Here is a 461,373-nt window from a genome sequence, read left to right on the forward strand (position 1 = left end):
GAAGCGGTCGACATGAAACCAGGGTCAAAGGTGAAGCGGCCCGTGGCCGTCAGACCCCGAACATCGATAACATCGGGACCAACGGTGCCGGTTAAAATGGGCAGCTCGACGGGGGCTGCGCCCTCGATGATCAACTGCGCTTTTTTGTCAGCCATGTGGCCTCCTATTTATGCTTGAAATCATCAGACAGACCCCCCACGCAGGGCCCGCACCACTATAGTGAGATAAATTCGAATGTCAATTTGCCTAAAGTCTTGCTCCAGAAGGCTTTAACCCTACTTTTTTCTCGAAATTGCCTGCCATTTACGCCTTTTATGTCCGTTGTGCAATCAGCTGTTTGGGTGAGGTCTTTGCGTTGTCATTAGTAGCCTAACTGTCTATACTCGGCAGCCGACCGCCAAGGGCTTTTGGGCTTGCGTTATTGGGGGTCGCCTCCCTGGGTGGTGGTTACCTGACCAGTGCACTCCCCAACAACTTTGCCCTGATTGTTAGGGGCTCTTCAGTGTGAAAAAAAAGCCGTGAAAAGCCAACGACCTGTAAACCTAGACCTAAGGACCATCAAACTCCCAGTCACTGCTTACACGTCCATTCTTCACCGTATCTCCGGTGTCATCCTCTTCGTGTGCCTTGCCATCATGCTTTATGCATTGGACAAGTCGCTGAGCTCCGAGGAAGGCTTCGGTCAGGTGAAAGCGTGTCTGACCAGTCCGCTAGCCAAGCTAGTGATTTGGGGCATCCTGTCCGCCTTGCTGTATCACCTGGTTGCCGGTGTGCGCCATTTGATCATGGACATGGGCATCGGTGAGACGCTGGAAGGCGGCAAACTGGGCTCGAAAATCATTATCGCCGTTTCCGTGGTGGTAATCGTTCTGGCAGGAGTTTGGATATGGTAACTAACGTCACGAACCTCTCGCGTTCGGGCCTCTATGACTGGATGGCGCAACGTGTGTCTGCGGTCGTTCTCGCGGCTTACTTCATTTTCCTGATCGGATACCTCGTGGCGAACCCGGGCCTTGGCTATGACCAATGGCACGCGCTCTTCGCCAACAACTGGATGCGTATTTTCAGCCTGCTGGCCCTTGTTGCTCTGGGCGCTCACGCCTGGGTCGGCATGTGGACCATCGCGACCGACTACCTGACGCCAATGGCGTTCGGCAAGTCCGCGACGGCTATACGTTTCCTCTTCCAGGCAGTATGCGGCGTCGCGATGTTCGCTTACTTCGTCTGGGGTGTGCAGATTCTCTGGGGTATCTGATTCATGGCTAACATTCCAACGATTTCTTTCGACGCCATCATCATTGGTGGTGGCGGTGCCGGCATGCGCGCAGCGCTGCAACTGGCGCAAGGCGGTCACAAGACTGCTGTAATCACCAAGGTTTTCCCAACCCGTTCGCACACTGTATCCGCCCAGGGCGGCATCACCTGCGCCATCGCGTCCGCTGACCCGAACGATGACTGGCGCTGGCACATGTACGATACCGTCAAGGGTTCCGACTACATCGGTGACCAGGACGCTATCGAATACATGTGTCAGGAAGGCCCGGCTGCCGTTTTCGAGCTGGACCACATGGGTCTGCCGTTCTCGCGTACCGAAACCGGCCGTATCTACCAGCGTCCGTTCGGTGGCCAGTCCAAGGACTACGGTAAAGGCGGCCAGGCTGCGCGTACTTGCGCTGCGTCCGACCGTACCGGTCACGCCCTGCTGCACACCCTTTATCAGGGCAACCTGAAAGCCGGTACCACGTTCCTGAACGAGTACTACGCCGTTGACCTGGTGAAGAACGGTCAAGGCGACTTCGTCGGCGTGATCGCCATCTGCATCGAAACCGGCGAAACCACCTACATCCGTGCCAAGGCTACCGTTCTGGCCACCGGCGGTGCAGGTCGTATCTACGCTTCGACCACCAACGCCCTGATCAACACCGGTGACGGCGTTGGCATGGCCCTGCGTGCTGGCGTACCGGTACAAGACATCGAAATGTGGCAGTTCCACCCGACCGGCATCGCCGGCGCCGGTGTACTGGTAACCGAAGGTTGCCGTGGTGAAGGTGGATACCTGATCAACAAGCACGGCGAGCGTTTCATGGAGCGTTATGCTCCGAACGCCAAAGACCTTGCTGGTCGTGACGTTGTTGCCCGTTCGATGGTTAAAGAGATCATCGCCGGTAACGGCTGTGGCCCGAACGGTGACCACGTAATGCTGAAACTCGACCACTTGGGCGAGGAAGTGTTGCACAGCCGTCTGCCAGGCATCTGCGAACTGTCCAAGACTTTCGCTCACGTTGACCCGGTGGTTGCTCCAGTTCCGGTTGTTCCGACCTGCCACTATATGATGGGCGGCGTTGCCACCAACATTCACGGTCAGGCGATCACCCAGGACGCCGACGGCGTAGACACCATCATCCCGGGCCTGTTCGCTGTAGGCGAAGTGGCTTGCGTATCGGTTCACGGTGCCAACCGCCTGGGCGGCAACTCGCTGCTCGACCTGGTGGTCTTCGGCCGTGCTGCCGGCCTGCACCTGGAAAAGGCGCTGACCGACGGTATCGAATACGACGACGCTACCGACGCCGACATCAATGCGGCCCTGGCGCGTCTGTCCGCCCTGAACGAGCGTACCGATGGCGAAGACGTGGCAACCCTGCGTCGCGAGCTGCAGAACTGCATGCAGAACTACTTCGGTGTATTCCGTACCGGCGAATACATGCAGAAGGGTATTGCCCAGCTGGCTGATCTGCGCAAGCGCATCGCCAACGTGAAGATCAACGACAAGTCGCAGGCGTTCAACACTGCGCGTATCGAAGCTCTGGAACTGCAGAACCTGCTGGAAGTGGCTGAAGCTACCGCGATCGCTGCCGAAGTGCGTAAAGAGTCCCGCGGCGCTCACGCCCGTGAAGACTTCGAAGACCGTGACGACGAAAACTGGCTGTGCCACACCCTGTACTTCCCGGGTGAGAAGCGCGTTGCCAAGCGTGCCGTGAACTTCTCGCCGAAGACGGTTCCGACTTTTGAACCTAAGATTCGGACTTATTAAGGGTGGCCGCCATGTTGCAAGTCAGTGTTTATCGTTACAACCCTGATCAGGACGCTGCGCCGTTCATGCAGGAATTCCAGGTTGATACCGGTGGTAAAGACCTGATGGTGCTGGACGTGCTGGCCCTGATCAAAGAGCAGGACGAAGGTTTCTCCTATCGTCGCTCTTGCCGTGAAGGTGTTTGCGGTTCCGACGGCATGAACATCAACGGTAAGAACGGCCTGGCGTGCGTCACGCCGCTGTCTGCCGTTGTAAAAGGTAACAAGTTGATCGTTCGTCCTCTGCCAGGTTTGCCGGTAATCCGTGACCTGGTCGTCGATATGAGCATCTTCTACAAGCAATACGAGAAGGTTAAGCCTTACCTGCAGAACGACACGCCGGCTCCGGCCATCGAGCGTCTGCAGTCCCCTGAAGAGCGTGAAAAGCTCGACGGTCTGTACGAGTGCATCCTGTGCGCCTGCTGCTCGACCTCGTGCCCGTCCTTCTGGTGGAACCCGGACAAGTTCCTGGGTCCAGCTGCCCTGCTGCAAGCGTACCGCTTCCTGGCAGACAGCCGTGACACCAAGACGTCCGAGCGTCTGGCTTCGCTGGATGACCCGTTCAGCGTATTCCGCTGCCGCGGGATCATGAACTGCGTCAACGTATGTCCGAAAGGCCTGAACCCGACTAAGGCCATCGGTCACATCCGTAACATGCTGCTCTCGAGCGGCGTGTGATTCAGCTGTAGTACCCGCTAGACCGTTGTACCCGTGGATGCTGCGGCGCAGGCTTCAACCGGCGCCGTAGTTTTAACCTGAGCAGCAGCCTATAAGGCTGCGGCTCTTATTTTGAAGAAATGAGACAAGCAGGGGCATCCGGGCTGGTACCCGGACTATCAGTGTGATCCTAGTGGCTTGTTTTGGTCGCTGCATTCGGACTTCTGCAAGTTTGCTCGGTGTCGACACCGGTGGTGTTCCCCTAACCGAGGGTGACCAAGCATGCAAGAAAGCGTGATGCAGCGCATGTGGAACAGCGCCTACCTATCCGGTAGTAACGCTGCCTATGTGGAAGAGCTCTACGAGCTCTACCTGCACGACCCTAACGCTGTGCCAGAAGAGTGGCGCACCTACTTCCAGAAGTTGCCTGCTGACGGCAACTCTGCCACCGATGTTTCGCACTCCACAATTCGCGATCATTTCGTCTTGCTGGCAAAGAACCAGCGCCGCGCCCAACCGGTTTCCGCCGGCAGCGTGAGCAGTGAGCACGAGAAGAAGCAAGTTGAAGTGCTGCGATTGATCCAGGCCTACCGTATGCGTGGCCACCAGGCAGCCCAGCTTGACCCGCTGGGGCTGTGGCAGCGTCCTGCACCTGCAGACCTGTCGATCAATCATTACGGCTTGACCAATGCCGATCTTGATACGACCTTCCGTGCCGGCGACCTGTTCATCGGCAAAGAGGAAGCGAGCCTACGCGAAATTCACGAAGCGTTGCAGCAGACATATTGCCGCACCATCGGCGCTGAGTTCACGCACATCACCGATTCCGAGCAGCGCCAGTGGTTCCAGCAGCGTCTGGAAAGCGTGCGTGGCCGTCCGACGTACTCCGCCGACATCAAGAGCCACCTGCTCGAGCGCGTGACCGCCGGTGAAGGCCTGGAAAAATACCTGGGCACCAAATACCCGGGTACCAAGCGTTTCGGCCTGGAAGGCGGTGAGAGCCTGATTCCGATGCTCGACGAGCTGATCCAGCGTTCCGGTTCCTACGGCACCAAGGAAATCGTCATCGGCATGGCCCACCGTGGCCGTTTGAACGTGCTGGTCAACACCTTCGGCAAGAACCCGCGCGAGCTGTTCGACGAGTTCGAAGGCAAGAAGAAGGTCGAGCTGGGTTCCGGTGACGTTAAATACCACCAGGGCTTCTCGTCCAACGTAATGACCACCGGCGGTGAAGTTCACCTGGCCATGGCGTTCAACCCGTCCCACCTGGAAATCGTTTCCCCGGTGGTCGAGGGTTCGGTTCGCGCCCGTCAGGATCGTCGTAACGACGTGACCGGTGAGAAGGTCCTGCCGATCTCCATCCACGGTGACGCGGCATTCGCTGGTCAAGGCGTGGTGATGGAAACCTTCCAGATGTCGCAGACCCGCGGTTTCAAGACCGGCGGTACCGTGCACATCGTGATCAACAACCAGGTTGGTTTCACCATCAGCAACCCGCTGGACTCGCGTTCCACCGAGTACGCCACCGACGTTGCGAAAATGATCCAGGCGCCGATCCTCCATGTGAATGGCGATGATCCGGAAGCCGTGTTGTTCGTGACCCAGCTGGCCATCGACTACCGCATGCAGTTCAAGCGTGACGTGGTGATCGACCTGGTCTGCTACCGTCGTCGCGGCCACAACGAGGCCGACGAGCCAAGCGGCACCCAGCCGATCATGTACCAGCAGATCACCAAGCAGCGCACCACCCGAGAGCTGTATGCCGATCGCCTGACCCAGGCCGGTGTACTCGACGCGGAGCGTGTTCAGGCCAAGGTCGACGAATACCGCAACGCGCTGGACAACGGTCTGCACGTAGTGAAAAGCCTGGTCAAGGAGCCGAACAAGGAGTTGTTCGTGGACTGGCGTCCGTATCTGGGCCACGCCTGGACCGCGCGTCACGACACTCGCTTCGACCTCAAGACCTTGCAGGAACTGTCCGCCAAGCTGCTGGAAATCCCGGAAGGCTTCGTGGTTCAGCGCCAGGTTGCGAAGATCTACGAAGACCGTCAGAAGATGCAAGCCGGCGGCCTGCCGATCAACTGGGGTTACGCCGAAACCATGGCGTACGCGACCCTGGCGTTCGAAGGTCACCCGATCCGCATGACTGGCCAGGACATCGGCCGCGGTACGTTCTCGCACCGTCATGCCGTGTTGCACAACCAGAAGGACGCGGGCACCTACGTCCCGCTGCAGAACCTGTACGACGGTCAGCCACGTTTCGACCTGTACGACTCGTTCCTGTCCGAAGAAGCGGTGCTGGCGTTCGAGTACGGTTACTCGACCACCACGCCAAATGCCCTGGTCATCTGGGAAGCCCAGTTCGGCGACTTCGCCAACGGCGCCCAGGTCGTTATCGACCAGTTCATCACCAGTGGCGAGCACAAGTGGGGCCGTCTGTGCGGTCTGACCATGCTGCTGCCGCACGGTTATGAAGGTCAGGGGCCGGAGCACTCCTCGGCTCGTCTGGAGCGTTACCTGCAGCTGTGCGCCGAGCACAACATCCAGGTGTGCATGCCGACGACGCCGGCACAGATCTACCACTTGCTGCGCCGTCAGGTGATTCGCCCGCTGCGCAAACCACTGGTAGTCCTGACTCCGAAGTCGCTGTTGCGCCACAAGCTGGCCATCTCGACCCTGGAAGATCTGGCCGAAGGTTCCTTCCAGACCGTTATCCCGGAAATCGATGCCCAAGACCCGAAAAAGGTCGAGCGCGTTGTCCTGTGTAGCGGCAAGGTCTACTACGACCTGCTGGAAAAACGTCGTGCCGAAGGCCGTGACGATATCGCCATCGTGCGTATCGAGCAGCTGTACCCATTCCCTGAGGACGACTTGAAAGAAGTCCTGGCTCCTTACACCAACGTCAAAGCTGCCGTCTGGTGCCAGGAAGAGCCGATGAACCAGGGGGCGTGGTACTGCAGCCAACACCACATGCGTCGCAGCATCAGCAACCTCAACAAGTCTCTCGTACTCGAGTACGCGGGCCGTGAGGCTTCTGCTGCACCGGCATGCGGTTACGCATCGATGCACGCTGAGCAGCAGGAAAAACTGCTGCAAGACGCCTTTACTGTTTAACGCCTTCGCGCACCTGAAACCGAATTTAAGGACCCACAGATAATGGCTATCGAAATCAAAGCCCCCACTTTCCCGGAATCGGTTGCCGATGGCACCGTTGCCACCTGGCACAAACAACCGGGCGACGCGGTCAAGCGCGACGAACTGATCGTCGACATCGAAACCGATAAAGTCGTACTGGAAGTGTTGGCGACTGCTGACGGCGTGCTGGGCGCTATCGTCAAGAACGAAGGCGACACCGTTCTGTCCGACGAAGTCCTGGGCTCCATCGAAGCGGGCGGCGCTGCTGCCGCTCCAGCCGCTGCTGCTCCGGCCGCCGCTGCTCAAGCTGCTGCTCCTGCCGCTGAAGGCGAAGACGATCCTGTTGCTGCACCGGCTGCGCGCAAGCTGGCTGAAGAAAACGGCATCAACATCGCTTCCGTTGCCGGCACCGGCAAAGGCGGTCGTGTGACCAAGGAAGACGTGGTTGCAGCCGTTGCTGCCAAGAAAGCCGCTCCGGCTGCCGCGCCTGCCAAGGCTGCCGCACCTGCTGCCGCTGCTCCTGTGTTCGCTGCAGGCGATCGCATCGAGAAGCGCGTGCCGATGACCCGCGTTCGCGCTACCGTGGCCAAGCGCCTGGTAGAAGCTCAATCGAACATGGCGATGCTGACCACTTTCAACGAAGTCGACATGACCGAAGTCATGGCCCTGCGTTCGAAGTACAAGGATCTGTTCGAGAAGTCCCACAACGGCGTACGCCTGGGCTTCATGTCGTTCTTCGTGAAAGCAGCTACCGAAGCACTGAAGCGCTTCCCGGCTGTCAACGCGTCGATCGACGGCGGCGACATCGTTTACCACGGCTACGCTGACGTCGGCGTTGCAGTTTCCAGCGATCGCGGCCTGGTTGTACCGGTTCTGCGTAACGCCGAACTGATGAGCCTGGCTGAAATCGAAGGCGGCATCGCCACTTTCGGCAAGAAAGCCCGCGACGGCAAACTGTCGATGGACGAAATGACCGGTGGTACCTTCACCATCACCAACGGCGGTACCTTCGGTTCGATGATGTCGACCCCGATCGTCAACCCGCCACAAGCCGCCATCCTGGGCATGCACAACATCATCCAGCGTCCTATGGCCATCAACGGCCAGGTCGTGATTCGTCCGATGATGTACCTGGCACTGTCCTACGATCACCGTCTGATCGATGGCAAAGAAGCTGTGACTTTCCTGGTGACCATCAAGAACCTGCTGGAAGATCCGGCTCGTCTGTTGCTGGATATCTGATAGAAGCGGCCATGAGCTGCAAGCCCGAGCTGTCGGAAAACCCGCAGCTTGGCTTGCAGCTTGCGGCTTGAAGCTTTTCGCTAAAGAGGATTTTTTGAATGTCGCAGAAATTTGACGTAGTAGTGATCGGCGCGGGCCCTGGCGGCTACGTGGCTGCCATCAAGGCCGCCCAACTGGGTCTTTCGACCGCCTGCATCGAGAAGTACACCGACAAGGAAGGCAAACTGGCTCTAGGCGGTACTTGCCTGAACGTCGGCTGCATTCCCTCCAAGGCGCTGCTGGACAGCTCCTGGAAATACAAGGAAGCCAAAGAAGGCTTCGCGATCCACGGTATCAATCACGCTGGCGTGACCATGGACGTGGGTGCAATGGTTGGCCGTAAAGCCACCATCGTCAAAGGCCTGACCTCTGGCGTTGCGACCCTGTTCAAAGCCAACGGTGTGACCTCCATCGAGGGTCACGGCAAGCTGCTGGCCGGCAAGAAAGTCGAAGTCACCAAGCCGGACGGTTCGGTAGAAATCATCGAAGCCGAAAACGTCATCCTGGCTCCAGGTTCGCGTCCGATCGACATTCCACCGGCTCCGGTTGACCAGAATGTGATCGTCGATTCGACTGGCGCCCTGGAATTCCAATCCGTGCCTAAGCGTCTGGGCGTGATCGGCGCTGGCGTGATCGGTCTGGAACTGGGTTCGGTCTGGTCGCGTCTGGGCGCGGAAGTGACTGTCCTGGAAGCCCTGGACACCTTCCTGATGGCCGCTGACGCCGCTGTTTCCAAGGAAGCGCTGAAAACCCTGACCAAGCAGGGCCTGGACATCAAGCTGGGCGCTCGCGTGACCGGCTCCAAAGTGAATGGCGACGAAGTCGTTGTGAACTACACCGATGCCAAGGGCGAACAGACCATCACGTTCGACAAGCTGATCGTAGCCGTTGGTCGCCGTCCGGTGACCACTGATCTGTTGGCTGCCGACTGCGGCGTGACCCTGGACGAGCGCGGTTTCGTGCACGTCGACGATCACTGCGCCACCACTGTACCGGGCGTCTACGCCATTGGTGACGTGGTTCGCGGCATGATGCTGGCGCACAAGGCGTCCGAAGAAGGCATCATGGTTGTCGAGCGCATCAAGGGCCACAAGGCCCAGATGAACTATGATTTGATCCCTTCGGTTATTTATACTCACCCGGAAATCGCGTGGGTAGGTAAAACCGAGCAGGCCTTGAAAGCTGAAGGCGTTGAAGTTAACGTCGGCACCTTCCCGTTTGCAGCCTCCGGCCGTGCCATGGCTGCCAACGACACCGGTGGTTTCGTCAAGGTCATCGCAGATGCCAAGACAGACCGCGTGCTGGGCGTCCACGTGATTGGCCCAAGCGCTGCAGAACTGGTTCAGCAGGGCGCGATCGGTATGGAATTCGGCACCAGCGCTGAAGACCTGGGCATGATGGTTTTCTCCCATCCGACCCTGTCTGAAGCCTTGCACGAAGCTGCTCTGGCAGTGAATGGCGGCGCCATCCACATCGCCAACCGCAAGAAGCGTTAAGACAATAAGAAACCACGGCGGTTTGGCCCGTCGTGAGCCTTGCATGCAAGACTCACCGCGGAATATCCGCTGGACGCAGTCTTGCGTAGCTGCACCGGTTGTCCGGAAAGGCTACGCAAGCAGCAGTCACAGGTGGTGCGGCACTTGAACAAGTGCAGCACCGAATGCGCAGTACCTAACGAAGACGGTAATAAGCATGAATCTTCACGAGTATCAGGGTAAGCAGCTGTTCGCTGAGTACGGCCTGCCAGTTTCCACTGGTTACGCAGTAGACACCCCAGAAGCAGCAGCAGAAGCTTGCGACAAAATCGGCGGCAGCGAGTGGGTTGTCAAAGCCCAGGTCCACGCCGGTGGTCGCGGTAAAGCGGGCGGCGTAAAGCTGGTTCGCAGCAAAGAAGACGCCAAGGCCTTCGCACAGCAGTGGCTGGGCAAGCGTCTGGTGACTTACCAGACTGACGCCAATGGCCAGCCAGTCACCAAGATCCTGGTTGAATCGTGCACTGATATCGCTAAAGAGCTGTACCTGGGCGCTGTCGTTGACCGTTCGAGTCGTCGTATCGTGTTCATGGCTTCCACCGAAGGTGGCGTGGACATCGAGAAAATCGCTCACGACACTCCAGAAAAAATTCTGAAGGCCACTATCGATCCACTGGTTGGCGCTCAGCCATTCCAGGGTCGCGAGCTGGCATTCCAGTTGGGTCTGGAAGGCAAGCAAGTTGCCCAGTTCGCCAAGATCTTCGTAGGTCTGGCCAAACTGTTCAAGGATCACGACCTGGCCCTGCTGGAAGTGAACCCGCTGGTGATCAAGGCTGACGGCGATCTGCACTGCCTGGACGCCAAGATCAACATCGACGCCAACGCCATGTACCGTCAGCCTAAGCTGAAGACTTTCCACGATCCGTCGCAAGACGATCCGCGCGAAGCGCACGCTGCCAAGTTCGAACTGAACTACGTAGCGCTGGAAGGCAACATCGGTTGCATGGTCAACGGTGCTGGCCTGGCCATGGGTACCATGGACATCGTCAACCTGCATGGCGGCAAGCCAGCCAACTTCCTCGACGTGGGCGGCGGTGCTACCAAGGAACGCGTAACTGAAGCGTTCAAGATCATCCTGTCCGACACCAACGTCGCTGCAGTACTGGTCAACATCTTCGGCGGCATCGTTCGTTGCGACATGATTGCCGAAGGCATCATCGGCGCTGTGAAAGAAGTCGGCGTGAAAATCCCGGTTGTTGTTCGCCTTGAAGGCAACAACGCTGAGCTGGGCGCTAAAGTACTGGCAGAAAGCGGTTTGAACATCATCGCTGCTACCAGCCTGACCGACGCTGCTCAACAAGTTGTCAAAGCTGCGGAGGGCAAATAATGAGCGTCCTGATCAATAAAGACACCAAAGTTATCTGCCAGGGTATTACCGGTTCGCAAGGTAGTTTCCACACCCAGCAAGCCATCGAATACGGCACCAAGATGGTGGGTGGCGTAACTCCGGGCAAAGGCGGCACCGAGCACCTGGGCCTGCCAGTGTTCAACACCGTGAAAGACGCTGTAGCTGCCACTGGCGCCACCGCCAGCGTGATCTACGTTCCAGCTCCTTTCTGCAAAGACTCGATCCTGGAAGCTGCTTTCGGCGGCATCAAGCTGATCGTCTGCATCACCGAAGGCATTCCTACCCTGGACATGCTGGACGCTAAAGTTAAGTGCGACGAACTGGGTGTTACCCTGATCGGCCCTAACTGCCCAGGCGTGATCACCCCAGGCGAATGCAAGATCGGCATCATGCCAGGTCACATTCACTTGCCAGGCAAGGTCGGTATCGTTTCCCGTTCCGGCACCCTGACCTACGAAGCTGTGAAGCAGACTACTGACGCCGGTTTCGGTCAGTCGACTTGCGTCGGCATCGGTGGTGACCCGATCCCGGGTTCGAACTTCATCGACATCCTGAAGCTGTTCCAGGAAGACCCGAAGACCGAAGCGATCGTAATGATCGGTGAGATCGGCGGTTCGGCTGAAGAAGAAGCGGCTGCCTACATCAAGGCACACGTGACCAAGCCGGTTGTTTCCTACATCGCTGGTGTGACTGCTCCTCCGGGCAAGCGCATGGGCCATGCTGGTGCAATCATCTCTGGCGGCAAAGGCACTGCAGACGAGAAATTCGCTGCTCTGCAAGACGCAGGCGTTAAAACCGTGCGTTCGCTGGCAGACATCGGCAAGGCCCTGGCCGAGCTGACTGGTTGGGCTGTCAAGTAAGCCTCGCGCTTAGCTGACGCTTCACCAAACAAAGGCCACCTTCGGGTGGCCTTTGTCGTTTCCGGGGTTTGTGTCGGCTGTGCTGGCCCCTTCGCGAGCAAGCCCGCTCCCACAGTTGACCGCGTTCCAATGTGGGAGCGGGCTTGCTCGCGATGACGGACTTACAGGCGACAACCATTTACATGCATAAATGCGACACGGAAATGTCGTGTATCGGATAGTCCGCCCTCTAACAGTGCGTTTACCGCCCAAATTCGTTAGGATACGCGCCATTTTTGCGTCCGCGTCCCACAAGGCTGCAACGCGCTAAAAGGGTTGGTCCCATACGGACCGACAGCATTTCCCTCACCCATAGGGAAATCCCTCTCTAAATTCCGATTCAGTAGTGTGGTATTTCCTTAATGAAAGTGTTGAAAGGCCAGGACATCCTGGCACTTGGTTTTATGACGTTTGCCCTGTTCGTCGGGGCTGGCAACATCATCTTCCCGCCTATCGTCGGTTTGCAGTCCGGGCCTCACGTCTGGATGGCGGCGCTGGGCTTCCTGATCACCGCGGTCGGCCTGCCCGTGGTCACCGTCGTCGCCCTGGCCAAGGTCGGTGGCGCCATGGATGCCCTGAGCAGCCCGATCGGCAAGATCGCCGGTGGCCTGCTCGCGGCGGCCTGCTACCTGGCTGTCGGCCCGCTGTTCGCCACGCCGCGTACCGCGACCGTGTCGTTCGAAGTCGGCCTGGCACCCCTGACCGGCGAAAGCCCGCTGGCGCTGTTCCTCTACAGTTCCGTGTACTTCCTGGTGGTGTTCTTCATCTCGCTGTACCCGGGTCGTCTGCTCGATACCGTAGGGCGCTTCCTCGCGCCGCTGAAGATCATCGCCCTGGCCGCGCTCGGCATTGCCGCGTTCGCGTTGCCGGCGGGTGACATTGGCCATGCAACGCCGGAATACGTGGCGGCGCCGTTCTCCCAGGGCTTCATCAATGGTTACCTGACCATGGATACCCTCGGTGCACTGGTGTTCGGCATCGTCATCGTCAACGCCATCCGCTCGCGCGGCGTCGAGTCGCCGGCGTTGATCACCCGTTACGCGATCATTGCCGGCCTGATTGCCGGCGTGGGCCTGGCGCTGGTCTACATCAGCCTGTTCCGCCTGGGTTCGGGTAGCCATGAAGTCGCTGCTGGTGCCACCAATGGCGCGGCCGTGTTGCACGCCTACGTGCAGCACACCTTCGGCTCCCTGGGCAGCGGTTTCCTCGCCGTCCTGATCTCTCTGGCCTGCCTGGTCACGGCGGTCGGCCTGACCTGTGCCTGCGCCGAGTACTTCAGCCGGGTGCTGCCACTGTCCTACAAGACGCTGGTGATCATCCTCGCGGCGTTCTCCCTGCTGGTGTCCAACCTGGGCCTGACCAAGCTGATCGCGTTCTCGATCCCGGTACTGACCGCGATCTACCCGCCGTGCATCGCCCTGGTGGCCCTGAGCTTCTGCAAGGACTTCTGGCATGAACAAGGCCGCATCGTCGGTCCGGTGATGCTGGTGTCGTTCATCTTCGGCCTGATCGACGCCCTCAAGGGCGCCGGCATGGCGGACTGGATGCCGACCCAACTGTCGCACCTGCCGCTCAGCGAGCAAGGCCTGGCGTGGCTGGTGCCGTCGGTGATGACCCTGGTGGTTGCGGTGGTTTGCGACCGTCTGCTGGGCAAGCGCGAAGAAGCGCTGGCTTAAGCGTTGCCGGCCCTCCACGAGCGGGCTTGCAGGCAAAAACAGAAATGCCCCGTATCAATCGATACGGGGCATTTTTTTTACCTGGAGTGCGGTGTCTTTTGCGTTGCGCTAACGTCGAAGCATTGCAAAACTCAATGTGGGAGCGGGCTTGCTCGCGAAAGCGGTTAATCATTCAACATCGATGTCGACTGACCCACCGCTTTCGCGAGCAAGCCCGCTCCCACAGGGTTTCAGTGTTCCGCCACTCCATCACAAGGACCTGCATGTCGTTCATCCAAGCCAACCTGATCCACATCCTTGCTGCCATCTGGTTCGTCATCTGCTGGGGCGGTTACACCCGCTATGCGACCTGGAAGGGCCGTGACACGGCCTGCCTGGCCAGCGTGCTGCACCTGTATCGTGAAGACTGGATGCGCCGCATGCTGTTGCGTGACAACCGCATCGCCGATGCCAGCGTGATCGGCAACCTGGAGCGCAATGCGTCGTTCTTTGCCTCCAGCACCCTGATTATCCTGGCCGGTATTCTCACGGTGCTCGGGGCGTCGGAAAGGGCGGTGTCGTTGCTGGCGGATATCCCGATGGTGCAGCAGGCGTCCCAGGGGATGTCGGAGATCAAGTTGCTGTGTTTGGCGCTGGTGTTCGTCTATGCATTCTTTACCTTCAGCTGGTGCATGCGCCAGTACAACTTCGCCGCCATCCTGGTGGGCTCGGCGCCCATGGTCGGTGAGCGTCATGTGTCGGAGCAGGAGCGCAAAGCCTTTGCGAACCGGGCCGCCCGGGTTATTTCCATGGCCGCCAACCAGTTCAACTTCGGCCTGCGCTCTTACTATTTCGGCATGACCATGCTGGCCTGGTTCGTCAGCCCCTGGTTGTTCATGTTGATGAGTGCCGGCGTGGTGTTCGTGCTGTATCGCCGCGAGTTTCACTCCGACGTTCTCGATGTGATGGTCTATACCCCTACAGAGGCGCCATTGCCCGAGGTGAATAAAGAGGCCGCTTGATGAGTATTCCATTCTGGTGCGTGTTTATCAGTGCCGTACTGATTTACGTGGCGCGCATGCCCGTGACCACGGCCATGAAAGAGCAGGGCGGTTACAACAATCACCTGCCGCGCCAACAGCAAGCGCAGCTCACAGGGCTGGGCGCGCGCGCGGTGGCGGCGCATCAGAACAGTTTCGAGGCCTTCATATTGTTTGCGGTGGGGGTGTTGATGGCTCACACCACACAAACGGCGGGTTGGCTGATCGACTCGCTGGCGATCATCTTTGTGGTTACACGAGTCCTTTACCTGCTGTGTTATTGGAAAGACCTGGCCTGGCAGCGAAGCCTGGTCTGGCTGGTGGGTTTGATCTGTTCCTTGTTGCTGATGATTAGTCCGACTTTTCGAACGATTTTGCTCTAGCGAGTAAATCGCAGGCAAAAGAAAACCCGCACTTGGCGGGTTTTCTTTACCACGCTAAAAACCGGATCAGTTTTTAGGCGCGGCTTCTTTTGCTGCGGCTTCGTTCGATTCAGCCTGAGCTTTGGCGGCTTCGGCATTTTCTTTTGCAGCGTCGTTCACTTTATCCTGAGCTTTGTTCATGTCTTGCTGTGCTTGCTCAGCATGTTCGGCGGCATCTTGAGCTTTGTCCTCGGATTTTTTATCGCAAGCAGCGAGACCGAGGGAAGCGGTCAACATCAAGGCAATAGCAAAAGTCTTACGCATGGGGTGTTTCTCCTTGTGGAAAAGATCTATCTGGCCTTAAGAGCCTTGGCGTCATGGTTAAGTTCCACAAATTATTTCAGATATATAAGTTTGTTCTAGCGCGGAACCTTTACCTGGCTCTCTACTTCACTGCCAACTAAACAAGAGTCTTTATCAACATGGCCGAAAACCCCGTTTTTGAGCGTGCGACACGGTTCCTGTCGGCGCTGCGACATTGTTCGGTGCTTGGATTGCGCGTTCACAGCGCCAGTGCCGAAGGGCTCACCGTAGTGCTGCCATACAGCCCGCAAATCGTCGGCAACCCCCAGACTGGCGTAATTCACGGCGGCGCCCTGACCACCTTGATGGACACCGCCTGTGGCATGTCTACCCTCTGCGTACTGCCTGAGTTCGAAGTCTGCCCGACCCTCGACCTGCGCATCGACTACATGCACGCTGCCGAACCGCATAAGGATGTCTATGGCTTCGCCCAGTGCTATCGGGTGACCACCGACGTGATATTCGCCCGCGGATTTGCCTATCAGGATGACCCGGAGCAGCCGATTGCCCATGTCGTGGGCACTTTCATGCGCATGGGCAAGGGCATCAAGGGGACCAAGGGTTTTGGCGGCGTGATTGCAGGAGGTGCGAAGTGAGCGAGTCATTCAAGGAGCAACTGCAACAGGCCCATGAGCAGGGCGAGTACGCGCCGTTGTTGAGCCTGATTCCCTACGCCGGATTGATCGGTGTCGAATGCTCGCGGGTGGGGGACGAGCTGCTGTTTCGCCTGCCGGCCAACAAGGACAACATCGGCAACCCGTTGTTGCCGGCCATCCATGGCGGCGTGATCGCCGGTTTCATGGAGCTTTCCGCCGCGCTGCACCTGCTGGTGGCGACCGGTTCGCCGGGCGTGCCGAAGATCATCGACTTCTCCCTCGATTACCTGCGCGCCGGGCAGTTTCGCGATACCTGGGCCCGTTGCCAGGTGTGTCGCCAGGGGCGCCGGGTCGCCAACGTGGCGATTACCGCCTGGCAAAGCACCGAAGCGGAACCCATCGCCACGGCCCGGGCGCATTTCAAACTTGATGAGCCCTTGAAATCCTGAATGCTGCCCCCAACTCTGATGACAACCCGCCGCCGACCCTCATGGTCGCGGCTTATGCCATCTGATTGGAGTTTGATGACCATGAGTGTGGAAACTCAAAAGGAAACCCTGGGCTTCCAGACCGAGGTGAAGCAACTGCTGCACCTCATGATCCATTCGCTGTATTCCAACAAGGAAATTTTCCTTCGCGAACTGATCTCGAACGCCTCTGACGCTGTAGACAAATTACGTTTCGAAGCGCTGGCCAAGCCAGAGCTGCTGGAAGGCGGCGCCGAACTGAAAATCCGCGTGAGCTTCGACAAGGACGCCAAGACCGTCACCCTCGAAGACAACGGTATCGGCATGAGCCGCGAAGACGCGATCACCCACCTGGGTACCATCGCCAAGTCCGGCACCGCCGATTTCATGAAACACCTGACCGGCGACCAGAAGAAAGACTCGCACCTGATCGGCCAGTTCGGTGTCGGTTTCTACTCCGCTTTCATCGTCGCCGACAAAGTCGACGTGTTCAGCCGTCGCGCCGGTAGCCCGGCCAGCGAAGGCGTGCACTGGTCGTCCAAAGGTGAGGGCGATTTCGAAGTCGCGACCATCGACAAGGCTGACCGTGGTACTCGCATCGTCCTGCACCTGAAGTCCGGTGAAGACGAGTTCGCCGATGGCTGGCGCCTGCGTAACATCATCAAGAAGTACTCCGACCACATCGCCTTGCCGATCGAACTGCCAAAAGAAGTTGCAGCCGTGGAAGGTGAAGAGAAGCCGGCTGTTGAGTGGGAAACCGTCAACCGCGCCAGCGCCCTGTGGACCCGTCCTCGTACTGAAATCAAGGACGAGGAATACCAGGAGTTCTACAAGCACATCGCCCACGACTTCGAAAACCCGCTGAGCTGGAGCCACAACAAGGTTGAAGGCAAGCTGGAATACAGCTCGCTGCTGTACGTGCCGGCCCGTGCGCCATTCGACCTGTACCAGCGTGAAGCACCGAAAGGCCTGAAGCTGTACGTGCAGCGCGTGTTCGTCATGGATCAGGCCGAGTCTTTCCTGCCGCTGTACCTGCGCTTCATCAAAGGCGTGGTCGACTCTAATGACCTGTCGTTGAACGTGTCGCGGGAAATCCTGCAGAAAGACCCGATCATCGACTCCATGAAGTCGGCGCTGACCAAGCGCGTGCTGGACATGCTGGAAAAACTGGCGAAGAACGACCCAGAGCAATACAAAGGCTTCTGGAAAAACTTCGGCCAGGTCATGAAAGAAGGCCCGGCAGAAGACTTCGCCAACAAAGAGAAAATCGCCGGCCTGTTGCGTTTTGCATCGACCATCGGTGATGACGGCGAACAGGTTGTCGGCCTGGCCGAGTACCTGGCACGCGCCAAGGAAGGTCAGGACAAGATCTACTACCTGACCGGCGAAACCTACGCACAGGTCAAGAACAGCCCGCACCTGGAAGTCTTCCGCAAGAAAGGCATCGAAGTGCTGCTGCTGACTGACCGTATCGACGAGTGGCTGATGAGCTACCTCAGCGATTTCGACGGCAAGAGCTTTGTCGACGTGGCGCGCGGTGACCTGGACCTGGGCAACCTGGACTCGGAAGAGGACAAGAAGGCCGCGGAAGAAGTCGCCAAGTCCAAGGAAGGTCTGGTCGAGCGTCTGAAGTCTGCACTGGGCGAATCCGTGGCTGAGGTACGGGTATCCCATCGCCTGACCGACTCCCCGGCGATTCTGGCCATCGGCGAGCAGGACCTGGGTCTGCAGATGCGTCAGATCCTCGAAGCCAGCGGGCAGAAGGTTCCGGATTCGAAGCCGATCTTCGAATTCAACCCGGCTCACCCACTGATCGAGAAGCTCGACAACGAGCAGAGCGACGAGCGCTTTGGCGATCTGTCGCACATCCTCTTCGATCAGGCGGCCCTGGCGGCCGGCGACAGCTTGAAAGACCCGGCGGCTTATGTGCGCCGTCTGAACAAGCTATTGGTTGAGCTGTCGGCTTAACAGCGTTGTAGAAAAACCCGCTTCGGCGGGTTTTTTCATTCTGGTGTAAAAAAATCAGGAGTCAGAAATGAGCCAAATCACTGTACGTTCTGTTGCCTATCAGATTGATGGCCAATCCTACGAAAGCCGGCTGGCGTTCGACGCTGACCACAAAGGTCCGCGTCCGGGCCTGTTGATGGCGCCGAACTGGATGGGCGTCGGTGCCGGTGCCGAGGAGATCGCCAAGTCGGTCGCGGCCAAGGGCTACGTGGTGCTGATCGCGGATCTCTATGGTCAATCGGTTCGTCCGCAGAACAACGATGAGGCAGGCGCGGCAATGATGCCGCTGAAGAACGATCGGCCGTTGCTGCGCAAGCGCATGCAGGTGGCGTTCGAGCAGTTGCAAAGCCAGGGAGAGGCCGCTGTCGACACGTCGAAACTGGCCACGTTCGGTTTCTGTTTTGGTGGTTGCTGCGCGCTGGAGTTTGCGCGTACGGGTGCGCCCGTGAAGGCGGCGGTGTCGTTCCACGGTACGCTGGATACCCCGGACGTCAATGATGCGAAAAACATCAAGGGCTCGGTATTGGTGCTGCACGGCGCTTCCGATCCGTTGGTGCCCAAAGAGCAACTTCCGGCGTTCGAAGATGAAATGAATGCTGCTGGTGTGGATTGGCAGCTGCTGAGCTACGGCGGCGCGTTTCACTCGTTCACCGATCCCCATGCGAACGTACCGGGCATGATGATGTACGACGCCAAGGTCGCCGCTCGTGCCTTCACTTCGATGCACAATCTGCTGGATGAAGTGTTCAAGGGCTGATTGCGATAGTGCCGGCCTCTTCGCGAGCAAGCCCGCTCCCACATTGGAATGCGGTCAACTGTGGGATCGGGCTTGCTCGCGAAGGCGATGTGAAACTCACAAAAAGTCTTAAGGAAGTTCGATCCGCTCAACTTCCCCCGGCACCGTCGGCCAATCTCCGGCCGCCCAACGCCGGCGCGCTTCATCGATGGCTGCCGGGTCGCTCGCTACGAAATTCCAGTTGATCCGCCGCGGCCCATCCAGCGGCGCACCCCCGAACACCACCGCATGACTGTCGCTCTCGGCGAACAACGTCATCTCTTCCCCGGCCGGCAACACCACCAGCGAATGCGGCTCTACCGTCTCGCCATCCAGCTGCACGTCACCGCTCAACACATACAGCGCGCGCTCTTCATGCTCGGTAGGAATCAGCAGGGTTGTCGCCGTTTGCAGGTTCAATTCGGCATACAGCGTCGGTGAAAGCACCGGAACCGGCGATTCGAGGCAAAAGCCCGAGCCGGCGATCATGCGGATCTTCACCCCGAGGTTTTCGCTGACCGGCAGCGTGGCAGCGGGGTGGTGGCTGTAGTGTCCCGGTCCCTGTTCCCGATCTTTGGGGGAAGCCAGCCAGATCTGCAAACCGTGCATCGTAAAGCCGCTGTCTTTTAGCGCTTCGGGTGTGCGCTCGACATGAGCGATGGCGCTGCCGGCGGTCATCCAGCTGACATCCCCGGCGTTGACCACCTGGTCCGAACCGAGGCTGTCCTTGTGCTGCAACTGGCCTTCAAACAGGTAGGTGAGCGTGGAGAGACCGATGTGTGGATGCTGGCGGATGTTCATGCCCGTGCCCGCCGCATAACGGGTTTCGAGCATGTGGTCGAAAAACACGAAGGGCCCGACATTGCGGCATTTGGCAGACGGTAACGGGCGAAGAATCGGCTGGCCTTCGACATCTTCGGCGCGGGGGCGGATCACGAGCGGAGTGTTCATGGTGCGTTCCAGGCTGAGCGGGTAATGCGTCGAGCATAACCCGCTTGCGCAGCCCTTGCCGCTATTGGCTGAACGCGCCTTCGGCCAGATGGGTTTCGATGCTGACTTCAGAGGTGGTCATCAGCTTGTGCACCGGGCAGCGATCGGCCACCCGGTGCAGCTCATCGCGCTGGGCGTCGGTGAGCACGCCCTTGAGGGTCAGTTTCACATGCAGGGCATATTTGCCTTTCTGCTCTTCGCTGTTGTCGCGTTTGACCTCCACGCCAACACCTGTCAGCGGAATGTCCTTTTTCTTCGCGTACATCTTCAAGGTCAGGGCCTTGCAGGCGCCCAGCGCTGCGTCGAAATAATCATGAGGCTCTGGCGCGCTGCCTTCGCCACCGGCGGAGACGGGAGCGTCGGCAAACAACTCGTGGTCATCGATCTGGACGGTATGGCGAAGACCTTCGGCGGAAACGGTGTTGACGGTAACAGTCATGGGAAACCTCGCAGGCAGCAGGGAAAGTCATTCGATCAAAAAAGACCTTGAAGGTATAGAGCATTGCGCCAGTTGTGCGTTCCTTTAAAAGATCGCAGCCTTCGGCAGCTCCTACAAGAGACCGAATTCCCGTGCAGGAGCTGCCGAAGGCTGCGATCTTTTGATCTTAAAAAAAGCCCCGCAAGTGCGGGGCTCCTTCAAACATATGAGTATCAGCTGCCTTTAACCGGCTTGCCGTTCACCGTACCGTCCAGGAGCATGATGTTGTACTCCTTGCCGTCGGTCTCGACCTGTTGCAGGCGAACCAGCAGGTAATCCCAATCCTTGGCGAACCACAGCACGGTGATGCGCTTGCTTTGAGTCGGATCGCGCACGCGCTCGACCTTGATCGCATCGATCTGGCCAGCCTTGGTTTCGACTTTTTCCGAACCCAGCACGCGGAAGTCGTAGGTATCGACTTCGCCATCATCGACAACCTGATAGCTCATGCTTTTCTTGCCGGCGGCCACGTCATGCTGCAGCGCCAGCTGGTAGGTGGATTTGTCGAGCATGCCGCGATTGAGGGCAATATTGACCGCGTCGCCACGATCGGTGCCGGTGACTTTCTTGGCGGTCCAGTCGAAGTCCAGGTCAGCCTTCTTGGCTTTGCCCAGGCCACCCCGTTCGAAGTGGTAGGACTGAGGCAGCAGGGTGTCCTTGTCGACAGTCAGGGTGCTTTCTTCGGACAGGCTGGCGATCATCATCGACGCCTTGAAGTTGAGCTTCCAGACGCCGTTGGCTTCCTTGGTCAGGCTGCGTTCAGCCGTGCCGCTCATGGGCAACTGCTTCCAGTCGGCGGTGTAGCTGGCGGAGAAAGGTTGAAGGTCTGCAGCCTGTGCGAAGGGCAAGGCGAGCAGAGCGCAAGCGAAGAGCAGGGCGCGACGCATAAAATCTCCTAGGTTCGAATCAAGTGGCCGCTGGGCGCAAGCAACTGTCCATCCAGTAAAGCACCTTGTTCGCCGAGGGATAACCGGCCTTCGGCAAACCAGCGTACGGCCATGGGGTAGATCAGGTGTTCCTGTACATGGACCCGCTGCGCCAGACTCTGCGGCGAGTCATGCAACTCTACCGGTATTACTGCTTGTACGACCAGTGGTCCGCCATCGAGTTCCTCGGTGACGAAGTGCACGGAGCAGCCGTGTTCAGCGTCGCCGGCCTCCAGCGCGCGCTGATGAGTGTGTAACCCTTTGTATTTGGGTAGCAGCGAGGGATGGATATTGAGCAGGCGGCCCGCGTAGTGGCGCACGAAGTCAGCGCTTAGAATGCGCATGAACCCGGCCAGGACCACGAGTTTGGGATTGAAGGCGTCGATCAGTTCGATCAACGCGGCGTCGAAGGCCTCGCGGCCCTCGAAAGCCTTGTGATCCAGGGTGCGGGTGTCGATACCCGCGTCCCTGGCGCGTTGCAGGCCATAGGCATCGGCGCGGTTGGAAATCACCGCAGCGACGCGGACCGGGCTGTCGCCGGTCCGCGTGCTGTCGATCAAGGCCTGCAAGTTACTGCCGGTGCCGGATAGCAGCACCACAACATCACAGGTGGCTGACATTAATGAGCCTTGAGGTTCTTCAGTTCAACCTGGGCAGCGCCTTCGGCAGCGGTGGCGATCTGACCGATGACCCAAGGCTGCTCGCCAGCTTCACGCAGCACGTTCAGTGCGGTTTCCACGTGCTCTTGAGCCACGCAGATAACCATGCCCACGCCGCAGTTCAGTACGCGGTGCATTTCGTTTTCGTCGACGTTGCCTTTTTCCTGCAGCCAGTCGAACACCGCCGGGCGGGTCCAGCTTGCTACGTCAACCACCGCTTGTGCGCCTTTTGGCAGAACGCGCGGGATGTTGTCGAGCAGGCCGCCACCGGTGATGTGGGCCATGGCTTTGACGGCGCCGGTTTCCTTGATCAGCTTGAGCAGCGGCTTCACGTAGATACGGGTCGGGGCCATCAGCAGGTCGGTCAGCGGCTTGCCGTCGAGCTGGATGTTCTCGATGTCGGCAGCGGACACTTCGATGATCTTGCGGATCAGCGAGTAGCCGTTGGAGTGCGGACCCGAAGAAGGCAGGGCGAGCAGGGCATCGCCGGCAGCGACTTTGGAGCCGTCGATGATTTCGGATTTTTCCACGACGCCGACGCAGAAGCCGGCCAGGTCGTAGTCTTCGCCTTCGTACATGCCTGGCATTTCAGCGGTTTCGCCGCCCACCAGAGAGCAGCCGGACAGCTCGCAGCCAGCACCGATGCCGGTCACGACCTGGGTCGCGGTTTCTACGTTGAGTTTGCCGGTGGCGTAGTAGTCGAGGAAGAACAGCGGCTCGGCGCCGCACACCACCAGGTCGTTGACGCACATGGCAACCAGGTCGATGCCGATGCTGTCGTGCTTGTTCAGGTTCAATGCCAGGCGCAGCTTGGTGCCGACGCCGTCAGTACCGGAAACCAGCACGGGCTGCTTGTAGCCGGCCGGGATTTCGCAGAGGGCGCCAAAACCGCCCAGGCCGCCCATGACTTCCGGGCGCGCAGTGCGCTTGGCGACGCTCTTGATGCGTTCGACCAATGCTTCACCGGCGTCGATGTCTACACCGGCGTCCTTGTAGCTCAGGGAGGGTTGCTTGCTCATGATCCAGGCCTTTAGGGGGGATTTCTGGGTAACGACCGAGTCCAGCGGGACCGCCGACATCGACGAAGGTGATTGCCTCACGCGATATTCGAGGGTGCCCGGCTGTTGCCGGTCTGCGAAGGCGCGCGATTTTATCAGGCTTGACGGTCAGCGGCCATCCTCAGGCCGACGGCAGGGGGCATATCGGCCGAAAAAAAAAACGCCATCGCCCCCTGTGGCTGACATCCTGCTCGCCTGCACAAGTTGTCGTCATTAACCGTCTATCGTTATCACAGTGCGAAAACTTACCCAGGGCGTGTGAATGTTTTGCGTCGGGCGAGGGTCACAGCCTTGTTCGTTCGTCTTCATGCGGTCTGTTCCAGCCGCTTTTGTCCTCAGGAATCTTCCATGGGTTTTTGTAAATTCTTGTTTGTGGGCTGCTTGTCAGTGGTCAGCCTTGTCAGCCAGGCTGAAACCGTCAAAGGCCTTTATCAGGTGCGCGAACCGGTCAACGGCCAGTCGGCGCAAGAGCGTGACGAAGCGACACAACGGGCGCTCGATACGCTGGTCCTGCGCCTCACTGGCGATCCCAAGGCGCCCCAGAATCCCGGGTTGGCGGCGGTTCGCAAAGACCCGCAGCAAATCATCAGCCAGTACGGCTTCGAGGCCGGCCCGCCGGAAGTGTTGAAAGTCGATTTCGACCCGGGTACCACCGAGCAAGCCTTGCGTCGGGCCGGGCTGGCGATGTGGGGCGCCAATCGGCCGTCGATCCTGGGCTGGTGGTTGAACGACTACACCGAGGGCGCGAGCCTGGTGGGTGATGGCCAGGCCGGTGCGACGCCACTGCGCCGCGCTGCGCAGCACCGTGGTCTGCCCCTGCGTCTACCGCTGGCGGACCTCAACGAACAGATCGTCGCCACCGCGCCGAATCTGGAAAGTGCTGATCCGTCGGCACTGCGCAACGCATCGCAGCGTTACAATGCCGACGCCTTGCTGGCGGTGCATGCCCGGGAAGAGGGCGGCCAGTGGCAAGCCAAGTGGCAATTGTGGCTGGGCGACCAGAAAGAAGCCGGCACTGCCCAAGGCGCCGATCAAGCCGCTTTGGCGGATGCGGTGATGCTGGCGGTGAACCAGCGACTGGCGCCGCGATTTGTCGCCAAGCCGGGGTCTTCTGCCGCGCAGTTGCTCGAAGTCCAGGGCATGAACCTGGAGCGTTATGCGAGCCTTGGGCGTTTGCTCGAGCCTTTCGGCGGTCGTCCGCAAAGTGTCGACGGCGACCGGATTCTTTACCGGGTCAATGGCAGTACCGATCAATTGCGCGCGCAGTTGTCGCTGGCAAAATTGCAGGAGGTCACGGCAGATCAGGCGTCGGCACCGGTGCCAGCGGTTCCGGTCCAGCCTGTAGCCGCTGGTTCGGTCCCTGCGGTCGCGCCTGCGCCGGCGCCGACGCCGCAATTGCGTTTCCGCTGGTAGGATTTTCTTTCTTTATATAGAAGCAATGGAGTGGTACATGGCCGATACGCGGCGTTGGTTCTGGTTGGGTGGAGTGCTCTTGCTCTGCGCGTTTATCTGGCTGTTGCACCCGATCCTCACGCCGTTCCTGGTGGCGTTGTTGTTGGCCTATCTGTTTGACCCCCTGGTGGATCGGCTGGAAAAGGCCGGCCTGTCACGCACCTGGGGCGTGATCGCGGTATTTGCCCTGTTCACCCTGATCTTCACCACGCTGTTGCTGGTGTTGGTGCCGATGCTCGCCAAGCAGCTGTTTCGCTTGTATGAGCTGGCGCCGCAGATGCTCGATTGGCTGCAACACACGGCATTGCCATGGACGCAGTCGAAGTTTGGCTTGTCGGAAGGCTTCTGGAGGTTCGACAAGCTCAAGGCGGCGATCAGCGAGCACATGGGGCAGACCACCGACATCGTTGGTGTGGTCCTGACCCAGGCGACGGCGTCGGGCCTGGCGTTGATAGCCTTGCTGGCGAACCTGGTGCTGATTCCGGTGGTGAGTTTCTACCTGCTGCGGGACTGGGACTTGATGGTGGCGAAGATCCGCAGCCTGCTGCCGCGGGACCGCGAAGAGCAGGCGGTGTCACTGGCCGAAGAGTGCCATGAGGTGCTCGGCGCCTTCATACGCGGGCAATTGCTGGTGATGGTCGCCTTGGGCGTGATCTACGCCGCGGGCCTGATGTTGGTGGGCCTGGAGTTGGGCTTGTTGATCGGGATGATTGCCGGGCTGGCGGCCATCGTGCCGTACATGGGCTTCATCATTGGCATTGGCGCAGCGCTGATTGCCGGTCTGTTCCAGTTTGGTGGTGATTTGTATCCCATGATGGGCATTGTCGCAGTGTTCATGGTCGGTCAAGCGCTGGAAGGCATGGTGCTGACGCCATTGCTGGTGGGGGACCGCATCGGTCTGCATCCGGTGGCGGTGATCTTCGCGATTCTGGCCGGGGGCGAACTGTTCGGGTTTACCGGCGTTTTGCTGGCACTGCCGGTGGCGGCGGTGATCATGGTGCTGCTGCGCCATGTGCATGATTTGTATAAGGATTCTGATATGTACAGTGGTGTTGACGAACCCGAGCTATAGACGGGGTCACGGGCAGCCCGGATAGACCCCGGCGGGCTGCCCACAGCGCCAAAGAATCTGTCATAAAACCGGTGCGCTAACGCAAACCTTTGATTTTGCTTGTGGTCTGTCGCATTGTGCGGTCGGCCTCACGGGTATAAACTTCGCAAACTTTACACAGAGGCCACTAACGGTTCCTTTGGAACTGTTCAGTCAGCATGAAACCGATTCAGCTGCCCCTAGGTGTGCGTCTGCGTGACGACGCCACCTTCATCAACTACTACCCAGGCGCCAATGCCGCTGCACTCGGCTATGTCGAACGTCTGTGCGAAGCCGACGCCGGCTGGACCGAAAGCCTGATTTACCTTTGGGGCAAGCACGGGGTAGGGCGTACGCATCTGTTGCAGGCCGCGTGCCTGCGTTTCGAACAGATGGGCGAACCGGCGGTTTACCTGCCGCTGGCCGAGTTGATGGATCGCGGCATCGAAATTCTCGACAACCTCGAGCAATACGAACTGGTCTGCCTGGACGACCTGCAGGCGGTGGCCGGCAAGGCTGACTGGGAAGAGGCGTTGTTTCACCTGTTCAATCGACTGCGCGACAGTGGTCGGCGCCTGCTGATTGCCGCATCGACTTCGCCGCGCGAACTGCCGGTAAAGCTGGCTGACCTCAAGTCGCGCCTGACCCTGGCGCTGATCTTCCAGATGCGCCCACTCTCGGACGAAGACAAGCTGCGCGCCCTGCAACTGCGCGCGTCACGTCGCGGCCTGCACCTGACCGACGAAGTCGGGCACTTTATCCTGACTCGCGGTACCCGCAGCATGAGCGCGCTGTTCGAACTGCTCGAGCAACTCGACCAGGCCTCTCTTCAAGCCCAGCGCAAGCTGACCATTCCTTTCCTTAAAGAGACCTTGGGCTGGTAGCCAAGGCCCTGTAAATTCAAGGCCCACAGCGATATATCGAATATTTCGGACGGCAGAAAATCCGCTTTCCGGCGGGGGCGCCGACTGCGTAAGTGTCTAGAATGGGCTTTAGCGCTTAGATGTCAGCGAGAAACGAAGAAGTCACAAAAAGTTCGATTGAATTTGCAAATGAGGATGATAGCGGGCATAGTCTCGGCTTCTTGACATCAATCAGCCACGGTCGTGCCCATGCTAAATCGCTTTGCACCCCTCGTGCCTCTCGCACTCGTTACCCTGTTGTTCGGTTGCGCTGCCCACACGCCAGTGTCCCAGCAAGCACAACAACAGCAGGTTCAAAATTCCGTTACCGCCCAGTCTTCCGCGCTTTATCAGCAAGCGCTTGAACAGGAAGAAGCGGCCACCGAAAAAGAACTGGCCAGCTTCGGCAATGGCAAGTCTTACCAGCTTCCGGTTCTGGCCGACAGCATCCTCGAACGCGGCATGTCCCTGATCGGTACCCGTTACCGTTTCGGCGGTACCTCTGAAGCCGGCTTTGATTGCAGCGGGTTCATCGGTTATCTGTTCCGTGAAGAAGCGGGCATGAACCTGCCACGCTCCACTCGCGAAATGATCAACGTGGATGCACCACTGGTCTCGCGCAGCAAGCTCGAGCCGGGCGACCTGCTGTTCTTCGCCACCAACGGTCGTCGCGGTCGTGTGAGTCACGCCGGGATCTACCTGGGCGACAACCAGTTCATCCACTCCAGCAGCCGCCGTAGCGGTGGTGTGCGCATCGATAGCCTGGGCGACAGCTACTGGAGCAAGACCTTCATCGAAGCCAAGCGGGCTCTCGCGATGGCACCCGCGGCGACTCCAATCGTCACCGCTCGCAAGTAAACATACTTTTCGTAGGGCGAACTTAAAGTCTTACTTGAAGTTTGCCATATAAGCGCTAAAATTCTGATCCATGAATGATGGCAAACCGCCTGCGTGATCCGCAGGCGGTTTTCTTTTCTGCACTCGCGCAGAAAAAAGCCGCAGCCTGATCAGGATGCTCTGCTATGACGAAGTCGGCCCGCCTCGCAATCATGCTGTTCGCAGCGCTGCTCAGCGCTTGTGCCAGCCGCACACCGCCCCCTGCGCCGGTGGTTCGTGCACCCATCGTATTCGGTCCCTCCCAGGCCTTTTCTCCGGAAGCGGAAGACGTGCTGTTTCGCGCGTTGGGGCTGGTCGGCACGCCTTATCGCTGGGGCGGTAACACGCCGGACTCCGGGTTCGATTGCAGTGGGCTGATTGGCTACGTCTACCGTGATGTTGCCGGTATTTCCCTGCCACGCACCACCCGCGAAATGATTTCCATGCAAGCGGCCAGTGTCGGCAAGGAGGGCCTGCAAACCGGTGACCTGATCTTCTTCGCCACCAATGGCGGTTCCCAGGTCAGCCATGCTGGCATCTATGTCGGTGAAGGGCGCTTCGTCCATGCGCCGGCCACCGGTGGCACGGTCAAGCTCGACAGCCTGTCCAAGGCGTATTGGCAGAGAGCCTACCTGAGTGCCAAGCGCGTCCTGCAACCGGAGCATCTGGCGCGCAATCCGTAACCGCCAGAGAGTGTTGTCATGACTGCCCGCACGCTCAACCTCGACGATTCGCTCTATCAATACCTGCTCGACGTTTCCCTGCGCGAAACGCCGCTGCTCAAGCGCCTGCGCGACGAAACCCAGGCGCTGCCCATGGCGCGCTGGCAGGTGGCGCCGGAGCAAGGGCAATTTCTCGCCTTGCTGGTCAAGCTCATCGGTGCACGGCGTGTGCTGGAAGTCGGCACCTTCACCGGTTACAGCGCCCTGTGCATGGCGGCGGCGTTGCCGGATGACGGTTTGCTGATCTGCTGTGACCTGCCCGGCGACTACAACGCCACCGCGCGCCGCTATTGGCAGGAGGCCGGCGTGGCCGGGCGGATAGATCTGCGATTGGCGCCGGCCCTCGAAACCCTCGGCAGGCTGGACGAGCCAGGCCAGTTCGACCTGGTGTTCATCGATGCCGACAAGGCCAATTACCCGGCCTATCTGGAACATGCACTACGCCTGTTGCGTACCGGCGGCCTGGCAGTATTCGATAACACCCTGTGGAGTGGCCGGGTGCTTGAGGAGAATCCCGAAAGTGAAGATACCCGCGCCATCCAGGCGCTCAATTGTGCCTTGAAGGATGATGCGCGGGTAGACCTGTCGTTGCTGCCGTTGGGTGATGGGCTGACGCTCTGCCGCAAACGCTGATCTCCAGGCGCACAGCATGGCGGCCTCAAAGCCGACCCATCTCCCACGGCCGTACCCGATCTACTGTGGGAGCTGGCTTGCCAGCGATGACGGCCTGACAGCCTCACCATCTCCACACGGCCGTACCCGATCTATTGTGGGAGCCAGCCTGCGGGCGATGGCGCGGCCTGACAGCCGACCCATCTCCCACGGCTGTACACGATCCACTGTAGGAGCTGGCTTGCCAGCGATGACGGCCTGACAACCGCACCATCTCCCCACGGCCGTACCCGATCTACTGTGGGAGCCAGCCTGCTGGCGAAGGCGGCCTGACAGCCGACCCATCTCCTACGGCTGTACACGATCCACTGTAGGAGCTGGCTTGCCAGCGATGGCGGCCTGACAGCCGACCCATCTCTCCCGGCTGTACCCGATCAACTGTGGGAGCTGGCTTGCCAGCGATGACGATCTCACAGCCGACCTTTTTTTTGATGACGGAGTACATATCCATTCCTTCGGTAACGGCCACCTATGGTTTCGCCCTTACGGCGAGTCACTTGGAAAAGCCCCAAGTAACCAAGGGCTCTTGCCCCTGGCGTTCGGTGCCTCGCTGTGGCTCGGCATGCCCTCGCTCCGGTCCTGCTCCGTGGGCCCGCCGCGATGGGCCATCCATGGCCCAGCGCGGCTAAACCGGCATCCATGCCGGTTTACCCACTGCGCAGAACCTCCACTCGGCCTCACGATGGGGCAAGAAGATCAAGATCAAGATCAAGATCAAAATCAAAAGCCAGAACCAAAGCCAAAGCCAAAGCCAAATCCGAAGCAAGGCGGCCGACCGACAGGCCTGTTTCATGTGCAGGTTATTGCACCGCCGACACCCGCCACACCTTGTTCCCCACATCATCGGCCACCAGCAAACCCCCTTGCTGATCAACCACCACACCCACCGGCCGGCCCATGGCTTTTTCCTCATCATTGAGAAAACCGCTGAGCACATCCACCGGTTGACCGCTCGGTTTGCCGCCGCTGAAGGGCACGAATATCACTTTGTAGCCACTATGCGGCTTGCGGTTCCATGAGCCGTGCTGGCCGATGAAAGCGCCTTCCTTGAACTGCGCCGGCAGCTTGTTGCCTTCGGCAAAGGTCAGGCCCAATGAGGCGGTGTGCGGGCCGACCGCGTAGTCCGGGGCAATCGCCTTGGCCACAAGGTCGGGGTTTGGCGGCTCGACGCGCACGTCGACGTGCTGGCCGTAATAGCTGAATGGCCAGCCATAGAAAGCGCCGTCCTTGACCGAGGTGATGTAGTCCGGCACCAGGTCGCTGCCGATTTCGTCGCGCTCGTTGACGGCGGTCCACAGCGCGCCGCTTTGTGGCTCCCAGGCCATGCCGTTGGGGTTGCGCAGGCCTGAAGCGAAGATCCGGTGGTTGCCGGTGGCACGATCCACTTCCCAGATCGCCGCGCGCCCTTGCTCCTGGTCCATGCCGTTTTCGCCGACGTTGCTGTTGGAGCCCACCGTGACGTACAGCTTGCTCCCGTCCTTGCTGGCGATGACGTTCTTGGTCCAGTGGTGATTCAGGGTGCCCCCTGGCAGGTCGACGACTTTGATCGGCTGCGACTTGATGGCCGTGTCGCCATCGACATAGCGAAAGCGCAACAGCCGGTCGGTGTCGGCAACGTACAGGTCATTGCCGACCAGGGTCATGCCAAAGGGCGAGTTGAGGTTTTCCAGGAACACCGTGCGGGTTTCGGCGATGCCATCGTGGTTGCTGTCGCGCAGCAGCGTGATGCGGTTTGGGCTCGGCACGGCGGCACCGGCACGTCCCATGACTTTCTTGGTGATCCAGCCCTTGATGCCTTTGTTGTCATCGGGTTTGGGCGGGGCGTTGGTTTCGGCGACCAGCACGTCGCCATTGGGCAGCACGTAGAGCCAGCGCGGATGATCGAGGCCCTCGGCGAAGGCGCCGACCTGGGTGCCGCTGGCCGCGATGGGTTTGGCGCCGTCCGCCCAGCCGATGGCCGGGGCGATGTTCATCGTCGGGAACAGGGTCTTGTTGGGTTCCGGGAGCTTGGGGGACGGCCCGGTGCCGTCGGTGACTTGCAAGCGGGCGGTTTCGCCACAGGCGGCGAGCCCTCCCGCTAATGCGATAACGAAAACCAGCTGAGACGTGCGCATTGCTGACTTTCCCTATGAATGAAGTGACTTAAACCATAGAGAAGCGCGGCAGCCCGATGGTTCAACGTCAGCCGCGAGCTTCCTTGAGCAGCACGGCAATACCGGGGTGATAGTGACCGGCTTCGTTGCGCAACTTGCGATAGGCATAGGGGAAATACCAGGCCACGGCGCAGCTGTGCTCCTTTTGCAGGTCATCGACCATGTCCTGAAGTTCTTCGGGGGTGGCGCCTTGCTGGTTCTTGTGCGGCGCGACGAACAGGCAGCCGATTTTCAGGTCGCTGGCGTAGCTGATTTTTTTCGCGTCGCTGGTGATGTCCAGCAGGGCCTGGGTCAGGTTCAGGCTGTTGACCCGTGGCCAGCGTTGCGTGGTCTGCAGCCAGGCGCGTGCTTCGGGCGTGGCGATAAACAGATCGGCGCGGCCGTTGCGTTCGCCTTCTTCGGTCTGTTTGCGGGTAGGTGATTGTTGCAGGGTGATCATTTCGGCCATCCAGGCCGCAGCGGACAGCAGGCCGAGGTTGGCTTTTTCGTCGAGCCAGTAGGGGGTTTCGTTGTCGCCGCGCACGGCGTTGTAGCGGTCGATGCAGTCGAACCAGCGTTCCAGGACCGGACGCAGGAATTCCAGCTGCGGATTGCTGATAATGATGCCTTGCATGGGGTTCACCCTTGTTATTGTGATGTGGTGTTGTGGCTATTTGATATCACTGCTGGGCCTGTGGCACAAGATTGACGTCACTTTCTTGAAGGTGGGCAGTTATTCGCGGCACCGCCACGTCTTCAATTGACGCTCCACCCCCAACCCTCTAACCTTCGCCGCTTGTTTCAGGTGCTCTGTGACTTGGGTCGACAGAGTGAAACAGGGAAGCCGGTGAGTTGAGTGCTTCAGTCGATGAAGCCCTGCGATCCCGGCGCTGCCCCCGCAACGGTAAATGAGTGAAAACTGCGTCAGAAGCCACTGCGTCGATCGTTGATGCGGGAAGGCGCGCAGTCTGGCAATACGCCGCTCATGAGCCCGGAGACCGGCCTGATCCATCCAAGCGGCATCACGGTGGGCGATGCCAGGTTTCTTGCCGTCTATTCTTGTGCCTGCCCGCCGTTAATCCTGCCTCAACGGAGAGCTCCCCCATGTCTGATACCCCTGATCGTGACGAACGTCATCTGGCGCGCATGCTGCGCAAAAAGGCCGTGATCGACGAACGCATCGCCAATTCCCCGAACGAATGCGGCCTGCTGCTGGTGCTGACCGGCAACGGCAAAGGCAAGAGCAGCTCGGCCTTCGGCATGCTCGCCCGTGCCATGGGGCATGGCATGCAGTGCGGTGTGGTGCAGTTCATCAAGGGGCGTAACAGCACCGGCGAAGAACTGTTCTTCCGGCGCTTCCCCGAGCAGGTGCGTTTTCATGTGATGGGTGAGGGTTTTACCTGGGAGACCCAGGATCGCCAGCGCGACATCGCGGCGGCCGAAGCGGCCTGGGCGGTATCGCAGCAACTGCTGCGCGACCCATCGATTGGCCTTGTGGTGCTGGACGAGCTGAACATCGCCCTCAAGCACGGCTACCTCGATCTCGATCAGGTGCTCAGCGACCTGCAAGGGCGCCCGCCAATGCAGCACGTGGTGGTCACCGGTCGCGGCGCCAAGCCGGAGATGGTCGAACTGGCCGACACCGTCACCGAAATGGGCATGATCAAGCACGCCTTCCAGGCCGGTATCAAAGCGCAAAAAGGCGTCGAGCTGTGAATCAACCTCGTCATTGCCCGGCGGTACTGATTGCCGCGCCGGCCTCCGGCCAGGGCAAGACCACCGTGACCGCCGCGCTGGCCCGGTTGCATCGCAACCAGGGACGCAAGGTGCGGGTATTCAAGTGTGGCCCGGATTTTCTCGACCCGATGATCCTCGAACGCGCCAGCGGTGCGCCGGTGTATCAACTGGACATGTGGATGGTCGGCGAGCAGGAAAGCCGTCGCCTGTTGTGGGAGGCCGCCGCGGAGGCTGACCTGATCCTGATCGAAGGCGTCATGGGGCTGTTCGACGGTACGCCGTCGAGTGCCGATCTGGCGCGGCATTTCGGCGTGCCGGTGCTCGCTGTGATCGACGGTACCGCCATGGCCCAGACCTTTGGCGCACTGGCCCTGGGCCTGGCGCGCTATCAGCCGGACTTGCCGTTTGCCGGCGTGCTGGCCAACCGCGTGGGCACCCTGCGCCATGCGCAACTACTCGAAGGCAGCCTGACCGAAGGCCTGCGCTGGTACGGCGCCTTGTCTCGGGAGACCGGCATTGAATTGCCAAGTCGCCACCTGGGCCTGGTGCAAGCCAGCGAGTTGAACGACCTGGACGTGCGCCTGGATGCAGCGGCAGACGCCCTGGCCAGCAGTTGCGAAGTCGCGCTGCCACCGGCGGTGACCTTCGCCGCGCCGGATGTAATAGCGGCCGAACCGCTTCTGGCTGGCGTGCGCATCGCCGTGGCCCGTGATGAGGCGTTTGCCTTCACCTATGGCGCCAGCCTGGATCTGTTGCGGGCGATGGGTGCCGAGTTGCGGTTTTTCTCGCCGATCCGTGACGCTGTTTTGCCCGAGGCGGACAGCTTGTATCTGCCGGGCGGCTATCCGGAATTGCACCATGTGGCGCTGTCGCAGAACACCTCGATGTTGGCGGCGATCCGCGCGCACCACGCGGCGGGCAAACCCTTGTTGGCGGAATGTGGCGGGATGCTTTATCTGCTCGATTCGCTGACCGATGTCGAGGGTACTCGGGCAGAGCTGGTCGGCTTGTTGAAGGGCGATGCGGTGATGCAGAAGCGCCTGGCTGCGTTGGCCTTGCAGGCGGTTGAGCTACCGGAAGGTTCACTGCGTGGGCACACTTATCATCATTCCTTGACCACCACCGAACTGACACCGATTGCCCGGGGCTTGAGCCCTAACGGCGGACGCGGGGCAGAGGCGGTTTATCGCGAGGGGCGGATGACGGCCTCTTATGTGCATTTTTATTTTCCGTCCAATCCGAAGGCGGTTGCCGCGTTGTTTGCGCCCGACCTTGAGGCCGCCTTCGCTGGCAAGCCAGCTCCTACAGCGAAGAGGCCATGACCGACAACGCCTTCTCCGAAGCCGAACGCGATGCGGTCTACCGCGCCATTGGCGAACGCCGCGACATGCGCCACTTCGCGGGCGGCACGGTCGAGCCCGATTTACTGCGGCGCCTGCTCGAAGCCGCGCATCAGGCCCCGAGTGTCGGCCTGATGCAGCCCTGGCGCTTCATCCGCATCAGTGACCGCGCGCTACGCAGCCAGATCCAGGTCCTGGTGGAGCAGGAGCGCGTGCGCACCGCCGAGGCCCTGGGTGAGCGCACCGACGAGTTCATGCAGCTCAAGGTCGAGGGCATCAACGATTGCGCCGAGGTGCTGGTCGCCGCGCTGATGGACGATCGCGAACGGCATATCTTCGGTCGTCGTACCCTGCCGGAAATGGACCTGGCCTCGTTGTCCTGCGCGATCCAGAACCTCTGGCTGGCATCCCGCGCCGAAGGGCTGGGCATGGGCTGGGTCTCGCTGTTCGAGCCGCAAGCCCTGGCGGACCTGCTGGGCCTGCCGCCGGGTGCCAAGCCCTTGGCGATTCTTTGCCTGGGACCGGTCAAGGCCTTTTATCCGGCACCGATGCTGGTACTCGAAGGCTGGGCGCAGGCGCGTCCGCTGAGTGAGCTGTTGTATGAAAACTATTGGGGAGTGAGTCAATGAGTGTGGCGTTGTTGAGTGTCGCCGCGGTGGCGCTGGATGCGCTGCTGGGTGAACCCAAACGCTGGCATCCGCTGGTGGCGTTCGGCCGATTTGCCGAGCGCATCGAGCAACGTTTCAACGGTGGCGGTCGCGGCTGGCGCAGCCATGGGGTCACCGCGTGGGTGATCGCCGTGTTGCCGCTGACCCTGTTGGCTACGGCATTTTCCTGGGCGCCCTACGTCGGCTGGATCGTCGAGATTCTTGCGCTCTATTGCGCCCTGGGCATGCGCAGCCTCGGTGAGCATGTCACGCCGGTGGCGAAGGCTTTGCGCAGCGATAATCTTGAAGAAGCACGCCAACGCGTGAGTTACCTGGTCAGCCGTAAAACCAGCGATCTGGATGAAACCGCCGTCGCCCGCGCCGCCACCGAATCGGTGCTGGAAAACGGCAGTGACGCGGTGTTTGCCGCATTGTTCTGGTTTGCCGTGGCTGGCGCGCCGGGCGTGGTGCTCTACCGTTTGAGCAACACTCTGGACGCGATGTGGGGCTATCGCAACGAGCGCTTCGAGCGGTTCGGCTGGGCGGCGGCGAAGATCGACGATGTGCTCAACTACATTCCCGCGCGTCTGGTGGCGTTGACCTACGCGCTGCTGGGCAAGACCCGCCTGGCGTTGAAATGCTGGCGCACCCAGGGGCCGACCTGGGATAGCCCGAATGCCGGCCCGGTGATGGCGGCGGGTGCCGGTGCGTTGGGCGTCGAGTTGGGCGGGCCGGCGATTTATCACGGTGAACTGCATCAGCGCCCGAAGCTGGGCGAGGGCGTGCCGGCGGATGCCGACGCCATCGACCGCGGCTGGCAACTGGTCCAGCGAGGGGTATGGTTGTGGCTGCTGATTTTGTGCGTGGGGGCTGAATTTTATGCTTGAGCACGGTGGACGACTGCGCAAGGCGGCGCACGATTACGGCATTGACGAAGCCGATTGGCTCGACCTGTCCAGCGGCCTGGCGCCCTGGCCGTTTCCCGTACCCGACATCCCGCTGCGGGCCTGGGCGCGGTTGCCGGAAACCGATGATGGCCTGGAGCAGGCGGCCTGCGACTATTACGGCACCCTGCAGGCATTACCGGTCGCTGGCTCGCAGATGGCCATTCAGTTGCTGCCGCGCTTGCGCCGGGCGGGTAAGGTCGGCGTGCTGTCGCCTTGTTACGCCGAGCATGCCGAGGCGTGGCGGCGCAATGGCTACATTGTGCGCGAGGTGTTGGAGCAGGAAGTCGACTTCTTTGTCGACAGCCTCGACGTGCTGGTGGTGGTCAACCCGAACAACCCGACCGGGCTGAACCTGACGCCCGCGCGCCTGCTCGACTGGCATTCGCGCCTGGCCCCGCGTGGTGGCTGGCTGGTGGTGGACGAGGCCTTCATGGACAACACGCCGCACCTGAGCGTGGCGCCGTTTGCCCATCAGGTCGGTTTGATCGTGCTGCGCTCCTTTGGCAAGTTCTTCGGCCTGGCCGGGGTGCGCCTGGGTTTTGTCCTGGCGGAGCGCCGGTTGCTCAAGCTGCTCGCCGAGCAGGTCGGGCCGTGGGCGGTCAGCGGGCCGACCCGGGTGCTGGGCCAGGCGTGCCTGCGCGACACCGAAGGTCACACGCGCCAGCGCTTGCGTGCCGATGAGGCCAGCGCGCGGCTGGCCACCTTGTTGACGCAATACGGCTTCGAGCCCCAGGGCGGTTGCGCCCTGTTCCAATGGCTGAGCACCGAGCGCGCCGAACTGCTTCACGACTTCATGGCCCGGCGCGGCATTCTGCTGCGCCTGTTCACCCACAACAGCAGCCTGCGTTTCGGCCTGCCTGGCGATGAAGCCGACTGGGCACGTCTCGCTTCGGCGCTGGACGCCTACGCCAAGGAACACCCATGACCACGCTGATGGTGCAGGGCACCACCTCCGACGCCGGTAAAAGCACCCTGGTAACGGCGCTGTGCCGCTGGGTGACACGCCAGGGTGTCCGCGTGGTGCCGTTCAAGCCGCAGAACATGGCGCTCAACAGCGCGGTGACCGCCGACGGTGGCGAGATCGGCCGCGCCCAAGCGGTGCAGGCCCAGGCCGCCCATCTTGAACCCCACACCGACATGAACCCGGTGCTGCTCAAGCCCAACAGCGATACCGGCGCCCAGGTGATCATCCATGGGCGTGCGGTCACGACCATGAACGCCGTGGCCTATCACGACTACAAGGCTATCGCCATGCAAGCGGTGCTGGCCTCCCATGAACGCTTGAGCGCGGCCTATCCCGTGGTGATGGTCGAAGGCGCGGGCTCACCGGCCGAGATCAACCTGCGTGCCGGCGACATCGCCAACATGGGCTTTGCCGAAGCGGTGGATTGCCCGGTGGTGCTGATCGCCGACATCAATCGCGGCGGTGTTTTCGCCCACCTGGTGGGCACCCTGGAGCTGCTGTCGGCGAGTGAGCAGGCGCGGGTCAAAGGCTTCATTATCAACCGTTTTCGTGGCGATATCGCGCTGCTGCAGCCCGGTCTCGACTGGCTCGAGGCGCGCACCGGCAAACCGGTGATCGGCGTGCTGCCCTACGTGATGGACTTGCACCTGGAAGCCGAGGACGGCATCGATCAGCGCCAGGCCGACAAGGCCGGGCAACTGTTGAAAGTGGTGGTGCCGGTGTTGCCGCGCATCAGCAACCACACCGATTTCGATCCGCTGCGCCTGCACCCGCAAGTGGACCTGCAATTCATCGGCCCCGGCCAGGCGATTCCACCGGCCGACCTGATCATTCTTCCTGGCTCGAAAAGCGTGCGCAGCGATCTTGCGTACCTGCGTGCCAATGGTTGGGACACCGCGATTTCCCGGCATTTGCGCTATGGCGGAAAAGTCCTGGGCATTTGCGGTGGTCTGCAGATGCTGGGGGAGCAGGTGCATGATCCGCTGGGGCTGGAAGGGGCGTCGGGCTCAAGTGCGGGGTTGGGGCTGTTGGCGTTTGAAACGCAGTTGGAAGAAGAGAAGCAGCTGCGCAACGTGCGTGGGCGCCTGGTGCTGGAGAATGCTGAAGTCAGTGGTTACGAAATCCATGCCGGCGTCACTACCGGACCGGCATTGGAAAACGCTGCCGTGCAGCTCGATGACGGCCGCTGCGACGGTACGCAAAGTCGCGACGGGCAGATTTTCGGCACTTACCTGCATGGCCTGTTCGAGTCGCCGGCGGCGTGCAGTGCGCTGTTGCGTTGGGCGGGATTGCAGGATGTGCAGGACGTGGATTACCACGGGTTGCGCGAGCGGGATATCGAGCGGTTGGCGGATCTGGTGGAGAAACATCTGGATACCGGGCTGTTGCGTGAGCTCTGTGGGATTTGAGTTGGCTTTACCGGCCCCTTCGCGGGCAAGCCCGCTCCTACAGTTTGACCGCGTTCCCTGTAGGAGCGGGCTTGCCCGCGAAGGGGCCCGTCATGACACTGCACAATTTATGGAATAAACCATGCTCCAACTGATCCTCGGCGGCGCCCGCTCCGGCAAGAGTCGCCTGGCTGAAAAACTGGCAACCGACAGCCAGCTCCAAGTGACCTACATCGCCACCAGCCAACCCTTGGACGGCGAAATGAACGAGCGTGTCGCCCATCACCGCGCCCGCCGTCCCGCCGAATGGGCGTTGATCGAAGAGCCGCTGGAACTGGCCCGCGTCCTGCGCGAGAACGCCAGCGCCAACCGCTGTCTGCTGGTGGATTGCCTGACGCTGTGGCTGACCAACCTGCTGATGCTGGACGATGCCGAACGCCTGAACGCCGAGCGCCAAGCCTTGCTCGAATGCCTGGCCTCATTGCCGGGTGAAATCATTTTTGTCAGCAACGAGACCGGAATGGGTGTCGTGCCCCTGGGCGAATTGACTCGCCGCTACGTCGATGAAGCCGGTTGGCTGCATCAAGCCCTGGCCGAGCGTTGTCAGCGCGTCATCTTGACGGTCGCCGGCCTGCCCCTGACTTTGAAAGGAACTGCGTTATGAGCCCATCGTGGTGGCTGACCCCGTGCCAACCTATCGACGCCCAGGCGGTCGAGCAGGCGCAAGCCCGTCAACAGCAACTGACCAAACCGGCCGGGTCGCTCGGTCAGCTTGAGTCGGTAGCGGTGCAGCTGGCCGGGCTCCAGGGGCAGGTCAAGCCGAGTCTGGAGCGGTTGTGGATCGCGATTTTTGCCGGTGACCATGGTGTGGTGGCCGAGGGCGTCTCGGCTTATCCCCAGGAAGTCACCGGGCAGATGCTGCACAACTTCGTCAGCGGTGGTGCGGCGATCAGCGTGTTGGCGCGGCAGTTGGGCGCCTCCCTGGAAGTGGTCGACCTCGGCACCATCACGCCGTCGTTAAACCTGACGGGTGTGCGTCACCTGAACATCGGTCCGGGCACGGCGAATTTCGCCCAGGGTCCGGCGATGACCCTGGCTCAGGGCGAACGCGCCTTGCAGGCCGGTCGCGACAGCGTGCAGCGTGCCATCGCGATGGGCGCGCAACTGTTCATTGGTGGCGAAATGGGCATCGGCAACACCACGGCGGCCAGCGCCCTGGCCTGTGCCTTGCTGGATTGTCCGGTGGTGCATCTGACCGGGCCGGGTACCGGGCTGGATGCGACGGGTGTCAGTCATAAAGCTCAAGTGATCGAACGTGCGTTGGCCTTGCACGGCGCTCAGCGTGGCGATGCGCTGCAGACCTTGTTCAACCTCGGTGGGTTTGAAATCGCGGCATTGGTCGGCGCCTATCTGGCGTGTGCCCAGCAAGGCATCGCGGTGTTGGTGGACGGGTTCATCTGCAGCGTCGCGGCGTTGGTGGCGGTGCGTTTGAATCCGTCGTGCCGGCCATGGTTGTTGTTCGGTCATCGCGGTGCCGAGCCGGGCCATCGTCATGTGCTGGAAACCCTCAATGCCCAACCTTTGCTGGACCTCGGGTTGCGCCTGGGCGAAGGCAGTGGTGCCGCGTTGGCCGTGCCATTGCTGCGCCTGGCCTGCGACCTGCACGGGCAGATGGCGACGTTCGCCGAAGCGGCGGTGGCGGATCGTCCGGCATGATTTTGCATCTGGATCTGTTGCGTCACGGTGAAACCGAACTCGGCGGTGGCTTGCGCGGCAGTCTCGACGACGCGCTGACGGACAAGGGCTGGGCGCAGATGCGCGAAGCGGTGGCGCAGCAGGGGCCCTGGGATCGCCTGGTCAGTTCGCCGTTGCAGCGTTGTGCACGATTCGCCGAAGAACTGGCGGTGCAATCAGGGCTGCCGGTCGAGCTGGACAGCAACCTGCAAGAACTGCACTTCGGTGCCTGGGAAGGGCAGAGTGCCGCGGCACTGATGGAAACCGACGCCCAGGCCCTGGGTTTGTTCTGGGCGGATCCTTATGCCTTTACCCCGCCCGAGGGCGAACCGGTCACGGACTTTTCCGCGCGGGTGCTGGCGGCGGTGGCGCGTTTGCATGAGCGGTACGCCGGGGAACGTGTGCTGCTGATCAGTCATGGCGGGGTCATGCGATTATTGCTGGCCCATGCCCGGGGCCTGCCACGGGAGCAACTGCTGAATGTCGAAGTGGCGCATGGGGCGCTGTTCTCGCTGGCGGTCGAGCCCGGTGGTGTATTGAAGGAAGTGCGCTGAACATGTTGCCGTTCTGGATCGCCCTGCAATTTCTCAGCAGCCTGCCGATTCGCCTGCCGGGCATGCCAACGCCTGAGGAACTGGGGCGCTCGCTGCTGTTTTATCCGCTGGTGGGTTTGCTGTTCGGCGCGATTCTATGGGCGCTGAACTGGCTGTTGCTGGGCACGCCATTGTTGCTTCATGCGGCATTGTTGCTGGCGGTGTGGGTGCTGCTCAGCGGCGCGCTGCACCTGGACGGCCTGGCCGACAGCGCCGATGCCTGGCTGGGCGGATTCGGCGATCGTGAGCGTACATTGACGATCATGAAGGATCCACGCAGCGGGCCGATCGCAGTGGTCACACTGGTGTTGGTGTTGCTGTTGAAATTTGCCGCACTGGTGGCGCTGATCGAACAGCAGCATGCACTGGCCCTGATCATCGTTCCCTTGATCAGTCGCAGCGCGCTGCTGGGATTATTCCTCACCACGTCCTATGTGCGTCCCGGTGGCTTGGGTCAGGCGCTGGCCGATCATCTTCCGCGCTTGGCGGGCAAGCAGGTGTTGGCGGCCAGTAGCCTGTTGTGCGTGCTGATCGCTGGCCTCAGCGGTGTTTGGGCGCTGGTACTGGCGGCGTTGATGTTCTTCTGGCTGAGGCAGGTGATGCTGCGTCGATTGGGTGGCACGACGGGAGACACGGCGGGGGCGTTGCTGGAATTGCTGGAAGTTGCGATCCTCGCAGGACTTGCACTTATCTAACCACGGGTATATACACGCATCATGCTCGACTCCCAATGTTTATGTATCAACCTGCGTCGCGCCGCCCGTGGCGTCAGCAGGCATTACGACGGCGCTCTCGATGGCTTCGGGATCAACGTTGCCCAGTATTCTTTGCTGTGCAATCTGCAGCGCCTGGACCAACCGAGTATTTCCACCCTCGCCGAAGCCATGGGGCTGGATCGCAGCACCCTGGGGCGCAATTTGCGCGTGCTGGAAGGTGAAGGCCTTGTAACGCTGGTGGAGGGCGAGGACATGCGCAACCGCATCGTCCGGCTGACCGAAGCGGGCGCCCAGCGCCTGGAAGCAGCCTTGCCGGCGTGGGAGGCGGCGCAACAGCGGTTGGTAGATCGCCTGGGCGCCGAAAAGCGCGAAACGTTACTCAAGTTGCTGGACGAACTGGCATGAAGCCGGTTTGTACGATTATAAGCGGGTATATACCCGCGACAGGAGAACAAGAATGACCTCGATGTGGCGTACGTGCGGTTGGGTGTTGGTGGGCAGTGCGCTGATCCTGGCGTTGTCCCTGGGGGTGCGACACGGTTTCGGGCTGTTCCTGGCGCCGATGAGCGCCGAATTCGGCTGGGGGCGTGAAGTCTTCGCCTTCGCCATCGCCCTGCAGAACCTGATCTGGGGCCTGGCGCAACCGTTCACCGGCGCCCTGGCCGACCGTTTTGGCGCGGCGAAAGTGGTGCTGGTCGGCGGTGTCCTGTACGCGGCGGGGCTGGTGTGCATGGGGCTCTCTGACTCGGCGGTGACATTGTCCCTGAGCGCCGGCCTGCTGATCGGGATCGGCCTGTCCGGCACCTCCTTCTCGGTGATCCTCGGCGTGGTCGGGCGCGCGGTGCCGCCGGAAAAACGCAGCATGGGCATGGGCATCGCCAGCGCCGCCGGTTCGTTCGGCCAGTTCGCCATGCTGCCCGGCACGCTCGGGCTGATCGGCTGGCTCGGCTGGTCCGCGGCCTTGCTGGCGCTGGGGCTGCTGGTGGCGCTGATCGTGCCGCTGGTGGGCATGCTCAAGGACAAACCGCTGCCGGTACTCGGCCACGAGCAAACCCTCTCTGAAGCGCTGCACGAGGCCTGTTCCCATTCGGGGTTCTGGCTGCTGGCGTTCGGCTTTTTTGTCTGTGGGTTCCAGGTGGTGTTCATTGGCGTGCACTTGCCGGCGTATCTGGTGGATCAACATCTGCCGGCGACCGTGGGTACCACGGTGCTGGCGCTGATCGGCCTGTTCAACATCTTCGGCACCTATACCGCCGGCTGGCTCGGCGGGCGCATGTCCAAGCCGCGCTTGCTCACCGCCCTGTACCTGTTGCGAGCGGTGGTGATCGCGCTGTTCCTGTGGGCGCCGGTGACGACCACCAGCGCGTACCTGTTCGGGATGGGCATGGGATTGCTGTGGTTGTCGACCGTGCCCTTGACCAACGGCACCGTGGCCACCTTGTTCGGCGTACGAAACCTGTCCATGCTCGGTGGGATTGTTTTCCTGTTTCACCAGCTCGGGTCATTTCTCGGTGGCTGGCTGGGCGGGGTGGTGTATGACCGGACCGGGAGCTACGACTTGATCTGGCAGGTGGCGATTCTCTTGAGCCTGATGGCCGCGGCCCTGAACTGGCCTGTGCGTGAGCGGCCGGTGGCGCGCCTGCAAAGCCAGATGAGTGCGACATGAACAGCCTCTGGCCGCGGATCGTGCTCGGCGCTGTCTGCGCCTTGCTGCTGGCGCTGGCGTGGTGGGGCTGGCACCAGGGAGGCCTGGCGCTGATGCAGTTGGGCGCGGCATGCTAGAAGGCGGCTTGCTAGAGACTTGCTAGAAGGAAGTGAGGGCGAGTAACGTCGACCTCACAAGAATCCTCAAGGAAGTACCGATATGCTGATGCGCTGGCTGGCGGTTCCCGCGTTACTGGTAGCATTTACCGGGTTGGCTCAGGCGGACGAGTGCCCGGCGCTGCTGCAAGGCTCGTTGCCCAAGTTGCGCGCCAACGAATCCATCGACTTGTGCCAGCGCTTCGCCGGCAAGCCGCTGGTGGTGGTCAATACCGCCAGCTTCTGTGGTTTTGCCCCGCAGTTCAAAAGCCTTGAGGCGCTCAATCAGCGTTACAAGGCGCAGGGGCTGGAGGTGATTGGTGTGCCGTCCAATGACTTCAAGCAGGAGTCCAAGGACGGCGCCGAGACGGCCAAGGTCTGCTACGTGAACTACGGCGTGACCTTCACCATGACCGAACCGCAGAAAGTCCGTGGCGACGATGCAACCAACCTGTTCAAGGTGCTCGCCGATCAGAGCGGTGCGCCGAAGTGGAATTTCTACAAGTACGTGGTCGATCGCCAGGGCAAGGTGATCGCCAGCTTCTCCAGCCTGACCAAGCCCGATGATCCTGAGTTCATTGAGGCGGTGGAGAAGGCACTGGCTTCGCCGCCTCTGGCTGCCACGCCCTGATCGACACCCATTACCGAACCTGACGCAACCCTGTATTGCGTTATCAGGTTGAAATGAAAAAGCCCCGCCTCTGTGCCAGAGAGCGGGGCTTTTTTGCTTCGGGCGAGGGGTTCAGGCTCGCCGCACGTCATCAGAAGCGGTAAGTCGCACCGACACCGAAACCGTTCGCCCAGTTTTCATACTTGGCGCTGTAGTTCTGACGGCCATTGTTGTCGTTGACCTTGACCGACTCTTCACGCAGGTACGAGTACGCCAAGTCGATGGTCAGGTCGTCGGTCGGGCTCCAGCCGGCGCCCAGGCTGAAAATCGTGCGATCGCCAGTCGGGATGCGTGGGGAGCGGTTTTCGTTGTTGGTTGGCGACTGGTCAACCGACAGGCCGGTACGCAGTACCCACTGCTTGTTCAGCTGGTACGAAGCACCGATTGCGTGAGCCCAGGTGTCATGCCAGTTCTGCTCTTCAGTGATGGTGCCGAACGCTGGGTTCAAAGGAGCAGGCACGCCACTGTTCTCGACGGAGATTTCTTTCAGGCGGCTCCAGCGAGTCCAGGTGCTGCCTGCGTACAGGGTCCACTGGTCGTCCAGCTGATGAGTGACCGAAAAGTCCACGGACTCAGGGGTGGTAATGTCCAGCGAAGCATCAAACTTCTGTTGACCCAGTGGGCCGAGCGGGCTGTAGCTGAGCTTGGTGTCACCGTCGAGCTTGTATTTCACTTTCGAGTGATAGGTCAAACCGACGCGAGTGGAGTCGGTGGCTTGAACCAGGATACCGATGTTGTAGCCCAGCGCAGTGTCGTCACCCTTGATTTTGACTTCACCGTCCGGTGCGGCCGGATTCGGGCTCAGCGACAGGTTCGATTCCAGCTTGCCGTCGATACGGTTGATGGTCGGGCCGAAACCGATCGACACCTTGTCGTTGAAGGCATAGCTGACGGTTGGCTGCAGGGTGATGATTTGCACTTCGCTCTTGCTGCCGAAGTAACGGCCGGCAAAGCCGTTCTCGTAGTCGGTCACCAGGCCGAATGGAGCGTAGACGCCGAAACCGACCGCCCACTGGTCATCGATTGGCTTGACGTAATAGCCCATCGGCACGCCCATGAAAGGGACCATGTCACCTTTGTTGGTGCCGCCATTGCGGGCGCTGGCATCACTGATGTCAGTGTGCGCGTCGATGAATGCAACGCCGCCGGTCACTTGCTCGCGCTTGAGGCGAGACATGCCGGCAGGGTTGCCAACAACTGTGGATGCGTCATCGGCAGAAGAAGATCGCCCGGCAAAACCTGTCCCCATCCCGCTGATGCTTTGTTCGTTGAGGGCAAAGCCACTTGCGAAGATCTGGGTGGATGCCAAGGCAACGGCGAGGCTAATGGTGGTTTTGAGCATTACTTTTTTCATTATTAGAACTCCTGGTGATCACCGGGGCGAAAATTACCAACATTTTCGTCCCAGCGCCATAGGCTGTAATGCTTGATTTAGAGCGGTTTTGTAGGACAATCCGACCAAATTCGCTACCAGTTGAGCGATTTTGGATCCAGAGGTTTCAGCAGGCGACCTGATTCAGCGGTGATACACAGGTTTGCCAGGCACAGGTGAAGTCTCTCAGGCGTCCCTGGGGCTGGAAGGTCTGGCGCCAGATTCGCGCCATGCCCAGCAGGTCGTCTGCTTCGGGGAGGGGGGTGTTCTGTTCTTCGACCAGCAGCCAGGCGATGGCGGTGGCGTAACGCAGGTTGACGGTCAATTCCAGGTGCGGGCCGCTGAGGAAGGCATGCTGGCTGGCCAGGCCACGAACCAGGCTCGCGCGTTCCGGATCGAGTGCCAGGTAGTGGTCCCAAAGTGCCTGGTGGCGGGGTTCGGCGATTCGGTAGAGGCCGTGTCCACGGCGGTCATGCAGGGCGGAACCAAGGGCTGACTGGCTGGCGGCGATGCCTAGCAGCAGGGATTCGGCGGTTGCGCTATGGCGTCCAAGGTAGATCAAGGTCGGACGGATCACATAACGGCACAGTTCGCTGGCAGCGATACCCATAAAACCCTCGATACATCAATATGGCGACGAACCTGAAAGGCTTTGGCAGCGGTGAATCGACTCAGGCTCGTCGGAAGCGGAACAGGCCGCTTGAGTTGAAGTCTAGTGTCATATTCACCGCGTAAAGGACTGTTTTTAAAATATTTCCGCTGGCGAGTTATAAACCTTATATCTATCCGTGCTTAGTCGCCGTGAAACGTCGGGCAACAAAAAGCCCCGCTTTTCGGGGCGGGGCTTCTGGTGTTTCAGTCGTGCTGGCGTTTCAGGCCACCAGGGCCTGGCGCGTACGCTCGATCACTGCCTGCAGCGGCTCGGCGCTGGAGTACTGGTCGGGGTACAGGCGTTCGCTATGACGGGCGATGCCGTGTTCGTTGACCAGGGTGAAGCTGAAACAGCCTTTGCGAGCGGCCATGATCAGGCAGTTCATTGGTGCAAAAGCGTTGGTGAGGGTGCGGATGGCATCCTGGGTGTGGATTTGAGTAGACATAGTCATTGGGTGTTCCTACAAGCGACACGGATAAGAGCCGTGCAAAATTAAAACGTTCCAGTGACGACGACCACCGTTGGTCGAACGAAGAACCCGACTGGAACAAAGCAGCCAGTTTGAAGCGCTAAAAATTGGCGCGCTTGGGCTGGCAGGTAGGTACTTAGGAGGGCAGGCAACACATCGAGGGCAAAGGTTCTGGGCCCGGGGTGAAGATCCTGATCAATTTGCAGGCTGGTTCGGTCAGAGTAAGTGAGCCTGGCAACACCCTTTGCATTCGATTCAAAGGCTGTGTTGGCGCAAGATTTACCTGGAAACCATCGAGGTGGTCGATCCCGCTTGTTCGGTGGCAGCTTCCTGTTGGAAGGCTGTTCCGGGGGGATTTGTTCGACCAGAATTGACTTTCAGCTTGGTACTAACGCCGCGGATACTAACGGATCGAACAGGCAAAGGGAAGGGTGTTGGCAAAAAAACTCTGATGCCGGCTCATCTTCATGGTCCGCCGACGGCTTGGCGATACCGGGAAGCTGCCCTGTCATCGCCCGGAAAACGACCGGCGGTCATCCTCATTCGACCCGTCGCAAGCAGCCTGGGACGCGGGTTTACCGGGGGTTATCCCCAACATTCGATGAAAAACGCGCCGAAAATGCACAGCGATATAACCGTCGCGAAGGTAGTTGTGCACATTAGTTGCGCGGACTGTCACGGCGCTGTCATCCAGCCTTCAAGCGCAGTGGGTGCCTGTAACCAAAATTTAAGTCAATGAAAAACATCGCTTTTTTTAACTGGTGAAAAAATCGTCAGTTTGACTGCAGGCCCCGTTCCATAAGCCTTTGCGCGAGTTCAATGGCGGTTGTCCACTGAGTTATCCACAGCTTCTGTGGATTGTCCCGAGCGCTTGCTCTAGGACGGGCGTGCCGGGTTTTTTTTCGGCTTTACCTGTAAGAAAAAGAGAGTAGAGTGGCGCGCCTTCCGATCTGCCCACAGTGCTTTATGAAGTTTCGTACACCACCTACTTCCTCCTCCGACAAATCGTCCACGGTTGCCTCACCCAAGCGCTTTTCGATGCGGGTGGCCGAGTGGCTGCTGGACAGCCCGCGCCTGGGCGAAAGCCCGAACGTCAAACACATCGCCGGCCGTTTGCTCAAGCAACCGGCCCGTGAAGGCGTCGTCGCCGCACAGAGCCGGTTGGGGCAGCTGATGTGCCGTGAGTGCGGCAATGCCCGGGATCGCCGGATTGGCCAGGATCTCTTGCGCCAGGCGGCGCGGGCAGGGGACTTGCGCGCACAACAGGAACTGGGCCTGATCGAAGACTGAGCTGTCCAAGACCTGACGCCTTGGTTAACCTTCAGGCTTTATTTCAATGGCAGGAGTGGCTATGGCTATGGACTTGACCAGCGCATTGCTGGGGCTGGCGGGTGCGGCGCTGCCGTTGCTGGTGTTGGCCTGGCAACTGCAGCGCCGGGCGAGTACCGCCCAGGCCCAGGCGGCGCTGCTGGAAGAGCGCCTGGCCATGGCGAATCTGGCGCAGGATGGCCTGAATGCGCAGCTCGAGGCCTGTCGCGATGAAGCCGCCGATCTCGGCCAGGCCAACGCTGCCAAACAGGCGGATCTCGCCGCCGTGCGGCGTGAGGTCGAGCTGCTGCAGATCGAGCGTGACGATGCCCGCGATGCGGCCCATGCCTGGAACATCGAACGCGCTGGCAAAGACGTCGAATTGCGCCGCCTCGACGCCCAGGCCGCGTCCCTCAAGGCCGAGCTGCGTGAGCAGCAGGAAAGCCATCAGCAGCGCCTCAACGACCTGCAGGGCTCGCGAGACGAGCTGCGTGCGCAGTTCGCCGAGCTGGCGGGGAAAATCTTCGATGAGCGCGAGCAGCGGTTTGCCGAAACCAGTCAGCAGCGCCTGGGGCAATTACTCGATCCGTTGAAGGAGCGCATCCAGTCTTTTGAAAAGCGCGTCGAGGAAAGTTATCAGGCCGAAGCCCGGGAGCGTTTCTCCCTGGCCAAGGAGCTGGAGCGCCTGCAACAACTCAATCTGCGCCTGAGCGACGAAGCCACCAACCTGACCCGGGCCCTGAAAGGGCAGAAAACCCAAGGCAACTGGGGCGAGTTGATCCTCGAGCGCGTGCTTGAACATGCGGGACTCGAGAAAGGGCGCGAGTACCAGACCCAGGTCAATCTCAAGGGCCCTGACGGCGAGCGTTTCCAGCCCGACGTGATCATCTACCTGCCGGGCGACAAACAGGTGGTGGTCGACTCCAAGGTCAGCCTGACGGCCTATCAGCAATACGTAGCGGCCGAAGACGACGCCATCGGCCAGATCGCCATCAAGCAGCACGTGCTGTCCTTGCGTAATCACGTCAAAGGCCTGGCCGGCAAGGACTACAAGCGTCTCGACGGCTTGCACAGCCTGGATTTCGTCTTGCTGTTCGTGCCGATCGAAGCGGCGTTTTCCGCCGCGTTGCAGGCCGAGCCGACGCTGTTCCAGGAAGCCTTCGACCGCAACATCGTGATCGTCAGCCCGACCACGCTGCTGGCGACCCTGCGGGTCATCGACAGCCTGTGGAAGCAGGAGCGGCAAAGCCAGAACGCCCGGGAAATCGCCGAGCGGGCCGGGTGGCTGTACGACAAGTTCGTGCTGTTCATCCAGGACCTGGACGAAGTCGGCAATCGCCTGCAGCAACTGGACAAGGCCTACAGCTCGGCGCGCAACAAGCTGACAGAAGGCCGCGGCAATCTGGTCAGCCGCAGCGAACAGCTCAAGTTGCTGGGTGCGCGGGCGAGCAAGAGCCTGCCGGCGGATTTGCTGGAGCGGGCAATGACCGATGTGGATGGGTTGGTCGAGTTGCCGGAATAAAACATCAAAAGATCGCAGCCTTCGGCAGCTCCTACAGGGCTGAGATCTCTGTTGTTACAACGGCAAATGCCGACTCAACAACGCCCGCAACGCCGCCGGTTTCACCGGTTTGGCCAGGTAGTCGAGCCCCGCCGCGTGTACCTGGGCCATGGTCTCGGGTCGGCCGTCGGCGCTGATCACCACGCCGGGCACCGGCTCGCCCAGGCGGGTGCGCAGCCAGGCCATCAACTCGGTGCCGGTTTCGCCATCGTCCAGGTGGTAATCCACCAGCGCCAGTTGCGGGCGCAACCCATCGCCGAGCAGCGCCATGCACTCCTGGCGGTTACGCGCGGTCCAGACCTGGCACCCCCAGCGGGTGAGCAGGCTGTTCATGCCGATCAGGATGCTGTCTTCATTGTCGACGCACAGCACGTGGGCGCCGCTGGGCAACTTGCCATTGAGTTCGGCCGCCTTGGCCGGCAGCGCGGCTTGCGCGCGGGCCAGGGGCACGCTGACGCTGAACACGCTGCCACGCCCCGGCCACGAGCGCACGCGCAACTTGTGCCCCAACACGCGACAGAGTCCGTCGGCGATCGCCAGCCCCAGCCCAAGACCCTTCTCGGCGCGGGTCTGGTGGCTGTCCAGGCGTTTGAATTCTTCAAAGATCACCTGTTGCTTGTCTTCCGGAATGCCGGGCCCACGGTCCCAGACTTCCAGGCACAACTCACCCTGGCGACGGCGCACGCCCAGCAGTATCGGCCCTTTGGCATAGCGGAAAGCGTTGGTCAGGAAGTTCTGCAGGATGCGCCGCAACAGCTTGATGTCGCTGTCGATGCGCAACGTACTGCTCCTGACGCGAAACTCCAGCCCCTGGTCCCGCGCCAGCGCCTTGAATTCGGCTCCGAGAGTGTCGAACAGCTCATTGAGCGCGAACGGCTTGGCATCCGGATTGATCTTGCCATTTTCCAGGCGGGAAATATCCAGCAGATCGCTGATCAGGTCTTCGGCCGAACGCAGCGAACTGTCCAAGTGCTGGACCAGTTTTTGCGCCTCGCTGGACAAGCCGTCGTCCTGGTGGGAAAGGGCGGCGGAGAACAGGCGCGCGGCGTTCAACGGTTGCATGAGGTCATGGCTCACGGCCGCGAGGAACCGGGTTTTCGACTGGTTCGCGGCCTCGGCGGTGCCCTTGGCCTCGGTCAGTGCCACGTTGAGTTGCGACAGCTCGTGGGTGCGCTCGGTGACGCGCTGTTCCAGGCCCTCGTTGGCTTCGGTCAGCGCCTGCTCGGCTTCGCGGAACGCGGTAATGTCGGTGAAACTCATGACGAAGCCGCCACCGGGCATCGGGTTGCCGATCAGCTCGATCACCCGGCCGTTGGGGAACAGCCGTTCGGAGGTGTGGGCGCGGCCCTGGCGCATCCAGTGCAGGCGGCGGGCGACGTGCACTTCCGCTTCACCGGGGCCACATAAACCGCGCTCGGCGTTGTGGCGGATGATGTCGGCAATCGGCCGGCCGACGCTGATCAGGCCATCCGGGTAGTTGAACAGCTCCAGGTAGCGACGGTTCCAGGCCACCAGTTTCAGCGACTGGTCGACCACGCTGATGCCCTGGGTGATGTTCTCGATCGCCCCTTGCAGCAGCGCGCGGTTGAACTGCAGCACTTCCGAGGCTTCGTCGGCGATGCGCACCACGTCCTCAAGCTGCATTTCCCGGCCTTCAATGGCGGCTTTTACCACCGCGCGAGTCGATGAGGCCCCCAGCACACCGGCGAGCAGGCGTTCGGTGTGGGCGATCCATTCACCGTCGGCGTTCTGGTTCGGATTGAAGCCTTTGCCCTGGCGGTAGGCAAAACGGATGAAGCTCTGCCGGGCGCGTTCTTCGCCGACGAAGCGTGCGGCCAGTTGCAGCAGATCGTTGATCTGTACCGCGAGCATCGAGCGGGCGCTGGGCCGGGCGCTGATTTCCTGGCCGATGAAGCGGCCGGCCTGCCAGTGCTCCGACACGCGGGTGCGAGACAGCACCGAGACCCAGGCGAACAGCGTGAAGTTACCGGCCAGGGACAGCACCACGCCCTGGGTCAGCGGGGTGATCGGCAGGTTCAGCGGGTTGCTGTGCAGCCAAGCCAGGCCCGGGAAGCTGTTCAGGGACAAGCCGAGGCTGTGGGCGGCGATCGGCAGGATCAGCGTGTAGAACCACAGGAATGTACCGGCGGCGAGGCCGGCGAATACGCCGCGGCGGTTGGCCTGTTTCCAGTACAGAGCGCCGAGCATCGCCGGCGCCAGTTGCGTCACGGCAGCGAAGGCGATCTGGCCGATGGTCGCCAGGCTGGCGGTCGATCCCAGCAGGCGATAACTGACGTAGGCCAGGAGCAGGATGACCACGATGCTCACCCGGCGCACCGACAGCATCCACTGGCGGAACACCTCGAACGGGCGCTCGGCATTGTTGCGGCGCAGCAGCCAGGGCAGCAGCATGTCGTTGGAGACCATGGTCGACAACGCCACGCTGGCCACGATCACCATGCCGGTGGCCGCCGATGCGCCGCCGATGAAGGCCAGTAGCGCCAGGGCAGGATGCGCCTGGGCCAAGGGCAGGCTGATCACGAAGGAGTCGGGCAGCACCGAACTGGGCAGCAACATCTGCCCCGCCAGCGCGATCGGCACCACGAACAAAGCCGCCAGGGCCAGGTAGGCCGGGAACACCCATTTGGCCAGGCGCAGATCCTGCGGGTCGATGTTCTCGACCACGGTGACGTGGAACTGCCGCGGCAGGCAGATGATCGCCATCATCGCCACGCCGGTCTGCACCACCATGGATGGCCAGTTGATGGTTTCCTTCCAGTATTCTTCGAGGCGCGGGGCGAGCATGGCCTGGTCGAACAGATCGTCGAAGCCGTCGTACAGGCCGAAGGTCACGTAGGCGCCCACCGCCAGGAACGCGAACAGCTTGACCAGCGACTCGAACGCAATCGCCAGCACCATGCCGCGGTGGTGTTCCGTGGCGTCGAGGTTGCGTGTGCCGAAGACAATGGTGAACAGCGCCAGTACCAGAGACACCACCAGCGCGGTGTCTTGCGCACGAACCCCCATGGCGTCGGCACCGGCACCGATCAACAGGTTTACCCCGAGCACGATGCCCTTGAGCTGCAACGCGATGTAGGGCAGCACGCCGACCAGGCAGATCAGTGCCACTACCACCGCCAGGGATTGCGATTTGCCATAACGCGCGGCAATGAAGTCGGCAATCGAGGTGATGTTCTCCTGCTTGCTGATCATCACCATTTTCTGCAGGACCCACGGCGCGCCGATCAACAACAGGATCGGCCCGAGGTAGATCGGCAGGAAGGACCAGAGCTGCTCGGCCGCCTGACCCACCGCGCCGAAGAAGGTCCAGCTAGTGCAGTAGACCGCCAGCGACAGGCTGTACACCCAGGCTCGCACCCGCGGCGGCAGGGGCGCGCTGCGACGGTCGCCGTAGAAGGCGATGGCGAACATGATGGCCATATAGGCCAGGACGACGACGGCAATCAGCCCGCTGGACAGCGACATGGGAACTCCAGGCAACCAAAGACACCCGAGCCTCCCGCCCGGACAGACAGTCTCGCACGATGGCAGGGGTTAGTCAGTGTCGACCAAGGTCGTGGCCCAAGGTCGCGGCGTTGCGGGGTGTCGCAGGGATAAAGGCCGTTGGATCTCGGGTGTCTGACCGGGCCTCTTCGCGAGCAAGCTCGCTCCAGGGGGCCGCGATCCCTTGTAGGAGCGAGCTTGCTCGCGAAGGCGGCTTTATTGACCCAACGCTATCTCGATCAACCGATGCAGCTCCTCACTCTCCAGCGCCGCCTCGGAAAACAGGATGCGAAACACAATGGGGGCCGCCACCATGTTGATCAGCCGATCGACACCGGGCTTCGGCTGATCCGGATAGCGATCCAGAATCACCTGCAATTGCCCGCCAATGATGGTCGCGCAATAGCTCGGCTTCAGGCTCGCTTGCACATCGCGCAGCATGTTGCGACCAGGCGCGGAACTCATCTCGTCCAGGTATTGATCCGCCCAGGCTCGCACATCGCCCGCCAGGCTGCCGGTTTTGGCCGACTCGGTTTCCGGCTGCATACGGGCCAGGGCGACGTCCGCCAGCAGCGCCGACAAATCGCCCCAGCGCCGATAGATGGTCGAAGGCGTGACGCCCGCGCGCGCGGCAATTTGCGGCACGGTGACGCTGGCGCGATCCTGCTCTTCGAGCAGTTCGCGCACGGCGGTATGGATCGACTCCTGAACCCGGGCGCTGCGGCCGCCGGGGCGTAAAGTGGGTGCTGTCATCGCATGTTTCCTGTTTCGCGGGCCCTGTAGGGCCATGCAGCGGACCTTAACACAAAGAATTTGCTTTAAGCGCCACTCGGTAGCACACTCCGCAAAAGCAAAAAATTAGCTTTTGCGGAGTATGCCCATGTCCAGTTCTCGTTCAAACCGTGCAAGCCTGTGGTTCCTGGCAATCACCTTGCTCGGTTTCCTGGCGGCTTCCACGGCGCCAACGCCCTTGTATCACTTGTATCAGGAGCAGCTGCAGTTTTCCGCCGCCATGCTTACCCTGATTTTCGGCGTGTATGCCCTCAGCCTGCTGGCCGCGCTGCTGACGGTGGGTTCGCTCTCGGATTACCTGGGGCGCAAGCCGGTGATTTTCACGGCTGTCGTGCTCAACAGCGTGGCGATGCTGTTGTTCATTTACGCCGATAGCGTCGCCTGGCTGATCGGTGCACGGGTGCTGCAAGGTTTCGCCACCGGCATGGCGACCGCCGTGCTCAGTGCCACCTTGCTCGACGTCGATCGCCAGCAGGGTCCGCTGATCAACAGTGTTGCGCCGTTGCTCGGCATGGCCATGGGCGGCATGGGTTGCGGCCTGCTGGCGGAGTTTGCGCCCGCGCCCCTGCAGTTGACCTACTGGCTGTTGCTCGCCCTGTTTGCGTTGCAGGCCGTGTATGTCTGGCGTTTGCCAGAGAGCGTATCGCCCCAGGCCGGGGCATGGGCATCGTTGCGCCCGACACTGCATGTCCCCGTGCAAGCGCGCGCGACCCTGTGGCGGGTCTTGCCGCTCAATGTAGCGACTTGGGCGCTCGGCGGTTTTTACGCATCGCTGGCGCCGTCGCTGGTGCGTACAGCCACGGGTTCGACCTCGAACCTGATTGGCGGAGCAACGGTGGCAGCCTTGACCTTGACCGGTGCTGCGATGATTTTCACCCTGCGCAATCAACCCGCCAGCAAGGCGCTGCAACTGGGCACAGTTCTGCTGCCGACAGGTATCGTGCTGATCCTGCTGGGCGTGCACAGCGCGAGTCTGCCCCTGTTTTTCCTTGGCACACTCGTCGCCGGCTGCGGCTTCGGTGCGGGATTTCTAGGTGCCGTGCGCAGCCTGGTGCCGCTGGCCTTGCCCCATGAACGGGCCGGATTGATGTCGGCGTTTTATGTGCTCAGTTACCTGGCGTTCTGCCTGCCGTCGTTCCTGGCCGGGAACCTGACGCATACGTTCGGCCTGGTGGCGACTGCCGATGGTTATGGTGCGGGGCTGATCGTCTTGTCCGTCGGCGCGATGTTGATGGCGTGGCGTCAGCGTACGGGGAATGATTGTTTATCTGCAAAATAGATAACAGTTAGAGATATTACCCGTTATATCGATATTCTATCCGGATCTATGATGGGCTCCACCTCACCCGAGGAGAGGAGTTCGCCATGACATGCCCCAACACCATCAAGCCCGGTATCAAACCGTTCAGTCATTTGCAGCACCCGCGCGAGGTCATTCGCCAGTTCACCCCTAACTGGTTCGCCGCCACCATGGGCACCGGCGTGCTGGCCTTGGCGCTGGCGCAATTGCCCGTTGCCAATCCCGTTCTGCACGTCATTGCCGAAGGGCTTTGGCTGTTCAATATCTTTTTGTTCCTGTTGTTTACCCTGCTGTACGCGGCGCGCTGGGCGCTGTTTTTCGATGAGGCGCGGCGGATTTTCGGCCACTCCACGGTTTCGATGTTTTTCGGCACCATCCCCATGGGCCTGGCGACCATCATCAACGGCTTCCTGGTGTTCGGCTTGCCGCGCTGGGGCGACGGCGTGATTGCCCTGGCCGAGACGTTGTGGTGGCTGGATGTGGCGATGTCGCTGGCGTGCGGCGTACTGATTCCCTACCTGATGTTCACCCGCCAGGAGCACAGCATTGACCAGATGACAGCCGTTTGGCTGTTGCCGGTGGTCGCGGCGGAAGTGGCGGCGGCCAGCGGTGGCCTGTTGGCGCCGCATCTGGTCGATGCCCATTCGCAACTGGTGATGCTGGTGACCAGCTACGTGCTCTGGGCATTTTCCCTGCCGGTGGCGTTCAGCATCCTGACGATTCTGCTGCTGCGCATGGCGCTGCATAAACTGCCCCACGAAAACATGGCCGCTTCGAGCTGGCTGGCGCTCGGGCCGATTGGCACCGGTGCCTTGGGCATGTTGCTGTTGGGCGCCGATGCGCCGGCAATCTTCGCCGCCAACGGTCTGTCGGGCGTCGGTGAAATTGCGGCGGGGCTGGGCCTGGTCGCCGGGATCACGCTGTGGGGCTTTGGCCTGTGGTGGATGCTGATGGCCGTGCTGATCACCCTGCGATATCTGCGCGCCGGTATCCCTTTCAATCTTGGCTGGTGGGGTTTCACCTTTCCGTTGGGCGTCTATTCTCTGGCAACGTTGAAACTGGCCAGCGCGCTGCACCTGACGTTTTTCAGTGTTTTCGGGTGTGTGCTGGTGAGCATGCTGATCGTGATGTGGCTGATCGTCGCCAAGCGTACGGTGCAAGGTGCCTGGCGCGGCGAGCTGTTTGTCTCGCCGTGCATTGCCGGATTGAAGAAATAACCGGCAAAGTTTAGGTAATGTGTGGCCTGGATCGACGTGCGACATTCCAATCACTGTATCCACGCCACTCGTTACCCACTCTTAAGCTTCAGGGACACATGGAAGATGAGTCACCCTTCACAGTTCACCTTGCTGCGCACCCGGCGTTTCCTGCCGTTCTTCGTGACCCAGTCCCTCGGGGCGTTCAACGACAACATCTTCAAGCAGTCGTTGATCCTCGCCATCCTGTACAAGCTGTCGATCGAAGGCGACCGTTCCATCTGGGTCAACCTGTGTGCGCTGCTGTTCATCCTGCCGTTTTTTCTGTTCTCGGCGCTGGCCGGGCAGTTCGGCGAGAAGTTCGCCAAGGACGCGCTGATCCGCCTGATCAAGCTTGGAGAAATCGTCATCATGGCGGTGGGCGCGGTGGGCTTCCTGTTCGACCACCTGTCGTTGATGCTGGTGGCGCTGTTCGCCATGGGCACGCACTCGGCGCTGTTCGGGCCGGTGAAGTATTCGATCCTGCCCCAGGCCCTGCATGAAGACGAACTGGTTGGGGGCAACGGCCTGGTGGAAATGGGCACCTTCCTGGCGATCCTGGCCGGGACCATCGGCGCCGGCATCATGATGTCGTCCAGTCATTACGCGCCGATCGTGTCCACCGCGATCATTGCCATCGCCGTCCTCGGTTACCTGGCCAGCCGCGGTATTCCGCGGGCGGCAGCGGCCACGCCGCAGATGCGCCTGAACTGGAACATCTTCAGCCAGTCCTGGGCCACGCTGAAACTGGGCCTGGGGCAGACCCCGGCGGTGTCGCGTTCGATTGTCGGCAACTCATGGTTCTGGTTTGTCGGGGCGATCTACCTGACGCAGATCCCGGCCTATGCCAAGGAGTGGATGCACGGCGACGAAACCGTGGTGACCTTGATCCTCACGGTGTTCTCGGTCGGTATCGCCGTGGGGTCGATGCTTTGTGAAAAGCTTTCCGGGCGCAAAGTCGAAATCGGCCTGGTGCCGTTCGGCTCATTTGGGCTGACCGTGTTTGGCCTGTTGCTGTGGTGGCATTCCGGCGGGATTCCCGACAGTGCCCTGGGCCATGGCTGGATCGAGATTCTCGGTTTCGGCCACACCTGGCTGGTGTTGCTCGACATCCTCGGCCTCGGGGTTTTCGGCGGTTTCTACATCGTGCCGCTGTATGCCCTGATCCAGTCGCGTACTGCCGAGCACGAACGGGCTCGGGTGATCGCCGCCAACAACATTCTCAACGCGCTGTTCATGGTGGTGTCGGCGATTGTCTCGATCATCCTGCTGAGCATGGTCAAGCTGTCGATCCCGCAGTTGTTCCTGGTGGTGTCGTTGCTCAATATCGGGGTCAACGCCTACATCTTCAGGATCGTGCCCGAGTTCACCATGCGTTTCATGATCTGGCTGCTCAGCCATTCCATGTACCGCGTGGAGCATCGCAACCTGGACCTGATTCCCGATGAGGGGGCGGCGTTGCTGGTGTGCAATCACGTGTCGTTCGTCGATGCCTTGCTGATTGGCGGTGCGGTACGCCGGCCGATCCGCTTCGTGATGTACTACAAGATCTATAACCTGCCGGTGCTGAATTTCATCTTCCGCACTGCGGGGACCATCCCGATCGCGGGCCGTCAGGAAGACATCCAGATCTACGAAAAGGCCTTCACGCGCATTGCGCAATATCTGAAGAACGGCGAGTTGGTGTGCATCTTTCCCGAGGGCAAATTGACCGCCGATGGCGAGATCGACGAGTTCAAGGGCGGGCTTACGCGCATTCTCGAAGAAACCCCGGTGCCGGTCATTCCCCTGGCATTGCAGGGCTTGTGGGGGAGCTTCTTCAGTCGCGATCCGGGCAAGGGGCTGTTTCGCCGATTGTGGTCGCGGGTGACATTGGTGGCAGGGCCGGAGGTGGCCGTTGAGGCGGCGCAGCCGGCGAGGCTGCAGGCCATGGTGGGTGAGTTGCGTGGCGCGGTGCGGTAGGTCCGAAGAGGTAGGAGGTCGTCGCGATGGCGACCTCATAGGCGACCCATCGCTCACGGCTATACCCGATCTACTGTGGGAGCTGGCCTGCCGGCGATGGCGCCCGCAAGACCAACACAAGGTCGCCTCGAGTCACCCCGCCATCGTCAAGCGATTCCGCCCCTCGCGCTTGGCGACGTACAGCGCACTGTCGGCCCTGCGTAACAGGCTCTCGGCGGATTCTCCCGGCAGCAGGGTCGAGCAGCCGAGGCTGACCGTCAGCTCGACCGTGCAGCCATCGGCCGGATAATCCTCGGTCTGCGCTGCGCATCGCAGGCGTTCGCCGACCAGGGCCGCCGCTTCCCGGCTGGTGTTGGACAGCAAAATCAGGAACTCTTCGCCGCCGTAGCGAAACACCATGTCGACGTTGCGCAACTGATTCTTGATCGAGGCGGCCACGGCCTTGAGCACGTCATCACCAGCGCCATGCCCATGGGTGTCGTTGATCTGCTTGAAGTGATCGATGTCCAGCATCAACAAGGACAAGGGTTGCATATGCCGTCGTGCCAGCTCGATTTCCCGCTGCAGCGTCTGGTCCATGGCGATGCGATTGCCGGTGTCCGTCAGCGGGTCACGCAACGCACTTTGGGTGGCGGCGCGGTACAGCAAGGCGTTGCGCATCGGGAACAGCAGGGCGGCCAGCAGGGATTCCAGATGGCCCTGTTCCTGCTCGCTGAAACGCTGGTTGCGGCGAAAGACCAGTTCGCCCAGGTGCTCGCCTTCGTGGCTCAGGCTGTAGCTGATCGAGTGGTGGCCCCGCAGGCCGAATTCCAGGCGCAAGTCACTGCTCTTGTGCTGATAGCTCAAGGCATCAAGGGGTACCAGTCGTTGGATTTCGCGGTAGAACAGCCCGAGTATGCGTTGCGGCTCAAGGCTGGTTTGCAGCTGCAGGTTCAATTGCTGGCGCAACTGCGCAAGGCTGACGGGCCTCTCCAGAATCGGCGGCTGCTGACCAAAACCCAGGCGTTGCAATTTGGCGCTGTCGAAGTCAATTGCGTTGGTCTGGGAAGGTGGCTTCATATGGCGTGCGCCCTTGAGCAGTAAGGCTGCTGTCTTACAAGCTGGGGGCGAGCAGTCTCAGGCTGCGCGTTATACTGGTCGTCAGTCCCGTAGGACATTTCGTACAAGCTTAATCTGCTTTATCGCAGATTAGTAATCTGCGATTTGGCATCGCCCCCTCTGCTTTTCCGCAGCTAGTCGGGACAAATTCAGAGCGAAAGTCGTGCCATTTACCGGTTTTTATAAAAAATCGTTATCAATCAACAGCTTGAATGTTAGTTAAGTTGGCGAAGGACAATGTGCGACGGTTGTTTGACTGAAGTAGCGCTGTCGCTGGAGTGCCGCGTCGGGAAGCCGACGCGGCACAAATGCGACGTACGGTATTACTGGGCGTTGAAAGCCTGGCCGTTGATACCGGTGCTGTCCGGGCCCATCAGGTAGAGGTAGACCGGCATGATCTCCTCGGGGGTCGGGTTGTTCAGCGGATTTTCACCCGGATACGCCTGGGCGCGCATGCTGGTGCGGGTGGCCCCCGGGTTGATGCTGTTGGAGCGCACCGGAGCGACGGTGTCGACTTCGTCGGCCAGGGTTTGCATCAGGCCTTCAGTGGCGAATTTCGAGACGCCGTAAGCACCCCAATACGCGCGACCCTTGCGGCCGACGCTGCTGGAAGTGAACACCACCGAGGCATCCTGGGACAGCTTGAGCAGGGGCAGCAGGGTGCTGGTCAACATGAACATGGCGTTGACGTTGATCTGCATGACGCGCATGAAGTTTTCACCGGACAGCTGTTCGATCGGGGTGCGCGGACCGATGATCGACGCGTTGTGCAGCAAACCGTCGAGGTGGCCGAATTCGCCCTCGATCATCGCGGCCAGCTCATCGTATTGATGGGGCAGGGCGGTTTCCAGGTTGAACGGGATGACGGCTGGTTGCGGATGGCCGGCGGCTTCGATCTCGTCGTAGACCTGGGTCAGGTTGGCTTCGGTCTTGCCCAGCAACAGCACGGTGGCACCATGGGCGGCATAGGTTTTGGCGGCGGCGGCACCAATGCCACGACCGGCGCCGGTGACCAGGATGACCCGGTCCTTGAGCAGATCGGGGCGGGCGGAATAATCAAACATAAAAACCTCAACCAATCAGAATACGAGCGTCCGTTACGCGGTCCCTTGTAGGAGCTGGCTTGCCAGCGAAGGCGGCCAAAAGATCGATGCAAATTTCAGGGGCCTCTTCGCTGGCAAGCCAGCTCCTACAAAAAAACTTCAGCAGCCACAGAGGGCGCTATCGAGCACCTTGCGCAACTCCAGCGGATGATCGACCACCACATCCGCACCCCAATGCCGCGGATTGTCGTCCGGGTGGATATAACCGAACGTCACGGCGGCCGTCTTCGTGCCGGCATCGCGCCCCGATTCGATATCGCGCAGGTCATCGCCCACGAACAGCACGCTGGCCGGGTCGAGGTCGAGCATCTTGCAGGCGAGGATCAGCGGCTCCGGGTCAGGCTTGCTGTTTTTCACGTGATCCGGGCAGATCAGCAGCGCCGAGCGCTCGGCCAGCCCCAGCTGCTGCATGATCGGCTCGGCGAAACGCAGCGGCTTGTTGGTGACCACGCCCCAGATCAGGTTGGCCTTCTCGATGTCGGCCAGCAGTTCGCCCATGCCGTCGAACAGCTTGCTGTGCACCGCGCAACCCACCAGGTAGCGCTCGAGGAACTCCAGGCGCAATTCCTCGAAGCCCGGCGACTCCGGGTCCATGGCGAAGGTCACAGCGACCATTGCCTTGGCGCCGCCGGAGATTTCGTCGCGGATGTGCTTGTCGTTGATCGGTGGCAAACCCCGGTCGGCACGCATCGCCTGGCAAATCGCAATGAAGTCCGGCGCGGTGTCGAGCAGGGTGCCGTCCATGTCGAAAAGAACTGCTCTGATACGCATCGGCTTACTCCTCGCGCAGGGTCTGGATCATGTAGTTGACGTCCACGTCGGACGCCAGTTTGTAATGCTTGGTCAACGGGTTGTAGGTCAGGCCGATGATGTCCTTGACGGTCAGGCCGGCCATGCGGCTCCAGGCACCGAGCTCGGAAGGGCGGATGAATTTCTTGAAGTCGTGGGTGCCGCGTGGCAACAGCTTCATGATGTATTCGGCGCCGACGATGGCGAACAGGTACGCCTTCGGGTTGCGGTTGATGGTGGAGAAGAACACCTGGCCGCCCGGCTTGACCATACGGAAACAGGCGCGGATCACCGAGGACGGGTCCGGCACGTGCTCGAGCATTTCCAGGCAGGTGACCACGTCGAACTGCTCCGGCATCTCCTCGGCCAGGGCTTCGGCGGTGATCTGCCGATATTCGACGTTCACGCCCGATTCCAGCTGATGCAGTTGAGCGACCGCCAGTGGCGCTTCGCCCATGTCGATGCCGGTCACGGTCGCGCCGCGCTGGGCCATGGCTTCACTGAGGATGCCGCCGCCGCAACCGACGTCGAGGACTTTCTTGCCGGCCAGGCTGACGCGTTCGTCAATCCAGTTGACCCGCAGCGGGTTGATGTCGTGCAGCGGTTTGAATTCGCTCTCGCGGTCCCACCAGCGATGGGCCAGGGCTTCGAATTTGGCGATTTCGGCGTAGTCGACGTTGCTCATGGTTTAAGTCCTCTAAAACTTGAAAAATCCTGTAGCCCCGGGGTTGAGTCCGGGGGACTTACGATTCTTTGCGGCCGCTGATGCGCTGGCCCCAGGCCTTGGCGGTGGCGACGAGTTGCTGTTCGTCCATCCGTGTCAGGCGGCGGTCGTCGAGCAGTTGCTTGCCCGCGACCCAAAGGTGTTTCACGCAATCGCGGCCGGATGCATATATAAGCTGCGAAACCGGGTCGTAGACTGGCTGCTGGGCCAGGCTCGAGAGGTCGAAGGCGACGATGTCGGCGGCCTTGCCGACTTCCAGCGAGCCGACCTCGGCTTCGATCCCCAGTGCGCGGGCACCGTTGAGGGTGGCCATGCGCAGGGCGCTGTGGGCGCTGAGAGCCGTGGCCGAGCCTGCGACGGCCTTGGCCAGCAGGGCGGCGGTGCGGGTTTCGCCCAGCAGGTCCAGGTCATTGTTGCTGGCGGCGCCGTCGGTGCCGATGGCGACGTTGACCCCGGCCTGCCACAAGCGCTCCACCGGGCAGAAACCGCTGGCCAGCTTCAGGTTCGACTCGGGGCAGTGAATGACATGGGTGTTGCTTTCTACCAGCAACGCCAGGTCTTCCTCGCTGATCTGGGTCATGTGAACCGCCTGGAAGCGCGGCCCCAGCAAGCCCAGGCGCGCCAGGCGGGCCAGCGGGCGTTCACCGCGCTGTTCGAGCGTTTGCTGCACTTCGAAGGCGGTTTCATGCACATGCATGTGGATCGACGCGTCCAGCTCTTCGGCGATCACCCGGATTTTTTCCAGGTTTTCATCGCCCACGGTGTAGGGTGCATGGGGGCCGAAGGTGATTTTGATGCGTTCGTGATGCTTGAGGTCGCCAAACAGCTCGACGCCCTGGCGGATCGCCTCGTCCGCGGTGCTGGCGCCCGGGATCGGGAAGTCGAGGATCGGAATGGCGATTTGTCCGCGGATGCCGCTGTTATGTACGCGCTCGCTGGCAACCTTCGGGAAGAAATACATGTCAGAGAAACAGGTGATGCCACCCTTGAGTTGCTCGGCGATGGCCAGGTCCGTGCCGTCGCGGACGAAATCCTCGTCGACCCACTTGGCTTCGGCCGGCCAGATATGGTTTTCCAGCCAGGTCATCAGCGGCAGATCGTCGGCCAGGCCACGGAACAGGGTCATTGCCGCATGCCCGTGGGCGTTGATCAGGCCGGGGCTGAGCAGGATGTCCGGCAATTCGCGCACTTCGGTTGCGTTAAGCTGCAGGGCAGCGCTGCGTGGGCCGATGAAGGCGATGCGCCCGTCGCGGATGCCCAGGGCATGATCCTTGAGCACGACGCCAGCGGGTTCGACGGGTACCAGCCAGGTCGGCAGCAACAACAGATCGAGCGCAGGGGCAGTGTTCGGCATCGAGGATCGGTTCCAGTGCTTTTGTAAAGGATGGCGAAGTATACCCGAGCGTCTTCGCCGGGGGATCGCTATAATCGGCGGCTTTTGTTTCTGACTGCGGGGTGTTTGATGCGCGATCGACTGTTGGCTGCTGAGAAGGTGAAGGCCATCGATTGGCGTGATGGCACCCTGTACCTGCTGGATCAGCGAGTTTTGCCGTTCGAGGAAACCTGGATCGCCTGCACCAGCGCGGCGGCAGTGGCCGAAGCCATTCGCTCGATGGTAGTGCGCGGCGCGCCGGCCATTGGCATCAGTTCCGCCTATGGCGTTGTGCTGGCAGCGCGCGCCCGGTTTGCCGAGGGCGGCCACTGGCAGGCGGCGCTGGAGGAAGATTTTGCGCTGCTCGCCGATTCCCGTCCGACCGCGGTCAACCTGTTCTGGGCCCTTGGGCGCATGCGCGAGCGTCTGGATCGCCTGAAAAAACACGCAGATCCGCTGTCCGTGCTGGAAGCCGAGGCCCTGGCCATTCATGAAAGCGACCGCGAAGCCAACCTGACCATGGCGCAACTGGGCGTCGACCTGATCCGCAAGCACCAGGGCAACGCCCAGGCGATCATGACCCATTGCAACACCGGCGCACTGGCCACCGGTGGGTTCGGCACGGCGCTGGGGGTCATTCGCGGTGCCTTTATCGAGGGCATGGTCGAGCGCGTGTATGCCAGCGAAACCCGTCCATGGTTGCAAGGCTCCCGACTGACGGCCTGGGAGCTGGCCAACGAAGGCATTCCGGTGACCCTGCATGCCGACTCCGCCGCGGCGCATATCATGAAGATAAAGGGCGTCACCTGGGTCGTCGTCGGCGCGGATCGCATCACCGCGAATGGCGACGTGGCCAACAAGATCGGCACCTATCAGATGGCGGTCAATGCCATGCACCACGGGGTGCGTTTCATGGTGGTGGCGCCGAGTTCGACCATCGACATGAACCTGGCCAGTGGCGACGACATCGTGCTCGAAGAGCGCGATGGGCGCGAGCTGCTGGAGGTAGGTGGCCAGCGGCTCGGCGCCGATGTCGATGCGTTCAACCCGGTGTTCGACGTAACCCCGGCGGACCTGATCGATGCGATCGTCACCGAAAAAGGCATCGTCGAGCGGCCGGATACGGCGAAAATGACCCAGTTGATGTGCCGCAAGCGCCTCCATTGATTGCCGTGGCGTTTGAAAGGACGCCATCGCCAGCAGGCTGGCTCCCACAGGGTTTGTGATCGACACAGATCCCAGTAGGAGCGGGCTTGCCCACGAAGAGGCCCTGAAAGACAGTGAATCAGCCTGAATCAACCCCCCAATTCAGCATTCAACTCGGCTCTAAGCCTCTCTGATCCCCTTCAAGCCTGTCATCGGTCAACTAACTATGCTCCATGCGCATCAGGGGGATAGGTGCGTGGCGGCTCTTGTGATAACATCCGGCGGTTTCCAAGGTTGTCCTGCGGGGCGACCTTTACTGCGCAGATCCATGGCATAACTCGTTGATTTGTCGTAAGTCGGTGCACGGCACTCAGCCTGCAGCGGCGAGCTTCGTTCGTCCCATATGGATGTGACGAAGTTTCACCAGAAAAAGGAATCAGGCTTCTCATGGGCGAACTGGCCAAAGAAATCCTCCCGGTCAATATCGAAGACGAGCTGAAGCAGTCCTATCTCGACTACGCGATGAGCGTAATTGTCGGGCGGGCACTGCCGGATGCGCGCGATGGCTTGAAGCCCGTGCACCGGCGCGTGCTGTTCGCGATGAGCGAGCTGGGCAACGACTTCAACAAGCCGTACAAGAAATCTGCCCGTGTTGTCGGTGACGTGATCGGTAAGTATCACCCGCACGGTGATACCGCGGTGTACGACACCATCGTTCGGATGGCGCAGCCATTCTCCCTGCGCTACCTGCTGGTAGACGGCCAGGGCAACTTCGGTTCGGTGGACGGCGACAACGCCGCGGCCATGCGATACACCGAAGTGCGCATGACCAAGCTGGCGCACGAGCTGCTGGCCGACCTGCATAAGGAAACCGTGGACTGGGTGCCGAACTACGACGGCACCGAAATGATCCCGGCGGTCATGCCGACCCGTATTCCCAACCTGCTGGTCAACGGCTCCAGCGGTATCGCCGTGGGCATGGCGACCAACATTCCGCCGCACAACCTCGGTGAAGTCATCGACGGTTGCCTGGCGCTCATCGACAACCCCGAGCTGACCGTCGACGAGCTGATGCAATACATCCCCGGTCCGGACTTCCCGACCGCCGCGATCATCAACGGTCGCGCCGGCATCATCGAAGCCTACCGCACCGGTCGCGGCCGCATCTACATGCGCGCCCGCTCGATGATCGAAGACATCGACAAGGTCGGTGGCCGCCAGCAGATCGTCATCACCGAACTGCCTTACCAGCTGAACAAGGCTCGCCTGATCGAGAAGATCGCCGAGCTGGTAAAAGAGAAGAAGCTCGAAGGCATCACCGAACTGCGCGACGAGTCCGACAAGGACGGCATGCGCGTCGTGATCGAGCTGCGTCGTGGCGAAGTGCCTGAGGTGATCCTCAACAACCTCTACGCCCAGACCCAGCTGCAAGCGGTATTCGGTATCAACATCGTTGCGCTGATCGACGGCCGTCCACGCATCCTGAACCTCAAGGACCTGCTGGAAGCCTTCGTTCGTCACCGTCGCGAAGTCGTTACCCGCCGTACCGTGTTCGAACTGCGCAAGGCGCGCGAACGTGGTCACATCCTGGAAGGTCAAGCGGTTGCCCTGTCGAACATCGACCCGGTCATCGCCCTGATCAAGGCCTCGCCAACCCCGTCGGAAGCCAAGGAAGCGCTGGTCAGCACCCCTTGGGAGTCCTCCGCCGTTGTGGCGATGGTGGAACGTGCCGGCGCCGATTCGTGCCGTCCGGAAAACCTCGATCCGCAATACGGCCTGCGCGACGGCAAGTACTTCCTGTCGCCAGAGCAGGCGCAAGCCATCCTGGAACTGCGTCTGCACCGCCTGACCGGCCTGGAACACGAAAAACTGCTGGCCGAGTATCAAGAGATCCTCAACCAGATCGGCGAGCTGATCCGCATCCTCAACAGCGCCACGCGCCTGATGGAAGTGATCCGCGAAGAGCTGGAAGTGATCCGCGCCGAATACGGCGACGTGCGTCGCACCGAGATCCTCGATGCCCGTCTCGACCTGACCCTGGGCGACATGATCCCGGAAGAAGATCGCGTCGTGACCATTTCCCACGGTGGCTACGCCAAGACCCAGCCGCTGGCTGCGTACCAGGCCCAGCGTCGTGGCGGTAAAGGTAAGTCGGCGACCGGCGTCAAGGATGAGGACTACATCGCTCACCTGTTGGTGGCCAACAGCCACACCACGCTGCTGCTGTTCTCCAGCAAGGGCAAGGTGTACTGGCTGAAAACCTACGAAATCCCGGAAGCTTCCCGCGCCGCCCGTGGTCGTCCGCTGGTCAACCTGCTGCCGCTGGATGACGGTGAATACATCACCACCATGCTGCCGGTCGAGGAATACACCGAAGGTCACTTCATCTTCATGGCCACCGCCAACGGCACCGTGAAGAAGACCCCGCTGGAATCCTTCAGCCGTCAACGCAGCGTCGGCCTGATCGCGCTGGAGCTGGACGAAGGCGACGTGCTGATCTCCGCGGCCATCACCGACGGCGAACGCGAAGTCATGCTGTTCTCCGACGGCGGCAAGGTCACTCGCTTCAAGGAATCCGACGTTCGCGCCATGGGCCGTACCGCCCGCGGTGTACGCGGCATGCGTCTGCCAGAAGGGCAGAAGCTGATTTCCATGCTGATCCCGGAAGAAGGCAGCCAGATCCTCACCGCTTCGGCGCGTGGTTACGGCAAGCGCACTGCGATCACCGAGTTCCCTGAGTACAAGCGTGGCGGCCAGGGCGTGATCGCCATGGTCAGCAACGATCGTAACGGCCGTCTGGTCGGTGCGGTCCAGGTGCTCGATGGCGAGGAGATCATGCTGATTTCCGACCAGGGTACCCTGGTGCGTACCCGTGTCGACGAAGTGTCCAGCCTGGGTCGTAACACCCAGGGCGTGACCCTGATCAAGCTGGCCAGCGATGAAACGCTGGTCGGTCTGGAGCGGGTCCAGGAGCCATCGGAAGTCGAGGGTGAAGAGCTGGAAGGTGAAGAAGGTGCCGGGTTCGAGGGCAATGTCGTGATCGACGACATCGTCGAGGACCAGCAACTCGACGCCGCCGCTGACGAAGAACCACAGGAATAAGCGGGTAAGCAGGGGGCGGATGAAAATTCGCCCCCTTGTTGTTTGTCCTGTACGAAAAAAATCGACACCCACGACGATCAAATGTGGGAGCGGGCTTGCTCGCGAAGACGGACTGACATCCAATAAAGATGTCGCCAGTCCAATCGCTTTCGCGAGCAAGCCCGCTCCCACATTAGATTGGTGTCGGCTGATGATTTATTGCGTGATACCACCAAATCAGAGCGAGATTGGATGTGAGCAAGAGAGCCTATAACTTCTGTGCCGGTCCTGCGGCGCTTCCCGAAGCTGTCCTGCAGCGCGCCCAGGGTGAACTCCTCGACTGGCACGGCAAGGGTCTGTCGGTCATGGAAATGAGCCATCGCAGCGATGAGTTCGTGTCCATCGCCACCAAGGCCGAGCAGGATCTGCGTGATCTGCTGAATATCCCCTCGAACTATAAAGTGCTGTTCCTGCAAGGTGGCGCCAGCCAGCAATTTGCCCAGATTCCCCTGAACCTGCTGCCGGAAAATGGCTCCGCGGACTATATCGACACCGGTATCTGGTCGCAGAAAGCCATCGAAGAAGCGTCGCGCTTCGGCCACGTCAATGTTGCCGCCACCGCCAAGCCGTACGACTACTTCGCCATTCCTGGCCAGAACGAATGGAAGCTGTCGAAAGACGCGGCCTACGTGCACTACGCACCGAACGAAACCATCGGCGGCCTGGAATTCCAGTGGATTCCCGAGACCGGTGATGTTCCGCTGGTGGCCGACATGTCCTCGGACATCCTCTCGCGTCCGGTGGATGTCTCGCGTTTCGGCATGATCTACGCCGGCGCCCAGAAGAACATCGGCCCGAGCGGCATCGTGGTCAACATCGTGCGTGAAGACCTGCTGGGTCGCGCCCGTTCCCAGTGCCCGACCATGCTCGACTACAAGGTCGCGGCCGACAACGGTTCGATGTACAACACCCCGCCGACCCTGGCCTGGTATCTCTCCGGCCTGGTGTTCGAGTGGCTCAAGGAGCAGGGCGGCGTCGAAGCCATCGGCAAGCTCAATGACGTCAAGCAGCGCACGCTGTACGACTTCATCGACGCCAGCGGCCTCTACAGCAACCCGATCAACAAGTCGGACCGCTCGTGGATGAACGTGCCGTTCCGCCTGGCCGACGATCGTCTGGACAAGCCGTTCCTGGCCGGTGCCGACGAGCGTGGCCTGCTGAACCTCAAGGGCCACCGTTCCGTGGGCGGCATGCGCGCCTCCATCTATAACGCCGTCGACATCAACGCGGTCAACGCGCTGGTGGCGTACATGGCAGAGTTCGAGAAGGAACACGGCTAATGTCTGAGCAAGAACTCAAGGCACTGCGCGTTCGCATTGATGCTCTGGACACTAAAGTCCTGGAGCTGATCAGTGAGCGTGCGCGTTGCGCCCAGGAAGTCGCGCGAGTAAAGATGGCCTCGCTGGCCGAAGGCGAAGTGCCGGTGTTCTATCGTCCCGAGCGCGAAGCTCAAGTGCTCAAGCGTGTCATGGAGCGCAACCAGGGGCCGCTGGGCAACGAAGAGATGGCGCGGCTGTTCCGCGAAATCATGTCCTCGTGCCTGGCCCTCGAGCAGCCGCTGAAAGTGGCGTACCTCGGTCCTGAAGGCACCTTCACCCAGGCTGCGGCCATGAAGCACTTCGGCCACGCCGTGATCAGCAAGCCGATGGCGGCCATCGACGAAGTGTTCCGCGAAGTGGCGGCCGGTGCGGTGAACTTTGGCGTGGTCCCGGTGGAAAACTCCACCGAAGGCGCGGTCAACCACACCCTCGACAGCTTCCTTGAGCACGACATGGTGATCTGTGGTGAGGTCGAGCTGCGGATCCACCATCACCTGTTGGTCGGTGAAAACACCAAGACCGACAGCATCAGCCGCATCTACTCCCACGCCCAGTCCCTGGCCCAGTGCCGCAAGTGGCTGGACGCCCATTACCCGAATGTCGAGCGCGTGGCGGTGTCCAGCAACGCCGAAGCGGCCAAGCGGGTCAAGGGTGAGTGGAACTCGGCGGCGATCGCCGGCGACATGGCGGCCGGCCTCTACGGGCTGACCCGCCTGGCCGAGAAAATCGAGGACCGTCCGGACAACTCCACGCGCTTCCTCATGATCGGTAACCAGGAAGTGCCGCCGACCGGCGACGACAAGACGTCGATCATCGTATCGATGAGCAACAAGCCGGGCGCGCTGCACGAATTGCTGGTGCCGTTCCACGACAACGGCATCGACCTGACGCGAATCGAGACCCGTCCATCGCGCAGCGGCAAATGGACCTACGTGTTCTTCATCGATTTCGTCGGCCACCACCGCGATCCGCTGGTAAAAGGTGTGCTGGAAAAGATCAGCCAGGAAGCAGTAGCACTCAAAGTGCTGGGTTCCTACCCGAAAGCAGTTCTCTAAGGGGCGGTAGCAAATGAGTGGCAATTTCCTCGCTCTGGCACAGCCGGGCGTGCAACAACTTTCGCCATACGTTCCGGGCAAACCCGTGGACGAACTGGCGCGTGAGCTGGATCTCGATCCGGCCAGCATCGTCAAGCTGGCCAGCAACGAAAACCCGCTGGGCGCGAGCCCCAAGGCCCTGGCGGCCATCCGTGAAGAGTTGGCTGAGCTGACTCGTTATCCGGATGGCAACGGTTTTGCGCTCAAGACCCTGCTGGCCGAGCAGTGCCGTGTCGAACTTAACCAGGTGACGCTGGGCAATGGCTCCAACGACATCCTTGAGTTGGTCGCTCGCGCCTACCTGGCGCCAGGCCTCAACGCGGTGTTCAGCGAGCATGCGTTTGCGGTCTACCCGATCGTGACCCAGGCCGTCGGCGCCCAGGCCAAAGTGATTCCGGCCAAGGACTGGGGGCATGACCTGCCGGCGATGCTGGCGGCCATCGATGCCAATACCCGCGTGGTCTTCATCGCCAACCCGAACAATCCGACCGGGACCTGGTTCGATACCGAGGCGCTGGACGAATTCCTCCAGGACGTGCCTGAGCACGTGCTGGTGGTGCTGGACGAGGCCTACATCGAATACGCCGAAGGCAGCGACCTGCCGGACGGCCTGGACTTCCTCGCGGCTTACCCGAACCTGCTGGTGTCGCGCACATTCTCCAAGGCCTACGGCCTGGCGGCGTTGCGCGTCGGCTATGGCTTGTCCACCGCCGTGGTCGCCGATGTGCTGAACCGCGTGCGCCAGCCGTTCAACGTCAACAGCCTGGCCTTGGCCGCTGCCTGCGCTGCGCTGCAGGACGCCGAATACCTGGCTGAAAGCCGTCGTTTGAATGAGTCCGGCATGCAGCAACTGGAAGCGGGTTTCCGTGATCTGGGGCTGGGCTGGATTCCATCCAAAGGCAACTTCATCTGCGTTGACCTCGGTCAGGTGGCGGCCCCGGTGTTCCAGGGGCTGCTGCGCGAAGGCGTGATCGTGCGTCCGGTGGCCAACTACGGCATGCCGAACCACTTGCGCATCACCATTGGCCTGCCGGCGGAAAACAGCCGCTTCCTCGAGGCGCTGGCCAAGGTTCTGGCCCGTGGTTGATGTCACTGCACTGCAATCTGCTGAGCCCATGATCGGACGCCTGGTGGTGGTCGGTCTGGGGTTGATCGGCGGTTCGTTTGCCAAGGGTTTGCGTGAAAGTGGCCTGTGCCGCGAAGTGGTCGGTGTCGATCTCGACCCGCAGTCGCGCAAACTCGCGGTTGAGCTGGGTGTGGTGGATCGCTGCGAAGATGACCTGGCGGTTGCTTGCCAGGGCGCCGACGTGATCCAGTTGGCCGTGCCGATCCTTGCCATGGAAAAAATGCTCGGCCGTCTGGCGGGCATGGACCTGGGGCAAGCGATCCTGACTGACGTCGGCAGCGCCAAGGGCAATGTCGTGCGTGCGGCGTGCGAAGCTTTTGGTGGCATGCCGGCGCGTTTCGTGCCGGGCCACCCGATCGCCGGTTCCGAGCAGAGCGGGGTGGAAGCCTCCAATGCCGAACTGTTCCGTCGCCATAAAGTGATCCTGACACCGCTGGAGCAGACCGATCCGCAGGCCCTGGCCGTGGTCGATCGTCTGTGGCGCGAGTTGGGCGCCGATGTCGAGCACATGCAGGTCGAACGCCACGACGAAGTGTTGGCGGCCACCAGTCATCTGCCGCACTTGCTGGCATTCGGCCTGGTCGACTCGCTGGCCAAGCGCAATGAAAACCTTGAGATCTTCCGTTACGCTGCGGGCGGTTTCCGCGATTTCACAAGAATCGCCGGAAGCGACCCGGTCATGTGGCATGACATCTTCCTCGCCAACCGCGAAGCTGTCCTGCGCACACTCGATACATTTCGCAGCGACCTCGACGCCTTGCGCGACGCGGTCGATGCAGGGGATGGGCACCAATTATTGGGCGTTTTCACTCGCGCCCGGGTTGCCCGCGAGCATTTCAGTAAAATCCTGGCCCGTCGGGCCTATGTGGACGCTATGAATTCCAACGATCTGATTTTCCTGGCTCAACCTGGTGGCCGCCTGTCCGGTCGGATTCGCGTACCAGGTGACAAGTCGATTTCCCACCGTTCGATCATGCTGGGCTCCCTGGCCGAAGGCGTGACTGAAGTCGAAGGCTTCCTCGAGGGCGAAGACGCCCTGGCGACCCTGCAGGCGTTCCGCGACATGGGCGTGGTCATCGAAGGCCCGCACCATGGTCGTGTGACCATTCACGGTGTCGGCCTGCATGGCCTCAAGCCAGCACCGGGACCGATCTACCTGGGCAACTCCGGTACCTCGATGCGCCTGTTGTCCGGCCTGCTGGCGGCACAGGACTTCGACAGCACCCTGACCGGCGACGCTTCGCTGTCCAAGCGCCCGATGAATCGCGTGGCCAACCCGCTGCGTGAAATGGGTGCTGTGATCGAGACCGCCGCTGAAGGCCGTCCGCCGATGACCATTCGCGGTGGTAACAAGCTCAAGGGCCTGACCTACACCATGCCAATGGCCAGTGCCCAGGTTAAATCCTGCCTGCTGCTGGCGGGTCTGTACGCCGAAGGCAAGACCACTGTCACCGAGCCTGCACCGACTCGCGACCACACCGAGCGCATGCTGCGTGGCTTCGGCTACCCGGTCAGCGTCAACGGTGCCACCGCTTCGGTCGAGTCCGGCCACAAGCTGACCGCGACCCACATCGAAGTGCCGGGCGACATCTCGTCGTCGGCGTTCTTCCTGGTGGCCGCGTCGATCGCCGAGGGTTCGGAGCTGGTACTGGAGCACGTCGGCATCAACCCGACCCGCACCGGCGTGATCGACATCCTGCGCCTGATGGGCGCCGACATTACCCTGGAAAACCAGCGTGAAGTCGGCGGCGAGCCAGTGGCGGACCTGCGCGTGCGAGCGGCTAAACTCAAGGGTATCGAGATTCCCGAGGCGCTGGTTCCGTTGGCGATCGACGAATTCCCGGTGCTGTTCGTCGCTGCGGCCTGCGCCGAAGGGCGTACCGTGCTGCGCGGTGCAGAAGAGCTGCGGGTCAAGGAGTCGGACCGGATCCAGGTCATGGCCGATGGCTTGCTGGCGCTGGGCGTCAAGTGTGAACCGACCCCGGATGGCATCATCATCGATGGCGGTTCGATCGGTGGCGGTGAAGTCCATGGTCACGGCGACCACCGGATTGCCATGGCCTTCAGCGTTGCCTCGCTGCGCGCCACTGCGCCGATCCGCATCCATGACTGCGCCAACGTGGCGACCTCGTTCCCCAACTTCCTCGCGCTGTGCGCGCAGGTCGGTATCCGCGTTGCGCAAGAGGCCCAGTCGTGAAGAGCATTGCACCGGTCATCACCATCGATGGGCCAAGCGGCTCGGGCAAAGGCACCATAGCCGGGATCCTGGCCAGGCGCCTGGGCTGGAACCTGCTGGATTCCGGTGCGCTGTACCGCCTGCTGGCATTCGCTGCGCATAACCACGGCGTCGACCTGACCAATGAAGAGTTGCTGAAAAAACTCGCCGCTCATCTGGATGTGCAATTCATCGCGGCGACCGAAGGTCAGCTGCAGCGCATCATCCTGGAGGGTGACGAAGTCAGTGATGTGATCCGTACCGAAAGCGTCGGTTCGGGTGCCTCCCAGGTGGCTGCATTGCCCGCGGTGCGCGAGGCGCTGCTGCAGCGCCAGCGCGCTTTCCAGGAAGCGCCGGGCCTGGTGGCCGATGGTCGCGACATGGGTACCGTGGTATTTCCGGACGCACCGCTGAAGATTTTCCTGACCGCAAGCGCCGAGGAAAGGGCGCGCCGTCGATATTTGCAGTTGAAGGGCAAAGTCGAGGGTGTTAGTCTGTCGAGTCTGCTAGATGAGATACGTGCACGCGATGAGCGTGACACCCAGCGAGCGGTAGCCCCGCTCAAGCCGGCGGCTGACGCCATACAGCTGGATTCCACGGAATTATCCATCGACCAGGTGCTGGAACGCATCATGAGCGAGATCGCCATTCGCGATATCGCCGGGTGACCAAGAAGGCCGCAGGGGACCAGTCATAGTCCTGGGGCGCTTCTTCTAAATGAAACTAACCCACACCGTCTGGGGTGTGGAGATGGGCGTATTCTTCGCCCTCATCAACAGGAATTAAAATGAGCGAAAGCTTTGCGGAACTCTTTGAAGAAAGCCTAAAAACCCTGAACCTTCAGGCAGGCTCCATCATCACCGGTGTTATCGTTGATATCGATTACCAAGCTCGCTGGGTAACCGTTCACGCTGGCCTGAAGTCTGAAGCACTCATCCCGCTTGAGCAGTTCTACAACGACGCTGGCGACCTGACTATCAACGTCGGTGACGAAGTTCACGTTGCGCTGGACTCGGTAGAAGACGGCTTTGGCGAAACCAAGCTGTCCCGTGAAAAAGCCAAGCGCGCTGAATGCTGGATTGTTCTGGAAGCTGCCTTCGCAGCCGAAGAAGTGGTCAAGGGCGTTATCAACGGTAAGGTTAAAGGCGGCTTCACTGTCGACGTTAACGGCATCCGTGCGTTCCTGCCAGGTTCTCTGGTTGACGTCCGTCCAGTGCGCGACACCACGCACCTGGAAGGCAAAGAGCTGGAATTCAAGGTCATCAAGCTGGACCAGAAGCGCAACAACGTTGTCGTTTCCCGTCGTAGCGTCCTGGAAGCCGAGAACTCCGCCGAGCGCGAAGCTCTGCTGGAATCCCTGCAGGAAGGCCAACAAGTCAAAGGTATCGTCAAGAACCTCACCGATTACGGCGCATTCGTCGATCTGGGTGGCGTCGATGGCCTGCTGCACATTACCGACATGGCTTGGAAGCGTATCAAGCATCCTTCCGAAATCGTCAACGTTGGCGACGAGATCGATGTCAAGGTTCTGAAGTACGATCGCGAGCGCAATCGTGTTTCCCTGGGCCTGAAGCAACTGGGCGAAGATCCATGGGTTGCTATCAAAGCCCGTTACCCAGAAAGCACTCGCGTTACCGCTCGTGTAACCAACCTGACCGACTACGGCTGCTTCGCTGAGCTGGAAGAAGGCGTTGAAGGTCTGGTACACGTTTCCGAAATGGACTGGACCAACAAGAACATCCACCCTTCGAAAGTCGTACAAGTCGGCGACGAAGTGGAAGTTATGGTTCTGGACATCGACGAAGAGCGTCGTCGTATCTCCCTGGGCATCAAGCAGTGCAAATCTAACCCATGGGAAGATTTCTCTGGCCAGTTCAACAAGGGCGATAAAATCTCCGGCACCATCAAGTCGATCACCGATTTCGGTATCTTCATTGGTCTGGACGGCGGCATCGACGGCCTGGTTCACCTGTCCGACATCTCCTGGAACGAAGTTGGCGAAGAAGCTGTTCGTCGTTTCAAGAAGGGCGACGAGCTGGACACCGTTATCCTGTCGGTTGACCCAGAGCGCGAGCGCATCTCCCTGGGTATCAAGCAACTGGAAAGCGATCCGTTCTCCGAGTACGTTCAAGAGAACGACAAAGGCGCAATCGTTAAGGGCATCGTGAAAGAAGTTGACGCTAAAGGCGCCATCATCACCCTGGCCGACGATATCGAAGCGACTCTGAAAGCCTCCGAAATCAGCCGTGACCGCGTTGAAGACGCGCGCAACGTTCTGAAAGAAGGCGAAGAAGTAGAAGCCAAGATCATCAGCGTTGACCGCAAGAGCCGCGTAATCCAGCTCTCGATCAAGTCGAAAGACGTTGAAGAAGAGAAAGAAGCGATCCAGAGCCTGCGCGACAAGCCGCAAGCTGGTTCGGATGCTCCAGTAGCCACCACTCTGGGTGACCTGCTGCGTGCACAAATGGAAAAACAGAACTAAGTTCTGACTTTCTGTAAAAAAGGGCGACTTCGGTCGCCCTTTTTTGTGCCTGAAATTTGGCTCACGCCCTGTAGGAGCTGCCGCAGGCTGCGATCTTTTCGGGTAAACCCGAAACATTACCTCACCAAAACTGTCTGTTTCTTTAGCAGGATCAATCGCTTATTTGCAGCTAATCTTAGCTTGGGGTAATCGACGGTCAGGCGCTGTGCCTGGCATAAGGATGTGAATGAAAACGCTCGTAGTCGTGATGGCAGTGCTGGCATTGGCGGGGTGTGCCACCAGTGCAAGAACGCATGCCGTGCGTGGGGTCAGTGGTATCGAGATCGATTGCTCGGGGCTGGGGTCGAGCTGGGAAAGGTGTCAGAAGCGCGCAGCCAAAGAATGCAAAGGTGCAGGCTATACAGTCGTGGCACGGTCCGATGATGCAAAGGAAGAAGAGGAAGATTTTCTCTTCGGCTTCAATCCCGCGGGTTTAGTTACGCGGACGATGCTGGTTATCTGCAGGTGAGTGGATGGGCAGGGCGTTGCACCGCCGGAGGCAGAAAAACAGGGTGCAGGATGGGGGCTGTTCAAATTTGTCAGGGCATGCTAAAACCTTTGAAGCGCTGATCTAGCTGCTTGAAAAAGAAGGGAAAATTATGACGAAGTCGGAGTTGATCGAACGAATTGTCACCCATCAAGGGCTGCTCTCATCAAAGGATGTGGAGCTGGCCATCAAGACCATGCTTGAGCAAATGTCCCAATGCCTGGCCACCGGCGATCGTATCGAGATCCGTGGTTTTGGCAGCTTCTCCTTGCACTACCGCGCTCCGCGCGTAGGCCGCAACCCAAAAACCGGCCAGTCCGTCAGCCTTGACGGTAAATTCGTTCCGCATTTCAAGCCGGGCAAAGAACTGCGCGATCGCGTGAACGAGGATGAGGAGGAGGGGTTTTGATATCAGCAGCACTTCAAGGGGGCGCTGATGCGTAACCTCAAGCGCGTATTGCTCGCGGTATTCGTTCTATTGGTGATTTTGGCGATCCTGGTGTTCGTTCTCGAGAACCAGCAATCGGTTACGCTCCTGTTCCTGGGTTGGGCGGGGCCGCAACTGCCTGTTTCGGTGGTTATGGTGATTGCGTTGTTGGTTGGCATGGTGATCGGTCCCATTATTGGCTGGTTGCTGGCGCGCTCCTCGGGAGCATCGCGCAAGCGCCTTGTTTGATTGCACTGTACATAGTCATCACTCATGGCGTCGTCGGATAGATTTGCAGCGTCGGCGGTCATGACAAAAGCAGAATATTGAAGCGATGCAAGCTCTTGGCGCATTGCTCGATGGCTTCTCCTTGTGCTCCATTCTTCGGCCATATTCCAGTCTGATTACCAGCGTAGAACCGTCCTGGCCATGTCCAATGCTGTGCAGTCGACGCTAATAAACCCCTGCTTCAAGCATCCTGGCTTAACTCAAGAACCAAATTCAGGGAGCGGGACTTCGCTCGATAGTTATCGAAGGTGCTGGATTGATGGGGGCTGATGGTTAATGCTATTTTGCTCGCTCGAAGGAGCAGTATTTATCTGTTTTCAAATGATTTTTTGTCTCCTGTCGGCGCATGAGTTATTAATTCCCAATACTAGCTGTAGAATGGCCAGTAGAAGTATTCGACCCTGGTCCGATGCTGCATTTCGATCTCGATTGGCTTGTTTTTTTTCTTGAGAAAGGTGTCATTACCGAGCAGCCTCCGCAGAGTTGGGGGAGCGTGCAGGAACACCAGAAAAGCGAGTGCAGCTAAGGCTAGAAGGTTGGAACGACTTACAGCTGTCAATCCTGCTAGTGACTATGATGCAGGAATGACTGGACACATAACTGAGCCCCACTTGCTGGTTTCAGCTGCCAGAAGGGGATTAAGGACTTAGAGCATGGAACTGATTCCCGTAATTTTGTCTGGTGGTGTAGGTAGCCGGTTGTGGCCTGTTTCTCGAGAAGCTCATCCCAAGCCGTTCATGGAGCTGCCAGATGGTCAGAATCTGATCCAGAAAACCTTTCTGCGCGCTTCACGCCTGGAAGGGGTTGTGGAGGTTCTAACGGTGACCAACCGTGAGCTCCTGTTCAAGACTGAAGACGAGTACGGTGCGGTCAACAAAGCCAAGCTTGCTCAGGGATTCATTCTGGAACCTTTCGGCCGTAATACAGCTGCTGCCGTTGCCGCTGCTGCGCTCCAACTGGAAGCCACGCATGGCCCGGATGCACAGATGCTGGTGTTGGCTGCCGACCATCTGATCCAGGACGAAAAAGCCTTTGCCGAGGCAGTGCTCAGCGCTACGAAGCTTGCAGCCGAAGGCTGGCTGGTAACGTTCGGTATTCAGCCGACTTATCCTGAAACCGGGTTTGGTTACATTGAAGCGCAAAAGGACGCACCACTGAAGGGTGGTTTGAAGGTTGCGCGCTTCGTTGAAAAGCCAGATCTGAATACAGCACAAAGCTATGTCAGCGCAGGAAACTACTTCTGGAACTCCGGGATGTTCTGTTTCCGGGTGGGCACGGTGCTGGAAGAGTTGCGCCAGCATGCTCCGGAAGTCGTAGAGGCAGTTAGCAGAACGATCGAAGTTTCGCGCCTGACCTCTTCCAACAAGTACCGTTGTCTGGCGCTTGATGCAGACTCGTTTGCGGAAGTTCCAGATATTTCCATTGATTATGCGTTAATGGAGCGTTCGTCCAAAGTGGCTACCGTTCCGTGCGATATCGGTTGGAGCGACATCGGCTCCTGGAATGCGGTCAGTGAATTGACCGACGCTGACGAGAACGGCAACCGATTTGAAGGTGAAGTGCTGTCTCACGGCTCGCGTAACAACTACGTGAACAGTGAGGGCCGCCTGACTGCACTGGTCGGCGTGCAAGACCTGCTAGTGATCGATACACCTGACGCGGTGATGATTGCCCACAAGGATCACGCACAAGACGTAAAACATATCGTCAACCAGCTCAAGGCATCCAGCCACACCGTACATTTGCTCCACCGCACTGTGCACCGTCCTTGGGGTACCTACACGACACTGGAAAACGGTGAGCGCTTCAAGATCAAGCGTATTGTGGTGAAGCCTGGCGCATCCCTGTCACTGCAAATGCATCACCACCGCAGCGAGCACTGGATCGTGGTCAGCGGTACTGCAGTCGTCGTCAACGATCAGAAAGAGTTGATGCTCCATACCAATGAATCGACCTTCATTCGCGCAGGTCACAAACACCGCCTGAAAAACCCGGGTGTGATTGATCTGGTGCTGATCGAAGTGCAGAGTGGCGACTATCTGGGCGAAGACGACATCGTTCGTTTCGAGGACAAGTACGGCCGCTGCGACGCCTGATCCTGGCCTTCCCGCTGGCCCGGCACTTCAATGAGGTGCCGGGCCAGTCTTTGGTGGCAATCCAATGCCAACCTCGTCTTCAAATCGGCGGCTGCTCACCCGGCGCCACATCAAGTGAGATGTATGTACGCACCTATCCAGACTCGTTGCTTCAAAGCCTATGACATCCGTGGCCAAGTGCCCGCCGACCTCAACAAGGATGTTGCCTACCGCATCGGCCGTGCCCTGGTGGCCGAACTTGGCGGACGCACCTACGTGGTCGGGCGCGACATGCGTCTGGAAAGTCCGGATCTGTCCCGCGCCATGATGCTGGGCCTGACCGAAGGCGGTGCCGACGTGATTGACATGGGCCTGTGCGGTACCGAAGAAGTCTACTTCGCCACCAGCCATTACCAAGCCGATGGCGGCATTATGGTCACTGCCAGCCATAACCCCAAGGGTTACAACGGCATGAAGCTGGTGCGTGAGCAGTCCCGCCCGATCAGCGGCGACACCGGCCTCAACGATATTCGCCAGCGCGTGGAAGCCGGCGACCTTGGCGTGCAAGCCACCACGCCAGGCATCGTCCGCGAGGCGTTTGACAAGACCGCCTACATCGATCACCTGCTAACCTACGTAGACCTGTCGGCACTGAAGTCTCTCAAGGTTCTAGCCGACCCCGGCAACGGCGCCGTCGGCCCTGTCCTGGAGCTGCTCAAGGCACGCCTGCCACTGGAAATTACCATCATCAATGGCGAGCCGGATGGCAACTTCCCCAACGGCATCCCCAACCCGCTGCTGCCTGAGAACCGCGACCTGACCCGCCAGGCCGTGCTCGATACCGGTGCCGACATGGGCATCGCTTTCGATGGCGATTTTGACCGCTGCTTCTTCTTCGACAACCAGGGCCGCTTCATCGAAGGCTACTACCTAGTTGGCCTGTTGGCGGAAATGCTGCTGGCCAAGCATCCTGGCGGCAAGATCATCCACGATCCGCGCCTGACCTGGAACACCATCGAACAAGTCGAGGCCGCGGGTGGCGTAGCCATCCAAAGCAAGACCGGCCATGCGTTCATCAAGGAGCGCATGCGCGCCGAAGATGCCGTATACGGCGGTGAAATGAGCGCCCACCACTATTTCCGCGATTTCGCCTACTGCGACAGCGGAAATATCCCATGGCTGCTGGTTGCCGAGCTGATGAGCGTAACCGGCAAGAGCCTCGCCCAACTGGTGGATGAGCGCATTGCCGCCTTCCCGTGCAGTGGCGAAATCAATTACGAGGTCGCCGACGTCAAGGGCGCCATCGAGAAAATTCTCGACTTCTATACGCCGCAGGGCCCGAGCGTCGACCGGACTGACGGTATCAGCGTCGAATTCGCTGACTGGCGCTTCAGCCTGCGTGGTTCGAACACCGAACCGTTGCTGCGCCTGAACGTCGAAAGCCGCGCCGACGAAGCGCTGGTGGCGCAACGTGTCGCTGAAATCACCCGTCTGATACAAGGATAACTATGTTCGGCATGCTCCGGGGCATCTGGGACTACAGAGGCTTCATTCTCACGTCCATCAAGAACGAGTTCATTTCGCGGTTCGCGCGCAGCAAGTTGGGCGGGTTGTGGATGATCATCCATCCCCTGGCACAGGTAGCCATTTATGCGCTGATTCTGTCCAATGTCCTCGGTGCGCGACTGCCGGGCATCGAGAACAAGTACGCCTACGCGTTGTACCTGATTGCCGGCATCCTGGCCTGGAACCTGTTCGCCGAGATTATCGGGCGCTGCCTGACGGTGTTCATCGACCAGGGTAACCTGATGAAGAAGATGCGCTTTCCGCGTATCGCGCTGCCATTGATCGTGGTGGGTTCGTGCCTGCTCAACAACTTGCTGCTGTTCGCCGCGGTGATGATCATCTTCGCCGTGCTGGGTCACGCGCCCAACGTGCAGATGCTGTGGCTGCTACCTCTGACCCTGGCGGTGGTGGCCCTAGCGGTTGGCATTGGCCTAGTGCTGGGCGTGTTGAACGTCTTCCTGCGCGATATCGGCCAGGTGGTCCCGATCATCATGCAGGTGTGGTTCTGGTTCACCCCAATCGTCTATTCGGTGAACATCGTGCCTGATTACCTCAAGGGTACGCTGGACGCCAATCCGATGTATCCGATCGTTTCTGCCTACCATAACGTTCTGGTCTACAAAGTTGCCCCCAACCTGGCCGAAATTGGAGGGATCTTCGTAGTTGCCCTCTGCCTCATGGTGCTGGGATTATTCCTGTTTCGCCGGGCCTCCGCGGAAATGGTGGACTCCCTATGACTCTTCTGTCCGTCAACAATGTCGGCAAGGCCTACCGCAGCTACCGCTCGGAATGGCAGCGTATCGCCCGCTGGTTCTATCTGCCGGTCAAGGCCAGCAGTGAGCACTGGGTGCTCAAACACATCAGTTTCAATATCCAGGCCGGCGAAGCCATCGGCCTGGTCGGTCAGAACGGCGCCGGTAAGTCGACCCTGCTGAAAATGATCACCGGCACCCTGCAGCCCACCGAAGGCAGGGTGCACGTCAATGGCCGCATCGCGGCCATCCTGGAGCTGGGCATGGGCTTCAATGGCGAACTCACCGGTCGCCAGAACGTTTACCACGCAGCCGGCCTGATGGGTTTCAATACCGAGCAGATCGACAGTGTGATCGCCGATATCGAAGATTTTGCCGAAATCGGCGATTACTTCGACCAGGCAGTGCGCACCTACTCGAGCGGCATGCAGATGCGGGTAGCGTTCTCTGTGGCGACCGCGTTCCGCCCAGAAATCCTCATTATCGATGAGGCCCTGTCAGTGGGGGACAGCTACTTCCAGCACAAGAGTTTCGGCCGCATCAAAGAGTTTCAGAAAGCCGGCACTACCCTGCTGATCGTCTCTCATGACCGTGGTGCCATCCAGGCCCTTTGCAACCGCGCGATCCTGATCGATGGCGGCACCGTCATCAAGGACGGCCCGCCTGAGGAGGTGATGGATTACTACAACGCCATCATTGCCCAGAAGGAGAATGCCACTGTCGAGGTGCAGACCTTGGCCGACGGCCTGGTCCAGACACGGTCGGGCAGTGGCAAGGCGAGCATCAACAGCGTGGCCCTATATAACGCCGACGGTGCGCCGGTCGAGTACATCTCGGTAGGTGAAGAGGTTTGCTTGAGCATCCAGGTCAAAATCAATACGCCTCTGCCAGAGCTGGTGGTGGGGTATGTGATAAAGGATCGACTTGGTCAGGATGTATTCGGTACCAATACCCATCATCTGAAGTGTCAGCGTACCGACCTGCGCGAAGGTGAATTGCTGACCTATCGCTTCCGCTTCCTGGCCAACATGGGAGTGGGGTCTTATTCGGTAGCTATCGCGTTGCATGCCAGCGATACCCATATTGCCGATAACTATGAGTGGCGTGACCTTGCGTTGCTGTTCAACGTTGTGAACATGTCCGAGAAAACCTTCGTTGGCCTCGCGTGGATCCCGCCGACCGTGGAGTGCAAGTAATGAATGCTGGTTTCTACAGGGCTTTCGAGGATCGCTACCGTGGCTCGAGGGAGTTGATCACGCAGCGGTTGGAAGTGTATCTACCGTTTCTTGAGCCGCTGAAGTCGATTTTTGACGACTACCCCGTGCTCGATATTGGCTGCGGTCGGGGAGAATGGCTGCAGCTATTGATGCGCGAAGGCTATGCCCCGGTTGGCGTTGACCTGGATGATGGCATGCTCGAAGGCTGCAAAGCTTTGCAGTTGCCCGCTCACAAGGATGATGCCCTCAACGCCCTGCGCAAGCTCGACGATTGTAGCCAGGTAGCGGTCAGTGGCTTTCACATCGCCGAGCACGTTCCGTTCTCGGTGTTGGAGGAGTTGGTTGCAGAGGCGCTCAGGGTACTGCGCCCGGCGGGGATGCTCATTCTTGAAACACCAAACGTCGAAAACGTGATGGTCGGCACCAGCAACTTTTACCTCGACCCGACCCATGAGCGGCCGCTACCGAATCAGTTGCTGTCGTTCCTCACCGAGCATGCAGGGTTTGCACGCTCCAAGGTGGTGCGCCTGCAGGAGTCACATGAACTTCATGATGAACAACGCAAAATTGGTGTGCGAGATGTGTTGTGCGGTGCCAGTCCCGACTATGCTGTGATCGCACAAAAACAAGGGGAGCCTTCGGTGATGAATGCGTTCAAGGTGGTGTTCGACGGGGCCTATGGTGTTTCGCTCGATCAGTTGGCCGAGCGATTCGATCAGGCATTGGAAGCACGATTGGCCAAACTGGAAGACAAGCTGGATTGCGTCAGGACTCCTCATCTCGATTCTGCTCAGGTTGCGGGAGTGGACGGCCTAAATCAGCTTCAGGCCTTGCAGTTGGTTGCGGAACAGGAGAGGCATGAAGCTGCGATGGCGGTAATGCATCGGCAATTTGGCGCGATGCAGGAACGTCTCAAACAGGCACAGTCCAGTGCAGACGCATCGACACGAGAGCTTGATCAAGCGCTCCAGAGTTGCCATCAACAGTATCTGCGTGCATTGGCTGCCGAGCAGCAATTGCAGGAAATGCGCATGAGTACGTCCTGGCGAATCGCCGCGCCGCTGCGCTGGTTCGGACGTCTGCTGCAGTGGCCGACCCAGTATGGCAAGATGTCGCTGCGTCAGGCTTTGCGCCGTGCCGCGCCTCATGCTCGCCTTTGGGTGGGGCGGCGCCCGGCAATTCGACGCCTGGCATCATCCGTAATGAATCGCAGCCCATGGCTTGCAGGAAAGGTGCGCAACCTGCTTGCACCCGACCCGGTAGCCACCGCAAGCGACCTGCAGCACGGCGTGATCGATCACGCACCGTTGACCCCACGAGGCCGCGCCATCGAGAGCGCACTCCAAGCAGCACTGAAGAAGGGCCAGAACTAAATGCGTATTGTAATTGACATGCAAGGCGCGCAAACCGAAAGTCGCTTCAGAGGTATTGGCCGTTACAGCGTGTCCTTGGCTCAGGGCATCGTGCGTAATCGCGGCGAGCACGAGGTCTATCTCGTGCTCAACGGCATGCTCAGCGAAGGTATCGAGGCCATTCGGGGCGCCTTCGTCGACCTGTTGCCGCAAAGCCACATCCGTGTCTGGTACGCCGAAGGGCCGGTCGCTGGTATCGACCCCGCCAATAACAGCCGGAATGAAGTGGCTAAATACATCCGCCAGGCCTGCATCGATGAGCTGCAGCCTGATGTAGTGCACATCACCAGCGCGGTCGAGGGATTCATTGATGACGCGGTCATTGGCGAACCGCCGTCGAACAGCCGCGCCATCGTCAGCGCCACGCTGTACGACCTGATTCCGCTCACCAACCCCAAGCAGTATCTGGATCACGCTGGATACAAGCAGTACTACATGGGTATCGTCGGCTCGTTCAAGGACCATGGGGTGCTGCTGGCGATTTCCGAGTGCGCGCGTCAGGAAGCGCTGTCGCTGCTGCCGTTGGAGCAAGACAGGGTATTTAACGTTTCGGGTGCCGCCGACGAGATTTTCCGGCCAGTCGAACTGACGGGCGATGCCCGCAACGCGCTGAATAGCAAGTTCGGCCTGCGTGATGCGTTCGTACTATACTCCGGCGGTGCCGATGAGCGTAAGAACCTCAGCCGACTGATCGTCGCTTTTGCCAAGGTCAAGCAGCAGTTGGGTGATATCCAGCTGGTCTTCGCCGGCAAGATGTCCCAGCATATCATCGACCGTTACCGCGCAGAAGCATTGGCGCAAGGCCTGGGTGTAAGCGATCTGGTATTCACAGGCTTCATTACCGACGATGAGCTGGTGGCGTTGTACAACACCTGCCGGCTCTACGTCTTCCCGTCGTGGCATGAGGGCTTCGGCCTGCCGCCGCTGGAAGCGATGAAGTGCGGTGCGCCGGTGATCGGCGCAAATACCTCCAGCGTGCCTGAGGTGATTGGCTGGGAGGAGGCAACCTTCGACCCGCTCGATATCGAGTCCATCGCCCAGAAGATGCACCAGGCGCTGGTCGACGACGAGTTCCGCGCCACCATGACCCGCCATGGTCTGGAGCGCGCCAAGCTGTTCTCCTGGGACTTTACTGGTAAGGCTGCCATTGCGGCCTTCGAGCAAATACTGCAGTGCCGCGAGGACGTGACGGCGGCGGTCTCTGAAGACCAGCCTACCGAGCATCGTATCCAGGCGCTGGCCGAAGCTCTGGGCACTTCCGGCCACCTGGCCAATGGCGGCATCGACATCACCCGGCTGGCCAAAGCTATCGATTACTCGCTACAAGGGCCGGCGGGCAAGCCAAAGCTCTTGGTGGATATCTCGCAGCTATGCAGGCACGACGGTAAAAGCGGCATCCAGCGTGTGGTGCGCAGCATCCTGTTGGAGTGGCTGAGCAACCCACCTGAGGGCTACATTGTCACGCCTGTGTACGCCAAGGTGGAAGAGCCCTTTTACCGCAACGCAGCGCGATTTACCGCACAGTTCCTGGGTAAAGAGCCGACGGCTGAAGACGTGGACGAGGCGATAAGTTACCAGGCCGGGGATTCCTACATCTGTCTCGACCTGCTGCTGGACGTTCTCCCGCAAAAGCAGCCGTATCTCGACAGAATGCGGGCGCACGGCGTGAACATGTTCTTCGTGGTCTACGATCTGCTCATTCTGCAGATGCCGCACTTCTTCTCGGACCATTTGCATCCGCACTACGTCAACTGGATCAATGCGATCGCGCGTTACGACGGGGCGGTTTGCATTTCCCATGCGGTCGCCGAGGAACTGCGCGAGTGGATGGACGAAAATGCCCCAGTACGTGAACGGCCGTTCCGCATCGGCGTGTTCCATTTGGGTGCAGACATCGATCAGTCGTTGCCTTCGACCGGTATTCCTGAAGACCCGGCGATGCGTATCGAAGCACTGCAGCCGAACCCCACCTTCCTGATGGTCGGTACCTTGGAGCCGCGCAAGGGCCATACCCAAGCGCTTGATGCTTTCGAGGCGCTCTGGGCATCCGGTGTACAGGCGAATCTAGTGATCGTTGGCAAGCATGGCTGGCTGGTCGATAACCTGGCGGAACGTCTAGCCAACCATCAGGAGTGGGGCAAGCGCCTGCTCTGGCTAGATGGTGCGAGCGACGAGTACCTCGAGCACCTCTATCAGCAGTCCGACTGCCTGCTGGCCGCTTCGTACGGTGAAGGTTTTGGCTTGCCGTTGATCGAGGCTGCACAGAAAGGTTTGCCAATACTCGCTCGTGATCTGCCAGTGTTCAGGGAGGTGGCCGGTGATCATGCTCTATATTTCACTGGCTTCAATCCTCAGGACATGGCTGCCGGGATCCGGCAGTGGCTCGAGCTTAACGCGTCTCGCATCCATCCAGTGTCGACCGCGATGCCATGGATAACCTGGAAACAAAGCGCCGCCCAGTTGTTGAGCAGCATAAACGAACTGCAGAGCTTGCCATCAAGGCGGAGTGTAGAACTCGTAGAGTGATTTTGACCGACTCATAATAATGGGCCCTCAAGCAAAAGGCATGAGGGCCCTTTTTATTTTCAGAGTATTGCTCGATGGTTGAGCGACGATTGGCTGATCAAGAAAGTAGTTTACGCAGAATGACGGAAGGTTCAGCGGCTATGAAGCGGAGTCGAGCACCAACATCGTTCATATCTGCTGCGCATGGATCGCACCGAAACCAGAGTTGGAAAGCCAATTTAGCAATCTGCCGGACGGAGCACTGTGATCCCAGTGCCCCTGTTACGACAACGTTTATCTTTAAGCGTTGCAGCAACAAAAATGTATCTAGATGCTCATAGCCTTACTACACATGAAAAACTTCAATGCAGGGCATTCAATGTAAGTGTTTTAACACCTATGCCAAGAACCCGAGCATCTGCCGACTGTCCAATTTGAGCAGGCGATACGGACGCAGGTGATTTGAACACGATATGTAACGAGCCATCTTTAATTAGGTCCTGAGGGATTACTGCCTCACGCGTGCCGATGGGCGCGCTCAAGTCAAAGGTCCACGTGGCAATTTCGGTACCGTTCGCTTCAGCGACAACTGTCTGGGTTGGATGCTGTTGGGTTAAATACGCCATGCCATCAACAACTAATTTATAGGCGCTGGGTGGCACGCTCAGAAGTATTGAGCCACTGACATTGCCAAGTGACCATGAGCCCCATTCTTCAGCGCCACCCCATCCATTTGATGCGTACTGCCAAGCATTGCCGCCGGGAGAGAAGCTGAGTTTTTCGCCCGGAAGATATCTAGCCAAGCATGAAGGGTTTACAACCACATATGCTGAAGTTTCGGAAAGCTTTGCATCGCATATCTTGGCTATGTAGGGGGTGCGTCGCATCATTACATGCCCCGCACCTTCTTTGATGGAAGCACCGCCTTGCCATGAAATTGCGCGCGGATCAAATGCATGCTGAAACGCTGTCAGGGAAATCATTACATTCGCCATAAGAGGGAGCGTGTCGTCGTCGAATACCGTATTGCCAGGGGTGAAGTCAGCCAGTTGATATTCTGCAGCGTGATTCGCAGATGACAATGCCTTGACGATTGGCGCGACAGGCGTATTGAACCCCTTTAGAACGAAGATCGAGGCGCATCCTGCTATGATCGGTACCACTATGCTCGGGGTCAGACCTGACTTGCGTGTCGGGAAATAGGATGCAATTACACGAACCGCATTCATCATGCCGAGTGTTAAAACAATAAACATGTGCTTCTTGACGGCGTACATGGAGCCGTCACCATGCAATTTCAAAAGTGCGTATTGAAGGATGGCCAATCCGGCCGCAGCTACTGCTGCGGATCCGAGGATCGCATCGACATATCCGGCTTTTCCAAGCCAGTATTGACGCAGATTCCAAGTGCCTATGGCCGCACAAATAACGGCAACCATCAAAGTGGAGCTATAGCTAAAGTGCAGATAACCGTCATTGCTCGAAATTTCGCGCATTACTTTGAATGCAGGATTAGTCAAAATAATCGTTGCGGAGCCGACGACAAGCAGCGCGAGACTAGCAGAGTGCCTAGTGCGTGGAAACGCATTATTTCCCCAGCGATGCCACAGCTGGAATGCCATCAGTGCACATCCTGCAGCAAGTACATGAATCGCTACTAGCGGTTGGATCCATATCGTAATTTGACCGGCAATCAGGAACGAAACGGTTTGCTTCCAGTTTTCCTGATGTTTTGATACCCACAGTAGCGTGCCGAAAAACATCACATCGGCGACAAGCTGGGGGTAGAAAAAGTTAGTGACGACTTCCCAGCCTACGATAGAGCGGGTAAGCATAAGCAGTAGAAAAGCGAGTGCTAGCAAGAATACATGCGTCGGTGATTGTGCTCCAACCAGGATCGTGATCAGAACGTAGCAAATATAGAGTGACATGATCGTGACGATCGTGATTCCCACGAGCCCCGATCCTCCGATCCATCCTATGATTGTCGCCATCCAATGAGCTACCGGAGGATAGAGCGCCATAGCGCCGATGCGCTCAAGGGAGCCGCTTCGAACACTGGCATGCTTAGTCAGTTCATCGACCAGAAGAAAATGCTGGACCAGGTCAAAGCTGGTGGTCTGAATGTAGCGGGCGAACCAAAATGTCAAAAAAGAAAGAACGCATACGCCAAGCAGGTAGTTGCTCGCCTTGAGATCTAGTTTGTTGTTCATTGTTTAAGCCTTTTTGGGCAATTGCGTTCCGGAATGGAGTTTCGGCAGTGACGAGATTGGCGCCAGACAGGGTGAGCAGTATGTAATCAATACTCTGTGTCTGGGCGGCTCAGTCAAAGTTCACGCGTTCTGCTTCAACAACAAGGGGCATGTTGCGCATCTGGGTGTGAACCGATCCGAGATATTCCCCTAGCATTCCAAGAAACAGGATCTGTACTGAACTGAAGAAGAACAGCGAGATCAGCAATGGCGCGATACCTATCTGGAACGAGTTCCAGAACATTAGCTTGGCGATCAGGAAGCCAAAGGCAGCCAGCAGGCTCAGGCCGGCGAGTAAAGCCCCACCCATCACCATCAGCCGCAACGGCACCTTGGAATGGTTGGTGATGCCGAGCATCGCGATGTCATAAAGCGTGTAGAAGTTATTCTTGGTGATACCGCGCTGACGCCTTGGTTGCTTGAACGGTACCGTGGCGATCGGAAATCCGATTTCGCACAGCAGGCCGCGGAAATACGGATATGGGTCGTCGATCTTCTTCAGGATATCCAGCACAGCCCGGTCAAACAGGCCGGCACCGGTGGCGTTCTGGACCAGCGGCACTTCGGAGATGCGTGTGACGAAGCGATAGTAGGCTCGCCGCATCAGGAACATCAGGCGGGATTCCTCGCTCTCAGGCTTGACCGCCATCACCGTCTTGAAGCCTTCTTCCCACTTCTTGACGAACTCTTCGATCATCTCTGGCGGGTCTTGCAAGTCGGAGGCGATCAGCACGGCGGCGTCGCCATTGGCCTGTAGCAAGGCATGGTAAGGCGAACGAATATGGCCGAAGTTGCGGGCATTGAAAATCAGCTTGACCCGCTTGTCTTGTGCAGCCAGGGCGCGCAGTTTGGCGTGGCTGTTATCGGTGGAGCAGTTGTCGATGAAAATATGTTCGTAGTCATAGTCAAGGCGTGACATTACCTCAACGATGCGCTGGTACAGCTCATCAATGTTGGCTTCTTCGTTGTAGCAGGGTGTCACTATGCTGATAAGCTTACGCATATTTAAAAACGAACCTGTTATTAATGACGAATGAAAGTAAGGCCATTGGCACGATCAAGGCCAAGCCAGCCAAGTAAGGGTCGACACCCAGTAATTTAAGCGCCGCAATGCCTGCCACATTGGCGCCATAGACGACGCCATAGCCAGCAACGAACCTGAAAATCAACTTGTTGTTCTTCGAGCAGAATACAAGGGCACCGGTGCTTTTGAAATTGAAGGCTATGCCTAATATCGTGGCGAGTAGCAACGCCGTACTGTAGTGCAGCCCGAGGTAGAGAAAACTAGCAAAACAGCCATAACCGAACGCCGCATTCATCACCCCCACCAACAGGAATCTGAACAGTTTTACTTGCAGAAGCCTGTGCAGGATGGAAGGCGCCTTTTTAGTCTCTTGCATTCAGCTGCTGCCTGATTTCACGCAAGACACCACTTAGTGAAGAGTCGTTGGGTACATAGCCAAACAGTTGCCCGGCCTTGCGATTGTGCGAATAGTAATGGGCCTTGGGACCTGTGGCATTGACCCTTGCCTGGTCACCCGTAACTGTGAATTGCAGGCCGAACTGCTCGCTTAATGCCGTCAGCAGCTCAAACTTTCCGATGGGGGCCTGGCTGTAGCAATCGACCACGTCGTTGCACGCTGGCGATTGCAGGATCCGGTCAATCAGTTGCAGGAAGTCGGCGGGGGTGAGGTAGTCCCGGAACATGTCATCGGGTGCCACCTCCAGCACTGTGCCCGCTTGCAGTGCACGCAGAATGTCGCTGAGGAAGAAGCGAGCCTCTTCAGCCTGGCGGTGGCTGAAGTAACTGAACACTCTCACATCGGTAATGGCGGCCTCAGGCAGCGCTCGATGGCGGCACTCGGCCTGGAATTTGGCCGCACCATACCAGTCCTGCGGCTTTAGCCCATTGATCGCGAATATCGCCTTTGTGTCCTGGGTTACAGGGGTTTCAAAGTTAGTACCGTATGCAGCGCCGCTACTCAGGTAGATGTATCTGCACTGAGGATGGTTTTTCAGGTATTCCAAGGCAAGGTTGTCATACAGCTCGGTGACGGTGAAGATATCCTTGCCCATCTGTACGGCCCGGGCGGGATCACCAACGCCAACAAAGTTGATGATCGCATCGAACTCGCAGCTGACATCGAAGCCGGAGTAGTCGAGCACGGGAAAATCCTTGCGCTCGGCAATGGCCCGCAGTTCGGCATCTAGCGCGCCCGGTGCGCGCACGAACAGGTTGCACTCATAATCAGTCTGTTTAGCGATGCTTGCTACCAGGTCTTTGGCGATATGACTGCTCGCCCCAAGGATTGCAAGCTTCATTTACCCAAATCCAGCAGCGGCGACTGCTCATCGATTGGACGGCCAAACTCCAGGCGCGGCCGGCATTCCCGCGCATCTGGCATCATGACCTCTATGAGCATGGGTTTGTCGTTGGCAAGAAACTCGGCCACAGCGGCTTTGAATGCCGGCAAGGTGACAACACTTAGCGAATATATGCCATACGCAGCGCCAAGGGCCTTGAACTGCGAGGTATAGCCGTCCCAGTAAGTCGAGGAGTTACGGCCCTCAAAGTACATTTCCTGGAAGCCGCGGACCATTCCCAGCGAGTGATTGTTCAGTACGATAGTCAGGATCGGCAACTGATCGCGGGCAATGATGTCCAGTTCCTGGATATTGAGCTGGGCGCCGCCGTCGCCGGTGATCACAACAACCGGTTTGTTACCTGCGATGCTGGCGCCCACGGCGGCAGGGATTGCGAAACCCATAGTGCCCAGGCCACCGGAGTGGTGCATGGCTTGGCCGGGGCTCAGGCGCAAGGTATGCGCGGCCCACATCTGGTTATTACCAACGTCGGCAACATAGTCAAGTGCACGGTCTGCGGTCAGGTTGTTGAGGTTTTTCAGCAGCTTGAAAGGGCTGATGGCCCACTCCGTGTACTCATCGACGAACGATTGCTCGAAGATCTGCGCCAGATGCGCGCGCCAGGCCGCCGGAGCGGGTTGCAACTTGGCTGCATGAGCGATGAAGTCGGCTAACACGGCTTCCAGGTCGGCATGGATCGACTCTTGGGCCTTGACTCTGTTGTCCAGTTGGGCGGCATCCAGATCGAACTGGATGATATGCGCATTCGCAGCAAACGTTTCGGTTTTGGCCCCGGTCTGGCGCACGTCCATGCGGCTACCGAACACCACCAGCAGATCGCAGTGCTGGACGGCATGGTTGGCTGCGCGGGTGCCATAGGCTCCGAGCATGCCGAGGTAGTGTTCGCTTGCCGTGAGTTTTTCAGCGCCTTTCAGGCTGGCGACATGGGGGATGCCCAGTTTGCCAACCAGGCTCAGCCATTGGCTGAACAAAGGGCTGTTTACTGCGCCACCGCCGATCAGGAATACCGGTTTTTGAGCCTTGGCCAGTGCAGCCCAGACGTCGCTAAACGAGGCGTGCTGCTCGGCAGCAGGCGTCGTTTCATTGGTCCAGGCGTTCAATAATTGGTCCAGCACCGCCTCATCGATCTCGGCGCGCTGGATGTCCATGGGTATGTCTAGCAGGACAGGCCCCGGACGGCCTTCCCGAGCGATGCGGATCGCTTTGAGAAGGCAGGGAATCAGTTCGTCGACATGGGTGACCTGGTGAGCATACTTGGTGATGCTGCTCACCAGGGCAACGCTGTCGAGCTCCTGGAAGCCCTGCTGGCGAATGGGGCGGTTGCCCTTCAGTTCATGCGTGTTGACCTGCCCGGTGAGGAACAGGCACGGATGACTATCCAGCCAGCAGTCGGCAATGCCGGTGATCAGATTGGTGGCACCAGGTCCACTTGTACCCAGTGCCACACCCATGACCTTGTGATGAGTCGCGCGTGCGACAGCAGATGCAGCAAAGGCAGCGCCTTGCTCATGGTGCATTGATACCAACTTGGTCTTTCCGAGCAAGTTAATGCTGTCCACCAGATGGGCAATCATTCCACCGATGAGCTCAAAACCATACAGGACGTTATTGTCTGCAAGTACTTTTGCTACTGCATCCGAAGCTTTCATATGTTAGAAACCGATCCCGAAGAACTCTTCCAGTTTTTCACCGACGTAATCGAAATGTTCCTGGCCTAGGGAGGGCTGGACGCCCAGCCAGAAGGTCTGGTTCATGGTCCGGTCAGTATTGGTCAGTTCGCCCACGACGCGGTATTCGACGTCATGGAAGTACGGCTGGCGGGTCAGGTTACCGGCAAACAGCAGGCGGGTACCGATCTTGTTCTGATCCAGGAACTTGAGCAGGTCGACACGCTTGACGCCGGCGCTTTCCTTCAGGGTGACAGGGAAGCCGAACCAGGACGGGTCGCTATTAGGGGTAGGTTCGGCGATTTCAAGGAAATCGCTTAGGGATGCCAGACGTTCCTTGAGCAGCTTGAAGTTGCGCTTGCGGGTTTCGATGAACTCGGGAGCGCGGTCGAGCTGAGCCAATCCGCAGGCCGCTTGCATATCGGTGATCTTCAGGTTGTAGCCTAAGTGGGCATACACGTACTTGTGATCATAACCGTGTGGCAGACTGCCGAATTGCTGGCCGAAACGGTTGCCGCAGGTATCATCGCAACCAGGCGCGCAATAGCAGTCGCGTCCCCAGTCACGGAACGATTCGGCAATCAGTTTGAGCTGAGCGTTATTCGTGAACACCGCGCCACCTTCGCCCATGGTGATGTGGTGGGCCGGGTAGAAACTCAGGGTGGCGATGTCGCCAAAGGTGCCAACCAGCTTGCCGTCATAGGTCGCGCCGAGTGCATCGCAGCAATCTTCGACCAGCCACAGATTGTACTTTTCGCACAGGGCTTTGACTTTGCCCAGGTTGAAAGGGTTACCAAGGGTGTGGGCGAGCATGATCGCCTTGGTCTTGGGGGTGATGGCCGCTTCGATCAGCTCAGGGTCAATGTTGTGGGTCGCCATGTCGACATCGACGAAGACCGGTATCGCGCCGAACTGGACGATTGGGTTGACGGTGGTTGGGAAGCCTGCAGCCACGCCAATGACTTCGTCACCTTTCTTGATGGCACGGTCACCCAGCTTGGGGGAGGTCAATGTACTGAAAGCAACCAGGTTCGCCGAGGAGCCCGAGTTGACGGTAATGAGGTATTTGACGCCGAGAAATTCAGCGAGTTTCTTTTCGAATTCAGCATTGAAGCGACCGGTAGTCAGCCAGCCATCAAGGGATGCTTCGACCATCAGTTGCAGTTCGCGCGCGCCAATCACCTTGCCTGAGGGAGGGATGACGGTTTCGCCCCCAACAAAAGGTTTGGCAGCCAATGCGATCTGGGCGTAACGCTCAACGAGCTGGCTGATTTCCTGGCGGAGCATATCGGGGGTCATAGTATTTCCTGCTTAAAGCTTTTAGATGGTTGGGCACCAGTGGCCATGGCTGCCATGTAACTGTTGATTTCATTCACACAATGGGCATGCATATCCTCGCCTTGCAACCAGGCACGATGCCAGGTGACGATGCGGGTTAGTGTGGTTTCCAGGCTCCAGGTAGGCTCCCACTTCAGGTGGGTTCGGGCTTTGGAAATATCCAACTTCAAGTATCGCGCTTCATGGGGATGGGAGTCGCTGTCAAGTTGCCAGCTAGCACCGCTACCCCATGCTCCTACCATATGATCGAGTATCCATTCGACAGGACGTGCATCTTCATCCCGAGGGCCGAAGTTCCAGCCTTGCGCGAATGCATGGCCATGCTCCCACAGGTGCTGGGCCAGGACAAGGTAACCACTGAGTGGTTCAAGCACGTGTTGCCACGGGCGCGTCGCTTTCGGGTTGCGAACGACTACCGGCTGGCCCTTTTCGACAGCATGCAGAATGTCGGGAATGAGGCGATCTTCTGCCCAGTCACCGCCACCGATCACATTGCCGGCACGTGCCGAGGCCAAAGCTGGCGAGCCATCAGCATTAAAGAATGAATTACGGTAGGCGGAGGTGAGTAGTTCTACGCAGCCTTTGCTGTTGCTGTAAGGGTCGTGGCCGCCCATGGGTTCGCTTTCACGATAGCCCCACTCCCACTCCTGGTTTTCGTAGCACTTGTCAGTTGTGACATTGACGATTGCGCGAAGGCTTGGGCATTTGCGTGCCGCCTCTAGCACATGAATAGTGCCCATGACATTGGTGGCATAGGTTTCGACCGGTTCTCGGTAGGACAATCTGACCAAGGGTTGGGCGGCCATGTGAATCAGAATATCGGGATCAAAAGCCGTCATGCTTTCAATAATGGCTTGCAGGTCGCGAATATCGCCAATCTGCGATGCCATCATGCCTCGCTCTACATGTGCCTGTTCAAAGAGCGACGGAGTTGTAGGCGGAGCCAGCGCGAAACCTTTGACGTGCGCACCCATATCCTGTAGCCACAGGGACAACCAGCTGCCCTTGAATCCGGTATGACCTGTGAGAAATACCTTCTTTCCCTTCCAGAAGGCAGCTGTGACGGTAGCTTTCATATTATTCCCAGGATTTCCAAGGTGCTTTGCCATTTTGCCAAAGTTTTTCTAGCAGGTTTTTATCGTGCAGGGTATCCATTGGCTGCCAGAAGCCCTGGTGCTCGTGTGCCATTAACTGGCCGTCTGCTGCTAGCCCCATCAAAGGCTCTTGCTCCCAGACAGTGCTATCGTCGATCAGGTATTCGAGGACCTGGGGGGACAATACAAAAAAACCGCCATTGATCATGGCGCCGTCGCCTTTGGGCTTTTCCTTGAAGTTGAGAACCTGGTGCTGCTTGATGTCCAGTGCGCCAAAGCGACCTGGGGGGTAGGTGGCGGTGAGAGTCGCTGCCTTGCCATGCTGTTTGTGGAAGGCAATGGTGGCGCTGATGTCTATATCACCGACACCATCGCCGTAGGTGAAGCAGAACGCTTCTTCATTTCGAACGTAATCTGCCACGCGGCGCAAGCGACCGCCGGTCATCGAAGTATCACCGGTGTCAACCAATGTGACATTCCAGTCCTCGGCGCGTTTGTCGTGTACTTTCATGGTGTTTTCACGCATGTTGAAAGTTACATCCGACGAGTGCAGGAAGTAATTGGCGAAGTACTCTTTGATCAGATAGCCTTTATAACCGCAGCAGATAATGAAATCATTGATGCCGTGCGCGGAATACATCTTCATGATGTGCCAGAGGATTGGTTTTCCACCAATTTCGACCATGGGCTTCGGACGTACACTGGTTTCTTCGCTCAGGCGTGTACCCAAACCGCCTGCCAAAATGACCGCTTTCATGATTGCTCCTTATCAGTTTGAGCTTACAAATGCATCTGAGTAAAAGTGTTTGATGAGCAGTCCCGAAGTTGTCAGTGCATCCCGTGCGGAATGAATCATGTCTTCCGAGCCGCAGGCATAGACGACCGATTGAGTGAGATCGATGGCATCCTCGACTAGCGCCGATTGTACATAGCCTGTCCGCCCTGTCCACTGAGCATCTGCTCGCGACAGAACCGGTATGAAGGTGGCGTCCAATCCCTCGAGTTGCGGATTCCAGTAGATGTCGCTACTCGTACGACCTCCCCAATAGATGAAGACCTTCTTCCCAGCGGTCATCGAGGGGGTAACAAGCATTTGCTCAAGCATGGCCTTGACGGGAGCAATACCAGTTCCGGTGGCCAGGAAAACGATGTTCCTAACGTCCTTTTCTCGCAGGCTGAAGGTGCCTAGTGGGCCTTCCAGTCGTAAGAGATCGTTGGTCTTTGCACGGTCGAACCAGTACTCCGACATCATGCCTTGCTCGACCTCCCGGATCTGTAGTTCCAGTTTTCCGTCAGCACGCTGGGCGTTGGCAATGGAGTAGCTGCGGCGCAGACCAGCTTCACCGATGATGTCGAGATACTGTCCTGGCAAATAAGTGAAATTACTGTTGGGCGGTAACCTAAGGGTGACTTCCACGACATTGTCAGCGAGCTTGCTGATCGTGTCGATTCTGCAGGGGAGTGTCTTTACGGCAATGTTTCCGAGTACTCCAAGGTCTTCGGCATCAATTTCCACATCGGTGAGGGCGTGGCGGCAACACGTCAAGATCAATCCTGCTGCGCTCTCTTCGGGTGTCAGAGAGGTCTCGTCCCTGAACGCTTCAGTCTCGCCGGAGAGAACTATGGTTTTGCAAACACCACAGCGTCCAGTCCTGCAACTGTATTCGAGAGTGATGCCTTCAGCCCTGGCACTGTCGAGCATTGATGTGCCTGCCTCTGAGCCGAATGCTTTGCCATTATGAAGTTTTACTGAAGCCATATTGGTTACCGGATTAGAAAATTCTGTACGGGCGGCCATGCTACCGCCAGCTTGTCCAGAATCGAAGATTCGACGGCTATGAACAAATGGAAATCTGGCAGGTTTGAATAGAGGTGAATGGCAGCGAGTGAGCGGGCGGCGGGCTCGGAAAAATCAACGTGCTTGAGAAAGCGCCTCTGGTGAAGATTTTTACCAAAGCGGCTCTGTGTCCAGGGCTGATGTTGGCAAGCCTTTGTAGCAGGAAAGTTCAATACTGCTGCCACATCAACAGTCACCAAATTGTTCTCATGAAATCCATTGTCATGCTGAAGCCCATCCATATCGGATTGTGAAGTAGCGCCGCCAGAGGGTGAGCTTCATGCTTTCAAGGGGGCGGATGATATCCTAGGTCCAGGGTGTGCGCATCAATTGTTGCAGGGGGCACGTGCGTTGGTGGCGCAAGCGGCCTGCCAGGCCACCTTGGAGGGGCAGGCCTAACCAATTCGCTACTCTCAACTATCGAGAGTCATAGGGATATTCGCTGCCAGTGGCCGCCTCTACAAGCTCGAGTCTACGTTGCAGGGTTGTGAGTTCGTAACCCGTAAGCCACTGACTCTGTGGTCAAGGTCAAGCCAGGCCTGATGGGAAAAGATGGGGCTGGATCGCCTCGGCGCCAAGTGATGGTGGTTTTGCTGAGGGGTGCGTTTAAGGAATATGACACATGCTGCCAGCCGCTGAGCTTGCCACTTTTGTCATGGCGACCAACCGAGGTGCCGATTTTCGCTCGTTAGTCCCAAAGCGACTTGGCTATTGGAAGTCGCTAAGCCTGACCTTTGTGAGCCAAGAATCTCGCCACTTTGTGTCGGGGTGTTTATTGATCTCATGATCTTTATACAGCTATAAGGAAATCGGTTTTTCCTATGGGTAGGCCAGGGTGCTCGACGCGACAGGAGGCAAGGGGTTCTTTCCCTTTTAAAGTTCCTTCGGTGCGGGCAATTTGGGTATCATTACGAACCAGAGTGGTCGCTGCGGCTGTAGCCGTGCATATTATTTTTGTGAGCTAGCCAACCAAAGCTCAAAATGGAGTTTAGAGGATTCGCATGAAAGCAATTGTTACTGGCATCACCGGTCAAGACGGCGCCTACCTGGCGGAACTGCTGCTGGAGAAGGGGTACACCGTATACGGTACCTACCGTCGTACCAGCTCTGTCAATTTCTGGCGTATCGAAGAGTTGGGCATCCAGTCCAACCCTAATCTGCATTTGGTCGAATACGATCTGACCGACCTGTCGGCCAGTATCCGTCTGCTGCAAACGACCGAAGCCACCGAGGTCTACAACCTTGCTGCACAGAGCTTCGTGGGTGTTTCGTTCGAACAGCCGCTCACTACCGCGGAAATCACCGGTCTGGGTGCGGTAAACCTGCTTGAAGCCATTCGTATCGTTAACCCGAAGGTTCGTTTCTACCAGGCATCTACCTCCGAGATGTTCGGCAAGGTGCAAGCTATCCCGCAGATCGAAAGCACGCCTTTCTACCCGCGTAGCCCTTATGGCGTGGCCAAGCTCTACGCTCACTGGATGACCATCAACTATCGTGAGTCGTACGGGATTTTCGCTACCAGCGGTATCTTGTTCAACCACGAGTCTCCGCTGCGTGGCCGTGAGTTTGTCACTCGCAAAATCACCGACTCCGTCGCCAAGATCAAACTGGGTCTGATGGACAAGATGGAACTGGGTAACCTGGACGCCAAGCGCGATTGGGGTTTTGCCAAGGAGTACGTGGAAGGTATGTGGCGCATGCTGCAGGCCGATGAGCCGGATACTTTCGTGTTGGCGACCAATCGCACCGAAACTGTTCGCGACTTCGTTTCCATGGCATTCAAGGCAGTGGGTATTACCATTTCCTGGGCGGGCACTGCGGAAGACGAGCAGGGCACTGATGCAGCAACCGGCAAGGTGCTGGTCACGATCAACCCGAAATTCTACCGCCCGACTGAAGTCGAGTTGCTGATCGGTAACCCGGCCAAAGCCAAGGAAGTTCTCGGTTGGGAGCCAAAAACTTCGCTGGAAGAGCTGTGCCGGATGATGGTCGAAGCTGACCTGCGTCGTAATGAACAAGGATTCTCGTTCTGATGACCATTGCTGGCAAACGCGCACTGATTACAGGTATTCAAGGCTTCACCGGTCGTTATATGGCTGATGAACTTCGGGCTCAGGGCTACGAGGTTGTCGGATTGGGCAGTCAGCCTTCCGATGAGCAAAACTATCATCAGGTAGACTTGGCCGATGGCCCGGGTTTGCGCGCGTTGCTGGCAAAGATTCAGCCAGACGTTGTGGTGCATCTCGCAGCATTGGCGTTTGTTGGACACGGCGCAGCGGATGCGTTCTACCAGGTCAACCTGATTGGCACACGCAATCTGCTGGAAGCCATCGCCGCCAGTGGCAAGTCGCTGGATTGCGTATTGATCGCCAGCAGCGCCAATGTCTATGGCAACGCTTCGGGTGGCTTGTTGTCGGAGACCACAACTCCGGCACCAGCCAACGATTATGCTGTCAGCAAGCTGGCCATGGAGTATATGGCCAGCCTCTGGCACGACCGTCTGCCGATTGTCATCACTCGTCCTTTCAACTACACGGGTGTTGGCCAGGCGGAAAATTTCCTGCTGCCTAAGATTGTTTCTCATTTTCGGCGCAAGGCGCAGACGATCGAACTGGGCAATCTCGATGTCTGGCGCGACTTCAGTGATGTTCGTGCGTTGGTGGCTGCTTATCGTGGATTGATCGAAGCAAAGCCGCTAGGTCAGACCATCAATGTCAGTTCGGGGCAAACCCATTCGCTGCGTGAAGTGATCGAAATGTGCAAAGGATTTACCGGGCACGATATCGAGGTTCAGGTCAATCCTGCCTTTGTGCGGGCCAATGAGGTGAAAACCCTTTGCGGAGACAACTCCAGATTGCGGGCGCTGGTGCCTGGCTGGTCGACTCCTTCCTTGGGTGAAACCCTGAGCTGGATGCTGACGGCCGATTAAATGAAGTTGATTCTCTCTGTTGAACCGGTTCGCTTCCCGCTAACCGGTATTGGTCGTTACACCTATGAATTGGCGCTGCGACTGCAGCAGAGTCCGGAAATCTCCGACCTGCTGTTTTTTGCAGGTCGACGGTTTTTGCCTGCATTACCGACGGCTCCCGAAGCATCGGGCAGCGGTTACGGCCTGAAACGGGCCGTGCAAAAAAACTTCCTGGCGGTCGAGGCCTATCGGCTTCTTATGCCATTGCTCAGGAAGCATGCCTTAAAAGGCCATGGTGATTTTCTTTACCATAGCCCTAACTACTATCTGCCGCCTTTTGCCGGCCGCAGTGTTGCAACTTTCCACGATTTGTCGCCCTTTACCTGGTCTCACTGCCATGCGCCGCAGCTTGTGCGCTATTTGCAGAAAGAGCTTAAAACCACTTTGGTACGGGCGGATGCGCTGATCACTGACTCCGAGTACACGCGCAGAGAGTTAGCTGATTACTTTTCCTGGCCTATCGAGCGTATCCATACGGTACCCCTCGCCAGTTCTGCAGAGTTTCATCCTCGTAACGCAGAAGAGCTTAACAGCACGCTTTCGCGTCATGGTCTCAAGGTGGGTGGTTATAGCCTGTTTGTCGGGACAATCGAGCCTCGCAAAAACATCGAGACGCTGCTTGATGCCTACTCCCGGCTTCCGCTCGATGTGCGCAAGCGCTGGCCGTTGGTGCTGACCGGTTATCATGGATGGCGAAACGAGAGCATTCACGAACGTCTGGAAAGTGCAAAACGCGAAGGCTGGGCTTATTACTTGGGTTTTGTACCCAGTGAAGATCTCCCGTTGTTGTTCGCTGGGGCTCGTCTATTTACCTTTCCATCGCTTTATGAAGGGTTTGGATTGCCGGTACTTGAAGCGATGAGCTCAGGTGTTCCAGTGGTCTGCTCAAACAGTTCTTCGTTACCGGAAGTTGCCGGTGAAGCCGCATTGATGTGCGATGCCAAGGACACGGAAACGCTGACCGAGCTCATTCAGCGAGGTTTGGAAGACGAGATGTGGCGTGCCAGTGCCGTTGAGCAAGGCTTGCTGCATGCGGCCAGATTTTCATGGGAACGCTGTGCAATGGAAACGCTTGAGGTTTACCAGAAGGTGATCAAGGGACAATGATCAAGGTTCTGCACTTCTTCAAGACGTACTACCCGGAGACCATGGGTGGTATTGAGCAAGTCATCTTTCAGATTGCCGAGGGCGGGATCCGTCACGGGTTTGAATCTGAAGTACTTTATCTCAGTGAGCGAGGGGCGGCGCGCAATGAAAGGGTGGGGCACCATTTAACTCACCGCTCCAAACTCGATTTGCATATCGCCTCCACCGGTTTCTCGCTATCGGCGTTCAAGGATTTTGCCGAGTTGGCGAAAAAGGCAGACATTGTTCACTACCACTTCCCATGGCCTTACATGGACCTGGTGCATTTTGTCAGTCGAATCAACAAGCCAGCTGTCGTCAGTTATCACTCGGATATCGTCAAGCAAAAAACGCTTCTCAAGCTTTATCAACCGTTGATGAATCGCTTCTTGTCCAGTGTTGACTGCATCGTTGCTTCTTCGCCCAACTATGCTCAGAGCAGTCCGGTATTAACGCGTTTCAAAGAAAGGGTACGTGTCGTGCCTTATGGGTTGGACCGTAAAACTTACCCTACGCCTTCGGCTGAGAAACTAGCATTGTGGCGTGCGCGCCTGGGAGAACGTTTTTTCCTGTTCGTCGGTGCGTTGCGTTACTACAAGGGGCTGGACTACCTGCTAGAGGCCGCCAAAACAACTCAACTCCCCGTCGTCATTCTGGGGGGAGGGGGGCTCGAGGCTGAGCTCAAGGCCAAGGCCAAGCAATTGGGCCTGTCCAATGTGCATTTCCTTGGTGGGTTACCTGACGAAGACAAGGCTGCTCTTCTGCAGCTGTGCTACGCGTTCGTTTTCCCTTCACACCTGCGATCCGAGTCTTTCGGTATTTCGTTGCTTGAAGGGGCGATGTACGGCAAGCCGATGATTTCCTGTGAAATTGGTTCCGGCACCACTTACATCAACATCGCAGGGGAGACCGGTTTGGTCGTGCCTCCCCGTGATGCTGTCGCGCTGGCCGCGGCAATGACCTTGCTCTGGAATCAACCGGATGTGGCGGCAGCGATGGGAGAGGCGGCGCAGCGGCGTTTCGAAACGGTGTTCTCATCTGATTCGATGGCAAAATCCTATGCCGAGATTTATCGCTCACTGCTTTGAAAGATTGCGGCACAGTGCCCGGGCATTGAAGTTTTTTTTTGTATTCCAAGGGCCACTCATGAGAGCTAAGGCATTTCTGGTTACCGGCGGTAGCGGATTTCTCGGGCGGGTGTTGATCAATCGATTGGTGCAGATGCCTGGGTGTTCTGTCATGGCGCCTCTACGGAAGCCGTCCGCCACGCTGCCCGTGGGTGTGCGTTCGCTGCGGTTGGGCAACCTCGATGGCACAAACGATTGGACGACTGCCCTGACTGACGTCGATGTAGTTGTCCATACGGCTGCTCGGGTTCACGTCATGAATGAGGTGGCTTTGGACCCGTTGGCGGCGTTTCGTGAAGTCAATGTCGAGGCGACACTGAACCTTGCCCGTCAGGCTGCAGCGTGCGGAGTGAAGCGTTTTATCTTCATCAGTTCCATCAAGGTGAATGGGGAAGGCACAGAGCCTGGCGCCGTATACCGGGCAGATGATGTACCAGCCCCCATTGACCCTTACGGGATCTCCAAGCTTGAGGCAGAGAAAGGGTTGATGGTGCTCGCCGCAACCACGGGGATGGAGGTGGTCATCATCCGGCCCGTATTGGTCTATGGCCCAGGCGTCAAAGCCAACTTTCTCAGCATGATGCGTTGGTTGTATCGTGGCGTTCCGTTACCTTTTGGCGCTGTCGACAATCGGCGTAGCCTGGTTGCCATAGACAATCTGGTGGACTTGATCATCACCTGTTCCGATCATCCGGCGGCCGCCAATCAAGTATTCCTGGTCAGCGACGGTGAAGACGTCTCGACCACGCAACTGTTGCACAAGTTAGCGGCAGCCTTGGGCAAGCCAGCCCGATTGTTGCCCGTACCGGCGCGACTCATGAGTGGCGTTGCCGCGTTACTTGGCCAGCGAGCACTGGCCGACCGTATTCTCGGGTCCTTGCAAGTTGATATCAGCAAAAACCGACAACTATTGGGCTGGATACCTCCTGTGACACTCGATCAAGCTTTGGCCCTGACGGCGCAACATTTCTTGGACTCCCATAGATCATGAATTATGGCTGGTGTATCCCTGTCATTGTCGCTGTGTCTTTTTCCCTGACTTGGGCTCTGCGTCGTTACGCCCTGTCGCGAAGCCTGATGGATATTCCCAATGCGCGTAGCTCTCACTCGATACCCACGCCTCGGGGGGGAGGAGTGGCAATTGTCCTGGCATTTACCTTGGCGCTGTTCATACTTTGGTTTGCAAGGTTGATGACCTTCCCGGCGTTTCTCGGCATTACTGGTGCCGGTGCCCTGATTGCCGTTATCGGATTCATGGACGACCACGGACACATCGCCGCCCGTTGGCGCTTGTTGGGGCATTTCGCTGCATCTATCTGGTTGCTGTTCTGGCTCGGTGGCTTGCCCGTTGTCGAGTTATTCGGGGTCGCATTTGACCTTGGATGGTTTGGTCATGTACTAGCGATATTTTATCTGGTATGGCTGCTCAACCTTTACAACTTCATGGACGGTATCGACGGGATTGCCAGTGTTGAGGCAATTTGCGTTTGTCTCGGGGCTTGTTTGTTGTACTGGGTGAGTAATGCGGTGGACTTGATCTGGGCTCCGTTGTTGTTGGCCATTGCCGTAGCCGGTTTCCTGTTCTGGAATTTTCCCCCTGCGAAAATTTTCATGGGGGACGCCGGGAGTGGTTTTCTGGGAATTGTCCTTGGAGGGCTCTCACTCCAAGCGGCCTGGGTCTCGGCAGACTTCCTGTGGGGCTGGCTGATCCTACTTGGCGTGTTCATTGTCGATGCAACTTTCACGCTGTTTCGCCGCTTACTCCGGGGCGACAAGGTTTATGAGGCACATCGCAGCCACGCCTACCAGTTCGCCTCTCGTCGGTTTGGCAGCCATTTGACGGTTACAGCGGTCGTGGGGGCGATCAATTTGCTTTGGTTGTTGCCTATTGCAGTAGGCATTACACAATTTGGCCTGAGCACAGGGGCGGGATTGATTCTGGCCTATGCTCCATTAATTGCGCTGGCCATAAAGTTCCACGCGGGTGAGCTTGAAACCCCACCGGTTAAACACTGAGTGACAGTTCGATCATTTCGATTCTGAAGTGGATAAGATGCGCCTGTAAGGCAGCTACACCGATATGGCAGTTGAGGGGAGAAGGCAGAGGTGATTGAAGACTTCATGGATAAGGTCAGGGCAGGCCTCGTAGGTCTTCCCAGGCGCCGCAAGCGACTGATACAGGTGACCACAGACATTATTCTGGTCTGGGGGGCTCTGTGGTTGGCATTCCTCGTGCGGCTGGGTATCGATGACATGTACAACCCCTTCCGGGCCCATTTATGGTTGTTTGTCAGCGCCCCTCTCGTCGCCATACCTCTATTCATCAGGTTCGGCATGTACCGTGCGGTCATGCGCTACTTCGGCAATGACGCGCTCATCGCCATCATTAAGGCGGTCAGTCTTTCCTCGTTGATCCTGGCACTCGTGGTCTATTGGTACAGCAATCACCAAACAGTGGTGCCGCGATCTATCGTCTTCAACTACTGGTGGTTAAGCCTCGTAATCATTGGCGGGCTACGTCTTTGCATGCGCCATTACTTCATGGGCGACTGGTTCGCGGGCGCGCAACATGTACCCTTTACAAGCCGCGATGACGGCCTCACCAAGGTCGCGATCTATGGTGCGGGGGTGGCTGGTAATCAGCTGGTTGCGGCGCTTCGCATGGGGCGGGTCATGCGGCCCGTGGCGTTTATCGATGACGATCAAAGCATCGCGGATCGGGTCATTGCCGGTCTGCAGGTCTACAAACCCAAGCATATTCAGCAGATGATCAATGAGAGCGGTGCTCAAGAGATTCTTCTGGCGCTGCCATCATCTACCCGTGCACGACGTCGGGAGATTCTGACTTTCCTGGAACGTTTCCCGCTGCATATTCGCAGCGTTCCTAATTTTAGCGACCTGGCCAGTGGCCGGGTGAAGGTTGAAGATATTCAGGAAGTCGATATTGCTGACTTGCTGGGCCGCGATTCGGTGCCTGCACAACCGGACTTGCTCGAACACTGTATCAAAGGCAAGACAGTCATGGTGACAGGGGCTGGGGGATCAATCGGTTCGGAGCTGTGTCGACAGATCTTCTCGCTGGCTCCGACCACGCTTTTGTTGTTCGATCACAGCGAATTCAACCTCTATAGCATTCTCACGGAACTGGAGCAGCGTGAAGCCCGGCAGACGGTTCCTGTTCGACTGTTGCCGATTCTCGGCTCCATACGTCATCAGCACAAACTGCTGGAAGTGATGAAGACCTGGGGTGTAGATACGGTCTACCACGCCGCGGCGTATAAACACGTGCCCATGGTCGAGCACAATATTGCAGAAGGTGTGTTGAACAACGTCATCGGGACGCTCAACACCGCTCAGGCCGCGTTGCAGGCAGGTGTTTCCAACTTTGTGCTGATCTCCACCGACAAAGCGGTACGTCCCACGAATGTGATGGGCAGTACCAAGCGTCTGGCCGAATTGATGCTTCAAGCCTTGAGTCGTGAAATCGCGCCGGTTCTGTTCGGCGATAAAGCCAATGTGTCCAGAGTTAACAAGACGCGCTTCACAATGGTTCGTTTCGGAAATGTGCTGGGATCTTCAGGTTCGGTGATTCCGCTGTTTCACAAGCAGATCAAATCCGGTGGGCCATTGACGGTTACGCACCCGAAGATCACTCGCTACTTCATGACCATTCCTGAAGCCGCGCAACTGGTGATCCAGGCGGGTTCCATGGGGCAGGGCGGGGATGTGTTCGTGCTCGACATGGGCGAGCCGGTGAAGATTGTCGAGTTGGCAGAGAAGATGATTCATTTGTCCGGTTTAAGTGTCCGCTCGGAGAGAAATCTCCAAGGCGATATCTCAATCGAATTCACCGGACTGCGCCCCGGTGAGAAGCTTTATGAGGAATTGTTGATTGGCGACAACGTAAGCGCGACACAGCATCCGATGATCATGAGTGCCAATGAAGATCATCTACCTTGGGAAGTGCTCAAGTCAAAGCTCACTGAGCTGCTTAACGCGGTTGAGCATGATGACTACGCGCGTGTCCGCCAACTCCTTCGCGAAACCGTCAGCGGCTATACCCCCGACGGCGAGATCGTCGACTGGATCTACCAACAACGTCGCCTCGAACCCTGATTGTCTCACATCCGGCAACAGACACACTTTTGACTCCCTCCTGACATCGCCTAACTTGAGGAAGCAGCTGCGGAAAAGCTTCTTCCTCAAACGATGTCATGGAGCGTCATTTATGCGTACAGGCTACTTCTATTCCCTGGTTTTTGCCCTGCTCACCAGTGCCTCTGTCACCGCTAATGCAGCGTCTGCGGCGAGGCCGGAGGCTCCGGTGGCGATGGAGTCTTCGGCGAGTGTGCAGCTGGTCAAAGTTGACCTCAACAAGGCCGATGCGCCGACCTTGCAGCGTGAGTTGTCCGGTGTGGGGGAGGCCAAGGCTTTGGCGATTGTTGCGTATCGTGAAAGTAATGGTCCGTTTGCATCCGTCGACGAGTTGCTCGAAGTCAAGGGTATCGGCAAGGCCCTTCTGGATAAAAATCGCGAGAAGCTTCAGGTGAACTAAGCTTGTCACTCAGCCTTGGAGGCCGGTCATTGACCGGCCTTTTTGCTTTCTGGCGATTGCTGCAAGGTTTTGCCTTTCGTCAGCGTTTAAAAAATTACGGCTATCATACTGCAAATAAATTATGCCTATAATAAATAGGCTTTCCGCCCAGGCGCGCTGAGATCTGGCGCCTGTACATTCCTCTGGCATCTCCCAGGAGCAACCTCATGACTTCCCTTCAGTCCCAAGGCACCGCCCTCGTCACCGGCGCCTCTTCCGGTATCGGCGCTATCTACGCGCAGCGCCTGGCGGCGCGTGGTTTTGATTTGTTGTTGGTCGCCCGTGATCAGGAGCGGCTTGAAGCGGCGGCGAGTGCGTTGCGCGATGCCCATGGTGTGCAGGTCGAGGTGCTCAAGGCGGATTTGACGCAGAAGGATGACGTGCTGAAGCTTGAGCAGCGTCTGCGCAGTGATTCGAGTATCAGCCTGTTGTTGAACAATGCGGGGGTGGCGGCGGATGGGTTGTTGGCCAATGCCGATCTGGACCAGCTGGAGCGCATGATTCAATTAAATGTCACGGCGGTCACGCGTTTGGCGTCGGCTGCGGCGGCGGGTTTTGCCAAGGCGGGGCGGGGCACGATCATCAACATTGCATCGGTGGTGGCGTTGTTTCCTGAGCGTTTCAATGCGACGTACAGCGCGAGCAAGGCTTATGTGCTGAGTCTGACCCAGTCGTTGAACGCAGAGCTCGACGGCACCGGCGTCAAGGTCCAGGCTGTATTGCCAGGGGTGACGCGTACCGAGATCTGGGAGCGTTCGGGTATCGATGCTTCGCAGATTCCGGCGGAGATGGTCATGGAGGCGGGCGAGATGGTCGATGCAGCCCTGGCGGGTCTGGATCAGAGTGAGTTGGTGACCATTCCGTCCTTGCCGGATGCTGGCGACTGGGATGCATTTGTGGCGGCGCGTCTCGTCATGGCGCCTAACCTTTCCAAAAGCAAGGCTGCCGCGCGTTACAAATGACGCGGGCGAACCTGTATGAGGTGGTTGTGGTATGAGTGATCGTCGAGTGGTAGTGACAGGCATGGGGCTGGTGTCGCCGCTGGGTAGCGGTGTCGAAGCGGTCTGGGCGCGGTTGTTGGCCGGACGTTCGGGGTTGCGCACTTTGCCTGGCGAGGTGGTGGCCGATCTGCCGACCAGTGTCGGTGGGGCCGTGCCGACCCTGGCGGAGGATCCGGAGGCGGGTTTTGACCCGGATCGGGCAACACCGCCCAAGGAACAGAAGAAGATGGACCGGTTCATTCTGTTTGCCATGGAGGCGGCGCGCCAGGCCATCGAACAGTCGGGTTGGCAGGCGCAAACAGGCGAGGCCCAGGAACGCACGGCAACCATCATCGGTTCCGGTGTCGGTGGTTTCGGGGCGATTGCCGATGCGGTGCGCACCACGGACAGCCGTGGGCCGCGACGTTTGTCGCCGTTTACCATTCCTTCGTTTCTGGTCAACCTGGCGGCGGGTCATGTGTCGATCCAGCATGGGTTCAAGGGCCCGCTCGGCGCGCCTGTCACGGCTTGTGCGGCCGGAGTCCAGGCGATTGGCGATGCGGTGCGGTTGATACGTTGCGGTGAGGCGGATGTTGCCGTGTGTGGCGGCGCGGAGGCGGCGATCGATCGGGTCAGCCTGGCAGGCTTTGCGGCGGCGCGTGCTTTGTCCAGCGCGTTCAACGACACCCCGGAGCGCGCCTCGCGACCGTTCGATCGGGATCGCGATGGCTTTGTCATGGGCGAGGGGTCTGGCCTTCTGGTAGTCGAATCCCTGGAACATGCCTTGGCCCGGGGGGCTCAACCCCTGGCAGAAGTGGTCGGTTATGGCACCAGTGCTGACGCCTATCACCTGACCGCGGGGCCTGAGGATGGCAGTGGCGCACGCCGGGCGATGTCACTGGCATTGGCACAGGCGGGAATTTTGCCTGAGCAGGTTCAGCACCTGAATGCGCACGCGACCTCGACGCCGGTAGGCGACTTGGGAGAGTTGGCAGCCATCAAGTCATTGTTCGGTTCGAACAACGGCATTGCAGTGACATCGACGAAATCGGCCACCGGGCATTTACTCGGTGCCGCCGGCGGGATCGAAGCCATTTTCACGCTGCTGGCGATCCGCGATCAGATCGTGCCGGCGACCCTCAATCTCGATAACCCGGATCCGGCTTCCGAGGGCGTGGACATTGTCCATGGCCAGGCTCGGCCGATGGCGATCGAGTACGCGCTGTCCAACGGCTTCGGCTTTGGCGGGGTCAACGCCAGCGTGCTGTTCAAACGCTGGGCTGGCTAGTGCCGGATCGATTGAGATAGCTACGAGTCACCTCGAGGATCTCGGCGGCCAGCTCGGGATTCTCGACGCTGCGCGAAAGCAGCAGCGCACCGATCAACGTGGACATGATGACGATGCTGCGGTGCTCGGTGTTTTCGCCTTCCAGCGTACTTTCAATCTGGCGTAGTCGTGCATGGAGTACCACGTCTGAAGTGGGGCTCGGCTGGCCGCGCATGCCGAGTTCCGAAGACATGGTCGGCAGCGGGCAGCCTTCGTGGGGCGAGGACTGGTGCCATTCAGAGAGGTAGGCGTTGATGAACGCCTCCAAGGGCCGGTCCTGGGCGAACAGCTCGGCGCACCGGACGTCCACTTCATCCCCGGCAGCCTGTAGCGCTTTTTCCACCAGCTCGTCCTTGGATTTGAAGTGTGAATAAAAGCCACCGTGGGTCAAGCCCAGCGCTTTCATCAGGGGCTGCAGGCCGGTCGCGCCGATGCCGTCGCGGCGAAAGCGAACGGAAGCTTCCTTGATGATGCGTTTGTGGGTCTGGGCTTTATGGTCCTGCGAGTAACGCATCTGATATCTCCACATCAATGCGCCATATTAACCAATGAAAATTGGATGGTGACTGTACTTCTATTTCTAAAAAGCATGCAGATGCGTCGAACTTGATTGAAACGCCAATGGAATATGGCACGAATAGTGACTACTTATTATTTACCCATTGTTGAACAATCCGAGGTATCGAGTATGAGCAGCGGGCTTTCACTGGCCGTTCTCATCACCCTGGAGTTGAGCGCCGATATCATCGGTGGGCGTTTGCTGCCCGGCATGGCCTTGGGGGAAAGCGATCTGCGACCCGTACGTGAACAAGATGCTCACCGGCGAAGATTTCCATCCTCACTGTCATTCCAACCTGACCCGCGCGGTACTGCCCCACCGCCTGAGCGAATTCGACGTGCATGACGTGCTGAACATCTTCCAGTGCACGGGGCTGAACCACGACGACATATATTTTATGAAAGCCTGTCCGGCGCAGAAGGGCGATTACCTAGAGTTTTTTGCCGAGATCGATTTGCTCTGTGCATTGTCGACCTGTCCGGGGGGGGGGCGATCTGTCGCTGGCCATGTGGGGGGCCGGATGCGCAGGACCCGCTAAGCGTGTGCCGCCCGTTGGGGGTGGAGGTCTACCGACTGGATGATGCGTTGCTCGAAGGTTGGAGCCAGCCGGAGCATGCGGCGTACAAAGGGGCGCATGGGTTTCACATTGCCAAGGCCGATTGGGAAATGTAGGCGCTCGCTTGCCGGCGAATAACTTCAGAGCGCCGCGATGAACCAGCAACACGCGTTATCGTTGGGGACTATCGCTGCGATGCGGCGTCCCGACCAAGCCAGCTTCTACAGGGTAATGCGTACGGATCCCGATCAGGCCGGCCAGTCAATCCACCACAAGATTTTCAAGGCCATTGCATGTCCTTGAACCAGCTCATATTTTTTAATCTGTTCGAACGGTTGTAACTTCGTCTCAGATAGGTACAATGGCGCGGCTCGCCGTCAGGTGAGCGTCGTTATGGTGACCCCATCGGTCCCCCCGCAACGATCAGCCGTGAACCCGGTCAGGCCTGGAAGGGAGCAGCCGCAGCGGTGACATTGTGTGCCGGGGTGTGGCTGGTGGGGTCGCCACCTATCTCTAAGTCCTTGAATTATCAAGGATTTTTCAGTAAAAAATTCGAAGTGCGACAGCGTTTAAGTACACCTAAGTGGTGCACTGCGCTGGGCATCCCACCAATCGAATTGGCGGTCTCAAGGAACAAGTGCAACACCTGATGTAAGGTGTTGCCATGTCTACCCAATACAAACATTTGAGTACCGAGGAGCGCGTCACCATTATGGTGATGCTATTTCAACGACAGACGCTGCGGGCTATTGCCGCTTTGCTAGGCCGTCACCCCAGCACCATTAGTCGTGAGATCAAACGCACCCCCCAGCAGCCTCACTATGACGCCATACAAGCTACCAGCAGGGCTCAACAGCTTCGACATGTGCCTCGCCGTCAGCGGCGTTTATCTCCAGACTCAGAGCTATTTCAAGTGGTCGTCGAAATGCTCCGCATCGGCTGGTCACCGCAACAAATTGCCCGCAGACTACGCAGTATCTGGCCCGGCCAACCCGAGCGACATGTGAGCCACGAAACGATCTACCTCGCTATCTATGCCTACCCACGCGGAGAACTGAAGCGTCAGCTGATCAGTTATTTGCGGCAGGCTGATGGCAAACGTCACAAGCGAACCCAGAGCAATGTGCGTCGAGAACGCTACCCTGCGCAGCTGAGTATTCACCTACGACCACCAGAAGTTGCAGACCGTCTGGTTCCAGGGCATTGGGAGAGTGATCTGATCATGGGCGCCAATAATCGCTCTGCGGTTGCCACAATGGTCGAACGCACGAGCCGTTATGTGATTCTCGCCAAACTCGAAGGGCCTACCGCTGAGGCTGCGGCGGAAGCCATTGTGAGGGAAATGTCGCGGATGGCGCCATCGCTACTAAAAACCATGACGCATGATCAAGGCAGCGAAATGGCCCGTCATGCCGAAATCACTGCGCGCACGGGGATGAAGATTTATTTCGCCGATCCACACTCGCCTTGGCAGCGTGGTAGCAATGAAAATACGAACGGTTTGTTACGTCAGTACCTCCCAAAAGGCACAGATCTCTCTCTGGTGACGCAGGCACGACTGGACGAAATCGCTGATTTGCTCAACACCCGACCCCGTCAGACACTGGGCTGGAAATTTCCGGTTGAGGTGCTGGTGGATCATCTTCAGTTTTCCGCGACCAACAAGCTTGAAACGATAAACTGACCGGTAAGAGCAAGCCCCGTCCCCGTCAAGCTACCTGGTGGATGCATCTAATGGGCGTTTCTATCGTGTCATTCCAGGCCGTCACATCGGCGATGGAGGGGGGGGTATGTATAGCCATTGTTTAAGCGATGAAGGGGGGGTTGTGTATAGCCATTGTTTAAGCGATGAAGGGAGGGTTGTGTATAGCCACTGCTGCGGCGACCAAGGGGTTTGATCATGGCTAAGCCCTTGGCAGTGGAAATTGTGCTTAGTCAGGTAGGCTAGGTTCGTTCAGACGCCAAGTGGTAACGATGTTTCGGAGACGGGATTGCATTCAGTTTCGTGATTAGCATGCTCAGAAAAATTAACTGACTGTTGCACTTGTTCCTTGAGACCGCCAAGCTCAGAAAAATTAACTGACTGTTGCACTTGCTCCTTGAGACCGCCGTTTTGCATTTTACACGATGTCCGCGAAGTGCGGGCTTTTTCGCTTTTGGAGTACCCTATGCCCATTACGCATTACGCATTACCCAGAAGCTGCTGCAGATCCTCCCGGACGCCGGCAAACAAGCCGGCGTTTTTGTATCTGTGCATGCCAGAGGTGGACAGCAATGGTGTCACTCGAAACGCGCTTTCGGAATATCTCCGTGTCTGTTCTGCAAGTAAATTGTGTATGGCAGAACTACGGTGTCAGCGACCCCAGACAACGCCATATCTAAAACGATCAATGACGCCGCAGGATGCCCATCAAAGCCCACAGAGCGGCGGGGCTCTGCATCCAAGGTACAGTAATTAAGTGCGGCTCCGCTGTAGATTCGTGGAATGGAGTCGCAATGGGAGTGCCATCGGGCGAGCTTGTTGCTCGAGATCATGTCTTCTCTGAAGACAGTGTTGATCGTCCCACAACCTGTTAATACGATCGATCCCAATAGAATACTCACGAATTTCATTTTTGCGCTTCCTTGCTTAGGTTGGTGGTGATTTTTTAGAAACATCGAGACATTCTGTCTGAGTTACTACCGATAAACCGCCGGAGAGCAGTAGATGAGGACTGCATCCTATAAGGGTCAGCTCTACAGGTAAATATCCATGACTTGATTCGTTATATCAGTAGGCCACATCAGTGAATGCAGCCTCGGTTGTAGACACTGGCAGGGTCTTCTCCTGGCTCTGTGTCGGTCGTAAGCCACACTTTGAAATCCGCTTCAACCTTTCAGAATCGGCACCTGCCCAGGATCGAGTATCGCCATTGAATTCATGACGAAATATCAACGAGGTATATGGCAGAACGGCAGATTCCCGCTTGAGCAAGCCCGCTACCTTGTCCCACTTCGCTTGATTCCGGCCCTTGCCCCATGGCTTTCAATCCGGCTCTGCCGCACGCCTGTTCTGCAGGCCTTCCCGATTTCGCTGTACCCGCTTCTCTTGATCAACGCGGGCATTCTCGCCTAAATGGGTGTCCGGTTTCATTAGACCACTACACGCAGACCTCGGCCGTTTTCCGGTCGTGTATCTGGAAGAGAAGAGCAGCCATTGGCGCCAGCCAATACTTGCAGCGGTGAAATTGTGTGCCGGGGTGTGGCTGGTGGGGTTACCACCTTAACGAACCGCGAGACCCTCTCTCGCGTGATCTGCCAGGAACCATTTTTCCTGTGCTGCCATGGCATCTGTCCATAGCGGTTTCTTGTCGTCCGCGATTTACCGGCGACATGAAAAAGGAGCGCGACACGTCGGTCTCCTTTGTTCTTTTCTGGCTCTAAGGCTTGGACAAGGCCTGGTCAACCGCTGCAATCAGCTTTCCCAGATCCTTTGGGGGGGCTTTATGTATGACATCGAACAGATACGCCCGCTGTTCGTCTTCATCGCCAAGGTCGGCGAAAAAGGCTTTCAGCTTCACCCCCAGCACATTGGCAAACATGAACAGTGCATCCACGCTGGGGGTATAGGTGCCGGTTTCGAAGCGGCTGATGGTTTTGGGGTCAAAACCGGTTTTTTCGCCTAGTTCAGCCTGAGTAAGCCCCGCGACCTTGCGGTACCGCCGGATGGCTGGACCCAAACTTGAAATGTGCATCGCTCAATTCCCATTTAGAATCAAGAACTTAACGATAGATTTTCGCATTAGACAACTGCATGATCCATCACCTTGCTTTTCAAAATGTGATGTATTTCGTAGAATTGCCGCGCTAATGCGACATTGAATGAGCTTGTTTCAGATTATGGAACGATGTGAAAAAGCCATCAGTGCGCGTTCACGCAAGGCGGCGAGAGCTCTTGCACAATATTACCAGCATCGGTGTTGCTGCCTTGAACGGGTTCCACCGCCAGCGACAGCGAGCCTGACTCATGGATGAGAAGTACCGCAGGGCGGTGGATGCCGCCGCGATTTTTTCCGAGACCGATCTGAGCGGCCGGATCACCCACGTCAATGACCAGTTTTGCGCAGTGTCCGGCTATAGGCGTGAAGAATTGCTTGGCCAAAACCATCGCATGCTCAATTCCGGTATGCACGCCACTGAATTTTTCGTCGAGATGTGGCGCACCATCGCCCTGGGTCAGATCTGGAAGGGCGAGATCTGCAATCGCGCCAAGGATGGCAGCCTGTATTGGGTCGACAGCACCATGGTGCCGGTGATCGATAGCGCCACCGGGCGGGTCGAGAGGTATCTGTCGATTCGGTTCGACATCAGTGAAAAACGGCAACTCCTGCATTCCCTGCAATGGCGGGTCGGCCATGACGTGCTGACCGGGCTGCCCAATCGTGCGTTTCTTTCGGATCTGCTCGATCAGGCGCTGGAGTTCTCCCGGCAGGAGAACATTGCGCTGGCGGTGTGCATGCTCGATCTCGACGGCTTCAAGGCGGTCAACGATGGCTACGGACATGCCAGTGGCGATCTGTTGCTGGTGGAGGTGGCCAAGCGCCTGCGCAATATTGTGCGTGGCGAGGATGTAGTCGCGCGGCTGGCCGGCGACGAGTTCGTCCTGGTGTTGCGGTACGTACACGATCTGCCGCAACTGCGGGCGGCACTGAGCCGGGTGCTGGGAGCCATATCGGTACCGTATTCGCTGCATGGCAAGGACATCCATGTGTTTGCCAGCATTGGCGTCACGCTCTTTCCTGACGATAACGAAGATGCCGGGACCCTGTTGCGGCATGCCGACCAGGCCATGTATGTGGCCAAGCAGAGCGGTCGCAAGCGCTTTCATATATTCGACGTGACCCGCGACCGTGAGGTCAAGGCCACTCACGAGACGGTCGAGCGGGTACGCCAGGCGCTGGTGGACGGCGAACTGCGCCTGCATTTCCAGCCCAAGGTCAACATGCGCCGTGGCCGGGTCGTCGGCTTCGAGGCATTGCTGCGCTGGGAGCATCCGCAAAACGGCCTGGTGCGCGCATGGGATTTTCTACCCCAGGTGGAAGAGACAGACTTGATCATCGATATCGGTGAATGGGTCATCGATCAGGTGTTGGCCCAGTTGGATCGATGGCGACAGGATGGGCATGACTGGCCGGTGAGCATCAATATTGCGGCGCGGCATTTTCAGCGGGCGGATTTCGTGGAACGGCTCCAGAACCTGTTGGCGCGGCACGATCGGGTCGCGCCGCAGCGCCTTGACCTGGAGATCGTCGAGTCGGTCGCAGTCGAGAACATCCAGCATGTCAGTGCGTGCCTGCAGGCCTGCCAGGCGCTGGGGGTGCAGTTTTCCCTGGGGGATTTCGGCACCGGCTACTCATCCCTGAGTTACCTCAAGCGCCTGCGCACCCAGACCATCAAGATCGACAAGTCCTTTGTGCGCGACATTGTTCACGACGGTGATGACCTGGCCTTGACCACGGCCGTGATCGGCCTGGCCCGGGCATTTGGTCGCCAGGTGGTCGCAGAGGGGGTGGAAAGTATCGAGCACGGTGAGCTGCTGTTGAATCTTGGCTGCGAAGTGGCCCAGGGGGATTTCATTGCGCAGCCGATGCCGGCCGTCGATGTGCCGGGCTGGGTCGCCGGTTTTGTCGCGCCAGCGCAATGGCGGGTGGCGCAGGCAACCGGTCACGGCCTGTCTTCAGCCTTGCCGCCAATGTAGAGCCGAATGATGTCATCGATCTCCCCAGACATCTTCATCCGCAGCAGGGTGCGCAGAATGCGCTGGACCGGCACCTTGGGATCATTGCGCACATAGCAGCCGACGTTTTGTTCCTGCAGCAGCGCCACCCTTTGCAGTTGCTGCTGGGGGAGCAATCGCTGGTTGAACCAGTCCAGGGTCCATTGATTGCTGACCGCATAACGGTTGCGCCCGGCATGCAGCTTCTCCAGCACTTGTTCCTGGTTGCGTGCATCGTCGCGCTGCAGTCGGTTGACGTCGAACAGCGGTTGCAGGGCCGGGTAGCTGTAACCGAGTACCGTGCCGATCGATTGATGGGTCAGGTGAGTCGGATTCACTGACGTCGGAGCGCCGGACTGGCTGATCAGCAAGTCGGGTTGCGTCCAGAGCGGAATGCTCCAGATATAGTCGCCGGACTGGTTTGGCGTCCAGGACTGCGCGGCGTAGCAGCGAATGTCCACCTCGCCGTGTTCCATGGCGCTCTGCACCCGACCGCGGGGCAATACGTGAAACTGCGCCGGTACGCCGACCTGGGTGGCGAGGCTGAGCATCACGTCATACAGGATGCCCTGGGTCGGCCGCCCTCGTTCGAGTTGCACCATCGGCATGGCCCAACTGTCAGGTATCACGAAGCGCAACGGCGCGTCAGCGGCCGCCCCGTCCAGGCTGATCAACAGCAGTGCCCCCAAGCCCAGCCGCATAAACGCTCCGATAAATCCTTCCAAAGTGCAGCTTAGCCAGATTAGACGAGCGCACCGGATGCAATTTGTGCCTTGCTCCGCTAGCATTAGCCGCTTCTGCTTCCTTCGCTGCGACGGTTTTCGATGAGTTATCAGGTTCTTGCACGTAAATGGCGTCCGCGCTCGTTCCGCGAAATGGTCGGCCAGACCCATGTGCTCAAGGCTCTGATCAATGCCTTGGACAGCCAGCGGCTGCACCACGCGTACCTGTTTACCGGTACGCGCGGGGTCGGCAAGACCACCATTGCGCGGATCATCGCCAAATGCCTGAACTGTGAAACAGGTATCACTTCAACGCCTTGTGGCGAGTGTTCGGTGTGCCGCGAGATCGATGAAGGGCGCTTCGTCGACCTGATCGAGATCGACGCCGCCAGCCGCACCAAGGTCGAAGACACCCGCGAGCTGCTCGACAACGTGCAGTACGCCCCCAGCCGCGGGCGCTTCAAGGTCTACCTGATCGACGAAGTGCACATGCTTTCCAGCCATTCTTTCAATGCGCTGTTGAAAACCCTCGAAGAGCCGCCGCCCTACGTCAAGTTCATCCTGGCCACCACCGACCCGCAGAAACTTCCTGCAACGATTCTTTCCCGTTGCCTGCAGTTCTCCCTGAAGAACATGACCCCGGAGCGGGTCGTCGAGCATTTGAGCCATGTGCTGAGCGTCGAGAACGTACCGTTCGAAGACGACGCGCTGTGGTTGCTCGGCCGCGCCGCCGACGGTTCGATGCGCGATGCCATGAGCCTCACCGACCAGGCGATCGCCTTCGGTGAAGGCAAGGTCATGGCCGCTGACGTGCGGGCGATGCTCGGCACCCTCGATCACGGCCAGGTCTATGACGTGTTGCATGCGTTGATCGAAGGCGACGCCAAGGCCTTGCTCGAAGCGGTCCGCCACCTGGCTGAACAGGGCCCGGACTGGAACGGCGTGCTCTCGGAAATCCTCAATGTGCTGCACCGTGTCGCCATTGCCCAGGCCTTGCCTGAAGGCGTCGACAACGGTCACGGCGACCGCGACCGGGTGCTGGCCCTGGCCCAGGCCTTGCCGGCCGAAGACGTGCAGTTCTATTACCAGATGGGCTTGATCGGCCGCCGCGACCTGCCGCTGGCGCCAGACCCCCGTGGCGGCTTTGAAATGGTGCTGTTGCGCATGCTCGCGTTCCGCCCCGCCGATACTGCGGACGCGCCGAGGCAACCGCTAAAGACAGTGGGGATCAGCCAGGCCACGGTTGATTCCGCCAAATCAGTGGCTGCCACGCCGGTCGTTGCGCCTGTAACCGCTGCACCCGTTGCGGCCGTGGCTGCGGCACCTGTGCCGGTTACTCCCGTTGTAGTACCTGAGCCGGTGCCTGAGCCGGTGGTCGAGGCGGTCGTGGTCGAAGAAGTGGTCGACCTGCCGTGGAATGATCCAGTCGAGCCTGCAGTGGTTCAGCAGCCGGCCGTCGAGCCGGTGCTGGAAACCGCCAGCGAGCAGCCCGAGTTGCCGCCGATGCCGCTGCCGACGCCGGACAGCGTGGTGCCGGACGCGCCGGAGTGGGCTGCCGCGCCCATTCCAGAGCCGTCGGTGGCCGAAGTCGATGCCGCCACGCCGGGCATGGACCTGGATGACGAGCCGCCGCTGGACGAAGATTACATCGAGCCAGACATGGACTCGGCCTACAGCTACCTCGACGAGTTGGCCAGCGAGCACGCCGCCGAGCCGGCCGCAGAACCCGAGCCTGAGCCCGCTGCGGCGCCTGCCACCGGCCTGGCCCTGCAATGGCTGGAGCTGTTCCCGAACCTGCCGATCTCCGGCATGACCGGCAGCATCGCCGCCAACTGCACGCTGATCGCCGTCGATGGCGACAATTGGTTGCTGCACCTGGACCCGGCCCACAGCGCCTTGTTCAACGCCACGCAACAGCGGCGCCTCAATGAAGCGTTGAACCAGTATCACGGGCGCACCCTGACCCTGACCATGGAGCTGATCAAGCCCGAGCAGGAAACCCCGGCCCAGGCGGCGTCCCGTCGGCGTGCCGACCGTCAGCGCGAGGCCGAGGAGTCGATCCATGGTGATCCGTTCATCCAGCAAATGATGCAGCAGTTCGGTGCGGTCATCCGTAACGATACTATTGAACCTGTCGAGGCCGTGGTCAGTCAGGGCTAATAACTGAAGGCGCTCGCCCGAGCGGGCCGGGCGCCGTTTTAATCCAAGTACTTTTGAGGTGATTCCCATGATGAAAGGTGGCATGGCCGGCCTGATGAAGCAGGCACAGCAGATGCAGGAAAAAATGGCCAAGATGCAGGAAGAGCTGGCCAACGCCGAAGTCACCGGTAAAGCCGGTGGCGACATGGTCACCGTGGTGATGACCGGTCGTCACGACGTCAAGCGCGTGACCATCGACCCAAGCCTGGTCGAAGGCCTGAGCGAAGATGACAAGGAAATGCTGGAAGCGGTGTTCGCTGCGGCCGTCAACGACGCCGTGCGCAAGATCGAAGCCAACAGCCAGGACAAAATGGGCAGCATGACCGCTGGCATGCAACTGCCACCGGGCATGAAACTGCCATTCTGATTCGCCTTCAGGCCTCAGATGAGTTACAAAAAATGCCAGGCATAGCGCCTGGCATTTTTGTTTCTGGCAGGAAGAAGTGCTGTGACTGCCAGGCCCTCTTCGCGAGCAAGCCCGCTCCCACATTAGATCTGCGGCGTGCACAAAATCAATGTGGGAGCGGGCTTGCTCGCGAAGGGGGCAACGCGGTCCAACTGAATAAACATCGAACGCCATACCGCCACAAAGGTCTGCTCCCTATACCCCCGAATTCATCGAAAGGAGACGCTGCCATGTCCGACCCCATGACCCTCAACCAACGAATCGTCCTGGCTTCACGCCCGGTCGGCGCGCCAACACCGGAAAACTTCCGCATGGAGCGCGTCGCGCTCCCCGATCTGGAAGAGGGTCAGGTGCTGCTCAAGACCCTTTATCTGTCGCTGGATCCCTACATGCGTGGGCGCATGAGTGATGCGCCGTCCTACGCCGCGCCGGTGGAAATCGGCGAGGTGATGACCGGCGGCGCGGTCAGCCGGGTCGAGCGTTCGCGCCATCCCAAGTTTCATGAAGGGGATCTGGTGGTGGGCGCCACGGGGTGGCAGAGCCACAGCATCAACGACGGTCGAAGCATCATCCCGGTACCGTCGGGGCTGCCCAGCCCGTCCATGGCCCTGGGTGTGCTGGGCATGCCGGGCATGACTGCCTACATGGGCTTGATGGACATCGGCCAGCCAAAGGAAGGCGAGACCCTGGTGGTCGCGGCGGCATCCGGCGCCGTCGGTTCGGTGGTAGGTCAGGTAGCCAAGATCAAGGGCCTGCGTGTGGTCGGCGTAGCCGGTGGCGCGGACAAGTGCCGTTACGTGGTCGAGGAGCTGGGCTTCGATGCCTGCGTCGACCACAAGAGCCCGGACTTCGTCGACGAGCTGGCGCAGGCGTGCCCCAAGGGCATCGATATTTATTACGAGAACGTCGGTGGCAAGGTGTTCGACGCTGTGGTGCCGTTGCTCAACCCCAAGGCGCGGATTCCGCTCTGTGGCCTGATTGCGTCCTATAACGCCAGCGAAGCACCCAGCGGTCCCGATCGGCTGCCGATGTTGCAGCGCACACTGCTGACCAAGCGCGTACGGATCCAGGGCTTCATCGTGTTCGACGACTACGGCGATCGCCAGCCGGAATTCATCAGCGCGATGGCGTCGTGGGTGCGCGATGGCAAGGTGAAGTTCCGCGAAGACGTGGTCGATGGCCTGGAGAATGCGCCTGATGCGTTCATCGGCCTGCTCGAAGGCCGCAACTTCGGCAAGTTGGTGGTACGGGTGGCGCCAGCGCAATAATTGACGCTCAACGGAGGCGCGGGTATAAACCGCGTCTCGTTGTTTTCGTCGGACTTTTCCCCATGAGCTTCAGCCCTTTGATTCGCCAACTGATCGACGCCCTGCGAATTTTGCCAGGTGTGGGTCAGAAAACCGCCCAGCGCATGGCGTTGCAGTTGCTCGAGCGTGATCGCAGTGGTGGCTCGCGCCTGGCACTGGCCCTGAGCCAGGCCATGGACGGGGTCGGTCACTGCCGTCTGTGCCGCACCCTGACCGAAGACGACCTCTGTCCGCAATGCGCCGATACCCGGCGCGACGACACCTTGCTCTGCGTGGTGGAAGGGCCGATGGACGTCTACGCCGTGGAGCAGACCGGTTTCCGTGGCCGCTACTTCGTGCTCAAGGGCCACCTGTCGCCGCTTGACGGGCTGGGCCCGGAGGCGATCGGCATTCCGCAGTTGATGGCGCGGATCGAGGAGGCGGGCACGTTCGCTGAAGTCATCCTCGCCACCAACCCGACGGTGGAAGGTGAAGCCACCGCGCACTACATCGCCCAATTGCTCAGCAGCAAAGGCCTGATCGCTTCGCGCATCGCCCATGGCGTGCCCTTGGGTGGCGAGCTGGAGTTGGTGGATGGCGGGACGCTGGCGCATTCGTTTGCGGGGCGTAAGCCGATTTCCCTCTAAGTTGTGTGGTGTTTTTACTGACGCCTTCGCGAGCAAGCCCGCTCCCACATGGTATTAGCGGTGCATACAGAACCCCTGTAGGAGCCGGCTTGCTGGCGATGCAGGCGCCTCGGTCTCGCTGATTCACACAATCCTGTTGAAAACCAAGCAAGCGCTCGGTTAACTTCCCTGAACCCTTCAGTGGAGTTCGCCGATGTCTGCCTTCGAGGAATACTTCGACCCCAGCCACCAAATGGTCCGCGACAGCGTAAGACGCTTCGTCGAGCGCGAGATTCTGCCGGACATCGACCGGTGGGAAGAAGCCGAAAGCTTTCCCCGAGAGCTTTACCTGAAGGCCGGCGCCGCGGGCATTCTCGGCATCGGTTATCCACAGAGGCTGGGTGGCAGCCACGAGGGCGATGTGTTTGCCAAGATCGCCGCCAGCGAAGAACTGATGCGCTGTGGCTCCGGGGGCCTGGTGGCAGGGCTGGGGTCGCTGGACATCGGCTTGCCGCCGATTCTCAAGTGGGCCAGGCCGCAAATCCGTGACCGGGTCGTGCCACAGGTGCTGTCCGGCGAGAAAATCAGCGCCCTGGCCGTCACCGAACCCGGCGGCGGGTCCGACGTCGCCAACCTGCAAACCCGCGCCGTGCGTGAGGGCGACTTCTACCGGGTCAGCGGTAGTAAAACCTTCATCACCAGCGGTGTGCGCGCGGATTTCTACACCGTCGCGGTGCGCACCGGCGAGCCGGGTTTTTCCGGCATCAGCCTGTTGTTGATCGAGAAGGGCACTCCGGGTTTCACCGTCGGACGGCCATTGAAGAAAATGGGCTGGTGGGCGTCGGACACGGCCGAACTGTTCTTCGATGATTGCCAGGTGCCCGTAGGCAATCTGATCGGCAGCGAAAACATGGGTTTTGCCTGCATCATGGGCAATTTCCAGAACGAACGCCTGGCCTTGGCCTTGATGGCCAACATGACCGCGCAGCTGGCCCTGGAGGAGAGCCTCAAGTGGGCGCGCGAGCGTGAAGCCTTTGGCAAGCCGATCGGCAAGTTCCAGGTGATCAAGCATCGCCTGGCGGAAATGGCCACGGCGCTCGAAGTCTCAAGGGAATTCACCTACCGGCAGGCGGCGAAGATGGCGGCGGGCAAGAGCGTGATCAAGGAGATTTCCATGGCCAAGAATTTTGCCACGGACACTGCAGACCGGATCACCCACGATGCCGTGCAGATCCTCGGTGGCCTGGGTTACATGCGCGAGAGCCTGGTGGAGCGGTTGTACCGGGATAACCGGATTCTTTCGATTGGCGGGGGGACGCGGGAAGTGATGAACGAGATCATCAGCAAGCAGATTGGGTTGTGACAAGTTTTAGGTTGATGTTGTAGCGGCTGACGCTTTCGCGAGCAAGCTCGCTCCCACAGTTGATTTGCGTCGTGCACAACATTTCTGTACACCAGGATTCCCTGTGGGACCGGGCTTGCTCGCGAAGAGGCCCTTTCAGGCGCTACTTACTTATCGGTAAGAGCAAACTGCGTCAGGCAAAACGTCGGAATCCCCATGTCTTCCAGGCGCTGCGACCCACCCAGCTCCGGCAAATCAATGATCGCCGCCGCTTCATGAACCCGCGCACCCATGCGCCGAACCAGGTTCGCCGCTGCAATCAGGGTGCCGCCGGTGGCGATCAGGTCGTCGAACATCACCACCGAATCGCCTTCGCACAGGCTGTCGGCGTGCACTTCAAGAAACGCTTCGCCGTACTCCGTCGCATAACCTTCGGCCAGGACGTCGGCCGGCAACTTGCCTTGCTTGCGAAACAGCACCAGCGGCTTGTTCAGCTGATACGCCAGCACCGAACCGATCAGGAAACCCCGGGCATCCATGGCGCCAATGTGGGTGAAATCCGCCTCGACATAGCGGTGGGCGAAACTGTCCATCACCAGGCGCAGGGCCGTGGGCGACTGGAAGAGCGGGGTGATGTCGCGAAAGATCACGCCGGGCTTGGGAAAGTCGATCACGGGGCGGATGAGGGATTTGATGTCGAAGGAGTCGAAGACCATCGAAGATGTCCTGGCAGGCTGCAAACGACACAGTATAACGGCGGCTGAACCGTTTCGCTCAGCCGCGATCGGCCGAATCAGCCTTCGAGGGAGCCACCGGCCAGGGCGCACAGCTGGATCGGGTCAAGGATGCGGATTTCCTTGCCTTCGGCGGCGATCAGTTCGTTCTGCTGGAAGCGCGTGAACACCCGCGACACGGTCTCCACCGCCAGGCCCAGGTAGTTGCCGATTTCATTGCGCGACATGCTCAGGCGGAACTGATTGGCCGAGAAGCCCCGGGCGCGGAAGCGGGCGGACAGATTGACCAGGAAGGTGGCGATGCGCTCATCGGCGGTCTTTTTCGACAACAACAGCATCATCTGCTGATCGTCGCGAATCTCGCGGCTCATCACGCGCATCAGCTGACGACGCAACTGCGGCAGTTGCAGGGCCAGTTCGTCGAGACGTTCGAAGGGGATTTCACACACCGAGGTGGTTTCCAGCGCCTGTGCCGACACCGGATGCTTTTCGGTGTCCATGCCCGATAGCCCGACCAGTTCGCTCGGCAAGTGGAAGCCGGTGAGCTGTTCTTCGCCGCCATCGCTCAGGTTGAAGGTCTTCAGGGCGCCGGAGCGCACGGCGTAGACCGAGTCGAACCGGTCGCCCTGGCGGAACAGAAACTCGCCCTTTTTCAGCGGGCGTCCCCGTTTGACGATTTCGTCCAGCGCATCCATATCTTCCAGATTCAGAGAAAGTGGCAAACACAGCGGGGCCAGGCTGCAATCCTTGCAATGTGCCTGGGTGTGAGCGCGCAATTTTACTGGCTCGGACATTTCTTCAATCCTTGTGGGAAAACACACATAAGCTGTAAGGGTAACCCACTGTAGGACATTGAGGCCAGCACGCGGCGGATTTGTCGCAGGGATCTAGATCACCCGGGAAAACCTTTGGTGACTGTGTTGCGCAAGGTAGGCATCGAACACCATGCACACCGAGCGCACCATCAAGCGACCTGCCGGCAACACCGTGATGCGTTCGCTATCGAACTCAATCAGGCCATCCTTGGCCATGCACTGCAATTGCGGCCAAAGTTCGGCGAAATAACCTTGAAAATCGATATTGAAGGCCTGTTCGATCTGGGCGAATTCCAGGCTGAAATTGCAGATCAGCTGCTGGATCACCGCGCGGCGCAAACGGTCATCGGCGTTGCACAGCAGGCCACGGCTGGTGGCCAGCTGTGACGAGGCCAGGGCGTTCTGGTATTGGTTCAGGTCGCTGCTGTTCTGGCAGTACAGGTCGCCGATCTGGCTGATCGCCGACACGCCCAGGCCAATCAAGTCGCAATGCCCGTGGGTGGTGTAGCCCTGGAAGTTGCGTTGCAGGGTCCCTTCCTCCTGGGCAATCGCCAGTTCATCGTCGGGCAGCGCGAAGTGGTCCATGCCGATGTAGCGGTAGCCGGCGGCGGTCAGTTGCTCGATGGTGCCCTGAAGCATTTGCAGTTTTTGCGCGGGTGTCGGCAGCTCGTTGCTGTTGATCCGCCGTTGCGGCATGAAGCGTTCCGGCAGGTGTGCGTAGTTGAACACCGAGAGCCGGTCCGGTTGCAGGCTGATGACTTCGTCGACGGTGCGCGCAAAGTTCTCCGGGGTCTGCTTGGGCAGCCCGTAGATCAGGTCGATGTTGATCGAGCGAAACTGCAGGGTGCGGGCGGCGTCGATCACTGCGCGGGTTTCCTCCAGGCTCTGCAGGCGGTTGACCGCGCGCTGCACGGCCGGGTCAAGGTCTTGCAGGCCGATGCTGACCCGATTGAAACCCAGTTCGCGCAACAGTCCCATGGTCGACCAGTCGGCTTCGCGGGGGTCGATTTCGATGCCGTAGTCGCCGGAATCATCGTCCAGCAGATTGAAGTGTTTGCGCAGGTGGGCCATCAACTGGCGCAGCTCGTCGTGGCTGAGGAAGGTCGGTGTACCGCCGCCAAAGTGCAGCTGCTCGACTTTTTGTGTCGGGTCGAGGTGGCAGGCGATCAACTGGATCTCCTGTTCCAGGCGCTGCAGGTAAGGCAGCGCGCGGCCGCGATCCTTGGTGATGACCTTATTGCACGCGCAGTAATAGCAGATGTTCGCGCAGAACGGCACGTGCACGTACAGCGACAACGGACGCGCGGCCTTGCGGCTGTCGCGCAGGGCATGCAGCAGGTCGAACGGGCTGATCTGGCTGTGGAATTGCACGGCGGTCGGGTAGGAGGTGTAGCGCGGTCCCGCCATGTCATAACGGCGGATCAGATCGGTGTCCCAACGAATGGCGTCGAGCATCATGCGGGCATTCCCCCGGATAGGCTGGCAGTGTCAGCCACTTTATGCGAGGGCGGGGTGGGGCATCTTGATTTGCATCAAGGAGGATCAAGATCAAAAGATCGCAGCCTTCGGCAGCTCCTACAGGTGTAATGCCATCCCATGTAGGAGCTGCCGCAGGCTGCGATCTTATGCTTTTAATGCCCCATGAGCCAATGCTGATGCGGCCCCGGCAAGGTCCAGATCCCAAACAACATCACCAACAACCCGCCCGCCATGCGCACGCTGCGTTTACGCAACAACGCCGTCACCCGTTCAGCCGCCAGCCCCGTAGCGAGCAAAACAGGCCAGGTCCCCAGCCCGAACGCCAACATCAACAACGCACTGTCCAGCGCATTGCCCTGGCTGGCCGACCACAGCAAGGTGCTGTAGACCAGGCCGCACGGCAGCCAGCCCCAGAGCGTGCCCAACAGCAGCGCGCGGGGCAGGCTCGACACCGGCAGCAGGCGGTTGGCCACCGGCTGGATATGCCGCCACAGGCCGCGACCGACACTTTCGATGCGCGTCAGCCCGCTCCACCAGCCGGCCAGGTACAAGCCCATGGCGATCAGCAGCAGGCCGGCGAGCACACGCATGAACATCGCCGCGGGACTGTTGGCCACCGCCCAGCCGGCCAGGCCGATCAACAGGCCGGCGGCGGCGTAGCTGAGGATGCGCCCCAGGTTGTAGGCCAGCAGCAGGCGAAAGCGGCGGCTGCGTTGCTCCTTGGGGATAGCCAGCGTCAATGCGCCCATCAAGCCGCCGCACATGCCCAGGCAATGCCCGCCACCGAGCAGGCCGAGGATGAGCGCCGATACCAGCAGCGGCGCCAATTCAAGCATGGGGCGGCGCCTTGTCGTCGGGTTTCGGCGGGTGGCCGCTGGCCTCGTCGACCGCCGCGGTGTGGTTCGGGTCCTGGTCGTCGAACAGGATGCTGTGGGCCGGGCCGTCGAGGTCGTCGTACTGACCGCTGTCGACCGCCCAGAAGAAGATGTAGACGGCGATGGCCACGATCAACAGCGCGGCCGGAATCATCACGTAGAGAGCTGGCATCTGGACTCCATGCCCGCGCGGCTCAGGCCGGCAGCGGGCGGGTTGCTGGCGTGGTGCGGGCAGTCGGCGCGCTCGGCAGGCGAGTCAGGCGCAGGGCGTTGAGCACCACGGTCAACGAACTGATCGACATGCCGACCGCGGCCCACACAGGCGTGATCCAGCCGAGGGCGGCGAACGGCAACATGAGGCCATTGTACAGCCCCGCCCACAGCAAGTTCTCGATGATCACCCGACGGGTGCGCCGTGCCAGGCTGAAGGCTTGCACCAGGGCATCGAGACGGTTGGACAGGAGCACGGCGTCGGCGCTGGTTTTGGCCAGGTCCGTGGCTGAGCCCATGGCCACGCTGATATCGGCGGCGGCCAAGACGGGAACATCGTTGACCCCGTCACCGAGCATCAGCACCTTGCGGCCTTCCTTGTGCAGTTGTTGCAGGACCTGCAGTTTATCGTCCGGGCGCAGGCCCCCACGGGCCTCGTCGATACCCAGCTCGGCCGCGACACTGGCGACCATCGGCGAGCTGTCGCCGGACAGCAACAGGGTGCGCCAGCCGCGTGCCTTGCAGGCGGCGAGCAGGGCAGGGGCATCGGCGCGCAGACGGTCGTCGAGCACCAGCCACGCCAGCGGCCCCTGGCTATCGCCGAGCAGCAGCCATTGGCCGGCTTCGTCCGGAATGGCCGGCACGGCAGCGCCGCTGAGTGCGCAGACAAAACCGGGCTGGCCGATGCGCAAGCGTTGCGCGCCGACCTGCCCTTCGAGGCCAAGCCCCGGCGTGCTGTGAACGTCCTCGGCGGCCAGCGGCGCGCGACCAAAAGCGCGGGCAATCGGGTGTTCGGAACGGTTCTCCAGGGCCGCGGCGAGACTCAGGCACTGGTCGCTGTCGAGAGTGCCGAGGGGGCGGATCGAGCGCAGCGCCAGGCGACCTTCGGTGAGGGTGCCGGTCTTGTCGAAAATCACCGTGTCGATCTGGTTCAATCCTTCCAGCACATGGCCGCGGGTCAACAACAAACCCAGCTTGTGCAAGGTGCCGGTGGCAGCGGTGAGGGCGGTGGGCGTGGCCAGGGACAGCGCGCAGGGGCAGGTCGCGACCAGCATCGCCAGCACGATCCAGAACGCCCGCGAAGGGTCCAGCTCCCACCACAGCAGGCCGATGGCGGCGGCGGCGATCAACGACAGCAGCAGGAACCATTGCGCGGCACGATCGGCGATTTCCGCCAGGCGCGGTTTTTCCGCCTGGGCGCGGTCGAGCAGGCGCACGATGGCCGAGAGGCGGGTGTCCTGACCCAGGGCCAGGACTTCGACGGTCAACGGGCCTTCCACATTCAGTGTACCGGCGGTGACGGCGTCGCCCGGGGTGCGTGGCTGCGGAAGGTATTCGCCAGTCAGCAGCGACTCGTCGATGCTTGACTGGCCGTCGAGGATCTTGCCGTCGGCCGGCAGGATCGCCCCCGGATGCACCAGCACCTGATCGCCGACCCGCAGTTCGCTGAGCAGGATGCGCTCGCTCTGGCCGTCGCCACCCAGGCGCAGGCATGAAGCGGGCAATAGATTGACCAGTTGCGCGGTGGCGGCGGCGGTGCGTTCCCGGGCGCGCCGTTCCAGGTAGCGCCCGGCCAGCAGAAACAGCGCAAACATGCCGACGGCATCGAAATACAGCTCGCCGACCCCGGTGATGGAGGTCCAGATTCCGGCGATGTAGGCGCTACCAATGGCCAGCGACACCGAAACGTCCATGGTCAGGTGCCGGGTGCGCAGGTCGCGCATGGCGCCCTTGAAGAATGGCGCACAGCTGTAGAACACGATCGGCGTGGTCAGGAACAGCGCGACCCAGCGCAGGATGGTGTGCAGCTCGGGGCTGAGGTCGATGTTGAATTCCGGCCAGGTGGCCATGGTCGCCATCATCGCCTGGAACCACAGCAACCCGGCCACGCCGAGCTGGCGCAGGGCCAGGCGGTTTTCGCTGGCCAGTTGTTCGCTGGCGCGGTCGGCCTGGTAGGGGTGGGCGGCGTAGCCGATGTGGCGCAGCTCGGCGAGCACCCGGCTCAGCGGCAATTGCGCGTCGGCCCAGCGCACGTGCAGGCGATGGTTGGACAGGTTCAGGCGTGCTTCGGCAACCGCCGGCAAGGTGCGCAGGTGTTTCTCGATCAGCCAGCCGCAGGCGGCGCAACTGATGCCTTCGATCAGCAGGGTGGTTTCGGCCAGTTCGCCTTCGTGGCGAACGAAGGGTTGCTGCACGTCGGCGCGGTCGTACAGCGCCAGTTCATCGACCAATTGCACCGGCAGTGCTTCGGGGTTGGCCGAGGCTTCGCTGCGATGCTGGTAATAGCTCTCCAACCCGCCGGCGACAATGGCCTCGGCCACGGCCTGGCAGCCCGGGCAGCAGAATTCGCGGGACTCCCCGAGCACGGCGGCGGTGAAGCGGCTGCCGGCCGGGACGGGCAGGGCGCAGTGGTAGCAGGGGGTTGGGGTGGTCATTCAAAATTGTCCGGGGAGGGCGCTATCCCTGTAGGAGCTGACGAGTGAAACGAGGCTGCGATCTTTTGATCTTAACAAGCAAGATCAAAAGATCGCAGCCTGCGGCAGCTCCTACATTGAAGCGCGAAGCGCAGCTTTCTATTTCTTCAGGTCTTCCGCGCCTTGCAGCGGCTCGTCACCCAGCAGCAGCTCTTTGTCGTGGTTGACCAGTTCTTCCTCGAACATGCGCCAGATGTGGTCATCCTGGCTGCCGAGCAATTCGATGAAGCGGCGGCCTTCGATCTTGTCGCTCAGCTGGCCGATGTAGCGGCCCGTTTCAGTGTCGCTGCGGGTGAGGGTGATCTTGCGGTCCTTCTCCGGTTGCGTCGGCGAGATCAGGTTCAGCTCAAGCGTCGCCGGCTGGCTGTTGCCGCTCAGGCGCAGGTCGACTTCACCGGTCACGTCATCCAGGCGAATGCTGGCGCGCATCAACAGGGTCTGCGCCAGCAGTTCACGGTCGAGCGAACGGTTGATGCCTTTGCCAGCCTCGTAGTAGTTGTCGTTGACCAGGTTGTCCGGGTTTTTCACCGCGATGGTCACCATGGACAAGGTCAGGGTCACCGAGCAGGCCAGGATCCCGATGATGATCCACGGCCAAAGGTGCTTGTACCAGGGACTTGCGGCAGTTGCTGAGGGCATGATCACTTCTCTCAACGATTTTGTGGGCCGATGAATCGGCTCTTGGCTTCAACGTGGATGCTGGCGTCATCGGCGTCCTTGAGGATGAATTTCACCTCGTTGGTGCTCGACGGCAATTGTTCCGGGGCCACCGACAGTTCGACCGGCTGGCTGATGATGTCGCCGGCCGCCACCTTGATCTCACGCCGGCCTTGCAGCTTGAGGTCCGGCAGGCCGGTGGCCTCGAGCACATAGCTGTGGTCGCGCTGGTCCTTGTTCATGATCTTCAGGCTGTAGACGTTCTCGATCCGGCCTTCGGCGTTCTCACGGTACAGCACGCGGTCCTTGCTGACGTCGAAACCGACCAGTGAACGCATGAAGAATGCGGTCACCAGCACACCGATCATCGCCATCAGCACCACGGCATAGCCAATCAGGCGCGGGCGCAGCTTATGGGTTTTCTGCCCGGACAGGTTGTGCTCGGTGGTGTAGCTGATCAGGCCACGCGGGTACTCCATCTTGTCCATGATCGCGTCGCAGGCATCGATGCACGCCGCGCAGCCAATGCACTCGATCTGCAGGCCGTCGCGGATGTCGATCCCGGTCGGACAGACCTGGACACACATGGTGCAGTCGATACAGTCGCCCAGGCCCTGGGCCTTGTAGTCGATGCCTTTCTTGCGCGGGCCACGGCTTTCGCCACGGCGCGGGTCGTAGGAGACGATCAGCGTGTCCTTGTCGAACATCACGCTCTGGAAGCGTGCGTACGGGCACATGTAGATGCACACCTGCTCGCGCAGCCAGCCGGCGTTGCCATAGGTGGCGAGGGTGAAGAAACCGACCCAGAAATACGACCAGCCATCCGCCTCGCCGGTGAAGAACTGAATCACCAGTTCGCGAATCGGCGAGAAGTAGCCAACGAAAGTCATGCCGGTCACGAAACCGATCAACAGCCACAGGCTGTGCTTGCTGAATTTGCGCAGGAACTTGTTGGCGCTCATCGGCGCCTTGTCGAGTTTGATGCGCTGGTTGCGGTCGCCTTCGGCGACCTTTTCGCACCACATGAAGATCCAGGTCCACACGCTCTGCGGGCAGGTGTAGCCGCACCAGACCCGGCCGGCGTACACCGTGATGAAGAACAGGCCGAAGGCGGCGATGATCAGCATGCCGGACAGCAGGATGAAATCCTGGGGCCAGAAGGTGGCACCGAAGATGAAGAACTTGCGCTCAGGCAGGTTCCACCAGACGGCCTGGTGCCCGCCCCAGTTGAGCCACACCGTACCGAAATACAACAGGAACAGCGCGGCACCGCCTGCCATTCGCAGGTTGCGGAAAATGCCGGTAAAGGCACGGGTGTAGATTTTTTCCCTGGAGGCGTAGAGGTCGACGCTGTTGTTCGCGTTCTTGGCGGGTGGAGTGACGTCGTGTACCGGAATCTGGTTGCTCATCATTGCATCCCACGGCAGTGGAAAAATGCCTCGGTCAGTACGTGCCGACCGCGGTCAAAAAGAGGTGTCGCAGTGGCCCAATGATACGCCTGTCGCTCTAGCTCAAGGGTGCGACCTTTGGTCGCGTTGGGGAAAAATCAACAATGGTGTAGCGAATGTAACAAAACATGATGCAGGTCACTTGACTATAGACAATTCGCTTTTGCCCTTTATCCACCCTGGACGATTTCAGGGCTTATGGTCCGGGTAATAGTTTGAGAACAATGCTGGATGGCATCGTCAATATGAAATGCGTACTTTGGATCGGCGACAGTAACCAGGTCGCAGCTTGAACATTCAATAATTTACTTAAGGAAAAGTAACCATGACCCATCATGAAGATGAACCCACCGCTGCGCAAATCCCGGCTGCCGAGCCACAGGTCACCCCGGAGCCGAAACCTGTGACCGGTTGCACGGCTCCAGCTCCTCAGACGACGTCCAGTACCACGACTCACACGATTGAGTCTTCTATCGATAAAGCCCGCCCCAGGGGGATTGCTGCTGACAACAAGCGCGGAACGGGTGGCCTGGACTCCTTGGGCGGCGGTCGCCTTCCATAAGCTGCCGGGCGTGCATGAGTCTCTCCCAGGTTCATGCAGGCATTGAATACGCTTGGGTTGCCGTTGCCCATTGCTGCCAGAATGAGTCGTGGGCATCTATAGACGAGCGTAAGCCACAATAGAAACGGCCCCGCCAATTCACATTGGAGGGGCCGTTTTTTGTTGCATCAAGCGTTTGCCTTACTGGGCGTCCGCCACCGGAGCCTTCTCGCCATGCGACAGGCTGTAGACGTAAGCGGCCAGCAGGTGAACCTTGTCGTTGCCCTGCATCTGCTCTTGCGCAGGCATCTGGCCCTGACGGCCGTAACGGATGGTCTGCTGCAGTTGCGCGAAGCTCGAACCGTAGATGAACGCGGCCGGGTGGGTCAGGTCGGGTGCGCCCATCGCCGGGGTGCCTTTACCTTCCGGACCATGGCACGCCACGCAGTTGGCCGCGAACAGTTTCTGCCCGGCAACCGGGTCGGCCTTGGTGCCTTCCGGCAGCTTGCGGCCATCAAGGTTGGTCAGGACGAAAGCGGCAACGTCCGCCACGCCTTGCTCGCCGATCACTTCAGCCCACGCCGGCATCACCGCGTGACGGCCGCCCATGATGGTGGTCTTGATGGTTTCCGCCTCGCCGCCCCAGCGCCAGTCGGCGTCGGTCAGGTTAGGGAAGCCATAGGCACCCTTGGCGTCGGAACCGTGGCAGACCGAGCAGTTGGAGGCGAACAGGCGGCCGCCCATTTTCAGCGCCTGTGGGTCCTTGGCCACTTCTTCGATCGGCATGGAAGCGAACTTGGCGAAGATCGGACCGAACTTGGCGTCCGAGCGGGCCATTTCCTTTTCCCACTCGTGAACGCCGGTCCAGCCGGTCTGGCCGTTGGCGAACGCGGTCTGCTTCTCGTTATCCAGGTAGTTGTAACCCGGCAGCAGGCCTTTCCAGTTGCCCAGGCCCGGGTACAGCACCAGGTAACCCAGGGCGAAGATGATGGTGCCCACGAACAGCATGAACCACCATTTCGGCAGGGGGTTGTCGTACTCCTCGATCCCGTCGAAGGAGTGGCCGACCGTCTCTTCGGTCGCCTCGCTGCGCTGGCCCTTGCGGGTCGACAGCAGCAGCCAGGTCAGGGAAAAGATCGTACCGAGACTGAGGACTGTGACATACAGACTCCAGAATGTAGTCATTCTTTGTTACTCCTAGAAGCTTGCTCGACGTGCTTGATGGCTTCGGGATCATCCGCAAAAGGCAGCAAGGTCGCGTCTTCGAACTCCGACTTGCGCTTGGGACTGAATACCCACAACGCCAGACCGACGAAGGCCACCATCACGACGACGGTGCCCAGGCCACGAATCATCCCGATATCCATTTAGATCACCGTTTGCTTTTGATGATGGTGCCCAGGCCTTGCAGATAGGCCACCAGCGCGTCCATTTCGGTTTTGCCCTTCACGGCATCCTGTGCACCGGCGATGTCTTCGTCGGTGTAAGGGACGCCGAGCGTGCGCAAGACTTCCATTTTCTTCGCGGTTTCCTTGCCGTCGAGCTTGTTTTCCACGAGGAACGGGTAGGCCGGCATTTTCGACTCAGGCACCACGTTGCGCGGGTTGTACAGGTGCGCACGCTGCCAGTCATCGGAGTAACGACCGCCGACACGGGCCAGGTCCGGACCGGTACGCTTGGAACCCCACAGGAACGGGTGGTCCCACACGCTTTCACCGGCGACCGAGTAGTGGCCGTAACGTTCGGTTTCAGCACGGAACGGGCGGATCATCTGCGAGTGGCAGCTGACGCAACCGTTGGCGATGTAGACGTCGCGGCCTTCCAGTTCAAGGGCCGGGCGGGGCTTCATGCCCTCGACCGGCTTGTTGGTGACGTCCTGGAAAAACAGCGGAACGATCTGGGTCAGGCCGCCGACACTGACGGCGATAACCATGAAGAAGGCCAGCAGGCCAATGTTCTTCTCGACTGCTTCATGCTTCATCAGTGAGCTCCAACTACAGCAATCTGTTCGGCAGCTTCAGCTTCTGCCGGGTTCGAGGCACGTACGGTACGCCATACGTTGTAGGCCATGAACAGCATGCCGGCGGCGAAGAACGCACCGCCCAGGGCACGCACGATGAAGCCAGGGTGGCTGGCCTGCAGTGCTTCGACGAAGGAGTAGGTGAGGGTGCCGTCGTCGTTGATTGCACGCCACATCAGGCCCTGGGTGATGCCGTTGACCCACATCGAAGCGATGTACAGCACGGTACCGATGGTCGCGAGCCAGAAGTGCGTGTTGATCAGGCCGATGCTGTGCATCTGCGCGCGACCGAACAGTTTCGGGATCATGTGGTAGATCGCGCCGATCGAGATCATCGCTACCCAGCCCAGCGCGCCGGCGTGTACGTGGCCGATGGTCCAGTCGGTGTAGTGCGACAGCGAGTTGACGGTCTTGATCGCCATCATCGGCCCTTCGAAGGTCGACATGCCGTAGAACGCCAGGGACACCACCAGGAACCGCAGGATCGGGTCGGTGCGCAGCTTATGCCAGGCGCCCGACAGGGTCATCATGCCGTTGATCATGCCGCCCCAGCTTGGTGCCAGCAGGATGATCGACATGGCCATGCCCAGGGACTGAGCCCAGTCCGGCAGAGCGGTGTAGTGCAGGTGGTGAGGACCGGCCCAGATGTACAGGGTGATCAGCGCCCAGAAGTGCACGATGGACAGGCGATAGGAGTAGATCGGACGCTCGGCCTGTTTCGGCACGAAGTAGTACATCATCCCCAGGAAGCCCGTGGTCAGGAAGAAACCTACGGCGTTGTGGCCGTACCACCACTGGATCATCGCGTCGGTTGCACCCGAGTAGGCCGAGTAGGACTTGAACAGGCTGACCGGCAGCGACATGTGGTTGACGATGTGCAGCATCGCCGTCACGACGATGAAGGCACCGTAGAACCAGTTGCCCACATAGATGTGCTTGGTCTTGCGCTTGACGATGGTGCCGAAGAACACCAGGCCGTAGGTAACCCAGACGATGGCCAGCAGAATGGCGATCGGCCATTCCAGCTCAGCGTATTCCTTGGTGGTGGTGTAACCCAGCGGCAAGGTAACGATGGCGCCGACGATCACCGCTTGCCAACCCCAGAAGGTGAAGGCCGCGAGGCTGTCGGAAATCAGTCGCGTTTGGCAGGTTCGCTGCACGACGTAATAGGAAGTGGCAAACAGTGCACAACCACCGAAGGCGAAAATCACCAGGTTGGTGTGCAACGGGCGCAGGCGTCCAAAGCTCGTCCAGGGCAGACCGAAGTTCAATTCCGGCCAGACCAGTTGCGAGGCGATGAAGACACCGAGCCCCATGCCAAGGATCCCCCAGACCACCGTCATGATGGCGAACTGGCGGACTACCTTATAGTTATAAGCAGTCGGACTGATTGCTGTGCTCATTCTAAGGTTCCACGGTTTGGGTGTTTTATTAGGATTAAAAATCGGCCGCAAGTATGTAGAAAGCAGGGGGTCATTGCAACGCGCCATGACCTGGGTCAATGCTTTCAAATGCTGATTCTGCGGCCTTTCCATGCGCCGCGTAGGGTCAAAATTGGCCTCGGACAAAATGTCGCAGGGAACGGAAGAAGCGAGGGGGTTCAGGTCACTTGTAACGGGGTGTGTTGAAAAGGCCTGATCGCCGACCGACGGCATTTGGCTCGACAGCCGGTATCTACCTGCCTTTGCGGCCTTTCAATCGGCCGATTGGTTGAACACATCGTGCAAGGAAGACCTGGAACCGGCACGGGCCAGTCCCCATCGATCAAGCGTAGACCCGAATCCGGGGATTCGAAAGGGGAGGTTTGGAAGGGTGCGACAATGGGTCGCAAAGGGGCAGGGAACTGCCGCATCCGAAAGAATGCGGCAGTGGGGGTGTTGCGAACTATTGCTTTTTGCCTTCGACTTGCAGGTTTTCTGTATTCAATCCGTGTGACAGGCTGTACACATAAGCCGCAAGCAACTGTACTTTATCGTTGCCGAGCAGCTCATTCTGCGCCGGCATGTGACCCTGGCGACCATGGCGGATGGTCTGCTCGAGCTGGGTCAACCCCGTGCCGTAGATGAAACCGGCCGAGTGCGTCAGGTTTGGCGCGCCCATGGCTGCCGTGCCCTGGCCATTGGCCCCGTGACAGGCGGTGCAGGTGCTGCTGAACGCTTGCTGTCCGGCTTGCAGGTCGGCCTTGCTGTCCGCTGGCAATGGCAGGCCTGCCAATTCATGACGGACATAAGCGGCAACGTTCTTCACCCCAGCTTCGCCGAGGATTTCACCCCAGGCCGGCATCGCCGCCATGCGTCCACCCAGGATGGTGGCCTTAATGGTGTCGGCCTCGCCGCCCCAGCGCCAGTCGCTGCCTGCCAGGTTGGGGAAGCCGAACGCGCCCTTGGCATCCGAGCCATGGCACACCGAGCAGTTGGAGGCGAACAGCCGTCCACCCATTTTCAGCGCTTGCGGGTCCTTGGCCACTTCCTCCAGCGGCATGGCAGCGAATTTGGCGAAGATCGGCCCGAATCGGGCGTCGGCCCGGTCCATTTCCTTTTCCCACTCGTGCACGCCGGTCCAGCCGTTGGCGTAGCCGGGCAGGATGCCTTTCCAGTTGCCAAGGCCCGGATAGAGGATCAGGTAACCGACGGCAAACACCAGGGTGCCGGCGAACAGCATGAACCACCATTGCGGCAACGGGTTGTCGTACTCCTCGATGCCGTCGAAGCTGTGGCCCATGGTCTGGTCGACGCTGCCCTTGGTTTCGCCCTTGCGGGTGCCGATCAGCAGCCAGGTCAGGCCGATCAGGCTGCCGATGGTCAGTACGCAGATCCACGTACTCCAGAAAGTGGTCATGGCCGGGTGCTCCTTGTGGCGGATTCTTCGGGGATCTCGGGGTGTGGCTCGTCGGCGAACGGCAGCAGGCGCGCTTCGGCGAATTGCGCGCTGCGCTTGCCGTTGAATACCCACAGCGTCAGGCCGACGAAGGCCACGAACACCACGACCGTGCCCAGGCCGCGGATCATTCCAGTGCTCATTTCAACGACCATGGCTCACCTCTTGCTCTTGATCGCAGTGCCGAGCACTTGCAGGTAGGCAACCAGTGCGTCCATTTCGGACTTGCCCTTGAGCGACTCGGCTGCGCTTGCGATGTCGTCGTCGGTATAGGGCACGCCCAGGGTACGCATGGCCTTGAGCTTGGTTTCGGTGTGGTTGCTGTCGACCGCGTTGGCCACCAGCCACGGGTAGGCCGGCATCTTCGATTCCGGCACCACGTTGCGCGGGTTGTACAAGTGCGCGCGGTGCCAGTCATCGGAGTAACGCGCGCCAACCCTGGCCAGGTCCGGCCCGGTGCGTTTCGAACCCCAGAGGAACGGGTGGTCCCAGACGCTTTCGCCGGCCACCGAGTAGTGCCCGTAGCGTTCGGTCTCGGCGCGGAACGGGCGGATCATCTGCGAATGACAACCGACGCAGCCTTCGCGGATGTAGATGTCGCGGCCTTCCAGTTGCAGCGCGGTGTAGGGCTTCATGCCTTCCACCGGTTTGTTGGTCACGTCCTGGAAGAACAGCGGGACGATCTGGGTCAGGCCGCCGATGCTCACGGCCAGGATCATCAGGAGCAGCAACAGGCCGACGTTTTTCTCGATAGTTTCGTGTTTCATGGCGGACTCCTCAGGCCATCTGCGCGGCAGCGGCGGCTTCGGCAGGCTGCGAGGCCCGCACGGTGCGCCAGGTGTTGTAGGCCATCAGCAACATGCCGCTGAAGAAGATCGCCCCGCCCACCAGTCGCACGACGAAGCCAGGGTGGCTGGCCACCAGGGTTTCGACGAAGGAGTAGGTCAGCGTGCCGTCCTCGTTGACGGCGCGCCACATCAGGCCCTGGGCGATGCCGTTGACCCACATCGAGGCGATGTAGAGCACGGTGCCGATGGTGGCGAGCCAGAAATGCGCGTTGATCAGGCCGATGCTGTGCATCTGCGCGCGACCGAAGATTTTCGGGATCATGTGGTACAGCGCGCCGATGGAAATCATCGCGACCCAGCCGAGCGCGCCGGCGTGCACGTGGCCGATGGTCCAGTCGGTGTAGTGGGAGAGGGCGTTGACCGTCTTGATCGCCATCATCGGCCCTTCGAAGGTCGACATGCCGTAGAACGCCAGCGACACCACGAGGAAACGCAGGATCGGATCGCTGCGCAACTTATGCCAGGCGCCCGACAGGGTCATCATGCCGTTGATCATCCCGCCCCAGCTTGGCGCCAGCAGGATCAGCGACATCACCATGCCCAGCGACTGCGCCCAGTCCGGCAAGGCGGTGTAGTGCAGGTGGTGGGGGCCGGCCCAGATGTACAGGGTGATCAGCGCCCAGAAGTGCACGATCGACAGGCGATAGGAGTACACCGGACGCTCAGCCTGTTTCGGCACGAAGTAATACATCATCCCGAGGAAGCCGGCGGTGAGGAAAAAGCCCACGGCGTTGTGCCCGTACCACCATTGCACCATGGCGTCGGTGGCACCGGAGTACAGCGAGTAGGACTTGGTGAAGCTGACCGGCAACTCCATGTTGTTGACGATGTGCAGGATCGCCACGGTGACGATGAAGGCACCGAAGAACCAGTTACCCACATAAATGTGTTTGGTCTTGCGCTGCATGATCGTGCCGAAGAACACGATGGCGTAGGCGACCCAGACGATGGTGATCAGGATGTCGATCGGCCATTCCAGCTCGGCGTATTCCTTGGAACTGGTGTAGCCCAGCGGCAGGCTGATGGCCGCCAGCAGGATCACCAGTTGCCAGCCCCAGAAACAGAAGGCGGCGATTTTCGGTGCAAACAGCTGGGCCTGGCAGGTGCGTTGCACCGAATAAAACGAACTGGCGAACAGGGCGCAACCGCCGAAGGCGAAGATCACCGCGTTGGTGTGCAGCGGGCGCAGGCGGCCGAAGCTGGTCCAGGGCAAATTGAAGTTGAGTTCCGGCCAGACCAACTGGGCAGCGAGAAAAACCCCGAGCCCCATGCCGACGATGCCCCACACCACCGTCATAATGGCGAATTGGCGGACCACCTTATAGTTGTAGGCGGTACTGATAGAAGTGTTCATGGTTCCCCATCCACGGTTCAGCCCAAGTGTGCAAGCGCACCCTTTGGCCGGAGTTATAGGCAGACTAAAAGCGAGGCAAGCATGGACAAACAGCACAAGGCCGGTATTGACGGGGATCAATGGGCGCAGTGCGTGCGGGATCACGGATGGTTGTGGGATGCCGCCAGCGGCAAGGCCTCGGCGACACTGATCCTGGCCCACGGCGCCGGCGCTCCGATGGACAGCGACTGGATGAGCGACATGGCGCAACGCCTTGCCGCACACGGCGTCAACGTGCTGCGCTTTGAATTTCCGTACATGGCTCAGCGGCGTGTCGATGACAGCAAACGCCCGCCGAATCCGGCGGCGAAACTGCTGGAATGCTGGCGTGAGGTGTTCGGCGAAGTGCGACGTCATGTCACTGGGCCGCTGGCCATTGGCGGCAAGTCCATGGGCGGGCGCATGGCCAGTTTGCTCGCCGATGAACTGGGCGCGGACGCGCTGGTGTGCCTGGGCTATCCGTTTTATGCCGTGGGCAAACCGGAGAAACCGCGGGTCGAACATTTGGCTGGATTGAAAACGCGGACGCTGATCGTGCAGGGCGAGCGCGATGCGTTGGGTAATCGTGAGGCGGTCGAGGGTTATGCGTTGTCACCGAGCATCGAAGTGTTCTGGCTGGTGGCGGGGGATCATGATTTGAAGCCGTTGAAGGCTTCGGGGTTTACCCATGAGCAGCATTTGGCTTCGGCGGCGAGTCGGGTGGCGGCGTTTCTCCAGTGAATCTTTCGACAGCACTCATGGCCTCATTGTGAGTAACCCCACAATGGATAATGTGCACTCATCCATTGTGGGGGGTAGCTACCACTAGTTGGGATAGCCTGCCACGTCATTAACTTTAGACTGGTTGCCTTGTTAAGTCGAATTCGCCGTTCGGAGATTTGACGTTGGAGCCGAATGTCGCTTCAAAGTGACCCTTAAAAGTGTTGTTCTTCGGATCGAGTTTGATAGAGACTTTAGCAGATAGTGCATCTATTACGTTGTATTTTGGATTGCCGATTGAGTAATAATGTTCAAAGGTAAGACCCTGCTCTCCTAGATTAAGTGTCTTGTCAATAACGTTATCGTCAATGTAGTCAAACTGGAATATATAGTGGAAAAGGTCATTTGTTAGGTGGGAGCCTGTCCGGGCATACACGCACCATTTTTTCCGTCCACCAGAAAGACTCCAAAGTTCCGCGCGAGCAGTGGTCGCTTCGGTCCAGTCGAGCTCTGAATCCAAGCGCCACTTGAAAGTGCCATCGGTACCTGGGTTGGGTTGTTTCATTGTCTCTAACATGCGTTCGAAATTGTTATCCATTTCAGCTTCATCTCGTGTGTATTGACATTGACGTTCTGTCGATGCCGTGAGGAACACCCTAAGATTTTTTCCGCAGCAGTGTAACTGTCACAAATAACAGTGGATTTATTGATATTTAAGTGGTTTCGTAGATGTGGTTTGTGACGCGAATTCGTGATCGCTACAAAACACTGTAATTGGATGGACTCGCCCCAGCCGAGGCGTCAATGCGCCACGGTGGCAGTCTAAACAGCCAACGGCAGCGAGGGCGAGTCCATGAAAAAGCATAGTTCGATTGATCAATCCCTGTCTTCTACCGATTTGTCGGCCTGCACAACCTTGGCGGTCGATCTGGCCAAGCAGGTTTTTCAGGTCGCCGGTGAAGATGTTCTCGGCCAGGTGCGCTTCGAGCAACGGATCAAGTCGCGCGAGGCGTTCTATGAGTTTCTCCAAAAGTTGCCGCCTCATGTTGTGGTTTTGATGGAGACCGGTCCGGGTGCTCAAGCCTGGGCCCGGCAACTGCAAGACCAAGGTAATTCGGCGCGAATTCTTCCAGCCGGTTTGGTGGCCAAACATCGCAGCGGGCCAAAAAATGATCGCAACGATGCGTTGGCGATTCTGCGGGCTGGTCGCGATGAAAAAATCTGCGCAGTACCGGTCAAAAGCGTCGCGGCGCTGGCCATGCAGGCGTTGCATCGCGCCCGTCAGGGCTATGTGCGTCGGCGCACGGCCGTCAGTAATCAGATGCGCGGCCTGCTGCTCGAGCACGGTGTCGCCTTGGCGCAAGGCGATGTTGCGATCAGCCAGAAAATTCCGCGGGTGCTGGAAGATGCTACCCAGCCGGTGCCGGCCCTGCTGCGTGAACTGATCGACGAACTGCTGGCCGAGTGGCGCCATTTGGGCGAGCGCATCAGCGTACTGACGGGACGCCTGGAAGTGGCCGCCAACGCCGACATGACGGCGAAGCGACTGATGACTGTGCGCGGCATCGGCCCAGTCACAGCCACGGCCCTGGTGGCCAAGGAAACCAAGCCTGAGCGATTTCCCAATGCCCGCAAGTTTGCCGCGTACTTTGGCATGGTGCCTGACCAGCACAGCAGCGGGGAAAAGATCCGGCTGGGGGACATGACCAAGCGAGGTGATGCTTATTTACGCAGCCTGATGATCCAAGGAGCCCACGCGGTGCTGCAACAACTACGACCTGATTCCCAGCAACCCGATGACCGCCGCTTGTTGCACTGGATGAGCCGGTTGGGTCGTAAGGAAGCTGCGATCAGGCTAGCCAACCGCAACCTGCGAATCGTCTGGGTGCTTCTACAGAATGACCAGACTTATCGTCGCCACGCCGGAGATGGCCAGCAGGCAACGATGAGCCACTGAGCGACAGAGTTCTGCCACCGAGGTACCAACTGTCCGACCCTTTGCTGAAAAAAATTGACCCCAGGTAAGACCGGCGTGGATTGATGCCTAAGCTCCTACTGGCCTTCGAGGCCTGAATGTAATCGGCATACCACGAGCTTTTCCAATTTTGGCCAGAAGCCGAAGACGGCTTCCACGAATAGGCCTTATACATAGATGCAACGGGGCGACGGTTTTTTAAAAGCGGGTAGACAGTGGGGGGCGAGTCCATACATAGGAGCTGGCTTGCCAGCGAAGGCGTCCACCCAGCCAACCCATCCTCCCACAACCCTTTCAGGTTGTCCTTCGGAACTAGCATCCCTACGCTTTGTCCGCCGCTGCCAAATCAGCGGCCGGGACTGGAAACCCCGAAGTGGAAATGGCGCAAAAGCGCCCTTCATAACGTATGCTTGCGCGCTTTTAATGTGTGCACTCCGTTATGGCGGCTGTGCGCGGGAGACCTTCGGGTCTACCGGGTTGCCGTTTCCCCGGGTTTCCAGCCTGCGTACAGCTGCCACCCTTTCGCCTGGAAACGGATGGGGCAGCTCCAATCATCAAACGGAGTTCCACCATGCCCAAACCTTCCCCTAATACCCCCGAATCAGAAATCGACCCGCACCTGAAACCCGCGATCCTAAAATCCAGCGCGTCCCATAACCCCAGCTCGATGTTCCTCATCGCTCCAGGCATCGACACCGAAACCCTTCTAGCTCACGCCTGTGAATCCCTGGCGTCAGCCAGTGTCATGGCCACCGATTTCGCAACATTCGTCGACGGCCCTCAGCGCAGCATGTTGCTGGGCATCCAGCAGGTGATCATGCTGGCCGATATGGCGGTGAATCGCGCACTGGATAATCTCGATCCGCAAGGGTGATCAGACACGCAAAGCTTCAGGCATGAGACGCCCTCCCGACAATCAAGCCCCTTGTAGGAGCTGGCTTGCCAGCGAAGGCGTCCTCACCTAATACAACGAACATCCGTATCGACTCGCCTAACGACCTAACGTCACAGGCAGCGCCAACAAATACTCATACTTCTGATGCAACAGCTCCAGCTTGCCCCGTCGCTGGTAGTCAGCAATGGTCTTGGGACGCAGGAAATGCCAGAGGGAATTCTGCAGGAAAAAGTAATTCAAGTTGCGCAACGCCTGCTGCTGGTCGATTCGAGTGTCCAGAGCCTCTAGATAGGTCGCCAGGAACTCCTCGCGCACTGTGACAAAGCGCTCCATATCGCTACGCCTGAACACCGCGCTCAGGTAGGAGCCACCGTCAAATCCGACGCGTCCAACCTTGAACTCGCTCCAGTCGATCATCTGCAGGCCATCAGGCGACAGGAAAAAATTCTTGCGCAAATAATCCATGTGGCAAAAACAGCGCTGACCCTTTTTTGCCCCATTGGCCTCACGGCGCAAGATTGGCCGCAACGCGCGAAGTCGGCGGGGCAGGTCGGCAAAGCGGTCATCGTCTCGGGCCAGCTCTACAAGGGTGTGCAGATAGCGCTCGTAATTAAAGCGCGATCGCAGCAGATACCAAGGCCGAAAAAAATCCATGGTCCAGAACTTGGGCGCCTGCCACCAAGGCGCGAAGCCAAGATAACGACTGGACAGCGTCTCGATCTCGGCAATGCCCGGCGCCACGGTCTTTGCGATAGTCGACATGGCTGGCGGACGGCCTTGTACGTAGCCGGTAAAAATCAGGCTTTCCAACGGCGTTTCGATCACGCCCAGGCAAGATGGGTGCTTGAAGTGAACGCTTGCGTTGAGCACGTTGCGCTCTCGATAGAAGCGTGACTCCAGACTGGTGATAAAAAGCGTTTTGCGAATCGACTTCTCGATCACGTCCTGCGTGGCACCGGTGGCGAGATCGGTCAGTCGGTGATGACGCACGTAACTGACGAACGAGGCATTGGACGCCAGGTCTGTGGTGACGATGCTGAACCCATCAGCCCGATACCCTGGCAGGAGAAAGCTCAAGCGTTTTTCCAGCGTGGCATGGCTCAGCCAAAATACAGTCCTGCTGCTGGCGAGTGTCGCGGTGTTTGATTCGGTACCCATGTGTTCCAACTGTAAGCAACCATCCATTTTCTGCCTGACACATCCCGTGACGGCGGCGCGATCCTTGCCCACTCTCTATAACAGTTGACCAGAAGAGGCGCGATAGTACGGATTCCGTCCCATGATTGCCAACTACGTGGCATTCAATGATTTGTTTATCATGGTTTAGGATATTTCCTACAGACGGATGGACAACTTCGTTCCCTCACTGCCATTGAGCCGTTACCATACGCGCCTTCAAAATCAAGGAACGATAAGGTCCCCCCATGAATCACCTACCAATTGCCAAAGAAGCGCTCTATGCCCAAGCGCAAGCAATCAGTCAGCTGGCGGAGCGCCTGGATGGCGAATTCCAGCGTGCAGTCGAGCTGATCCTCGGTTGCAAAGGTCGCACCGTCGTGTGCGGCATGGGCAAATCCGGCCTGATCGGGCAAAAGATGGTCGCGACCTTCGCCTCCACCGGCACCCCGAGTTTCTTTCTGCACCCGGCTGAAGCCTTCCACGGCGACCTGGGCATGCTCAAGCCGATCGACGTGCTGATCCTGATCAGTTACAGCGGCGAGACCGAGGAACTGATCAAGCTGATTCCAAGCCTGAAATCCTTCGGCAACAAAATCATCGCCATGACCGGCAACGGAAAGTCGACCCTGGCCAAGCACGCGGATATCTGGCTGGACATCTCCGTCGAGCGAGAAGTGTGCCCAAACAACCTGGCACCGACTACTTCCACCTTGGCGACCATGGCCATGGGTGATGCCCTGGCTGTAGCTTTGATCGAAGCGATTCAATTCAAGCCGATGGACTTCGCCCGCTACCACCCCGGTGGCAGCCTGGGCCGCAAGCTGCTGACCCGCGTCAGCGACGTTATGCACTCTCCTGCACCCATCGTCACCCCGGCCACCAGCTTCCACGATTGCCTGCTGGTGATGACCCAAAGCCGCATGGGCCTGACTGTGGTCATGGAGCAGGGCGCTCTGGTGGGTATCGTCACCGACGGCGACCTGCGTCGCGCACTGCTGGAAAACGAAGGCGTGATCCACACCACCGTCGCCCACTTCATGACCGCCAACCCGCACACCATCAAGGATGATTCGCAGCTGTCGGAAGCTGAGGCTTATATGCTGGACAACAAGATCCGTGCACTGGCCGTCACCAACAGCGAAAACGCTGTCGTAGGCGTTGTCGAAATCTTCGACTGATACACGCGATCTTTGTAGGAGCTGGCTTGCCAGCGAAAGCGCCCGCAAGGGCGCCGTCGTCTCGGGATGTTCCCAGCCATAATGCGTGGGAACGCCGTATCCCGTCAGAGACCAAATGTCGATCTGCAGGAACGAAAACGGGGGCCCAACATCGGCCCCGTTTTTCTATTTCATCAACGACTCTTCAGCGTTCTGCGCCATTTTCGCCATCTCCTGCGCATAACCCGCCGCAGTGCCCATTACCGAATCCTTGCCCTGAGCAAACAGAATACTGTCCGCCACTTTACGGAACGCACCGGTGCCGCCCGCTGCATTCAGTATATGGGTGGCAGCAACTTTTACTTACACCGGCGTATCCGCATCCACATCCACCATGGCAAACGACAAAGCGCATGACACTGGTCCAAATTTAAATGTTTATAATGTTGTTAGGTATATATCTATTTTGTTGTGCTTTATAGCAAATTCTTCTTTAGTTTCTTTTTTTGCATCTGGGTAGATTATTATTTTTGATGTTTCTCCGTGTATGAAGCGAGTTCTAAGCTCAAGCTGTCTTTCGGAGAAAAAGTTAAGTAGGCAGTAAAGTGCCGTTTGGTCAAAGTACCAGATGTTATCGTATTGCGCATCTAGCAAGAAGTTCAAGATGTATGATTTCAAGCTTCTTATAAAATCTTTCGCTCTATCATTATTTTTTACTGCGAGAAAGCCAGCGGCTAGCCCTCTCCAAGGGTAAAGCGCAAGTCCACATTGGTCGTCAGCTTTTATAACTAAGTCAAAATTCTGAGAGAGAATTTCCGAGATTGAAAAGTCAGCGAGAAATGCTGCGTCGATATCGCAGACCAAAACATCTTTGCCGTAAAAATCTAGGATCGTCTCGAGTGTTAAAAATCTAGCGGTTGCAAAGTATATTGCTTCGTTGAAGCGTGAGTGTTCGTAGGAGAAGTTGAAATTTGCAAAGGAGGATGCAATTATGTTCGCTTTTTCGATAGTGCTTTTTGTAGGGTTTACTACGTGTATGTGGCAGATTTTGAATGTAAGGTTGTACGCAAAGCTCGAAATAAAAACTTCTGAAAACATGTCGAAGTACTTAGAGTCGCAGGCAGCAAATACTATCTCTGAGTAGTCATCGTTGAAGTTGTTGCAATCTTTTAAGAAGTTGATTTTTGTAGTGTAATCTCTCAGGTTGCTCGAGATTCTCTCTAGTTCGTGGCTGTATCTAAAGCTAAGTGCGCCTGTAGCATGTCTGCCTAAATTTTTTATACTATCACTAGTGAGTAGGGAAAGTTTTTTTGCCGCCGTGTCGAGATGGCCTTGACTGGAGTCTATAATGCCTGAGAAAAATAAGTAAAGGCTGTCGGAGCCGTTAATGTATTTGTAATATTCTAGGCAGAACGATATCAAGCTTATTTTGTTCTTGATTGTGCAATCTAAAAGTTGATTGAATAAGGTTGAAAAAACTTCATCTTTGTCTGTGATTTCTTTGCTAGCGGTGATCATGCTAACTAGTGCGTTGATTAAATCTGGTTCTCTTTTTAATGAAGTCAGTATAGAGACCTTGATCGAGTGTGCGCCTAGCCAGTCGGGTTTTAACTCTAAAACTTTATCAATGTTTTTGAGTGAGTCTTCGTGGTTGCCGATGGATAGTAGTGCTTTAGATTTTTCGTAATAGAAGTATCTGTCTTTTGGGGTGATATGTTCTGCAATGTCTAAAGCGTCCAAAACCTTTTTTTTCTGAACTAACTCTTTGAAGTCCTCAAGCTTCATTTTTTCTCCTGGAATCGATACTGGCTGTAAGGTGAATATGGTTTTCTTCGATTAAGGTAAAGCTCGATTTAATCCGCAAGATTTGTTTTAGCTAAATTCTGAAGAATTATTTACACTTCGGAGTAATTACTAAGACTCTGGCTGAATTTTCAGTTCGCGACTGGTAATCTATCCGATTAGGTCGCTGGCGGAATAGATCGACGAAGGTGAGCTATTTTAACAGATATGGGAAAGGTTTTCTGCAGTTTCCCCAAGGCGCGCTGAGGTCGCTCTATTAGCGAAAAGTGGATGGTGCTCTGCTTGATGATGTAGGCGGGCATGTCCACGGCATGAAAGCACGTAGGCATCAAATCGGAGCGTACGAGGTAAGCCAATTTTGTAGCGAAATCAAGCATAAAGCTACTGACCGTTTCGATTCTGGGTGTCCTGCTGAATCCTTTTTGCGGCTAATGATGAAAGGCTGCATGGCTGACTGGGTAGCAAGGCTGTCGATCAACAGGTATCTAATCTCAGGGTAGGGCACGAGCTTGCTCTATTTTGCTGTCCAGGTACCTAACGGTTTCGCCCGAGTGTGTTGTATGGTGGCCTATGATCGTATTCTCTCAGTGATGCAAGCTCACAGGGATAGGATAGGTAAGCTCTTCTTATGAAGAGCTTCATGACCTTATTGAATCACAGCTCTGAATGAGGCTCATTATGCAGTGCCTGATTTGTTGGCATTGTACGATGACCGCAACTGAGCTAAACATCTACTCCGTTGTCGTTACAGCGTACGATCCACCTTCTTATTGCGCCATCTTCGCCATCACCTGCGCATAACCCGCCGCAGTACCCAGTACCGCATCCTTGCCCTGAGCAAACAGAATACTGTCCGCCACTTCACGGAACGCACCGGTACCGCCCGCTGCATCCAATACGTGGGTGGCAGCAGCTTTCACATACACGGGCGCATCCGCCACCGCAAACGACAAGGCGCACGCCGCGAACGCCGGCAGGTCGATGCAGTCGTCACCAATGCACGCCGTTTGCTCAGCGCTGACACCGGCTTCCGCCATCAACTGGTTGCAGGCCGCCTGCTTGTCTTTCACGCCGAACTGGCAAAGAGTAATACCCAAGTCGGCCACACGCTTGCGCAACGTTGCCGAATCACGCCCGGACAATACTGCCACCCGCACACCATTTTCTTCCAGCAGCCGCATGCCCATGCCATCACGCACATGGAAGCGCTTCAGGCATTCGCCGGTAGCATCGTAATAGATGCCGCCGTCGGTGAGCACGCCATCCACATCGGTGATCACCAGGCGAATGTCGTTGAGGGTCGGTCGTGGGGCAGGGGCCTGGCCGCTCATCAGCGCCCGCACTTGCTCCAGGCATTCTGGGGTGTCCACGCCCGGGCCGGTTGGCTCGACCTGGTAGGCCCGAATGCAGTAACCCGCTGCCATCAACCTCAGTTGCTCGAGTTTCTCCGCGTGCTCCATCATCGGCTGTGGCAGGCTGCTGTAATCGCCTAGCACATCGCGACGATAGCCGTAGACACCGACATGCTTGAGGTAGTGAGCGACTTCGCCGTCCCGTGGGTAGGGAATCGGCGAACGGCTGAAGTACAACGCGTTACTGTTATTGGCCAGCACCACTTTCACGGTATTGGGGTTGCCGGCTTCATGCGCTTCGATCGGGTGGCACAAAGTGCCGACCTTCACGTTCGCATCAGCGAGCATGCCCGCAGCCAGCGCTTCGATGTCCGCCGGACGAACCAGTGGCTCATCACCCTGCAGATTGATGTAAATGTCGGCGTCGATCTGCGCCATGACTTCGGCCAGCCGGTCGGTGCCGGAGGGGTGATCCGGCGAGGTCATGACGCACTCACCACCGAACGCCCGCACTGCTTTTGCAACGCGCTCGTCGTCAGTGGCGATCACTACCACATGGGCATTGGCAACTTGCAGTGCGCGTTCATAAACGTGTTGCACCATCGGCTTGCCGGCAATATCAGCCAGCGGCTTGCCCGGCAGGCGAGTCGAGCCGTAGCGGGCCGGAATGACAATCGCGACCCGTTGTTCTGTACTTGCCATGTTCACAATCCTTGTTTCAACAGATTTGGCTTCAAGCAATGTTCAGAGGTGGGAACGACTTGACCAGGTCATCCAGTGCCTTGATCTGCGCCAGGAACGGCTCCAGTTGATCCAGCGGCAGGGCGCTTGGGCCATCACACTTGGCTTGATCCGGGTTCGGGTGAGCTTCCAGGAAGAGACCCGCCAGGCCAACACCCATGCCGGCACGGGCCAGTTCAACCACCTGCTCACGACGACCACCGGATGCTGCGCCCGACGGATCACGCTGTTGCAGGGCGTGGGTTACGTCGAAAATGATCGGCAGATTCGCGCAGGTACGCTTCATCACGCCGAAGCCCAGCATGTCCACTACCAGGTTGTCGTAACCCAGGCATGTGCCGCGATCGCACAGGATCAACTGGTCGTTACCGGCTTCCTTGAACTTGTGCACGATGTTCTGCACTTGCGATGGGCTCAAAAACTGAGGCTTCTTGATGTTCACTGGCTTGCCGGTTTTGGCCAGAGCCACTACCAGATCGGTCTGACGGGCCAGGAATGCAGGCAGCTGCAGCACATCGACCACTTCGGCGACAGGTGCACACTGTTCAATTTCGTGCACGTCGGTAATCACCGGCACGCCGAACTCGGCCTTTACCGCTTCGAAAATACGCAGGCCTTCTTCCATGCCTGGGCCACGATAGGAGTGGATGGACGAACGGTTGGCTTTGTCGAAGCTGGCCTTGAAGACGTATGGAATGCCCAGTTTTTCGGTTACGCGCACGTACTCGGCGCAGGCGGTCAGGGCCAGGTCCAGGGATTCAAGGACGTTAATGCCGCCGAAGAGTACGAAAGGGGCATTGTTGGAGCATTCGATTGTTTCAGTAATTTTAATGATGATCGTATTCGCACTGTATGGAAAAATTTATGCAATCGAAAGTCGTATTCTGACTGCGTCGCTTTATCTGATAACTTTTTACGCTTGCTGGCCGGCAAGGTAATTTACGAGTTCAAGATATGTTTTTTTGTTGGCAAATAAATTTTTGGCCTTGTTTTGATTCGCTATTCGCATGCCGTAATCCTTTTTGATGTCGAATTCGTATTTTGATATGAAATTGACAATATCATCTGGTGTGTTGGCGATAGTCGAGGGGAAATCGCTCCCGAGACATTCCTGACCTAGACTATTTGTGATGAGATGCTTGCCGGCGAATACTGCCTCAACACTTTTAAAATTAAGACCGCCCTGTACCAGTACGGGATTCAGAGAAACATCAATTTGGTTGTAGAAGTCACTAATGCTATTCACGAAACCAAGTGGAACAACATTTGGGTCGAGAAAAGTCTTTGGCAGAATTTCTACTGATTTGCAAATTGACCCAGCGATGAATAGCTTGCTATCTGGTGAGTACTTTTTGATGGATGGCCACCAATCATCCAAAATATGGACGAGCGATTTTACGTTGGCCGACATTTGGCCACCGATAAAACCAAAATACAGGGGCTTTCCATATGGGCGGGATTTAACTTGCGATAGAGCATAATCGAATCCAGATGACGCTCGAATCACATTGGTGGAGCTTTTCAGTGATTTTTTTAGGATATCTTCATCGGATACCGATATTGCAAGCACAGAATCGCATTTATTTAGTTCTGTGAGTTCGCATCTTTTTTCAATAATGCTATTGAAGAAAATCCTCTCCTTGCGATTGAGGATGTCGTCGTTTCTTGTAAATTGAACGTCGTGCGTGTCACAGATGATTTTGAAGTTTTCACTGTCATGTATTATGTGTTCGAGGGCACCCATCATCCAGGCATAAGAGATGATAACCGACTCATATTTGTTGGCAAGATAGAGAGAGTTTACCCAGCGTTTACATGACTCTGTAGGTCGAGTATTGAGTCGTTCAGAAAACAGTTCAGGAAGCTCTTTGGATTTCCCAAGTACGGTTCGTGCTTTTGTTTCCAGGAAACGCTTTGCGATTATGCGTGGGTTGTGTTTTTTCTTATTGTTTTTATAAACATAAACATTGTTGCATATCGTGCCAAGCGCTGTTTGAAATTCGCTTTGCTTAACATTCTTCGGTGTGGTCAGTAGAACGTCGACCAGAATTCCGTTTTTACCAAGATTGAACAGCAAATTGAACGCACGCTGATGCGAACCTAGTGTTAGTGGCAGGATGGAGCCAGGAAATACCAGTAAGGTGGAGGCTTTTTTCTTGGGGTTCAGACGATATCTTGTAAGTTTTCCATCGCTGTGGATATGCCATACGTTCCCAAGGCTGTTGGAGAAAAAACTGTTAAGCATTTTTTCATCGACAGCGTAATTATCTCCGGCCACCAATATCAAGTCGTGGGCGTTACAGCAAAAGTCTAAAAATGATTGGGTGTCTTTTGCTTCTTTTAGATTGGAGTGTGGAGTGGCTTTTTTTAAATTTAGACCAACGTAACTATTGTCTTTGTTTTTCGCTAATAGTTCACTAACGGTAGCCTGCTGGGCTGCGTTGATTGTTTCAATGAAGATTGCAACGTTTTTCATGATATGGTCTCTGTTTATCTTACTTCGTTGCCGTAGATATCGATAGTCTTGCTGAATTTATAGTCGGGCTTAGCTGATTTGCACTCACTGACTATTTTAATAGAGTATCGGTCTTTAATTGGCTTTCTAGAAGTTGAGAACTCATATTGTTTTGAGCTTATGTGTTTTTTCGTTATTTCAGTTAGCCAGTCTTTTGTTATCGGGGTCTTGTTTTTTCTGTATGTCAAATCTAAAGTTGAGTCTAGTGGGAACGCAATGTGTAAAGTTGCGATCTCAACTTCTGGCTTGGCAGGGTTAGAGTCTTTTTCCAACTCAGCTGGTGCGGCGCTTTCGATCGAAAGCTGAGCGGTAATTACCGACTTGTTGTAAGGGCCGTCAGGTAAAAGCAGATTGGATTTCAGCAACCAACCTAAATACTTGATCAGCCTCTGGTAGTTAACCCCGGTGGATATATTTTTTTCATTCAGTCCATTCGTTAATCCGGCTGACGAATAGATTGATTGACCCAGGGATATGACTTGCTTTCCTTTTATCAAAGCTTCCAAGCCAACCGTGCTGTTGATGGTGACCACAAGGTCAGACCAATCCAGCCAATGGTCAAGGCTCTTTTCGTTTGAAACCTTAACGTTATCAAATCGCGGAATATTAATTAGCGCATCAGAAGTTTCTTCCGGGTGAGGCCGAATTAAGAAAGAGCTTCCTTCGCTATTCAGTGCAGAATATATATCTAAAAATGTCTCGCGCATTGTTCTGTACTTGCAGTACAGGATAATGTTGGTATCCAGTTGAACCTGCAAAGGGAAAAAAATATTCCGATTTTTCTTTGGAGCAACGCAATCAGTAATCTGGGGGTTGATCTTAAATAGCTGTTTGACGAATGACGTCTCCTCGTCGGTTAGCGAAAAGTTATCGACGATTGACGGGGTCAGCCCATTTAATGAAGATGCGCCATTAACACCCATTCGATCGATGAATAGCGATCCCTTGAGAAGGCCGCGCTCCAAGAAAGCACACTGAATTTTCCTTTTTTCACAGATAAGTCTCAGGATATTAGCGACCCACCCTGTGAAACCGTTCCAGATGATTATTTTCTCTGGTTTGGTAGTTTCAATGATATTCGCGAGGGTTTTGTGGATTCTATGGATATCTCGAATCGTTTTTGCTCGCTGCCCAGGCCAGCCAACTATCGGGCGCCGTCTTGCTTCGGCGGTCATGACGTCGTTGTATTTGATGCCGTCTTCAAGCACCGAATCGATAGTGACGCCTTTTTCGAGGATGGCTTTTGGTTCATTGCCATCGAGCGATATGGTTTGTATACCATTGTTCTCGAAATAACGCCCTTTGGCGTTGGAGTAAAGAAGGATCGTTGGCGAGTGCCCGGCCTCTTTTAGCCCCATGGCCAGGGTCATTATTCTATCTTGATTTTCTAAGTGGTCGCCGCATTGAATTAATATGTTCATATATGCACTTTAACTTACCTTGCTCTCTTTGCTTTGCGGCGAAGAGAGCAGGTTTCGTTATATCTTCGCACAAACCCGTGTTTGTGCTCGGTTAATAGAGGGTTATGCAGGCTCGTTTTGGGGTTGGACGCTACGTCCATACCGGTCTTCAAAGCGGACGATGTCGTCCTCACCCAGATAACCGCCTGATTGAACCTCGATCATTTCCAGAGGGATTTTCCCCGGATTTTCAAGTGCGTGTACGACGCCTATAGGGATGTAGGTCGACTGGTTCTCGGAAAGCAGAACCTGCTTATCGCCAATCGATACTTTTGCCGTACCAGTAACAACAATCCAGTGCTCTGCGCGGTGATGGTGCATCTGTACCGAGAGCTTTTGCCCTGGTGCAACGGTGATGCGCTTCACCTGATAGCGCGGTCCCTGGTCAATGGAGTCGTAGGCACCCCACGGGCGATACACCTTGCGGTGATTGGTCGCTTCAGTGCGCGCGCTCTGTTTGATGCGATCAACCAGCAGTTTTACGTCCTGCGCCTTGTCCTTGGCCGCGACCATTACAGCGTCTGCGGTTTCGACCACAATGACGTCATCCAGGCCCAATACGGACACCATGCGGTGCTCAGCGTGAACATAGGCATTACGTGTGGCTTCAAGCATGACGTCGCCGCGGGATGCATTGCCCTGAGAGTCCTTTTCGGCGATTTGCCAGACTGCCGACCATGAGCCGACATCGTTCCACCCGGCGTCCAGAGGGACCACTGACACCTGGTTGGATCGCTCCATCACGGCATAGTCGATGGAAATGTTTTCTGCCGTTGCGAAGGCCATGGTGTCCAGGCGGGTGAAGTCCAGGTCTTCCTTGGCATTTTTCAGCGCCGCCTGTACGGCATCCAGCACTTGCGGCGCGTGTTCTTCCAGCTGAGCAAGCATGCTTGATGCCTGGAACAGGAACATGCCGCTGTTCCAGTAATAACGGCCGTCAGCCAGGTATTGCTCTGCAGTGGCGAGGTCCGGTTTTTCAACGAATTCTTGAACCGCTTGAATTTCGTCGGATTTCTCTGCAACGCGAATGTAGCCGTAACCTGTTTCGGCTTTGTTCGGCACGATCCCGAACGTCACAATCCGGCCGTCACGCGCCGCGGGTGTGCCTGCTTTAAAAGCCTTGTGCAGCGCATCCAGATCGTCGAAAACGTGGTCGGCAGGCAACACCAGCAGCAATTCGTCTCTGCCTGTTGCAAGGGCTTTGACGACCGCAGCGGCAATAGCGGGGGCAGTATTGCGACCGATCGGCTCGAGCAAAATAGCGTGGGGGTTGATTCCCAGTGCACGGCACTGTTCAGCCACCAGGAAACGGTGGTCTTCGTTACTCACAACGATCGGGGTCAGCGGGCCATCCTGGATGCCCGCCAGCCGCGACAACGTCGCCTGAAACAGCGTCTGTTCGCCGTTGAGTGTGAGGAACTGCTTTGGGTGCATGGCACGCGAAAGCGGCCAGAGCCTGGAGCCTGAGCCGCCAGAAAGTATTACCGGGATCATGTAATTTCCCTATCGCTGATCATAATTCAAAGGTTACTTGTAAGCGCCCACTGTGCGTCCCAACACCATGGTCTGTACGACCGGCGCAATAACTTTTTGCCACTCGTAAATCGCTGCGTTAGTCACATAGATGGTGTCATCCGGTTTGATCATGATCTGGCGGGCGTAGAAAACCGCCGCTGGATCACGCATATCCAGGCGCAGGACCGTCGGTTTCGAGTTGGCCCCTTCACCCATGCGGAACACGAATACACCTTCAGGGTTGGCGTTGGCTTCTTTCAGGCCGCCGACACTGCCCAATGCATCGAGCAGAGTAGTGTTTTGTGCCGGCAAGTCTTTCAAGCCAGGCTCGGTGACAGCGCCCATCGCGACAAAGCGTTGTCGCGCACGGTCCAGTACTACTTCCGAGTTCGGGCGCAGCACCGAGTTGTTACCGGACAGTACGTCTTCATAGTTGAACTGCTGAACCTGGCTACCGGTGCGCACGGTGACGTTGACCAGGTGCGGCTCCAACAACGGACCACCGGCCTGGTTTACGGCGTCGAGGAGGGTCAGCGGGCCTTGCAAGGTACTAAAGCGGCCTGGTGATTTGACCGCTCCGGCCACCAGTACCGAGCCCGACAAGTCACCGACCAGTTCAACGTGGGTCTGCACGTCGGTGGTCACACCCTTTAGCTGCTTACGGATCATGTCCTCGACTTGGTTGAGGGTCATGCCGGCGACGAACTGACGGCCGACGTAGGGCAGGGAAATCATGCCTTGGTCGTCGATACGAGTCTTGAGCTGGGTGCCACCAGTGGCGAGCGGGGCAAACAGCGCCGAGCCTTCCGGTGCGTTGTCGGTGATCAGCACGTTGAGAATGTCACCGGCCATCAGTCGCGCCGAGGGTGCGACTGGCTTGGCAATGCTCGATTGCACCGGGCGTACTGCACCGCGCATATAGGGGGCGATGGTGCTGGCATTAATCTCAACCAGGTTGTACGACTCGTTCTTGTTTTCGATATCGCCCTTGTATGGACCGGCGCCAGACAGGGTGCCGCCGCATCCTGCCAAGGTCAGGGTCACCAGCATCAAACCAGTAACAGCGCTGTTTCGCATGCTCAAGTTCAGGGGGCGAAGGGACAGGCCAGTAATGGATTTAATCACGATGATCCTCGATCGATGCAATTAGGAAGCGGGTGATGCCGTAGAGCAGCAGTAGGGCTAGGAAGATGGTTGCCAGGTTGTAGAGGCGCTCTGGGTAAATGGCCAGCTGTGGCGTGTTCGGGCTGACCACGGTGACCAGAGTGCGAATCTTCTTGCTGGCTTCGATACGAGCATTGTCGAGTGCGGCAACGGCGGTCTTGTAGGTTTCTTCTGCAATGCCGGCGTCCAGGGTCAATTGCTGGAAGCGCGAGGCAACGACGTTGAGCTGGTCGCCATCAGGAGCGGACACCAGCAGGCGTTTTTCGGCATTCAGCTGTTCGCGAATGGCATTGACGCGTTGCTGTTGTTGCTTGACCTGGGGTGAGTCCGGGCGAAGTTTGTAGAGCATCTGGGTGAGCACGGCGCGCTCTTTGGAGTGCTCGCCTTCGAGAGTGTCGATGATGCTGGCACGGCCCATGGCCGAGCTTTTACCATCCAATACCTTGTTGCGATTCTGGAAGCTCAGCAGCTCTTCCTTGCGTTGGGCGTAGCTCTTTTTCGCACCTTCCAGCTCGCCTTGGGCGAAGCGCATTTGCTCACGGGCGATGCTGTGGGAGACTTCGTTCACAAAGTGCTCGCTGGCTTCCAGAATGACCTGGACCATTTGCTCGGCCAGTTCTGGGTTGAAGGCTTGTACCTCAACGTTCAGCAGGCCTGTAGTTTCTTCGTAGTGCGCCGAAACCATGCGCTGATAGTACTTGAGCAGGTCCTCGCGCTCAGTATCAGCGTCCAGCCAGAAGAACGGGTCGTTGCGTTGCTTGCTGTATTGCTCGATCCAGTGCAGGCGATCTTCCAGCAGCTGCATCATGTCCATCGACATGATGTACTCGCGCAGGTACAGGGTTTCTTCTCTGGAAGCCGAATTGGTACCGCTGAGCAGCATGGCCAGGCCAGGCAACTGGGCGCCGGGGTTGCTGCCTTCCTGGCGCACCACGACTTGCGCAGAGCTGACATAGCGGTCCACAGCAAAAAAGCTGTAGTAGACGATGGCCAGTACCATTGGTACCACAATCAGCCCCAGTGTCAGGCGCCAGCCCTTGAATTTACCCGTACTACTCATATGCACACGCATCCTTGAAATGAAACAGTCACGCCACGGTCAGGCGATCAGGTGTTGTAGGTCTTAATGCCTTCATCGACATCGTCATAGATCTGCACCCCGCCATCGCGCACCAGCAGTACGACGTCACAGAGCTTTTTGATTTCGGGCATGTTGTGAGAAACCAGTACCACCTTGGATTTCTGCAGCCGTTCTTCGAATACCTCGGAGCACTTGCGTCTGAACTGTGCATCGCCTACCGACATCACTTCGTCGATCAGGTAGTAATCGAAGTCGAAGGCCATGCTCAGGCCGAAGGCCAGGCGCGAGCGCATGCCGGAGGAGTAGGTCTTGACCGGCTCGTCGATCCAGCTGCCGATCTCGGCAAAGTCTTCAACGTAAGCGACCTTTGCACGCATGGCGTCACCGACTGCACCATAGACGCGGCTGACGAATTTAACGTTCTCGCGACCGGTCATGCTGCCCTGGAAGCCTCCGGCTAGGCCCACGGGCCATGAAATGCTCTTGTCTGTGGCAATGGTGCCGGAATCCGGCACGTCGGCACCGCCCAGCAGGCGTACCAGGGTGGATTTACCCGCGCCGTTACGACCGATCAGGCCGATATTTTTTCCGGCAGGGATCTTCAGTGACAGGTCGCGGAAAACATAGCGGCGCCCCTTGGGGGTCAGGTACGACTTTGTGATGTTTTTAAGCTCGAACACGGTAAGCCTGCGGTTAGCCGTTTTTGGAGGAGATCAAATGCAGTCGACGAACCCGGTAGGTGCCGAGCGAAACGAACAGCAAAACCAGGGTGACAGCGATTACGTATTTGACTGAAACGCCATCGACTGGCACGTAATACGGGAAGATCTCGGCGCGAATCAGTTCCAGCAAGTGCAGGAACGGATTGAGCAATAGGAGTGGAAGCATGGCGTGTGGCAGGTAGGACGCTGGAATCAGCACGCCGGAAATGAAATACAGGGGAAAGAACATCATGCGGATGAAGAGTTTGCTGCCGGGAATTGCGTGGGCGATCAGCGACAGCAGCATGCCCAGGCCAAAGGCAAACAGCAGGCCCAGCAGGATTGTCAGTACCCATTGAATAGGCGACTTGACCGACATGTCGAAGCCATACCAGGCAAAGCCGAAAACCAGGATGGCGTAGACTGTGGCCGAGGTGCAGAACTCCACGAGGACGCGGGCGAGGAAGGTGTCGAGCGGCTTGATTTGCTTATAGGCGAACAGCGATCGGTTTTCCTTCGGGCTGTCCATCAGGCGCAACGTGGTATTACGAAACAGCAGGAAGGGCGCGAGACCCACGAGGACGAATACCGGGTAGTCGATACCGGCCACTGTTCGGCCACGGATCAATGAGAACAAAACACTAAGGATAAGCAGATGGCAAATCGGCTCAAGCAGCATCCACACTGCGCCCATTCGACTCTCGCCGATGCGCGACCGCGCTTCACGCAGCACCAGGGCAAAAATGACGGATTTTTTGATCTGTAGGGGGGAGCGGGGCTTGAGCATGTTTTACCGCACAGCACAGCAGCGCGATAAATCGCGCTGCTTGAATTCATTTTCAGAAGACTATCTGCCGATGTAGGGCAGATCGATTCCATTCGTGGGGCGCGAGGTTAAACGTTGAGCCTGACAGGAGTCAAGCTGCATAGTTCCCTACCGATAACCGGACGTTTTTGCCATCGGGGAGGGCATTTTAACAGATTTGGCCACACGGACAGCACTCGGAATGATGGCTCAGGTGGCCATCATTGGGTAAGTGAATAAACCGAAGTGCAGCAAATTCAATCCGAAGTGGGTGGCGATGGCGGCGGCCAGTCCGCCGAATCGATAGGCCAGTCCGTAGCCGATGCCCGCCAGGGTCGCCAGCAAAATCCATTGCCAGCCGGCGCCCCAATGGGCCATTCCGAACAGGAGCGCGGCGATCAGTAGGGCGAGGTATTCGCCGTAGGGCAGATGCTGGAGGCATCGGCTCAAGCCGCCTTGCAGGTAACCCCGAAACAGCGCTTCTTCGACCAATGTCACCAGCAGCAGGTTGTTGTTTATCCACAACCATGCCTGCGGCGGCCATTTCGGTGACCACTCGACGATTCCCAGCAACCATGCGCTTCCCAGTGTGACGATTGCCGTCAGGCTCAGGGCCATGGCGCCTGCCTTTAATGCTTGCATCAACGAGTGGCGGCCAATGATCCAAGGGCATACGAGTAACAGCCAGAAACCAATCAGCGGTTTTTCCAGATTGAGGTTCATTGAGAAGGGCACCGCGTTATCGGTGAAGCGTTCCTGGTCGATCATCCGGGCGTTGTGAAATCCCGGCCACCAGTGCAGCGCCAGGGTGAGGGCCAGGAGAATGAACAGGGCGTGGCCAAGATAGCGGCCGTAGCGGGTGTGTTGTTGCTGGACAGCGAATCCGGCGAGCAGCAGCAGGAGAATGGCGATGCTCGCCTGGGCGGTGATTTGCCCGTAGGTGAGTGCCAGGACATAGCCGGCAGAGAGGAGTGTCAGGTATGGCCAGGGCATTACGAGCATGAACGTTTCCTTGTTGCAGGTGAGCTCGCTTTAATGTGGGGCATTTAGGCAGATATGGCCGTGCGTCTGCAATTGTGGTGCTGTGTTTTAGTGCGTAAAACAGAGTGTGTGACTATGTTTAAAGGTACCTGACATTCGTTGGAAGGGTGCTCTGCCGAATCCTGCTGGAAAAAGGGGAAGCATATGACAAGTTGGTCCGTGATCTCTGTGACGTTGTTGATGTTGATGCCTCTTATGACTCTGGTTACTTCGTTAAGGGGGTGGGTCATGCATTTCAAAATTGAAGGCGATACCGAGTACTAGTTGCGGTTTGACCAGGTACTGGTCCTTTCAAGAGCGCTAACACTGAGCACAGGGATGTGGTTCCCCCGCAAATATGGAATTTTGTGCGTAGTGCTGTTCCCTTCAAAGCTACGCGCCTGTTGGCAGATCTGTCGACTGGCGGCCGTCTTCGCTGGCAAGCCAGCTCCTACAGGGGGGCTGAATGCATTCGAAATCATGTCGGCCGGTAGGCGCCTTGCTTTTGGATGTTCGCCAAGCGTGGTAACTGTGCTGCTGAGGAGCATCAGCACAGGGTCGAGGCTCAATGAACGGCCGAGGACCTTGGGACGGGAACGCGATCAAACCTGGAAACCTCTTTGACCCAGAATCGACGGTATTCGGTTTGGTCTGGTGCCAACGGCTTGTGATTTGACCAGGCATGTCCTGTTTTCAAGCTTTCGCGGTATGCCTCCCACTCTTTTTCCTCGGCGATTTCCTTCGCCTTTTTCTCATCGTCGAACCAACCAAGAACATACACTTCGCCTTGATCGATTCCGTGCTCGATCAATAGATAAATCTCTTTCATACGCTAAACCCGTACCGACAAATTTTAAAATACCCTACCACAGCGTATTGCCCTGGCTATCGGCAGGGGATTTCGTTTCTTGAGTAAATGTGGGGCGCTGGGTCTTGGATAGTCGTTTTTGGTTGAGATATCAGGCGGTCCAGTGAATCTTGCAGGCGTTCTGACTCGCGGTGATCACCTGGAAGACAATCATCGGCTGTCAGGGCGCCTTCGCTGGCAAGCCAGCTCCTACAGTGGATTTTGGGTACAGTCGCGAGGGAATGGTCGGCTGTGAGGGCGCCTTCGCTGGCAAGCCAGCTCCTACAGTGGTTTTGAGTACAGTCGCGAGGGAATGGTTGGCTGTGTGGGCGCCTTCGCTGGCAAGCCAGCTCCTACAGGGGGTTGGGTACAGTCGTGAGGGAATGGTCGGCTGTGAGGCCGCTATCGCCAGCAGGCCTGGCTCCCACAGTGGATCGGGTGCATCCCGGGGGCGAGTGGTTGGCTGTGAGGGCGCCTTCGCTGGCAAGCCAGCTCCTACAGTGGTTTTGGGTACAGTCGCGAGGGAATGGTTGGCTGTGAGGGCGCCTTCGCTGGCAAGCCAGTTCCTACAGGGGGTTGGGTGCAGTCGTGAGGGAATGGTCGGCTTTGAGGGCGCCATCGCTGGCAAGCCGGCTCCTACAGGGGATTGGGTGCTGCCGCGAGGGAATGGTGGGCTGTTAGGGCGCCATCGCCAGCAGGCTGGCTCCCACAGTGGATTGAGTGCATTCGCAAGTAATTAGTTGGTTGTAAGGATGCCTTCGCCGGCAAGGTGCTTGGATGGCAGGTTGTAAGGGAGGGCTTCAGGCGCCGTTACCGATGCAACAGCGCCTGAAGCCTCAACACTGATTGTCCCGCGCTTACGACGCAATCAACTGCCGCAACACGTAGTGCAATATCCCTCCTGACTTGAAGTACTCCACCTCATTAAGCGTATCAATCCTGCACAACACTTCGATTTTTTCCCGGCTGCCATTCTCCCGGGTGATGACCAGGGTCAGGTTCATCCGCGGGGTTAGTTCAACGCCGGTCAGGCCGAGGATGTCCAGGGTTTCGCGGCCGGTCAGGTTCAGGCTCTTGCGGTTCTGGTCGAGTTTGAACTGCAGCGGTAGCACGCCCATGCCCACCAGGTTGGAGCGGTGGATGCGTTCGAAGCTTTCGGCGATGACGGCCTTGATGCCCAGCAGGTTGGTGCCCTTGGCGGCCCAGTCGCGGCTGGAGCCGGTGCCGTATTCCTGGCCGGCGATGACCACCAGCGGGGTGCCGGAGGCCTGGTAGCGCATGGCGGCGTCGTAGATCGGCAGTTTTTCGCCGGTGGGGATGTAGTAGGTGTTGCCGCCTTCTTCGCCGTGCAGCATTTCGTTGCGAATGCGGATGTTGGCGAAGGTGCCGCGCATCATCACCTGGTGGTTGCCGCGGCGTGAGCCGTAGGAGTTGAAGTCGCGCGGTTCCACGCCTTTTTCCCGCAGGTACTGGCCTGCGGGGCTGTCGGCCTTGATGTTGCCGGCGGGGGAGATGTGGTCGGTGGTCACCGAGTCGCCGAGCAGGGCGAGGATGCGCGCGCCGCTGACGTCCTTGACCACCGGTGGCGGGCCGCCGATGTCGTCGAAGAACGGTGGATGCTGGATGTAGGTCGAGTCGTCCTGCCAGACGTAGGTGGCCGCTTGCGGCACTTCGATGGCTTGCCATTGTTCGTCGCCGGCGAACACTTCGGCGTATTCCTTGTGGAACATGGCGGTGTTGACCCGCTCGACTGCCTCAGCGATTTCCTGGCTGCTGGGCCAGATGTCGCGCAGGTACACCGGGTTGCCGTTCTGGTCTTCGCCCAGGGGCTCGCGGCTGAGGTCGATGCGTACGGTGCCGGCCAGGGCATAGGCGACCACCAGCGGTGGCGAGGCCAGCCAGTTGGTTTTCACCAGCGGGTGGACTCGGCCCTCGAAGTTGCGGTTGCCCGACAGCACCGAGGCTACGGTCAGGTCGGCTTTCTGGATGGCTTTTTCGATGGGTTCCGGCAGTGGCCCGGAATTGCCGATGCAGGTGGTGCAGCCATAACCGACCAGGGCAAAACCCAGGGTATCGAGGTACTGCGTCAGGTCGGCGGCCTTGTAGTAGTCGGTAACCACTTTGGAGCCGGGGGCCAGCGAGCTTTTCACCCAGGGTTTGCGCCGCAGGCCTTTTTCCACGGCTTTTTTCGCCAGCAGCCCGGCCGCCATCATCACGCTCGGGTTGGAGGTGTTGGTGCAGGAGGTGATGGCGGCGATCACCACCGCGCCGTTTTTCAGGCGAATCGTCTGGCCTTCGAATTCGTAGTCCACTTCGCCGGCCATGTCCGCATTGCCCACCGCCACACCGCCGCCGCCTTCGCTTTCCAGGCGGCCTTCTTCCTTGCTGGTGGGTTTGAGTTGCAGGCCGATGAAGTCGCTGAAGGCTTGCGCGACGTTCGGCAGCGAGACGCGGTCTTGCGGGCGCTTGGGCCCGGCGAGGCTGGCTTCGACGCTGGCCAGGTCCAGGGCCAGGCTGTCGGTGAATTGCGGTTCCTTGCCCGGCAGGCGCCACAGGCCCTGGGCCTTGCTGTAGGCCTCGACCAGTTTGACCGTGGCGTCGGGGCGGCCGGACAGGCGCAGGTAGCTCAAGGTCACGTCGTCCACGGGGAAGAAGCCGCAGGTGGCGCCGTACTCCGGCGCCATGTTGGCGATGGTCGCGCGGTCGGCCAGGGGCAGGTCGGCCAGGCCGTCGCCGTAGAACTCGACGAATTTGCCGACCACACCTTTCTTGCGCAGCATCTGGGTGACGGTCAGCACCAGGTCGGTGGCGGTGATGCCTTCCTTGAGTTTGCCGGTGAGCTTGAAACCGATCACTTCGGGAATCAGCATCGACACCGGTTGGCCGAGCATCGCCGCTTCGGCTTCGATGCCGCCGACGCCCCAGCCGAGTACGCCGAGGCCGTTGATCATGGTGGTGTGGGAGTCGGTGCCGACCAGGGTGTCGGGGAAGGCGTAGGTGCGGCCGTCTTCGTCCTTGGTCCAGACGGTGCGGCCCAGGTATTCCAGGTTGACCTGGTGGCAGATGCCGGTGCCGGGCGGCACCACGCTGAAGTTGTCGAAGGCGCTCTGGCCCCAGCGCAGGAAGGCGTATCTCTCGCCGTTGCGCTGCATTTCGATGTCGACGTTCTGTTCGAAGGCGCTGCTGGTGGCGAATTTGTCGACCATCACCGAGTGGTCGATCACCAGGTCTACCGGGGACAGCGGGTTGATACGCTGCGGGTCGCCGCCGGCCTTGGCCATGGCCGCGCGCATGGCGGCCAGGTCGACCACGGCGGGCACGCCGGTGAAGTCCTGCATCAGCACCCGCGCCGGGCGGTATTGGATCTCGCGATCGGAGCGGCGCTCCTTGAGCCACGCGGCAATGGCCTTGAGGTCGGCGCAGGTGACGGTCTTGGCGTCTTCCCAGCGCAGCAGGTTTTCCAGCAGCACCTTGAGCGACATGGGCAGTGCGTCGAGGTCGCCGAGGCTCCTGGCGGCCTCCGGCAGGCTGTAATAGTGGTAGGTCTTGTCGTCGACTTGCAGGGTTTTAAGGGTCTTCAGGCTATCGAGGGACGGCATTACGGTCACTCCTTGGAGTCCGCACGGGTACGGACTGAGGGAACGGGCAGAGCATTAAACCTAGCCCTGTTTTAAGTAGCTGGCTAATAACTGGACTCTATGGGCAAGTCCGAGGTTCCGAAGTCGGCTATCATGCGCCGGTTTTCGTGACAGGCTTTGCGTTAGCGCAAGTCTGGGCATTCGCGCAGTGGTTGAATGTCTCGCCATCTGCCCAGGAGTAAGAATGAACACCCTTTTCATGCATTGCCGGCCGGGCTTCGAAGGTGAAGTCTGTTCCGAGATTTCCGACCTCGCCGCACAACTGAACGTGGCCGGTTATGCCAAGGCCAAGGCGGCCAGCGCCTGCGCCGAGTTTGTCTGCACCGAAGAAGACGGCGCCGAGCGCCTGATGCGCGGGCAGCGTTTTACCAACCTGATCTTCCCGCGCCAGTGGGCCCGGGGAATCTTTATCGACCTGCCGGAGAGCGATCGCATCAGCGTGATCCTCGCGCACCTGGCGGATTTCCCGACCTGCGGCAGCCTGTGGCTGGAAGTGGTCGACACCAATGATGGCAAGGAGCTGTCGAATTTCTGCAAGAAGTTCGAAGGCCCGCTGCGCAAGGCGCTGACCGGCGCCGGCAAGCTGGTGGACGATGCGACCAAGCCGCGCCTGCTGTTGACGTTCAAGAGCGGCCGTGAAGTGTTCGTTGGCCTGGCGGAGTCGAACAACTCGGCGATGTGGCCGATGGGCATTCCGCGCCTGAAATTCCCCCGTGAGGCGCCGAGCCGTTCGACCTTGAAGCTCGAAGAGGCCTGGCACCATTTCATCCCGCGGGACCAGTGGGACGAGCGCCTGCACAGCGACATGACCGGTGTCGACCTGGGCGCGGCGCCCGGCGGCTGGACCTGGCAGTTGGTCAACCGTGGCATGCTGGTGACCGCCATCGATAATGGCCCGATGGCTGAAAGCCTGATGGACACCGGCCTGGTGCAGCACCTTATGGCCGACGGTTTCACCTTCAAGCCCAAGCAGCCGGTGGATTGGATGGTGTGCGACATTGTCGAGAAACCGGCACGCAATGCGGCGATGCTGGAAGAGTGGATCGGCGAGGGGCATTGCCGCGAGGCGGTGGTCAACCTCAAGTTGCCGATGAAGCAGCGGTATGCCGAGGTGAAGCGCTTGCTGGAGCGTATTGCCGACGGTTTCAAGGCGCGGGGCATCAAGGTCGAGATCGGCTGCAAACAGCTGTACCACGACCGTGAGGAAGTGACCTGCCACCTGCGCCGCCTGGACGTGAAGAAAACCAAGTCCCGCTGAGACGAACGGCCCCATGTGGGAGCGGGCTTGCTCGCGAAGGCGTCGTGTCAATCGACATCAACGCTGGTGACACACCGCTTTCGCGAGCAAGCCCGCTCCCACAGGACCGTGGTAATTCCACAAGGCCGGCGTAATGCAACAGATGACCGAACACCCGGCAATGGGCGACAATGCCGGCAAGTTTCAGGAGTGAATCATGAGTGAATTGCTTGATACGCCGGTAGACGGCACCCTCGATGCCACCGGCCTCAACTGCCCGGAGCCGGTGATGATGCTGCACCAGCACATCCGTGACCTGGTGCCCGGCGGCCTGCTCAAGGTGATCGCCACCGATCCGTCGACCCGCCGCGATATTCCCAAGTTCTGCGTGTTTCTTGACCATGAGCTGGTGGGGCAACATGAAGATGCCGGCACCTACCTCTACTGGATCCGCAAAAAATCCGACTGACCCACAAAACCTTGTAGGAGCTGGCTTGCCAGCGAAGACGGCCTATCAGCCACCATCAATGTTGACTGACACACCGCCTTCGCGAGCAAGCTCGCTCCTACAAGGTCATATCCGATTGAGCCGCAAAACCTTGTAGGAGCTGGCTTGCCAGCGAAGACGGCCTATCAGCCACCATCAATGTTGACTGACACACCGCCTTCGCGAGCAAGCTCGCTCCTACAAGGTCATTTCAGGCTGATACGAATACGCTTGCGCGCACTGCGCGTCAGGCGGATCGACAGCATCAGCGCCGCGCAGCTCAGGCCGACGATCAAACCCTGCCACAGCCCGCTCGGGCCACTTGGCGTGCCGAACCAGTCGGTCAGGCCGAGGGCGTAGCCCACTGGCAGGCCGATGCCCCAGTAGGCGAACAGCGTCAGGATCATCGTCACCCGGGTGTCCTGATAGCCGCGCAACGCACCGGCCGCCGTGACCTGGATCGCATCGGAAAACTGGAACAGCGCTGAATACACGATCAACATCGCCGCCACCCTGATCACCGTCGGGTCCGCCGTGTAGATGGTTGCGATGTGCTCGCGCAGCAACAGCATCAAACTCGCCGAGAGACAGGCATACGCCAGCGCCGTGCCCATGCCGACGCCCGCGGCGAAGCGCGCTTCCCGGGGTTGCTCGCGCCCCAGCGCCTGGCCGACGCGCACGGTCACGGCCATGCCCAGGGAGTAGGGGATCATGAACACCAGCGAGCTGAAGTTGAGGGCAATCTGGTGTCCGGCGACCACGGTGGCGCCGAGGCTACCGATCAGCAGGGCGATCACCGCGAAGATGCTCGACTCGGCGAACACGGCGATGCCGATCGGCAGGCCGATGCCCAGCAGGCGCTTGATCACCGACCATTGCGGCCAGTCGAAACGGCTGAACAGCTGGCTCGACTGATACGCCGGTGCCCAGCGCTCCCAGCCGGCCATGCCCAGGGCCATCACCCACATCACGATCGCCGTGGCCCAGCCACAACCGACGCCGCCCATGGCCGGCACGCCGAAGTGGCCATAGATGAACACGTAGTTCAGCGGAATGTTCAGCGCCAGGCCGCACAGGCCCAGCACCATTGCCGGACGGGTGCGCCCCAGGCCGTCACTGAAGCAGCGCAGCACATGGTAGATAGCGACCGCCGGCAGGCCGCTGGCGATGCCGTGCAGGTACTGCATGCAGGGGCCGATCAGTTCGGGATCGACCTTCATCACGCGCAAGACCGGTTCGGCGCCCAGCAGCAGGCCAGTGGCGATCAGGCCCACCACCAGGGCCAGCCACAGCGCCTGGCGCACGATCGGGCCGATCTCGCTGTGGGTGCCGGCACCGAAGCGCTGGGCGACTTTCGGCGTGGTGGCCAGCAACGTGCCGGTCATCAGCAGGAACACCGGCACCCAGATCGAGTTGCCCAGCGCCACCGCCGCCAGGTCACGCGGCCCGACCCGGCCGGCCATCACCGCATCGACGAAGCCCATCGCCGTGGTGGCCAGTTGCGCGATCATGATCGGCAGGGCCAGGCCGAGCAGGTTTTTCAGCTCCAGGCGGACCCGGGCGGGGCGGGAGAGGGAAGGGCTGGTGGTGTGGTCGGTCACGGAGTTCAAGGGCAAAACGTCCAAATATGTTGGCTGCGCGGGAGCGCATTCTACAGATTGACGCAGCGGTCAGGAAAAGACTGTGTTGGGGATTTGTAATCCTGTGGGACCGAGCCTGCTCGCGATGGAGGTCAACGATGACGAGGGCTGCCTGAATAAACGCGGCGTTCTCAGGTTTTTCGCGAACAAGCTCGCTCCTACAGGGGCATCGATGCTAGGCGCAACACGTCAACTACGCCTACACTGCCGATCCGCCAAAGGAGCCTGACATGCTGATTGTTGCCGACGAAAATATCCCCCTGCTAGACGCCTTCTTCGAACATTTCGGTGAAATCCGCCGGGTGCCGGGGCGCTCCATCGACCGCGCCACGGTCGAGCAGGCCGATGTGTTGCTGGTGCGCTCGGTCACCCGCGTCGACCGTGCGTTGCTGGAAGGCAGCAAGGTGCGCTTTGTCGGCACCTGCACCATCGGCACCGATCACCTGGACCTGGAATACTTTCAGCAGGCCGGCATCACCTGGTCCAGCGCGCCGGGCTGCAACGCCCGGGGCGTGGTCGACTACGTGCTTGGCAGCCTGCTGACACTGGCTGAAATCGAAGGCGCCGACCTGACTCAACGCACTTACGGTGTTGTGGGGGCTGGTGAGGTGGGTGGACGATTGGTCAAGGTCCTGCAGGGCCTGGGCTGGAAGGTGCTGGTCTGCGATCCGCCACGCCAGGCCGCTGAAGGGGGCGATTACGTCAGCCTTGAGCAGATCATCGAGCAGTGCGACGTGATCAGCCTGCACACACCATTGACCCGGCAGGGCGCCCAGCCGACCTGGCATCTGCTCGATGAAAAACGCCTGAATCAGCTAAAGCCCGGCACCTGGCTGGTCAACGCCAGCCGTGGCCCGGTGGTGGACAACCGCGCCTTGCGCCAGGTGCTGCTGCAGCGCGAGGACCTGCAGGCGGTACTCGATGTCTGGGAGGCTGAGCCCGAAGTCGATGTGGCCCTGGCCGAACTCTGCGTGCTGGCCACGCCGCACATTGCCGGCTACAGCCTCGATGGCAAGCAACGCGGCACGGCGCAGATCTATCAGGCGTACTGCGAGTTCCTCGGGCAAGCGCCCCAGGTCAGCCTGAACGACTTGCTGCCAGCCCCGTGGCTGTCGCAGGTGACCTTGAGTGCGGACACCGACCCGGCCTGGGCCCTGGCGATGTTGTGCCGCGGGGTGTACGACCCGCGCCGTGACGATGCGGATTTTCGCCGCAGCCTTGTGGGCAGTGTGAGTGAGCAGCGTGCGGCGTTCGATGGGCTGCGCAAAAACTATCCATCGCGACGCGAGATCGACGGGTTGCAGGTGCGCATTGATGGGGATGCGCCGGCGTTGCGGCACATCGTGGCGGCTCTGGGCGCGACGGCTATCTGAAAATCGGGTAATAAAAAACCCGGCCCAAATGGGCCGGGTCAATGAAGACGGTGGCTACATCACTCTTGTTCGGCAGGCTTGACCAATCGCTTCTCCAGTTCGCTGCACGCGTGCTGGATCATGTTTTCAGTGATCGGTACTTCGCGGCCCTGTTCATCGATTATCGAGCACCCCAGAGACTGGTCTGGCTGCGTGCGGATCACTTCAATCTTGTCATCGCTGCGTTGTTGCAAGGACATGGCCTGTCTCCTCATCAGGTTGTGTGCCTAGATTAGAACCGTCAGGTGACCAGGCTGTGACAACTCCCTGCGATCGCTCCTGAACGGCATCGCCAGTCGACCAGAAATATCCCGACATGGCTACCGCAACTTTAGACCAATAGCGTCTAGGCACTAGACTTCACGGTCATAATTAACCTGACTCATTCTGATTCAACAGGTTCCACCCTCGGGTCGGTGTACGCTGATCCTGTCAATTACTGCGTTGTGGATGATGCAAATGCTCACTGTTCGTCACCGTCGTGCGATTCGCCTGGCCAGTCGTTTCATCGCGCCTTATCGCTGGCACGCGCTGGGTGCCCTGTTCGCGCTGGTCGTCACGGCGGGCATTACCTTGTCCATGGGGCAGGGCATTCGCCTGTTGGTGGATCAAGGGTTCATGACCCAGTCGCCGCATCTGCTCAACCAGTCCATCGGCTTGTTCATGCTGCTGGTGATCGGCCTGGCGGTCGGCACCTTCGCCAGGTTTTACCTGGTGTCGTGGATCGGCGAGCGCTGCGTCGCCGACATCCGTCGCCGGGTGTTCAATCATCTGGTCTACTTGCACCCGGGGTTCTACGAGGACAACCGCAGCTCCGAGATCCAGTCGCGGCTGACCGCCGATACCACGCTGCTGCAATCGGTGATCGGCTCTTCCCTGTCGCTGTTCCTGCGCAATTTGCTAATGGTGATCGGCGGGATCGTCCTGCTGTTTGTCACCAATCCCAAGCTCACCAGCATCGTGGTGATTGCCTTGCCGTTGGTGATTGCGCCGATCCTGATTTTCGGCCGGCGGGTGCGCAGCCTGTCGCGCCTGAGCCAGGACCGGATTGCCGATATCGGCAGCTATGTGTCCGAGACCCTGGGCCAGATCAAGACCGTGCAGGCCTACAACCACCAGGCCCAGGACGAACAGCGTTTCGCCGTCACCGTGGAGGAGGCGTTCGACACGGCGCGCAAGCGCATCTTCCAGAGGGCCTGGCTGATTACCCTGGTGATCGTGCTGGTATTGGGCGCCGTCGGCGTGATGCTTTGGGTCGGCGGCATGGACGTGATTGCCGGGCGGATTTCCGCGGGTGAGCTGGCGGCGTTCGTTTTCTACAGCCTGATCGTCGGCAGTGCGTTCGGCACCTTGAGTGAGGTGATCGGCGAGTTGCAGCGCGCGGCGGGTGCGGCAGAGCGAATTGCCGAGTTGCTGCGGGCGCAGAACATCATCCAGCCACCGACCACGGGCCTGGTGACCTTGCCCGAGCGGGTGCGGGGCGACCTGGTGTTGCAGGATGTGCGCTTTTGCTACCCCTCACGCCCCGAAAGCTACGCCGTCGATGGCCTGAGCCTGAGCATCCAGGCCGGGGAGACCCTGGCGTTGGTCGGGCCGTCCGGGGCTGGCAAATCGACGGTGTATGACCTGCTGCTGCGCTTTTACGACCCCGGCGAAGGGCGCATCCTGCTCGATGGCGTGCCCCTGACCCAGCTCGATCCACTGGACCTGCGGCGTTGCTTCGCCCTGGTTTCGCAAACCCCGGCGCTGTTTTACGGCAGCATCGAAGACAACCTGCGCTACGGCAACCCGACCGCGACTTCGGAGGAGGTTCGAGAAGCGGCCAAAATCGCCTACGCCCACGACTTCATCGAAGCCATGCCCAACGGCTACCAGACCCACCTGGGCGACGGCGGCCTGGGCTTGTCCGGCGGCCAGCGCCAGCGCCTGGCCATCGCCCGCGCGCTGCTGGTGGATGCACCCATCCTGCTCCTGGACGAAGCCACCAGCGCCCTCGACGCCCAAAGCGAACACCTGATCCAGCAGGCATTACCGAGCCTGATGAAAAACCGCACCACCCTGGTCATCGCCCACCGCCTGGCCACGGTAAAAAACGCCGATCGTATTGCGGTGATGGATCAGGGGAAGCTGGTGGCGGTGGGAACGCACCAGTCGTTGATTGCGAACAATGCGTTGTATGCGCGGCTGGCGGCGTTGCAGTTCAGTGATGGACATGAGGCGGCATGAATCGCCGCTGCTGAATTCTGCAAGGCGGCATTCAGTGAGCTGGCGACCGACCTAGTAACCGACCTAGTAACCGACCCAGTAACGGCGCTCTGAAATATGCAGAAATCGCGCAGATCAGCGGCCTCACATCAGTGGGCTAACCTTGCGGAATCTGCATATTCAGGGAGGGCAACGGAATGCCCATCGCCGCAAAAGGGTGTCGCCTGCGCAAGTCCAGATTTTCTGAACAGGGTCGCCTCTATCTGCTGACGGCAGTCACTCATCAGCGCCAGCCGGTGTTCGCTGACTGGCGCTTGGGTCGTTTGTTGGTGGATCAACTGCGCTGCGCTGATGAAAGCTCGGCGATTACTTCCATGGCCTGGGTCGTGATGCCGGATCATCTGCATTGGCTGATTGAATTGAAACACGGGACGCTGGCGGAGTTGATGTGTCGCATCAAGTCCAGTAGCAGTCGTTCGATCAATATGGTGCGCGGTGAGCAGCAGCGATTGTGGCAGCGGGGGTATTACGATCGAGCGTTACGGCGTGATGAGGATATCAAGGGGGCGGCGCGGTATATCGTCATGAATCCGTTGCGGGCGGGATTGGTTTCCAGGGTTGGCGATTATCCCTTGTGGGATGCCATCTGGATTTGAGGATCACATTCAAAAGATCGCAGCCTGCGGCAGCTCCTACAGTGGGGCGGGTGTACACCCTGTAGGAGCTGCCGCAGGCTGCGATCTTTTGATCTTGTATCAACGGATCTCACTGATCGTCGAAATACCGCTCATGCCAATCCACCAACGGTTGCGGTGAGTTGAGTTTCTGGCCGTAGATCACCGAATACGACAGCACGTTCTGCACGTACTGGCGGGTTTCGTCGAATGGGATGCTTTCCACCCAGACGTCGAAGCTCAGGTGATCGGCGCCGCGCAGCCACTGGCGCACGCGGCCCGGGCCGGCGTTGTAGGCGGCGGAGGCGAGGACGCGGTTGCCGTTGAACTGGCTGTGGACCTGGCTCAGGTAGGCGGCGCCGAGCTGGATGTTCTTGTCCGGGTTGAACACTTGCTGCGGCGAGGCCAGCGGAATACTGAACTTGCGTGCGGTTTCCTTGGCCGTTCCCGGCATCAATTGCATCAGGCCGCTGGCACCGACACTGGAGCGGGCGTCGTCCATGAAGGCGCTTTCCTGGCGGGTGATGGCAAATACCCAGCTGGGATGCAGGCCGCGGATCTTCGCTTCGCGGACCAGGGTTTCGCGGTGGGCCATCGGGAAGCGAATGTCCAGGTCGTCCCAGTACTGCGCCTGGCTGATGGTGCGAATCGCCGGGAAATACCATTTCAGGTCGTAGGCCAGTTTCGCCTGGGCGACCATTTCGTCGCGACTGAAGTGACGGCTGACGTGATACCACTCGCGGCGACCGTCGACGATCTGCCCGCGGGCATGGAACTCCAGGGCGCGACGTATGCCGGGGGTGTTGCGCACCTTGTTCATCAGCGCCTGGCTGAACACCAGCGGTTTGTTGTTCAGCGAATAGGGCGACTGTGAACGGTCGGCGGCGAGGAAGCCATAGAAATCGCGCTCGCGCGCCAGGCTCTTGTAGAGGGTTTGCGCTTCGGGGTTCTGCGGTTGCGCCAGTTCCAGGCTGCGGGCCTGCCAGTAGCGCCAGCGGTTGGCGGTGGCCAGGTCCTGGGGCAGGCGGCGCGTCAGCTGGTAGGCATCGTCCCAGCGCGCCAGGCGCAGCAGCAAGCGCATGCGCCATTCAGACACCGTGTTGTCGCGCAGCTCCGGGTCGTACCTGGTCATCATGTCCAGCGCGCGGCTGTCGAAGCGTTTCGCCAGGGTCAGGCCGATTTCCCGGGCGATCGCCACTTTTTCGTCGCGGGAGAAGTGCATGCTGCTGGCATAACCGTCGAGCAGGCTCATGGCCCGGTCCGGGTCCTGGCGGGCCAGACGGCGCAGGCCGAGGCTGACCACGTCGGACATCGGTTCGTCGGCCGGGGTGAAGCGCGACGGCGAATTGAGCAGCTCCGGTTTCTGTGCCACATCGATCAGCAGGCGACCACGGGGGGCGAGGGTGGTCAAGCCATTGACCAGGCTGTTGGCCAGTGGGTAGTTGCGCGCCTGGGCGGCGAGCTTGGTGCGTTCCCAGCGCTTCTGCTCGGTGAGCTGGCCTTCGGCGGCCCACATGCCGAACAGCGCGTCACACGCCGCCGGTTGCGTCTTGCCGGTCAGCCAGAGTTTGTTGGCGTTGGCGTAGCCTTCGGTCTTCTGGTTGTGGCTGATCTGGTACTGCGCGTTCAGGCAGTCCAGTTCGGTGAAATTCATCTTGGGGTCGTAATATTTGACGAACGTCGCCCAATCGCCGCGTTCGGCCAGCCAGCGCAACCAGCGCAGCTTCATCCAGTTGGCCTGGGGCAGGTCACCGTGCTCGGCGAGGAACTTCTCGATCTCGGCATTGCTCGCGGTCTTCAGGCGCGCGGTCAGCTCGTCGTAGGCCAGGTAGGGTTCCAGCGGGTAGTCGGCCAGGGCCTGGCTGTAACGGAAATACGGGCCGGTGTCGCCCTTGGCCAGGGCGCGCTTGGCTTCATCGTAGTACTGGCGTTGGGTGGACAGGTCCACCGCCTGGACGGATTGAACGGCAGCGGCAGAAAGTAGAAAACAGGACAAAAGATTGAAAAGGCGACTGCGCATGAGACGTCCGGACAGAAAAAACATGACAAGTGCTGGCGACGCCCGCACTGAATTATTCGTAGCTTAGCCTTTTGCCAGCAATGGGCGAAAGCTTTGCCGGGCTGTCTGCATCAGTTCGCAACATTTGTGCTGCAGAGTGCTACCAAGGTGAAAATGCCGGCCTGCTAGGGTCCCGTTTCAGGTAGAATGCGCGCCCGGTTTTTGGAGAAGCTCATGACCCTGCTCAAATTCAGCGATGTGTCCCTTGCTTTCGGCGCTATGCCGTTGTTGGACAAGGTGTCCTGGCAGATCGCCCGTGGAGAGCGGGTGTGCATCATCGGCCGCAACGGCACTGGCAAGTCCAGCATGATGAAGCTCGTCAAGGGCGACCAGAAGCCCGATGACGGCTCGGTTTGGCGCGCACCCGGGCTCAAGATTGGCGAATTGCCGCAAGAATTGCCGGTAGCCGACGAGCGGACAGTGTTCGACGTGGTTGCCGAAGGCCTGGACGGTGTCGGCGCGTTGCTCGCCGAGTATCACCACCTGAGCCAGAACTGCGTCACCGATGCCGATCTGGACAAGCTGATGCACGTCCAGCACGACCTCGAAGCCCGCGACGGCTGGCGTTTGCAGACCCTGGTCGACAGCACCCTGAGTCGCCTGCAGTTGCCGGCCGACAAGACCCTCGCCGAATTGTCCGGTGGCTGGCGTCGTCGTGTGCTGCTGGCCCAGGCCCTGGTGTCCGAGCCGGACCTTTTGCTGCTGGACGAACCGACCAACCACCTGGACATCGGTGCCATCGCCTGGCTGGAAGAAGCGCTGAAGGATTTCCAGGGCGCCGTGCTGTTCATCACGCACGACCGTTCTTTCCTGCAGAACCTGGCGACCCGCATCCTCGAACTGGACCGCGGTGGCCTGATCGACTGGAACGGCGATTACGCCAGTTTCCTGGTGCATAAAGAAGCCGAGCTGGCCGCCGAAGCCACCGCCAACGCGCTGTTCGACAAGCGCCTGGCCCAGGAAGAAGTGTGGATTCGCCAGGGCATCAAGGCCCGTCGTACCCGTAACGAAGGTCGCGTCCGCGCCCTCAAGGCCCTGCGCGTCGAGCGCAGCGAGCGTCGTGAGCGCACCGGCAAGGCCAACATCCAGCTGGAAACCGCCGACAAGTCCGGCAAGCAGGTGATGGTGCTCGAGAACGTGAGCTTTGCTCACCCGGGCGGTCCGTTCCTGATCAAGGATTTCTCGATGGTGTTGCAGCGCGGCGACCGCATCGGTCTGCTCGGCGCCAACGGTACCGGCAAGACCACCCTGCTCAAGCTGATGCTCAGTGGCCTGCAGCCCACCAGCGGCAAGGTGGAAGAGGGCACCCGGATCGACGTCGCCTACTTCGACCAGTTGCGCCACCAGTTGGACCTGGAAAAGACCGTGATCGACAACGTCGCCGAAGGTCGCGACTTCATCGATATCGACGGCCAGAGCCGCCACGTGCTGAGCTACCTCGGCGACTTCCTGTTCAGCCCGCAGCGTGCCCGCACGCCGGTCAAGGCGCTGTCCGGTGGCGAGCGTGCCCGTCTGTTGCTGGCCAAGCTGTTCAGCAAGCCGGCGAACCTGCTGGTACTCGATGAACCGACCAACGACCTCGACGTGGAAACCCTCGAGCTGCTCGAAGAGGTCTTGCTGACCTTCAACGGCACCGTGCTGATGGTCAGCCACGACCGGGCATTCCTCGACAACGTGGTGACCAGCACCCTGGTGTTCGAAGGTGAAGGTCTGGTTCGCGAATACGTCGGTGGTTACCAGGACTGGCTGCGCCAGGGTGGTTCACCGCGCCTGCTGGGCGTGACCGAGAGCAAGTCCGGCAAGGCCGACCTGAACTCCGCCGTGGTCAAGGCCGAGCCTGCGCCTGTGGCGGCCGCCGTCGAGGCGCCGGTGGCGAAGAAGAAGCTCAGCTACAAGCTGCAGCGTGAGCTGGAAGCGTTGCCGGGGCAGATCGAAGCCATGGAACAGCAGATCGCTGCCGTCGAGGCGCAGATGGCCGATGCCGGCTTCTACCTGCGTCCGGCTGCGGAAACCGCTGCGGTGATCGCCCAGCTGGCGCAGTTGCAGGCTGAACTCGACATCATGGTCGAGCGCTGGGCCGAACTGGATGCCTGATTGATCCTGTAACAAAAAAAGCCCGACCTCGGTAATGCGAGTGTCGGGCTTTTTGTAGGTGCTGCCGAAGGCTGCGATCTTTTGATCTTGTTTTTAAACATCAAAGTCAAAAGATCGCAGCCTGCGGCAGCTCCTACACGGGTTTGCTTTAGCTTTTGTTTTGCAGGCGCACTGCCAGCACATCGCAAGGCGCGCCGTGCAGGACGTCGTTGGCGGTGGAGCCCAGCAGCAGTGCCAGGCCATGGCGGCCGTGACTGCCGACCACGATCATGTCGCACCCTTGCTCCTTGGCCAGGTGGTGAATCTCCTGGCGTGGCTGGCCGTAGGTCAGGTGGCTGTATTCCCTGGAGAGCTCAGGGTATTTCAGGATCAAACGATCGAGACGCTCCTTGGCCTGGTCGAACTGCTGCTGTTGCAGTTGTGACAGGTCCATTGGCACATCGCCACCAAAGGCCATGGCCATTGGCTCGACGATATGCACCAGGGACAATTTCGCCCCATTGCTCACCGACAGCTCGCGAGCACGGTGGATGACAGGGTCGCACTCTTCGGTCAGATCTACAGCGACCAGGATGTGGTTGTAGGGCATGAGGTGCTCCTCCTGAGGATTGCAATATTGGTAAGTATGGCTGGTTTCAAGCGCATTGGTTCCAAAGTGACTCAATGCGCTCATCAAGAATCGGGAGTACAGATATGACGGTCTGGATAGTGGTGTCAATCCTGCTGGTGGTACTCAGTCCACTGGCATGGCTGCGACCCTCGCGCCATCAGAGCGGTCGCATGGCCCTGCGCATGGAGGCGCGACGCATTGGCCTGGCCATGCAGCTGGCGCCACAGGAGTGGCCGCACTGGCTCGCCCAGGAGCCGCCAAACCCCTGTGCGCAGTACCATCGGCCACGCCGGGGCAATCAGCCGGCATGCTGGAGCTACTGGCAAAAATCACCGGGGCTGTGGGTCAACCAGTGGCAGGAGCCCTGCGAAGATCCCGCGCTGCTCAATCATTTCGAAAAATTGCCGGCCAACGTCTACAAGGTCGAGGCCGACAAGCAAATGATCACCCTGTATTGGGGCGAGAAGGGCGAGGCCGAGGTCCTGCAGCACATCGACGCCACCCTCAAAGCCCTCGCCTGAACCCCCACCCTTGTAGGAGCTGGCTTGCCAGCGATGGACGTCAACGATGACGTTTGAAACCTGACACCCCGCGGCGTTCTCAGGTCCATCGCGAGCAAGCTCGCTCCTACAAGGGTTTTTTTGCGGGCAATAAAAAGCCCGACAACTTCATCGGGCGGGGGTGGCCAGGCAGGCCGGTAATTCTGAGTGGGCTGATCTTACGCTGGGCATTCGCCAAAAGCGTTCACTTTTTTCGCCAGTCCCGCCAGCGTAGCCCGTTAAACACAGGCTGCCGTGAATTAGGGCGAATTTTCTAATGATTGATCCTATGAATGGTTGTGCATACCTGTGCGTATTGCAGGTGCTGGCAGTACGGATATGACCGCAAAGTCGCATTTCAACCCGCATTTTGGGCGATTGACAATTGTCGGAAATTCCGTGAAGGTGACGTACCCAAATCAAACGGGCGTATGAATTGAGCGTTTGTCCGACAAAACGCTCCTACAGAATCCCGACTATCGCGTTGGCGGGTGTGACGGGTGGATAGGCGTAGCATCGACGATTGACGTCCCTGCCAGCCATCCGCCTGCGTCCGACGTGTACTGTTCAGCTTCCATATCGTGGAGATCAGTTGATGATTTACGAAGGTAAAGCCATCACGGTTAAGGCTCTTGAAAGTGGCATCGTCGAACTGAAGTTCGACCTCAAGGGTGAGTCCGTCAACAAGTTCAACCGTCTAACCCTGAACGAACTGCGTCAGGCCGTAGACGCCATCAAGGCAGATGCGTCGATCAAGGGTGTGATCGTCAGCAGTGGCAAGGACGTGTTCATCGTCGGTGCCGACATCACCGAATTCGTCGACAACTTCAAGCTGCCGGATGCAGAGCTTGTGGCTGGCAACCTCGAAGCCAACAAGATTTTCAGCGATTTCGAAGACCTCAACGTCCCGACTGTCGCCGCGATCAATGGCATCGCGTTGGGCGGCGGTCTGGAAATGTGCCTGGCGGCGGACTACCGCGTCATGTCGACCAAGGCCAAGATCGGTCTGCCGGAAGTCAAGCTGGGCATCTACCCGGGCTTCGGCGGCACCGTGCGCCTGCCGCGCCTGATCGGTACCGACAACGCCATCGAGTGGATTGCCGCCGGCAAGGAAAATCGTCCTGAAGACGCGCTGAAAGTGGGCGCCGTCGATGCCGTGGTTGCTCCTGAGAAGCTGCAGGATGCCGCACTGGAACTGATCAAGCGCGCCATTTCCGGCGAGTTCGACTTCAAGGCCAAGCGCCAGCCGAAGCTTGAAAAGCTCAAGCTGAACGCGATCGAACAAATGATGGCTTTCGAAACCGCCAAGGGTTTCGTGGCCGGCCAGGCTGGCCCGAACTACCCGGCCCCGGTCGAAGCGATCAAGACCATCCAGAAAGCCGCGAACTTCGGTCGTGACAAGGCCCTGGAAATCGAAGCCGCCGGTTTCGTCAAGCTGGCCAAGACCTCGGCAGCACAGAGCCTGATCGGCCTGTTCCTGAACGATCAGGAACTGAAGAAAAAGGCCAAGGCCTACGACGAAATCGCCAAGGACGTGAAGCAGGCCGCTGTACTGGGCGCCGGCATCATGGGTGGCGGTATCGCCTATCAGTCGGCGTCCAAAGGCACGCCGATCCTGATGAAGGACATCAACGAGCACGGTATCGAGCAGGGTCTGGCCGAAGCCGCCAAACTGCTGGTTGGTCGCGTTGATAAAGGCCGCATGACCGCCGCGAAAATGGCTGAAGTGCTCAACGGCATTCGTCCGACCCTGTCCTACGGTGATTTCGGTCACGTCGACCTGGTGGTTGAAGCTGTCGTCGAGAACCCCAAGGTCAAGCAAGCCGTACTGGCTGAAGTCGAAGACAAGGTCAAGGAGGACACCATCCTGGCGTCCAACACCTCGACCATTTCCATCACCTTGCTGGCCAAGGCCCTCAAGCGTCCGGAAAACTTCGTCGGCATGCACTTCTTCAACCCGGTGCACATGATGCCGCTGGTGGAAGTGATCCGTGGCGAGAAGTCCAGCGAGCTGTCGGTTGCCACTACCGTTGCCTACGCCAAGAAAATGGGCAAGAACCCGATCGTGGTCAACGACTGCCCGGGCTTTTTGGTCAACCGTGTGCTGTTCCCGTACTTTGGCGGTTTCGCCAAGCTCGTCAGCGCCGGTGTGGACTTCGTCCGTATCGACAAGGTCATGGAAAAATTCGGCTGGCCAATGGGCCCGGCGTACCTGATGGACGTGGTCGGCATCGACACCGGTCACCACGGTCGCGACGTGATGGCTGAAGGCTTCCCGGACCGCATGAAGGATGACCGTCGCTCGGCCGTGGACGTGCTCTACGAAGCCAAGCGCCTGGGCCAGAAGAACGGCAAGGGCTTCTATGCCTACGAGACCGACAAGCGCGGCAAGCAGAAGAAAGTCGCCGATCCGTCGGTGCTGGAAGTGCTCAAGCCGATCGTCTTCGAACAGCGCGAAGTCACCGACGAAGACATCATCAACTGGATGATGATCCCGCTGTGCCTGGAAACCGTACGTTGCCTGGAAGACGGCATTGTCGAAACCGCCGCCGAAGCCGACATGGGTCTGGTCTACGGTATCGGTTTCCCTCCATTCCGTGGCGGTGCGCTGCGCTACATCGACTCGATCGGTGTTGCCCAGTTCGTTGCCCTGGCTGACCAGTACGCTGATTTGGGCGCGCTGTACCACCCGACCGCGAAGCTGCGCGAAATGGCCAAGAACGGCCAGAGCTTCTTCGGTTAAGCGCCCCCAACTAGAGTGAGAGTGAACTTATGAGCTTGAATCCTAGAGACGTCGTGATTGTCGACTTCGGTCGTACTCCGATGGGCCGCTCCAAGGGCGGCATGCACCGCAACACCCGCGCCGAAGACATGTCGGCGCACCTGATCAGCAAATTGCTGGAACGCAACGTCAAGGTCGACCCGAGCGAAGTCGAGGACGTGATCTGGGGCTGTGTGAACCAGACCCTGGAGCAGGGCTGGAACATCGCGCGCATGGCGTCGCTGATGACCCAGATCCCGCACACCTCGGCCGGCCAGACCGTCAGCCGCCTGTGTGGCTCGTCGATGAGTGCCCTGCACACCGCCGCGCAAGCGATCATGACCGGCAACGGTGACGTTTTCGTGGTGGGCGGCGTCGAGCATATGGGCCACGTGAGCATGATGCACGGTGTCGATCCGAACCCGCATATGTCGCTGTACGCGGCAAAAGCTTCGGGCATGATGGGCCTGACCGCGGAAATGCTGGGCAAGATGCACGGCATCACTCGCGAACAGCAGGACGCCTTTGGCGTGCGCTCCCACCAACTCGCCCACAAGGCGACCGTGGAAGGCAAGTTCAAGGACGAAATCATCCCGATGCAGGGCTACGACGAGAACGGTTTCCTGAAAACCTTCGACTACGACGAAACCATTCGTCCGGAAACCACCCTGGAAAGCCTGGCGGCGTTGAAGCCTGCTTTCAACCCGAAGGGCGGCACCGTGACAGCCGGTACCTCGTCGCAGATCACCGATGGTGCCTCGTGCATGATCGTGATGTCGGCGCAGCGTGCACAGGACCTGGGCATCCAGCCTATGGCGGTGATCCGCTCGATGGCCGTGGCAGGTGTGGATCCGGCGATCATGGGCTATGGTCCAGTACCGGCCACACAGAAAGCACTGAAGCGTGCGGGTCTGAGCATCTCTGACATCGACTACTTCGAGCTCAACGAAGCTTTCGCCGCACAGGCCCTGCCAGTGCTGAAAGATCTGAAAGTGCTCGACAAGATGAATGAGAAGGTTAACCTGCACGGCGGCGCGATCGCCCTGGGCCACCCGTTCGGTTGCTCCGGTGCGCGAATCTCCGGCACTTTGCTCAATGTGATGAAGCAAAATGGCGGCAACCTTGGGGTAGCCACCATGTGCATTGGTCTCGGCCAAGGCATCTCCACCGTCTTCGAACGCGTTTAAACGTTGCGTTGACGGAAGCCGGGGCCCAGTGCCCCGGTTTTTGTTTTTGTGGATTTTTTTATTTTTTTATTTTGAACGGATTTCAGTGAGGGCCGAAGCATGCCGATACAACCTGGGCTCTATCAACATTACAAAGGTCCGCAGTACCGTGTGTTCAGTGTCGCGCGGCATTCGGAAACCGAGGAAGAAGTGGTCTTCTACCAAGCCCTGTATGGCGATTACGGCTTTTGGGTACGCCCCTTGAGCATGTTCCTGGAGTCCGTCGAAGTTGACGGCGAACAGGTGCCACGCTTTGCTTTGGTGCAAGCCGAACCGAGCGTTTTTCCGAAGCCGTAAGGGCAGGGCGCGCAGAACCCTGCGCTTGACCTCACCTTGTAGCCACTATATATAGCGGTGCCGCGTCAGGCGCCAACCGCCTTTCACTTCTAGAATTCAGGAATTTTCTGATCCATGGGCAAATCGCTGGTCATTGTGGAATCCCCGGCTAAGGCCAAGACCATCAACAAGTATTTGGGCAACGAATACGTGGTGAAGTCGAGTATCGGCCATATCCGAGACCTGCCCACCAGCGGTTCGGCTAGCGCCAGCAAAGAGCCAGCCGCCAAGCGCGGCAAGGCTGCTGCGGGTGAAGCGCCGGCCTTGTCGCCGAAAGAAAAGGCGCGCAAGCAGTTGGTCGCTCGCATGGGCGTCGATCCCGATCATGGCTGGAAAGCCAAGTACGAGATCCTTCCGGGCAAGGAAAAGGTCATCGAAGAGCTGCGCCGGCTCGCCAAGGATGCTGACACCATCTATCTCGCAACCGACTTGGATCGCGAGGGGGAAGCCATTGCCTGGCACCTGCGCGAAGCCATCGGTGGTGACGACACCCGCTACAAGCGCGTGGTGTTCAACGAAATTACCAAGAAGGCGATCCAGGAAGCCTTCTCCCAGCCAGGCGAGCTGGACATCGATCGTGTCAACGCCCAGCAGGCGCGTCGTTTCCTCGACCGCGTGGTGGGTTACATGGTCTCGCCGCTGCTGTGGGCCAAGATCGCCCGTGGCCTGTCCGCCGGTCGCGTGCAATCGGTTGCCGTGAAGCTGGTGGTGGAGCGTGAGCGTGAGATCCGCGCGTTCATCCCGGAAGAGTACTGGGAAGTCCACGCCGACCTCGGCACCGCCAAGGGCGCGACCGTGCGTTTCGACGTCGCTCGCGAGAAGGGCGAAGCTTTCAAGCCGCTCAACGAAGCCCAGGCCATGGCCGCGCTGGAGAAGCTCAAGGCTTCCAGCTACAGCATCGTCAAGCGCGAAGACAAACCGACCAGCAGCAAGCCGTCGGCGCCGTTCATCACGTCCACCCTGCAGCAGGCCGCGAGCAACCGCCTGGGCTTCGGCGTGAAGAAGACCATGATGATGGCCCAGCGTTTGTACGAAGCTGGCTACATCACGTACATGCGTACCGACTCGACCAACCTCTCGGTCGATGCCGTGGCGATGGCGCGTACCTATATTGAAGGCGAATTCGGCAAGAAGTACCTGCCGGAAACCCCGAACGTCTACAGCAGCAAGGAAGGCGCACAAGAGGCTCACGAAGCGATTCGTCCCTCCGACGCCAACACTGAGCCAAGCAAGCTGTCGGGCATGGAGCGTGACGCTGAGCGCCTCTACGAGCTGATCTGGCGCCAGTTCCTCGCCTGCCAGATGCTGCCGGCGCAATACCTGTCGACCACGGTCACCGTCGGTGCCGGCGACTTCGAGCTGCGCGCCAAGGGCCGCATCCTCAAGTTCGACGGATACACCCGCGTGATGCCGCAAATTGCCAAGCCGGGCGATGACGACGTACTGCCGGACATGGCCCAGGGCGACGCGATGAAGCTGATCAAGCTTGATCCGACCCAGCACTTCACCAAGCCACCGGCGCGTTATTCGGAAGCCAGCCTGGTGAAAGAAATGGAAAAGCGCGGCATCGGTCGTCCTTCGACTTATGCGGCAATCATTTCGACCATCCAGGACCGCGGCTACGTGGCGCTGCACAACCGTCGCTTCTATTCGGAAAAAATGGGCGACATCGTCACCGAGCGCCTGGCCGAAAGCTTCTCCAACCTGATGGACTACGGCTTCACCGCCGGCATGGAAGAGCACCTCGATGACGTGGCCCAGGGCGAACGCGACTGGAAAAACGTGCTCGACGAGTTCTACGGCGACTTCAAGAAGAAACTCGAAGTAGCCGAAAGCCCGGACGGCGGCATGCGGGCCAACCAGCCGGTGATGACCGACATTCCGTGCACCACGTGCGGGCGTCCGATGCAGATCCGTACCGCATCGACCGGTGTGTTCCTCGGTTGCTCCGGTTACAGCCTGCCGCCGAAAGAACGCTGCAAGGCGACCGTCAACCTGGTGCCGGGCGACGAAATCGCCGCGGACGACGAGGGTGAATCGGAATCCCTGGTACTGCGTGGCAAGCACCGCTGCCCGATCTGCAGCACGGCGATGGACGCCTACCTGCTGGACGAGAAGCGCAAGCTGCACATCTGCGGCAACAACCCGGATTGCGCCGGCTACGAAATCGAAGAGGGCACCTATCGCATCAAGGGTTATGAAGGTCCGAGCCTGGAATGCGACAAGTGCGGCAGCGAGATGCAGCTCAAGACCGGCCGTTTCGGCAAGTTCTTCGGTTGCACCAACCCGACCTGCAAGAACACCCGCAAACTGCTGAAAAGCGGTGATGCGGCGCCGCCGAAGATGGATCCGGTGAAGATGCCTGAGCTCAAATGCGAAAAGGTCAACGACACCTACATCCTGCGCGACGGTGCCTCGGGCCTGTTCCTGGCCGCCAGCCAGTTCCCGAAAAACCGCGAGACCCGTGCGCCGCTGGTGATCGAGATTTTGCCGCACAAGGATGAGATCGATCCGAAGTACCACTTCCTTTGCGAAGCGCCGAAGAAAGATCCAGATGGCCTGCCTGCCGTGATCCGCTACAGCCGCAAGACCAAGGAGCAGTACGTGCAGACCGAAGTCGACGGCAAGCCGACTGGCTGGAAAGCGTTCTACGACGGTGGCAAGTGGAAGGTCGAGGACAAGCGACCGGCTGCGAAGGCGTAAAAGCCTCTCCACAGAAAAAGCCGCATGACGACCTTCGGGTTTTCATGCGGCTTTTTTGTTTGTGCAGGGTGCCTGCTCTCCGGCGCAGAGCCTCACACCCGACCGATCTCCCACGGTTATACCCAATCCACTGTAGGAGCTGGCTTGTCGGGTCGCCGCATCGCAGCGAAGGCGGTCATATAGCCGACCAATCACTTGCGGCTGTACCCGATCCACTGTGGGAGCCGGCCTGCCGGCGATGGCGTCCTGACAGGCGATCTATTATTTGTTGACCGAGTACATATCCATTCCTGCGGTAACGGCCACCTATGGTTCCGCTCCTACAGGGCCCACTGCGCAGAACCTCCACTCGGCCTCTCGATGTGGCAAGAAAATCAAAAGCCAGATCAAAAGCCAAAGCCAAAGCGAGGCGGCCTACCGGCCGGCCTGATCGGGAGCCGTACGCATTTACCTGTAGGAGCCGGCTTGCTGCGGGCGGCGTTCCGACGACGGCGCCAGCAAGTCGGAACGCAGCACCGCTGGCTCCTACGGGGCGATTTATGAGCCGGTACCCCACTTCAGGATTAGACAATGCTTGCGGCAAGGGGAGTTGATCCACGACACTGTCTGACCTGCGTGAAGCAATTATTTCGTTGTGGAGGCTGCCGTCATGGCCCACGAGCTCTATACCCGTACCAACCAGAAGATCTATTTCGCCGGCCTGTCGCTGGAAGCGCTCGCCAAGGCCGAAGAGGGGCGGGCGATGAATTCCCTGGCGCTGATTCAGGCGGGGCGAGAATCGGCGTTATTTCACCTGTATGGTGCCTTGCTGGGGTTGTGTCACGAGATTGCCGGTTTCTATCGTTTGCCCCAAGCCAATGCCTCCCGGGCCGAATCCTTGCTGACTCGTGAAGTGCTGGAAAGCATCGCAATTCCGGAAATGGCCGAGATGGTCGAGCTGGCCAACAACCCGGAAACCTGGCTGGCCAAACTGTTGGCTGCCCATGCCGCGTTGTTTCAGCCGCCACGGGCGCCGCACAAGCCCAAGGGTGATGTGACGCAGCCGTTGATCCTGGCAGTCAACCTGGATGAAGAAGAGGCACCTCAGGAGCTGGGCCGTGAGGAGCTTGAGAGTTGGCGGCAGAACTTGAAAAGCCTGGCCGTCCGTTTTCGCGCAGGCTTGAACGAGTGCTGAGGGAGTGAAGGGTGCAGCGAACGACCCGCAGGGTTGTTTGCTCTGCCCCCTAAGCTGATTTCGCGATGGCATCTGGTCAAGATCCCGAGCGAAGCCTGGCCGATGCCTATATAATGCCCGCCTTTCGTGGAGAACAGACCTTTATGCCAACGTCCTTTCTAGAAATTGTCGAGTTACCAGACGGCCGAATCGAGCTGCGCAGGGCTGAGGACGAGGGTTCTCTGGTTACTTTGGATTTCTCCGAGGATGCCAAAGCGTTCCTGCAAGGCCAGCACGTAGAAGTCGCCAAGGCGATGTTGAGTGTCGGCGTGCAAATGGCAGGGCGCCTGGTTGAAGGCGATTTCGAAAAGGAAGAGGGGCCGCGGGTCCTTCATTGACCCCGCCCGTCGGTTTTTACCGACACTGTCTCCCATTGGCTTCTCCGTCCTTGTAGAAGCCCCGCACCTTCACTGTGCGCCGTTACCCCAGACGAATATTCAGGCTTTGAGCGTCCCCGATCCGGGCGGCGCTGATCAGCTGTTGCCGAGAGTTTGCGTTCAACGGGTTGAGCCAGCTGACCACCGTGTGGCTGCGACCGAGGCGAAGTGCCTCACAAGTCAGTTGCTGGGCGCTCTGGGTGCCCCGGGGTTGCAGCAGCAGGATGCGCTCGCGATTGAGGCCGGCGTCCCGCAACCAGGTCTGGGTCAGGCTGGCGGGCGGGGCGATCAGGGTCAGCCAGCGGGCATCCTGGTCCTGGCTGAGCTCGCGCAGGATCGGCGCCAGAAGGTTCAGGCAATTCCCGGCTGCACCACGCAGAGACAACTCACTGAAGACCTCGGGCTCGGCGCTCCAGGGCGACTCGACCACTTCCTTCAGGATCGGCGCCAATGGCTGTGCCATGAACGCCTCGAACAGTAGCGGCAGTTGGGCTTGCTGTGGTGTCTGTGGGAACTGCATAAAGCCTCCTTTAGCGGCGAATGACGCCGACGCTCAAGCCTTCGATCACCAGTTCCTGATCTTTAAGGTTCACTTCGATAGGGGCAAACTCGGGGTTTTCAGCCATCAGCCAGACTTTGCTGCCGTCGCGCTTGAAGCGCTTGACGGTGACTTCGTCGCCGATCCGCGCCACCACGATCTGGCCGTTGCGGGCTTCGCGGGTGGTGTGGACGGCCAGCAGGTCGCCGTCGAAGATGCCCACATCCTTCATGCTCATGCCGTGCACCCGCAGCAGGTAATCGGCGCGCGGGTGGAAGAACGCAGGGTTGATGTTGCAGGACTCTTCAACGTGTTGCTGGGCGAGGATCGGCGCGCCTGCGGCGACCCGGCCAATGATCGGCAGGCTGGAATCGTCGGCCTTGGCCTCGAAGCCGGGAATGCGAATGCCGCGCGAAGCGCCGGGGGTCATCTCGATCGCGCCCTTGCGGGCCAGCGCCTTGAGGTGTTCTTCTGCCGCGTTGGGCGATTTGAAACCCAGTTCCTGAGCGATTTCCGCACGGGTCGGCGGGTAGCCGTTGTCTTCCAGGCAGCGTTTGATGAAGGCCAGAATCTCGGCTTGGCGTGGCGTCAGCTTTAGCATATTGATCGCTCTGTCTTTTTATACAGTGACTGGGATTATATACAGTGGAACGGTCTTGGCAATGCCCCTTTTTTTCTCCGCCGCCAGACGGTCGCGCAACGGGCTGATGGAAGCTTTGCGGTTGTGTGGTTAAATGTCTGACCGACCATTCCCGAAACGAACTGCCAGACTTGACAATGCACGGGCTGAAACGTATGTTTCAAACAAGTGTTTGTCAGGCGGAGTAGCCATGGCCCAGTCGGAAACCGTTGAACGCATTCTCGATGCTGCCGAGCAGTTGTTCGCGGAAAAAGGTTTCGCTGAAACCTCATTGCGTTTGATCACCAGCAAGGCGGGTGTCAATCTCGCGGCGGTGAACTATCACTTCGGTTCGAAGAAGGCGCTGATCCAGGCGGTCTTCTCGCGCTTTTTGGGGCCATTCTGCCTCAGCCTCGATAAAGAGCTGGAGCGGCGCCAGGCCCGACCTGAAAACAAGCCTTCCCTCGAGGAACTGCTGGAAATCCTCGTCGAGCAGGCCTTGGTGGTGCAGCCGCGCAGCGGCAACGACCTGTCGATCTTCATGCGTTTGCTCGGGCTGGCCTTCAGCCAGAGCCAGGGGCATTTGCGTCGTTATCTGGAAGACATGTACGGCAAGGTGTTTCGCCGCTACATGATGCTGGTCAACGAGGCCGCGCCGAGGATCCCGCCGATCGAACTGTTCTGGCGCGTGCACTTCATGCTCGGAGCGGCAGCGTTCAGCATGTCCGGTATCAAGGCCTTGCGTGCCATCGCCGAAACCGACTTCGGGGTCAACACCTCCATCGAACAGGTCATGCGCCTGATGGTGCCGTTCCTGGCGGCCGGCATGCGTGCCGAATCCGGGGTCACCGACTCGGCCATGGCCACCGCGCAGCTGCGTCCTCGTAGCAAATCGACACCGGTTGCCGCCAAGGTTTAACCGCTCATGGGTGGGCGCGGCTGCTTACATCCGATAAGCTAGCCGCCCATGCCGACTCTCGTTGTCAACCCGTTCCCGCTCATGATCATCGACCTCCCGGGTACAACCCAGGGCGGTGAATCGCTGCGAGCCGGGTTTATCGTTATCAAGGAATTGCTATGACTGCTGGCCTGCAAGGCTCGTTGATGGTGGACGTCGCCGGTACCTGGCTGACCGCTGAAGATCGCCAATTGTTGCGCCAGCCCGAGGTGGGCGGCCTGATCATTTTCGCCCGCAACATCGAGCATCCGCACCAGGTGCGCGAGCTGAGCGCGGCGATCCGCGCCATTCGTCCCGACCTGCTGCTGGCGGTGGACCAGGAGGGCGGGCGGGTGCAGCGCCTGCGCCAGGGCTTCGTGCGACTGCCGGCGATGCGCGCCATTGCCGATAACCCCAACGCCGAATACCTGGCCGAACAGTGCGGCTGGATCATGGCCACCGAGGTGCTGGCCGTGGGCCTGGACCTGAGCTTCGCCCCGGTGCTGGATCTCGATCACCAGCGTAGCGCCGTGGTCGGGACCCGTTCGTTCGAAGCTGATCCAGAACGTGCCGCATTGCTGGCCGGTGCGTTCATTCGCGGCATGAACACCGCAGGCATGGCCGCTACCGGCAAGCATTTTCCCGGCCACGGTTGGGCCGAGGCGGATTCCCACGTCGCGATCCCCAATGACGAGCGCAGCCTTGAGCAGATCCGCGCCCACGACCTGGTGCCGTTCGCCAAATTGAGCCAGCAGCTGGCCGCCGTCATGCCTGCCCACGTTATTTATCCACAGGTCGATGCGCAGCCAGCGGGCTTCTCCCGGCGCTGGCTGCAGGACATCCTGCGTGGCGAGCTGCAATTCGACGGCGTGATCTTCAGCGACGATCTGTCCATGGCCGGTGCCCATGTGGTGGGCGATGCCGCCAGCCGTATCGAAGCAGCATTGACCGCCGGGTGCGACATGGGCCTGGTGTGCAACGACCGTGCGGCCGCCGAACTGGCTTTGAGCGCCGCTCAGCGCCTGAAGGTCAGGCCGTCGGCGCGCATTGCGCGTATGCGTGGCCAGGCGTTTGCGAGCACCGAATACCGCCAGGATCCGCGCTGGCTCGCAGCCGTGGGCGCGCTCAGGGATGCACAGCTTATTGATTAACGGAGGCGCGCCATGACGGTCTACGCGATTATCGGCGGTACCGGCCTGACCCGGTTGGAAGGCCTGGACATTCGTCAGTCATTGGCGCTGGACACTCCCTACGGCGCGCCGTCTGCCGAGGTGCAGATCGGCGAGTACGCTGGCAGCGAAGTGCTGTTTCTCGCCCGGCATGGTCAGCCGCACCGTTTTGCCCCGCACCGGGTGAATTACCGCGCCAATCTCTGGGCGCTGAAGCAGGCCGGTGCCGAGGCGATAATTGCGGTCAACGCGGTGGGCGGCATTAACGCAGCGATGGGTACCGGGCATTTCTGCGTGCCGCATCAATTGATCGACTACACCAGCGGTCGCGAGCACAGCTACTTTGCCGATGACCTGGAGCCGGTCACCCATATCGACTTCAGCTACCCCTACAGTGAATCGCTGCGTCAGCGCCTGATTGCAGCGTTGGTGGCCGAAGGCGTTGGTTTCAGCGATCAGGGTGTGTATGCCTGCATGCAGGGTCCGCGGCTGGAAACCGCCGCCGAGATCCTCCGCCTGGAACGAGACGGGTGTGACATCGTTGGCATGACCGGGATGCCGGAAGCGGCCCTGGCCCGCGAGCTGGAACTGGATTACGCCTGCCTGGCGCTGGTGGTGAACCCGGCGGCGGGCAAGTCGGCGACGGTGATCAGCATGGCCGGGATCGAACAGGCGTTGAGTGAGGGGATGGGTAAGGTAAGGTCGACGTTGGCGCGGCTGCTCAAAGGATCGACAAGCGACTGACCTGTAGGAGCTGGCTTGCCAGCGAAGGGGTCCTGAAGCCCAACACAAAATTCACGACCGCCTTCGCCGGCAAGCCGGCTCCTACAGTTCGAATCTCGCTACTTCTCCAGCTTGTCCGGCAACGGCGCAAACAACGCTTCAATATCATCGCTCTGCAACTTCCAATCCCCCGCCTGACGCCCATCCAGCACGCCCGCCGCCAGGTCGGATTTCTCCTTCTGCAGATGTTGAATCTTCTCTTCCACCGTGCCGCGCGCGATCAGCTTGTAGACAAATACCGGCTTCTCCTGGCCAATGCGATAGGCACGGTCGGTGGCCTGGTTTTCCGTGGCCGGATTCCACCAGGGGTCGTAATGAATCACGGTGTCCGCTTCCGTCAGGTTCAGGCCGACGCCGCCGGCTTTCAGGCTGATGAGAAAGATCTGACGCTTGCCGCTCTGGAATTCCTTCACCGGCGCACGACGGTCGCGGGTCTGTCCGGTCAGCAAGGCATATTCAACACCGCGTTTCTTCAGTTCGACCTCGATCAAGGCCAGCATCGAAGTGAACTGCGAGAACAGCAGGATCCGCCGGCCTTCCTCGAACAGCTCTTCGAGCATTTCCATCAGGCTGTCGAGCTTGCCCGAGGTGCTGCCCCGCGCCGGAAGGGGCGCGTCATTGACCAGGCGCAGATCGCAACACACCTGGCGCAGCTTGAGCAGCGCCTCGAGGATGATGATCTGGCTGCGGGCCACGCCTTTGCGGGTGATTTCGTCGCGGACTTTCTTGTCCATGGCCAGGCGCATGGTTTCGTACAGGTCGCGCTGGGTTTCGTTGAGCTCGACCCAATGGATGATCTCGGTTTTCGGTGGCAGCTCGGTGGCCACCTGTTCCTTGGTGCGGCGCAGCAGGAAAGGTTTTATCCGACCGTTGAGGTGTTGCAGTCGTACTTCGCTGGTGCGCTTTTCAATCGGGACGCGGTAATCGCGGTTGAAGCTTTTCACGTCGCCGAGCCAGCCGGGCAGCAGGAAATGAAACAGCGACCAGAGTTCGCCCAGGTGGTTTTCCAGTGGCGTGCCGCTCAGGCACAGGCGCTGGCGGGCGTTCAACTCACGGGCGGCCTGGGCGGCCTTGCTGTTCGGGTTCTTGATGTACTGCGCTTCGTCCAGCACCAGGACGTGCAACGGCTGCGCCGCCAGGCGGTCGACGTCCTTGGGCAGCAACGCGTAGGTGGTCAGGATCAGGTCGTAGTCGGCCAGGTTGTCGAAATGCTTTTTGCGGCTGGCGCCGTACAGTGCCAGCACCTTGAGTTGCGGGGTGAAATGCGCGGCTTCGTCGAGCCAGTTGGGAATCAGGCTGGTGGGCATCACCACCATGCAGGGGCGATCGAGGCGCCCGGCGTTCTTCTCGCTGAGCATGTGCGCCAGGGTCTGCAGGGTTTTGCCCAGGCCCATGTCATCGGCGAGGATGCCGCCGACTTCCAGTTGCCGCAACGACTGCATCCAGCTCAGGCCTTCAAGCTGATACGGGCGCAGGGTTGCATTCAAGCCCTCCGGAGCCGTGGCGGTGTAGTCCTTGATGTCGCGCAGGCGCTGGGCAAAGGTGCGGATCTGCTCGCCACCTTCCCAGAGCAGCGGCAGGTCTTCCAGCGCATTGAGGCGCGTGGCGTCGGCCTTGCTCAGGCGCAGTGCGGTTTCACCCGGCTCTTGCAGGTAAAACTCGCCGAGCGTCGCCAGTACCGGTTTCAGGCGGCCGAAGGGCAGGGCGACTTGCAAGGGGCCGTGATCGGCGTTCGGCCGGTTGGGGATGTTGACCAGGATCAGCTCGTCGTCGCGCCGCCGTGCCAGGCGTTCCGGGTTGAGCAGTTCGGTGTGCGAGCGCATCAGGTTCAGCAGGATCGGCAGCAGGCTCAGCCGCTCGCCATTGACGATGATCCCCAGTTCCAGGTCGAACCAGTCCCGCTCCGGCGCCTGTTCGACCGTGGCGTACCAATCGTCCACGGCGGTCAGGTCGAATCCGAAGTCCTCGTTGATCAGCAGTTCCCAGCCCTGGGTGCGCAACTTCGGCAGTTCATTGAGGGTGAAGGTCAACCAGGCGCTGTCATTGACCATCTCATACAGTTCGCCTGCGCTTTCCGGCAGGGCCTTGCTTTGCCGGGTGGCGATCTTGAAGCCGAGGATTCGCAGCTGTTCGCGGTAGGACTGTTCCACATCCGGGTGGCGTTTTATCCGTAGGGTCTGGGTCTCCTGGCGAATCAGGATGTCGGAATTCTTCTGGCCTGAAACGTATTCGTCCAGATAACTGAAGGACAGCGCCGCGCGATGCTGGATGTAACGCTGCATCCGCCCGTTGCGCGGTTCGAAGGCGCTGAATTCGATGCTCGCCAGCCACAGGCGCGGTACCGGTTGCACGTTGTCCACCAGGACTTGCGGTGGTGCCTTGGGGCTACGGTTTTCCAGCACCGCCTGGAGTTTTTCCAGGAGTTCGGCGTCTTTGGCGGCGGCGGGGTAGTCGAGGGTTTCCTGGACTTGCAGGAGCACCGCCGCGCAATGTTTGCAGTTGCTGTGGACCGGGCAGGAGCAGGTGGCATCGACCATCAGCAAGGTGCCTTTGGCCGACTCGCGCAGGCGAATGGTCTGACGGTAAACGTTGCCGCCAGAGCCTTCGCACGCCGCGGTGATCGTCGCGTCACCGACCTCGACGATCCTGACGCGATTTTCCAGTGCGTAGCGGCGACCACGCTCCAGGCTCTGTTCCTTGAATCGGCTGACCCAGGAAGGTGCCAGGGGTTTGCTCAGGGTCGTCGCGGACATGGGGGCTTCAATCAGTCCGGAACGACTTCAGGGGCTTCCCGGGGAGCGGGCGCCGTCAACGAGGTGATCTTGATCAGCAGGCCCAGGTGGCCGTTGTCGAGGAAGTTGAGCTGGCCGTTCTTGGTGTGGCTTTCCTGTTTCAGGCGTTCGCTGGCGGTGACCAGGCCTTCGTCGTTGAACTGGTTGACCCAGAAATCGGCGTCCACATCGGTGAAGCGTCCAAGCGTCATGTTCAGGGTGCCTTCAATCGGGTACTGGCCGAACTGCTCCTTACCGTCGCTGACCGCGACCTTGACCGGTGTTTCGCCGAGGGTCTGCTGCCAGGCTTTGTGCAGCAGCACGGTGTATTCATTGCTGGCGGTCAGTTTTTCCACTTCGCCATTGAGGCTCGGCGTGCGCAGGCTGTCAGGGCTGACGGCTTGTGCGCCAGCGGCCCAGTCTTCCGGCGCGGCACGGCTGACAATCGCCGGCACGGCGTTCTGCCGCACCAGAATCATTTCAATCTGATACAGATCATCGGCAAAGACCGACGGGGTGACCAGTGCTGTTATTAACATTGTCAACAAGGTCAGTGAGCGAAACAGGCGCATGCGGCGTCCTTCAAGCAGTTTTCGGAATGAGGCGCTCAAACAGCGCCTCTACAGTATTAAAGCGCTCTTCCGAGCGCTCCATCGGGACCTGGAACTTGAACATCGTCGCCCCTTCGAATTTGTAGCGTTTGGGCTGGCTCTGGATCAGCTTGATCAAGGTCAGCGGGTCGACCGGGGTTTGTGTCGCAAACTCGATTCGACCACCTTGCGGGCCGCCGTCGACTTTCTTGATGCCCAGCAACTCGGCCTGCAATTTCAGGGCGGTGATGCGCATCAGGTTCTTGGTCGGCTCCGGCAACAGGCCGAAGCGGTCGATCATCTCCACCTGCAAGTCCTTGAGACCTTCCTCATCGGTGGCCGAGGCGATGCGCTTGTAGAGAATCAGGCGGGCATGGACGTCCGGCAGGTAGTCCTCGGGAATCAACGCCGGTACGCGCAAGTTGACTTCCGGACCGCCGCCCAGCGGCTGATCGAGGTTGGGTTGTTCGCCCTTGCGGATCGACTTCACCGCGCGCTCGAGCATTTCCATGTACAGCGTGAAACCGACTGCCTGGATCTGCCCGCTTTGCCCGTCGCCGAGCAATTCGCCAGCACCACGGATTTCCAGGTCGTTGGTGGCGAGCACGAAGCCCGCGCCGAGGTCCTGGGTGTTGGCGATCGCTTCCAGGCGCTTTTCCGCGTCTGCGGTGATCTGCTGGCGCGGCGGCGTCAGCAGGTAGGCGTAGGCCTGGTGGTGACTGCGCCCGACGCGGCCGCGCAACTGGTGCAGTTGCGCCAGGCCGAACTTGTCGGCGCGCTCGATGATGATGGTGTTGGCGCTCGGCACGTCGATGCCGGTCTCGATGATGGTCGAGGCGATCAGCACGTTGAAGCGCTTGTGGTAGAAGTCGCTCATCACTTGTTCGAGCTCGCGCTCGCGCATCTGCCCATGGCCGATGCCGATCCGCGCTTCCGGCACCAGTTCGGCGAGGTCGGCGGCGCATTTCTCGATGGTCTTCACATCGTTGTGCAGGTAGTAGACCTGGCCGCCACGCAGCAGCTCACGGAGCAGGGCCTCTTTGACCGTGCTCTTGTTCTGCTCCATGACGAAGGTGCGTACCGACAGGCGCCGGGCCGGCGGCGTGGCGATGATCGACAGGTCGCGCATGCCCGACACGGCCATGTTCAGCGTGCGCGGAATCGGCGTGGCGGTCAGGGTGAGGATGTCGACTTCGCTGCGCAGGGCCTTGAGCTGTTCTTTCTGACGCACACCGAAGCGGTGTTCTTCGTCAATGATCACCAGCCCGAGGTTCTTGATCTTGACATCGTCGGACAGCAACTTGTGCGTGCCGATGACGATGTCGATCTTGCCTTCGGCGAGGTCCGCGATCGCCGCATTCACTTCCTTGGCCGACTTGAAGCGGCTCATCACTTCCACGGTAACAGGCCAGTCGGCGAAGCGGTCGCGGAAGCTGTTGTAGTGCTGCTGGGCGAGCAGGGTGGTCGGCACCAGGATCGCCACCTGGCGACCGCCGTGCACGGCAATGAACGCGGCGCGCATGGCCACTTCGGTCTTGCCGAAGCCGACGTCGCCGCACACCAGGCGGTCCATCGGCTTGGGCGCGAGCATGTCTTCGCGCACCGCTTCGATAGTCGTTTGCTGGTCCGGCGTTTCTTCGAACGGGAAACCGGCGCTGAAGGTGGCGTAATCGGCTTTCGGGTCGGCGAAGGCATACCCTTCACGGGCGGCGCGGCGCGCATAGATGTCGAGCAATTCAGCCGCGACGTCGCGCACCTGTTCGGCGGCCTTGCGCTTGGCTTTTTGCCAGGTTTCGGAGCCCAGGCGATGCAGCGGGGCGAGGGCGTCGTCGCTGCCGGTGTAGCGGGCGATCAGGTGCAGGTTGGCCACCGGCACGTAGAGCTTGGCGCCCTCGGCGTATTCCAGGGCGAGGAATTCGGCGGTCTGGTTGTCGATTTCCAGGGTGGCCAGGCCCAGGTAACGACCGACGCCGTGGTCGATGTGCACCACCGGCGCGCCTTCGCGCAGCTCGGTGAGGTTCTTGATGACTGCATCGTTGTTGGCATCGGCGCGTTTCTCCCGGCGCCGGCGCTGCATCACGCGCTGGCCGAACAACGGGCTTTCGGCGACCAGCGCCAGGGCCGGATCGTCCAGCAGCAAACCTTCGTCCAGCGGCGCGATGGTGATCGCCAGGCGCTCCTTGCCGGCGACGAAGTCCGGCCAGCTGTCAACGGTCTTGGGGCGCAGCTTCAGGCGTTCGAGCAGTTCCAGCAGCACTTCACGACGGCCAGCGGACTCGGCGGTAAACAGCACGCGACCGGGGAATTCGTCGAGGAAGCCGGCCAGCGCCGCCAAGGGTTGCGTGGCCTTGGCTTCGATCGCCAGGTTCGGCAATTCCCGGGCAGGGAAGCGTTCGCGGCCGGCGCCGGTTTCCACATCCTGTTGACTCGCCACTACCCGTGGCCAGTTTTTCAGGCGCGCGAAGCAGTCTTCCACCGGCAGGAACAGTTCGGCGGGCGGCAATAAAGGACGGGATGGATCGACACGCCGCTCTTCATAACGATTGCGCACGTCGTTCCAGAAGTTTTCGGCCGCCTGTTCGATGCCGGGCAGGGAGAACACTTGCGTGTCCTGGGGCAGGTAATCGAACAGGGTCGAGGTTTCTTCGAAGAACAGCGGCAGGTAGTACTCGATACCGGCCGGGGTAATCCCGCTGCTCAGGTCCTGGAAGATCGGGCAGCGCCGGAAGTCGACATCGAAACGCTCGCGAAAGCGCGCCTTGAAGCGGGTGACGGCCTCTTTCTGCAGCGGGAATTCCTTGGCCGGCAGCAGCTTGACCGAATCGACCTTGTCGATGGAGCGCTGGTTTTCCGGGTCGAAGGTGCGCAGGGTCTCGATTTCGTCGTCGAACAGGTCGATGCGATAGGGCAACTTGCTGCCCATCGGGAACAGGTCGATCAGCGAGCCGCGCACGGTGAATTCGCCATGCTCGTACACGGTATCGACGTAGCGATAACCGGTGGCCTCGAGGCGGCTGCGCATCTGCTCGACGTCGAGTTTCTGGCCGACATCCAGCACCAGGCTGCTGCCGAGCAGGAACTTGGTCGGCGCCAGGCGGTGCAGGGCGGTGGTGATCGGCACCACCAGCACGCCGTGCGACAGCTCGGGCAGCCGGTACAGGCTGGCGATGCGCTGGGAAATGATGTCCTGGTGCGGCGAGAACAGGTCGTAGGGCAGGGTTTCCCAGTCGGGGAAATGCAGTACGGGCAAATCCGGGGCGAAGAAACTCAGCTCCTGTTCCAGCCGTTCGGCACTTTGGCTGTCGGCGGTGAGCAGCAGGGTAAAGCGCTTGGCAGCGCTGGCAGCCTCGGCGATGGCCAGGCTCAGGGCGGCACCGGGCAGGTTGCCCCAGTGCTGTTTACCTGCCGCGGCAGGGAGAAGCGGTAGACGCAGAACGGGCACGGAAGGTTGAGCTCCAAGCGTTGCGACAAAGTCGGTAATTGTAGCGGTCCCGGGTGCCGCCTGTCAGTTGCAGACTGTGTCTATTACGCAGGTTTGGCGAAATGTAGTGGTAAAGACAAAAAACCACTGTTTTTTACCGTAAAAACCAGAATATGTAGTGGTAAAACCAGCAGGTGTTACGGAGGGTTACGGACAAGGTAGCGTTGTCTCCAAAAAATTGACTGCGCTGAAAGCCCCGGTTTCATTGGGTTCCAGCGATGCGTGATTTTTTTGAAGGAAAAATTGTTACGGATCGCACGACAGGCGCGCATTGCTACACGAGGCTTACGGCGGCATAATGTAGCCCCTTTTTTCTGCCCCTACATGTGGAAGGTTCCCGTGACTCAGAAGCCCGACCAGTGTCTTGGTGAATGGATCGACCGTGAAGCACTCGCAGAAGCGATGATTCCGCTTATCGGTCAGCTCTACCGCAATAACAATGTGGTGAGCTCGATCTATGGCCGCAGCCTGATCAATCGTTCAGTCATTGCGATTCTCAAAGCTCACCGCTTTGCTCGTCACCGTCAAACCGACGATACCGAGCTGTCCGTCCACGAAACATTCCCGCTGCTCAAGGCGATGAGCGAGCTCAAGCTCGGCGCCGCTTCGGTAGACCTGGGCAAGCTGGCAGCCAAATTCAAGGCTGAAGGCAATGGCCGTACTGCCGAGCAGTTCGTCCGTGAAGAACTGGCCGATGTGGTTGGCCAGCAGAACGCCTCCGCCCGCAAAGGCACCGACGTTGTCCTGTACGGCTTCGGTCGTATCGGCCGTCTGCTGGCGCGCATCCTGATCGAGAAAACCGGTGGCGGCGACGGCCTGCGCCTGCGCGCCATCGTCGTCCGCAAGGGCGCCGAGAACGACCTGGTCAAACGCGCCAGCCTGCTGCGTCGCGACTCGGTCCATGGTCCGTTCGATGGCACCATCACCATTGATGAAGCCAACAACACCATCACCGCCAACGGCAACCTGATCCAGGTTATCTACGCCAAGAGCCCGGCCGAAGTCGACTACACCCAGTACGGCATCGAAAACGCGCTGATCGTCGACAACACCGGCGTATGGCGTGACGCCGACGGCCTGGGCCAGCACCTGGCCTGCCCGGGCGCTGCCCGCGTAATCCTCACCGCACCTGGCAAGGGCGCGCTGAAGAACATCGTGCACGGCATCAACCATGGCGACATTAGCCCTGACGACAAGATCATCTCGGCTGCTTCCTGCACCACCAACGCCATCGTGCCGGTGCTGAAAGCAGTGAATGACAAGTTCGGCATCGTCAACGGCCACGTCGAAACCGTTCACTCGTTCACCAACGACCAGAACCTGATCGACAACTTCCACAAGGGCAGCCGTCGTGGCCGCGCCGCGCCGCTGAACATGGTCATCACCGAAACCGGTGCCGCCACCGCAGCCGCCAAGGCGCTGCCAGTGCTCAAGGGCAAGCTGACCGGCAACGCGATTCGTGTTCCTACGCCAAACGTGTCGATGGCCATCCTGAACCTGAACCTGGAAAAGGCCACCACCCGCGAAGAGATCAACGAGTACCTGCGCCAGATGGCCATGCACTCGGACCTGCACAAGCAGATCGACTACGTCAATTCGCAGGAAGTGGTTTCCACCGACTTCGTTGGCTCGCGCCACGCAGGCGTTGTGGACGCTGAAGCGACCATCACCCAGGATAACCGCGTTGTACTGTACGTCTGGTACGACAACGAGTTCGGTTACAGCTGCCAGGTGGTTCGCGTAATGGAAGACATGGCCGGTGTAAACCCGCCAGCTTTCCCGCGCTAAGCCTTTAGCTGCACATGAAACGCCCCGACCTTGGTCGGGGCGTTTTTGTCTGTGCGCACTTCGGACTTTTCTTTCCGAATAAAAACATTCTTGTAGGAAAAAGATTGTTTCGTTTGACGAAACTTCTGAAACGTCTTTTTCACCTCGCCGTGGCAGTCGCAAGGCTGTCAGCGTCCATTGCATCATTTCTCAACACCCTCACATGGAACGTCCAAGATCGGATGTACAGGGGACGGATGTCCCTCGGAGGCTCCGTCAGCGACCACGGATATCTATATCCGGATACCGAGTTTTTCATGGAGTTTTCTTGGGCAGTTGAGAACGGGCGTTGGCACTGTATCAGCATCACACCGAAGTGGCCCAATATGCATATTTTCCTCGATGCGGACGGCAACATCGATATGAACAAAGTGAGCGGTACAAATGTGGGTAAGCTAAAAGAGTGTCAATGGGATTTGGTCAAGCCATGATATGCGTCAAATCAGTAGTCTGTCTTGGTTTGATCAATTAAGCCTGCCAACACACCCGCGACTGAAGGGGAGGAGTTCGTGGCATCATTGGCAGGTGAAACCCTAAAGCGGTACTCACGGTGGCTATGGATCCCAGTTGTGTTTTTGGCGATCACCCATTGGGATATAGCGTTGCCTACTGTGACTATTCATTACTCCAAGCATGCTAAAGAAGAAATCAAATACATTTGGAATGTACAGCACCGGATATTCAAAGGACGAATGCAACCTGGGGGCGGCACACGTGATTATGGCTTCTTGTTTCCAAGTGAGAAGTTTTTCATGGAGGTCTCCTGGTGGAATGATAAAGCGCTCCGACACTGTGTCAACGTGACCCCAAAGTGGCCAAATACTCACATCTACCTGGACGCCAATGGTGATGTTGATTACAGCGAAGGCAGTGGCACGGATTCGAATCGGCTGAAACAATGCTTTACGGACACAGCGAGCCCATGAGAAGCGGGCGGAAACTGCTCGCAATATCGTTTCTAATGTATTTTCTCTGGTATGTCTCCGTGCCGAGGGTGAAAGTCTATTTCTCGGAGGAGGGGGTTGAAGAGTTGAGTTTTGTTCTAAATACTCAACACGATATATTTCGAGGGGAAATCTCCCCCGGCCACTCAACAGGAGGCCCTGGTCACATTTTTAAAGATGATAATTTCTTTATGCAGTTTGACTGGGCTGTGTCAGAAAGAAGTCATTGTATAAGAATGATTCCTGAGTGGCCGGTGACCAGCATCTATATTGGAGCAGATGGATCTCTCGATAGCAGTCGTACTAATGCTGTTAATTCAGGCCGATTAACGGAATGCCCTCGGCCATGAATACCACAACAAAGGGGTGGAGTCCCTGCCCGAGTCTGGCGACATTGATCTCAGCGAAGGCAGCGACACTGAATCGGATCGCTTTAAACAATGCACCACAGACTACGCGCGCCCCTGATAGGCGCCAAGGCATGAATGTAGCCCGTCTCCCTGGACCGCTTAGGACTGACTTATATCATTTTAATCTGTCCGGCCATCATTTAAGAATTATTTAAAATCCGATAAAAAGTTCAATTCGCAATAAAAAATAAAAACCACCAATAAAAATAACAGCTTGCCGACTAATGCATGGCGTGGATCCAATCATAAACCCGCTACATATTTGACGTCATTTAATTGTTCCATTCATTTACTTGACACCCCAAAGCACTGAATCTAGTGTCGCCCATGACACCGCCCGCTCTGCCTCGGGCAATACCAAAGTCATGCTTTACAGCAACTCTCCAAAAAGACGGGGATCCCATTCCCGCTCACATCACAATAAAAATCACATAAACCAGCGTCGGCTTAATTGCCGTGCACAGATCAATTACGTTTTGCTCACCCTGCCAAAAGTGTTTTCGCAGCCAGGCCTGCTATTGCCTGGCTGATACGCGGTTGGTCTATCGGGAGAGTCGAACATGGCGGAAGAACGATCGAAGTTGTTGTCGCTGTTACCGCGCCTGGTGGGGTTGGGTGTGCTGGGGTTTGTTGTCTGGCTGTTGCTGTCGACCTTGCTCATGCCGCTGGTGTCGGCGTCTGCCACCCGGGCGATTCTGAATGCGCCGGTGATTCTGTTGACCACGCCTATCGATGGCGTGGTCAGTTCCCTGGCGGTCAAGCCCGGTGTGACGTTTAGCCAGGGCCAGAAGATTGCCGTGGTGGAAAACCCGCGGGCGAACCAGGAAACCTTGTTGACCCTGCAAACCCGGCGCCTGACGTTGGAGCAGCAGCTGTCGTCTTCGGTCAGCCAGGCCGAGCACGATCAGCGCTATTACGAGGAACTGGAGAAGACCAGCCAGCAATACCAGGCCGCCTTCCATACCCGCCAGCTCTACACGCAAAAAGCCCTGAAAGCCGAGAACAGTGCCGCCAGTGCGCGGTTGATCGATGCCCAGGAAACGGTCGAGCGCAATCTCGAGTTGTTCGTCCAGGGGGCGGTCAGTGGGGCGGTGGTGGCTTCGTCGAAAGCGCAGCTGGCTTCGTTGCAGGGCGCGGCCGAGTCTGTGCGTTCGCAGTTGCGCATCACCGATGGTGACGTCAGCGCCGCCAACAAGCGGGTCTACCTCGATCCCGATCAGCTGCGCATGTTCGATCTCAACGCGCAGATGACTACGCTCAAGCTCAGCCTGGAGAATCAGGCGCGCAACCGGGCGACCTATCAACAGGAACTCGCCAACCTCAACCAGCTGATCGATACGGAGCAGAACCGGATCAAGTTGATGGCCGGCTACGACGTCGTGGCGTATTCGCCGGGTACCGTCCAGGAACTGCTCGCCCCCCAAGGCACCCTGGTGCAGGCCGGCTCGACTCTGCTGCGGGCCACCGATTGCGCGCAGAGCTACGTGATCGCGGTGTTCCCCGAGCGCATGGCCAGCAAGATCGACCGCGACAGCGTGCTCACCGTGAAAATCCGCGGCCTCGACCAGCCGCTCAAGGCCAGTGTGGTGCAGTTGTTGTCCAGCGCTTCGGACATCCGCGCCAATACCTACAGCGTGCCGTTTCCCTATGCCGAGCAGAATTCGGTGTACGTGGTCGGCACCTTTGCCGCCGATCTCACGGACAGCCAGCGTGCCATGACCTGCAACCCGGGATTGTGGGCCAGTGCCGAGGTGTCGCGGCCATGAGCATTTTATTGCGAGCGATGGTGGGGCTGATGTTGATGACCGGTGCGGCAAGCGGATGGGCTGCGCAAGCCCGACCGCAACTGGCGGCAATGACCTGCGCCGCCCTGGATCAGGCCGTGGCATCACAGCCGGCGGGCCCGGTACTGGTGGCCAGTTATCCGCCGCTGGATGGCCAGCCTGCGCCGATCCTGGCGTTGCGCGGGGTGGCGTTTACTTACGACAACGCACTGGCCAGCATTGCCCTGTTTGCCTGCGGCAAGGCCGAATCGGCGCGGCGGATTGCCGATGCATTGGCGTTCGCCACACTGCACGATCCGGAGTACCAGGACGGGCGCCTGCGCAACGCCTATGCCGCCGGCCCGGTGGCGGCGCCGTCGATGAAGTTGCCGGGCTATTGGAGTGTCGAGCGCAACGCCTGGAACCAGGACGCCTATCAGGTCAGCAGCGCCACCGGTAATCAGGCCTGGGCGGCACTGGCCTTGTTGGAGGCCTATCGACAGAGCGGCCAGGCGTCATACCTTGCGGCCGCGCGCAAAGCCCTGCACTGGTCGCAGCAAAACACCTACGACGGGCAATCGCCCGCCGGATTCAGTGGGGGGTACTACGGGTACTTTGACAAACAGGTCCAGCAGAACTGGAAATCCACTGAGCACAACGTCGACCTCGCCGCGGCGTGGTCGGCACTCGACGCGGTGGCGCCGAATCAGGATGCGGCGAAACAGGCACGGATCGCCCGGCAGTTTGTCTCGAGCCAATGGGATGCCGGGGAAGGCCGCTTCCTGATCGGCACTGGCGCGGATGGCCAGACCTCGGACCGCGTGCGCTCGGGGCTGGATGCGCAGATCTGGCCCTTGATCGCCCTGCATGAGCCGCCCAAGGACTGGCGACGAGTCTTCGCCTTCATCGACCAGGCGCACCGTGCCGGCGAAGGTTACGGGTTCAACCGCGACCCCGATGGCCTGTGGACCGAAGGCACCGCCCAGGCCGCTGCGGTGGCGCGCTTGAGCGGCCTGAGTGAGAAAGCCCAGCCGCTGTGGAGCGTGCTGCTGGCCCAGCAGGCGGGCAACGGTTGGCTGTTCGCCACACCGCAAGCGCGCATCAGTACCGGGCTGGCCATAGGCCCGGACTCGGTCAGCAACGATTTCTTCTATTACCACCTGCCTCACTTGGGCGCCACAGCGTGGGCGGCGATTGCTGCCACCGGCGTCAATCCCTTTACCGGTTCGCAAGAGGCTGACTGACATGCAGGCACTGGACTCGCTGCAACTGCTGCAAATCAATTTCTGGACCCTGGCGGCGGTGATTCTATTCACTTGCCTGACCCACCGTGATCAATGGGCCGCGCGGGTCGGATTCGGTGCCATCACCGCCTTCCTGCTGATCAACTATGCAGCCTGGCGGATTCGCGACACCTTGCCCGACGGTCATTCCGGATTCGCCACGGTCTGGGCCTACAGCTTTCTGTTCTTCGAGATGCTGGCGATCGGTTACACGCTGTTTTCCATCGTCGTGATGCTCTGTCGCACGGATCACCACAAAGCGGCCGATGCCGGCGAACGCCGCCTGCGCCAGCAAGGCAACGCGGTGCCGGCGGTGGACATCTTCATCGCCACCTACAACGAGGGCCTGGAAATTCTCGAAAAAACCATTATTGCCGCCCAGGCCATCGACTACCCGAACTTCACCATCTGGGTGCTCGACGACACCCGGCGCGACTGGTTGCGCGACTACTGCGCCGAAATGGGCGTGCAGTACGCGCGGCGCCCCGACAATTCCCACGCCAAGGCGGGCAACCTCAACAACGGTCTGCGCCAGTCGGCGGCCCTCAGCAACGCGCCGTACATCCTGGTGCTCGACGCCGACTTTGCACCGCAGCAACCGATCCTGCTGCGCACCCTGGGGCTGTTCGACGATCCCAGGGTCGGCCTGGTGCAGACGCCGCAGTTCTACTACAACCCCGACCCGATCCAGCACAATCTCGGCACGTCGGCCTGCTGGGTCGATGAACAGCGGGTGTTCTTCGATGTGTTCCAGCCGGCGAAGGATGGTTGGGATGCGGCGTTTTGTGTCGGCACGTCCTTCGTGGTGCGACGCGATTTGATCACCGAAGTCGGCGGTTTTCCTACAGGGTCGGTCTGCGAAGACATCTACACGACTTACCGCTTGCTGCAAAAAGGCTACGTCACCCGCTGGTTGAACGAGCGCCTGTCCATTGGCTTGTCTGCCGAAGGTTTGACCGAGTACATCAATCAGCGCGGGCGCTGGTGCCTGGGCACGATCCAGGTGGCGCTGCTCAAGGAAGGCCCGTTGCGCGGCAGCGGCTACACGCTCAATGACCGGTTGCACTATATCCATGGGCTGATGCACTGGTTTTCCAAGCCGTTCATTCTGATGATGCTGGTGTCGCCGGTGCTGTACTGGTACTTCGGAATCGCCGGGTTCTACGCCAATCCGGTGGATTTCCTGGCGTTCGGCATGCCGGCGCTGATTGCGTTCTGGGGTTACGGGACCTGGGTGACGGACCGGCGAACCTTGCCGATCTTTACCGAGGTCACGCAGATCGTTGCCTCACTGGCGGTCACGGCCACCATCGCCAGCGCCATGATCCGTCCGTTCGGGCGGCCGTTCAAAGTCACCGCCAAGGGCCTCGACCGGACGAAAACCATGGTTCACTGGAAGCTGTTCGGCTTCTTTCTGGCCTTGACCTTGCTCTCGCAATTTGGCGCCTACATCGCCATCAGCACCGCCGCCTCGTTCGACGGCAACATGCTGTTCAACCTGTGCTGGACGGTGGTCGCGCTGGTGTACAACCTGGCGACCCTGGTGGCTTGTGTCGACCGACCGCGGTTGCATGGCGAAGAGCGGTTTCCGTTCGACAAACCCACCGGTTTTCGTTTTGCCGGCAAGGTGCTGCCGGGGCGCCTGATGGATATTTCCCTCAGCGGTGCGTCGCTCAACTGCGCCTTCGCTTCCTCGATCAAGCCGGGGCTGTGCGGGCAGCTGTGGGTCGACAAGTTGGGTTGGATTGACGTCGAAGTCATGCGCAATCACGGCGAGGACCAATTGGGATTGAGGTTTGCCGACCTTGACGAAGGGCTGCGGCGGCAACTGATTGCCCGGCTGTTCAGTGACGCCACGATCAACGTGGTCAGCAAGGCGCAGCCGGCGCAGGCCTTCGGCACGTTGCTGCAGCGCTCCTTGATCGGCGAAAAACGCCTGGCACCGCCTGCCGCCAAGCCGGTCAAGGCGCCAACCTACGTACCTGCACCCCGCTGGCGGCCGATCAGTGTGCGTTCGCGTAAACAGGCGCTGCCGAACATCAGTGTCGGTCGGTCGGGCCTGTGGTCGTTGCTTCTTTCCCCCTTGCGAGCTTTGCTCGGCCAACGTTTTTAGGTGCGCGCCATGAACAGTTGCTTGCCCACTACATGTTTCATGACATTGTTTTTGCTCGGTGGTTGTTCGCTGGAGCCGACCTACGAGAAACCCGAAGCACCGATCGACCAGCAATGGCCGGCCAATACCGCCGGTGAATGTTGCAAAGGCAAGCAGGCGTTCGATAAGGACTGGCGCGGTTTTGTGGTCGACGAGCGACTGCGCCAGTTGATCGACATGGCCCTGGCCAACAATCGCAGCCTGCGACAGTTCGCGGCCAGTGTCGAAGAGGCGCGGGCCGGGTATGACAGTGCGCGTTCGGGGCTTTTTCCTACGATCGGCATCGACACTTACGCCGGTCGCAGCAAGTTGCCGCCGCTGGTGCGCACACCCGGAGGCGGCGATACCGCTGGCAGTATCGCCAACACCTATCAAGCAACGGCGGGCTTTACCTCCTACGAGTTGGACCTGTTCGGGCGTATCCGCAGTCAGCGCAATGCCGCCGGGGCGCGCTTCGAAGCGTCCGAGGCGGATTATCAGACGGCGCGGCTGGCGCTGATCGGCGAAGTCGCCAGCACCTGGCTGAGCCTCAAGGCCAACCAGCATCTGCTCGACCTGGCGCAGAACACCTGGCAATCCCAGGATCGTTACGGGCAGTTGTTGCGCAAGAGCTATAACCTCGGTTCCAGTGCGCGTATCGATGTGCATCAGGCGGATGCGCAAACCAACACCGCGGCGGTGCAGGTCAATACCTATCGCATGCAAGTGGCGCAGGACAGCAATGCGCTGCGGGTGTTGGTGGGGCAACCGGTGCCGGTGGGGTTGCTGCCGACCGGCGCGTTGGGGGAGCAGTTGGCGACGCTGGACGTGCCGGCGGGTTTGCCTTCGGCGCTGGTCGAGCGGCGGCCCGACATCATGTCCGCCGAAGCGCAGCTGCGTGCCGCCAACGCGGATATCGGCGCGGCGCGCACGGCGTACTTCCCGACCTTTTCCCTGACCTCGGCATTGGGCAGCCTGACCGGGGAATTTTCCCAATTGCTCACGGGTCCAGCGGAGTTCTGGTCTGTGGCGCTGGCCGGCTCGCTGCCCTTGCTCGACGGCGGCGCGCGACGGGCGCAGGTCGATGCCAGTCACGCCCGCTTCGCCGGCCAGGCGGCGGCCTATGAAGCCACGGTGCAGAACGCTTTTCGGGAGGCGGCCGATGCCCTGAATGCGCGCCAGGAAATGCTCACTCAGGTCGAGTACCAGAAAAAACTGGTGGGGGATTATCAGGAAGCCTACCGGCAGTCGCGCCTGCGTTTCGAATCGGGGCTGGACAGCTATTTTTCCACCATGGATGCGCAGCGGTCGTTGTTCGATGCGCAGCAGAAATGGGCGCAGCTGGAGTTGGCGCGGGAGATCAATCAAGTGACGTTGTACAAGGCGCTGGGGGGAGGGTGGAGCCAATCCTTGAAGATGGCGGAACGTTGACCACGCCAATTCATTCACACCACAAATCCCCCCTGTGGGAGCTAATGCTGTTCACTTAAGCATGGTGTTGTTAAGAACTGGATTGGGGGATATACACCTAATCCAAATATCCACCTGAAGCCCTCCAACCTAAAGTGAACAGCATTACCCTGTGGGAGCGGGCTTGCTCGCGAAGGCGGCGTGTCAGGCAACATCATTGGTGAATGACACTACGCCTTCGCGAGCAAGCTCGCTCCTACAGTTCTATCGCATAATGGCTCAGCTTGGCGTTGGGTCAGGAAGTGCTTTGGGGAGTGGGGGATTTGTTGAACAGGTGGCAGGCCGTTGTTTTTGTGTTGATGGGCACCTTGTCCGCCTGCGGCAATGGCGAATCCATGGAAAGCTTCGGCGGGCCGACCATGGGCAGCACCTGGTCGATCAAGTACGTGCGACACGCCGGCCTTCCTGCCCCGGCAGAGGTCCAGGCTCAGGTGGAAAAGATCCTGGCTGAAGTCGACCGGCAAATGTCGACCTACCGCAGCGACTCGGACATCGAGCGCTTCAACGCTTTGCCCGCCAATCACTGTCTGGTCATGCCCGCGCCGATCCTCGAATTGGTCCGCGTCGGCGAGCAGTTGTCAGTGCAAAGCGAGGGCTCTTTCGATTTGACCGTGGAGCCGCTTCTGAATCTCTGGGGTTTCGGCCCACAGGCCCGTGAAGAAAAAATCCCCACTGCCCAAGCGCTGGCCGATGCGCGCCGACGTGTCGGTCACGAGCATCTGCGCATCGACGGTGACCGGCTGTGCAAGGACGCCGCCGTCGAAATCGACTTCAACAGCATCGCGGCCGGTTATGCGGTGGACAACATTGCCGCGAAGCTCGAGACCATGGGCATCCACGACTACCTCGCCGAAGCCACCGGCGAACTCAAGGCGGCCGGCCACAAACTGGACGGCACTCCTTGGCGCATCGCCCTGGAGGAACCCCGCGACGATCAACAAGTGACCGAGCGCATCATCGCCGTCGACGGCTATGGCCTGTCCACGTCCGGCGACTACCGACATTATTTCGTACAGGGTGGCCAGCGTTTTTCCCACACCCTCGATGCCCGGACCGGTACACCGGTCTCACACAACCTGGCGTCAGTCACGGTGATTCATCCTTCAGCGCTGATGGCCGATGGCTTATCGACTCTGTTGCTGATTCTTGGCCCGGAGCGGGGCTGGGACTACGCGGAAAAACACGGCATCGGCGCATTTTTTGTGATGCGCACCGATACAGGTTTCGTCACACGCAGCAATCAGGCTTTTGCACGCCTGAGTGGCGAAAAAACCGAATGATAACGGCGATTCAGGCATTGAAACCTGGCGTTGTAGTGCAGGCAAAACTAGCCTACGACGCGACCAAGGGTTAATGTGCGCGGCGTTGACGCTTCTATAGACTGTGTCCGGGTTCTGCATGGGCCCCAAATTGTTCCTTCATGCCACATATTGGCGTGATTTAGCCGCAGGTGCCGCTGGCGCCACGGCCTGTTCTGAGGAGTACGCATGGCTGTCTACAACTACGACGTGGTGGTGTTGGGTTCCGGCCCGGCGGGGGAAGGCGCGGCAATGAACGCCGCCAAGGCAGGACGCAAGGTGGCGATGGTCGACAGCCGTCGCCAGGTCGGCGGCAACTGCACTCACTTGGGCACCATCCCGTCCAAGGCACTGCGTCACTCGGTCCGGCAGATCATGCAGTTCAACACCAACCCGATGTTCCGGGCCATTGGTGAGCCGCGCTGGTTCTCGTTCCCGGACGTGTTGAAAAGCGCCGAGAAAGTGATCTCTAAGCAAGTCGCCTCGCGCACCGGCTACTACGCCCGTAACCGCGTCGATGTGTTCTTCGGCACCGGCAGTTTCGCCGACGAGCAAACCATCGAAGTGGTCTGCGCCAATGGCGTGGTGGAAAAACTGGTGGCCAAGCACATCATCATCGCCACCGGTTCGCGCCCTTATCGCCCGGCCGACATCGATTTCCATCACCCGCGTATCTACGATAGCGACACCATCCTCAGCCTCGGCCACACCCCGCGTAAACTCATCGTTTACGGCGCCGGCGTGATCGGTTGCGAATACGCCTCGATCTTCAGTGGCCTGGGTGTGTTGGTCGAGCTGGTGGACAACCGCGGCCAGTTGCTGAGCTTCCTCGACTCGGAAATTTCCCAGGCGTTGAGCTACCACTTCAGCAACAACAACATCACTGTTCGCCACAATGAAGAGTACGACCGTGTCGAGGGCGTGGACAACGGTGTGATCCTGCACCTCAAGTCCGGCAAGAAGATCAAGGCCGACGCCTTGCTCTGGTGCAACGGCCGCACCGGCAACACCGACCAGCTGGGCCTGGAAAACATCGGCGTGAAGGTCAACAGCCGTGGCCAGATCGAAGTCGACGAGGCGTACCGCACCGGGATCCAGAACATCTACGGCGCCGGTGACGTGATCGGCTGGCCGAGCCTGGCCAGTGCCGCCCACGACCAGGGCCGTTCGGCCGCTGGCAGCATCGTCGACAACGGCAGCTGGCGCTTCGTCAACGACGTACCGACCGGGATCTACACCATTCCGGAGATCAGCTCGATCGGCAAGAACGAGCAGGAGCTGACCCAGGCCAAGGTGCCGTACGAAGTGGGCAAGGCGTTCTTCAAGAGCATGGCCCGGGCGCAGATCGCCGGCGAGCCGCAAGGCATGCTGAAGATCCTGTTCCACCGTGAAACCCTGGAAGTGCTGGGCGTTCACTGCTTCGGCTACCAGGCATCGGAGATCGTGCACATCGGCCAGGCGATCATGAACCAGCCGGGCGAGCTGAACACCTTGAAGTATTTCGTCAATACCACGTTCAACTACCCGACCATGGCCGAAGCCTATCGGGTCGCCGCGTACGACGGCCTCAACCGGCTTTTTTGAGCGGCTCCGGCCGGTGGCCTGAGCCGGCCGGGGAGACCGATTTCAGCAATTCTCGAGCGTGGCAGTGGCCAAACCGGGAAAGTCTGTAATCAGGCTGTCAACGCCGAAATCAGCGAGCCTGCGCATCAGCGCGGGTTCGTTGACTGTCCACACCGACACATGCAGCCCCTGGCGCTGCGCCTTCTGCAGGCGTTCCGGCGTACACAGGGTCCAGTTCAGCGCGAGGATCTCGCAGCCGTAGCCTTGGGCGACCTTTAACGGGTCGAGCCAGGCGTATTCGGCCACCAGGCCGCGGGACACGTCCGGCACCAGGTCCAGGGCCGCCTTCAACACTTCCCGCGAACTCGAGGTGATGGTGATCCTGTCCAGCAGGCCATGCCGTTGGGCCATTTCGCGAATCGCCAGCACTGTCGTCGCGGCGCGGGTGCGTGAAGCGCTCTTGACCTCCAGTTGCCAGTGCTCGAAATCGCATTGCTCGAACAGCTCTTCGAGGGTCGGGATCGGGCACGGTTTGATCCAGCCCGGGCCACCCTTGCGCGCGTCGTAGGTCACCAGTTCCGCTGCAGTGTGCTCGACCACCTTGCCGCGCCGGTCAGTGGTGCGCTTGAGCGTCGGGTCGTGGATGACCATCAGCTCGCCGTCCAAGGACAGGTGCAGGTCCAGTTCACAACGGCGTACGCCGTGCTTGAGACATTCCTGAAAGCTGGTCAGGGTGTTTTCCGGTGCTTCGCCCTTGGCGCCGCGGTGGCCGTAGATGAGGGTCACGATTATTCCTTTATTTAAATGCCTGATTCGTTCAGTTCGCGGGCCAGGCGTCGTTCCTGGGCCTGCTTCTGCAAGATATGGCGCGCCAACAGTTGCCGCTGGGCATCGGTCAGGTGTTCGAACTCGGTGCCGACATCAAAGCCATCGCCCTTGCGGTCGCAATGGGTGACGCGCGCGCGCAGCAACAGGCCCAGGGCCTGGGGCATCAGCACCAGCTTGATCGACAGGCGCGAACCGGCGGCGATGGGGGAAGGGTGCTGGAAGTCGATGCCGCCTTCGGAGATGATCACCGGCTGCGGTTCGCCGATCTGCCCGAGCACGGTGATGGCGATCACCTGGCTGAGCAGATCGATGCGCTTGTTCTGGGATTTGAGGAACGCCGCGAGGTTGCGGTCGCGCTCGCTGATCTGGCGCAGCAGGTGCTGCGACTCGAATTCGCTCAGGTGCAGTTCGCTGAGCAGATTGAACAGTGGGGAAGCATCCTGCAACACTTCCTGCCCGGCGGCTTCGAGGGCGGACAGGGGCCGAATTTCCAGTGCGATCATGTCCTCGATACGGTAGTATTCGCGGCGATCTTCTTCATCTAATGTCGACATGGCGAACCCATGGTAGCGGCGGTGGTCTGAGTGTAAAGCTGGTTATCGACCCCCGCCACAAGGACGTTCCTTTTCCCTCCGAACAAGCCCCGACATGTTCAGACCTCTCTTCGTATTTATCGGCACGCGTTATACCCGTGCAAAGCGTCGCAATCATTTTGTGTCATTCATTTCCCTGACCTCGATGATCGGACTCGCCCTTGGCGTGGTCGTGATGATCGTGGTGCTGTCGGTCATGAACGGCTTCGATCATGAGATGCGCACCCGCGTGCTGGGCATGGTGCCCCACGCGACCATCGAATCCGGCGAGCCGCTCAGCGATTGGCAGGGCCTGGCCGCCAAGGTCAAGCAGAACCCACAGGTGACGGCCGTGGCGCCGTTCACGCAGATGCAGGGTTTGCTGACCAACAACGGCAAGGTCAACAAGATCCTGCTCAATGCCATCGACCCGGCACAGGAACGCCAGGTGTCGATCATCGACAACTTCATGACCCAGGGCAAACTCGACGACCTGGCGCCGGGCGAGTTCGGCATCGTCATCGGCGACAAGGCGGCGGCCAAGCTCGGTGCGGCCATTGGCGACAAGCTGACGTTCGTCGCGCCGGAAGTCACCGTGACCCCCGCCGGGATGTTCCCGCGCATGAAGCGCTTCACCGTGGTCGGCATCTTCCATGTCGGCGCCGGCGAGCTCGATGGTTACCTGGGCATCACCAATCTCCAGGACCTGGCGCGCCTGCATCGCTGGAAGCCGGATCAGGTGCAGGGCCTGCGGCTGAAGTTCGACGACCTGTTCCAGGCGCCGCGCACGGCGTGGAGCATCGCCCGCGAGCTGGGCGAGGACCGTTTCTATGCCCGCGACTGGACCCGCACCCACGGCAACCTGTACCAGGCGATCCGCATGGAAAAAGCCATGATCGGCCTGTTGCTGCTGCTGATCGTCGCGGTCGCTGCGTTCAACATCATTTCCACGCTGGTGATGGTGGTGAACGACAAGAAGAGTGACATCGCGATCCTGCGCACCGTCGGTGCCACGCCGGGCACGATCATGCGCACGTTCATGGTCCAGGGCACGGTGATCGGCGTGGTCGGCACGGCCATCGGCGCGGTGGTCGGGATCTTCGCCGCGCTCAATGTCAGCGCGGCGATCTCGGCGCTTGAAGGCCTCATCGGCCACAAATTCCTCAACGCCGACGTGTATTTCATCGATTACCTGCCGTCGCAGGTGCAGAGCCAGGATGTCCTGATGGTCTGCTGCGCGGCGTTGGTCCTGAGTTTCCTCGCCACCCTGTATCCCGCCTGGCGTGCCGCGCGCACCCAGCCGGCGGAGGCGCTACGTTATGAGTGAGTCGGGCATGAGTGATAAAGCAATCTTGAGCTGCCGCAGCCTGGGCAAATCCTACGAGGAAGGCCCGGAGTCGGTGGAAGTGTTGGCGGGCCTGCAACTGGAGTTGCACCCGGGCGAGCGTGTGGCGATCGTCGGCAAGTCGGGCTCGGGCAAGAGCACCTTGCTCAACCTGCTGGGCGGCCTCGATACGCCGACCAAGGGCAGCGTCTGGCTCGACGGCGAAGAGCTGTCGGCGCTGAGCGAGAAAAAACGCGGGCTGCTGCGTAACCGCGCCCTGGGCTTCGTGTACCAGTTCCACCACCTGCTGCCGGAATTCACCGCCCTGGAGAACGTCTGCATGCCGCTGCTGATCGGCAAGACCGCGATTCCCGAGGCGCGTCAACGTGCCACCGCGTTGCTGACGCGGGTAGGGCTGGGCCACCGACTGGAGCACAAGCCGGCGGAGCTGTCCGGTGGCGAACGCCAGCGCGTGGCCATCGCCCGCGCCCTGGTGAACAATCCGGGCCTGGTGATGCTCGACGAGCCGACCGGCAACCTCGACTCCCACACCGCCCAGGGCATCCAGGACTTGATGCTGGAACTCAGCACCTCGATGCGCACGGCGTTCCTGGTGGTGACCCACGACATGAACCTGGCCCGCCAGATGGACCGCGTCCTGCATTTGCAGGAAGGTTGCCTGACGCCTATCTGACCGGTTGCAACCCGACGGCACTGAAAAGCCAGTCGGGTTTTCTATTTTTATACGGTGCCCCAGCGAATGTTCAGACCGTTATCGATCTTTATCGGCACGCGCTATACCCGCGCCAAGCGCCGCAATCGCTTCGTTTCCTTCATCTCGATGACCTCGATGATCGGCCTCGCCCTGGGCGTGCTGGCCATGATCGTGGTGCTGTCGGTGATGAACGGCTTCCAGCGCGAAATGAGCTCACGCATCCTCGGCATGGTCCCGCATGCGACCATCGTCGGGGTCAATCCCATCGATGACTGGCAGCCCGTTGCGGCGGCCGCGATGAAAAACCCGCAAGTCACGGCCGCCGTGCCGTTCACCGAGATGGAAGGCATGCTGTCCTACAAGGGCACGATGCAGCCGATCCAGGTCAGCGGCGTCGATCCGGCGCTGGAAGGCAAGGTGTCGATCGTCGCCCAGCATATCGTCCAGGGGCGCCTGGATGCGTTGAAGCCGGGCGAGTTTGGCGTGGTGATCGGCGAGATCACGGCGCGGCGGTTTCGCCTGAATGTCGGCGACAAGATCACCCTGATCGTGCCGGAAGTCAGCAATGCGCCGGGCGGCATCACCCCGCGCATGCAACGGCTGAACGTGGTCGGGGTGTTCAAGGTCGGTGCCGAACTGGACGGTTCGATGGCACTGATCCACATGGCCGATGCCGCGCAGATGCAGCATTGGGCGCCGAACCAGGTGCAGAGCGTGCGCCTGGCGGTGAAGGACCTGTACGCCGCGCCGCAAGTGTCGAGCGACATCGCCACGGGGCTGGGCGCCGCCTACAAGGCTGACGACTGGACCCACACCCAGGGCAGCCTGTTCAGCGCCATGAAGATGGAAAAAACCATGATTGGCCTTTTGTTGCTGATGATTGTCGCGGTGGCGGCATTCAATATCATCGCCACCTTGATCATGGTGGTGAACGACAAGGGCGCGGACATCGCGATCCTGCGCACCATCGGCGCCACGCCAAGGCAGATCATGGCGATCTTCATCGTCCAGGGCACCGTGATCGGGATTGTAGGCACCCTGATCGGCGGCGTGCTGGGCGTGATTGCGGCGTTGAATGTCAGTGCCATGGTCGGCTGGGTAGAGCGGGTCAGCGGACAGCACATCTTCAGTTCCGATGTGTATTTCGTCAGCAATTTGCCGTCTGAATTGCAGGGTGCGGACGTTGCGCTGATCTGCACGGCGGGGTTTGTCATGAGCTTTTTGGCCACGGTTTATCCGGCGTGGCGTGCGGCGAAGATCGAGCCGGCTCACGCGTTGCGTTATTCGTAAACGCTGATACCGCTATCGCCGGCAGGCCAGCTCCCACAGGGATCGCGTCGTACACAAATTATGTGAACGTCACAAAATACTGTGGGAGCTGGCCTGCCGGCGATGAGGCCGGCCCGGCTAGCCTTAATCTCCCTTGGGCAACTCAATCACAAACCGCGTCCACCCATCAGCCGATTCACAACGAATCTGCCCACCATGGGCACGGATGATCGACTGGGTAATCGCCAATCCCAATCCCGCATGCTCACTGCTGCCTTCATGTCGCGCCGGATCAGCCCGGTAGAAACGATCAAACAGGCGCGGCAGCAAATCCGCTGAAATCCCCTCACCGCTATTTTCCACCGTCAGCCTCAAGCCCTCGGGCCGATCGACAATCCGCACCCGAACCTCGCCCCCAACCGGGGTAAACCGCAGCGCATTGTCCAGCAAGTTGGACAGCGCCCGGCGCAACATACTGCGGTCACCCTCGATGCATGCATTTCCGTCGCGGCTCAAGGTGAGTTGAGTGTCCTCGGCCAGGGGCGCAAAAAACTCCAGCAACACATCCACTTCCTCCGCCAGATCCAGCGGTTCGCGCTTGGGCATCAACAAACCGTGGTCGGCCTTGGCCAGGTACAGCATGTCGTTGACCAGTTGGGCCATCCACTGCAGTTCTTCGAGGTTGCTGTGCAGCGCTTCGCGATAATCCTCGAGGGGGCGCTCACGGGTGAGGGTGACCTGGGTGTGGGTCAGCAGGTTCGACAGCGGTGTGCGCAGCTCATGGGCAATGTCGGCGGAGAAGGCCGAGAGCCGTTGGAAGGCGTCGTCAAGTCGCCCTAGCATGGCGTTGAAGTGGAGGGCCAATTGCGCCAGCTCCGGCGGCATGTTGTCTTCCGGCAGGCGTGCGTTCAGCGAGTGCGCCGAGACCCCACGGGCGACCGCGCTCATGCGGCGCAACGGTCGCAACCCGCTGCGCGCGGCCCAGGCACCCAGCAGGGCAGTGGCCAGGGCGGACAGGCCGACAGTCAGCCAGATCAGGTGTTGCATGCGTTGCAGAAAATGCTGGTGATGGGTGATGTCCAGCAGCAGGGTCAGTTGCGGCGAATCGACCTGGTCGGGGTACAGCGGTGCGTTCAGCACGCGATAGTCGGTGCCGTCGTGGCTCACCGTGGACAAGCCGGGCTGGCGCGGCAAGGTCGGCGGCAGGCGCGGGGAGCTGTCATGCCAGCGGCGGCCATCGCTGCCACTGATGCGCAGTGACAGGTCGGCCTGGCGACTCAATTCGTCGGCCAGCCGGGCTTGACCTTCGCTTGATTGGATATCCGGCAATGCCCTTCGTAATCCAACAAGCTTGGCGTCCAGCAACTGTTGGTCGAGCTCGATGAAGTGCGCCTCACTGGCGCGGCTGAACAGAAACCCGGCGAACAGCGAGACCACGGCGGTGCACGCGGCAAACAATAGTGCCAGGCGCGCGCTCAAGGACAGCCGGCGCATCAGGGCTGGCGCTCTTCAAGCACGTAGCCCATGCCGCGCACGGTGTGGATCAGTTTGTTCGGGAACTCGTCGTCGATCTTCAGGCGCAAGCGGCGGATCGCGACTTCGATGACGTTGGTGTCGCTGTCGAAATTCATGTCCCAGACCTGGGAGGCGATCAGCGATTTGGGCAGGACTTCGCCCTGGCGCCGCAGGAGCATTTCCAGCAGGGCGAACTCCTTGGCGGTCAGGTCGATGCGCTGGCCGCTGCGCTCGACGCGGCGACGGATCAGGTCCAGGCGCAGGTCGGCCAGTTGCAGGCAGGTTTCCTGGGGTGGGGTGCTGCCACGGCGCAACAGGCTGCGGACCCGCGCGAGCAACTCGGAGAAGGCGAACGGCTTGACCAGGTAATCGTCGGCGCCCAGCTCCAGGCCGTGTACCCGGTCTTCCACGGCGTCCCGGGCGGTGAGGAACAGCACCGGCGTGTCGAGGCCGGCGCTGCGCACCGCTTGCAGGATCTGCCAGCCATCGCGACCGGGCAGCATCACATCGAGAATCAGCAGGGCATAGTCACCGCTCAGCGCCAGTTGCTGACCGGTGCTGCCGTCGGCCACCAGTTCCGTGGTGAACCCGGCCTCGTTAAGGCCCTGGCGCAGGTAATGGCCGGTTTTCGGTTGGTCTTCGACGATCAGCAGTTTCATGGGCGACTCGGGCTAAATGGCACGACAGCGTTATACCTTGGGCGACGACGCTGCAGGCCAAGCTGACAAAGTTGTAATCTGGCTGTCAGGTAACGGGCAGCGGTGGCAGTTTAGAGTTTTCCACAGGCTGAACCTTGATCTTGTTGGAGTACTTCGATGTTTTTGCGTAAATCCATGTTGTTGGCCAGCTGTCTGTTGGCACTGAGTTCGCCAGTTTGGGCATCGCCGGCGCAAACCTGGGATTTTGGTCAGCCGGCATCGGCCGCCAAGGCGAGCCGCAGCGTCGAGGTGGTCATGGGTGACATGACGTTCACCCCCAAGGCGATCGAGATCAAGGCCGGGGAAACGGTGCGCTTCGTGCTGGTGAATAAAGGCCAGTTGCTGCACGAATTCAACCTCGGCGATGCCGCGATGCATGCCAGGCATCAGCAGGAAATGCTGCAGATGCAGCAACACGGCATGCTCACGCCTACCGGCGTGAGGGCAATGGACCACAGCGCCATGGCCGGAATGGGCCATGCCATGCAGCACGACGACCCCAACAGCGTGCTGGTGGAGCCTGGCAAGACCGCCGAGCTGACCTGGACGTTCACCAAGGCCACCAGTCTCGAATTTGCCTGCAACATCCCCGGTCATTACCAGGCCGGCATGGTAGGCAAATTGACTGTCAGTCAGTAAGCACTCAAAGGCTGCGGCAAAGGCTGGTAGAATCCGCTGATTCTTCAGTCAGGTTTCCGCCATGCATCCCGCAGCCGAACACTCGCCGCTGGGCAAATCCAGCGAATACATTGCCACTTACACGCCGTCCCTGCTGTTTCCGATCCCGCGCACCGCGAAATGGGCGGAGCTGGGCCTGACGGCTGAAACACTGCCGTATAAAGGCGTGGATTTCTGGAACTGCTTCGAACTGTCGTGGTTGTTGCCGTCGGGCAAACCGGTGGTGGCGATCGGCGAATTCAGCATTCCGGCGGATTCGCCGAACATCATCGAATCCAAGTCGTTCAAGCTCTACCTCAACTCCTTGAACCAGACGCCGTTTGCCGACACCGCCAGCCTCGAATCGACCCTGGCCAAGGACCTGTCGGCCGCCGCCGGCAAGACCGTGGGCGTGCGCATCCGCAGCCTGAAAGAAGTCGAGGCCGAAGGTGTGGTGGCATTGCCAGGGGAGTGCATCGACGATCTGGACATCAGCGTCAGCACCTACGAGCACCCGCGCCCGGACCTGCTGCGTTGTGATGATTCGCGCATTGTCGAAGAGAGCGTGCACAGCCATTTGCTCAAGTCCAATTGCCCGGTGACCAGCCAGCCGGACTGGGGCAGCGTGGCGGTGGAGTACCGTGGCGCGGCGCTGGATCACGCGAGCTTGCTTGCGTACATCGTCAGCTTCCGCCAGCACTCGGACTTCCATGAGCAGTGCGTGGAGCGGATTTTCCTTGATCTGCAGCGGTTGCTGAAGCCTGAGAAATTGACGGTGTATGCGCGGTATGTGCGGCGGGGTGGGTTGGATATCAATCCGTATCGCAGTACCGAAGAAGTGCAGCTGCCGAACCATCGCCTGGTCCGTCAGTAAATGATTTGTAGGAGCAAGCTTGCTCGCGATGGAGGTCAACGATGACGCGGGAAGCCTGACTCCCCGCGGCGATCTCTGGTTTTTCGCGAGCAAGCTCGCTCCCACATGTATCTGCAGGATCAGATGCCCATGCTGTGCAGGGCCGTGCCAATCCGGCGCAGGGCGTCGGAGAGGGTCGGGTGTTCGAGTTCGAAGCGTTCGACGGCCATGTTGACGTTATCGGCGAGGTTGACGTCCTGGGTCTTGGTTTCGAGCTCCAGCTCAAATTCAATCTGTTGCATCAGCTTGTGCAGGTCTTCGCGCTCGACTTCGGTCAGCGGAGGATTCTGGTCCAATTGCTCGCGCAGGGCATTGAGCTGATCTTGCAGTTCGCGGGCAGACATGGCGTTCTTCCTTTTATCGATAGGCACTGGCATAGACCGCGACGGCGCGTCAAAGGTCTATGGCTTATCTTTAGATTAATCCACTCGCGCCTAACCTGCATGATCTGTATCAGGGCTTTTCGCCCTTGAGCCGACGCAAGCTGATGTCTGCCAGGCAAGTGTCGAGTTCACCGAGGTGATCGATCACTGAATGCACGCCCAGGCCGAACAGCTGCACTGTGGCCTTGCTGCGCTTGATGTCGCGTTCCTGTGCGGACAATGCCTGCCATTGCGCCGGCGACAGCCCGCAGAGCGAGCCGCAGGAGGCCAGGCCGATGGTCCACAACCCGGCATTGAGACCCGATTGCAGCAGCCGCGGTTCGCCACTGACCAGCACGCAACCTTCCAGGCGTTCGATGTCCAGGGCCATCAAGGCTTGCCAGCACGCATCCGGTGCCGGCCAGGGTTTGATTGTTGCAAGCTGTTGCAGAGGCTGCGAAGGCTTGATCCATTGCGGCAGGCCGATAGCCAAAGCATGGCTGGTCGAGGGAGGTAGTTCATCGAGCCAGGCGCAGGGGATCTGCTGGCGCTGCAAGCTGTGCAGACTGTCCAGGGCGCCGGGGGTGACCTCGGCGTGATCGGCACCATGGCTGGCCTGAAAGCGCATGCAGGCGCCGAAATCCACCAGGCAACCACTCAGGCCGAACAGCACGGCAGTCAGGTTTGGCGCGGTTTGCGGGGTGATTTCGGCGTGTGGCATGTCTACGTCCCTGAAATAGCCTCGAGGCTAAAGGGCGACGGTGACAGTTGAGTGACACTGTTGTGAATTGCTCGCCCTGTGAGGGGGGCGGGTCCAATACTGCCTAAAGTGGCAGTTACGTCTTATACTGTCGATCTTTGCGCCGGGCCAAGCGCCCCGCGACGTTACAGTCCAAGGAGTTTTTCTATGCGCTGGAGCAATCCTCTCGCTCGGCTTTGTGTGTGCGCCAGTGCGCTGCTGGTTCCGTTTGCTGCCCAGGCAGCCTCGGAAGATGATCCTTGGGAAGGCGTCAACCGTCCGATCTTCGAGTTCAACGACTTCGTCGATACCTATGCCTTGAAACCTTTGGCCCAGGGCTATCAGTTCGTGACGCCAGAGTTTCTCGAAGATGGCATCCACAACATGTTCCGCAACGTCGGCGATGTGACCAACCTCGCCAACAATATCCTCCAGGTCAAACCTCACGCGGCGGGTATCGACACGGCGCGCCTGCTCTTCAACACCACCTTCGGCCTGCTGGGCTTCTTCGACGTGGGTACCCACATGGGCCTGCACCGCAATGACGAAGACTTCGGCCAGACCCTGGGTTACTGGGGCGTTGGCAGTGGTCCCTACGTGATGTTGCCCCTGCTCGGCCCAAGTACGCTGCGTGATGCGCCCTCGAAGTACGTCGACGGCTACACCGGCCCGTACCGCTACATCCACGATGTACCGGTGCGTAACTCGATCTTCGGCCTGAACATTGTCGATACCCGGGCGAGCCTGCTGTCCTCCGAGAAGCTGATCACCGGCGACAAGTACACCTTCATCCGCAACGCTTATCTGCAAAACCGTGAATTCAAGGTGAAAGACGGTCAGGTCGAAGACGATTTCTGATCTCGACCGGTAAGAACAAGGCGGCCAACGAGCCGCCTTGTTCGTTTTTATTGCCCTGAACGACCTTTCATTGGGTTTCGGTTTTGCAGGTTCTTATAACTCCCGGTGATTTGAAAAGTCTCGTCGCCAAGAGACCATCGGCGTGAGCTTGAAACGCCTCGCGGATGGGAGTACCGTCTGCGCCTTAGAAGGGCACCTCTGGTGGACCTGTGAGTCGGGTAAACGCTCGAAAACAGTGCAGCAGAGAGGCTAGAAAGCGAATCCAGTAGTCTGAGCCGGGCGAAAATCCGAGCCGCTACGCCAACCTAATTCTGGCGCCGTTTGCCCACATGCCAAAAACCAGTGCCACGCTGCTGATAATCGATGATGACGAAGTAGTGCGCGCGAGCCTCGCGGCCTATTTGGAAGACAGTGGTTTCAGCGTCTTGCAGGCCAGCAATGGCCAGCAGGGTCTTCAGGTATTCGAGCAAGACAAGCCCGACCTGGTCATCTGCGATCTGCGCATGCCACAGATGGGCGGTCTCGAACTCATCCGTCAAGTCACCGAGCTGTCACCGCAAACACCGGTGATCGTGGTGTCGGGTGCCGGCGTCATGAACGACGCGGTCGAGGCCCTGCGCCTGGGCGCAGCGGATTACCTGATCAAGCCTCTCGAAGATCTGGCCGTGCTCGAGCACTCGGTGCGTCGGGCCCTGGATCGCGCACGTCTGCTGGTGGAAAACCAGCGCTACCGCGAGAAGCTGGAAAAGGCCAACCGCGAGCTCGCCGCCAGCCTGAACCTGCTCCAGGAAGACCAGAACGCCGGTCGCCAGGTGCAGATGAACATGCTGCCGGTCAGCCCCTGGACCATCGACGATTTCAAGTTTGCCCACCAGATCATCCCGTCGCTGTACCTGTCGGGTGATTTTGTCGACTATTTCCGGGTCGACGAGCGCCGGGTAGCGTTCTACCTGGCGGACGTTTCCGGGCATGGCGCCTCTTCAGCCTTCGTCACCGTGCTGTTGAAATTCATGACCACGCGCCTGTTGTTCGAGTCCAAGCGCAACGGCACCTTGCCGGAATTCAAGCCGTCTGAAGTGCTTGGGCATATCAACCGGGGCCTGATCAGTTGTAAGCTGGGCAAACACGTCACAATGGTCGGTGGAGTCATCGACGAGGAGACAGGTTTGTTGACCTATAGCATCGGTGGTCATTTGCCGTTGCCTGTGTTGTACACACCCGACAGTGTTCGTTACCTGGAAGGGCGTGGTCTGCCGGTAGGCCTCTTCAATGAAGCTACCTACGAGGATCACGTGCTGGAATTGCCGCCGACGTTCAGCCTGACGCTGATGTCTGATGGCATTCTGGACCTTTTGCCGGAACCCACACTCAAAGAAAAAGAGGCTGCCTTGCCCGAACGGGTCAAGGCGGCGGGCGGCAGCCTGGATGGCCTGCGGCAGGTTTTTGGATTGGCCACGCTAGGGGAGATGCCGGATGATATCGCCCTGTTGGTGTTGAGCAGGAATCTTTGATGAGTACCGGTAGAATCCAGTTCGCCGAGCAGGACGGCACCTTTGTCCTGAAATTCGTCGGTGAAGTTCGCCTGACCCTGTGTTCGGCGTTGGATGCAACTATTGAGCGGATCTTCACCGCGTTGAATTTCAACGCGATCGTGATCGACCTGACCGAAACCCGCAGCATCGACAGCACCACTCTGGGCCTGCTGGCCAAACTGTCGATCCTGTCGCGGCAGAAGGTCGGACTGCTGCCAACCGTTGTCACCACCCATGAAGACATCACCCGTCTGTTGCAGTCGATGGGGTTCGAGCAGGTGTTCAACATCGTCGACCAGCCGGTGCCATGCCCGGAATGCCTGGACGACCTGCCTGATCAGGATCAGTCGGAGGAGGTGGTGCGGATCAAGGTGCTGGAAGCGCACAAGATCCTCATGGGCTTGAACGACTCCAACCGTGAAGCCTTTCATGACCTGGTGAATGCTTTGGAGCGTCACTGATCCCTTAGAGGGATGTTGGCCGGGCTGGCCTCATCGCCAGCAGGCTGGCTCCCACATTGGATCTGTTGCGTGAACAAATCCCCCTGTAGGAGCTGGCTTGCCAGCGAAGGCGTCCGCAAGAACACCTCACTCGATCAGGACGCACAAAAAAGGGCGAACCCACCAAGGTTCGCCCTTTTTGCATTACGCGATGCAGATCACAACTTGGCCTGCAACAACGCCTCCAGCTTCTCCTGGTCCCGTGCGAATTGACGAATACCCTCGGCCAGTTTCTCGGTGGCCATGGCGTCTTCGTTGGACAGCCAGCGGAATTGCGCTTCATTGAGGTTCAGGCGCGCTTCACCGGCGCTGCCCGGCGCCAGTTTACGCTCCAGCTTGCCGGTGTCCGCCGCCAGCTTGTCGATCAGGTCGGGGCTGATGGTCAGGCGGTCGCAACCGGCCAGTTGCTCGATCTGGCCGAGGTTGCGGAAGCTCGCGCCCATGACCACGGTCTTGTAGTCATTGGCCTTGTAGTAGTTGTAGATGCGCGTCACCGACTGCACGCCCGGATCATCGGCGCCGACGTAGTCGTTACCGTTGGCTTTCTTGTACCAGTCGTAGATGCGGCCCACGAACGGCGAAATCAGGAACACCCCGGCGTCGGCGCAGGCAGCCGCCTGGGCAAACGAGAACAGCAGGGTCAGGTTGGTCTGGATGCCTTCCTTTTCCAGGATCTCGGCAGCGCGGATGCCTTCCCAGGTGGAGGCGATCTTGATCAGCACCCGGTCGCGGCCGATACCGGCGTTTTCGTACAGCTCGATCAGACGGTGCGCTCGCTTGAGTACGGCGTCAGTGTCGAACGACAGGCGCGCATCCACTTCGGTGGAAATACGGCCGGGAATCACCTTGAGGATTTCCTGCCCCACCGCGACGCCAAAACGGTCGCTGGCCAGGCCCACATCGCCCTTGCAGTCGGCGACGCAAGCGTTGAGCAGTTCGGCATAAGCAGGAATGGCCGCTGCCTTGAGCAGCAGGGAAGGGTTGGTGGTGGCGTCCACGGGCTTGACGCGAGCGATTGCTTCGAAGTCGCCGGTGTCGGCAACCACGGTGGTCATCTGTTTGAGTTGTTCCAGCTTGGAAGTCATGGGCGTGCTCTGTCCTATGGGTCTGATGACATTACCCGAGCGCTGAGAGCCACTCAAGGGCATGTATGTGTATCGATGGCCCCAGGGGCAACAACCGCAAAACGGCTGTTTGAATGGCGGGGCGCGGTATCGGTAGATAGGATGCCGAAACGCCGCGCAGGTTCCGGGCAACTGACCGGGTGTGCATCTTATGTACGATAGATAGACCTGTGGGAGCGGGCTTGCTCGCGAATGCGGTGTGTCAGTCGATACTCATGTTGACTGACACACCGCATTCGCGAGCAAGCCCGCTCCCACATTGGATGTGTGTATGGGTTAAACGCGGAACTGATCCATCAGGCTCTGCTGTTGATTGGCCAGGCGATTGAGCGACTGGCTCACCCGCGCCGACTCGTTGGCTTGCCCCGACAGCGACTCGGTGACGTCGCGGATGGTCGCCACATTGTGGTTGATTTCCTCGGCCACGGCACTTTGCTCTTCGGCGGCGCTGGCGATCTGCAGGTTCATGTCGCTGATCACGGTGACCGCGTCGCCGATCTGCTGCAGCGCCGTCACGGCCTGACCAACCTGTTCGACGCTGTCCTGGGCCTGGCGGTGGCTGTTGCCCATCGAACCGACCACGTCCTGAGTGCCGCTTTGCAGTTGTTCGATCACCACGCGGGTTTCTTCGACCGACTCCTGGGTGCGGCGCGCCAGGTTGCGCACTTCATCGGCCACCACGGCAAAACCGCGCCCGGCTTCACCGGCCCGGGCGGCTTCGATGGCGGCATTGAGGGCCAGCAGGTTGGTCTGTTCGGCAATGGCGCGGATCACTTCCAGCACCGAACCGATTTTCTCGCTGTTGGCCGCCAGGCCTTCGACCTGGACCATCGCCGCGCTCATGTCGGCGGCGAGGTTGTCGATGCTCGCGGTGGTGCGGTCGATCACGGTCAGGCCCTGGCGAGTGGCCTGATCGGCATCGCGCGCCGCCTGTGCCGCTTGGGCGGCGCTGCGGGCGACGTCCTGGGCGGTGGCACTCATTTCGTGGGAGGCGGTCGCGACCTGGTCCACCTGACGGTATTGCTGCTCCATGCCGGCGCTGGTCTGGGTGGCAATGGCAGAGGACTGGTCCGCGGTGCCGCGGGCGTCCTGCACCGAGCGTTTGACCTCGGCGATGATCGGTTGCAGCTTGTCGAGGAAACGGTTGAACCAGCCCGCCAGTTGGCCCAGTTCATCCTGTTTGTCATAGGCCAGGCGGCGGGTCAGGTCACCTTCACCGCTGGCGATGTCCTGGAGCATGTGCGCCACGCCGAGGATCGGCCGGGTCACGCTGCGGGCCATCAGCCACACCAGCAGCAAGCCGATCAGTGCGGCGAGGATGCCCAGGCCGAGTTCGGTCAGGGTGCCGGCGGTGTTGCTGTCATCCAGTTGCTTTTTCAGGGTCTCGGCCGGGCCGACCAGGACTTTTTCCGGCACGTCGAGCAGCACGCCCCAGGCTTTGCCGCCGGGAATCGGCTGGAATGGCGCCAGCACTTTCAATTGCTGATTATTGTGCAGGCTGGAGGTCGTGCTGCTGGCGGCGAGCATGCGCATCAGCTCGGCGCCGGTGCGGGTGTCCACGGCTTCCAGGCGCTGGCTGAGTTTGCTGGCATCGGCACTGTAACCGGCGAGCAGGCCGGCCGGGCTGACGATGCTGACGCTGGTCTGGCCGTCGTAGAGCTTCTCGCTCGCGCTCTGGCTGATCGCCTGCAGGCTGTTGAGGTTGATGTCCACCGACAGCGAAGCGATGACCTTGCCGTTGACCATCAACGGGAACACGATGCTGGTCATCAGCACGTTCTGGCCGTCGATCACATAGAAGTACGGCTCGATCACGCAAGGCGTGAGGCGCGCGCGCGGGCAGGTGAACCAGGCGTTGGCCGGTTCGCCGCTGGGGCCGGTGCGGGTGTCGGCCATGTCGCTTTCAGGCAGCGCCATGGAGGTCACCTTGCCCGGTGTCGGCTGCGACCAATAGAGGGCGAAACGGCCCTTGTCGTTGCTCCCCAGCTCCGCCTGGCCGCTGAACAGTTCGTCCTTGCCGTCCAGGGCGTTGGGTTCGAACACCAGGGACAGGCCGAGCAGGTCGGGGTTGGCTTGCAGTGCCGACTTGACCTGGCGGGTCAGGTCTTCGCGCAGGTCGAAGGCATCGAGGAAGCGTTTTTCCGCCTGGTCGCGCAGGAACAGCACCTGGCGCGAGAAACCATGGCCATATTGATAGGCGTCCATGAACTGCTGGCGGATCATCAGCGCCTGGTTTTCACCCTGGGACTCGATCCGCGCCTGGGCCGCTTCGGTCAGCATCTCCATGCTCGAGGCTTTCACCAGCGCGGAACTGTGCTCCATGCGATACAGCGAAAGACCCACCAGCAGGGTCACGATGCCCGCCAGGCACAGGCCGGCCAACAGGGTGATTTTCCATTGAATGGAAAGTTGTCTGAGCGACATGGAGGCGTCCTTATTCGATAAATATCTGCGACTTTGCTCTGTAACGGCCTGAAGGCAGCTTTCTTGAGCCAAAACTTGTCGCTTGAGGCTTGCAGCTTGCAGCGGCTTCCTTCAAAGTGCGCGCCCTCTAATAAAACCTGTTCCTTTATCCGCTGGCGGCTCTCGCAGACTGCCGGCCGGACTCTTTTCGCTTGCCCAGAGGTAACGACAATGAATGCAGTAATTGCCGCGGTCGGCATCATGCTGATACTCAGCCTGTCCCGCGTGCATGTGGTCATCGCGCTGATCGTAGGGGCGCTGGTGGGGGGGCTGACCGGTGGCCTTGGCATCGACGCGACCCTCAAGGCGTTCAACAGCGGCTTGGGCGGTGGGGCGACGGTGGCGTTGTCCTATGCGTTGCTCGGCGCGTTTGCGGTGGCGATTGCCAAGTCCGGCCTGGCCCATGCCCTGGCTGACAAGGCCCTGGCAATGGTCGATCGCCAACATGCCAATGGCGGTGGCCAGGTCAAATGGCTGCTGATCGGCCTGTTGTGGGTCGTGGCCATCGCGTCCCAGAACATCCTGCCGATCCATATCGCGTTCATTCCGCTGCTGGTGCCGCCGCTTTTGTATGTGCTGACCAAGCTGCAGCTCGATCGCCGGTTGATCGCCTGCGTCATGACCTTCGGCCTGATCACCCCGTACATGTTCCTGCCGGTGGGCTTCGGCAACATTTTCCTGAATGAAATCCTCCTGGCCAACGTCGCCCGCAGCGGCGTCGATATCAGCGGCATCAACGTGACTCACGCCATGGGTATCCCGGCGCTGGGCATGGTGGTAGGCCTGCTGATCGCGTTTGTCAGTTACCGCAAGAAGCGCGTCTACGACCTGGCAAAGATCGAACAGGTCGAGCAGGTTGCGGTGCAGTACAACCCGCTGAGCCTGATGGTTGCCGGCGTGGCCATTGCCGCGGCGTTCATCATCCAGCTGCTGCTGGATTCGATGATCATCGGCGCGTTGGTGGGTTTCCTGATTTTTTCGGCGTCGGGCATCGTCAAGTGGCGTGACACCGATGAGCTGTTCACCGAAGGCATGAAGATGATGGCGATGATCGGCTTCATCATGATCGCCGCGTCCGGCTTTGGCGAAGTGATCAAGGCCACCGGAGAAGTACAGACGCTGGTCGAAACCTCGGCCTCGTGGATCGGCCACAGCAAGGCCGTCGGCGCCTTGCTGATGTTGCTGGTCGGGCTGTTGGTGACCATGGGCATCGGTTCGTCGTTTTCCACGGTGCCGATCCTGGCGGTGATTTTCGTCCCCTTGTGCGTGCAGCTGGGCTTCAGCCCGATCGCCATCGTCTGTATCGTCGGCACCGCGGGTGCATTGGGCGACGCCGGTTCGCCGGCTTCGGATTCGACTCTTGGGCCGACTTCAGGCTTGAACATCGACGGCCAGCATCACCACATCTGGGACACCGTGGTCCCGACTTTCCTGCACTACAACCTGCCGTTGCTGGTGTTTGGCTGGATTGCGGCGATGGTGCTCTGATTTCACATACGGCAGCGATGGCGGCATAACGGCCGCCATCGCATCGCCAGCAAGCCGGCTCCTACAGGTCCCAATACGGCACTTCGCCAAAGCATTCGACAAAAAAGTCGATCACCGTCCTGACCTTCACCGACAGGCGTCGGCTGCCGGGCCAGAGCACGGCGATCTGCTGCGGCTCGAGACTGTTGGACACCTGATAGTCCCCCAGCACCGGCACCAGCGTGCCGTTGCGCACGGCCTCGCCGATCAACCACGACGGAAACATCACCAGCCCCAGGCCCTGCTCGGCGGCCTGGGTCAGGGTGTCGGCGTGGTTGCCGGTGATCGGCCCTTTCACCGTATAGGGTGTCCAGGGCAATTGGCCTTTGCGGAAAAACCAGCGCTGCAGGCCTGACACGCCTTTGTAGGCCAGGCATTGATGAACAGCGAGATCGTCTGGATGTTGTGGCGTGCCGTGGCGTTGCAGGTACGCCGGGCTCGCCGCGACCTGAAAGCGATGGGGCGCGAGGATCCGCCCCTGCATGCTGGAGTCATGCATTGGGCCAATGCGAAACAGCAGATCGGCGCCTTCCTGTAACGCCGAGACATAGCTGTCGGTCTGCTGAATGTCCAGTTGCAGTTTGGGATAGCGCGCACACAACTGCCCCAGCCACGGCGTCAAATGCCGCTGGCCGAACACCACCGGCGCGTTGATCCGTACCAGTCCGCTGGGCTCGCTTTGCTGTTCCTGCAGCGCCTGTTCGGCTTCCTCCAGTTGCACCAGCACCAGTCGCGCGTGTTCACCCAGCAATCGCCCGGCCTCGGTGGGCGTGACGGCGCGTGTGTGGCGATAAAGCAATTGCTGGCCCAGGGCCTGTTCCATCAATTGGATCTGGCGGGAAATCGAAGAGGGCGCCAGGCCCTCGCGGCGGGCGACTTCGGAAAAGCTGCCCTGATCGAGCACCGCGACAAACAGCCGAAGTGCCTTGAATCCCAGTTCGTTGAGGCCGTGCATGGTCAGTCCTGCTGTGCGAATTGCGCAAAAGTGTTATCCGGATGCTCCCATTTATCGCACAGCACTGCCAATCGATAATGCGCGCCATGTTTCCATGAACGGAGTTTTATCGATGCAGTCTTCCTCTCTCGACAACGTGGGTGCTTCAACGGCACCGAGCACCCGGCCAGGGTTGCGGCTATTGCTGCTGCCCCTGGTGATCCTGGCGGGCATGGGCCTGTCCGTGGAGGCCGGTTTGCTCGGGCCGTTGGGCGTTCAGGTCGGTCACCTGTGGGCGACCTTGAGCATTTTTGGCGTCGGCTCGGCGATTCTGTTTTTCCTGTTGCTGCTCAGCGGCCCGCGACAGGGCCCGGCGCTGAGCGAGTTACCGCGCTGGCAATTGATCGGCGGATTTCTCGGGCCGATCTATGTCGTTGTACTGACACTGGCAACACCGCACATCGGTATCGCGATGACCATGATCGCCATCCTGTCCGGGCAGGTCGGCAAAAGTGTGCTGATCGACCATTTCGGCTGGTTCGGCACCACTCGCAAGAAGGTCAACGCTGAACGCTGGCTGGCCTTGCTGCTGATTGTCGCGGCACTTGTCCTGATTGCACGGGGTTGATGATGAGTCTGATTATTTTGTTGGCAGTGGTCGTGGCGGCCGGGGCGATCCTGAGTGTGCAGGCGGCGATCAACGGGCGTCTGGGGGAAACGGTCGGGGTGTTGCGCAGCAGCTTGCTGACCTTCGTGGTGGGCGCGGTGCTGACCGGGTTGCTTATCGTGTTTTTTGAACCGGCCCACGCCGTGAGCCTGCTGGACGTGCCGAAGTGGCAGCTCAGCGGGGCGCTGTTTGGCGTGGTCTACATGATGGTCATGGTCGGTGCGGTGCCGCGGGTGGGTACGGCGGTGGCGACGGTGGCGGTGATCGTCGGGCAACTGGGGATGGGGATGCTGATCGATAATTTTGGCTGGCTGGGCAACCCGGCGATCGAGTTATCGGGGAGCCGGGTGTTGGCGATGGTGCTGTTGGGGCTGGCCCTGGTGTTCATGTACCGCAGCAGCAGTCGGGTTGCGGGTTGAACGGTCAGGTGTCCGCTTGATCAACTCCTACACTGGTACAACGGGTTGCTGATGCGGCCCGCCGACGACCACTGCCCAAGGAGTCAGCGCCATGACCGATGAAAAAAGTGACTGTGACTGTCCGAAATGCAACTGCAAGCTCGGTGAACATCCGATCGTGCGCCACGGCAAGCATTACTGCTGTGAAGCCTGTGCCAAGCACCACGAGCACGGCGAAGAGTGCGCCCATAAAGGCTGCAAGTGCGCCCACTGACACTTGCAGCACGGGACGTGGGGCCTAGTCGGGCTCCACTTCCAGTTTCAGGCTGTCGTCGTCAAGCCGTTCGCTGTGGCGCACGGTGCCGGCGAGGCGTCGTCCATCGACCCTCACCACCACCGTCTTGGCCTGCTCCAGGTCTTCCGGCAATGGCGCTGGAACGCGGATCGCGAAGCGCATTGGATCATCTTCGACCTGTTCCAGGCCGACCCGGCATTCGGTGCTCTTGGTGATGCGGCCGAACAACGTATCCAGACCGTAGTCCAGATGTGCAGGGCTGCTGACGAGTGTCATTTACTGATCCCCCAATCCTAAGCGCTGCCGGGCTAACCGGCCGGGCGCCACTTGACGTTTTCCACGCCGAATTTTTCCGCCATCGGTTTGCTGGTCTTCTGCACTTTTTCGCGGCCGAAGCGAGGGATACGTCCGACCCCCGCGTCGCAGCTTGCCCAATGCCATGCCTCCGCGTTGTCCATTTTGTCCAGACGGATGATGAACGACTTGGGGACGCCATGAAGAGTGTATTCAATGACGAACAGTTTTGCGTTGTTCATAGAGCCTTTCTTCCTCCCTGTGTACATAGAGGGATCGTTGGGCGATAAGAAAATTCATTCGGATTGGCGGACGGTGAGTTCATGACCGCTTCGCGAGCCGGCTCACTGCCACAGAGGCAGCGGCCGCTCTGCTAGAATCGGCCCCATTGACCCCATGAGGTGCCCTATGAGCGAACCGATTCGCCTGACCCAATACAGCCATGGCGCTGGTTGCGGCTGCAAGATTTCTCCCCAGGTGCTGGAAGTGATTCTGGCCGGCAGCGGTGCGCAGAATCTTGATCCGAAACTCTGGGTCGGCAATGCCTCGCGCGACGATGCGGCGGTGTATGCCATCGATGCAGAGCGCGGCGTGGTATCGACCACCGACTTCTTCATGCCGATCGTCGACGATCCTTTCGATTTCGGCCGTATTGCCGCCACCAATGCCATCAGCGACATCTACGCCATGGGCGGCGATCCGTTGATGGCGATCGCGATCCTCGGCTGGCCGGTCAACGTCTTGGCGCCGGAGATTGCCCGGGAAGTGATTCGCGGCGGGCGCGCGGTGTGCGATGAGGCCGGGATTCCCCTGGCCGGCGGGCATTCGATCGACGCACCGGAGCCGATCTTCGGCCTGGCCGTTACGGGGCTCGTGGAAAAGCGCCACATGAAGCGCAACGACACGGCCACGGCCGGCTGCCTGTTGTACCTGACCAAACCCCTGGGCATCGGCGTGCTGACCACGGCTGAGAAGAAAGGCAAATTACGCAACGCCGATATCGGCCTGGCCCGGGACTGGATGTGCACCCTGAACAAACCCGGCAGCCGTTTCGGCAAGCTCGAGGGCGTGACGGCGATGACCGATGTCACCGGTTTCGGCCTGCTCGGGCACCTGGTCGAAATGGCCGACGGCAGCGGCCTCACCGCGCGCATCGGGTATGACCGGGTACCGCGCTTGCCGGGCGTCGAGTATTACCTCGACCAGGGCTGCGTGCCGGGCGGCACACTGCGCAATTACGACAGCTACGCCAGCAAGGTCGGGCGCCTCCAGGAACTGCACAAGCGAGTGCTGTGCGACCCGCAAACCAGCGGTGGCCTGCTGATCGCCGTGACGCCTGAAGGCAACGCCGAGTTTCTAGCGGTCGCTGCCGAACTGGGGCTGGACCTGGCGCCGATCGGCGAACTGGTGGAGCGACAGAGCCACGCGGTCGAGGTGTCCTGATGCCTGTCGACTGCACCGATTACCGCGACATTTTTCTCAGCGATCGACCGATGATGGATGCCCGTGCACCGGTCGAGTTTCTCAAGGGCGCGTTCCCCGGCGTGGTCAACCTGCCGCTGATGAACGATCTGGAACGGCAACGGATTGGCACCTGCTACAAGCAACAAGGCCAGCAGGCGGCGATCGAGCTGGGCCATCAATTAGTGTCCGGCGCCATCAAGGCCGAGCGCATCCAGGCTTGGGCGGATTTTGCCCGGGCCCATCCTGATGGCCTGTTGTATTGCTTCCGTGGTGGATTGCGCTCGCAGATCGTCCAGCAATGGCTCAAGGACGAGGCGGGCATCGACTATCCGCGGGTGGGCGGCGGCTACAAGGCCCTGCGTACCTTCCTCCTGGAAACCATGGACCAGGCCGTCTCCCAGTGCGATTTCGTGTTACTGGGCGGCATGACCGGCACCGGTAAAACCGACGTGCTCACGCAACTGGACAACGGCCTGGACCTCGAGGGGCATGCCAACCATCGCGGTTCCAGTTTCGGCAAACGCGTCACTGGCCAGCCGTCCAACATCGACTTTGAAAACTGCCTGGCGGTGGACGTGTTGAAAAAACGCGCCCGCGGCATCGAACAGTTCGTGCTCGAAGACGAGAGCCGCGCGGTCGGCAGTTGCGCGCTGCCACTGCCGTTGTACCAGGGCATGCAGCAGTTTCCGATGGTATGGCTCGAAGACAGCCTGCACGGGCGAGTCGAGCGGATCCTGCGCGATTACGTGGTGGATTTGTGTGCCGAGTTCATCGGTGCCCATGGCGAGGAAGGTTTTACGCTGTTTTCCGAGCGTTTGCTGGCGAGCCTGAACAATGTGCGCAAACGCCTGGGCGGTGAACGGCACCAGCGGATGCTGATCCTGATGGAAGACGCGCTGGCCGAACAGGGGCGCAGTGGTGCGGTGGATTTGCACCGGGCGTGGATCGAAGGGTTGCTGGTGGAGTATTACGACCCGATGTACGTCTTTCAGCGGGAGAAGAAAGGGGCGCGGATCGAGTTTGCGGGGGAGCGGGAGGCGGTGTTGGCGTATCTGCGCGAGCGGGGTGGTCGGCGCGGGTGAGGGTGGTTTTGCCGGCCCTATCGCGAGCAAGCTCGCTCCCACGGTAGATCTTCAGTGAACACAAATTTTGTGTACGACGACGATCCACTGTGGGAGCGAGCTTGCTCGCGATGGCGTCATGCCAGGCACTGCACAACTCAGGTCGGGCAAGTCTGCTGCCCGTTGTCCAACCCCTGCTTGTAGCTGTGGCTCTGCAGACTGGCCTTGCCGTTGTGCCAGGTCAGGGTCAGCACATACAGCGAGTCGTAGTCATTGGACTCCCAGTCCTCGGTGATTTTCTGTTTCTGGCCAACGGCTTCACCGGCGACCTTGTTGATCAGTTCCGGCAGATAGCCGTGGGACCAGGCGGTGTAGATGACCGAGTTGTGGTACTTGTCGTGCAGCAGTTCATCGGCCAGGTCGCTGGTGTCGTTGGCCGAGAAGTTGATGTTCACCGGCAAACCGAGCTTGATCGCGCTGGGGCTGATGGTCATCAAGGGGCGGATGTAGCTGTAGGAGTTGTCCAGTTCGCCTTCCTCGACGTTGCGCGTCGGGTTGGCGGCAAACACGTAGTCGGCCTTGCCGAATTTTTCCGGCAGCAGCGTGGCCAGGTCGATGGCGCGGTTCAAACCCTGGCAATTGAGCTGGCCCAGGCCGCCCTCAGGCTTTTCCGCATGGCGCAGGAACACCAGGGTCTGGGTGCCATCCGCCGGCTGGGCGCGACTTTCACGGGCCTCCAGCGCCAAAAACAACGCGCTGGTCACCAGCAAGGCGGGCAGGATCAAATAAGCGCGACGTTTGAAGTGTTGGGTGAATTTCAACGGATTGATCATGGAGTAAACGGTTCTTCAGCGCATTGAGTTAAGGCTGACAAACCTTTGCACCGCGACTTTCCTGCGTCGGGTGTTTTCCATGTCGTGAAGCCGGTCCGTTTCAAAGGGACGCATCTCAGAGTCCTCTGAGGCCCGTTTGGTTCGATTCCGGCCGAGAGCGCAGCACTTTACCGGTAACCTTGCACGGGTTGGAGCAAAGGTTATCGACAGGATGTTGCGAAATTATGGACACCCTACACTAGCCGGCACGCCAGCGCGCCGTGATCTCGCTTGATCTCCACCATCATTGATATTCATGGCGCCAGACGCCGCAGCCCGGGTTATCTCCATTATGATCGGCATTCTCAATTTTCCCGTGGATGCCCACATGACCGATTTGTCTGCGTTCCCCATCACCCGAAAATGGCCGGCCCAGTACCCGGAGTGGATTCAGCTGTACTCCTTGCCGACCCCCAATGGCGTCAAGGTATCGATCATGCTTGAAGAGATCGGCCTGCCCTATGAGCCCCATCGCGTGGGCTTCGAGAGCAACGACCAGATGTCCCCCCGAGTTCCTGTCGCTGAACCCGAACAACAAGATCCCGGCCATTCTCGATCCACATGGCCCGGACGACCAGCCGTTGCCGCTGTTCGAGTCCGGGGCGATCCTGATCTACCTCGCCGACAAGAGCGGGCAGTTGCTGGCCCAGGAATCGGCAGCACGTTACGAGACCATCCAGTGGCTGATGTTTCAGATGGGTGGCATTGGCCCGATGTTCGGCCAGCTCGGTTTCTTCAATAAATTCGCCGGCAAGGACTTCGAAGACAAGCGTCCACGCGACCGCTATGTGGAAGAAAGCCGACGCCTGCTCAGCGTCCTCGACAAGCGACTTGAAGGGCGCGACTGGATCATGGGCGAGCGTTACACCATCGCCGACATCGCGACCTTCCCGTGGGTGCGCAACCTGATCGGCTTCTATGAAGCGGGCGATCTGGTGGGTATCCAGAACTTCCCCAACGTCACCCGGGTGCTGGAGAAATTCCTCGCGCGGCCGGCGGTGAAGCGCGGGCTGGAAATTCCGAAACCAATCGCAAATTAAACCCTTACCCCCTGTAGGAGCGAGCTTGCTCGCGAAAAACGCCAGGGCAACGCGATCCTTCAGACTGTGCGCGTTATCATTGACGACCATCGCGAGCGAGCTCGCTCCTACAGTTTTCAGGAATACCCATGTCCAGTCAGTTCCCCGAAGCACGTCCCCGCCGTCTGCGCCGCAATGCGAGCCTGCGCAGTCTGTTCCAGGAAACCGAATTCAGCCTGAACGATCTGGTGCTGCCGATTTTCGTTGAAGAAGAAATCGACGACTTCGTGCCGATCAAGAGCATGCCCGGGGTGATGCGCATTCCCGAGTCGAAGCTGGCTGGCGAGATCGAGCGTTATGCCCGGGCCGGGATCAAGTCGGTGATGACCTTTGGTGTGTCCCACCACCTGGACAGCGACGGCAGCGACACCTGGCACGACAACGGCCTGGTGTCACGCATGTCGCGCATCGCCAAGGATGCGGTGCCGGAAATGATCGTCATGTCCGACACCTGTTTCTGTGAGTACACCGACCACGGGCATTGTGGCGTGATGCACAATCACGAGGTCGATAATGACCAGACCCTGCTCAACCTCGGCAAACAGGCGGTGGCCGCCGCCCGTGCCGGCGCTGACGTGATTGCCCCGTCCGCGGCCATGGACGGGCAGGTCCAGGCCATCCGCCGGGCACTGGATGCCGCCGGGTTCACCCAGACGCCGATCATGGCCTATTCGACCAAATTCGCCTCGGCGCTTTATGGTCCGTTCCGCGAAGCCGGGGGCAGCGCGCTCAAGGGCGACCGCAAAAGCTACCAGATGAACCCGATGAATCGCCGTGAGGCGGTACGTGAGTCGCTGCTGGACGAGCAGGAAGGCGCCGACGCGCTGATGGTCAAGCCGGCCGGTGCGTACCTGGACATCATCCGCGACATTCGCGAAGCCTCGCGCCTGCCCTTGTCGGCGTATCAGGTGAGCGGCGAGTACGCGATGATCAAGTTCGCCGCACAGGCCGGGGCCATCGACGAGGATCGTGTGGTGCGCGAAAGCCTCGGCGCGATCAAGCGCGCAGGGGCCGACCTGATTTTCACCTACTTTGCGATGGACCTGGCACTGGCCGGAATCTGAAAAAAACCGGTCAGGGCGCGCCAAAATACGGGCGGATGCCGTGATCGCGGAAATACCGTTCGATGACCTTGGGGTCCGAGCAGGTTTCGGCGATCGCCACATAGGTGTCCGGGCGTAACAGGTAAAAGCCGTTACGCCCAAGGCCCGCCGCTTCGAATGCCGGGCGCCAGTAGAATACATGCAGCGGCAGATGGTGCTCGTGGCACCAGGCGATCATCTCGTCGCTGGTGTCGCCATACACGTGCACCTGCCAGGTCGGGCATTTGAGCGGCCCAAAATTGTCCCCTTCACCGTCATGGGCCCACGGCAGGCGATCACCGCCATGCACGTGCCCGGCGACCCCCGTGCTCAAGGGCATGCCGCGATAGTTGAGGGTGATCTGCGACACCGTGCGAAACAGGAACTCGCGGCTGCTTTCAAACGAGGCCATTTTCGGAATCAGGAAGGGTGCCAGCCGTGTGCGCAGCAGATCGGCGATAGAACCTTCGGCGGTGACGAAGGTGAACACCCGGTCGGTGGTGGCCACCAGTTTGCGGGCGAAGGCGATGCGCTCGGTTTCGTAGGTATCGAGCAGTTTTGCCTCGGCACCGCCGCTCAGGACCGCCGCGAGCTTCCAGGCCAGGTTGATGGCATCGCCAATCCCGGTGTTCATGCCCTGGCCCCCCGCAGGGCTGTGCACATGGGCAGCATCGCCCAACAGGAAGGCGCGGGCGCTGCGAAAGTGATCGGCCACCCGATGATGCACGCGGTAGGTCGAGAACCAGTTCAGTTGTTCGACCTTGACCTGCATATGTTCGATGGCGCGACTGCTCACGTCTTTGAATTGCAGGGTGTGCGCCTGTTCGGCGCGTTCGTCGCGCACGGTGCCGATCAAGCGCGCTCGACCGCTGCCGGCCAGCGGGAATACTGCAAGGAAATCCGCTTCATCCAGGTCCACATGCAATTCGCCATTGAAGGCCGGGCCGCTGGCCTGGACGTCGGCGACGTAGAACACCTGCTGGTAGGTACCGCCGGGAAAACCGGTGTCCAGGGTCTTGCGCACGATCGAACGGGCGCCGTCGCAACCGGCCAGGTAGCAGGCCTGGCAGGTTTCCTGCTGGCCGTCGGGCAGGCGCAGCGTGGCGCTGATGCCGTCATCGGTTTGCTCGAAACCTTCGAGTTCGGTGTTGCGTTCCACCGTGATGCCGAAGGATTGCAGGCGCTCGATCAATAGCCGTTCGTGTTCGTCCTGGGGGAAGATTTCGAGGAAGGAGTAGGGCGTCAGGCCCTCGCCGACGCGGCTCAACGGCAGGTGCGCCACGGGCTGGCCTTTGACCCAGAAATTCGCGGCGGCTACCCGATGACCCTTGTGCACGATGGCGTCGGCCAGGTCCAGCTGGCGATACAGCTCCAGCGTGCGCGCCTGCACCGCCAGCGCCCGCGAGGTGGTGCCCGGTGCAGAGGTCTTGTCGACGATCCGCACGCGCACCCCCAGTTTGCTCAGCCATAGCGCCAGGACCAGCCCGGTCGGGCCGGCGCCGATGATCAACACATCGCTACGCTGCATGAGCCAGTCCTCCTGGGCGTGTGCAGCAAGTATGGTCCAGCCTTGCGCAGCGGCCAGGCTGACCGCTGAATGGAAAAATACCTGTGGGAAATACCTGTGGGAGCGAGCTTGCTCGCGATGATCTCAGGTGCGCCGCGCTGCCCGGTAAGCGCGCGTTATCGTTCACGACCATCGCGAGCAAGCTCGCTCCCACATAATCAGAAGTCGATAGTCCCCGACAGCTTGGCCACCCGTGGTTCGCCTTGGGTCAGGAAGCCGCCCTGGGCCGATTCCCAGTACTTCTTGTTGGCCACGTTTTCCACGCCAAAGCGCAAGGTCACGTCCTTTTCCTGCACCTTGAAGGCGTAGCGGGCACCGGCATCGAAGCGGTTCCAGGTCGGCAGGCTGAGGTTGTTCGCCGCGTCGGCGTATTGACCGCCGGTACGCAGCATCCGACCGTTCAACGCGACGCCTTGCAGGCCGGGGACGTCCCAATCGACGCTGGCGTTGAACTGGAAGGTCGGCACGCCAATGGCCCGGTTACCGTCGTTGAGGCCACCCTGGGTTTTCTTCAGTTCGGTGTCCATCACGGTCACCCCGCTGAGCAGGCGCAGGCCGTCGAGGGGTTCGCCGAAGACGTTGAGTTCCACGCCTTTGTTGATCTGCTCGCCCTTGTGCACGAAACGCGCGGTGCCGGCGTCGATGACTTCGGTGTAGCCATCGGCCGGTTGTTCGATGCGATAGACGCCGAAGGTGGCGCCGTAGGTGCCCATGTCGACCTTCACACCGGCTTCGAGCTGTTTGGAGCGGGCCGGGGCAAAGACTTCACCGCCGTTGACCACCACCCGCGAGCCGGCAGTGTTGGGGGCTGTCGGGCCTTCGGCCAGGCCTTCGATACGGTTGGCGTAGAACGACACGTGTTCCCACGGCTTGAACACGATGCCGTACACCGGGGTGGTGATCGATTCGTCGTAGTTGGAGGTGCGGGTTCCCGTGCCATAGGCATAACCCTGGACCACCAGTTGCTGGCGACGCACACCGACGGTCACCAGCAGGCGATCGTCGAAGAAGCCCAGTGTGTCGGACACCGCGCCGCTGCGCACGAAGGTTTTGCCGGTGATGCCCGGATCGTGCAGGTCGCCGCCGGAGAAATCGCCCTGGGGCGCCGGCACGTCGACCGGGTGGTAGATGTTGTTGGGGTAGCGGGTCAGGTCGAAATCAAAGGCATTGCGCTGCTGGGTCCAGATCCCGGCCAGGCCGAAATTGAGTTGGTGGCTGACGGGGCCGGTGGCGAATACGCCGTTGAGGCCGGCCATGGCGCTGCTGTTGTCCTCGTCATGGGGAATGAACGAGCCGGTGGTCACGGAACTGCCATCGTTGCCGACCAGGGTCGTGCCGTCGTACTTGCCGACTTCGCGGGTGTGCGTGGCGCCAGCGGCGGCGTAGGCGGTCCAGCTTTCATTGAGGTCGTACTCGGCGCGCAGCATGCCGAAGGTATCTTCGATCTGGCTGAAGCCCCACTTCTGCGCATAATTGGTGTCGGCCGATGGCGCATCGGGGATGTGAGTGGTATTGCCGAGGTTGACCGAGCTGCGGCCGCCGTTGATGCGCTCCTTGGAATAGATGAAGTCGCCGGACAGGCGCAGGGCATCGCCGCGGTAGTCGAGGCCGATGGCGAATAGCTTGGAGCGCTGGTTTTCATCGTCGATGGCGGTATCGCCTTCACGCTGGGACAGGTTGATCCGTGCGCCGAAGCGGTTGTCCTCGCCAAAGCGCTGGCCGACGTCCAGGTGTTCGCCGATACGCCCTTCATCGCTGATGTCGGTGGTGAAGCGCCGCAACGGCACGTCAGCGGCGCGCTTGGGTTGCAGGTTGACGCCGCCGCCGATGCCCGAGCCGGACGGAGTCACGCCATTGATGAAGGCGTTCGGGCCCTTGAACACTTCGACGCGCTCCAGGGCGTCGGTGGAAATGATTTGCCGCGGCAAAATGCCGTACAGGCCGTTGAAGGAGATGTCGTCGCCGTTCAGTGGCAGCCCGCGGATCATGAAGGTCTGGGCCTGGTTGGAAAACCCGGAGGCTTGGCGCACCGACGAATCGTTGAGCAGCACATCGCCCACGGTTTCGGCTTGCTGGTCGCGGATCAGTTCTTCGGTGTAGGCGGTGACGCTGAAGGGCACGTCCATGATGTCCTGGTTGCCCAGCACCCCCAGTTGCCCACCGCGCGCGACCTGGCCGCCAGCGTATACCGGGGGCAGGTCGGACGAAGAGGGCGCCTGGGCATTGACGTTAACGTCGTCCAGCACCAGCGCTGAAGAGTTGGTTGGCGCGGGTGTCGCGGCGTGGGCCGTGACCGACAATGAGCAAAACAAGGCCAGTAGCGTAGGACGGTAAGGTATGCCGGTTCGGGCTGGAGTCATGATGGAATGGGTTCCTGGGCGGCGCCGCCGCTGATAAAAAGTTATGACGGCGCGGAACTCCTTGCGCAAATGCGACTCCTGGCGCGAATGATAGGAGTTCTCAGTCATATCCTGCAATCAATTTGTATGACGGTGTGTAGGTAACGTTTCATGGGCACCAGAGGAACAGCCGGGCTCACGCCACGGTCATAGCCTGGACCATGCCATTGGTCGTATGGTTAACCGGTTAAACGAACGCCCTGGAGCAACATGCAAGCCCATCGATTGATCATGAGCATCACCGCGTTGCTGGTGCTGGCCGGTTGCAGCAGCCAGCGCACCCAGGAACCGCTGGCGCGCAAGCCCGCCGAGGTCAAGGCGCAGATCGTGCGCCTGCTGCCGGCCAAGACTGTCGATCGCCAGGGGTGGGCCACTGACATCTATGCCGCGTTTGCCGCGCAGGATATTGCACCGACCACGCAAAACATTTGTGCCGTGCTGGCGGTCACCGAGCAGGAATCGACCTTTCAGGTTGATCCCCGCGTGCCGGGGCTGGGCAAGATCGCCCGGGAGGAAATCGATCGCCGGGCATCCAAGGCGCATATCCCCGAACTGTTGGTCAGCGGTGCGCTGCGGGTCAGTTCACCCAACGGCAAGACCTACAGCGACCGGCTGAATGCGGCGCGCAGCGAACGGGAACTGAGCGCGATTTTCGATGACTTCATCGGCATGGTGCCCATGGGCAAGACCCTGTTCGCCGGCTTCAACCCGGTGCACACCGGCGGGCCGATGCAGGTCAGCATCGACTTTGCCGAACAGCAGGCCAAAGGCTATCCGTATCCGGTGGAGGGCTCGATACGACGCGAAGTCTTTACCCGGCGCGGCGGCATGTACTTCGGCATCGCGCATTTGCTCGGTTATCCGGTGAGCTACAAGCAACCCTTGTACCGCTTCGCCGATTTCAACGCCGGTTGGTATGCCAGTCGCAACGCCGCCTTCCAGAACGCCGTAAGCCGGGCCTCGGGCATTCCACTGGCGCTGGACGGCGACCTGGTTCGCTACGATTCGATCATGCCCGGCAGCACCGAACTGGCGGTGCGCACCCTGGGCAAGCAGCTGGGCATGCGCAACCCGACGATCAGGGATCAATTGGAGGAGGGCAACACCCTAGCGTTCGAGGACAGCGAACTCTATCAGCGGGTCTTCGCCCTGGCCGAACAGCCCGAAGGTCGTGCCCTGCCGCGTGCGGTATTGCCGGGCATCGTGCTGCAAAGCCCGAAAATCACCCGCAAGCTCACCACCGCCTGGTTCGCCAAACGGGTCGACGAGCGTTACCAGCGCTGCATGGCGCGTTGAACGCGGCGCTGCAATTCCCTTGATGGCCGTGATGTTACAGTCGTCGGACGGTCGAGGCGTGGTCGATGGCGCCTTCTACACTGCATAGCGGGGTGCTGATCTCGGCCAATCAGGAGGCGTGCATGTATCAACTCTACGGACATCAGAACTCTGGCGCGGCAGCGATCGAGGCCGCACTGGAGCTGTGCGAGATCGCCTATCGCTTCATCGATGTCGAGACCTCCCCGGAGGCCGCCCAGGCACTGGAGAAGCTTAATCCGCTCAAGCAGATCCCGACGCTGCAGCTGCCCGACGGCGGCATCCTCACCGAGAGCGCGGCGATCCTGATTCATCTCGGGCTGACGTTTCCCCAGTCGAACCTGTTGCCGGCCGACCCTGCCGACCGTGACCAGGCCATTCGTGGCCTGGCGTTCATCGTCAGCAATTGTTATGCGGCCATCGGCATCATCGATTACCCGGAACGCTGGCTGGCCGGGGCGGATGAAGCGTCGCGGCAAAACCTCATGGCCGGTGCCCGGCAGCGTCTGCACTGGAGTTGGGAAGTGTTTGCCGACCAGTTTTCCGCGGAGTTGTATTTGGGTGACGAGACACCGGGAGCGCTGGATGTGCTGGCGGCGGTGGTCACGCGGTGGGCGGGCAGCCGCGAGCATTTGCGCCGGACCCGGCCGGGTTTTTCCGCCTGGCTGGAACGGATTGACCGGCACCCGACATTGGCGCCGGTGTTTGCCCGGCATTGGCCTTCGTAAACTCATCAACTCCTCCCCTGTGGGAGCGAGCTTGCTCGCGATGGTGTCAGTCGACACCTGTGCAACTGATCCACCATCGCGAGCAAGCTCGCTCCTACAGGTACAGAGGAATCGTCATTCGCCGCGGATGTATTGCTCCAGCTGGCGAATCAGCTCGGCCTGTTCGGCGATGGCTTCCTTGACGAGGTCGCCGATCGACAGCAGGCCGATCAACTTGCCGTTTTCCACCACCGGCAGGTGGCGCAGGCGTCTGTCGGACATGATGCCCAGGCAGGTGTCGACGGTTTGATGGGTGTCCACGGTAATGACGGGCGATACCATGATGTCGCGTACCGGCGTACCCACGGAGGAGCGGCCATGCAGCACCAGTTTGCGCGCGTAGTCGCGTTCACTGATGATGCCCAGCACCTCGTCATTCTCCACCACCAGCAAGGCACCGACGTTTTTTTCAGCCATCTTCATCAGCGCTTCGAGCACCATGTGATCCGGTTTGATCTGGTGCACTTCCTGGTTCTTCTGATCTTTCATCTTGAGCAGTTGCGCGACGGTTTTCATGGCGGTTTCCCGGGTGTTGTCGTTGTCCTTGAAGGATCGTAGACCCAGGCGTTGAGGGCAAGGGCGAATGCGGCAGATAGCATGCAAAAAACGTCATCCGGCGGTTTTTTTCTGTTAAACCAAAAAGATCGCAGCCTTCGGCAGCTCCTACAGGGGAAATGCGTTCTTCTGTGGAGCTGCCGAAGGCTGCGATCTTTTCCAGGCTAACGCGTAGAATCACCCTCTGAATCAACGTTGAGGTTTGCAGTGGTGGATTTACCCCAGGGCTTCGTCCTGACCCGGCATTGGCGCGACACACCGGCGGGCACCGAAGTCGAGTTCTGGCTGGCGACCGACAGCGGCCCCCGGCGCATCCGCCTGCCTCATCAGCCGTCGGTGGCGTTCATCCCGGCTGAGCAGCGCGAGCAGGCCGAGGCGCTGTTGCGCGACGAAAAGAACGTCGAGCTCAAGCCCCTGGCCCTGCTGGATTTCGAACATCGCCCGGTGCTCGGCCTGTATTGCCAGCAGCACGGGCAACTGATGCGCCTGGAAACCGCGCTGCGCCGGGCAGGCGTCGAAGTGTACGAGGCCGATGTGCGCCCGCCGGAGCGCTACATGATGGAACGGTTCATTACCGCACCGGTACGTTTTGGCGGTACACCGGATGCCGATGGCCTGCTGCTCGATGCACAGATGAAACCCGATCCGGACTACCGACCCAGCCTGAAACTGGTGTCCCTGGACATCGAGACCACCGCCCAGGCCGAGTTGTATTCCATCGCCCTGGAAGGCTGCGGCGAGCGTCAGGTCTACATGCTCGGCCCGCCCAATGGCGACCACAGCGCGGTGGATTTCCAGCTTGAATACTGCGAGTCGCGAACCCTGTTGCTGAAAAAGCTCAACGACTGGTTCGCCCGCCACGACCCCGACGCCATCATCGGCTGGAACGTCGTGCAGTTCGACCTGCGGGTACTGCATGAACACGCCCGGCGCCTGGGCGTGCCGCTGAAACTGGGGCGTGGCGGCGAGGAAATGCAATGGCGCGAACACGGCAGCGGCAACCACTATTTTGCCTCCGCTGCCGGCCGCCTGATCATCGACGGCATCGAGTCCTTGCGCTCGGCGACCTGGAGTTTCCCCTCTTTCAGCCTGGAAAACGTCGCGCAAACCCTGCTGGGCGAAGGCAAGGCGATCGATAACCCGTACCAGCGCATGGATGAAATCAACCGCATGTTCGCCGAGGACAAGCCGGCGCTGGCCAAGTACAACCTCAAGGACTGCGAGCTGGTCACGCGGATCTTCGCCAAGACCGAGCTGCTCAAGTTCCTCCTGGAGCGGGCCAGTGTCACCGGGTTGCCGGCCGATCGCATGGGCGGCTCGGTGGCGGCGTTCACCCACCTGTACATGCCGCTGATGCACCGTCAGGGCTTCGTGGCGCCCAACCTTGGCAGCAAGCCGGCGCAAGCCAGCCCCGGCGGTTTTGTCATGGACTCGCAGCCGGGGCTGTACGAGTCGGTACTGGTGTTCGACTACAAAAGCCTCTACCCGTCGATCATCCGCACCTTCCTCATCGACCCGGTAGGCCTGATCGAAGGGCTCAAGCACCCCGACAACCAGGATTCGGTACCGGGTTTTCGCGGCGCACGGTTCTCCCGCACCCGGCATTGCCTGCCGGCCATCGTCGCCCGGGTCGCCGAAGGCCGGGAAACCGCCAAGCGAGAGCACAACGCGCCGCTGTCCCAGGCGCTGAAGATCATCATGAACGCGTTCTATGGCGTGCTGGGCTCCAGTGGCTGCCGCTTTTTCGACACGCGCCTGGCGTCATCCATCACCTTGCGTGGCCACGAGATCATGCTGCGCACCCGAGAGCTGATCGAGGCCCAGGGCCACACGGTGATCTACGGCGACACCGACTCGACCTTCGTCTGGCTGCGGCGCGCCCACGGCCAGCAGGAAGCCGCGCAGATCGGCCGCGCGCTGGTCGATCACGTCAACCAGTGGTGGCGCGAGCATGTACGCCGCGAGTACGGCCTGGATAGCGTGCTGGAGCTGCAGTTCGAAACCCACTACAAACGCTTCCTCATGCCGACCATTCGCGGTGCGGAGGAGGGCAGCAAGAAGCGTTACGCGGGGTTGGTCACGCGCGCCGATGGCAGTGACGAGATGGTCTACAAGGGCCTGGAAACCGTGCGCACCGACTGGTCGCTGCTGGCCCGGCAATTCCAGCAGGAGCTGTATTCGCTGATCTTCCACCGCAAGCCCTATCAGGACTATGTGCGCGAGTACGTGCGCAAGACCCTGGCCGGTGAGTTCGACGAGCGTTTGATCTACCGCAAGCGCCTGCGCCGCACGCTTGACGACTACCAGCGCAACGTCCCGCCTCATGTACGGGCGGCGCGCATCGCCGATGATTACAACGATCGCCAGGGCCGCCTGCGGCAGTACCAGAATGGCGGCTGGATCAGCTACGTGATCACCGTCGCCGGCCCCGAGCCGCTGGAAATCCGCAGTGCGCCGATTGATTACGACCACTACATCAGCCGGCAGCTGCAACCGGTGGCGGACGCGATCCTGCCCTTTGTCGACGACGATTTCTCAACCCTGGTGGGGGGGCAGCTGGGCTTGTTTTGAGTCCATCAGCGACAGCGTCCAGTCATCCAGGATGCCGTGGAAATACTGGTTCAAGGCTTGATGAAAGAGGCTGTCGGCGGCCGCTATCTGGGCAAACAAGGTCATCGAGGAGCGAAACTTCAGGTCATCGGGATGGCCGAAAATCGCTGCCACCGAGCGCTGCGGGATGTCCAGCACTTGCTGGGTACAAGTCCTTAGCCGGGCACCCAGCAGCGGGTGATCGAGATAGGCCTGTGCTTCCTGCCGGGAGCGGATCGCGAAGCGGCGCGACATGTCGCTGTCACCCAGCCCGGCAAATTGCGGGAAAATGAACCACATCCAGTGACTGCGCTTGTGGCCGGCCTCCAGTTCGACTTGAACCCGGTCGAACACCGGGTTCTGCGCCTGGATAAAGCGTTGCAGGTTAAAGACGTCCGGTTGATCGGTGCTTCTCATATCGAAGCCCTCTGTCACCGCGATGGCTTAGACCATGGCCAACCGCTGCTTGCGTTTGGGCGCCTGAAACGCTTGGTCCAGCGCCTCCAGATCCCCAGCCTCCAGCTTCAACCGTGCCGCTTGCGCATTGAGTTGCACATGTTCCGGGCGGACAGCCTTGGGGATGGCGATCACGCCGTCCTGGCGCAGCAGCCATGCCAGCGCGACCTGGGCAGGCGTGGCGTCGTGGCCAGCAGCTACTTGTTTGAGCGTAGCATTGGCCAGCATGTTCCCTGCCTGGCCGATCGGACAATAGGCCATGACCGGCATCCCGTGTGCCTTGCACCAGGGCAAGAGATCGAATTCTATGCCGCGCTCTTCCAGGTTGTAGAGTACCTGATTGGTGGCGCAGGCCTCCTTTGCCGGGAGTTCCAGCATGTCGTCGAGATCAAGGTTGGACACGCCCCAACGGCCAATCTTGCCGGCTTCACGCAGGCGTTCGAAAGCCTCGACCGTTTCTTCCAGGGGATACTGGCCCCGCCAATGCAACAGGTACAGGTCGATAGTCTCGGTTTTCAGCCGCCGCAGGCTGCGCTCGCACGCCTGGGGAATGCCCTGGCGGCTGGCGTTGTGCGGGTAGACCTTGCTGACGAGAAAGACCCGGTCGCGCTGGCCGGCGATGGCATCACCCACCACGATCTCGGCGCCGCCTTCGGCGTACATTTCTGCGGTGTCGATCAGGGTCATGCCCAGTTCGATGCCCAGGCGCAGGGCGGCGACTTCCTCTTTATGACGGGCGGGGTCTTCGCCCATTTGCCAGGTGCCCTGGCCGATCACGGGTACCTGGGTGCCGGCCAATTGCTGGGTGCGCATGCTTGCTCCTTTTAGTGATATTTCGGTTGGCATCAGGATAGACCCAAGGGTTCCATCCCGACGGCCAACTGCACGCGGATGTACCCGATCCCCTGCAGGAGCTGGCTTGCCAGCGATTAACGCCAGAGCGCCGCGATGAACCTGACATCACGCGTTATCGTTGACGACCATCGCTGGCAAGCCAGCTCCTACAAGGTAAGCGGCTGCGTTCCGGTTCTGCTCCCAAAACTGCCGGTGATCGATTGCCAACCCTCCCCACCGCACTTTTCCCCATCTACCGGCTCTATCCATTGCCAGCCGACGGCGATCCCCACCGCCGGCCCATGTCCAAGTTCAATGCCCATGGCCCAAGTTTCACCCCACATCATCCGCTCAATCCGTCGCCATCGCCTGCTGCTGGCCGGTCTGTCGCTGTTGCTGGCCAGCGGTTGCAGCCACCAACCCGGCAACGACCTGTTCACCCAGATACGCGAAGGCAAACCCCAGGAGTTCCTGCAAACCAGCGTCGACCGCATGGCCACGCTGGCCATGCGCGACAACCTCGACAGCCTTTACCTGCTGATGGGCAAGCTGTACCTGCGCAACCCCGAGGAATTGAAGAAATCCGGCTTCCTCGATGCCCGTACCGCCGGCAAGCAGGTGCGCATGGCCATTGAGCAGCAGCAGCCCTTGCCCACGCTGGGGAACAAGAAGGATCTGGCGGCGCTGCGGTTTGCCATGAGCCCTGAGTTTCTCGGCGATCGGGTCGGTGCGTTCATCTATGCCATCGGCAGCATGCTGGTCACCGCCCACGGCAATCGCCTGGAGTTCTACATGACGGACGCGATCAACCCGACGTTCGTCAGCAATGCCGCGCGCAACATCGAAATCGCCACCTGGATCCTCAGTCAGCGGCAGAACAAGGACGGCCAGCCCATGCTGTTCTCCAACGAAATCTCGGAGGAGGGCAGCAACCTGAGTTTCGCCGTGGAGTTCGGCAAGATCGTCGCGCGCCTGGACCTGGTGACCCAGATGCTCGACGAACGCTACCGGCGGATCGGCCTGAATTATGCCCAGAGCCTGCTGTTCCTGAATTTCCTGCCGGTGCAGTGACCCGCCCCTTTGTAGGAGCTGCCGAAGGCTGCGATCTTTGATCTTCAATAACCAGATCAAAAGATCGCAGCCTTCGGCAGCTCCTACAGGTCGTGATGACATCGGGGTATAAAGATAGATCGCATCGATATAACTGGTTATAAGAAATGTCGCTATGCTGCGGGCCAGTTATTCCCTGCGGTTTGTGGACGTATCAATGGATCTATTGAATTTCGGGTTGGTCGTGGCCGGGCTTGTGGTCGGCTTCATCGTCGGCATGACGGGCGTCGGTGGCGGGTCGTTGATGACCCCCATCCTGCTGTGGTTCGGCATCAACCCGGCAACCGCAGTCGGCACCGATCTGCTGTACGCGGCCATCACCAAATCCAGCGGCGTCCTGGTCCACAAGAAGAACAACAACATCGACTGGGCGATCACCGGTTGGCTGACCCTCGGCAGCGTGCCGGCGGTGGCGTTGACGTTGTGGTTCCTGAGCAGTCTGAACGAAGCACCCGACGCGATGAACGCGATCATCAAGCAAGCGTTGGGCTTTGTCCTGTTCGCCACGGCGTTGGCGATCCTGTTCAAGAAACGCCTGCTCGATTTCGCCCACAAGCGCGCGGGTGGCAACTACAACCCCAGCGGTGCGCGCCTCAATGTCCTGACCGTGATCACCGGCCTGGTGCTGGGCGCCATGGTCGCCTTGACCTCGATCGGCGCGGGCGCCCTGGGCACCGTGGCGTTGTTCATCCTCTATCCGTTGCTGCCAACCCGCCGCCTGGTCGGCACCGAAATCGCCCACGCCGTGCCCCTGACCCTGGTCGCCGGCCTTGGCCATGCGAGCATGGGCAACATGGACTGGCACGTACTCGGTTATCTGCTGGTCGGTTCGTTGCCGGGGATTTACCTGGGCAGCCACCTGACCGGGCGCATCTCCGATGAAGTGTTGCGTCCTTGCCTGGCGACCATGCTGGTATTGATCGGCTACAAACTGGCGTTTTGAGAAAACCTCACGGCAATGCATACACCCGGAACAGCTTCTTCATCGTCTCGTTGATCCCGCCCAGGTACTTGTCGTACTCCTGCTCGATGGCGCCGGAGCGATAAGCCTCGCTCAGTGCCATATCGACCAGCAGCCGGAAGTCTTCGTCACCGCGTTCGACGATCATGGCCACCGGGGAGAACTCGAAGATGCGGTCCAGGACCATCAGGTCATTGTTGGCGCCGCCTTTGGCCACCTGGTTTTTCAGGAGCATGCGCTCGGAGAAGAACGCATCGGCCTTGCGCGTGGCGACCATCGCTGCACCTTCTTCGGTATTGGCCACCGTCACCAGCGAAGCGATCACGCCGAGCATGCGCATCTGTTCGCGAATCCAGTCTTCGACTACACCGCCCTCGACGGTGGCGTAGGTCTGGTTGGCCAGGCCGCGGTTGATCGTCGCCCGCCAGGTCGGGCCGGGGATGGCTTCCTTGCCGTTGAGCGCGTTGAGCAGCGGTTCGGTGGCATCCTTGCGCACCAGTACCGAGAGGCCGGCGGTGTACACCGGTATCGAGTAGCTGACGGACTTGCGCCGTTCGAGGGTAGGCGGGGTCGGCGTGCAGAGGATGTCGACCTTGCCCAGTTTCACCGCGCTGGTCTCTTCGGCAGACGTGACGGGCTGGTAGCGCACCTGCAGGTTGGGCAGGTCGAGTTCGCTCTTGAGCTTGTCGGCGATCTTCAGGCACAGGTCGATGGCATAACCGCTGGCTTTGTCGCCATCCTGAACGCTGAAGGGCGACAGGTCCGGCACGTAGCCCAGGGTAAAGGCATTGCTGGTGCGGATGCGCTCCAGGGTGTTGGCACCCGCCACCATCGGCAGGGCGGTGACCACCAGGGCCAGCAGCAGGCGGGTGGTTTTTGCAGCAAAAGGTACTTTCATGTCCGGTTTCCCCGTGTACAAGTCTGAGCAGTCCTGATTGCCATGCCTAAATATTGCCGGTCCTGGCCTGGGTGACGGTGGGCGCGTCGACGAAACGCTTGGCGAGGAAGCCATAGAGCAGGTAGCCAAAGGCGAGCACCAGGGTGCCGCCCAATACGGCGTCCTTGCCGCAGGCATACAGGGCGTACAACGAGTAGGCCACCGCCACCAGCAACACCACCACGTTGCGCGAGTACACCGCGGGCCCCACCTGGGCCTTGTGCATGATCACCAGCAAACCGGTCAGCGCCGTGATGTACGGGATCAGGTTGGTCACGGCCGCCAGACTCACCAGTTTGCTGAACTGTGCAGCGGCATCGGGCGAGATGGTCGACACGGCCATGAGCGTCTGCAGCACGCCGCAGACGATCATGCCGATCACGGGGGCATCGCTGGCGTTGACCTTGCTGAACAGCTTGAGAAACAGGTTCTGGTCGGCGGTCATCTTCGCGGTCTGGGCCAGGGTGAACTGCCAGCCCAGCAGCGAGCCCACGCAGGCCATGACCGCCAGGGCCATGACGATGTTACCCACCAGCGGGCTGAACATCTTGGCGTAGACCAGCGCGAACGGAGCCGAGGAATTGGCCAGTTCGGCGTTGGGAATGATGCCCTGGATGACCGTGGTCGACAGCACATAGACCGTGGCTGCACCGAGGGTGCCGAACAGGCAGGCCAGCGGTACGTTGCGCTTGGGGTCTTCCACCGCATCGGTGGCCTGGGCCGCCGATTCCATGCCGAGGAAGGCCCACAGGGTCAGGGGGATGGCCTTGCCGATGGCGTCGGAGATCGCCAGGTTGTTGGGGTTCCAGGCGGCTTCCAGCACGTTGGCATCGAACCAGAACCAGCCGATGATGCACAGGCCCGCCACCGGAATGATCACGCCCCACACGGTGATCGCGCCGATCTTGCCGGTGATGCTGGGGCCACCGAAGTTGGCGATGATGGTAATCCAGATCAGCCCGACGGTGCCGACGAACAGCGGGATGGCTCCCGTGCTCAGCCAGGGCAGGAAGGCGCTCATGTAGCCCACCGCCGAGATCGCGACGGCGACGTTGGCGATCGCCAGGGACAGGAAGTACAGGTACGAGCAGAGGAAGAACCCCGACTTCGCATGGGCTTCTTCGGTGTAGGCGGACAAGCCGCCGGAACGCGCGCAGAACACCCCGCACTGGGCGAAGCAGTAGGCAATGGCCATCGAGCCGATCGCCGTGAAAATCCACGACAACAGCGAGACGGCACCCAGTTGGGCCATGTTGGTGGGGAGCATGATGATGCCTGAGCCCATCATGTTGACCGTTACCAGGGTGGTGAGCCCCATCAGGCCCATTTTCTTGCTTGAATCTGCCATCGCACACTCCTTGCTGTAAGTCGCAGGAAACGCTGATCTTTCAATGGGGCGAGGATCAGGCCTTGAGCACGTATCCGTAAGCGCGAATGCGGCCGCCTTGTTCTTTCAGGTACACGCCTTGCAGTTCGGGCGTGAAGCCGGGCAAGGCATTGATGCCGTCTTCCAGCGCGAGGAAATACTTCAATACCGCGCCACCCCAGATTTCCCCCGGCACCACGCACAGCACACCGGGCGGGTAGGGCAGCGCCCCTTCGGCCGCAATACGACCGTCCGCATCGGCCAACGCGATGAGCTCGACATTGCCGCGGATGTATTCGATCTGCGCCTGTTGCGGGTTCATGGCTTTTTTCGGGAAGTGTTCCTTGCGGAACATGTCCTTCTGCAGTTGCTGCACGTTATGGCTGCGGTACAGGTCGTGCATTTCCTGGCAGAGCTGGCGGATGCTGTAGTTGCGGTAGCGATCTTCGTAACGGGCGTAGATGGCCGGCAGCACCCGGCTCATGGGCGCGTCATCGCTGAGGAACTGCTCGAAGCGCGCCAGTTGCGCGGCCAGATGGCTCATCTTCGCCCAGTCTTCGGCGGGCGTGAGCAGGAACAGGATCGAGTTGAGGTCGCACTTCTCCGGGACAATTCCGTTCTGGCGCAGGAAGTTGGCCAGGATGCCGGCGTGGATGCCGAAGTCGGTGTAACTGCCGTCAATCGGATCGATGCCGGGGGTGGTGAACAGCAGCTTGCAGGGGTCGATGAAGTACTGCTTGTCGGCATAGCCGGGGAAGGCGTGCCAGCGATCCTTAGGGTGGAACTCGAAGAAGCGCAGGTCGCTGGCGATGGCGTCGGTGGGGTGGTCCTGCCAGGGGCGGCCGTCGATGGTTTCCGGCACGAACGGGCGCACCAGGGTGCAGGCTTCGAGGATCAGCTTGCGCGCGTTGATGCCGAACTTCACGCAGTCTTCCCACAGGCGCAGGCCACTGCGACCGGCGTGGATGCGCGCATTCACATCCAGCGAGGCGAACAGCGGGTAGAACGGGCTGGTGGAGGCCTGGGCCATGAACGCGTTGTTCAACCGCGCATGATTGCAGTAGCGCGCCTGGCCCTTGATGTGGCGGTCCTTCTTGTGGATCTGCGAGGCTTGGGAGAAGCCGGCCTGTTGTTTGTGCACAGATTGGGTGACGAATATTCCCGGGTCGTTTTCGCCAAGGTCCAGCAGCATCGGCGAGCAATCCTTCATCATCGGGATGAACTGCTCGTAGCCCACCCACGCCGAGTCGAACAGGATGTAATCGCACAGCTTGCCGATGCGGTCGACCACCTGGCGCGCGTTGTAGATGGTGCCGTCATAGGTGCCCAGCTGGATGATCGCCAGGCGAAACGGCCGTGGCAGTTGGGCCTTGTCCGGGGCGACTTCCTTGATCAGCTCGCGCAGGTAGTCTTCTTCGAAGCAGTGGGCATCAATACCTCCGATGAAGCCGTAGGGGTTGCGCGCGGTTTCCAGGTACACCGGCGTGGCACCGGCCTGGATCAACGCGCCCTGGTGGTTGGATTTGTGGTTGTTGCGGTCGAACAGCACCAGGTCGCCAGGCGTCAGCAACGCATTGGTGACCACCTTGTTCGAAGCCGAGGTGCCATTGAGCACGAAGTAGGTCTTGTCTGCGTTGAACACTGTGGCGGCATGCTTTTGCGCCAGCAGGGCCGGGCCTTCGTGGATCAGCAGGTCACCGAGCTTGACGTCGGCGTTGCACATGTCGGCGCGGAACAGGGTTTCGCCGAAGAAGTCGAAGAACTGGCGGCCGGCGGGGTGCTTTCGAAAGAATTGTCCGCCCTGGTGACCGGGGCAGGCGAAGGTCGCATTGGCGGCCTCGGTGTAGAGCTTGAGGGCGTCGAAGAAGGGCGGCAACAGGTTTTCTTCATAGGCCTTGGCGGCTGTTTCCAGCTGATTGCCGTAGTACTCGGCGTTGTAGCTGGAGAGGTCAAACACTCCATTGACCAGCAGGATCACCTCGTGCAGGCGCTTGTAGACATCGAGTGCACGGTTGCCGGCACCGCCGCGAGGGACCACCAGGAATAGGGGGATGTCGAAACCTGTTCGTTGAATGGCATCGAGCGCGCCGCCCATGACATCGTCGACGGTCAGTACCGCGGCGGCAACATCGGTGAAGTCGGTTTGATCCAGGGCAACAATCGGGCGGGAAGTATGGAAGCAATCCAGAACGGTATCGCCTGCTGCGACTTTCAAACCATTCATAACCAGAGTCTCGTGGTCTGTCCTGACGTTGAGTGACCGGGGACCAGCGACTGCACGGGTGCTTGGGGCCGGGATCAATACTGATTGCCCAATTGGGTATAGTTGATTTTTCTGAAGTTGAAAATTTAATGATGTGTGCGGGAGCAGGTCCTGTCGGTTCGACTGGCAGAGGTCGAACGTGGGCTGAAGTGGCCGTGGCAACGGGAACTTCAGGGTGCAGGCCAGGTCAGTAGGGGCCCTGTATCGGAGATTCCGAGCAGTGCTGGTGGCCTGCTTTCATGGCGGTGCCCTCCGAGATCAGCCGAGTCTGCCCCCTGATGCCAACCAAGCGTTTCCTGCCCAGCTTCCTCCTGGCGTTTTGCGCCGTCGCGTCGTTTGGCCCGGTGGCTGCCGAGCGAAAAACGCCCGCGCAAAGCAATAGTGCCTCAACCGCCCTGATCGAAACCGCCTCGCGGCAGTATGAAAGTGGCCAGCTGGACCAGGCCGCCGCCACGCTGGAGCGTGCCCTGCATATCCAGCCGAACAATCCCGCGACCCTGCATTACCTCGGCGTGTTGCGCCTGCAGCAGGGGCAATACCAGCAGGCGCAAACCCTGGCGTTGCGCTCGAACATGCGGATTACAGGCAACGAGGCGTTACGCAACCGCAATCTCCAGTTGATCCAGGCGGCGCAGCAGGCCCAGGCTTCGGGTATCCCGCCCAAGGCGCAGGAGAATCCGGTTGCCGTACAGAAGGCCCGCGAAGCGCAAGTGACCGCGGCGACTGCCGGGCCACAGAGCGCAGGACAATTCAAGGTGGCTGCGCTGGAGCCAGAGCCCGCGTCCGATGAGATAACGATTCCCCGCGGCCATTGGCCGCCTCCGGGTCAATGCCGGATCTGGTTCGCTGATCGCCCGACTGGGCATCAGCCCCCACCCGGCAGCTGCAAGAAGCTGCGTAAGCGGGTGCCGCCAGGCGCTTTGCTGATGCAGGGTTGAGTATTCTTCTGGCTGAACCCAGTGCGCAAAATTGCGCTCCAGCACCCGGAGCGTTTAGTATATGTTTCATATACATTTCATATCGGGCAAGTAGATGGGTATCGTCAAGATTTCAGAAGACATGCATGAGAACCTGCGCGTCGCCAGCGATGCGCTGAGTCGCTCGATCAATGCGCAAGCCGAACACTGGATGCGCATCGGGATGCTGGCCGAGCTACATCCAGAATTGAATCACAGAGACATCTGCCGCCTGCTCATTCGTGCCGAACTGGCCGGTGGCCTTGATGTAAAACAGCTCTGTGCGATCGCGGATGTTTCCCAAGCCTCGCCGGTTCATGCAACGTCCGGGGGCAAGCAATGAAGGCCAATATCAAACTCAATACCCCGGCAGAAATAGCCCAGTCGCGCGCGGCGGCCACGCTGGCGGCCGAAGTGCTGGCGATGATCACGCCCCATGTGCAAGCAGGGGTCACCACCGACGAACTCGATCGGCTCTGTCACGACTATATCGTCAACGTACAGAAAGCCATTCCAGGCAATGTCGGCTACCACGGCTTTCCCAAGACCGTATGCGCCTCCGTCAACGAAGTGGTCTGCCATGGCATCCCTTCGAACAGGGTATTGAAGGATGGCGACATCCTGAACATCGACATTGCCGTGATCAAGGGCGGTTGGTACGGCGACACCAGCCGCATGTACTTCGTGGGCGAACCCAGCCCGCAGGCCCGACGCCTGGTCAAGACGACCTATGACGCCATGTGCGCCGGCATCCGCATGGTCCGCCCCGGCGCTACGCTGGGCGACATTGGGCATGCCATCCAGAAGGTGGCGGAAGATGACGGGTTCAGTGTCGTGCGCGAATACTGCGGTCACGGTATCGGCAAGATCTATCACGATGAGCCGCAAATCCTTCACTACGGCTACCCAGGCCAGGGAATGAAGTTGAAAGCCGGCATGATCTTCACCATCGAGCCGATGTTGAACCTGGGCAAGCGCCACGTCAAAACCCTGGCCGACGGCTGGACCGTGGTCACCAAGGATCACTCCCTTTCAGCCCAGTGGGAGCATATGGTGGCGGTCACTGAAGATGGCTTCCAGGTGTTGACGACCTGGCCGGACAGCAGTGATGAATATCCCGCTATTCGCGGGTGAAGATCTCCAGCAGATGCCCGTCCGGGTCATCGAAATACACCCGCCGTCCGCCGCCATGGTCATTGATCTCTCCCGGCCGCTGCTTGCCCGGATCGGCCCACCATGGCTGCCCGGTTGCTTGCAGGCGGGCGAAGGCCTGGTCGAATTCGTCGTCGCCGAGCAGGAACGCGTAATGCTGTGAGGCGATCGGCGGGTCGTTGTCGTAGAAGTCCAGCGACACCTGGTTGTCGAGCCTGACGACCAGCATCGGCCCGAAGGGCTCTGGCGCCGGGAGGCCGAGCAGTTCAACGAGGAAATGGGCCGACCGTTGTTTGTCGCGGCACCAGACGATGGTGTGGTTCAGTCGAACGCTCATGCACGGCTCCTCATGAGGTTTATTTCATGCTTTCAGATTAGCCCAGCCTGTTGCGCAATGACCGCCCTGACCTAAGCTTGGAGCAAGGTGAAACACATTTGCCAAGCGTCACCGGAACGAACGCCGCGATGCGCAATCATTAGAGCGTGGATATCAAAAGGAGATGCGCATGCTCATCAGGTCACTGACCCTGGCTACCTTGCTGGCGATTGCCGGCCCCTTGTTCGCCGCCGACGGCGATTCACCTCTGGATATCGACAAGGGCAGGGCCCGGCCGCTGATCGTGATTGCCTCGAGCACCGTCGACCCGGTCTGGGTCAACCTGAAAAAGTCCCTGGAAGATCCGGCCAACAAGCAGGGTGTCGCCGAGCGCAACATCCGGGTGTACAGCGTGCTGAACATGTCCGGCCAACTGGACGGCAAGGACCTCGGCCAACAGGACACCATGGCCTTGATCCGTGCCCTGAAGCTGGGGGCCGGCGCGTTGCCCAAAGTGATCCTGATGGGCAAGGACGGCGAGAAGAAACTCGAAAGCTCGGGGGATGAATCCAGGTCGATCGACCTGAAGAAAATCTTCGATACCGTCGATGCCTTGCCGGCGGCAGAGAAGGAAGCTGCGGCGCCAACGCCACCTCCGGTTGCCGAAACCCCACCGCCCAAAGGGACCGCCAAGGCGGCAAAAAACGGCAAACCGGCAAAACCGGCAAAGCCACCGGAAATGCCGGATGATTGAGCCTTTACCTGCGTAGGCAAGGGCCCGTGGATTGGCCTGGTCTTCCACACCTGCGTACAGCTGCCACCCTCATGTAGGAGCGAGCTTGCTCGCGAAAAAACCGAGATGGCCGCGGGGTGTCAGGCTTACAGAGTTTTCGTTAACGACCATCGCGAGCAAGCTCGCTCCTACAGGGTTGTCCGATACTTTTAACCCCGGTATTCCAATACAGAAAAGCCCTACACCCTTCTCAGAAACGTCCCATTTCCAACTTATTCAACTTAACCAAAGCTTTCATCCATCAGGACCTGGGTGAACGCAAAACCCTTCCTGCAAATTCTCCCCGCAGACCAGGAAGGACTGACCATGAGCACGCCTCCGCGCATCTTTTTCGACCACACTCGCCACAAATTTGCCATCCGCTGGTTCGACGCCGTCTTCGACGTCCTGGCCTTCGAAGGCGAAGAACACCTCAGCCAGCCCTTCAGCTACCGCATCGAATTCACCTGCACCGAGCAGGACCTCAGCGCCGAGCAGATGCTCAACAAGGACGCTCGTTTCAGTCTGTATCTCCCGCCGTCCAAGCTCTCTTACCCGATCAAGACCCCACTGCAATCGCCGGAGCCCCAGTCATGTCCGAAGTGAAACACGCTTCTATGTGGTACCCGCCAGCGTTTCCGGTCGAGGGACGTTTGCCTCGTAACGTCGCGCAGGTCTATCAAAATAACCGGCGCCAGTGTCAGCTGGAGGCGGATTACCACGATGCCTTGTGCGTGGCGGCCGGGCGCCGGCTGATGCCGCCTTGCTGCAAGACCTTGCACATCAGCCTGTTCTTCGACGGCACCGGCTATAACCTCAATAACGACCTCTACCTGTCGGATCCCCGGCACCCGACCAACATCGCCCGGATGTTCCGCGCCAGCATTGGTGACGGCCATGCCGGCGGCACCGCCCACAGCACCGAGGCCAAGGGTTTGACCGATGCGGCAGGGACCGGCAATGGCCAGTACTTCAAGTACTACATGCCCGGTGTGGGCACGCCGTTTACCGAAGTCGGTGACCTCGACTACAGCCTTCTGGGACTGGGGGGAGCCTGGTACGGCGAGGAACGGATCAACTGGGGCCTGTTGATGATCCTCGATGCCGTGCGCCGCACACTGGGGCTGCCACGGCTGGACAACGCGGCCCTGCTCAACGCGGTCAAGGCCATGGGGACCTGGGCGGGTGTGGAGTCGATGGACGGTTATGCCACCCGCAGCCGCGAACTCAACAGACAGCTTTGGGCCATTGAGAAACCGCTGCGCATCGCCTTGACCCAACCGCAACCCGGCCAGGTCAAGCTACTGGGCATCAAGTTGTACGTCTATGGTTTTTCCCGTGGCGCATCGGCGGCGCGGGCGTTTGTCAGCTGGTTGAACCAGCTGTTGACCCGGTCCGAGCCGGTCTTGGCGTTACGACTGTCTGACCTGCGACTGCCCATCAGCGTCGAGTACCTGGGGCTGCTGGACACCGTGGCCTCGTTCGGTCTGGCCGATATCGTACCAGGGGCCAACGGCCATATGAGTTGGGCCGATGGCAATCAGGAACTGCCCGCCAGTAGCCTGGTCAAGCGTTGCCTGCATATCGTTGCCAGTTACGAACAACGGTTGAGTTTTCCACTGGAGTCCATTCGCCGGGAGAAGGGGGGTTACCCGGCGAATAGTGTGGAGGTGATTTATCCGGGCGTGCATTCGGATCAGGGTGGGGGGTATCCGCCGGGGGATCAGGGTAAGGCTGTCAGTACGGACCATCGGGTAGGAGACAGTCTGTTGCTGTCGCAGATTGCCTTGAACGATCTGTATGCTGATGCCTTTGCAAATGGCGCACCTTTGAAAGTGCCAGAAGAAATTCTGCCAGAGGCGGTTAACCGAGACGGTTGGCGGGCGATGGAGCCCGAACTGTTACGAGAGTTTATTGCGGCGCCAACTTTGGTAAACCGCTTCAATGCCTGGCGCGAAGTCACTCTTGGTCTACCCACCGATCTCCAAACGCTGCCTGCGGAAGAGATCGAGCACTATCGGCCACTACCCGCCAACACTAGTTTGGAGCAGGCCCTACGCGAGCAGATGAGTTGGATCACTGCCTGGCGCATCGACCGCTACGCGTTCGCCAGTTTGATGCATACACCGTTCTATCTTCAGGCGAGCGACCTCCAGGCCGACGAGGAAGTCCGAGCTCGCGCCGAAGAAGAGCGCGACCAGAATCAGGCAGCGGCCGTAAAAAGCCGCAAGCAGCAGCGGGCTCGCGAATTTCTCAGCCGCGAACCGAACATGCCGCTGGAGCCTGGGGTCAAGGATTTCGATGCCGATATGGCACAAACCCAGTTGCGCGAAGCGGCCGAAGAATTTGCCGCGCATTATCGCGTCCTCAGCCTTACGGATCCTTTGGTGATGCGGGTCGCGCTAGTGATGCCCATTCCCGGTTTGATGGCTCATCAGGTCTCCTCCCGGGTGCGGCTCGAGCGTCAGCGAATGAAAGCCGAGGGACAGGCGCGTGTCGGTCAGCTATTCCCGCCGCCGTTGCGCGAAATCAATCATCAAAATGAAACCCGGCGCGGCAATGTCGACGAAAGCCGCAACGCCACGGAACCTGAAGGGCTATTGCGCGCACTGTTCGACGATCAGGTCCACGACTCACGCGCCTGGTTCTTGTACACACGGGGACGTGAGTGGTTCGGCAGCTACTTCGGCGAACGCATGGTGTTTTTCGGCGAGGCCGGCCGTCGCGACCTGGCGCTGTATGGCGAGAACGGTGAAGTGCTGGCGCGTACCAACCCGAATGCCGGGCCTGCCGGCGCCGCGCAACCTGTGGTTCTGGACGCCGAGCAGCTGGCCAAGGCCATGCAAGACATCGATGCGCTGTGGGAAGCGTTCTATGCCCAGGCTGGCAAGGTGAAAAATGCGTCCGCCTGAACCTTTTTTTCGATGCGTGGCACACGGGAGCAAACCGGAGCTCAAGCCCAACTCATATCGCAAACGAGCCTTCGTCGTCGGCGCTTTGATCGGCAGCCTGTTTGCACAACCTGCTCAGGCCAGCACGCTCGACGCCATCAATCACACTCATTGGGCAATCAACCATTTCAGTGTCGATGGCCGTTCGGGCATCGATATCATCGGGCCTTATCAAGGTGGTGGGGGCGGCTGTTGCTTCATGGCGCCGGCACGCTGGCAACCTGGGATGACAGTACGTGTTGATTGGGAGACGGGCGCTGGACGCTCTGCGGGTTACCCCGGCACTGGTGATTGGCTCAAGTACTTAGCCTGGGTCGACCAAATCAATGCGCAAAAACGCCAACACAGCAAAGTCGTCCCAGTCCCTGACTACACCGGCCAAAAAGTCTGCGGCCTCACCGTGCACTTCCTGCCCTGCGAAGAACTGCAAGTCAGCACCTCCTGCTACGCCTACGGCAGCCCTGAATACCCGATCAAGACCCCGTTGCATTTACCGGAGCCACAGTCATGTCCGAAGTGAAACACGCTCCTCTTTTGTACCTGCCAGCGTTTCCGGCCGAGGGCCGTTTGCAGGCAGAGGCCGTGAAACGCCGTAGGCAACAGCGGGCTCGCGAATGGACGCCGAGCACCTGGCCAAGGCCATGCGAGACATCGATGCGCTGTGGAAAGCGTTCCATGCCCAGGCTAATGAGGTGAAAAATGCATCGGCCTGAACCTTTTTTTCGAGGCGTGGCGCAGGACCGCAGGCCCGAGCTCAAAGCCAGCCCATGGCGCGAACGGGCCGTTATCGTCGGCATTCTGGTTGGCAGCCTGCTTGTTCAAGACGTCCAGGCCAGCACTCTTGAAGCCATCAATCACAATCACTGGGCAATCAACCATTTCAGTGTCGATGGCCGTTCGGGGATCGACATTATCGGGCCCTACCAAGGTGGTGGTGGGGGTTGCTGCTATGTGGCGCCGACACGCTGGAAATCGGGGATGACGGTGCGTGTGGATTGGGAGACGGGGGTGGCTTATCCCGATGGTTTCCCCGGCTTTGCGGATGAGATCAAGTACGAGGTCTGGGCGGAAGAAATAAGAGCTCAAAATCGCCAACACAGCAAAGTCGTCCCGGTCCCTGACTACACCGGCCAAAAAGTCTGCGGCCTCACCGTGCACTTCTTGCCCTGCGAAGAACTGCAAGTCAGCACCTCCTGCTACGCCTACGGCAGCCCCGAATACCCGATCAAGACCGCGTTGTATTTACCGGAGCCACAGGCATGTCCGAAGTGAAGTACGCCGATGGGCGAAAGGGCTGCGCTGCAGCCAGTCAGCTGATCCTGATGAGCGAGGTGGGCCAGTCGCTACTGATCGCCCTGATGAACACCCTGGCCAGGGGCAGGCCGGCACGCGCACCCAAGCGTTAGCCGACTCGCTGATAAGCTCGGCGCTGAAACTGATTACCCAGGCCCCTGGACGCCACCTTCGGCCGCTCTGATTATGGAGGGCAGGGCTTGCTGCGGGCGGCGTTCCGACAGCGGTTCGTCAGGCGACAACGGTGTCGGCTGTTCGTCCGCCATCGCCAGTAAGCCGGCTCCTACAGGGCTAAAGACTCCAATATCTGATGAGCAATCTTCACCCGCTCCTCATTCGGATAATTTTTATTGGCCAGAATCACAACACCCATATCCTTCGACGGCACATACGCAACGTAAGCCCCAAACCCACCGGTTGAACCCGTCTTGTTGAGCAGCACATCTTCAGCCTGCGGTTGCGGTGGATTCAGCCACTGAACCTGATGCGCCTCCATGGCCATCGCCGTCGAATTCCCCGCCAGCAGGCGATCGAGAGTGGCCGGATAGCGATACATCTCCCACCCAAGCCCCTGGGTCATGTCGCCGACGCTGTAGTAACCGGTATGGGTCAAGGCGATCGCCTGTTGGAGGGGTTTTTCCAGGCTGGCCGGTTGCAGGTTGGCCTGGACAAAAGCGATCAGGTCCGCCGCACTGGTTTTCACGCCGTAGGCTTCGGCATCCAGCGCCCCCGGCCCGACCCGTACGGGTTTGTCGGCCTTGTTGTAGCCTTGGGCATACAGCGCCATTTGATCCTGCGGCACGTTGAGCCAGGTGTGTTTCAGACCGAGCTTGGGCAGCAGGGTGTTTTCCATTAAGACATTGAAGGGCTGGCCCAGTGCCTGGGCGGCGAGGTAGCCGGACAAACCGATGCTGGGGTTCGAATACAGGCGGTGGCTGCCGACGGCGTATGCCGGCTTCCACTGCTGGTAGTAGCCGAGCATCTTGTCCGCCGAATCCGCCTCGGCCGGGAATTGCAGGGGCAGGCCGCCGGCGGTGTAGGTGGCCAGCTGCAATACACTGATGTGGTCGAACGCGCTGCCGTGCAGGGCCGGCAGTACCTTGCTGGCCTTGTCGGTCAAGGCCAGTCTGCCGGTGGCCTGGGCGTAGGCGGCGAGGGTGGAGGTGTAGGTTTTGCTGACCGAGCCGATCTCGAACAGGGTGTCTTGGGTCACCGGGCTGCCGGTCTCTTTTGAGGCCAGGCCATAGTTGAAGTAGTGCGGTTTGCCGTTGAGGGTGACGGCCACGGCCATGCCGGCGATGCCTTGCGCTTGCATGACCGGGCGCACGGCGTTGCTGACGATCGATTCGAGCGGGTCCCGGGCGAGGGCCTGGCCTGCCGCGAGCATCGCAACGCAGGCGGCCAGAATCTTCAATCTTCCGAGATTGATCGTGTCCGTCATGGGTATCGCTCCATTCACTTGTCGCGCCGCATTGGAAAGTAGGGCAGCAGGCGTTCGGTTTCTTTTTTGACCACGGCGTAGCATTCGCAACTCAGCTCCTCGAGACGAGTCCTGTCCAGGACCTTGATGTGGCCCCGAGTATATTCGATGACCCCCAGGCGCTGCAGCTTGCCGGCGGCGTCGGTCACGCCTTCGCGGCGTACGCCGAGCATGTTGGCGATCAGTTCCTGGGTCATGGTCAGTTCGTTGCCGGGCAGGCGATCGAGGGACAACAGCAACCAGCGACACAGCTGCTGGTCGATGGCGTGGTGGCGGTTGCACACCGCCGTCTGGGCCATTTGCGTGATCAGCGCCTGGGTGTAGCGCAGCATCAGCAGGAGCATTTCTTCGTGGCGGTTGAACTCGTCCTTGAGTTGCTGGCCGGGCAGGCGGTAGGCATGCCCGGCGCTTTGCACAACGGCGCGGCTCGGCGTGCTTTCGCCGCCCATGAAGACCGCAACGCCGATCAGGCCTTCGTTGCCGACCACCGAGATCTCGGCCGAGGCGCCGTTCTCCATTACGTACAACAGCGACACGATGGAGTCGGTGGGGAAGTAGACATGGCGCAGGGCGCCGCCGGACTCGTAGAGCACTTGGCCAAGGGGCAACTCGACCAGCTCGAGGTGGGGCAGCAGGCGGTCCAGCGCTGGCGCCGGAAGCGCTGCCAGCAGGTAGTTCTGTTGTGGCTTGGGTACAGCGAACATATCAGCCACCCTTCGAAGGAAAATTCCCTGAGGGGGACAGGTTACTCCAAAGCACACTATGCGGGGCAACGCACCGACGTCGCCGCTGCCATCTGCAATGCTCAAGGGAGCGACGCTGCCTCTGCAGCGCCGGACGTTGGAGATGGCCATGAGCAAACATATTGATCCGAATCTTCGCCAGGGCCCTGGCAAGCCCACTGCGAAGCAACCACAAAGCACGCCACCACCCCTGCATCCCAAGCACGGGCAGGCGGCCGACCAACCGGTTCACAGCAAACTGAGCGACGCGGTGCAGCCGTACCACCAGGGCCCGGGCAGTAACGCCTGAACCCTGTTCCACCCAGCGCGCTGGATCTCAACGCTCCAGATCGGCTTCGACGGTTCTGTCGCAGCCAGGCATTTGCGCCTGCTGCGCTTTTATCGGGCAGGTCACCAGCACCTGATGGTCCCTGACGTCATCTGATAATTGCAGCGCGTCCTGACCCAGCAGCTCGCCGTCCAGCATGATCACCAGCGTGCTGGTCGTGCCAGGGCGCACATCGATATGGTAGGTCGTCGCCCCGTAGCGGTAGCGCAGCGTGTAGCCAGGCCAGCCCTGCGCCAGCAGCGGTTCGATGTGCAATGCAGTGCCGACACGCTGCAAGCCGAGCAATGACTCGACGATGAAGCGGTACATCCAGCCGGCCGACCCGGTGTACCAGGTCCAACCCCCGCGGCCCGCATGGGGCGGCGTGCCATAGACGTCGGCCGCCATGACATAGGGCTCGACCTTGTAGGTCTCGATCCGGCTGGCGACTGCATCGCCCGCAGGGTTGATCATGTCGAGCAACCGCCAGGCCCTGGCGTTGTCCCCTAGCTCGGCGAACGCCATGCCGGCCCAGACCGCTGCGTGGGTGTACTGCCCACCGTTTTCCCGCACGCCCGGCACATAGCCCTTGATATAACCGGGCTCTAATACGCCTGTGTCGAAAGGCGGGTCGAGCAGCAGCACCGCGCCTGTGTCGGGGCGTACCAGGTGCTGCTCCAACGAAGCCATGGCCGTGCGCCGTCGCGTTTGCGGGGCGGCACCCGAGAGTACCGACCAGCTTTGCGCGATCGAGTCGATGCGGCATTCGTCATTGTTGGCCGAGCCCAGGATCTGGCCGTCGTCAAACCAGGCGCGCCGGTACCAGGCACCGTCCCAGGCATGCGCTTCCAGACTGGACTGCAGCAGTGCGGCCTGCTGGGTACAACGCTGTGCGAACACAGGGTCGCCGTGCAACTGGGCAGTGTGGGCGAAGCGCTGCAGGACATCAAAGCCGAAGAAGCCCAGCCACACGCTTTCCCCTTGGCCCAGATGGCCGACCCGGTTCATGCCGTCGTTCCAGTCGCCCGTGCCGACCAAGGGCAGGCCGTGGCTGCCGCGCGGCAGGCTGTGTTCGATGGCGCGGACACAATGCTGATAGAGGCTTTCCTCGAGGTGCGATTTGCCCGGCAGGTCGTAGTAAGACTCCTCCCCGACATTGAGCGGGCGGCCTTCAAGGTAGCCCACGGGCTCGGCCAGCACGCTGAGGTCGCCGGTGACGCTCACATAGTGACTGGTCGCCAACGCCAGCCACAGATAATCGTCGGAACAGCCACTGCGCACACCGCGATCCAGCGGCGGGTGCCACCAATGTTGCACGTCGCCTTCGGCATATTGATGGGCCGCACACAACAACAGGTGGGCACGCACGCTGGCGGGATCGGCATGGAGCATCGCCATGCTGTCCTGCAGTTGATCGCGAAAGCCGATGGCGCCGCCGGACTGATAGTAGCCACTGCGGGCCTGGAAGCGACAGGCGATCACCTGGTACATCAGCCAGCCATTGACCATCACATCGATGCTCGGGTCGGGGGTCTGGACCTGGATCACGTCCAGTTGCGAACGCCAATGCTCGCGTACCACCTCCAGTTGCGCGGTGGCCGCGGCCAGGCCGCGGTATTGATGAACCAGGCGCAGGGCGGACGCCGTGTCCCTGGCTGCACCGAGGCGGAAGACCACGTCCTGCTCTTCACCGCTGTCGAGATCCAGGGCCACCTGGATCGCCGCGCAAGGATCGAAGCCGCCACCGGTGCGGCCCGACAGGCGTGCCTGCTGCAGTCCGGCGGGTGCCTTGAGGCTGCCGTTGCGGCCGACGAACTCGGTGCGATCGCCGCTGATGCTGGTGTCGGTCGAGTCGGTATCGAGGAACGCCACCCGTTCGCCAAACTCGATCGAATAGGCGTTCCTGGCGAAGAATGCGCCGCTGGTGGGGTCGGCTTCCGTCACCACATGCATCGCCGATTTGCTGCGCAGGTCGCCCAGTACCCACTCGACGTAGCAGGTGGTCGACAGGCGCCTCGGGCGACCTGAGCGATTGCGAATCTGCAAATGCGAGAACTTGATCGAAGCATCCAGCGCCACATACACCCACAGCTCGGTGTGGATGCCGTCCTCATCGTGCTCGAACACGCTGTAGCCGAAGCCGTGCCGGGTGCGGTACTCGCCAGTACCGGGACAAGGCTGTGGCGTCACCGACCAGAAATGCCCGGTTTCTTCATCGCGCACATAGATCGCCTCGCCGCTGGCGTCGGTGATCGGGTCGTTCTGCCACGGGCTCAGGCGAAATTCGTGGGCGTTTTCCATCCAGGTGTAGGCGCCACCGCTTTCGGAAATCACCGAGCCGAAGTGCGGGTTGGCCAACACGTTGGCCCATGGCGCCGGCGTCGGCTTGCCAGGCTGCAGAGTCATGACGTACTCGCTGCCATCGGCACTGAAGCCGCCATAGGCGTTGCCCAGCAGCAAACCGTCGAGGGCGGGCAGGGCAGTGGTCGCCGTAGTCTTGGCCTGGCGCTTGAGGGTGGGGACCAGCGCCGGGGACACCGGGCTGGCGTGACGCCGTTGAAGCTGTTCGGCAATGCTGCCTTTGCTTTCGCTCAGCACCAGGCGCGCCACCGACAGGATCAACGTGCGGTCCTCGTTCGACAACTGCTGGGCCGGCCGCACGAAGATGCCGCCGGGATGGTCAATCAGCGAGGCTTCGCTACCGGAGGTAACCACCCCCATGATCAAGTCCTGGAGTTGCTGGCGATAGCCGGCCTGGTCCTCGTTCCAGATGACCAGGTCGACCATCAGGCCTTTTTGTCGCCAGTAGGCATGGGCCTTGACCATCTGCTGCACCAGCTCGATGTTCTCGACGGTGGCGATCTGCAGCAGCACGATGGGCAGGTCACCGGAAATAGCCTGGCCCCAGAGGCTCGATTGATTGCGTCGGTTGGCCATTAATACGCTGTTTTCCGCGCGCAACGAGGCGTTGGCGTAGAGGATCGACGCGGCCATCTGTTCAAACAGGCGGGCATCTTCCGGCGTTACATTGAGTTGGCGCAGCAACACCTGGCTGTGGGTCCAGGCCAGGTCGAAGACGCGATCGGCGAGGTGACGGTCGCGGAATTTGTTGATCAGGTACAGGCAACCCTCACGGCTGTCCGCGACGCCGGTCACCAGGTCGATGGTCGCCGTTTGCCCGGGTTCCAGGGCAATGCGGCAGCGGATCGCGACGATCGGGTCCAGCACCGAACCGGCAGTGCCGGACAGCTGCTGGACGTGGCCATCGAGCGCCGCCGGTGCGGCAACGTCGCGCCCTCGGCCGATGAAGCGCGCGCGATCGGTCTCGTAGGAAATCGCGTCGATGTCCGCGCCATGGACCGCCATCAGGTGGCACATCCAGGGCACGGCTTCCTCAGTGGAACGGCGCCTGCGGGTGCAGACGATAGCCTGCAACGCCGGCAGCAGTTCGGTCTGCACGAACAGGTTGCTGAAGGCCGGGTGCATGGCATCACTGATGGCCGGCGCCAGGACCACCTCGGCGTAGGTGGTGATCTCCACGCTACGCCGTACGCGGCCGCGGTTGGTGATGTGCAGCCGGCGCAATTCGATGTCGTCTTCGGGCGACACGACGATCTCGGTGTGCGTATCGAAGTCGAGCTCGCGAACCCGAAACTCGGCCCGGGCATCGCTGAAGATCGCCTCATGGCTTTCTGGCCGGTGCAGGGTCGGCTGGTGCGCCGAGGACCAGAACACGCCGCTGCTGACATCGCGCAGGTAGCAGAACATGCCCCAGTTGTCGCGGGTCGCATCTTCACGCCAGCGGGTCACGGCGATGTCGTTGCAGCGGCTGTAACCGCCGCCGGCACTGCTGAGCATGACGTGGTAGCGGCCGTTGGACAGCAGCTGGACGGCGGGGCGCTTGCGCCCGGGATCGGCGAACACGCGAAGCCTGGTTTCCTGGGTCCCGGCATTGTCCCCCGTGGCAGGGTCGTGGGTCGCATGCAGGTAGGGCGCGGCGGTTTTTGGAACACGTTCCTGTAGCAACAGGAGGGTCGCCTGGAAGGCCGGGATCGACTCGAACCGGCGCTGCATGGGCCGGTCCAGCAGCAGGCTGGTCAACGCCAGCAGGCTCATGCCCTGGTGGTGCGCCATGAATGAGCGCACCACCGCATAACGCTGGCCCCGGGGCAGGCGTGCCTCGGTGTAGTCGACCGCTTCGTACAGGCCATAACGCCCCGCCGAGCCCTGGGCCGCCAGGCGTTGCAGGTTGCGGCAGGCCGCTTGCGGCTCGACCATCAGCGCCAGGGCGCTGGCGTACGGCGCAATCACGGTGTCCTCGGCCAGCCCGCGCTTGAGGCCAAGGCCTGGCACGCCGAATGCCCGATACTGATAATTGAAGTGGCCGTCCAGGGTGTTGTAGCCCGACTCGGACACGCCCCAGGGGATGCCCAGCTGGTTGCCATGCTCGATCTGCAAGGCCACGGCCGCGCGGCAGGTCTGCTCCAGCAGCGTGCCTTCATAGCTGGGCATGACCAGGTTGGGCATCAGGTACTCGAACATCGAGCCGGACCAGGACAGCAGCACCGGCACCCCGCGATTGTTGCTGAGCAAGCGTCCGAGGGTGAACCAGGCCTGTTGCGGCAGCTGGCCCTGGGCGATGACCACGAAATTGGTCAGGCGCACTTCCGACGCGAGCAGGTCGTAGTAGCCGTTGTCCAGCCGTCGTTCGTCGGCGTTGTAGCCGATCGAGAACAGGTCGCGCTGGGCATCGTAGAGGAAGGTGAAGTCCATGCTCGCCAGAGACGCGGACAATTCGACCAGGTGCTCGAGCTGGCTGATTCGGGCGCGAGCCAGGGTTTGTACCACCTGCACTTGCGCCTGATCGGCGGGCAGCCACAGCGTGATATCGAGCTCGGCCATGTGCCGCAGGGTGAGTGCCTTGGCCTGGGTGGGTGCCTGCGGCAGCTCGAAGCGCAGCCACTCTGCGCGCAGATCCGCGCACTGCATCTGCAATGCCTGCAGCCAGTAGTGGACTTCTTCAGCGGCGCTGGCCGGGCTGTCGGTTGCCAGGGCCTGTGCCTGATCGAGCAGTTGCAGGAGGTTGTCCTGAACGCTGGCCGATTCCACCTTTGCCCTCAGTTCGAGCACGGCACGGTCATCGAGGCCCGCACCTTCCAACGCCTGTTGCAGCACATCGAGAGTGTCGCCCAGGCCGCCAAGGCTGCGTCGATCGAACAGGGGCGTGTCAATCAATCCCAATAGCCCCGGCCGCAAGGTGAGCAACAGGCCCGCCAGGTTGCCGCTGTCGACGGTGGATACGTACCGAGGTGCCAACGGTTGCAGTGTCTGGGTGTCGTACCAGTTGTAGAAGTGCCCCTGATGCCGCTCAAGGCCGTCCATGGATTCAAGGGTGGCGTTGATGCGTTCAAGCAGGCGCCCGCTGCTCAGATAGCCGAAATCGTGGGCCGCCAGGTGCGAGAGCAGGGCCATGCCCATGTTGGTCGGTGAAGTCCGATGGGCAATGGTCGGCTTGGGTATTTCCTGGACGTTGTCCGGCGGCAACCAGTTGTCCTCAGGGCCCACATAACGATCGAAGAACGCCCAGGTCTGGCGTGACAGCATGTGTAAAAAGCGCAGGTCCTGCGCGGATGGACTGAACCCTGTCGGGGTCGTCGGCAGGCTGATCCACCAGGCAATCGCCGGGCTCGCCAGCCACACCAGCAGCAAAGGTGCCGCCAGTGCGAGTACATGGGGAGAGGAGAGCAGGGCCGCGAACAGCAGCAGCGCCAAAGCAGGAGCAATCCACAGGCTTTTATACATGCCGGCCAGATCGTTGCTACTGGAGCGCTCCACCTCACGGGAAGGCTGCCATTGCAGCAGGCGACGCTTGCTGATCAGCATGCGCCACAGCGAGCGGCCAATCGCGTCGAAGCTCAGCAACGCATCGGAGGGCAACCAGACAATCGACAACAGCGCCCGCATGAAATGCTGGCCCGAGGTGTGCAGGGCCGCCGTCAGGTGTTGCCCCAATGGAATATCGGCCGCTTTCTGCACCAGCGCCAGTACCGACTGCAGCACGGGTTGCAGGCAGACCAGTATCACCACCGCCAACGTCCAGGAGGCGGCCTCGTTCGTACCCAGCCAGCCCCATGCCAGCATCGCGAGGAAGGCGCCTGGTTCCAGGCTGCGGCGCAGATTGTCGAAGATTTTCCAGCGGGCCAGGTTGCTCAGGCGATTGGCCGCGAACCCTCCCTGGGGTTTCGGTGCCCACGGCAGGGCCCAGTACAGCACTTGCCAGTCGCCGCGAATCCAGCGGTGGCGGCGCTTGGCATCGGCGCTGTAGCGCGACGGGTATTCCTCATACAGCTGCACATCGCTGAGCAGTCCGCAGCGGGCATAGCAGCCTTCGATCAGGTCATGGCTGAGGATGCGGTTGTCGGGCAGGCAACCCTCGAGCGCCTGTTCGAAGGCGTCGACCGCATAGATGCCCTTGCCGATGAAGGAACCGTTGTGGAACAGGTCTTGGTACACATCGGAAACGGCGCGGGTATAGGGGTCGATACCGGCATCGCTGCCAAACAGGCGGGCGTAGGTCGAGCGTGCCGTGCTAGGCAGGCTGATGCCCACCCGTGGCTGGAGGATGGCGTAACCGCTGACGATCCTGCCGCTCTTTTCATCGAATACCGGATGGTTCAGCGGGTGCATCATGGTGCCGATACACTGGCGCGCGACATCCCGTGTCAACAAGGTATCGGTGTCCAGGGTAATGACGAAGCGCACCGCACTCAGGGGCGCGATATCCCCGACAATCAAGGCAAAGCGATCCTGACCTTTGCCTCGCAGCAATGCGTTGAGCTCGGCGAGTTTGCCGCGCTTGCGCTCATGCCCCATCCATACCCGCTCTGTAGCACTCCAGTGCCTGGGCCGGTGCAGCAGGAAGAACCGGTCGACCTGGCCATCGGCATACTTGTGGTTGAGCGCCTCGATCAGTTGGCGCGCCAGGGCGAGCAGTTCGGCATCTTCGGGCATCACCTCGGCGGGGGCGTCCATGAAATCACTGAGCAGGGCAAAATGCAGGTTGTCATCGCGATTGGCCAGGAAGCGCACTTCCAGGCCTTCCGCCAGGGCCTCGATGTCGCCGGCGTTGGCAAACATCGTCGGCACCGCCACCAGCGTTCGTGCATCGGTCGGTATGCCCTTGCTGTAATCCAGGCGGGGCAGTAGCGACGGGGCGACGGTGAGGGTCACCAGCCAGTTGACCAGTCCGATCGCCAGGCGGCTGGTCATCAAGAGTGCGGGGATCGCGAGCAGGACCAGACCCCAGGTGGGTGTGCCGCTGTGATAAGCGCTGCTGAGAAATGGCCAGGCCAACAAAAATGTCAGCAGCAGAGCAGGGCACAGGTAGAACTTCAGCGGGGCGCTCTGCAGCATTCGCTTCCAGCGTTCGAGCGGCGACACGCTGGCGTGCAGCGCCTGCTCCAGGCTGAACAACCCGTCAGCCACCAGGTAATAGCCCACGTGTCCGGTCACTCCGGCGGGTTGTGGGGTGTTGGCCAGTTCGATGGCGGCGCGTGCCACCTGGGCCTCAGACTGCACGCAATGCCGGGCCAGACGTTCGACCACATGGCGGTAGCGATCGCGGGTGGCGAAGTCCATGTTCGCGTAGACGCCCGCCGGGTCGGTGCACAAGACCTGTTCGACATGGCTGAGCAGTTCGACGAACTCGCGCCAGTCGGTCGCTGCCAGCAAGCGCAGGCTGGCGATGCTGTTGCTGATGGACACCTGGTCACCGGATTGCTGCTGGGCATCCATCTGCACCAGGCGTTCGATGGTCAGGCCGGCCTCACCGAGGGTTTGTTCTATCCACGCCATGGGCAAGATCAGCGCGGCGCTTTGCCCGTGCAGGCGGCGCGCCAGTTCGGCCACGAAGGCTGGCGTCATCGGTGGCGCCGAGCGCGCCATGTCGGCCACGGTCAAGACCACGCTCTTGGCGTCGCGCTCGGCCATTTCGATCAGGCGATCGGCCCAGTCATCGGCCAGGTTGCGGTCATCGCGGTTGGCCATGACCCGGGACGCCACGCGCCGCAGGTTCTCGATCAGCGCCAGGCGCAGCATGATCGGGATGGCCCACAGCTCGCCCAGGGTCAGCGGCGTGATGGTCTGGTACGAGGCGATGAAACAATCCAGGCTCGGCGCATCGACCCGGCCATCGCCGTGGGCGATGGTTTCCAGGGCGATGTCGTAGACCCGCGGCAGGCCTGCCGAGGGCCCTTCGGCCAGGCGTGGCAGCTCGCGGCTGTAGCCGTCGGGCAGGTGGGTCCTGGCGGTGCGGATGTTTTCTTCGATCAGGTAGAAGTTGTCCAGCAGCCATTCCGCCGCCGGGGTGGCGCGTCGACTGGACTGTTGCACGGTCTTGAGCGCTGCGCAGCTACGTTCCAGCAGCAGTTGGTTGTCGGTCAGGCGGCCGAGCAAGGCATCCTTTCTGGAAAGACGCCCGAGCACATGTTGGCGAGCCAGGACGATGCCGTGGTCGGCCATCTGCTGCGCATTGAACAGGTCGGAACGCAGGATGGGCTCGTACTCGAACTTGTGCCGCGCGGCACTCCACCTGAGCCAGATGGCCGGTGAGCGCCAAAGGCTGGACAGTGTGCGAGTCAGGATATTTTCCATGAAATCCTTCGTACGACCTGCGCAGGGCAGGGCGCATGTGGAATGAAGGCGGTTCTACGCCAGGCTAGGTGTGCGGGGCATTGCGCCGCCGGGCGCAGCATTCCACCGACGAGTGTGAAGTGTTCAGGGGGGCGAAGTCTGTTCGGTAGCGAACATAGGCGGTGTAGGCAGGTATCTTGCGTCGCGATACCTGCTAACGCGGCACGCGATTGGTGGGAGTTATACCCGGGTCATTAGAGTTGCCACTGCCATCCATTTGCAGCGGAAACAGCATGCGGTATCGACGTCTTGACTTGAACCTGCTGGTAGCGCTCGATGCCCTGTTGAGCGAATGCAGCGTCAGCAGGGCCGCTGAACGACTGTGCCTGGGCCAGTCAGCGACCAGCTCGGCGCTTGGACGTTTGCGCGAGCATTTCAATGACCCGTTGCTGGTGCAGGTCGGGCGGCGGCTGGAACCCACCGCCTTGGGGCTGGAGCTGATGCCCAAGGTGCAGGAAGCCCTCGCCCTGACGCGGGAGATTGTCGATGCACCGATGAATTTCGACCCGGCCACCTGTACTCGGCAATTTACCCTGGTGGCTTCGGACTACGTGGCCGGGGTGCTGTTGCCAGCGGTCAGTCTTGCGTTGGCGCGCGTCGCGCCGGGTGTGCGTTTGAGCCTGCGCGACTTGCCTGTGCCGCGCGATGGTGACGTGGTCAGCGAAGCGCTCGACTATCGGCGCAGTGATTGTGTGATTGTGCCGCAACGGCGGTTGAACCCTGCTTACCCCCACGTACCCTTGATGAGTGACCAGCTGTGTTGCATCGTCTGTGCGCAGCAGCTTCAGTTCGCCGAGGGTTTGAGCCTGACGGGCTACTGCGCCGCCGAACATGTGGTGCGTGAGTTCGCCGACGGGCGAAACCTGGCCATGGATGCCGTGCATCTGCATGAATTGGGTGTTCATCGGCGGGTGGCGGTGGCTGTTGAAAGCTTCGCGCTGATGCCGGAGTTCATAGTCGGTACCGCGCGAATTGCCACTGTGTTTCGCCGGCAGGCAGAACGTTTTGCCCAGCGTTATCCACTGCGCATTCACCCTGCACCGCTGGCTTTTCCGGACGCCGTACAGGTGCTGCAATGGCACCCGTATCAAGAGCGCGATCCAGCGCTGATGTGGTTTCGCGGCCTGTTGCTGGAGCAGGCCGCGTCGCTTGATTAACCCGCGGGCTGATCACCGGTATCGGCAACCAAACCGGCCTGGTCGATCGCCTGCATGGCGCAGCGCTCATCATTGTCCGAAGTGTCGCCACTGATGCCGATGGCGCCGAAAATTTTCCCCTCGGCATTTCGAATCAGCACACCGCCAGCGACTGGAATCACCTCGCCGCCGGTCAAGCTGTTGATCGCATCGAAGAACGCCGGCATGGCCTGCGCACGCCGTGCCAGTTCCCGTCCGCCGAAGCCCATTCCCAGGCAGCCGCGCGCTTTGCCCGTGGCAATCTGTGGGCGCAGGAAACTGGCCTGTTCATCGCGCAGGACCGCCAGCGGATGACCCGCTGCATCCAGCACGGCGGCGGCCAGGGGGTTGAGCCCGGTTTCCCGGGCGATGCGGATCGCGCTGCTGGCGATCTGGGTGGCTGTGGTCAGATCAAGTGTGTGCATGATATCGATCCTCATACGGCCCACTTGCCCAGTTGGGCAACCCGGTCGCGGGTGTACAGGTCAGTCCACTTCAACGAGTTGAAATCGGACACTTGCTTGGGGTTGTAGGGGCTGCGTTCCATGCGCACCGGCTGACCGGCCTTGTACACGGCCTTGAGGCGCGAGCGGTCCTGGAGGATGCGGATGTCGTGCAGCGGCGAGCCGTCGAGCAACAGGAAGTCCGCTTGCTTGCCCACTTCCAGGGAGCCGATGGTTTCACCCCGCGGCATGCAGCGCGCACCGACGGCGGTGGCGGCATACAGGGCTTCGGCGGGCGTGAAGCCCAGGCGCGTGACCAGCAGTTCCAGCTCACGGGCATGCCACTCGCCATAAGGTGTCACGGCAAAACCGCTGTCGCTGCCACAGGCGAACGGCACACCGGCCGCCTTGGCACGTTTGAGCACCGCCGAACCGACTTCCAGCGTGCGCGCGCAGTAACCGGCGTACCCGGTGGTGATGGCCGGGTCGTGGGGCTGGCAAAAATCCACGGTGTTCTGCGGGAAGGTCATGGTCGGCGCGAGGATGCTGCCCGCTTCGAGCAAGGCCTCGATACAGTCGTCGTCCATGTAAAAGGCGTGGAACACCAGATCGACACCCGCGCGTGCGGCGTACATCACCGCTTCACGGCCATAGGCGTGGGTAGCCACTTTGCAGCCCAGGCGATGGGCTTCTTCGACCATCTCGTAGGTTTCTTCGGCGGTGAACGCCGCGATGATTTCGCCGTTCGGGCGACGATGGGTGCCGTCCATGGCGATCTTGATCAGGTCTACGCCATCCTTCGCCTGCTTGCGGATTTCTGCCAGGGCTTCGCTGCGGCTGGTGACCAGGCGCGCGGTGAAGTATTCCGGAGCTCCTACGCGGCTCGGAAACCAGTCATTGAGGCTCTGCCGATTGGTGATGACCCGGCTGCTGGCCGCGATGCGCGGACCCTCGAACAGGCCAGCTGCAATTGCGTTGCGCACTGAAATGCTGAGCTGGCCGCTATCGCCCGGGCAAACCATGCTGGTCACGCCGGCGGCCAGCACATGTTGGGCGAAGAACATGCCACGCAGCGCGCGGAATTCGTCGCTGGTCCAGATATCGATGTCTTCTTCACTCTGCGCGTTGCCGAAGGCCAGGTGGGTGTGCACGTCCACCAGGCCTGGCATGACAAAGTTATCGCCGGCATCGACAATGCTGTCACTCGCTTGTGGCTGCGGCGCCATGGCTGTCGGGCCGACGTAGGTCAGCAGGCCGTTTTCCACGACCAGCGTTTGCTGTTGACGGGTATGCAGGCCAGTACCGTCGAACAGGGTCTGGCATTTGAGGTGCAGGGCATTCATGGCGTTTTCACTTGGCTGATTGTTATGCAAAGTGAGGCTAGGGTGCGGCCACGGGCGCCACCAGCAACTTGCATCAATGGCCGGGTATTGATGGCGTCGATAGCTGCTCAATCCCACTAGGGGCGGGGCCTTTGCGGCGCAGGGTGAGATCAGGGGGTGGGTATCGCGAGTGGCGATGGCTGGCATCGTGATCGACGATTTTTTACAGGTCGGATTGCAAGTCTATGGTGCGCGCTCATCACCCACAGAGAGCCATTGACATGACCACCGCAGCCGTAAAAAACCAACTCCTGGCACTTGAGCAGGAACGCCGCCGGGCCCTGGTTGAAGAAGACTACCCACGCGTCGCCGAGCTGTTCGCCGATGACCTCGTGTATGTGCATACCACCGGATTGGTGCAAGGCAAGGCGGACTATCTGGAGTACGCAAAAAGCGCCGTGCAGTATCTGGACATTGAGCGTGGCGAGTTGCAGATCCGCTTTTACGGCGAGCACCTGGCGGTGATGACCGGCACGCAATGCAACACCTTGCGCAAGCGCGGTGGCGAGCAGTCGATTCGCGGCGACGGCTTTGCAACCCAGGTCTGGACGTTGGGCGCAGAGGGTTGGCAGATCAGCTCGTTCCATGGGACACGTGCGCCTAACTGAATTCGTTCAGCACGCTATCGCTGGCAAGCCAGCTCCTACAGGTTTTCGGGTGCCTGCGGATTGTTGGGCGGTACACGAATCTGTAGGAGCCGGCTTGCTGGCGATTCGATGGTGGCCGTTATGCCGCCATCGCTGGCAAGCCAGCTCCTACAGGTTTTGGGCTGCATGCGGATAGTTGGGTACGACACAAATCCGTAGGAGCCGGCTTGCTGGCGATTCGATGGTGGCCGTTATGCCGCCATCGCTGGCAAGCCAGCTCCTACAGGTTTTGGGCTGCATGCGGATTGTTGGGTACGACACAAATCTGTAGGAGCCGGCTTGCTGGCGATTCGGTGGTGGCCGTTATGCCGCCATCGCGGCAAGTCAGACGGGGCCGGTCAAGCCGTATGGCCACCCAGGTTTTCGGTAACCCAGTCGGCGATGTACTGACCCGCGTTGATACTGTTGTCAAAGCTCGAATGCTGCACACCACCTTCGCGTTCGGTAAAGATCTTCAGTTCACGCTTGGGGCTGTTGACCAGTTGCTCGTAAGTACGCTGTGCCCACTTCAGCGGGATCTGCGAATCCTTTTCACCGTGGGTCACCAGGAACGGCACCTTGATCCGGTCCAGCACGCCGTCCAGGTGGACGTTCTCGGCGATGGCCATGAACTCATCCATATCTTTTGCACCCCACACCCACTGCACGTGCGCCCAATAGTGCGGTACCGGGAAGCTGCCTTCTTTTTCCAGGCGACGCTTTTGCACATCGCGCCAGTCATGGTTCGCGCCCCACACCACACCGCAGGCAAACCGTGGCTCGAAGGCCACGGCGCGCGGGCAGTAATAACCGCCGAGGGAGACACCCTCAAGGCCGATACGCTTGGCATCCACGTCGCTGCGGGTTTCCAGCCAGTCGACCACGCGGCTGGCCCAGTGCTCGCTGTCGTAGCGCGCAATCAGGTTGTGCAGGCGCAAGGCTTCACCGGTGCCGGGCTGGTCGATGATCAACGACGAGACGCCGCGTTTTGCCAGCCAGGCCGGCAGGCCGACGCGGTATTTCATTTCCTTCGTCGAATCCAGTCCGTTGACCTGCACCAGGATTGGCGCCGGACCGGTCACGCCTTCGGCACGCACCAGCAAGCCGGAAATATGTTTGCCCTCGTAGGGGATTTCAACGCGCTCGCAGTTCTCCCGCGACAGTTCGATACCGCGCTTGAAAGTCTGCAAAAAACGCTGGTACAACTCGGTACGGCCCGGCGCGCCATGGGCCTGCAAGCGTTCGCAGGTCAGGTAATAGGTGGCGGCGCGGTTGTACTTTTCACCGGCGGACAGCAGCCGGCCATTGCCTTCGTCTTCCTCGGCCAGGCCGCAGAGTTTGTCGGCCATCTTTGCCCAGGTTTCGCGGAATGCCTTGGTGCCAGCGGCGTCCGGCTGTTGGGCGGCTTCCTGCAGCGGCGCGCACATCTCTTCGATTTCGCCGATGCGGGCGCCCATCTCAATGGCCAGGTTGACAGAAAGATTCCACACGTAATTGGTCGGGAAATAACGGAACATGATTGTTGTTGTCCTTGTGGTTGCCTTGAGCGTTCAAGGCACGTTAAGGACGCCCCGGCTAATTGACCAATCGTGACTCGGGATGCGAGGTATCGCGAGCGGCGATAGGATCCTGTTCCAGATGCTGGATGAACTCGCTGATGCGCTCGCGCAGCCAGCGGTGCATCGGGTCGCCGTCCACGCTGCGGTGCCAGAGCATGACTTCGCGCATGACCGGAATCTTCACCGGCGGATTGAGGATACGCAGCGGCAGGTGCTGGGCATACAACCGCGCCAGGCGCTGGTGCATGGTGGCGATGCGTTGGGTGCCGACTACCAGTTGCGGCAGGGTGTTGAAGTCGTTGGTGATCACTTCGATGCGGCGGTTGAAGCCGTACTGGTTCATGAACCATTCTTCGATGCTCAAGTGCCGGGTGCGACCAAAACCGACGGAAACGTGGCCCATGTCCATGTACTGCTCAAGGGTCAGGCTGTCGCCGACCTGGGTATTGCCAGCCCACACCACGCAGACGTGTTCTTCCTCGAACAGCAGCTTGTGGGGATGGCCGTCGATGATGTAGCGCTCAGGCACGATCATCAGGTCGACCTCGCCGCGAATCAGCAACTCGCCGGAGTTGTCGCCGGGGCCGAGCATCTCGAAGGTGATGTTCGGCGCTTCCTGATGGATCTTCTGTATCACCTGGGCAAACAGCACGCTGATCAGGTAATCCGAGGTCACCAGGCGGAAGTGGCGCTTGCTGGTGGTGGGGTCGAACACCGGCTTGGCGGTGATCGAGGATTGAATCGTCAGCAGCACTTCGCGGATCGGTTTGGCCAGCTCCTGGGCGTAGGGCGTGGGCTGCATCTTGCGCCCCACCTGCACCAGCAGTTCGTCTTCGAAATAGCTGCGCAGACGCCCGAGCACGCCACTGGTTGCGGACTGCGTCATGTGCAGGCGTTCGGCGGCACGGGTGATGTTCTGCTCTTCGAGCAATACATCGAGTGCCACCAGCAGATTGAGATCCAGGTGGTTGAAACGCATCAGGCATGTCCGCTGTTGTATTTATTTTCACGATACATTCCGGTGAATTGATCGTCCCGTCAACCCCGTCTTCACGCCTTCATCCTGCGCCTTCAGGTATCGCGTTTGCCGATAGGTCGCATCCCCACTCGCGATTAGTCAGCTGCCAAACCGCACGTCACTCTTCGCCGCAGTCGGACCTCTGGCCGACACCACCACCGGATTCCATGCGCAGCTGAACGGCCTGGTCGAGCAGTCTCCGGATCATAATTTCAATGGAGTGGTAAGCCATGAACATCATTGGCCTTGATGCCCTGATCTTTGGCGTCGATGACATCCAAGCCTGTACCGATTGCCTGCGTGACTACGGCCTTGCGCCGGTTGACGTCGACAGCGATGGCGGGCGTTTTGAAGCACTCGACGGCACGGCCGTGATCATTCGCCGTGCGGACGATCCGACCCTGCCAGCGGCCATCGGCCCGGCGCCGTCGATTCGCGAAACCGTCTACGGCGTTGCCAGCGTGGCGGACCTCGACGCCATCGAGGACGAGTTGGCGCGAGACCGCCAGGTCTCCCGGGAAAACGGCGTGCTGCACAGCGTCGACGACATGGGCTTCGCGATCGCTTTCCAGGTCACCGTGCGCAAGGCGTACGACGCCCCGGACGACCTGACCAACGCCGCCGGCCATGCGCCGCAGCGCCCGCTGAACCAGCCTGGCATCACCCTGGACATGAGCGCGGTGCCCCGCACCTTGTCCCACGTGGTGTATTTCGTTCCCGACGCGGCCAAGGCCGAAGCGTTCTACGCCGAGCGCCTGGGCTTTCGGACCACCGACACCTTTATCGGCGCCGGGCCGTTCATGCGCCCCGCAGGTTCCGATGATCACCATTGCCTGTTCATGATCCAGACCCCGCCGCACATGAAGGGCTGCGAGCATTTCACCTTTCACATGGGCAGTGGCACCGAAGTGCTGTTGGCCGGCACGCGTTTCGAGCAAAAAGGCTGGACCAGTTTCTGGGGCCCGGGCCGTCACCTCTTTGGCTCCAACTGGTTCTGGTACTTCAACAGTCCACTGGGTTGCCACATCGAATACGACGCCGACATGGACAAGCACGATGACGCCTGGGAGGCCCGGCGCGCGCCGTTGTCGGCGGATAACTCGCAGCTGTTCCTGTTCAATTCGAAGGCGAAATGGGCACCCGGCGGCCCGCCACCCAAACAGGGTTGAACACGGGTGTCTGCCATGAGCCAACGGGATTTTTACCTGTGCCTGATGGACGAACTGGTGGAAGGGCAGGCGCGCGGATTCGATCCATTGCAGCGCGGCAAAGACAGTGTCTTTGCCTTGGTGCACGACGGCCAGGTGCGGATTTATCGCAACAGTTGCCCGCATCTGGACGTACGCCTGGAGTACCGCAAGGACCGTTTTTTATCCTCCGACGGCCAGTTGATCGTCTGTTACGCCCACGGTGCGCAGTTTCTGCCGAGTACCGGCGAATGCGTCTACGGCCCCTGTCTTGGCCAGAAGCTGGAGGCGCTGGCGTGGCGGGTGGAGGAGGGGTGGCTGGTGCTGCAAATGCCCGGCATTGAATGCGCGTCTCCCCGTTTTGAGGTATCGCGTTTGCAGATACATCGCATCCTTACTCGCGATTAGTCAAATCCCTGCTTTGCCGGGAAGCTGGACCCAACGACGCAGTGCCCGACGCTGCATCGAATCACAAGAATAACAAGTGAGAAAACCATGAGTGCAGTGAACAAAGTTCTGATCGTGGGCGGTGGCATTGGTGGTTTGTGCGCGGCCATCGCACTGCGGCGCAAGGGCATTGAGGTCGATCTGATCGAGCTCAAGTCAGAGTGGACGGTGTACGGCGTCGGGATCATCCAGCAAAGCAACGTGGTCCGCGAGATGGCCAAGCTGGGTGTGCTGGATGGGTATCTCGATGCGGCGTATGCCTTTGAAGACGTCGCCATCTACGGCCCGGCCGGCCAGCAACTGGCGCGCATCCCGGGTCAACGACTGGCAGGGCCTGCGTACCCGGCCAACGTCGGCATTTCACGCCTGGCGCTGCACAAGGTCCTCAGCGAAACGGCGCTGGAACTGGGCGCGCAGGTACGCCTGGGTCTCAGCGTGGAATCCTTGAACGACACGGGCGACAGCGTCGATGTTCTATTCACCGATGGCACTGGCGCTGTGTACGACCTGGTGGTCGGCGCCGACGGTCTGTTCTCCAGAGTTCGCGACTTGATCTTCGGCGACACCTACACCCCGCGTTTCACCGGCCAGTCGGTGTGGCGCTACAACTTCCCGCGTGACCCGCAGATCGATCACCTCGCCAACTACCAGAGTGCCGAAGGCAACGCCGGCCTGGTGCCGCTGGCCGGTGACCTGATGTACCTGTTCCTCACGTCCCACGAACCGTCCAACCCGTGGATGGACCCGGCGACGCTGGCCGAGCAGATGCGCCAGCGTTTGCAGGGTTTCACCGGCCTCATCGGCGAACTGCGTGAGCAAATCACCGACAGCAGCCAGGTGGTCTACAAGCCGATGGAAGTGGTCTTCGTCGACGAGTCCTGGTACCGCGGCCGCGTCCTGTTGATCGGCGACGCCGCCCACGCGACCACGCCGCACCTCGGCCAGGGGGCCGGCATGGCGATTGAAGATGCCATCGTGCTCAGCGAAGAACTGACCCGCGACGGCAGCGTCGAGCAACAGCTGCAGCGCTTCATGGCGCGCCGTTTCGAGCGCTGCAAGTTCATCAGCGAAAGCTCGGTGCTGGCCGGCGACAAGGAAATGCAGCACGACCGTGAGTTCGACCGCATCGGCCTTGTCAAGCAGATGCTCGCGCTGACGGCCGAACCCATCTGATTCACCCACAGCAGTTACCACTATAAAAACAAGAGGTTAACGCGATGGTTAGTTCCACGACTGCGACGCCTGCGCGCCGCCCGGTCAGCACGTCTGCACCCTTTGGTTTCACCCTGGCCGCGGCCTTGGTGCTGTGCAGCCAGGCGGCCCACGCCTTTTCGGTGGATACCGGCAATCCGGATTTCAAACTGCGCTGGGATAACACCGTGAAGTACAGCGCCGCCTGGCGCACGCAAAATCCCAGCAGCAAACTGAGCGAGGGCCAGGTGGCACTCAACCAGGACGACGGCGACCGGGCCTTCAAGAAGGGCCTGATCTCCAACCGCACGGACATCCTTTCCGAGCTGGACATGTCGTTCAAGGACGTCGGCGCGCGCCTCAGTGGCGCCGCCTGGTACGACACCGAATACCAGCAGGACAACGATAACGACGACCCGGCACGGGCCAACGCCCGTTCCGTGGCCTACGACGAATTCACCGACGACACCCGCCATCTGCACGGGGGTAAAGGGGAACTGCTCGACGCGTTCGTGTACTGGAACGGCGAGCTGGCCGACCACGCCACGTCCGTGCGTGCCGGCCGCCACGGCTTGATCTGGGGCGAGAGCCTGTTTTTCGGGGCCAACGGTATTGCCGGTGGCATGGCGCCGGTCGACGTGGTGAAGGCGCAGTCGGTGCCCAACACCCAGTTCAAGGAAATCACCCGCCCGGTCAATCAACTGTCGGGCACCTTCCAACTGACCGACGACGTGTCGCTCGGTGCCTTCTACCAGCTGGAATGGGAAGAGACCCGCCTGCCCGGTGCCGGCAGTTACTTCTCCACCAGCGACACCATTGGTGAAGGCAACGAACGCCTGATCGTGGGTGCGCCGTTTCCTCCGTTCCTCGGTGGCAATCCCGCCAGCCCGGCGGCGTTCTTCCATGGCAATGACAAGGAAGCGAAAAGTTCGGGGCAGGGCGGCCTGCAGTTGAAGTACAGCGCGGAAACGGTCGAGTACGGCCTGTACGCGATCCAGTACCACGACAAGACCCCCAAGCTGTACCTCAAGCCGTCCACCGGCACACCGAACTTCAGTACCGGCCAGATCGGCGAGTACTACTGGGTGTACCCGGAAGACATTCGCGCCTTTGGTGCCAGTTTCTCCACCACCGTTGATGAGTACAGCTTCGCCGGTGAAGCCTCGATGCGCTGGAACATGCCGCTGGTTTCCAACGGCCAGACCGTCCTGCCCGGCGTGGTCGCCGACAACGATGACGACGCCCTCTACGCGGTTGGCCGTACCGCCCACGTCAACCTCAACGTGCTGGCTTCGTTCGGGCCGAACTTCCTGGCAAGGGAATCGGGGCTGGTCGGTGAGATCGCCTGGAACCGCCTGCTCAGCGTCACCAAAAACCGTGCCGCCCTCGACCCCAATGCCACCGACGACGGCCTCGGCTTCAAGGTGGTCTACACCCCGACCTACCGCCAGTTCTTCTCCGGCATCGACATCAGTATCCCGGTCGGCCTCAGCTACTTCCCCCTGGGCAAATCGGCGGTGGTCAGCTCCTTCGGCCCGGACAACGGCGGCGACATGAACATCGGCATCACCGCCACCTACCTGGATCGCGTCACCGCCGGCCTGACCTACACGCATTACTACGGCGCCGAGGACACCAACCTCAATGCCGCCAGCCAGTTCAATTACAAGCAATCGCTGAAAGACCGGGACTACCTGGCTTTCTCCGTCAAGACCACGTTTTAAGAGGACTTGCGCATGACCCACAACAAGAAAACCGCAGCCTTCACCCTCAAGGCCCTGGGCTTTGCACTGCTCGGTAGCCTGGCTCTGTGCAGCCAGCTGACGCTGGCGGCGACAGCGGAAGATGCCGCCAAGCTGTCGAAAAACCTCACGCCTTTTGGCGCCGAGCGCGCCGGCAATGCCGACGGCTCCATCCCGGCCTGGGACGGTGGCTACACCAAGGTCGATCCTTCGTACAAGGAAGGCGGCAAGCGTTCCGATCCGTTCGCCGCGGACAAGCCGCTGTTCAGCATCACCTCGAAAAACCTCGCGCAATACGCCGGCAAACTCAGCGATGGCACCAAGGAAATGTTCAAGCGTTTCCCGGACTCCTATCGCATCGACGTCTACCCGACCCGGCGCACCGCCGCCGCGCCGCAGTGGGTGTATGACAACACCCTGAAAAACGCCACCCGCGCCAAACTGGTCGACAGCAGCGCCGGCCCCGTGCCCGAAGGCGCCTTTGGCGGCATCCCGTTCCCGATCCCGCAGAACGGTGCCGAAGCCATGTGGAACCACGTGCTCAACTGGCGCGGTACCTCGGTGTCGATGCATTTCCGTCACTACCTGATGACCGCCGATGGCAAGCAGGTCATGACCACCGACGGCCAGGCCATCCAGGAGATGCCGTATTACTACAAGGAAGGCACGCCTGAGTCGTTTGCCGGTGACTACTGGCTGTTCCGCCTGCTCAACGTCGGACCACCGTTGCGTGCCGGCGAGCAGATCATGGGCCGCACCAACATCAACGGCGACCTGTCCCAGGCGCACGTCTACCTGACCGGGCAACGTCGTGTGCGCAAGCTGCCGAATGCCTGCTGCGATACGCCGACACCGGCGACCGCCGGGGTGATGTCGTTCGACGAATTGAGCGTGTTCCAGGGCCGCATGGACCGCTTCAACTGGAAGCTGGTGGGCAAGCAGGAGATGTACATCCCCTACAACACCAACAAAGTGCAAGCCGCCGCCAAACCTGAAGACCTGTTCCTGCCCCACCACATGAACCCCGATTACGTGCGTTGGGAATTGCACCGGGTCTGGGTGGTCGAGGCCGACCTGGCACCGGGCAAGCGTCACCAGTTGCCGAAGGGCCGTTACTACCTCGATGAAGACACCTGGCAAGCCATGCTGGGCGACCGCTGGGACGCCAACGGCCAACTGGCCAAGACCCTGTGGTCGTTGCCGGCGGTGATGCCGGATCTGCCCGCGCAAGCGCAACTGTCCTCGGGCTTCTACGACCTGACCTCCGGCGCCTGGTTCATCCAGAACGTCTACACCGGCCTGCCTGAGCAGTACGGCATGGTGGATCGCTACAGGGCCTCCGAGTTCTCGCCGGCGGCGATGGCGGGTGCCGGGGTTCGCTGAGTCAGACCGGATCACGGCTAGCCCGGCGTGATCCGGTTTCAAACGGTTTTTCGAGGTTGGTATGAACAGATTCTGTCAGGTGGTTGGTCGACTGATGTGGCTTGTGGCGCTGCCTCTGGCATTGCCGTTGAGCCTGGTGCAGGCCGCCGCGGTGGGCGATGCGCTCTCTACGCCGGCCATGCAGGCGCCGCAAGCCAAGTCCGCGGTGCTGCTGGACCTGGCCCGTGCGGGTGCGCGGCTGGTGGCGGTGGGGGAGCGGGGTATCGTGCTGCTGTCCGATGACAACGGCATGAGTTGGCGGCAGGCCGAGGTGCCGGTTTCGGTCAGCCTGACGTCGGTGCAATTTGTCGATGCCAACACAGGCTGGGCCGTGGGTCATGGCGGTGTTGTGCTGGCCTCTCGTGACGGGGGCGAGCACTGGACCATGCAGCTGGACGGCCTGCGTGCGGCACAACTTGAGCTGGACGCCGCCAAAGCGCAATTGCCTTCGGCCAGCGACCATGATGCCGCCGCCGCGCGGGTGCAAACGGCTGAACGGCTGGCCGGCGAGGGTGCCGACAAGCCGTTTCTCGCCCTGCAGTTCGTCGATGCCCGGCATGGCCTGATCGTGGGAGCGTACGGCCTGGCCTTTCGCACCGACGACGGCGGCACCACCTGGCAATCCGTCATGGGGCAAATCGATAACCCGATGGGCGCGCACTTGTCTGCCATCGCGCAACAGGGAACGCACTGGTTCCTGGCCGGCGAGCAGGGTTACCTCGCTCGCTCGAACGATGCCGGCCAGTCATTCACCCAGCTGCAAAGCCCTTACGCGGGGAGTTTTTTCACCCTGCAAATGCGCGATGACGGTGTGCTGCTGGTGGCTGGCTTGAAGGGCAACGCGTTTGCCTCCAGCGACCTGGGCGAGAGCTTCCAGCCCGCGCCGGTGACTATGCCGGTGTCGTTCAGCGATGCGATCCGCACCGATGACGGCCAGTTGCTGCTGGTCAACCAGAGCGGCGCCCTGTTTCGCACCAACAGCCAGCCCGGCGCATTGCTCAAGCCCTATGGCAAACCGCTCGACAAGCCCGTTGCCAGTGTTGTCCAGGCCGCCGACGGCAGCCTGACGCTGGCGGGTTTCACCGGGTTGACGCGCATCTCGCCGTCAATCGCTACCGCTTCGGAGTGAGGTTATGAAGTCTTTCGACAACGCCACGGCCAGCCTGGCGAATTTCGATCCGCGCTCCGGTTCGGTGGTGGAACGCACGCTGTTCAACCACCGCCTGTGGGTGCTGTTGGTGTGTGTGCTGACCACCCTGGTGCTCGGCTATCAAGCCACCCGTATCGAGCTCAACGCCAGCTTTGAAAAGATGATCCCCACGCAGCAACCGTACATTGCCAACTACCTTGAGCACCAGAAACAGCTCACCGGCCTGGGCAATGCCTTGCGCATCGTGGTCGCCAACCGTCACGGCGATATCTATGACGCCGAGTACCTGAAGACCCTGCAGGCCCTGAGCGACCAACTCTACCTGCTGCCAGGCGTCGACCGCGCGTACATGAAGTCGCTGTGGACTCCGGCCACCCGCTGGGTCGCCGTGACCGAAGACGGCCTCGACGGCGGCCCGGTGATCCCGGACGACTACAGTGGCACCGCCGCCAACCTCGACGCACTGCGGCGCAATGTGCAACGCTCCAATGAACTCGGGCAACTGGTGGCGTTCGACCAGACCTCGAGCATCATCTACGTGCCGTTGCTGGCCGCCACCACCGACGGCAAGCCGCTGGATTACGCGGTGCTTTCTGAACAGCTGGAGACCCTGCGCAGCACTTATCAAAACGCCAACATCGACATTCACATCACCGGTTTCGCGAAAAAAGTCGGCGACCTGATTGCCGGCCTGAAGCAGATCCTGCTGTTCTTTGCCGTCGCGATCCTGATCACCACCGCCGTGCTCTACTGGTACACCCGCTGCCTGCGCAGCACCGTGCTGGTGGTGCTGTGCTCGCTGGTGGCGGTGGTCTGGCAGCTCGGTTTGCTGCCCTTGCTGGACTACCAACTGGACCCGTACTCGGTGCTGGTGCCGTTCCTGGTGTTTGCCATCGGCATGAGCCACGGCGCGCAGAAAATGAACGGCATCATGCAGGACATCGGCCGGGGCATGCACCGGGTGGTGGCGGCGCGATTCACTTTCCGCCGGCTGTTCCTCGCCGGCCTCACGGCGCTGCTGTGTGATGCCGTGGGTTTTGCGGTGCTGATGCTGATCAAGATCCAGGTCATTCAAGACCTCGCGGTGATCGCCAGCATCGGCGTGGCAGTGTTGATCTTCACCAACCTGATCCTGCTGCCGGTGTTGCTCTCCTATGTCGGCGTGACACCGCGCGCGGCGCAACTGAGCCTGAAGAGCGAACAGGCCGAGCAAACCGGACAGACACGCCATGCCTTCTGGCGTTTTCTCGACCTGTTCACCCATCGTCGCTGGGCCAGCCTGTGCATCGCCATCAGCCTGGCGCTGGCGGCGCTCGGTTTTGTGGTCAGCCTGCAACTGAAAATCGGCGACCTCGACGCCGGTGCGCCGGAGCTGCGTGCGGACTCGCGCTACAACCAGGACGATGCCTACCTGACCCGTCATTACGGCGCCAGCAGCGACCTGTTCGCGGTGATGGTGAAAACCCCGGCCAGCAGCTGTGCGCGCTATGACATCCTGGCCAAGGTCGATGCCCTGGACTGGCAGCTGCGCGCCTTGCCGGGGGTGGACTCGACCAACTCGCTGGCGTTGCTCAACCGGCGCATGCTGGTCGGCCTCAGTGAAGGCAACCCCAAGTGGTACGAGCTGCAGAACAACCAGGCGATGCTCAACATGATCACCGCCAGCGCACCGCGCGGCTTGTACAACGAAGACTGCAGCCTGCTGACCCTGTACGCCTACCTCACCGACCACAAGGCCGAGACGCTGACCCGCCTGGTCGAGCACGTGGAAAAATTCGCCGCGGTGAATAATACCGACGAGGTGCAATTCCTCCTGGCCGCCGGTAACGCCGGCATCGAAGCCGCGACCAACATCGTCGTCAAACAAGCCAACCGCGAGATGCTGATCTGGGTGTATGGCGCTGTGATTCTGCTGTGCCTGATCACCTTCCGCTCGTGGCGCGCCACGCTGTGCGCGGTGATTCCGTTAATGCTGACGTCCATCCTCTGCGAAGCCTTGATGGTCTGGCTGAACATCGGCGTGAAAGTCGCCACGCTGCCGGTGATCGCCCTGGGCGTGGGCATCGGTGTCGACTATGCGCTGTACGTGATGAGCATTCTCCTCGGCCATCTGCGCCAAGGGGCGAGCCTGTCCGAAGCCTATTACCGCGCCCTGGTGTCCACCGGCAAGGTGGTGATGCTGACCGGTATCACCCTGGCCATCGGTGTCGCGACCTGGACGTTTTCACCGATCAAGTTCCAGGCCGACATGGGCGTGCTGCTGGCCTTCATGTTCGTCTGGAACATGGTTGGCGCCTTGGTATTGCTGCCTGCGCTGGCGTACTTCCTGTTGCCCGCGCGTAGCGAGGCGCAGGGGCCAGTGACGGTGCGTAATGTCGCGGGTTCCGAGACGGCGGTGCTAGCCAACGTTCCACACCTGCGCATCAAGGAGCAGTGCCATGGTCGCTAACGCCTTTGTAGAAAACTCCACCCGAAAGGCCGGATGGGTGCAATCGCTGTTGTTGCTGCTGGGCAGTTGTCTGCCGGTGCTGGGCGCGGTACTGCTGGCCCCGGTACTGCCGCGGATGCAGGCGCATTTCGCCGACGTGCCCGGCAGCAGCGTACTGGTGCCTGTGGTGTTGACCTTGCCGGCCTTGGTGATTGCCCTGCTGGCGCCGTTCGCCGGGCTGATCGCCGATCGCCTGGGGCGCAAGCCGTTGCTGCTGGCCAGCATGTCGCTGTACGTGCTCTGCGGCGTGCTGCCGCTGTGGCTCGACTCGCTGCCGGCGATCGTGCTCAGCCGTGCGGGCATCGGTTTGGCCGAGGCGGGCATCATGACCTGCTGCACCACGCTGATGGGTGACTACTACAGCGGCGCCCGGCGGGAGCGCCTGTTTGCCTTGCAGATGGTCGCCACCTCGTTGTCGGCGGCGGTGTTTATCGCGCTGGGTGGCTTCCTCGGGCAAAACGACTGGCGCACGCCCTTTGCGCTGTACGCCGTGGGCCTGGTTTTCCTGCCGCTGATGGCCTGGAAACTGTGGGAGCCACAGGCCGCTGCGCAACCCGATCAAACCACACGGCTCCTGCCCGCCGGCCAGTTTCCGTGGCGCGCGCTCACGCCCCTGTATGGGCTGTCGCTGCTGGCAGGGTTGAGCCTGTTCATCGTGCCGGTGCAGGCCGGATACCTGCTCAACCTGCTGCACGTGGATGCCCCGCAACAGATCGGCATGACCATGGGCGCCAATCAACTGGGCGTGCTCATTGGCGCGTTGAGTTTTCGCCTGTTCAGCGGGATGCGTGGGCAGCACATGTTGTTGATTGCCTACGTGCTGGCGGGCAGCGGCGGGCTGCTGATGGCGGACGCCTTGACCCATGTGCAGGTCGTGGTCGCCGTGACCATCAATGGCCTGGGCATTGGCCTGATGCTGCCGACGTTGATCACCTGGATCATGGCGCAAGTCAATTTTCATCAACGCGGGCGGGCGGCCGGGTGTTTTACCGCGGCCATCTTCGCCGGCGAATTCATCAGCCCCCTGGTGGTGCTCGGCGTGACCGGTGGCGTCGTCACTGCGCTACCCCATGCGTTGGCCATTGTCGGTGGCCTGCAACTGTTGGTGGCAGTGTTCTGCCTGGCCGTACCTCGGCTCGGTGGCCTGGTGCCCCACGCGAATGTTGTTGTCGGTGGCACCACCACCGGCGACGGAAAGTGAACGAGGATTTCCCATGCAAACGCTTCCTGAATTCAAACGAGTGGTCACCGGGCACGATGAACATGGCCAGGCCATCGTCGCCAGCAACGGGCCGACGCCGAACGTGTTCCCGCTGGCGTCGGTACCGGGCACGGTGTTTCATGAACTGTGGAACAGCAGCACCAGCCCGGCGTTGCTGGACAACGCCAGTGATCCCAGCAGCAAACCCCTGCAACTGAGCCCCGGCCCCCTGGGTAGCGTGATTCGGGTGGTGGATATTCCACCGGACAGCGTGCAGAACCAGGTCAGCGCTGAAAGTGCCGCGGCAGTGTTCGCCGAAATTGGCCAATCCCACGCTGGCACGGGCAAAGCCGACTCCCGGCACAAGTTGATGCACCGCACCGAAACCCTCGACTACGGCATCGTCACCGAGGGTGAAGTGTGGCTGGTACTGGACGAGGAAGAAGTGCACCTCAAGCGCGGCGACGTCGTGGTGCAACGCGGCACCAACCATGCCTGGAGCAACCGCACCGAAGCGATGGCGCGCATGGTCTTCATCCTGCTCGACGGACGCTTCGCGGCTGAGTTGAGCCCTGCCCAAGGAGCATCCGCATGAAACTCGCCACCCTGAAAAACGCCAGTCGTGATGGACAGCTCGTCGTGGTCTCGCGGGATCTCGCCTGGGCACTGGACGCCAGTTCCGTGGCGCCGACCTTGCAGCAGGCCATCGAGAACTGGAGCAGCGTCGAGCCGCGCTTGCAGGCGCTGTCGAGTGAGTTGAATGCGGGCACAGCGGCAGACGCTTTCGCATTCGATCCCGCCCAGGCCATGGCGCCGTTGCCCCGCGCTTATCAGTGGTGCGACGGCTCCGCTTTCCTCAGCCACGGTGCGCTGATGCAGAAAGCGTTCAACCTCGACCCCATCGACGGCGTCGAACACACACCTTTGATGTACCAGGGCGCCGGTGACGATTTCATCGGCCCGCGCGACGACATCGCGTTGCCGAGCGAGAGCCAGGGCATCGACTTCGAAGGCGAATTCGTCGTGCTGGTGGATGAGGTGTCGATGGGCTGCGACGCGCAACAGGCGCTGCAGCACATCAAGCTGATCCTGCAAATCAACGACGTCAGTTTGCGCGCCCTGGCCCCCCGGGAAATGCGCACGGGCTTCGGTTTCCTCCAGGCCAAACCCTCGTCCAGCTTCGCCCCGCTGGCCATTACCCCGGACGAATTGGGTGACGCCTGGCGCGACGGTCGCGTGCATCTGCCTTTGCAGGTGCACTGGAATGGCCAATGGTTCGGTCAGCCCCACGGCGGCCAGATGAATTTCAACTTTGGCCAGTTGATCGCCCATGCCGCGCTGACTCGCCGGTTGGGCGCTGGCACCCTGATCGGTTCCGGCACCGTGTCGAATGCCGAACGCAGTGCCGGGTCGGCCTGCATCGCCGAACGTCGCGCCATCGAGATGATCGAGCAGGGCGCCGCGCAAACCGGCTTCATGCGCTTTGGCGACCGCGTGCACATGGACGTGCTGGATAACGATGGCCAGTCGTTGTTCGGCGCGATCGATCAACGTGTCGTTCAGGCCCAGGGCTGAGGGGCGCTCTATGCGAGTGTTGATTACCGGAGCCAATGGTTTTGTCGGACGAGAGCTGGTGCGTTGCCTGCTGGCGCGGGGCAGTTTGCGCGGCCAGCACATTGGTTCGTTGTTGGTGCTGGACAGGGACTTGCAGGGTTTGCCGGATGACGCCCGTCTGCGCCGTCATTTCGGCAGCGTGACCGATCCCGCACTGATGCGCCGGGTGTTGGCCGACGGCATCGACGTGGTGTTCCATCTGGTCAGCATTCCCGGAGGCGCGGCTGAAGAGCAGTACGAACTGGGCTATCAGGTCAACCTGCTGGCCAGCCTGGAACTGCTCAACCAACTGCGCAACAAAAGCCAGCCACCGGTCCTGGTGTATGCCAGCAGCGTCGCGGTGTACGGCGGTCATCTGCCGGAACGCATGAGCGAGGCCGCCGAGCTGCGCCCGCAATTGTCCTATGGCACGCACAAGGCCATGGTCGAAAGCGCGGTGAGCGACCTGGCCCGGCGCGGCGATGTCGACGGTCGTGCGTTGCGCCTGCCGGGCATCGTCGCCCGGCCCCGTGAGCCCAATGGCTTGCGGTCGGCGTTCATGAGCGACCTGATGCGCGCGTTTGCCGAGGGTGAAGCCTATCAATGCCCGGTCTCGCCAGCGGCGACGGCCTGGTGGATGTCGGCGCGCTGCTGTGTGAACAACCTGATCCACGCGGCCGAGCTCGATGGCGCCGTGCTCGGGGCTCAGCGGGTATGGCAGTTGCCGGTGCTGCAGTTGTCCATCGCCCAGGTGATCGACGCACTGGCCGAGCGTTATGGACAGGAGCGCCGCAGGCTGATCAGTTTTTCCCCCGACGCCGGGCTGGAAGCCTTGTTCGGGCGCATGCCCCCCCTGAAAACCCCACAAGCCCGTGCCGCCGGTTTCAGCCATGACCGCAATGCTGCCGCGCTGGTGCGCAATGCCCTTAACCCCGCGGCCCCCCGACACCTGCCGCTGACCGGAGAGACCTTTCATGTCACAGCCAACCAAGCCTAAACGTCGTCTCGTGGACCTCTCGGTCACCCTCGACAACAACCCCTACACCGATCCGCCACCGTTGCTGCCGAAGATCGATTACATGGATCACCAACAAGGCTGGCCGGAAATGGCAGCGATGTTCCCCGGCTTGCAGCTCGAACAGATGCCGGGCAATGAATCCTGGGCCGCCGAACGACTGCACATCACCACCCACAGCGGCACGCACATGGACGCGCCCTGGCATTACGCCTCGACCACCGATGGCGGTCAGCCGGCCTTTGGCATCGATGAGTTGCCGCTGGATTGGTGCCTGCAACCGGGGGTGAAGCTGGACTTTCGGCACATGGCGGACGGTCATGTGGTGACCGCCGATGAGGTCGAAGCGGAACTGTCGCGTATCGGCCACGTGTTGCGGCCGCTGGATATCGTGCTGATCAACACCCGTGCCGGCGCGTTGTTTGGCCAGCCGGGTTATCTGGATGCCGGCGTCGGCATCGGCCGTGAAGCCACGATGTACCTGCTGGAGCGTGGGGTACGGGTGGTCGGTACCGATGCCTGGAGCTGGGACGCCCCCTTCAAATACACCCGCGAGCGTTTTGCCGCCGACGGCGATGCCTCGATCATCTGGGAAGGGCACAAGGCCGGGCGCGATATCGGTTATGGGCAAATGGAAAAGCTCGCCAACCTGGAATCCTTGCCGGCCAGTGGATTTCTGGTGTCGTGTTTCCCCTACAAGATCAAGCATGCTTCGGCGGGGTTTGTTCGCGCGGTGGCGATCTTCGAAGAGTAAGCCGCGCTGGAAACCCTCCTCGATCAACACAATAAGAGAGAACACATGCCTCTTTTGCGTCTGCCTCAAACCTTACTGACGGCCGTGCTGGCAGTGAGTAGCAGCCTGGCCATGGCGGCCAGCGCTGACTCGGCAAAGCCCAATATCCTGCTGATCGTGGCCGATGACCTGGGGTATTCCGACCTGGGCAGCTATGGCGGCGAAATCAATACGCCCACCCTGGATCAACTGGCCAAGGACGGTTTGCAGTTCACCAACCTGTACGCCGCGCCGACCTGTTCGATCACCCGCTCGATGCTGATGTCCGGCACGGACAACCACCTCGCCGGACTCGGCACCATGGCGGAAGCCTTGCAACCCTTTCAACGGGGCAAGCCGGGTTACGAGGGCTATCTGAACCAACGTTCCTATTCGATCGCCAAACTGCTGAAACAGGGCGGCTACAGCACCCTCATGGTCGGCAAATGGCACCTGGGTCTGGAGACGGACCAGGGACCGGATCAGCGCGGCTTCGAGCAGTCGTTTACCTTGCTGGAGGGCGGTTCGTCGCACTTCAAACCCGCCAGTGTCGACCCGGCAAAAATCGAGCAAGTGCACTACCGGGAAAACGGCAAGGCCGTGGAGTTGCCGGAGAATTTCTATTCCTCGGACTTCTACACCGACAAACTGATCAGCTACCTGCAAAACAGCCAGAAGGACGGCAAGCCGTTTTTCGCCTATGCGGCGTTCACCTCGCCGCACTGGCCGCTGCAAGCACCGAAGGAGTACCTGGACAAGTACAAAGGTCGGTTTGACCAGGGCTATGACAGCGTACGGCTGGCGCGGATCGAACGGATGAAAAAACTCGGCCTGATGGCGGGCGATGCCCAACCGGCGAAGCCGCTACCGGTGAATCCCAAGCTGCCGGGCTGGGAGCAACTGAGCCCTGAGCAGCAAAAGGTCGAGGCGCGGAAGATGGAAATCTACGCCGCCATGGTCGACAACCTCGACCATAACATTGGCCGCCTGGTCGACTACCTGCGCAAAAGCGGGCAGTACGACAACACGCTGATCGTGTTCATGTCGGACAACGGCGCGGCAGGGGAGAACCACGCCCAGTTCTATCCACCGGGCCCACACACCGACAATAGCTATGCCAACCTCGGGCAGAAGGGTTCGCAGATCGACTATGGCCTGCGCTGGGCTGAAGTCAGCGCGGCACCTTTCCACCTGTTCAAAGGCACCACCGCAGAAGGCGGCATCAGCGTGCCGGCGATCGTTCAACTGCCCAAGTCACTGCGTCGCCAGGGTGTGGAACGCGGGGTTGCGCGGGTGGATGACCTGGCGCCGACCTTCCTCGAGCTGGCGGGTATCGAAGCGCCAACGGACGCAGGTAAACACCCGATTACCGGCAAATCCATGCTGCCGATGCTTGCCGGCAAGGGCAGCCCGCACATTGACGATAGCCTGGCCGGCGAGCTGTTTGGCAATGCCTATTACCGCGAGGGAAACCTGAAACTGCTAGGCATGCGCCCCCAAGCAGGTTTTGGCGATAACGCGCAGCCGCCGCAATGGCAATTGTTCGATCTGGCCCAGGATCGCGGCGAAACCACCGACCTGGCGGCCGCCCAACCCGAGACGGTGCAACGGCTCAAGGCTGCCTGGTTGAAGTATGCCGAGCGGGTCGGCGTGGTGTTCCCACCGCATTGACCGGGTTGCCCTCATGCACCCGTACGGATGCATGAGGGCAGACGCTTTTGCTGCCGTCAGTCACCAGACCTTGAGTGTGTAGTCGACATTGATCCGGGTTTCGTTGTCACTGCGGAATGTCGAGGCTGCACTCTGCTCATTGCGATACAACGCGTGGCGCAGGCGCAGGGCGAGGTTCTTGGCCGGGCCTGACTGTATGACATAGGCCAGCTCCAGGTCTTTCGAGGACTCCGTCAGGTTGCTGCCCCCCAGATGAGGCAGGTCGATGGGGCTTCCTCTCAAGTAGCGGGCCATGCCGGTCAGCCCCGGCAGGCCCACAGCGGCGAAGTTGTAGTCATAACGCGCCACCCAGGTGCGCTCCTTCGGGTTGACGAAGTCTGCACTCATGGTGCCATCGCTGAGCACCGTCGGCTCCCCACCGGCAATGTAGGCCATCGCCGTGTCGCCGGTCTGGTACATGTACCCCAGGCCCAAAGTGTGGGCTGCGATCTGGTAGCTGAACATGGCGCCAGCGTTGAGGTTGTCCACCTTGCCGGCTTCTGCCCGACCGTTCTCCCGACTGCTGTAGACCCGCACATCGGTCTTCAGCTTGCCAGGGCCGAGGGGCAGCAGGTGGATGCCGCCTGCAAAGTCCTGGGTGTAGATGTCCTTCAGTTCGGCGTGGAAATAGCGCAGCGTCAACGTGTCGGACCAGCGATAGTCGCCGCCGATGAAGTCAAAGCGTTCGGAGCTGGCGCCGGGTTTGAAGCGGCCATTGGGCGACGCCAGTGAGATGGGCTGATAGTCGGTGGAGTCGCGCAGGTTCACGCGGTCCATGCGTCCGGTGTGCAGCGTGAGGTCGTCGATGTCTTCGGAAACCGCATAGGCGCCGCGAAAGGATTGCGGGAGCAAACGCGCAGGGCTCGCGGTGATAACCGGCAGGGCAGGGAACTGCGTGCCAATGGACAGGCGGGTCTTGGAGATCTTCGCTTTGAGCGCCACGCCCAGCTCTGAGTATTCGTCTGCGGCCTCGCGGGTCTTCGGGTCGTAGGGCAGCAGTTGAGTGCCGGTCCGATCGGGCGATGAGTCCAGCTTGAGCCCGAGCATGCCGGTAAGATCCAGGCCGAAGCCGACCGTCCCGTCCGTGAAACCAGAATTGGCCCTGAGGATGAAACCCTGGGCCCACTCACGGGCGGCCGAATACGGACTGGTACTTTTGTAATCCCGATCCAGGTAGAAATTGCGTGCAGTCAGGCTGGCGCTACTGCCGTCCACGAAGCCTGCGCAGGCGGTGGAAGAGGCGCAGGCTGCCGCCATGCCCAGGCCGTAGAGCCATGGGCATTCGATTCGGTTGTGCATGTGAGGTGTCCTGTTCTTGTTCTTGTGGTTAGACGGGTCAGGCGTTGGTGGCGGTGCTCAGGTGCAGTAGCCGTTGTGGCTTCAACAGCCAGACGGCGAGGGCGGCGAGGACGAACGAGAGGGCAAACAGCAGGTAAAGGTCGGCGGGCTGCCACTGGGCATCGATCAACCGGCCCGCCACCAATGGCGAGAGGATCGCGCCGGCGCGGCCGATGCCGATGCCCCAACCCAGGCCGGTGACGCGCTGGGTGGCGCTGTAGATGCTTGGGGTCAAAGCATAGAGCCCGGCGACGCAGCCGTTCACAAAGATGCCGATCAGCAGGACCAGGGCGAAGGCCAGGTTCAGGTGGGTGGTGAACTGCACGAAGATGGCCAGCAGTACCGCGTTGATCACCAGGTAAGCCATCAGTACCCGGGACAGACGAAAGCGTGCCGCCAGCAGGCCGATCAGCGAAGTGCCGAGAATGCCGCCGACGTTGAGCAGCACGCCGCCAGTGATTCCCTGCGTATTCGACAGGCCGGCCGACACCAGCAGCCTCGGCGTCCAGCTCATGACGAAGTAGAAGCCGAACATCACCAGGAAGAAGGCGCACCAGACGAGCAAGGTCGAGCGCAGCAGGGCTGGCGAGAACAGTTCTGCAAAGGTCGCCCGTAGCGGTTTCCTGGCGTCCTGCAACACCTCGGGCAAACGCTCGAGCGAGGTGATCGCCACGCGTTTGAGCAGGATATTGATACGTTCCAGCGCACGCCGGGGTTGGCGAGACAGCAGGAAAGCCAGGGACTCGGGCAACCAGAATGCAAGGATGGGCAGGGTCAGCAGCGTCGCTACGCCACCGTAAAAGAACACCGAACGCCAGCCCAGGGACGGGATGATCTGCGCGGCGATGAGGCCGCCGATCGTGGCGCCCAGTGCATAGGCCGTGGATTGCAGGCTGATGGCCAGGCTGCGCCACTTCTTGTTGGCGTACTCCCCGGCGATGACGTAGCTGCTGGCCAGGATGCCACCGATGCCAAGCCCGGTGATCAGGCGCAGAACGGCGAGCATTTCCGGGGAGGTCGCCCTGGATGACGCCAGCATGCCCAGCCCGGCAATGCCGACACACAGCAGGATCAGCGGCCGTCGCCCGATGCGGTCGGCCCAGGGCGCGATAAACAGCGAGCCAATCGCCATGCCGACCAGCCCGGCGCTGAGCAGGTAGCCGAGGTGAGTGCCGCTCAGGCCCCAGTCGGCGGAAATGGAAGCGGCGGTGAACGCCATCACCAATACATCGAAACCATCGAGCATGTTGATCAGAAAGCAGAGCGCAATCACGCCCCACTGGAAGCTGAGCATGGGTTTTTCGTCCAGCTGTTGCCCAATCGACTGGCTCATGGCGTCAGGCTCCGAGGCTGTGGGTAGGCAGTAGGTGTGAACGACGGGCAGCCGAAACCACCCCGCCAAAGCAGGGATTGCAGTGAGTACATGTCGATACCTTCTTGTTTTTGTGGGTCAGTGGAGCATGCAAGGGCCCGGAAAATGCGCACGCACTCTTAATCGGTACGCGTGCGCTGGGTACTTCAGGAAGTGGATTGGCGCAGTTGCTCGATGATGCGGCGGGCGCGATTGGCACCGGCATCGACATGGATGTCGATCATCGGGCGCACGCCAAACCGGCACATGTTCCGGTACTGGTCTTCGATCACCACCTTGTCCTCATCGAAGGTCAATATCGTTTGCTCAACCACCTTGGCCTTGATGGCTTCCGGATCGCTTTCGGGGTTGGTGGCAATGGTCCAGAAGTAGTGACTGGTGGTTGCAGTCTCGGGTGTGACCCCGTGGAATCCGCGCATATGGAAACCACCGCGATCGGGGTCGTCCAGGTCCTCGGTACCGGCATTTACCGCTCCGGTCCAGATGCGCAGATGGCTGACGTGAAATTCGATTTCCTGCCAGCGGTCCACGGTGCCTTTGAACGGGTAGGCGGCCGTGTAGGTGGGCGGTGGAACGGAGTCCGGCATGTGGCGCACGACCCGCACCACATCGCCTTCACTTTCCACACTCATCCGCGCATTCATGTGGATGCTGGCGCTGCCGCCGATGGTGCGCAGGTGGACATAACCCAGATGGCTCAAGTCCATCAGGTTGTCGTGAATCAGCTGGTAAGGCGCGTCGTAGTGGTAAACGTTGCCGTCGAACAGGTACTTGCCGCTGCTGTGGACAGGGTAGGTCGGCGGCTCGCAGGTCGGCTCCGATTGTGACTCGCTGCCAAACCAGATCCAGACGATCTGGTCCTGCTCACGCACGTGGTAGGCGGGCACTTTGGCCTTGCTCGGAATCTTGTCCTGGCCAGGGATCTCGACGCATTTTCCGCGTTCATCGTACAGCAGGCCATGGTAGCCGCAACGAATGCCGGATTCTTCGAGTGTGCCGCTCGATAATGGCAGTGCCCTGTGGCAGCAGCGGTCTTCCAGCGCGGCGACCTCGCCACTGGGTTTGCGAAACAGCACGACAGGCTTGTTGAGCAGCGTGCGGCCCACGGGTTTGTCCTTCAACTCCCAACCCAGCGCAGCGACGTACCACTGGTTCAGGGGAAAGTCAGGCAAGGCCGGCGCTGCAATTTCTTCGGCAAGCGACTGGATGTTCATGGGTGTTCTCCAGGTTTCATGTTGTTGTTCGATTCAGAGATCCAGCACCAGGCGCGATGATCTGGCGCGAGAGCAGCAGGGGGTAAAGCGGTCGTTGGCGGCCTGTTCAGCCACTGTCAGAAACTGGTCCCGGTGCTCGGGTATGCCCTTCAGAACCCGGGTTACGCAGGTACCGCAGACGCCTTGCTCGCAGGATGACTCGATCTCGATACCGGCCTCGTCCAGCACTTCGAACACCGTACGTTCGGCAGGAATCTGAAAGACCCGGCCGCTGCGTGCCAGCTCGACTTCGAAGGGGGCATTGGCGCTTTGATCGACAGGTTCTGCGGCGAAGAACTCTTTGTGTACGCGGTCCTGGGACCAGCCCGCGTTCTGCGCAGCGTCGAGGATGTAGTTCATGAAACCGCCCGGCCCGCATGTATAAAGATGGGTGCCAGCGTCGGGTGTGGCGAGCAAGGTGGGCGCATCCAGCTTCTGGATGGGCGAGCCGCTGTCGTCGTGAAGCTTGATGCGATCGGCGAAAGGCGTCTGCGCCAGCAGCGCAACGAACGCCGCGCGGTCGCTGGATCGAAAGCAGTAATGCAACTCGAAGTCGGCGCCCTGGTGCGAAAGCTCATAGGCCATGGCCAGCATGGGCGTGATGCCGATGCCACCGCCAAACAGCAGGTGTCGGCTGGCTGAGTGCTCCAGCGAGAAAAGGTTGCGCGGAGCACTGATGGTCAGCGTTTGCCCTGACCGTACCTGCTCGTGCATGGCCTTGGAACCGCCCCGGGAGTTCGGGTCCTTGAGCACGCTGATCAGGTAGCGATGGCGCTCCCTGGGATCGTTGCACAAGGAGTACTGCCGGGTGAGGCCGTCGGCAATGTGAACGTCGATGTGGGCACCGGCTTCGAACACCGGTAGCGTGCTGCCGTCCGCGGCACATAATTCGAAACTGCAGATACCTTCGGCTTCGTCGGCTTTGCGGGTGACGTTGACTTGAAGCATGACTTGTCCCTCCACACTGAAGTGGCTGCTGAAAAAAACTGGGTTAGAGCATTGGCCAGGGAGGCAGGTCAGCCGGGCGCTGGCGCGTGGAGGACGATCGTTTGCTTGGGCAACGCGAAGGCGATGAGAGTGAAGGGGTTCATGACCAGGACCTGATAATTATTTTTATGAGTCAGGGCGACGGCCTATCATGCGAATCATCGCCCGTGACGTTCGGTAGGGAAATCCTCCGATTATTTAGTTGCGGTGTCAACTAATATTCCAAGACCCGCCGATCCAAGGTGTTTGCTCAATGTCCGCAGAATCCCAGCTGAACCTGACGCGTTATGTCCCTGCACTGCTGAATTTCCTGTCCAACAAGCTCTCCTCGGGGGCGTCGCAGTGCTATCGCAAGCATTTCGGCATCGGTGTGGTCGAGTGGCGAATGCTCTCGATGCTCGCCGTGGAAAATGACATCACTGCCAATCGAATCTGTCAGACGATCGGCCTCGACAAGAGTGCGGTCAGCCGTTCACTGCAATCGCTGGAAGTGGCCGGGCACATTTGCAGCCAGGTCGATTCCAAGGATGCACGGCGCTACACCGTCAGCCTGACTGACAGTGGCAAAGCGCTGCATGATCGGGTGCTCAAGGTTGCACTGGAACGCGAACGGCGGTTGCTCAGTGGGCTCTCAGCTTCGGAAGTGGACACGTTGATCGAGTTGTTGGGCCGCCTCCATGCCCAGGTCGCCAACGTGAACGATTACGATCCAGTCGACGCTTGAATCCCCGTGAACGAATAGCGCTCTCTGGAAAAAACAAACTGTTTCCTTTGGCGATCGGAGGAGGGACTGAGTCGGGTCTATTGCGGTAGTTTGGCAATCACCTTGATCTCGAAGTCGAAGCCGGACAGCCAGGTCACGCCGATAGCGGTCGCCGTCGGGTAGGGCGCTTCGCCCCAGTACTCGGCCGCTACCTCCCAGATGGTTTCGAATGTCGAGTCGGGCTCGACCATGAAGATGATCGTGTCGACCACATCCTCGAAACTACTGCCGGCCTCGGCCAGGATCGCGTTGAGATTGGTGAAGGCCAGGCGCACCTGCGCCGCGAGGTCCGGCTCGGCCGAGCCATCCTTGCGGCTGCCGACCTGACCGGATACGAACAGAAAACCGTTGGAGCGAATCGCCGGCGAGTAGCGGTGCAGTTCGTACAGTGCATGGCGATCAGGCGGGAAAACGACATCACGTTCAATGGTCATTGCATAGCTCCTTCGGGGCCATCGCGGCCCGTTGCTGATGATGGAACTACTGTAGAAAGTCGGCCGACGTGGATAAACAAGCAACTCTGGTCATGACTGTTTGTAGAATCCAAACTATCCAGACCCGAGTGAGGCGTGAAATGGACCGTTTCGATGCGATGCAGGCCTTCGCCCGAGTGGTGGAAACCGGCAGCTTCACCAAGGCGGCAGCCACCCTGCACATGAGCAAGACCAGCGTGACGCAGCTCGTCCAGCAACTGGAAGCGCGGCTGCGCGTGCGCCTGCTCAACCGCACCACACGCAAGGTCAACGTCACCGCCGATGGCGCGGCCTACTACGAGCGCGTCACCCGGCTGCTGGCCGATATGGACGACGCCGAGACCAGCCTGTCCAGCGCGTCGATGACACCGCGCGGGCGGCTGCGGGTGGATGTGCCCAGTCCGCTGGCGCGAATGCTGCTGATACCCGCCTTGCCCGGGTTCTTTGCACGCTACCCGGAAATCCAGCTGACCGTCGGTGTGAGCGATCGAATCGTCGACATCATTGGCGAAAACGTCGACTGCGTGTTGCGTGGCGGCGAGATCACCGATCAGTCCCTGGTGGCAAGGCATGTGGGCGATCTGCAACTCGGTATCTATGCCGCGCCGGGCTACCTGCAGCGCTGCGGTACGCCGACGCACCCACGTGAGCTGGAGGAGGGCGGGCACAATACCGTCGGCTTTCTCTGGTTTCGTACAGGCAAAGCCTTGCCCTACGCGATGCAGCGGGGCGAGGAACGCATCGAGGCCCAGGGCCGCCCGCAGCTGACGGTCGACGACGGCAATGCCTACCTCGCCGCAGGTCTGGCGGGTCTGGGCATGCTCTGGCTACCGCAGTACATGGCCAAACCGCACGTGGTCAGCGGCGAGCTGCTGCCACTGTTTGAGGACTGGCACATGGCACCGATGCCGATGTACCTGGCATTCCCGCCCAATCGCCATGTCAGCGCCAAGGTGCGGGTATTCATCGACTGGGTAATGGAATTGATGGCCGAGCACGCGCCGGTGGTTGGACGGGGTTGAGGGTGGAGGGGGCTTTTGGCCCTATGCAGGCTTTCAGGCTCATCAAGTGGCCACCTCTGTCCAGCTCAAGGTGGCTGTCTCACGCCATGTCACGTCACTGATCCCGTATTTCTCGGCTTGAGGCCTGGAGACGACTTTAAGCGGCGGCCTTCCCGGTTTGAAAATCAGGTTCCTTGACCCATTCCTTAAAAAATCGCGACATGGCGCTTCTGGGCCGCTGGTTTTTCCGCGCGATGTAGAGAGCGTTTGCGTTGTGTAAGTTTTGCTCAGCGAAGGATCGAGCGACGACTGGTGAAGTAAACGTCTGAGTGGTAGTACGCCGTGCCGCTCGTCGAATTTGAAGAATCTTTAGAAAATTTTCTCAGGCCCATCACCTTCAGATGAAATGGCCACCGTACCAACCGATCAGAGTGAAACCATCGTGCCGAAAATCCTGACCTCTCACATCGATCAAACCGAGCTGAGCGAGCACAACGCAAAGATGTTTGGCTCGCCCAAAGAACGCTTGGATTTCTACCGAAGGGAGATTCAGTACGAGACCAGTATCCTCGCCAATCGGACGGACGCTTACCTGGCCGCACAGTCGTTTCTGGTGATTGCCTTTGCTTCCTGCATGGCCAATCTGAACCCCGAGTGGGGCAAGCTGTTCACGTTGGTGGTACCCCCGTTTCTGGCATTGTTTGGGGTGCTCAGTTCCCTGAATGCCTGGCCCGGCATTCGCGCGGCCTATGACATTATCGATCACTGGTATTTCAAGCAGAGCGAGCTGCTGAGCAGTGAGCCGCTGATGGGATTGGCCTACGACGAATCCCCTTTGTTTTCCGAACGAGAGTCCACGCATAAAGGCTACCGCAAAGCCTTGTTGTTTTCGGTGCGTACGCCATGGATCTTTACCACATTCTGGATACTGCTCGGGGCCTGGTCGATCTTCATTCAAGTTTCAAACCCAGGCGCCTGAGCGGGGAAGATTTCAATGCTCAAGATCATCAGTGCCCACGACTTGAAGATCGACCTGGACAGCGCCAATGAAAGGCCCCAAAACCGTCGAGGGTGTTATTCCTGCCATTGAGATCCATGAGGCAGGCCAGGGAGGAATCCATGACAACGCACAAGTTGACCATTCAAGATTTGCAGTTGAACGTTTCAATCCGCGGCCAAGGTTCACCGCTGCTCTTGCTCAATGGCCTGGGTGGTTTGATCCGTACCTTCGATCCCCTGCGCGATGAACTGGTGGGCTACAGGACCATTACGCTGGATGTGCCCGGGGTCGGAAAATCGCAAATGCCCCGCAGGCCGATGCGTCTGCCGCGCCATGCCGACCTGATCGCCGAGATGCTCAAGCAATTGGGGATCGAACAGGTCGATGTGTTCGGTGTGAGTTGGGGCGGTGCATTGGCGCAAGAATTCGCCCTGCGTTACCCGGGCATGGTGCGTCGGCTGATCCTTGCCGCGACCTCCGCCGGCCCGGCGATGCTGGTGAAGCCCGCCGATATCCTGGATTTTTTTCGCAGTAGCAAACGTGTCAAACCGGGCAAGCAGGAAGGCTCGAGCAATTCGCTACAGACGCTGCTGCGCTTCGGTGTGGTGAACGGCATGCTCACGGCCAACCCGCGGACCTATTACCACCAGCTAGCCGCCCTGGTCGGCTGGACCAGCCTGCTGCGGCTGTTCCGTCTGCGCCAGCGCACGCTGATTCTCACTGGCGAACGCGACACCCTGGTGCGGCTGTACAACGCGCACATCCTGCGCCGCGCCATCCGCCGTGCCGAATTGTACGTCCTGCAGGGCGAGGGGCATTTTTTCGTGGTGACCAGCGCCAGGCGAACCGCCGAAGCGATACGCGAATTCCTCAGCCAGCAACACGACGATGAAGAGCCTGCGCTGATGATCGCCAACGGCATGTACAAGCCACGCCTGCAGCCATCCGAGCGCAATTGATTGCGATGCCGGCTAATTGACCGACGAGTCTTGGCCGTGAACGAATAGCTCGCCCGTGTCGAGATCAGACACGGAGGCGGCGTGATCAGGTAACTGATTTGGCGGAAAAGCCGGGTAAGGTGGCGCATCTTTTGCCGCGGTGCACACAATGACAAGCCCGAGTTCCAAGGATTCGAACGGCCAATTGGCGCAGGGCTTCAAGCCTCGTCACGTCACCATGCTTTCCATCGCCGGCATCATCGGTGCCGGATTGTTCGTCGGCTCGGGACATGCCATTGCGGCGGCCGGTCCGGCCGTATTGCTGGCCTATCTGTTCTCCGGCCTGCTGGTGGTGCTGGTCATGCGCATGCTCGGGGAAATGGCGGTGGCCAATCCCGATACCGGGTCATTTTCGACCTATGCCGACCAGGCCATCGGGCGCTGGGCCGGCTTCACCATCGGATGGCTCTACTGGTGGTTCTGGGTCCTGGTGATCCCTATCGAAGCACTGGCCGCCGGCCATGTGCTGAACCAATGGTTTCCCCAGATCGATGCCTGGCTGTTCGCCCTGGCGTCGATCATTGCGTTGGTGATCACCAACCTGTTCAGTGTCTCCAAGTACGGCGAGTTCGAATTCTGGTTCGCCATGGCCAAGGTGGTGGCGATCATCGGTTTCATCGGCGTGGGGTTTGCCGTGTTGATGGGCTGGGTGCCCGATCGGCAGGTCAGCGGCTTGAGTGGCCTGATGGCCGAACACGGCGGGTTCGCCCCCAACGGCCTGTCGGCGGTGGTGGGCGCCTTCATCACCATCATGTTCAGCTTCATCGGGACGGAGGCGGTGACCATCGCCGCCGCCGAATCCGATAATCCCTCGCAGAACATTGCCAAGGCCACCCGCTCGGTGATCTGGCGCATCGGCGTGTTCTACCTGTTGTCGATTTTCGTGGTCATCTCCGTGGTGCCCTGGAATGATCCGCTGCTGGCTTCCGTGGGCTCCTACCAGCGCGCACTGGAAATCATGAACATTCCCCACGCCAAGTTCATGGTGGACGTGGTGGTGCTGATCGCCGTGGCCAGTTGCATGAACTCCTCGATCTACATTGCCTCGCGCATGCTGTACTCGCTGGGTCGTCGTGGCGATGCGCCGAAAGCGCTGAAGGCGACCTCCAGCGAAGGCGTGCCGCGGGCAGCCGTTATCGCCAGCACCGTGCTGGGCGCCGCGATCACCGTGTGGAGCTACTTCATGCCTGCCGGCCTGTTCCAGTTCCTGCTTGCCAGTTCAGGCGCCATCGCCTTGCTGGTGTACCTGGCCATTGCCGTATCGCAGTTGCGCATGCGGCGGATGTTGCGTCGGCAGAAGGTCGAGCTGACCTTTCGCATGTGGCTGTTTCCCTGGCTGACGTGGCTGGTGATCGTGTTCATCTGCGCGGCGCTGGCGGTGATGATGATCACCCCCGAGCACCGCACCGAAGTGAGCACCACCATCGGCCTGGCGCTGGCGATTTCCTTTATCGGCCTGGTGACATCCCGTCACCCAGCACAGGCTGCAAGGGCGACTTCAGTGGGCTAGGTGGTATCAGCGGTTATTGCGCCAGATGGAAAAATTCAACGCGGCCGCTACACACAGCCAGGCAATGTAAGGAAAGAAGATCAGGCCAGTGATGACGTCGAGCCGCACTGCCATTACCACCATTGCCACGGCCACCAGCCAGAGCAGTGCCAGGATCAGCATGGCGGCGAGAAGGTGGTGCGCGCCGAAGAACACCGGCGTCCACAGCGTATTCAGCGCAATCTGCGCCGCCCATAACGCCAGCACCACCTGGCTACCCGGTATCAAGGTCATCCGGTATCCGCCCCAGGCGAGCAGCAGGTAGATGGTCGTCCAGGCGAGGGGAAACACCCAATTGGGCGGCGTGAAGCCGGGTTTGACCAGGGATTCGTACCACTGGCCCGGTTTGAACAGGATGCCAGTGCTGGCGGCCGCCGCACAGGCGAGCAGAAAAATGAAAAAAGTCATCACAAGTCCTTGGCTGAGGGTCAGCTGTCCGGGGTAGACAGGCCTTATGGCCGTCTTAAACAAGGGACGCCCGGCAAAGGGAAAAGTTTGGATCGAGGGATGACATTTCTCTGGTCACGCGGATGCGTGATGACACTAATCCGCTGATTTCCCCCAGTTCGCCTATCCTCATACTCCTGCCAAAAAGCATTGATCTTGAAGTTGCCTTTGAACCCAAGGTGTTTTGGCGGCCAGGCGGTGCAACCTTTCATTGAGGAGACGCGAACATGGGGTATGTCACTACGCAGGACGGTGTCGAGATCTTTTACAAAGACTGGGGGCCGCGCGAGGCCCCGGTGATCTGGTTTCATCACGGATGGCCACTGAGTGCCGATGACTGGGATGCCCAGATGCTGTTTTTCCTGGCGAACGGCTACCGGGTGATTGCCCACGACCGGCGCGGCCACGGGCGCTCCAGTCAGGTCTGGGACGGGCACGACATGGATCACTATGCCGATGACGTCAGGGCCGTGGTCGACCACCTTGGCGTGCAGGGTGCCGTCCATGTAGGGCACTCCACCGGCGGTGGTGAAGTCATCCATTACATTGCCCGGCACGGCGAAAACCGCGTGTCGAAGGCCGTCATCATCAGCGCCGTGCCACCCTTGATGGTGCAGACCCCTGGCAATCCGGGCGGCTTGCCCAAGTCGGTGTTCGATGACTTGCAGGCGCAGCTCAAGGCCAACCGCGCCCAGTTCTACCGTGACGTTCCGGCGGGGCCTTTCTACGGGTATAACCGCCCGGGTGCAACACCGTCCGAGGGCAACATCCAGAACTGGTGGCGACAAGGCATGATGGGCTGTGCCATTGCCCATTACGACGGGATCGTGGCCTTTTCCCAGACCGACTTCACCGAAGATCTGAAGAAGATCACGATCCCGGTGCTGGTGATGCATGGCGATGACGACCAGATCGTGCCTTATGAAGACTCCGGACCGTTGTCAGCCAAGCTGTTGCAAAACGGCACGCTGAAAACCTACCCGGGCTACCCCCACGGCATGCCGACCACTCACGCCGATGCCATCAACGCCGATTTGCTGGCTTTCGTCAGAAGCTAAGCGACACACATCTGTAGGAGCCGGTTTGTTGGGTGTTGCCGGGAATTGCGTCTGGCGGTGATCACCTTGTAGGAGCTGGCTTGCCAGCGAAGGCGGTTTGTCAGGCGAGGAAGATGTCGGCTGTGCGGGCCTCTTCGCTGGCAAGCTGAACTGGCCTAATTATTCCGGACACCTCTTAAGGGCGATATGATTTCGCCAACTTGGAGGTTCCATGAACGAAAGAAAGGTCTACACCCGCGAGTTCAAGCTTCAGGCTGCCAGCATGGTGCTTGATGATAACTGTTCGGTTCCAGATGTTTGTGCATCGCTGGATATCGGGCCCACCGCTTTACGGCGCTGGGTCGATCAGGTTCGCAAGGAACGCGAGGGCCAGGCCGTCAAAGGCACCAAGGCGATTACCGAAGATCAGCGCCAGATTCAGGAGCTAAAAGCCAAGATCAAGCGTATGGAGATGGAGGCCGAGATCTTAAAAAAGGCTACCGCTCTCTTGATGTCGGATCCCGATCGTTTTCGATGATTGCGGAGCTAAGAGAGTCATTCCCGACGGCTATCGTGTGTCGCGTTTTTGGTGTGAAGCGCAGCAGCTTTTATGAGTGGCTTCAGCGGCTCGCCAAGCCGCAGGTCAGACGCGAGGAGCTCAAGCTGAAAGTGGTTGAACTGCACAGCGAAAGCCGTGAAGCCATGGGTTCCAGGATGATTAGCAAGGGCCTGAAGTCGCAAAACATAGCGGTCGGAAGGAGTCTTGTCAGAACACTGATGAGGGAGGCCAACATTGTCAGTAAACAACGCCAGCCGCATCCATTCAGGTCCAAGGGGGTTGAAGCATTTGTTGCGCCTAATCGACTCAAACGCAACTTCAAACCGGCTGCTGTTGATCAGGTCTGGTGTGGCGACGTTACCAGCTTGATGGTGGGTAAGCGCTGGGTTCACCTGGCCATCGTAATTGACCTGTTTGCTCGTCGAGTCATTGGCTGGGCATTCTCTCTAGTCAATGACGCCAACTTGGTGAGCAAGGCGCTACGCATGGCGACAGAGGTACGAACCTGCCCGCCGGGACTGATGTTCCACTCGGATCAGGGCTGTCAGTACACCAGTCGTAAGTTTCAAGAAGAACTGGCCCGCCACGGCATTTTGCAGAGCATGAGTCATCGCGGACAGTGCTGGGACAACGCTCCAACAGAGCGTTTTTTCGGCACACTGAAATCAGAATGGGTTCCCCGCAGCGGCTACAGCATGGTCGAAGAAGCAAAAACCGACATGGTGCGCTTCTTCATGTATTACAACCGCACCAGGCTCCACAGCTACAACAACTACCTGTCGCCAATAGCTATGGAGCAAAAAGCGGCATAAACACCGTAATCGGTGTCCGGGATTACTTGACCAGTTCAAGCCAGCTCCTACAGGTTTGTTGGGTGTGAATGTTGAACTCCCGCTCCTGGGGCTGACTCCTAATTCACAACACACTGCACATGACCCAGTTGTGGCGATGACCCACCAACAAGCCGGCGCGATATTCCAAACCGATCTTCCAGCCCGCCTGGACCGCCTGCCATGGGGCCGCTTTCACACCCTGCTGGTGGCCGCGCTGGGCATCACCTGGTTGCTCGACGGCCTGGAAGTGACCCTGGCCGGCTCGGTGTCCGGCGCGCTGAAAAACAGCCCCGACCTGCGCATGAGCAACTTCGATATTGGCCTGGCGGGTGGCATCTACATCGCCGGCGCCGTGGTCGGTGCCTTGCTGTTCGGCTGGCTGACCGATCGCCTGGGGCGGCGCAAGCTGTTCTTCATGACGTTATGGCTGTACGTCGGCGCCACGGCGGCCGCAGCGTTCTCATTCAATCTGGAAAGCTTCCTGCTGTTGCGCTTCCTCACCGGCATGGGCATCGGCGGTGAATATACGGCGATCAATTCGACCATCCAGGAATTCACCCCGGCGCGCTATCGCGGCTGGGTCGACCTGACCATCAACGGCACCTTCTGGTTAGGCGCAGCCCTGGGCGCCGGCGGGGCCATCGTCCTGCTCGACCCGCAGGTGGTCGGTGGCGACCTGGGCTGGCGCCTGTGCTTCGGCATCGGTGCCGCGCTGGGCCTGGTGATCCTGGTGATGCGCCTGTGGCTGCCGGAAAGCCCGCGCTGGCTGGTGATCCATGGTCGGCACGATGAGGCGCGACAGATCGTCGAAGGCATCGAAGCGCGTCTGCGCGAAGAAGGCCATGAACTGCCGGCCGTGACCGCCCAACCCCTGCGCCTGCACGCGCGGGACCATACGCCGCTGGCGGAGATCTTCCATACCCTGTTCGTCAGCTTCAGGCGCAGGGCGCTGGTGGGAATGACCCTGATGGCTGCGCAGGCGTTCTTCTACAACGCGATCTTCTTCACCTATGCGCTGGTACTGACCGATTTTTACCAGGTGCCCGCCGAGCAGGTCGGCTGGTACGTATTGCCCCTGGCACTGGGCAATTTCTGCGGGCCGCTGCTGTTGGGGCGCCTGTTCGACGTGATCGGCCGACGGGTAATGATCAGCTTCACCTACGCGACGTCCGGGATCCTGCTGGCGCTCAGTGGTTATGCCTTCGCGCAGGGCTGGCTGGATGTCACCCAGCAAGCCGCGGCATGGATGGTGATCTTCTTTTTCGCCTCGGCAGCGGCCAGTTCGGCCTACCTGACCGTGGCAGAAACCTTCCCCCTGGAAATCCGCGCCTTGGCCATCGCCGTTTTCTACGCCTTTGGCACTGGCCTGGGCGGCATCATCGGGCCGATGCTGTTTGGCCAACTGATCCAGACCCAGCAACGCGGCAGTCTGTTGATCGGTTATCTGATCGGCGCGGCGTTGATGTGTGTGGCGGCGCTGGTGCAAGGGGTTTGGGGCGTGGCGGCGGAGCGGCGGGCGTTGGAGCAGGTGGCCAGGCCGTTGTCCCAGGCTGCGGACCCATGAACAGATTCAAAGCCCACCGCCGAAGCGATACTGCCAGATCATGCCAACAGCATCGAATTCGCTGCCGGTGCGGGTATATCCGCCATTACTGGCATTGAGCTTGATCGAATGGTTGCGGTTCAACGGCAGCGTGAGGGTGCACCCGTAGCGGGAGTTTTCCTGATAATCGTGGTTACTGACCCCATCAACCGAGCTTTTACCACCTTCGAACCAGGTCGCATCCAGCGAAGCCCAGACACCGTTGTCAAACGCATAGATAAGATGCCCCTGTACCTGGTAGATCGGGTCCTGGGACAGTACGTGGTCGCCAAGCAGCTCATCATTGTCGGTGAAAAAGGTGCCCGCGCCGGACAGTTCCAGGGTCACTTGCCCCACACGCTTGGAAATCCCGAGTTCAGGCTTGAACGACCAGCGATTGTTGCCCAGGTTAATCAGCCTGCTGTCGTCGTATTGGCCCAGTGGCGCCGTGACCGCCAGGCTGGCGCCGATGATCACATCCTGTTGGTAGCTGGGGAACTCGGCCAGGGACATCGCCGGGGCGCCATACAGGTTGACCGAAAAACGAAACCTTGGATCGATCAACCCGGTGACATCACGCTTCCTGGGTTCACCGGCAAGCAGGGCAGAGCCGGTCAATTTCGCCTCGGGCACGACGACATCGAACTTCCCCGAACGACCCCAGACGTCCAGGGACCGGGCAAAGGCGAACACGACCGTCTCGATCTTGAGCTTGGCATCTTCGAGCGGAATCGAGGGATTGGCCGTCACGTTGCCATGCAGATCGCTGTAGCCGAGGAGCAAAAAATTGATACCGACCGGCGTATTGGCATAGGACCTGGGCTCGAGATCCTCTGCCACTGCACCGGTGGCGAGCATGGCGAGCGAAGCGGATGCGAACCGAATCAACCTGACGACGCAGAGAGTGTGTTTCATCCACATTCGCTCGCTTGCTGTGAGGACCTCCGGGGTTCTATGAGTTGTAGCGCATGTGCATATGTTTGGCACATTCAGCGGCCACCAGCACTGCACGGTCGCACTTGCAGTTTGATCGTATATCCCAGGTCGATCAGTGCCTGGGCATTTTGTTTATTGGATGGGAGTTAAAAGCGAATCGGGATAGAATCTGGAAGAAGACCGATTACTGCAAGGGGTCGTCAAAGAACGCGGAATTTAGAGTACGCTCAGCGTGCGCAGTGGCGGGTACCCAGCGATGCAGCGTAGGAACGGACACGCCATGTTTCTTGGACACGTCCTTGTTCGGAACGCCACTTGCCAGCAAATTCTTATTTAAATGTTGCTTTTGTTGTCTGCGTCTTCGAGAACGCTGGGGAGCTGCGTCAACAATTCCGGCAACGCGGTTTTAACCGTCTCCCATACGACTTTGTCCAAACCCTCTATGAAGCCACAGGCATCCACTGCGGCCTGTTGCATATGTCCGAGGAAATCAACCAGACGATTCTCATTCATACTGGCTTGGCCTCTGCGAGGACCTGGCCTCGAAACTTCGACGGCAAATCGCTGGGAGTCAACAAATCAACATGGATGCCAAGCAGTGACTCCAATTCAACTTGTAAGCCACCCAGGTCAAACAGTGTTGCGCCGGGTAATGCATCGACCAGTAGGTCGAGGTCACTGCCATCCAGGTCGGTACCGCGCAGCACCGACCCGAAGATACGTGGATTAGTCACGCGAAAGCGGCTCACCATTTCTCGGACGGCACTTCGCTTTAGGTCAAGCGCGAGTGAAGGGCGCATAGGGGCTTTTCCTAATCGAAACTCAATGAAGGCTAGGGGATCGAGAATAGTGTTTCAACAACTATTTTCGAGAACCTCAAGCCTTGGTTTCGGCGTGCCACTTGCGTCGTGGATTGGCCTCACGGAAACCCATGATTATATGAACGAGGAATCCGTATGCCGCGCCGCGCCGATCCTTTGCGCCCACTGAGCGCGCCGCTTGGTTAATGAACGATGCAGGGGAGGGACACTGCTGGTGCCCCCCTCGTGAATCAGCGCACCAGGCAAGGCTGCTTGTTGTTGAAGCTCCACCCAGGCATCAGGAACTGCATGGCGACGCTGTCGTCCCGCGCACCCAGGCCCATGCCTTTGTAGAGTTCGTGCGCCTTGGCCACGGCGTCCATGTCGATGTCCACGCCCAGGCCATGCTTGGTCGGAACCTTGACGTAGCCACCTTCGATTTTCAGCGGCTCTCGGGTCAGGCGCTGGCCGTCCTGCCAGATCCAGTGCGTGTCGATCGCGGTGATCTCTCCCGGTGCGGCGGCGGCAACTTGGGTGAACATGGCCAGGGAGATATCGAAGTGGTTGTTGGAATGAGAACCCCAGGTCAGGCCCCAGTCGTGACACATCTGGGCGACACGGACCGAGCCCTGCATCGTCCAGAAATGCGGATCGGCAAGCGGGATATCGACCGATTGCAGTTGAATGGCATGGCCCATTTCACGCCAGTCGGTGGCGATCATGTTGGTGGCGGTCTTCAGGCCCGTGGCACGGCGGAATTCGGCCATGACCTCGCGGCCCGAGTAGCCGTTTTCCGCACCGCACGGGTCTTCGGCATAGGCGAGGACGTGGTGCTGGTCCCGGCACAGGCGGATGGCTTCCTTGAGCGACCAGGCGCCATTGGGGTCAAGGGTAATGCGGGCGTCAGGAAAACGTTCGGCCAGCGCGGTGACCGCTTCGATTTCTTCATCGCCGCGCAGCACACCGCCCTTGAGCTTGAAATCGTTGAAGCCGTATCGGGCCTTAGCAGCTTCGGCAAGGCGCACGACCGCTTCGGCGCTCATCGCTTTCTCATGGCGTAGCCGCAACCACTCGTCTTCAGCGTCGGACTCGTGTCGGTAGGCCAGGTCCGTGACAGTGCGGTCGCCGATGTAGAACAGGTAGCCGAGCATTTTCACCGCATCGCGTTGCTGCCCTTCGCCCAGCAATGCAGCCACCGGAACCTCGAGGAACTGACCCAGCAGATCGAGCAACGCGGCTTCCATCGCGGTCACCGCGTGAATGGTGATGCGCAGGTCGAAGGTCTGCAGGCCGCGACCCGCCGCATCACGGGAAGCAAAGGTGCTGCGCATCTGATTGAGGATGCGTTGGTACTGGCCGATGGGCTGGCCGATCACCAGGCTGCGAGCGTCTTCCAGGGTTTCGCGGATGCGTTCGCCGCCCGGTACTTCGCCCACGCCAGTGTGACCGGCACTGTCCTTGAGAATGACAATGTTGCGGGTGAAGAACGGCCCGTGGGCACCGCTCAGGTTGAGCAACATGCTGTCGTGGCCCGCGACGGGTACGACCTGAAAACTGGTGACGACAGGGGACTGGGTGGTGTTGGCAGTCTGTTCAGCGTTCATGGCAAATTCCTGCGTAATAAGGTCGGTCAGCGATCAATGGGTTCAGTGAGCTTTGCTCAGGGTCGCACCCGTTGCAGCGGCGTTTGGCGGCGTCAGCAGGGACGATGCTTTCGGCGAAGTCCTGGCGAAGAACACCAGGATCGCGGCGAGTACCGAAGTGCCGGCCAGCCCATAGAGGCCGCCCTGGATCGATCCGGTTGTCTGTTCCAGGAAACCGAAGGTCGTGGGGGCGACGAAACCACCCAGGTTGCCAATCGAGTTGATCAGCGCGATGACGGCGGCGGCGATGCGGGCATCCAGGTAGCCCTGGGGGATTGGCCAGAACAGCGAAGACGCTGACTTGAAGCCGATGGCCGCGAAACAGATGGCGACGAAAGCGAAGATCGGCCCGCCGGTGGTGGACAGGAACATGCCAGCCGCTGCAATCAGCAGGGCAGTGGCGACCCAGGCTTGCTGGAACTTGAACTTGCTCGACAGGGCGGCAAACGAGTACATGGCGATGATCGAGATCAACCAGGGAATCGAGTTGAAAAACCCTACCTGCACATCGCTCAGGTCGCCCATCTTCTTGATGATGCTGGGTAGCCAGAAGGTCGCTGCGTAGATCGTCAATTGAATGCAGAAGTACAAGGCGCAAAACAGCAGGATCTGACGATCCTTGAGGAGCTTGCCAATGGTCGGTTTCACGGTGGTCAGCGCTTCACGCTCGCGTTGCTCCTGATCGATGGCACCGACCAGTGCGTCTTGCTCTTCACGGGTCATCCACTTGGCATCATGAGGTTTGGAGTCAAGCCAGAACCAGACGAAAAAGCCCAGGAATACCGAGGCCAGGCCTTCGATGGCGAACATCCATTGCCAGCCGTGAAAACCGAAACCTTCGATCTGCAGCAGGGCACCCGACAGCGGGCCTGAAATCAGCGAGGCAACGGCCGAGCCACTGAGGAAGATGGCGATGGCCTTGCCGCGCTCGACGCCTGGCAACCAGCGGGTGAAGTAATAGATCACGCCAGGGAAGAAGCCTGCTTCGGCGACGCCCAGCAGAAAACGCAGGATGTAGAAGTGGGTTTCGTTCTGGATGAAGGCCATCAGCGTGGCCACGATGCCCCAGGTGAACATGATGCGGGTCAGCCAGATACGGGCACCGACTTTTTGCAGCAGCATGTTGGAAGGTACTTCGAACAGCGCATAGCCAATGAAGAACAGGCCTGCCCCCAGGCCGTATGCGGCGGCGCCTATACCGAGGTCATGTTCCATGTGGGTGCGCACGAAACCGATATTGACCCGGTCGATGTAGTTGAGGATGAACATGATCACGAACAGCGGGAGAACATGCCTCTTCACTTTGCTCACGGCGCGCGCGAGAACCGAATCACTTTCTGGAACCACAGATGCATTGCTTGAATTGTTCACAATTCAAATCTCCCACTGATTATTTTTATGCGGGTTTGAGCGTCACACCGGCGGCTTGTTGCGATCTTTGATGCGCCTTGTGTTGATAGACATCATACAAGTGGTTTTTCTAGTTCGCAATGCGAGGGTCTGCGTTTTTGTCGTCGTGCTGCGCGATGAGAAATAGCTTGGTGTGAATTTCTCCCAGTATTATCTGGTGTTTATGCCCCTGAATTGAAGTTGCGCGGTGAGGTTTTTCACATCGGTCAGAGGAGAGGTTATCACTCGGTTTTCGATTGATTAGGTGTGTTGTCATACAAGCTAGGGCCGTGTTGGCCCAACGAAGTACGTGCACAGTTCGCCAGGGAGTCACGGGTGGGTGTTAAGCTCTCAAGAGCGAAATTCTGTGGACTCAAATCTATGCAAATTGAAAGCGGAACCCCTGTCCGTAGACGATCCGCCAACCTGGCCCAGGGTGTGGTCGAAGCACTGACCCAGCGTATTTTGCTCGGACAATTGAAACCGGGCGAAAAGCTGCCCTCGGAATCCACCATCGTTCTCGAGCATGGCGTAAGCCGCACCGTTGTCCGGGAGGCGATCTCCAAGCTGCAAGCTTCGGGGTTGGTCGAGACACGACACGGCATCGGCACGTTTGTGCTGGAGCAGCAATCGCAGCCAGGGCTACGCCTGCATGTGGATACGGTCGCCAGTGTCAGGAGCATGCTGGAGCTGAGGCTGGGCCTGGAAGTGCAGGCTGTTGCGCTGGCGGCTGTTCGTCGAACTGACGATCAGCTCGCTCGCATGCGCCAGGCCTTGACTGATTACCAGGCTTCGCTGGCTAACAACGACAGTTGCGTCGAGGAGGACAAGCGCTTTCACCAGATCATTGCCGAAGCCACCGGCAATACTTTTTTCACGGAAATCATGCAGCACCTGGGCAACGCCATGATTCCTCGTAACCAGGTGAAGGTCGACGAGCGTGGAAGCGCTGACTTTTCACAATTGGGGCATTTGGCGAGTCTGGAGCACGAAGCGATTTTCAACGCGATCAAGCGCCAGGATCCCGATGCAGCTCGGGCTGCGATGGTGCTGCACTTGACCAATAGTCGGGATCGGTTTTCGGGAAACTGAAAAATTGTTGCGCCAGATGGCGAAATTCAGCACGGCGTTCAGGTCCGTGCCAGCGGCTGAATGACGGCTTCCCGGCAAAGGTGGGATTCTGGCCGCAAAGGTGAAAGGGGTCAGGCAGCTGCGTGCGGTCCATAGCGTTTCGGATGCACGCAGCTTGCTCAACTCGACAGCACTACAGCAACGAAATCGGGTAGCTGATAAACAGTCGGTTTTCGTCAAACTCATTGGTGCTGAACGTTTTGCGAATGCTGGAGTTTCGCCATTTCACGGTCAGGTTTTTCAAGGCACCCGACTGCACGACGTAAGCCAGTTCCGATTCCCGGCCCCATTCCTTGCCATCGGTAATAGCGCCCGAGTGCACGTTGTCGCCACTCAAGTAACGATTCATCAGGGTCAGGCCAGGGACGCCGACCGTGACGAAGTTGAAATCGTGACGGACCTGCCAGGAGCGCTCCTGGGCGTTATCGAAACTGGAGTTGTAGCTGTCGTTGGCCAAGGTACCGCCGCTGGCACCGTTGACCCGCATCCACGCGGTATCGCCGGTGAGCTTTTGCAGGCCGACGTAAAACGTATTGCCGCCCAGTTTTGCCGAGAACAGGCCGAAGGCGGTCTTGTTGTCCATGTCGCCAGCCAGATGGGCACCGTCTTCCTTGCCGGTGAAAAAGCCCATGTTGGCGCCGAGCGTCCAGTCGCCCACAGGCTGGCTGTGGCTCAGGCTGAAGTACTGTTGCTGATAGATGTCCTTGAGTTCGTCGTACCAGAGCCCAACGGTCGTGCGCTTGTCGTTGAAGGTGTATTCACCGCCACCGAAGTTGAATCGATCGGAGGTGAACGCCGCTTTGCCGTTCATGGACATGTCTTCCATGCTCGCATCATTGCGCGGGCTGTTCTGTCTGATCTGACCGCCATACAACGTCAGCCCGCCGATTTCCTGGGAGGTGACCTGCGCGCCACGAAAGGTCTGCGGCAACGAACGACCATCATCGGAACGCAGGATCGGCAGGGTGCTGACCCATTCGCCGACTTTTACCACCGTTTTTGAAACCTTGGCCTTGGCGGCAACCCCCAGCCGTCCGAAGTTGTCAGCGGGGCGCCCATCATCATGAACCGGCAAAAGCTGAGTGCCGGCGGTGCCTTTGCCGCCGTCGAGCTTCTGCGAATAAAGCCCCAGCACATCAACGCCGAACCCTACCGGCCCAGGGGTGTAGCCGGAGCGTGCATCGAGGATAAAGTTTTGCGTCCATTCCTCCGCCTTGTTCTGCGGTGCGGCACTGTTCGGGTAGGCGGGATTGACGAAGTTGCGATTGATGTAGGCATTGCGCAGATTGAGCGTGGCAGTCGAGCCTTCGATGAATCCGCTGTTTTCATCGGCGTGAGCGACAGTCGCCGAGCCGGCACTGAGTGCCAGGGCCAGGCCGATCAAAGAGTAAGGTGCGGGCACGTTGCGGCTGAAACGGGTGTGGCGCATGGGGGATGTCTCGCGGTGAATTATTATTTTTTTCAGGGTTTTTTGCAGTTGGCGACTGAATTTCAGGCGCAAGCGGCCCTGGCAACAATCTGCCAAGGGACCGCCGTGTGAGCGTCTGGCGAAGGGGTGTCAGTGGTTGGCAACCTGACGACGCAGCAAGTCGTCAATGGCCCGGATGGCGAGGGGATATCCATCGGCGCCCATGCCGCAGATCACCGCATTGACCACACCCGACATGATCGAGTGGCGATGCAGTTCGTCCCGTGCATGGATGTTCGACAGGTGCAGCTCAATCAGTGGTGCGTCGAGCAACTTCAGCGCATCCAGGACCGGAATCGAGTGAAACGAAAGGCCGGCCGGGTTGATGATCACGGCAGCGCCTTGCTCGAAGGCCTCTTGAATCCAGTCGACCATTACGCCTTCGTGGTTGGTCTGGCGAAAGTCGAGGACCAGATCAAGCTCTTCGGCCAGCCTCTCACTGCGTTGGCGGATTTGTTCGAGCGTGGTGTGGCCGTAGATGTGCGGCTCACGACGACCCAGCAGGTTGAGGTTTGGGCCGTTGAGGATGAAGACGGTGCGGTTCATGGTCGTCCTGCTGCGTTATTTGGAAAGAATGGCGGTAGCGCGAGTGTCGATCTCGTCGTCTTTGGCGACAGCGTTCAGGTCGATGCCGCGGGTTTCCGGGCCGATGACGATCATGGCCAGCGAGATCAGGTTGATCACCGCACACAGCGTCACCAGAGGCCATGGCGAGTTGTTCGACTGGCTCATCAGATAGACCGCGATCATTGGCATAGGGCCGCCAATCACCAGGTTGGCGCCGGTGTAGGCCAGAGCCGAGCCGGAGTAGCGCACCTGGGTCGGGAAGGCTTCGGCGAAGGCCACCGGCTGGATGCCGCTCTGGAACTGGGTGAAGCCAAGGAACAGCCCCATGATTGCCATGATGGCGGGAACGTTCAGTGTGTTGAGGATCGGGAAGTACACGAACAGGATCAGCAAGGTCATGCACGAACCAAATGCCAACGCCTTTTTACGGCCCCAGCGATCGGACAGATAACCACCGGCCAGCGCACCGAAAATCGCACACATGTTAGCCACCATCAGCGACATGAAGCCTGTCGACTGGCTGAAGCCCAGGTGCTTGGTCAGGTAGCTGAGGGAGAAAATCACGATCAGGTAGAACAGTGCAGCGGGCGAGCAGAAGAAAAACATCAGGCGCAGGATGGTTTTGTAATGGCTGCCCAGTGCGGATTTGAGCGGGCTCTTTTCCTGTTTGACCGGGGTCTTTTTCAACGCGACGAAGGCCGGGGTTTCATCGACTTTCAGGCGGATGAAGATCGCGACCACCACCAGTACGAAGCTCATGAGGAAGGGAATTCGCCAGCCAAAGCTTTCGAACTGCTCGCTTGAAAGCGTCGCCGCCAGGCCCATCAACACGCCGTTGGCCAATATCTGACTGAGCGGTGAGCACAGGCCGAGCATGCCGGAATAGCGGCCGCGGCGATCGGGGGTGGCGTGTTCCAGCGCCATCAGTTGCGCACCGGTGGACTCCCCACCCAGCGCGAAGCCCTGGATGATCCGCAGCAACACCAGCAGGATCGGCGCCCAGATGCCAACCTGGCCGTAGGTGGGCAACAGGCCCATCAATACCGACGCCAGGCCCATCATGCTCACGGTGGCCAACATCAGGTTGCGCCGGCCCAGTTTGTCACCCAGGTAACCACAGGTAATGGCGCCCAGCGGTCGAGCGGCCAGGCCGACACCGAAGGTTGCCAGCGACGCGAGCAGGCCGGCTGTCGGCTCCATGGCCGGGAAAAACAGCTTGGGCAGGATCGTCGCCGACACCGCGCCATACAGCGTGAAGTCAAACCATTCCAGGGCGGTGCCGATCGTCGCAGCGGTCACCGCTTTGCGAGGCATGCGCGAATCATGAGTCTCTTGATGGGGTGTGCTCATAAAGGTGCTCGTCATTGTTTTTATGGTGTCGGGATACCCATACGATTTCGATGCAGCTGCAAGGAATCGTCGAAGTGAGTAGACGTTAGCGCATCCCGCTTGCAAAATAATTATCGAAATCACGATAAATAGATAAGTCAGCCTTATGGGTAGCGATTATGGAACTGCGTCACCTGAAAGCCTTTGTGATCGCCGCCGACCTGCAGCACTTCAGCCGCGCGGCTGAACAACTGGGTATCGCGCAACCGGCCCTGAGCCAATTGATGCGCACGCTTGAGGCGGAGTTGGGGTTGGCATTGTTCCGGCGGGAAAACCGCGGCGTGGCGTTGACCGCTGCCGGCGAGGCGTTCCTGCCCCATGCCCGGCAGTCCATCGAGGCCAGCGAGCTGGCGATTGCCGCCGCCCGGCGTGCCCGGCGCGGTGAAGTCGGCGAAATCAATATCGGTTATCACTCGGCCCTGTTCGAGGCCAATTTGCCGCAATTGCTGCGCCATTACTTCAGCACGTTTCCCGAAGTCAAAGTGTCCCTGGTGGACGCCGGTATTCGCGCGCAGTTCGACATGTTGCTCGACCACAAGCTTGACCTGGCCTTTGCCAGGGTGTTCAAGGATCACCTGCCGGACCGGCTGCGCACCCATCACTTCAGCCAATCCAGGCTCGTCCTGCTGATCCCGGACAACCATGAACTGGCGGACAGTTTTACCGGTGAACTGGCGACACTGCGGCATGAGAAGTTCGTGTTCTTGCAGGACAGCGCCGGCATTGGCCTGACCTCCCACACGCTCCAGGCCTGCCGGCAAAACCAGCTGCACCCCGAGAACATCATGCATGTGCCATCGCTGATGAGCATTCCCGGGCTGGTGGCCGCGGGTATCGGCCTGAGCATCGTGCCGGAAACGATGACCCGGCTGACCATGCCCGGCATACGGATCGTGCCCCTGGCGCAACCGGAAATGGTCAGTGAACTGTCGCTGATTTCACGGATTGATGAACGATCGAGCGCGGTTTTGCATTTTATCGAAGAGGCCCATGGGTGGGGGTGACCTTTCCCATGGGGCGGTGTTCACTGTCATGCGTCGTCAGAAGTCGAAAAACACGGTTTCCGCTTCGCCTTGGACATGGATATCGAAGCGGTACGCCAGCTGGCCATCGACCGTGCAGCGCCGGGCGATCAGGGATTCGCGCCGATGGGGTTGTTCGATCAGGTTCAACACGGGATCCACGGCATTCGCCTCGGGTTCGTCGTCGAAGTACAGTCGGGTCTGCAAGTGAATGTTGATGCCCCGGGCAAACAGCGCCACGTTGACATGCGCAGCCATGGCCACGCCCGAGGCGTTTTTCACCACGCCGGGCTTCACGGTCTTGATCGTCCATTCACCGACATCGGTCGTCGCGGTGCGGCCAAAACAATTGAAGGGTTTTTCCAGGTCGAAAGCGCTGTCGTAGACGCCTTCGTGATTGGCCTGCCAGCACTCCAGGAAGGCGTCGCGAATCAGGTGACCATTGCCGTCATACACCTGGCCCAGCAATAAAATGTGCTCACCTGGCGCGCCGGGTCTGGCCATTTCATTCCAGATTTCCTGCTCACGCGGCGCGTTGCCGGCAGCTTCCAGCGCCAGGCCGATATGGACATAGGGGCCGGCGGTTTGCGACGGGGTTTCAGGCAGCAGTTGAACGGGCATGTGCAGGCCTCCTCAGCAGTTTTCGAAGTGGGTCTTGCGCTGACCGCGCAGGACGATATCAAAACGATAAGCCAGGCAATCCATGGGATTGGCCATGCCCATGTCCAGCCGGGCGATCAGACTCTGCACCGCGTCCTGATTGGCGATCGACTTGACGATCGGGCACATGGGGATCAGCGGATCACCTTCGAAATACAGTTGGGTAATCAGGCGCGTGGCAATCGACGGGCCACTGATGGAGACATGGATATGCGCAGGGCGCCAGTCGTTGGGGCCGTTGCGCCATGGGTAGGGGCCGGGTTTGACGGTGCGGAAGCTGTAGTTGCCATCGCGGTCGGTCAACGCTCGGCCAACGCCGCCGAAGTTCGGGTCAAGCGGGGCCAGGTAGCTGTCTTTCTTGTGCCGGTAACGACCACCGGCATTGGCCTGCCACATCTCCACCAGGGTGTGGGGAATCGGCTTGCCGTACTGATCGCAAACCCGGCCCGCCAGGATGATGCGTTCGCCGATGGGCAGGCCGCCATGATTGAAATTCAACAGCAGATCGTTATCGTGCCGGCCCATTTGCAGATGGGAAAAATCCGGGCCGCTGGTTTCGGATAAGGATTGCGGGATGCTCACCAGTGCCTGGCGGGGAGAGCGCAGGATCGAAGTCTTGTAGTCAGGCGTCAGGGCCTTGGGATGCCAATTACGGTCACGAATGACGAAGCGGCTGTCGTGCGCATCAGACATGTCGTTTTTTCCTGTTGTTATGGGTGGACAGAAGCCGGTACTGCGTTGGCAGCGTTCCCAGTTTCCGCTTGTACAACCCATCGCAAAATTGAAAAAATCGACCTTATGCATATCCAGATGGTTATGGATATTTGCCCTCACGATAGTCCTGCCCGACCTCGCGCAGTGCCTCCACGCACCACTGCGCCGCTGGCGCCAGCGCCAATGCGGGATTGGTGCAGAACCCCACGGAACCACCGGGCTCACGCATCCCCAGGTCCAGCTCCACCAGCTCGCCTTGCCTCAAGTCCTGCCTGACAGCGTCCAAAGGCGCGACCCAGATGGCCTGGCTGCTTTGTACGTAGCGCCGACTCAGGGCCACCGACAGGGTTTCCAGGCGTTGGCGTGATGGGGTTATCCCGTGTTGCACAAACAGGCTGTCGGCGAATTTGCGGATCGTCGTTCCCGCCGACGGCAATACCAACGGATAGTCCTCGAGATTTTTCTGCCCCGGCAGACCGGTGAGCACCGGATGGCCGCTACGCACCACCAAGGTCATGGATTCGCTGTAGAGGTGCTCGAACGCCAGCCCGAGAATCAGTGGGCTATCGGTCATCCTGCCCACTACAAGGTCCAGCTCACCGACACGCAACCGCGACAGCAGGTAGGCACTTGGGCCGGTCACGACACTGACCACCAACGCCGGGTGGCGCTCGTGCAGACGGCACACCACTTCAGGCACCAACAGGCTTTCGACGGTGGACAGCACACCAACCTGCACGCTGATGGGCTCATGCACACCAGAGCGCAAACTGTTGACCCCGTCACGCAACGATTGCACGCTCGGCCCTGCGTAGCGCAAAAAGGCCACGCCGGCCTCGGTCAACGTCGAGCCCTTTTTACCCCGTTCAAACAGCGTGGCATCCAACAGGTTTTCAAGCTCCTTCAGGGTCTTGGAAAGCGCCGGCTGGCTGATTGCCAACTTGTCGCAGGCACGCGCCAGGCTGCCCTGGCGCGCCACCTCGAGAAAACACAGCAGATGACGGAATTTGATGCGGGTATCGATGTTCAATCGGTTCTCTGCCTTTGTGGTTTGGCCTCTATTATTGTTGGATTAGCAGCGTTTGTGTGGGTTGTCACCCGTGCCAATGCTCCACAGGCGCTGCCCTGCATATCACAAATGCCCACCGCAAGGGGCTGGGTAAATGGGTGGGCAGTACGACGGAGCATGTGCTGTATCAAGTGCCCTGCAACATTTTCGCCGTTACCGGGTCTGCGGATCCGTGAATGGATTCGCTATGAAAATGACTCGAAAGGAGCGCCTCAGTACGCCTGACCGAGAATGAAGTTGATTTCATCCCCGTAGCGCAATCCAGCCGACCGATAGACACACCCCTCAAGCGTCATAACTCACGCGTGCCTGACGCTTGACATAAGCTCGACTCGGCCATATAAAGAACATGTTCATAAATGATCAACAACAATAATGGATGCGATCATATGCGCCGAATCGACTTGCACTGCTACCCCAACACCCAACGCTGGATCGACTGCCAGGGTCCCTATGTCAAGGCTCTTGCGGAGTACTGGCACCGCGACTGGAAGGCCAAGACAGAGGAAGAAGTGGTTCGCGAGTTCCAGAGCGCCGGCATCGAGGCGGTGCTGGTGGCCCTGGATTTGCGAGCAACCATCAACACAGTGCCTTGCGACAACGACTATGTGGCCGGCATGCGCGATCGCCATGACTGCATCATCCAGGCCTGGGGTGCCGTGGAGCCGGCCATGGGGCAGGTGGCGATCGATGAGGCCAAGCATGCGATCCGCGACCTCGACATGCTTGGGTTTCACTTCCATCCGATCATGCAGCACTTCAGTGTCGACGATCAGCGCTACTACCCGCTGTGGGAGGAAATCAACGCCCTGAAAGTGCCGGTGATGATCGACGTCGGCATGACCGGAATGGGCGCAGGTCTGCCTGGGGGCTTCGGCGCCAAGACCCGGCATGCGCACCCCTCGTCCATCGATACCCTGGCGGCGGACTTTCCGGACTTGACCATCATCATGGCGCACCCGGGTTACCCGTGGATCGACGAAACCACCGTCTGTGCACTGCACAAGGGCAATGTGTTCTGGGAGATGTCCGGCTGGGCACCCAAATACCTGCCAGAGGCGCTCAAGCGCGATATTCGCGGGCGACTCAAGCACAAGGTCATGTTCGGTAGCGACTACCCCAGCATTCCCCATGAGCGGCTGTTCAAGGAGTGGGGCGAGTTGGGCTACTCCGATGAAGTGCTGGAGTTGTTCTTCCACAAGAACGCCGAACGCGTGCTGGGTCTCTGAGATGGGTAGCGAGCAGCACAATGTGCTGACCGAACGGCGCGGGCACGTGCTCCATATCCGCATCAACAGGCCTCAGGTTCGCAACGCGCTGGACCCGCTCACCTACCATCAGTTGAGTCTGGCTTGCGATGAGCTGGAGGCTGACCCCGAGCTGTGGCTCGGGGTGCTGACCGGGGAGGGCGACCAGGCCTTCAGTGCCGGCCGCGACCTCAAGCAACTGGCGCAAATGGCTGTTGCCGATGAGGCGCAGAAACAGGCTGAAGCGGCATTATGGCAGAGCACCACACGCTTGACCGACCGCTTCGGTTTCGCCAAGCCGCTGATTGCACGGCTCAATGGTTCGGCCCATGGCGGCGGACTGGAGCTGGCCCTGGTGTGTGACATCATCGTCGCCGCCGAACATGCCCAGCTCAGCCTGCCCGAGCCCCGGCGCGGGCTGATTGCCACGGCAGGCGGTGTCCATCGCCTGCCGCGCCAGATCGGCCTGAAGGCGGCCATGGGGTATCTGCTGACCGGGCGAGCCATGACCGCGCAACGGGGTTACGAGCTGGGCCTGATCAACGAAGTGGTTCCCGCGCACCTGCTCGATGAAGCTGTCGAGCAGTGGGTGGCGGACATTCTGGCCTGTGCACCACTGGCGGTTCGCGCCACCAAGGCCTGCGCCATGCAGGGCCTTGACTTGCCGCTGGCCGACGCTGTGGCCCGACGCTACGACGCCGAAGAACGGCGCAAGGCCAGCGAAGACAGTCGCGAAGGGCCGCGTGCCTTTGCTGAAAAACGTCGACCGCAATGGCGAGGATGCTGAAGCACTGCAGCCGGTTTCTACCCGATACGGTACGCTCAGACGGCGTGACCGCTACCTGAATAAAAATAATCACAGGTGACAGGCAATGAATACTTCGCGCATGTTTTACGGCTGGTGGGTCGTGATCGCATCGATCATGGGGATGATCGTCAGCCAAGGCCCCGTCCTGGTATTTACCTTCGGCATTTTCATGAAACCCTTGAGCGCCGAGTTCGGCTGGAGCCGTTCGCAAGTTTCGCTGGGGCTGACCATCGCTATTCTCACCGCCGCTTTATGCACCCCCTGGATCGGTCGGTTGATCGATCGCAAGGGGGCGCGCCAAGTGGCCATTCCAGCCTTGCTGTTGTTCGGCGTCGGGATCATGTCGCTCGGCCTGTTGCCGGCCAACCTGGTGCTGTTCTATCTGGCGTTCTGCGTGATTGGCCTGTTGTCCACCGGCGGCACACCGACGGCCTATGCCATGGCCGTGAGTTGCTGGTTCATCCGCCGCCGTGGCCTGGCCCTGGGCTTGAGCATGGCGGGTATCGGCATCGGTGCGGCGTTGCTGCCGATGCTGGCGCAGCATGCCGTGGCCGCACTGGGCTGGCGCCTGGCGTATGCGGTGATGGGCCTGGTAATTGTTCTCGGCGCCGTGGGCGTCGCCTGGAAACTGCAGAACAAGCCTGCTGACCTGGGGCTATTCCCGGACAACCAGCCCACCGTCGATGGCGCCCCTCATTCGCCGGACAAGGTTGGCCTGAGCGTGGGGCAGGCGCTGCGCAGCCGCTCGTTCTGGCTGATCGGCGTGGCGTTTTTCCTCGCGGCCCTGGCGATCAACGGCTGCTCGGTGCACTTCGTGCCCTTGCTCACCGACCGCGGCATACCGGCTGGCGAAGCCGCTCGCATTGCCTCGATCATCGGCATCGCGCTGATCGTCGGCCGCGTGGGCGCAGGGTACTTGCTCGACTATCTGTTCGCGCCCTTTGTCACGGTGTTTTTCTTCATTGGCCCGGTGATCGGCATCCTCTTGCTCTACAGCGGCGCCAGCGGCAGCAGCGCGATGCTTTGCGCAGCCCTGATCGGGCTGGGTGTCGGCGCGGAGGTGGACCTGATTGCCTACCTGATCGCGCGTTACTTCGGCTTGCGCGCCTTTGGTGAAATCTACGGCTACCTGTTCGGCCTGTTCTGTCTGGGCACTGCCTTCGGGCCGTTGTTGATGGGCGTTGGCCAGACGCTCAATGGCAGTTACGACGCGGTCCTGCTGTTGTTCGCCGGCTGCATGGTGGTGGCCTGTGTCCTGATGCTCTGTGTCGGTCGTTATCCGGACCTCCATGGGCAGCACAAGGTGCCGGCGATCACGCCGCCTGCAAACCATGCATTATCAGATTCAGGCGCTTCATCAGCTCATTGAGACCGTCTTCAGGATCCTGCGAGTCGTCCGCCAGCCACATGCGAATCTCCGCTGCCAATAGATAGAACATGGTCTTGGCGATCATGCTGTCGTCTTCCTGGCAGCGCACTTCACCCTGGGCTCGAGCATGAGCGAGCAGGGTCGAGATCGAGTCGATGGTCCGCGCTCGGGTCGCCTGGAAGCGTTCGCTCTGCATCCCCGTTGTGTAGAAGGTGATCTCGCGGGTCAGGTCCCGTGAGATCACCTTGTCCTGTCCGTAAAACACGAAAAAGTGCCGCAGCGCGTTGCGCAGGTTGTCCAGCAGTGGGCGGTCGGCGCGGCAGTCGGCGAAAGCCCGCGTAGTCAACTCGTCGAGATCGTCGTTGAACACCAGGAACAACAGGTCGCGCTTGTCGGTGGCGTAGAGAAACAGGGTCGACAGGCCAACGTCCGCTTCCTGGGCGATTTGCCGTGTCGTGGTCGGCTCAAAGCCATTCTCGGTGAAGAGTTTTTTCGATGCGGCACGGATCCGCAGGAATTTGTCGAGCTTGTTTCGTTCGCGCAAACCCAGCGGGGCATTCGATTTCACGTTCATGTCAGACCTTTGATTTTTCTGGTTTTGTCGGGGTTCTGGAAGAACTCATCTTAAGGGATGGCCAGAGCCTTGACAAACAATATGATCATGTCTAAAAATGAACATGTTCTTTTAAAAACAACAACGAGGTTGAACATGTCCCCATCCAAGAAAGTCGCCCTGGTCACAGGTTCCGCATCCGGCATTGGCGCCACGGTGGCCGTGGCACTGGCCAAGGCCGGTTATGACGTGATCGTCAACTACAGCCGCAGCGAAGCCTCGGCCAGGTCCACGGTGCAAGCCTGCGAGGCAGCCGGGGCGCGGACGATGTTGCTGCAGTGCGACGTGTCGAACGAGGACAGTGTCAAGGCCATGGTCGCTGCCATCCGTGAGCAATACAGCCATCTGGACGTGGTCTGCAGCAACGCCGGCGTGTCCATCGATACGCCACCGAAAAAGTTCGACGAGATCGACGTGGAAGATTGGGATCGGGTATTCGCCGTGAACGTGCGCGGCCTGTTCCTGATCGCCAAGCACACCAAGGCCCTGTTGTTCGAGGCCCCCCGGCCATGCATGGTCAACACCGCTTCGATCGTTGGCATGCGCCCCGGAGCCCAGCCGCTGCCGTATTCGGCGTCCAAGGCGGCCGTGATCAGCATGACCCAGACCCTGGCCAATGCGCTGGGCCCCAAGGTACGCGTCAACGCAATCGCCCCGGGCTGGATGGAAGGGGAGTGGATGGAATGGATGCTGGGCGACAACTACGACAAGTTGATGAGCCGCCGCGCACGCGCCACGCCCCTGCAGCGCTGCGTGACCATGCCGGACGTGGCTGAAGTGGTGCTCACCCTGATCGAGCACATGCACTTTGTCACCGGCGAAACCATTGTCATCGATGGCGGCTTCGCCAAGACCACCTGATTCTTCAGGGCCAATTCTTCCGGGCGAGAGTTGCGCTCTGGCCCCTGCGTGTTCCTTCCAACAATAACGACAACATCGAGGACATTTCCATGATGGGATTCGTGCCGTTTCCAGAAAAGTTCGTTGAGCAGTATCGCGCCAAGGGCTACTGGCAGGACCAGACCCTGGCGAATACCTTCCAGGCGGTGTGCCGCCAGTACGGCGAGCGCATTGCCGTGTGCGATGCGTCCCGTGAGGTGAGCTACGCCGAGCTTGACCAGATTGCCACGCGCCTGGGTTTGAACCTGTTGGATGCAGGCCTGGTGCCGGGCGATATCGTCGTCCTGCAACTGGGCAATGTGCTGGAGTTTGTCTTCGTCTACCTGGCCCTGCAGAAAATTGGCGTGCGGCCGATCCTGGCGCTGCACACCCACCGGTACCGTGAACTGCGCCAGTTCGTCGAGTTGTCTGGCGCCACTGCCACCATCACCGCGGACCGCTCCAAGGACTGCGATTTCATCGATATCGTCAACCGCGTCCAGGCGGATACCACCAGCATCCGGCGCAAGTTTGTCCTCGGCGGCGCGGCGCACGGTTTTGTCTCGCTGGGCGATTTACTGGCCCGTGAACCCTCTCGCGATGCCGCCGAAATCGAGGCGATCCAGGCCGCGATCGATCCGTGCAGCCCGGCGCTGTTTCTATTGTCCGGCGGCACCACCGGCATCCCGAAGATGATCCCGCGCTCGCACAACGACTACGCCTGCAACTCGCGGCTGGCCTCCCGATACACGGGCATCGATGAGCACTCGGTGTTGCTCGACGTATTGCCCATTGCCCACAATTTGCCGTTGGCGTGCCCTGGCTTGCAGGGCTTCATGCTCTGCGGTGCCAAGGTGGTGCTGCATGCCAGTACGCGGGCGGAAGAGGTGTTCGCCTTGATCGAGCGCTTCAAGGTCACCCATATCCATGTGGTGCCGGCCCTGCTGATCATGTGGATGAACGACCCGCGGGTCGAGTCCTTCAACCTGGACAGCGTTCGGGTGATCCAGTCCGGTGGCCAGCGCCTGCAACCGGAGACGCGGGCCTTGACCGAGCAGGTCTTGCATAACTGCACGGTGCAGGAAAACTTTGGCATGGCCGAAGGCCTGTTGATGTTCGTGCGCCTGGACGACCCGCTGGATGTCCGCCGCGAGTCGGTGGGCAGGCCGGTGTGTGAAGACGACGAAATCCTCTTGCTCGGCGAGGACGACCTTCCCGTGCCGCCGGGTACGCCGGGCGAGCTGTGCTGCCGGGGGCCCTACACCTTGCGCGGCTACTTCAACGCACCGGAGCATAACGCGCGGGCGTTTACCCCCGAAGGTTTCTACCGTTCCGGCGACATGATGCGCGAGCTGCCCTCGGGCAACTATGTGGTGGAAGGGCGCAAGAAGGACCTGATCAACCGCGGCGGCGAGAAAATTTCCGCCGAAGAAATCGAGAACCTGGTGCTGGCTCACCCGGCCGTCACGAACGTGGCGTGCGTGGCCATGCCCGACCCGGTGCTGGGCGAAAAAATGTGCGCCTTCGTGATCCTCAAGCCGGCTGCGCAGTTGAGCCTGGAAGAGCTGGTCGATTACCTGCAGAGCCATGAAATCGCCCGTTTCAAACTGCCGGAGCGCCTGGAGCTGGTGGACAGTTTTCCGCTGTCGACCTTCGGCAAGGTCTCCAAGAAAGACCTGGTGGAGCGCGTCAGCGCCCAGCTAAAAATCGAGGCGGCCTGAGATGAGCGACTTTATCCAATACCGCTTCGAAGACGGCATCGTCACCTTGACGCTGTGCGCGCCCGAGCAGCACAACGCCTTGAGCCATCAGGCGCAGTTCGACGGGTTCACCGAAATTTGCGTGCGCATCAACCGCGATCCACAGGTCAAGGTGGTCATCCTCACAGGCGCAGGCGAATCGTTCTGCGCCGGCGGCAACGTCAAGGACATGAAAGCGCGGGCGGGGCTGTTCGCCGGTGATCCGTATCAACTGCGCGACGGCTACCGCCATGGCATCCAGCAGATTCCGCTGGCGGTCTATCACCTGGAGGTGCCAACCATTGCCGCCGTCAACGGCGCCGCGATTGGCGCCGGCTGCGACCTGGCCTTGATGTGCGACATCCGCATTGCCTCGCAACAGGCGCGATTCGCTGAAAGCTTCGTCCGCCTGGGCATCGTGCCCGGTGACGGCGGCGCCCGGCTGCTGCCCCGGGCGCTGAACAACCTGTCGCGGGCCTATGAGCTGTCGTTTACCGGTGAGACAGTGTCCGCGCAGCAGGCCCTCGAGTATGGCCTGGTGTCGCGCATCGTCGAGCCGGATGACTTGCTGGCGGCCGCCCAGGACCTGGCCAGACGGATCGCGGCCAACCCCGGGCATGCCCTGAGGTTGACCAAGAAGCTGTTGCGCGAAGGGCAGCACACCCGGCTGGAACCCTTGCTCGAATTGTCCGCTGCCTATCAGGCACTGGCCCACCACACCGAAGCCCACCAGGCCATCGTGCAGGCGCTTTGATCGCAGCCGGACGCTGCACACGAGCGTTCGGCCGGAGGTTTCTCATGCAAGATGCAGTGATTGTTGCTTACGCCCGCTCGGCCATTGGCAAGGCCTATCGTGGCGCGTTCAACCATACCCCGATGCCCAGCCTGGCCGCGCCGATCATCCAGAGCGTGCTCGAGCGCGCGCGGATCCAGGGCGCCGAAGTGGAAGAACTGGTCATGGGCTGTGGACGGCCCGAGGGTACCCAGGGCAAGAACATTGCCCGGCACAGCGCGTTGCGTGCCGGGTTACCGGACAGCGTCGCGGCGCAGACCGTCAGCCGTCATTGCGCGTCGGGGCTGCAGGCCATTGCCAGTGCCGCGCAACGAATCCAGCTGGACGGCAGCTCGATCATGCTGGCGGTGGGGGGCGAGTCCATCAGTCTGGTGCAAAACGCCCACACCAACGAGCACTACGGTCAAGACCCATGGTTGCTGGAGCATCGGCCTGACGCCTACATCAGCATGCTCGAGACGGCTGAGCGGGTGGCCAGTCGTTATGGCATCTCCCGTAGCGACCAGGATGACTACGCCTTGCTCAGCCAGCAGCGCACGGCCCAGGCCCAGCGCGACGGGCTGTTCGACGAAGAAATCGTCGCGCTGGACGTCGTCTCCAGGGCCGTGGACAAGGCCAACTACGAGTATTACGACAAACCCCTGCGCATCGACCGTGACGAATGCAATCGGCCGGGTACCCAGCGCGCCCAGTTGGCCGCACTCGCACCGGTGCTTGAGGGTGGACATCGAACCGTGACGGCCGGCAATGCCTCGCAACTCAGTGATGGCGTGGCGGCCTGTGTGTTGATGAGCGCCGAGCAGGCGAGATCGAGGGGTTTGCAACCCTTGGGGATTTTCAAAGGTTTTGCCAGTGCGGGCTGCGCACCGGATGAAATGGGCATCGGCCCGGTGCTGGCGGTACCGCGCCTGTTGGCCCGCCACGGGTTGGGCATCAACGACATCGACTTGTGGGAATTGAACGAAGCCTTCGCCTCCCAGGTGCTGTATTGCCAGCGTCAGTTGGGCATCCCGATGCAGCGCCTGAACGTCAACGGCGGCGCCATTGCCCTGGGTCACCCCTACGGCATGTCGGGGGCGCGCATGACCGGGCACGTTTTGCTCGAAGGGCGGCGCCGGGGGGCTCGCCATGTCGTGGTGACAATGTGCGTAGGCGGCGGGCAGGGCGTCGCTGGTTTGTTCGAGGTGTGCCATGACTGACGGCTAAGCCCGGACATCGCTGTTTGCTGCGTCTCTACAACAACAAAAAGAGGGACTTTCAATGAAGGCTGTTCATGTTCGCGCCTTGCAGGCCGCCGGCTTGCTCTTGTGTTTCCACGGCGCCGTCAGCGCCACCGAGGGCAATGGCAATTCCTACCCACTGGGTGTGGAAACCAATATGTCCGGGTTGATGTTGCCCGAAGGCCTGACGTCGCTGTTGTACTACACCCATTACGATGCCACCCACGTCAAAGGCAACGACGGCGACGACAATCCCGGCATCGCCCGTTATCGCATCAGGTCCGATAGCGTATCCCTGCGCCTGAGCTATGTCTGGCCCGGGGTGAAATGGCTGGGCGCGAATGTCGAAACCCGAGCGGCACTGGCGGCGCCCACGATTGACCTGACCCTGGACGTTGCCCGCCCTGCGCCCCTGGCACCGCTGGACAAGGGCGGCACCTCTACCAATCTGGCCGACCTCAGCTTTGCCCCGGTGCTGCTCGGTTGGCACGGCAAGACCTTGCACCAGACCGCAGGTATCGAAACCTTCCTGCCCACCGGCGACTATGACGAGGATGAGCCGGTGAACACCGGGCGCAACTACTACCAGGTCGCACCTTTCTATGCCGCGACGTGGTTTCCCACCGAGCACTGGGAAGCCAGCGCCAAACTGCGCTACGGCATCAACTCGAAAAACGACAAGACCGACTATCGCTCGGGCGATGAGCTCACGCTTGAATTCAGCGCGGGCTATCGCTTCAACGGACCCTTGAGCGCCGGCATCAACGGCTACATCTACCAGCAGACAACCGATGACCGCCGTGATGGAACCTCGGTCAATGGCAACGGTAACCGCGGTTCGGTCGATGCCTTGGGGCCCTACTTCATGTACCGCTTCAGCAAAGACTTTGCCGTGGTTGCCAAGTTGCAGGAGGAGTTCGGGGCGAAGAACAAATCCGAAGGGACGCGGCTGTGGTTGCAGGCGCGGTTGCCGTTCTAGAAAAACGTGAGCTGATCCTGTCAACGCTGAAGCTCCAGGGATGTGCGCAGGCTCGTCGGTCATGCCGAGGCTGTGCATTACCCGCTGCAAACCGTCTCAGGCAATCGGCAACCGGTGAGGATCGCAGTTCATCGCAAGCAGGCACATCTGCTGGCATACCGCGCCTGGCCCTCGTATCATTTGCCCTGATACGCCTCCTATATACCCTCGCAAAAGCCCCGCTTCCTGTAGCGCTGGCACGGGCAAGCCGAATGCAAGTGATCGCCTTCCAACATCGAGCAACCAAATGACCACCCATGGTGCCAGGTTCACTGAGGGGCCCATTGGCAGGCATGTGTTGAGCATGGTGGGCACGGGCGCCCTGGGCTTGCTGGCGGTTTTTCTCGTCGACATCCTCACCCTGATGTACGTGTCCATGCTCGATGACCAAAGCCTGTTGGCCGCCGTCGGGCTGGGCAAGACCCTGGTGTTCATCAATGGGGCATTTTCCACCGGGCTGGCGATCGGGGCCGTGGCGCTGCTTTCCGATCGCATTGGCAAACATGCCGGCAAAACCCTGGCTCGACTGGCCAGCCATATGCTGATCATGGCGTTCCTGCTGTCTGCCACCCTTGTCGTGGTGGAGATGGTTTGCGCTGAGCCCTTGGCTCGATGGCTGGGTGCGGACCTGGCGGCTTATCAAATCGCACGGCATTACCTCTGGCTGGTCGTGCCCGGCAGCCTATTGATCGCTGCCACGCAGATGTGCGTACAGATGCTCAGGTCGAAAGGGCAGGTCAGGCTCGCGCTGAACGTCCTGCTGCTGGGGGCGGGGACATTGGCGGTGGCAGATCCTCTGTTCATTTTCGGCTTCGGCATGGGGCTGGAAGGGGCCGGGGTGTCCTTTCTCCTGTCGGCTGCCGTGACATCGGTGGCAGGGCTGGTGCTGGTCAAACGGCACTTAGGACTTTCGGCGACGATCAATCTCAAACTCTTGTCGCTCCACACCCGGCGTACCTTGCGAGTGGCGCTGCCGGCGATGCTGGCAAACCTGGCCATGCCGGTGGGCATCACCTACCTGATGGTGGTGCTCGCGGGCCTGGGGACGTCAGCCCTGGCCGGGATGGCGGTAGTGGATCGCGTCCTGCAGCTTGGCTACTGTGTGTTCTTCGCTCTGCCGGGTGCACTGGTGCCGGTGCTCGCGCAGAATCTGGGTGCAGGCCGCGATGATCGGGTCCGGGCGATCCTGGTCTTTACCCGCCGGCTCGTGGTCTTCTATGGCGTAGCGTTGTGGTTGTTGCTGGCCATGTCAGGGCCCTTCATTGCCGACTACTTTCACCTGACGGGCATGGGGCGAGAGATGTTCATGGCGTTTTCCCAGTTTGGTGCGGGTCTGTGGATTGTCTTCGGCCTGGACTTTGTCGCGCAATCGATGTTCCTGACGATGGAGCGCGCCTGGTGGGTGCCGGTTTTCGGGTGGATTCGCGGCACCTTGGGCACCCTGCCATGGGTGTACGCAGGGGCGCAGGGTTTCGCTGGCAGCGGTGCCGTGATCGGCATGTGGACGGGTAACGCACTGGTCGCTATCGCAGCGATTGTCACCGCCTCGCATGTTTCGCGACGCTTCTTTGTGCAGCGGGCGAAGGCGCACCGGCTGCATTGAACGAACAATCGCGCCGCTGCCAGACCCGGCAGCAAGGGCGTGCCAATTTCAACGGAATTCTATGGCAGACATGGACACTCATAACGAATCGGGCGATTCGCCGAACCCCAAGCGTCGACGCGCGCCGAAAGGGGAAATGCGCCGCATGGCGCTGCTGGATGCCGCCACCGAAGTGTTTGCCCGGGATGGTTACCTGGGTGCCTCGATGCGCGATGTCGCCGATATTGCGGGCATCACCACGGTGGGACTGCTGCACCATTTCCCCAACAAGGTGGCGTTGCTGCGAGCGCTGCTCGATCGTCGGGACGAAAGGGTGGTTGCCCGGTTCGGTGACCTGGCCACCGCACCAACCCTTGACGGGTTTGTACAATTTCTCAGGCTGAGCATGAGCTTCAGTGTGGAGGACGCTTGCGAATGCCAGGCCTCAGTGATGATCAATACCGAAAGCCTCTCCGAAAAGCATCCGGCGTTTCCTTGGTACAAGGAGAAATTCGACATGGTGCATGCCCATGCACAGGCGCACCTCGGGGTATTGGTCGAGTCGGGCGAAATACGTGGGGACGTGGATGTGAAGGCGCTTGCCCAAGAGATCTTTTCACTCATGGACGGGCTGCAGATCCAATGGCTCAGGGGGCGCGCGAACGTGGACGTCATGGGCGTCTTCGATAACTACTTGCGCCGCCTGGCCGCCGATCTCAAGGTGGCGTAAAAGGCTCATCCCTGAGCCTCATGCAACGGTCAGTAAGTTTGCGCCGCCGTGACCTGGACGGCCTTGCGCAGTGGCACTGGCAGCGGGTTGCTGTCGCGGGTGTTCAATTGCTCCGGGTACAGCGTGACCAGCGTCTGGCTCAGGGCCAGGTCCTCCGAGTCGGTGCCCACGCGGATCTTGAACTTGCCGGCGTCGACGTTCCAGCTGTCAGTGTTATCCACGTAGTAGGCCAGCGAGCGCGAATCGAGCGGAATGCTCACGGTCTTGCTCTGGCCTGGCTCAAGGTAGACCTTGGTGAAGCCCTTGAGCTCCTTTTCCGGACGATCGACCGCAGGGTTTACCGGTTGCACATACAGCTGTGCCACCTCAAAGCCCGCCTTGTCGCCGGTGTTGGTCACGGTGAACTTGACGTCAACGGTGGCGCCGGGAGTCAGCACATTGGTTGACAACTTCAGGTCGCTGTAGCCGAAGGTGGTGTAGGAAAGACCATAGCCGAACGGATACAGCGGCTTGGCGTGTTTCTTGTCGTAGCCGCGATAACCGAGGTAGAGCCCTTCGCTGTAGGTCATTTCAGTCAGCGCGTTGTCACCGCGATAGGCAGCCGGGTCCGGATACGAAGCGTAGCTTGGGTTGTCTTCGATCTTTTTGTCGATGGTGACCGGCAATTTGCCCGATGGGTTGACTTTGCCATACAGGATCTCGGCAAGTGCCTGGCCGCCTTGTTGGCCCGGGAACCAGGCTTGCAACGTGGCGCCTACCTTCTTGGCCCAAGGCTGCATGTCCGCTACACCGCCGCCGTGCATCACGACGATCGTATTGGGGTTGGCCCGGGTCACAAAGTTGATCAGCTCGGCCTGCTGGTCAGGCAGTTCATAACCGTGGTCAGACCCTTCGCCCTCGTTCTCATAGTTGGTGCCTGCGGCAACCACGACGGCATCGTACTTCGACAGATCCTTGGGCGGACGCAGCGACGCCCAGCTCATCTGCACGCCGGCGAGACCGCCCAGTGCCGGGGTGAAGTTACCCTGCACGCGCTGGTATTCCAGCTTGACGGTGTATTGCTTGCCGGCCACCAGGGCTGCGGTCTTGCCGGACGTGGTCAGGGCGTTGACCACGTCGGAGGAGTGCGGCACGCCGTCACTTTGCACCACGAGCTCATCGTTGACCCAGAGTTTGTAGGGGCCGTCTGCCCGGACCTTGAACACCTGCGGACCGGAAACCACAGGCTTGATGTTTGCGGTAAACCGCGCCGAGAAATTGCCGGCCGCAGGACTGAAGCCAGAGACCGTAGTGGTACCTGCACTGGTTTCATTGGTGCTGGTGGTCCAGTTGAAATTCACCCCCGGCTCGACTCGCGTTTGTGCCGCAGTGCCCGAGAAACTGGTGTTGGCGAAGTACTCGGCTTTCACCCCGGAATTGCTGATACCGCTGTTACCGGTCGCCGGCTGATACCACACGGAGCGTTTCGGGTTCAGGCTCATCTCAGGCAGGTAAGTGATATCCGAGCTGCTCGATGCCAATTGCTGCAAGCCACTGAGCTCCGTCACGTAGCTGTTGGGTGGCGAGTTGGCGGTACCGAAAGGCGAGGCAGGCGCCTGGTCTGCCCAATCGCCGATCACGGCGATTTTGGCGGACTGCGCCAGCGGCAGCAGCGGCTTGCCTGCGGCAGTTTTCTCGTTACGCAGCAGCACGATCGCTTCACGGGCGGTGTTCAATGCGGCGCGCGCACCGTACTCGGGGTGGTCGAGGGTCTTGGCCGTGTTGAGGTTGTCCTGGAAGTCGTAGCTGACGATGGCGCGCAGGTTGCGCTTGACCTTGTCATCGATGACGTTCTGGGTCAGTTGCCCGCTCCACACATACGGCAGCAGGTTGGCCTCGGTAAATTGCAGGCCCGACGGCATGTCTATATCGGTGCCCGCCCAAGCGCCTTTGAACGCATTGTGGATAGCGTTGAAATCGCTGATCACGGTGCCTTGGTAGCCCCATTCGCCCTTGAGCACGTCGGTGATCAGGTGATGGTTTTCGCAGGCATAGTCGCCATTGACCTTGTTGAAGCCACACATGATGGACGCGACGTTCGAGTTCTTGACCATCGATTCGAAGCCCGGCAGATACAACTCGCGCAACGTACGCTCGTCGGCGACGACGTTGACGGCCTGGCGGTTGGCCTCCTGTTCGTTCGCCAGGTAATGCTTGCCGCTGGCCTGGATGCCTTGCGCCTGGATACCGTTGACGATAGCCGGTGCGAGCACGGCGCCGAGGAACGGATCCTCACCGCTCACGTATTCGGCTGAGCGGCCATTGAACGGAGTTCGGTAAAGGTTCACGCCCGGGGACAACATCTGCTGGCCGCCGGAAATCCTCGTTTCATAGGCAATGGCCAGGCCGAACTCCTTGGCCCGGTTGATGCTCCAGGTCGCGGCCAGTGCCGATTGCGAAGGGTACTGGGCACCAAAGGTAGCGTTGTTGACGTGAACGCCCATGGACGAGTCATACGCGACGGTGCCCTTGATGCCCCACTTGAGCAGGGAAGGGATCATGTGCCCGTCATTCACACGGGTGAAGTTGATCTTTTCCGACTGGTTCATGTTATCCAGGATGGAACTGACCCGGGCTTCGACCTCGTTGCCGGTGGCGGGCGTGACGGCGGCAAGCGCCAGGTTGGCTTGCACGATGCTGAAGGTCAGCACGCTCAGGCCAAGCGTCTGTTTGAAAGCTGACACGGCGAGTGTCCTTCTGGCGGTGATGGTCGGATGGGGGAGGCGAGGCCGGCTCATGGTTGTTGTGCCTGTGCGGGGGCGTCATCAGTGGCCACTGGCGCATCGAGCATGTTGCCAGGGATGGTTTGCGTGGCTGGGCCAAGGTTGGCCGCCCCGGAAAGTTGATCGCGCTTGGCCTCGATCTGCTCGCGCAGCTGATGTTCCGCGTTGACGGTGTTTGCCACGGACGGTGAGTCCGCAGCCATGGCGGGTAAACTTTGGGCGCACACAAGTAATGCACCTAATACAGGCGACATGAGTCGAAGCATCGATAAATCTCGATTGATGGAGGAGTCGTTATTGATCGACCGCAGACAGATAGTCTTGAAGTGGGTCGCAACATAAGTCTGAAGCATGCACGTGAAAGTTCAGTCGTCGCAAAGATATTTTTTCCGACTGGAAAATATCCGATGAAAAAGTGCTTTTTGGTTCGTTTTTAGATGATGGCAAAAAGACTCTTTTTTAGAATGAATAGCCTTAAATCGTGATTTCTTGGCGGATAGATCGAAATAACATCGATGTTAACGGTTAAAATCGGCGAAATAATCTACATTGGAGCAATAAAAAACCAGTCGCTAAACCTAGTTGCAATTAGGTTTAGCGCTCTGATAAGCTTCTTCGGCGATGTTTTCCTAGCTGCTTCGAGCAGTCTTTTAATCTTGCGAATACGTCTTCTGGGTACGGCTGAAAGTTATCAGTGGTAACTCTTTAAGTTTGCGCGTTAAATATTAATATAACTATTCATGTCTGGTCAGGCGCCATCGTTGGATGCCTGTATTCGAGTGCTTGGTTAACGGTGTCATTGAGATAGTTAAACAGTCTGATGCAACTTCCTTCGCAATCCGTAGTATGCCAATGGTTGATCGACAATACCGACGTCAAGGCGTCGGACATCAATCGAGCGCGCAAACTGTGCATGGCTGAAAGTGACAGCGATGACGAGGTGCTGCGCAACCTGCTACGCCTCGGTGCCGTACGTGACGAGCAGGCGGTCCAGGCTTACGCGACGCTGCTCGATGCGCCCAGTCTGCGGCTTGACGAAGCCTCCTGGGGCGTCGAGCCGTTGATGCTCGGCAGCGAACGATTCTTGCGTCAGTACGGTGTCGTCGCCATTGCGGCCGACGCCACAGCGGTCACCGTCGCGGCCAGCCCGCCCCTGACGCAATACGCGCTGGACGCGATGGGCTACTGCGCTGGCAAGACCGTGTCGTTGCGGGTCGCCACCGCCACCGACGTCAACACCTTGATCGAACGCCTGTACGGCCAGGGCCGCAGCGCCATGGATGCGCTGATCGAGTCGCTGGACGAAAGCAGTGGTGCCGAAGAAGACATTGAACACCTCAAGGACCTGGCTTCCGAGGCCCCGGTCATCCGCCTGGTCAACCTGATCCTGCAATGCGCCGTCGAGCAGCGGGCTTCGGATATTCACATCGAGCCTTTCGAAAGCCAGCTCAAGGTGCGCTACCGCATCGACGGTGTGCTGCATGAGGCCGAGGCGCCGCCGTCCAGCTCTTCGGCGGCGATCATTTCGCGCCTGAAGATCATGGCCCGGCTGGACATCGCCGAGCGCCGCCTGCCCCAGGACGGCCGCATCATGTTGCGCATCCAGGGCCAGGAACTGGATTTGCGGGTGTCCACGGTGCCCACCAGTTTTGGCGAGTCGGTGGTGATGCGCTTGCTGGATCGGCGCACCGTGAGTTTCGACTTTCCCAGCCTGGGAATGGACGGCGAGCGCTTGCAGACGTTCCTTGATGTCCTGGAAAGCCCCCATGGCATCCTGCTGGTGACGGGCCCCACCGGCTCTGGCAAAACCACCACGTTGTATACCGCGCTGTCGCGGCTCAACACGGCCGAGCGCAAGATCATCACCGTGGAAGATCCGGTGGAATATCAGCTTGAAGGCATCAATCAGATCCAGGTGAAGCCGGCGATCGGCCTGGACTTCGCCAGTGCCCTGCGCTCGATTGTGCGTCAGGACCCGGACGTGATCATGATCGGTGAAATGCGCGACCTGGAAACCTGCCGCATCGCCATACAGAGTTCGCTGACCGGTCACCTCGTGCTTTCAACCCTGCACACCAACAGCGCAGCGGCGAGTATCACGCGACTGTTGGACATGGGCGTCGAAAGCTACCTGATTGCGTCGACCGTCAAAGGCATTCTCGCCCAGCGCCTGGTGCGCCGCCTGGACCCGCAGACGCGGATCGCCTTCGAAGCACCGCCTGAAATGGTCGCCGAACACGGTCTGGAGCGCTTTACCGAGCAGCGTCCGGTCTTGCTGTACCGCCCGGCCAGCGAACTGCCCGGTGGCGGTTACCACGGTCGCAGCGCCATCACCGAATTGCTGGTGATGAACGAAGAGCTGCGCTCGTTGCTGATGCGCCAGGCGGATGCCGAGACCCTCGAGCAGGCAGCGCGGCGGGGCGGCCTGCGCACCTTGTACGAAGAAGGCCTGCGTCAAGCCGTGGCCGGCATCACGTCCCTGGAAGAGGTGCTGCGCGTCACGCGCGGTGATTGACCATGGCCTATTTCAAATACCGCGCGTTGGATGCCGATGGCGTTACTCGACAAGGCAGCCTGGAAGCCGTCGATGAAGCCAGCGCCATCGCGGTACTGCAAAAACGCGGCTTGCTGTTATTGAGCCTCAGTGTCAGTGCCGAGACTGGCCTGGGTGCGGCCTTGCGCCGTGGTGCAATGAATGGCCCCGCTCTGGTCAGTTTTACCCAGCAGCTGGCCACTTTGCTGGGCGCCGGGCAGCCGCTGGAGCGCTCGCTGGGCATTTTGCTCAAACAGGCCAACGAGCCCCGGCGCAGATCGCTGCTGGAACGTGTGCGTGAACAGGTCAAGGCCGGCAAGCCTTTGAGCCAGGCGCTGGAGGAAGAGCATGGTCAGTTCTCCAGCCTGTACATCAGCATGGTGCGCGCCGGGGAAGCGGGCGGCTCCCTGGAAAATACCCTGCGTCAACTGTCTGACTATCTGGAACGCAGCCAGACCCTGCGTGGCGAAGTCGTCAATGCGTTGATCTATCCGGTCTTTCTTGTGGTCGGCGTGCTTGGATCGCTGGCGCTGTTGCTGGCCTATGTGGTGCCGCAATTCGTGCCGATCTTTCGCGACCTGGGCGTGCCGATTCCCATGATCACCCAGGCCATTCTCGGCCTCGGCGAATTTCTCAGTGCCTATGGCCTGCTGGTGCTGGCGACGCTGGTCGTGCTGGTGTGGGGCGTGGCCCTGGCACGCCGCGATCCTCAGCGCCGGCAACGGCATGACCAGCGTCTGCTGTTGATCAAGGTCATCGGGCCGTTATTGCAACGCATCGAGGCGGCACGCCTGGCACGCACCTTGGGCACCTTGCTGAGCAACGGCGTGGCCCTGCTGCAAGCCATGGTCATCGTTCGCCAGGTGTGCGGCAACCATGCCTTGCGCGCTCAGGTCGAGCAGGCCACGGAGCGGGTCAAGGGCGGCGGGACGCTGGCACAGGCGTTCGGCGAGCAGCCGCTGCTGCCGGAACTGGCCCTGCAGATGATTGAAGTAGGCGAACAGGCCGGCAATCTCGACGCCATGTTGCTCAAGGTCGCCGATGTGTTCGACGTCGAAGCCAAACGCGGCATCGATCGCATGCTCGCTGCGTTGGTGCCGAGCCTGACCGTGGTCATGGCGGTGCTGGTGGCCGTGATCATGCTCGCCATCATGCTGCCGCTGATGAGCCTTACCAGTAACATTTGAGGAAACTGACATGTCCCGATTCAACGCTGCTGCTGGCCGTCGCCAGGGCGGTTTCACCCTGTTGGAAATGCTCGCCGTGATCGTCCTGCTCGGGATCGTCGCCACCATCGTGGTGCGCCAGGTCGGCGGCAACGTCGACAAGGGCAAGTACGGCGCCGGCAAGGCGCAACTGTCCAGCCTGGGCATGAAGGTCGAAAGCTTCGGACTGGACGTCGGCAGCCCTCCAGGCAACTTGCAGCAACTGATCAGCAAACCGGCCAATGCTGTCGGCTGGGCAGGCCCTTACGCCAAGCCCTCGGACCTCAAGGACCCGTTCGGCCATGCTTTCGGCTATCGATTTCCCGGCGAGCACGGCAGTTTCGACCTGATTTTCTATGGCCAGGACGGTCAGCCCGGCGGTGATGGCTACAAGGCCGACATCGGTAACTGGGAATAATCGTGCAGGCCCGGGATCGCTCGCGCGGCTTTACCTTGATCGAACTGCTGGTGGTCATCGTTTTGATTGGCATCTGTATTGGTCTGGCCAGCTTCGGCGTGGGCAAGGGCCTGCAGGCGGCAACGGAACGTCGGGCGCTGAGCGAGTTGGTGCAGGCGCTGCGCGCTGCGAGGGTGCAGGCCATTGTCACCGGGCAACCGGCGCAGACCCGTTTTGACCTGGACACTGCGCATTTTCAAGGACCCGATCAGCAAGCCCACCGCCTGCCGCAGGACATGCACGTGCAACTGCTGACCGCCGAAGGGTTGGGCTCGGCTTTCGAGTTCTACCCCGATGGCGGTTCCAGTGGCGGGCACCTGTTGTTATCGCGCAATGACAAACGTTGGCGGGTCGACATAAATTGGCTGACGGGCAACGTTCAGTTGAGCTCGCTCAATTGAACGGCCAGCGTGGTTTTACGCTGCTGGAGATGCTCGCGGCGCTGGCTGTGTTGGCGATTTGCAGCAGTGTCCTGGTCGCAGCGTTCGGGCACAGTGCGCGCGCCTTGCAGCAGGTGCAGCGCAGCGATCGCCTGAGCCTGATCGCGCGTTCGCTGATAGACGATGCCAGCGACCGTCCCCTGCAAACGGGACGTAGCGTTGGTGAGTGGAGCGGGGTGCAATGGCAGATGGACGTCAGCCTTCTGCCGGGCGCTGCGGGGCCGGCCAGTGCCTATCGCCTGGACCTGCACGTCGATGACGGCGCTCGGCAAGCGCGCTACAGCACGCTGCAAGTGCGCAGCTCAGGCACCGGGGCAGAACAATGAGGCGCTGCAGCCGAGGTTTTACCCTGCTGGAAGTGCTGGTGGTGATCAGTCTGCTGGGTGTGTTGTTGACCTTGATCGGGGCGGCCATTGCCGGCGCCAACCGGGCCATGGCCAAAGCCGAGCGCTACAGCACCCGATTGGATGAAGTGCGATCGACCCAGAACTTTCTGCGCCATGCGCTTGGCCAGGCACTGCCGTTGTCCGCCGGCAAACCGGGTGAGGCTCAGTCGTGGGTCTTCCAGGGCGACCGGCAAACCCTGGGTTTTTATGCGCCGCTGCCAGCGACATTGGGCGGTGGTTTGTATCTGCACCAGGTGAGCCTGGAGGGCGGGCGTCTGCAGGTGCGGCTCCAGCGTCTGCAAGGCGCAGCCTTGCAGCCATCGAGCGACCCGCAGGTGTTATTGCATGACGTCGAGAGCGTGCATCTAAGTTACCGCGGTGTCTCGCCCAAGGGGCAGGTCAGCGCATGGATGGACCACTGGCCCTGGCCTGGACGTTTGCCGCGCGCGGTGCGCATCGATGCGCAGCTGGGCGGCGCCATTGCCTGGCCCACGCAAAGCATCAGCCTGCGCCTGGATTTGTCCGGCGAGAACAGCGCGCCATGAAGCGGCAGCGCGGCGTCGCGCTCCTGCTGGTGCTGTGGGTCTTGGCCTTGCTCGGCACCTTGCTCGCCGGTCTGGTGGGATGGGTGCATCTGCAAAATCGCCAGGCCCTTTGGCAGCGCCAGCATCTGCAAGGGCTGCTCGCTGCCGAGGCGGGCATTGGCATGGCCGTGTTGGCCCAACTCGACCGCAACCCGCAACGCCACTGGTTGGCGGATGGCCAGGTTCACGCGATGCGTTTCGATGACGCCGAACTGGCTGTCAGCCTGAGCAGCGAGCAGGGCCGGTTGGACCTCAACACCGCGCCCACCGAGCAAATCGCCAGGCTGTTACAGGCCTGTGGCGCGACGCCTGGCGAAGCCTTGCAGTTGGCAAAGGCCGTGGATCATCGTCGAGGCGACAACCAGGCCCCCCTGCGGATGATTGAAGAGTTGCGAGAATTACCCAGCATGACCCAGGCGCTGTACCAGCGGGCCGCCGACTACGTGACGCTGTGGAGTGGCTTGCCCGGCCCCGACCCGCAGTTGGCGGCGCCTTGGCTGCAGCGGGCGCTGAACCTGCCGCGAGCGAGCCCCAAGGTCATGGATGCCGGATCGATCATCACGATAGAGAGTCGGGCAACCTTGTCCGGCGGTCAGACCACGACGCTACGCGTCACCTTGTTACTCAATCCATCGAAGGAGGGGGCACGGCCTTATCGGGTCCTGCGCTGGCAAGAATGAAGCATTTGATTTCACCGTCGGTTCTGCGACTTGCCCGACTGCGCGCCCGCTGGCACAGCCACTGGCATGGCAGCCTCGGGCAACGTCTGTGGCAGGCGTGGTTGCAGGAGCTGCGCAATTCATTGCCGGTGCGCCTGCAGACATGCCTGTTGAAGCCGACCCGTGAACGACTGTTGGACTGGCCGCTTGCGGATCTGCTCGCCAGCGGTGACGACGACCGCGTGGTGCTGCTGTTGCCCTATGCCATGGTGCTGGCGCAACCGTTGCATTTGCCCATGGCCGCCTCCCGCGATCTGAACAGCGTGATGGGCTACGAGCTGGACAAATACACGCCGTTTCCCCGGGAGCACATGCACTTTGTGGCACGGGTCCAGAGCCGGGGTAAAACCATGGCGCGGGTGCTGCTGGTAGCCATCCTGCGCGAGCGTCTGCAGAGCGTCCTCGAGCATTGCCGTGAGCGCGGCCTGCGTCTGCACGCCGTGGACTGTCGCGGCGCCGACGGCCAACCCCTGGGTGTGGACTTGCTGCCCGGCGAACATGAACGGCAAGGCACCCGCACGGGCAGTCTGCCGCGCTATCTGGCCGTCACCTGCTTCGGCCTGATACTGGCCTGCATGCTGATGTGGCTGAGCGCTCGCTCGGCGACGGTCGAAGCGATGCAAGCGAGCGTCAACGAACAGCGCCAGCAAGTGCAGGCGCTACAGAACCTGCGCCGAGAACTGATCAACACACAGGGCGCTGCCCGCTACCTGGCGCAACAAAGGGCTGCCCGGCCTACGCTGGCCAGTGTGCTGTTGGATCTCACTGGCTGTCTGGGCAGTGACACCTGGGTCGAGCAATTGGAGATCAGCGAAGGCGGGGGCGTGTCCATCACTGGCCAAAGCGTTAAAGCCAGCGCCTTGATCGGTCGCGCCAAGACCTGTCGGACCCTGGGCGATGCGCAATTCCAGGGCATCATCCAGCCTGACGAGCACACCGGCAAAGAGCGCTTCTCGCTGCATGCGTTATTGCGCAAGGAGGCCGCCGATGCGTCGTGACCTGAGCGCACGGGAACGGCGTTGTGCCGCCCTGATCGTTCTCGCCCTTGTGCTGTGGGCTGCCTGGTGGCTGCTGGTGCAGAGCTGGTTCCTGGGGCCTCTGATCGATATCGAGAACCAGGTCGACAGCCTGCGTGAACAGCAACAACGTTATGCCGGTGTGCTGCAACAGCGCGAGATCCTGCAAGGGCAATTGCAACAAGCCCGGCGCGACCCCGCCAGCCGCACCAGTCTGCTCCCCGGCGACGACCCGAGCGGCGTGGCCGCCGACCTGATGCAGCGCAGCCTCGATCTGGTCAAGGCGCACGCCGAGCAAGGTGCTGGTTGCCAGGTGACACAGCGCATGCCGATCACCCCGAAGCAGAACAGCGCCGAGCCTTATCGCCAGGTGAAAATCAGCCTCACCCTGGAGTGTGCAGTGGAGCCACTGGTCAACCTGCTGCACGACCTGGAATACGGCCAGCCCTTTCTGTTCGTCGACAACCTGAGTATTCGTCGCCCGGCGTCAGCGCCTGCGAGTGGCGGTGCCGGGCGCTTGCAGGTGCAGCTGTTGCTGCGCGGTTACCTGCAGCCGGCCTCTGCCCGGGAGCCCAAAGCATGACGCCTGGCCGCTCAAGTCTGATCCTGTCGGTAATCGCCGCGCTGTTGGGTTTCTTGCTGTTAACCCTGGCGCTCGGCGCGGGGCGCGCCGAAAACTGGTTGCCTGCCGATGCGCCAGGCGAACTCCCGGCCAAGACCGCGCCCCGACCCCTGCCATCGCTTTCGGCCCAGGCGCTGGCCCTGACCTGGCAGCAGTCGATCTTCAGTCCGGATCGCAAACCCGACCTCGTCACCGGCAAAGGCGAACCCGCCTCGCTGCAAGGCATCGTGCTCACCGGTGTGATCATCGACGGCCAGGCCCAGTGGGCATTGCTGCGCCTGGCCAACAAACGCCCCCTCAAGCTTGCCCTCGGCAGCGCTCTGGACAACGGCTGGACCCTGACCGTGCTCAGCCCGCAGCAAGCCACCTTCATGTACCAGGGCCGGGCCCGTCAACTGAGCCTGCCCGTATTACGCCTGCCGCCGCCATCGACAGCCCCCCTTATCACTCTTCCAAACGTACCGAGACCATGACCCATTGCTTCCCTGAGATTTCCCGTTTGCGCAGCCCCTTGTTGTGCCTGGCCACTGCCGTAGCCCTGGGCGGCTGCGCGTTCAATCCGCAGTCATTGCAAAATGACTCGGCGCTGATGCAGGAAGCACTCAACGGCACCGGTTCCCAGCGCGCGCCTGTGGTCAACGAACCCGGCACGGCCTCAAGCGCCTCGACGGCCCAGACCATCGCGCCCGCCAAACGGCAGATCATTCGCGGCAACCAGAGCTTCGTGCGCACACCCCCAGCCGCCGCGCCTGTAGCCAGCACAGGGCAGCGCGCCGGGGACAGCGCGGACATCGTGTTCAATTTCACCGACCAGCCGATCGAAGCGGTGACCAACAGTGTGATGGGCGACTTGCTGCATGAAAACTACAGCATCGCCCAAGGCGTCAAAGGCAATGTCAGCTTCTCGACCTCACAACCGGTGAACAAGCAGCAAGCCCTGTCAATCCTGGAAACCCTGCTGTCCTGGACTGACAATGCCATGATTCGCCAAGGCAACCGCTATGTGATCCTGCCAGCCAATCAAGCCGTGGCCGGCAAGCTGGTGCCGGAAATGCCGGTAGCCCGGCCGTCCACCGGAATGTCCGCACGCCTGTTTCCATTGCGCTACATCTCCGCCACGGAAATGCAGAAACTGCTCAAGCCCTTCGCCCGGGAAAACGCCTTCCTGCTGGTAGACCCGGCGCGCAACGTGCTCAGCCTGGCCGGCACGCCCGATGAGTTGGCCAACTACCAGGAGACCATCGACACCTTCGATGTCGACTGGCTCAAGGGCATGTCCATTGGGGTCTACGGGTTGCAGCGCGCTTCGGTCGCCGAGTTGATGCCGCAGTTGCAGAAGCTGTTCGGGCCTGACAGCGGCATGCCGTTGGCGAGCATGGTGAAATTCATGCCCAATGAGCGCACCAACTCCATCGTCGCCATCTCGTCGCAACCGGCGTATTTGCAGGAAGTCGGTGACTGGATCGCGACCATTGACGAGGGCGGCGGTAACGAGCCGCAGATGTATGTCTATGACGTACGCAACATGAAAGCCTCGGATCTGGCCCGGTACCTGCGCCAGATCTATGGCAGCGGCGCCATCAAGGACGACGCGGCAGCCAAGGTCGCGCCGGGATTGCGAACCGTCGCGCTGTCGTCACTCAATGGCAGCAGCAATGGCGTTGCCGGTAGCTTGGGTCAAGACTCCGCTGGCATGGGATCAGAGGGTGGGGGCGCTCAGGCCGGCGCTGAAGAAGAGCAGGGCGAGGACGAGGCATCCAGCGATGAGTCTTCCGACGCCAGTGCCAGCGAATCTACCGAGGCCAGTGGTCAGATGGCTCAGCAGAGCCTGGAAGAAAGCGTGCGCATCACCGCGCAAAAAAGTACCAACCAACTGCTGGTGCGCACCCGTCCTGCGCAGTGGAAGGAGATCGAGTCCGCTATCAAGCGCCTCGATAACCTGCCGTTGCAGGTGCAGATCGAAACACGAATCCTCGAAGTCAAACTCTCCGGCGAGCTGGACCTGGGCGTGCAATGGTATCTGGGCAACCTGGCGGGAAATTCCTCGAGCACCACCGTCGCCAACCAGAGCGGCAGCCAAGGCGCGTTGGGCAGTGGCGGGGCAGGATTAGGCGCGGCCGATGCGCTGTTCTACTCCTTTGTCAGCAATAACCTGCAAGTGGCGCTGCATGCACTTGAAACCAATGGGCGCACGCAGGTGCTGTCAGCGCCATCGCTGGTGGTCATGAACAATCAGCAAGCGCAGATTCAGGTGGGCGACAATATTCCCATCAGCCAGACGACCGTCAACACGACCAATTCCGACACCACATTGAGCAGCGTGGAGTATGTGCAGACCGGCGTGATACTGGATGTCATCCCGCGGATCAATCCGGGTGGCCTGGTGTACATGGATATCCGCCAGCAGGTCAGCGACGCCGATTCCAGCAACGTGACCGCCACGCAATCCAATCCACGCATTTCCACCCGTTCGGTCTCCACGCAGATCGCGGTGCAAAGCGGTCAGACCGTGCTGCTTGGCGGGCTGATCAAGCAGGACAACGCCGAAACCACTTCAAGCGTGCCGGGACTTTCAAAAATCCCTGGCCTGAAGTGGCTGTTCGGCAACACCTCGAAGTCCCGCGACCGGACCGAGCTGATTGTCCTGATCACCCCGCGGGTAGTGACCAGTGCCAACCAGGCGCGCCAGGTGACCGATGACTATCGCCAACAGATGCAACTGCTCAAGCCATGATTGATGTTTCAGGCCGCAGCCCTCACACCTGCGCCTTTGCCCTCTACCGGAATGTCATGCAGGGAAATCCGTGATGTCTCAGGCAATGCCAGTCCCCCCGCCAGCGCCAGCAAGGCAATCGCGATCAGGTAGAACGCCGGCGACAGGTTGCTGCCGGTGGTGCTGATCAGCCACGTGGCCACCAACGGCGCGGTGCCGCCGAAAATCGTGTAGGCCATGTTGTAGGTGATTGCCGAGGCGGTGTAGCGAGTGCGGGTCGGGAAGGTTTCCGAAAGCAGGGCTGCGGTGACCACGCCACACAACACCGCGCCGACCGCCAGCAGCATCACGCCGGCGACGGACGCTGCAAACGAGCCGGAGCTGGCCATCAGGAACGCCGGGTACACGGCCACGATCAGCAGCGCGCACGCGGTCATCACCGTCATTCGCCGCCCGACCCGGTCCGAATACAGCCCGGCCAGCGGGCAGATCGCCGCTGCGAACAGCAAGGCGATCAGTGACACCAGCAAGGCTGTTGCGCGACTCAGGCCACCCGCGACCTGCAGGTAGGTCGCGAAGTAGGTGGTGAACATGTAGAACGACAGCGCTGTGAGCGACACGAAGGCGCCCAGGCAACAGATGGCCGCGCCATGGTTGCGCAAGGTTTCCTTGAGTGGGGAGTGGGCGACGGCGTGTTCCTCGGTCACCGCCTGGAAGGCCGGTGTCTCATCGAGCTTCCAGCGCAGGTACAAACCCACCAGGCCCAGCGGCGCGGCAATCAGGAACGGCAGGCGCCAGCCCCAGCTGCCCATCGCTTCGGCGGATAAAGACGCCTCGAGTGCGTAGGCCACCACGGCTGCCGCGGCGAAGGCGGAGAACGTCGATACCGGGATGAAGCTGCCGTACCAGGCGCGTTTATCGCTCGGTGCATGTTCCATCAGGTAGGCGCAGGCACCGGCGTATTCACCGCCGGCGGAAAAGCCCTGGGCGCAACGGATCAACGACAGAAGAATCGGCGCCGTGACCCCGATCGCGGCATAAGTGGGCAGCAGGCCGATCAGGGTCGTCGCACCGGCCATCAGCAGAATCGTCATCGCCAGGGTGCGCTTGCGGCCGATCCGGTCGCCCAGCATGCCGAAGAAAATCCCGCCAAGGGGCCGAAATGCAAAGGCCACGGCAAATACCGCAAAGGTCTTGAGCAGCGCGGCACTGGCATCGCCGCTGGGGAAAAACTGCTGGGCGATGGTCGTGGCCAGGAAGCCGTAGACGGCGAAGTCGAACCACTCGACGAAATTGCCGATGCCGGCAGCCACGATCACTCTTCTCAGGGTTTTCGGGCTGACTTGTTCCGTAGTTGTGCTCGTCATGCTTGACCTCGACAGTTCGTCAGTAAGCTAACGATTATCGAGGCAGGCGCTGCAGCGGTTGGCTTCAAAAGTGTCATCCACGTAGTCAGGACCGACTTCGCCGGCATCAAGTGTGCGAAAGGTTGAAATCACTGCTTTGGCTTTAATGGATCCATTAATAGTCAAAAATCAGCAAAAAGCTTGACGCATGTCAGGATTATCCGCTCAAATGGATCCATAAAAACAAGCCTGTCCGGAGAATCCCTATGTATCCGAAAAACACCTGGTATGTCGCCTGCACCCCTGAAGAGATCGCTTCCAAGCCCCTGGGGCGGCAGATATGCGGTGAGAAAATCGTTTTCTATCGTGGGCAGGAAGGGCGGGTGGCCGCCGTCGAGGATTTTTGCCCACACCGCGGCGCCCCCCTTTCGCTGGGGTATGTCGAGAACGGCAACCTGGTCTGTGGCTATCACGGCCTGGTCATGGGCTGTGATGGCAAGACCGTCGAAATGCCCGGCCAGCGCGTACGGGGCTTTCCGTGCAACAAGACCTACGCCGTTGAAGAGCGCTACGGTTTCATCTGGGTCTGGCCTGGTGAGCAGGACAAGGCTGACCCTGCACTGATCCATCATCTGGAATGGGCTGTCAGTGACGAATGGGCCTACGGCGGCGGGCTGTTCCACATCAATTGCGACTATCGACTGATGATCGATAACCTGATGGACCTCACCCACGAAACCTACGTGCACGCCTCGAGCATCGGCCAGAAAGAGATCGATGAAGCGGCGCCGGTCACCACCGTCGAGGGTGACGAGGTGGTTACCGCCCGGCACATGGAAAACATCATGGCGCCGCCGTTCTGGCGCATGGCCCTGCGGGGCAACAACCTGGCCGACGATGTGCCGGTGGACCGCTGGCAGATCTGCCGCTTCAGTCCACCCAGCCACGTGTTGATCGAGGTGGGCGTGGCTCACGCCGGTAAAGGCGGTTACGACGCCGAGCCGCAACACAAGGCTGCGAGCATCGTGGTCGATTTCATTACCCCGGAAACCGAGACGTCGATCTGGTACTTCTGGGGCATGGCGCGCAATTTCAATCCCCACGACGAAGAACTGACCGCCACCATCCGCGAAGGCCAGGGCAAGATCTTCAGCGAAGACCTCGACATGCTCGAACAGCAGCAGAAGAACCTGCTGGCCAATCCCCAGCGCAACCTGCTCAAGCTCAATATCGATGCCGGTGGTGTGCAGTCCCGGCGCGTGCTGGAGCGCATCATCGCCCGTGAGCGGGCGCCGGCGGTCGAGCTGATTGCCACGGCCAACTAGCTCGAGCGCTACGCCAGTCCACTCCCATTGATCTTGTTCACGGCCACTGCGGTGGCCGGTCTTGAAGGTGCGCCATGATTGAAGTCGTCGTGACATCCCGCAACAACGAAGCCCTGGATATCTGCAGCTACGAGCTGGCCTGCGCACAAGGCGGGCAATTGCCCGGTTTCAGTGCCGGGGCCCACATTGACGTGCACTTGCCTGGTGGGCTGATCCGCCAGTACTCGCTGTGCAATCACCCGCAAGAGCGCCATCGCTACCTGATCGGCGTGCTCAAGGACACCGCCTCGCGCGGCGGTTCCCAGAGCCTGCATGAGCAGATCAACAACGGCGACCGACTGTTCATCAGTGAGCCTCGCAACCTTTTCCCGCTGGTGGCCGAGGGGCGGCGCAGCCTGTTGTTCGCCGGCGGCATCGGCATCACCCCGATCCTGTGCATGGCCGAGCATCTGGCCCACAGCGGCGCCGATTTCGAACTGCATTACTGTGCCCGCTCCAGTGAGCGTGCGGCGTTTGTCGAGCGACTCAAAGGCGCCTCCTTTGCCGATCGCGTGCACCTGCATTTCGACGAAGAGGCCGATTCGCGCCTGGATGCCGCCAAGGTCCTGGCCCATCCGCGGCCTGACCTGCACCTGTATGTCTGCGGCCCTTCAGGCTTCATGCAGCATGTGCTCGACAGCGCCAAGGCCCAGGGCTGGAGCGACGAGCACTTGCACCGTGAATACTTCGCCGCGGCGCCGGTGGATACCAGTGCCGATGGGTCGTTCCAGGTCAAGCTGGCCGGCAGCGGGCAGGTGTTCGACATTCCGGCCGACAAGACGGTGGTCCAGGTGCTGGAAAGTCACGGTGTCGAGATTGCGCTTTCCTGTGAGCAGGGCATCTGCGGCACCTGCCTGACGCGTGTGCTGGAAGGGGTGCCGGAGCACCGTGACCTGTTCCTCACTGAAGAAGAGCAAGCAGCCAATGATCAGTTCACGCCTTGCTGTTCGAGGTCCAAGTCCAAGCTGTTGGTGCTGGACCTCTGATCCCGCCGATCACTCGCCGCGGGCGATCACTTTCATCCGGTCGCTGTTGCTGATCGCCCCGAAGACCTCGGCGTAACGCAGCGTTGCATTGGCGTGTTCGCGCATGATGGCTTCAGCGCGTGCGCCCTGGCGGCTGACCAGCGCGTCGAACACCGAGTGGTGTTGCATGTGCGCGAAGTTGAAGCGCCGGTATTCGCGCGCCAGGTCCTGGCGATCGATTGCCAGCGCCGACACTGAAGCGAAGGGGCGATGGTCGTTGCGCGCCAGGGCTTCGGCAATCGCCGGGTTGGCGCTGCTGTCGACGATCACCTGGTGAAAGCGCATGTTGAGGTCATGGAACGCCTCGAGGTCTTCTTCCGTCACGTAGCCCTTGTCGAACAGCGCATCGCCTTGCACCAGGCATTCGCGCAGCGCCGCCTGTGCTTCTTCACTCAAGCCGCGTTCGGCGCTCTGTCGCGCCGCCAGACCCTCCAGTACCCCACGCACCTCCACGGCGCCGGCGATATCGTCGGCACTCACCGAGCGCACCTGATAACCCCGGCCACCATGGCGCACCAGCAAGCCTTCCTGTTCCAGGGTCAGGAACGCCATGCGCACCGGCATGCGCGAGACGCCGAAGCGTTCCGCCGTCGGGATCTCCATCAGCCGTTCGCCGGCCGCCAGCTCGCCTGAGGCAATCATTTTGCGCAGTGCGACCAGCACCATTTGACCCGGTTTGCTCATGCAGGCGACTTCCAGAAGTTGGTTCGCCATAGTAACGCAAGGAGGGGAGAGATACAGGGGCGACGAGCGCCCCTGGCGGGAGGATCAGAGGGAGAGGGGGTAACTGACGATGACGCGGGTCTGATCGAAGTCGCTGTTGAAACTGCGCCGGTTGGTGGCGTTGTTGACCCGCAGGCTGAGGTTTTTCAGCGGGCCGCTTTGCAGGGTGTAGCTGACCTCGGTGTCGCGCTCCCATTCCTTGCCATTGCTGCCGGCCTTGGTGGTGGCGTTGTCGCCGTGACCGTAGCGGGTCATCAGCAGCAGGCCGGGGAGGCCGACGGCGACGAAGTTGTAGTCATAACGCGCTTGCCAGGAACGCTCGTCGGCGTTGCTGAAGTTGCCGTTGAACATATCGTTGCCCAGGGTTCGCCCGCTGCTGCCGTATACGGACATCCAGCCGGTATCGCCGCTGACCTTCTGCAGCCCCAGGTACAGGGTGTGGCCCCCCAGGTTGGCCGAGAATAGCCCGTAGGCGGTATGGCTTTGCACATTGCCGATCAGGGCGCTGCCGTCATCCTTGTCGATGAAGTAGCCCAGGTTCGCACCGAGGGTCCAGTCACCGACTTTCTGTTTATGCAGCAGGTTCAGATAGCTCTGCTGATAGATGTCTTCGAGTTGCGAATACCAGGCGCCGATCTGGGTCTGTTGTTCGTTGAAGCGGTACTCGGCGCCCGCATAGTTGAAGGCGTCCGACATGACGGTGGGCGCAGCCCAGGCCGAGAGGTCTTGCATGTTCGAGGAGTTGCGCAGGCTCACCGAGGTGTATTGACCGCCCTGCAGGCTCAGGCCGGGAAGCTCCCGGGACACCAGCATGGCGCCCTGGAAGGTCTGCGGCAGCAGGCGTCCGTCGTCGTAGCGCAGCAGGGGAATGTCCGGCATGAGCTCGCCAAGCATCAGCTCGGTGTCGGATATACGCATTTTTGCCGCCAGGCCCGCGCGCCCGTAGTCGTCGGCGGCGCGACCATCGTCATGCACCGGCAGCAGCTCCGAACCACTGCGTTGCGGGCCGCTGTCGAGCTTGACGCCCAGCATCGCGATACCGTCGAGGCCAAAGCCGACAACCCCCGGGGTATAACCGGAACTGAACTTGAGGATCGCGCCCTGGGCCCATTCTTCGATCTTGCTCTTGGTGGCGCCGGGATCGTTGAAGTCGCGATTGAAATAGTAGTTTCGCAGCGTCAGGCTGGTCTTGGAATCTTCGAAAAAACCGCTGCTTTCAGCGTGCGCCGAAGGCATCAGGGCAAGCGCTATTGCACCGCCGAGCAGGGCCCGGGGAGGGAGGGGAAAGTAAGTCATTATTGTTGTTTTCCTGGAGGATGGAGTCGGTAGCGAGGGCAGGGCCTCGCTACTGCTTGGTAATGGTCAGGCCTGGCTGGGTTGGGCGGCCGGTTGCGCCGGGGCGTTGGGCCGCAGTTGCAGCAACACGGCAGCGGCAATCACGAAGACCACGGCAAACACCCCATACAGGTGCAGTGGCTGCCAACCGCTGTCGAGCAACAGGCCGGCGACGGTGGGCGACAGGATCGCGCCGATGCGCCCGATACCGATGCCCCAACCGACCCCCGTGGTGCGCACGGAAGCGTCGTAGACAATCGGCGACAGCGCGTACAAGCCCGCCACGCAACCGTTGGCGAACAGTCCGATCAGCAGGCCCAGGCCCAGTGCCATGGATACCGATGAAGCGGAGCCGACAAACAGCACCAGCAGGCCCGCGGTAATCAGCATGAACAGCGACAGCACCCGGGTCAGCCGCCAGCGCGAGGCCAGGCCGCCGATCAACGCGGCGCCGAAGATACCGCCGACGCTCAGCAGCACACCGCCGCTGATGCCTTGCTGTGCCGACAGCCCTGCCGAGACCAGCAGCTTCGGCGTCCAGCTCATCACGAAGTAGAAGCCGAACATCACCAGGAAGAACAACAGCCAGATCAACAGGGTGGTGCGCCGTGAATCCGGCGAGAGCAACTGCGCCAGGCGGCCACGACCTGAAGTCGGCGCCGAGAGGGCCACGGGCAGTTCGCGCAATGCGGGCTGGCCAAGGCGGGCGGCCAGGCGATTGATGCGGACCAGGGCATTTGCGGGGCGACGGGCGATCAGGAAGTCCAGCGATTCAGGCAAATACAGCAGCACCAAAGGAATCACCGCCAGGGTCACGGCGCCCCCGAAGATGAACACCGAACGCCAGCCAAAGTGCGTCAGCAACCACACCGACAACAGCCCGCCCAAGGTCGCGCCCAAGGCATAACCGGTGGATTGCAGGCTCACCGCCAGCCCGCGCCAGCGCTTGTTGGCATATTCGCTGGCAATCACGTTGCTGCTGGCCAGGATTCCGCCGATCCCCAGCCCGGTCAACCCGCGCAGCAGCGCCAGTTGCAGCGGCGTCTGGCTGAGGGCCGACAACAGCATGCCGGCACCGGAAAGCAGCAGGCAAAACAGGATCAATGGCCGACGTCCATAACGATCCGCCCACGGCGCAATGAACAGCGAGCCTGCCGCCATGCCAAACAATCCGGCACTCAACAGCAAACCGATCTGCGCGCCATTCAAGCCCCATTCGGCAGACACCGAGGAAGCCGTGAAGGCCATCACCAGCACGTCGAAGCCATCGATCATGTTCAGGACAATGCAGATGCCCACGGCCAGCCACTGGAAGCGCGCCATCGGGCGCTCATCTACCACGCTCTTCAGGTCGACACTCATGGCTGCCCCTCGAGACGAGGCTGGGTAAAGGTAAAGCGAGAAAGGCACATGAAGCTGGGTGCAAGCCGAAGCCCGAACCCGATTGAGAAGTCATTCATCCCGACACCCTTGTTATTTTTATGAGCGGGCAGGCGCTGTACCTGACACCGTGCAGTGCCAGTCAATCAATTTATGGATCCATTGAAAAGTGTGATTTTTTGGTGTTTTCACTTTTTTACTTTATTTATTCGATTAAATCCTTTTAAAACATATAGTTAACTGTTTTTATAAACCGTTCGATTATCGGTCGATATTTATATTTCGTAGTAAAGGATCCAATGCGGTGGATGTGAATCAGATCGCACGCGCCAGGATGGCTTGCGCTCGACCAATCTGGACGTCGCGCTCGGATTGTTCCTGATGGCCAGCGCCACTTCATTGCCGGTATTTTTACTGGCGTGGTCAGTCATCGGAATCGGCATGGCGCTTGGTTTGTATGAAGCTTTATTCGCCTGTCTGGGTTCACTGTACGGGGAGCGCGCAGGCGGTGATTCGAAAGCAATGGCCGTTCACCCACGTGCCTTCTTCAGCCCTTTCAAACGCACTTTCGCCCTTTGCACAGCGGCCATTTTTTCCGGCCGCTTCATGCGTTTCCACTGCCTGATGTCATCCTTGCTGCGCCCGCAGCTTACACACAGATCGCCGCTCAACTGGCAAATCGATATGCAGGGATTTTCGATTTCCTTGGCCATTGTCAATGACCCCTGGCCGTGCCGAATTGCGCCAGGCGCTTGTTCCAATCCCCACCATGGGTGCGTTGGCACTCCTCCTCGGAGTCGAAGCGGACAGTGTGATCTGATGGCTTGAGATCAATGTCTGCCTCCTTCAGTGCGATGGCCGTCAGCTCAAGAATCCGCACTTTCGAGTTTGCCTGGGCGAGTTTTTTGTCGGCCAGCGTTTCGAACACCCAGGTCACCTTCAGCGTTTGCGCAAGCGCGTTCAAGTCGGCCGTATGGGTGAGCCAGGTAAAGCCTTTGATTTCAGCTTTTGCTGTTTCGCAGGCGTCGGTCAGCGTCGCTATCAAGCGGCGCTCGATCCTTGCAAGTTCACGTTTGCCCATGGGCATGGCGGGCTCCTTTAGAGATAAAAATGGGGGCGCTTTCGAAAATCAGGCAGATCGAAACTCGACCGTCAGGTGGCTGACTTCGTGAACGGGTTTAAGTCGTTCACGAATGCTTTCGGCATTCGCCGAAGCTTGGCCAATGACGCTGACGATAGCGGCACGCGCCTCTGGCCCAACCCGCCAGACGTGCAGGTCGGTGATGGTTGCATCGCCATGCCTCTCAACCAGTTCGCGGATCTCCGCTGCAACCTGCTCATCGGTTTGATCCAGGAGAACGCTTGCGGTGATGCCCATCAAGCTCCATGCCCAGCGCGCGATGACAATGGCACCCACGATGCCCATGACAGGATCCAGCCATACCCATCCGAGGTACCGGCCAGCGAGCAATGCAGCAATCGCCAGGACGGAGGTCAGCGCATCCGCCAAGACGTGGAAGTAGGCTGATTTCAGGTTGTTATCGTTGCCGTGAAGTCCGTGGCCATGTTGGTCGTGTTGGTCGTGATGGTCGTGATGGTCGTGATGGTCGTGAGGGTGGTCATGACTGTGACCGTGGCCAAGCAGAAGTGCACTCACGATGTTGACGATCAAACCGACAATCGCAATGAGTGTCGCGGTGCCGAATTGGACCTCCGTCGGCTGCAAGAGACGCATGACTGACTCTACGCCGATGACCAGGGACACCACGCCGAGAATGAGCGCCGATGCGAACCCGCCCAGGTCCCCGACCTTTCCGGTACCAAAGCTGTAACGCTTGCTCGAGGCGTGGCGCTTTGCGTAGCCGTAAGCCGCCGCCGCGATACCCAATGCACCGGCATGGGTCGCCATGTGGAAGCCATCGGCAAGTAACGCCATCGAGCCCGTGATGTATCCGGCGGTGATTTCACCCACCATCATCACCAGGGTAAGCGCTACGACCCAGAGGGTGCGTCTGGCATTCTCATCGTGCGAAGCGCCTAGAAATACGTGGTCGTGCACGTGATTGATCGGGGAGCTGCTCATGACCCTGTACCTGCGGGATTCAGGTCTGTTTGAAGGAGCGCTCGTGCCGGGTTCTCTTGATCAGGAGGCATCAGGGTTTTCCCACTCTGCTTGAGCCACAAACCAAACTCGCGCATCACGCTGACGACGGGCCGCAATCGGTCGCCTTCCTCGGTCAGTTCGTACTCCACTTTCACGGGAACTGTCGGGTATACCGTGCGCTTGAGCAGCCCGACTTCCTCGAGTGCCCGCAGGTCGAGGGTCAGCATCCGTTGCGAGATGCCCGGGACATCCCGACGCAGCTCGTTGAACCGCTTGGGGCCGTCGAGCAGATAGGACACCAGCAGCAGACGCCATCGGCCACCCAACAAGCGCATGGCTTCCTCCACGGAACAGCCCGTCACGTTCTTTTTCATGGCGTTTTCCCCAGGGTATGCCAGGTATATTTTATGTACCTAGATGATAAAAAAGTGCCTTCTTCCATTTATATACCTTATCCCTAAGATGAGGCTGCAGCACTTTTCGGATGAAAGTGCAGGACCAGATCCGCTTAGGAGATCGATTGTGAAGCTTTACTACATCCCTGGCAGTTGCTCCCTTTCCCCGCATATCGTCATCAATGAACTGGGGCTTGATGTCACGCTGCTCAAGGTGGATCACCGGCAGCACACCGTGGACGGTGCCCTCGATTACTACGCGGTAAACCCCCTCGGCTACGTGCCGATCCTTGAACTGCCCGACGGCACCCGGTTTCGCGAAGGACCGGTGATTGTGCAGTACCTGGCCGACCAGCGACCGGAATCCGGATTGGCCCCGTCCAACGGCACACTGGAACGCTATCGGTTGCAGGAGTGGCTGAGCTTTTTGACGTCGGAGATTCACAAGGGCTTTATTCCCCTGCTCTATGCAGGATTGGCCGGCAAGTACGTGGACACGGTAAAACCGAAACTGCAGGCACGTTTTGCGTGGGTCGATCAACAACTGGCCGGCCGCCAATACTTGCTCGGCGACACCTTCACGGTCGCCGATGCCTACCTGTTTGCCCTGACGGGGTGGGGGCAGGCCCAGTGGCTGAAGTCCTATTACAAAGCTGACATACACTTCGATGGCCTGAGTCATCTCCAGGCCTGGTACGCCCGGGTGCGCCAGCGTCCAGCGGTGCAGAAGGCGCTTGAGGTAGAAGGATGGGTGTGAGGGCTGCCTACTCGAGTAGCAACAGCGACTTGAGCAGATCCTGAAGGCCCTCAGGTACCAGAGGGGAGGCGAGGCTGAAATCCGTGCTGTCGCACCATCTGGCGATGAACGATGCCCCGTCGCTTTCGTGTCCTGTCAGTTCTTTTGCTTCGTAGACGCGTTCGTCATCGAATGTCGCGTCATAGACCTGAACGATTTCGTGCCCCGGCTTACCGGCATAGGTGAAGAGGCTTTCCAGAGTACCCAGCAGACGAACGCCATGAACCGACAAGCCCAGCTCTTCCTGCACTTCCCTGACAATGGCATCGGCACTTCTTTCGCCAAACTCGATACCCCCACCGATGGGGCGGTAGAGGGTTCGTTGGTTTTCGTTGTCGTGGAACTGGTTGACCAGGATCTTGCCGTGATGATGAAAGATACAGAGGGCGAGGGGGCGGATGCGATGTTCGGACAACGGTGGAACTCCTTTTCGGTGTTGGACAAGTCCGTTTTGAAGTGGCAGTGATCGATGTAAGGAACCCGCGCATCAATCATGGTACAACCTGCCCCGGCAGAGAACGATAACGTTTTGCTGCCTGAGGTGTTCTACAACGACAAGGAGTCCCTTCATGAAGATGAACCCATTGGTTCCAGAGATGATTGTCTCTGACGTGCAACGCAGCCTGGCATTCTACTGCCAGGTACTTGGCTTTCAGGTTGAATACGAAAGGCCAGAGCACAAGTTCGCTTTCCTGTCTTTCCAGGGCAGTCAATTGATGCTCGAAGAGGATGACTTGCAGGCGTCTCCCTGGCGGGTTGGTCCTCTGGAATCACCCTATGGCCGAGGGATGAACCTTTCGATCCGCTGCGCGGATGCCAACGCCTTGGCCAAGGCCATCGAAGGTGCCGGCATTGCACTGCGCAGACCCATTGAAGAGTGCTGGTACCGCGATAACGAGCGCGAGCATGGAGAGCTCAATTTCCTGGTGCTGGATCCGGATGGCTACCTGTTGCGATTCAATCAAAGCCTGGGTGTCAGGGCTGTCGACACTGGTCCCTTGCCCAACCGCAACCTCCTGTAGGAGCAAGCTTGCTCGCGATGGAGTCAGGGACAACGCATGAATCCAGCAAACATGCGTTATTCCTGGTTTTCAACGGTGATCCCAAATCGGTCAGACAGCTCCTTTCGCCCTTTGGGCGTCAATGCAAGTGCCCGGCTATCAAGGTCCTGGATAACCCACTTGCGGTTTAGAGTTGTCTGTAGCAAAGCCGCTCCCAGTGCTCCACCCAGATGAGGGCGCCGCATGCTCCAGTCCAGGCATGAGCAAGCGAAACGACGTCGCTGTACCCTTGCTTTCGCGATTTCCATACCGAGACCAACCATCGCTGCTTCGCCGCTGTCAGTCAGCTGATACACAGGGTCACCCGCGTCAGACACCATCAACCAACCTGACTCGATGAAATGATCATGCAGATGAACCGCCAAGGTTCCGGCCATGTGGTCATAACAGGTACGCGCAAACTGCAATCGGTTAGGGGCGGTAGAAACAAACCTGGCGTTCGCGGATTGGCTAACCACCATGAGGGCTTCAAGCGCGTGCGCCACTTGTTTGTCCGCCAGACTGTAGTAGCGATGCCGTCCCTGCGTGTGCAGCTTGAGCAACCCGTCCTCTTTGAGTCTGGCCAAATGCGCGCTCGCGGTGGAGGTACTTACGTCGGCGATTACGGCCATTTCGGTACTGGTTCGCGCGTGACCATCCATCAGCGAGCAAAGCATTTTCGTCCTCGCAGGTTCCGCAATAGCGCCGGCGATCCGGGAAAGGGCAAGCTCATTGCCTTGGCAATCCATATTTCGTTCCTGAGCGAATCGTCAGCGTGAAGGGTGTCCGATAGTAACTGTTCTTTGTTAACAGGGCTCCAAAATGACGCCATTAGAAGCAGCCACCCATGACGATCCTTATGGTTACTACTCGCATCTCAGGCAACAGAAGGAACTGTTCTTCGATGCGGATCTTGGTTTATGGATTGCGAGTGGGGCCAAAGCGGTCGAGGCCATTCTGGGGAATCCCGATTGTCGAGTGCGTCCACTCCACGAGCCAATTCCTCCTGCCATTGCACAGGGCGCCGCCGGACTTGTTTTCGGTCGGTTGATGCGCATGAACGAAGGGGCACGACACCGGTGTCCCAGGATGGCATTTGAGCCCGCCCTGGCCTCTATCGAGATGGAAGGCGTCGCCGACATTGTGTCACGTGTGGTCGCGACACTTGATAAGTCGCTCGAAACTACGGACGAGTTGATGTTCACGTTGCCGGTTTGCGTCATTGCTTCCTTGATAGGTCTGCCATCCTCGCGCATGCAAGATGTCGCGAAGCTGACACGGGATTTTGTCGCCTGCCTATCGCCGTTAAGCGATGAAACGCAACTCGATAAGGCCCATTCCGGAGCCATTCAACTTGGCCAGGTATTCAGCGCGCTGCTGAATGACCCTGAAAGTGATAGCGCTTTGTTGACTCGAATTCGCAGCGAAAGCAAAGCTGCTGAATGGGAAGATCCAGAAGCGTTGATTGCTAACCTGATCGGCTTGATGTCACAGACCTGTGAAGCCACAGCAGGCTTGATTGGCAATACCCTCGTAGCGCTCCATCGTAATCCTGGCCTGATTGAAGACGGGCAACCGACGCCGATGCTCGTCGCAGAACTGGTGGCCGAGGTAGCGCGCTACGACTCGCCAGTGCAAAACACTCGGCGATTCGTTGCGAAGCGATGCACGATTGGCGATAGCGTCCTGGAAGCGGGGGATACCGTTCTAGTGCTACTCGCTTCAGCCAATCGAGATCCCTGCCTGAACCCCGACCCCGATAGCTTCCTGCTCAAGCGAAGTAAAAGACGAACCTTCAGTTTCGGCTCAGGACGACATGAATGCCCAGGTCAGCAACTGGCGTTGGCGATCGCCTCTGAAGCGATATTGCTGTGGTTGCAACGCCAGTCTTTCCCCTCTGCTCGATCGTATCGGTGGAGTTATTTGCCGTCCCTTAATGGGCGCATTCCTAAATTCCATCCCACTCAGGAAGCTCAGCAATGATCGCCGTTATCTTTGAAGCCTGGCCACGCGAAGAGCAATACCAGCGCTACCTTGACCTGGCTGCTGAACTGAAACCTTTGCTGGCAGAGTTGGATGGCTTCATTTGCGTGGAGCGTTTCCAAAGCCTGGGTGAGCCAGGAAAGGTGCTGTCGCTGTCATTCTGGCGTGACGAAGAAGCTATCCAGCGGTGGCGCGGTCTTGAACCGCATCGTGCGGCCCAATTGGCAGGCCGTCAGCAGGTTTTCAACGATTATCATCTGCGCATTGCCCATGTCGTACGAGACTACAGTCTTGACGATCGTGCTCAAGCGCCGAGTGATAGTCGGCAAGCTCATGAGAGGACTGCATGATCGCGGTTTTCATGGGGCTGGTTGTTCGTTTGGCAGTTTTCTGCGGAAAGTAAATCGGCCGGTTGAATCTGCGCACCATGAAAGCCGTTGGCCCATAATCTCAGTGCTTCGTTGTCTTGCTCGAATCAAACCCTTGGGTGGCATCGATTATTTCGCCGCAAGCCTGGCTCAAGCTGTCGTTGGCTGAGGCCGGGCGATTTGGTAGTTTCCCCATTCATCACCCATGAGGCATCAGGATGACGCTCATATTAAGGCAAGCCTGTGTTACCGACATTCCGTCGATATACCGGGGCGAGCAGGACTACATACGGTGCTGGGAGTCTGATCACGAAGATGCATGGCGGCGACAGCTGGAGCGACATCTCACTCGTTGGGTAGAGAACTTTGATCGTTTGACGGTGGCCATTCATGAAGACCAGTTCGCGGGTTACTCGTTATGGATGCCAGAACAGGAGTACGCGCAGCTTTGCACGATCAACGTCAGCCCGGTTTGCAGGCGCAACGGTATTGGTCGAGCACTACTGAACGCTTATGCGACCACAGCCAGGCATAGCGGCTTTACACATCTGTGTTTAAGCGTACGTCCCGATAACCCTGCCCGACTCATGTATGAGCAAGCAGGCTTCGTCCGCGTCGGGACTGATTCCCATGGTTACCTTCGATTCGAGCGGCGAGCTGATTCATAGCTGCCTACGGCTGGCGATAACACCTCGGACAAAAAACGAACCCGGCGGACCAATCACGCACCGATTTTCGTCCGAGCGCAATCTGTCATATTCGGTATTACTTCATTACAGATAGTAGCCAGCCCATCGCTTGATCAATGAGGCTGAACTGTGTTTCCACGTCTTCTGTGTTCGCTGTCCGTTTTGACTCTGTCCATCGCCACCGCCCAAGCCGCCGAGACTAACGTCCTCGAGACTCCCCACCTGCGCAGCATTGACAACTTCCGTGATCTCGCGGGGGTTACCACCGCCTACTCCACGGCCCGGGATGGCACGATGCGCAGCGGGGTGTTCTATCGTTCCAACGCGCTGACCCCGTCTGCCGCGGATCTGGCTACGCTGAACTCCTTGGGCATCAAGGCCGTCTACGACCTGCGCACCCCCAGTGAGATTGCCGGCACACCCGACACGATGCTCACCGGGGCGAGCTACGAAAACATCGACATCATCGGCAGCACCACATCCGGTTCGAACATCACCACGGTCTCGTTCAAGAGTGCAGCCGATGCCATCGCGATGATGGAGCAGACCAACCGGGCGTTTGTCAGTGACGCCGGGATGCGCAGCCAGTTCACCAGGCTGTTCAATGAACTGGCCAGTGTCGACGGTGCCGCGTTGTTCCATTGCACCGCCGGCAAGGACCGAACCGGTTGGACCGCCGCCGTGTTGCTGAGCATTGCCGGGGTCGACAGTGCCACCATCATGAGTAATTACCTGGCCACCAACGACTACACCGCCGCGCGCGTAGCGGCGACCCTGGCGAGTATGCCACCGGCGATGGCGGCCATTTATGCGCCGCTGCTCGGCGTCGAGGCCAGCTACTTGCAAGCCGGCCTGGACGAGGTGACCGCGCAGTACGGCAGCATGGACAACTACCTCAAGCAAGGCCTGGGTCTGTCCCAGGAGACGATCTATGTGCTGCGCGGCAAGATGGTCTACTTCAACAGTCTGCCCGGCCAGGCGGGTCTGCTTGGCAACGCCGCCGCCGGCGCGCAGCTTTTGCAACAGCTGCAGAACAGCAGCCTCTCGGGCACTTACAGCGACTACAACTACTATCTGCAGTCGGCCATCGATGCGGGCGACCTGGCGGGCGTCCAGTCCACGGTCGGCGGTCAGGTGCACGCCGACGCGGCGAGTTACCTGCTGCGTCGGGGCGCGATGATCGACCAGGCGGCTGCGCCGTTTGCCAGTGGCACGGACCTCAAGGTCGGCCAGTACCGCTTGTGGTCCACCGCATTGGCGGGCTACCTGGGCACCGATGGTTCGTCCCAAGCCTCCAGCAGCAACGAGCACAGCCAAGGCATGATGGTCGGCCTGACCCAGCGCTTCTCCGAACAACTGAGCGCCCATGCCGGCTTCGGCTACAGCAAGGGCAACGTCGGCGGCGCGGGTGGCGAGGCGGATACCGACTTCAGCTTTTTCAGCATGGGCGCACGCTTCGCGCCGGACGGTCTGGAACGCGGGTTGTTCATCGACGCCGACGCCAGCGCCGGCTACATCGACTACGACAGCAAGCGCGACCTCGGCGGCGGCCTCGGCACCGCCAAGGGCGAAAGCCATGGCAATCTCACTGGAGCAACCCTGGCATTGGGCTACCGTGTGCCGGTCAGCGGCGTGACGCTCGAGCCGAGCCTCGGCGTGCGCGTCAGCCATCTGAACTTGTCGGGTTTCCAGGAGAAAGGCAGTGAGCTGGCCCTCGACGTCGACAGCATTGACGAAACTCGCCGCAGTGCCGTGGCCAACCTCAACGCTGCATTCGCCCCGATCGGCATGGGCGCCTGGCAACTGGTGCCGGGTGTCCAGGTGGGCTATGAGCATCTGCTCGGCGATCATCAGGTCGACAGCGAAGGGCACCTGCTGGGCCTGGATATCGAACAGCGCGCCGCGTTCGATAACCGCGACCAGTTCACCGCAGGGGTCAACCTCATGGCCAATCTCGGCGCGCTGAGCCTGGGTGCCGAAGTGGGTGCGAGCGGTGGCGGGGACAGCCACGGCTACAGCGGCGGGCTCAAGGCCAGTTATCTGTTCTAGGGAAACACTTCGGGTTCGGGCCGCTATCGTTTGGCGGCCGGAGCCTTAGTGCCGCGCTCGCGTGCGCAGTCCTGATTTCAGTTCTGCGGGGCTGATGCCATAGGCGCTCTGGAAATACTGGCAAAACCTGCCGACATTGCTGAAGCCCAATCGCAGCGCCACCTCAGTCACGGAAGGCGAATCGCGTTGGGCGAGCGCTTCGTGGGCGCGCTGCAAACGCACCTGCCGCTGGTACGCCACAATCGAGCTCCCCACGAATCGCCGGAAACCTTCCTGCAGTGCTCGCTGGCTGACATGGGTCAATCGGGCCAGATCCGTTCCGCTGAGCAGATGCTCGGGGTGCGCCTGAATGTGCTCAACCGCCAGCTTCACATGCCGTGGCGCGATCAACGGAGCAGGCTGCCTCAGGGCTTGGGTGAAATTATGCGGCCAGGATTCCAGCACCGCGTCCAACAACATCTCTCGCAGCCGCGATGGCATCAATGTTCCGGTGTTGATCAGCACATCGAACTCGGCGCCGGTGGCCAGATCGATCAATGCCTTGAGGCCCTGGAAAATCGAGACCTTCAAATCAACCACAGGCTCGAACACCAACCGTTCAACAATTGGCTTGCCCAATAGCGTCGACAGTCGTTCTGTGAGCATCGCACGCTTTATCGACATCCCGTGCTGCGCGTGATTGTCGATAAAACGCATCGAACGAATATCTGATTTGTCGATTGCCAGCCCGACCTGTGAATCACCTACCGACTCGCAGAGGTGATTGAAGATGATTTTGCCGGCGGTAGGAATGACGAAGGTGATTTCGTCCTGGGGATCGGGAAAGACCACCGAGAAGTCGCCACGGTAATGCATGCGGCGAAAGCTGACACCCTCGTGCCGGCCGTAGACGCCGCCGATGATGATGTTCGAGGGCAAGGGCGGAGTATCGGAATAGCGATTACCGAACATTTTCGCGAACAGCGCGCCGAAGTCATCGCTGCACATATCGTTGGACCTGAGGATGATTTGCTGGCGGGACGGAGTTGAGGACACCTTGGCTGGCACCTTGTAGTGAGGCTTTATGTCGGAGTGAAGTGCGCGAGAGCAGGGAGGGTAGCGTGCAGGGGTGACAGGTTTGTGACGGCCCGGTGCCCAGGGCAGACCTGAAAAAAAACGCGCTATTCCGAATTTATGTCGCTTTTTAAGCTTGCTGAAACGTTTCTTCAAGTCTATAAAAATGCCACAACTCCAAGAAAGGCTGCTGCCATGACCCCGCTCAAACTCTTTGTTGCCCTCAGCGCACTGTCCGCTGCCTCCCACGCCATGGCCTGGGATTACGTTCTGCTCGACACTGACAAAGCCGCCCAAAACTGGCAGATCACCAGCCAGCAACTCGGCGTAAAAACCGACAAACCCTTCAGCGTCACCCTGCGCACCTTGCATGGCGGGCGGCAGGAGGGCGTCAGCATCGTCGACATCGATAACGGCACGATGAAACTCTCGGTAGTGCCGACTCGCGGAATGAACGTCTTGCAGGCCTCGGTGGGCGATGTGAGGATGGGCTGGGATTCGCCAGTCAAGGAAGTGGTCAATCCGTCCTTCATCGAACTCAATGGCCGCGGTGGTCTGGGCTGGTTGGAAGGCTTCAATGAGCTGGTCACCCGCTGCGGATACGAATGGGTCGGCCACCCCGGCGTCGACAACGGCGAACTGCTGACCCTGCACGGCCGGGCCGCCAATATTCCTGCGAACAAAGTCACCCTGCACATCGATGAAAAACCACCGTACGCCATTACCCTGCGCGGCGAACTCAAGGAGCAGGCGTTCAAGAAGGTCGACTTCTCCGTCGCGACCGAACTGGTCACCGAACCCGGCAGCGTAGTGTTCGCCCTCAACGACACCCTGACCAACAACGGTGACTATCCGAAGGAATACCAGGCGCTGTATCACAGTAACTTCAGCACCCCGTTCCTGGAGCAGGGCGCTCGTTTCGCCGCGCCGGTGAAACAGGTGTCGCCGTTCAACGACAAGGCCAAGGGTGATCTGCCCGACTGGCAAACCTACCGCGCACCGACCAAGGACTACGACGAAACGGTTTACAACGTGGTGCCGTATGCCGATGCCAAGGGCGATACGTTGACCGTGTTGCATGACAAGGCCGGCAGCCTGGGCGTATCGGTCGGCTTCAATACTCAGACACTGCCGGTGTTTTCCCTGTGGAAAAACACCGATACCCAAGGCCAGGGCTATGTCACGGGGCTGGAGCCGGGGACAAGTTTTTCCTACAACCGCCGTTATCAGCGGCCACTGAACCTGGTACCCACAATCGGGCCGAAGGAACACAAGCAGTTCCGCATCAGCTACAGCTTGTTGGCGGATAAGGCGGCTGTGGATAAGGCCTTGAAGCAGGTGAGCGATATTCAGGGTGGGCGGGAGACTGAGGTGCGGCAGACGCCGTTGGTTGATCTGACCAAGGGGTAGGCATTGTCGGCCGACATTGCAGCCCCTCGGCCAAATGTTCGCGTCTGATCCCGTCGGCTTGTTCAAGGTCCGCCAGTGTACTCGCGACCTTGAGCAGTCGATCGGCTGCTCGCCAGCAGACGCTCATAAAGTCGAAACCCGTGAAGAGGCCTCCATCGAGGCATTCTCACACCACAGCTTTGGCGTCAGCCTTGATAGCTGATTCCCTTTGGACGTGGCGCTCAAGGCAAACTGAAAATGGTAGCGGAGTAAAAAATTCACTGACATACGGTATTGAAATAAATAATTCATTGATTTACTCTCGATCCCACGTTGTACGAGATCAACCGCTGTTAGCACCTAAAAAAAACAAACAATCGGGAGCAAACATGAAAGCGAAAGTGATGTTGGGATTGTTCATGACCGCTGCAGTTTCACTGCCAGCCTGGGCCGCGGACTGGACCGTAGGTGCTAACGTTGGCAACGTGCCCTGGGAGTTTCAGGATTCCAAAGGTGAGTTCGTCGGCTTCGAAGTCGATGTTGTAAAAGAGGTGGCCAAGCGCGCCGGAAAAAGCGTCGAGTTCGTCAATATTCCCTTCAACGGCCTGTTCAGTGCCGTGCAATCCAAACGTGTTGAAATCGCTATCTCTTCAATCACTATTACCCCTAAACGTTTGGAGTCGGTAGCCTTTGCGCAGCCTTACTTCGACAGCGACCAGTCGCTCACCGCACTGACCACTTCCAAGGTCAAGAGCCTGGCCGACATGAACGACAAGGTGGTGGGTGTCGACACTGGCTCTACCGGTGACATGTGGATCGGCCAACACAAGGACGAGTACAAGTTCGCCGATGTCTCGCGCTATGAAGGGCTATCGCCGGCCATGCTCGACCTGGCTTCCGGACGAATCGATGGCTACCTCAGCGACATCCCGGCGGTGCTCTACTACATCAAGGACAAACCGCAATATTCCATCGTGGCGCGTATTCCCACGGGTGAACGCTACTCGCTGATGCACGCCAAAGGTTGGGCGATGAGCGATCAGGTCAACGACATCATCAGCAAGATGAAAGAAGACGGCACCCTGGGGAAAATCCACAAACAGTGGTTCGGCGCCGACGCCAATCAAGACTCGAGCACCATGAAAGTGACCGCCGTCCTCAAGTAAGCCCTGCTGATGATGCATGTAAGTGGCGACGCCTGTTCGCCACTTGTATTGACCGAGGTATCCCATGGATCTTTTGCAGACATTCTTCAACTGGAACGTGCTCGTCGATTCGCTTCCGCTGATGATGCGCGGTTTGGGCGTGACCATTTTGCTTGGGGTGGTGAGCATTGCCCTGGGCCTGGTGGGCGGGCTATTGCTGGCATTGCTGCGGTTGTACTCCTACGCACCTGTTCGAGCGCTTGCACGTATCTACATCGATATCATGCGCTCCATTCCACTGCTGGTTTTACTGGTACTCATCTACTACGCGCTGCCTTTTGTCGGCATTCGTCTGTCGTCCTTTGCGGCCGCTGCCAGTGCGCTCTCGCTTGTCTCATGCGCCTACAGCGCGGAGATTTTTCGTTCGGGCATCGAGGCCATTCCCCGTGGCCAGTTCGAAGCATCGGCTTCTCAAGGCATGAGTTTCTTCAACACCATGCGCGACGTGGTTTTGCCGCAGGCTATCCGCATCGTGATGCCGCCCATGACCAGCAATTGCATCAACGTGATGAAAGACACGGCGCTCGCCTCAGTCGTAGCGATGCCTGACTTGCTGAAGCAGGCGACCCAGGCGCAGGCACTGGCAGCTAACCCGACACCGCTGGTTGGGGCAGCCTTGCTGTACCTCTTGCTGCTGCTGCCGCTGGTGCAGATGGTCAGCTGGGTTGAGCGTCGTAACGCCTCTGGAGGAAAAACCGCATGAGCACATTGATCGACATCGAGAAGCTCGACAAGTACTACGGCAATTTCAAAGCGTTGAGCGATATCAACCTGCAGGTTGAAGAAGGTGAAGTGGTGGTCATTCTTGGCCCGTCCGGCTCGGGTAAATCGACCTTGATCCGTTGCATCAACCTGCTTGAGAACTACCAGCAAGGCCATATCCGCGTGGCCGGCGAGCGTGTTGAAAACGGTCCGCGACTGGCCGCCATCCGCAGCGAAGTGGGTATGGTGTTTCAGAGCTTCAACCTCTATCCACACCTCACAGTTCTCGACAACGTATCACTGGCGCCGATCCGTGTTCGCGGGCTGAGCCGGCGTGATGCGCACGCCAGGGCCAAGGAGCTATTGGTGAAGGTCGGCATGGGCGATCACGCGCATAAATACCCGAGCCAATTGTCTGGCGGCCAACAGCAGCGTGTTGCCATTGCCCGCACCATGGCCATGGAACCTCGCGCAATCCTGTTCGACGAACCGACTTCGGCACTGGACCCGGAAATGGTCGGCGAAGTACTCGATGTCATGCAGAACCTTGCTCGCTCCGGCGTCACGATGGTCGTGGTGACTCACGAAATGGGCTTTGCCCGTCGGGTCGCCGACCGGGTGATCTTCATGGAAAGTGGCCGCATTGTTGAGCAGAACATCCCTGAACCGTTTTTTACCGCACCTAAGGAACCTCGTACAAAAGCGTTCCTTCAGGCCATCCTGCACCATTGAATCCGGCTGGAGAAAGTAGAGTGAATCCTCTCGATATCGATTATGTTCGCAAGCAGTTTCCAGGTCTGGCCGATGGTTATGCCTACATGGATAACGCCGGTGGTTCGATGGTACTGAACACGGTGGCCGAGCGGGTCTGTGATTACCTGCTGAACAACAGTGTGCAACTGGGTGCTTCCTACCAACCTTCCGTTGCCGCTGGCGAGCGAGTGATGCAGGCGCGCCACTCGGTCATGCAGTTGATCAACGCCGAGCACCCCGAAGAAGTGATCATGGGCGGCTCGACCACCCACTTGTTGCAAATTCTATGTCGCGCCATCGCCCCGTCAATCGTCCCAGGTGATGAAATCATCGTCACCAATTGCGATCATGAGGCCAACATCGGTCCATGGGTCAAGCTGTGCGAAAGCCGTGGTGCGACCTTGCGCGTGTGGAAGGTCAATCTCGACAGTTGTGAGCTGGAGCTGGATGACCTGCAGGTCTTGCTCAATGACAAAACCCGTTATGTGGCCATGACCCACACCTCGAATATTCTCGGCTCGGTCAATCCAGTCGCCGAAGTGGCGAGGCGTGTCCATGCGGTGGGCGCCAAGCTCTGCGTGGACGCTGTTGCTTATGCGCCACATCGTTTGGTGGATGTGCAGGCCAGCGGCGCCGACTTCTACGTCTACAGCTTCTATAAAACATTCGGCCCGCACTTTGCCGTGCTCTGGGGTCGTCGCTATCTGTTGCTGGAATTGCCGAGCCTTAACCACTTCTTTATCGGTCAGGATGTGGTGCCTTACAAATTGCAGCCGGGCAACGTCAACTACGAGTTGTCATTCGGTTGCATTGGCATTACCGACTATTTGCTCGACATCAGCACCCGGCTTGGAGCGCAAGGCAGCGAGCGCAAGTGCATGCAGGCTGCGTTCGATGCCTTCGAGGTGCAGGAGGATTTGCTCGCCGAGCGTCTGCTGGCATTCTTGCGCCAGCGCGAGGGCGTTCGGATCATCGGCAAAGCGAATACCCACAATCGAGTACCAACGATCAGTTTCGTGGTCGAGGGCGTTCAGTCAGAGGCTGTAGTGCGTAGGGTCGATGAGCACCGCATTGGCATTCGTTTTGGTGACTTCTATGCGCGGCGACTTATCGAAGCCCTTGGGCTAGGCCAGTTTGGCGGGGTAGTGCGGGTGTCGTTGGCGCATTACAACACGCTGGAAGAAGTCGACCGCCTCATCACTGCGCTGGATCAAGCAATCACTGCGTTGCGTTGACAGGCGCACACACTTCCAATTTTACGAGCCTTCACTATGGCCTTACCTGAAACCCTTGCAGAGCTGCGTGACTGTATAGCGGCCCAGCACGAACAACTGACCGGTCGTCTGCGCGATGCGGCCCGATTCCTGATCGACAACCCGCATGAGATCGCACTCAACACGGTGGCCGAACTGGGTAAGCGCTCGAGCATCGCGCCTTCCGCTTATATTCGGCTGGCCCAGGCCCTTGGCTTTGCAGGTTTCAAGGATTTGCAGCGGCTGTTCCGTGCACCGTTGCAACAGGCAGCCGACACTCACAGCGAGCGTATTCGGCACTACGGCGGTGAGACGTTGCTGGAGGACCCGAGTGACGTCGGCGGGATTCTGCGTGAGTTCAGCCAGGCCAATATCGTTTCCCTGGAACACCTGGCTGAAGGCGGCGAGCAGGCCAATATCGAAGCCGCCATCGCCCACCTGCAAGTCGCGCGCACGACGTTCGTCATCGGCATGCGCCGTGCCTTTCCGGTGGCGGCGTATCTGAGCTACGCATTGAGTCGTGTCGGCCGGCGAGCCGTGCACATCAGCGGTGCTGGCGGCACGTTGCCGGAGCAGGTCAGCGCCATTGCCGATGATGATTTGTTGATAGCCGTCAGCTTTCCGCCGTACGCCAAGGACACCGTCGAGGCTTGTCGTCAGGCGCGGGAAGCAGGCGTGACGCTGGTGGCGATCACTGACAGCGTTCTGAGCCCTATCGGGCAAATGGCCGATACGGTGATTGAGGTCAACGACGCCGAATTACTGGGCTTTCGCTCGCTCACCGCTTCGTTCTGTATTGCCCAAACCCTGGCCATGGGGCTGGCCTTCAGCGAGTGGCAATCGGACAGTACCTTCAACCATGACCGGCTGAAAGATATCGACTGCTAAGTCGCGACTTTCGCCACGCACTTATAAAACCCGTCACTTCAGGAGAATATCCCGATGGTTTCACCTGCACGCGATTTAGTGGGTTACGGTAGACAACGCCCACAAGGCACCTGGCCGAATGGCGCACGTTTGGCCATCAGTCTGGTGATCAACTACGAAGAAGGCTCCGAACGCTCGCTCGCCATGGGCGACCCGGACCAGGAATCCATGACCGAATGGGGCAGCTATTCAATACCCGACGGCACACGCAATCTGGCGATGGAATCGATGTACGAGTACGGTTCTCGCGTCGGGATCTGGCGAATCCTGGATATTCTCGACCAGCAATCGGTTCGCGCGACTTTTCATGCCTGCGCAGTGGCCTTTGAGCAGAACCCTGATGTTGCACGCGCTGCAGTTGCAGGTGGTCATGAAATTTGCAGTCACGGCTATCGCTGGGAGGAAGTGTTTCGCCTGACTGAAGAGCAAGAGCGTGAACACATGCGCCTGGCCATCGAATCATTCGAACGCACCTGCGGCAAGCGTCCCGTTGGCTGGTATTGCCGCTATGGCGCCAGCGTCAATACCCGTCGGCTGGTCGCTGAAGAGGGCGGTTTTCTCTACGACTCCGATGCCTACAACGACGATGTTCCCTACTTTGTCGAGGTCGAGGGCAAGCGTCACCTCGTGGTGCCTTATACCGCTGACGTGAACGATTTCCGCTACTGGAATTCTCCGGGGTTATCGCAGGCATCGGACTTTTTCGAATACATGAAAGAAAGCTTTGAGGTCCTTTACGAGGAGTCGGCTGAAGGGCCACGCATGATGTCGATCGGGCTGCATCCACGCATGGTGGGCCGTCCGGGGCGGGTCAGGGCGATCAAGCAATTCATCGAGTATGCCCGGCAACACGGCGGAGTCTGGTTTGCTACGCGCGAAGAAATCGCCCGTGCCTGGCTTGAACGAACTTGATTGAAGGCACGCGCCGCCTGACCGGCTGGGGCCGGTTACTTCTGCAAGAGGCCTGATATGCAATCTTTTGATACGGTGATTCGCAACGCCCGCGTGGTAACCGCCTCAGACACGTTCACCAGCGATATCGGTATTCGTGATGGGCGCATCGTCTCCCTTGGCCTGGACCTGCCGCAAGGTCACCAGGAAATCGACGCGGCAGGCCGGCATGTCACCCCCGGTGGCATCGACAGCCATGTGCACCTCGACCAGCCGACTGGCGACGGCTCGGTGATGGCCGATGACTTCTTCAGTGGCACGGTCTCGGCGGCCTGCGGCGGCACCACCACCGTCATCCCGTTCGCCTGCCAGCAGAAGGGCGAAAGCCTGCGCTCTGCCGTCGATGACTACCATCGCCGGGCGGGTAACAAGCCGGTGATCGATTATGCCTTCCACCTGATCGTCACCGACCCCACCCCGCAGGTGCTGCGTGAAGAACTGCCGGCCTTGATTGCCGAGGGCTATACCTCGTTCAAGATCTACATGACCTACGATGCGCTGAAGCTGGGCGACCGGGAGATTCTCGAGACGTTGTCGGTCGCGCGCCGCGAGGGCGCCATGGTGATGCTCCACGCCGAGAACAGCGATTGCATCGCCTGGCTTACCGAGCGACTACTGGCGGCCGGGCTGACCGCGCCGCGCTACCACAGCGCGTCGCGGCCGATGCTGGTGGAGCGCGAAGCGACCCATCGTGCCATCGCCCTTGCCGAGCTGGTGGACGTGCCGATCCTGATCGTGCATGTGTCGGGTCGCGAGGCCGTGGAGCAGATTCGCTGGGCCCAGAGCCAGGGGTTGAAGGTGTACGCCGAAACCTGCCCGCAGTACCTGTTCCTGACCGCCGACTCTCTGGGGTGTGACGACAGCTTCGAAGGAGCCAAGTGCATCTGCAGCCCGCCGCCGCGCGATGCGGCAAACCAGCAGGTGATCTGGGATGGCCTGGAGAACGGCTCGTTCGAGATTTTCTCGTCAGACCACGCACCCTTTCGCTTCGATGGCCCGAATGGCAAGAAGGCCCACGGAGAAGAGGTGTCGTTCGACCAGATCGCCAACGGCATTCCCGGTGTCGAAACCCGCATGGCGCTGCTCTGGTCCGAAGGCGTGCGCAGTGGGCGCATCACCGCGCAAAGCTTTGTCGCGCTGACCTCCACCAATGCCGCCAGGATGTATGGGTTGTATCCGCGCAAGGGCAGCATCGCCATTGGTGCCGATGCCGACCTGGTGATCTGGAACGAAGGTGAGTCGGTGCACCTGTGCAACGAAATGCTGCACCACAACGTCGATTACACGCCTTACGCCGGCATGACGCTCAGCGCCTGGCCGGCCATGACCCTGTCTCGCGGTGAGGTGGTCTGGGACGGCGCGCCGCGCGGTGAGGCGGGTCGCGGCCGGTTTCTGCCGTGCGAGCGCCCGGCGCCCGCGCAACTGCGCCGACGCAAGACTGAGTTGCAATGGTGAGTGCGGTCGCGCAGGTGGCCAGCCGAAGCCGTGGCGCGGCACTTTAAAGATCATCGTTTTTGTGAAATCACATCGCCCATGTATTGATTCAAATCGCGCAGATCCTTAACGCTCCATGCATGCGGCGATAGCTTTACACCATTCTCGCGCAAGGTTCTTGGAATCAAGTCGCCATTTGGGCGAAGTATTATCGAAGAGACAATCACGCCCGGATAATCATTCAATCGCTTTTTGAAAGCGGAGGTTGTCAGATCAGGCGTAGGCGGATTGCTTTTATTGGCCAGCGGGCCTGTTGCCTTGATATCTGTTCCGTGGCACATGCTGCATCGCTGTAGATAGAGATTTTTTCCATTGGCATTCTCCGCGAAGGCCAGTGAAGTTTGCGTCAGCGATAAAATTCCCAGCGAAGCGATGAATACTATTTTCATTGTTTTTATCTTCCTTGATGGGTTCAGCGTCGATTGGACGCGATTTGGTGCGCGGGAAAGATATCAGCCGTCGCGTCGGCACCCAAGCGCACTGATCGACCCTTGGCCGGGGTCGATCAGGGGAGTTTCTCAGAAACTCCAAGTGAGCATACCCGGGATGAAAGTCATTTCATGCCTGCTCTCAGGCCCCATTGTGTGTCCCGGCCCGAGCGGCCAATGGCGAGCGGGGCGTCAAGATGGCCAAGGCAACCGCCACGATGAAGAGCGCCGGCATGTCACCTGCCAGGTATCTGGATTTATCGTTTGTCTTGTGAACACGAATAATCAAATCCAGACGTCGTTCAAAGCCGTCCGCTCACCCCCTTCGTGCCCGGTATTCAGAACCCCTCGCGGCTCGATCATCATGATTTTCGCTTCTCCGTGCGCTGCTGTCCTGTGCTCCACGCCACGTGGCACGACATACAATTCGCCCGGGTGTACATGAATGCAGCCCTGCGGTAGATCGATGCGCAAAATGCCTTCGAGCACCAGGAATGCTTCATCAGTCTCCGGGTGCGAGTGCCAGACGAATTCGCCTTCGATTCGCACGACCTTGAATTGGTAGTCGTTCATTTCTGCGACGACCCTTGGGCTCCACTGTTGCTCGATCAGCGAAGCCTTTTGGGCCAGGTTCACAGGGTGTGATGCGCGTTGCTGAGTGAAGTCGGACATGACGGATCCTCTGTAGTTGAAGCCGTCAGCCTATCGAACCAAAAGCATGCAGCTCTTGTACGATCCTGCAAGTCAGCAGGTGGAACGCAAGCGTTCAAGCCAGCGCAAAGGCGACACGCCGTAGCTGCGAGTGAAGTGCCGGGTCATGTGGCTCTGATCGTGAAAGCCTGCGGCCAGGGCGGCATCGACCAGGGTGAAGCCATCGAGGATCAGCCGACGAAAACTGTCCAGGCGCCGAAGCGTGACAAAGCGGTAGGGACTGGTGCCGTACAGTGCCCGGAAGTCCCGTGACAGACTCCACTGTTCGCGTCCACTGGCCTGTTCCAGCATCTCCAGTGTAATGCCCTGGTGAAGGTGCTCCATGATGAACGCCCTCGCGCGCTCGGCCGAGCGGTAATCGAGGCGTTTGCGGCCGCGTGGCTTGCCACCGACCGCACGCAACGCCATCGCCAGGTCGTATAAGGCGTCCTGCTCCTCAAGAATTTCCAGAGGATGATCCAGTGCCTGCACGAAGGCTTCACTGGCGCGGTACAGACGCAGGTCGCATGACAGTCCGCCAGCAATGAAGGGCAACGGCTCACCGCCGAGAACGTTTTGAATAAGCGCCGGATCGATGTAGGCCATGCGGTAGCGAAAACCCGCATCAGTGCCCGCCATGCCGTCATGGACTTCGTCAGGGTGCAGCACAAGTGTGTTGCCCGGCACGCCGTGGCACAGCGCACCCTTGTAGTGAAAACTCTGCACGCCAGCGAGGGTGCGGCCGATCGAGTAGGTATCGTGGCGATGTGGGTCGTAGCCATGGCTGCCGAACCACGCTTCGATGCGCTCCACGCTGCCAGGTTGAGCGCTACGTATGACCCAATCCGAGGTGGCTGGCCGACCTGCTTTTCCTTTCATGATCAGACTTTTCCGCTGGTGCGTCATCTTGAAGGGTATACGGCATCTAACTTGCGGAACTATACCGCTGCCTCAGTTCAATTGTCCTTTGAGCGTTCGTTTCGTGTCGAAATCAGCTCCGTTGAGCAGTGCCTCATAATCACTTGCTGCAGCGTTTCACCTCTACTTGTATCCTTGTTCAAGGACGAATGGCTGCCGCTATCGGCTTGGCCCAATAGTCGCTGGAACGGAAAAGCGGACTTTCCATAAGGTAGTAACGTGAAGCGTGATACCCATCTTGTTGTGCTTTTGCTGTTGGTTATCGGTTGTTCCCTGGCGTCACTGACCGTCTGGAAGGTAGTGGCCTCTCGAGATAAAGCACTGGAGGAAGTGGATGTCCATGGCTTGAACCTTACCCAGGCGCTTGCCACTTACTCCGAAGGCATTGTCCGGCAAAGCTCGCTGCTGTTGCTCGGGCTGGTCGAACGCCTGGAAACCGAAGGCAGCGGCCCTGCGCAGATTGAGCGGCTCAGTGCATTGGTCGACCGCCAGGTGCCGCTGATGCCACAGCTCAGTGGTATCACGGTCTACGATGATCAGGGACGCTGGTTGATGTCTTCCAACCGGCCGATTCCAGCCGGGGCGAACAGCACTGATCGTGCCTATTTCATTCATCACCGCGACGATCCCTCCCGCGAGATCTTTATCGGTCCGCCCATCCAGAGCCGTACCAATCACGAATGGGTGATCACCGTCAGCCGTCGTTTCAATGATCCTCGCGGCGAGTTTGCCGGCGTAGTGGCGGTCACCCTGGGGGTGGAAAACTTCCTGCGCCTGTTTGGCAAGATCGACGTCGGGCAGGAGGGCGCTATCGGCTTGTCCTATACCGACGGTACGCTGCTGGTTCGTTATCCTTTTCGCGAACAGGACATGGGGCGCAACTTTTCCAGGTCCCCCATCTTCGCCAAGTACCTCGTCGATCGATCAGTCGGCACCGCGTCCTTTACCTCCAGCCTGGACGGCGTGGAGCGGCTTTACGCCTTTCGCAAGAGTGATCAGCTGCCGCTGGTCACGACCGTGGCACTCGGCAAGCACGAAGTCCTCGCCGCGTGGCGAACGGAGGCATTGCTGTCCGCGGTGGTGGTGACGGGGCTGCTGGGACTGACCGGTCTCATCGGTTGGTTCCTGATCCTGGATATCCGTCGGCGTACCCGGGCCGAGGATCAGTTGCGCGGGGCCCAGCAGCAGTTGCTCTCATCGAATCGGCAACTTGAGCTGATTGCGATGAAGGATGCCCTTACCGGTCTGGCCAATCGGCGCTGCTTCGATGAGAGCCTTGCCATGGAAGCCCGGCGAGCACAGCGTGAGGGAACGACGCTGGCATTGCTGATGATTGATATCGACTACTTCAAGCGCTTCAACGACTCGCTCGGGCATGTGGCTGGAGACGCCTGCCTGCAGACGGTTGGCAGGATTTTCGAGGCGTGCGTAAGGCGACCGTCCGATCTGGTGGCACGTTATGGCGGAGAGGAGATCGGCATCATCATGCCTGACACCGACAGTGACGGTGCCGCGGCGGTGGCGCAACTTATCCTCGACCGTTTGCAGCATGAGGATATAACGCACCACTCCAGCCCGTTCGGACGGCTGACGGTGAGCATCGGGATTGCTGCTGGCGCGGGTTCCCAGCTGGACCCTCTGCAAGGCTTGATCGAGGTGGCAGACCAGGCGCTGTATAACGCCAAGGCGCTGGGGCGTAACCGGTTTGTGAGGGGGGGAGGGTGACAGGTTAAGCGGGCGTCAGGCCGTTGCTCCCGTAGGAGCTGCCGTAGGCTGCGATCTTTTGATCTGGCTTTTAAAAGATCGCAGCCTCGTTGCACTTGGCAGCTCAGGTTTTGCGGGTGTATGTCGGGTTTGCGGCGCGACACACATCTGTAGGAGCCGGCTTGCTGGCGATGCGAGGGTGAAGCTGATGCCGTCTTTGCTGGCAAGCCAGCTCCTACAGATTTTGCGGGGGTATGTCGGGTTTGCGGTGCGACACACATCTGTAGGAGCCGGCTTGCTGGCGATGCGAGGGTGAAGCTGCTGCCGTCTTCGCTGGCAAGCCAGCTCCTACAGGTTTTGCGGGTGTATGTCGGGTTTGCGGCGCGACACACATCTGTCGGAGCCGGCTTGCTGGCGATGCGAGGGTGAAGCTGCTGCCGCCTTCGCTGGCAAGCCAGCTCCTACAGGTTTTGCGGGGTATGTCGGGTTTGCGGCGCGACACACATCTGTAGGAGCCGGCTTGCTGGCGATGCGAGGGTGAAGCTGATGCCGTCTTCGCTGGCAAGCCAGCTCCTACAGGTTTTGCGGGTGTATGTCGGGTTTGCGGTGCGACACACATCTGTCGGAGCCGGCTTGCTGGCGATGCGAGGGTGAAGCTGATGCCGCCATCGCTGGCAAGCCAGCTCCTACAGGTTTTGCGGGTGTATGTCGGGTTTGCGGCGCGACACACATCTGTAGGAGCCGGCTTGCTGGCGATGCGAGGGTGAAGCTGATGCCGTCTTCGCTGGCAAGCCAGCTCCTACAGGTTTTGCGGGGGTATGTCGGGTTTCGGTGCGACACATATCTGTAGGAGCCGGCTTGCTGGCGATGCGAGGGTGAAGCTGCTGCCGCCATCGCTGGCAAGCCAGCTCCTACAGGTTTTGCGGGTGTATGTCGGGTTTGCGGCGCGACACACATCTGTCGGAGCCGGCTTGCTGGCGATGCGAGGGTGAAGCTGCTGCCGTCTTCGCTGGCAAGCCAGCTCCTACAGGTTTTGCGGGGTATGTCGGGTTTGCGGTGCGACACACATCTGTCGGAGCCGGCTTGCTGGCGATGCGAGGGTGAAGCTGCTGCCGTCTTCGCTGGCCAGCCAGCTCCTACAGGTTTTGCGGGTGTATGTCGGGTTTGCGGTGCGACACACATCTGTCGGAGCCGGCTTGCTGGCGATGCGATGGTGAAGCTGCTGCCGCCATCGCTGGCAAGCCAGCTCCTACAGGTTTTGCGGGGGTATGTCGGGATTGCGGTGCGACACACATCTGTCGGAGCCGGCTTGCTGGCGATGCGAGGGTGAAGCTGATGCCGTCTTCGCTGGCCAGCCAGCTCCTACAGGTTTTGCGGGTGTATGTCGGGATTGCGGTGCGACACACATCTGTCGGAGCCGGCTTGCTGGCGATGCGAGGGTGAAGCTGATGCCGTCTTCGCTGGCCAGCCAGCTCCTACAGGTTTTGCGGGTGTATGTCGGGTTTGCGGTGCGACACACATCTGTAGGAGCCGGCTTGCTGGCGATGCGATGGTGAAGCTGCTGCCGCCATCGCTGGCAAGCCAGCTCCTATGTATGGACTCGCCCCCACTGTCTACCCGCTTTTAAAAAACCGTCGCCCCGTTGCATCTATGTATAAGGCCTATTCGTGGAAGCCGTCTTCGGCTTCTGGCCAAAATTGGAAAAGCTCGTGGTATGCCGATTACATTCAGGCCTCGAAGGCCAGTAGGAGCTTAGGCATCAATCCACGCCGGTCTTACCTGGGGTCAATTTTTTTCAGCAAAGGGTCGGACAGTTGGTACCTCGGTGGCAGAACTCTGTCGCTCAGTGGCTCATCGTTGCCTGCTGGCCATCTCCGGCGTGGCGACGATAAGTCTGGTCATTCTGTAGAAGCACCCAGACGATTCGCAGGTTGCGGTTGGCTAGCCTGATCGCAGCTTCCTTACGACCCAACCGGCTCATCCAGTGCAACAAGCGGCGGTCATCGGGTTGCTGGGAATCAGGTCGTAGTTGTTGCAGCACCGCGTGGGCTCCTTGGATCATCAGGCTGCGTAAATAAGCATCACCTCGCTTGGTCATGTCCCCCAGCCGGATCTTTTCCCCGCTGCTGTGCTGGTCAGGCACCATGCCAAAGTACGCGGCAAACTTGCGGGCATTGGGAAATCGCTCAGGCTTGGTTTCCTTGGCCACCAGGGCCGTGGCGGTGACTGGTCCGATGCCGCGCACAGTCATCAGTCGCTTCGCCGTCATGTCGGCGTTGGCGGCCACTTCCAGGCGTCCCGTCAGTACGCTGATGCGCTCGCCCAAATGGCGCCACTCGGCCAGCAGTTCGTCGATCAGTTCACGCAGCAGGGCCGGCACCGGCTGGGTAGCATCTTCCAGCACCCGCGGAATTTTCTGGCTGATCGCAACATCGCCTTGCGCCAAGGCGACACCGTGCTCGAGCAGCAGGCCGCGCATCTGATTACTGACGGCCGTGCGCCGACGCACATAGCCCTGACGGGCGCGATGCAACGCCTGCATGGCCAGCGCCGCGACGCTTTTGACCGGTACTGCGCAGATTTTTTCATCGCGACCAGCCCGCAGAATCGCCAACGCATCGTTGCGATCATTTTTTGGCCCGCTGCGATGTTTGGCCACCAAACCGGCTGGAAGAATTCGCGCCGAATTACCTTGGTCTTGCAGTTGCCGGGCCCAGGCTTGAGCACCCGGACCGGTCTCCATCAAAACCACAACATGAGGCGGCAACTTTTGGAGAAACTCATAGAACGCCTCGCGCGACTTGATCCGTTGCTCGAAGCGCACCTGGCCGAGAACATCTTCACCGGCGACCTGAAAAACCTGCTTGGCCAGATCGACCGCCAAGGTTGTGCAGGCCGACAAATCGGTAGAAGACAGGGATTGATCAATCGAACTATGCTTTTTCATGGACTCGCCCTCGCTGTCGTTGGCTGTTTAGACTGCCACCGTGGCGCATTGACGCCTCGGCTGGGGCGAGTCCATCCAATTACAGGTTTTGCGGGTGTATGTCGGGATTGCGGTGCGACACACATCTGTAGGAGCCGGCTTGCTGGCGATGCGAGGGTGAAGCTGCTGCCGTCTTCGCTGGCAAGCCAGCTCCTACAGGTTTTGCGGGGTATGTCGGGTTTGCGGTGCGACACACATCTGTAGGAGCCGGCTTGCTGGCGATGCGATGGTGAAGCTGCTGCCGTCTTCGCTGGCAAGCCAGCTCCTACAGGTTTTGCGAGTGTATGTCGGGTTTGCGGCGCGACACACATCTGTCGGAGCCGGCTTGCTGGCGATGCGAGGGTGAAGCTGATGCCGTCTTCGCTGGCAAGCCAGCTCCTACAGGTTTTGCGGGTGTATGTCGGGTTTGCGGCGCGACACACATCTGTAGGAGCCGGCTTGCTGGCGATGCGATGGTGAAGCTGATGCCGCCATCGCTGCGATACGGCGACCGACAAGCCAGCTCGAATCAAAGCTGGTATTGGCAAATCAGAAACTGTATTTGGCCGTCAGCATGTAGTTTCTCGGATTACCGTAGGTATCGGTGGAGCCCCAGGTCACGTCGTAGCCAATGGCCGAGTAATACGTGCGGTCAAAGATGTTGTTGGCATTGAGTTGCAGGTCCAGGTGCTTGTTGACCTCATAACCGGCCATCAGGTCAGTCACCGCATAGCTGCCTTGTTCAATGCGATAGCTGCCGTCGGTGAGTGCCACATCGTTGTACATGCGGCTCTGCCAGTAGAGGTTGCCACCGACGCGAAGCTTCTCGAGCGGGCCTTGCAGGCGGTAGACGGTCGAGAGTTTGAACAGATTCTCAGGTTGATCCGGAGTGAAGCGCTGGTTGTTGTTCGCCGGATCCGAATCCTTCTTGTAGCGGGCACGGGTATAGGTGTAGCCGGCGCCCACTTGCCAGTTCGGGGACAGGGCACCCTGCAATTCCAGATCAAGCCCTTGGCTGCGTACCAGGCCGGAGGATTCATAACAGGTCATTTCCGGGCAGCCCGCCTGATTGTCGGCGACGCTGGCGCGGTTCTTCTGATCAATCTGGAACACGGCCAGGCTGGCGTTCAGGGCACCGTCGAAGTACTCGCCCTTGATGCCGAGTTCGTAGTTTTCACCCACGATAGGGTCAAGCACCTTGCCGGAAATATCCTTTGAGGTCTGCGGGGTGAAGATGTCGGTATAACTGGCGTAGACCGAGTAGTTGTCATTGAGTCGATAGATCAGGCCCGCGTAGCGCGTGACGTTGCGGGTGACTTTGTAGTCGCCTTCTCCCGTCCGGTTGTCATAGTCATACCAGTCCAGTCGCCCCCCGAGGATCAAGGTCAGCGGGTCGGCAAGGCTCAGCCGCGTGGTCAGGTAGACGCCGTCCTGGCTGGTGACTTCGTGGCTGTCGCCGCTGTGCACGAAATCCGGTTTAGGCGCGCCAATGGGCCACGACAGCGCATAGGGACTGTACTCGCGGGTTTGCAGATTGACTTCGCGTCTGCTCGCACCCACCACCAGTTCATGGGTACGACCGAAGGCTTCGAAGGGGCCGCTGGCGAACCCGTCGAACGCCGTCTGGTCTTCCTCGGGTTTCGACTGGTAGGCCGTGGTGGCGAGCGGGCCCGAGTAGCGCGACAGATACGTGCCGGAGAACACGGCATCCTGCCAGGATTTGGTGGCCGCCAGGTTCAGGCCCCAGCCATTGTCGAAGCGATGCTTGACCTCACCGTACAGGGTGTTGATTTCCTGTTTCTTGTTTTCCCAATCGGTGCCCGGGTAGGTGGAGCGTGGCAAATCCAGATGGTGGCCGTCAGTACCGATAGGAAGGCCGCCCCAGAAGAAGTTCGTCTGGTCTTCCTGACGGGAAAAGCTCAGGGTCGCGGTGGTGTCATCGCTCAGGTCGGCCTCACCGATCGCATAGAACAAGCCGTGATTGGATTCTTCCTTGTCGCGAAAACTGTTCGCATCCTGATAGGTGCCTACCACGCGACCACGCAGAGTGCCGTTTTCGTTCAGCGGGCCGGAAGCGTCAATCTGTCCACGATAGTCATCCCAACTGCCAGCCGCGCCGGTCAAGGTTACTTGCGGGGTCGCGGTCGGGCGTTTGCGAACCATGTTGATGGCCGCCGATGGATTGCCGCTGCCGGTGACCAGGCCTGTCGCGCCACGAATGATCTCGACCCGGTCGAACATCGCCAGGTTTGGCTGCACACCGACGTTCCATCCTGTGTACGAACTGGGCAGGCCGTCGTACATGATGTTGTCGATGTCGAAACCGCGCGAACTGTAGGTCTGTCGGCCAGGGCCACTCGACTGATTGAGGAACAGCCCCGGAGTTGCCTTGACGACATCGTTGACGCTGGTCATCGCCTGATCGTCCATGCGCTGGCGTGTGATCACTGTCACTGCCTGTGGGGTTTCTCGCATGGACAGCGGCAGCTTGGTAGCGGTCGACATTTCACCCGTGGTGTACGAGCCCGTGCCCTCGGTGGTTTGACCCAACTGGTCGGCGCTGACGTTCACTGCGCCAAGCGTCAAGACCTGCTGATCGCTGGATGGCTCATCGGATGCTGCAGTGGTGGTCGCTTCTTGTGCGACTACAAAAGGCGAGGCGCTTGCCAGGGCGACGGCAACGGCGAGAGGGCGGGGCCAAAAAAGTTGCACGCAGAATTCTCCTTACAAAAGGGATTGCAGTTCGTTGAGCAGGAAGTGGAATTTCAGCAGCGGCGGGTGAGCCGTTTTGCGCTACAAGGCGGAGGTGGGGCTTGCACAAAAGCTGATGAGATTACTTGTGATAATCATTCTCAATAGTGTGCCAGATTGGATCCTGGGAAAAAAGCCCTGCTTACCAATTGGTTAACGAAATTTTCACATTCGCAGGGTTTGTCGCAGGGGGGCGACGAGGTCCAAGACGTTATCTACAGGGGCGTGCGTCCTCATCTGTAGGAACTGCCGGAGGCTGCGATCTTTTGATCTGGCTTTTTAAAAGATCGCAGCCTCGTTGCACTCGACAGCTCCTACAGGAGGGAATGCGTATTCACCGGAAGACGGGGAAAGTACGCGGGGGAAAGAGGACCGGGAAAGCGGGAAAGAGGGGGAAAGGGCACGGGTTTATTTTCCCGCTAGCCTAGCGGCGTTTCATGCAGGTAGATCCATTGGGCGTTGTGGTGATGCATGCCAATGATCGCCACCGAAACCCGTGAGCTTTCGCGCTGGCCGAGGCGATGGGTTTCCTTGTAGCGAATCGCCACGCTGTTGCCTTCCTGCCAGACCGTCTGCAGCTCGCTGATGACGATCTCCAGGCCTGGCTTGGCGCCAACTGCACCTTTGAACATCTGCTCGACCGTCGCCCGGCTGACAATGTCGGCCGAGGTGGTGACCATGGTGAAGTGTTCGGCAAAGGCCGATATCAGTGGTTCCAGCGTGGCCTGGCCCTTACCGTTTGCGTCGGTGAACAGGGTGTGGATCAGCTCGTGCACGTGATGAATGCTGTGGTGCGCCTGTTCAACTATTTTGTTGTGCATGACAGTCCTTTTTTAGTGTTCAACTGACTCAGTTGAAAGAGTGGGCACAGGCCTACCAGCGCGGCGACGGCAAAGGTCATGTGGTAGGCCTGGGTGGTATCGAAATGCTTCGAGAACAGGTTGAAAACCATCAGGAAGAAGGCAGCGCCGATGCTGAATGACATCTGTCGGTTGATGTTCCAGATGACACTGGCCTTGTGGGTGTCATAGCCCTCGAAGTCCATCAGTGAGGTGGTTTGTGCTGTGTTGGCACCGATGCCGCCGCCGATCCCCATCAAGCTGTAGGCGATGACGATCACCAGAAAGTCTGAGGGATCGTTCACCAGTAACAGGGTGGCGATGCCGGCGTTGTGCAAGAGCATGCCGAGGGCAAACAGCCGCTTGGCGCCCATCCGGTTATAGACCCGGCCACAGATCAGCATCGCGATGAATGCGCCGAAGGCGTAGAGGATCATGAACATCCCGGTCAGTCGGGCGCTGAAGTGCAGGGTGTTTTGCAGGAAGAAGATGCTCATAAGGTTGACCCCCGTGAACACACCGGGAATCGCGTAATAGATAAAGATGGAGGTGCTGAGTTTTTTGCTTTTGAGTAGGCTCAGTTCAATGATCGGATTTTTGCAGTTGCGATAGTGCAACCCGTACAGCACGACGAACGTAAAGCCTGCCATGACGAAGAGGGCGGCCAACCATGCCGCAGCGTCACCGCCGTACAACGACAAGCCCATCAGCAGGCTGCCGAGCGCGGCGCTGACCAGTAGCAAGCCCTTGATGTCGGGTCTGGGCAAAGTCGTTGGTCGCGCTTCGTTGATCCAGAACCATGACAGCCATGCCGCGATCAGTGAGAACGGGATATTGCTGTAGAACAACCAGCGCCAGGAGCTGCTGTCGACGATGATGCCGCCGATGGTCGGTGAAATGGCGGGCGCAATCAGGGCAACGGCCATGACCAACGTGGATATTTTCGCCCGCTGCTCGCCCTTGAACAGGTTGAACGTCAGTGCCTGTCCGACAGGAATCAACAGGCCGCCGCCAATCCCCTGGACGAAGCGCCAGATCACCAGCTCGTTGAAACTGTTGGCCAGCCCACACATCCACACGGAGGCGGTAAACACGATCATCGAGACGGTGAGGATTTCCCGACTGCCACAACGACCGGCCAACCAGGTGCTGACCGGAATGATCAGTGTCAGCCCTAGAATATAAGCATTAGCCACCCAGGCAACGTCTGAAGTACTGACGTGCAGCGCTACCGATATACTCGGTAATGCGACCGCTGACATAAAGATGTTAGTGCAGTCTATAAAAAAGCCGATCAGAAATACCAGTGCAACTTTGTAGCGGTAGGTCATGTTGTTTCCCCTTTGCCGCAAAGCATAGGGTCGGTGGACTTGAACTGTCGATCCGATTATCCTTGAAACAATGTTTGACGGGATTTGACAGTGAGCCCATATTTCCATGCACACTCATCTTAATCGGGTCCAGACATTCCTGGCCGTGGTCGATTTTGGTTCTTACACCAAGGCCGCCAATTACCTGAACATCAGCAAGGCCATGGCCAGCCTGCACGTCAAGGCGCTGGAGGACGTGCTGTCAGCGACCTTGTTAATTAGAAATACCCGAAATATATCCCTCACGGAAATCGGTCAGGACTTTTATGAAGAATTCAAAGGCATTGTCGCAGACATCGATAATGCCTTCGATAACGTATTGAAAGGGCATGATCGGGTGTCCGGCAAGTTGCGCTTCAGTTCCACCAGTGAATACGGCGAGGCCTATATTCTTCCGTTGATACCGCAGTTTATAGAGCGCTACCCGGAAATAAAAATCTGCTATAACTTCAACTCGTCACTCAATGATCTGGTGGCGGAAAAGTTGGACCTGGTCATCCGTCTGGGCAATTTGGCGGACTCGGCTTTCAAGAGTCGTAAACTGGCCGATTATGAAGTTGTAATGGTGGCTACCGAGGCGTTTCTTGCCCGTCACCCGGTGCAGAATCCTCAGGACCTGAACTCGGTGCCGTGGATCGCCAACAGCAACCTGCAGGCACCGACCCAGTGGACACTGCGCCATCCGCACCTGGGGACTGTCGAGATCAACGGGGTTAATCAGTTTGAATCCAACTCTTCCACGGCCATCCGCTCCATGACCTTGTCGTCCCTGGGTGTCTCGGTGCTGCCCGCTTGGGTGGTCAAGGATGACATCGCCAGCAAGCGGCTGATCCGTTTGCTGCCCGACTATTCGTTGCCCTCGCAGTCAGTCAACGTGGTATTCCCCAATAGCCCGCATTTGCCCCATAAATCGAGGGCGTTCATTGATTTCCTGTTGCTGCATCTGTCGCAGTAAAGCACCCGATAAAAGCCGCTGAATCGAGAGATTCAGCGGTTTTCGTTTACCCGATACCCGCTTGCTGCGGGCTGAAATCGCCATCGCCGGCAAGCCGGGCTCCTACAGGTTTTGCGTCAACCCGAATTCCGAACGACGCGCCTCGATCCGTAGGAACCGCAGGCCGCGATCTGGCGTTTAAGTTTCAAAAGTAATATCCAATATTGACGTTCGTCCGGTAGTACCACTCATTACTGCCCACCGAACTGGTATTGGTAAACCCCGTGCCATTCTCCGCGCCGCCATAGGGGTTGGCGTTTTTCGCCCAGGTGAAATCGACCCACGCCATGATCGGCATCGCCAGGAACTGTGCGCCCACGGTGTACATCTGCGAGTCGTCCCAGCCGCTCTCGTCTTTCATCATGCGGCTGTAGTCGTTGTACAGTTTGATCTTCTTCAAGGGCCCCAGTTTCGGCGTCGGGATGTCGTAGGCGACGTTCAGCGAAGCGATGGTGGCCTTGGCGGCAATCAGGTAGGCGGGCGTCAGGCCGTTGCTGCCCATCAGTATTGAATTGTCGCTGACGCCTGCCGGGTTTTTCGGGTCGTATTCGTAGCGAATGCCCTGGGTGCTGACGGTCCACTGGCCGGCGTTGATGATGGCGTGGATGCCGCCGGCCCAGTAGTCGCCGTCGTCCTTGGTGGTGGCGTTGTAGAGCTGGGCGGTGGCCAGCGATGCGCCGAGTTCGGTCTTCCAGCCATCGTTGACAAAGGTCCGGGCGACGCGGGCGTTGAGCTGGTTGTGTTTCTCGTTGTCCTGGCGCGACTGGGTGAAGGGGATGGCATTGTCCTTTAAGTCGGCATAGCGCCCGACTTCCGGCGAGTAGCGGATGTCGGACGGTAACATGCGCGGAAAGTAGCCTAGTTGCAGGTCCCAGTCCTTGTCCTTGTAGCTGTACTTCAAACCGGTGCCGGCGCTGACGCCGTAACCCATGAAGAACGGCAGGTGATAGCTCCAGCCGAATTGCGGATAGGGTTCCAGCCCGAACGGTTTGAACGGTGCGCCCACTTGCAGATTGGAATTGCTGTTGAGTCGATAGCCGACGAAGCCGCGATCGATGGAGCGTTTGCCGTCGTCCTGGAACCAGTAGCCGACATCGCTGTAGAGGTTCTTGTAAGTCGCTTGCACATCGATGCGGAAGGTGTCGAACAGAAACCGCCCATTGTTTTCGGTGGTGTCCCAATGCTCGTCGCGGTAGTTGGTGCGCAAGGCGCCGCCGATGTCCAGGCTGCTCTGGCCGTCATCGCTGCGCCAGGCGATATGCGGAAACGGCTTCTTGCCGGTGGTCGAGGTCACGGGGGCGGCAGGGCCGGGTTCGCCGGCGAAACTGACGCAACTGCTGATGATCAGTCCCAGGCCTATAACGTACTTCTTCATGCTGACTCCCCTGCGAAGTTGAGCACTGCAAAGTGACCGGCAACACTTTCCCGCTCGCCTTAAAGTGGCAATAAAGGGAAGGCTCATGTGTTGCTGTTATGCAGTGTGTTTTTTTGTTTGGGCTGTTTCGTAGGTAATACGGTGTCTGACCTATGAACCTGACAGGGATAGAGCAGAAACCATGCCAGTACCGGCCTGGATCGTTGCTTAGTAAAAATTCCAAGTAAAACAATTGTTTATATGGGAAACGCGTTTTTATGTGTTGCCTGCGAAACAGCGCGTTCAGGGGGTAACCAAACTGCACGTTAGTTGTGCGGCGATTACTTTCCGCGCATTAAAAAGGCCGGCTAAAAAGCCGGCCTGTTCAAGGGATGAAATAACGCAAAGTGACTACAGGTCGAGTACCAGTCGCCGGCTCTTGCACCCCGAAACACAGACCATCATGGATTTGTTTGCGGCACGTTCGGCTTTGGTCAGCACGCCGTCACGGTGATCGACATCACCTTCCAGGACGCGTGTTTCACACGAACCGCACACCCCCTCGCGACAGCTGTGATCAATGTCACAACCGGCCTCGAGCAGCACGTCGAGCAAGCTCAGACCCGGCTCGATGGACAACGTCTTGCCGGACTTTTTCAGCTCCACGCTGTAACTGCTCTGTGCGTCTTCGGACGGCGGCAGTTCAGCCGCGGCAAATCGCTCGATGTGTGCATGGGGATAGCCGAGGCCTTCGCAGGTGCTTTCGAACGCGTCGAGCATCGGCGTCGGACCGCAGCAGTAAAAATGCGTGTCGTCGGGCTGGCCAGCCAGGTAGGCGCTGAGGTCTGGCGGCATGCCCTTTTCGTCGTTGAAGTGGTAGACCACCTTGGCACTCAGGCCGCTGAGTTCTTCCACCAGTGCGGCTTCCTGGCGCGAACGGGCGCAGTAGATCAGCTCGGCGGATTTGCCCAGGGCCAACAGCTGGCGGAACATGCAGTAGATCGGCGTGATACCGATACCGCCGGCCACCAGCACGCTGTGCCTGGCGCTCAGGTCGAGCTGGAAGTTGTTGCGCGGCGACGAGATCGGCAGTTGCATGCCGACCCGCAATTGCCCGTGCACATATTCCGAACCGCCACGGCTGTTGCGATCACGCAGGATGCCGACCACATAGCGGCCACGGTCGCTCGGCGAGTTGAGCAACGAGTAGCTGCGCACCAGGCCGTTGGGCAGGTGCAGATCAATATGCGAGCCGGCTTCGAACGGGGCGAACACGGTGTCGCCATAGGGCCGCAACTCGACGCTGATGATGCCTTGGGCTTCGTAGCGCAAGGTGTGCACGAGCGCGGTGATGGGGGAGGAATGAGACATCATCGGTCACCTCTTTTCGACAGTTCGCAAATCGACACACACGCCGGCCAGAACACAATGCACGATCAGGTTCATGGCAACTGCTTCGCGTCGATCAGCTCAAGCTGAGCCTTGGCAGCGTTTTTCAGGTAGCGACGCAGGCGCACCACACCGAGGTCATGCTGGTAGAGGTTCTCCCGCTGGTTGGCGTCCGGTTCCATGAATTCGAGCAGCACCCGATCCTGTTCCAGCACCGCCCAGTGGCGGGCTTCCAGACGGTTCTTGTAGAGGAAGCGCCAGGTGTCGCGCTGCCAGCCGGTCAGTGGCCGGCATCGCCAGTGGAACACTGCCGACAAGGAGGTGCTGCTCGGCGTGTAGCTACCGATGATGGTGAAGTTGCCGCCCGGGCCGCCGGTTTTCGGGTAAGGGATTTCCAGGCGCAGCCAGTGGCAGCTGTCGTCCATGAATTCGGTCCAGTCGAAGTTCACCCCGCGCTGGCCTTCTTTCTCGAAGAAGAAACCTTTGTCGGTGTCACGGGTGACGAATTTGGCGGTGGCTTCGCCTTCGCTCATGGAGTGCGACATCTTGTGCAGGTAAGTGCCGTGCATCGGATCCATGACGTTGTCGATGACATAGCGGTAGTCGCCTTGCCACTCGGCGTAGCACAGGAAGCTGCTCCACTCCGGGGAGCTCAGTTGCTCGGGCAGCACCAGTTCCGGCGGATGTTCAACGTGCGGTTCGACGGCGTTGTAGAGAAAGATCGCGCCGGCGGCTTCACGGGTGTGGAACATGCGGGTCGGGCGGCTGCCTTCGAGTTTGCAACCGGGGCTGCCGGGGACCTTGGTGACGGTGCCGTCGCAGCGCACTTCGACGCCGTGGTAAGGGCACTGCAGGCGGTCGCCCAGCACCGGTCCCTGGGACAACGGCGCGCCGCGATGCGGGCAGTGGTCTTCGAGGGCATGCACGCTGCCGTCATTGTCGCGCCACAGGGCGATCTTGTAGCCCAGTCGACGGATCGACACCGGCTTCTCGCCCAGTTGGTCAGACGGCAGGACGGGGAACCAGAGGTTCTTCAAGCCGTTTGCCAGGAGCTGTTCTACAGGATCGACGGTTGTGTTCATGTTCATTTTTTATTTACCTCCGGCGGGTCATTCGCCCAGCCGAGCCATCAGGGTTTTATAGGCGTCTGGTGTCCACTCACCGGTGGTCAGCGGGCAGGGCGGCCCAGCCAGGTTCAGGTGCGCGAGCAGCTCGGGCAACTCGGTCACGCCGTTGCCGAAGGCGCGTTCGATGGAATCGCCGAGCAGATCCTCGAACTGGGTATTGGGGCGTTTACGGGCCTGATGCGGCTCCAGGCAGGGTTCGGTATTGCGCATCTCAAGGACCTCCATTGCGTACCCGTTCGCGGATCATTTCGCGCACGGGAATAAAGTCATACGAGGGCATCGGCAAGTTTTCACCGAGGCCCGTGTCACGTTCAGGCCGCGTTCGGTGTCGGCACTGTCCAGGCGTCATAGCCGTAAACCCAATCGGCGTTGCCACCGTCTTTGAGCCATTGATTGCCACGCGAGCCGATCTGGATCTGGCTGGTGCGTTGCAGTCTCGCCTGCTGGTAAGCCTGCAGAGCATCAGCAATCTGAGCCTTGCTGTTCAGCCCCTGCAGATGGCGCGCGAGCACCACGGCATCTTCGATTGCCTGGCCGGCACCTTGAGCCATGAACGGCATCATCGGATGGCAAGCATCGCCCAACAGGGTCATCGAACCTTTGGACCAGAACGGCAACGGATCGCGTTCATACAGCGCGGTCTTTAGCACGTCGCTGCAGGCATCGAGCAAGGCACGGGCATCCGGATGGAAGTCCCGATAGTGGCTACGCAATTCATCGGCATCCCCGGCGCTGGTCCAGGACTCTTCATGCCAGCTGTCCTGTGCGGTGGTGGCGAAGATGAAAATGTCCCGGCCTTGATTCAGCGGAAAGGTCACGATCTGGCTTTGCGGGGTCGGCCCCCACCATTTGGTGAACGCCTGAATGTCCGGCACATGCGCGACGCTGTCGGCCGGCACAACGGCGCGATAGGCGACCACTCCGGTAAAACGTGGTTGCTCGTCACCGAACAGCGCATTGCGCACCACCGAATGAATGCCGTCAGCGCCGATCAACAGATCGGTGAGGTGGCGGCTGCCATCCTTGAAGTGCAATTCGATACCGTCGGTGGTTTGCAACACGCGCTCGGCGCGCTTGGCAAACTGCACTTGTTCTTGCGGGAAGACATTGGCCAGTGCGGCCAACAGGTCGGCGCGGTGGATGGTCAGTTGCGGCGCGCCGTATTTCTGTTCGGCGGCATCGGACATTTCCAGGCGCGAGGTTTCCACGCCGCTGTCCCACATCCGGCTGATCCGGTGAGTGGGACGAGCAGCGGGAATACGCACTGCTGGACCAACACCCAACCCATCCAGGGCATGCACGGCGTTAGGTGTCAGGTTGATGTCGGCTCCGACCCGCAAAAAGGCTTTGGACTGTTCGAACACGGTGACGTTATGGCCGACACGGTGCAGGGCAATGGCGGCGGTCAGTCCACCGATCCCGGCGCCGGCAATGGCGATATTCAGCGAAGACATGTACGACTCCTGCTCAGGACTTGGGTTTGTCGGTGAGGAACTTGCCCTTCGGCGCCTCGACGTTTTGCTGGCGGCGGGTATTGCCGTCGATGCCGCCGGCAATCGCCCATTCGGCGAAGACGGTCGGCCCGGGTTCGAAGGTGCGTGGCTGCCATTCGCCGGTCAGTTGGTCTTCGTCGGCGTAGTACTCGACCAGTGCGCCGGCCGGGTTCTTGAAGTACCAGAAGAACGCCGACGACACCGGGTGGCGCCCCGGGCCGATTTCCGTGGCCCAGCCGCTGCGGGAAATGTGCATGCCGCCACCGAACACTTCGTGCACATCGCGCACGGTGAAGGCGACGTGGTTGAGGCCGGCGCGCGGGGCGGGCAGTTGCAGCATGAACAGGTCGTGGTGACCGCCTTCTTCAGCGGTGCGCAGGAACGCGCCGCGATCCGGATAACGGTCCGAGGCCTGGAAGCCGAAGCGTTCGTGATAGAAGGCTTCGCAGGCGTTGACGTCCTTGACGAAAAACACCACATGCCCGACTTCGATCGGCGTGGCGCGGTCGTAGATCGGCGCGGCCTTGTTGATCCGGCCCTTGGTTTGCCAGGTGTTGTGGCCGCTGCACTCGATGTCCAGTTCGCGCTTGCGGGTCACTTGCAGACGGATCGCCAGGCCATTAGGGTCGGTGCAGCCGATACGGCCGTTGGCTTCGATGAAGCCCGGGTCGTTGGCGATGCGCTCGCTGTAGAGCTTGAGGTCGGCGTCGCTTTCGACGCCCCAGACCACTTCGCGCACCGTCGAGCCGGGCTCGATGGCCGGCGGCAGGCCAGCCTTGTCGATGTCGGCGAGCACCACGCGGCAACCGTTGAGGGTTTCGAAGATCACCTCGTCAGCCTGCTCGCTGACTTTGCTCAGGCCCCAGTCGCTGAAAAAACGCGCGCTGGTTTCCAGGTCTTCGACACCGTAGGTGACTTCATCAATGCCTAAAACGCTCATAACCCCACCTCACGTTGCACACCGGCCCAGGCCAGTGGCTGTTCATTCATGCCCCAATAAAGGCTTTTCTGTTCCATGTACTGCAGGATGCCAAGGCGACCTTTTTCACGTCCCAGGCCGCTGTCGCGCCAGCCGCCGAACGGGGTGGAAATCGAGAACTGCTTGTAGGTGTTGATCCACACCGTACCGGCCTGGATTTTTCGACCCAGGGCCCAGGCGCGCTTGTAGTCGCGGGTCCAGATACCGGCGGCGAGGGCGTACAGGCTGTCGTTGGCCTGCTCGAGCAATTGCGCTTCGTCGTCGAACGGCATGGCCACCAGCACCGGGCCGAAGATTTCTTCCTGGCACACCTGCTGGCTGTTGTTCAGACCTTCGAGGATGGTCGGCGGATAGTAGTAACCCTGATCAAAAACACCGCCGCTCGGACGCTGGCCTCCGAGCAGCAGGCGCCCGCCTTCAGCCAGCCCGAGTGCCACATAACGTTCCACAGATTCACGGTGAGCGGCGCTGATCAGCGGGCCCATTTGCGTGCGCTCGTCCGCCGGATCACCGACCCGCAGCTCGGCCGCCGCCGCCACCAGCCGCGCCATGAACGGCTCGTACAGCGCGCGGGCGACGAACAGGCGCGAACCGGCGATGCAGGCTTCGCCCGAAGAACTGAAGATGCCGTACAGCACACCGGCCACCGCGTGGTCGAGGTCGGCGTCTTCCAGGACGATGGTCGGCGATTTGCCGCCCAGTTCCAGGGACACTGGCATCATCTTGTCGGCGGCGATGTGGGCAATGTGCTTGCCGGTCCTGGTGCCGCCGGTGAACGATACGCGCTTGACCAGCGGGTGACGGGTCAGCGCATCGCCGAGCAGCGAACCCTTGCCCGGCAACACGCTGAGCAGGCCTTTGGGCAACCCGGCGTCTTCGCAGATGCGCGCCAGCTGCAAGGCCATCAGCGGAGTGATTTCCGCCGGCTTGATCACCACCGCGTTGCCGGCCGCCAGCGCCGGGGCGACTTTCTGCGCTTCGCTGGCAATCGGTGAGTTCCATGGCGTGATCGCGGCGATCACGCCCATCGGCTCGTAAACGCTCATGCTGACGAAATCACCCCGGGACGGCGTAATGGTTTCTTCGAGGGTTTCGCAGGCCGAGGCAAAGAACTGGAAGGTGCCGGCGGCGCTGGCCACCAGGGCTCGGGTTTCGTTGATCGGCTTGCCATTGTCCTGGCGCTGCAACTGCGCCAGTTCTTCGCTGCGCTCACGGATCAGCTCGGCGATGCGATAGAGCACGCCGGCGCGTTCATGGGGTTTGCGCTGCGCCCAGCCGCTGTGCAGAAACGCCTGGTGGGCGCCTTGCACGGCGTCTTCCACGTCTTCGACACTGGCGGCGTTGAGCCAGGCCACGGCTTCGCCGGTGGCCGGGTAGCAGGTGGCGTAACGCCCACCGCGCCCCAGTCGCCACTGGCCGGCAATGCAGATCGGTAAAGTCTGTTCGAGAGTCATCGCAGTTTCCTAGATCGAAATCGCGTGGGCGTGGTTGCCCAAGGCGCGGACGACGCTGTAGACGGTCAACGCCGAGGTCTTCGGGTTGGCCAGCAGCGGTTTGCCACGCAGGCTCAGTTCGAACCCGCCAAAGGCGCCACGGGCTTCGAAGTGATGCACGTTCTCCTCGCTCAGCGGGTCGGCGATCAGGGTCACATGGGTGCGATCCAGGCCGAGCCCGGCCAGCGACAAGGTCGCGGCGACGTTGGCGTTTTTCGGGTAGAGGCGGGCCGCTTCGCGGGCGCTGCCCTGGAAAATCACCGTGGCTTCGGTGAGGCTGTCGAGGTCGAAGGCCTGCTCCGCCGGGGTATTTTTCCAGGCGCGCGCCGGTTTGCGTCCGGTGTAGTCGACCGAGTCCAGGCCGCCGACCTTGGCCGCCGACAAGGCGTCGATGCCGCCGATGGCGCCGGGCAGCAATTCGATGCGGGTCTGGCCGCGTTCGGCGGCCGCTTCCAGGCGTTCCACCAGGCCGACTTCGGACAGCGCGCCGACCGAGACGATCAGGCAGGCAATGCCCCGCTCCAGGGCCGGCAACACGTGTTCTTCGATGGCCTTGTGGCCGGCGCACTCGACCAGCAGGTCGGGGCGCGCGTCGGCCGGCAAGGCCGTGAGCACTTGCGGCGGTTGTTTGAAACTGGCCAGCCGCTGGCGCACCAGCTCTTCGGAACCGGCCGAGGCGATGACGTAGTCGACGCACAACTGCGGGTCTTTCTCCAGCAGTTCGAGCACGCCGACGCCAATGGCGCCGCAGCCGATCATGGTGATATGCAACATGGCGAAGTCCTCAGGCCGTGGCTTTCTGCGCTTTGGTTTCGCTGTTGGGCGGACCGGCGAACTGGGTGGCAAAACTGCCGACGCTGAGCATGTCCACTTCCAGCAGGAACGGGCCGGGTTGCGCCAGCGCACCGTCGACGACCTTGCCGAAATCCTTGAGGTCGGTGACCAGGCCATGGCGCAGGTTCAGCGATTCGGCCAGCTTGGAATAATCCGGCGTGTGCAGGTCGACGTAGCAATGGCGACTGCCGTACACCGCGTCCTGGATGTTGCGGATCACCCCGTAGCGCTGGTCGTTCATCAGCAGGATCACCACGTTGGCGTTCTCTTGCACCAGCGTCGCCAGCTCGCCAAGGTTGAGAATGAAACCGCCGTCACCGGCCAGGGCGAACACCTTGCGCTCAGGCGCGGTTTCCGCTGCCGCCACGGCCGCGCCGATGCCCATCGACAGACCCTGGCCAATGCCGCCACCCAATGCATGCACGCCAGCGCGTGGGTGGTACAACGTCAGCAGGCGGTTGCCCCAGATGCTGTTGGACAACGTGACGTCGCGCACCCAGGAGAAGTTGCGTCCGGTGAGCGCTTGCAGCTGTTCGACCATGGCCGAGTACGGGCCGAGGTCGGCGATCAGTTGCGTGCGGGATTTTTCACGCACTTGCTTGAGCTCGGCGAGGAAGGTCGGGTCGATCTGCAGGCGACCTTCCAGGCGATCGGCCAGGCCTTCGAGCGCCAGCGCCGAATCCCCACAGATGAACAGCTCGCTGTTGTAGCTGCGCCCTTCGATGGCCGGGTTGGCGTCGATGCGCAGGGTATTGCGTGGCAGCTTCAGCGCGTACTTGAACGTCTCGTTGCTGCGCAGGCGTGAACCAGCGATCAGCAGGGCGTCGCAGCTTTGCAGGAACTGCTCGACCAGTTTGTTTTGCGAGAAGGCACCGAGGCAGCGTTCGTCATCTTCATTGACCACACCGCGACCCTGGGTCGAGGTGATCACGCCGACGCCCATGTCCAGCAGGCGCTTGACCTGCGGGCCGGCATGCCGCGCGCCGCCGCCGAGCCACAACAGCGGGCGGGTGGCCGTGGCCAGGCGCTCGGCCACCAGGTCCAGTGCTTCCGGTGCAGGCACGGCCACCGGAATCGGCAACGGCGACAGGTCGGTGGGCATCGGGATGAAGGTCGACTGGATGTCGATCGGGATTTCCACGCTCACCGGGCCGGTCGGCGCGGTCAGGGCGGTCTGCACGGCCAGCTTCATGGTGCTGAGTGCGGTTTCGACGCTGCGCACGCGGAACGCCGCCTTGGACACCGCCTTGAGCATGGTCAGTTGATCGCGGGCTTCGTGGATGTAGGCGAAGTCCTGGTCCAGGTACGGCGTTTCGATCTGCCCGGTGATGTGCAGCAGCGGCGTGCCGGCGGTCAGCGCTTCGACCATCGCCCCCGCCGCGTTACCCGCCGCAGTGCCGGTGGACGTCAGGCACACACCCAGGCCACCGGTGGTGCGGGCATAGGCGTCGGCCATGTTGGTCGCGCCGGCTTCACCGCGGGCCATGACGAAGCGGATGTTGCCGCGCACGGCGAACGCATCGAGGATCGGCATGTTGTGGATCGAGATCACACCGAACGCGGCCTTGACCTCGCATTGCTCGAGAAACGCGGTGATGGCAGCGCCAACGGTGACAGTATTTTCATTACGCATGGCGGGACAGGCCTCCAGAAACATCGATATGGCTGCCTGTGGTGTAAGCCGACAGAGGCGAGGCCAGGAACAGGATTGCGCGGGCCGCTTCGATCGGCAGGCCCAGGCGCCCCAAGGGAATGTGTTTGCGTTGTGCCAGCTGGGCGGTCCATTGGCCCCAGTCCAGCTCCCGTTCTTCCCGGGCTTCGAAACGCCGGCGCCATTGCCCGGACTCGACCAGGCCAATGAGGATGCCGTTGACCCGAATGCCATCGACGGCAAATTCGGTGGCCATCGAGCGCACCAGGTTCATCACCCCGGCGCGCGCGGCCGAGGTGGCGACCATGTGTGGTTCCGGCTGGCTGGCCAGCAGCGAGTTGACACAGACGATGGCGGCGTTGGCCTGGCTTTGCAGCTGTGCCTTGAAGGCGCGGACCGGGTTGATCACCGAGAAGAATTTCAGGTTCAGTTCTTCGGTCCAGGCGCTGTCGGTGGTGTCGGCGAAGGTCGACACGCGACCTTGGCCGGCGTTGTTGATCAGCACGCTGGCGGGTCCCAATGCGGCAAGGCTGGCGGCGGCGAAGGCATTCACCGAGTCGGCGTCCAGGACGTTGCAGACCTGGGCGAGCAAGCGCGCCTGGGGAAAACGTTCACGTAACTGGTCTTCGGCGCTGCGCAGGCGATCTTCGTCGCGACCGCAGAAGGCCACGGCCGCGCCGGCTTCGAGCAGCAGCTCGACACAGGCCAGGCCGATGCCCGATGAGCCGCCGGTGACGATCGCGGTGCTGTCCTGCAGTTGATAGAGACTCATTTCAATCCCTCATCAGCGCCGTTACGCGGTTGTGGCCGTCGTGGCCGGTCGCGCTGTTGTAGTCGAGCAACCGCGACAGTTCGTCGGCGCTGCGCCGTACCTGCAGGAGCAATTCGTTGAAGTTGACGTGGGCGATCTGCGTAGTCGGAATGGTCACGCCCAGCGCCGCGACGATCTGCCCGGATTGATCGCGCACCGGCGCGGCCACCGAGGAAATCGCCGACTCGAAGAAGCCTTCGCCGCTGACAAATCCGCGTTGGCGGTCGGCCTGGACCATGTCGAACAGCTCCATCACGGTCTTTGGCGTGCACGGCGAAAACTGTTCCAGATGATCTTCCGGGTAGAGTTCGCGCAACTCGGCCAGCGACAGGTCTTCGAGCAGGATGCGCCCGAGCACGGTGGCGTGGGCGGGCAGGCGCGTGCCGACGTTCACCGCGCTGGAGAACACCGACGGCGGCGAGACCTTGGCCACGTAGACGATCGAGCGGCCGTCGCGCACCACCAGGTTGCTCGGGTAGTTGAGGCGGTCGCACAGGCGGGCCAGCAGCGGCTGGCCGAGCTCGGTCAATTCCAGTGAGGCAAGGTATTCGAAGCCCAGGCGCAGCACCGACATGCCGAGGCGGTATTCGTTGCCGCTGCGGGTGACGAAGCCCATGGTTTCCAGCGTCGTCAGCAGGCGAAAGATGGTCGAGCGCGGCAGCGACAGACGCCGGGCCAGTTCCGGCGCGGTCAGCGTGCGGTTGCGCCGGCTGAATTCGCACAGCAGCAGCAGGCCGCGCTCCAGGCCCGGCACGATGTATTTGTCCTGAGCGTCCTTCAGCAGATCTGAATCGTTCATAGCGATGCACCTGTCAGGGATTCTTCGATGGCGCAGGCCAGGCGGCCCGCCACCACACTAGGTTGTTCGATGGGACTGGCGTGTCCGGCATCGTTGATAAGCTCGAAAGTGCCGCCCAGGGCCTTGGCCAGGGTCTCGCAGCTTTCGGGAACGGTGATGCCGTCGGCGTCGCCGCAATGCACTTCGCAAGGCATGGTCAGCGGTGCATGGCGCAGCAGGTCGTCGCCGCACAGCAGCTCGATGGCCTGGCGATAACCCTCGGGATTGAGTCGCGCCATGTTCCATTGCACCCAGGCCTGTGCCTGAGGGCTGGCAGCGGGGGAGAGCATGTAGGCACTGCGTTGCTCGGCCATCTGTTCAATGCCCAGCTGCTCCAAAGCGAGCAGGCGTTTGTCGCGCACTTGCTGGCGCTGCACGGCGCGTGCTGGATGCCCGTAGCCCTGCGCCGGACTGATCAACACCAGGCGGCTGATACGCTGTTGCTGCACGCCGCTGGCGAAAGCGACGGCGGTTATGGCCCCGAGTGAATGACCCACCAGCACGCAGCGCTGGATGCCCAGGGCGTCGAGCATCTGCAGCAGCCGTTCGGCGTAGTCCGAAGCATCCGGAGCCAGGGCTCGCAGCGGCGTGGAGTCGCCGTAGCCCGGCGCGTCCCAGGCAATCACCCGGGCGTTGCGGCCCAGTTCCTGCGCCACCGCCAACCACGACGCCGAGCCCGAGCCGATCCCGTGCAACAACACAATGGCCGGCCCGCTTCCGCATTCGCGAAAGGCCTGGCGAGCACCGGCGAGCTCAAGCAGGCGCTGCGGGAAGTGCAGGGCCAGCTGCGCCTGGAGATCGGCGGTGAGCGACGGAGCGTGATGATCGATGGCGTGCGACATGGGCTTATCCGCGCTTGATCGAGGCCAGGGGGTGTTCTGGCGGGTAGGTCGGGGTCAGCGGTTTTTTCGCGCCGAGCATCACGCACATCAACGCGTCTTCATCGCCGATGTTGATCTCTTCGCGGTACACGCCGGGCGGCACGGAAATCACGTCGCGGTCGGTGAGGATGGTTTCGAATCGCTCGCCGTCCTTCTCGATCACCACCTTGAGTTTGCCGCGCAGCACGAAGAACACTTCTTCGACGTCGGTGTGCAGGTGCGGCGGGCCTTCGTGACCGGCCGGGATCACCATGGTCGAAAACGTGAAGTTCTCCGACGGGATGGTATTCATGTCCGAGGTCACGCCGGTGCCACCGGTGCCGATGTAGCGCATCTGCGCGCGGCGGAATTTCGGGTCGTAGTCGGCCTGGAATTTCAGCGCGTTCCAGTCGTACTTGCGGGTCTCATAACGGGCGATGCGGGTGTTCATCCAGCTTTCCAGATCACTGCCGGCGGGTTGTTCCCAGCTTTTCGGGGTTTGTTGCTGTGCTGATAAATCGGTCATGGCTGTCTCCAGATCAAGTCAAGGCATGACGAACCCGCCGTTGACCGGCAGGGTTTGTCCAGTGATGAAACGGGCGAGGTTGGACAGCGCGAACAGCACGGCGCCGCTGACGTCCTCGGGAAGTTGTGGGCGTTGAATCGCCCGTTGATCGTTGTACAAACGGTGGCGCGCCTCGGGCACATAGGCCGTGGCTTCGACCAGCACCAGGCCGGGTGCGATGGCGTTGACCGTGATGTTGTCGGTCCCCAGTTCACGGGCCAGGCTGCGGGTCATGGCGATGATTGCGCCCTTGCTCGCGACATACGCCAGCAGGTTCGGCGCGCCCCACAGCGGGGTGTCGGACGCCAGGTTGACGATGGCGCCCTGGCCGCTGGCGCGCAGGGCCGGCAGGCACGCCTTGGTCATCAACCAGGTGCCGCGCACGTTGACTTGCATCACCTGGTCCCAGGTGTCCAGGGTCAGCTCTTCGCAGGTCTTGCCACCGGAATTGGTGATCGAGGCGTTGTTCACCAGTCCGTCCAACCCTCCGAGCAAACGGGTAGTTTCGGCGATGCAGGCATCGATCGAATCCGGCTGCGCCAGGTCGACCGTGACGCCATGCACGTCCAGGCCTTCGGCGACCAGTTCGGCGGCCGATTGCTGCACGCGTTCGGCGAGGATGTCGGCGATCACCACCTGGGCACCGGCGCGGCCGATGGCCTGGGCAAAGGCGTAACCCAGTCCGCGGGCGCCACCGGTGACCAGCACGCGGCGGCCTTCGAGCAAGCGATTGAGGGTGGTCATCATTGGGTACTCAACATGGCTTTGGGCATGTAGTGCAGGACGCGTTTTTCGCTCCAGACCACCGCGCCGTAGGCGAGAACACCGATCAGCGTGAGCATGACGATGGCGACGAACACGCCCGCGGTATTGCCTTGGCCTTCGGCATCGACCAGCAGGAAGCCCAGGCCCTGGTTACCGCCGACCAGTTCACCGACGGTGACGCCGATGACGGCCAGGGTCGAAGCAATGCGCAGGCCGGAGAACAGCGCGGCCATGGCCGAGGGGAACTCCACCAGGCGGAAGATCTGCCAGCGGCTGGCGTTCATGGTCCGCACCAGGTTGATCATGTCCGGGTCCACGGTGCGGATGGCCGACAGCACGTTGATCATCACCGGGAAGAACACGATCAGGATGGCGATCAGGATCTTCGGGTAGATGGTGTAGCCCAGCCACATGACGAACAGCGGGGCGAAGGCGACTTTCGGGGCGATCTGCAGCGCCAGGATGTACGGCGACAGCATGGCCTCGGCGGCGGGCGAGAGGCCCAGCGACACGCCGATCACCACACCGAGCAGGGCACCCAGGCCAAAACCGACGATGATTTCGAAGGCGGTGATCAGGGTGTGTTGCCAAAGGCCGCCGCTGTGCCACATCACCAGGCCTTCCTGGGCCACGCGGCTCAGCTGCGGCATGACGAATTCGGGCATGCCGAGCAATCCCGGGCCCCACTGCCAGAGCACCAGGAACAGGATCAGCAGGGCGACGCTGCCGAGCATGGAATTACTGAGGTTTTTCATCGTGTCGTTACCTTGTTGTCACTGGCCGTCATTGCGCGGCTGTTTGGGTGTCGATGAACTGGTTGGTGTACAGGTCGTCGAGCTTGGGCTCCTGGGTGACGATGCCTTCGCTGACATAGAACTGGCGGACCGCTTCGAGTCGCGCCGGATCGATTCGACCCAATACGGTCTGGTTGGCGTAGACATGCTCGACGTAGAGCTTGAAGATCTTCTCCAGCGAGTCTTCCTTGCCGGCATAGGCGGGCACCGCCTTGGCAAAGGTCACGGCGGCAGCCCGTGGGTCGGCAATGATGTCGCGCATGCCCTGCAGGGTTGCCTGGACCGCGCCGCGAACGATATCCGGGTGATTCTTGATCGCGTCGTCGGAGGCGAGGATCGACTGGGCCATGCTTTCGAAAATCTGCGACTGCGGTATCAGCTTGATCTTCAACCCGGCTTCTTCGGCGTTGACCACCCAGTCCGGCACACCGGCCATCGCCTCGGCTTTGTTGGCCGAGAACAATTGCCAGACACCGGCCGGGCCGGCGGCCTGGATGTTCACATCGTTCTTGCTCAGGCCAGCTTTGCGCAGGGAGGCGAGCAGGGCGTAGTAGGTGGTGTCCGAGTAGGACATCACCGTCATGGTCTTGCCCTTGAGGTCGCTGATGGAATTGATGTTTTGCTCGGCATTGGTGGCGATCATGGTCACGCCGCCGGCACCCAGCACCGCGACCGCGCGCACCGGAATCCCGTTGGCCCGCACCACGATCGGGGTATCACCCAGGGCACCGCCGAGCATGGCGTTACCGGCGCCGATCTGTTTTGCCACGTCCACGCCACCCTTGGCGGCGATGAACTTCATGTTCAGGTTCTGGGCGGCGTAGTAACCCTTCTGCTGCGCGATGATCCACGGAGCGAACGCCGGCAGGTTCGGTGGCGCCGGCAACAGGTAAGTCACGTCGGTCGACTGCGCCTGGGCGGCGAAGGCCATGCCCAGGCCGAGCGTGATGGCGGTGACCTGGCTGAAGCGTTGAAACAGAGACTTGAACATGCGTACTCCTAATCGGTTGCGGGCCTACAGGCGTGATCAATGCAGTTCGGTGTGTTCGCTGACTTGCAGCAACTCCATCAGGCGACCCACCAGCGGGCCGATCTCCGGCAGCTTGCGGCGCTCCAGCGGGTTGTCGCGAAACGGCAGGTCGATGTTGATTTCTTCGATGATGGTGCCGGGGCGGGCGCTCATGACCAGCAGGCGATCAGACATGGCGATGCCTTCGATCAGGTCATGGGTAATGAACAGCGCGGTTTTCTTTTCATCGAACAGCATCCGCGCCATGTCCTGTTGCAGGATCATCTTGGTCTGCGCATCCAGCGCCGAGAACGGCTCGTCGAGGAACAGCACCTGCGGGTCGACGGCCAGGGTGCGGGCCAGGGCAGCGCGCTGGCGCATGCCGCCCGACAGCTGGAACGGGTAGTGGTCGGCAAAGCCTTGCAGGTGGCAACGATCGAGCAGATCTTCAGCCACGGCCTGACGCTTGGCGGCCGCCACACCTTGAATTTCCAGGCCCAGTTCGACGTTGCGGCGAATGCTGCGCCACGGCATCAACAGGTCTTTTTGCAGCATGAAGGCGACCTGGCGGACCGGGCCGGTGACCGCTTCACCGCCGACGAACACTTCGCCTTCGGAAGGGCGGTAGAGGCCGGAACCCATATTGAGGATGGTGCTCTTGCCGCAACCGGAAGGGCCGATGATCGACACCACTTCACCACGGCGGATCTTGAAATTGACCCCGCGAATGGCGAACGGCGCTTCGGGTTTTCCCTTGGCCGGGAAACATTTGCCGACATTGCGGAATTCAATCTCGGTGGGCTCCAGATCTTCCTTGGGAGCGGGTTTGTTCCATTGCGGGGCGACGGCGTACATCTCTTTCACAGCCATTGGGAAGGGTCTCTGGTCTGTTTTATAGGTGATACGGCGTTTAGTGCATGAACAATGCCAGAGATTGGCAAGGTCCTTATTTTGTTTAAAAAACGTTTTAAATTAATGAGTTAGCTATTAATTTAAAAATTATCGACGTTTCATATATGAAACGTGGTTTCTTGTATGGCACGAAATTGCACATCGATCGTGCGAGGCTCGGGGATTTGCGAGGAGGTGGTGCTTTTTCAGGTAACGCTGAGGGTGGGGAAATGAGGAATTTGTTTTAAATGCGAAACGAACACAGGCCACTGTCGCCCTGCATCGCGCTGGGCTCTGCAAGGCGGATCGAAGTGGTGTGGCGTTTTAGAGTTTGACATCCAGGCGAATCAAATCCGGCCCTTGCTGCCGTTCGATATACGCAGCCACGCCGTCACCGATTCTCTGGAAACAAAGGTCGACGCAGTGCTCATTGAATCTCAGCTTGCGCACTTCCAGGCGATCGATGCCAATGGGAAGATGGGGGTGTCGAATGACCACACGGCGAGCTGCAGCATCAATGGTAATCCCCAGGCAGGCGTGCAGGAGCATGAACACTGAGCCAGCTGCCCAGGCCTGAGGTAAACAGGCCACCGGGTAAGCGACGGGTGTCTCGCCGGGGGCGCGCTTGAATCCGCAAAACAGTTCCGGTAATCGCATGCCGAAGAAGGCAGCCGCTTCGAACATTCCGCTCAGCAATCGGACAGCGCCAGTGTGTTCGCCGTATCGACTGATACCTGCTGCACACAGGGCGACATCGTGAGGCCAGACCGATCCATTGTGATAAGACATGGGGTTGAAGCGGATGGCCCCCGTTTCCAGCGTCCTGACGCCCCAGCCATTGTAGAAGGCGTTAGTGAGGAGTTGCTGTGCAACGGCCTTGCCTCGCTCAGCCGAAGGTAAGCCGGTAAACAGCAAATGACCCACGTTTGAGGCCCTCACTTCGCAACGCTCGCCGTTTCCGTCTAGGGCGAGTGCATAAAATTGCCGATCCTTCATCCAGAAGCAGCGTTCAACCGCCTCACGTAATTTGTTTGCACAGGTTTGCCAGTGTTCCGCTGCCTGGTTATCGCCTCGGCGCCTGGCCAATGTGCTCATGCTCAAATAAGCGCGCCAAGCGTAGCCCTGCACTTCCACCAACGCGATAGGCCCTTCAGGCGAGCGACCATCCTGGTGGAAAATGGAATCGTGGCTGTCTTTCCAGCCCTGATTGGCCAAACCGGTGAGTTCCCCTCGCTGGTAAGTAATAAAACCTTCGGCATTCCTTGATGCATTGTTTTCCATCCATGACGTTGCCAGTTCAAGTGCCGGCCATAGCACCTCGATGAGCGCCAGATCTTCGGTGCGTCGTACATAGGCGCCGGCCAACATCAGGAACAAGGGCGTTGTATCGACGCCTCCGTAATAGCGAGCAAAGGGTAATTCGTTGAGTCTCGACATTTCCCCCTGCCGCGTCTCATGCATGATCTTTCCCGGTTCGGCATCACGGAATGTCGAGGTTTCGGTGGCTTGATGCGCGGCCAGGTAGGCGAGTACTCCGCGCGCCAGGGAGGGGTTAAGCCACAGGGATTGATAGGCCGTGATGATGGCGTCACGTCCGAACGGCGTGGAGTACCAGGGAACGCCGGCATACGGATAGGGGCCAGTCGGAAGGTCTGCCGTCAGTAAGGCCAGGTCGGCACGGGATTTATTGAGCCAGGCCTGGAACAAGCGGCCTGAAGCTATGATGCGCGCGCCTCGTTGTTCTTTGTTGCGCATTGCACGGCAAGCCAGAGCGGCAGCGGATCGATAGCGCTGACGCCCCGGCTGCATGATGCTTGAACCGACCTCAATATAAAGCTCATGGCTTTTATGCGGGCCTATTTCAATTTGAAAGCTGGCATTGTCGCCGTTGATGTGCGTTGGCTCGGTGCAAAAGCTGATCGCCATGCTGCGCGGCTGTTTGTCCAGGCCCTCGTAGCACACGACGACCCCTTGCCTGGATACCTGCGGCTCGGAGAGTGTGCCGCGCAAAGGCCGGCTTTGACCGCGAACCTCGAACATATCCCGGAAGTCGCCGGCGAAACGCAAATTGATCGGCAACAGACTGGGTTGATCACTGTAATTGAACAGGCTGATGCACTCGAACATGCGTTCCTCCCAAAGGAAACGCTTGCGTCCGATATGGATAACGCCCTGTGGCGTGGTTTCTTCGCCTAACAGGGGCAGGGGATGATTGGTTAAATGAGAGATGAAGTAGACGTTGTCCTGGCTGACTGACGCGGACAGCAGGGATGGACGTTGTCCAGCGACACTCAACTGGTAGACGGAAAGGAGTCGGGTGTCGTGATGGAATAACCCTACGGCACCAGGCTCGATGTCACCGAATGCGTTGGCCACCAGGTAGGTGTTATGGTCGACCAGCACAAACAGGTTTTGAGCGCCTGGCTCATTGACGAGGGGGACTTGTTGCGGGGATTCAGGAGAACCGGATGTGATTGTCATGGGATTGGCCTGAAGGCATCGCGAGTATCAACCTGCGGTCAGTGTTCGATACAGGTCGACATACCGCTGCGCCATTACCTTGGCGGAAAAACGATTGACGAAAACGTCACGTATAGCCTGTCGATCAAGTTCAAGTACCTGACGGGTAGCGACCACAGCCTCTTGTTCGCTATTGATTATGAAGCCGGTGACGCCATGTTCAACCACTTCGGGGACGGAACCACAATTCCAGGCGATAACCGGTGTACCGCAAGCCATTGCCTCTATCATGACTAATCCGAATGGTTCGGGCCAATCAATGGGAAATAACAAGGCTCTGGCGTTTCCCAGGAAGTCGGATTTCTCATGATCTCCTATCTCTCCGATATATTCGATGCCGGGAAGTGTAAGCAAAGGACATATGCGCTGTTCGAAATATTCACGATCAGCGGCATCGACTTTGGCGGCGATCTTTAACGGCAACCCGGCAGCGAGGGCAATGTTGATTGCACGATCGGGGCGTTTTTCAGGAGATATTCTCCCCAGAAACGCCAGATAATCCCCTGCACTTCGATGCAGGCTAAAGCTGGTACGAGACAAACCGTGATAGATCGTGTCGATCCAGTTTGCATCTGGCAGTGGCGTACGCTGATGTCGGGAGATGGATACAAGAGGATAGCGATGCCATCGCGAATAGGCACCCTCAAGATCTTTCATATCCAGCCTGCCATGAAGGGTGGTCAATACCTTGTGCGCAATATCTTCAAAAAAAGGGAAGTGCAGCAAGTCAACGTGAAAATGCAAGACATCGAACTCGCCAGCTCGGTGCTGTACTTCAGAAAGCAAGCTTAAATGACAGGCAAGTTCGGATTTCAGCGGCGTTTGATCCAGTCTCAACGCTTGATCGCGACCCGTCACCAGGACGCCAGCCGTGTGTGACCCATTGGCGGCGAACAAGGTGACTTCGTGTCCCAGTTCTACCAAGGCATCTGTCAGGTGTGCAACGACCCTTTCGGTACCCCCGTACAGCGAGGGTGGGACGGACTCATATAACGGAGCAATTTGCGCTATTTTCATGATGGCCGTCCCGCTGTTGATTCATGACCTTGCGTCACCGTGAAAATTAGACCTTTATATTGCCGGGTTAAGTTTTACGGCTACGACAAGCGGCACCCTTCATAGGCAAGTTAACGATTATTTGCTGCCATGATAAATTCCCTGATTCACGTCGACTGGAAGACAGCCAGGGTAGCGCTGGATTCTTCTCGTCCGGGCCTCATTCAAAAGCGCTGATTTTCGAGTGCTGCCATCGATGGTGTTTTGCAGCTGCGGTGAGGGAAATTGTTCCTCCAGTAAAGTGATATGTTCCAGCGCCTCTCTAAACAGGTATTTTGCCTTTTCCTGCAGCTGCAAATAAATAAGAAACATTTCGCTGTCGAAATCACTGCGGTCAAGGAGATCGAGCGCTGACCGGTTGATGGCGTTCGCTTCCTCGAACAGCTTTCGGTTCTGCTCCATCGCTACGCGGCGGCAGGCAATAATCTGGTCGGCTGAATAGTTCGACATGATGGTTTCCACCTTCAAATCATCCCTGTCATTTAGCGGATCGCCCACATCCTGAAATGGGTGTCGGTTTCGGTTCACTAAAATTCAGACCGTGCGATCGGCAGGGATTATCAAAGAGGTTCTATTGAAAAAATCGATTATTTGCAGGGGCCGATTATTGCCTGTGGCGACGTCAACACAACATGAGCAAGCCAGGGCGTAATGCCCTGGCAGATAGCAGATGTCCTCGCCGTTAAAGCCAGGCTTTGATTTGCGTGCACACGGCTTGAGTGGAGATGCCATAACGATCATGCAGCGTCGGCAAAGCACCGGCATCGAGGAACGCGTCGGGCAAGGCAATCTGCCTGAAGGTGGGCGTCACCCCGTTGCGCAGCAGCACCCCGGCAACGGCTTCGCCCAGTCCCCCAATAATCGAACTGTTTTCTGCGGTGACCACCAGTCGACCTGACTTCCTTGCCTCGGCAAGAATGGTTTGCTCATCCAATGGCTTGATCGTCGGCACGTGCAACACGGCGACATCGATGCCGTCCGCTTGCAGTTCCTTGGCCGCTTCCAGTGCGCGCATGGTCATCAGGCCTGTAGAGATGATCAGCACATCGTTGCCGGTGCGCAGGGTCTTTGCCTTGCCGATCTCGAACTTGTAGCCGTACTCGTCCAGCACCAGCGGTACATTGCCGCGCAGCAAACGCATGTACACCGGCCCCTGATGCGCGGCGATGGCGGGCACGGCCTGCTCGATTTCCAGGGCATCGCAGGGGTCGACGATCATCAGGTTGGGCATGGCGCGGAAGATGGCCAGGTCGTCCGTGGCCTGGTGGCTGGGGCCGTAACCGGTGGTGAGGCCGGGCAGGCCGCAGACGATCTTGACGTTGAGGTTTTCCTCGGCAATCGCCATGCAGATGAAGTCGTAGGCGCGGCGTGAGGCGAACACCGCGTAAGTGGTGGCGAAAGGTACGAAGCCTTCGCGGGCCATACCGGCGGCCGCACTCATCAGCAGTTGCTCGGCCATGCCCATCTGATAGAACCGGTCGGGATGGGCCTTGGCGAAGATGTGCAGGTCGGTGTACCTGGACAGGTCGGCGGACAGGCCGACGATGTCCTGACGCTGATCTGCCAGCGCGGCTAATGCATGCCCGAAAGGTGCCGATCTGGTGGCCTGGCCTTCCGAGGCAATGGAGGCGATCATCGCCGAGGTGGTCAGGCGTTTCCTGGTCGGTTCGGCAGTCGAAGTCGGAGTGTTGGCTGCATTGCTCATTGGTTTTTTCCTTCTTCAAGATTGTTCAGTGCCAGATCCCATTCGTGTTCTTCCACGCGGATGAAGTGCGTCTTTTCCCGGGTTTCCAGGAAGGGCACGCCTTTGCCCATTTTGGTGTCGCAGATGATCACCCGCGGCTGAGTGCCGGAATGATTGCGCGCGACATCGAACGCGGTGACCAGCGCCTCCAGGTCATTGCCGTCGACGCGCTGGGTGAACCAGCCAAACGCTTGCCAGCGATCGACGATGGGTTCGAAGGACAGGATTTCACTGGAGTAGCCGTCGGCTTGCTGGTTGTTGACGTCGACGATGGCGATGAGGTTGTCGAGCTTCCAGTGCGATGCCGACATCACGGCTTCCCAGGTCGAGCCTTCATTCAGTTCGCCGTCGGACAGCAAGTTGTAAACGAAGGAAGGCGAGCCTTTGCGCTTGAGGCCCAGGCAGGCACCCACTGCGATGCCCAGGCCCTGACCCAGCGAACCACCGGTGATTTCCATGCCCGGCGTGTAGGCGGCCATGCCCGACATAGGCAGGCGGCTGTCGTCTGCGCCGTAGGTTTCCAACTCATCGAGCGGGATTATTTCGGCTTCGATCAAGGCCGCGTACAGCGCAATGGCGTAGTGACCGATTGACAGGTAGAAGCGATCGCGGGCTTCCCAATCAGGGTCTTCGGGCCGATGGTTCAGGGCATGGAAGTAGGACACCGCCAGCAGGTCGGCAGCGCCGAGGGCCTGGCCGACGTAGCCTTGGCCTTGGACCTGGCCCATGCGCAACGCGTGGCGACGAATGTTGTGGGCGCGCTCCGCCAGGGTCTTGGGTGTTACGAATGAAGGATTGGCAGTCATGGTGAATACTCCTGTGAATCAACGATTGACCAAGGCGGCGGGAATGCGCAGCACCAGGGTGGCACCGGCGAGCAGCACGCCAGTAATCAGATACATGCCGATGGCGCTGGAACCGGTCAGTGTGGTTATCCAGCCAATCAGGTAGGGCGAACAGAAACCGGCGAGGTTGGCGAAGCTGTTCACCGCTGCGATGCCGGCGGCAGCGGATACACCACCGAGCAGCGTGGTGGGCAGCATCCAGAACATCGAGGTGGCGGACAGGATTCCGGAAGCGGCCAGGCAAAGACTCAGGATGGAGAGCATCACATTGCCCCCCATCAGGGCTGCCAGGCTCAGGCCGACGGCTCCGGCGATCATCGGCACGATCAGGTGCCAGCGGCGTTCGCGGTGTTTGTCGCCACTGCGTCCGGCATACAGCATGGCGGCAATCGCGCAGAAGTAGGGCAGGCTGGTCAGCAGGCCGATTTTCATCGGGTCGGACACGCCTGCATTACGCACCAGGGTCGGCAACCAAAAGGTGATTGCGTACTGTCCCATCACGACACAGAAGTAGATGGCTGCCAGTAACCACAGGCGACGGTCGCGGATGAATTCGCCAACAGAGGCGTGCGTGACTTTTTTCTGGTCATCCTCGGCCAGCTCGCGGCTGATCAGCGCTTTTTCGTCGTCGTTGAGCCAGCTGGCTTGATGCACGCCATCCTTCAGATAACTCAACACCAGCAGTCCAACCACCACGGTGGGCACGGCTTCGAGCACGAACATCCATTGCCATCCGGCCCAGCCGTGCATACCGGCGAAGTGAGTCATGATCCAGCCGGAGATCGGGCCACCGACCATGCCCGACAGCGGAATGGCGATGAACCACAACACGGTCATGCGCGCACGCCGGTAGGACGGGAACCAGTAGGTCAGGTACAGCAGCAGGCCCGGTGCCAGGCCGGCTTCTGCGATCCCCAGCAGAAAGCGCAACGCATAGAATTGCCAGGCGGTTTCGACGAAGGCGAACAGGGCAGAGACGATGCCCCAGGTGATCATGATGCGCGCGATCCAGACCCGCGCCCCGACCTTGTGCAGGATGATGTTGCTGGGCACTTCGCAGAGGAAGTAGCCGATGAAGAACATGCCCGCGCCCAGCCCGTAGACCGTTTCGCTGAGTGCCAGGTCATTCATCATTTGCAGTTTGGCGAAGCCGACGTTGACGCGATCGAGGTAGGCGCACAGGTAGCACAGCATCAGGAACGGCATCAGGCGCCACGCGGTTTTACGGTAGGCGTTGGAGCGCACGGTCGAAACCGCTTCGAGCGACAGGGTAGTCATTATGGTCTGATCTCTTGTTTTTATTGACCGCCAGGCGATCAAGCCCGGCTGCGTCGTCGATCCAGAACCGCACGGGCTTTGATGCCCGTCAGGTGTTGTCAGTGAATCAGCATGCCGCCGTTCACATCCAGGGTGATGCCGGTCAGGTAGGAGGATAGGTCGCTGGCCAGGAACAGCGCCGCATTGGCCACATCCTGCGCCTCGCCCAGGCGACCCAAGGGGATGCCGTCGATGATCGCGTGGCGGCGTTCGTCCTGCATCAGGCCGCCGGTGATGTCGGTGTGAATCAGGCCGGGGGCGATGGAGTTGACGCGCACCTTGTCCGGCCCCAGTTCCCGAGCCATGGCTTTAGCCAGGCCCAGCACGCCGGCCTTGGCGGCGCTGTAGTGAGGGCCACCGAAAATGCCGCCGCCACGTTGAGCGGAAACCGACGACATGCACACGATGCTGCCGCCAGACTGCTGGCGCATCAGTGGAATCACTGCCTGGGACATGAGCAAGGTACCGCGCAGGCTGACGTCCAGCACCTTGTCGTAATCGCAAGGGCGGATGTCGAGCGTCTTGAGGGGTTGGGTGATGCCGGCGTTGTTGACCAGGATGTCGATGCGGCCGAAGTGCTCGATGATTTTTGCGACAGCCTGCTGCACCTGGGATTCGTCGGCGACGTTGGCGGCCAGGCCCAGATGGCCTTCGCCCAGGGAAGCAGCGGCATCGCGTGCGGCGGCTTCGTCCAGGTCGAGGATCACGACACGAGCACCTTGTTGCGCGAAGGTGGTCGCTGTAGCGCGGCCGATGCCACGTGCGGAAGCTGCACCGGTGATGATCGCGACTTTGCCTTGAAGAAGCATGGAAGAGTACCTCTGATTGTTTTTATTGGGTCGATCCCCGAAGAACCGATGACTCAGCTTGTGCTCCAGACAGACCCTGAGCAATAACGCGAATGTCACTCGATGCTGAAAAAAATTCAGCACTCGCCAACCAACTCTGCCAATGTTTGAATAGCTGGACGCCCGGCCCAAGCCACTTGCAGCGGAATAACAATAATCATGAGTTCACCTGGCGATGCACCCCCGATCCTTCCACCCCTGAAAGCCATTCAGGCCTTTGAACAGACGGCACGCTTCGGCAACGTCGCCCGCGCCGCCGAACTGCTTGACCTGACGCCCTCGGCGGTCAGTCACCAGTTGGCCAAACTCGAGGCCATGATCGGCCGGCAGCTGTTTCTCAGAACGGCCAGGGGCGTGACCTTGACCCCGGTGGGCGAGCAATACCTCACCGAGGTTTCCGGCATCCTGCACAGCCTCGCCGTGGCCACCGAACGGGCCACCAGCGATGTCAGCCTCGACTGCCTGCGACTGCACTCGTCGCCCAGTTTCGGCCTGTTGTGGCTGATGCCGAGACTGGAGCAATTTCGCCAGAGTCATCCCGATATCCAGCTCAATCTCTCGTGCTCCTACGAATCGCTGCATTTCAGCCGCGACAAGATCGATGTAGATATCCGCCACGGCATGCCCAACTGGCCCAGCTATGAAGTACGGACGATACGCAATGAAAAGATTGCCGTGCTGGCGTCCCCGAAGCTGCTGGAAAAACGCCCCATCCGGGCCGTCGCGGATTTACTGGACTGCAATCTGATCCTTTCGGAGGCCACGCTGATCAAGTGGCCGCAGCTGTTTGCCCAACATGGCCTGTCACGCCCGGAAAAACCCTACACGCTCAGCTTTGACCGCTCCTACATGACGCTGGAGGCAGCCAATCACGGGCTTGGGTTTGCCTTGGAAAGCACGCTGCTGGCGCAGGACTATCTGGCGCGTGGCGCGCTGGTCGAGGTAGCGCCGGATTTGAGTGCGTCAATCACTGCACACCATCTGGTTTTCCCGAGAGCCCATGCAAACTTCCCTCGGGTGAGAAGATTTCTGGAGTGGATGCAGAAGGAGTTGGGGCATGACTTCAATTACTGATCTCGATGTCGTGGTACACCACACCAGCATCTCGGCAGAGTGACTGCCGAGTGTCTGCTTCTGGCCGATTTATGCCTGCTGCGAGGGGCTGCTACCAGACCCATAGCTGCCGTTGGCCAAAGGTAGAAAACGGCTTTAGATTCAACTGGTCAATGCGGTTTTGGTTTCGCCCGTTGCTTGTCCATGACAACACCGGCACGACGGCCATTGGCAGGATCGATATACGATCGGCGCCCGGATGATTACCGCTATGATCGCCGTTAAGGCGAAGTGACTTCACTAAAGGGGAAAGATTTTTCTGAATGTACATCTGTCCCTTTCCTTTCAATCCGTTCCCGCTGTCGCTCCCTTCATTTTTTGCATTGTTATCGACGTTCGCCCCAGTGAATCACGCAGCCAGGTACCGGCTTTACCCGAGCGCAAACTTGAAGACCAGACGAGGTCGACGCCCACTTTCCAGTCAGTGCACGGGTAAGCCTGCAGCTGCAGTTCCACAAACTCCCCATTGAGACCCAGGGTCTGCATTAATTGCCTGGGCACCGTGGCCCAGCCCATGCCGGCGCGCAGCATGTCCATCAAGGTCAAATAGCTTTCGACGCGCCAATGGTTGGGAGAGTTGAGGTATTCGCTGGTGGGCAAGCGGTCCTGGAAGGGCAAGTAGATCAACTGACGGTAGTTGCTCAACTGGTTGAAGCTGACCGTGGGCATCCCGGCCAGCGGATGGTCGTGGCAGGCGACGTTGCTGAAAGTGATGCTGCCCAGGCGTATGAACTGCAGGTTCCTCGGGTAATGGGTGCGCGTGCACATCACCCCAAGCAAGACCTTTTTCTCCTCGATCATCGCCAGGGCGTCCGGCCCGGAGGGGTGCAGCACGGTCAGGTCGACGTGGGTGAAGCGCCGGGAAAACTCCTCCAGCACAGGCGCCAGCGACTCATAGGGAATCGCCTCGTCGATGCTGATCACCAACTCAGTCTCCAGCTCCTCCGCCAGGCTGCTCGCACGATTCTCCATGTTGAAGCACTGGCCCAGGATGGCCTCGGCATCGCGCAGTAAAGCCCGGCCTTCATTGGTGAGTTGCGGATAGCGCTGGCTGCGATCGAACAGGATAACCCCCAGATCGATCTCCAGATTGCCCACGGAAATGCTCACCGCCGATTGCGACTTGCCCAGTTTGCGTGCCGCCGCCGAAAACGAGCGCTCACTGACCACCGCTGAAAATGCCGCCAGTTGTTCGAGGGACAACCTCATCGCTGCTCCATTAAAAAAATCAATAGGACCCATTTTTACAACGGGTACGGCCAGGCGCATGTTGGCTGCGCGCTACCCATAACCACAATAACTATTTATCTCATCACTGCCTCGACAACACTTTTCAGGAGAGGACACATGACCCATAGCGTGCACCCAGTCGATCAGCGCCTGCCGCTGGTTCAAACAGCCGTACTCGGTTTCCAGCATGTGCTGGTTATGTATTCGGCGTGCATCATCGTGCCGCTGATTCTCGGCGCGGCACTCAAGCTTCCCAAGGACCAGTTGACCCTCATCATCAACGCCGATCTGTTCGCGGCGGGTGTGGCCACGCTCTTGCAGTGCGCGGGCAACCGCTTCTTCGGCATTCAGCTGCCGATCATGATGGGCGTCACCTTCGCCTCGGTAACGCCGATGATCGCCATCGCCCTGACCCCCGGCATCGGTCTGCCGGGCGTCTATGGCGCGATCATCGCGTCGGGGCTGTTCGGCCTTCTGTTCGCGCCCGTAATGGGCCGGCTCATGCGCTACTTTCCGCCGGTGGTGACCGGGACGGTGCTGCTGGTGATCGGCATCAGCCTGATGCGCGTGGGCATCGATTGGTCCGCAGGGGGCCAGCCGACCCTGGCCAATGGCGGGCCCAACCCGGATTATGGCAACCCGGTCTACCTGGCCATCTCCCTGGCCCAGTTGCTGCTGATCTTGGGGCTCAACCGTTTTGCCAAGGGCTTCATTGCCAACATCGCAGTGTTATTGGGTGTCCTGGTCGGCTTCGTCATTGCCTTCTTTCGCGGCGACATCCTGCTCGATGGCATCGCTGAAACCCCTTGGTTTTCCACCATCACCCCCTTCGCCTTTGGCGTGCCAACCTTCGATGCCGTGGCCGTGATTTCCATGTGCATGGTGATGCTGGTGACCATGGTTGAATCGACCGGGATGTTCCTCGCGCTAGGCAACATGGTCGGCCGGCCGACCACCCGCGAGCGCCTGGTGCGCGGTCTGCGGGCCGATGGCATGGGCGCCATGGTAGGCGGCGTATTCAACGCATTTCCTTACACCTCGTTCTCGCAGAACATCGGTCTGGTGACCATGACCGGGGTCAAGAGCCGCTACGTGTGCATGGCCGGCGCGCTGATCCTCATCGGCCTCGGGCTGTTCCCCAAACTGGCCTATATCGTCGCCTCCACGCCGCAATACGTGCTCGGCGCCGCCGGCATGGTGATGTTCGGCATGGTCACACTGATGGGCGTGCGTATTCTCGCTACCGTCGACTTCGAGCAGTCGCGCTACAACCTGCTGATCGCTGCCACCAGCGTCGGCATCGGCATGATCCCGATGGTCTCGCCGATGTATTTCCACCACCTGCCCGAATGGAGCCGGGTGTTCACCGAAAGCGGGATCATCCTCACCGTGCTCACCGCGCTGATCCTCAACCTGGTGTTCAACGGCCCCGCCCAGCCCGAAGAAGCCGAGGCCAGCGCCGCTCGGTCCGCGGTCCTGGGCGAAAGCTGATAACTCTCCTTCAAAAAACACTCAAAAAAAGGTCAAGCATGATGATCAGTGAACTCCTGCGGGCAGATCTGGTGCTCACCATGGACGCCCATAACACCGTCATCGAAGATGGCGCCGTACTAATCAATGACGGCGTGATTGCCGATGTCGGCCCGGCGAGCGAACTGCTCGCCCGGCATCCCCAGGCCAAGGTCCGGCGCCTGACCGACCGGCTGCTGATGCCTGGCCTGGTCAACACCCATTGCCATTCCGGCATCCTTCGCGGCACGGCGGAAGGGCTGCCGGTGTGGGACTGGCTGCAGCAATACATCGACCCCATGCACCGCGTGCTGCTCCCTGCCGAAGCGCGGCTGGCTTCCATGCTCTGCTACAGCGAGGCGCTGCTGTCCGGCACCACGACCATCGTCGACATGTGGCGCTACATGCACGGCAGCGCCGAAGCGGCCAGCGAGCTCGGCATCCGCGCCGTGCTGGTGCCCTACGTGGCGGAGCACCCGGACCACGACTATTTCGAGACACTGGACAGCAACGAAGCCTTGATCGAAAGCTGGCACGGCGCAGCCAACGGTCGCATCAACGTGTGGGTCGGCCTGGAGCACCTGTTCTACGCCGTGCCCAAGGCCTGGCAACGCATCGCCGATATCTGCAAGGCCAACCAGGTGGGCTTCCACACCCACAGCAATGAAAGCCGTTTCGACGTCGAAGAAACCCTGCGCCGCCACGGCATCAGACCAGTACAGGCGCTGGAAAAATTTGGCCTGCTCGATGCCAGAAAGGTCTTGCTGGCCCACTGCGTCTGGGTCGACGACGGCGAAATAAAATTGATGGCCGAGCGCAACGTAGGCGTGGCGCACAACCCGGTCAGCAACATGAAACTGGCGTCCGGTGCCGCCCCGGTGGAAAAACTGCTGGCGGCCGGTGTCGCCGTAGGCCTGGGCACCGACGGCGAAAAGGAAAACAACAACCTGGACATGTTCGAGGAAATGAAAGTCTCATCCCTGCTGGCCAAATTCGCCAGCCTCAACGCCGCAGCCCTCGACGCCTGGTCGGTGTGCCGCATGGCAACCATCGACGGCGCGCGCGCCCTGGGCATGGACAAGCAGATAGGCTCCCTGGAAAAAGGCAAGGCAGCGGACATCATCGCGGTGCGCGTTGACACGCCAAGAATGACCCCGCTGATCACCAAGGGGCCGCTGGCCAACCTTCATCACAACCTAGTCCATGCCGTTCAGGGTGGCGATGTCGACATGACCATGGTGGCGGGGCGGGTGTTAGTTGAAAACGGCCAACTGAAAAACGCCGAACTGGACATGTTGATTACAGAGGTCAACGTCAGTGCTCCCGCCTTGTTTGCCCGACGTAAAATCTGGCTGGACCAAATCGGCGTATCAGTTAACGAGCTTGGTCGAGTGGCTGCTTCATAAGGCCTATCTCCGCGATGCAGGAAAGGGGCGCGTCAATACAGGCTCCGCCCATTTCCTGACCGTGGGAAGCCCTCCTGTAGGAGCTAGCATGCTCGGTTGTCGGCCTGGAAAATCCCTCTGATTTAATCCGCCGCTTTGTAACTATGACCGTCAAAGAACGACCCATTGCAGCCACTCAGTTGTCCCTATGGAACCTGAGATCGTTTATTTCCGATTCATACCAGATATGGCAGACTCCTCGTTTTTCGCGGACGCCTTACGAGTAAACTATGGAGATTCGCCAGTTCAGAATTGGGGATGAGATTGCGTTGTTCCAAGTCTTTTACTCTGCCATCCATAAAATCGCGTCACGCGATTACACTGCCGATCAAATCGATGCTTGGGCCCCTGCTGATCTTGATCAGGTCGGTTAGCGACGGCCTGACTTCGTCCGTCGCTATGCATAGTTAAACCTCAGTCTGTCCATCTCCAAGGCGTCATCGAGCTCGATCCCATAATCGAATGGTGCACTCCAGCTACGTATGGCCGACCAGCAGAAGCTTAGGAGTAACGGGCACGACCTGGCGCGGTGGAAACCTCAGCTCTGCGAATCAGTCGAGTGCACTTGATGTCGCATTTAACCGACGACCGCTCCTGGCCGACAGCTACCGGTCATGAAAGGCAGGAATCGCCCCATTGCAACCGCTGGGGAAAAAGCTGGAATCGGCAAGGAGCTGCCGTAGTGTCTCAGCGGCAATTCACGCGGATATACCACACGTAACCAGTGGGTCAGAAAAAAAACCTGTCGTCGACTGGTTCACGATGGCGATGTGGCACATTTCTCTGTAAATTCCACACGCAGGCAGGTATCAATTTGCCATCATCCAAAAAATAGACCGGCAAGGAGCCGTCATGCAGAAAACGTTTCGCCTAACTGCACTCAGCTGCGCATTCCTTATGGTGGCCGGATGCAGCAGTCAGCAAGTGCAGGGCTTAAAAGACTCCGTACATACCATTGGCAAGGACTACGGCATGCCTGTGCTCTGCGGAGTAGGGATTATTGCCGGCGGCGCAGCTGGATACGCACTCAAAGGTAAGGATGGGGCACTTATTGGCGCTGCAGCTGGCGGCGCAATTGGCTGCGCCCTGGGCTATGTCTGGCAGTCCCGTCTTCAAGAGCTGGACCGCATCGCCAAAGAAGAAAACCTTAAAATCACTACCGAGCAGCTGACTGTTGCTTCCAGCGCTGTAGTTACTGCCGTGCCGAAAGAGGCTGGCCTAGTCACCCAGATAGAAGATAGCGGCATGTTTGCCACAGACTCTGACCAGCTCACCGAAAACGGCCAGCGTGCAGTCAGCAAGCTGGCGCAGATGTACTCCAAGCCCAGCACTACCGACCAGCAAGCCGCCGCCAAACAGCTTCAAGAGCGTCGTCTGCTCGTGGTTGGCCACAGCGATGCTACCGGTAACGCTGAGTACAACCAAAAGCTGTCCGAGCGCCGGGCAAGAACCGTGGGCAAGGTGCTGATGCAAGCCGGCATCCCCGCCACCGCGATCTACTACCAGGGTGCTGGATCCTCTCGCCCAATCGCCGACAACAGCGATCCGTTTGTGCGTGGCCAGAACCGCCGCGTAGAAATCGTCGAACTGGCCAACGAGCAAGCGCTGGTCATGCGTGCCCAGGCTGAGGCCGGCAACACCAAGTACCTGCAGTACGGCACCTCCCCGACCGTCAAGCCAAGTACAGCCACCACCCAGACCGTCAAGTCTTCTGGCTCCGCAAGCGCTCCGGTAGCCACTCAGAAGCCTGCTTCTGGGACTGCCGTCGCCAGCACCAGCAGCGCCGCAAAGCTGGTTACCAAGGCTAAGCCTGCTGTCGATTTCGCTGGCAAGCCGGCTGATGCATACAACTGGTCCATGGCCCACAACATCAAGCCCAAGAGCAGCGGCTTTGAGCTGATCAGCTCCGCACGCGCCAGCGAAATGCCAATGGCCAGCTGCGAAGCTGACATGCCGCGTAATGCCGGTGAAGTCCTGAGCATGGCTGATGACGAGCCTCTGCAGCGTCATGCAACCAAGGACTATCTCCCGGGCTACAACAACCGCGTGTGGGCCAACACCGTAAACGGTCACCTGGTCACGGTGTCGCCTGTTTCGATCCTGCGCGAGAACGCGCAAGTTGATCGCCAGCCGATTCTCCAGGTCGTTAAAGACTACGACCAAAACAGCAAGAACAAGGCGCAAACGTTCAAGGCCGTGGCCAACACCTACGAAGGCGAGAGCCAATTGCTGTACCGCGTATTCGCCAGCGATGCCAAGGCATCGGTTTCCTGCATGGACCTCGTGTTCAGCAAGGGCAACGCCAAGGTTACCGAAGGTGCCCTGTTCTATGCCGCCGGTTCGGATGCCTACGTGGCGCCTTACGTGCCAATTCCTGCCACCAAATAAAGCAAGTCACGGAAGGCCTAAATGGAAGACTTATCTCTAGCTGCACTCAAATCGTTGATCCTTGCCAACCAAATGCTGACCACCGGCATCATCTCGCTGCTCGTGAGTGCCGTGGTCGTCTGGAAGTACTGGGAACAGGTTTCCTACTTCCTGATCCGCGTATGGCATAGCTTCCCCCTGATCGGCACTGTCGCTCGCCTGTCGCGCAAGCCGTCCTCGGTCGATAGCGATGGCTGGATCAACCACGAAGTTACTCTGGCCGGCGTGTACTACCGCGAGTTCAAAAAATACATGAAGGGCCCGGAGGCCTATTACGCCTCCCTCGACTACCTGGCCAAGGCCGGTGAAGCCGGCCGCTCTCCCCGCCCGGCATGGGTTCTGTTCCTGGTAGTTGGCCTGGTCCTGATCGAGGCGATGGGTTTTGCCTACGTGCTCGCAGGCTGGATGAACATGGATGCCTCTACCAATGACCGTCATCTGCTGACGGCTGGTACCGCAATCCTGCTGGCAGTGGCATCGGCGATTTTTGCTGAGGCCGCCGGCCACACCGTGCATCACAACACCTTGATTGCCCGTGCACGTCACTGGTGGCAGGGCGAAGAGCCGAGCAAGCGCTCCCGCACCCTGAAGGCCAACAAGGCAATCAACCTGGAAGATTCGTTCTCCGATAGCAACAGCCCTGACTATGAGCAACTGCTGGCTCGCGTGAAGGACGTTAACTCCAACGTGTCCCGCAAGTTCCTATGGCTGATCATCTGCGGTGTCTTCGTCGCCTGCATGGCCATTGGCGCCTTCGTAGTCCGCTCCGCCACTCTGGACAGCATCGAGACCGAGATGGTCAACAGCATGCGTACGGAAGCCTCCGCTCAGAGCGACAGCAGCGTTGGCTCGCCGTTTGACCTGCCGGAAGAGTCCCAGGCCATCAACGATAAAGCTCAGGACGCCACCATCGAAGACAAGATGACGGCCATCCGCCAGGCCAGCCTGACCACCTACGTCATGCTGTCCCTGATCTACATCGCCATCCAAGGCATCAGCATCTGGCTGGCCAGCAAGTACCACTTCGCCGGTACTCATTCCCACACCGCATGGCGACTGACGCACGAGTACGCCACTGCCGAGGAAATGATGGACGCCATGGACCAGCATCGCACTGCCATCGCCAGCCATGCTGACGATAAGCTGCGCCGACTCCAGACGGCACTATCCAGTCGCGACCATACCAACTCTGGCGTGCTCGGCGCCCTGGAAGGCGAGAATTCGGCCCACCGCAACTTCTTGGCCTACGTCGAGTACAAGGCTGGCAAGGTATCCCAGAAAGCTGTTGCCCAGCCCGCACCTGCTGCACAGCCTGCACCTGTAGCTCCGGTTGCTCCGATGGCCCAGGTAGCTCAGGTTGAAGCCCCTGCTTCTCCGGCTGTAGCAGCTACCGCCCCTGCACCTACTGCTGAGCCGGCCGCCGCTATCAAAGCCTCTGACTTCCATGATGTCACCGGCCTGCCCGAGGAAAGCCTCGCTGCGGCCAGCCGTGCTCTGAATGTCAGCGAAGCTCAGCTGCGTGATATTCGCGAACAGCAGCAGGCTCTGAAGGCTCTGGGTCTGTTCCCGGCCAAGAAAGAGGAAACACTGTCGTGAGAGCTGCCAAGGCTTTGATCCTGGCGCTGGCGCTGCCTTGTGCAGCGTTGGCCGCCGAACGGAATGACCTGCAGAGCTGCTACGACCGTAACGGCCTGACCGAGATCAAGCCGGCTGGTACTGGGCGCGAGCTGGTGGTCATCATCGACCAGACCATCCCGATGCCCGAGGATCTGCAGCGCAGCAGTTGGGGACAGGTTAACCGGTTCGTTCAGGCCGGTGATCGCGTGAAGCTATACACCTTCTCGGCATTCCTGCCAGGCGAGTATCTGCGCCTGACTTATGCCGCTGAGCTGGACATGCCGCTCGAAGGCGAAATCCGTGATGACGTGAACATGCGCAAGCTGCGTGGCCTGGACCAATGCATGACCACTCAGAAGAAGGCGTTCCAAGCTAGCTTCGGCAAGCAGTTCGTCAACGGCCTGCGCCAAGCACGTCAGGAGATCCCGAAGAGCGAAATCATGAATTCCCTGCGTAAAGTGGGCGAGGACATGCAGCGCGAACAAGGTGTGAATGATCGGGTGGTCTACCTGATCTCGGACATGCTTGAGCACTCCGACTACACCAGCTTCTACGCCTCCAACCAGATCAAGCAGCTCAACGTGAGCAACGAGCTCAAGCTCGCGCAAAGCAAAGGGCTATTCGCTGATCTGCAGGGCTCTCGTGTCTACGTTTCGGGTGCCGGCCTGGTCACCGATTCGGTGAAGCACACCTACCGCTCGGGCAAGACCATGGACGCGCTCAATCAGTTCTGGTCTCAGTACCTGAGTGCCTCTAACGCGACTCTGGCTGGATTCGGGACACCGAGTTTAAGCACTGATCTTCGCTGAGATTGATGGCTGAAAAACGCGCTTTTAACGGCATTTCAATGCTGCTAAAAGCGCAAGCTCGACAAGAAGTACAACACAACTGAAAAGGATCACTCCTGGGCGTCTGCGACAGGCAGCTCCTGGCCGTTTTCTGCCCGTCTCTCAAGGCAGAAAACGACCCGAAGCAGCCGGTCGTGGGCCATACGAATATGCGCAAGTTAGATCTCGTAATCCGATGCGGCCGATTACTGCCCTGACGACTGTAATCGCCCCTCTAATTCGGTTCCCTCCGTGGATCGACGCGTGGTAAGCGTCGCCGATCGAGGAACTAAACGGTTCTGACTGCCAAAGCTTTTTGCCGACGATACAGAATCGTCGTCGCCGTGAACCCGCATACCGCCGCGAACATCAACCAGTAGGCAGGTGATGCCTTGTCGCCCGTGGCCTGGACAAGCAGTGTCGAGATTGCTGGGGTAAAACCGCCAAACACCGCGGTAGCCAAACTGAAGGCCAGTGAAAACCCGACTACACGCACGTTCTGTGGCATGACTTCGGTCAGTGCCGCGACCATGGCGCCGTTGTAAATGCCAAAGAAGAACGAGAAATACAGCAGAACAGCGAGCAGTCGTTCGAAACTTGCCGCCTCTGCCAGCCAGTGCATGGCGGGATAGGCGGTGAAGATGCACAGCAACGATATCGCCAGCAACAGTGGCCGACGGCCAATGCGGTCGGAGAGGGCGCCGCCGATAGGCAGCCAGATAAAGTTGCTGATGCCGACCAGCAATGTGACCACCAGGCTGTCGGTGGTGCTCAGGTTCAGTACTGTCCTGCCAAACGTCGGTGTGTAGACCGTAATCAGGTAGAACGTGGTGGTGGTCATGGACGCCAGCAATCCGCCCGCCAGTACGGTGCGCCAGTTGTCACGCATCGAGCGAAAAACTTCGCGAGTGGTTGGGCGATGGCTGCGAGCAGTGAAGGCAGCGGTTTCTTCCAGTGAACGGCGAATAATGAAAATGAACGGGATGATCACGCAGCCAATGAAGAACGGAATACGCCAGCCCCAATCGGCGATTTCAGCGGCTTGCATCGTGGCATTGATCGTATAGCCCAACGCGGCCGCGACGACGATCGCCACCTGTTGGCTGGCCGATTGCCAACTGGTGTAGAAACCGGTGTGACCGGGGGTGGAAATTTCCGCCAGGTACACGGAAACACCGCCCATTTCCGCGCCGGCGGAGAAGCCCTGTAGCAGCCTGCCCAACAACACCAGAATCGGTGCCGCCACGCCAATGGCGGCGTAGCCCGGCACCAACGCGATCAATACGGTACCGGCGGCCATGATCGACAGCGTCACGATCAGCCCCTTGCGACGGCCCACCTTGTCGATGTACGCCCCCAGCACGATGGCGCCTAACGGACGCATCAGGAACCCGGAGCCGAATACCGCGAAGGTCATCATCAGCGAGGCAAACTCGCTGGTGGCTGGAAAGAAGGTCTGGGAAATGTAGGTCGCGTAGAAACCGAACAAAAAGAAGTCAAACTGCTCGAGAAAGTTACCGCTGGTGACCCGCAAAATGGCGCCCAATTTGGACCCCTTGGTTCGGGTTGTTGCCGTTGTCGTTTTCATCATGGCTACCGTTATGCTCACTATTGTTTTTGGAATGAGTGCTTTAACCGTCAGTCGCTGCCGGCGTTGATCGGGTTGGGTTGACGCTTCTCGATGGCGTGTTTGAGCAGCGCCGCGCTGCGAAAGATTCCATGGGCGAATTTGCTGTAGGGCATGGTCAGGAAAAACGCCATGACCAGGCCGAGATGAATAGCCAACATCAAGCCCAAGGCGCTGGTTTCACGCAAAGCCAGTAGCGCCAGGCCGCTTGCGCTGACCAGAAACAGCAGCGCGATGAAGCCGCGATCCATGGGTTTTTGGTTCTCATCGCCGTGCGCAGGGTTGCGACGCAGGTTCAGCCAAAGAAGACCCGCCGGGCCGATCAGCAGGCCGATGCCACCGGCGATACCCAACATCACCGGCAAGCTGAAGATCGGATAAGGCGCCGACCACTTCAGCAGATAGTGAAAGAGTGTGGCGACACTGGTGGCGGCGAAGCACAGCATGAAACCGTAAAAGGTGAGGTGGTGGAATCGACGTCGCCACAAGGTGAATTGATCGTCGGCGTTGTTGCACCCTTCGCCATGGCCGCCGTCCAGGTACTTGAGCTTCGCGACGTTGGCCGTAGCCTCCAATGCAGCGGACGTTTTCAACGGCAGTGGCGCTGCGACCGGTGAAACGTTGCGCCAGAAACGCCGCACACCCATGGTCAGGGCAAGTACCGCAAAGCCGAACACTGAGCCAAACATCAGCGCCAGGGTGTTATGCGGGAAAATCTTGTAGAAGTTGCCACCGGGAATGGCCGTGAACAGGTTGCCCATGAGCATCAGGGTCAGGCATAAAAACAACGCCAGTCCCCCACCGGAAGCCAGCGCCAGGGTCAGGCCGTTGCGCTGATACAACCTGCCCATCACTTGCGGCCAGGCGTATTCGGCGTAAGTATCCAGGCGCACTTTGGCCATGGCTTTGGGTATGTTGACGGCGAATTCGTGTGGGGCGGCGTACTGACAGGCGTGCAGGCACGCGCCGCAGTTATGGCACAAGTTCGCCAGGTAATGGATGTCGGCCTGAGTGAATTCCAGGCGCCGGGTCATCGCCGGAAATACCGCGCAAAAACCCTCGCAATAACGGCAGGCATTGCAGATGGTCATCTGCCGCTGGACTTCACTTTCGTCAAGATTCAACACCGGGATCAACCCGCCCGATGCTTGGGGATCAAACAGTTGCATGTCGAGACTCCGTGTTTACAGATGAAACGCCAAAGCCCACCGAAGCGGCCGCCTGGACGCCAGCGATGCGGCCAAACGCGGTACCGATGGCCATGCCGATGCCAGCGGTGTAGCCCTTGCCCAGAACATTGCCGGCCATCATTTCTCCCGCGACGAACAGGTTGGGGCTCGCTTTGCCGTTGAAATGCACGGCAGCGGTTTCGTCGGTGGCGAGGCCGAGGTAGGTGAACGTGACACCCGGTTTAAGCGGGTAGGCGTAGAAAGGTGGCTTCACCAATGGCCGCGCCCAATGGGTTTTGGCGGGCGTCAGTCCTTGGGTGTGGCAGTCGTCCAACGCCGTGTGATCGAACGTGCCAACGCGGCAGGCGCTGTTGTAGTCCTCGACAGTCTTGACGAATTTTTCTTGAGGCAGCTTCAACTGGCGGGCAAGGTCTTGCAGAGTATTGGCGGTGGTTCCGGGAAAGACCGGCGGCATGAAGCGGCCGATGGCTTGTTGATCGATGATCGAATACGCCTGCTGACCGGGTTGTCCAGCCACCAGACGCCCCCAGATCGCATAACGTTTTGGCCAGAAATCCTCACCTTCGTCGTAGAAGCGTTCGCCATCACGGTTGACCACCACACCCAGCGATACGCAGTCGATTCGGGTGCAGATGCCGCCGTCGTAGAGAGGCGCGCGGGCATCAATCGCGACCATGTGTGCTTGCGTCGGATCGCCGATCACATCTGCGCCAAGGTCGAGCATGCGCCGTAGCAAAATGCCGGTGTTGAATCGTGTGCCCCGGATCAGGAAATTGTCCGATGGCCATTCACCGCGTTCGTTCTGACCCCAGGCTTCGCGCAGCCATTCACGGTTGGATTCGAAGCCGCCTGCCGCCAACACGCAGGCCCGGGCTTCAATGCGTTCTGCGGCGAAACGCTGACCATCGACCTCATGTTCACCCACATGGGCGGCGACGAATTTCCCCTCATCCAACTCGATGTCGGTCACTTGCGTGTTGTATCGAACTTTTACACCCAGGCGCTCGGCGCTGCGGAAATACGCATTGACCAGCGCTTTGCCGCCGCCCATAAAAAATGCATTGGTCCGCGCCACGTGCAGTGCGCCGGACAGCGGTGGCTGAAAATGCACGCCGTGGGAACGCATCCAGTCGCGGCAAGAAGACGATGCCCGAATGGCAATGCGTGCAAGCTTTTCATCCGTGAGACCACCGGTAACCTTCAACAGGTCTTGCCAGTATTCTTCTTCCGGATAGGCATCGATCAGCACGTCCTGCGGTTCGTCGTGCATGCACCGCAGGTTACGGGTGTGTTGGGAATTGCCACCGCGCCAGATTTTCGGAGAGGCCTCCAGCAGCATCACGCTGGCGCCCGCTTCTCGCGCCATCAGAGCGGCGCACAAGGCAGCGTTGCCACCCCCTATGATTAAGACATCGATCATTATCGCTCCTCGATTGGCAAGGAAGCGGGAACGAAGTGCTCCTTGCGAGTGGGGAGAACGATAGGGTGGGGAAGGAGTGGCCGAAAGGCTGCTTTTGACGCGGGGTGTTTAGTTTTTCTAAAGGCTTTTTCGTCAGGAGAGTCTCTTGTGTCCGGGGTTGAACGAGGATTACGCGTCGACCCCTTCTATCCACGTAGCTCCAGGCCACTGTTTGTCGACGACCAACTGTCGCGCCACATCGACGATGACCAGCCGCGTTGCCAGCGCCGCCGGAGAGAGTTCGTCGTCAGCCAGCGTCGCCAGAAGATTACGCCGGCCCACATGGGGGTCGGCAATCCTGATCAGTGAAAGTCCGGACCCGTCTTTCAATGCAGCGGCCGCCCCCGGTTGTATAGTTGCCGCATGACCGGCCCGGACGGCGTTCATCAAAACTGCAAGACCGTCGACTTCCATAATGACATTGGGTGTTAGCCCGACCCGCTCGAACGCACTCATCAATGCCGAGCGCAATCCATGTTGCGCGCTGGGCATCACCAGCGGCAGGCCGCCGAGGTCGGCTAACTGCACGCTGTCACCAGATGGCGCCTGAGGCAGGCTGGGCGAGGCAATGACAAACAGTTTTTCATCCAGCAGCGGAGTAACGCTCCAGCGTTTACCCCCTTCGAGCTGGAACAGGATGGCCAGGTCAATTTGCCGTGCGTTGAGCTGCGCCGCCAAGTGGCCGGAAAGCATTTCCACCAAATGCAGTTGTATGTCCGGATAACGCGCACGCATTGCGTTGATCAACGGCAACGCGAGCACCGTCGCGGTAGTCGGCGGTAAGCCGACGCTGACATAACCGCTCATTCGCCCGCGATGGGCGGCCATGATTGCGTTTTCCGCTTGGCGTAGCGTCAATTGGGCATGGTGTAAAAACGCAAATCCGGCGCTAGTGGGCGTCACGCCGGTGGAGGTTCGATTCAGGAGGCGGGTGCACAGTTCGATTTCCAGCTTGGAGATTTGCTGACTGAGGGCTGACACACCAACGTCCAGTTCAAGTGCCGCACGCCCCAGGCTGCCAAGCTCGATGATTTTTACGAAATAGCGCAGTTGTCTTAATTCCAATGTGGCTGCTCCCCGCGAATTTGTTATTCAAATACCTGAACGTTTTGCCACGCAAGTTACGAAGCCCGAAGAGGCAGCATTGTCGCAGGTTTGGGTTGACCGTTGAGCACGTGCGCTTTGTCGTAACTAAATGGGTCAACTTGACGGTTCGCACGGGGAGTGTCGATTGACTGCTCCTGGCCGAAGCGGCCTGCTGTCGATAGTTCGACTATTCTTCTCTTCCATGGCGGCGAAACTCACCCCAAAAAGCCTGCGCAACTCCCGGGGCGGTTCCTGATGAAAAGCTGCGACGTAGAAACCAATGTCCGTAGTCGCTACGGATTACGTAGGCAGGCCAGCGGAGATTGGTAAACCCCAGTTGATGAGGTTACGCGATGCATCGCATGGTGAGACACGTTCTCTCAGCAACGGCCATCGCAGCGGCGCTCGCCGGCTGCGCCTCCCAGCCTGCGCCAACGCCGAGCCTTGACTACAAGAGCCGCGCCGTGACGCGCAGCGATGGCGGCTTGCGCGTGTCGACCGCCGTACTGTCGGCCGCAGAAAGCGAGGCGGTCTACGGCGTGCCTCTGGCGAATAGATCGATACAACCAGTCTGGGTCGAAGTCAACAATCAGGAAGATCGCGCCTACTATCTGCTTTCGCCGGGCCTGGATCCAAATTTCTTCCCCGCATCCGAGGCGGCCGAAGCATTTTTCTCAGGGACCCCTCAGGACGAGCGGACGGCGCTCGACCGGCACTTTCGTCGGCTGGCCTTGCGCAACCCTATCGCACCTGGCACGACAACCTCGGGCTTCGTGTTGACCAATCTCGACGAGGGGTTCAAGTTCGTTAACCTCGATCTGGTGGCAAACGGGCGGTCGAGGCATTTCTCTGTCCTGGCCCTCGTGCCGGGGCTGCGCGCCGATTACCACATCAGCGAAGTGTTCAGGCAGGGCATCGCGCCCGAAGACATTGTGAATTACACGGATGACGCCAGTTTCCAGGCGGCGCTGGAGGCGCTGCCGTGCTGCGTCACCAACGAGGAGGGTTCCAGCAACGGCGATCCGCTGAACCTGGTGGTCGTCGGCGGGCTCGATGATGCCTTCCCTGCATTCGCACGTCGCGGCTGGCGTGGGACCGAGGAGAAGTGGTCGGGGTCGATCATGAAAGTGGTCAATTCGGCGCTTTCCGGCGAGCGCTATCCCTATGCGCCGGTGAGCGATCTCTATCTGTTTGGGCGGGCTCAGGACCTTGCCTTGCAAAAGGCGCGTGACAACGTCCACCAGCGCAATCACCTGAGGCTGTGGCTGAGCCCGATGCAATATCACGGCAAGCAGGTGTGGGTGGGACAGATCAGCCGTGATATCGGCAGCCGGATGACCGTGCATACTGCGACGCTGACGACGCACAAGATCGACCCTGACGTCGACGAAGCACGCAGTGCGCTGACACAGGATATGGCGTATTCGGTGACGCTGGCCAAATTCGGCTTTGTGAAGGGGGTGGGGGCCGCGCCCCAGAGCGCGCCGCGCGAGAACCTGACGACCGATCCTTACTACACGGATGGGCTGCGCTGTGTCCTGGTATTCGACCCCACGCACACCTCCCTGGGGCAAATCGAATTCTTTCTATCACAGGGCATCTACGAGAAGGGCGGACAACCACCGGGGCGGGTCAAGCCATGAGCCGCTTGCCGTCGGGGGATACTCCGCGATGTGCAATACGCTGCTTGCGCACCCTGGGTTGTGCAGCGATGCTTGCACTCGCCGTTGCTTGTTCGACCTGGCAGGCGCCTGCCGATTTCAGTACCTCCGGATTGCGTGAACGTGCGCAGACGGCCACCCGTCACGAGATACGCGTCAGCGCCGCCGTGCTCAGTGCCGAAGACAGGCGGCAAATGCTGGGGGTCGAGTTGGACAGGACGCGTGTGCAGCCCGTGTGGGTCGAAGTCCAGAACCGGTCTGCCGAGCCGCTCTTGTTGCTGCGGCCGGGAACCGATCCCGATTATTTCTCGCCACTGGAAGTCGCCTGGTCCATGCACGGGTTATTCGCCCCGGCAGCGAACGCGCGCATCAATGCACACCTGGACCAACTGGGGTTCAAGAATCCCGTCCTGCCAGGCGAAACGAAAGCGGGCTTGCTGTTCATCAACCCGGAGCGCGCTACGCGGCTGCTGAATATCGATCTGCTGCAGAGAAAGACGCTGATCCCGTTCTCTCTCTTCTTGCGGGTGCCGGACGATGCCGGGGAAAAATGGTTTGCCGAAGGCTTGTTCCAGCATCAAGGTTCCGAGATCAAGGATTATGACGACCTGGTCGCGTTGCGTGCCGCGCTGGAGCGTCTTCCCTGCTGCGCCACTGACGCGAACGGCAGGGCGCAGGGCGATCCGTTCAATGTGATTCTCGTCGGTGAGTTCGCCGATATCGCCACCGCCTTTGTGCGGCGCGGCTACCGGCGTTCCACGCACCCCGCGGATGCGGCCGAACGTGCGTTCGGCCGCATGCCCGATGCCGTGGTGCGCAAGCAATCGCAAGCCGGAGCGCCGGCGACCTGGGTGCGTTTGTGGATCATGCCAATGCGCTTCGAGGGTCACTCCGTCTATCTCGCGCAGGTCGCACGACCGACCGGCGGACGCTTTGCACCGCGCGAGGCGCAAAATCTCGTCTTGCATGAGGACGTCGATGAGGCGAGGAATTTGCTGATCCAGGACATGATGTATTCGGCCGGCCTGGACAAGCTCGGGTTCGTTACTGGCGTCGGTCACGTGTCCCAGGCACAACCGCGAACGACGTTCAGTGGTGCCCATTATTTCAGCGACGGTCTGCGTGCGGTCATGTTCTTTGCGACGCGACCGCTCAGCCTGTCGCAGGTGCAGATGCTCGATTGGGAACCGTATCTGGACTGGCACCAATCGCCTGCACGCAAGGAGGTCGACGATGCCAGCAAGTAACCTGTTCGGCAGGCCGGATGACTCGGCCGGCCGTGTGTGCGGTGCGTACCCATTGTTGCGCAGCGCTGGCATGGCATGGTTGATGATCGCTGCCGGCCATGGGCTCACCGCCTGCGCACCCGCGCCGCTGATGGCCTACTCGCCGGACACACCGCCGCTGGTGCTGGTCCCTGCGTCGCAGGCCGGCGTGCAGGACAAGCGGGGGCGCTTTCGCGAGATTTTTTGCTCGATCCTCAATACACGAGGAAGCGAGATTCCCGATAGCCGCCCTTGCGAGGAGGCACTGACACGCGTCGGCAGCGAACCTGCAGGCACTGGCAAACCCGTCGATCTCGGTCAATCGAAACGCCGTCTGATCGGCGCTGTGGTGGCCGGCGTCGGCTACGAATGCTTCGAGCAATGGCTGCAAGCGCCCGGCAGCGTAGCGGTTCATTTGCGTCAGTTCGGCTATGACCTGGTGCAGATGAAAGTCGACGCCTTATCGAGTTCCGCAAAGAACGCTCGGCAAATACGTGACGCGATCATGGCGATGCCAGCCGAAGCCGGACCGCCGCGCCTTGTCCTGATCGGTTATTCGAAGGGCGCGCCCGACATTCTCGAAGCAATGGTCAATTACCCGGAAATCCGCGGCCGCGTGGCGGCAGTGGTCAGCGCAGCCGGCTCGGTCGGCGGCTCGGCGCTGGCCAACGATGCCGAGCAGTACCAGGCGGACCTGTTGCGACACTTTCCCGGTTCGACCTGCGATTCGGGCGACGGTGGCGCGATCGACAGCCTGCGACCCGCAACGCGCAAGAACTGGCTGGCGCAGCACCGGCTGCCGTCCGATCTGAACTACTATTCGCTCGTTACCTTCCCGCAGCCGGATCACATCTCGGCCATACTGAAATCGAGTTACAACAAGCTGGCGCAGATCGATGCCCGTAACGACAGCCAAGTGATTTTCTACGATCAGATAGTGCCGGGCAGCCGCCTGATGGGCTATATCAACGCCGATCATTGGGCACTGGCAGTGCCGATCGCCCGAACGCATTCGACCCTCGGTTCTCTATTGGTGACCCAGAATGCCTATCCGCGCGAGGCGCTGGCGGAGGCGATGCTGCGCTTCGTCGAAGAGGATCTGGCGGCATCTGAGCATTTGAGCATTAAGTAAAATAACAACAATGGGTGGAATCACGAGAACGGGAGAGGCGGCACAATATTTGGTGCCTAATCGGCAAGAGTGGTCTGCAGCAAAGCTCATTGGCGAAATCGACAATTAGGAATTAGTATGGATATTCAAGCGTTAAAACAGACCGCAATCGAATTGCGAAAACAACTGGAATTGTATAAGGACAAAGAGCCGGCAGCACTGGCTTTGTACGGGCAAATGGAATATTTGATATCCGCAGCTGAGCGTGGTGAGATCAATACCCAAGTTGAAGCAAGGGATATACCAGGCCATCGCATCATGGATGAGTCAAGCCTTCGGAAATACCGGGAGCTTTCGGATGCTTATAGCAATTTTTATGTTGAACTTATCGAGGGTCGTGGCTCGGACACGCTTAAAATGATAGAGGAAATCATGAAAAAAGTCAGACCGTAAATTAGCTATTTCTCGGTTAAGCTTGCACTGATATTCACCAAAAAAACAGAATTAATCGGCGATGTGACAACTGCCCTTACTGTTGAGTGGTCAGCAGTACAGCTAATGGGTAACTTTCCGGGCATCCATAAGCAGTGCTTCGCGGCAGTTACTAGCTGACAACCTGTAGATCCATATCTTGCGCAGATCTAGAATGTGTTGGCCTTCCTCGCCGCCGATCCTGGTACGGGTTCCATGACTGAGCACGCAAGTTACCACCACGTTAGTGAAGTTCCCGGCCTCGTGCTGGGCTCGGCGCGCCTGACGGATGCCGGTTTCGATCGCCATTACCACCTCGACTTCCACGTTGGCTTCGTGACCGAAGGCATCCAGCGTCATCGATCCAAAGGCGAGTCGTTCCTGCTGGGGCCGGGCAATATTGCCCTGATGCCGCCGGGCGAAATCCACGACGGCGTGGCCGAAGGCGGCGGCCCCTACACGCTCAAGACATTCCGTTTGTCCCAGTCGCTGGTCGCGAGCCTCGCAGAGGACATCAGTGGTCGGCCCAGTGAGCTGGAGCTGGCCGGCATGTTGCTCGAAAACACCGGGCTTGCCGGCCACCTGCGCGGCTTGCACGAGGCCATGCAGCAGGCCATCGGCCCTGGCGGTCTCGCGGTGCAGGCGCAATGGCTGACCCTTGTCGAGGGTCTGTTGCGTCAGTCGCGGGTGATCGTGCCCGAGGCGATTTCTGGAGCGCTCTCGCCCCTGCAATGGTCACGCCTCAGGGACTATTGTTTCAGCCACATCGATCAGCGCATTACCCTGGATGACCTCGCCGGTCTTTGCGGGTTGGGCCGGTTTTCGTTTCTCAAGCAGTTCAAACGGACCATCGGCATGACACCGCACGCATGGCTGCTGCGACTGCGTCTTGAACAAGCCTGTGGCCTGCTGTCGCGCAGCGAACTGCCGATCATCGATGTCGCCCACGCGGTCGGGTTTTACGATCAAAGCCATTTCAACCGTGCGTTTCGACACGCATTCGGCGTCGCGCCTTCACGCTACAGACATTGAGTGTCGGCGTTTCGCTGGCCGGCAATTTTTTACAAGCCTGGGCACCGTCCCTCACCCTAGGATGCGCAAAACCGGACGACTCTTCTTCGCCCGTGCAGCCGAGGACAGGTAGATGAACGCTGAATCAAACCAACCGCTCGCATTGAGTTTTGCCAGCGACAACATCGCGGGGGCCTCAAAGGAAGTGGCGCAGGCCATGATCAGGCACAGCACCGGCCAGGCCAGTGCGTACGGCACGGACGAACTCTCCCTAAAGGTCAAGCTCAAGCTCAGCGAGATCTTCGAGCGCGACGTGGAGGTCTTTCTCGTCCCTACCGGCACCGCCGCCAACAGCCTGTGCCTGAGTGCGATGACGCCACCCTGGGGCAACATCTATTGCCATCCCGCCAGCCATATCAACAACGATGAATGCGGCGCCCCCGAGTTCTTTTCCAACGGCGCAAAGCTGATGACCATCGACGGCCCCTCGGCCAAGCTGGATGTCATCCGCCTGCGCGAACGGACAGGTGAAAAGGTTGGAGACGTGCACACGACTCAACCTGCCTGCGTCAGCATTACCCAGGCCACTGAAGTCGGTAGCCTCTACAGCCTGGACGAAATCGCCGCCATCGGTGAGGTGTGTAAGGCAAGCGCCCTGGGGTTCCACATGGACGGTTCGCGGTTCGCCAACGCGTTGGTTGCCCTGGGCTGCTCCCCGGCGCAGATGACGTGGAAAGCCGGGGTGGATGCGCTCTCGTTCGGGGCTACCAAGAATGGTGCGCTGGCCGCCGAAGCGATCGTCCTGTTCAACCCCACGCTTGCCACCGAGATGAGCTATCGCCGCAAGCGCTCCGGCCATCTGCTCTCCAAGATGCGTTTTCTGTCGGCGCAGATCGATGCGTACCTCACCGACGACCTGTGGCTACGTAACGCACGCCAGGCCAACACAGCCGCCCAGCGCCTGGCCCGTGGGCTGGCGGGTCTGCGAGGCGTTGAAGTCATGGCCGGCGCCGAGGCCAACATCCTGTTTTGCAAGCTGGATTCGGCAATCATCGCAGCCCTGCTGAAGGCCGGGTTCGGGTTCTACCATGATCGCTGGGGGCCAAACATCGTGCGCTTTGTCACCTCGTTCGCGACCACTGCCGAGGATGTCGATCATCTGCTGAGTCAGGTCCGGCGAGTGATCGATACGCTGAGCGCGTAAGCATTTGCCGCGCCGTTAGTGTCGGTCTGGGCATGCTCTGGCTACCGCAGTACATGGCCAAACCGCACCTGGTCAGCGGCGAGCGGCTGCCGCTGTTCAAGGCCTGGCACATGGTGCTGATGCCGATGTACCTGGCCTTCCCGCCGAATCGCCATGTCAGTGCCAAGGTACGGGTTTTTTTCGATTGGGTAATGGAATTGATGGCTGAGCATGCGCCGGTGGTTGGTCGGGGTTGATGATGGAGGGGCGATGTAGCTCCACGCATTGCCACCGAAGAACTCAGTCACCTGGAGATCGTCGGTTCAATCATCGTGATGCTCAACAAGGGTGCCAAAGGCCGCCTGGCCGAAGGCGTGGAAGAGGAGGGCGAGCTGTATCGCGCAATCAATGGCGCCGGTAATGACTCGCACATCACCTGTCTGCTGTACGGCGCCGGTGCACCACTGACCAACTCTGCTGGAGTGCCATGGTCGGCAGCTTACGTCGATACCGGTCTCATGTCCGAACCGTCCTGATTGCCGTTGCATCAGGCCTGATGGAGCCTTTAGCCGCTGTTGTCGGCCTCGCATTTCAACCAGTTTCGCCTTGGGCTACCCCGTCGCTTTAGGCCTTGCAGCAGGGGCGATGATTTTTGTTGTCTCCCATGAGGTCATACCCGAGGCACATCGCAATGGCCACCAAACGCCCGCGACGTTGGGGCTGATGCTGGGGTTCGGGGTCATGATGTTTCTCGATACGGCATTGGGCTGACCGCCTTACCCGTTCGAACCGGATAAGGCGCCTGAGAGGGGAAGATTTCAATGCACGAGATTATCAGTGCACAGGATTTGAATATTGACCTGCAAAGCGCCAATGAAGAGGGCTTGTTCAAATGGCTGGTCGCCAGTTTTTTAATGGGCAAAAGGATTCAGGCCCGGATTGCCGCGCAAGCGTATCGAGTGATTGTCGATAAGCATAAGCGTGACACACCGGGCAAGCTCGCCCACAGTACCCATCGGGAACTCGTGGCCATGTTGGGCGAGGCGCATTATGTGCGCTATGACGAAACTACCTCTGCGCGTCTGTTGGCCCTGGCTCACAAACTCAACAATGAGTACGCAGGGAAGGTGAGTAATATCGTCAGCGCGAGCGCGGATCGCCGGGACTTTGAGAATCGGCTCATTGCCTTTGAAGGTATTGGTCCCAAGACGGTCGAAATTTTCATGCGCGAGGCGTCACGAGTGATCCTGTGAACGCGCAATAGCGACGAGGGACAGGCCGAGCAGAGCAAGTCGTTCAAAAAAAGCACCGGAGACAACCTCAACATGGCGAACTTTCTTTCGATCTACCAAGTCGATTAGCTATCAGCCTCATGCGCAACAGTAGAGGGTGCGCAAGCCCTGGCTAGTGGCTCGCGATTGATCCAGAACAAATATTAAAAAATGGTGATCGCGATGAATTGTCTTATTTGTGTCGGTGTCGCACAGCGCATTCAATGCGACGGCCCATGGGAAGAAAGAGACTGTCCGGACTGTGGTCGCTACCGTGTTTCAGATGAGCTCATCCTGGCCTTGATTGATCAGGGGCAGATCTTCGACGTCAGCAAGACGAGGGATATGCTCAATGGCCGGCGTCTGGAGGATGCTATTCCGACAATTGAAATCCATGAGGCGCTACTGGTGCCTTGATAGGGTCGCGCAAGCCATGCCAACGCAAAAAATAACCGTTGAAGGCTTGCAGTTGAATGTTTCAATCCGCGGCCAAGGCTCACCGCTGCTCTTGCTCAACGGCCTGGGTGGTTTGATCCGTACCTTCGATCCCCTGCGCGATGAACTGATGGATTTCAGGACCATTACGCTGGACGTGCCCGGGGTCGGAAAATCGCAAATGCCCCGCTGGCCGATGCGTCTGCCGCGCCCTGCTTTCCCAAGCTGCGCAGTCGGCCCGATGCACGCGGCTATCGTTTCAGCAGAGCTGCCAGCAATGCACTCATATCGCGCCAGTGCGACCCCTCCCAGTAAACCCGTTGGCAGGCGTCGCAGTGCAGGAAGTGCGAATGGAGGGCCGCAATGCGTGGCGGCACCCGTGGCCGAGCCCGTTCCGGACTGAGCTCGTGCAGCGGCAGGTTGCAGTGAAGGCACAGGCTGAAGGGTCGCGCACAACGCGCCAGGTCGAGGCGCTCGAACAATTCGCGCAGCTGCAGCGATGGTTTAAGGGCATGCACATAACAGCCGTGGCTGATGATTCGGCGCTTGAGCAGGTCGCGGTCGCGCGTCAGCACGATGCGTCCGTGCTGCGCAGCGATCTCGGCGATCTCGCCATCTTCGAAGGCATTGTCGTAGAGGGTATCGAAGCCGCTCATGCGCAGCAGCCGGGCCAGCCCGCCAAGGTGTGCGTCCGCGACGAAGCGCAGCACCCGTAAAGGTTGCGCACGCACCTTGAGCAGCGGGCTGATGTCCAGCGCTTCGAACTTGGGATACACCGCCAGCCGGTCGCTGTCGAGGATCACCCGCTCGAAGCCCACCGACTCGCCGTTCAGCAGCACCAGCTCGACCTCGGTGTGCGGTACCCCGAGGGCCTCGATCATGTGCTTGACCGTCGCCCCTCGCGCGCACTCGCAGGTAAAGGGTTGCCGCCGCCGTTCGGCGGGCAGGAAATCGTTGAGCTCCTCATAGAAGCGGAAGGTTGCGCTGGTCATGCTCAACAGTATGGCAGGGCTGCAGGCACACAGCCCTGCCAACCGATTCAGCGCAGGTGCACGTAGGTACCCGGCGCAGCCTCGGCAGCGGCATAGGCCCTGTTGCCGAGTTTGCGCGGAGCCTTTTTGTGATCGCCCGAGCGTGCCTGCAGCCAGGCCAGCCAGTGGGGCCACCAGGACCCGGCCTGTTGACTGGCAGTATCCATCCACTCCTGAGCCTCGACGGGCAGGTTGCTGTTGGTCATGAAGCGCGCCTTGGGGTTGCCCGGCGGGTTGAGGATGCTCTGGATATGCCCGCTGTTGGACACCACGAACTCGCCCTGGCCGCCAAACAGATGCATGGAGCGATAGCAGGCGTCCCACGGGGTGATGTGGTCGCTCATGCCTGCGATGCAGTAGAAATCACTGGTGACCTGGCCGAGGTCTATCGGTGTGCCGCCGACCTCCAGGGCGCCGGCGCGGGCGAACGGGTTGGTCTGGTACATATCGATGAATTCGCCGTGCAGCGTGGCGGGCAGGTTGGTCGTGTCGTTGTTCCAGTAGAGGACATCGAAGGCCGGCGGCTCGTTGCCGAGCAGGTAGTTGTTGATCCAGTAACTCCAGATCAAGTCATTGGGGCGCATCCAGGCAAAGACCTTGGCCAGCTCGCGGCCCTCGAGCACGCCCGCCTGACAGGAACGGCGCTTGGCGGCCGTCAGGGTCTTCTCGTCGGCGAACAGCCCGACCTGGGTGTCGGGGCGTATGTCCAGCATGCTGACCGCCAGGGTAAAGGCATTGATCTTTTTCTCGTCCAGGGCGGCGTAGTGACCCAGCAGCGAGGACAGGGTGCAGCCTCCGGAACAGGCGCCGAAGGTGTTCAGGTCGGCGCTGCCGGTGATCGCAAGCACCGCGTCGATCGCTTCCTTCAGGGCTTCCACGTAGCTGGTCAAACCCCATTCGCGCTGGGCCTTGCCCGGGTTGCGCCAACTGATGGCGAAGGTCTGGATACCGCTGCCGAGCAGAAAACGGATCAGGCTCTTCTCCGGCGTCAGGTCAAACAGGTAGAACTTGTTGATCTGCGGCGGCACCACCAGAAACGGACGCACCTGCACCTGCTCGGTACGGGGCTTGTACTGGATCAACTCCAGCACCTCATTGCGAAACACCACCGCACCTTCGGTGATGCCCAGGTTGTGGCCCACCTCGAACGCCGTCTTGTCCACCTGGCTGGGCATGCCGCCGTTTTCGAGCAGGTCCCGGGTCAGCTGCGAGAAGCCATCGAGGATGCTCTTGCCGCCGGTTTCAAAGAAGCGCTTCAGTGCGACCGGGTTGGCCAGGGTGTTGGTCGGCGCCATCGCATCGGTCAGCAGGCCGATGACGAACTGACCACGCTGAGCGTCCTGTTCGCTGAGGCTGCTGGTGCTGATCCAGTCGTTCATCTCCTGGCACCAGGCCAGGTAAGTCTTCATGTAGCGACGGTAGAGCGGGTTGCGCTGCCAGGTCAGCTCGTCGAAGCGCTTGTCTCCCGCCGCGGGCTTGAGCGGCGAGCGGTCGAGCAATACATTTTTCAGCTCGATACCGAATGCGGCCATGTGCCGAGCGCTGTGCACGGGCTGCTTCAACACTTGTCGCAGGACCATGCGGGCGGTACCGAGCAGGTCGCGCCCGCGAGGGCCGACCGCCGGATTGAGGTTCAATGTGTGTATTGCGGCTTGCTGGGAGAGTTCTTTATTTTTCTTGTTCATTGTGCTGCTCCGGAAAGGCCCCGAAGACGGGCGCCCGGCAGTTAAAGGGCTGCGAGCAAGCCGTGCATCGTAAAAGGCACGGCTGGTCACGCAGATCTTGAGCAGCAGCTTATAGAGGGGGGAACGGCAAACATTTCATTTGACGACAACGTCTTTTCACTTCATGACAATCCATGACCTTTTATCCGCGATTTGCTGAATCGCTCGGGACGACAGGATTCAAGGGCAGGGATACCTTGTCGTCGACTATTTCCTCGCTGGCAAGTCGGCCCACGATCGCCGCCAGCGTGACGCCAGGATGCATGGCGCAAACGTACACTCCATCGATATCGGACAGATAGCCAATGATGGGGATGCCATCGACAGGCATTGGCCTGAGTCCAGCCAAGTGATACACCAGGGACGCGCCCACAATGCCTGCCCCGATGACGACCACTCGCTTGCCTGCGTTATTTTCCATGACAGCTTCCGTTCTGTTGGCCTGATTAAAGTACTGGATCCGGGCTAGTGCTCCAATGTCTTCGCCATGATGATGGTGCGCTCGGATTGGTGAAATTCGTCGCGGATTTTCTTGAAGCCAAGCGCAGCGTAAAAACCTTGCGCAGTGATTGAAGAGGGGACACGCAGGAGGCTGACGCCATCTTTTATGGCGATCGATTGAATCATCGCCATCAACTGTCTTCCGATGCCTTTCCCTTGCCAGGTTGGGTCGACAAACACGCTTCGGACGACGTCCTTATCAAGACTGGCTGTTGCAACGATATGACTGTCGGTTGTTGCTACTAGCACCTGACGCCGGGTCAACAAATCAAGGATCGCCGATGGAGAAAAACTTGACTCCACTTGATCGATGATTGCGGATGAATAGTCCAGGGTATTGGACTCGCGAAGGGTGCCAATGATGATCCGACTGATTGCCAGTGCATCTGCATTGGTTGCGTTTCGAATCAGGCAACTCATTCAGGTGGCTCCTTGCGTGTGATCCCTTGATCGTAAAGGGATGTGGCGTTACTGGCGAGTATGAAAGGCGCCTGATGTATTGCGAACGCTGCATCGATTGGACATTGACTCGTTCAGATGACTGCTTTTGGCCGTTTTTTTGTTTGTTATGGACTCCCGATTGTTCCAGTCAGTCAGACCACCCACTGATAGCGCGCCCAACGATGGGCTGTTCACTACTTGCTTGATGCGTACAGCATCACGAGCACCCGGAAGAATCAAGTGACGCCACCGCTTACATCCGGTGATGTTCCAACAAGAAGTCCACGAACAACCGCACCCGAGCCGGCATTGCCGAGCCGCCTACGAACACCGCATGAATCGGCTCCTGGTCGCCGGGGTTCCAGGCTTCCAGCAGCGGTATCAGGTCACCGCGCTGCAGATCCTCGCTCACGCTGAACTCGCCGATACGCGCAATGCCGGCACCTACTCGCGCGAGTTGTGCCAGCGCTTCACCACTGCTGCATTCGATGTTGCCGCTGACCTTCAGGGAAAACTCTCTTGCGTCACGGATGAACGGCCAGTTGGGTTCGGCACGCCGGAAGTTGAAGCGTAGGCAGTTGTGCCGTAGCAGGTCTTCCGGTTCCTGGGGGATGCCGTGCCGCTGCAGATACTCGGGCGATGCCACCACTACCTGGCCGGTGTTGCCGATCCTGCGCGCGGTCAGCGGGCTGTCGGGCAGATGGCCAAAGCGCACCGCGACGTCGGCCTGGCCGCCGAGAATGTCGACCACTTCGTCGCCGAGGGTGAGGTCGACGACGATGTTCGGGTAGCGGGCGCTGAATGCTGCCACCAAGGGAACGATGGCCAGTCGCCCATGGCCAAGGGCAGCGCTGACCCGCAATCGGCCCCTTGGTACGCCCTGGTCGGCGATGGCTTCTTCAACCTCGGCCATGTCGGCCAGGATACGCCGGGCGCCGCGCAGGAAAGCCTCGCCCTCGGCGGTGAAGGTGATCGCTCGGGTGGTGCGCAACAGCAGGCGCGTGCCAAGACGTTGTTCGGTACGCGCGATGATCCGGCTGACCGCCGAGGGTGTCAGCCCCAATGCACGCGCGGCGGCCGACAGGCTGCCTTCCTGCGCCACCGTGGCGAACACTTCCATTTCACCTGACCTGCCGTTGAAGTCCATTTGTGCCTCTTACGCAAAGGTGATTGCCGAAAATGCTATCTACCGCCTGAAAAGGTTGGATCGTGGCATTGGCGGCATAGATAAGGAGCCTTCCATGCGTATCAATCCACCACTTGTCGCACTCGCCATCGGTGCTTTTGGCATCGGCGTTACCGAGTTCGCCCCCATGGGCATGTTGCCGGGCATCGCTGCGGATCTCGGCGTTTCCATTCCCGCCGCAGGTCTGTTGGTCAGTGCTTACGCCCTGGGCGTACTGCTCGGCGCGCCGCTGATGACCCTGACCACCGGCAGGATTCCCCGGCGCTATCTGCTGATCGGACTCATGGCGATTTTCACCCTGGGTAATCTGATGTCAGCCCTGGCCACCGATTACTACAGCCTCATGGTCGCCAGAGTGGTGACTTCACTGAACCACGGGGCGTTCTTTGGCGTTGGCTCCATCGTCGCCGCCAGCGTCGTCGCTCCGCAGAAACGAGCCGGGGCGGTTGCGGCGATGTTCATGGGCCTGACCCTGGCAACCATCGGCGGTGTGCCGCTGGCCGCCTGGTTTGGCGAACTGTTCGGCTGGCGCACCGCATTCTGGGGTATCACCGGCCTCGGCGTGGTGGCCATGACCGCGTTGTGGTTCGCCCTGCCGAACCTGCCGGCGCCGAAAAGCGTCGGCGTACTGGCCGAAATTCGGGTACTGGGCCGTGGCCCGGTGCTGGGGGCGTTGGCCCTGACCGTCGTCGGCTCGGGTGCAATGTTTACCGTCTTCACCTACATCGCGCCGATCCTCAGCAGCGAGACCCATGCGTCCACCGCCTACATCACCGCCATGCTGGTGCTGTTCGGTGTGGGGTTGACGCTGGGCAACATGTGGGGCGGCAAGGCCGCCGACCGCTCGATAGATCGCACACTGATCGTTTCGCTGAGTGTGCTGATTCTCGTCTTGCTGGCGTTCACCGTGCTGATGCGTTGGCCGCTGCCGGCCGCCGTTGCCATCCTGATATGGGGTATCGCCAGCTTCGCCCTGGTGCCGCCGCTACAGATGCGCGTCATGGAGGCTGCGAAGGACGCGCCCAATCTGGCCTCGGCGGTGAACATCGGTGCCTTCAACCTGGGCAACGCGATTGGTGCGGCGCTGGGTGGAGCGGTGATCAATGCCGGTCTGGGTTATCCGGCGATTTCCCTGGCCGGAGCGGCAGTGGCGGGTCTGGGGCTGATGATGGTGTTGGCTTTTGCCTGGCGTTCCAGAACGATTGCAGCTGCGGTGGTGTGAGGGGGGGTAGTCACCATTGATGAGTGACGACTAGCGGCCAGTTGTTGCCTGTCGCGAAGGACTGCAAGCGACCCATTGCTGTCCTTCATTGGAGAACCTGAATCAGTACGAAAGGGACGTTTGCGTCCCTTGGTTTCAAAAGGTGAAGCCTTTACTCAATAACCGGCGAAGCCTCGACCGAACCCTCATTGGCGGTGTATGAGCCGGTCCAGGCTTCGACAGCAGAAAGAATCTCAGCGGGCTTGGGCAGTTCAATTCATTCAACGCGACCAATTGTCCGTTGAATGCATCAAGCGAGTGAATCGCCGGATTCCAAAGTGCGATGCCCAATCCTGAGCGGGCGGCTTCGATTGCCTGGGCGTAGTCACCCATCACCCTGTCGATGGGCTTCGAAGTCAGGCGTTTGCCATGATGGCTCATCCACGCTCGCCACAGTGTCGTGTCGCCGGTGTGTAGCAGCGCAGTATCCTGTACTAAAGACAACGGCTGTTCGTTCATGGCGAGAACTTCGGGTGACACCACGGGGCAAAGCGACTCCTCGAATAGTGGCTCCTCGTCTCCGTCATTCCATTTTCCGCGCCCGTATCTGATGGCCAGATCGACCTCCCCTGAGGAAAGGCTGGCATTCAATGCAGAGGTGACTACCTCTATACGTAAATCCTGAGTCGTACCTTCGAGTTCGGTCAGGCGCGGGATCAACCAGAAACGCGCGAAGGACGGCGTAGTGGCCAATTTGACGATGGGCAAGGTATGGCCGACGGGCCGGGGCTGTCGCGATTGTTTCAGTTGGTCAAAGGCATGAGCGACTTTGGCCAGCGCGATTTGCCCGGTGGCCGTCACGGTGACACCACGCGCATGGCGGTCGAACAGGGAGCATTGAAACCATTTTTCAGCCATTTCCACACGTCGGCTGATGGTCGCATGCGTAACTTCCAGTTCCGCTGCCGCAGCAGTGAAAGAACCGGTTCGGGCGGCGGCAAGGGCAGCTTGCAGGGCTTCGAAGGGAGGGAAAATATCGTCTGAGCTGTACGTCATATGCACAGCTTATGGATAAGTAGTGCTATAGGTCAACAGCTCGGGGTTTTCTATGCTGCGCGTCCTTATTCATTGAGATAGCAGCATGTCGTGTTTGAACGCGCTCATTTCGCCATTGGTGTTCATCGCTCAAGTGGCAGGGCTTTGGGCGGGCAATGATTGTTATGCCGCCACAAGCTTGGAAAGGCCAATCGTACGAGGTTATGAAGGGAATGGAGGCGTCACCGTTGAACTGGTCATGTCTGGCTCACCTGGAAAAGAATGGGCATTGCTCAGTATTCGAGGAACGGAAACGGGAACGGGGGCCGTGGTACATCAAACAAGCGTTCAGCGCTCACCGGTTTCAACATCCTTTGTAGAAATTATCAACGGGGTTTCACGGACAATTTTTGAGGTACGAATGCATCAGGGTTTTCTTCCGCGTCAAGACCAGGAGCCTTATGTCTTGGGAGAAAGCGCCCGCTTGGAGAGACTGAGTAATATCGGCATGGAGCTTCAGAGGTTTGGAACTGAGGAATTTGCCGCTCATCAAGCTGGGACACAGACCGCGCTATCCGAAGATTTGACCGTAAACCGTCCTTGATCAAACGGCTCCTCTTGGGCCGACTGCTGCCTGTCGCAAAGGGTCGAATGCAGCCGGGTGTGCGATCACCTGACTGATTCTTACAGCGATGCCCTGACCACCAATGGACAATCAACTGGCTGGGCTCCCGATTCCTCGAGGGCCTCGATCAGGTGCCGGGCAGCCTTGCGACCGATCTCGTAGTAGGGCAGTTGCACTGTGGTCAGCGGCGGGATGAACAGCTCGGCAATACCGATCATGTTGTCGTAGCCGAGCACGGCGACATCGTCGGGAATATTCAGGCCACGGCCCAACAACAGCTGATAGGCACAAAAGGCAATACGGTCGTTGCCACAGATCAGAATGTCGAATTGGGGACGACCCTCAACGATGTGCCGGTCGAGGATGGCTGCGGTTTCACCATAGGCGTCATGATCTGAAAGGTCGTATTGCAGGAGCGCGTCAGGCGCCAGTCCGAATGCCTGACAGGCACGCTCCATGCCTTTTTGCCGCAGACCCCAGGCCAGACTCTGTTTTGGCAGATTGATACACAGAGGGCGCCGATAGCCCTGGCTCAACGCATGATGTACCGCTCGATACTGCCCCGTTTCGTCGTCTGGCACATAACTCACCAGATGACTGTCATCTGCCAGGCAATTGGCGAGTACCAGGGGTTTGCTCTTCAAGCGCTCGGGAATGCTTACGTGGCGAAAGCCCATGGCACTGAAGATCAACCCGTCGGGACGGTGCGACAACATCAGGTCGATGTTCTGGTCTGTGGGCGGGTTGCTCAGCAGGTTGAGGATAAATACATTCCATCCGGCTTGCTGCGCGGTCTGTTCGATGGACAGCAGCAGCTCGACCGCGAACGGTGTGGTTGCGGTGTCCAGCGCGAACACACCGATGGTGCGCGACTGGAGGTTGTCGCCGCGCATCTTGCGCGCCGACAGGCTCGGTACGAATTGCAGTTCATCAATGGCACGACGTACCCGCTGAAGGGTTTCGGGGCTCAGTTTTTCTGGATTGTTGAGCGCTCGAGAAACCGTCATCAGAGACACGCCGGCCAGCTGTGCAACGTCTTTCACTGAAGTCATGCGAGGCGAAACCGGTCAGGTTGACGCAGGATCATGACACATGGCCTGCGCTTCTCGCGACTCGAATGACACTGCTCATAACCATCCAGAGTCGAGAGGCCATGCCCTGGGAATCGAGACACGCCCGCCAGTCCCGCTTGCAAGAAGCTTCACGCCCAGACTATCGGGCTGTGGGTAGAGGCGACTGCTGAGGCTGAAGCGCCCGTTTTCGTCGAACACCTCAATGGACGAGCGATCGAGGAACACACGCAGTGCCAGTAACTCTTGTGTCGGGTCTATCGACACGCTGCGCTCACCGGTGACTTGCGCACCCGAGCGGCTGCGGTCAAGCACCAGGCGCTGCAACGCCGCATCGTAGTAGAGCAACGTTTGTTCATGGCCATCCTCGCTGCAGCGCAAGGCGATTCCCAGGTGTCCGTCGGTGCAGCCGAGTAAATCCAGGTGCACATGGATTTCGAGCATATCGCCGTTCACTTCTGGCACCCATCGGGTTCCGGACGCCTCCCACCACGGCGTGCTTGGCAATAGCGTCTTGCGCAGGGCGGTGAGCTCTCGTGCCGGATACACACACAGACGATCTGCGCACAGTTCAAGTTCGCGTGGCAATCCGAGCATGCCGCACCAGTGATGGGCCTGGCTCGGCATCGGGCTTTCCCACATGTCGAGCCATGCCCACACAAGGCGCCGACCATCGGCGGCCAATAGCGTTTGCGCCGCATAAAAATCGTGGCCGTTATCCAGCTCGATAAAAGGCCCGCCAGTGAAGTTCCATTCGTTGTCCAGTCGACCCACCCGGTAACCCGTCTGGTACTTGTTGAGCCGTTCGTAACCTTGGGGTGACATGCCTTGGGGGGAGTACAGCAGCACGTCGCGTCCGTTCAGTCGGAAGAGATCCGGGCACTCCCACATATAGCCATCGCCCTCCCTGCCGCCAGACACATAGTTGAGGAACTCCCAGACGTGCAGATCCGTGGAACGGTACAGCGGGAGTAACGGCATATCGCCCAGACGTGCGCCGGCAATGAGGTACCAATAGCCATCCTCCTTCCATACCTTGGGGTCACGAAAGTGCATGATCGCCTCTTGCGGCGCGGTCTCGATGACGGTGCCATGCTTGACGAACCGGATGCCGTCGACACTGGTGGCCAGGCACTGGACTTGACGGATGAAGCGCTCGTCACCTGCGTCTCCCAGCCAGGTGTGCCCCGTGTAGATCAGCGCCAGGGTATCTCCACAGACCACCGCACTACCGGAAAAACAACCGTCTCGGTCGAAGTCGTCGCCTGGTGCCAGCGCAATGGGCAGGTGCTGCCAATGAACCAGATCGGCACTCTTGGCGTGGCCCCAATGCATTGGGCCCCACTTCGCTTCGAAGGGGTAGTGTTGATAGAACACGTGATATTCGCCACGGAAGTACACCACCCCGTTAGGGTCGTTCATCCAGCCTGCCGGGGGAGCAATATGATAACCGGGTCGATAATCGTGGATGGCGCGGGTCAGGCCGTCACTCAGTGCACGCTGTGCAAGGTCAAGGGAAGAAGACATTGGATCGCTCATGTTATTCGAAGACAAGGTCATAGGGCACGAGCTCGGACTGAGCGCAGAGAGACATCATTCGGCAGGTTTTCAATGGTGTGTGGGTAGCGCTCCAGGGCCGTGCCGTCGGCGTCGAACAGGTGCAGGTTGTCGATGTCCAGCTGCAGTTCGACCCGATCGCCCGCCTGCCATCCGGCGGTGACTTCACAACGACAGATCAGTGGCTCGTCCTGACCTGTTTCGAGGTGCACATACGTTTCGCTGCCCAGGTATTCGACCCCGGTCACGACGATGCCGACGGCACCCCCAGCCGCTTTGAGGGAAATGTGCTCCGGGCGAACCCCCAAACTCAGCAGGGTGCCCGCCGACAGGTTCGAGCTATCGAAGGGCAGGGAGGTCATACCCAAAACGGGGGTGTCGACCAGGCTGGTTTCGCCCGGGGCATAAAGGCGCGACGCCAGGAAGTTCATTTTGGGCGAACCGAGAAAACCGGCGACAAAGCGGCTTGCCGGGCGCTCATAGAGTTCGCGCGGTGAGCCGACCTGCTCTACGCGGCCGCCATTGAGCACAACAATTTTGTCGGCCAGGGTCATCGCCTCCACTTGATCGTGGGTGACGTAGATCATGGTCGAGCCCAGTCGATCATGCAGCCGGGCGATTTCGTTGCGCATCTGCACCCGCAAGGATGCATCCAGATTGGAGAGCGGCTCATCGAACAGCAAAATGTCCGGCTCCCGTGCCATGGCTCTGCCCATGGCTACACGCTGACGCTGCCCTCCAGACAGTTCCTTTGGTTTGCGTTGCAGCAATTTGTCCAGTTGAAGTATCTGCGCGGTTTTCAGCACGCGTTCGCGCAGGCTGCTCTTTTCGGTCCTGGCCAGTTTGAGGCCAAAGCTGATGTTGTCGTAGACGCTCATGTGCGGGTACAGCGCATAAGACTGAAACACCATGCCGACGCCACGCTCGCGCGGCTCCAGGTCGTTGACCCGTCGCCCGTCGATCAGCAGGTCGCCGCCGCAGATCGAATCCAGTCCGGCGATCAGTCGCAGCAGGGTCGACTTTCCGCAACCCGAAGGGCCAACGAACACGACGAATTCACCCGCAGCGATCTCCAGGCTGACGTCGCGAAGAATCCGCACGCCGCCCAATTGTTTGTTCACGTTGTCCAGTTTCAATTTGATCACGATGCTGTTCCTTGTGTTTGTCGGGCATCAACCCTTTAACGCGCCGGTAGTGAGACCGGAAACGATGCGGCGCTGGAAGATCAGCACCAGAATCACCAGTGGTACGGTGACCAGCACTGATGCGGCCATCAGCAGCCCCCACGGCAGCTCATGGGGGCTACCGCCGGAAATCAAGGCGATGGCGACCGGCACGGTGCGTTGCGTGTCTGTGAGGGTGAAGGTCAAGGCAAACAGGAACTCGTTCCACGCTGCGATAAAAGCCAACAAACCAGTGGTGACCAGTGCGGGCCATAGCAGCGGCAACAGCACCCGGCTAAGCGTGACCCAGGGCGAAGCGCCATCCATGATTGCCGCTTCTTCCAGTTCATGTGGCAGTTGGCCCATGAACGTGGTCAGCACCCAGACGGTGAACGGCAGGGTGAAAATCGTGTAGCTGAGGATCAATGCCCAGGACGTGTTGTACAGGCCCAGGGCGCGAATCACTTCGAACAGCCCCGACAGCACAGCGACCTGGGGAAACATCGACACGCCCAGAACCATCATCAATACCGTGCCACGCCCACGGAATTTCACTCTTCCCAAGGCATAGGCGGCGGTGACACTGAGGAACAACGCCAGCGTCACAACGCTAAGCGCAACCACCAGCGAGTTACCGATAGCCCGCAGGAATGAGGCTTGGTGGAGTACCGCCGCGTAATTGGAAAAGTCGGGGTTTTCGATCCAGTAGCTCACCTCGAACAAGGCGCTGGACGGCTTCAGCGAAGTCACGATGGCGTAATAGAAAGGGAAGACCGCATACAGCAATAAAACCCCGATCAGGCACCAGAATCCGAGGCGCAACAGCGCTTTTTTCAATAGGCGCGGGCTCATGACCGAACCTCCATTTGACGGCGTCCGAGGTAGAGATAAAGCATGGCGATTACCGCAACGACCAAAAACAACAGCGTCGAGGCCGCGCTGCCATAGCCAACATCCTGGAACTCCACCAGGTGTTGGCGGGCATAGACCGACATGCTCATGGTGCTCGAAGAATTGGAGGTCAGCACATAGATGACGTCGAATACCCGCAGGGAATCGAGGATGCGAAAGATCGCCGCCACCAACAATGCAGGCATCAACAGTGGAAGCGTGACGCGCCAGAACACCTTCAGAGGATGAATGCCATCGACCCTGGCGGCTTCGTAACAATCGCTCGGCAACATCTGCAAGGCAGCCAGCATCAGTAGCGTGACAAAAGGTACGGTCTTCCAGACGTCGACGATGATGACCGCCCACATCGACAGATCCGCATCTGCCGTCCAGGCCAGGGGGGCCTCAATCAGGCCGACGCTCAACATCAGGTGATTGATGATGCCGAACTGGTCGTTGAGCATCCATGACCAGATCTTCGCCGAGACAATCGTAGGAATCGCCCAAGGAATCAGAATCAGCGCACGCACCAGGGAACGGCCGGTGAACTTGATGTTCAACAGCAACGCCACCAGTAGCCCCAGGACGACTTCCAGTCCCACCGACACCACGGTGAAATGCAACGTGTTACGCACGGCGTTCCACCATTGTGGATCGACCAGGATGCCCGACCAGTTGGAGCCGTTGTGGAACAGATAATTGCTCAAGCCGATGAATGATCCACCACTGGTGTCCACCAGGCTGGCGTCGGTCAGGCTGAACCAGAATGTGCGTAGTAGCGGCCAGGCGGCCACCAGGGCCAGACACAGCAACATCGGTGTCAGAAACAGCCAGGCGGCGCGTACTCGGCGACGTTGTACGGGCGTTTCCCTGGTGAGCAGGAGCTCGTCACAGGGGGGATGGGTAGTAGAGACAGACATGGTGATTTCCTTCCTTGTGGCTTACCAGTTCCGGCGTTTGATGCGCGTGAGTTCGCTTTCCAGGTCGGCCAGCGCCTGATCGACCGGCAACTCGCCCGCCAGCACGCCATGCACTCGATCGAAGAACGCATTGGAGACCCGTGGATAGCGATCGGCGGTTATTGAGGCGGGGCGCATGACCCCATCGTTGAGAATGCCGAGGAGTTGACTGTAATAAGGCATGGCCGTGAGCAGCTCGGGATCTTGATAAAGCGACTCGATAACCGGGTTATAGCCACCTGCCAAAGCTCGATGTTTTTGCTGCCGGGCACTGGTCAGGTAGGTCACCAGTTGCGCGGCAAGTTCTGGATGGGCGCTGTACCGCGATACCGCCAGACCCCAGCCACCGAGGGTGGATGCATGGGTGCCGGACATGCCGCCTCGGGGCAGGGGAGCGACGCCGACCTTGTCTTTTACGGCACTGTCCTGGCTTTGTACCAGGGCCCAGACATAGGGCCAGTTACGCATGAATAACGCATTTCCCGACTGGAATACGCCACGCCCTTCTTCCTCGGTGTAGTTGAGTACGCCACGTGGGGAGATGTCTCCTACCCAGCTTTTCGCCAGGGCCAAAGCAGTTCTTGAGGCCTGACTGTTGACCACGATATCTCCTCGTGGGTTGACCAATCCGCCTTCCGGTTGGCTGCTGATCCATTCCAGCGCATTACACGTCAGCCCCTCGTAAGCGCGCCCCTGGAAGATGTAACCCCATGCATTGGGGTTCCCGGCAGTGCGCTCTGCCTGTTGGATATCCCTGGCGGTAGCGGTCATTTCCTCCCAGGTCTGGGGAACCTGCCTGGCGTACTTCTCAAGCAAGTCCTTGCGGTAATACAGCAGGCCCGAGTCGGTGAACCAGGGCATCGTCACCAGCCGTCCATTCACCGTGGCGTTATCCACCTGTGCCTGGAAGTAACCGTGGGTGGCGTTGGCGGGCAGCACCTCGCGCAGATCCATCAGATGTTTGGCCAGCATCCCCGGCCACACCATATCGATTTGAATGATGTCGATGTCAGTGGACTGAGCACTGAGGATCTGTTGGTAGAACGACAACCTCTCGGTCGCCGAGTTAGGCGTGGAAACCACCTCGACGTTGTTGCCCGTCTGTTTCGACCACGCCTCGACAGCCTCCTTGCACAGTTGTAACTCCGCACCCACCGCACCGCACGAGATCGTCAAATCGGCTGCGCTCGACACGGATGGAAGTCCGGCACAGAGGGTGATTAATGCGGCTGGCAGGAGAGATTTCAGATGTTTCATTGAGCACCCTTTATTTTTGTTTTAAGAAAAGTTAACGTTAACATCGCCAAATGTAGCAGCGTATTTGCGATGAGACATCCTTTTTTTGTGGTTCGCGACAATTCGCAACGCACGTAAAAAGGGCCGGTCGCGGCAACAAAACAATAAAAACAAACAGGGAATTCACATGCAGAAAGGATCAAGCTGGCTACTTGCAGGTGTGCTCGGCACATCGGCGGCGACCTCTCAGGCCGCGACTCTGGAAGAACGCATGGCCGCGTTCGAAGCCCGTGCCAGCGCAGCGGAAAAGCGTGCAGCCGCAGCCGAACAACAGACCCAGGCACTCGCCAGGGAATTGCAGCAGATCAAGCTTGCCACTCCCACCTTGCAGCCTGCTGCGTCCACTGCGACAGCGATTGTGGCGCCCACTGTGGATAGCCGGCTGGCAGCATTGGAAGCCCGTCAGCAAAGCATGGAGAAACAGGGCAGTACCGGACACCTCACTGACGGATTCAGCTTCAAGGGCTACGCCCGCTCCGGATTGCTGATTAACGATGAACTGGGTGGTGGTCGTGGTGGCCCTTATGCAACCCCTGCAGGTTCAGTCGGTGGTGCCGTCGGGCGACTCGGTAATGAAGACGACACCTACGTGCGCATAGACCTGTCGAAGGAACTTTATGCGCAGAACGGCACCCGTTCCAAATTCACGGTTTCCATCGCCGATGGAGTGGAAAGCTCCAATGACTGGACGGCCGATGAAAGTAATCTGAACGTGCGTCAGGTATTTACAGAGCTCGACCATCTCGCTGCATTCAAGGGTAATTCTGTGTTCGAGAACGCGACCTTGTGGGCAGGTAAGCGATTTGATCGAGATAACTTCGATATCCACTGGCTGGACTCGGACGTTGTCTATCTGGCGGGTACCGGGGGTGGAATCTACGATGTGCAGATGAACAGCAATTGGCGCTCGAATTATTCCCTGGTCGGGCGCAACTACGGGGATTTCAGTGAAGGCGACATCAACGCCGATGTGGAAAGCTACATTCTGACCTCCAACCAGTTCTTTGATAAGGGTCAGTGGCAGTGGATGTTCAATGCCATTGGCTCAAAGAAAAACGACATTGCCACTCGCAGCAATGAAGCAGGTCTGACGCCTGCGCATTCCGGCTTGCACAGCATGCTGGCCAATCATCAGAAAAACTTTTTCGGCAGGGAAGGCTTCTTCAAGACAGCGCTGCTCTATGGGCAAGGTCTGGGGGCAGAGGTCAAGAACGTCGGCTCGGATGGTGAGCTGATAGACGATGCTCGAGCCCTGCGTCTGGCACTTTACGGCGAGACGCCCATTGCATCTGATTGGCGCATCGGCCCCAGCTTGCTGGCCGAACAAAGCATCGATAGATACGTCAAGGGTGACAACTACCGCTGGATGACCCTGAACATGCGTTTGGCCAATAAAATCAACAGCAATTTCGAGATGGCCTACGAAATGAGCTGGCAAACCATGAACCTCGACCCGAAGGGCTATCTACAACGAAATGCGGTCGACGGTAACTTCTGGAAATTCACGATCGCCCCGACATTCAAACCTGAATTTGGAGACTTGCTCACTCGTCCCGAACTGCGCGTGTTCGCAAGCTTCATGAATTGGTCTTCGGATCTGGACAGCTACAGTACCTCGGACGCCTTCGGCAAGACGGACTTTAACGCCGGAGGTGTATGGCAATACGGTATACAAATGGAAACCTGGTTTTAATGTTTGAACGGGTCGGCGGCCAGCAGTTATCCAGACGACAACAAAATGAGGAAATGACGATGGTATTGCCTCGCGCAGTAGTATTTGGCGAAGCCCTGACCGACCTTGTCCAAGGCACTCCTGGACAGTGGAAGGGCTACCCGGGTGGTGCTCCCTGGAACGTTGCACGAGCGCTAAGTCGCTTGGGTGTCAGCAGCGCTTTTGCCGGGGCGGTGAGCATGGATTCAATGGGTGACGAGATAGCCTCGCAGTCGAAAGCCGCAGGGCTGGATATGAACTTCATACAACGGGTAGATCGAGATCCTTTGGTCGCCATCGTTCCATCGAGCCGTCCTCCAAGATACTTTTTTGCCGGAGATGCCGATCTTTTTTTTGATCCGGATCAGATGCCCGAAGGATGGATCAACCAGGCAGAGCTGTGTCATTTCAGTTGCATCAGTCTGGCTCGACAACCACTTGCAGACAGGCTGGTTAAAATTGCTCAGCAGGCCAAAGCAGCCGGTAAACGGATTAGCTATGATCCGAACTGGCGCAATTTAATGGATAGCCATTATCGCAAGCAGACCTTCCCTGCGATGACCACCCTTGCTGACATGATCAAGCTTTCCGACGAAGACCTTCGGCATATTTATCCAGGGCTGACCGAACACCAGGCAATGGATGAGCTTCGCGCTCTTAATGCTCAGGCGCAGATCCTTTTTACTCGAGGGGAATACGGGATGACTCTCCACACCCCGGACAGCCAACTCGATCAGCCGGCTATTGCCGTGAAAGTGCAAGACACGGTTGGAGCAGGAGACGCGTGTATGGCGGGTTGGCTGGCTGCGCAGTTGCTGGGGATCGCAGACTTGAAAGAACGCCTGCGATTTTCAGCAGCTTGCGCATCCATATCGTGCTGCCATGCCGGAGCCTATGCTCCCGCGCTGTCTGAAGTAGAAGGTTTACTGAAGCGGCTAGTACAGGTTTTAGACAATGCGTAAGCGATGGGCTTGAACTGGAAGCAGGCCGCAGCTTGCGTTTCCCAGAGGCTGACAGTTCAGTTGGAAGAGTTGCTCAGCTGCTGAAGCTCAAGTTGCCTGGCAGCACTGGCTTCGAGGGTTGCACGCTCTTCATCCAGATACCGATAAATGCTTTGGAGGTTGGCGATTTTCTGTTTGATTTCTGCCATCTTCTTTTCAATCAGCTTCGCGCCGTCAGCACAATCGATCAGCTTGTTCCGCTGCGCATCCAGAATCTCGCCTATTTCCCCCAGGGAAAACCCCATGCTTTGCGCGCGCTGGATAAAGTCCAGATCCTGCAGAGTTTGCACTGTGTAAACGCGATAGTTGTTGGTTTGCCGCAGCGGTGAGATCAGGCCGATTTGCTCGTAGTAACGCAGCGTATGGCGGCTGGCGCCGCTGCGGGCCTCGAGTTCGCCGATTTTCATGAAAACACCGCTTGACTGTAGAGTTGGGTCGATAGTTTACGCTTGATTTTTCACCTTCAACAAGGAGCAGGGAAATGAGCGTGGAGTGCTTTGTCACGGGGGGGACCGGCTTTATCGGTCAACATTTGGTGGCGTACCTGAGTGCCAAAGGTCACACCGTTCGGGTGTTGATGCGTCGCCCTGAGCGACTGGCCGCACTGCGCGAGCAAGTCGACAATTTGGGAGGGTGCGCAACCCGGGTATTTGCCGTAGCTGGCGATCTGGAACGGGACAACCTCGGGCTGAGTCTTGCTGACCGAGAAGTGCTAAGGCACGCCAGAGTCATATTCCACCTGGGGGCCCACTTCGCATGGGGACTTTCAGTGGAGCATTCTCGTGCGGTGAATGTGGATGGGGCAAAGCGCGTGGCGCTGTTGGCGGCTGAGCAAAAGAGTCGATTAGTGATGATCGGCGGCTACATGCTGAAAAATCATGAACATCTGCAACGCATCGGAATTGATCCTCGATATCCGCAGCTGACAAATTGGCCTGCCGTCTACCGACATGTCGGTGGTTACGAGGGGAGCAAGCTGGAGGCGCATTTTGCGACCCTGGAGGTCATGTCCGCCAAGGGCGGGGAGATTACCGTTGTCCACCCCGCGACAGTTTGTGGCCACAGCCGCACGGGGCATATCGTTGATGGTCAGCCGCTGGTGGAGCTGATACGCAACCTTGTGCAGGGAAAGCTGACTGCAGTGCCCGGTACCGCCAAGCACTGGCTGCCACTGGTCACCGTGGATTACCTGGTTGAGCTGGTGGCGGTTTGTGCTTTTGATCCTGCCATGGTGGGCCAGGAACTGCTGGCGCTTGATGAGCAAACGCCCAACTTGCGAGAACTCCTGGTGCAGGTGGCCCAACCTTTGGGCTTAAAGTCTCCCAAGCATTACATTTCACTGCGCTTGCTGAAGTTGCTTCTGAGTATTCCTCCCGTCGCGCGGTTTTTGAATACAAAACCCGAAGCCCTGGACTTTATCCAGACCACTCGTTTTGATACAGCGGCGGTCGAGCAATTTTCCAACAGGCATGGAATAGCCAAACCGGATATACGTCAGTCTTTGCAGCACACTGCAACGTTCGTGAACTCATATTGCATAGCCAAGGGCCAGGCCCTCTGACTTCTCCCTTGGAGGCGACAGGAAGGCGAGTAGCATCCTGCTGGGCTATCCAGCATAGGCCACAACAAATACCAGGGTTGGTGGGATCTTCGTATCCTCAAACTGTGCGCCGTCGACGTAGGGCGGCATTCTATCGAACGACAATTCAGCGACAGGGATCGTCATCAATGCAATCTACTTTCAGCAAAGGCGTCATATATGCACTCTGCGCTGCGGCACTGAACGCAACGATCGGTGTACTCAGCAAAGTACTCATGAGTCATGGTTTCACCGCTAGCAGTGTCGCTGTCATCAAGACCGTACTGGGTTGCGTGTTTCTCTCGATCCTGTTGTTTTTCCTCAAGCGCCCGGCGGCGTCGACCAAATGGACTCAGGCGGCTATCTGCGCATTCCTTGGCATCTTTGTGCTGTTCCATTTCGAAACGTCCGCCTATCGACACTACGCTGCGGCAGGTGTGGTGGTGGTGCTGATGGCCAGTGCCTCAATTTCCTCGATCATTCTGGGGCGCATTTTCCTCAAGGATGCCATCACCGCGAACGCTACCGTTGGCGCCGCACTGGCTATCGCCGGGATCTCGGTGATCTTCGGCGGCGACCTGCAGCAGGGCTTTACCCTGCAAGGTGCTGCGCTCGCCTCCATGGCCGGCTGCGGCTATGGGGCCTTTTCGGTTGCCATGAAGCGTATGGGGGTGTCGGGGGGGCTGCACTTCACCCGACAATTGTTGTTCTTTGGCAGCCTTTACCTGCTGATGCCGGCTGCGGCCGATGGTTTCGCGATGGGCGAGCTGTCGCCGATGGCGATCGCCGCGCTGCTGGCGCTGGCCACGCTGCCGACAATCCTGGGCTTCTTCTGCACCACCAAGGCAATCGAGTATCTCAAGCCATCCCAAGTGCAAGCGCTGGAGCTGACCGAACCACTGTTCGCCGCGCTGCTGGCGTTTTTGGCGCTCAATGAAGTACCGCGCGAAAGCCTGTACGCGGGAGCGGCACTGATCATCGTCGGCCTGTGTTTCTCCAATGAACTGATCCGCTTGGGCAGCAAAGCATCCGTCCCTTCGACCGAGTGAGCTATTTCCGGATCCTGATGACTTTAGCAATCAGTGGTTTTTTAGAGTTTTGAGCGACTAACCGCGGCCGAAAGCTGCCTGTCGTGAAGGGTAGCTATCGACTCAAAGATGTCGCTAATCAACCGATCCATGGGGCTGCTCTGATTGATCTTGCGGGCGCCAGGTCGCCGTACCAGTAGGCTGCGGTGACGCCGCCATCCATGAGAAAGTCGCTGCCGGTGATGAAGGTTCCTTCGGGCCCCATCAGTAACGCCGCGACTGCACCGACTTCGTCGGGTGTGCCGCCACGGCCGGCAGCGCTAAGATCGATCATGCGGCGGTAGCCTTCGCCACGCGGACCGCTCAATTCGTCTCTGGCCAGTGGGGTGAAGATGATGCCGGGGCTGATGGCGTTGACTCGTGCCCCGCGCTTGCCCCAGCGTACGGCCTCGGCCATCACGCGCAGCGAATTGGCGCGCTTGGAGATCTGATAGGCGTTCAATGGATCAGTCACCTGGTCGGCCTGAAGCATGGGCAGCGCCAGCAACTTCTCGACCGGCGTGGTGGCCAGTGCCTTGTCCTGTTCGGGTGTCAGGGCGGGCAGGCGATGGCCGGACTGCGAGGCGATGACGATTGCCGAACCACCCTCGGCGATCACGTTGCCAAACGCTTCCAGCACCAGGGCCGTGCCATAAAGGTCCACTCGCAGGATGGTCGCGACCGGCGCTTGCGAAGGTGAAACACCCGCCGCGTGTATCACGCCGGTGATGTCACCGATGGCGGTTGCCATTCGAACCAGTGTCTCGACCGATTCGCGCGAAGAAACGTCGACGACGGTCGTGCTGACTTCGAAGCCTGCGTCGAGCAGCACCTTGGCCGCTGCGTCAGCGTTCTCCTGGCGCAGGTCGGCCAGCAGGACATGTTTACCCGTGCTTACGCGGCGGGCAATCGCCTGGCCAATCGAACCTGCTCCAATGACGACTGTGACTTTGCGGGTGTTTTTCATGAGGACCTCGTGTGAATTCGATCAACGCCCTTGGGCGTACTGTTCGTCGCTGACCTGCTCCATCCAGTCGACCACTTTGCCGTCCAGCACTTCGGCAATGGCGATATGCGTCATTGCAGTGGTGGCGGTCGCGCCGTGCCAGTGTTTGATGTTTGGTGGAATCCACACGGTGTCTCCCGGTTTGATTGAACGAACCGGTTGCCCCAGCGCCTGCACCAGGCCCGATCCTGCCGTGACGATCAAGGTCTGGCCCAGGGGGTGAGTGTGCCAGGCAGTACGAGCACCCGGTTCAAAGGTCACGGTGGCACCGCTGACCCGCGCCTCTTGTGTCCCCTTGAACGGCGCGTCGACCCGAACAGTGCCCGTAAAGAAATCGGCGGGTCCCTTGGCGGAAGGCTGCGAGCCGTTCGGGTTAATGAAGAGCATGGGTTTTTCCCCTTCTGCGGTTACATCGAAAGCGAGCAATGACAGCGACGCCGTGGCCGCGAGATTTTTCATGACGGTTCCCTTGAGGCAACAGCCGTCGGTGACGACCTGAATGGATCTAAAATCTATCAGCTGCTCATTAATATGATTAGAGGCTAGAATCCGAAAATATTTATGTGAGGTTCTCATCAATGCTCAGGGAAAACGCCAGTGATCTGCTTGCCTTCCTCGCCGTGGCAAAGGAGCGAAGCTTTACCAAGGCCGCTGCCAGGCTCGGCGTCTCCCAATCAGCGCTGAGCCATACGATTCGTGGCCTGGAAGCGCGCCTTGGACTGCGTTTGTTGACGCGCACCACCCGCAGCGTTTCTCCCACCGAGGCCGGCGAGCGTCTGATGAGCAGGGTGGGGCCCCACTTCGAGGAAATCGAACTGGAGCTGGCTGACCTGAGTGATCTGCGCGACACCCCCGCAGGCAATATCCGTATCAACGCAATGGACCATGTGCTGGACCAGATCATTCGGCCCGTTCTCAAAGACTTTCTCCCCAGGTATCCGGACATCTCGGTGGAAGTCTGTTGCGACTACAGCTTCGTCGACATCGCCGCACAGGGCTTTGATGCCGGGGTCAGGCTGGGCGAGGACGTGGCGCAAGGCATGATTGCCACGCGTATCGGGCCGGACATGCGCATGTCGGTGGTGGGGGCTCCTGGCTACTTTGCCAACCGTGAACTACCCACGACGCCTCGGGCGCTCACAGATCACTTGTGCAATAACCTGCGCTTGCCCACCAACGGCGGCCTGTATGCCTGGGAGTTCGCCAAGGATGGCGAACGTCTCAAGGTTCGCGTGACAGGCCAGGTGACCTACAACGGTGTTTATCAGCTGTTGGCAGCGGCGCTGGACGGTTTCGGGTTGAGCTACATTCCCCATGACCTGGTCGCGCCTCACCTCGAAGCCGGGCGCCTGGTTCAAGTGCTGGAAGACTGGTCGCCATGGTTTGCCGGTTTTCATCTCTATTACCCGAGTCGGCGCCAGGCGTCGCCCGCGTTTGCGTTGCTGGTGGAGGCGTTGCGTTACAAAAATCCATCCTCTTCGACGTCCTGAGGCTCCCGTAGCGCGATATCCTGGCTACTGGCGATCATGCGCATGACACAACCGGTGAACAAGTCCGTCAGGTGCTGTTGGGTGATCTGCACTTCGCTCCACTGCAACTGGCCATAGAGCATGCCCATCACCGCGTGGGTGATCAGGCAGGTCTCGGCATCCGGCTTGCCCTTCACCCGGTATTGCTCGGCGATGATGTCGCTCAACAGCTTGCTGTGTGCGCGCTTCGACTGGTCGGCGTGGCGTTGCTGTTCCTCGTTGAGGTTGACGAACTCGCGGGTCACCAGGATCAATCGGTGCCTTTCAAGCAGAGCAAAGCTGACGAATGCCTGGACAAAACGACGTAGCCGTTCGGTTGGGTTCCTGGCGCCTTTCAGGCGGCGCCTGGTCGTGAGCAGCAAGTCTGACAAGGCGGACTCGATGAGCTCGAACAACAAGCACTGTTTATTTTCGATGTGGTGGTAAAGCGACCCGGCCTGCAGCCCCAGGTGACCTGCCAGGTCACGCAGGCCAATGGCCTGGAAGCCGCGTGTGGCGAAGAGTTCGACTGCAGCGTGAACAAGCCGGTCGCGAGGGGTGGGTGGCGAAAGGGCGCAGGCGTTAGCGGCAGGCATGGAAGAAACTCGATCTGGCTTAGGGACAGGGCAGCCCGGGCGAGCGGCCCTGTGTTGAGGTGGATCAGACCGGGGTGGTCTCCTGCGGCAGAATCAGTCGCGAAGGAATCCGTTGTCGCGAACCCCGCGCCACCCAGTAGTAGATGATGGCGGGAACGATCAGGCCGATCAGCCATGAGATATCGGTGCCGCCCAGTGTCTCGACCAGGGGACCAGTGTAGAAACTGGTAGCAATGAACGGCATCTGAATCAGTACCCCAAGTGTGTAGACCGCAATGCCCGGCAGGTTCCAGCGTCCATAGCGGCCATCGGGATCGGACAGGGCGGGTATGTCGTAGCGCTCTTTGGTCACCAGGTAGAAATCCACCAGGTTGATAGCGCTCCAGGGGGTGAAAAACGCCAGCAGGAACAGGATGAAAGCGGAAAAATCATGCAGGAACGAGTGCCGCCCCATCAGTGCCAGCGCTGTCGCCAACCCGACCATGATCAGGATGTAGATCGAGCGCAGGGTCCTGGAGATTTCCTGATTGCCGCGAAAGCCGCTGACGATCGTGGCCAGGGACATGAAGCTGCCGTAGGCGTTGAGAGTGGTGATGGTGACCTTGCCGAACACGATACTGAAAAACAGCAGCGAGGCGACAAAGCCACTCGCCCCCAGGCCAACGATGTAGGACACCTCATGGCCGGCAAACTGATCGCCCGCCAGCGCCGCGACGAACACACCGAAGATCATCGAGATCTGTGTGCCGATCACCGATCCCAGGCCGACGGCGAGAAAGGTCTTCACGGCGGATGTGGTTCTCGGCAGGTAGCGCGAATAGTCCGCGACGTAGGGGCCGAAGGCGATTTGCCAGGAGGCTGACAGCGAGATGGTCAACAGAAAACTGCTCAGGGAAAAATGCCGGTTGGCCAGCAGTTCGCCGATGTCGTGGGCCGACAGCAAGCGATAGAACAGGTAGAAAAACGACACCACGCCAATCAGGCTCGACAGCCGCCCGATCACATGGATGGTCCGATAACCGAGCACGGTCAGCACGACGATCATGGTCGCGAAAATCAGAATGCCGCTGGCATCGCTGACCTTCATCAGTTGGCTGATGGCCTGGCCGGCGAGCACCGAACCGCTGGCCGAAAACCCCACATACATCAGGCAGGCCAGCACGATGGGAATGACCGCGCCATAGACGCCGAACTGCACGCGACTGGAGATCATCTGGGGGAGGCCCAGCTGTGGCCCCTGGGCCGCATGCAGGGCCATGATCGCGCCGCCCAGCAGTTGCCCGATCAGCAGGCCGATCAACGACCAGAACACATCACCGCCCAGCACCACGGCCAGCGCCCCGGTAACGATCGCGGTGACTTGCAGGTTGGCGCCGAACCATAGTGTGAACTGGCTGAGCAGCCGGCCATGGCGCTCCGATTCGGGGATGTAATCGATGGATCGCCGTTCTATATACGTCTTGCGCTGCGCACTTTCTTTGGAGGCGGACATGGCGGTTCCTCTCGGGTGTCGTGGCATACGACAACCTTCTCGGGTTGGGATAAAAAGGGCGGGGCCTGGGATCAGGCCCCGGTTGTCGCGTTGTTAACGCTGGGCGTCGAGCACGCTTCGCGAAATGATGATTTTCTGTACTTCCGAGGTGCCCTCGAAAATTCGCAGGATGCGCGCGTCGCGAACGTAGCGTTCCAGCGGGAGGTCGCGGATGTAGCCATAGCCACCGTGCAGCTGCAGCGCGGCATCGGTGACGAAGCCGGCGCATTCGGCGGCGAACAGCTTGGCGGTGGCCGACTCCAGGCTGAAACGTTCACCGCTGTCGCGACGCGCGGCGGCTTTCCAGGTGAGCATGCGCGCGGCTTCCAGTTGCGTGTGCATGTCGGCCAGGCGCCATTGCGTGCCTTGATAGGCCGCCAGCGGTTTGGGCCCGATCTGCCGTTCGCGGACCCAGCCCAGGCTGGCCTGTAACGCCGCATTGGCCACCCCCAGGGACATCGCCGCCACTTCGACGCGGCCGCGATCGAGCACCGCCATGGCCGTGTTGAAACCGTCGCCTTCGCTACCCAGTAGTGCCGACGCGGGCAACCAGCAGTCCAGGGATAGCTCATAGATGGTGCTACCGCGCAGGCCCATGGTTTTTTCCGGGCTGGAAAAACTGATGCCCTCGGTGCCCTGGGGAATCATGAACGCGCTGATGCCCTTGTGCCCGGCGTCGGCGTCGGTCTTGGCATAGAGCACGATGAAACCGGCTTCGCGGGCGTTGGTGATGTAGTGCTTGCTGCCGCGAATTCTCCAGCCACCGTCTTCAGGTTGCGCACGGCAGCGCATGTCGGCCGGGTTGCTACCCGCTGCCGGTTCGGTCAGGGCGAAAGCGCCGAGTAACTCGCCGCTGGCGGCGCGGGGCAACCATTCCTGCTTTTGCGCTTCGGTGCCGCCGATCAGGATCGAGTCGGTCGCGAGGTAGTGCGCGGTCAAGGCCGACGCGGTGGAGGCACAAGCACCGGCCACGGCCTCGACCACACGGCTCATGGCCAGGCTGCCAATCCCCAGCCCGCCATATTCCTCCGGCAGGTTGATGCCCATGCCACCCAGTTCTGCCAAGGCTTGCAGGCTTTCGGCGCAGAAGGTTTCGGTTTCGTCGTAATGCTGGGCGCGGGGCTGGATCACCTCGCGGGCCAGTTTTTCAGCGGATTCGATCACCGCCAGTTCCACTTGATCCAATTCAAAGTTCATGGGAAAGCTCCTGTTTGTTCATGCCGAATGCCGCGTTGTCGGCGCCCAGGCGTGGGGCGAGGGTGACGGCGTGGGGTTTGTGGCCATTGAAGAAAACCGGTTGCGGCACCAGCGGTTGCGCGGCGCCCTCGGGCCGGATCAGCAGTTGACGGGCGTGCGCCTGTTCACTGTCGGCGGCCTGGGCGAGGTTCCACACCGGGGAGGAGGGCACGCCGGCATCGAGCAGGATGTCGCAGGCCTGCTCGACGCTCAGCTGGCGCGTCCAGTGTTCGATTTGTGCGCGCAACGCCGGCTCGTTCAACGTCCGTTGCGGGTCCTCGGCGAAGCGTGGGTCGTTGGCCAGTTCCGGCTTGCCCATGCACTGGCACAAGCGTTGGAACAGCTTGTCGCTCGCCACCGCGATGACCACCTGGCCGTCGGCTCCAGAGTAGGTGTCGAAGGGTGTCGATACCGGATGACGGTTGCCGACCAGGCCGGGCGCAACGCCGTGGGCGAAGAGATTGGACAGCCCGGTCATTTGCAGGCTGAACAACACATCAAACATGGCCACGTCGATAAATTGCGCACCCGGGGTGTGCCGCTCGCGGGCGAACAGCGCCGAGCTGATCGCCCAGGCGGCATAGACACCGGCACACAGATCGCCGATGGACTCGCCGCTGCGCGTCGGTCCCGTCTCGGCAAAACCGGTGACGCTCATCAGGCCGGACATCGCTTGCGCGACAATGTCGTAGGCGGGCTTGTTGGACAGCGGGCCGTGCTGGCCAAAGCCGGAAATGCTCGCGTAGATCAGCCTCGGGTTGTATTGCTTGAGGGTATCGAAGTCGATGCCCAGGCGACGGGTTACGCCGGGGCGGAAGTTCTCCACGACGACGTCGGCATCGCGTACCAATTCATACAACAGGGCCAGGTCCTGGGCAGACTTGAAGTCCATCTCGACACTGCGCTTGCCGCGATTGATCAGGCCGAAATAGACGCTTTCGCCATCCTTGAACGGGCCCAGGTGGCGGCTGTCATCGCCGTGCCCCGGCACTTCGAACTTGATGACGTCGGCGCCGAGGTCTGCCAGCATGGCGGTGCAGTGCGGGCCGGCCAGTACGCGGCTCAGGTCCAGTACGCGAACGCCCTGTAGTTGTTGGGTAAACGGGTTGTTGCTCATGGCAGTTTCCTCGGGAAAGGGGCTGAATTGTTATTCCGGATGTGCAATCCCCCTGTAGGAGCGAGCTTGCTCGCGAAGGCGTCTTTCCTGACACACCTCGGTGCGGCATTCGCTGGCAAGCCAGCTCCTACAGGTTTGCGTCGGTCAAGGCCGGTTTTATTGACCGGTAATCATCGGCAGGTTCAGCCCCTGCTCCCTGGCGCAGTCGATCGCGATCTGGTAACCGGCATCCGCATGACGCATCACGCCGGTCGCCGGGTCGTTGTGCAACACGCGAGCGATACGCTCGGCCGCTTCATCGGTACCGTCGCAGACAATCACCATGCCCGAGTGCTGGGAGAAGCCCATGCCGACGCCGCCGCCGTGGTGCAGGGAAACCCAGGTCGCGCCGCTCGCGGTGTTGAGCAGGGCGTTGAGCAGTGGCCAGTCGGAGACGGCGTCGGAACCGTCCTGCATCGCTTCGGTTTCGCGGTTCGGGCTCGCTACGGAACCTGAGTCCAAATGGTCGCGACCGATCACGATCGGCGCGGACAGCTCGCCGCTGCGCACCATTTCGTTGAACGCCAGGCCCAGCTTGGCGCGCAGGCCCAGGCCTACCCAGCAGATACGTGCCGGCAGACCCTGGAAGCTGATGCGCTCGCGGGCCATGTCCAGCCAGTTGTGCAGGTGGGCGTCGTCCGGGATCAGCTCCTTGACCTTGGCGTCGGTCTTGTAGATGTCTTCGGCGTTACCCGACAGCGCCGCCCAGCGGAACGG

At 59.9% G+C, this 461,373-nt stretch carries 407 protein-coding genes, 1 other RNA gene, 12 pseudogenes and 1 riboswitch (2 of these 421 cut by a window edge); of the genes and pseudogenes, 229 read left to right on the plus strand and 191 right to left on the minus strand.

Going from position 1 to position 461,373, the window contains the following annotated elements; genetic code table 11:
* Positions 1-155: the beginning of a citrate synthase gene (gene gltA, locus DKB71_RS08830; RefSeq protein ID WP_007977501.1), read on the minus strand. It extends 1,135 nt beyond the left edge of the window; the window shows 155 of its 1,290 coding nt (coding positions 1-155); the start codon lies at positions 153-155; its stop codon lies beyond the left edge, outside the window.
* 363 nt (positions 156-518) lie between these two features.
* Between gltA and sdhC the strand changes: the two genes are divergently transcribed.
* From sdhC to DKB71_RS08890, 12 genes are all read left to right on the plus strand, one after another.
* Positions 519-893, plus strand: a complete 375-nt coding sequence (gene sdhC, locus DKB71_RS08835) for a succinate dehydrogenase, cytochrome b556 subunit (protein WP_274074897.1) — start codon at positions 519-521, stop codon at positions 891-893.
* Positions 887-1,255: a succinate dehydrogenase, hydrophobic membrane anchor protein gene (sdhD, locus tag DKB71_RS08840; protein ID WP_008063295.1), complete on the plus strand. Its 369-nt coding sequence runs from the start codon at positions 887-889 to the stop codon at positions 1,253-1,255. The genes sdhC and sdhD overlap by 7 nt, the downstream gene beginning before the upstream one ends.
* A 3-nt stretch (positions 1,256-1,258) precedes the next feature.
* Positions 1,259-3,031, plus strand: coding sequence for a succinate dehydrogenase flavoprotein subunit (gene sdhA / locus DKB71_RS08845; protein ID WP_274074898.1), 1,773 nt, complete (start codon positions 1,259-1,261; stop codon positions 3,029-3,031).
* A gap of 11 nt (positions 3,032-3,042) precedes the next feature.
* Entirely contained in the window at positions 3,043-3,747 is a 705-nt protein-coding gene (locus DKB71_RS08850; protein ID WP_008063297.1) for a succinate dehydrogenase iron-sulfur subunit, read from the plus strand.
* A gap of 261 nt (positions 3,748-4,008) precedes the next feature.
* Positions 4,009-6,840 (plus strand): 2-oxoglutarate dehydrogenase E1 component, encoded by a 2,832-nt coding sequence (locus DKB71_RS08855; protein ID WP_274074899.1) that lies wholly within the window; start codon positions 4,009-4,011, stop codon positions 6,838-6,840.
* A gap of 42 nt (positions 6,841-6,882) precedes the next feature.
* Entirely contained in the window at positions 6,883-8,103 is a 1,221-nt protein-coding gene (odhB, locus tag DKB71_RS08860) for a 2-oxoglutarate dehydrogenase complex dihydrolipoyllysine-residue succinyltransferase (RefSeq protein ID WP_046819378.1), read from the plus strand.
* A 98-nt stretch (positions 8,104-8,201) separates the two neighbouring features.
* The gene (lpdA, locus tag DKB71_RS08865) at positions 8,202-9,638 is read left to right on the plus strand and encodes a dihydrolipoyl dehydrogenase (protein ID WP_323627668.1); all 1,437 of its coding nucleotides are present in this window, start codon (positions 8,202-8,204) and stop codon (positions 9,636-9,638) included.
* Between the two features lie 196 nt (positions 9,639-9,834).
* A complete protein-coding gene (gene sucC, locus DKB71_RS08870) occupies positions 9,835-11,001 on the plus strand; it encodes an ADP-forming succinate--CoA ligase subunit beta (RefSeq protein ID WP_007919879.1) in 1,167 nt (388 codons plus the stop codon).
* Positions 11,001-11,882 (plus strand): succinate--CoA ligase subunit alpha, encoded by an 882-nt coding sequence (gene sucD / locus DKB71_RS08875; RefSeq protein WP_003223019.1) that lies wholly within the window; start codon positions 11,001-11,003, stop codon positions 11,880-11,882. Before sucC ends, sucD begins: the two co-directional genes overlap by 1 nt.
* A 401-nt stretch (positions 11,883-12,283) precedes the next feature.
* Complete coding sequence (gene brnQ / locus DKB71_RS08880; protein ID WP_408600098.1) at positions 12,284-13,597, plus strand: branched-chain amino acid transport system II carrier protein; 1,314 nt, start codon at positions 12,284-12,286, stop codon at positions 13,595-13,597.
* A gap of 263 nt (positions 13,598-13,860) precedes the next feature.
* On the plus strand, positions 13,861-14,598 hold the full coding sequence (locus DKB71_RS08885; protein WP_180202787.1) for a DUF599 domain-containing protein: 738 nt from the start codon (positions 13,861-13,863) through the stop codon (positions 14,596-14,598).
* The gene (locus DKB71_RS08890; RefSeq protein ID WP_323608821.1) at positions 14,598-14,999 is read left to right on the plus strand and encodes an MAPEG family protein; all 402 of its coding nucleotides are present in this window, start codon (positions 14,598-14,600) and stop codon (positions 14,997-14,999) included. Before DKB71_RS08885 ends, DKB71_RS08890 begins: the two co-directional genes overlap by 1 nt.
* Positions 15,000-15,065: 66 nt before the next feature.
* Here the strand turns inward: DKB71_RS08890 and DKB71_RS08895 are convergent, their stop codons facing one another.
* On the minus strand, positions 15,066-15,302 hold the full coding sequence (locus tag DKB71_RS08895) for a hypothetical protein (RefSeq protein ID WP_046819383.1): 237 nt from the start codon (positions 15,300-15,302) through the stop codon (positions 15,066-15,068).
* Between the two features lie 158 nt (positions 15,303-15,460).
* Here DKB71_RS08895 and DKB71_RS08900 point away from each other — a divergent pair, with 158 nt between their 5' ends.
* From DKB71_RS08900 to DKB71_RS08915, 4 genes are all read left to right on the plus strand, one after another.
* The gene (locus DKB71_RS08900; RefSeq protein ID WP_323627664.1) at positions 15,461-15,937 is read left to right on the plus strand and encodes a PaaI family thioesterase; all 477 of its coding nucleotides are present in this window, start codon (positions 15,461-15,463) and stop codon (positions 15,935-15,937) included.
* Positions 15,934-16,386 (plus strand): PaaI family thioesterase, encoded by a 453-nt coding sequence (locus DKB71_RS08905; protein WP_323608822.1) that lies wholly within the window; start codon positions 15,934-15,936, stop codon positions 16,384-16,386. Before DKB71_RS08900 ends, DKB71_RS08905 begins: the two co-directional genes overlap by 4 nt.
* Before the next feature lie 81 nt (positions 16,387-16,467).
* The gene (gene htpG / locus DKB71_RS08910) at positions 16,468-18,372 is read left to right on the plus strand and encodes a molecular chaperone HtpG (protein ID WP_408600099.1); all 1,905 of its coding nucleotides are present in this window, start codon (positions 16,468-16,470) and stop codon (positions 18,370-18,372) included.
* A gap of 67 nt (positions 18,373-18,439) precedes the next feature.
* Entirely contained in the window at positions 18,440-19,168 is a 729-nt protein-coding gene (locus tag DKB71_RS08915) for a dienelactone hydrolase family protein (protein ID WP_274074905.1), read from the plus strand.
* A gap of 108 nt (positions 19,169-19,276) precedes the next feature.
* Here the strand turns inward: DKB71_RS08915 and DKB71_RS08920 are convergent, their stop codons facing one another.
* From DKB71_RS08920 to purM, 5 genes are all read right to left on the minus strand, one after another.
* Positions 19,277-20,137: a pirin family protein gene (locus DKB71_RS08920; RefSeq protein WP_408600100.1), complete on the minus strand. Its 861-nt coding sequence runs from the start codon at positions 20,135-20,137 to the stop codon at positions 19,277-19,279.
* 61 nt (positions 20,138-20,198) lie between these two features.
* Complete coding sequence (locus DKB71_RS08925) at positions 20,199-20,615, minus strand: OsmC family protein (protein ID WP_406591335.1); 417 nt, start codon at positions 20,613-20,615, stop codon at positions 20,199-20,201.
* Between the two features lie 212 nt (positions 20,616-20,827).
* Positions 20,828-21,541: a DUF3108 domain-containing protein gene (locus DKB71_RS08930; protein WP_274074908.1), complete on the minus strand. Its 714-nt coding sequence runs from the start codon at positions 21,539-21,541 to the stop codon at positions 20,828-20,830.
* An 8-nt stretch (positions 21,542-21,549) separates the two neighbouring features.
* A complete protein-coding gene (gene purN / locus DKB71_RS08935; RefSeq protein ID WP_323627653.1) occupies positions 21,550-22,200 on the minus strand; it encodes a phosphoribosylglycinamide formyltransferase in 651 nt (216 codons plus the stop codon).
* Complete coding sequence (gene purM, locus DKB71_RS08940) at positions 22,200-23,258, minus strand: phosphoribosylformylglycinamidine cyclo-ligase (protein WP_274074910.1); 1,059 nt, start codon at positions 23,256-23,258, stop codon at positions 22,200-22,202. The genes purN and purM overlap by 1 nt, the downstream gene beginning before the upstream one ends.
* Before the next feature lie 387 nt (positions 23,259-23,645).
* Here purM and DKB71_RS08945 point away from each other — a divergent pair, with 387 nt between their 5' ends.
* The 6 genes from DKB71_RS08945 to DKB71_RS08970 all read left to right on the plus strand — a co-directional run bounded on the left by DKB71_RS08945 (position 23,646) and on the right by DKB71_RS08970 (position 28,972).
* Entirely contained in the window at positions 23,646-24,710 is a 1,065-nt protein-coding gene (locus tag DKB71_RS08945) for a DUF2066 domain-containing protein (RefSeq protein WP_408600101.1), read from the plus strand.
* 37 nt (positions 24,711-24,747) lie between these two features.
* Positions 24,748-25,821 carry an AI-2E family transporter gene (locus DKB71_RS08950; protein ID WP_323627650.1) on the plus strand — a complete coding sequence of 358 codons (1,074 nt, stop codon included), beginning with the start codon at positions 24,748-24,750 and terminating at the stop codon, positions 25,819-25,821.
* Positions 25,822-26,018: 197 nt separating this feature from the next.
* Positions 26,019-26,723 carry a DnaA regulatory inactivator Hda gene (hda, locus tag DKB71_RS08955; RefSeq protein ID WP_008063324.1) on the plus strand — a complete coding sequence of 235 codons (705 nt, stop codon included), beginning with the start codon at positions 26,019-26,021 and terminating at the stop codon, positions 26,721-26,723.
* A gap of 228 nt (positions 26,724-26,951) precedes the next feature.
* Entirely contained in the window at positions 26,952-27,599 is a 648-nt protein-coding gene (locus DKB71_RS08960; protein WP_323608830.1) for an NlpC/P60 family protein, read from the plus strand.
* Positions 27,600-27,763: 164 nt separating this feature from the next.
* Entirely contained in the window at positions 27,764-28,300 is a 537-nt protein-coding gene (locus tag DKB71_RS08965; RefSeq protein WP_274074914.1) for a C40 family peptidase, read from the plus strand.
* A gap of 18 nt (positions 28,301-28,318) precedes the next feature.
* Positions 28,319-28,972 carry an O-methyltransferase gene (locus DKB71_RS08970; protein WP_408600102.1) on the plus strand — a complete coding sequence of 218 codons (654 nt, stop codon included), beginning with the start codon at positions 28,319-28,321 and terminating at the stop codon, positions 28,970-28,972.
* Between the two features lie 839 nt (positions 28,973-29,811).
* Here the strand turns inward: DKB71_RS08970 and DKB71_RS08975 are convergent.
* Entirely contained in the window at positions 29,812-31,125 is a 1,314-nt protein-coding gene (locus DKB71_RS08975) for a PQQ-dependent sugar dehydrogenase (RefSeq protein ID WP_408600103.1), read from the minus strand.
* A 67-nt stretch (positions 31,126-31,192) separates the two neighbouring features.
* Positions 31,193-31,777, minus strand: coding sequence for a hypothetical protein (locus DKB71_RS08980; RefSeq protein WP_408600104.1), 585 nt, complete (start codon positions 31,775-31,777; stop codon positions 31,193-31,195).
* Positions 31,778-31,929: 152 nt separating this feature from the next.
* A riboswitch (cobalamin riboswitch) is annotated at positions 31,930-32,165 on the plus strand.
* Positions 32,166-32,247: 82 nt separating this feature from the next.
* Here DKB71_RS08980 and cobO point away from each other — a divergent pair.
* From cobO to DKB71_RS09045, 13 genes are all read left to right on the plus strand, one after another.
* Positions 32,248-32,859 (plus strand): cob(I)yrinic acid a,c-diamide adenosyltransferase, encoded by a 612-nt coding sequence (cobO, locus tag DKB71_RS08985; RefSeq protein WP_408600105.1) that lies wholly within the window; start codon positions 32,248-32,250, stop codon positions 32,857-32,859.
* A complete protein-coding gene (locus DKB71_RS08990) occupies positions 32,856-34,202 on the plus strand; it encodes a cobyrinate a,c-diamide synthase (protein WP_274074918.1) in 1,347 nt (448 codons plus the stop codon). The genes cobO and DKB71_RS08990 overlap by 4 nt, the downstream gene beginning before the upstream one ends.
* Positions 34,199-34,849 (plus strand): 5,6-dimethylbenzimidazole synthase, encoded by a 651-nt coding sequence (gene bluB, locus DKB71_RS08995; RefSeq protein ID WP_323608837.1) that lies wholly within the window; start codon positions 34,199-34,201, stop codon positions 34,847-34,849. Before DKB71_RS08990 ends, bluB begins: the two co-directional genes overlap by 4 nt.
* Entirely contained in the window at positions 34,846-35,754 is a 909-nt protein-coding gene (cbiB, locus tag DKB71_RS09000; protein WP_274074920.1) for an adenosylcobinamide-phosphate synthase CbiB, read from the plus strand. The genes bluB and cbiB overlap by 4 nt, the downstream gene beginning before the upstream one ends.
* Positions 35,747-36,739, plus strand: a complete 993-nt coding sequence (cobD, locus tag DKB71_RS09005; RefSeq protein WP_408600106.1) for a threonine-phosphate decarboxylase CobD — start codon at positions 35,747-35,749, stop codon at positions 36,737-36,739. Before cbiB ends, cobD begins: the two co-directional genes overlap by 8 nt.
* A complete protein-coding gene (locus DKB71_RS09010) occupies positions 36,736-38,187 on the plus strand; it encodes a cobyric acid synthase (RefSeq protein ID WP_408600107.1) in 1,452 nt (483 codons plus the stop codon). Before cobD ends, DKB71_RS09010 begins: the two co-directional genes overlap by 4 nt.
* Positions 38,188-38,308: 121 nt before the next feature.
* The gene (gene cobU, locus DKB71_RS09015) at positions 38,309-38,830 is read left to right on the plus strand and encodes a bifunctional adenosylcobinamide kinase/adenosylcobinamide-phosphate guanylyltransferase (RefSeq protein WP_408600108.1); all 522 of its coding nucleotides are present in this window, start codon (positions 38,309-38,311) and stop codon (positions 38,828-38,830) included.
* Positions 38,827-39,882 (plus strand): nicotinate-nucleotide--dimethylbenzimidazole phosphoribosyltransferase, encoded by a 1,056-nt coding sequence (cobT, locus tag DKB71_RS09020; protein ID WP_408600109.1) that lies wholly within the window; start codon positions 38,827-38,829, stop codon positions 39,880-39,882. Before cobU ends, cobT begins: the two co-directional genes overlap by 4 nt.
* Positions 39,879-40,454 (plus strand): alpha-ribazole phosphatase family protein, encoded by a 576-nt coding sequence (gene cobC / locus DKB71_RS09025; protein WP_408600110.1) that lies wholly within the window; start codon positions 39,879-39,881, stop codon positions 40,452-40,454. Before cobT ends, cobC begins: the two co-directional genes overlap by 4 nt.
* A 2-nt stretch (positions 40,455-40,456) precedes the next feature.
* Entirely contained in the window at positions 40,457-41,188 is a 732-nt protein-coding gene (locus DKB71_RS09030) for an adenosylcobinamide-GDP ribazoletransferase (RefSeq protein ID WP_408600111.1), read from the plus strand.
* A 21-nt stretch (positions 41,189-41,209) separates the two neighbouring features.
* Complete coding sequence (locus tag DKB71_RS09035; RefSeq protein ID WP_274074927.1) at positions 41,210-41,614, plus strand: MarR family winged helix-turn-helix transcriptional regulator; 405 nt, start codon at positions 41,210-41,212, stop codon at positions 41,612-41,614.
* Between the two features lie 52 nt (positions 41,615-41,666).
* A complete protein-coding gene (locus DKB71_RS09040; protein ID WP_274074928.1) occupies positions 41,667-42,875 on the plus strand; it encodes an MFS transporter in 1,209 nt (402 codons plus the stop codon).
* Positions 42,876-43,073: 198 nt separating this feature from the next.
* A complete protein-coding gene (locus DKB71_RS09045) occupies positions 43,074-43,640 on the plus strand; it encodes a glutathione peroxidase (protein ID WP_323627638.1) in 567 nt (188 codons plus the stop codon).
* 130 nt (positions 43,641-43,770) lie between these two features.
* On the opposite strand, the gene DKB71_RS09050 is transcribed toward DKB71_RS09045, so the two are convergent.
* From DKB71_RS09050 to DKB71_RS09060, 3 genes are all read right to left on the minus strand, one after another.
* The gene (locus tag DKB71_RS09050) at positions 43,771-45,033 is read right to left on the minus strand and encodes an OmpP1/FadL family transporter (protein WP_274074930.1); all 1,263 of its coding nucleotides are present in this window, start codon (positions 45,031-45,033) and stop codon (positions 43,771-43,773) included.
* A gap of 145 nt (positions 45,034-45,178) precedes the next feature.
* Positions 45,179-45,661: a hypothetical protein gene (locus DKB71_RS09055; RefSeq protein WP_046819412.1), complete on the minus strand. Its 483-nt coding sequence runs from the start codon at positions 45,659-45,661 to the stop codon at positions 45,179-45,181.
* A gap of 262 nt (positions 45,662-45,923) precedes the next feature.
* Positions 45,924-46,148 carry a hypothetical protein gene (locus tag DKB71_RS09060; protein WP_007898912.1) on the minus strand — a complete coding sequence of 75 codons (225 nt, stop codon included), beginning with the start codon at positions 46,146-46,148 and terminating at the stop codon, positions 45,924-45,926.
* 990 nt (positions 46,149-47,138) lie between these two features.
* Between DKB71_RS09060 and DKB71_RS09065 the strand changes: the two genes are divergently transcribed.
* Both DKB71_RS09065 and rmuC read left to right on the plus strand, forming a co-directional pair.
* Entirely contained in the window at positions 47,139-47,462 is a 324-nt protein-coding gene (locus tag DKB71_RS09065; RefSeq protein WP_323609143.1) for a sel1 repeat family protein, read from the plus strand.
* 175 nt (positions 47,463-47,637) lie between these two features.
* Positions 47,638-49,002: a DNA recombination protein RmuC gene (rmuC, locus tag DKB71_RS09070; RefSeq protein ID WP_408601066.1), complete on the plus strand. Its 1,365-nt coding sequence runs from the start codon at positions 47,638-47,640 to the stop codon at positions 49,000-49,002.
* 54 nt (positions 49,003-49,056) lie between these two features.
* On the opposite strand, the gene DKB71_RS09075 is transcribed toward rmuC, so the two are convergent.
* Both DKB71_RS09075 and DKB71_RS09080 read right to left on the minus strand, forming a co-directional pair.
* The gene (locus tag DKB71_RS09075; RefSeq protein ID WP_408600112.1) at positions 49,057-52,527 is read right to left on the minus strand and encodes a NahK/ErcS family hybrid sensor histidine kinase/response regulator; all 3,471 of its coding nucleotides are present in this window, start codon (positions 52,525-52,527) and stop codon (positions 49,057-49,059) included.
* Between the two features lie 234 nt (positions 52,528-52,761).
* Complete coding sequence (locus tag DKB71_RS09080) at positions 52,762-53,298, minus strand: TetR/AcrR family transcriptional regulator (RefSeq protein WP_408600113.1); 537 nt, start codon at positions 53,296-53,298, stop codon at positions 52,762-52,764.
* A gap of 127 nt (positions 53,299-53,425) precedes the next feature.
* Between DKB71_RS09080 and DKB71_RS09085 the strand changes: the two genes are divergently transcribed.
* From DKB71_RS09085 to DKB71_RS09095, 3 genes are all read left to right on the plus strand, one after another.
* Positions 53,426-54,616 carry an MFS transporter gene (locus tag DKB71_RS09085; RefSeq protein WP_408600114.1) on the plus strand — a complete coding sequence of 397 codons (1,191 nt, stop codon included), beginning with the start codon at positions 53,426-53,428 and terminating at the stop codon, positions 54,614-54,616.
* A gap of 86 nt (positions 54,617-54,702) precedes the next feature.
* Positions 54,703-55,854: a TDT family transporter gene (locus DKB71_RS09090; protein ID WP_274074934.1), complete on the plus strand. Its 1,152-nt coding sequence runs from the start codon at positions 54,703-54,705 to the stop codon at positions 55,852-55,854.
* Between the two features lie 105 nt (positions 55,855-55,959).
* Positions 55,960-57,834, plus strand: coding sequence for an MFS transporter (locus DKB71_RS09095; protein WP_323627807.1), 1,875 nt, complete (start codon positions 55,960-55,962; stop codon positions 57,832-57,834).
* A gap of 132 nt (positions 57,835-57,966) precedes the next feature.
* Here DKB71_RS09095 and DKB71_RS09100 read toward each other — a convergent pair whose 3' ends face one another.
* From DKB71_RS09100 to DKB71_RS09120, 5 genes are all read right to left on the minus strand, one after another.
* A complete protein-coding gene (locus DKB71_RS09100; protein WP_274074936.1) occupies positions 57,967-58,893 on the minus strand; it encodes a GGDEF domain-containing protein in 927 nt (308 codons plus the stop codon).
* Between the two features lie 362 nt (positions 58,894-59,255).
* The gene (locus DKB71_RS09105; protein WP_323627806.1) at positions 59,256-59,996 is read right to left on the minus strand and encodes a YciK family oxidoreductase; all 741 of its coding nucleotides are present in this window, start codon (positions 59,994-59,996) and stop codon (positions 59,256-59,258) included.
* Between the two features lie 138 nt (positions 59,997-60,134).
* Positions 60,135-60,806: an N-acetylmuramic acid 6-phosphate phosphatase MupP gene (gene mupP, locus DKB71_RS09110; protein ID WP_408600115.1), complete on the minus strand. Its 672-nt coding sequence runs from the start codon at positions 60,804-60,806 to the stop codon at positions 60,135-60,137.
* A gap of 4 nt (positions 60,807-60,810) precedes the next feature.
* Positions 60,811-61,509, minus strand: coding sequence for a bifunctional 2-polyprenyl-6-hydroxyphenol methylase/3-demethylubiquinol 3-O-methyltransferase UbiG (gene ubiG / locus DKB71_RS09115; protein WP_274074939.1), 699 nt, complete (start codon positions 61,507-61,509; stop codon positions 60,811-60,813).
* A 58-nt stretch (positions 61,510-61,567) separates the two neighbouring features.
* Entirely contained in the window at positions 61,568-62,902 is a 1,335-nt protein-coding gene (locus tag DKB71_RS09120) for a TRZ/ATZ family hydrolase (protein ID WP_408600116.1), read from the minus strand.
* Positions 62,903-63,010: 108 nt separating this feature from the next.
* Between DKB71_RS09120 and mtnA the strand changes: the two genes are divergently transcribed.
* The 17 genes from mtnA (at position 63,011) to DKB71_RS09205 (ending at position 86,232) form a co-directional block, all read left to right on the plus strand.
* Entirely contained in the window at positions 63,011-64,087 is a 1,077-nt protein-coding gene (mtnA, locus tag DKB71_RS09125; protein WP_274074941.1) for an S-methyl-5-thioribose-1-phosphate isomerase, read from the plus strand.
* A gap of 426 nt (positions 64,088-64,513) precedes the next feature.
* A complete protein-coding gene (gene gyrA / locus DKB71_RS09130) occupies positions 64,514-67,168 on the plus strand; it encodes a DNA gyrase subunit A (RefSeq protein ID WP_274074942.1) in 2,655 nt (884 codons plus the stop codon).
* A gap of 233 nt (positions 67,169-67,401) precedes the next feature.
* Complete coding sequence (gene serC, locus DKB71_RS09135) at positions 67,402-68,487, plus strand: 3-phosphoserine/phosphohydroxythreonine transaminase (protein WP_274074943.1); 1,086 nt, start codon at positions 67,402-67,404, stop codon at positions 68,485-68,487.
* On the plus strand, positions 68,487-69,581 hold the full coding sequence (gene pheA, locus DKB71_RS09140; protein WP_027620100.1) for a prephenate dehydratase: 1,095 nt from the start codon (positions 68,487-68,489) through the stop codon (positions 69,579-69,581). Before serC ends, pheA begins: the two co-directional genes overlap by 1 nt.
* Positions 69,582-69,594: 13 nt before the next feature.
* On the plus strand, positions 69,595-70,707 hold the full coding sequence (gene hisC / locus DKB71_RS09145) for a histidinol-phosphate transaminase (protein WP_406591351.1): 1,113 nt from the start codon (positions 69,595-69,597) through the stop codon (positions 70,705-70,707).
* A gap of 28 nt (positions 70,708-70,735) precedes the next feature.
* On the plus strand, positions 70,736-72,943 hold the full coding sequence (locus tag DKB71_RS09150) for a bifunctional prephenate dehydrogenase/3-phosphoshikimate 1-carboxyvinyltransferase (RefSeq protein ID WP_323627814.1): 2,208 nt from the start codon (positions 70,736-70,738) through the stop codon (positions 72,941-72,943).
* Positions 72,940-73,629 carry a (d)CMP kinase gene (gene cmk, locus DKB71_RS09155; protein ID WP_046819430.1) on the plus strand — a complete coding sequence of 230 codons (690 nt, stop codon included), beginning with the start codon at positions 72,940-72,942 and terminating at the stop codon, positions 73,627-73,629. The genes DKB71_RS09150 and cmk overlap by 4 nt, the downstream gene beginning before the upstream one ends.
* A gap of 119 nt (positions 73,630-73,748) precedes the next feature.
* Positions 73,749-75,443, plus strand: a complete 1,695-nt coding sequence (gene rpsA, locus DKB71_RS09160) for a 30S ribosomal protein S1 (protein WP_274074946.1) — start codon at positions 73,749-73,751, stop codon at positions 75,441-75,443.
* A 226-nt stretch (positions 75,444-75,669) separates the two neighbouring features.
* Positions 75,670-75,951: a hypothetical protein gene (locus tag DKB71_RS09165; RefSeq protein WP_408600117.1), complete on the plus strand. Its 282-nt coding sequence runs from the start codon at positions 75,670-75,672 to the stop codon at positions 75,949-75,951.
* Between the two features lie 130 nt (positions 75,952-76,081).
* Entirely contained in the window at positions 76,082-76,378 is a 297-nt protein-coding gene (gene ihfB, locus DKB71_RS09170; RefSeq protein ID WP_002554561.1) for an integration host factor subunit beta, read from the plus strand.
* A 27-nt stretch (positions 76,379-76,405) separates the two neighbouring features.
* Entirely contained in the window at positions 76,406-76,645 is a 240-nt protein-coding gene (locus tag DKB71_RS09175; protein WP_408600118.1) for a lipopolysaccharide assembly protein LapA domain-containing protein, read from the plus strand.
* Between the two features lie 692 nt (positions 76,646-77,337).
* Positions 77,338-78,780 (plus strand): mannose-1-phosphate guanylyltransferase/mannose-6-phosphate isomerase, encoded by a 1,443-nt coding sequence (locus DKB71_RS09180; protein ID WP_408600119.1) that lies wholly within the window; start codon positions 77,338-77,340, stop codon positions 78,778-78,780.
* Between the two features lie 123 nt (positions 78,781-78,903).
* Positions 78,904-80,265, plus strand: a complete 1,362-nt coding sequence (locus tag DKB71_RS09185) for a phosphomannomutase (RefSeq protein WP_408600120.1) — start codon at positions 78,904-78,906, stop codon at positions 80,263-80,265.
* Between the two features lie 2 nt (positions 80,266-80,267).
* Entirely contained in the window at positions 80,268-81,062 is a 795-nt protein-coding gene (locus tag DKB71_RS09190) for an ABC transporter permease (RefSeq protein WP_408600121.1), read from the plus strand.
* Positions 81,059-82,273 (plus strand): ABC transporter ATP-binding protein, encoded by a 1,215-nt coding sequence (locus DKB71_RS09195; protein WP_408600122.1) that lies wholly within the window; start codon positions 81,059-81,061, stop codon positions 82,271-82,273. The genes DKB71_RS09190 and DKB71_RS09195 overlap by 4 nt, the downstream gene beginning before the upstream one ends.
* Positions 82,273-83,667 (plus strand): methyltransferase domain-containing protein, encoded by a 1,395-nt coding sequence (locus DKB71_RS09200; protein WP_408600124.1) that lies wholly within the window; start codon positions 82,273-82,275, stop codon positions 83,665-83,667. The genes DKB71_RS09195 and DKB71_RS09200 overlap by 1 nt, the downstream gene beginning before the upstream one ends.
* Complete coding sequence (locus tag DKB71_RS09205) at positions 83,668-86,232, plus strand: glycosyltransferase family 4 protein (RefSeq protein WP_408600125.1); 2,565 nt, start codon at positions 83,668-83,670, stop codon at positions 86,230-86,232.
* A 341-nt stretch (positions 86,233-86,573) separates the two neighbouring features.
* Here the strand turns inward: DKB71_RS09205 and DKB71_RS09210 are convergent, their stop codons facing one another.
* The 9 genes from DKB71_RS09210 to DKB71_RS09250 all read right to left on the minus strand — a co-directional run bounded on the left by DKB71_RS09210 (position 86,574) and on the right by DKB71_RS09250 (position 96,745).
* The gene (locus tag DKB71_RS09210) at positions 86,574-88,424 is read right to left on the minus strand and encodes a hypothetical protein (RefSeq protein WP_408600127.1); all 1,851 of its coding nucleotides are present in this window, start codon (positions 88,422-88,424) and stop codon (positions 86,574-86,576) included.
* Positions 88,425-88,533: 109 nt separating this feature from the next.
* Positions 88,534-89,466, minus strand: a complete 933-nt coding sequence (locus DKB71_RS09215) for a glycosyltransferase family 2 protein (RefSeq protein ID WP_408600128.1) — start codon at positions 89,464-89,466, stop codon at positions 88,534-88,536.
* The gene (locus tag DKB71_RS09220; RefSeq protein ID WP_408600129.1) at positions 89,459-89,863 is read right to left on the minus strand and encodes a GtrA family protein; all 405 of its coding nucleotides are present in this window, start codon (positions 89,861-89,863) and stop codon (positions 89,459-89,461) included. The genes DKB71_RS09215 and DKB71_RS09220 overlap by 8 nt, the downstream gene beginning before the upstream one ends.
* The gene (locus DKB71_RS09225) at positions 89,850-90,785 is read right to left on the minus strand and encodes an NAD-dependent epimerase/dehydratase family protein (protein WP_408600130.1); all 936 of its coding nucleotides are present in this window, start codon (positions 90,783-90,785) and stop codon (positions 89,850-89,852) included. Before DKB71_RS09225 ends, DKB71_RS09220 begins: the two co-directional genes overlap by 14 nt.
* Positions 90,782-92,497 (minus strand): thiamine pyrophosphate-binding protein, encoded by a 1,716-nt coding sequence (locus DKB71_RS09230; RefSeq protein WP_408600131.1) that lies wholly within the window; start codon positions 92,495-92,497, stop codon positions 90,782-90,784. Before DKB71_RS09230 ends, DKB71_RS09225 begins: the two co-directional genes overlap by 4 nt.
* A 3-nt stretch (positions 92,498-92,500) precedes the next feature.
* A complete protein-coding gene (rfbH, locus tag DKB71_RS09235) occupies positions 92,501-93,814 on the minus strand; it encodes a lipopolysaccharide biosynthesis protein RfbH (protein WP_408600132.1) in 1,314 nt (437 codons plus the stop codon).
* On the minus strand, positions 93,811-94,929 hold the full coding sequence (gene rfbG, locus DKB71_RS09240) for a CDP-glucose 4,6-dehydratase (RefSeq protein WP_408600133.1): 1,119 nt from the start codon (positions 94,927-94,929) through the stop codon (positions 93,811-93,813). Before rfbG ends, rfbH begins: the two co-directional genes overlap by 4 nt.
* A gap of 1 nt (position 94,930) precedes the next feature.
* Complete coding sequence (rfbF, locus tag DKB71_RS09245; protein ID WP_408600134.1) at positions 94,931-95,704, minus strand: glucose-1-phosphate cytidylyltransferase; 774 nt, start codon at positions 95,702-95,704, stop codon at positions 94,931-94,933.
* A gap of 12 nt (positions 95,705-95,716) precedes the next feature.
* The gene (locus tag DKB71_RS09250) at positions 95,717-96,745 is read right to left on the minus strand and encodes an FAD-binding oxidoreductase (RefSeq protein ID WP_408600135.1); all 1,029 of its coding nucleotides are present in this window, start codon (positions 96,743-96,745) and stop codon (positions 95,717-95,719) included.
* Positions 96,746-97,785: 1,040 nt separating this feature from the next.
* On the opposite strand from DKB71_RS09250, the gene gmd reads away from it, so the two are divergent.
* From gmd to fabF, 10 genes are all read left to right on the plus strand, one after another.
* Positions 97,786-98,817 carry a GDP-mannose 4,6-dehydratase gene (gene gmd, locus DKB71_RS09255; RefSeq protein ID WP_408600137.1) on the plus strand — a complete coding sequence of 344 codons (1,032 nt, stop codon included), beginning with the start codon at positions 97,786-97,788 and terminating at the stop codon, positions 98,815-98,817.
* Positions 98,817-99,713 (plus strand): GDP-mannose 4,6-dehydratase, encoded by an 897-nt coding sequence (locus DKB71_RS09260; RefSeq protein WP_408600138.1) that lies wholly within the window; start codon positions 98,817-98,819, stop codon positions 99,711-99,713. Before gmd ends, DKB71_RS09260 begins: the two co-directional genes overlap by 1 nt.
* Positions 99,714-100,859, plus strand: a complete 1,146-nt coding sequence (locus tag DKB71_RS09265; protein ID WP_408600139.1) for a glycosyltransferase family 4 protein — start codon at positions 99,714-99,716, stop codon at positions 100,857-100,859.
* Positions 100,856-101,965 (plus strand): glycosyltransferase family 4 protein, encoded by a 1,110-nt coding sequence (locus DKB71_RS09270; protein WP_408600140.1) that lies wholly within the window; start codon positions 100,856-100,858, stop codon positions 101,963-101,965. The genes DKB71_RS09265 and DKB71_RS09270 overlap by 4 nt, the downstream gene beginning before the upstream one ends.
* A gap of 58 nt (positions 101,966-102,023) precedes the next feature.
* A complete protein-coding gene (locus DKB71_RS09275) occupies positions 102,024-102,995 on the plus strand; it encodes a UDP-glucose 4-epimerase family protein (protein ID WP_408600141.1) in 972 nt (323 codons plus the stop codon).
* Positions 102,992-104,020 carry an MraY family glycosyltransferase gene (locus DKB71_RS09280; protein ID WP_408600142.1) on the plus strand — a complete coding sequence of 343 codons (1,029 nt, stop codon included), beginning with the start codon at positions 102,992-102,994 and terminating at the stop codon, positions 104,018-104,020. The genes DKB71_RS09275 and DKB71_RS09280 overlap by 4 nt, the downstream gene beginning before the upstream one ends.
* A 105-nt stretch (positions 104,021-104,125) precedes the next feature.
* Positions 104,126-106,120 (plus strand): polysaccharide biosynthesis protein, encoded by a 1,995-nt coding sequence (locus DKB71_RS09285; RefSeq protein ID WP_408601067.1) that lies wholly within the window; start codon positions 104,126-104,128, stop codon positions 106,118-106,120.
* Between the two features lie 112 nt (positions 106,121-106,232).
* Positions 106,233-106,559 carry a ComEA family DNA-binding protein gene (locus tag DKB71_RS09290; RefSeq protein WP_408600143.1) on the plus strand — a complete coding sequence of 109 codons (327 nt, stop codon included), beginning with the start codon at positions 106,233-106,235 and terminating at the stop codon, positions 106,557-106,559.
* Positions 106,560-106,765: 206 nt separating this feature from the next.
* Positions 106,766-107,560 carry an SDR family NAD(P)-dependent oxidoreductase gene (locus tag DKB71_RS09295; protein WP_408600145.1) on the plus strand — a complete coding sequence of 265 codons (795 nt, stop codon included), beginning with the start codon at positions 106,766-106,768 and terminating at the stop codon, positions 107,558-107,560.
* A gap of 31 nt (positions 107,561-107,591) precedes the next feature.
* The gene (fabF, locus tag DKB71_RS09300; protein WP_408600146.1) at positions 107,592-108,866 is read left to right on the plus strand and encodes a beta-ketoacyl-ACP synthase II; all 1,275 of its coding nucleotides are present in this window, start codon (positions 107,592-107,594) and stop codon (positions 108,864-108,866) included.
* Here the strand turns inward: fabF and DKB71_RS09305 are convergent.
* Positions 108,847-109,419, minus strand: a complete 573-nt coding sequence (locus DKB71_RS09305) for a TetR/AcrR family transcriptional regulator (RefSeq protein ID WP_408600147.1) — start codon at positions 109,417-109,419, stop codon at positions 108,847-108,849. The two genes, fabF and DKB71_RS09305, sit on opposite strands and share 20 nt — an antisense overlap.
* Before the next feature lie 174 nt (positions 109,420-109,593).
* Here DKB71_RS09305 and DKB71_RS09310 point away from each other — a divergent pair.
* The 4 genes and pseudogenes from DKB71_RS09310 to DKB71_RS09325 form a co-directional block, all read left to right on the plus strand.
* Positions 109,594-109,698 (plus strand): annotated as a pseudogene (locus DKB71_RS09310) (GntR family transcriptional regulator); the annotation flags it as partial.
* Positions 109,697-110,136 (plus strand): annotated as a pseudogene (locus tag DKB71_RS09315) (urea carboxylase-associated family protein); the annotation flags it as partial. The pseudogenes DKB71_RS09310 and DKB71_RS09315, both read left to right, overlap by 2 nt.
* A 287-nt stretch (positions 110,137-110,423) precedes the next feature.
* An RNA gene (ffs, locus tag DKB71_RS09320) (signal recognition particle sRNA small type) lies at positions 110,424-110,520 on the plus strand.
* Between the two features lie 164 nt (positions 110,521-110,684).
* Positions 110,685-111,704: an IS30 family transposase gene (locus tag DKB71_RS09325; RefSeq protein ID WP_203482864.1), complete on the plus strand. Its 1,020-nt coding sequence runs from the start codon at positions 110,685-110,687 to the stop codon at positions 111,702-111,704.
* Positions 111,705-112,300: 596 nt separating this feature from the next.
* Here DKB71_RS09325 and DKB71_RS09330 read toward each other — a convergent pair.
* Together DKB71_RS09330 and DKB71_RS09335 are read right to left on the minus strand one after the other, a co-directional pair.
* A complete protein-coding gene (locus DKB71_RS09330) occupies positions 112,301-112,633 on the minus strand; it encodes a YceK/YidQ family lipoprotein (protein ID WP_408600148.1) in 333 nt (110 codons plus the stop codon).
* A gap of 806 nt (positions 112,634-113,439) precedes the next feature.
* Entirely contained in the window at positions 113,440-113,754 is a 315-nt protein-coding gene (locus DKB71_RS09335) for a helix-turn-helix domain-containing protein (RefSeq protein ID WP_046819450.1), read from the minus strand.
* Between the two features lie 272 nt (positions 113,755-114,026).
* On the opposite strand from DKB71_RS09335, the gene DKB71_RS09340 reads away from it, so the two are divergent.
* Entirely contained in the window at positions 114,027-115,757 is a 1,731-nt protein-coding gene (locus DKB71_RS09340; protein WP_408600149.1) for a putative bifunctional diguanylate cyclase/phosphodiesterase, read from the plus strand.
* On the opposite strand, the gene DKB71_RS09345 is transcribed toward DKB71_RS09340, so the two are convergent.
* Positions 115,724-116,476, minus strand: a complete 753-nt coding sequence (locus DKB71_RS09345) for a substrate-binding periplasmic protein (RefSeq protein ID WP_408600150.1) — start codon at positions 116,474-116,476, stop codon at positions 115,724-115,726. The genes DKB71_RS09340 and DKB71_RS09345 overlap by 34 nt on opposite strands.
* Before the next feature lie 123 nt (positions 116,477-116,599).
* On the opposite strand from DKB71_RS09345, the gene dnaX reads away from it, so the two are divergent.
* From dnaX to DKB71_RS09370, 5 genes are all read left to right on the plus strand, one after another.
* A complete protein-coding gene (gene dnaX, locus DKB71_RS09350) occupies positions 116,600-118,657 on the plus strand; it encodes a DNA polymerase III subunit gamma/tau (protein WP_408600151.1) in 2,058 nt (685 codons plus the stop codon).
* Positions 118,658-118,724: 67 nt separating this feature from the next.
* Complete coding sequence (locus DKB71_RS09355) at positions 118,725-119,063, plus strand: YbaB/EbfC family nucleoid-associated protein (protein WP_007933349.1); 339 nt, start codon at positions 118,725-118,727, stop codon at positions 119,061-119,063.
* A 269-nt stretch (positions 119,064-119,332) separates the two neighbouring features.
* Positions 119,333-120,370 (plus strand): NADP-dependent oxidoreductase, encoded by a 1,038-nt coding sequence (locus DKB71_RS09360; protein ID WP_408600152.1) that lies wholly within the window; start codon positions 119,333-119,335, stop codon positions 120,368-120,370.
* Between the two features lie 62 nt (positions 120,371-120,432).
* Complete coding sequence (recR, locus tag DKB71_RS09365) at positions 120,433-121,035, plus strand: recombination mediator RecR (protein ID WP_408600153.1); 603 nt, start codon at positions 120,433-120,435, stop codon at positions 121,033-121,035.
* A gap of 193 nt (positions 121,036-121,228) precedes the next feature.
* Positions 121,229-122,377: an acyl-CoA dehydrogenase family protein gene (locus DKB71_RS09370; RefSeq protein ID WP_408600154.1), complete on the plus strand. Its 1,149-nt coding sequence runs from the start codon at positions 121,229-121,231 to the stop codon at positions 122,375-122,377.
* 146 nt (positions 122,378-122,523) lie between these two features.
* On the opposite strand, the gene DKB71_RS09375 is transcribed toward DKB71_RS09370, so the two are convergent.
* The 8 genes from DKB71_RS09375 to ccoG form a co-directional block, all read right to left on the minus strand.
* Positions 122,524-123,072, minus strand: coding sequence for an adenine phosphoribosyltransferase (locus tag DKB71_RS09375; protein ID WP_046819458.1), 549 nt, complete (start codon positions 123,070-123,072; stop codon positions 122,524-122,526).
* 77 nt (positions 123,073-123,149) lie between these two features.
* Positions 123,150-123,884, minus strand: a complete 735-nt coding sequence (fnr, locus tag DKB71_RS09380) for a fumarate/nitrate reduction transcriptional regulator Fnr (protein ID WP_274077968.1) — start codon at positions 123,882-123,884, stop codon at positions 123,150-123,152.
* A gap of 93 nt (positions 123,885-123,977) precedes the next feature.
* Entirely contained in the window at positions 123,978-125,360 is a 1,383-nt protein-coding gene (gene hemN / locus DKB71_RS09385) for an oxygen-independent coproporphyrinogen III oxidase (protein WP_408601068.1), read from the minus strand.
* A gap of 176 nt (positions 125,361-125,536) precedes the next feature.
* Complete coding sequence (locus tag DKB71_RS09390) at positions 125,537-126,220, minus strand: sulfite exporter TauE/SafE family protein (RefSeq protein WP_323627768.1); 684 nt, start codon at positions 126,218-126,220, stop codon at positions 125,537-125,539.
* Positions 126,213-126,431, minus strand: a complete 219-nt coding sequence (ccoS, locus tag DKB71_RS09395; RefSeq protein ID WP_008057874.1) for a cbb3-type cytochrome oxidase assembly protein CcoS — start codon at positions 126,429-126,431, stop codon at positions 126,213-126,215. The genes DKB71_RS09390 and ccoS overlap by 8 nt, the downstream gene beginning before the upstream one ends.
* A gap of 22 nt (positions 126,432-126,453) precedes the next feature.
* The gene (locus DKB71_RS09400) at positions 126,454-128,904 is read right to left on the minus strand and encodes a heavy metal translocating P-type ATPase (RefSeq protein ID WP_408600156.1); all 2,451 of its coding nucleotides are present in this window, start codon (positions 128,902-128,904) and stop codon (positions 126,454-126,456) included.
* Between the two features lie 138 nt (positions 128,905-129,042).
* Positions 129,043-129,582 (minus strand): FixH family protein, encoded by a 540-nt coding sequence (locus DKB71_RS09405; protein WP_408600157.1) that lies wholly within the window; start codon positions 129,580-129,582, stop codon positions 129,043-129,045.
* An 11-nt stretch (positions 129,583-129,593) separates the two neighbouring features.
* Positions 129,594-131,009, minus strand: a complete 1,416-nt coding sequence (gene ccoG, locus DKB71_RS09410; protein WP_408600158.1) for a cytochrome c oxidase accessory protein CcoG — start codon at positions 131,007-131,009, stop codon at positions 129,594-129,596.
* 364 nt (positions 131,010-131,373) lie between these two features.
* Here ccoG and DKB71_RS09415 point away from each other — a divergent pair, with 364 nt between their 5' ends.
* Positions 131,374-131,610, plus strand: a complete 237-nt coding sequence (locus DKB71_RS09415; RefSeq protein WP_408600159.1) for a hypothetical protein — start codon at positions 131,374-131,376, stop codon at positions 131,608-131,610.
* A gap of 180 nt (positions 131,611-131,790) precedes the next feature.
* Here the strand turns inward: DKB71_RS09415 and ccoP (DKB71_RS09420) are convergent, their stop codons facing one another.
* The 8 genes from ccoP (DKB71_RS09420) to ccoN (DKB71_RS09455) all read right to left on the minus strand — a co-directional run bounded on the left by ccoP (DKB71_RS09420) (position 131,791) and on the right by ccoN (DKB71_RS09455) (position 138,688).
* Positions 131,791-132,774 carry a cytochrome-c oxidase, cbb3-type subunit III gene (ccoP, locus tag DKB71_RS09420; RefSeq protein ID WP_408600160.1) on the minus strand — a complete coding sequence of 328 codons (984 nt, stop codon included), beginning with the start codon at positions 132,772-132,774 and terminating at the stop codon, positions 131,791-131,793.
* Positions 132,771-132,956 (minus strand): CcoQ/FixQ family Cbb3-type cytochrome c oxidase assembly chaperone, encoded by a 186-nt coding sequence (locus DKB71_RS09425; protein ID WP_032831505.1) that lies wholly within the window; start codon positions 132,954-132,956, stop codon positions 132,771-132,773. Before DKB71_RS09425 ends, ccoP (DKB71_RS09420) begins: the two co-directional genes overlap by 4 nt.
* A 5-nt stretch (positions 132,957-132,961) precedes the next feature.
* A complete protein-coding gene (gene ccoO / locus DKB71_RS09430) occupies positions 132,962-133,570 on the minus strand; it encodes a cytochrome-c oxidase, cbb3-type subunit II (protein WP_274077974.1) in 609 nt (202 codons plus the stop codon).
* Complete coding sequence (ccoN, locus tag DKB71_RS09435) at positions 133,570-135,012, minus strand: cytochrome-c oxidase, cbb3-type subunit I (protein ID WP_274077975.1); 1,443 nt, start codon at positions 135,010-135,012, stop codon at positions 133,570-133,572. The genes ccoO (DKB71_RS09430) and ccoN (DKB71_RS09435) overlap by 1 nt, the downstream gene beginning before the upstream one ends.
* 481 nt (positions 135,013-135,493) lie before the next feature.
* A complete protein-coding gene (gene ccoP, locus DKB71_RS09440; RefSeq protein ID WP_408600162.1) occupies positions 135,494-136,447 on the minus strand; it encodes a cytochrome-c oxidase, cbb3-type subunit III in 954 nt (317 codons plus the stop codon).
* Positions 136,444-136,641, minus strand: coding sequence for a CcoQ/FixQ family Cbb3-type cytochrome c oxidase assembly chaperone (locus DKB71_RS09445; RefSeq protein WP_323627763.1), 198 nt, complete (start codon positions 136,639-136,641; stop codon positions 136,444-136,446). Before DKB71_RS09445 ends, ccoP (DKB71_RS09440) begins: the two co-directional genes overlap by 4 nt.
* A 3-nt stretch (positions 136,642-136,644) precedes the next feature.
* Positions 136,645-137,253, minus strand: coding sequence for a cytochrome-c oxidase, cbb3-type subunit II (ccoO, locus tag DKB71_RS09450; protein WP_274077978.1), 609 nt, complete (start codon positions 137,251-137,253; stop codon positions 136,645-136,647).
* Between the two features lie 10 nt (positions 137,254-137,263).
* Positions 137,264-138,688: a cytochrome-c oxidase, cbb3-type subunit I gene (ccoN, locus tag DKB71_RS09455; protein WP_323608432.1), complete on the minus strand. Its 1,425-nt coding sequence runs from the start codon at positions 138,686-138,688 to the stop codon at positions 137,264-137,266.
* Between the two features lie 81 nt (positions 138,689-138,769).
* On the opposite strand from ccoN (DKB71_RS09455), the gene DKB71_RS09460 reads away from it, so the two are divergent.
* Positions 138,770-139,447, plus strand: coding sequence for an alpha/beta fold hydrolase (locus DKB71_RS09460; protein WP_408600164.1), 678 nt, complete (start codon positions 138,770-138,772; stop codon positions 139,445-139,447).
* A 115-nt stretch (positions 139,448-139,562) separates the two neighbouring features.
* Here the strand turns inward: DKB71_RS09460 and DKB71_RS09465 are convergent, their stop codons facing one another.
* The gene (locus DKB71_RS09465) at positions 139,563-140,024 is read right to left on the minus strand and encodes a hypothetical protein (RefSeq protein ID WP_408600165.1); all 462 of its coding nucleotides are present in this window, start codon (positions 140,022-140,024) and stop codon (positions 139,563-139,565) included.
* Positions 140,025-140,324: 300 nt separating this feature from the next.
* Between DKB71_RS09465 and DKB71_RS09470 the strand changes: the two genes are divergently transcribed.
* Positions 140,325-141,383 (plus strand): IS110 family transposase, encoded by a 1,059-nt coding sequence (locus DKB71_RS09470; protein WP_274078160.1) that lies wholly within the window; start codon positions 140,325-140,327, stop codon positions 141,381-141,383.
* A gap of 589 nt (positions 141,384-141,972) precedes the next feature.
* Positions 141,973-142,275: a DUF6124 family protein gene (locus DKB71_RS09475; RefSeq protein WP_408600166.1), complete on the plus strand. Its 303-nt coding sequence runs from the start codon at positions 141,973-141,975 to the stop codon at positions 142,273-142,275.
* Between the two features lie 117 nt (positions 142,276-142,392).
* On the opposite strand, the gene DKB71_RS09480 is transcribed toward DKB71_RS09475, so the two are convergent.
* Positions 142,393-143,526, minus strand: coding sequence for a phosphotransferase family protein (locus DKB71_RS09480; protein ID WP_408600167.1), 1,134 nt, complete (start codon positions 143,524-143,526; stop codon positions 142,393-142,395).
* Positions 143,527-143,720: 194 nt separating this feature from the next.
* Between DKB71_RS09480 and DKB71_RS09485 the strand changes: the two genes are divergently transcribed.
* Complete coding sequence (locus DKB71_RS09485; protein WP_408600168.1) at positions 143,721-144,653, plus strand: SIS domain-containing protein; 933 nt, start codon at positions 143,721-143,723, stop codon at positions 144,651-144,653.
* 417 nt (positions 144,654-145,070) lie between these two features.
* On the opposite strand, the gene DKB71_RS09490 is transcribed toward DKB71_RS09485, so the two are convergent.
* The 13 genes from DKB71_RS09490 to acnA all read right to left on the minus strand — a co-directional run bounded on the left by DKB71_RS09490 (position 145,071) and on the right by acnA (position 163,235).
* Entirely contained in the window at positions 145,071-146,417 is a 1,347-nt protein-coding gene (locus DKB71_RS09490; protein ID WP_408600169.1) for a hypothetical protein, read from the minus strand.
* 785 nt (positions 146,418-147,202) lie between these two features.
* Positions 147,203-148,489: a 3-deoxy-manno-octulosonate cytidylyltransferase gene (gene kdsB / locus DKB71_RS09495; RefSeq protein WP_408600170.1), complete on the minus strand. Its 1,287-nt coding sequence runs from the start codon at positions 148,487-148,489 to the stop codon at positions 147,203-147,205.
* Between the two features lie 31 nt (positions 148,490-148,520).
* Entirely contained in the window at positions 148,521-149,363 is an 843-nt protein-coding gene (kdsA, locus tag DKB71_RS09500) for a 3-deoxy-8-phosphooctulonate synthase (protein WP_408601069.1), read from the minus strand.
* Between the two features lie 78 nt (positions 149,364-149,441).
* Entirely contained in the window at positions 149,442-151,004 is a 1,563-nt protein-coding gene (locus tag DKB71_RS09505) for a glycosyltransferase (RefSeq protein WP_408600171.1), read from the minus strand.
* Positions 151,005-151,018: 14 nt separating this feature from the next.
* Positions 151,019-152,413: a hypothetical protein gene (locus DKB71_RS09510; protein WP_408600173.1), complete on the minus strand. Its 1,395-nt coding sequence runs from the start codon at positions 152,411-152,413 to the stop codon at positions 151,019-151,021.
* A gap of 153 nt (positions 152,414-152,566) precedes the next feature.
* Complete coding sequence (locus DKB71_RS09515; RefSeq protein WP_408600175.1) at positions 152,567-153,997, minus strand: mannose-1-phosphate guanylyltransferase/mannose-6-phosphate isomerase; 1,431 nt, start codon at positions 153,995-153,997, stop codon at positions 152,567-152,569.
* Positions 153,998-154,030: 33 nt separating this feature from the next.
* A complete protein-coding gene (locus DKB71_RS09520; protein WP_408600176.1) occupies positions 154,031-155,095 on the minus strand; it encodes a polysaccharide biosynthesis/export family protein in 1,065 nt (354 codons plus the stop codon).
* Between the two features lie 40 nt (positions 155,096-155,135).
* Entirely contained in the window at positions 155,136-156,242 is a 1,107-nt protein-coding gene (locus DKB71_RS09525) for an ABC transporter permease (protein WP_408600177.1), read from the minus strand.
* Between the two features lie 47 nt (positions 156,243-156,289).
* Positions 156,290-156,943, minus strand: a complete 654-nt coding sequence (locus tag DKB71_RS09530) for an ABC transporter ATP-binding protein (RefSeq protein WP_408600178.1) — start codon at positions 156,941-156,943, stop codon at positions 156,290-156,292.
* A 13-nt stretch (positions 156,944-156,956) separates the two neighbouring features.
* Positions 156,957-157,751, minus strand: a complete 795-nt coding sequence (locus tag DKB71_RS09535) for an ABC transporter permease (RefSeq protein WP_408600179.1) — start codon at positions 157,749-157,751, stop codon at positions 156,957-156,959.
* 228 nt (positions 157,752-157,979) lie between these two features.
* Positions 157,980-158,771, minus strand: coding sequence for a lysostaphin resistance A-like protein (locus tag DKB71_RS09540; RefSeq protein WP_408600180.1), 792 nt, complete (start codon positions 158,769-158,771; stop codon positions 157,980-157,982).
* A 583-nt stretch (positions 158,772-159,354) separates the two neighbouring features.
* On the minus strand, positions 159,355-159,618 hold the full coding sequence (locus DKB71_RS09545; RefSeq protein WP_408600181.1) for a hypothetical protein: 264 nt from the start codon (positions 159,616-159,618) through the stop codon (positions 159,355-159,357).
* A gap of 875 nt (positions 159,619-160,493) precedes the next feature.
* A complete protein-coding gene (gene acnA, locus DKB71_RS09550; RefSeq protein WP_408600183.1) occupies positions 160,494-163,235 on the minus strand; it encodes an aconitate hydratase AcnA in 2,742 nt (913 codons plus the stop codon).
* A 223-nt stretch (positions 163,236-163,458) separates the two neighbouring features.
* Between acnA and rlmM the strand changes: the two genes are divergently transcribed.
* Together rlmM and tusA are read left to right on the plus strand one after the other, a co-directional pair.
* Complete coding sequence (gene rlmM / locus DKB71_RS09555; protein WP_323608954.1) at positions 163,459-164,532, plus strand: 23S rRNA (cytidine(2498)-2'-O)-methyltransferase RlmM; 1,074 nt, start codon at positions 163,459-163,461, stop codon at positions 164,530-164,532.
* A 196-nt stretch (positions 164,533-164,728) separates the two neighbouring features.
* Positions 164,729-164,980, plus strand: coding sequence for a sulfurtransferase TusA (gene tusA, locus DKB71_RS09560; protein WP_274077684.1), 252 nt, complete (start codon positions 164,729-164,731; stop codon positions 164,978-164,980).
* A 224-nt stretch (positions 164,981-165,204) separates the two neighbouring features.
* Here tusA and DKB71_RS09565 read toward each other — a convergent pair whose 3' ends face one another.
* On the minus strand, positions 165,205-166,608 hold the full coding sequence (locus DKB71_RS09565) for an MATE family efflux transporter (RefSeq protein WP_274077095.1): 1,404 nt from the start codon (positions 166,606-166,608) through the stop codon (positions 165,205-165,207).
* Positions 166,609-166,868: 260 nt separating this feature from the next.
* On the opposite strand from DKB71_RS09565, the gene pdxB reads away from it, so the two are divergent.
* Entirely contained in the window at positions 166,869-168,011 is a 1,143-nt protein-coding gene (pdxB, locus tag DKB71_RS09570; protein ID WP_408600184.1) for a 4-phosphoerythronate dehydrogenase PdxB, read from the plus strand.
* A gap of 59 nt (positions 168,012-168,070) precedes the next feature.
* Here pdxB and DKB71_RS09575 read toward each other — a convergent pair whose 3' ends face one another.
* The gene (locus tag DKB71_RS09575) at positions 168,071-168,250 is read right to left on the minus strand and encodes a PA1571 family protein (protein WP_274077093.1); all 180 of its coding nucleotides are present in this window, start codon (positions 168,248-168,250) and stop codon (positions 168,071-168,073) included.
* 259 nt (positions 168,251-168,509) lie between these two features.
* On the opposite strand from DKB71_RS09575, the gene DKB71_RS09580 reads away from it, so the two are divergent.
* Both DKB71_RS09580 and DKB71_RS09585 read left to right on the plus strand, forming a co-directional pair.
* Complete coding sequence (locus tag DKB71_RS09580; RefSeq protein ID WP_406592830.1) at positions 168,510-170,276, plus strand: ABC transporter transmembrane domain-containing protein; 1,767 nt, start codon at positions 168,510-168,512, stop codon at positions 170,274-170,276.
* Positions 170,277-170,452: 176 nt separating this feature from the next.
* Positions 170,453-170,911, plus strand: a complete 459-nt coding sequence (locus DKB71_RS09585; RefSeq protein WP_408600185.1) for an REP-associated tyrosine transposase — start codon at positions 170,453-170,455, stop codon at positions 170,909-170,911.
* A 109-nt stretch (positions 170,912-171,020) separates the two neighbouring features.
* On the opposite strand, the gene DKB71_RS09590 is transcribed toward DKB71_RS09585, so the two are convergent.
* Positions 171,021-172,949: a transglycosylase SLT domain-containing protein gene (locus DKB71_RS09590; RefSeq protein WP_323608958.1), complete on the minus strand. Its 1,929-nt coding sequence runs from the start codon at positions 172,947-172,949 to the stop codon at positions 171,021-171,023.
* A 213-nt stretch (positions 172,950-173,162) separates the two neighbouring features.
* Between DKB71_RS09590 and DKB71_RS09595 the strand changes: the two genes are divergently transcribed.
* Positions 173,163-175,082, plus strand: a complete 1,920-nt coding sequence (locus DKB71_RS09595; protein ID WP_323627522.1) for an ATP-binding cassette domain-containing protein — start codon at positions 173,163-173,165, stop codon at positions 175,080-175,082.
* Between the two features lie 148 nt (positions 175,083-175,230).
* Here the strand turns inward: DKB71_RS09595 and DKB71_RS09600 are convergent, their stop codons facing one another.
* The gene (locus DKB71_RS09600; protein ID WP_274077089.1) at positions 175,231-175,671 is read right to left on the minus strand and encodes a universal stress protein; all 441 of its coding nucleotides are present in this window, start codon (positions 175,669-175,671) and stop codon (positions 175,231-175,233) included.
* Between the two features lie 104 nt (positions 175,672-175,775).
* Here DKB71_RS09600 and DKB71_RS09605 point away from each other — a divergent pair, with 104 nt between their 5' ends.
* From DKB71_RS09605 to DKB71_RS09635, 7 genes are all read left to right on the plus strand, one after another.
* Positions 175,776-176,213: a hypothetical protein gene (locus DKB71_RS09605; RefSeq protein ID WP_274077088.1), complete on the plus strand. Its 438-nt coding sequence runs from the start codon at positions 175,776-175,778 to the stop codon at positions 176,211-176,213.
* A 613-nt stretch (positions 176,214-176,826) separates the two neighbouring features.
* Positions 176,827-178,974 carry a fatty acid oxidation complex subunit alpha FadB gene (gene fadB / locus DKB71_RS09610; RefSeq protein WP_408600186.1) on the plus strand — a complete coding sequence of 716 codons (2,148 nt, stop codon included), beginning with the start codon at positions 176,827-176,829 and terminating at the stop codon, positions 178,972-178,974.
* A 29-nt stretch (positions 178,975-179,003) separates the two neighbouring features.
* Positions 179,004-180,179: an acetyl-CoA C-acyltransferase FadA gene (gene fadA / locus DKB71_RS09615; RefSeq protein WP_323608959.1), complete on the plus strand. Its 1,176-nt coding sequence runs from the start codon at positions 179,004-179,006 to the stop codon at positions 180,177-180,179.
* A 99-nt stretch (positions 180,180-180,278) separates the two neighbouring features.
* The gene (locus tag DKB71_RS09620) at positions 180,279-180,515 is read left to right on the plus strand and encodes a DUF1653 domain-containing protein (RefSeq protein WP_046819512.1); all 237 of its coding nucleotides are present in this window, start codon (positions 180,279-180,281) and stop codon (positions 180,513-180,515) included.
* A gap of 114 nt (positions 180,516-180,629) precedes the next feature.
* The gene (gene topA, locus DKB71_RS09625; protein WP_274077085.1) at positions 180,630-183,257 is read left to right on the plus strand and encodes a type I DNA topoisomerase; all 2,628 of its coding nucleotides are present in this window, start codon (positions 180,630-180,632) and stop codon (positions 183,255-183,257) included.
* 649 nt (positions 183,258-183,906) lie between these two features.
* On the plus strand, positions 183,907-184,431 hold the full coding sequence (locus tag DKB71_RS09630) for a DUF6586 family protein (RefSeq protein ID WP_408600187.1): 525 nt from the start codon (positions 183,907-183,909) through the stop codon (positions 184,429-184,431).
* A 143-nt stretch (positions 184,432-184,574) separates the two neighbouring features.
* Positions 184,575-184,808: a hypothetical protein gene (locus DKB71_RS09635; protein WP_274077098.1), complete on the plus strand. Its 234-nt coding sequence runs from the start codon at positions 184,575-184,577 to the stop codon at positions 184,806-184,808.
* Between the two features lie 82 nt (positions 184,809-184,890).
* Here the strand turns inward: DKB71_RS09635 and sulA are convergent, their stop codons facing one another.
* Entirely contained in the window at positions 184,891-185,367 is a 477-nt protein-coding gene (gene sulA, locus DKB71_RS09640; protein WP_323608392.1) for an SOS-induced cell division inhibitor SulA, read from the minus strand.
* A gap of 10 nt (positions 185,368-185,377) precedes the next feature.
* Positions 185,378-185,986 (minus strand): transcriptional repressor LexA, encoded by a 609-nt coding sequence (gene lexA / locus DKB71_RS09645; protein ID WP_274077082.1) that lies wholly within the window; start codon positions 185,984-185,986, stop codon positions 185,378-185,380.
* Positions 185,987-186,215: 229 nt separating this feature from the next.
* Here lexA and DKB71_RS09650 point away from each other — a divergent pair, with 229 nt between their 5' ends.
* The 3 genes from DKB71_RS09650 to DKB71_RS09660 all read left to right on the plus strand — a co-directional run bounded on the left by DKB71_RS09650 (position 186,216) and on the right by DKB71_RS09660 (position 188,854).
* Positions 186,216-186,923 (plus strand): TetR/AcrR family transcriptional regulator, encoded by a 708-nt coding sequence (locus tag DKB71_RS09650; RefSeq protein WP_274077081.1) that lies wholly within the window; start codon positions 186,216-186,218, stop codon positions 186,921-186,923.
* A 158-nt stretch (positions 186,924-187,081) separates the two neighbouring features.
* Positions 187,082-188,092, plus strand: coding sequence for a beta-N-acetylhexosaminidase (gene nagZ, locus DKB71_RS09655; protein ID WP_408600188.1), 1,011 nt, complete (start codon positions 187,082-187,084; stop codon positions 188,090-188,092).
* 12 nt (positions 188,093-188,104) lie between these two features.
* Positions 188,105-188,854, plus strand: a complete 750-nt coding sequence (locus DKB71_RS09660; protein WP_408600189.1) for an S-methyl-5'-thioinosine phosphorylase — start codon at positions 188,105-188,107, stop codon at positions 188,852-188,854.
* A 98-nt stretch (positions 188,855-188,952) separates the two neighbouring features.
* Here the strand turns inward: DKB71_RS09660 and DKB71_RS09665 are convergent, their stop codons facing one another.
* The 3 genes from DKB71_RS09665 to mfd are packed head-to-tail and all read right to left on the minus strand — an operon-like array spanning position 188,953 to position 195,696.
* Entirely contained in the window at positions 188,953-191,646 is a 2,694-nt protein-coding gene (locus tag DKB71_RS09665; protein WP_408600190.1) for an SNF2-related protein, read from the minus strand.
* Positions 191,647-191,657: 11 nt separating this feature from the next.
* Positions 191,658-192,236 (minus strand): CsiV family protein, encoded by a 579-nt coding sequence (locus DKB71_RS09670; RefSeq protein ID WP_274077077.1) that lies wholly within the window; start codon positions 192,234-192,236, stop codon positions 191,658-191,660.
* Positions 192,237-192,246: 10 nt separating this feature from the next.
* On the minus strand, positions 192,247-195,696 hold the full coding sequence (gene mfd / locus DKB71_RS09675) for a transcription-repair coupling factor (protein WP_408600191.1): 3,450 nt from the start codon (positions 195,694-195,696) through the stop codon (positions 192,247-192,249).
* Positions 195,697-196,059: 363 nt separating this feature from the next.
* Between mfd and DKB71_RS09680 the strand changes: the two genes are divergently transcribed.
* From DKB71_RS09680 to sthA, 9 genes are all read left to right on the plus strand, one after another.
* Complete coding sequence (locus DKB71_RS09680) at positions 196,060-197,523, plus strand: glyceraldehyde-3-phosphate dehydrogenase (RefSeq protein ID WP_274077075.1); 1,464 nt, start codon at positions 196,060-196,062, stop codon at positions 197,521-197,523.
* A gap of 14 nt (positions 197,524-197,537) precedes the next feature.
* On the plus strand, positions 197,538-197,993 hold the full coding sequence (locus tag DKB71_RS09685) for a hypothetical protein (RefSeq protein ID WP_408600192.1): 456 nt from the start codon (positions 197,538-197,540) through the stop codon (positions 197,991-197,993).
* 78 nt (positions 197,994-198,071) lie between these two features.
* Positions 198,072-198,488: a hypothetical protein gene (locus DKB71_RS09690; RefSeq protein ID WP_408600194.1), complete on the plus strand. Its 417-nt coding sequence runs from the start codon at positions 198,072-198,074 to the stop codon at positions 198,486-198,488.
* Between the two features lie 988 nt (positions 198,489-199,476).
* Positions 199,477-200,682 carry an HlyD family efflux transporter periplasmic adaptor subunit gene (locus DKB71_RS09695; protein WP_323608383.1) on the plus strand — a complete coding sequence of 402 codons (1,206 nt, stop codon included), beginning with the start codon at positions 199,477-199,479 and terminating at the stop codon, positions 200,680-200,682.
* A complete protein-coding gene (locus tag DKB71_RS09700; protein WP_408600195.1) occupies positions 200,679-201,923 on the plus strand; it encodes a hypothetical protein in 1,245 nt (414 codons plus the stop codon). The genes DKB71_RS09695 and DKB71_RS09700 overlap by 4 nt, the downstream gene beginning before the upstream one ends.
* Position 201,924: 1 nt before the next feature.
* Positions 201,925-204,075 (plus strand): glycosyltransferase family 2 protein, encoded by a 2,151-nt coding sequence (locus tag DKB71_RS09705; protein ID WP_408600196.1) that lies wholly within the window; start codon positions 201,925-201,927, stop codon positions 204,073-204,075.
* A gap of 9 nt (positions 204,076-204,084) precedes the next feature.
* A complete protein-coding gene (locus DKB71_RS09710; RefSeq protein ID WP_323608380.1) occupies positions 204,085-205,524 on the plus strand; it encodes an efflux transporter outer membrane subunit in 1,440 nt (479 codons plus the stop codon).
* 338 nt (positions 205,525-205,862) lie between these two features.
* Positions 205,863-206,843 (plus strand): FAD:protein FMN transferase, encoded by a 981-nt coding sequence (locus DKB71_RS09715; RefSeq protein WP_408601070.1) that lies wholly within the window; start codon positions 205,863-205,865, stop codon positions 206,841-206,843.
* A 207-nt stretch (positions 206,844-207,050) separates the two neighbouring features.
* Complete coding sequence (gene sthA, locus DKB71_RS09720) at positions 207,051-208,445, plus strand: Si-specific NAD(P)(+) transhydrogenase (RefSeq protein ID WP_077047123.1); 1,395 nt, start codon at positions 207,051-207,053, stop codon at positions 208,443-208,445.
* 42 nt (positions 208,446-208,487) lie between these two features.
* On the opposite strand, the gene DKB71_RS09725 is transcribed toward sthA, so the two are convergent.
* Together DKB71_RS09725 and DKB71_RS09730 are read right to left on the minus strand one after the other, a co-directional pair.
* Positions 208,488-209,210 (minus strand): glycerophosphodiester phosphodiesterase, encoded by a 723-nt coding sequence (locus DKB71_RS09725; protein ID WP_408600197.1) that lies wholly within the window; start codon positions 209,208-209,210, stop codon positions 208,488-208,490.
* A 14-nt stretch (positions 209,211-209,224) separates the two neighbouring features.
* The gene (locus DKB71_RS09730; protein ID WP_274077066.1) at positions 209,225-209,806 is read right to left on the minus strand and encodes a PilZ domain-containing protein; all 582 of its coding nucleotides are present in this window, start codon (positions 209,804-209,806) and stop codon (positions 209,225-209,227) included.
* Positions 209,807-209,900: 94 nt separating this feature from the next.
* On the opposite strand from DKB71_RS09730, the gene DKB71_RS09735 reads away from it, so the two are divergent.
* The 3 genes from DKB71_RS09735 to DKB71_RS09745 all read left to right on the plus strand — a co-directional run bounded on the left by DKB71_RS09735 (position 209,901) and on the right by DKB71_RS09745 (position 213,153).
* Complete coding sequence (locus DKB71_RS09735) at positions 209,901-211,151, plus strand: lipoprotein-releasing ABC transporter permease subunit (RefSeq protein WP_408600198.1); 1,251 nt, start codon at positions 209,901-209,903, stop codon at positions 211,149-211,151.
* A gap of 7 nt (positions 211,152-211,158) precedes the next feature.
* Positions 211,159-211,842: a lipoprotein-releasing ABC transporter ATP-binding protein LolD gene (gene lolD / locus DKB71_RS09740; RefSeq protein WP_274077064.1), complete on the plus strand. Its 684-nt coding sequence runs from the start codon at positions 211,159-211,161 to the stop codon at positions 211,840-211,842.
* 66 nt (positions 211,843-211,908) lie between these two features.
* A complete protein-coding gene (locus DKB71_RS09745) occupies positions 211,909-213,153 on the plus strand; it encodes a lipoprotein-releasing ABC transporter permease subunit (protein ID WP_323627535.1) in 1,245 nt (414 codons plus the stop codon).
* A gap of 123 nt (positions 213,154-213,276) precedes the next feature.
* On the opposite strand, the gene DKB71_RS09750 is transcribed toward DKB71_RS09745, so the two are convergent.
* Together DKB71_RS09750 and DKB71_RS09755 are read right to left on the minus strand one after the other, a co-directional pair.
* Entirely contained in the window at positions 213,277-214,626 is a 1,350-nt protein-coding gene (locus tag DKB71_RS09750; RefSeq protein ID WP_408600199.1) for a heavy metal sensor histidine kinase, read from the minus strand.
* Entirely contained in the window at positions 214,626-215,306 is a 681-nt protein-coding gene (locus tag DKB71_RS09755) for a heavy metal response regulator transcription factor (RefSeq protein ID WP_274077061.1), read from the minus strand. The genes DKB71_RS09750 and DKB71_RS09755 overlap by 1 nt, the downstream gene beginning before the upstream one ends.
* A gap of 174 nt (positions 215,307-215,480) precedes the next feature.
* On the opposite strand from DKB71_RS09755, the gene DKB71_RS09760 reads away from it, so the two are divergent.
* Positions 215,481-215,984 carry a plastocyanin/azurin family copper-binding protein gene (locus DKB71_RS09760; protein WP_408601071.1) on the plus strand — a complete coding sequence of 168 codons (504 nt, stop codon included), beginning with the start codon at positions 215,481-215,483 and terminating at the stop codon, positions 215,982-215,984.
* Between the two features lie 61 nt (positions 215,985-216,045).
* The gene (gene queF, locus DKB71_RS09765; RefSeq protein WP_323627538.1) at positions 216,046-216,876 is read left to right on the plus strand and encodes an NADPH-dependent 7-cyano-7-deazaguanine reductase QueF; all 831 of its coding nucleotides are present in this window, start codon (positions 216,046-216,048) and stop codon (positions 216,874-216,876) included.
* Between the two features lie 119 nt (positions 216,877-216,995).
* Here queF and DKB71_RS09770 read toward each other — a convergent pair whose 3' ends face one another.
* Positions 216,996-217,259, minus strand: a complete 264-nt coding sequence (locus DKB71_RS09770; RefSeq protein ID WP_408600200.1) for a DUF4404 family protein — start codon at positions 217,257-217,259, stop codon at positions 216,996-216,998.
* Between the two features lie 109 nt (positions 217,260-217,368).
* A complete protein-coding gene (locus tag DKB71_RS09775; protein WP_408600201.1) occupies positions 217,369-217,998 on the minus strand; it encodes an HAD family phosphatase in 630 nt (209 codons plus the stop codon).
* A gap of 186 nt (positions 217,999-218,184) precedes the next feature.
* Here DKB71_RS09775 and DKB71_RS09780 point away from each other — a divergent pair, with 186 nt between their 5' ends.
* From DKB71_RS09780 to rssC, 3 genes are all read left to right on the plus strand, one after another.
* Positions 218,185-218,874, plus strand: a complete 690-nt coding sequence (locus DKB71_RS09780; protein ID WP_274077056.1) for a VacJ family lipoprotein — start codon at positions 218,185-218,187, stop codon at positions 218,872-218,874.
* Between the two features lie 329 nt (positions 218,875-219,203).
* Positions 219,204-220,385, plus strand: a complete 1,182-nt coding sequence (rssB, locus tag DKB71_RS09785) for a two-component system response regulator RssB (RefSeq protein WP_274077055.1) — start codon at positions 219,204-219,206, stop codon at positions 220,383-220,385.
* A complete protein-coding gene (gene rssC / locus DKB71_RS09790; protein WP_274077054.1) occupies positions 220,385-220,867 on the plus strand; it encodes an anti-sigma factor antagonist RssC in 483 nt (160 codons plus the stop codon). Before rssB ends, rssC begins: the two co-directional genes overlap by 1 nt.
* 197 nt (positions 220,868-221,064) lie before the next feature.
* Here rssC and tal read toward each other — a convergent pair whose 3' ends face one another.
* The 3 genes and pseudogenes from tal to DKB71_RS09805 all read right to left on the minus strand — a co-directional run.
* Positions 221,065-221,991 (minus strand): transaldolase, encoded by a 927-nt coding sequence (gene tal / locus DKB71_RS09795; RefSeq protein WP_274077052.1) that lies wholly within the window; start codon positions 221,989-221,991, stop codon positions 221,065-221,067.
* 315 nt (positions 221,992-222,306) lie between these two features.
* Positions 222,307-223,062, minus strand: coding sequence for a methyl-accepting chemotaxis protein (locus DKB71_RS09800; protein ID WP_408601072.1), 756 nt, complete (start codon positions 223,060-223,062; stop codon positions 222,307-222,309).
* 102 nt (positions 223,063-223,164) lie between these two features.
* Positions 223,165-224,454: pseudogene (locus DKB71_RS09805) on the minus strand (HAMP domain-containing protein); the annotation flags it as partial.
* A gap of 210 nt (positions 224,455-224,664) precedes the next feature.
* Here DKB71_RS09805 and DKB71_RS09810 point away from each other — a divergent pair.
* On the plus strand, positions 224,665-225,981 hold the full coding sequence (locus tag DKB71_RS09810; RefSeq protein ID WP_323627543.1) for a Na+/H+ antiporter NhaC family protein: 1,317 nt from the start codon (positions 224,665-224,667) through the stop codon (positions 225,979-225,981).
* Positions 225,982-226,042: 61 nt separating this feature from the next.
* Here the strand turns inward: DKB71_RS09810 and DKB71_RS09815 are convergent, their stop codons facing one another.
* On the minus strand, positions 226,043-226,975 hold the full coding sequence (locus tag DKB71_RS09815) for a LysR family transcriptional regulator (RefSeq protein WP_408600202.1): 933 nt from the start codon (positions 226,973-226,975) through the stop codon (positions 226,043-226,045).
* A gap of 112 nt (positions 226,976-227,087) precedes the next feature.
* Here DKB71_RS09815 and DKB71_RS09820 point away from each other — a divergent pair, with 112 nt between their 5' ends.
* The 3 genes from DKB71_RS09820 (at position 227,088) to DKB71_RS09830 (ending at position 228,293) form a co-directional block, all read left to right on the plus strand.
* Complete coding sequence (locus tag DKB71_RS09820; protein WP_408600203.1) at positions 227,088-227,582, plus strand: DMT family transporter; 495 nt, start codon at positions 227,088-227,090, stop codon at positions 227,580-227,582.
* Positions 227,582-228,040, plus strand: a complete 459-nt coding sequence (locus DKB71_RS09825) for a DMT family transporter (protein WP_323627545.1) — start codon at positions 227,582-227,584, stop codon at positions 228,038-228,040. The genes DKB71_RS09820 and DKB71_RS09825 overlap by 1 nt, the downstream gene beginning before the upstream one ends.
* A gap of 91 nt (positions 228,041-228,131) precedes the next feature.
* A complete protein-coding gene (locus DKB71_RS09830) occupies positions 228,132-228,293 on the plus strand; it encodes a metallothionein (RefSeq protein ID WP_408600204.1) in 162 nt (53 codons plus the stop codon).
* Positions 228,294-228,317: 24 nt separating this feature from the next.
* On the opposite strand, the gene DKB71_RS09835 is transcribed toward DKB71_RS09830, so the two are convergent.
* Positions 228,318-228,590, minus strand: a complete 273-nt coding sequence (locus tag DKB71_RS09835; protein ID WP_274077045.1) for a hypothetical protein — start codon at positions 228,588-228,590, stop codon at positions 228,318-228,320.
* 32 nt (positions 228,591-228,622) lie between these two features.
* The gene (locus tag DKB71_RS09840) at positions 228,623-228,850 is read right to left on the minus strand and encodes a DUF6555 family protein (RefSeq protein WP_020799440.1); all 228 of its coding nucleotides are present in this window, start codon (positions 228,848-228,850) and stop codon (positions 228,623-228,625) included.
* A 166-nt stretch (positions 228,851-229,016) separates the two neighbouring features.
* On the opposite strand from DKB71_RS09840, the gene selD reads away from it, so the two are divergent.
* Together selD and mnmH are read left to right on the plus strand one after the other, a co-directional pair.
* Complete coding sequence (selD, locus tag DKB71_RS09845; RefSeq protein WP_323627546.1) at positions 229,017-230,051, plus strand: selenide, water dikinase SelD; 1,035 nt, start codon at positions 229,017-229,019, stop codon at positions 230,049-230,051.
* On the plus strand, positions 230,051-231,154 hold the full coding sequence (gene mnmH, locus DKB71_RS09850; RefSeq protein ID WP_408600205.1) for a tRNA 2-selenouridine(34) synthase MnmH: 1,104 nt from the start codon (positions 230,051-230,053) through the stop codon (positions 231,152-231,154). Before selD ends, mnmH begins: the two co-directional genes overlap by 1 nt.
* 137 nt (positions 231,155-231,291) lie before the next feature.
* On the opposite strand, the gene DKB71_RS09855 is transcribed toward mnmH, so the two are convergent.
* Positions 231,292-231,966, minus strand: a complete 675-nt coding sequence (locus DKB71_RS09855; protein WP_274077042.1) for a histidine phosphatase family protein — start codon at positions 231,964-231,966, stop codon at positions 231,292-231,294.
* A gap of 367 nt (positions 231,967-232,333) precedes the next feature.
* Here DKB71_RS09855 and DKB71_RS09860 point away from each other — a divergent pair.
* A pseudogene (locus tag DKB71_RS09860) lies at positions 232,334-233,045 on the plus strand (glutathione binding-like protein).
* Between the two features lie 128 nt (positions 233,046-233,173).
* A complete protein-coding gene (gene hemB / locus DKB71_RS09865) occupies positions 233,174-234,148 on the plus strand; it encodes a porphobilinogen synthase (protein WP_274077040.1) in 975 nt (324 codons plus the stop codon).
* 10 nt (positions 234,149-234,158) lie between these two features.
* On the opposite strand, the gene DKB71_RS09870 is transcribed toward hemB, so the two are convergent.
* Complete coding sequence (locus tag DKB71_RS09870; RefSeq protein ID WP_408600206.1) at positions 234,159-235,694, minus strand: FAD-dependent oxidoreductase; 1,536 nt, start codon at positions 235,692-235,694, stop codon at positions 234,159-234,161.
* A 197-nt stretch (positions 235,695-235,891) separates the two neighbouring features.
* On the minus strand, positions 235,892-238,093 hold the full coding sequence (locus tag DKB71_RS09875; RefSeq protein ID WP_408600207.1) for a TonB-dependent receptor: 2,202 nt from the start codon (positions 238,091-238,093) through the stop codon (positions 235,892-235,894).
* A gap of 249 nt (positions 238,094-238,342) precedes the next feature.
* Here DKB71_RS09875 and DKB71_RS09880 point away from each other — a divergent pair, with 249 nt between their 5' ends.
* Entirely contained in the window at positions 238,343-239,428 is a 1,086-nt protein-coding gene (locus DKB71_RS09880; RefSeq protein WP_408600208.1) for a DUF1615 domain-containing protein, read from the plus strand.
* Between the two features lie 122 nt (positions 239,429-239,550).
* Complete coding sequence (locus DKB71_RS09885; RefSeq protein WP_274077036.1) at positions 239,551-240,174, plus strand: glutathione S-transferase N-terminal domain-containing protein; 624 nt, start codon at positions 239,551-239,553, stop codon at positions 240,172-240,174.
* A 114-nt stretch (positions 240,175-240,288) separates the two neighbouring features.
* On the opposite strand, the gene DKB71_RS09890 is transcribed toward DKB71_RS09885, so the two are convergent.
* Positions 240,289-240,729, minus strand: coding sequence for a CBS domain-containing protein (locus DKB71_RS09890; RefSeq protein WP_180204955.1), 441 nt, complete (start codon positions 240,727-240,729; stop codon positions 240,289-240,291).
* Positions 240,730-240,978: 249 nt separating this feature from the next.
* Between DKB71_RS09890 and DKB71_RS09895 the strand changes: the two genes are divergently transcribed.
* Positions 240,979-243,339: a DNA polymerase II gene (locus DKB71_RS09895; protein WP_408600209.1), complete on the plus strand. Its 2,361-nt coding sequence runs from the start codon at positions 240,979-240,981 to the stop codon at positions 243,337-243,339.
* Here the strand turns inward: DKB71_RS09895 and DKB71_RS09900 are convergent.
* Positions 243,304-243,774 carry a DUF1810 domain-containing protein gene (locus DKB71_RS09900; protein WP_408600210.1) on the minus strand — a complete coding sequence of 157 codons (471 nt, stop codon included), beginning with the start codon at positions 243,772-243,774 and terminating at the stop codon, positions 243,304-243,306. The two genes, DKB71_RS09895 and DKB71_RS09900, sit on opposite strands and share 36 nt — an antisense overlap.
* Before the next feature lie 27 nt (positions 243,775-243,801).
* Positions 243,802-244,626 (minus strand): aldo/keto reductase, encoded by an 825-nt coding sequence (locus DKB71_RS09905; protein WP_408600211.1) that lies wholly within the window; start codon positions 244,624-244,626, stop codon positions 243,802-243,804.
* Positions 244,627-244,968: 342 nt separating this feature from the next.
* On the opposite strand from DKB71_RS09905, the gene DKB71_RS09910 reads away from it, so the two are divergent.
* Together DKB71_RS09910 and DKB71_RS09915 are read left to right on the plus strand one after the other, a co-directional pair.
* Positions 244,969-245,718, plus strand: coding sequence for a hypothetical protein (locus tag DKB71_RS09910; protein ID WP_274077032.1), 750 nt, complete (start codon positions 244,969-244,971; stop codon positions 245,716-245,718).
* Between the two features lie 196 nt (positions 245,719-245,914).
* On the plus strand, positions 245,915-246,700 hold the full coding sequence (locus DKB71_RS09915; RefSeq protein WP_408600212.1) for a sulfite exporter TauE/SafE family protein: 786 nt from the start codon (positions 245,915-245,917) through the stop codon (positions 246,698-246,700).
* Between the two features lie 7 nt (positions 246,701-246,707).
* On the opposite strand, the gene DKB71_RS09920 is transcribed toward DKB71_RS09915, so the two are convergent.
* The 3 genes from DKB71_RS09920 to speF are packed head-to-tail and all read right to left on the minus strand — an operon-like array spanning position 246,708 to position 251,245.
* A complete protein-coding gene (locus DKB71_RS09920; protein WP_408600213.1) occupies positions 246,708-247,616 on the minus strand; it encodes an amino acid ABC transporter substrate-binding protein in 909 nt (302 codons plus the stop codon).
* A 46-nt stretch (positions 247,617-247,662) separates the two neighbouring features.
* Positions 247,663-249,003 carry a putrescine-ornithine antiporter gene (potE, locus tag DKB71_RS09925; RefSeq protein ID WP_408600214.1) on the minus strand — a complete coding sequence of 447 codons (1,341 nt, stop codon included), beginning with the start codon at positions 249,001-249,003 and terminating at the stop codon, positions 247,663-247,665.
* Between the two features lie 55 nt (positions 249,004-249,058).
* Complete coding sequence (speF, locus tag DKB71_RS09930) at positions 249,059-251,245, minus strand: ornithine decarboxylase SpeF (protein WP_408600215.1); 2,187 nt, start codon at positions 251,243-251,245, stop codon at positions 249,059-249,061.
* Between the two features lie 317 nt (positions 251,246-251,562).
* Between speF and DKB71_RS09935 the strand changes: the two genes are divergently transcribed.
* From DKB71_RS09935 to map, 3 genes are all read left to right on the plus strand, one after another.
* On the plus strand, positions 251,563-252,222 hold the full coding sequence (locus DKB71_RS09935) for a tetratricopeptide repeat protein (RefSeq protein WP_408601073.1): 660 nt from the start codon (positions 251,563-251,565) through the stop codon (positions 252,220-252,222).
* A 94-nt stretch (positions 252,223-252,316) separates the two neighbouring features.
* On the plus strand, positions 252,317-252,583 hold the full coding sequence (locus DKB71_RS09940) for a ParD-like family protein (RefSeq protein WP_408600216.1): 267 nt from the start codon (positions 252,317-252,319) through the stop codon (positions 252,581-252,583).
* On the plus strand, positions 252,580-253,374 hold the full coding sequence (map, locus tag DKB71_RS09945) for a type I methionyl aminopeptidase (RefSeq protein ID WP_408600217.1): 795 nt from the start codon (positions 252,580-252,582) through the stop codon (positions 253,372-253,374). Before DKB71_RS09940 ends, map begins: the two co-directional genes overlap by 4 nt.
* Here the strand turns inward: map and DKB71_RS09950 are convergent.
* Positions 253,361-253,729 carry a VOC family protein gene (locus DKB71_RS09950; protein ID WP_408600218.1) on the minus strand — a complete coding sequence of 123 codons (369 nt, stop codon included), beginning with the start codon at positions 253,727-253,729 and terminating at the stop codon, positions 253,361-253,363. The genes map and DKB71_RS09950 overlap by 14 nt on opposite strands.
* 169 nt (positions 253,730-253,898) lie before the next feature.
* On the opposite strand from DKB71_RS09950, the gene DKB71_RS09955 reads away from it, so the two are divergent.
* From DKB71_RS09955 to DKB71_RS09980, 6 genes are all read left to right on the plus strand, one after another.
* Positions 253,899-254,462, plus strand: a complete 564-nt coding sequence (locus DKB71_RS09955) for a DUF4174 domain-containing protein (RefSeq protein WP_408600219.1) — start codon at positions 253,899-253,901, stop codon at positions 254,460-254,462.
* Between the two features lie 345 nt (positions 254,463-254,807).
* Entirely contained in the window at positions 254,808-255,086 is a 279-nt protein-coding gene (locus DKB71_RS09960; RefSeq protein ID WP_408600220.1) for a hypothetical protein, read from the plus strand.
* Positions 255,074-257,392 carry a T6SS phospholipase effector Tle1-like catalytic domain-containing protein gene (locus tag DKB71_RS09965; protein WP_408600221.1) on the plus strand — a complete coding sequence of 773 codons (2,319 nt, stop codon included), beginning with the start codon at positions 255,074-255,076 and terminating at the stop codon, positions 257,390-257,392. Before DKB71_RS09960 ends, DKB71_RS09965 begins: the two co-directional genes overlap by 13 nt.
* Positions 257,379-257,951 (plus strand): DUF3304 domain-containing protein, encoded by a 573-nt coding sequence (locus DKB71_RS09970; protein ID WP_408600223.1) that lies wholly within the window; start codon positions 257,379-257,381, stop codon positions 257,949-257,951. Before DKB71_RS09965 ends, DKB71_RS09970 begins: the two co-directional genes overlap by 14 nt.
* A gap of 179 nt (positions 257,952-258,130) precedes the next feature.
* Positions 258,131-258,703, plus strand: a complete 573-nt coding sequence (locus DKB71_RS09975; RefSeq protein WP_408600224.1) for a DUF3304 domain-containing protein — start codon at positions 258,131-258,133, stop codon at positions 258,701-258,703.
* Positions 258,691-258,837 (plus strand): hypothetical protein, encoded by a 147-nt coding sequence (locus tag DKB71_RS09980; RefSeq protein WP_408600226.1) that lies wholly within the window; start codon positions 258,691-258,693, stop codon positions 258,835-258,837. Before DKB71_RS09975 ends, DKB71_RS09980 begins: the two co-directional genes overlap by 13 nt.
* A gap of 170 nt (positions 258,838-259,007) precedes the next feature.
* Here DKB71_RS09980 and ampC read toward each other — a convergent pair whose 3' ends face one another.
* Both ampC and DKB71_RS09990 read right to left on the minus strand, forming a co-directional pair.
* Complete coding sequence (gene ampC / locus DKB71_RS09985) at positions 259,008-260,111, minus strand: class C beta-lactamase (protein ID WP_408601074.1); 1,104 nt, start codon at positions 260,109-260,111, stop codon at positions 259,008-259,010.
* A gap of 68 nt (positions 260,112-260,179) precedes the next feature.
* The gene (locus DKB71_RS09990) at positions 260,180-260,908 is read right to left on the minus strand and encodes a Crp/Fnr family transcriptional regulator (RefSeq protein WP_408600227.1); all 729 of its coding nucleotides are present in this window, start codon (positions 260,906-260,908) and stop codon (positions 260,180-260,182) included.
* 148 nt (positions 260,909-261,056) lie between these two features.
* Between DKB71_RS09990 and DKB71_RS09995 the strand changes: the two genes are divergently transcribed.
* On the plus strand, positions 261,057-261,236 hold the full coding sequence (locus DKB71_RS09995; protein WP_408600228.1) for a hypothetical protein: 180 nt from the start codon (positions 261,057-261,059) through the stop codon (positions 261,234-261,236).
* A 27-nt stretch (positions 261,237-261,263) separates the two neighbouring features.
* Here DKB71_RS09995 and DKB71_RS10000 read toward each other — a convergent pair whose 3' ends face one another.
* Positions 261,264-269,906, minus strand: a complete 8,643-nt coding sequence (locus tag DKB71_RS10000; RefSeq protein WP_408600230.1) for a GH36-type glycosyl hydrolase domain-containing protein — start codon at positions 269,904-269,906, stop codon at positions 261,264-261,266.
* A gap of 272 nt (positions 269,907-270,178) precedes the next feature.
* On the opposite strand from DKB71_RS10000, the gene DKB71_RS10005 reads away from it, so the two are divergent.
* Entirely contained in the window at positions 270,179-271,102 is a 924-nt protein-coding gene (locus DKB71_RS10005; RefSeq protein ID WP_408600232.1) for a LysR family transcriptional regulator, read from the plus strand.
* Here the strand turns inward: DKB71_RS10005 and DKB71_RS10010 are convergent.
* Positions 271,099-271,545, minus strand: a complete 447-nt coding sequence (locus tag DKB71_RS10010; protein ID WP_408600234.1) for a GlcG/HbpS family heme-binding protein — start codon at positions 271,543-271,545, stop codon at positions 271,099-271,101. The two genes, DKB71_RS10005 and DKB71_RS10010, sit on opposite strands and share 4 nt — an antisense overlap.
* An 11-nt stretch (positions 271,546-271,556) precedes the next feature.
* Positions 271,557-272,906, minus strand: a complete 1,350-nt coding sequence (locus tag DKB71_RS10015) for an amidohydrolase family protein (RefSeq protein ID WP_408600235.1) — start codon at positions 272,904-272,906, stop codon at positions 271,557-271,559.
* A gap of 260 nt (positions 272,907-273,166) precedes the next feature.
* Between DKB71_RS10015 and DKB71_RS10020 the strand changes: the two genes are divergently transcribed.
* Positions 273,167-273,553: a nuclear transport factor 2 family protein gene (locus DKB71_RS10020; protein ID WP_323629225.1), complete on the plus strand. Its 387-nt coding sequence runs from the start codon at positions 273,167-273,169 to the stop codon at positions 273,551-273,553.
* A 377-nt stretch (positions 273,554-273,930) separates the two neighbouring features.
* Here DKB71_RS10020 and DKB71_RS10025 read toward each other — a convergent pair whose 3' ends face one another.
* Together DKB71_RS10025 and DKB71_RS10030 are read right to left on the minus strand one after the other, a co-directional pair.
* On the minus strand, positions 273,931-275,088 hold the full coding sequence (locus DKB71_RS10025) for an alpha/beta hydrolase family protein (RefSeq protein WP_408600237.1): 1,158 nt from the start codon (positions 275,086-275,088) through the stop codon (positions 273,931-273,933).
* Positions 275,089-275,146: 58 nt separating this feature from the next.
* Positions 275,147-276,109, minus strand: a complete 963-nt coding sequence (locus tag DKB71_RS10030) for a LysR family transcriptional regulator (RefSeq protein WP_274077844.1) — start codon at positions 276,107-276,109, stop codon at positions 275,147-275,149.
* A gap of 269 nt (positions 276,110-276,378) precedes the next feature.
* Between DKB71_RS10030 and DKB71_RS10035 the strand changes: the two genes are divergently transcribed.
* The 13 genes from DKB71_RS10035 (at position 276,379) to DKB71_RS10095 (ending at position 292,027) form a co-directional block, all read left to right on the plus strand.
* Positions 276,379-277,317 carry a VOC family protein gene (locus DKB71_RS10035; RefSeq protein WP_274077843.1) on the plus strand — a complete coding sequence of 313 codons (939 nt, stop codon included), beginning with the start codon at positions 276,379-276,381 and terminating at the stop codon, positions 277,315-277,317.
* 15 nt (positions 277,318-277,332) lie between these two features.
* Positions 277,333-277,743, plus strand: a complete 411-nt coding sequence (locus DKB71_RS10040) for a Rieske (2Fe-2S) protein (RefSeq protein WP_408600238.1) — start codon at positions 277,333-277,335, stop codon at positions 277,741-277,743.
* A gap of 87 nt (positions 277,744-277,830) precedes the next feature.
* Positions 277,831-278,955, plus strand: coding sequence for an FAD-dependent oxidoreductase (locus tag DKB71_RS10045; protein WP_323609046.1), 1,125 nt, complete (start codon positions 277,831-277,833; stop codon positions 278,953-278,955).
* Positions 278,956-278,999: 44 nt separating this feature from the next.
* On the plus strand, positions 279,000-280,697 hold the full coding sequence (locus DKB71_RS10050; RefSeq protein ID WP_408600239.1) for a DUF1302 domain-containing protein: 1,698 nt from the start codon (positions 279,000-279,002) through the stop codon (positions 280,695-280,697).
* A gap of 12 nt (positions 280,698-280,709) precedes the next feature.
* Positions 280,710-282,098: a DUF1329 domain-containing protein gene (locus DKB71_RS10055; protein WP_274077839.1), complete on the plus strand. Its 1,389-nt coding sequence runs from the start codon at positions 280,710-280,712 to the stop codon at positions 282,096-282,098.
* Between the two features lie 61 nt (positions 282,099-282,159).
* Complete coding sequence (locus DKB71_RS10060; protein WP_408600240.1) at positions 282,160-283,266, plus strand: WD40/YVTN/BNR-like repeat-containing protein; 1,107 nt, start codon at positions 282,160-282,162, stop codon at positions 283,264-283,266.
* 4 nt (positions 283,267-283,270) lie between these two features.
* Positions 283,271-285,736, plus strand: coding sequence for an efflux RND transporter permease subunit (locus DKB71_RS10065; protein ID WP_408600241.1), 2,466 nt, complete (start codon positions 283,271-283,273; stop codon positions 285,734-285,736).
* A complete protein-coding gene (locus DKB71_RS10070) occupies positions 285,726-286,976 on the plus strand; it encodes an MFS transporter (RefSeq protein WP_408600242.1) in 1,251 nt (416 codons plus the stop codon). The genes DKB71_RS10065 and DKB71_RS10070 overlap by 11 nt, the downstream gene beginning before the upstream one ends.
* Before the next feature lie 13 nt (positions 286,977-286,989).
* Complete coding sequence (locus tag DKB71_RS10075) at positions 286,990-287,571, plus strand: cupin domain-containing protein (protein WP_408600243.1); 582 nt, start codon at positions 286,990-286,992, stop codon at positions 287,569-287,571.
* Complete coding sequence (locus DKB71_RS10080; protein ID WP_274077834.1) at positions 287,568-288,551, plus strand: fumarylacetoacetate hydrolase family protein; 984 nt, start codon at positions 287,568-287,570, stop codon at positions 288,549-288,551. The genes DKB71_RS10075 and DKB71_RS10080 overlap by 4 nt, the downstream gene beginning before the upstream one ends.
* A gap of 10 nt (positions 288,552-288,561) precedes the next feature.
* Positions 288,562-289,566, plus strand: coding sequence for an NAD-dependent epimerase/dehydratase family protein (locus tag DKB71_RS10085; RefSeq protein ID WP_408600244.1), 1,005 nt, complete (start codon positions 288,562-288,564; stop codon positions 289,564-289,566).
* Entirely contained in the window at positions 289,544-290,338 is a 795-nt protein-coding gene (locus tag DKB71_RS10090) for a cyclase family protein (RefSeq protein ID WP_408600245.1), read from the plus strand. Before DKB71_RS10085 ends, DKB71_RS10090 begins: the two co-directional genes overlap by 23 nt.
* A gap of 45 nt (positions 290,339-290,383) precedes the next feature.
* On the plus strand, positions 290,384-292,027 hold the full coding sequence (locus tag DKB71_RS10095) for an arylsulfatase (protein ID WP_408600246.1): 1,644 nt from the start codon (positions 290,384-290,386) through the stop codon (positions 292,025-292,027).
* A gap of 60 nt (positions 292,028-292,087) precedes the next feature.
* Here DKB71_RS10095 and DKB71_RS10100 read toward each other — a convergent pair whose 3' ends face one another.
* The 4 genes from DKB71_RS10100 to DKB71_RS10115 form a co-directional block, all read right to left on the minus strand.
* Complete coding sequence (locus DKB71_RS10100; RefSeq protein ID WP_408600247.1) at positions 292,088-293,365, minus strand: OprD family porin; 1,278 nt, start codon at positions 293,363-293,365, stop codon at positions 292,088-292,090.
* A gap of 37 nt (positions 293,366-293,402) precedes the next feature.
* Positions 293,403-294,737, minus strand: coding sequence for an MFS transporter (locus DKB71_RS10105; RefSeq protein ID WP_408600248.1), 1,335 nt, complete (start codon positions 294,735-294,737; stop codon positions 293,403-293,405).
* Positions 294,738-294,922: 185 nt separating this feature from the next.
* Complete coding sequence (locus DKB71_RS10110; RefSeq protein ID WP_408600249.1) at positions 294,923-295,990, minus strand: Rieske 2Fe-2S domain-containing protein; 1,068 nt, start codon at positions 295,988-295,990, stop codon at positions 294,923-294,925.
* Between the two features lie 33 nt (positions 295,991-296,023).
* Positions 296,024-296,977 (minus strand): PDR/VanB family oxidoreductase, encoded by a 954-nt coding sequence (locus DKB71_RS10115; RefSeq protein ID WP_408600250.1) that lies wholly within the window; start codon positions 296,975-296,977, stop codon positions 296,024-296,026.
* A gap of 292 nt (positions 296,978-297,269) precedes the next feature.
* Here DKB71_RS10115 and DKB71_RS10120 point away from each other — a divergent pair, with 292 nt between their 5' ends.
* Complete coding sequence (locus tag DKB71_RS10120; protein WP_408600251.1) at positions 297,270-297,740, plus strand: MarR family winged helix-turn-helix transcriptional regulator; 471 nt, start codon at positions 297,270-297,272, stop codon at positions 297,738-297,740.
* Positions 297,741-297,817: 77 nt separating this feature from the next.
* On the opposite strand, the gene DKB71_RS10125 is transcribed toward DKB71_RS10120, so the two are convergent.
* A complete protein-coding gene (locus tag DKB71_RS10125) occupies positions 297,818-298,213 on the minus strand; it encodes a RidA family protein (protein WP_408600252.1) in 396 nt (131 codons plus the stop codon).
* A gap of 140 nt (positions 298,214-298,353) precedes the next feature.
* On the opposite strand from DKB71_RS10125, the gene DKB71_RS10130 reads away from it, so the two are divergent.
* The 4 genes from DKB71_RS10130 to gabP all read left to right on the plus strand — a co-directional run bounded on the left by DKB71_RS10130 (position 298,354) and on the right by gabP (position 302,761).
* Complete coding sequence (locus tag DKB71_RS10130; RefSeq protein ID WP_408600253.1) at positions 298,354-299,274, plus strand: LysR family transcriptional regulator; 921 nt, start codon at positions 298,354-298,356, stop codon at positions 299,272-299,274.
* A gap of 421 nt (positions 299,275-299,695) precedes the next feature.
* Positions 299,696-300,232 carry a hypothetical protein gene (locus DKB71_RS10135; protein ID WP_408601075.1) on the plus strand — a complete coding sequence of 179 codons (537 nt, stop codon included), beginning with the start codon at positions 299,696-299,698 and terminating at the stop codon, positions 300,230-300,232.
* Positions 300,233-300,372: 140 nt separating this feature from the next.
* Positions 300,373-301,212 carry an alpha/beta fold hydrolase gene (locus tag DKB71_RS10140; RefSeq protein ID WP_408600254.1) on the plus strand — a complete coding sequence of 280 codons (840 nt, stop codon included), beginning with the start codon at positions 300,373-300,375 and terminating at the stop codon, positions 301,210-301,212.
* A 148-nt stretch (positions 301,213-301,360) separates the two neighbouring features.
* On the plus strand, positions 301,361-302,761 hold the full coding sequence (gabP, locus tag DKB71_RS10145; RefSeq protein WP_408600255.1) for a GABA permease: 1,401 nt from the start codon (positions 301,361-301,363) through the stop codon (positions 302,759-302,761).
* A gap of 6 nt (positions 302,762-302,767) precedes the next feature.
* Here gabP and tspO read toward each other — a convergent pair whose 3' ends face one another.
* Complete coding sequence (tspO, locus tag DKB71_RS10150; protein ID WP_408600256.1) at positions 302,768-303,208, minus strand: tryptophan-rich sensory protein TspO; 441 nt, start codon at positions 303,206-303,208, stop codon at positions 302,768-302,770.
* A 266-nt stretch (positions 303,209-303,474) separates the two neighbouring features.
* Between tspO and DKB71_RS10155 the strand changes: the two genes are divergently transcribed.
* From DKB71_RS10155 to DKB71_RS10170, 4 genes are all read left to right on the plus strand, one after another.
* Positions 303,475-304,305: an alpha/beta fold hydrolase gene (locus tag DKB71_RS10155; protein ID WP_408600257.1), complete on the plus strand. Its 831-nt coding sequence runs from the start codon at positions 303,475-303,477 to the stop codon at positions 304,303-304,305.
* A 211-nt stretch (positions 304,306-304,516) separates the two neighbouring features.
* Positions 304,517-304,822: a transposase gene (locus tag DKB71_RS10160; RefSeq protein ID WP_323609148.1), complete on the plus strand. Its 306-nt coding sequence runs from the start codon at positions 304,517-304,519 to the stop codon at positions 304,820-304,822.
* Entirely contained in the window at positions 304,819-305,655 is an 837-nt protein-coding gene (locus DKB71_RS10165; protein WP_408600077.1) for an IS3 family transposase, read from the plus strand. Before DKB71_RS10160 ends, DKB71_RS10165 begins: the two co-directional genes overlap by 4 nt.
* A 136-nt stretch (positions 305,656-305,791) precedes the next feature.
* Positions 305,792-307,240: an MFS transporter gene (locus DKB71_RS10170; RefSeq protein ID WP_408600258.1), complete on the plus strand. Its 1,449-nt coding sequence runs from the start codon at positions 305,792-305,794 to the stop codon at positions 307,238-307,240.
* Positions 307,241-307,246: 6 nt separating this feature from the next.
* Here the strand turns inward: DKB71_RS10170 and DKB71_RS10175 are convergent, their stop codons facing one another.
* The 6 genes and pseudogenes from DKB71_RS10175 to DKB71_RS10200 all read right to left on the minus strand — a co-directional run bounded on the left by DKB71_RS10175 (position 307,247) and on the right by DKB71_RS10200 (position 312,008).
* Positions 307,247-308,173, minus strand: a complete 927-nt coding sequence (locus tag DKB71_RS10175; protein ID WP_408600259.1) for a transporter — start codon at positions 308,171-308,173, stop codon at positions 307,247-307,249.
* A 205-nt stretch (positions 308,174-308,378) separates the two neighbouring features.
* A pseudogene (locus tag DKB71_RS10180) lies at positions 308,379-308,525 on the minus strand (helix-turn-helix domain-containing protein); the annotation flags it as partial.
* 2 nt (positions 308,526-308,527) lie between these two features.
* Positions 308,528-308,707: a hypothetical protein gene (locus tag DKB71_RS10185; protein ID WP_408600260.1), complete on the minus strand. Its 180-nt coding sequence runs from the start codon at positions 308,705-308,707 to the stop codon at positions 308,528-308,530.
* On the minus strand, positions 308,704-308,994 hold the full coding sequence (locus tag DKB71_RS10190; protein WP_323607664.1) for a nucleotidyltransferase domain-containing protein: 291 nt from the start codon (positions 308,992-308,994) through the stop codon (positions 308,704-308,706). The genes DKB71_RS10185 and DKB71_RS10190 overlap by 4 nt, the downstream gene beginning before the upstream one ends.
* Positions 308,995-309,245: 251 nt before the next feature.
* Positions 309,246-310,598 (minus strand): glucarate dehydratase, encoded by a 1,353-nt coding sequence (gudD, locus tag DKB71_RS10195; protein WP_408600262.1) that lies wholly within the window; start codon positions 310,596-310,598, stop codon positions 309,246-309,248.
* A 42-nt stretch (positions 310,599-310,640) separates the two neighbouring features.
* Positions 310,641-312,008: an MFS transporter gene (locus DKB71_RS10200; RefSeq protein WP_274076365.1), complete on the minus strand. Its 1,368-nt coding sequence runs from the start codon at positions 312,006-312,008 to the stop codon at positions 310,641-310,643.
* 399 nt (positions 312,009-312,407) lie between these two features.
* On the opposite strand from DKB71_RS10200, the gene DKB71_RS10205 reads away from it, so the two are divergent.
* Positions 312,408-313,118, plus strand: a complete 711-nt coding sequence (locus DKB71_RS10205) for a FadR/GntR family transcriptional regulator (RefSeq protein WP_274076466.1) — start codon at positions 312,408-312,410, stop codon at positions 313,116-313,118.
* Positions 313,119-313,290: 172 nt separating this feature from the next.
* Here the strand turns inward: DKB71_RS10205 and DKB71_RS10210 are convergent, their stop codons facing one another.
* The 3 genes from DKB71_RS10210 to DKB71_RS10220 form a co-directional block, all read right to left on the minus strand.
* Complete coding sequence (locus tag DKB71_RS10210; RefSeq protein WP_323607666.1) at positions 313,291-314,586, minus strand: OprD family porin; 1,296 nt, start codon at positions 314,584-314,586, stop codon at positions 313,291-313,293.
* A 129-nt stretch (positions 314,587-314,715) separates the two neighbouring features.
* Positions 314,716-315,171, minus strand: a complete 456-nt coding sequence (locus DKB71_RS10215) for a type II 3-dehydroquinate dehydratase (protein WP_408600263.1) — start codon at positions 315,169-315,171, stop codon at positions 314,716-314,718.
* Positions 315,172-315,186: 15 nt separating this feature from the next.
* Positions 315,187-316,542, minus strand: a complete 1,356-nt coding sequence (locus tag DKB71_RS10220) for an MFS transporter (protein ID WP_274076368.1) — start codon at positions 316,540-316,542, stop codon at positions 315,187-315,189.
* 158 nt (positions 316,543-316,700) lie between these two features.
* Between DKB71_RS10220 and DKB71_RS10225 the strand changes: the two genes are divergently transcribed.
* Positions 316,701-317,585, plus strand: a complete 885-nt coding sequence (locus DKB71_RS10225) for a LysR family transcriptional regulator (protein ID WP_274076369.1) — start codon at positions 316,701-316,703, stop codon at positions 317,583-317,585.
* Between the two features lie 36 nt (positions 317,586-317,621).
* Here the strand turns inward: DKB71_RS10225 and pcaG are convergent, their stop codons facing one another.
* From pcaG to pcaQ, 3 genes are all read right to left on the minus strand, one after another.
* Positions 317,622-318,224 (minus strand): protocatechuate 3,4-dioxygenase subunit alpha, encoded by a 603-nt coding sequence (gene pcaG / locus DKB71_RS10230; protein ID WP_408600264.1) that lies wholly within the window; start codon positions 318,222-318,224, stop codon positions 317,622-317,624.
* A gap of 12 nt (positions 318,225-318,236) precedes the next feature.
* Positions 318,237-318,956 (minus strand): protocatechuate 3,4-dioxygenase subunit beta, encoded by a 720-nt coding sequence (pcaH, locus tag DKB71_RS10235; RefSeq protein WP_274076371.1) that lies wholly within the window; start codon positions 318,954-318,956, stop codon positions 318,237-318,239.
* A gap of 121 nt (positions 318,957-319,077) precedes the next feature.
* The gene (gene pcaQ / locus DKB71_RS10240) at positions 319,078-320,007 is read right to left on the minus strand and encodes a pca operon transcription factor PcaQ (RefSeq protein ID WP_408600265.1); all 930 of its coding nucleotides are present in this window, start codon (positions 320,005-320,007) and stop codon (positions 319,078-319,080) included.
* A gap of 107 nt (positions 320,008-320,114) precedes the next feature.
* Between pcaQ and DKB71_RS10245 the strand changes: the two are divergent.
* From DKB71_RS10245 to DKB71_RS10260, 4 genes and pseudogenes are all read left to right on the plus strand, one after another.
* Positions 320,115-320,222: pseudogene (locus DKB71_RS10245) on the plus strand (universal stress protein); the annotation flags it as partial.
* Between the two features lie 213 nt (positions 320,223-320,435).
* Complete coding sequence (locus DKB71_RS10250) at positions 320,436-321,275, plus strand: amidohydrolase family protein (RefSeq protein WP_408600266.1); 840 nt, start codon at positions 320,436-320,438, stop codon at positions 321,273-321,275.
* Between the two features lies 1 nt (position 321,276).
* Positions 321,277-322,080 carry an enoyl-CoA hydratase-related protein gene (locus DKB71_RS10255; RefSeq protein WP_408600267.1) on the plus strand — a complete coding sequence of 268 codons (804 nt, stop codon included), beginning with the start codon at positions 321,277-321,279 and terminating at the stop codon, positions 322,078-322,080.
* An 85-nt stretch (positions 322,081-322,165) separates the two neighbouring features.
* Positions 322,166-323,470, plus strand: coding sequence for an MFS transporter (locus tag DKB71_RS10260; RefSeq protein WP_408600268.1), 1,305 nt, complete (start codon positions 322,166-322,168; stop codon positions 323,468-323,470).
* On the opposite strand, the gene DKB71_RS10265 is transcribed toward DKB71_RS10260, so the two are convergent.
* On the minus strand, positions 323,415-324,044 hold the full coding sequence (locus tag DKB71_RS10265; RefSeq protein WP_408600269.1) for a TetR/AcrR family transcriptional regulator: 630 nt from the start codon (positions 324,042-324,044) through the stop codon (positions 323,415-323,417). The genes DKB71_RS10260 and DKB71_RS10265 overlap by 56 nt on opposite strands.
* Before the next feature lie 135 nt (positions 324,045-324,179).
* Between DKB71_RS10265 and DKB71_RS10270 the strand changes: the two genes are divergently transcribed.
* From DKB71_RS10270 to DKB71_RS10300, 7 genes are all read left to right on the plus strand, one after another.
* Entirely contained in the window at positions 324,180-324,944 is a 765-nt protein-coding gene (locus tag DKB71_RS10270; protein ID WP_408600270.1) for an SDR family NAD(P)-dependent oxidoreductase, read from the plus strand.
* Positions 324,945-325,033: 89 nt separating this feature from the next.
* Complete coding sequence (locus DKB71_RS10275; RefSeq protein WP_408600271.1) at positions 325,034-326,683, plus strand: (2,3-dihydroxybenzoyl)adenylate synthase; 1,650 nt, start codon at positions 325,034-325,036, stop codon at positions 326,681-326,683.
* A 1-nt stretch (position 326,684) separates the two neighbouring features.
* Positions 326,685-327,455, plus strand: coding sequence for a crotonase/enoyl-CoA hydratase family protein (locus tag DKB71_RS10280; protein WP_408600272.1), 771 nt, complete (start codon positions 326,685-326,687; stop codon positions 327,453-327,455).
* 44 nt (positions 327,456-327,499) lie between these two features.
* Positions 327,500-328,693, plus strand: coding sequence for an acetyl-CoA C-acyltransferase (locus tag DKB71_RS10285; RefSeq protein ID WP_408600273.1), 1,194 nt, complete (start codon positions 327,500-327,502; stop codon positions 328,691-328,693).
* Positions 328,694-328,754: 61 nt separating this feature from the next.
* Positions 328,755-329,693, plus strand: a complete 939-nt coding sequence (locus DKB71_RS10290; RefSeq protein WP_408600274.1) for a transporter — start codon at positions 328,755-328,757, stop codon at positions 329,691-329,693.
* Between the two features lie 286 nt (positions 329,694-329,979).
* Positions 329,980-331,335 carry an MATE family efflux transporter gene (locus DKB71_RS10295; RefSeq protein ID WP_408600275.1) on the plus strand — a complete coding sequence of 452 codons (1,356 nt, stop codon included), beginning with the start codon at positions 329,980-329,982 and terminating at the stop codon, positions 331,333-331,335.
* A 61-nt stretch (positions 331,336-331,396) separates the two neighbouring features.
* The gene (locus DKB71_RS10300) at positions 331,397-332,044 is read left to right on the plus strand and encodes a TetR/AcrR family transcriptional regulator (protein ID WP_408600276.1); all 648 of its coding nucleotides are present in this window, start codon (positions 331,397-331,399) and stop codon (positions 332,042-332,044) included.
* A 29-nt stretch (positions 332,045-332,073) separates the two neighbouring features.
* Here the strand turns inward: DKB71_RS10300 and DKB71_RS10305 are convergent, their stop codons facing one another.
* Both DKB71_RS10305 and DKB71_RS10310 read right to left on the minus strand, forming a co-directional pair.
* Positions 332,074-334,821: a glycoside hydrolase family 3 protein gene (locus DKB71_RS10305; RefSeq protein WP_408600277.1), complete on the minus strand. Its 2,748-nt coding sequence runs from the start codon at positions 334,819-334,821 to the stop codon at positions 332,074-332,076.
* Positions 334,818-335,060 (minus strand): hypothetical protein, encoded by a 243-nt coding sequence (locus tag DKB71_RS10310; protein WP_408601076.1) that lies wholly within the window; start codon positions 335,058-335,060, stop codon positions 334,818-334,820. The genes DKB71_RS10305 and DKB71_RS10310 overlap by 4 nt, the downstream gene beginning before the upstream one ends.
* Before the next feature lie 566 nt (positions 335,061-335,626).
* On the opposite strand from DKB71_RS10310, the gene gspE reads away from it, so the two are divergent.
* The 11 genes from gspE to gspD are packed head-to-tail and all read left to right on the plus strand — an operon-like array spanning position 335,627 to position 345,502.
* Entirely contained in the window at positions 335,627-337,321 is a 1,695-nt protein-coding gene (gene gspE / locus DKB71_RS10315) for a type II secretion system ATPase GspE (protein ID WP_408600278.1), read from the plus strand.
* Between the two features lie 2 nt (positions 337,322-337,323).
* Positions 337,324-338,526: a type II secretion system inner membrane protein GspF gene (gene gspF, locus DKB71_RS10320; protein ID WP_408600279.1), complete on the plus strand. Its 1,203-nt coding sequence runs from the start codon at positions 337,324-337,326 to the stop codon at positions 338,524-338,526.
* 10 nt (positions 338,527-338,536) lie between these two features.
* Positions 338,537-338,962, plus strand: a complete 426-nt coding sequence (gene gspG, locus DKB71_RS10325) for a type II secretion system major pseudopilin GspG (RefSeq protein WP_408600280.1) — start codon at positions 338,537-338,539, stop codon at positions 338,960-338,962.
* A 2-nt stretch (positions 338,963-338,964) separates the two neighbouring features.
* Complete coding sequence (locus tag DKB71_RS10330) at positions 338,965-339,402, plus strand: Tfp pilus assembly protein FimT/FimU (RefSeq protein ID WP_408600281.1); 438 nt, start codon at positions 338,965-338,967, stop codon at positions 339,400-339,402.
* Positions 339,399-339,767: a prepilin-type N-terminal cleavage/methylation domain-containing protein gene (locus DKB71_RS10335; RefSeq protein ID WP_408600282.1), complete on the plus strand. Its 369-nt coding sequence runs from the start codon at positions 339,399-339,401 to the stop codon at positions 339,765-339,767. Before DKB71_RS10330 ends, DKB71_RS10335 begins: the two co-directional genes overlap by 4 nt.
* The gene (locus tag DKB71_RS10340; RefSeq protein WP_408600283.1) at positions 339,764-340,372 is read left to right on the plus strand and encodes a prepilin-type N-terminal cleavage/methylation domain-containing protein; all 609 of its coding nucleotides are present in this window, start codon (positions 339,764-339,766) and stop codon (positions 340,370-340,372) included. Before DKB71_RS10335 ends, DKB71_RS10340 begins: the two co-directional genes overlap by 4 nt.
* Positions 340,369-341,091 carry a type II secretion system minor pseudopilin GspK gene (locus tag DKB71_RS10345; RefSeq protein ID WP_408600284.1) on the plus strand — a complete coding sequence of 241 codons (723 nt, stop codon included), beginning with the start codon at positions 340,369-340,371 and terminating at the stop codon, positions 341,089-341,091. The genes DKB71_RS10340 and DKB71_RS10345 overlap by 4 nt, the downstream gene beginning before the upstream one ends.
* Positions 341,088-342,128, plus strand: a complete 1,041-nt coding sequence (locus DKB71_RS10350; RefSeq protein WP_408600286.1) for a type II secretion system protein GspL — start codon at positions 341,088-341,090, stop codon at positions 342,126-342,128. The genes DKB71_RS10345 and DKB71_RS10350 overlap by 4 nt, the downstream gene beginning before the upstream one ends.
* A complete protein-coding gene (gene gspM, locus DKB71_RS10355; RefSeq protein ID WP_408600288.1) occupies positions 342,118-342,729 on the plus strand; it encodes a type II secretion system protein GspM in 612 nt (203 codons plus the stop codon). Before DKB71_RS10350 ends, gspM begins: the two co-directional genes overlap by 11 nt.
* Positions 342,726-343,241 carry a hypothetical protein gene (locus DKB71_RS10360; RefSeq protein ID WP_408600289.1) on the plus strand — a complete coding sequence of 172 codons (516 nt, stop codon included), beginning with the start codon at positions 342,726-342,728 and terminating at the stop codon, positions 343,239-343,241. The genes gspM and DKB71_RS10360 overlap by 4 nt, the downstream gene beginning before the upstream one ends.
* A complete protein-coding gene (gene gspD, locus DKB71_RS10365; RefSeq protein ID WP_408600290.1) occupies positions 343,238-345,502 on the plus strand; it encodes a type II secretion system secretin GspD in 2,265 nt (754 codons plus the stop codon). The genes DKB71_RS10360 and gspD overlap by 4 nt, the downstream gene beginning before the upstream one ends.
* A gap of 8 nt (positions 345,503-345,510) precedes the next feature.
* Here gspD and DKB71_RS10370 read toward each other — a convergent pair whose 3' ends face one another.
* Complete coding sequence (locus DKB71_RS10370; RefSeq protein WP_408600291.1) at positions 345,511-346,848, minus strand: MFS transporter; 1,338 nt, start codon at positions 346,846-346,848, stop codon at positions 345,511-345,513.
* Positions 346,849-347,093: 245 nt separating this feature from the next.
* Here DKB71_RS10370 and DKB71_RS10375 point away from each other — a divergent pair, with 245 nt between their 5' ends.
* Positions 347,094-348,152 carry a Rieske 2Fe-2S domain-containing protein gene (locus DKB71_RS10375; RefSeq protein ID WP_408600292.1) on the plus strand — a complete coding sequence of 353 codons (1,059 nt, stop codon included), beginning with the start codon at positions 347,094-347,096 and terminating at the stop codon, positions 348,150-348,152.
* Between the two features lie 74 nt (positions 348,153-348,226).
* Positions 348,227-349,177, plus strand: a complete 951-nt coding sequence (locus DKB71_RS10380; RefSeq protein ID WP_408600293.1) for a PDR/VanB family oxidoreductase — start codon at positions 348,227-348,229, stop codon at positions 349,175-349,177.
* A gap of 9 nt (positions 349,178-349,186) precedes the next feature.
* Here DKB71_RS10380 and DKB71_RS10385 read toward each other — a convergent pair whose 3' ends face one another.
* The 3 genes from DKB71_RS10385 to DKB71_RS10395 form a co-directional block, all read right to left on the minus strand.
* The gene (locus tag DKB71_RS10385; protein WP_274076467.1) at positions 349,187-349,900 is read right to left on the minus strand and encodes a GntR family transcriptional regulator; all 714 of its coding nucleotides are present in this window, start codon (positions 349,898-349,900) and stop codon (positions 349,187-349,189) included.
* Positions 349,901-349,984: 84 nt separating this feature from the next.
* Positions 349,985-351,175 (minus strand): OprD family porin, encoded by a 1,191-nt coding sequence (locus tag DKB71_RS10390; RefSeq protein WP_408601077.1) that lies wholly within the window; start codon positions 351,173-351,175, stop codon positions 349,985-349,987.
* A gap of 126 nt (positions 351,176-351,301) precedes the next feature.
* Complete coding sequence (locus DKB71_RS10395; RefSeq protein ID WP_408600294.1) at positions 351,302-352,636, minus strand: MFS transporter; 1,335 nt, start codon at positions 352,634-352,636, stop codon at positions 351,302-351,304.
* Between the two features lie 357 nt (positions 352,637-352,993).
* Here DKB71_RS10395 and DKB71_RS10400 point away from each other — a divergent pair.
* A pseudogene (locus tag DKB71_RS10400) lies at positions 352,994-353,161 on the plus strand (MFS transporter); the annotation flags it as partial.
* A 23-nt stretch (positions 353,162-353,184) separates the two neighbouring features.
* Here DKB71_RS10400 and DKB71_RS10405 read toward each other — a convergent pair.
* The 4 genes from DKB71_RS10405 to DKB71_RS10420 are packed head-to-tail and all read right to left on the minus strand — an operon-like array spanning position 353,185 to position 355,132.
* Positions 353,185-353,367, minus strand: a complete 183-nt coding sequence (locus DKB71_RS10405) for a DUF1289 domain-containing protein (RefSeq protein ID WP_274076393.1) — start codon at positions 353,365-353,367, stop codon at positions 353,185-353,187.
* 2 nt (positions 353,368-353,369) lie between these two features.
* Positions 353,370-353,741 (minus strand): hypothetical protein, encoded by a 372-nt coding sequence (locus DKB71_RS10410; RefSeq protein WP_408600295.1) that lies wholly within the window; start codon positions 353,739-353,741, stop codon positions 353,370-353,372.
* A gap of 42 nt (positions 353,742-353,783) precedes the next feature.
* Positions 353,784-354,737 (minus strand): CDF family Co(II)/Ni(II) efflux transporter DmeF, encoded by a 954-nt coding sequence (dmeF, locus tag DKB71_RS10415; RefSeq protein ID WP_408600296.1) that lies wholly within the window; start codon positions 354,735-354,737, stop codon positions 353,784-353,786.
* Complete coding sequence (locus DKB71_RS10420) at positions 354,734-355,132, minus strand: helix-turn-helix domain-containing protein (RefSeq protein ID WP_323627899.1); 399 nt, start codon at positions 355,130-355,132, stop codon at positions 354,734-354,736. The genes dmeF and DKB71_RS10420 overlap by 4 nt, the downstream gene beginning before the upstream one ends.
* A 148-nt stretch (positions 355,133-355,280) precedes the next feature.
* Between DKB71_RS10420 and gstA the strand changes: the two genes are divergently transcribed.
* A complete protein-coding gene (gene gstA / locus DKB71_RS10425; protein WP_408600297.1) occupies positions 355,281-355,910 on the plus strand; it encodes a glutathione transferase GstA in 630 nt (209 codons plus the stop codon).
* A 7-nt stretch (positions 355,911-355,917) separates the two neighbouring features.
* Here the strand turns inward: gstA and DKB71_RS10430 are convergent, their stop codons facing one another.
* A complete protein-coding gene (locus DKB71_RS10430) occupies positions 355,918-356,364 on the minus strand; it encodes an NUDIX hydrolase (RefSeq protein WP_408600298.1) in 447 nt (148 codons plus the stop codon).
* 154 nt (positions 356,365-356,518) lie between these two features.
* Here DKB71_RS10430 and DKB71_RS10435 point away from each other — a divergent pair, with 154 nt between their 5' ends.
* Positions 356,519-356,971 carry a bleomycin resistance protein gene (locus tag DKB71_RS10435; protein ID WP_408600299.1) on the plus strand — a complete coding sequence of 151 codons (453 nt, stop codon included), beginning with the start codon at positions 356,519-356,521 and terminating at the stop codon, positions 356,969-356,971.
* Between the two features lie 56 nt (positions 356,972-357,027).
* Here the strand turns inward: DKB71_RS10435 and DKB71_RS10440 are convergent, their stop codons facing one another.
* Positions 357,028-357,738, minus strand: a complete 711-nt coding sequence (locus DKB71_RS10440; RefSeq protein WP_408600300.1) for an ArsR/SmtB family transcription factor — start codon at positions 357,736-357,738, stop codon at positions 357,028-357,030.
* A 73-nt stretch (positions 357,739-357,811) separates the two neighbouring features.
* Between DKB71_RS10440 and DKB71_RS10445 the strand changes: the two genes are divergently transcribed.
* The 4 genes from DKB71_RS10445 (at position 357,812) to DKB71_RS10460 (ending at position 362,078) form a co-directional block, all read left to right on the plus strand.
* The gene (locus tag DKB71_RS10445; protein ID WP_408600301.1) at positions 357,812-358,972 is read left to right on the plus strand and encodes a cytochrome P450; all 1,161 of its coding nucleotides are present in this window, start codon (positions 357,812-357,814) and stop codon (positions 358,970-358,972) included.
* Positions 358,969-359,322 (plus strand): antibiotic biosynthesis monooxygenase family protein, encoded by a 354-nt coding sequence (locus DKB71_RS10450; RefSeq protein ID WP_408600302.1) that lies wholly within the window; start codon positions 358,969-358,971, stop codon positions 359,320-359,322. Before DKB71_RS10445 ends, DKB71_RS10450 begins: the two co-directional genes overlap by 4 nt.
* 236 nt (positions 359,323-359,558) lie before the next feature.
* Entirely contained in the window at positions 359,559-360,008 is a 450-nt protein-coding gene (locus tag DKB71_RS10455; RefSeq protein WP_408600303.1) for an N-acetyltransferase family protein, read from the plus strand.
* 150 nt (positions 360,009-360,158) lie between these two features.
* Positions 360,159-362,078: a tyrosine-protein phosphatase gene (locus DKB71_RS10460; RefSeq protein WP_408600304.1), complete on the plus strand. Its 1,920-nt coding sequence runs from the start codon at positions 360,159-360,161 to the stop codon at positions 362,076-362,078.
* 45 nt (positions 362,079-362,123) lie between these two features.
* Here DKB71_RS10460 and DKB71_RS10465 read toward each other — a convergent pair whose 3' ends face one another.
* Positions 362,124-363,065: a helix-turn-helix transcriptional regulator gene (locus DKB71_RS10465; RefSeq protein ID WP_408601078.1), complete on the minus strand. Its 942-nt coding sequence runs from the start codon at positions 363,063-363,065 to the stop codon at positions 362,124-362,126.
* 261 nt (positions 363,066-363,326) lie between these two features.
* Between DKB71_RS10465 and DKB71_RS10470 the strand changes: the two genes are divergently transcribed.
* Complete coding sequence (locus DKB71_RS10470) at positions 363,327-364,541, plus strand: aldose 1-epimerase family protein (protein WP_408600305.1); 1,215 nt, start codon at positions 363,327-363,329, stop codon at positions 364,539-364,541.
* 4 nt (positions 364,542-364,545) lie between these two features.
* Here DKB71_RS10470 and DKB71_RS10475 read toward each other — a convergent pair.
* A pseudogene (locus tag DKB71_RS10475) lies at positions 364,546-364,656 on the minus strand (hypothetical protein); the annotation flags it as partial.
* Positions 364,657-364,909: 253 nt separating this feature from the next.
* Here DKB71_RS10475 and DKB71_RS10480 point away from each other — a divergent pair.
* The 7 genes from DKB71_RS10480 (at position 364,910) to hydA (ending at position 371,766) form a co-directional block, all read left to right on the plus strand.
* On the plus strand, positions 364,910-365,686 hold the full coding sequence (locus tag DKB71_RS10480) for a transporter substrate-binding domain-containing protein (protein ID WP_274076402.1): 777 nt from the start codon (positions 364,910-364,912) through the stop codon (positions 365,684-365,686).
* A 64-nt stretch (positions 365,687-365,750) separates the two neighbouring features.
* A complete protein-coding gene (locus DKB71_RS10485) occupies positions 365,751-366,428 on the plus strand; it encodes an amino acid ABC transporter permease (protein ID WP_027923846.1) in 678 nt (225 codons plus the stop codon).
* Positions 366,425-367,159, plus strand: a complete 735-nt coding sequence (locus DKB71_RS10490; RefSeq protein WP_274076403.1) for an amino acid ABC transporter ATP-binding protein — start codon at positions 366,425-366,427, stop codon at positions 367,157-367,159. The genes DKB71_RS10485 and DKB71_RS10490 overlap by 4 nt, the downstream gene beginning before the upstream one ends.
* Positions 367,160-367,179: 20 nt before the next feature.
* On the plus strand, positions 367,180-368,415 hold the full coding sequence (locus DKB71_RS10495; RefSeq protein WP_408600306.1) for a cysteine desulfurase-like protein: 1,236 nt from the start codon (positions 367,180-367,182) through the stop codon (positions 368,413-368,415).
* 36 nt (positions 368,416-368,451) lie between these two features.
* Positions 368,452-369,321 carry a MurR/RpiR family transcriptional regulator gene (locus DKB71_RS10500; protein ID WP_274076405.1) on the plus strand — a complete coding sequence of 290 codons (870 nt, stop codon included), beginning with the start codon at positions 368,452-368,454 and terminating at the stop codon, positions 369,319-369,321.
* Between the two features lie 54 nt (positions 369,322-369,375).
* A complete protein-coding gene (locus DKB71_RS10505) occupies positions 369,376-370,272 on the plus strand; it encodes an allantoinase PuuE (protein ID WP_274076406.1) in 897 nt (298 codons plus the stop codon).
* Positions 370,273-370,329: 57 nt separating this feature from the next.
* The gene (gene hydA / locus DKB71_RS10510) at positions 370,330-371,766 is read left to right on the plus strand and encodes a dihydropyrimidinase (protein ID WP_408600307.1); all 1,437 of its coding nucleotides are present in this window, start codon (positions 370,330-370,332) and stop codon (positions 371,764-371,766) included.
* Positions 371,767-371,816: 50 nt separating this feature from the next.
* Here the strand turns inward: hydA and DKB71_RS10515 are convergent, their stop codons facing one another.
* The 3 genes from DKB71_RS10515 to DKB71_RS10525 all read right to left on the minus strand — a co-directional run bounded on the left by DKB71_RS10515 (position 371,817) and on the right by DKB71_RS10525 (position 373,802).
* Positions 371,817-372,194, minus strand: coding sequence for a c-type cytochrome (locus DKB71_RS10515; protein ID WP_323607696.1), 378 nt, complete (start codon positions 372,192-372,194; stop codon positions 371,817-371,819).
* A gap of 324 nt (positions 372,195-372,518) precedes the next feature.
* Positions 372,519-372,905, minus strand: coding sequence for a cupin domain-containing protein (locus tag DKB71_RS10520; protein WP_406591125.1), 387 nt, complete (start codon positions 372,903-372,905; stop codon positions 372,519-372,521).
* Positions 372,906-372,977: 72 nt separating this feature from the next.
* Positions 372,978-373,802, minus strand: coding sequence for an AraC family transcriptional regulator (locus tag DKB71_RS10525; protein ID WP_408600308.1), 825 nt, complete (start codon positions 373,800-373,802; stop codon positions 372,978-372,980).
* A gap of 258 nt (positions 373,803-374,060) precedes the next feature.
* On the opposite strand from DKB71_RS10525, the gene DKB71_RS10530 reads away from it, so the two are divergent.
* Positions 374,061-375,566, plus strand: coding sequence for a diguanylate cyclase (locus DKB71_RS10530; RefSeq protein WP_408600309.1), 1,506 nt, complete (start codon positions 374,061-374,063; stop codon positions 375,564-375,566).
* A 1,822-nt stretch (positions 375,567-377,388) separates the two neighbouring features.
* Here the strand turns inward: DKB71_RS10530 and DKB71_RS10535 are convergent.
* The 4 genes and pseudogenes from DKB71_RS10535 to DKB71_RS10550 form a co-directional block, all read right to left on the minus strand.
* A complete protein-coding gene (locus DKB71_RS10535) occupies positions 377,389-378,447 on the minus strand; it encodes an IS110 family transposase (protein ID WP_274078160.1) in 1,059 nt (352 codons plus the stop codon).
* A gap of 612 nt (positions 378,448-379,059) precedes the next feature.
* A complete protein-coding gene (locus tag DKB71_RS10540) occupies positions 379,060-381,180 on the minus strand; it encodes a TonB-dependent siderophore receptor (RefSeq protein WP_408601079.1) in 2,121 nt (706 codons plus the stop codon).
* A gap of 500 nt (positions 381,181-381,680) precedes the next feature.
* Positions 381,681-382,082: a DUF4440 domain-containing protein gene (locus tag DKB71_RS10545; protein ID WP_408600310.1), complete on the minus strand. Its 402-nt coding sequence runs from the start codon at positions 382,080-382,082 to the stop codon at positions 381,681-381,683.
* Positions 382,063-383,431 (minus strand): annotated as a pseudogene (locus DKB71_RS10550) (MFS transporter). The gene DKB71_RS10545 and the pseudogene DKB71_RS10550 overlap by 20 nt, the downstream one beginning before the upstream one ends.
* Before the next feature lie 106 nt (positions 383,432-383,537).
* Between DKB71_RS10550 and DKB71_RS10555 the strand changes: the two are divergent.
* Positions 383,538-384,425 (plus strand): LysR family transcriptional regulator, encoded by an 888-nt coding sequence (locus DKB71_RS10555; RefSeq protein WP_274076415.1) that lies wholly within the window; start codon positions 383,538-383,540, stop codon positions 384,423-384,425.
* Between the two features lie 184 nt (positions 384,426-384,609).
* Here DKB71_RS10555 and DKB71_RS10560 read toward each other — a convergent pair whose 3' ends face one another.
* From DKB71_RS10560 to DKB71_RS10675, 24 genes are all read right to left on the minus strand, one after another.
* Entirely contained in the window at positions 384,610-385,839 is a 1,230-nt protein-coding gene (locus tag DKB71_RS10560) for a hypothetical protein (protein WP_408600311.1), read from the minus strand.
* Positions 385,840-386,229: 390 nt separating this feature from the next.
* Entirely contained in the window at positions 386,230-387,189 is a 960-nt protein-coding gene (locus DKB71_RS10565; protein ID WP_408601080.1) for a PDR/VanB family oxidoreductase, read from the minus strand.
* 71 nt (positions 387,190-387,260) lie between these two features.
* Positions 387,261-388,295: a Rieske 2Fe-2S domain-containing protein gene (locus DKB71_RS10570; protein ID WP_408600312.1), complete on the minus strand. Its 1,035-nt coding sequence runs from the start codon at positions 388,293-388,295 to the stop codon at positions 387,261-387,263.
* A gap of 21 nt (positions 388,296-388,316) precedes the next feature.
* Positions 388,317-388,544, minus strand: a complete 228-nt coding sequence (locus tag DKB71_RS10575) for a recombinase-like helix-turn-helix domain-containing protein (RefSeq protein ID WP_274076418.1) — start codon at positions 388,542-388,544, stop codon at positions 388,317-388,319.
* Between the two features lie 101 nt (positions 388,545-388,645).
* Positions 388,646-389,788 (minus strand): FAD-dependent monooxygenase, encoded by a 1,143-nt coding sequence (locus DKB71_RS10580; protein WP_408600313.1) that lies wholly within the window; start codon positions 389,786-389,788, stop codon positions 388,646-388,648.
* A 13-nt stretch (positions 389,789-389,801) separates the two neighbouring features.
* The gene (locus DKB71_RS10585) at positions 389,802-390,767 is read right to left on the minus strand and encodes a VOC family protein (protein ID WP_323607706.1); all 966 of its coding nucleotides are present in this window, start codon (positions 390,765-390,767) and stop codon (positions 389,802-389,804) included.
* Positions 390,764-392,260, minus strand: a complete 1,497-nt coding sequence (locus tag DKB71_RS10590) for an aldehyde dehydrogenase (protein WP_408600314.1) — start codon at positions 392,258-392,260, stop codon at positions 390,764-390,766. Before DKB71_RS10590 ends, DKB71_RS10585 begins: the two co-directional genes overlap by 4 nt.
* Positions 392,261-392,269: 9 nt before the next feature.
* The gene (locus DKB71_RS10595; protein WP_274076422.1) at positions 392,270-393,073 is read right to left on the minus strand and encodes an aspartate dehydrogenase; all 804 of its coding nucleotides are present in this window, start codon (positions 393,071-393,073) and stop codon (positions 392,270-392,272) included.
* Positions 393,074-393,083: 10 nt separating this feature from the next.
* Positions 393,084-394,766, minus strand: coding sequence for a thiamine pyrophosphate-binding protein (locus DKB71_RS10600; RefSeq protein WP_274076423.1), 1,683 nt, complete (start codon positions 394,764-394,766; stop codon positions 393,084-393,086).
* On the minus strand, positions 394,759-395,556 hold the full coding sequence (locus DKB71_RS10605) for an SDR family oxidoreductase (protein WP_408600315.1): 798 nt from the start codon (positions 395,554-395,556) through the stop codon (positions 394,759-394,761). The genes DKB71_RS10600 and DKB71_RS10605 overlap by 8 nt, the downstream gene beginning before the upstream one ends.
* 1 nt (position 395,557) lies before the next feature.
* Positions 395,558-396,394, minus strand: a complete 837-nt coding sequence (locus tag DKB71_RS10610) for an IclR family transcriptional regulator (protein WP_008054905.1) — start codon at positions 396,392-396,394, stop codon at positions 395,558-395,560.
* Positions 396,391-397,275, minus strand: a complete 885-nt coding sequence (locus tag DKB71_RS10615; RefSeq protein WP_408600317.1) for an alpha/beta fold hydrolase — start codon at positions 397,273-397,275, stop codon at positions 396,391-396,393. The genes DKB71_RS10610 and DKB71_RS10615 overlap by 4 nt, the downstream gene beginning before the upstream one ends.
* 4 nt (positions 397,276-397,279) lie before the next feature.
* Positions 397,280-397,819 (minus strand): cupin domain-containing protein, encoded by a 540-nt coding sequence (locus DKB71_RS10620; protein ID WP_274076426.1) that lies wholly within the window; start codon positions 397,817-397,819, stop codon positions 397,280-397,282.
* A gap of 18 nt (positions 397,820-397,837) precedes the next feature.
* Positions 397,838-398,605, minus strand: a complete 768-nt coding sequence (locus DKB71_RS10625) for an SDR family oxidoreductase (RefSeq protein ID WP_408600318.1) — start codon at positions 398,603-398,605, stop codon at positions 397,838-397,840.
* The gene (locus DKB71_RS10630) at positions 398,602-399,378 is read right to left on the minus strand and encodes an ABC transporter permease (protein WP_274076428.1); all 777 of its coding nucleotides are present in this window, start codon (positions 399,376-399,378) and stop codon (positions 398,602-398,604) included. The genes DKB71_RS10625 and DKB71_RS10630 overlap by 4 nt, the downstream gene beginning before the upstream one ends.
* A 28-nt stretch (positions 399,379-399,406) precedes the next feature.
* Positions 399,407-400,408 carry an ABC transporter substrate-binding protein gene (locus DKB71_RS10635; protein WP_274076429.1) on the minus strand — a complete coding sequence of 334 codons (1,002 nt, stop codon included), beginning with the start codon at positions 400,406-400,408 and terminating at the stop codon, positions 399,407-399,409.
* Positions 400,409-400,444: 36 nt separating this feature from the next.
* Positions 400,445-401,281 carry an ABC transporter ATP-binding protein gene (locus tag DKB71_RS10640; protein ID WP_408601081.1) on the minus strand — a complete coding sequence of 279 codons (837 nt, stop codon included), beginning with the start codon at positions 401,279-401,281 and terminating at the stop codon, positions 400,445-400,447.
* Between the two features lie 360 nt (positions 401,282-401,641).
* On the minus strand, positions 401,642-403,798 hold the full coding sequence (locus DKB71_RS10645) for an amylo-alpha-1,6-glucosidase (protein WP_323607711.1): 2,157 nt from the start codon (positions 403,796-403,798) through the stop codon (positions 401,642-401,644).
* A 27-nt stretch (positions 403,799-403,825) separates the two neighbouring features.
* Complete coding sequence (locus tag DKB71_RS10650; RefSeq protein WP_408600319.1) at positions 403,826-404,854, minus strand: glycosyltransferase family 4 protein; 1,029 nt, start codon at positions 404,852-404,854, stop codon at positions 403,826-403,828.
* Positions 404,855-404,971: 117 nt separating this feature from the next.
* Positions 404,972-405,343, minus strand: coding sequence for a hypothetical protein (locus DKB71_RS10655; protein ID WP_408600320.1), 372 nt, complete (start codon positions 405,341-405,343; stop codon positions 404,972-404,974).
* 232 nt (positions 405,344-405,575) lie between these two features.
* Positions 405,576-406,598 (minus strand): transketolase family protein, encoded by a 1,023-nt coding sequence (locus tag DKB71_RS10660; protein WP_408600321.1) that lies wholly within the window; start codon positions 406,596-406,598, stop codon positions 405,576-405,578.
* Positions 406,595-407,443, minus strand: coding sequence for a transketolase (locus DKB71_RS10665; protein ID WP_408600322.1), 849 nt, complete (start codon positions 407,441-407,443; stop codon positions 406,595-406,597). The genes DKB71_RS10660 and DKB71_RS10665 overlap by 4 nt, the downstream gene beginning before the upstream one ends.
* Before the next feature lie 18 nt (positions 407,444-407,461).
* A complete protein-coding gene (locus tag DKB71_RS10670; RefSeq protein WP_274076435.1) occupies positions 407,462-408,760 on the minus strand; it encodes an MFS transporter in 1,299 nt (432 codons plus the stop codon).
* 98 nt (positions 408,761-408,858) lie between these two features.
* The gene (locus DKB71_RS10675) at positions 408,859-409,608 is read right to left on the minus strand and encodes an SDR family NAD(P)-dependent oxidoreductase (RefSeq protein WP_274076436.1); all 750 of its coding nucleotides are present in this window, start codon (positions 409,606-409,608) and stop codon (positions 408,859-408,861) included.
* 198 nt (positions 409,609-409,806) lie between these two features.
* Between DKB71_RS10675 and DKB71_RS10680 the strand changes: the two genes are divergently transcribed.
* Complete coding sequence (locus DKB71_RS10680; RefSeq protein WP_274076437.1) at positions 409,807-410,721, plus strand: LysR substrate-binding domain-containing protein; 915 nt, start codon at positions 409,807-409,809, stop codon at positions 410,719-410,721.
* 91 nt (positions 410,722-410,812) lie between these two features.
* On the opposite strand, the gene DKB71_RS10685 is transcribed toward DKB71_RS10680, so the two are convergent.
* Positions 410,813-411,031, minus strand: a complete 219-nt coding sequence (locus DKB71_RS10685) for a hypothetical protein (RefSeq protein ID WP_408600323.1) — start codon at positions 411,029-411,031, stop codon at positions 410,813-410,815.
* 14 nt (positions 411,032-411,045) lie between these two features.
* Positions 411,046-411,969 carry a LysR family transcriptional regulator gene (locus tag DKB71_RS10690; protein WP_408600324.1) on the minus strand — a complete coding sequence of 308 codons (924 nt, stop codon included), beginning with the start codon at positions 411,967-411,969 and terminating at the stop codon, positions 411,046-411,048.
* A gap of 138 nt (positions 411,970-412,107) precedes the next feature.
* On the opposite strand from DKB71_RS10690, the gene DKB71_RS10695 reads away from it, so the two are divergent.
* From DKB71_RS10695 to DKB71_RS10715, 5 genes are all read left to right on the plus strand, one after another.
* On the plus strand, positions 412,108-413,481 hold the full coding sequence (locus DKB71_RS10695) for a nucleobase:cation symporter-2 family protein (RefSeq protein ID WP_408600325.1): 1,374 nt from the start codon (positions 412,108-412,110) through the stop codon (positions 413,479-413,481).
* A 38-nt stretch (positions 413,482-413,519) separates the two neighbouring features.
* Positions 413,520-414,905, plus strand: a complete 1,386-nt coding sequence (locus tag DKB71_RS10700; RefSeq protein ID WP_408600327.1) for an amidohydrolase family protein — start codon at positions 413,520-413,522, stop codon at positions 414,903-414,905.
* Positions 414,906-415,796: 891 nt separating this feature from the next.
* Positions 415,797-417,332 carry an OmpA family protein gene (locus tag DKB71_RS10705; protein ID WP_408600328.1) on the plus strand — a complete coding sequence of 512 codons (1,536 nt, stop codon included), beginning with the start codon at positions 415,797-415,799 and terminating at the stop codon, positions 417,330-417,332.
* 21 nt (positions 417,333-417,353) lie between these two features.
* The gene (locus DKB71_RS10710; RefSeq protein WP_408600329.1) at positions 417,354-418,967 is read left to right on the plus strand and encodes a hypothetical protein; all 1,614 of its coding nucleotides are present in this window, start codon (positions 417,354-417,356) and stop codon (positions 418,965-418,967) included.
* Positions 418,964-419,797 (plus strand): hypothetical protein, encoded by an 834-nt coding sequence (locus DKB71_RS10715; protein ID WP_408600330.1) that lies wholly within the window; start codon positions 418,964-418,966, stop codon positions 419,795-419,797. The genes DKB71_RS10710 and DKB71_RS10715 overlap by 4 nt, the downstream gene beginning before the upstream one ends.
* 307 nt (positions 419,798-420,104) lie before the next feature.
* On the opposite strand, the gene DKB71_RS10720 is transcribed toward DKB71_RS10715, so the two are convergent.
* The 4 genes from DKB71_RS10720 to DKB71_RS10735 form a co-directional block, all read right to left on the minus strand.
* Positions 420,105-421,406 (minus strand): MFS transporter, encoded by a 1,302-nt coding sequence (locus DKB71_RS10720; RefSeq protein ID WP_408600331.1) that lies wholly within the window; start codon positions 421,404-421,406, stop codon positions 420,105-420,107.
* Positions 421,407-421,453: 47 nt separating this feature from the next.
* Positions 421,454-422,611, minus strand: coding sequence for a tricarballylate utilization 4Fe-4S protein TcuB (gene tcuB, locus DKB71_RS10725; protein WP_408600332.1), 1,158 nt, complete (start codon positions 422,609-422,611; stop codon positions 421,454-421,456).
* Complete coding sequence (tcuA, locus tag DKB71_RS10730; RefSeq protein ID WP_323627965.1) at positions 422,598-424,052, minus strand: FAD-dependent tricarballylate dehydrogenase TcuA; 1,455 nt, start codon at positions 424,050-424,052, stop codon at positions 422,598-422,600. The genes tcuB and tcuA overlap by 14 nt, the downstream gene beginning before the upstream one ends.
* A 168-nt stretch (positions 424,053-424,220) precedes the next feature.
* Positions 424,221-425,156 (minus strand): LysR substrate-binding domain-containing protein, encoded by a 936-nt coding sequence (locus DKB71_RS10735; protein ID WP_401315158.1) that lies wholly within the window; start codon positions 425,154-425,156, stop codon positions 424,221-424,223.
* 374 nt (positions 425,157-425,530) lie between these two features.
* Between DKB71_RS10735 and DKB71_RS10740 the strand changes: the two genes are divergently transcribed.
* From DKB71_RS10740 to DKB71_RS10790, 11 genes and pseudogenes are all read left to right on the plus strand, one after another.
* Positions 425,531-426,820 (plus strand): LssY C-terminal domain-containing protein, encoded by a 1,290-nt coding sequence (locus DKB71_RS10740; protein WP_274076443.1) that lies wholly within the window; start codon positions 425,531-425,533, stop codon positions 426,818-426,820.
* A 68-nt stretch (positions 426,821-426,888) separates the two neighbouring features.
* Positions 426,889-428,085 carry an LssY C-terminal domain-containing protein gene (locus DKB71_RS10745; protein WP_408600333.1) on the plus strand — a complete coding sequence of 399 codons (1,197 nt, stop codon included), beginning with the start codon at positions 426,889-426,891 and terminating at the stop codon, positions 428,083-428,085.
* Complete coding sequence (locus DKB71_RS10750) at positions 428,072-429,235, plus strand: hypothetical protein (protein ID WP_408600334.1); 1,164 nt, start codon at positions 428,072-428,074, stop codon at positions 429,233-429,235. Before DKB71_RS10745 ends, DKB71_RS10750 begins: the two co-directional genes overlap by 14 nt.
* A gap of 117 nt (positions 429,236-429,352) precedes the next feature.
* Positions 429,353-429,667 carry a hypothetical protein gene (locus DKB71_RS10755; protein WP_274076447.1) on the plus strand — a complete coding sequence of 105 codons (315 nt, stop codon included), beginning with the start codon at positions 429,353-429,355 and terminating at the stop codon, positions 429,665-429,667.
* A gap of 234 nt (positions 429,668-429,901) precedes the next feature.
* Entirely contained in the window at positions 429,902-430,717 is an 816-nt protein-coding gene (locus DKB71_RS10760; protein WP_408600335.1) for an AraC family transcriptional regulator, read from the plus strand.
* A 112-nt stretch (positions 430,718-430,829) separates the two neighbouring features.
* Positions 430,830-431,900 (plus strand): threonine aldolase family protein, encoded by a 1,071-nt coding sequence (locus DKB71_RS10765; RefSeq protein ID WP_408600336.1) that lies wholly within the window; start codon positions 430,830-430,832, stop codon positions 431,898-431,900.
* Positions 431,792-432,136 carry a LysR substrate-binding domain-containing protein gene (locus DKB71_RS10770; protein WP_408601083.1) on the plus strand — a complete coding sequence of 115 codons (345 nt, stop codon included), beginning with the start codon at positions 431,792-431,794 and terminating at the stop codon, positions 432,134-432,136. The genes DKB71_RS10765 and DKB71_RS10770 overlap by 109 nt, the downstream gene beginning before the upstream one ends.
* A gap of 21 nt (positions 432,137-432,157) precedes the next feature.
* Positions 432,158-432,412 (plus strand): annotated as a pseudogene (locus tag DKB71_RS10775) (manganese catalase family protein); the annotation flags it as partial.
* Positions 432,394-432,650, plus strand: a pseudogene (locus DKB71_RS10780) (ZIP family metal transporter); the annotation flags it as partial. The pseudogenes DKB71_RS10775 and DKB71_RS10780, both read left to right, overlap by 19 nt.
* Before the next feature lie 50 nt (positions 432,651-432,700).
* Entirely contained in the window at positions 432,701-433,132 is a 432-nt protein-coding gene (locus DKB71_RS10785) for a DNA methylase (protein ID WP_274076451.1), read from the plus strand.
* A 201-nt stretch (positions 433,133-433,333) separates the two neighbouring features.
* Positions 433,334-433,567, plus strand: a complete 234-nt coding sequence (locus tag DKB71_RS10790; protein WP_323627972.1) for a hypothetical protein — start codon at positions 433,334-433,336, stop codon at positions 433,565-433,567.
* A 269-nt stretch (positions 433,568-433,836) separates the two neighbouring features.
* On the opposite strand, the gene DKB71_RS10795 is transcribed toward DKB71_RS10790, so the two are convergent.
* From DKB71_RS10795 to DKB71_RS10815, 5 genes and pseudogenes are all read right to left on the minus strand, one after another.
* Positions 433,837-434,577, minus strand: a complete 741-nt coding sequence (locus DKB71_RS10795; protein WP_408600337.1) for a Mut7-C RNAse domain-containing protein — start codon at positions 434,575-434,577, stop codon at positions 433,837-433,839.
* Between the two features lie 47 nt (positions 434,578-434,624).
* Positions 434,625-436,301, minus strand: coding sequence for a class II poly(R)-hydroxyalkanoic acid synthase (gene phaC / locus DKB71_RS10800; protein ID WP_408600338.1), 1,677 nt, complete (start codon positions 436,299-436,301; stop codon positions 434,625-434,627).
* A gap of 161 nt (positions 436,302-436,462) precedes the next feature.
* Positions 436,463-436,686: pseudogene (locus DKB71_RS10805) on the minus strand (FAD-dependent oxidoreductase); the annotation flags it as partial.
* A gap of 119 nt (positions 436,687-436,805) precedes the next feature.
* On the minus strand, positions 436,806-437,261 hold the full coding sequence (locus tag DKB71_RS10810) for a GNAT family N-acetyltransferase (RefSeq protein ID WP_323607725.1): 456 nt from the start codon (positions 437,259-437,261) through the stop codon (positions 436,806-436,808).
* Positions 437,262-437,535: 274 nt separating this feature from the next.
* Positions 437,536-438,429, minus strand: coding sequence for a LysR family transcriptional regulator (locus DKB71_RS10815; protein WP_408600339.1), 894 nt, complete (start codon positions 438,427-438,429; stop codon positions 437,536-437,538).
* A 94-nt stretch (positions 438,430-438,523) separates the two neighbouring features.
* Between DKB71_RS10815 and DKB71_RS10820 the strand changes: the two genes are divergently transcribed.
* Positions 438,524-439,690, plus strand: a complete 1,167-nt coding sequence (locus tag DKB71_RS10820; protein ID WP_408600340.1) for an MFS transporter — start codon at positions 438,524-438,526, stop codon at positions 439,688-439,690.
* 135 nt (positions 439,691-439,825) lie between these two features.
* On the opposite strand, the gene DKB71_RS10825 is transcribed toward DKB71_RS10820, so the two are convergent.
* A complete protein-coding gene (locus DKB71_RS10825; protein ID WP_408600341.1) occupies positions 439,826-440,725 on the minus strand; it encodes a LysR substrate-binding domain-containing protein in 900 nt (299 codons plus the stop codon).
* 85 nt (positions 440,726-440,810) lie between these two features.
* Between DKB71_RS10825 and DKB71_RS10830 the strand changes: the two genes are divergently transcribed.
* Positions 440,811-441,308 (plus strand): hypothetical protein, encoded by a 498-nt coding sequence (locus DKB71_RS10830; RefSeq protein WP_408600342.1) that lies wholly within the window; start codon positions 440,811-440,813, stop codon positions 441,306-441,308.
* An 80-nt stretch (positions 441,309-441,388) separates the two neighbouring features.
* Here the strand turns inward: DKB71_RS10830 and DKB71_RS10835 are convergent, their stop codons facing one another.
* From DKB71_RS10835 to DKB71_RS10860, 6 genes are all read right to left on the minus strand, one after another.
* The gene (locus tag DKB71_RS10835) at positions 441,389-442,381 is read right to left on the minus strand and encodes a LacI family DNA-binding transcriptional regulator (protein ID WP_408600343.1); all 993 of its coding nucleotides are present in this window, start codon (positions 442,379-442,381) and stop codon (positions 441,389-441,391) included.
* Positions 442,382-442,456: 75 nt separating this feature from the next.
* Entirely contained in the window at positions 442,457-443,959 is a 1,503-nt protein-coding gene (locus DKB71_RS10840) for a glycoside hydrolase family 32 protein (protein WP_408600344.1), read from the minus strand.
* Positions 443,956-445,101 (minus strand): ABC transporter ATP-binding protein, encoded by a 1,146-nt coding sequence (locus DKB71_RS10845; protein ID WP_408600345.1) that lies wholly within the window; start codon positions 445,099-445,101, stop codon positions 443,956-443,958. Before DKB71_RS10845 ends, DKB71_RS10840 begins: the two co-directional genes overlap by 4 nt.
* A gap of 27 nt (positions 445,102-445,128) precedes the next feature.
* A complete protein-coding gene (locus DKB71_RS10850; RefSeq protein ID WP_408600346.1) occupies positions 445,129-445,971 on the minus strand; it encodes a carbohydrate ABC transporter permease in 843 nt (280 codons plus the stop codon).
* Complete coding sequence (locus DKB71_RS10855; protein ID WP_408600347.1) at positions 445,968-446,930, minus strand: carbohydrate ABC transporter permease; 963 nt, start codon at positions 446,928-446,930, stop codon at positions 445,968-445,970. The genes DKB71_RS10850 and DKB71_RS10855 overlap by 4 nt, the downstream gene beginning before the upstream one ends.
* Before the next feature lie 21 nt (positions 446,931-446,951).
* On the minus strand, positions 446,952-448,226 hold the full coding sequence (locus DKB71_RS10860; RefSeq protein WP_408600349.1) for an ABC transporter substrate-binding protein: 1,275 nt from the start codon (positions 448,224-448,226) through the stop codon (positions 446,952-446,954).
* Positions 448,227-448,392: 166 nt separating this feature from the next.
* Between DKB71_RS10860 and DKB71_RS10865 the strand changes: the two genes are divergently transcribed.
* Complete coding sequence (locus tag DKB71_RS10865; protein WP_408600350.1) at positions 448,393-449,958, plus strand: carbohydrate porin; 1,566 nt, start codon at positions 448,393-448,395, stop codon at positions 449,956-449,958.
* Positions 449,959-450,017: 59 nt separating this feature from the next.
* A complete protein-coding gene (locus DKB71_RS10870; RefSeq protein WP_408601084.1) occupies positions 450,018-450,938 on the plus strand; it encodes a carbohydrate kinase family protein in 921 nt (306 codons plus the stop codon).
* Between the two features lie 56 nt (positions 450,939-450,994).
* Here DKB71_RS10870 and DKB71_RS10875 read toward each other — a convergent pair whose 3' ends face one another.
* Positions 450,995-451,384 (minus strand): MerR family transcriptional regulator, encoded by a 390-nt coding sequence (locus DKB71_RS10875; protein ID WP_408600351.1) that lies wholly within the window; start codon positions 451,382-451,384, stop codon positions 450,995-450,997.
* A 74-nt stretch (positions 451,385-451,458) separates the two neighbouring features.
* Between DKB71_RS10875 and DKB71_RS10880 the strand changes: the two genes are divergently transcribed.
* Complete coding sequence (locus DKB71_RS10880) at positions 451,459-452,538, plus strand: SDR family oxidoreductase (protein WP_408600352.1); 1,080 nt, start codon at positions 451,459-451,461, stop codon at positions 452,536-452,538.
* A gap of 167 nt (positions 452,539-452,705) precedes the next feature.
* Entirely contained in the window at positions 452,706-453,605 is a 900-nt protein-coding gene (locus DKB71_RS10885) for a DMT family transporter (RefSeq protein WP_408600353.1), read from the plus strand.
* A gap of 118 nt (positions 453,606-453,723) precedes the next feature.
* Here the strand turns inward: DKB71_RS10885 and DKB71_RS10890 are convergent, their stop codons facing one another.
* Entirely contained in the window at positions 453,724-454,590 is an 867-nt protein-coding gene (locus DKB71_RS10890) for an SDR family oxidoreductase (protein WP_408600354.1), read from the minus strand.
* Positions 454,591-454,611: 21 nt separating this feature from the next.
* Positions 454,612-455,016 carry a cupin domain-containing protein gene (locus DKB71_RS10895; RefSeq protein ID WP_408601085.1) on the minus strand — a complete coding sequence of 135 codons (405 nt, stop codon included), beginning with the start codon at positions 455,014-455,016 and terminating at the stop codon, positions 454,612-454,614.
* Between the two features lie 191 nt (positions 455,017-455,207).
* On the opposite strand from DKB71_RS10895, the gene DKB71_RS10900 reads away from it, so the two are divergent.
* Entirely contained in the window at positions 455,208-456,119 is a 912-nt protein-coding gene (locus tag DKB71_RS10900; RefSeq protein ID WP_408600355.1) for a LysR family transcriptional regulator, read from the plus strand.
* Here the strand turns inward: DKB71_RS10900 and DKB71_RS10905 are convergent.
* The 5 genes from DKB71_RS10905 to hutU form a co-directional block, all read right to left on the minus strand.
* Complete coding sequence (locus tag DKB71_RS10905) at positions 456,089-456,733, minus strand: TetR/AcrR family transcriptional regulator (protein WP_408600356.1); 645 nt, start codon at positions 456,731-456,733, stop codon at positions 456,089-456,091. The two genes, DKB71_RS10900 and DKB71_RS10905, sit on opposite strands and share 31 nt — an antisense overlap.
* A gap of 64 nt (positions 456,734-456,797) precedes the next feature.
* On the minus strand, positions 456,798-458,225 hold the full coding sequence (locus tag DKB71_RS10910; RefSeq protein WP_408600357.1) for a purine-cytosine permease family protein: 1,428 nt from the start codon (positions 458,223-458,225) through the stop codon (positions 456,798-456,800).
* A gap of 93 nt (positions 458,226-458,318) precedes the next feature.
* Positions 458,319-459,461 carry an acyl-CoA dehydrogenase family protein gene (locus DKB71_RS10915; RefSeq protein ID WP_408600358.1) on the minus strand — a complete coding sequence of 381 codons (1,143 nt, stop codon included), beginning with the start codon at positions 459,459-459,461 and terminating at the stop codon, positions 458,319-458,321.
* The gene (locus DKB71_RS10920; RefSeq protein ID WP_408600359.1) at positions 459,451-460,617 is read right to left on the minus strand and encodes a CaiB/BaiF CoA transferase family protein; all 1,167 of its coding nucleotides are present in this window, start codon (positions 460,615-460,617) and stop codon (positions 459,451-459,453) included. Before DKB71_RS10920 ends, DKB71_RS10915 begins: the two co-directional genes overlap by 11 nt.
* 156 nt (positions 460,618-460,773) lie before the next feature.
* Positions 460,774-461,373, minus strand: partial view of a urocanate hydratase gene (gene hutU / locus DKB71_RS10925; RefSeq protein WP_408600360.1) — the 3' end only. The gene runs 1,080 nt beyond the window's last position; the window shows 600 of its 1,680 coding nt (coding positions 1,081-1,680); its start codon lies off the right edge, out of view; its stop codon occupies positions 460,774-460,776.

It is taken from the genome of Pseudomonas sp. PLMAX (assembly GCF_046042685.1).
GTDB lineage: Bacteria > Pseudomonadota > Gammaproteobacteria > Pseudomonadales > Pseudomonadaceae > Aquipseudomonas > Aquipseudomonas putida_AE.

Coding starts and splice junctions, on each gene's coding strand:
- sdhD (WP_008063295.1), top strand. CDS start 887: ATGGTAACTAACGTCACGAACCTCTCGCGTTCGGGCCTCTATGACTGG.
- sdhA (WP_274074898.1), top strand. CDS start 1,259: ATGGCTAACATTCCAACGATTTCTTTCGACGCCATCATCATTGGTGGT.
- DKB71_RS08850 (WP_008063297.1), top strand. CDS start 3,043: ATGTTGCAAGTCAGTGTTTATCGTTACAACCCTGATCAGGACGCTGCG.
- DKB71_RS08855 (WP_274074899.1), top strand. CDS start 4,009: ATGCAAGAAAGCGTGATGCAGCGCATGTGGAACAGCGCCTACCTATCC.
- odhB (WP_046819378.1), top strand. CDS start 6,883: ATGGCTATCGAAATCAAAGCCCCCACTTTCCCGGAATCGGTTGCCGAT.
- lpdA (WP_323627668.1), top strand. CDS start 8,202: ATGTCGCAGAAATTTGACGTAGTAGTGATCGGCGCGGGCCCTGGCGGC.
- sucC (WP_007919879.1), top strand. CDS start 9,835: ATGAATCTTCACGAGTATCAGGGTAAGCAGCTGTTCGCTGAGTACGGC.
- sucD (WP_003223019.1), top strand. CDS start 11,001: ATGAGCGTCCTGATCAATAAAGACACCAAAGTTATCTGCCAGGGTATT.
- brnQ (WP_408600098.1), top strand. CDS start 12,284: ATGAAAGTGTTGAAAGGCCAGGACATCCTGGCACTTGGTTTTATGACG.
- DKB71_RS08885 (WP_180202787.1), top strand. CDS start 13,861: ATGTCGTTCATCCAAGCCAACCTGATCCACATCCTTGCTGCCATCTGG.
- DKB71_RS08890 (WP_323608821.1), top strand. CDS start 14,598: ATGAGTATTCCATTCTGGTGCGTGTTTATCAGTGCCGTACTGATTTAC.
- DKB71_RS08895 (WP_046819383.1), bottom strand. CDS start 15,302: ATGCGTAAGACTTTTGCTATTGCCTTGATGTTGACCGCTTCCCTCGGT.
- DKB71_RS08900 (WP_323627664.1), top strand. CDS start 15,461: ATGGCCGAAAACCCCGTTTTTGAGCGTGCGACACGGTTCCTGTCGGCG.
- htpG (WP_408600099.1), top strand. CDS start 16,468: ATGAGTGTGGAAACTCAAAAGGAAACCCTGGGCTTCCAGACCGAGGTG.
- DKB71_RS08915 (WP_274074905.1), top strand. CDS start 18,440: ATGAGCCAAATCACTGTACGTTCTGTTGCCTATCAGATTGATGGCCAA.
- DKB71_RS08920 (WP_408600100.1), bottom strand. CDS start 20,137: ATGAACACTCCGCTCGTGATCCGCCCCCGCGCCGAAGATGTCGAAGGC.
- DKB71_RS08925 (WP_406591335.1), bottom strand. CDS start 20,615: ATGACTGTTACCGTCAACACCGTTTCCGCCGAAGGTCTTCGCCATACC.
- DKB71_RS08930 (WP_274074908.1), bottom strand. CDS start 21,541: ATGCGTCGCGCCCTGCTCTTCGCTTGCGCTCTGCTCGCCTTGCCCTTC.
- purN (WP_323627653.1), bottom strand. CDS start 22,200: ATGTCAGCCACCTGTGATGTTGTGGTGCTGCTATCCGGCACCGGCAGT.
- purM (WP_274074910.1), bottom strand. CDS start 23,258: ATGAGCAAGCAACCCTCCCTGAGCTACAAGGACGCCGGTGTAGACATC.
- DKB71_RS08945 (WP_408600101.1), top strand. CDS start 23,646: ATGGGTTTTTGTAAATTCTTGTTTGTGGGCTGCTTGTCAGTGGTCAGC.
- DKB71_RS08950 (WP_323627650.1), top strand. CDS start 24,748: ATGGCCGATACGCGGCGTTGGTTCTGGTTGGGTGGAGTGCTCTTGCTC.
- hda (WP_008063324.1), top strand. CDS start 26,019: ATGAAACCGATTCAGCTGCCCCTAGGTGTGCGTCTGCGTGACGACGCC.
- DKB71_RS08960 (WP_323608830.1), top strand. CDS start 26,952: ATGCTAAATCGCTTTGCACCCCTCGTGCCTCTCGCACTCGTTACCCTG.
- DKB71_RS08965 (WP_274074914.1), top strand. CDS start 27,764: ATGACGAAGTCGGCCCGCCTCGCAATCATGCTGTTCGCAGCGCTGCTC.
- DKB71_RS08970 (WP_408600102.1), top strand. CDS start 28,319: ATGACTGCCCGCACGCTCAACCTCGACGATTCGCTCTATCAATACCTG.
- DKB71_RS08975 (WP_408600103.1), bottom strand. CDS start 31,125: ATGCGCACGTCTCAGCTGGTTTTCGTTATCGCATTAGCGGGAGGGCTC.
- DKB71_RS08980 (WP_408600104.1), bottom strand. CDS start 31,777: ATGCAAGGCATCATTATCAGCAATCCGCAGCTGGAATTCCTGCGTCCG.
- cobO (WP_408600105.1), top strand. CDS start 32,248: ATGTCTGATACCCCTGATCGTGACGAACGTCATCTGGCGCGCATGCTG.
- bluB (WP_323608837.1), top strand. CDS start 34,199: ATGACCGACAACGCCTTCTCCGAAGCCGAACGCGATGCGGTCTACCGC.
- cbiB (WP_274074920.1), top strand. CDS start 34,846: ATGAGTGTGGCGTTGTTGAGTGTCGCCGCGGTGGCGCTGGATGCGCTG.
- cobD (WP_408600106.1), top strand. CDS start 35,747: ATGCTTGAGCACGGTGGACGACTGCGCAAGGCGGCGCACGATTACGGC.
- DKB71_RS09010 (WP_408600107.1), top strand. CDS start 36,736: ATGACCACGCTGATGGTGCAGGGCACCACCTCCGACGCCGGTAAAAGC.
- cobU (WP_408600108.1), top strand. CDS start 38,309: ATGCTCCAACTGATCCTCGGCGGCGCCCGCTCCGGCAAGAGTCGCCTG.
- cobT (WP_408600109.1), top strand. CDS start 38,827: ATGAGCCCATCGTGGTGGCTGACCCCGTGCCAACCTATCGACGCCCAG.
- cobC (WP_408600110.1), top strand. CDS start 39,879: ATGATTTTGCATCTGGATCTGTTGCGTCACGGTGAAACCGAACTCGGC.
- DKB71_RS09030 (WP_408600111.1), top strand. CDS start 40,457: ATGTTGCCGTTCTGGATCGCCCTGCAATTTCTCAGCAGCCTGCCGATT.
- DKB71_RS09035 (WP_274074927.1), top strand. CDS start 41,210: ATGCTCGACTCCCAATGTTTATGTATCAACCTGCGTCGCGCCGCCCGT.
- DKB71_RS09040 (WP_274074928.1), top strand. CDS start 41,667: ATGACCTCGATGTGGCGTACGTGCGGTTGGGTGTTGGTGGGCAGTGCG.
- DKB71_RS09045 (WP_323627638.1), top strand. CDS start 43,074: ATGCTGATGCGCTGGCTGGCGGTTCCCGCGTTACTGGTAGCATTTACC.
- DKB71_RS09050 (WP_274074930.1), bottom strand. CDS start 45,033: ATGAAAAAAGTAATGCTCAAAACCACCATTAGCCTCGCCGTTGCCTTG.
- DKB71_RS09055 (WP_046819412.1), bottom strand. CDS start 45,661: ATGGGTATCGCTGCCAGCGAACTGTGCCGTTATGTGATCCGTCCGACC.
- DKB71_RS09060 (WP_007898912.1), bottom strand. CDS start 46,148: ATGTCTACTCAAATCCACACCCAGGATGCCATCCGCACCCTCACCAAC.
- DKB71_RS09065 (WP_323609143.1), top strand. CDS start 47,139: ATGAAGTTTCGTACACCACCTACTTCCTCCTCCGACAAATCGTCCACG.
- DKB71_RS09075 (WP_408600112.1), bottom strand. CDS start 52,527: ATGTCGCTGTCCAGCGGGCTGATTGCCGTCGTCGTCCTGGCCTATATG.
- DKB71_RS09080 (WP_408600113.1), bottom strand. CDS start 53,298: ATGACAGCACCCACTTTACGCCCCGGCGGCCGCAGCGCCCGGGTTCAG.
- DKB71_RS09085 (WP_408600114.1), top strand. CDS start 53,426: ATGTCCAGTTCTCGTTCAAACCGTGCAAGCCTGTGGTTCCTGGCAATC.
- DKB71_RS09090 (WP_274074934.1), top strand. CDS start 54,703: ATGACATGCCCCAACACCATCAAGCCCGGTATCAAACCGTTCAGTCAT.
- DKB71_RS09095 (WP_323627807.1), top strand. CDS start 55,960: ATGAGTCACCCTTCACAGTTCACCTTGCTGCGCACCCGGCGTTTCCTG.
- DKB71_RS09100 (WP_274074936.1), bottom strand. CDS start 58,893: ATGAAGCCACCTTCCCAGACCAACGCAATTGACTTCGACAGCGCCAAA.
- DKB71_RS09105 (WP_323627806.1), bottom strand. CDS start 59,996: ATGTTTGATTATTCCGCCCGCCCCGATCTGCTCAAGGACCGGGTCATC.
- mupP (WP_408600115.1), bottom strand. CDS start 60,806: ATGCGTATCAGAGCAGTTCTTTTCGACATGGACGGCACCCTGCTCGAC.
- ubiG (WP_274074939.1), bottom strand. CDS start 61,509: ATGAGCAACGTCGACTACGCCGAAATCGCCAAATTCGAAGCCCTGGCC.
- DKB71_RS09120 (WP_408600116.1), bottom strand. CDS start 62,902: ATGCCGAACACTGCCCCTGCGCTCGATCTGTTGTTGCTGCCGACCTGG.
- mtnA (WP_274074941.1), top strand. CDS start 63,011: ATGCGCGATCGACTGTTGGCTGCTGAGAAGGTGAAGGCCATCGATTGG.
- gyrA (WP_274074942.1), top strand. CDS start 64,514: ATGGGCGAACTGGCCAAAGAAATCCTCCCGGTCAATATCGAAGACGAG.
- pheA (WP_027620100.1), top strand. CDS start 68,487: ATGTCTGAGCAAGAACTCAAGGCACTGCGCGTTCGCATTGATGCTCTG.
- hisC (WP_406591351.1), top strand. CDS start 69,595: ATGAGTGGCAATTTCCTCGCTCTGGCACAGCCGGGCGTGCAACAACTT.
- DKB71_RS09150 (WP_323627814.1), top strand. CDS start 70,736: ATGATCGGACGCCTGGTGGTGGTCGGTCTGGGGTTGATCGGCGGTTCG.
- rpsA (WP_274074946.1), top strand. CDS start 73,749: ATGAGCGAAAGCTTTGCGGAACTCTTTGAAGAAAGCCTAAAAACCCTG.
- DKB71_RS09165 (WP_408600117.1), top strand. CDS start 75,670: ATGAAAACGCTCGTAGTCGTGATGGCAGTGCTGGCATTGGCGGGGTGT.
- ihfB (WP_002554561.1), top strand. CDS start 76,082: ATGACGAAGTCGGAGTTGATCGAACGAATTGTCACCCATCAAGGGCTG.
- DKB71_RS09175 (WP_408600118.1), top strand. CDS start 76,406: ATGCGTAACCTCAAGCGCGTATTGCTCGCGGTATTCGTTCTATTGGTG.
- DKB71_RS09180 (WP_408600119.1), top strand. CDS start 77,338: ATGGAACTGATTCCCGTAATTTTGTCTGGTGGTGTAGGTAGCCGGTTG.
- DKB71_RS09185 (WP_408600120.1), top strand. CDS start 78,904: ATGTACGCACCTATCCAGACTCGTTGCTTCAAAGCCTATGACATCCGT.
- DKB71_RS09190 (WP_408600121.1), top strand. CDS start 80,268: ATGTTCGGCATGCTCCGGGGCATCTGGGACTACAGAGGCTTCATTCTC.
- DKB71_RS09195 (WP_408600122.1), top strand. CDS start 81,059: ATGACTCTTCTGTCCGTCAACAATGTCGGCAAGGCCTACCGCAGCTAC.
- DKB71_RS09200 (WP_408600124.1), top strand. CDS start 82,273: ATGAATGCTGGTTTCTACAGGGCTTTCGAGGATCGCTACCGTGGCTCG.
- DKB71_RS09205 (WP_408600125.1), top strand. CDS start 83,668: ATGCGTATTGTAATTGACATGCAAGGCGCGCAAACCGAAAGTCGCTTC.
- DKB71_RS09210 (WP_408600127.1), bottom strand. CDS start 88,424: ATGAACAACAAACTAGATCTCAAGGCGAGCAACTACCTGCTTGGCGTA.
- DKB71_RS09215 (WP_408600128.1), bottom strand. CDS start 89,466: ATGCGTAAGCTTATCAGCATAGTGACACCCTGCTACAACGAAGAAGCC.
- DKB71_RS09220 (WP_408600129.1), bottom strand. CDS start 89,863: ATGCAAGAGACTAAAAAGGCGCCTTCCATCCTGCACAGGCTTCTGCAA.
- DKB71_RS09225 (WP_408600130.1), bottom strand. CDS start 90,785: ATGAAGCTTGCAATCCTTGGGGCGAGCAGTCATATCGCCAAAGACCTG.
- DKB71_RS09230 (WP_408600131.1), bottom strand. CDS start 92,497: ATGAAAGCTTCGGATGCAGTAGCAAAAGTACTTGCAGACAATAACGTC.
- rfbH (WP_408600132.1), bottom strand. CDS start 93,814: ATGACCCCCGATATGCTCCGCCAGGAAATCAGCCAGCTCGTTGAGCGT.
- rfbG (WP_408600133.1), bottom strand. CDS start 94,929: ATGAAAGCTACCGTCACAGCTGCCTTCTGGAAGGGAAAGAAGGTATTT.
- rfbF (WP_408600134.1), bottom strand. CDS start 95,704: ATGAAAGCGGTCATTTTGGCAGGCGGTTTGGGTACACGCCTGAGCGAA.
- DKB71_RS09250 (WP_408600135.1), bottom strand. CDS start 96,745: ATGGCCGCCCGTACAGAATTTTCTAATCCGGTAACCAATATGGCTTCA.
- gmd (WP_408600137.1), top strand. CDS start 97,786: ATGAAAGCAATTGTTACTGGCATCACCGGTCAAGACGGCGCCTACCTG.
- DKB71_RS09260 (WP_408600138.1), top strand. CDS start 98,817: ATGACCATTGCTGGCAAACGCGCACTGATTACAGGTATTCAAGGCTTC.
- DKB71_RS09265 (WP_408600139.1), top strand. CDS start 99,714: ATGAAGTTGATTCTCTCTGTTGAACCGGTTCGCTTCCCGCTAACCGGT.
- DKB71_RS09270 (WP_408600140.1), top strand. CDS start 100,856: ATGATCAAGGTTCTGCACTTCTTCAAGACGTACTACCCGGAGACCATG.
- DKB71_RS09275 (WP_408600141.1), top strand. CDS start 102,024: ATGAGAGCTAAGGCATTTCTGGTTACCGGCGGTAGCGGATTTCTCGGG.
- DKB71_RS09280 (WP_408600142.1), top strand. CDS start 102,992: ATGAATTATGGCTGGTGTATCCCTGTCATTGTCGCTGTGTCTTTTTCC.
- DKB71_RS09285 (WP_408601067.1), top strand. CDS start 104,126: ATGGATAAGGTCAGGGCAGGCCTCGTAGGTCTTCCCAGGCGCCGCAAG.
- DKB71_RS09290 (WP_408600143.1), top strand. CDS start 106,233: ATGCGTACAGGCTACTTCTATTCCCTGGTTTTTGCCCTGCTCACCAGT.
- DKB71_RS09295 (WP_408600145.1), top strand. CDS start 106,766: ATGACTTCCCTTCAGTCCCAAGGCACCGCCCTCGTCACCGGCGCCTCT.
- fabF (WP_408600146.1), top strand. CDS start 107,592: ATGAGTGATCGTCGAGTGGTAGTGACAGGCATGGGGCTGGTGTCGCCG.
- DKB71_RS09305 (WP_408600147.1), bottom strand. CDS start 109,419: ATGCGTTACTCGCAGGACCATAAAGCCCAGACCCACAAACGCATCATC.
- DKB71_RS09325 (WP_203482864.1), top strand. CDS start 110,685: ATGTCTACCCAATACAAACATTTGAGTACCGAGGAGCGCGTCACCATT.
- DKB71_RS09330 (WP_408600148.1), bottom strand. CDS start 112,633: ATGAAATTCGTGAGTATTCTATTGGGATCGATCGTATTAACAGGTTGT.
- DKB71_RS09335 (WP_046819450.1), bottom strand. CDS start 113,754: ATGCACATTTCAAGTTTGGGTCCAGCCATCCGGCGGTACCGCAAGGTC.
- DKB71_RS09340 (WP_408600149.1), top strand. CDS start 114,027: ATGGATGAGAAGTACCGCAGGGCGGTGGATGCCGCCGCGATTTTTTCC.
- DKB71_RS09345 (WP_408600150.1), bottom strand. CDS start 116,476: ATGCGGCTGGGCTTGGGGGCACTGCTGTTGATCAGCCTGGACGGGGCG.
- dnaX (WP_408600151.1), top strand. CDS start 116,600: ATGAGTTATCAGGTTCTTGCACGTAAATGGCGTCCGCGCTCGTTCCGC.
- DKB71_RS09355 (WP_007933349.1), top strand. CDS start 118,725: ATGATGAAAGGTGGCATGGCCGGCCTGATGAAGCAGGCACAGCAGATG.
- DKB71_RS09360 (WP_408600152.1), top strand. CDS start 119,333: ATGTCCGACCCCATGACCCTCAACCAACGAATCGTCCTGGCTTCACGC.
- recR (WP_408600153.1), top strand. CDS start 120,433: ATGAGCTTCAGCCCTTTGATTCGCCAACTGATCGACGCCCTGCGAATT.
- DKB71_RS09370 (WP_408600154.1), top strand. CDS start 121,229: ATGTCTGCCTTCGAGGAATACTTCGACCCCAGCCACCAAATGGTCCGC.
- DKB71_RS09375 (WP_046819458.1), bottom strand. CDS start 123,072: ATGGTCTTCGACTCCTTCGACATCAAATCCCTCATCCGCCCCGTGATC.
- fnr (WP_274077968.1), bottom strand. CDS start 123,884: ATGTCCGAGCCAGTAAAATTGCGCGCTCACACCCAGGCACATTGCAAG.
- hemN (WP_408601068.1), bottom strand. CDS start 125,360: ATGCTCGACGCCATTCGTTGGGACACCGATCTGATCCGCCGTTATGAC.
- DKB71_RS09390 (WP_323627768.1), bottom strand. CDS start 126,220: ATGCTTGAATTGGCGCCGCTGCTGGTATCGGCGCTCATCCTCGGCCTG.
- ccoS (WP_008057874.1), bottom strand. CDS start 126,431: ATGCCAGCTCTCTACGTGATGATTCCGGCCGCGCTGTTGATCGTGGCC.
- DKB71_RS09400 (WP_408600156.1), bottom strand. CDS start 128,904: ATGACCACCCCAACCCCCTGCTACCACTGCGCCCTGCCCGTCCCGGCC.
- DKB71_RS09405 (WP_408600157.1), bottom strand. CDS start 129,582: ATGCCCTCAGCAACTGCCGCAAGTCCCTGGTACAAGCACCTTTGGCCG.
- ccoG (WP_408600158.1), bottom strand. CDS start 131,009: ATGAGCAACCAGATTCCGGTACACGACGTCACTCCACCCGCCAAGAAC.
- DKB71_RS09415 (WP_408600159.1), top strand. CDS start 131,374: ATGACCCATCATGAAGATGAACCCACCGCTGCGCAAATCCCGGCTGCC.
- ccoP (WP_408600160.1), bottom strand. CDS start 132,774: ATGACTACATTCTGGAGTCTGTATGTCACAGTCCTCAGTCTCGGTACG.
- DKB71_RS09425 (WP_032831505.1), bottom strand. CDS start 132,956: ATGGATATCGGGATGATTCGTGGCCTGGGCACCGTCGTCGTGATGGTG.
- ccoO (WP_274077974.1), bottom strand. CDS start 133,570: ATGAAGCATGAAGCAGTCGAGAAGAACATTGGCCTGCTGGCCTTCTTC.
- ccoN (WP_274077975.1), bottom strand. CDS start 135,012: ATGAGCACAGCAATCAGTCCGACTGCTTATAACTATAAGGTAGTCCGC.
- ccoP (WP_408600162.1), bottom strand. CDS start 136,447: ATGACCACTTTCTGGAGTACGTGGATCTGCGTACTGACCATCGGCAGC.
- DKB71_RS09445 (WP_323627763.1), bottom strand. CDS start 136,641: ATGGTCGTTGAAATGAGCACTGGAATGATCCGCGGCCTGGGCACGGTC.
- ccoO (WP_274077978.1), bottom strand. CDS start 137,253: ATGAAACACGAAACTATCGAGAAAAACGTCGGCCTGTTGCTGCTCCTG.
- ccoN (WP_323608432.1), bottom strand. CDS start 138,688: ATGAACACTTCTATCAGTACCGCCTACAACTATAAGGTGGTCCGCCAA.
- DKB71_RS09460 (WP_408600164.1), top strand. CDS start 138,770: ATGGACAAACAGCACAAGGCCGGTATTGACGGGGATCAATGGGCGCAG.
- DKB71_RS09465 (WP_408600165.1), bottom strand. CDS start 140,024: ATGGATAACAATTTCGAACGCATGTTAGAGACAATGAAACAACCCAAC.
- DKB71_RS09475 (WP_408600166.1), top strand. CDS start 141,973: ATGCCCAAACCTTCCCCTAATACCCCCGAATCAGAAATCGACCCGCAC.
- DKB71_RS09485 (WP_408600168.1), top strand. CDS start 143,721: ATGAATCACCTACCAATTGCCAAAGAAGCGCTCTATGCCCAAGCGCAA.
- DKB71_RS09490 (WP_408600169.1), bottom strand. CDS start 146,417: ATGAAGCTTGAGGACTTCAAAGAGTTAGTTCAGAAAAAAAAGGTTTTG.
- kdsB (WP_408600170.1), bottom strand. CDS start 148,489: ATGGCAAGTACAGAACAACGGGTCGCGATTGTCATTCCGGCCCGCTAC.
- DKB71_RS09505 (WP_408600171.1), bottom strand. CDS start 151,004: ATGAAAAACGTTGCAATCTTCATTGAAACAATCAACGCAGCCCAGCAG.
- DKB71_RS09510 (WP_408600173.1), bottom strand. CDS start 152,413: ATGACCCTGGCCATGGGGCTAAAAGAGGCCGGGCACTCGCCAACGATC.
- DKB71_RS09515 (WP_408600175.1), bottom strand. CDS start 153,997: ATGATCCCGGTAATACTTTCTGGCGGCTCAGGCTCCAGGCTCTGGCCG.
- DKB71_RS09520 (WP_408600176.1), bottom strand. CDS start 155,095: ATGCGAAACAGCGCTGTTACTGGTTTGATGCTGGTGACCCTGACCTTG.
- DKB71_RS09525 (WP_408600177.1), bottom strand. CDS start 156,242: ATGAGTAGTACGGGTAAATTCAAGGGCTGGCGCCTGACACTGGGGCTG.
- DKB71_RS09535 (WP_408600179.1), bottom strand. CDS start 157,751: ATGCTCAAGCCCCGCTCCCCCCTACAGATCAAAAAATCCGTCATTTTT.
- DKB71_RS09540 (WP_408600180.1), bottom strand. CDS start 158,771: ATGCTCGTAATGCCCTGGCCATACCTGACACTCCTCTCTGCCGGCTAT.
- DKB71_RS09545 (WP_408600181.1), bottom strand. CDS start 159,618: ATGAAAGAGATTTATCTATTGATCGAGCACGGAATCGATCAAGGCGAA.
- acnA (WP_408600183.1), bottom strand. CDS start 163,235: ATGCCGTCCCTCGATAGCCTGAAGACCCTTAAAACCCTGCAAGTCGAC.
- rlmM (WP_323608954.1), top strand. CDS start 163,459: ATGAACACCCTTTTCATGCATTGCCGGCCGGGCTTCGAAGGTGAAGTC.
- tusA (WP_274077684.1), top strand. CDS start 164,729: ATGAGTGAATTGCTTGATACGCCGGTAGACGGCACCCTCGATGCCACC.
- pdxB (WP_408600184.1), top strand. CDS start 166,869: ATGCTGATTGTTGCCGACGAAAATATCCCCCTGCTAGACGCCTTCTTC.
- DKB71_RS09575 (WP_274077093.1), bottom strand. CDS start 168,250: ATGTCCTTGCAACAACGCAGCGATGACAAGATTGAAGTGATCCGCACG.
- DKB71_RS09580 (WP_406592830.1), top strand. CDS start 168,510: ATGCTCACTGTTCGTCACCGTCGTGCGATTCGCCTGGCCAGTCGTTTC.
- DKB71_RS09585 (WP_408600185.1), top strand. CDS start 170,453: ATGCCCATCGCCGCAAAAGGGTGTCGCCTGCGCAAGTCCAGATTTTCT.
- DKB71_RS09590 (WP_323608958.1), bottom strand. CDS start 172,949: ATGCGCAGTCGCCTTTTCAATCTTTTGTCCTGTTTTCTACTTTCTGCC.
- DKB71_RS09595 (WP_323627522.1), top strand. CDS start 173,163: ATGACCCTGCTCAAATTCAGCGATGTGTCCCTTGCTTTCGGCGCTATG.
- DKB71_RS09600 (WP_274077089.1), bottom strand. CDS start 175,671: ATGCCCTACAACCACATCCTGGTCGCTGTAGATCTGACCGAAGAGTGC.
- DKB71_RS09605 (WP_274077088.1), top strand. CDS start 175,776: ATGACGGTCTGGATAGTGGTGTCAATCCTGCTGGTGGTACTCAGTCCA.
- fadB (WP_408600186.1), top strand. CDS start 176,827: ATGATTTACGAAGGTAAAGCCATCACGGTTAAGGCTCTTGAAAGTGGC.
- fadA (WP_323608959.1), top strand. CDS start 179,004: ATGAGCTTGAATCCTAGAGACGTCGTGATTGTCGACTTCGGTCGTACT.
- DKB71_RS09620 (WP_046819512.1), top strand. CDS start 180,279: ATGCCGATACAACCTGGGCTCTATCAACATTACAAAGGTCCGCAGTAC.
- topA (WP_274077085.1), top strand. CDS start 180,630: ATGGGCAAATCGCTGGTCATTGTGGAATCCCCGGCTAAGGCCAAGACC.
- DKB71_RS09630 (WP_408600187.1), top strand. CDS start 183,907: ATGGCCCACGAGCTCTATACCCGTACCAACCAGAAGATCTATTTCGCC.
- DKB71_RS09635 (WP_274077098.1), top strand. CDS start 184,575: ATGCCAACGTCCTTTCTAGAAATTGTCGAGTTACCAGACGGCCGAATC.
- sulA (WP_323608392.1), bottom strand. CDS start 185,367: ATGCAGTTCCCACAGACACCACAGCAAGCCCAACTGCCGCTACTGTTC.
- lexA (WP_274077082.1), bottom strand. CDS start 185,986: ATGCTAAAGCTGACGCCACGCCAAGCCGAGATTCTGGCCTTCATCAAA.
- DKB71_RS09650 (WP_274077081.1), top strand. CDS start 186,216: ATGGCCCAGTCGGAAACCGTTGAACGCATTCTCGATGCTGCCGAGCAG.
- nagZ (WP_408600188.1), top strand. CDS start 187,082: ATGACTGCTGGCCTGCAAGGCTCGTTGATGGTGGACGTCGCCGGTACC.
- DKB71_RS09660 (WP_408600189.1), top strand. CDS start 188,105: ATGACGGTCTACGCGATTATCGGCGGTACCGGCCTGACCCGGTTGGAA.
- DKB71_RS09665 (WP_408600190.1), bottom strand. CDS start 191,646: ATGTCCGCGACGACCCTGAGCAAACCCCTGGCACCTTCCTGGGTCAGC.
- DKB71_RS09670 (WP_274077077.1), bottom strand. CDS start 192,236: ATGCGCCTGTTTCGCTCACTGACCTTGTTGACAATGTTAATAACAGCA.
- DKB71_RS09680 (WP_274077075.1), top strand. CDS start 196,060: ATGTGGAAGGTTCCCGTGACTCAGAAGCCCGACCAGTGTCTTGGTGAA.
- DKB71_RS09685 (WP_408600192.1), top strand. CDS start 197,538: ATGAAACGCCCCGACCTTGGTCGGGGCGTTTTTGTCTGTGCGCACTTC.
- DKB71_RS09695 (WP_323608383.1), top strand. CDS start 199,477: ATGGCGGAAGAACGATCGAAGTTGTTGTCGCTGTTACCGCGCCTGGTG.
- DKB71_RS09700 (WP_408600195.1), top strand. CDS start 200,679: ATGAGCATTTTATTGCGAGCGATGGTGGGGCTGATGTTGATGACCGGT.
- DKB71_RS09705 (WP_408600196.1), top strand. CDS start 201,925: ATGCAGGCACTGGACTCGCTGCAACTGCTGCAAATCAATTTCTGGACC.
- DKB71_RS09710 (WP_323608380.1), top strand. CDS start 204,085: ATGAACAGTTGCTTGCCCACTACATGTTTCATGACATTGTTTTTGCTC.
- DKB71_RS09715 (WP_408601070.1), top strand. CDS start 205,863: ATGGGCACCTTGTCCGCCTGCGGCAATGGCGAATCCATGGAAAGCTTC.
- sthA (WP_077047123.1), top strand. CDS start 207,051: ATGGCTGTCTACAACTACGACGTGGTGGTGTTGGGTTCCGGCCCGGCG.
- DKB71_RS09730 (WP_274077066.1), bottom strand. CDS start 209,806: ATGTCGACATTAGATGAAGAAGATCGCCGCGAATACTACCGTATCGAG.
- DKB71_RS09735 (WP_408600198.1), top strand. CDS start 209,901: ATGTTCAGACCTCTCTTCGTATTTATCGGCACGCGTTATACCCGTGCA.
- lolD (WP_274077064.1), top strand. CDS start 211,159: ATGAGTGATAAAGCAATCTTGAGCTGCCGCAGCCTGGGCAAATCCTAC.
- DKB71_RS09745 (WP_323627535.1), top strand. CDS start 211,909: ATGTTCAGACCGTTATCGATCTTTATCGGCACGCGCTATACCCGCGCC.
- DKB71_RS09750 (WP_408600199.1), bottom strand. CDS start 214,626: ATGCGCCGGCTGTCCTTGAGCGCGCGCCTGGCACTATTGTTTGCCGCG.
- DKB71_RS09755 (WP_274077061.1), bottom strand. CDS start 215,306: ATGAAACTGCTGATCGTCGAAGACCAACCGAAAACCGGCCATTACCTG.
- DKB71_RS09760 (WP_408601071.1), top strand. CDS start 215,481: ATGTTGTTGGCCAGCTGTCTGTTGGCACTGAGTTCGCCAGTTTGGGCA.
- queF (WP_323627538.1), top strand. CDS start 216,046: ATGCATCCCGCAGCCGAACACTCGCCGCTGGGCAAATCCAGCGAATAC.
- DKB71_RS09770 (WP_408600200.1), bottom strand. CDS start 217,259: ATGTCTGCCCGCGAACTGCAAGATCAGCTCAATGCCCTGCGCGAGCAA.
- DKB71_RS09775 (WP_408600201.1), bottom strand. CDS start 217,998: ATGCCACACGCCGAAATCACCCCGCAAACCGCGCCAAACCTGACTGCC.
- DKB71_RS09780 (WP_274077056.1), top strand. CDS start 218,185: ATGCGCTGGAGCAATCCTCTCGCTCGGCTTTGTGTGTGCGCCAGTGCG.
- rssB (WP_274077055.1), top strand. CDS start 219,204: ATGCCAAAAACCAGTGCCACGCTGCTGATAATCGATGATGACGAAGTA.
- rssC (WP_274077054.1), top strand. CDS start 220,385: ATGAGTACCGGTAGAATCCAGTTCGCCGAGCAGGACGGCACCTTTGTC.
- tal (WP_274077052.1), bottom strand. CDS start 221,991: ATGACTTCCAAGCTGGAACAACTCAAACAGATGACCACCGTGGTTGCC.
- DKB71_RS09800 (WP_408601072.1), bottom strand. CDS start 223,062: ATGGAGCAGCAATACCGTCAGGTGGACCAGGTCGCGACCGCCTCCCAC.
- DKB71_RS09810 (WP_323627543.1), top strand. CDS start 224,665: ATGAATGCAGTAATTGCCGCGGTCGGCATCATGCTGATACTCAGCCTG.
- DKB71_RS09815 (WP_408600202.1), bottom strand. CDS start 226,975: ATGCACGGCCTCAACGAACTGGGATTCAAGGCACTTCGGCTGTTTGTC.
- DKB71_RS09820 (WP_408600203.1), top strand. CDS start 227,088: ATGCAGTCTTCCTCTCTCGACAACGTGGGTGCTTCAACGGCACCGAGC.
- DKB71_RS09825 (WP_323627545.1), top strand. CDS start 227,582: ATGATGAGTCTGATTATTTTGTTGGCAGTGGTCGTGGCGGCCGGGGCG.
- DKB71_RS09830 (WP_408600204.1), top strand. CDS start 228,132: ATGACCGATGAAAAAAGTGACTGTGACTGTCCGAAATGCAACTGCAAG.
- DKB71_RS09835 (WP_274077045.1), bottom strand. CDS start 228,590: ATGACACTCGTCAGCAGCCCTGCACATCTGGACTACGGTCTGGATACG.
- DKB71_RS09840 (WP_020799440.1), bottom strand. CDS start 228,850: ATGAACAACGCAAAACTGTTCGTCATTGAATACACTCTTCATGGCGTC.
- selD (WP_323627546.1), top strand. CDS start 229,017: ATGAGCGAACCGATTCGCCTGACCCAATACAGCCATGGCGCTGGTTGC.
- mnmH (WP_408600205.1), top strand. CDS start 230,051: ATGCCTGTCGACTGCACCGATTACCGCGACATTTTTCTCAGCGATCGA.
- DKB71_RS09855 (WP_274077042.1), bottom strand. CDS start 231,966: ATGATCAATCCGTTGAAATTCACCCAACACTTCAAACGTCGCGCTTAT.
- hemB (WP_274077040.1), top strand. CDS start 233,174: ATGTCCAGTCAGTTCCCCGAAGCACGTCCCCGCCGTCTGCGCCGCAAT.
- DKB71_RS09870 (WP_408600206.1), bottom strand. CDS start 235,694: ATGCAGCGTAGCGATGTGTTGATCATCGGCGCCGGCCCGACCGGGCTG.
- DKB71_RS09875 (WP_408600207.1), bottom strand. CDS start 238,093: ATGACTCCAGCCCGAACCGGCATACCTTACCGTCCTACGCTACTGGCC.
- DKB71_RS09880 (WP_408600208.1), top strand. CDS start 238,343: ATGCAAGCCCATCGATTGATCATGAGCATCACCGCGTTGCTGGTGCTG.
- DKB71_RS09885 (WP_274077036.1), top strand. CDS start 239,551: ATGTATCAACTCTACGGACATCAGAACTCTGGCGCGGCAGCGATCGAG.
- DKB71_RS09890 (WP_180204955.1), bottom strand. CDS start 240,729: ATGAAAACCGTCGCGCAACTGCTCAAGATGAAAGATCAGAAGAACCAG.
- DKB71_RS09900 (WP_408600210.1), bottom strand. CDS start 243,774: ATGAGAAGCACCGATCAACCGGACGTCTTTAACCTGCAACGCTTTATC.
- DKB71_RS09905 (WP_408600211.1), bottom strand. CDS start 244,626: ATGCGCACCCAGCAATTGGCCGGCACCCAGGTACCCGTGATCGGCCAG.
- DKB71_RS09910 (WP_274077032.1), top strand. CDS start 244,969: ATGGCCCAAGTTTCACCCCACATCATCCGCTCAATCCGTCGCCATCGC.
- DKB71_RS09915 (WP_408600212.1), top strand. CDS start 245,915: ATGGATCTATTGAATTTCGGGTTGGTCGTGGCCGGGCTTGTGGTCGGC.
- DKB71_RS09920 (WP_408600213.1), bottom strand. CDS start 247,616: ATGAAAGTACCTTTTGCTGCAAAAACCACCCGCCTGCTGCTGGCCCTG.
- potE (WP_408600214.1), bottom strand. CDS start 249,003: ATGGCAGATTCAAGCAAGAAAATGGGCCTGATGGGGCTCACCACCCTG.
- speF (WP_408600215.1), bottom strand. CDS start 251,245: ATGAATGGTTTGAAAGTCGCAGCAGGCGATACCGTTCTGGATTGCTTC.
- DKB71_RS09935 (WP_408601073.1), top strand. CDS start 251,563: ATGCCAACCAAGCGTTTCCTGCCCAGCTTCCTCCTGGCGTTTTGCGCC.
- DKB71_RS09940 (WP_408600216.1), top strand. CDS start 252,317: ATGGGTATCGTCAAGATTTCAGAAGACATGCATGAGAACCTGCGCGTC.
- map (WP_408600217.1), top strand. CDS start 252,580: ATGAAGGCCAATATCAAACTCAATACCCCGGCAGAAATAGCCCAGTCG.
- DKB71_RS09950 (WP_408600218.1), bottom strand. CDS start 253,729: ATGAGCGTTCGACTGAACCACACCATCGTCTGGTGCCGCGACAAACAA.
- DKB71_RS09955 (WP_408600219.1), top strand. CDS start 253,899: ATGCTCATCAGGTCACTGACCCTGGCTACCTTGCTGGCGATTGCCGGC.
- DKB71_RS09960 (WP_408600220.1), top strand. CDS start 254,808: ATGAGCACGCCTCCGCGCATCTTTTTCGACCACACTCGCCACAAATTT.
- DKB71_RS09965 (WP_408600221.1), top strand. CDS start 255,074: ATGTCCGAAGTGAAACACGCTTCTATGTGGTACCCGCCAGCGTTTCCG.
- DKB71_RS09970 (WP_408600223.1), top strand. CDS start 257,379: ATGCGTCCGCCTGAACCTTTTTTTCGATGCGTGGCACACGGGAGCAAA.
- DKB71_RS09975 (WP_408600224.1), top strand. CDS start 258,131: ATGCATCGGCCTGAACCTTTTTTTCGAGGCGTGGCGCAGGACCGCAGG.
- DKB71_RS09980 (WP_408600226.1), top strand. CDS start 258,691: ATGTCCGAAGTGAAGTACGCCGATGGGCGAAAGGGCTGCGCTGCAGCC.
- ampC (WP_408601074.1), bottom strand. CDS start 260,111: ATGCTCGCGGCAGGCCAGGCCCTCGCCCGGGACCCGCTCGAATCGATC.
- DKB71_RS09990 (WP_408600227.1), bottom strand. CDS start 260,908: ATGTTCGCTGTACCCAAGCCACAACAGAACTACCTGCTGGCAGCGCTT.
- DKB71_RS09995 (WP_408600228.1), top strand. CDS start 261,057: ATGAGCAAACATATTGATCCGAATCTTCGCCAGGGCCCTGGCAAGCCC.
- DKB71_RS10000 (WP_408600230.1), bottom strand. CDS start 269,906: ATGGAAAATATCCTGACTCGCACACTGTCCAGCCTTTGGCGCTCACCG.
- DKB71_RS10005 (WP_408600232.1), top strand. CDS start 270,179: ATGCGGTATCGACGTCTTGACTTGAACCTGCTGGTAGCGCTCGATGCC.
- DKB71_RS10010 (WP_408600234.1), bottom strand. CDS start 271,545: ATGCACACACTTGATCTGACCACAGCCACCCAGATCGCCAGCAGCGCG.
- DKB71_RS10015 (WP_408600235.1), bottom strand. CDS start 272,906: ATGAATGCCCTGCACCTCAAATGCCAGACCCTGTTCGACGGTACTGGC.
- DKB71_RS10020 (WP_323629225.1), top strand. CDS start 273,167: ATGACCACCGCAGCCGTAAAAAACCAACTCCTGGCACTTGAGCAGGAA.
- DKB71_RS10025 (WP_408600237.1), bottom strand. CDS start 275,088: ATGTTCCGTTATTTCCCGACCAATTACGTGTGGAATCTTTCTGTCAAC.
- DKB71_RS10030 (WP_274077844.1), bottom strand. CDS start 276,109: ATGCGTTTCAACCACCTGGATCTCAATCTGCTGGTGGCACTCGATGTA.
- DKB71_RS10035 (WP_274077843.1), top strand. CDS start 276,379: ATGAACATCATTGGCCTTGATGCCCTGATCTTTGGCGTCGATGACATC.
- DKB71_RS10040 (WP_408600238.1), top strand. CDS start 277,333: ATGAGCCAACGGGATTTTTACCTGTGCCTGATGGACGAACTGGTGGAA.
- DKB71_RS10045 (WP_323609046.1), top strand. CDS start 277,831: ATGAGTGCAGTGAACAAAGTTCTGATCGTGGGCGGTGGCATTGGTGGT.
- DKB71_RS10050 (WP_408600239.1), top strand. CDS start 279,000: ATGGTTAGTTCCACGACTGCGACGCCTGCGCGCCGCCCGGTCAGCACG.
- DKB71_RS10055 (WP_274077839.1), top strand. CDS start 280,710: ATGACCCACAACAAGAAAACCGCAGCCTTCACCCTCAAGGCCCTGGGC.
- DKB71_RS10060 (WP_408600240.1), top strand. CDS start 282,160: ATGAACAGATTCTGTCAGGTGGTTGGTCGACTGATGTGGCTTGTGGCG.
- DKB71_RS10065 (WP_408600241.1), top strand. CDS start 283,271: ATGAAGTCTTTCGACAACGCCACGGCCAGCCTGGCGAATTTCGATCCG.
- DKB71_RS10070 (WP_408600242.1), top strand. CDS start 285,726: ATGGTCGCTAACGCCTTTGTAGAAAACTCCACCCGAAAGGCCGGATGG.
- DKB71_RS10075 (WP_408600243.1), top strand. CDS start 286,990: ATGCAAACGCTTCCTGAATTCAAACGAGTGGTCACCGGGCACGATGAA.
- DKB71_RS10080 (WP_274077834.1), top strand. CDS start 287,568: ATGAAACTCGCCACCCTGAAAAACGCCAGTCGTGATGGACAGCTCGTC.
- DKB71_RS10085 (WP_408600244.1), top strand. CDS start 288,562: ATGCGAGTGTTGATTACCGGAGCCAATGGTTTTGTCGGACGAGAGCTG.
- DKB71_RS10090 (WP_408600245.1), top strand. CDS start 289,544: ATGTCACAGCCAACCAAGCCTAAACGTCGTCTCGTGGACCTCTCGGTC.
- DKB71_RS10095 (WP_408600246.1), top strand. CDS start 290,384: ATGCCTCTTTTGCGTCTGCCTCAAACCTTACTGACGGCCGTGCTGGCA.
- DKB71_RS10100 (WP_408600247.1), bottom strand. CDS start 293,365: ATGCACAACCGAATCGAATGCCCATGGCTCTACGGCCTGGGCATGGCG.
- DKB71_RS10105 (WP_408600248.1), bottom strand. CDS start 294,737: ATGAGCCAGTCGATTGGGCAACAGCTGGACGAAAAACCCATGCTCAGC.
- DKB71_RS10110 (WP_408600249.1), bottom strand. CDS start 295,990: ATGAACATCCAGTCGCTTGCCGAAGAAATTGCAGCGCCGGCCTTGCCT.
- DKB71_RS10115 (WP_408600250.1), bottom strand. CDS start 296,977: ATGCTTCAAGTCAACGTCACCCGCAAAGCCGACGAAGCCGAAGGTATC.
- DKB71_RS10120 (WP_408600251.1), top strand. CDS start 297,270: ATGTCCGCAGAATCCCAGCTGAACCTGACGCGTTATGTCCCTGCACTG.
- DKB71_RS10125 (WP_408600252.1), bottom strand. CDS start 298,213: ATGACCATTGAACGTGATGTCGTTTTCCCGCCTGATCGCCATGCACTG.
- DKB71_RS10130 (WP_408600253.1), top strand. CDS start 298,354: ATGGACCGTTTCGATGCGATGCAGGCCTTCGCCCGAGTGGTGGAAACC.
- DKB71_RS10140 (WP_408600254.1), top strand. CDS start 300,373: ATGACAACGCACAAGTTGACCATTCAAGATTTGCAGTTGAACGTTTCA.
- gabP (WP_408600255.1), top strand. CDS start 301,361: ATGACAAGCCCGAGTTCCAAGGATTCGAACGGCCAATTGGCGCAGGGC.
- tspO (WP_408600256.1), bottom strand. CDS start 303,208: ATGACTTTTTTCATTTTTCTGCTCGCCTGTGCGGCGGCCGCCAGCACT.
- DKB71_RS10155 (WP_408600257.1), top strand. CDS start 303,475: ATGGGGTATGTCACTACGCAGGACGGTGTCGAGATCTTTTACAAAGAC.
- DKB71_RS10160 (WP_323609148.1), top strand. CDS start 304,517: ATGAACGAAAGAAAGGTCTACACCCGCGAGTTCAAGCTTCAGGCTGCC.
- DKB71_RS10165 (WP_408600077.1), top strand. CDS start 304,819: ATGATTGCGGAGCTAAGAGAGTCATTCCCGACGGCTATCGTGTGTCGC.
- DKB71_RS10170 (WP_408600258.1), top strand. CDS start 305,792: ATGACCCACCAACAAGCCGGCGCGATATTCCAAACCGATCTTCCAGCC.
- DKB71_RS10175 (WP_408600259.1), bottom strand. CDS start 308,173: ATGAAACACACTCTCTGCGTCGTCAGGTTGATTCGGTTCGCATCCGCT.
- DKB71_RS10185 (WP_408600260.1), bottom strand. CDS start 308,707: ATGAATGAGAATCGTCTGGTTGATTTCCTCGGACATATGCAACAGGCC.
- DKB71_RS10190 (WP_323607664.1), bottom strand. CDS start 308,994: ATGCGCCCTTCACTCGCGCTTGACCTAAAGCGAAGTGCCGTCCGAGAA.
- gudD (WP_408600262.1), bottom strand. CDS start 310,598: ATGAACGCTGAACAGACTGCCAACACCACCCAGTCCCCTGTCGTCACC.
- DKB71_RS10205 (WP_274076466.1), top strand. CDS start 312,408: ATGCAAATTGAAAGCGGAACCCCTGTCCGTAGACGATCCGCCAACCTG.
- DKB71_RS10210 (WP_323607666.1), bottom strand. CDS start 314,586: ATGCGCCACACCCGTTTCAGCCGCAACGTGCCCGCACCTTACTCTTTG.
- DKB71_RS10215 (WP_408600263.1), bottom strand. CDS start 315,171: ATGAACCGCACCGTCTTCATCCTCAACGGCCCAAACCTCAACCTGCTG.
- DKB71_RS10220 (WP_274076368.1), bottom strand. CDS start 316,542: ATGAGCACACCCCATCAAGAGACTCATGATTCGCGCATGCCTCGCAAA.
- DKB71_RS10225 (WP_274076369.1), top strand. CDS start 316,701: ATGGAACTGCGTCACCTGAAAGCCTTTGTGATCGCCGCCGACCTGCAG.
- pcaG (WP_408600264.1), bottom strand. CDS start 318,224: ATGCCCGTTCAACTGCTGCCTGAAACCCCGTCGCAAACCGCCGGCCCC.
- pcaH (WP_274076371.1), bottom strand. CDS start 318,956: ATGTCTGATGCGCACGACAGCCGCTTCGTCATTCGTGACCGTAATTGG.
- DKB71_RS10250 (WP_408600266.1), top strand. CDS start 320,436: ATGCGCCGAATCGACTTGCACTGCTACCCCAACACCCAACGCTGGATC.
- DKB71_RS10255 (WP_408600267.1), top strand. CDS start 321,277: ATGGGTAGCGAGCAGCACAATGTGCTGACCGAACGGCGCGGGCACGTG.
- DKB71_RS10260 (WP_408600268.1), top strand. CDS start 322,166: ATGAATACTTCGCGCATGTTTTACGGCTGGTGGGTCGTGATCGCATCG.
- DKB71_RS10265 (WP_408600269.1), bottom strand. CDS start 324,044: ATGAACGTGAAATCGAATGCCCCGCTGGGTTTGCGCGAACGAAACAAG.
- DKB71_RS10270 (WP_408600270.1), top strand. CDS start 324,180: ATGTCCCCATCCAAGAAAGTCGCCCTGGTCACAGGTTCCGCATCCGGC.
- DKB71_RS10275 (WP_408600271.1), top strand. CDS start 325,034: ATGATGGGATTCGTGCCGTTTCCAGAAAAGTTCGTTGAGCAGTATCGC.
- DKB71_RS10280 (WP_408600272.1), top strand. CDS start 326,685: ATGAGCGACTTTATCCAATACCGCTTCGAAGACGGCATCGTCACCTTG.
- DKB71_RS10285 (WP_408600273.1), top strand. CDS start 327,500: ATGCAAGATGCAGTGATTGTTGCTTACGCCCGCTCGGCCATTGGCAAG.
- DKB71_RS10290 (WP_408600274.1), top strand. CDS start 328,755: ATGAAGGCTGTTCATGTTCGCGCCTTGCAGGCCGCCGGCTTGCTCTTG.
- DKB71_RS10295 (WP_408600275.1), top strand. CDS start 329,980: ATGACCACCCATGGTGCCAGGTTCACTGAGGGGCCCATTGGCAGGCAT.
- DKB71_RS10300 (WP_408600276.1), top strand. CDS start 331,397: ATGGCAGACATGGACACTCATAACGAATCGGGCGATTCGCCGAACCCC.
- DKB71_RS10305 (WP_408600277.1), bottom strand. CDS start 334,821: ATGAGCCGGCCTCGCCTCCCCCATCCGACCATCACCGCCAGAAGGACA.
- DKB71_RS10310 (WP_408601076.1), bottom strand. CDS start 335,060: ATGTCGCCTGTATTAGGTGCATTACTTGTGTGCGCCCAAAGTTTACCC.
- gspE (WP_408600278.1), top strand. CDS start 335,627: ATGCAACTTCCTTCGCAATCCGTAGTATGCCAATGGTTGATCGACAAT.
- gspF (WP_408600279.1), top strand. CDS start 337,324: ATGGCCTATTTCAAATACCGCGCGTTGGATGCCGATGGCGTTACTCGA.
- gspG (WP_408600280.1), top strand. CDS start 338,537: ATGTCCCGATTCAACGCTGCTGCTGGCCGTCGCCAGGGCGGTTTCACC.
- DKB71_RS10340 (WP_408600283.1), top strand. CDS start 339,764: ATGAGGCGCTGCAGCCGAGGTTTTACCCTGCTGGAAGTGCTGGTGGTG.
- DKB71_RS10345 (WP_408600284.1), top strand. CDS start 340,369: ATGAAGCGGCAGCGCGGCGTCGCGCTCCTGCTGGTGCTGTGGGTCTTG.
- DKB71_RS10350 (WP_408600286.1), top strand. CDS start 341,088: ATGAAGCATTTGATTTCACCGTCGGTTCTGCGACTTGCCCGACTGCGC.
- gspM (WP_408600288.1), top strand. CDS start 342,118: ATGCGTCGTGACCTGAGCGCACGGGAACGGCGTTGTGCCGCCCTGATC.
- DKB71_RS10360 (WP_408600289.1), top strand. CDS start 342,726: ATGACGCCTGGCCGCTCAAGTCTGATCCTGTCGGTAATCGCCGCGCTG.
- gspD (WP_408600290.1), top strand. CDS start 343,238: ATGACCCATTGCTTCCCTGAGATTTCCCGTTTGCGCAGCCCCTTGTTG.
- DKB71_RS10370 (WP_408600291.1), bottom strand. CDS start 346,848: ATGACGAGCACAACTACGGAACAAGTCAGCCCGAAAACCCTGAGAAGA.
- DKB71_RS10375 (WP_408600292.1), top strand. CDS start 347,094: ATGTATCCGAAAAACACCTGGTATGTCGCCTGCACCCCTGAAGAGATC.
- DKB71_RS10380 (WP_408600293.1), top strand. CDS start 348,227: ATGATTGAAGTCGTCGTGACATCCCGCAACAACGAAGCCCTGGATATC.
- DKB71_RS10385 (WP_274076467.1), bottom strand. CDS start 349,900: ATGAGCAAACCGGGTCAAATGGTGCTGGTCGCACTGCGCAAAATGATT.
- DKB71_RS10390 (WP_408601077.1), bottom strand. CDS start 351,175: ATGCCTTCGGCGCACGCTGAAAGCAGCGGTTTTTTCGAAGATTCCAAG.
- DKB71_RS10395 (WP_408600294.1), bottom strand. CDS start 352,636: ATGAGTGTCGACCTGAAGAGCGTGGTAGATGAGCGCCCGATGGCGCGC.
- DKB71_RS10405 (WP_274076393.1), bottom strand. CDS start 353,367: ATGGCCAAGGAAATCGAAAATCCCTGCATATCGATTTGCCAGTTGAGC.
- DKB71_RS10410 (WP_408600295.1), bottom strand. CDS start 353,741: ATGCCCATGGGCAAACGTGAACTTGCAAGGATCGAGCGCCGCTTGATA.
- dmeF (WP_408600296.1), bottom strand. CDS start 354,737: ATGAGCAGCTCCCCGATCAATCACGTGCACGACCACGTATTTCTAGGC.
- DKB71_RS10420 (WP_323627899.1), bottom strand. CDS start 355,132: ATGAAAAAGAACGTGACGGGCTGTTCCGTGGAGGAAGCCATGCGCTTG.
- DKB71_RS10435 (WP_408600299.1), top strand. CDS start 356,519: ATGAAGATGAACCCATTGGTTCCAGAGATGATTGTCTCTGACGTGCAA.
- DKB71_RS10440 (WP_408600300.1), bottom strand. CDS start 357,738: ATGGATTGCCAAGGCAATGAGCTTGCCCTTTCCCGGATCGCCGGCGCT.
- DKB71_RS10445 (WP_408600301.1), top strand. CDS start 357,812: ATGACGCCATTAGAAGCAGCCACCCATGACGATCCTTATGGTTACTAC.
- DKB71_RS10450 (WP_408600302.1), top strand. CDS start 358,969: ATGATCGCCGTTATCTTTGAAGCCTGGCCACGCGAAGAGCAATACCAG.
- DKB71_RS10455 (WP_408600303.1), top strand. CDS start 359,559: ATGACGCTCATATTAAGGCAAGCCTGTGTTACCGACATTCCGTCGATA.
- DKB71_RS10465 (WP_408601078.1), bottom strand. CDS start 363,065: ATGTGCAGCGATGACTTCGGCGCGCTGTTCGCGAAAATGTTCGGTAAT.
- DKB71_RS10470 (WP_408600305.1), top strand. CDS start 363,327: ATGACCCCGCTCAAACTCTTTGTTGCCCTCAGCGCACTGTCCGCTGCC.
- DKB71_RS10480 (WP_274076402.1), top strand. CDS start 364,910: ATGAAAGCGAAAGTGATGTTGGGATTGTTCATGACCGCTGCAGTTTCA.
- DKB71_RS10485 (WP_027923846.1), top strand. CDS start 365,751: ATGGATCTTTTGCAGACATTCTTCAACTGGAACGTGCTCGTCGATTCG.
- DKB71_RS10490 (WP_274076403.1), top strand. CDS start 366,425: ATGAGCACATTGATCGACATCGAGAAGCTCGACAAGTACTACGGCAAT.
- DKB71_RS10500 (WP_274076405.1), top strand. CDS start 368,452: ATGGCCTTACCTGAAACCCTTGCAGAGCTGCGTGACTGTATAGCGGCC.
- DKB71_RS10505 (WP_274076406.1), top strand. CDS start 369,376: ATGGTTTCACCTGCACGCGATTTAGTGGGTTACGGTAGACAACGCCCA.
- hydA (WP_408600307.1), top strand. CDS start 370,330: ATGCAATCTTTTGATACGGTGATTCGCAACGCCCGCGTGGTAACCGCC.
- DKB71_RS10515 (WP_323607696.1), bottom strand. CDS start 372,194: ATGAAAATAGTATTCATCGCTTCGCTGGGAATTTTATCGCTGACGCAA.
- DKB71_RS10520 (WP_406591125.1), bottom strand. CDS start 372,905: ATGTCCGACTTCACTCAGCAACGCGCATCACACCCTGTGAACCTGGCC.
- DKB71_RS10525 (WP_408600308.1), bottom strand. CDS start 373,802: ATGAAAGGAAAAGCAGGTCGGCCAGCCACCTCGGATTGGGTCATACGT.
- DKB71_RS10545 (WP_408600310.1), bottom strand. CDS start 382,082: ATGCACAACAAAATAGTTGAACAGGCGCACCACAGCATTCATCACGTG.
- DKB71_RS10555 (WP_274076415.1), top strand. CDS start 383,538: ATGCACACTCATCTTAATCGGGTCCAGACATTCCTGGCCGTGGTCGAT.
- DKB71_RS10560 (WP_408600311.1), bottom strand. CDS start 385,839: ATGAAGAAGTACGTTATAGGCCTGGGACTGATCATCAGCAGTTGCGTC.
- DKB71_RS10565 (WP_408601080.1), bottom strand. CDS start 387,189: ATGTCTCATTCCTCCCCCATCACCGCGCTCGTGCACACCTTGCGCTAC.
- DKB71_RS10570 (WP_408600312.1), bottom strand. CDS start 388,295: ATGAACATGAACACAACCGTCGATCCTGTAGAACAGCTCCTGGCAAAC.
- DKB71_RS10575 (WP_274076418.1), bottom strand. CDS start 388,544: ATGCGCAATACCGAACCCTGCCTGGAGCCGCATCAGGCCCGTAAACGC.
- DKB71_RS10580 (WP_408600313.1), bottom strand. CDS start 389,788: ATGTCTTCGCTGAATATCGCCATTGCCGGCGCCGGGATCGGTGGACTG.
- DKB71_RS10585 (WP_323607706.1), bottom strand. CDS start 390,767: ATGAGCGTTTTAGGCATTGATGAAGTCACCTACGGTGTCGAAGACCTG.
- DKB71_RS10590 (WP_408600314.1), bottom strand. CDS start 392,260: ATGACTCTCGAACAGACTTTACCGATCTGCATTGCCGGCCAGTGGCGA.
- DKB71_RS10595 (WP_274076422.1), bottom strand. CDS start 393,073: ATGTTGCATATCACCATGATCGGCTGCGGCGCCATTGGCGTCGGCGTG.
- DKB71_RS10600 (WP_274076423.1), bottom strand. CDS start 394,766: ATGCGTAATGAAAATACTGTCACCGTTGGCGCTGCCATCACCGCGTTT.
- DKB71_RS10605 (WP_408600315.1), bottom strand. CDS start 395,556: ATGAGTCTCTATCAACTGCAGGACAGCACCGCGATCGTCACCGGCGGC.
- DKB71_RS10610 (WP_008054905.1), bottom strand. CDS start 396,394: ATGAACGATTCAGATCTGCTGAAGGACGCTCAGGACAAATACATCGTG.
- DKB71_RS10615 (WP_408600317.1), bottom strand. CDS start 397,275: ATGTCGCACGCCATCGATCATCACGCTCCGTCGCTCACCGCCGATCTC.
- DKB71_RS10620 (WP_274076426.1), bottom strand. CDS start 397,819: ATGACCGATTTATCAGCACAGCAACAAACCCCGAAAAGCTGGGAACAA.
- DKB71_RS10625 (WP_408600318.1), bottom strand. CDS start 398,605: ATGATGACCACCCTCAATCGCTTGCTCGAAGGCCGCCGCGTGCTGGTC.
- DKB71_RS10630 (WP_274076428.1), bottom strand. CDS start 399,378: ATGAAAAACCTCAGTAATTCCATGCTCGGCAGCGTCGCCCTGCTGATC.
- DKB71_RS10635 (WP_274076429.1), bottom strand. CDS start 400,408: ATGTTCAAGTCTCTGTTTCAACGCTTCAGCCAGGTCACCGCCATCACG.
- DKB71_RS10640 (WP_408601081.1), bottom strand. CDS start 401,281: ATGTACGCCGTCGCCCCGCAATGGAACAAACCCGCTCCCAAGGAAGAT.
- DKB71_RS10645 (WP_323607711.1), bottom strand. CDS start 403,798: ATGACAATCACATCCGGTTCTCCTGAATCCCCGCAACAAGTCCCCCTC.
- DKB71_RS10650 (WP_408600319.1), bottom strand. CDS start 404,854: ATGAAAATAGCGCAAATTGCTCCGTTATATGAGTCCGTCCCACCCTCG.
- DKB71_RS10655 (WP_408600320.1), bottom strand. CDS start 405,343: ATGTCGAACTATTCAGCCGACCAGATTATTGCCTGCCGCCGCGTAGCG.
- DKB71_RS10660 (WP_408600321.1), bottom strand. CDS start 406,598: ATGAGCAATGCAGCCAACACTCCGACTTCGACTGCCGAACCGACCAGG.
- DKB71_RS10665 (WP_408600322.1), bottom strand. CDS start 407,443: ATGACTGCCAATCCTTCATTCGTAACACCCAAGACCCTGGCGGAGCGC.
- DKB71_RS10670 (WP_274076435.1), bottom strand. CDS start 408,760: ATGACTACCCTGTCGCTCGAAGCGGTTTCGACCGTGCGCTCCAACGCC.
- DKB71_RS10675 (WP_274076436.1), bottom strand. CDS start 409,608: ATGCTTCTTCAAGGCAAAGTCGCGATCATCACCGGTGCAGCTTCCGCA.
- DKB71_RS10680 (WP_274076437.1), top strand. CDS start 409,807: ATGAGTTCACCTGGCGATGCACCCCCGATCCTTCCACCCCTGAAAGCC.
- DKB71_RS10685 (WP_408600323.1), bottom strand. CDS start 411,031: ATGTACATTCAGAAAAATCTTTCCCCTTTAGTGAAGTCACTTCGCCTT.
- DKB71_RS10690 (WP_408600324.1), bottom strand. CDS start 411,969: ATGAGGTTGTCCCTCGAACAACTGGCGGCATTTTCAGCGGTGGTCAGT.
- DKB71_RS10695 (WP_408600325.1), top strand. CDS start 412,108: ATGACCCATAGCGTGCACCCAGTCGATCAGCGCCTGCCGCTGGTTCAA.
- DKB71_RS10700 (WP_408600327.1), top strand. CDS start 413,520: ATGATGATCAGTGAACTCCTGCGGGCAGATCTGGTGCTCACCATGGAC.
- DKB71_RS10705 (WP_408600328.1), top strand. CDS start 415,797: ATGCAGAAAACGTTTCGCCTAACTGCACTCAGCTGCGCATTCCTTATG.
- DKB71_RS10710 (WP_408600329.1), top strand. CDS start 417,354: ATGGAAGACTTATCTCTAGCTGCACTCAAATCGTTGATCCTTGCCAAC.
- DKB71_RS10720 (WP_408600331.1), bottom strand. CDS start 421,406: ATGATGAAAACGACAACGGCAACAACCCGAACCAAGGGGTCCAAATTG.
- tcuB (WP_408600332.1), bottom strand. CDS start 422,611: ATGCAACTGTTTGATCCCCAAGCATCGGGCGGGTTGATCCCGGTGTTG.
- tcuA (WP_323627965.1), bottom strand. CDS start 424,052: ATGATCGATGTCTTAATCATAGGGGGTGGCAACGCTGCCTTGTGCGCC.
- DKB71_RS10740 (WP_274076443.1), top strand. CDS start 425,531: ATGCATCGCATGGTGAGACACGTTCTCTCAGCAACGGCCATCGCAGCG.
- DKB71_RS10745 (WP_408600333.1), top strand. CDS start 426,889: ATGCTTGCACTCGCCGTTGCTTGTTCGACCTGGCAGGCGCCTGCCGAT.
- DKB71_RS10750 (WP_408600334.1), top strand. CDS start 428,072: ATGCCAGCAAGTAACCTGTTCGGCAGGCCGGATGACTCGGCCGGCCGT.
- DKB71_RS10755 (WP_274076447.1), top strand. CDS start 429,353: ATGGATATTCAAGCGTTAAAACAGACCGCAATCGAATTGCGAAAACAA.
- DKB71_RS10760 (WP_408600335.1), top strand. CDS start 429,902: ATGACTGAGCACGCAAGTTACCACCACGTTAGTGAAGTTCCCGGCCTC.
- DKB71_RS10765 (WP_408600336.1), top strand. CDS start 430,830: ATGAACGCTGAATCAAACCAACCGCTCGCATTGAGTTTTGCCAGCGAC.
- DKB71_RS10785 (WP_274076451.1), top strand. CDS start 432,701: ATGCACGAGATTATCAGTGCACAGGATTTGAATATTGACCTGCAAAGC.
- DKB71_RS10790 (WP_323627972.1), top strand. CDS start 433,334: ATGAATTGTCTTATTTGTGTCGGTGTCGCACAGCGCATTCAATGCGAC.
- DKB71_RS10795 (WP_408600337.1), bottom strand. CDS start 434,577: ATGACCAGCGCAACCTTCCGCTTCTATGAGGAGCTCAACGATTTCCTG.
- phaC (WP_408600338.1), bottom strand. CDS start 436,301: ATGAACAAGAAAAATAAAGAACTCTCCCAGCAAGCCGCAATACACACA.
- DKB71_RS10810 (WP_323607725.1), bottom strand. CDS start 437,261: ATGAGTTGCCTGATTCGAAACGCAACCAATGCAGATGCACTGGCAATC.
- DKB71_RS10815 (WP_408600339.1), bottom strand. CDS start 438,429: ATGGACTTCAACGGCAGGTCAGGTGAAATGGAAGTGTTCGCCACGGTG.
- DKB71_RS10820 (WP_408600340.1), top strand. CDS start 438,524: ATGCGTATCAATCCACCACTTGTCGCACTCGCCATCGGTGCTTTTGGC.
- DKB71_RS10825 (WP_408600341.1), bottom strand. CDS start 440,725: ATGACGTACAGCTCAGACGATATTTTCCCTCCCTTCGAAGCCCTGCAA.
- DKB71_RS10830 (WP_408600342.1), top strand. CDS start 440,811: ATGTCGTGTTTGAACGCGCTCATTTCGCCATTGGTGTTCATCGCTCAA.
- DKB71_RS10835 (WP_408600343.1), bottom strand. CDS start 442,381: ATGACTTCAGTGAAAGACGTTGCACAGCTGGCCGGCGTGTCTCTGATG.
- DKB71_RS10840 (WP_408600344.1), bottom strand. CDS start 443,959: ATGACCTTGTCTTCGAATAACATGAGCGATCCAATGTCTTCTTCCCTT.
- DKB71_RS10850 (WP_408600346.1), bottom strand. CDS start 445,971: ATGAGCCCGCGCCTATTGAAAAAAGCGCTGTTGCGCCTCGGATTCTGG.
- DKB71_RS10855 (WP_408600347.1), bottom strand. CDS start 446,930: ATGTCTGTCTCTACTACCCATCCCCCCTGTGACGAGCTCCTGCTCACC.
- DKB71_RS10860 (WP_408600349.1), bottom strand. CDS start 448,226: ATGAAACATCTGAAATCTCTCCTGCCAGCCGCATTAATCACCCTCTGT.
- DKB71_RS10865 (WP_408600350.1), top strand. CDS start 448,393: ATGCAGAAAGGATCAAGCTGGCTACTTGCAGGTGTGCTCGGCACATCG.
- DKB71_RS10870 (WP_408601084.1), top strand. CDS start 450,018: ATGGTATTGCCTCGCGCAGTAGTATTTGGCGAAGCCCTGACCGACCTT.
- DKB71_RS10875 (WP_408600351.1), bottom strand. CDS start 451,384: ATGAAAATCGGCGAACTCGAGGCCCGCAGCGGCGCCAGCCGCCATACG.
- DKB71_RS10880 (WP_408600352.1), top strand. CDS start 451,459: ATGAGCGTGGAGTGCTTTGTCACGGGGGGGACCGGCTTTATCGGTCAA.
- DKB71_RS10885 (WP_408600353.1), top strand. CDS start 452,706: ATGCAATCTACTTTCAGCAAAGGCGTCATATATGCACTCTGCGCTGCG.
- DKB71_RS10890 (WP_408600354.1), bottom strand. CDS start 454,590: ATGAAAAACACCCGCAAAGTCACAGTCGTCATTGGAGCAGGTTCGATT.
- DKB71_RS10895 (WP_408601085.1), bottom strand. CDS start 455,016: ATGCTCTTCATTAACCCGAACGGCTCGCAGCCTTCCGCCAAGGGACCC.
- DKB71_RS10900 (WP_408600355.1), top strand. CDS start 455,208: ATGCTCAGGGAAAACGCCAGTGATCTGCTTGCCTTCCTCGCCGTGGCA.
- DKB71_RS10905 (WP_408600356.1), bottom strand. CDS start 456,733: ATGCCTGCCGCTAACGCCTGCGCCCTTTCGCCACCCACCCCTCGCGAC.
- DKB71_RS10910 (WP_408600357.1), bottom strand. CDS start 458,225: ATGTCCGCCTCCAAAGAAAGTGCGCAGCGCAAGACGTATATAGAACGG.
- DKB71_RS10915 (WP_408600358.1), bottom strand. CDS start 459,461: ATGAACTTTGAATTGGATCAAGTGGAACTGGCGGTGATCGAATCCGCT.
- DKB71_RS10920 (WP_408600359.1), bottom strand. CDS start 460,617: ATGAGCAACAACCCGTTTACCCAACAACTACAGGGCGTTCGCGTACTG.